This window comes from Lysobacter sp. BMK333-48F3 (assembly GCF_019733395.1).
GTDB lineage: Bacteria > Pseudomonadota > Gammaproteobacteria > Xanthomonadales > Xanthomonadaceae > Lysobacter.
Window position 1 is genome coordinate 1,199,960 of sequence record NZ_JAIHOO010000001.1, and the last position, 454,031, is coordinate 1,653,990.

A 454,031-nucleotide genomic window follows, 5' to 3' on the forward strand; every position below is an offset into this window, starting at 1 on the left:
CGTGGGTCAGCAGCAACACGGTTTCGCCCACCGCCGCATCGACCAGGGACACGCGGCAGGGATAGCCGCGCGGCGAATCGGCGACCACGCGGCGCATGTCGTGCGCCGCCAGGTCGGCGTCGTCGAGCGCGAACAACGCGGCATAGGGTTGCGGCGACAGGCCGGCGATGCGGTAGGAAATCATGGCGGAACTCTCGATGGCGAAGGAGAGCGCAGGCTAGTCCCGCCGCGCGGCCGCCGATATCCGCGGCTTGCGCCGGGCGATGTTTCGACGCCGCGCGCGCAAACGCGAACGGCCCGGTTGCCCGGGCCGTTCGTGGGACGCTGGATTTGTCGCGGCGCTCAGGCCGAAACACTCAGGCCGAAACACTCAAGCCGAGAACAGGCCGCGCATCTTCTTCAACGCATTGGCTTCGATCTGGCGGATGCGCTCGGCGCTGACGCCGTACTCGTCAGCCAGTTCCTGCAAGGTGATCTTGCTGTCGGCATCCAGCCAGCGGCGCTTGACGATGTCGCGCGAACGCGCATCCAGGCCGGCCAGGCCTTCGCGCAGCAGGGCCAGCTGGTTGTCCTCTTCGTCCTCGCGCTCGTAGGACTGCGACGGATCTTCGTCGGCGGCGCGCAGGTAGGCGGCCGGCGACGGCGGCGCGTGATCGTCGTCCTCGTCGGCCGGCGCATCGAAGCCGATGTCGCGACCGGACAGGCGCGACTCCATCTCCAGCACTTCGCGTTCGGAGACGTTGAGGTCCTTGGCGACCAAGCGCACTTCCTCGGCGTTCATCCAGCCCAGGCGCGACTTGCTCTTGCGCAGGTTGAAGAACAGCTTGCGCTGCGCCTTGGTCGTGGCGACCTTGACGATGCGCCAGTTCTTGAGGATGAACTCGTGCATCTCGGCACGGATCCAGTGCACCGCGAACGACACCAGGCGCACGCCCTGGTCCGGATCGAAGCGCTTCACCGCCTTCATCAGGCCGATGTTGCCTTCCTGGATCAGGTCGCCGATCTGCAGGCCGTAGCCGTTGTAGCCGCGGGCCACGTGGACCACGAAGCGCAGGTGCGAGTGAACGAGTTCGCGGGCCGCGTCGAGGTCTTCCCCTTCGCGGTAACGACGGGCCAAGGCCTGCTCGTCTTCGGCGGTGAGCACCGGAATCTGGTGCACGGCGCCGATGTACGCGTCCAGCGAACCGAGCGCGCTGGGCACAGGCAGGTTGTTGGCGACTAGAGCGGTGGATTGGGCGATAGCGGTCATGGGGGTCATCTTAGCAGTCGGGTTATACGACTGCTAAAGGCGGGGGAAGTTCCGCAGTGTTGCGGGATTGGAACGAGGAAACGGGCGCGCCGTCGCAGGAGGGGCACCGGCCGGCCCAGCGAGGGACGGGCCGAAATGCTTTTATATCAACGACTTGCAAAGGCGGCGGTGAAGGCCGCGCCGGCCGCGGGCCGGCCAGGCACGCAGTATCCGCCGGCCAGGCCGGCCGGCGGCTGAATCCCCTCCCGGCCGGCCCCAGGGCCGGCGCGCACCGCAGCGGAAGCGGCCGCGGCGTCGCCGGACAGCCGGCCGCACCCTCTATATATAAGGTGCGGCCCGACGCGGCCGGGCCGGCCTCAGAAGTTGAACAGGTAGCTGAACTTCATGAAAAGCTGCTTGCCGCTGTGCAGGTCCAGGTCGCGGGTGCGGGCGACGAAGGCCGGGTTCTCGTTGATCCGCAGGTTCTGCTGCTGGTCGGTGTAGCCCAGGTAGAAGGCGGTGCCGGGGTTGGGCGAGTAGCTGACCAGCAGGTCGGTGACCAGCTTCTTGTCGCGCGGGATCAGGAACAGGTTCGTGTCCGAGTCCAGCGCCTTGTAGTCGAAGATCACGTGCGCGGCCCAGAAGCGGCTGAACTGGTATTTGATCTTGGTGAAGGACTGAGTGCTGCGGAACACCTTGGAGTCCGAATCGCGGCCGACGATCGAGCTGCGCGTGCGCAGTTCGTCCCAGATGAAGGACTGGTCGATGCGCAACTGGGCGAACGGGCTGAGGGTGAACTTGAGCTTGAACAGTCGTTCGTCGGCCAGGAACGGATCCAGCCCCGGCGCCGGCAGATGGTTGACCGTCTCGCGCTGGGTGTAGCTGACCTCGCCGCCGAGCCACTTGAACCACTCGCTGCTGACGCCGACCTTGAAGCCATCCATGTAGAAGTCGCGGCCGCCGAAGTATTCGTAGCCGCGGATCAGATTGCCTTCGATCTTGGTCAGGCGCAGGCCGTTGACCACGAAGCCCGGCTCCACGCTCCAGTCCTGGGTGTCGCCGTTCTGGTCCCAGGTGCGGTAGGCGGTCAGGGTCGGGCCCATGTTGACCAGCCACGGCGCGTCGGGGAACTGCTTGAGATAGCCCGACTTCTGGTACAGCTGCTTGATGCCGACGCGCGGCACGAAGCCGAGCTCGGCCTCGAAGTCGTCGGAGATGTCGATGTACTGGCCGTCGAAGGTGAAGTCGCGGCCGCCGCGGATCGCCTGGGCGAACAGCAGGTCGCCGTCGCGGCGCACATCGCCTTCCTCGCGCGACTTGCTCTTGATCGCCTGGGCGTTGAGCAGCCAGTTGTCGTTGAGCTTCATCCGCGAGTCGAGGCCGAACACCCGGTTGTACTGGTCGCCGACCGAGCGGTCGGAGGCCAGGAAGCCGACGTTGGACTGCTCGCCGACGTCGCGCTGCAGGCGCGCCACGCCGATCTTGCCGGTCTTGCCGTAATCCTTGCCCGACAGCAGCAGGCCGGCGGACTCGTCGTCCATCAGCAGCCCGCCCAAGGCCCAGCGGCCGAGCCGGCCGGTGACGCGCGCGCCGTACTGCGGATTGACCACCCGGCGCGAGTAGAACAGCGACACCGGCAGGCCGAAGATGCCGCTGTTCTCGAGGAAGAACGGCCGCTTCTCGACGAAGCTCTGCTCGAAGCGCTCGTTGACGATCACCTGCGGCTCGTCGGTTTCGACTTCGCTGAAATCGGGGTTGACGGTCAGGTCGACCGCGATCGAATCCTTGACCACGAACTTGGCGTCGACGCCGACCTCGCTGCGGCGGTGGCCGCGCATCGACGGATTGCCGGCCGAATCCACGCCCAGGGTCTCGGCGTCGCGGTAGGTGACGTGCGGGATCAGCTGGATGTTGCGGCTGGGCTGGATCTCGTCCTCGATGCGCGCGGCGGCGAACTGCTGGACGAAGCCTTCCTTGCGCTCGGTGATGTACGGCCAGTACACGAACTCGTTGGTGCGCGGGATGATGCGGTTGATCGCGATGCCCCAGTTCTGCATGTCGCCGCGTTCGAAGCGCAGGCTCTTGAACGGGATCTGCATCACCGCGACGTAGCCGTCGTCGGTCAGGCGGCCGTCGGACACCCATTGGGTGTCGAAGTTGAAGTCGTAGCCCAGGCCCTCGGTGTAGCGGCTGTCCATCTGCGCGCCGTAAGGGTTCACCGTGAACACGAACGCGCGCTGCTTGTCGCGGTAGGTGTCGAGCATCAGCTGCACGCCGTCGTCGCCGAACACCGCGTCGCGGCGGGCGATGCGCGCGCGCACCTGCTTGGGGTCGTCCTTGCACACGAACACCACGTACAGGTGCTGGTCGTCGTAGGACAGGTAGGCGCGCGTGTCCAGCGAGGACGGCACGCCGTCGCCGGGCTTGTTCTGGCGGAAGTCCTTGACCTCCACGCCGGCGTCGGACGGCACGCCGCCGATGTAGTCCTGCAGCCGCGGCGCGTGCTCGGCGCGCGGGATGTTCAGCACATCGTCGGCCAGGGCCGGGAACGCGCTGCCGAGCAGCGCCAACAGGGTGGTGCACAAAGTAACGCGACGCATCAGTGTTCCGCCTTGGTCGTCAGAGAAATCGGGAGATCCCGGACATCGCCGTCCATGGCGGCGGATACCGGTCGTTGGGAATCGTCTGCGCGCCAGAAGCGCGCGCTGGGCGAGCGCAGGCCGGGCCGGCGCAGCACCGGCCACAGACACAGGCCGATCGCGATCGCCTGCACCGCGGTGGCCAAGGCGATGCGCGCGGGCACCTCCGGCAGCGGCACGCCGCCGACCGGCAGCACCGCGGTGCAGGCCAGCCAGCCCAGCGCCAGCAGCGCCGCGCTGCGCGGGCTGGGCAGGCAGGCCGCGGCGATCAGGCTCCACAGCCAGATCGGCGCGAACAGGCCGCTGTGGTCGGGCACGAAGGGGCTGCGGAACACCGCCAGCCCGAGCAGGGCGATCCAGACCGCGGCGCGTTCCAGCCGCGACATCGCGTCGTGGCGCAGGCCGGCGACGATCGCCATGACCACCACCGCGCCGGTCCAGACCCAGGCCACCGCGCCCATCGTCGCCCGGTCCATGCCCTGCGCGCCGAGGATCTTGGCCTTCAGCACCAGTCCCGGTACCGACTGGTTGATCGCGCTGACCCACTCCAGGCCTTCGATCTCCAGGAACGCCCAGGCCTCGCCGTTGGCGATGCGCGGCGCCTGGTAGTGCAGGAAGGCTTCGAACGGCTGCGGTCCCAGCCACAGATAGGCCAGCACGGTGTAGAGCGCGGCGAACGCGCCGGTCCAGGCCGCGGCAGCCCAGCGCCGGCGCGCCAGCAGATACACGCCGAGCAGGCCCGGGAACAGCTTGATCGCGGCGAAGCCCAGCAGCAGGCCGCCGCTGAGGTTGCGGCCGCGCTCGAACTGGATCATCGCCAGCACCGACAGCGCGATCGCGGCGAGCTGGAAGTTGCCGACCTGCAAGGTCACCACCACCGGGCTGGTCAGCATCACCGCCGGAATCAGCAACCAGATGCGGCGACCGACGCCGCCGCCGATCCAGCGCCCCGCCGCCCACAGCCCAGCCAGCACGATCGCGCCCTCGATCGCGAACCACAGCGCGCGCAACGAATAGAAGTCGCCGCCCAGCGCCAGGCCCAGCCGCGGCAGCAGCAGGAACTGCGGCAGGTACAAGTACTCGTCGAGCTTGAAGCGGCCCATCGTGCCGCTGTAGAGCATCGGGTCGTACAGGTTGGCCGCGCCTTCGCGCGACAGTTCGGCCGCCTGCCAATAGCCCGAATAGCAGCTATGGCCGACATAGAACGGATCGAACCAGAACGCCGAGAATTGCGCCTGTTCGGCGTCGGCCAGGTACAAGGCGACGCCGCTCAGCCGCAACACCGCCAGCACCGCCATCGCCGCCAGCGCGAGCGCGGCCAGCGGACGATGCGAGAACGACCGGTCCCACTGCACGGGCAAGCGCCGCGCCAGCGGCAGGCAGGCGGCCGCCAACGCGGCCGCCGCCAACGGCGCCGCCAGGCCCAGGTCCAGGCCGAAACCGGCCAGGGCCGCAGCGAGCAGGGGCGCGGGCAAGGCCAGCGCGAGCGCGGCGACCGCCCAGCGCCCGGCGCCGGGCGGCTGCGTATAGGTACTCGTTTGCATCGACGAACTCCTTATCTTCCCGGTCCCCGCCGGGTCGCTGCAGCGGCGCCCCCGCGCCGCTGCGGTGTGTCCTGTGGCCGCCTGCGCGGCGCGCTCGATCAGCTCTTGCCCACTCCGTCGACCTTGCCGGAGAAGAAGTAACGGTGCAGCTCGGTGAAATCGTCGAACTCGACGTCGCAGCCGGTGGTGGCGCCGTCGCGGCCGCGATCGACCCGCAACAGCGTGCTGAGGCCGAAGTTGCGCGCGCCGGCGACGTCGTTGACCGGATGGTCGCCGATCATCCAGATCCGGCTCGGGTCCAGTCCCAGCTTGTCGATCGCCAGGCGGAACGGCGCCTCCTCGGGCTTGTCCGCACCGGCCTCTTCGGAGGTGACGACGTAGTCGAAGCAGTCGTCCAGGCCGAAGTAGATGATCTTGCGGAACTGAATCTGCGAGGTCAGGTCGGTGATGATCGCCGTGCCGATGCCGTTGCGGCGCAACGCGAGCAGGAAATCGCGCACCCCCGGGAACAGCTCGCAATGCGACAGGAAGGTGCGCCAGTAGGTCTGTTCCAGATCCAGGGTGATCACCAGCTGGGTCTTGCGCCCGAGGATCTCGATGCCGCGCTGGAAGTACAGCAGCCGGCTGTGCGAGCTGGCGGTCTTGCCGAGCTGGCGCTTGACCTCCTCGCGGGCGCGCGCGAACGCGCCGCGCACCTCGTCCGGGTCGACGCCGAGCAGGCGCACCGCCTTGCGTTCGGTCGCCGCCAGCGCCTGCGCGTGCGGATGCTCGTAGGCGTACAGGGTGTTGTCGGTATCGAAGATGATCGCCTGCGGCGCGCGCATCACCTTCTGCGAGTTGTGGATTCTCAGGCTCATCGTATCCGGCTCTTCAGCGATTCCTCGATCTGGATCAGCACCAGCAATTGCATGATCCCGCTCATGCCGTCCTCCCAGCGCGGCTGGATGTCCAGCATTTCCTCCAGGCCCGGCACCAGCGCGCGCGCGGCCATGGCGATGTCCTCTGCGGCGACATCGCCTTCGATGCTCATTTCGATCTCGCCGCCGTCCTCGGCGGTCTGCACGTCCAGGTGCAGGCCGCAGATGCCGATCAGGATCCTCGCCATGCGCTCGTGCGAGGTGCCGTTGCGGATCAGCGCGACCAGCTTCAGCCGCACCCGGTCGGGCGAGGGCGCGGTTTCCAGTTGCTGCGCGTTGACCGGCATCAGCCGCAGCACCAGTCCGGCGGCGGCGCGCTGCGGATGGATGTGCTGGCGCGAGTCGAGCATGCGCCGCTCGATCGAGTTCAACACCTGCTGCAGGGCGTGGCCGCGCTGGCCGACGTCGCGGTGGATCTTCCAGGCCCGGCGCAGGTCTTCGTCGATGTCCAGGAACACCGCCACGTCGAAGCGCTCGCGCAGGCGCTGCATGTGCAGCGCGTGCAGGCCAGAGGCGATGACCACGTCGTTCTTGTCGATCCGGGTCGGCGCGGTGAAGCGGCCGGCGCCGTGGTCGTAGTGGCGGCACAGGATCGGCTTGCCGTCCATCAGCGCCAGCACGTCGTTGTTGAACCGCTGCAGGTCGTTGGCGCGCGGGTCCAGATGGGTCAGGCCCTTCCACATCGGCTCGTAGCGGTCCCAGACGTGGTAGTCGTCGCCGGACACGTGCACCACCGAGTGCTCGCCGAAGATCCCGGCCAGGGCGCGGCTGAGGGTGTCCTTGCCCGAGCCCGAATCGCCGGCGATGCCGAGCGTCACCGGCTTCTGCGCGATCCGGTAGTAGTCGTTGCGGGCGATCCGCTCGCGCAGCATCTGCACCAGCAGTACCAGGCCGGCGGCGACCAGGCCGGTGTAGCCCAGCGAGTGCAGATGCGGGGTGATGCGCGCGGCCACGGCGGAGATCCCTGCCGACGGGTCCCAGCCCAGCCAGGGCGCGGAGGCGCCGCTGGAGTCGAGCAGGTGCATGCCGATCAGCAAGGCCGAGAACGCTGCGGTCAGCACCCGTGCGCTGCGGTCGCTGTGCAGTTGGTGGGCGACCAGGAACGGCACCAGCCACAGGTACCAGCCCGGCGGCGCCGGCGTCGCCAACACCACCAGGAAGAACGACAGTCCGATCGCCGCCACCAGGAGGTCGAAGTTGATCCGGCGCAACCGCCACAGGCCATAGGCCGCGAGCAGGTACAGCAGCGGGGTCAGGTACAGGCGCAGATCCTGGCCCAGCGGCAGGGCCAGGTCGAACACGCGCAGCGACTCCGGCGTGCCCATCACCATGCGCACGAAGCCGGGCGACCCCAGCCACGGCAGCAGCAACGCCGCCGCGGTGGCGCCGCCGGCCAGCGCGAACGGCCGCAACAACCCGCGCAGGCGCTTGTTGCGCCACAGGTAGATGGCGAAGAACGGCGCCGCCAGCAGCATGCTCAGCTTGGCCGCGATCGCCAGCGCCAGCGCCGCGCCGGCGGCGCCGGCGCGGTAGCGGCGCAGCAACGCCAGCGACGCCAGCAGCAGCGCTATCGGCACGATGTCGGTCTGGCCGTTCCAGTAGGTCACGTAGAGCACGATCGGCGACCACCAGTACAGCCACAGCAACGGGCGCGGCCGTTCCGGCCACAGCCGCGCCAGCAGCGCCAGCGCGCACAGGTCGGCGCCGAGCAGGCCGAGGCGGAAGCCCAGGCCGCCGGCATAGGCCGAGCCCAGGATCGCGTCGGCCGACACGCCGAGCGCGGTGCCGGGCAGGTGCGCGAGCAGCATGACCGGGCCGTAGGGATAGGCCATCGCCTCGCCGCCGTCGGCCAGGAACGCCGACCACGGGTCCCAGGCCGGCTGCAGCAGGGCGTGGCGCACGAACGGCACGAACCAGTCCTGCTGGATCTGCGGCACCAGCACGGCCACCAGCGCCAGCTTGAACGCCAGCCCCCATCGGAACACCGGGTCGTGCCAGATCCGCTGCGCGTTCATCGCCAAAGATCCGGTTCCTTGGTGCAGACCGCGTCGGCGACGATGCCTTCGCGCGCCAGCAAGGCGCGCAGCGCCGGGATCTCGCTCGCCGCTTCGCGCCCCTGCAGCTCCGGCGACACCAGGCACAGGCGCAGGCCGGCCCGGCGCAGGCGCGCGGCCTGTTCGCCGTCGAGCGGGAAACGGCTGAAACAGTCGACCCAGACCCAGTCGATGCGCCCGGCCAGGCTCAGCGCGGTGTCGATCGATTCGAACTCCGACACCCGCACCGCGCAGCGGCGCTCGCCGTTGCGTGCGCTGCGGATCAGGAACGGAAACGACTGGTCAAGGAAGAAGTAGTCGTCGATGCCGTGCGCGCGCATCAGCGTGGTCAGCCGATCCTCCAGCCCCTCTTCCTTGACGTTGAGGATCAGCAGGCGATGGCGGTAGCCGGCCAGCCAGTCCTCGAAGCGCTCGCCGTCGGCGAAGGCGTCGTGGTGCACGATCAGCTCGTCGCCGCGGCTGCGCAGGTCCAGCTCGATGCCGAGCTCGGGCGCGGTCGCGCGCAGCTCGGCCAGGGTGTTGCGGCGGTGGCGCACCAGGATCATGCGGTCGCCACCTTGCGCAGCACGATCGAGCGCCCCATCGCGAACAGCGACGGCAACAGCTTGACCAATAGCCGGTCGGTGGCGTCGATGGCCTTGAGCGCGAACACCGGCAGCTCGACCGTCTTGGCCTGCACCACCACCCCGCCGGAGACCAGGAACACGAAGCACTCGTTGAGCTCGTTGCGCTCGATGCTCAGGCCCGGCAGGCGACGGCGGAACTCGGCCTCGTCGCGGAACAGCAACTGCGGAATCGCGCAGTTGGCCGACCAGGGATCGCGCGGGTCGTTGGCCACCACCTCGCGGTCGAACACGTCGACGTCGTAGGACCAGCCCTCGTGGCGCATCGCCCGCAGCGCCAGGCGCAGCAGGAAGCAGGTGTTGAGCTCCTGGATCAGGATCAGCCCGCCCGGCGCCAGCTTGCGCTGGATGCCTTCGAAGAACCGTACCGGATTGGGCAGGTGGTGGATCATGTGGCTGAACACCGCCACGTCGATCGAGCCGTCCGCATGCGGCGGGTCCATCGCGTCGGCGACGTCGTCGACCCAGGGCCGCGGCTCGACGTCGGTGATGCGGAAGTTGTCGTGATGGATGAATTCCTTGCTCAGCCCCGAGCCGGCGCCGAACTCGACCACCCGCTGTCCCGGCTGGATGTAGGCGTTCATCCACTCGTAGCGCTTGCGCAGCAGGAACTCCAGATTGCGCGGGCGGTGCTTGAGGAAGAACTCGCGCGCGCGGCCGACGTCGCCCTCGTTGGCGAAGCGGTTCTCTTCGTGGGTCGGGAAATAGGTGCTGGGCAGGAACATGTCGGTGTCCGATAGCGTGAGGGTCAGCGCGCGCCGAGTCCGCGGCGCAGGCGCCAGCTGAAGTCGACGGTGCGGCGGATGAAGCGCAGCTTGGCGCGCCAGTTGACGTTCCAGTGCGAGCGGCCGTGCGCGCGCGGACCGAACCGCACCGGGAAGCGCCGCACGTCCAGGCCGCTAATCCGCGCCTGGTGGTAGGCGTACAGGTCCAGGGCGAAGTCGTGCGGCGGCTCGCGCCAGTTGAGGAAGAATTCGCGCGGGAACAAGGTTGGCTGGGCGTTGATGTCCCACATCGGCCGGCCCAGCAGCGCGGTCTCGAACAGCGACATGCCGACGGTGAAGGCGACGTCGCCGGCGGGCCGGCCGTAACGGCGGCCCTTGACGAAGCACTCGTCCGCATCCGGCGCGAACAACTCCAGTCCGCGCAGCGCATCGACCGGATCGGTCTGCAGGTCGGCGTGGGTCCAGCCCAGCACCTCGCCCTGGGCCGCGCGCAGCCCGGCGAGAATGCCGTAGCCGTAGCCCTGGTTGCGCTCGACGCGCAGGCTGCGGATCCGGCTCTGCCCGGCCAGCAGTGCGGCCAGCACCGCCGGCGAATCGTCGCTGGAGCCGTTGTCGACCAGGATCACTTCGCAGCGCGGATCGAGGAAGCTCTCGCGCAGGCGCTGCACCAGCAAGGGTAGATTCGCCGCCTCGTTGTAGCAGGGAATCACCAGCGACAGCCGCGGCCGCGCGCCGCCCGACGACGCGTTCGCGGCGTCCTCCGGCGAGCGCGCGGCGGCGCCGGACGAACCGGCCCCGTCGCGGGCGAAGGCGAACCACTTCATGCCGATGAAGGTGGTCGCGGTGGACACGCAGGTGGCGACCACGAACGACGCTGCGATGCCGGGCTCGCTGCGCCCCAGCCAGGCCAGCATCAGCGCGTTGACGCCGACATGGGCGCCCAGGGCGGCCGCATAGACGACGACGAAGCGCAGCACCTCGCCCTGCCGCGACGGCGTGGCGATGTTGAAGGTGAACATGCGGTTGGCGAAGAAGCTGAACACCGTGCCGGCGACGAAGCCCAGCGCCAGCGCCGGATGCGGCGACGCGCCGAACAGCATCAGCCCGCGATAGATCGAGAAGGTGATCGCCGCCGACGTGCCGCCGACCAGGACGAAGCGCAGCAGTTCGCCGCGCAGGCGGCCGAACCCGGTGGCGGCGGTCGCGTTCACCACGAGGCGCGCTCCGGCTGGCGCATGCGGTAGCGGCTTTCCAGCCCGGCGCGCGCGTCCTCGGCCACGCGCGGGTCGCGCTCGAGCCGGTAGGGATGCGCCGGCCACTTGTGGAAGCAGGACTGCCAGTACTCGTAGGTGCGCAGATCGTCGGGCGTGCCCCAGCACAGATAGTGCGAGACCTCGAACACCCGGCAGTCCAGGCCCAGCGCCAGCGCGTCGTTGATGCACTCGTCGACGTAGAACTCGCCGTTGACCCGGCCGTCGCGGGCGATCATCGCCTGCGCGGCGGCGACGAAATCGCCGGCGCGGCGGAAACTGAAGGTACCGAGCACGATCGGGTCGCGCGCCGGATCGGCCAGCGGCCGCTTGACCGATACCGCGCGCACCCGGCCGTCGGCTTCGTCGACCCAGCCGTAGTGCTGCGGCCGCCGCGCCGCGCCGGGATAGCCGCGCGCGACCCAGACCAGCACGTCGGCGCCGCCGTCCTCGCCGAGCAGACCGGCCAAGACCTGCGGGTCGAACACCGCGCCGTTGTCGCAGGCGCCGATGGTCAGGGGCTGCTGCGGATCGATGCCGTCCAGCCCTTCCAGGCAGGTCCGCGCCTGGCCGTCGGTGACCCGCTCCAGGTCGACCAGGGCGCAATCGGGAAAGCGCGCGCGCAGCGTGTCGGCGACGAGCGCGTGGCCCGGCAGGTCGCGGCGCTGCACGAACACCCGCCGCGCCGGTTCGGGCAGATCGCGCGCGGCCTGCACCACCATCGCCTCGCCGGATACTTCGATCAGCGGCTTGGGCCGGTCGTAGCCTTCCTGGGCGAAGCGCGAACCCAGCCCGGCCATCGGCACCATCACCGCGCCGCGCTGGCGCGGCGGCGGCTCGCGCCCCGGGTCGCCGAGGCGGCGAAACGCATCGGACCAGTAGCGGTACTCCTCCAGATCCTGCGGCGTGCCCCACTGCATGAAGTGGTTGAGTTCGTACACGGCGATGCGCCGGCCGTCCTCGAGCAGCGGCTTGTAGGCCAGACTGACGTAACGCTCGCCGCCCAGTTCCAGGTCCGGCCGCGCCATCGTCCGCTCGAACGCGTCGCGCATCAGCGCGCCGGAAGCGAAGTAATAGCTGCCGCTGGAGGCGAACTCGCTCTGCGGCCGATCGGTGTAGGGGCGCTTCTCCTGGATATCCAGCACCCGGCCGCGCTCGCTGCGCACATAGGCGTAGTTGGTCGAGCCCATCATGTGCGGGTGGAAGCCGGTGTAGCACGGGATCGCGCCGTCGCAGCCGCTGGCGGCGACGAAGTCCTTGAAGTCGGCGTAGTCCCAGCTGCAGGAGAAGTCGCAGTAGTTGACCAGGGTCGGTTCGGCCGGATCGATCGCGTCGATCGCCTGCAGCACCGCGTTGACCGGTCCGAGCTTGTGCGGATCGATCGCGACGATGCGGCCGGTCGGGCAATGCTCGCGCAGGATCGCGGCCATCCGGTACCCGGGCTCGTCGAGGTGGTCGCGGTTGCACACGAACACGAATTGCGTCTCGCCCGGAAACAGGTCGACGACATGGCCGATGATCGGCTTGCCGTCGACTTCGATCAGCGGCTTGGGCACGCGGTAGCCGGCGCGGCGAAAGCGCTCTCCGAATCCCGACATGGGTACGACGATCTGCATGCTGTCCTTCCGTGGAGAGTCCGTATCGAAATCCGTTCAGTTCATCGAACGCGCCAAAGCGCGCCGGTAGGCCTCTGCGTCCCAATCGACCAGGGCGGCGACCTCGTCCGCGCCCAGCCGCGCCAGCGGTTCGTCGCCGTTCAGGCGCAAGCCCAGCAGCGCCAGGCAATGCAGCATCGCCTGCGCGCCGGCCGACAATCCCGGTGCGACCAGCACGCCGGCGTCTTCGACCAGGGCGAACGCCGGCATCGCTCCGTGCTCGCTCAGGCAGCGCTCCAGCGCCTGCGACAAACGCTCGCCGGCGCCGACCTGGGCCGCGCACGCGCCGAGAAACACCGCGTGATCGGGATACAGCACGCCGTCCGCCGCGATCGCGCGCGCGACCGCATCGCTGGCCAGCGCATGCACCAACGGATCGGCGGGCGACTGCCAGGACAGATCATTGGCAGCGCGCAGTCGCTCAGGCTGCGATGCCGGCGCGGCGCGCGGACTGCGCATCAGCCGGCGCTCGACCTCGTCCAGGCGCGCGGCGACCTGCGCGCAATCCTCGCCGGCGACGACCAGCCCGTGATTGGCCAACACCAACACGTCCGGCACCTCGGGTGCGCGCGCGCCGATGGCATCGGCGACCGCGCAGGTCAAGGGATGTCCGGGCCGCCGGTAAGGCACCCACGCCCAGTTCATCTCGCCCAATCGTTCCTGCAAACGTTTTCTCGCATCCGTGCGCACCGCCCAGGCCAGCGTGTTCACCGAATGCACATGCGCGACGACGCGCTGCGGCAGCAAGGCATGCAACGAGGTTTCGATCGACGGCCGCAGCGGAAAACCGCGCGCGATCTCGATGATCCGATCCTCGGCGTCGTCGTGCCGCAACGCAGCACGCACCTGCGACAACGGCAGACGCACGAACAGTTCGCGCTCGCGCGCCTGCGCGAGCCACGTACCGGAAGCCTTCACCCACAACTCGTCGTCGCGCTTGAGCGAGGTATTGCCGCCGCCTCCCTGAACAAGCAAAGGCTCAGCACCAATACGCGCCGAAAACGCGATTAGATCGGTTAAAAACTCTGCATTGGCCACGGCGGTCACCCTGCGGGCGCTGTGCTCGCGTGGTGTGTTTCGTGTTGCCAGAACTGCCTTTCCATGCATTGCCCCCCGGCTGTGAAACTCCTGGAAACTCCCTCTACGCAGCGGAATTCGAGAACCGGACATCCCGTCCGGCGGATACATCGCTGCGTTGGTCCGTCTTCACGTCGATCTCCCCGCCAGGCACTGGACGACCCGGCAATCGATGTGGTCCGCTTTGCGCCCGGATCCCGTTATGTGGATAGGATAGAGATCAGGGGGCACCGCCGACGGCATGCCAAGGATGCAAGCGACTGGGGGTCGCGCGCAACTGCATCTCAAGGTTTGCGAGCGCTGGATGCCATAAGGGAGCCGACGGGACTGGTCGGCCGAATGGAGTCGTCACAAGGAAGGGGTTGATGAACGAGATCGATGACCGCATCGCGGGGCTGTCCCCGGCGAAGCGAGAGCTATTGCGCCAAATCGCCGCGCGCCAGCGCGCCGGCCAGAACAAGATCACCGCACGCAGCCGGCCCGAGCGCATCCCGCTCAGCTTCGGCCAGCGCCGGCTGTGGTGGCTGGATCAGTTCACGCCCGGCCTGACCGCGTACAACCTGCCGGTCGCGTTGTGGCTGCACGGCGAACTCGATGGCGAGGCGATGCGCGCATCGCTGCAGGACCTGCTCGATCGCCACGAAGTGTTGCGCACGGTGTACCGCACCCACGACGGCGATCCGTACCAGCACATCGCCGAACGCGTCGAACTGCCCTGGCGCACGAGTTCGCTCGCGCATCTGGACGGCGCCGAGCGCCATCCCGCCGCGCTGCAGATCGCGCGCGAAGAACTCGGCCGGCCGTTCGACCTGTCGCGCGATGCGATGCTGCGCTCGCAACTGGTCGAACTGGCGCCGCAGTCGCATCTGCTGGTGCTGACGTTCCATCACATCGCCATCGACGGCTGGTCGATCGGCCGCCTGCTCGACGAACTGCAGAGCCTGTACAACGCGCGCCGCGACGGTCGCGAGGCCGCGCTGGAGCCGTTGGAGCTGCAACTGGCCGACGTCGCGCTGTGGCAGAACGAGACCTTCGGCGGCGACGGCCTGCAGGGCCAGCTCGACTATTGGCAGCAGCGCCTGGACGGCGCGGCCTCGTCGCTGGACCTGCCCGCCGATCGGCCGCGCCCGGCCGCGCAAAGCTTCCGCGGCGCGCTGCACCGACGCGACATTCCCGATGCGATCAACCAGCGCGTCGAGCGCTTCGCGCGCGAGCGCAAGGCGACCGTGTCGATGGTCTACATGGCCGCGTACCAGGCGCTGCTGTCGCGCTACACCGGCCAGGACGACATCACCGTGGCGATGGGCGTGGCCGGCCGCCAGCGGGTCGAGTTGGAACCGGTGGTCGGCTTCTTCGTCAACACCCTGGCGCTGCGCACGCGCCTGGACGGCGAGCCCAGCTTCGCCGACCTGGTCGACCGGGTCGGCGACGGCATGCTCGGCGCGATGGACAACGCCGATGCGCCGCTGGACCGGGTGCTGGAGCTGCTGCGCCTGCCGCGTTCGAGCAGCCACACCCCGTTCGCGCAAGCGATGTACTTCTTCCAGAACTATCCCGAGCATCCGATCGAACTGCGCGGACTGCGCACCGATCCGGTGCACACGGTCGAACTGATGCCGGGCACCGCGCAGGGCGACCTGAGCCTGTTCGTGACCCAGGACGCGCGCCGCGAGCTGGTGTTCGAGTACAGCACCGATCTGTTCGACGACGCTCGCATCGAGCGCCTCTGCGGCCACCTGCTCAATCTGCTCGATCATGCGCTGGATGCGCCGGACACGCCGGTGCATGCGCTGCGCCTGATCGGCGAGCAAGAGCGCGGCGAACTGGCGCGCTGGAACGGCACCGGGCGCGAACTGCCGGCCGACCCGACCCTGGCCGCGCTGGTGCAGGCCCAGGTCGAGCGTTCGCCGGACGCGGTCGCGCTGCGCTTCGGCGCGCGCGAACTGAGCTATCGCGAACTCGACCGTCGCGCCAATGCGCTCGCCCACGAGCTGCGCGCGGCCGGCGTCGTCGCCGGTTCGCTGGTCGGCCTGTACGTCGACCGCACGCCGGAGATGCTGATCGGCCTGCTCGGCATCCTCAAGGCCGGCGGCGCCTACGTGCCGCTGGACCCGACCTACCCGGCCGACCGCCTGAGCTACATGCTCGAGACCTCGGCTGCGCGGGTGCTGGTGACCCAGCGCGAACTCGCCGCGACGCCGCCGGGCGGAGTCGAAACCGTGCTGCTGGCCGATGCGGACGCGACGCTGGACGAACGCGCCGAGCATCCGCCGGTCGACGGCGCCTCGCCGCAGGACCTGGCCTACGTGATCTTCACTTCCGGTTCGACCGGCAAGCCCAAGGGCGTGGAGATCCGCAACCGGTCCGCGGTCAACCTGCTGCGCTCGGTCGCGCGCGAGCCCGGCCTCGCCGCCGGCCAGACCCTGTGCGCGATCAGCACGCTGTCGTTCGACATCGCCCTGTTCGAACTGGTGCTGCCGCTGACCGTCGGCGCCACCATCGTGCTGGTCGACCGCGACACCGCGCGCGACGGCCTGAGCCTGCGCCGCCTGGTCGAATCCGCGCGCCTGGACGTGATGCAGGCGACCCCGGCGACTTGGCGCATGCTGCTGGAGGTCGGTTGGCGCGGCAACGACGCGCTGAAGATCATCTCCACCGGCGAAGCGCTGCCGCGCGAACTCGCCGACCGTCTGCTGCCGTGCTGCGGCGAGCTGTGGAACCTGTACGGCCCGACCGAAACCACGGTGTACTCGGCGCTGTGCCGGGTGTTCCCGGGCGAAGGCCCGATCCTGGTCGGCAAGCCGGTCGACAACACCCAGATCCACATCGTCGACGCGCGCATGAACCTGCAGCCGGTGGGCGTGCCGGGCGAATTGCTGATCGGCGGCGACGGCCTCGCCGCGGGCTATCGCGGCCGGCCCGACCTGACCGAGGAGAAGTTCATCGCCGACCCGTTCTCGGCGGCGCCCGGCGCGCGCCTGTACCGCACCGGCGACCTGGCGCTGTGGCGCCGCGACGGCACCATCGAGGTGATCGGCCGCATCGATCACCAGATCAAGCTGCGCGGTTTCCGCATCGAACTGGGCGAAATCGAATCGGTGCTGGCGCAGCGCGCGGACGTCGCCCAGGCGGTCGTGCACTGCCGCGAGGACCGTCCCGGCGACAAGCGCCTGGTCGCCTACGTCACCGCCGACGGCGCCGCACCGGGCCCGGCCGAGCTGCGCGACCACCTCAAGGCCGCCCTGCCCGACTACATGGTGCCGAGCGCGTTCGTGATCCTGCAGCAGTTCCCGCTGACTCCGAACGGGAAGGTCGACCGGCGCGCCCTGCCGATGCCGGAAGACGTCGCCAGCAACGACGACGAATCCGGCGGCGAGCCGCGCACGCCCGAGGAACAGACCCTGGTCGAGCTGTGGCAGCAGTTGCTCAACGTGCGCCGGGTGCGGGTGCGCGACAACTTCTTCGACCTCGGCGGCCATTCGCTGCTCGCCACCCGCCTGCTGGCGCGCATCGACCAGAGCTTCGGCGTCGAGCTGCCGCTGCGCACGCTGTTCGAAGCGCCGACCCTGGAGCAGTTGGCCGCCCGCGTGGCGGTGGCGCGCGACGACTTCGCCGACGAAGACCTCGACGCCCTGCTCGCCAGCCTGGAAGGGCTGAGCGACGAAGAAGCCGCGGCGCAGCTGGACGGCGGAGCGCGGCCGTGAACGAGCACGACCCCCGCCTGGCAGGCCTGTCGCCGGAAAAGCGCGCGCTGGCGTTGCAGCAGCTCGGCCGGCGCCAGGCGGCCGCGCGCAACGCGCTGGTCCGCCGCGAGCGGCCGGCGCGGCTGCCGCTGTCGTTCGCTCAGCAGCGATTGTGGATCCTGGATCAGTTCGAACCGGGATCGGCGGTGTACAACGTGCCGATGAGCCTGTGGGTCGAGGGTCGCCTCGACCGCGAGGCCCTGCAGCGCGCGCTCGACGAGATCGTGCGCCGGCACGAAAGCCTGCGCACGGTGATCCGCGCCGACGACGACGGCCCCTACCAGCAGGTGCTGGATCCGGTGCCGGTGCCGCTGGCGCAGGACGACCTGCGCGCGCTGCCGGCGGCGGAGCGCGAGGCGGCCGCGTTCGCGCGCGGCCGCGCCGAAGCCGCGCGCGCCTTCGATCTGGCCCGCGGGCCGATGTTCCGCGCCACCCTGATCCAGGTCGAAGACCAGCGCCGGCTGCTGGTGCTCAACGCCCACCACATCGTCGTCGACGGCTGGTCGCTGGGCATCCTGCTCGGCGAGCTGCAGCAGCTGTACGCGGCGTTTTCGCGCCACGCGGCCTCGCCGCTGGCCGAGCCCGCGCTGCAGTACGCCGACTACGCCCTGTGGCAGCGCGAACAGCTCGAGCGCGGCAAGCTGCAGCCGCAGCTCGACTATTGGACCCAGCGCCTGTCCGGGCGCCTGCCGGTGCTGGAGGTGCCGGGCGACCGGCCGCGGCCGGCGCGCCAGGACCATGCCGGCGCGGCCTTGCGCGAGGTGGTGCCGGCCGAACTGTACGAACAGGTCAAGCAACTGGCGCGCGAGCACGGCGCGACCCCGTTCATGACCGTGCTGGCCGCGTTCCAGACCCTGCTGATGCGCTACAGCGGCCAGACCGACCAGATCTGCGGCGTCGGCCTGGCCAATCGCGGCCGGGCCGAACTGGAGCCGATGATCGGCTTCTTCATCAACACCCTGGCGCTGCGCCACGACCTGTCCGGCGACCCCAGCTTCGCCGAACTGCTGGCGCGGGTGAAGGACGGCACGATCGGCGCGTTCTCGCACCAGGACCTGCCGATCGAGCGCCTGATCGAATCGCTCGACCTGGACCGCGCGCTCAGCCACACCCCGCTGTTCCAGGTGATGCTGTTCTTCCAGAACTTCCCCGCCGGCGGTGCGCCGACCGAGGAGCTGCAACTGCGCTCGGTCAGCTTCGACGCGGTCAACCAGGGCACCTCGCGCACCGACCTGTCGCTGTTCGCCAGCGAAGAAGGCGACGAGCTGCGGCTGTTCTTCGAATACGCCACCGCGCTGTTCGACCAGGCCACGGTCGCCGCGTTCGCGCGCCACCTGGTGCAGTTGCTGCGCTCGGCGGTGGCCGACCCGCAGCGCCGGCTCAGCGAGCTGGAGATTCTCGAACCGGGCGAGCGCGAACGACTGCTGCACGCCAACAACGACACCGCGCTGGACCTGCCGCAGCAAGCGCTGCACGCCGCGTTCGAAGCCCAGGCCGCGCAGCATCCGCAGGCGATCGCGGTCGAGCAGGGCCAGGCGCGGCTGAGCTACGCCGAACTCGACGCCCAGGCCGACGCGGTCGCGCGCGCGCTGGCCGCGCGCGGCGTCGGTTGCGGCGACCTGGTCGGCCTGCTGGTCGAACGCACTCCGCGCATGCTCGCGGCGTTGCTCGGCACGCTCAAGGCCGGCGCCGCCTACGTGCCGATGGACCCGGCCTATCCGGCCGAGCGCCTGGGCTTCATGCTCGAAGACGCGGCGATGCGGCTGGTGCTGGGCGAACGCGTCCTGCTCGCCGCGCTGCCGGCCGCGCAGGCGACGCTGGCGCTGGAAGATGCGCTGGCCGAACCCGGCCAGGGCCGCGTCGCGGCGACGCCGCAGGCCGACGACCTGGCCTATGTCATCTTCACTTCCGGCTCGACCGGCCGGCCCAAGGGCGTGCAGATCGCCCACCGCGCCGCGCTCAACTTCCTCGCCTCGGTCGCGCGCGAGCCCGGCCTGGGCCGCGACGACGCGCTGTGCGCGGTGACCACGCTGTCGTTCGACATCGCCGTGCTGGAGCTGCTGCTGCCGCTCAGCGTCGGCGCGCGCGTCGTCCTCGCCGACCGCGACACCGCCGCCGACGGCGCCGCCCTGTCGCGCCTGCTGCAAAGCTCGCGCAGCACGCTCATGCAGGCCACGCCGGCGACCTGGCGCATGCTGCTCGACGCCGGCTGGCGCGCGCCGCCCGGTCTGCGCCTGCTGTGCGGCGGCGAAGCCTTGCCGCGCGAACTGGCCGACCGCCTGCTCGCCGACGGCGCGCAGCTGTGGAACCTGTACGGCCCGACCGAAACCACGGTGTGGTCGGCCTTGGAACGGGTGCGTGCGGACGGTGCGATCTGCATCGGCCGGCCGATGGCCAACACCCAGATCTACGTGGTCGACCGCGCGTTGCGGCCGGTGCCGGCCGGCGTGCCCGGCGAGCTGCTGATCGGCGGCCTCGGCGTGGCCCGCGGCTATCTGGGACGGCCGCAGCTGACCGCGGAGAAATTCGTTCCCGATCCGTTCGGCAAGGCACCCGGTGCGCGCCTGTACCGCACCGGCGACCTCGCCCGCTGGCGCCGCGACGGCCGCCTGGAAGTACTCGGCCGGATCGATCATCAGATCAAGCTGCGCGGCTTCCGCATCGAACTGGGCGAGATCGAGTCGGTGCTGGCCGAGCATCCGTCGGTGCATCAAGCCGTGGCGGTCTGCCGCGAGGATCGCCCCGGCGATCAGCGCCTGGTCGCCTACGCGGTCGCCCGCGCCGGCCACAGCATCGACGTCGAACAACTGCGCGCGCTGGCCAAGCGCCGCCTGCCCGACTACATGCTGCCCAGCGCCTGGGTCGCGTTGCAGGCGATGCCGCTGACCCCGAACGGCAAGGTCGACCGGCGCGCGCTGCCGGCGCCCGACGCGCAGGCCGAAGCGGCCGGCGGCGAACGCTATGCCGCGCCGCGCAACGCCGAGGAAGAAAAGCTCGCCGCGTTGTGGGCGGAAACGCTGGGCCGCGAGCGGGTCGGCATCGACGACGATTTCTTCGCCCTCGGCGGCCATTCGCTGCTCGCCACCCGACTGCTGAGCCGGATCAACCAGAGTTTCGCCGTGCAAGCGACGCTGCGCGCGCTGTTCGAGGCGCCGACGGTCGCCGGCTTCGCCGCCTGGCTGGCCGAGCACCGCATGCGCGGCCTCGACGACGAGGCGCTGGCCGGCATGCTCGACCAGCTCGAAGGCCTGTCGGACGACGAAATCCAGGCCCTGCTCGCCGGCGCCGGCGCCTGACTCCACGGCATTCAAGGACGAATCCACGCATGACTTCCATCCATCCTCCCGCCGACGCCCTGGCCGATCGCCTGGCCCGGTTGAGCCCGCAGCAGCGCGAGCTGCTGCAACGCCAACTCGCCGCGCGCAGCGGCGCGACGCCGCCGCGCGAGGAGGCCATCGCCCGCCGCAGCGTTGCCGGCCAGCCGCTGCCGCTGTCGGCCGCGCAACAGCGGATGTGGTTCTTCGAACGCTTCCAGCCCGGCACCGGCGCCTACCACGTCTACGGCCACTACCGCCTGCGCGGCGCGCTCGATGCGCAGGCGCTGCAGCGCGCGTTCGCCGGCATCGTGCGCCGCCACGACGCGCTGCGCACCGGCTTCGGCGAAGTCGCCGGCGAGCCGCGCCAGACCGTCGTCGCGCAAGTCGATTTCGCCCTCGAACACAGCGACCTGAGCGGGCTGCCGGCGGAGCAGCGCGAGGCCGAGGTCCAACGCCGGGTCGACGCCGAAAGCGAGCGCCCGTTCGACCTGACCCGGCCGCCGCTGTTGCGCGCCGGCCTGCTGCGCCTGGCCGACGACCACCACGTGCTGACCGTGGTGATGCACCACATCGTCTCCGATGCCTGGTCGTTCGGCGTGCTGCACGCCGAGCTGGCCGCCGCCTATGCGGCCGAACTCGACGGCGGCGACGCCGCCCTGGCCGAGCTGCCCCTGCAGTTCGGCGACTACGTGCTGTGGCAGCGCGATGCGGCGCAGGCGCAACGGGTGGAGACGCAGCTCGACTACTGGCGCGGCGCCCTGGACGGCGTCGGCGGCTTGCTCGATCTGCCCAGCGACCGGCCGCGTTCGCCGACCCCGCTGGGCCGCGGCGCGCGCCTGCCCCTGCACCTGCCGCCGGAACTCGGCGCCGCGGTCGAGGCCTATGCGCGCCAGCACGGCGCGACGCCGTTCATGCTGTTGCTGGCGGTGTTCCAGGCCCTGCTCGGCCGCCACGCCGGCCAGGACGAAGTGGTGGTCGGCTCGCCCGTGGCCGGCCGCGAGCGCAACGAAACCGGGCCGCTGATCGGCCTGTTCGTCAACACCGTCGCCCTGCGCGGCGACCTGCGCGGCGAGCCGAGCCTGCGCGAGTTGCTGGCGCGCACCCGCGGCCAGGTGCTGGACGCGCTGGAGCACGCGCAGGCGCCGCTGGAACGGGTGGTCGACGAGCTGCGGATCGAACGCGTACCCGGGCGCACGCCGCTGTTCCAGACCATGTTCGTGCTGCAGAACGGCAATGGCGCGCCGCTGCAGCTGCAGGGGCTGGACGCTTACTGGATCGAGTCGCAGGTGCAGAGCGCGCGCTTCGAGCTGACCTTGTCGCTGGGCGACGCCGGCGACGGCCTGCGCGGCGTGCTCGACTACGACACCGAACTGTTCGACGAGGACACCGCCCGGCGCCTGCTGCGCCAGTACCAGACCCTGCTGCGCAATGCGCTGGCCGAACCGGAGCGGCCGTTGGCGCAGCTGAGCCTGCTCGACGACGAGCAACGCGCGCAGCTGCTGCGGCTCGGCGACGGCGGCGAGGCCGAGGATCCGGCCGACGCTCACCTGTACGCGCTGATCGCCGCGCAAGCGGCGCGCACGCCCGAGGCCGCGGCCCTGGTCGAACCGGGCCGCGAGTTGAGCTACGCCGAACTGATCGCGCGCGCCAATGGCCTGGGGCGGCGGCTGCAGGCGCTGGGCATCGGCGCGGAAGCGCGGGTCGCGGTGCTCGCCGACCGTTCGGCCGAAGCCATCGTCGGCGTGCTCGGCGCGCTCGCCGCCGGCGCGGCCTACCTGCCGCTGGACCCGGGCCATCCCGACGAACGCCTGAATTTCCTGCTTGCCGATGCCGGCGCGCAGGCGCTGATCGTGCCGCCGACGCAGCGCGCCCGCGCCCAGGCGCTGGCGCCGGCGGTGCCGCTGCTGCACAGCGACGAAACCGAACCCAGCGCGCAACCGCCGGCGGTCGAACGCCGCGCCGGTCATGCCGCCTACGTGGTCTATACCTCCGGCTCGACCGGCCAGCCCAAGGGCGTGGTGATCGAGCACCGCGGCGCGGTCAACCTGACCCGCGGCTTCATCGCCCGCCACGATTTCGACCGCCAGCGGCTGCTGATGATTCCGCCGCTGGTGTTCGACGCCTCGGTCGGCGACCTGTTTCCGGCCCTGGCCAGCGGCTCGGCCCTGGTCCTGCATCCGGCGCCGACCGAACTGGGGCCGTTCGAACTGGAACGTTTCTGCGACCAGCACCGGGTCAGCGCGATCGACGCGCCGGCGGCGCTGTGGCGGCGCTGGTCGGAAGGCTGGGCGGCGACCCGGCGCGAACGCCCGCTGCTGCCGCAGCTGCGGCTGATGATGATCGGCGGCGAGAGCGTGCCGGTCGAACAGGTGCGCCGCTTCGCCGCGATCACCGAAGGCCGCGCGGTGCTGTGCAACCACTACGGCCCGACCGAGGCCTCGGTCTGCGCGACCCTGCTGGCGACCCGCGACGGCAGCGAGCTGAGCGCGCAGGAACTGCCGATCGGCCGGCCGTTGCCGGGCGTGCGCTGTTACGTGCTCGACCGCCACGGCGCACTGGCGCCGCGCGGCGCGGTCGGCGAACTGTGCATCGGCGGCCTCGGCGTGGCGCGCGAGTACCTCGGCCAGCCCGAGCTGAGCGCGCAGGCCTTCCCGCCCGACCCTTACGCGGCCTCGGACGGCGCGCGCCTGTACCGCACCGGCGACCTGGCGCGCTGGGACCGCGACGGCCACCTGCAGTTCCTCGGCCGCCGCGATCACCAGATCAAACTGCGCGGCTTCCGCATCGAGCTGGGCGAAATAGAGTCGGCGCTGGAGGCGCACGAGCTGGTCGAAACCGCGGTGGTGCTGCTGCGCGAAGACCGCCCCGGCGAACGCCGTCTGGTCGCCTACGTGGTCGGCGCCGACGGGCTCGACCCCGGCCGGCTGCGCGAGCATCTGGCCCAGCGCCTGCCCGAGGCCTTGCTGCCGGCGCAGTACCTGCGCCTGCCGGCGATGCCGCTGACCGGCAACGGCAAGATCGACCGCAAGGCGTTGCCGGCGCCGAGCGCGCAGGCCGCGCTCGAGCGCAGCCTGCGCGCGCCGGCCAGCGACACCGAACAGGCGGTGCTGGCGGTATGGCGCGAAGTGCTGGGGCGCGACGAACTCAGCACCGACGACGATTTCTTCGCCAGCGGCGGCGATTCGCTGTTGACCCTGCCGCTGGTGTTCAAGCTGCACGCCGCGCTCGGCGTCGAGCTGCCGCTGGCGGCGGTGTTCGCCGCGCCGACCATCGCCGGCCAGGCGCGCAAGATCGACGAGTTGCGCGCCGGCGGCGGCGAAGACGACTTCGATCTGGCGGCCGAAGTGGTGCTGGAAGACGAGATCGACCCGCGCCTGGCGCCGCTGCCGGCCGCGCCGCGCGGCGCGCCGGCTTCGGTCCTGATCACCGGCGCCACCGGCTTCCTCGGCGCCTATCTGGCGCGCGAGTTGCTCGACGCCACCGACGCCGAGCTGCTGTGCCTGGTGCGCGCGGCCTCGGCCGAGGACGGCCTGCGCCGGATCCGCGCCAACCTCGACAGCTACGGCCTGTGGCGCGACGCCGACGCGGCGCGGCTGGTGCCGGTGCTCGGCGACCTGGCCTCGCCGCGGCTGGGCCTGGACGAGGCCGCGTTCGACGCGATCGCCCGGCGCGCCGAAGCGATCTTCCACAACGGCGGCCAGGTCAATTTCCTCGCCCCCTACGAACACCTGCGCGCGGCCAACGTCGAAGGCACGCGCGAAGTGTTGCGCCTGGCCACCCGCCACCGGGTCAAGCCGGTGCATCTGGTATCCACGCTCGGCGTGTGCCTGATCGGCTCCAACCTCGAACGCACCGTGCTCGAGTCCGATCCGCCGCCGCCGGCCGAGGAACAGTACGGCGGCTACAACCAGAGCAAGTGGGTCGGCGAACAGCTGGCGCTGCGCGCGCGCGAACGCGGCCTGCCGGTGGCGATCTACCGCCCGGCGCGGATCACCGGCGACAGCCGCAGCGGGGTCAGCAATCTCGGCGACTACTTCAACGCCTGGCTCAAGGGCTGCGTGCAGCTCGGCGCCGCGCCGCACCTGCCCGACGAGGCATTCGACATGGCCCCGGTCGACTACGTCGGCCGCTCGATCGTGCGCATCGCCCTCGGCGCCGGCGACGCCAACGGCAACTTCCACTTCTACAACCGCGCCCGGCTGCCGATTCCGCTGGCGGTGTCGCGCTTGCGCGCGGCCGGCCATGCGCTGGAGGAAGTCGACTATCCGCGCTGGCGCGAGCGCCTGCTGGCCGAGGCCGCGGTCTCGCGCGACAACGCCCTGGCCGCGTTCGCCGGGCTGTTCCCGCAGAATCCCGATCCGCGCGAGCCGGTCTTCGACTGCAGCGCCACCGCCGCCGCGGTGGCGCCGCTGGGGCTGGCGTGTCCGCCGGCCGACGCGGCGCTGTTCGACCGTTACCTGGGCTTTCTGCAGCAACGCGGCTTCCTGGCCCAGGCCGCGGAGGCGACCGCATGAGCCGCTGGTCCGGCCTGCGCGATTTCCTGCTGATCTGGTCCGGCCAGCTGATCTCCGGGGTCGGCTCGCGCCTGACCAGTTTCGCCTTGGGCGTGTGGGTGCTGCAGACCACCGGCTCGACCACCCGCTTCGCCCTGATCTTCGTCGCCATGGCGGTGCCGGCCTTGCTGATCGCGCCGTTCGCCGGCGCCCTGGTCGACCGCTGGAATCGCCGCCGCACCATGATCGTGTGCGAAGCCATCGCCGCGGCGACGATGCTGGCGATGGCCGCGCTGCTGGCCGCTGGCCAACTGGCGATGGCGCACATCTATCTCGGCGTGGCGGTGACCGCGCTGACCAACGCCTTCCTGCAGCCGGCCTACCAGGCCAGCATTCCGCTGCTGGCCAACCAGGAACAGCTGACCCGGGTCAACGGCATGGTCCAGACCGGCTTCGCCGTGGCCCAGGTCGGCGGGCCCTTGCTGGCCGGCGTGCTGGTCAGCTCGATCTCGATGCCGGGCGTGCTGCTGGTCGATGCGCTGACCTTCTGCGCCGGCGTGGTCGCCTTGTGGCTGGCGCGGGTGCCGCAGCCGCAGCGCAGCGAGGACGAGCAGGAACCGAGCCTGTGGCGCGAGGCGGCGACCGGCTTGCGCTACGTGCGCGAACGGCGCGGGCTGCTCGGCCTGCTGATCGTGCTCGGGATCAGCAACTTCATGTTCGGACTGGCCAGCATCGCGATCACGCCGCTGATCCTGTCGGTGGCCGACCCCGGCCTGCTCGGCGTGCAGATGGCGATCGGCGGCGCCGGCCTGCTGATCGGCGGCCTCGCGGTCAGCACCTGGGGCGGACCGCGCCGGCGCATCGTCGGCGTGCTCGGCTATTCGTTGCTGGCCGGGCTGTTCCTGGCCGTGCACGGCCTGTGGCCGTCGTTCGCCCTGTTGGCGGTGGCCGGCTTCGCCTTCTTCCTGACCGTGCCGGTGATCGGCGCCAGCAACGCCGCGCTGTGGCAGAGCAAGGTGCCGGCCGATCTGCAAGGGCGCTGTTTCGCGATCCAGCGTGTCCTGTCGGAAGCGGCGATGCCGTTGGCTTACTGCCTGGCCGGACCGCTCGCCGAGCGGGTGTTCGAACCGTGGATGAGCGCCGATGGCCTGTTGGCCGGTTCGCTCGGCGTTGTCCTCGGAACCGGTCCCGGCCGCGGCCTGGGCCTGATGTTCGTGGTGTTGGGCGTGTCGATGATGCTGACTGCGGCGCTGGCCTGGTCGGTGCGCGCGATCCGCCGGGTCGAGGACGACCTGCCGGACGCGCCCGTCGCAGCGGCGCAGACGCGAACGGCGGATAACACGATGGAGTGCGCGGCCTGAGGCGCGACCGTGCGCGCTGGGGGCCGGATTGGAGACGACAAGGAGCAGGTCATGCGAGAGGAAACGAACGACACGGAGCGGTACCGCGTGGTGGTGAACCACGAACAGCAATACTCGCTGTTGCGCGAAGGCGATGCGCTTCCGGCCGGCTGGCGCGATGCCGGCGCCGGCGGCGGCAAGGAGCAATGCCTCGCCCTGATCGGCGAGCGATGGAACGACATGCGCCCGCGCAGCCTGCGCGGCGACGCGAACTGAGTTCAGTATCCGCAGGGACGAAACGGCAATGATTCCAGACAACGACGCGGTACCGATGATCGAATCGGACCGACTCATGATGCAGGGACGAGCCTGCGTCGAACGCCCGATCGCGACGGTACGCGGCGGGCTGGTGCAGGCTTCGGTGGTGGAGCGCGAACAGGCCGCGGACGCGCCGCTCGCGGTCACCGTGGCCTGGGTCCGCAACTTCCTCGCCCGCCCGCACGCCGACGTCGGCCGGGCCGGGCCGGTGTGTCCGTTCACGCCGGCGGCGCTGGCGTTGGACACGATCTGGCTGGCCGAGGTCTGCGACCGCGAAGTCAGCGTCGAGCGCATCGTCGACCTGATCGGCGAGTACCGCGACCTGTTCGGCGAGATCGAACCGCGCAACGGCCAGGCCGCGATCAACAAGACCGTGCTGGTGGTGTTTCCGCACCTGGGCGCGGATGCGGCCGGCTTCATCGACGACGTGCAGCGCGAGCTCAAGCCGAGCTTCGTCGACCTCGGCCTGATGCTGGGCGAGTTCCACGCCGCCAACGAAAGCCCGGGCCTGCGCAATCCGGCCTTCCGCCCGCTGCGCAGTCCGGTGCCGATGCTGGCGATCCGGCACATGGTCGAAACCGACCTGCCGTTCCTGCGCCGCGACCTCGACACGCCGCAGATCCGCGCCCAGTACCTGCGCTCCTACCTGCGCCGGCTCGGCGGCACGGTGCGGCGCAACTACTTCGATCAGGCGGTGGCGGCCTTGGTCGAGGCCGAGATCGAGCTCAAGGCCGCGCGCGCCGACGCGCCGCGCGCCGCGACGGCTAACGCCTGAGCCCGGGACGCGCATGAATCCTCCGATGACTCAGCAAGAACACGCCGCGCGCGAGCGCGTGGCGATCGTCGGCGGCGGCCTGGCCGGCTCGCTGCTGGCGCTGGCGCTGGCCCAGCGCGGGGTCGGCGTCGACGTCTACGAACGCCGACCCGATCCGCGCGCGGGCCGCGCCGAGGGCGGGCGCTCGATCAATCTCGGCCTGTCCAAGCGCGGTATCCAGGCGCTGACCGAGGTCGGCCTGATCGACGAGGTCATGCCGCTGGCGGTGACCATGAGCGGACGGGTGATCCATGCGCCCGACGGTAGCACCCGCTTCCAGCCCTACGGCAAGGACCGCGGCGAAGTGCTGCATTCGATCGACCGCAACGAACTCAACCGGCTGCTGCTCGACCACGCCGAACGCCATCCGCAGGTGCGCCTGCATTTCGAACACCGGCTGAGCGGGATCGACAAGCCGACGCGCGAGCTGGAGTTCGAGCACGGCGGCGTGCGCGTGCATGCGCATCCGGCCTGGGTGGTCGGCGCCGACGGCGCGTTCTCGCGCACCCGCCCGGAGATGCAGCGCGGCGAGCGCGCCGACTACCACCAGGAATACCTGGAGTGGGGCTATAAGGAGCTGAGCCTGGCGCCGAACCCGGACGGCGGTTCGCGGATCGAATTGAAGGCGCTGCACGTATGGCCGCGCGTGCACGGCTTCTTCGTCTCCCATCCCAACCGCGACGGCTCGCACACCCTGACCCTGTTCCTGCCGCACCAGGGTCCGGACAGCTTCGACAGCACGCGCACCCCGGAGCAAGTGCGGGCGCTGTTCGACAAGTACTTTCCGGACCTGATCCCGTTGCTGCCGAACCTGGTCGAGGACTGGGCCAGCCATCCGACCGGCTCGCTGATCACCACCCGCACCGCGCCGTGGAGCGCGGACGACTGGATCGTGCTGGTCGGCGACGCCTGCCACGCGGTGTATCCGTTCTACGGCCAGGGCATGAACTCGGCGTTCGAGGACTGCTCGGCGCTGATGGCGGCGCTGGCCGCGCATCCGCGCGACCGCCGCGCCGCCTTCGCCGCCTACGAGGCCGCGCGCCGGCCGCATACCGACACCCTGGCCGAGCTGTCCAAGGCCAACTTCGTCGAGCTCAAGCAGAAGGTGCAGTCGTTCTGGTTCCTGGCCCGCAAGCGCATCGACGTGGCCCTGAACCGGCTGCTGCCGCGCACCTGGCTGCCGCTGTACACGATGATCGCGCACACCACGATGCCCTACGGCGACGCCCTGGCGCGCTCGCGCCGGCAGGAGAAGATCGTGCTCGGCGCGGTGTCGGCGACGGCGCTGGCCGCGCTCGGCGCCGGCGCCTGGCTGCTGCGCGCGCTGTAGCGGCTACATCGTTTCGAGCGCGGCGCGGAACCGGCCCAGCGCCGCGGAAATCTCCTCGGCGTCGACGATGCCGTAGCCGAAGGTGATCGCCGGCCGCGCCGGCGGGCTCAGCGCGTACTCGGCGATCGACTGCGCGCCCGGCAGGTGGCGCTGCAGGCGGGCGAAGATCGCCGGCGCCAGCGCCGGCTCGCGGATCCGCGCCGCCAGGTGCAGGCCGGCCTCGGACGGTATCGGCTCCAGCCACGGCGCCAGCTCGCCGCGCAGCCCGGCGAGCAAGGCCTCGCGGCGTTCGGCGTAGATCGGCCGCATGCGCCGCACGTGCCGGGCCAGATGGCCATCGCGGATGAACGCCGCCAGCACCGACTGGGTGATGGTGTCGCTATGCGAATCGGCGCAGTGCTTGACCGTGATCAAGGCGTCGCGGGCCCAGCCGGGAGCGACGATGAAGCCCTTGCGCAGCGACGGGAACAGGCTCTTGGAGAAGGTGCCGACGTAGAACACCAGGGAGTCGCGGTCCAGGGTCTGCAGCGCGTCGAGCGGACGCTGGCCGAAGCGGAACTCGCCGTCGTAGTCGTCCTCGATCACCAGCGCGTTGCGGCTGCGGGCGAAGTCGAGCAAGGCGCGGCGACGGCGCATCGACAGGGCGACGCCGGTCGGCGACTGGTGCGAAGGCGTCACGCTGATCACCCCGACATCGTCCGGCAGCGCGTCCACGCACAGGCCTTCGGCATCGACCGGCATCGGCACCAGTTGCGCGCCGGCGGCGGCGAAGGCGGCGCGCACCGGCGGATAGCCCGGCTCCTCGACCGCGACCCGGGTGCGTCCCGGCGTCACCAGCAGGCGCGCGAGCAGGTCGAAGGCCTGCTGCGCGCCCGAAGTCACGATCACGTCGTCGGCGCCGCAGGCGACCGCGCGCGCGAACGCCACATGCTGGGCGATGGCTTCGCGCAGCGCCGGGATGCCTTCCGAGGGCGGATAGGCGAACGGCGTGCGCGACCACTGGCGCAGGCTCTGCGCCGACAGCCGGCGCCAGATCTCGTGCGGGAAATGCCGGTGGTCGGGAATGCCGAGGCGGAAGCAGCGCTCGGGCAGTTCGCGCGGCGGCCCCGGGCGCAGGAACGGGGTCTGCCACAAGGGGTTCAGGCGCGCGTCGCCGGCCCCGACCGGGCGCGGCGCGACCCGGCGCTCGCGGCGCGCGATCACGTCGGCGACCACCGCCTTGGCGCCCTTGCGCGGCAGCGCATAGCCTTCGGCGATCAACAGGTCGTAGACCGTCATCACCGTGTTGCGCGCCACTCCCAGCGCCTGCGCGACCTGGCGCGTGGCCGGCAGCTCCGCGCCGGCGGCGTAGCGGCCGTCGAGGATCGCCGAACGCAGCTGATGGTGCAGCTCGTGGGTCAGAGTGCCGCGGCCGCGCTCCGGCAGCGCCACGGGGAACGGAAAAACTGGCTCCATGGAATCTTCCCGGTGTGGCCCATGCAGGGCGCCAGGGTACGCCTATGCTGGATCCAGCCACGCGGCCCATCCGTCATGGAGCATCCGATGATCGACCTGTACTACACCGCCACGCCCAACGGCCTGAAGCTGCGCCTGTTCTTCGAGGAAACCGGCCTGGCGCACCGCATCGTGCCGGTGCGGCTGTCGGCCGGCGACCAGTTCAAGCCCGAATTCCTGGCGCTGTCGCCGAACAACAAGATCCCGGCGATCCTCGATCACGCCCCGCTCGACGGCGGCGCGCCGATACCGGTGTTCGAATCCGGCGCGATCTTGCTGTATCTGGCCGAGAAGACCGGCCTGCTGTATCCGGCGCAGCCGCGCCTGCGCCTGGAAGTCGGCCAGTGGCTGTTCTGGCAGATGGCCGGGCTGGGGCCGATGTCGGGCCAGGCCGGGCATTTCCGCGTCCACGCCGAAGAGCCGCTGCCTTACGCGATCGAGCGCTACACCCGCGAAGTGCAGCGCCTGCACGGCGTGCTCGACCGGCGCCTGCAGGACCGGCGCTTCCTGGTCGGCGACCAGTACTCGATCGCCGATGTCGCCTGCTATCCGTGGATCGTGCCGCATGCCGGCCTCGGCCAGGACCTGGCCACCACGCCGAACCTGCAACGCTGGTTCGACGAGATCGCTGCGCGGCCGGCGACCCTGCGCGCCTACGAAGGGGTCGAGCCGGCGTATGCGCAGGCGCTGTCGTCGCAAGCGCGGCAGGTCCTGTTCGGCGGCGCGGCCGAACCGGCGCGCTGACCGGACCGCCCGGCGAGCCGAGCATGCCCCACGATCCCGGCCCATGGTTGCGATTGGGGCCGGCGCGCATCGCCGCCGTCGCGGCCGTGCCGTGGATTCCCTCGGCCGCGCCCGGCGCGTGGGCCAAACCGCTGCGCTTCCTCGCCGGCGACCGCGGCTACGTCGAACTGCTGCGGATGGAGCCGGGCGCGGCCATGCCGCTGCATCGCCATAACGACGAAGCCCACAGCTACCAGCTCGGCGGGGTTCGCCAGTTGTGCGGCGGCGAGATCGTCGGCCCGGGCGATTACGTCTATGAGCCGCCCGGCCACATCGACTGGTGGAAGATCGTCGGCGACGAACCCATGACCGCACTGATCGTGACGATGGGCGCGGTCGAGTTCCTCGGTCCCGGCGGCAGCCTGCGCGGCCGGGCCGACGCCGCCAGCCGGCGCGAAGCCTATCGGCGCTATTGCGTCGAGCATGGCCTGACCGTACTCGACCTGGACGAAACCTGATCCGCGCGCGGCCGCGCTCAGCTTGCCGCTTCGGCCGCCAACCGCCGGCACAGCGCCGCGGTGGCCTCGTCGACCGGAAAGCAGCACTCCACGTGCAGCTCGTCCAGGGTCACGTCGCGCGGGGTGCCGAAGGTGGTGATGGTGGAGAAGAAGCGCAGCTCATGCCCGTCGCGCTGCAGGATGGTGGTCAGCAGCGGCGACGGCGCCGCGTCGAACTGGCGCCGGCGCCAGTGCGCGGGCACGTCCGGATAGGCCAGCGCCTCGGCCAGCAGGGCGCGCGCGACCGCATCGCCGGGCGCGGCGGCCACCGCAGTGTGCAGGTGGCGGATCAGCGTGCCGGCCACCTCGTCCCAGTTCGCCACCGCCGGGCGCAGATCCTGCGGATCGAAGAACTGGCGGATCATGTTGGCGTGCTTCATCGGCCGGCCGTCGAGGACGAAGCCGTTGACCCGCGCCGCGGCGGCGTTGGCCATCAGCACGTCCCAGTGCCGGTTCAATACGAAGGCCGGGTACGGCTCCTGCTGGGCCAGGATGAATTCGATCGCGCGGCGGATCTGCGCCAGCTCGGGCGTGGCCAACGCCGACTCGGGGTACTTCGGCGCGAAGCCGGCCGCGACCAGCAAGGCGTTGCGCTCGCGCAGCGGCAGTTCCAGCGCATCGGCCAGCTTGATCACCAGCTCGCGGCTGGGCTGGGCCTTGCCGGTTTCCACGCAGCTCAGGTGGCGCGCCGACACGCCCGCGTCCAGGGCCAGATCGAGCTGGCTCCAGCGCCGCGCCGCGCGCCATTCGCGCAGCAGCACGCCGACCTCGGGCGCATCGGGCAGCGACGAGGGCTTGGACGGAACGGGCCGGGATTCGGCGGACAGGGCGTGCATGGCCGGCATCATAGGCCCAGGCGCGGCAGCGAAACCATGACCTGCGAGGTCATGCCGCCATCACCTGCCGCGTCATTGTCGCCACGACCGCCGGCGCCAATCATTTGCCGCAACGCAACGCCCCCCACGGGCATCGGAGATGGCAATGAACCGCAGAACCTTTCTTGGACTCGGACTGGGCGCGGCCGGCACCGGCCTGCTCGCCGGCTGCGCCGGCGGCGCGCTGGTTTCCGCACCGGCTTCGCTGAGCGCCGCCAAGGCCTGGGACGCCGCCGGCTTCCACGCCGCGCGCCGCTACCTGCCCAGCGCCTTCGGCGAGATCGCGGTGGTCGAACGCGGCCGCGGCCCGGCCGCGCTGTTCCTGCACGGCTTTCCGCTCAACAGCTTCCAGTGGCGCGGGGTGATGGCGGCGCTGGAAGGCCAACGCCGCTGCATCGCCGCCGACTTCCTCGGCCTGGGCTACACCCGCGTCGCCGAAGGCCAGAGCGTGGCGCCGGCGGCGCAGGTCGAGATGCTGGCCTTCGTGCTCGACACCCTCGGCGTCGACAGCGTCGACCTGGTCGCCAACGACAGCGGCGGCGCGGTCGCGCAGCTGTTCCTGCTGAAGTATCCGCAGCGCGTGCGCAGCCTGCTGCTGACCAACTGCGATGTGGAGCCCGACAGCCCGCCGCCGGCGTTGATGCCGGTGATCGAGGCCGCGCGCCGCGGCCGCTTCGCCGAAGACACTTTCCCGCCGCAGTTGGCCGACAAGAATTTCGCCCGCTCGGCCAAAGGCATCGGCGGACAGTGCTACACCTACCGCCACCAGCCCAGCGACGAAGCCATCGAGACCTACTTCACCCCGCTGGTCGAATCGGCGCGGCGCAAGCAGCTCACCGACGCCTACGCACTGGCGCTGGATCCCAATCCCCTGGCCGGGATCGAAGCGGGGCTGCGGCGCAGCCAGGTGCCGATGCGGGTGGTCTGGGGCACCGGCGACGACATCTTCTCGCCGGCCAGCCCGGATTATCTGGACCGGGTGTTCCCGAACTCGCGCGGCGTGCGCCGGGTCGAGGGCGCCAAGCTGTTCTATCCGGAGGAGTTTCCGCAGTTGGTAGCGGAAGAGGCGTTGCGCTTGTGGGAATCAGTTTGATCGCCGCACCGGCCGCGTCCCGACCGACACGGGGCGCGGCCGTAGTTCGCTAGCGTAGCCGCGGACACGGCGCTGGCGGCGACGGTACTTGATGCATGCGTTCGCCGCCTCGCAACCAGTGCGGATCGAGCTTCGCGCGCCCGGCGACCGTGGCGCGCAATCGCGCCAGGGCCCTGGCGTCGCCGGGGTAGTCCCATCCCAGATAGAGCAGGTCGGTATGGCCGACCTGCAATTCGGTCTGAGCCGCATCGACCGCTACGAGATAGTAATGACCCGGGTCCAGGCGCAGCCCGCAGCACTGGGGATTACCCGAGTAGCGGATCGTCGCGACTTGTGCATCGCCGCGCAGGCGCTCGACGATCTCGATGCGGCCGTGCACCGGGTAACCGCCTTGCGCGGTCCGCAGGGCCTCGGCCGAACGCAGGCGCATCACGAATACCTGTGCCGCCTCGCGCATACGACTTTCGTCGATAGGCCGCACGCATTCGCAGGCGGCCGCCGGCTTCCAGGCCATTGCAACTGACATCAGTAACGCCGCCAACATGACGCATCTCATGTGCATGTCGCGCGTTCCGGGTTCACGATTCTATCCGTGACGATACCGCACCGCAGCGTTGCCTGACGCGCGGCACAACGCCGGTTGTGTTTGTTTGTATCGCCCAAACGTGCTGTATCCGCCGGCGATACCATGCCGGCTCGCATGAGGTGGCCATGAACAAGGTCCTGTTGATCGAGGACGATGCCCGACTGGCCGGGCTGATCTCCGAGTATCTGCTTCGCTACGATTTCAAAACCTCGGTGGTGTTGCGCGGCGACCAGGCGCTCAACGCGATCGAAGACGGTCCGCCCGACGTGATCGTGCTCGACCTGATGTTGCCCGGCATGGACGGCCTCGACGTCTGCCGGCAGATCCGCAAGCGATCGGCGGTGCCGATCGTCATGCTGACCGCGCGCGCGGATCTGTTCGATCAGGTCACCGGGCTGGAAGTCGGCGCCGACGACTACGTGCTCAAGCCGGTCGAGCCGCGCCTGCTGCTGGCGCGGTTGCGCGCGGTGTTGCGCCGCAGCCAGAGCGCTCCGGCCGCGGCGGCGGCGACGCCGTCCAGCCTGCTCCAGTACGGCGGCCTGCAGATCGACCTGACCGCGCGCCAGGTGCGCTGGCGCGGCGAGGAGATCGACCTGAAGACCGCCGACTACAACCTGTTCGTGATCCTGGCCCAGGCCGCCGGCCGCGTGCTCAACCGCGACGAGCTGTTGCGGCGCTGGCGCGGGATCGGCTTCGACGGCGTCGACCGCACCGTCGACGTCAGCATCTCGCGCCTGCGCCGGCATTTCGGCGACGACGCGCAGGAACCGCGCAAGATCAAGACCGTGTGGGGCCGCGGCTATCTGTTCAGCCCGATCGCCTGGGAGGATTGAATGCTGCCGATGCTGGTGCGGCTGTACCTGACGGTCGCCGGCCTGCTGCTGTGCTCGCTGTTGCTGGTGCAGCAGGCCTTTCCGCACCTGTTTCCGGAACCCTACGCGCAATCGGCGCGGCAGGACTTCGCCGGCGAGCTGCGCCTGCTGCGCGACCGCCTCGACGGCGCCGTCGGGGCCGAATTGGTCCGACGCCTGGACGAGCTCAACCGCGATCTGCCCGAACGCTACCGCCTGCTCGATCCGGCCGAGGTCGAGGCGCTGTCGGTGTCTGTGCGCGCCCAGCTCGGCGCCGACGGCAGCGCCGGCGACCACCTCGGCAGCGACCAGCACCGGGTCTATCTGCGCCTGGACCACGGCCAGGTGGTGCAGATCGGCTACGTCGAAGACGATTATCCGGCGCGCTACCTGGCCTACGTCACCGTGCTGGCGCTGATGCTGCTGGCGCTGCTGCTGTGGCTGCAGCCGCTGTGGGGCGACCTGGAGCGCCTGCGCGAGGTCGCCGAGCGCTTCGGCGACGGCGACCTGGAAGCGCGCGCGCCGCTGCGCGGCGGCTCCTCGATCCGCCAGCTGTGCGTGTACTTCAACAACATGGCCGACCAGATCGGCCGCCTGATCCAGTCCCAGCGCGACCTGGTCAACGCCGCCTCGCACGAGCTGCGCACGCCGATCACCCGGCTCGAATTCGGCCTGGCCAACCTGTCCGACTCGCTCGACGACCGGGTCGCCCGCGCGCGCGTGCACGCGCTGCGCTGCGACGTGGAAGAGCTGGACCTGCTGGTCGGCGAGCTGCTGACCCTGGGCATGCTGGAACGCAACGGCGCCCGCGCCCTGCTGGAACAGGTCGAAGCCGGCGCCTTCCTGCGCGCCTCGGCCGGTCTGGCGGCGGAGGAACTGCGCACCCGCGGCACCGCGATCGACTGGCTGCTGTCGCCGGCGCTGGCCGAGATCGTGGTCGAACCGCGCAGCTTCGCCCGCGCCTTCTCCAACCTGATGCGCAACGCGCTGCGCTACGCCGACGGACTGATCCGGGTGGTGCTGGAACCCGACGGCGCGGGCTGGCGCCTGATCGTCGAAGACGACGGGGTCGGCATTCCGGTCGAGGACCGCGACCGGGTGTTCGAGCCGTTCTACCGGCTGGACCGCAGCCGCGACCGCGCCACCGGCGGCTTCGGCCTCGGCCTGAGCATCGTCCGCCAGGTGATCGACCGTCACGGCGGCGAGATCCGGGTCGAGGCCTCGAACCTGGGCGGTGCGCGCTTCGTGATCCGCCTGCCCGAGCACCGCCCCGGCGAGCTGCGCGCCGCCGCGGCCGAGCGCGACGGCGACGGCGAGACGCTCGACCAGGCCTTCCATCTGCAGTGAGCCGGGCTGCGGTGAACCGGGCCGCAGTGAACCGGGATTGACCCGTTTCGCCGGGGCAACACGTTAGCTGTTGCAGGCCGTCCCCACGAACCGGCCGCAGGAGCTCGCATGCATACGGACATGAACGCGTACACGCCGGAAACGCCCGGCGCGGAATACCAATCTCAGCCCCAATCCCACCCCCATCCCGAGACCCACCCCGACGCCGCGACGGCCGGCGACGACGTCGAAGCCCGCGCGCTGGACCTGGCCAACCAGGCCATCGCCCGTCAGGCCAGCGGCGAGTCCGGCGAGGCCGCGCGGCATTGGCGCGAGGCGATCGCGCTGGCCGACCACGGCCTGCCCGGCGATCCGCTGCGCTACTGGCTGCGCAGCGGCCTGGCCGAAGCCTGCTTCCGCCTCGGCGACGATGCCGCCTGCATCGCCGCCGCGGCCGTGGCGCGGGCCTGGGCGCGCCAGCAGCAGGCGCCGTCGACCGCGCTGTGGCTGGGCCAGGCGCTGTTCCGCAGCGGCCGCGTCGACGAAGCCCTGGACGCGCTCGGCGAAGCCCAGGCGCTGGCCGGCGCCGCCTTCGCCGGCGCGCTCGACGAGCGCCACCGCGAGGCGATCCTGGCGCGGATGGCGACACTGGCCGCCTGAACGACCGCGGCCGCGCTCAGAACCGCGCCCACCACTGCACCGAGCGCTCGAAGTAGCCGCACAGGATCTGCGCCAGGCGGCGCCGGTCCTGGACCTGGCCGCTGGCGATCGCGCGGTCGACCGCGCTGTGCATGGCATTGAAGAAGATCACCGCGGTCAGGCGCGGGTCCGGCGCCGCCCACACCCGCGCCGCGATGCCGCCCTCGAGCAGTTCGACCAGTTGATCGATCGCCGGGTTGTCCTGCATCGCGTGACGGTCGTGATGGCCCGGGCCGTGGAACAGCGCATCGTGCAGCTCGACCCGGTCCAGGTAGCCGTCGACCGCGCCCTGCACCCAGGCGCGCAGCCGGCCGCCCCAGTCGCCGGGGCGGCAGCGGTCCATGGCCCGCGCCAGCTCGTCGAGGAAGCCGGCGACGAAGCGCTGCTGCAGGGCCAGCAGCAGTTGTTCGCGGCTGGAGTAGCGGTCGCGCAGCGCGGCCGGCTCCAGGCCGGCGGCGAGCGCGACCTCGGCCAGGCCCAGGCGCGCCGGGCCGCAGACCAGCAACAGCCGCTCGGCGTGGTCGAGCACGGCCTGGTCCGCCGGCGCGGCGGACGCGTTCGGTACGGCGCCCATCGGCGCTCCATATAGATGAGAATCGTTCTCATCATAGTCCATTCCCGGCGGCGGCGCCGGGGTCGGCCGGCCGGAGCCGCGACGGCGCGACCGGCGTCGACGCGCGCGGAACGCGACCCTCGCCGCGTCGGTTCCGCGGCCTGCGCCGGATGCGTTGCGCGAACTGCGCCGCGTTCGCGGATTTTCCGCCGCGGAAAATTCCTTGTCCGACGACGGAAATAAAACCGCGCCGGTCACGTCGCGAGCGTGAATCCATTCCGCTGTCGCCGCGCGCCGCGAAAGATTTTTTTCCGCAGCGAAAAAGCTGCGCGAAAACCCTTGTAGACAGCCGTTTGGCGCAGTGGCCGTTGTAGAAAAAACTTCACATGGCGGTCTTGTGATCCGTCTCTCACCGCCGGCTTCGTAAATACTCGACTTGTGATCCGTCTCTCACCCGTCTTGATAGACATGAAATCCAGGCTCATGGATATTGAATCCGCAGGCGCACGTCGGATCGAACGTACGCACGCCTGCGTAGAACGCCACGCATAACAACTCGGGCCCCGCGTACGCGCAAGCGGCACTGCCGACGCAGCGGGCTCTGCCCCGGCGCTGTGCGCCGCGGCCATGACGGTATTTGCTTCGTAGCGGACACGGAGAGGGGGCCACTCGTAACGAGTTGGCCGCAGGATCGCGCGCGTCGAAATCCTCGCGTCGTCGGGCCCCGCGCCCGTCGGCCGCAGGCGGCGTGCGGCCGGGCGGCCGCCTCAAAGGATGCGCATCATGACCGAATCCAACGCCAACGCCCTGCCCCTGACCACCGCCCAGCGCGGCTTGTGGGTCGGGCAGAAGATCGCCTCGCTCGAAGCGACCTTGAACATCGCCGAGGCGGTGGAAATCCATGGACCGGTCGAGCCGGCGCTGTTCCTGCGCGCCATGCGCCGCTTCACCGAAGAAGCCGAAACCACCCGCGTGCGCATCGTCGAGCGCGACGGCCTGCCGTACCAGATCGTGCGCGAAACCACGGTGGCGCAGTTCCCGTACCTGGATTTCAGCGCCGAAGCCGACCCGCGCGCGGCCGCCGAACGCTGGATGCACGCCGAGATCGTCAAGCCGGTCGATCTGGCCCACGATCCGCTGTGGTTCGGCGCCCTGTTCAAGTACGCCGACGATCTGTACTGCTGGTACCAGCGCGCCCACCACACCGTCTACGACGGCTTCAGCGGCGGCATGGCGGCCAAGCGCCTCAACGAGCTGTACCTGGCCTACCGCGACGGCGTCGAACCGCCGCCCAGCGGCTACGGCAGCCTGGCCTCGCTGGTGGAGACCGAAGCGGCCTATCGCGAGTCCGAGCGCTATCGCCGCGATCGCGAGTACTGGCTGGAGCAGCTCGCCGATCTGCCCGAGGCGGTGACCCTGGCGCGCCGCCGGGTGCGCAACAACGGCGGCCTGCGCCGCGCCAGCGGCCAGGTCGGCAACGACGTGCGCGAGCGCCTGGCCGAGATCGCACGCGATTGCGGCGTCAGCCTGCCGCAGGTGCTGATCGCGCTGGTCGCCGCGTACTACCACCGCGCCACCGGCGCCGAAGACCTGGTGATCGGCATGCCGGTCACCGGCCGGGTCAATCACGCCATGCGCAGCACGCCCGGCATGGCCGCCAACGTGGTCGCGATCCGGCTCAAGATGCACGCCGGCATGAGCATGCCGGAGCTGTTCGCGCAGGTCTCGCGCGTGGTCCGGCAGGCCCTGCGCCATCAGCAGTACCGCTACGAGGAACTGCGCCGCGACCTGGGCCTGCTCAACCCCGACCAGCACATGGCCTGGCTCGGCGTGAACATCGAGCCTTACGACTACAACAACTTCCTCGGCCACCGCGGCAGCGCGCGCAATCTGCACAACGGCAGCGCCGAGGACCTGACCGTATTCGTGTTCGACCGCCTCGACGGCCAGGGCCTGAGCCTGGACCTGGACGCCAATCCGACTCTGTATCCGGAGGCCGAACTCAACGAGCACCTGCGCCGGCTGCTGCGCCTGATCGACGCCGTGCAGGCCGAACCGGGCCTGCGTCTGGGCGAGATCGACGTGCTCGGCGACGACGAGCGCGCGCGCCTGCTGCAGCGCTGGAACGACACCGCAGCCCCATTGGCCGAGGCCACCGCGCTGGATCAGTTCGAGCGCCAGGCGACGCTGACGCCGGACGCGGTCGCGGTGGTGTCCGGCGACGCGGCGCTGAGCTATCGCGAACTCGACGCGTTGAGTACGCGTCTGGCGCGCCGCCTGATCGCTCGCGGCGTGCGCCCTGGCGACCTGGTGGCGCTGGCGCTGCCGCGCGACGAGCGCCTGCTCGCCGCTCCCTACGCGGTGTGGAAGGCCGGTGCGGCCTATCTGCCGCTGGATCCGGAATCGCCGCGCGAGCGCATCGTCCAGACCCTGGAAGACGCCGCGCCGCGGTTGCTGCTGACCACCGCCGCCTTCGCCGACGCGTTCGACGGCGGCGCGGTGGCGCTGCTGTCGATTGATGAAGCGTCGATGGATGAAGCGTCGATGGACGAAGCGTCGGCGGACGAACTTTCGAGCGACGGGTCGGCCGGCAGCGGGGCGGACCTGCCGCGCGCCGCCGCCGACGCCTGCGCCTACGTCATCTACACCTCCGGCTCGACCGGACGGCCCAAGGGCGTGGAAGTCGACCAGCGCAATCTGAGCAACTTCCTCGCCGCGACCCAGCGCCTGTTCGCGCCCGGCCCGGGCGAACGCTTCCTGGCCCAGACCACGATCGCCTTCGACATCGCCTGCTTCGAACTGTTCCTGCCGCTCAGCGTCGGCGCGCGGGTGGTGATGACCGGCGCCGAGACGGTGCGCGACCCGATCGCCCTGGCGCGTCTGATCGAAGAGCAGGCGCTGGACTACGTGCAGGCCACGCCCTCGTTGTGGCGCATGCTGCTGGCCAATCCGCGCCTGCGCCTGGACGGCGTGCATGCCTTGTCGACCGGCGAGGCCCTGCCGCCGGATCTGGCCCAGCGGCTGGTCGCCAGCGCGGCCAAGGTCACCAACCTCTACGGCCCGACCGAAACCACGGTCTGGGCCAGCGCGGTCGAGCTCGGCGCGGACGATGTCGCCGACGGCGCGCCGCCGTCGATCGGCCGGCCCCTGCTCAACACCCGCGCCTACCTGCTCGACGCCGCGCTCAACCCGGTGCCCACCGGCAGCGTCGGCGAGCTCTACGTCGCCGGCGCCTGCGTCGCCCGCGGCTATCTGCGCCGGCCGGCGCTGAGCGCCGAACGTTTCCTCGCCGATCCTTTCGTCGCCGGCGAACGCATGTACCGCACCGGCGACCTGGCGCGCTGGCGCGACGACGGCGCGATCGAGTACCTCGGCCGCGCCGACCAGCAGGTCAAGATCCGCGGCCACCGGGTCGAATTGGGCGAGATCGAGGCCCAGCTCGCCGCCGAAGACGGCGTCGCCGACGTCGCCGTCGCACTGCACACCGATGCGCTGGGCCACGGCCTGCTCGCCGCTTACGTGGTGCCGGCCGCCGGCCGCGGCGTCGACGCCGCGGCGCTGCGCAGCGGCCTGGCGCGGCGCCTGCCCGAGCACATGCTGCCTTCGGCCTATGTCGAGCTCGAGCGCCTGCCGCTGACCGCCAGCGGCAAGCTCGACCGCAAGGCGCTGGCGCCGCCCGAACGCAGCCGCCGCACCGCCTACGCGCCGCCGCGCAACGAGACCGAGCGCAAATTGGCCGCGCTGTGGCAGCAGATCTTCGGCCTGCCGCAGGTCGGCATCCACGACAACTTCTTCGAGCTCGGCGGCGATTCGCTGACCGCGGCCGAAATGGTCGCCGCCTTCCCGCAGCACTTCGGCAGCGAGCTCGCGCTGGGCGCCCTGTTCGAAGGCTCGACCATCGCCGGCCTGGCCGCGCACCTGGAGCGTAATGGCGGCGAGAACGACCCGCTCGGCGCGCTGCTGGCGCTGCGCCCGTCCGGCGGCGCGCGGCCGCTGTTCTGCATCCATCCGGTGACCGGGCTGAGCTGGGCCTATGCGGCGCTGCTGCGCCACCTCGACGAGCACCTGCCGGTGTACGCGCTGCAGTCGCGCGGCCTGCGCGGCGGCGCCAGCTTGCCGGCCAGCATCGAGGAGATCGCCGCCGACTACGTCGCCCAGATCCGGCGGGTGCAGCCGCACGGCCCGTACCGCCTGCTCGGCTGGTCGCTGGGCGGCCTGGTCGGCCACGCGGTCGCGGCGTTGCTGCAGCAGCTCGGCGAACGGGTCGAACTGCTGGCGATGATGGACTCCTACCCCTTCGTCGCCGATGCGGCCGAAGCCGGCGGCGAGGCGCAGCAGGTCGCGGCGGTGCTGAAGTTCCTCGGTTTCCACCAGCAGGCGCGCGACAACCCGCCGCAGGACATGCGCGCCCTGGCCGACCTGCTGTGCCGCGAGTACGAGGTGTTCTCGATCCCGCTGGTGCAGGAAATCATGAAGGCCGACGCGCGCCTGATCGAGAACGTCAGCGCGATCACCCGCAACAACCTGGCCCTGGCGCGCCGCTACCGGCCGGCCCCGATCGCCGCCGACATGGTGTTCTTCAACGCCGGCCGCAAGGAACGCGTCGACCTGGACGGCCTGCTGCACTACCACGCCGGCGCTTGGCAGCCGGTGATCGACGGCCGCATCGAGGTGCACGACATCGACTGCGATCATCAGTCGATGCTGGAACCGCGCGCCGCGGCGCAGATCGTGCGGATCCTGCGCGAGCGCCTGGAGCCGCGCAGCGAAGCCGCGCCGGCCCCCCCGCCGCAGCTGCACCCGGCGGAGTTCGCGATCGCGTTCTCGTAGGGCGCGGCTATTGCCGGGCGCCCAGGGGAAAGCAGGAGCAAATCCCCCCTACCCCCCTTTTTCAAAGGGGGGGAAACAGTCGGGACGTCGCGGCGATTCGAATGGAGCGCACCTCGCATATCTGCACGCAGTCGCCCAAGCCGATACCCCTACGCGCCAATCCTGCCCCCTTTGAAAAAGGGGGCCAGCGCCCGGCGCGAGCCCGAGGTCCGAGGGGTGTCGGCAGCGCGGGGGGATTTGCTCTTGCTTCTGCGCTCGTGGGAAAGCAAGAGCAAATCCCCCCTGCCCCCTTTTTCAAAGAGGGGAACCGCATGAGGGCTACGCGGCGACTGCGACTGCGACGGGCATCCTGCGGTCCTAACCATCGCGACCGGCAACGCGCACAATAGGCGGCTCCGCGATCGCTCGCGCCGCAGGGACCGCCACCGCCGATGAAGAGCAGCGACGTCGAACTCGAACGCCTGCGCGTGCAGCGCGAGGCGAGGCGCGCCGAGCGCGCCGCCGATCCGGCCCATGCCGAGCAGCGCGAGGGCCGCGCGCTGTGCCTGTCCGGCGGCGGCTACCGCGCCGCGCTGTTCCACCTCGGCGCCCTGCTGCGCCTGCACGAGACCGGCCTGCTCGCCGGGACGACCATGTTCAGCTCGGTCTCCGGCGGCAGCATTGTCTCGGCCTGGCTGGCCTGCCGTTATCTCGATACCCGCCGCGAAGACGAATCCTTCGCCGCCTGGAACGACCGGATCGATTTCCGCGCCGTGGTGGTCGAACCGTTCCGCGACGTCGTCGCGCGCGACATCCGCACCCTGCCGGTGCTCGCCACCGTCGCCTACAACTGGCTCTGGCCCTCGCACCGCATCGCCCTGCTCGAGCGCCGCTATGCCCAGGTGTTCGGCGAACGCAGCCTGGACCAGTTGCCCGAAACGCCGGCGTTCGTGTTCTGCGCCACCGACCTGACCTTCGGCGTCAATTGGGAATTCTCCCGGCGCCGGGTCGGCGACTACCTGGCCGGCTACCTGCGCGACGGCGCGCGCCGGGTCGGCCTGGCCTGCGCGGTCGCGGCGTCGTCGTGTTTTCCGCCGGTGTTCGGTCCGGTGCGTTTCGACACCGCGCCCGGCGCCTATCAGCGCGGGCATTATCAGGGCGACGACGGCGAAGCGCTGCGCCAGCGGATCGAACTCAGCGACGGCGGCGTCTACGACAACCTCGCCACCGAACCGACCCTGCGCCGCTACCGCGAAGTGCTGGTGTCCGACGCCGGCGGCCCGTTCGTATTCGAGAGCCGGCGCTGGTGGCTGCGCCAGCTGATGCGCTACACCCAAGTGGTCGGCAATCAGGCCGAAGCGCTGCGCAAGCGGCTGTTCTTCGGCCAGGCCGCGACCGGCTCGCTGATCGGCGTGTACTGGGGCCTCAGCGGCGGCCGCGACGGCGGCGCCGACGGCTACAGCCCGGCCCTGGTGGCCGAGGTCGTCGGCCGCATCCGCACCGACCTGGACCGCTTCCTCGACGTCGAGTTCGAAGTGCTGGTCAACCACGGCTATTTTTCCAGCGTCGACGCGATGGCCCGGCACAACGGCTGGCCGGCCTCGCCGGCCGCGGCCTGGCCTTATCCGCAACGCGCCGACGAAGGCCGCGTGCGCCATTGGTTGCGCCACAGCCACAAGCGCGTGCTGCACCCGCGCTGGTGGGGCGGCGGCGAATGAACGCCGCTCAAGCCGGAGCGCAGGGCGCGAACAGGTCGAGTTCGCGCGCGTAGACCGAAGTCCGGACCTGCATCAGCCCGAGCACCGAGTGGAACAGGTTGTCGTGGCTGGCCGGACGCAGCGCTTCGCGGCGCAGGCATTGCAGGTCCAGCCCGCGCGAGGCGGCGAAGCCGGGCGAGAACCACATCGTCATCGGCACCCGGGTCTGGGTCCGCGGCGCGATCGCGTACGGCAGGCCGTGCAGGTACAGGCCGTTCTCGCCCAACGACTCGCCGTGGTCGGACACGTAGATCAGCGCGGTGTCGCGGCTGCCGTCCTCGGCCAGGGCGCGGATGCTGCGGGCGAGGAACTCGTCGGTGGCCAGCAGCGCGTTGTCGTAGGCGTTGACGATCTGCTCGCGGCTGCAGCGGCCGAGTTCGTTGGTGTCGCAGGTCGGCGCGAACCGGCGCAGCCGCGGCGGATAGCGCCGGTAGTAGCTCGGGCCGTGGTTGCCGAGTTGGTGCAGCACCACCACCGCATCGCCCGTCTGGGCGGCCAGGCGTTCGCGCAAGCCGCGCAGCATCACCAGGTCGGAGCAGCCCTGCGCGTTGCAGTAGTCGGGGTCGGCATCGTGCTCGAAGGATTCGAAGGCCAGGCCCTTGCACACGTTCTTGCAGCCGGTCTGGTTGTCGCGCCACAGAGTGGGTATGCCGGCGTACTCGAGCACGTTGAGCAAGGACTCGCTGCCCTGGATCCGGCGCTTGTCGTAGTTGCGCCGTCCGTACGGCGAGAACATGCACGGCACCGACACCTCGGTGCTGCTGCCGCAGGCGGTGACGTCGGGGAAATTGACCGGACCGATCCGGGCCAGCTCCGGCGTGGTCTGGCGGGCATAACCGTTGAGCCCCCAGTTCTGCGCACGCGCGGTCTCGCCGACCACGATCAGCAGCAAGCGCGGCTTGCTGCCGGCCGGACGTGCGGCGACGCGCGCATCGGTGCCGATCGGCGCGCGGCCGCGCACTTTGGAGGCCGAGTCGTCGAAGGCGACCCGGGCCAGCGACACCAGGTAGTTGGCCGGCGTCACCAGGTGGCGCATTTCCTTGTGATTGCGCATCAAGGCCGAGATGTCCTGGAACGCGCCGAGCAGGGCCAGCATCGCCAACACCAGCGCCGCGGCCATCGCGGCCAGGCGGCTCCACAATGCCCGCGACCAGGCTTGCTCGATCACCCGCACCCGCCACAGCAACAGCGACGGCAATACCCCGAACAGCAGCAGCGGCGGCAACAACCCCAGGCTGAGCAATTCGCCTGACTCGCGGCCGTCGGACTGCAGCACGTTGCGGATCATGCCGGGGTCCAGGTAGACCCCGTACTGGCCCATGAAATGGGTTGCCGCCGCGGTAACCAGCAGCAGCGCCGTCAACAGCGGCTTCAGCGTCCAGCGATTGAGCAGGCCGGCGAGCAGGACGAAGGTGACCGCCACGATCGCGACATAGACGCAGGCGCCGACCCACAGCCCGCGCGCGCCGTCGAACGCGCCCGCGGCCGCGGCGGCGCGCCAGAACGCGCCGTTGGCGAAACTGGCGAAGAACATGCTGGCGGCCAGCGCCACGGTTTCGACCCGGGCTTGCGGCCGCAGGCCGAGCCGGGCCGGCCAGCGCGACGCGGAGCCAGCGACGACGCTCATCGGCGCGGGCTCCCGCGCCGGGCCCCATCGCCGGCGCAGGCGGGCGACGGCGTCGCGGCCAGCGGCTGCGCGGGCGGAAACGATGCGGCGGAAAGGAGATGCTGAGCGTCGATCATCGGCGGGTCGTGGGCTGCGCCGGGCCTCGCGCCCGGCCCGGAGGCGGTCGGACGCCATGATCGAAACCGCCTTGTCGGAGCGCGGTCGGAGCGAAGTTGGGCCGCGGTTAAACCACCCGCACGGACCTGGCCCGCACGGACCTGGCCCGCACGGACCTGGCCGGCGCGGACTTTGCCGGTTTGGGCGGCATATGGCCCGACGCGTTCCGACGCGTTTCCGACAGACCCGGGCGCATACTGGCCGCAGCCGCGCATTGGCGCGGCGCGGGCTCGCGCGGTACGCACCGCCGCGCCATTCGGGCCGCCGCGGGCGGCAGGAGCGACCGGCGCATGCGCCTGCTGGTGGTCGAAGACAATCGCAATCTGGTCGCCAACCTCTTCGACTACTTCGAAGCGCGCGGCCACACCCTGGACGCCGCACCCGACGGCCCGACCGGCCTGCACCTGGCGGTGACCCAGCGCTACGACGCGATCGTGCTCGACTGGATGCTGCCGCGCCTGGACGGCCGCGAAGTGCTGCGCTGCCTGCGCGAACAGGCCGGCGCGGACGTGCCGGTGCTGATGCTGACCGCGCGCGACGAACTGCCGGACAAGATCGCCGGCTTCCGCGCCGGCGCGGACGACTACCTGACCAAGCCCTTCGCCCTGCCCGAACTGGAAGTCCGGCTGGAAGCGCTGCTGGCGCGCGCCGTCGGCCGCAACCGCAGCAAGCTGCTGCAGGTCGCCGACCTCAAGCTCGACCTGACCACCCTGGAAGTCAGCCGCGGCGGCCGCGTGGTGCACCTGTATCCGGCCTGCCGCAAGCTGCTGGAAGTGCTGCTGCAGTCCAGCCCGGGCGCGGTCACCCGCGAACGCCTGGAGCAGGCGCTGTGGGGCGACGATCCGCCCGACGGCGACATGCTGCGCTCGCATGTCTACGAACTGCGGCGCGCGATCGACGGCCCCTATCCGGTCAAGCTGATCCAGACCTTGCCGCGGATCGGCTACCGCCTCGCCGTACCCACTCCCAGCGCGGTGGCCGACAGCGATGACTGAACCGTCCGCTCCGCCGCGCCGGCGCAGCAGTCTGGGCCGGCGCCTGCTGCTCGGCCTGCTCGGCTATGCGGTGCTGGTCTCGGCCGCGGTGGTGATCGTGCAGGGCCTGGTGGTCAACGAGCACGCCGAACGGCTGGTGTGGACCTCGCTGATGGACACCGAGCTCGAGCATTTCGTCGAGCGCAGCCGCAGCGACCCTGATTACCGCTGGACCGACACCAAGGCCTTGAGCCTGTACGACAGCGCGACCCGACCGCCGCCGCCGGCGCTGCGCGCGCTCGGCCCCGGCGTGCACGACGACATCGAATCCGACGGCGTCGAACACGTGGTGCTGGTGCGCGACGTCGACGGCCGCAGGCTGGTGCTGGCGCTCGACATCGACGACATGGAGCACCTGGAGTTCGACCTGGCCCTGACCATCGCCGGCTCGGCGATCACCACCCTGCTGACCCTGTGCCTGGTGATCGGCTGGGGCGTGCGCCGGCTGGTGCGGCCGCTGACCCAGGTCGCCCAGCGCATCGGCGGCCTGCAACCCGACCGCGCCGGCCAGCGCATCGAACTGCCCGACTCGGCCAGTTCCGAGTTGGTGGTGATCGCCGACGCGGTCAACGACTATCTCGCCCGCAACGACCGCTTCGTGGTCCGCGAGCGCGCTTTCATCGACAGCGCCAGCCACGAGTTGCGCACCCCGATCGCGGTGATCGCCGGCTCCACCGAGCTGGCCCTGGCCCAGCCCGACCTGCCGGCCGGCGCGCGCCAGCAACTGGCGCGGATCCACCGCACCGCGCGCGAGGTCGAGCAGTTGGTGTCGCTGCTGCTGGCGCTGGCCAAGGACCCGCAACGCCTGGCGTCCAACGGCGACCGGGTGGCGCTGGACCAGTTGCTGCCGGAACTGGTCGAAGACCATCGCCACCTGTGCCGCGACAAGGACCTGCGCCTGGCGCTGGCGCCGCTGCCGCCGTGCGAGATCGTCGCGCCGCTGCCGATCGTGCAGGCGGCGATCGGCAATCTGTTGCGCAATGCGATCGAGAACAGCGACCGCGGCGAGATCGCGATCCGGCTCGACGCCGACGCCACGGTGGTGATCGAGGACCCGGGCCACGGCATGAGCCCGGAGGAGATCAGCGCGCTCTACGCCCGGGTCGCCCGCGACGGCCGCGAGGGCGGCGGGATCGGCCTGGACCTGATCTCGCGGCTGTGCGAACACCTGGGCTGGCGGCTGCGCTTCGATCAGGCCGAACGCGGCACGCGCACGACGCTGAGTTTGCGGCCGGGGTGAGCGGCGCTTTCCGGCCGGGTCCGGTTCGCTGGAACTGGGCTGCCCTCATCCGGCCCTTCGGGCCACCTTCTCCCGCAAGCGGGAGAAGGGAGCGGACCAGGTCTTCACGCAAGCGGGAGAGGGGTTAGGGTGGGGGGACCTCTCACTCGCCCACCGCATCGTCCCCGCGCGGCGGCGGCAACGCCGCCGGCGGCTTCGCCGGCGCCTGCAGCGGCAGCGGATCGCTGCGCTGGCGCTGGTAGGCGCGTGCGACCCGCTCGGCGCCGTACTTGCGTTCCAGGCGCTTGACGATGAAATGGCCGCGCGCCATGTCCTGGTAGTGATTGGTGAACAACACGTTCATCGTCGCCGCGGTGGCCGCGCCGATCACCGGCACCAACTGCGCGGCGGTCTTTTCGCCGACCACCACGCCGAAGCGGGTCGCGACCACGTCGACCAGCTTGCTCATCCAGGCGGTGGCCTGCTTCTTGGCGTAAGCGTGGGTGGCGTGCTGGGCGCCGCGACGGCTGGCCAGGCCGGCCAGTTCCTGCCGGCCGACCTCGGCCAGCGCGGTGCGCACCGCGTAATAGCCGGAAGCGGAAGCATCGTCCTCGTCGCTGCCGCCACCGAAGGCGAACACTTCCACGCAGGCCGCCTGCACTTCGGGATCGGCCAGGGAAAAGCCTTCGGCGCGGGCGATGTCGGCGACCGCGCGCATCATCACCACGGTCGATACCGGCAGCTCCGCGGCCAGGCCGGCGGCGCCGAAGAAGCCGCCGAGCGCGCCGACCGCGCCGGCGGCGAACTTGTGGCTCTTGGTCGAGGAAGCCTTGTTGGGCTGGTCCTTGACCGTCCACAGCGCCGCCGCGGCGGCCTTGTGCAAGGCGCCGTGGACGATGCTCTGGATCCTGCGGTTGACGAAGCCCGGCAGCTTGGACAGGCCGAACTCGATCGGCGCGCCGGCCAGCGCGGTCATCCGCGCGGTCAGCGACGGCGTTTCCAGCAGCGCCACCGCGCGCGCCAGATCGGCCGCGTCGGCGGTGTCGTCGAGCCTGTCGTGGTCCTGCCGCATCCTGCCGTTCTCCCGGGGTCGGCCGCGTCGTGCGGCGGCACGAACATAAGACCGCCGCGGCCGCGCTTCAAGTGCGCGGCGTGCGCACCATGCGTTCGAGCAGGTGCTCGACGATGTCCGCGGCCTGCAGGCAGCGGCCGGTATGCACCGCCGACATCTGGATGATCGAGCTGCGCTTGGCGGTCAGCCAGTGGAAGCGCGCGCGCGCCGGCAACTGGCCGATCGGGCCGGCGTCGCGGCCGCCGCGGCAGATGCGCTCGATCGCCTGCAGGTGCAGGCGCACCGCCTCGACGTCGACGCCGGGGTCGAGCGCGCGCAGCCGCGCCTGGTCGAGCTCGATGCCGGCCGCGAGCAGGCCGGCCGCCGGGCAGGACACCAGCACGCCGACGTTGACGAACTCCTCGCGCTCGACCCGCGGCACCACGCGGATCACCGCATAGTCATACAGCGAGCGAGCGGGCATGGATCGCCTCCTCGACGAATGCGCGCGGCGCCTGCACGCGGCGCTGGAGATAGTCGGCGTAGGCGCGGCGATGGGCCTGGGCGTCGGCGAAGCCGGGCTCGTCCTCGAGCCAGGCGTCCGGCAGCAAGGCCACCACCTCCTCGATCAGCGCCGGGGTGAGCTTCGGCGCGAGTTCGGCGTCGGCCTCGGCCAGGGCGGCCGCGAACGGCAGCAGCACGTGGTCCTTGACCGGCGCGAAACGGCTGGCGGCGGCGCCGGCGGCGTTGGCCCAGTCGTGGTGGAAGTACAGCGCCGCGCCGTGATCGATCAGGGTCAGGCGGCGATGCCACAGCAGCATGTTGGTGTTGCGCGCGGTGCGGTCGACGTTGGTGGTCAGGGCGTCGAACCAGACGATGCGCGAGGCCAGCGCGGCCGGCGGCGCATCGACCAGCGGGTCGTAGTTGACCGAGCCGGGCAGGTAGTCGAGGGCCAGGTTGAGCCCGGCGCTCTCGCGGATCAGGTGCTGGATCTCCGGATCGGGTTCGGTCCGCGCCAGTTCCGGGTCGAGTTCGGCGAGCACGATCTCCGGCACCGGCAGATCCAGCCGGCGCGCGATCTCGCCGGCGACGATCTCGGCGATCAACGCCTTGCGGCCCTGGCCGGCGCCGCGGAACTTCATCACGTACAGGCCGTCGTCGTCGGCCTCGACCACGGCCGGCAGCGAGCCGCCTTCGCGCAGCGGGGTAACGTAGCGGGTGGCGGAAACGGTTCTGAGCACGGCGGGACGGCGGCGGCGCACGGGCGCGGGTTCGGTCGCCCACCTTAGGGCGGGCCGGCGCAAACGCCAAGCCCGCCGCTCGCGGAGCGCGATCGCACCGATCGCACCGATCGCTTCGGGCGAAGACTCAGGCCGCCGCGGCCGGCGCGTGCTGGCGGATTAGCCGCTCGACCAGGACATCGACATCGGCCTCGGCGCGCTCGATCGACGCCCGCAGTCCTTCGCCGCCGAATTCGTCGTACTCGATCGCCGCGCCGTGATGGTCGACGATGCCGATGTAGCGCATCGGCGTGCGCACGCCGGGCTCGACGTGGTTGATCGCCTCCAGCCGTTCGCCGGCGCCGTAGCCGACGTCGCCGCGCGAGCTCAGCAGCACCAGGCTCTTGCCGGCGCCGGCCAGCATCGGCCAGTACGGCTCGCCCTGGCGCTGGCGGTCGAAGCCGAAGGTGCGGCCGACCCGCACCACGTTGTCGATCCAGGCCTTGAACTGGGCCGGCATGCCGAAGTTGTACATCGGCACGCCGGCGACGATCACGTCGGCGGCGATCAGCTCGTCGACCAGGGCGTCGCTCTCGGCCAGGGTCTCGTGCATCCACGGCAGGCGCTGGTCCTGCGGGGTGAAAGCGGCATGGATCCAGGCGCCGGTGACCGGCGACGGAGGAGCGGTACCGACGTCGCGATAGACGACCTCGTCGCCGGGACGGATTTCGCGCCAGCGGCGCACGAAGCGCTCGCTCAGGCGGCGGCTGTGCGAGCCGTAGCGGCTGCGTTCGGAGGTATCGGAGCGGGCGCTGGAATCCAGGTGCAGCAGGCGGGTCATGGCGGCGGTCTCGGGTTCGGTGATGGATGAGCCCTGTTGGCGCATTCGCGGGCACATCCGGGCTGGAAGCCATGTTGAATCCGCCCGACCGAGGCGACAAACTCCGATTTCTCAGCAAACGGATTATTTTTTCTCATCCATGAGCCGCCCCCGCCTGCCCCCGCTCGGCGCCCTGCGCGCGTTCGAAGCCGCCGCCCGCCTGGCCAGCTTCAAGCGCGCCGCCGACGAGCTGTCGGTAACCCCGACCGCGATCAGCCACCAGATCCGCCTGCTCGAAGAGCAACTGGGCGTGCGCCTGTTCGAACGTCAGACCCGGCGCGTGGCCCTGACCGCCGAGGCGGCCCTGCTCTATCCGGTGCTGCGCGACGGCTTCGACGCCTTCGCCGAGGCGGTCGCAGCGATCGCGGCGCGGCGGCAGCGGCGCGCGCTGACCCTGTCGGCGACGCTGTCGTTCACCGCCAAATGGCTGGTGCCGAAGGTGGCCTCGTTCCGCGCCGCGCAACCGCAGCTGGACCTGCGCCTGCACGCCTCCGACGATCCGGTCGACCTGGCCGCCGGGGTCGCCGACGCGGCGATCCGCTACGGCCGCGGCCCCTACCCCGGTCTGGTCGCCGAACGCCTGATCGAGAACCGTTTCGCCCCGGTGTGCAATCCGCGCCTGGGCTTGCGCCGGCCGCAGGACTTGCGCGAGCACGCGCTGCTGCATTCGGAATGGCGCCATCCCACCGCCGACACGCCGACCTGGCGCAACTGGTGCGCGCTGGCCGGCGTCGAAGGCCTGGACGTGGAGGCGGGGCTGCGCTTCACCGACGAGAGCCATGCCATCCAGGCCGCGATCGCCGGCCACGGCGTGGCCCTGCTCAGCCTGGCCCTGGTCGCCGACGACCTGGCCGCCGGCACCCTGGTGCAACCCTTCGGAGCCGAGTTGGCGCTGGAAGGCTATCCGCACTGGCTGGTGTACCCGCAAGGGGCGCCGCGCGCGGAAGTGCTGGCGCTGCGCGACTGGCTGCGCGCGCAGGCCGCGCTGGCCTAGACGATCAGCCTTCGGCGCGTTGGCGTGCGGTTTGGTAACGCTGCTCCTGGCTCAGCCCGCCGTAGCCGTAAGCGGCCGCGCGCGCATCGATGATGTGGATGTAGGACGTGTCGTGCGCGTCGCCGAGCAGGGCCGACAGGCCGGCATGCATGCGCTGCAGATAGCGCGCTTTCTCGGCCTTGGTGTTGGTCTCGTCGGTGATGCTGATGTCCAGGTGATAGGCGCTGCGCTGGTGTTCGAGCAGGCTGCGCCCGTCGATGAACCAATGGCCGCGATCGACGAACTGGATCGCGACGGCGACCAGCTCGCGCGGCTTGCCGAGCACCTCGACGGTGAGGTCGGCGACCAAGGCCGCGGCGGCGCGCGCCAGTTCGGCGTCGGGCGCGGCGGAAATCTGCAGGGCGATGTGCGGCATCAGCGTTCTCCGTGGCGGGCCGGGTTCGGCCCGGGAATGTCGCCAGGTTAGGCTTGCGCCATCCATCGGCAAAGCGGGAAGATCGGACGGAATCCATCGGCTTTCCCGATGTAAGGACGGACCATGGCCGGCTTCGACCTGGAACAGCTCAAGGCCTTCGTCGCGGTCGCCGACGCCGGCAGCATCTCCGCCGGCGCGGCGCGGGTGTTCCGCTCGCAATCGGCGGTCAGCGAGCAACTGCAGAAGCTCGAGCGCGCCGCCGGCGCGGCGCTGCTGTTGCGCTCGCGCCACGGCGTGGCGCCCACCGCGGCCGGCCAGCGCCTGCTCGGCCATGCCCGGCAATTGCTCGCGCTGGGCGAGCTGGCCCTGCACGACGTGCGCCGCGAGCTGCGCCGCACCGAACTGCGCCTGGGCATCAGCGACTACTACCGCCCCGACGACATCGCCGGGTTGCTGCGGCATCTGACCCGCCACTGCCCGCAGCTGCGGCTGCAGGTCGCGCTGGGCACCAGCGCGGCGATCGCCCGCGGCCATGCCGAAGGCGCTTACGACGCGGCGCTGGTCATGCAGGTCGACACGGCCGGCACGGCGCGCGCCAGCGACGGCGCGCTGCCGCTGCGGCGCGAGCCCCTGGCCTGGGTCGCCGCCGCGGGCCTGGACCTGCGCGGCGAGGATCAGTTGCCGCTGGTGCTGCTGCCGCCGGAGTGCGCCCTGCATCGGCTGGCGATGGAACGGCTGCGCAAGCATCGCAGCGCCTGCCGCCTGGCCCACCAGGCCAGCGGCGTCGCCGGCCTGCAGGCGGCGCTGCGCGCCGGACTCGGCCTGGGCTGCCTCAATGCCTCGGCGATCGGCGACGGCCTGGCGGTGGCGCATTCGCCGCGCCTGCCCGCGCTGCCGGACTGCAGTTTCCGCCTGATCCTGCCGTCGTCCGGCGCCAATGCCGCGGTGCGCGAAGCCGGCGCCGCCCTGCACGCCTATTTCGCGTAGCCCCCTGTAGGAGCGGCGTGAGCCGCGACAGCCGCAGCGACGCGACAGCGCGCGCCGACCCGGAGACGATCGAATCCGCAGGCGCAACGATGAAGAGCCCGGAACATCCGGGCTGCGGCGACACCGCTCGCGCGCACCGCTGCGGTGGTCGCGGCTTACGCCGCTCCTACAGGAGGGGAGCTACAGCTGCTCGCGTGGCGGCAGGGTCCAGTCGATCGGCGCCAGCCCCTGGCGCGCCAGATACTCGTTGGCGGCGGAGAAATGGCCGCAGCCGATGAAACCGCGGTGCGCCGACAAGGGCGAGGGATGCGGCGCCTTGAGCACGCGATGGCGGCGCGGGTCGATGACCTTGCCCTTGGCCTGGGCGTAGCTGCCCCAGAGCAGGAACACCAGCCCTTCGCGTTCGCGATTGAGCACGTCGACGACGTGGTCGGTGAAGCCTTCCCAGCCCTTGCCCTGGTGCGCGCCGGCGCGGCCTTCCTCGACCGTCAGCACCGCATTGAGCAGCAGCACGCCGCGCCGGGCCCACGGCAGCAGGCAGCCGTGACCGGGCCGGGCGATGCCCAGATCGCGCTGGATCTCCTTGAAGATGTTGTCCAGCGACGGCGGCACCGCTACGCCCGGCTGCACCGAGAAGCACAGCCCGTGCGCCTGGCCGTAGCCGTGGTACGGGTCCTGGCCCAGCACCACCACCTTGACCTGCTCGAACGGGGTCGCGTCGAAGGCGGAGAAAATCTGCGGCCCGGGCGGGAAGATCCGCGCGCCGGCGTTCTTGCGTTCGCGCAGGAAGCGCGACAGCGACTGCATGTCCTCGCGCCCGAACCAGTCGCCGATGCGCGCCTTCCACGACGGGTCGAGCTTGATGTCGCGATCGCCGTCGCTCATGCCGGCAGCACCGCGCTGGGCTCGGACAGCCGCGACAGGCGCAGCTGGAACAGGGTCTTGGTCACCAGCAGGCGTTCTTCGATCGGCTTGAGCACCAGGTCGTTGGCGCCGGCGCGCAGCAGCTCGCTCTGGTTGTCGCGGTTGGCGTCGCCGGTCATCACCAGCACCGGCAGGCGGCGCTTGCCGTAGCCGAAGTCGCCGCGCAGGCGCGCCAGCAGGTCCTTGCCGCCGAGTTCGCCCTTCAGATAGACGTCGGTCAGCACCAGGTCGGCGCCGGCGTCGCCGCCGTCGCGGCCGCTGGCGCGATGCGCTTCCAGGTGCTCCAGCGCCTCTTCCACGCCGATGAAGTGCAGCACCTGCAGCGCATGCCGCTCGAGCATGCGCTTGGTCGCCACCGCCACCACCCGGCTGTCCTCGACGTAGAGCACGCGCGCGCCGGGAATCGGCTGCGGCTGGACGTAGCCGCGGATGAAGGCGGCCAGCGCGGCCGGGCCGAGCGACTTGTCGAAATAGTCGGTTACGTCTTCGGTGAAGCGGCGCGCCTCCAGGTGCGACTGGGCGTCGCTGGAGACCACGATCACCGGCACGTAGGCCTGGCCTGCGGCTTCGCGCACCGCGCGCGCCAGGGCGATGCCGTCGCCGTCGGGCAGCACCAGGGCGGTGGTGACCAGGTCGACCTCGCCGTGATCCAGCGCCAGCTTGGCCTCGATGATGTTGCCGCACTGGACCAGGCGCAGGTTGGGCAGCTCGCGCAACAGCACGTCGGCGATCAGCTTGCGCACCAGCTTGGAGCCGTCGACCACCATCACCCGCGGTGCGGCGCTATCGAAATGTCGCAGATTCTGGCTTTGCATGGCGTCGATGATTACCGGGTCGGCGACGCGCGTCCGGCGCCGGCGGGCGCCGATGCGCGGCGCGCAGGCGGGGGAACCCAGATTCTAGGCGCAAGCGGTCGCAGATTCCGAGTCTTGCGCATCAGGTCCGCGCGCCTCGCGCTCGGTGCGCGGGCGCCGGCTCAACCGCGACCGGCTCGCGCCTGGCGCAGGTGGTGGCCGGTGACCAGGCCGGCGCCGAACCAGCCCAGCGCGGCCGAACCGGCCAGGATCGCCAGCGCCTGCAGCGGACCGAAGCCCTCCAGCACGAACCGGCTGCCGTAGCTGGCGGCAAGCGCGCCCAGCGGCTCGCGCAGGCTGCGGTCGGCCGCGGTCAGCAGCGCCAGCGCGACCGCGCCGGCGGCCAGGCCGTAGCAGGCGCCCAGGTACAGGAACGGCCGGCGGATGAAACCGTCGGTGGCGCCGAGCAGTTGCAGCACGCCGATCTCCTCGCGCCGCGACTGGATGTCCAGGCGCACGGTGTTGCCGACCACCAGCAACGCGCCCAGGCCGAGCCCGAGCGCCAGCATCCAGGCCAGGCGGCTGCCGAAGCGCAGCCAGCCGTCCAGGCGCTGGCGCCAGCCGGCGTCGTGCTGGACCAGGTCGGCCTCGGCCAACGCGCCCAGCGACTGCGCCAGGGCCAGTTCGTCGCCCTTGGGCGTCACCACCAGCAGGCTCGGCAGCGGATTGCCCTCGATCGCGCTGAGGGTATCGCCGAGGCCACTCTTCTCGCGCAGCTCGGCCAGGCCCTGCTCGGGCGTGCGCAACTCGACCGCGCCGACCTCGGGCCGCGCGCGCAGTTCCGCGGCCAGGGCGCGGGCGCGCTCGAGCGCGATCTCCGGTTTGAGGAACAGGCTGATCTGGCGCGAACGCTGCACGTCGCCGGCGAAGCGCTCGATATTGCTCAGCGCCGCCCACAGCCCCAGCGGCAAGGCCAGCGCCACCGCCATCACCCCGATCGTCAGCAGCGCCGCCCAGGGCTTGCGCAGCAGCCGGCCGAGGCTGGCGACCAGGCTGTGCAGGTGATGCTCGAACCACGGCCCCAATCCGGAGCGCGCGGCGGCGGCGATGGCGTCGTCGTGGTCGTACTTGTAGTCGGGAGCGCCGGCGAGCGGCTCGCGGCGGTCCTGCGGCATTGCGTTCATTCGGCCAGATCCTCGGGCGCGATGTCGTCGACCAGGCGGCCCTGGTTCAGCACCAGCACGCGCTTGCGCATGCGCTTGACCAGAGCCAGGTCGTGGCTGGCGACCAGCACGCTGGTGCCGCGCTCGGGCAGCGACTGGAACAGGGCCATGATTTCCGCCGACAGGGTCGGGTCGAGATTGCCGGTGGGTTCGTCGGCGACCAGCAGGCGCGGTTCGCCGACGATCGCGCGGGCGATGCCGACGCGCTGCTGCTCGCCGGCCGACAACTGGCCCGGCAAGGCTTCGGCGCGCGCGCCCAGGCCGACTTTCTCCAGCGTGGCGCGCACGCGCCGGCTGATGTCGGGCCGGCGCAGGCCGCGCAGCAGCAAAGGCAGGGCGACGTTGTCGGCGACGCTGCGGTCGGCGAGCAGGCGGTGGTCCTGGAACACCACCCCGATCTCGCGCCGGTGCAGGGCGATGCGCCGGCCGCCGACCTTGTGCAGGCTGCGTTCGCCGAACAGCACCGTGCCGCGGCTGGGGCGTTCGCTGAGATGGATCAGCTTGAGCAAGGTGCTCTTGCCGGCGCCGGAGTGGCCGGTGAGGAACAGCATCTCGCCGGGCGCCACCTCGAAGCTGACTTCGCTGAGAGCCTGGTGGCCGCTGTCGTAGCGTTTGCTGACGTTGTCGAAGCGCAGGACGGTCATGGCGGAAGTATCGCAGAGCGAATCGCCGGCTTCATCACGTTTCGGCATTCGGGTTTGGCCTATGGTCGCGCTGCGGTCGACGCGGCATCGTCGACGTGCCCGACGACACAGACCGACCGTTCAGGCCGGCACGGATCGCGCGACCGCAGGCCAGCGTCCGCCGCACGGCGCCCTGGCGCAGCGACACCCCTGGCGACGCTTCCCAGTCCGACATCGCACACGCCGCGCCGGCCGACCGGCGACGGCGGACCGCCTTCGTCCACGACTAGGAGCCCACCATGCACACTCTTCCGGCCTCGCTGGCGCTCGCCGGCCTGTTCGCGCTCGGCCTGTACGCCCACGACGCCCGCGCCGAGCAATACGACCCGCCGCTGAACATCGGCACCCTGGCCTGCCCGGCCGGTTCCACCGGCTACGGCAATGCGCGCTTCATCGTCTTTCCCTCGTTCGGCAGCGCGCCGCCGAACTGGCGCATGACGATCTGGTGCAGCGCCGGCGGCAGCGGCCGCCGCGGCCATTTCGAACCCGGCGGCGGCGGCGTGTTCACCGCCTGGCCCTATGCCGGCGGCGCGTTCGGCATCGGCTGGCCGGCCTCGCCGAACTACGGCAACCAGTACCAGTCGCTCGACATCGACAGCGACGGCGACCTGGACGTGTTCCAGTTGGTGGAAACCGCGGCCAACACCTGGTCGGTGTACCTCAGCCGCACGCTGTAGGCGGCCGCGCTGTAGACAGCCGCCGTAACCGGCACGTCCGCCAGGACGGCCGTGCGCGGAGCTTGCGTGCGCGGAGCTTGCGTGCGCGGGGAGTGCGCGGGCGGTGCTTGCGCAGGCCCGGCGGTGCGGGCGCGCGGATGGCGAGCGCCCGGCCGGTCAGCGGCCGGGGTCCGCGGGCGCGGGCCAGGCCCGCGCGGGCGAAGCGACGGCGGCCGGCTCGCGAGCCGGCCGCCGGGACGCGTCAGTGCTGGCTGCGCGGCGGACGCGCGACCAGCGACTTGAGCTTGCGGCCGATGCGGCCGAGCAACGAGGGCTTGCCCTCGGCCGACGCGGCCGCAGCGGCGGGCGCCGGCTTGGCGGCCGGCTTCGCAGCCGCGGCCGGGGCCGGGCGGGTCGCGCCGGTCGGTGCGGCAGCGGCAGGAGCGGCGGCGCCCTCGGCGCCTTCGATGCGGCGACCGCCGCGACGGCGGCGGCGCTTGCGCGGCGCGCGCTCGCCTTCGACGGCCGGCGCGGCGGCGGGCGCGGCGCCTTCCGCACGCGGGGCGCGCGGCGGACGCGGCGCGGCGGCTTCGCCGCCCGCGGCAACGGCGGCGGCGGGAGCGCCGTCTTCGCTGCGCGGACGCTCGCGGCGCGGCGCACCGTCGCGACGGCCTTCGCTGCGGCCGCCGCGGCCCGAGCCGGAGCCCGAACCGCCGCTGCGGCTGCGGCCGCCGCCGCGGCGCTGTTCGTCGGCGGCGCGCTGCTCGCGCGCCTCCTTGAAGATCGCGCCGATGCTCTCGTTGTCCTCGTCGGACTCGCCTTCCGCGCCGGCGGGGAGCGCGCGCGGCGCGCGCGGCAGCGCGACCAGCATTTCCGGCGTCACGTGCTCGCCCGGGATCTTCTGCTCGATGTAGGCCTCGATGTCGGGCAGCGAGATGCCGTAGCGCTCGCAGGCGAAGCTGATCGCATCGCCCTCGGCGCCCAGGCGCGCGGTGCGGCCGATGCGGTGGACGTAGTCCTCGGCATCGAACGGCAGGTCGTAGTTGTAGACGTGGCTGACGCCGTCGATGTGCAGGCCGCGCGCGGCCACGTCGGTGGCGACCAGGATCTCCAGCTGGCCGGCCTGGAACTTGCGCAGCAACGACTCGCGCTTCTTCTGCGGCACGTCGCCGGACAGCACGCCGACGCGGTAGCCGGCCTTCTCCAGGCTGCGCGCGACGCGCTCGACGAACGCCTTGGTGTTGACGAACACCATCGTGCGCGCGCCTTCGCTGCGCGACAGCAAACCCAGCAGCAGCGGGATCTTCTCTTCGTCGGCCGGGTAGTAGATCTTCTGGCGGACGCGCGCGGCGGTGACGGTCTCGGCTTCGACGACGAGCTTTTCCGGCTCGTTCATGTGCTCGTAGGCCAGCTCCAGCACGCGGTGGCTGAGGGTGGCCGAGAACAGCAGGGTCTGGCGGGTGGTGCGTTCGGGCATGCGCCGCAGCAGGAAGCGGATGTCCTTGATGAAGCCCAGGTCGAACATCCGGTCGGCTTCGTCGAGCACGCACATCTCGCAGGCGTGCAGCGACACCACCTTGTGCTGCTTGACGTAGTCGATCAGCCGGCCCGGGGTGGCGATGATGATGTCGGCGCCCTTCTGCAGCAGCTCGCGCTGCTTGTCGTAGTCGACGCCGCCGTAGACCAGGGCGAACTTCAGGCCCAGGTCGGAGCCGAACTTGACCGCGTCCTTGTGGATCTGGATCGCCAGTTCGCGGGTCGGGGCCAGGATCAGCGCGCGCGGGTCTTCCGGCTTGCGCTCGGCCAGGGCCGGGCGGGTCAGCAGGCGGTTCATCACCGCGACCAGGAAGGCCAGGGTCTTGCCGGTGCCGGTCTGGGCCTGGCCGGCGACGTCGCGCCCGGTCAGGGCGATCGGCAGGGTCAGCGCCTGGATCGGCGTGCAGCGCGAGAATCCGGCGGCCTCCAGCCCGGCCAGCAGGCTCGGGTGCAGATCGAACGAGGAAAACGTTACATCGGTTAAAGGCTTGTCGCTCATGCGTTTCAGAAGTCCGCGCCGTTCGGGCGCCGTAGGTTGTCGCTTGCGTGGGTGGCGTCGGCGAAGCAGACTGCCGGGGCCGAGCCGGCGCCCGAGTCTGGACTCCGCGGCGGGCTCGATGAGGCCGTGGCGCAGCCCTTGAAGGTGCCGCGAAACGCCCCAGTTTAACGTAAGCCCTCACCCGGCATGGCCTTCCGGGTGTTCCATTCAAGATTCATCTGTACCGTACGGTCCAGTATCCCGCAGGAGACCCCCGTGAGCGAAAAAATTCTGCATGTCGGCGATTCCGACTTCGACGCCGCCGTGCTGCAGTCGTCCGAACCCGTCCTGGTCGATTTCTGGGCCGAATGGTGCGGTCCGTGCAAGATGATCGCTCCGACCCTGGACGAGCTGGCCACGGCCTACGAAGGCAAGATCAAGATCGCCAAGGTCAACGTCGACCACAACCGCACCACGGCGATGAAGTACCACGTGCGCTCGATCCCGATGCTGCTGTTGTTCAAGGACGGCCAGGTCCAGGCGACCCAGGTCGGCGCGGTCGGCAAGGCCCAGCTCAGCCAGATGATCGACAAGGCGCTCTGACGCGCCCCCGTCTCGCGCCCGCCACGCCGCGGGCGCGGGACGCTCCGGGCCTTGCCCGGCAACGTGAACGGCATCGCTCGGGAAGCTTGCCGCCACGCAGCGGCAGTGCTAGTTTCGCAGTACCCGGCGTCGGACTCCGCGTCCCCGCGCCGCACCCCGTCTGACATACCCATCTATCCACCTACGTCCCTGACGTCCCGCTCGCCTCTACGCGAGCGCTCGCCGCTTAGCGAGGAACCTCCGCTTGTCCGATAAGACCCCCGACGCTGGCGATACCGCCGAAAAGCGCGTGCGCAAGCCGCGCGCCAGCAAAGCCGCCGAAGCCGCTCCGGCCGTGGTCGGCGACGCCTTCGCCGTGGCGGGTCAGCACCTTGAGCAGGGCGAAGATCACGTCCTGCTTGCGCGCGCGGGCGACGCCGTCGGCGGCGACGACTACGGCGACAACGGCAACGGCGAGAACTTCGTTCCGCGACCGCAACAACCGCGGCAACCGCCGCGATCGCGGCGGTTGCCGCGGTTGTTGTCGAAGCCGCCGTCGCGCTGGCCCTGGGCCTGCTGCGATTGCGGGTTGCCGCCGCCTTCGTTGCCCTGCTGCGGCGCGGCGCTCTCGGCGCCGGAAGCGGCGCCCAAGCCCGCCCCGGCCCCCAGCGCCAGCGAGTCCGCACCGGCCGCCGCTTCCGGCGCCGAGAGCGCCGCGCCGCAGCAGGGCAACGAAGGCGGCGGCAACCCGCAATCGCAGCAGGCCCAGGGCCAGCGCGACGGCGGCTTCGACAACAACCGCGGCAACCGCCGCGACCGCTTCCGCAACCGCCGCGATCGCGACCGCGACCGCAACAACCGCCCGCAGCAGCGCGGCGGCGGCGGCGGCGACGACTACGGCGACAACGGCAACGGCGAGAACTTCGTTCCGCGACCGCACCCGCAGGTGCCGGAAGGCTTCCCGCAGTACTCGCTGGGCGACCTCAAGCGCATGCCCGCGCCGCGCCTGCTGGAGATCGCCGAGCAGCTGAGCATCACCGACGGCGTCGCCCGCGCGCGCAAGCAGGACGTGATCTTCGCCCTGCTCAAGGTGCTGACCCGCCACGGCGAAGGCGTCGCCGCCGACGGCGTGCTGGAAATCCTGCCCGACGGCTTCGGCTTCCTGCGCGCCGCCGAGGCCAGCTACCTGGCCGGCCCGGACGACACCTACATCTCGCCCAGCCAGATCCGCCGCTTCAACCTGCGCACCGGCGACCACCTGTCCGGCCGCATCCGCTTCCCCAAGGACGGCGAACGCTACTTCGCCCTCTCGGTCGTCGACAGCATCAACGGCGAACCGCTGGAAGCGTCCAAGAACAAGGTCCTGTTCGAGAACCTGACCCCGCTGTTCCCGCGGCGCAAGTTCAAGCTCGAGCGCGGCGACGGCTCGACCGAAGACATCACCGGCCGCATCCTCGACCTGATGGCGCCGCAGGGCAAAGGCCAGCGCGCGCTGATCGTCTCGCCGCCCAAGGCCGGCAAGACCATGCTGATGCAGCAGGTCGCCACCGCGATCACCCACAACCATCCCGACGTGCACCTGATCGTGCTGCTGGTCGACGAGCGTCCGGAAGAAGTGACCGAAATGCAGCGCACCGTGCGCGGCGAAGTGGTCTCTTCGACCTTCGACGAACCGGCCGCGCGCCACGTCCAGGTCGCCGAGATGGTGATCGAGCGCGCCAAGCGCCTGGTCGAACACAAGAAGGACGTGGTGATCCTGCTCGACTCGATCACCCGCCTGGCCCGCGCCTACAACAACGTGGTGCCGTCCTCGGGCAAGGTCCTCACCGGCGGCGTCGACGCCAACGCCCTGCACCGTCCGAAGCGCTTCTTCGGCGCCGCGCGCAACGTCGAGGAAGGCGGCTCGCTGACCATCATCGCCACCGCGCTGATCGACACCGGCTCGAAGATGGACGAGGTGATCTACGAAGAGTTCAAGGGCACCGGCAACAGCGAAGTGCACCTGGACCGCCGCATCGCCGAGAAGCGCGTCTACCCGGCGATCAACATCAACCGTTCGGGCACCCGCCGCGAAGACCTGCTGATCGAGCCGGAGCTGCTGCAGAAGATCTGGATCCTGCGCAAGCTGCTGCACGGCATGGACGAGATCGGCGCGATGGAGTTCCTGCTCGACAAGATGAAGAACACCAAGTCCAACGACGAGTTCTTCAGCTCGATGAAGCGCTGAGCGCGCCGCATCGCAGCGAAACGAAAACGCCCCGCATCGCGGGGCGTTTTTCGTTTGCGCCTCAGAGGGCAGGAGCGGCGCGAGCCGCGACCGCCCCCCTTCCAACCGCGTCTTTGTCCTGCGCCCTGTAGGAGCGGCGTCCCACAGGGATTTCCTTCGGTCACAAGCCGCGACCACGGGACGCGCAGAAGATCCAAGGCCGACGCCATCGATCGAAGGCCAAGGCCATCGCCTGTGGGAGCGGCGTAAGCCGCGACCACGTTCTGACAGTCTCGCGGCGTCTGCGTTCGAAGGCTTCAAAAGCTCCAAAACTCAAAAGCAAAGCCTCCGCCCGCAAGCGGCCGGGTCACTTTCTTTGTCCAAGACCCCTGTAGGAGCGGCGCAAGCCGCGACCGCGCTGCTGCGATCTCGCGCTGTTTGTCGTTCGAAGGCTTCAAGAGCCTCAAAGCTAAAAGCTCCAAAGCAAAGCTTCCGTCCGCAAGCGGACGGGTCACTTTCTTTGTCCAAGGCGACAAAGTCCCACGGGATTTCCTTCGGTCAAAAGTAACCAAAGAAAACGCCATAACTGTTTCGAATCAAAAGCCACTATGGGACGAGGCTCGCGCGGGGCTGCTCCGCACAGGCCATCCATGGCCTGGCTGCGCACGGCCCGCATCCCTGCGGGCCGCCCTCCGGGGCTTCAGGACGTTCTCGCGAGTTCGTGGCGGCGCCAAGCTCTTCACGGCAACGGCAACGGCAACGGCAACGGCCGGCGTGGCGCCGTTGCTTTGGGGTAAGGGCGGCGCCCCACAAGGGTTTGCTTCGGTCACAAGCCGCAACCGCGACACCGCGACGTCCGGCGCGGCTTGGGCCGCGCCGGACGCTGATCGCGCTTTACAAGCCGCTTTACAAGCCGCGGCCGCCGGCCAGTTGGGCCTGCGGGTTCTGCGTCTCCGCCGTCGCCATCTGCCGCGCGACCAGCTGGCTGCTGGCTTCCACGCTCTGGTGGGTGGCCGAGGACACGTCGATCGCGACCATCCGCCGGCTCGGCGACTGCGGATCGCCCTGCACCGCGAACAGGCGGCTGCCGTCCTTGCTCGCCACTAGGTGGTCGATCTGGCTCAGTCCGCCGTCGCGCATCGCCGGAATCAGCGCCGCGGCGAGGTTCTTCTGCTGCTGCTCGCCGAGCTTGCCCAGATCGCGGTTGAGCTCGCCGCCCTGGACCTTGCCGAGCAGGTCCTTGTACAGGCCGTTCATCGCGTGCGCGCCGCTGCTGAGGATGCCGGCCATGCGCAGGCCTTCGTCGAACGCGCCGCCGAGGCGGTTGCCGTTGTGGTTGGCGGTTTCGCGCATTTCCGGCGGCAGCAGGTAGGTGCCGCGCTCGCGTTGGCCGTCGCGGTCGCCGAGGTAGCGCTTGACGTCCTTGAGCTCGAGATCGAAGAACTCCTTGGACGAATTCTTCGCCGCCTGCGCCAACAGCATCTGCTGCTGCGCGCTGAGCTTCTCCAGCCCCTGGCCCGAAGCCAGCGCGTCGACCAGCGACTCGGGCTGCACCTTCTGCTTGAGGAAGGACAGGAAGCGCTCGCGCGTCTGCGGGTTCTCGCCCATGCCGTCGAGGATCCGGGTCGCGGTCGACAAGGCGTTGCCGGCGTCGGTCGGCATGCCCTCGATCTGGCGCATCACCGCGCTGATCGCGCGCTTGGGCTCCATGCCCTGGGCGAACGGGAAGCGCTCGCGGAACTCGTCCCAGCGCGGCGCCAGCAAGGCCTCGCGGGCGCGCTTGATCAGCTCGAACGCGCCGGCGGCGAAAGCCACGATGGCCATCCCGACCGGAGCGATGCCGATCAGGCTGCCGACCAGGCCGGCGTTGCGCGCGCCGAGCAGCACCGCGGTGTTGCCGACGCTGCCGGCGAGCTTGAAGCCGCCGCTGAGCATGTCGAAGGCGGCGTCGACGCGCTGGTCGGTGTCGAGCGGACGGCCGCTGACCGGATCGCGGCCGTTGAACACGCGGCCGGCGTTCTGGCCCAGGTCGCGCACGTCGTGGCCGACGTCCTTGATCGCGGTATAGCGCTCGAGGATCTTCGCCGCCTGGCGCTCGCGCCCGGTGCGGTTGGCGAACTCCATCAGCGCGCTCATCGCCGCGGCGTCGATCGGCTTGCCGGACGCGCGCGCGGCGGTGCCGGCCTGGATCGCGCCGTCGATCGCATCGAGCGTGTCGGCGACGTCGCCGTGGCCGCCGCTGCGGGCGAGCTGGCGCAGTTCGTGCAGCGGCGCGTCGACCGGCGCCTGCGGCTCGGCATCGCGTTGCGCCGACCAGCGCTTGGCGTAGCCGACCACCGATTGCTGCAAGTCCGCCGGCACGTCCAGCGCATAGCCGTGGAACGGCGGCGAGACGCGGCCGTCGGCGCGGGTTTCGCCCGGATGCAGTTTCCAGGTCAATGCGGCCTGGGCCAGCGCGCCGCCGTGGCCGCCGACCTCGGCCACGGTCGCTTCCAAGGTATCTTCATCGACTACCTGGCCGTTGCGCTGCAAAGCGTCGGCGACGACCGCGCGCAGCACGCTGTCGCGCGACCACTCGTCGTCGGCCGGCAACAACACGGTGTAGTCCTGGACGCGCTCCTGCGCGTTGCCCTGGCCGGCGTAGCGCCGCAGGGCCGCAGTGGTGGTTTGGTCCCGGTTCCCCGCCGAGATCGAATCGACTGCTGCATTCATTGCACTGCCTCCTTGTCCCCGTTACGAAGTCGTCATGACCCCCCTGTCGCGCCGGCGGCACGGCCGCGGGCGGACCCGCATGATGCCCCCGTCCCGCCGCCGGGGCAATTCGCTACCGAATGGTGACAGCCGAAAACGCGCCCTATGCCCGGTTTCGCGCGGGTTTTCCGCCCTCGGCGACGCCCGGGGAGCGGATGAACGGGCGACACCGCATCCTTGCGCGGCCCGCGGCGGACGCGAAAACGCTCGTAGCGGCGGCCTGACGACGCGGTCCGCAGGCCGGGCCCGCGCCGCCGCCGCGGCTCAGCCCTGCGCCGGCCGCGAGGCCGCCGCAACCGGCACGGCCGCGACGAGCGCATCGCGGCCCGCCGCCTGCGCGGCGGCGCGGCCATCGCCGGGCAGACCATCGACCAGGGTCGGAGCGCAGGCGCTGCACAGCAGCGCCAGCAGTACGAGCAGCAATCCCTTCATGCACAACCTCCTTGTGGACGACGACGGAAACAACGGATCGACGCCGGTGCGGACCGGTTTCGGAAGCGGCCGGCCTGGCGTCCGTCATTGTCCGCCCAGCCCGTCGCGCAGGCCGCGACGCGGCCGATGCGGCGAGCGCCGGATGCGGGGTTTGCGCCGGCGCGCACGCGCAGCGGCGACCGACGTCGCGGCCGCACGCTGGAGGACGCCTGTTGCAGCGCGCCTGTTGGAGCGCGCCAGTTGGAGCACGCCTGTCGCAGCGCCCCCCTTGCAGCGCGCCGGCCAGAGCGCGCATGCGGGAGTGCGCGGTTGAAATCGCTGCTCCCGGCATCCATAGCAAAGCGCCGGCGTCATCCGCCGGCGCGACACTGCGTTCACTCGCACGATGCCGCGCCGCAACGCCGCAGCCCGGCGCATCGCGTCATAATCCCAGCCGGAGGTGCTCATGCACGGTGGCGGTCTCGAACTCGCGTTGTTGTTCTTGCTGGCCGCGGTCGTGGCGGTGCCGGTATTCCGCAAATTCGGCCTCGGCGCGGTGCTGGGCTACCTGGCCGCGGGCGTGGTGCTGGGGCCGTACGGGGTCAAGGTGATCCGCGACGCCGAGCCGGTGCTCGCCGCCTCGGAAATCGGCGTGGTCATGATGCTGTTCGTGATCGGCCTGGAACTGTCGCCGGCGCGGCTGCGGGTGATGCGCAAGCCGGTGTTCGGCGCCGGCGGCCTGCAGGTGCTGCTCAGCGGCATCGCCCTGGGCGCGCTGGCACTGTTCGGCGCGCCGCTGGCCGACGTGCCGGTGGGCTGGAAGGCGGCGACGGTGATCGGCCTGGGCCTGGCGCTGTCCTCGACCGCGGTTTGCCTGCAGTTGCTGTCCGAACGCAAGGGCCTGGCCACCGATTACGGCCGGCTCGCGTTCGCGATCCTGCTGTTCCAGGACCTGGCCGCGATCCCGTTGCTGGCGGCGATTCCGCTGCTGGGCAAGGCCGCCGCGGTGGAAGGCCTGAACTGGATGGCGGTGGCCAAGGCGCTGGGCGCGATCGCAGCGGTGGTGTTCGGCGGCCGGGTGCTGCTGCGCCAGGTGTTCCGCGTCGTCGCCCGCACCCGCATGCCCGAGGTGTTCACCGGCGCGGCGCTGCTGACCGTCCTGGGATCGGCCTGGCTCATGCAGATCGCCGGGCTGTCGGCCGGCCTGGGCGCGTTCCTGGCCGGCGTGCTGCTGGCCGATTCGGAGTTCCGCCACGAGCTGGAATCGCAGATCGAGCCGTTCAAGGGCCTGCTGCTGGGCCTGTTCTTCATGGCCGTGGGCATGAGCATCGACCTGCAGCGGGTGCTGGCCGAGCCGGTCACCATCGCCACGATCGTGTTCGCCCTGCTGTCGGTGAAATTCATCCTGCTGTTCGGGGTCGGCATCAGCGCCGGCGGCCTGGACAAGCGCGGCGCGTTCCAGCTCGCCACGGTGATGTCGCTGGGCGGCGAGTTCGCCTTCATCGTGTTCAACGAAGCGGTCAAGGCGCGGCTGCTCGACGACCCGACCCGCGACCGCCTGATCGCCGCGGTCGGCGTGTCGATGGCGCTGACCCCGCTGCTGATGATCGCCGCCCAGCGCATGCTCGACGCGGCGCCGGCGGCGAAGGAAAAGCGCCCCTACGACGAGATTCCCGACCACCACCCGCAGGTGCTGCTGGCCGGCATGGGCCGCTTCGGCCAGATCATCGCCCGCCTGCTGGTCGCCCATCGCACGCCGTTCATCGCGATCGAGAACAGCGCCGACCAGGTCGACTTCATGCGTCGCTTCGGCACCATGATCTATTACGGCGACCCGGCCCGGCCGGAGCTGCTGCGCTCGGCCGGCGCGGCCCAGGTCAAGGTGTTCGTGATCGCGATCGACGACCGCGAATCCGGCATCCGCACCGTGCGCACGATCCGCCGCCTGTATCCCAAGGCCAAGGTGTTCGCCCGCGCGCGCGACCGGCGCCATGCCTGGGAGCTGATGGACCTGGGCGCCGAGCCGATGCGCGAGACGTTCTTTTCCAGCCTCAAGCTGGGCGAGGACGTGCTGGTCGAGCTCGGCGTCGCGCCCGACGTCGCGCGCGACCACGTCGAGCGCTTCCGCGAGCTCGACGAGCGCATGCTCAACGCCCAGTACCTTGTCCACGACGACGAGGACGCGATCCTGCAGACCGCGCGCGATGCGCGCAAGGAACTGGAAGAGCTGTTCGACGCCGACCGCGGCGAGGGCCTGCTGGCCAACATGGTCGAGAAGCACACGTCGGTCGGGCCGGAGAATTCGACCCGGCATTGAGGCCGCGGCCGCGAACGCCGGCCTCCTGTAGGAGCGGCGTCCCACGGGGATTTCCTGCGGTCATGAGCCGCGACCAACCGCAGCGATGTACGAAAGCGCCGTAGCCGAAGCTCGGTAAGACGGCGCTTCTGATTGAAGGCGTGGAAACCACGGCTTCGGCGAGATACGTGGTATCTCACCGCTTCGTTTGTCGCGGCTCACGCCGCTCCTACACAAGAGCTCACGCCGCTTTACGGGGCTGCAGTCAGTGCCCCGGGCCGCGCAGGAACCTGGCCATCGACATGTCGCGGCCGTTGCCGTTGCTCGGCGCGGGCGGGGCGAATTCGGCGGCGATGTCGACGAAGCCGCGCATCACCGCGATCTCGCGCGGGGTGCGGTTGAGCGCGTCGCGCAAGTCCGGGTTGGCGCCGTGGCGCAGCAGGCGCTGGACCACCCGCAGCAGGCCGTGCAGCGCGGCCAGGTGCAGCGGACCGAAACCGCGCGGATCCTGCACGTCGAGTGAGGCGTCGTGGTCGAGCAGCAGCTCCAGGCCGGCGATCAGCACGTCCTCGTCGGCGGCGGTGCCCGGCTCGGCGCGCGCGCCGAGCAGCAACAGCAGCGGCGTCGCGCCGGCCGCGGACTGGTCGGCGTCGACGCCGGCCAGCAGCAAGGTGTCGAACAAGGCCACCAGGCGGCTGCGCTCGCGCGCGGTGAAGCCGTACATCGCCGCGCAATGCAGGGCCATGCGGCCCTGGGCGTCGCGCGCATGGACGTCGGCGCCGGCGGCGAGCAGGCGCGCGGCCAGGTCGGTCAGGCCCAGCGCGCAGGCCACCATCAACACGGTCAGGTCGCCCGGCAGGCGCTGCTCCAGCGACGCGCCGGCCGCGACCAGGCGGTCGACGATCTCGCCGTGGCGCATGCTGACCGCCGCCGACAGCGGGGTCGCGCCGGAATTGGCCGCGCGTTGCGGATCGGCGCCGCGCGCCAGCAGCAGGTCGACCACCGCGCGATGGCCGCCGCCGGCGGCGCGCAGCAAGGCGGTGCAGCCCTGGCTGTCGGGGGCGTCGACCGCCAGGCCCAGATCCAACAGGCGGCGCACCGCGTCGGCGTCGCCGACGATCGCCGCGGCCGGTACGTCGGCCTCGTGCAGGGCGCGCCGCGGCAGCGGCCAGCCGCGCCAATCCAGCCAGTCGGCCAGGTCGCGCCGGCCCGAGGCCAGGGCCACGCCGAGCGGGGTCTGGCCGTCGGCGGCGAGCAGGTCGGGCGCGGCGCCCTGCGCCACCAGGCGCTTGAGCATCGCCTCGCGGCCCAGCGCCGCGGCCAGGTGCAGCGCGCTCATGCCGTGGCTGTCGCGGGTATTGAGGTCGACGCCGGCGGCGAGCAGGCGTTCGAGCAGGCGGCTCCAGCCCAGGCGCACCGCGATCGCCAGCGGCGGATCGCCGGCCGGGGTCGGGGCGAACGCGTCGGCGCCGCGCTCGAGCAGGTCGAGGGCGAACTGTTCCAGGCCGCGGGTGGCCTGGTCGCCGGCCGAGCAGGTGCCGAGGAAGCGGCCCAGGCCGCCGCGGCCGGCCGGCGAAACGCCGTGGCGCAGCAGCGCCTGCAGCGCCGGCAAGGCTTCGACGCCGCGGCCGAGCAGAGCGAACAGCACGGTGTCGCCGTGTTCGTCGCGCACCGTCGGGTCGGCGCCCTGCGCCAACAGCCACTCGATCCGCTGCGCGGTCGGCACCGCGCCTTCGTCTTCGAACAACTGCGCGCCCAGTTCGATCGGGCTGAGCAGCTTGGCCAGCCCGGTCAGGTCGGCTTCGTGGCCGTCGCGCAGGCCGTCGCGCAGCAGCGCCGCCGGCATCCGGTCGACGATCACCCGCTCGCCCTCGCCGACCTCGCCGTCGCCCTCGCCGCTGACCGCGGCCGGCAACGGATAGGCGCGATCGAGCGCGGCGACCAGCGACCAGCGCCCGGCCTCGGCGGCGCGGTCGACCGCGCGCTTGCCGTGGCGGTCGCGCAGTTCCGCGTCCAGGCCGAGATCGAGCAGGCGCACCACCAGCGGCGCCGAGGCGGTCTCGGCCTGGCAGGCCAGGATCAGCGCGCTGGCGCCGTCGGCGTCGACCGCCGCGGCCTCGGCGGCGCCGCCCTGCGGCAGGTGTTCGAGCAGCCGCTCCAGCACCGCCGGGCGGCCGCCGCGGGCGGCTTCCAGCAGCGGCGTGCGCTGTTGCAGGTCGATCGCGCGCGCATCGGCGCCGGCGGCGAGCAAAGCGGTGACGATGTCCAGATGGCCGGCGAACGCGGCCACGTGCAGGGCGCTGCGGCGCTGCGCGTCGCGCGCGTCGATGCGCGCCTTGTGCTTGAGCAGCAACTGCACGCCGGCCGGATCGTCCTCGTCGGCGCCGGCGGCGGCGAGCAGGGCGGGCGTGCCGCCGGGCTGTTCGGCCTTGGCGCCGCGTTCGAGCAGGAACTTGGCCAGGCGCCAGTTGCCGCTAGCGCAGGCCACCCCGAGCGGGGTCAGGCCGTCGTCGTTGACAGGGTCCAGTTCGGCCTGGGCGTCGAACAGCAGCGCGGCGACGCCCGGGTCGGAGCTGCGCGCGGCATGGTGCAGCGGAGTATTGCCTTCGTGATCGGCCAGGCGCGGATCGGCGCCGTTGGCGAGCAGGGTCATGACCGCGTCGGGGCGGCCGTGCCAGCTGTCGCGGGTCGCGGCCAGCAAGGGCGTGGTGCCCACGGCGACGGCGTTGAGGTCGACGCCCTTGGCGATCAGCGCGCGCAACAGGCGCAGGTCCGGCAGCACCGCCGCCAGCACCGGCAGGCTGCGACGGTCGCGGTCGTCGGCGGCCGGCAACGCGCGCACGTCGGCGCCCAGTTCGATCAGTTCCAGCGCGCGCTCGACCTTGCCGCCGCGCGCGGCGGCGTACAGCGCCGGCTCGAGCTCTTCGTCGAGCGCGGCGGCGGCGTCGGTCGCCGCGGCGCTGTCGAGTTCGGGCACGAATTCCACGCCGGGCAGGGCCTCGGCCGCGGGGATGCGCTGCAGCCACAGGTGCAGGGCCGGCGAGACCAGCGCCAGGGCGATGGCCAGGCCCCAGCGCAGGCCGGCGGAGACGATCAGCCCCGGCCAGGCCAGCACCAGCACCAGCCCGACCAGGCCGGCGACGATCGCCGCCACGCCCAGGCCGCGCCAGGCGCCCAGATCGAGATCGGCCAGCCGGGCCCAGGCCGGCGCCAGCGGCGCGCCGTCGCGTTCGACCTCCTGGTACAGCGGCCACAGCCGCCACAGGCCGAGCAGGATCAGGCCGGCGACCGCGCTCAGGCCGAGCGCGGCCAGCAGCGAACCGGTCTGCAGCAGGGCGCTCAGCGGCCAGGCCACCAATGCGGCGGCGGCGACGGTCGCCCCGCCCCACAGCGCCGACAGGGCCAGCAGTTCCGGCTTCCAGCGCGGCGCGGCGTCGCGCCGGCCCCACAGCCGGGCGGCGATCGCGAACGCGGGTTGGGCCAGCGCGCCGCCGAGCAGGGCGATCAGCGCGCCGCCGAGGCCGCCGCCGAAGCCGGTGGCCAGGGCCAGCACCAGGCCGGCGCCGGCGGCGATGCCCAGGTCGCGGGAGGCGCTGCGCGCGGTCCGGGGCTCAGGCATCGGGCGCGACCGCACTGGCCAGGGTCGGCGGGAACTGGATGTGGAAACCTCGCGACTGCAGGTGCTCGCGCACGGTCGCCGCATCGGCGCGGGCCAGCTTGCGCTGCGCGCTCAACTCGACTTCGAGCACGAATTGCAGCGAGCCCAACTGCTCGCGCACCGGGTCGGGCAGGCGCGCGAAGTCGTCGCGCGCGCTCAGGAACACGTAGGTGTCTGCCTTGCGGAGACTTTTATAAACGTAGGCTTGCATGAAGGCGGGCGGTACGGCCGGGGGACGGGTGTTTCTGCGCCGCAGGGTGGGCTACAGCATACCCGCCCGTCCGTGCCGCGCGTACTTCCGCGTTCAGCGCCGGGCGCAGGCCGGGATGGTAGGCCGACCGCAGGCGCCGTGGCGGCGGACCGGCGTCCGGCGAGTCGCCCGTGCATCGTCCCAGCCGTTCCGCGATCCGTCGCCCCGTCGGCCTGCTGCTGTCGTTCCCGTGCAGGCGGGCCGCACTTTGCTTCGGCGTAGCCGGATAGCCAGGGCTTTACCCAAGCATGGCGCTGAAGTCTCTGGATGCCCGCCTGCGCGGGCATGACGGGCTGGGAGAGACGCTGCGCAACCGACCTACCGCCGTTCCCGCGGTTGGAAGATCGCGACCGCCCTCAGTGATACCCCGCGTCCGCCGCGATCTTGCCGCGGAACACCCGGTACGACCAATACGTGTAGCCCAGGATCGCCGGCAGCAGCACCACCAGGCCGGCCAGCACGAAGCCCTGCGAGGACGGCGGCGAGGCCGCGTCCCACAGCGACAGCCCGGGGACGATGTTCGGCCAGATGCCCAGGATCAGGCCGAGGAAGCCGAGCACGAAGAACGCCAGCGCATGCAGGAAGGGATGGCCGTCGCGGCCCTCGCGCATCACCGAACGCCACAGCGCCCAGGCGTTGGCGATCACCAGCAGGGGCACCGGGAACAGCCAGAGGAAATTCCCGCCCTCGAACCAGCGCGCCATGATCCGCGAGTCCAGGAACGGCAGCCATGCGCTGACCAGGCCGATGAACACCGCCACCACCAGCACCAGCGGCCGCGCCAGGGTGCGCGCGACCTGCTGCATGCGGCCCTCGGTCTTGAGGATCAGCCAGGTCGAGCCGAGCAGGGCGTAGCCGAACACCACCGCCGCGCCGGTCAGCATCGAGAACGGGCTGAACCAGTCGAACATGCCGCCGACGTACTTGCCTTCCTGCAGCGGCATGCCTTCGACCACGGCGCCGAGGATCACCCCCTGGGCGAAGGCGCACAGCAGCGAGCCCAGCGCGAACGCCGCGCCCCAGGCCGGCTTGGAACGGCGCGCCTTGAAGCGAAATTCGAACGCCACGCCGCGGAACACCAGCGCGATCAGCATCAGCAACACCGGCAGGTACAGCGCCGACAGCACCAGGGCGTAGGCCTTGGGAAACGCCGCCAGCAGGCCGGCGCCGCCGAGCACCAGCCAGGTCTCGTTGCCGTCCCAGATCGGCGCGGCGGTGTTCATCATGTGGTCGAGCTGGCCCTCGTCCTCGGCGAACGGCGCCAGGATCCCCAGGCCGAGCACGAAGCCGTCCAGCAGCACGTACATCAACACGCCGAAGCCGATCACGCCGAACCAGATCACCGGCAGCCAGTAGTCCATCGTCGTACTCCGTCTCGCTATGCGGCGGCGCTCAGGCGCCGGCCTCGCTGGATTCGTCCGGCACCGACAACGGCCGCGCCGGGGTGCGCTCGCCCTGCACCGTGCGCGGCGGCGGTTCGTGCGGATGCGGCCCCTTGGCCACCAACCGGAACAGGTAGCGGATACCGGCGCCGAACACGACCAGGTAGACCACCGCGAACACGATCAGCGAGCTGAGCACGCTCGCCGCCTCGACCGTCGGGCTGACCGCATCGGCGGTGCGCAGCAGGCCGTAGATCACGTAGGGCTGGCGGCCGATCTCGACCACGTACCAGCCGGCAAGCAGGGCGACGAAGCCGCTCAGGCTCAGCCAGCGCCAGCCGTGCAGGGCCAGGCGCGAGGCGTACAGCTTGCCGCGCCACAGCTGCCAGGCCGAGAACAGCGCCACCAGCAGCATCGCCACGCCCAGCCCGACCATGACCCGGAACGCATAGAACACCGGCTTGACCGGCGGCCGCTCGCTGGCCGGCACCGACTTCAGCGGCTGGATCTCGCCGTCCAGGCTGTGGGTCAGGATCAGGCTGCCGAGCTTGGGAATGGCGATCTCGTAGTCGTTGCGTTCCTCGCGCTCGTTCGGCACCGCGAACACCACCAGCGGCACGCCCTCGCCGGCCGGCTTGGCTTCCCAGTGCGCCTCCATCGCCGCGACCTTGATCGGCTGGAATTCGCGCGCCTTCAGCCCGTGCAGATCGCCGACCAGCACCTGCGCCGGCACGGTGATCGCGGCGAACACGGTCGCCGCCTTGAGCATGCGCTTGGCCGCGTCCACGTGCACGCCGCGCAGCAGATAGGACGCGGCCACGCCGCCGATCACGAAGCAGGTGGTGATGAACGCCGCCAGCACCATGTGCGCCAGCCGGTACGGGAACGAGGGGTTGAACACGATCGCCCACCAGTCGGCGGGTTCGAACACGCCGTCGACGATCTTGTAGCCGGTCGGCGTCTGCATCCAGCTGTTCGCCGACAGGATCCAGAACGCCGAGATCAGCGTGCCCAGCGCGACCATGCAGGTGGCGAGGAAATGCATCTTCTCCTCGACCCGGTTCCAGCCGAACAGCATCACCCCGAGGAAGGTCGCCTCCAGGAAGAACGCGGTCAGCACCTCGTAGGACAGCAGCGGGCCGAGGATGTTGCCGGCCTGTTCGCTGAGCACCGCCCAGTTGGTGCCGAACTGGAAGCTCATGACGATGCCGGACACCACGCCCATGCCGAAGGACACGGCGAAGATCTTGGTCCAGAAGAAATACAGGTCGCGCCAACCGGTGTCGCGGGTGCGCAGCCAGCGCCATTCCACGAACGCCAGCCAGCTCGCCAGGCCGATGGTGAAGGCGGGGAACAGGATATGGAACGAGACCACGAAGCCGAACTGGATCCGCGACAGCAACAGGGCGTCCACGCGCTTGCCTCCACGGCGCGATGGTGCGCCGGCCGGGTCATATTGCGTCGCAGCACGCGACCGCGACGGCGGCTTGCCGGAACCACATAAACCGCAAAGCCGGTGAGCGCAGCGTGGTGAGGGTCCATCCCAGGCCCGCGCCCGAACCGCAAACACCGCCGCCGCAAGGCCCGCACCGACAGCCACCCGCCGCCCCGCCGCAGCGCCGACCGTTAGCGTCCCTGCGACAAACCGCAGCACGCCCGCGCGAACGAATTTCGCCCCGGCACCCGCCCCTCGCCCGAGTTTTGCGCAAACCCGCTGGCGGCCCAAATCCCCGATTCCGCAAATCCGCCGCCCCGGCTTTTGCTCCTACCCATTCCCCATTCCCCATTCCCGGCGCCCCACCGTGACCAACGGCCGACCCGTCCGCCGCCCCCCGGCTGCTACCCTGCGCACACTTTTGTCCCACGCCCCAGAGCCCGCTCCATGCGCATTTCCTTCGCCACGCTCGCCGCGCTGCCCTGCGCCCTGCTCGCCACCGCCGCGTTCGCCCAGAGCGCGCCGTTGACCCTGGCCGACACCATGGCCAACCCGGACTGGATCGGCGCCCCGGTCGAGGCCGCCTGGTGGGCCTGGGACGGCCAGCGCGTGCAGTACCAGCTCAAGCGCGACGATTCGATCGTCCGCGACACCTGGCAGGCCGGTGCCGGCGGCGGCGCGCCGCAGCGGGTCGACGGCGCGGCGCGCGCCGAACTCGATGCCGCCGCCCCGGTCTACGACGCCCAGCGCACGCGCATGGCCTTCGTCCGCAACGGCGACGTGTTCGTGCGCGATCTGCGCAGCGGCGCGCTGACCCAGGTCACCCGCAGCAACGACACCGAGGCGCGGCCGCAGTTCGGCCGCGACGGCAACCTGGTGTTCCGGGTCGACAACCAGTGGTACCAGTGGCGCGCCGGCCAGGGCGTGAGCCAGGCCGCGCAGGTGCGCGCCGAAAACGATCCGGCCAAGGCGCCCAAGGCCGACGCGCTGCGCGATTTCCAACTGGCGACCATCGACACCCTGCGCAACGACCGCGCCCAGCGCGAGGCCGCGCGCGAACAGGACGAGGCCTGGCGCCGCGCCGACGCCAGCCGCGCGCCCAAGCCGGCCTACCTCGGCGACGAAGTCGAGATCGCCGACAGCGCGCTGTCGCCGGACGCGCGCTACCTGCTGGTGGTGACCCAGGCCAAGAAGGGCGACGCCGGCCAGGGCGGCAAGATGCCCAAGTACGTGACCGAATCGGGCTACGAGGAATTCGAGGAAGTGCGCACCCGGGTCGGCCGCAACGAACCGCTGGCGCAGAAGCTGTGGCTGGTCGACGTCGCCAACGCCAAGGCCAGCGAACTCAAGTTCGACGCGCTGCCGGGCATCGCCGTCGACCCGCTGGCGGCGCTGCGCAAGGCCGCCAAGCAGGAGCCGCTCAAGGGCGACCGTCCGGTGCGGGTGGAAACCGACGGCGACGGCAGCGGCGTGTCGATCCGCTGGAGCGACGACGGCCGCCAGGCCGCGGTGTTGATCCGCGCGATCGACAACAAGGACCGCTGGCTGGCCTCGGTCGACCTGGCCCAGGCCAAACTGCAGACCCGCCACCGCCTCACCGATCCGGCCTGGATCGGCTGGAACTTCAACGACTTCGGCTGGACTGCGGACGGCGCGCTGTGGCTGCTGTCGGAACAGAGCGGCTATTCGCACCTCTACCTCAGCGACGGCGGCGCGCCGCGCGCGCTGACCTCGGGCCAGTGGGAGGTCTCCGAGCCGCGTCTGTCCGCCGACGGCAAGAGCTTCTATTTCCTGTGCAACCGCAAGTGGCCGGGCGACTACGAAGTCTGCGCGGTCGACCGCAACGGCGGCGCCGTGCGCGAGGTCACCGCGCTGGACGGGGTGGAGAATTTCGCCCTGTCGCCGGACGGGCGCAAGCTGCTGGTGCGCTACTCCGACAGCTACCTGCCGCCGCAGTTGGCGGTGGTCGGCAGCGACGGCGAAGGCCTGGTCAAGCTCACCGACACCCGCAAGGACGCGTTCAAGGCGCGCGAGTGGATCCGTCCCGAGTACGTGCAGATCCCGTCCAAGCACGGCGCCGGCACGGTCTGGGGCAAGTACTACGGGCCCAAGACGGTCGAGCCGGGCAAGAAGTACCCGGTGGTGATGTTCGTCCACGGCGCCGGTTACCTGCAGAACGTCAGCGCGCGCTATCCGAACTACTTCCGCGAGCAGATGTTCCACAACCTGCTGGTGAACGAAGGCTACATCGTGCTCGACCTGGACTACCGCGCCTCGGAAGGCTACGGCCGCGACTGGCGCACGGCGATCTACCGGCAGATGGGCCATCCAGAGCTCGAGGACTACCTGGACGGCCTGGATTGGCTGGTCGCCAACAAGCAGGGCGACCGCGACCGCGCCGGCATCTACGGCGGTTCCTACGGCGGCTTCATGACCTTCATGGCGCTGTTCCGCAGCCCCGGCACGTTCAAGGCCGGCGCCGCGCTGCGCCCGGTCGCCGACTGGTCGCAGTACAACCACGAGTACACCTCGAACATCCTCAACACCCCGGAGCTCGATCCGCAGGCGTACAAGAAGTCCTCGCCGATCGAATACGCCGCCGGGCTCAAGGACAGCCTGCTGATCGCCCACGGCATGATCGACGACAACGTGTTCTTCAAGGACTCGGTGATGATGACCCAGAAGCTGATCGAGCTGCGCAAGGACAAGTGGGAGATCGCCCCCTATCCGCTGGAGCGCCACGGCTTCGTCCATCCGGACGCCTGGTACGACGAGTACCGGCGCATCCACGAGCTATTCAATCGCACGCTGAAGTGAGCGCGGCCGGGACGGAGGAACGGGCGGCGAGCGGAAGCCGGGATCCCGCCCGCGCCCGTTGCCCGTTCCTCGTCGCCCGCCGCTCGCCTCTCGGCCAGCGGCGCCTGCGACCGAACGCCGCAGCGGCCGCCTGACCCAAATCAAATCCGCGCCGGCCGACGCCGCTAGAATGCGCGGATGAACGATTTCGACCGCGTACGCGACTACCTCACCGGCCTGCAGGACCGCATCTGCGCCGCCATCGAACAGGCCGACGGCGGCGCCCGCTTCGTCGAAGACCGCTGGCAGCGCGCCGAAGGCGGCGGCGGCCGCACCCGCGTGCTGCGCGGCGGCAAGGTGTTCGAGCAGGCCGGGATCGGCTTCTCCGACGTGTCCGGCAGCAAGCTGCCGCCCTCGGCCAGCGCGGCGCGGCCGGAACTGGCCGGCGCCTCCTGGCGCGCGGTCGGGGTGTCGCTGGTGTTCCACCCGCACAACCCCTACCTGCCCACCACCCACGCCAACGTGCGCCATTTCCGCGCGATGCGCGACGGCGAGACCGTGGCCTGGTGGTTCGGCGGCGGCTTCGACCTGACCCCGTTCTATCCCTTCGACGAAGACGTGCGCCACTGGCACCGCACGGCGCGCGCGCTGTGCGAGCCGTTCGGCGGCGAGGACCGGTACCAGGCGCACAAGCGCTGGTGCGACGAGTACTTCTTCCTCAAGCACCGCAACGAAACCCGCGGCGTCGGCGGCCTGTTCTTCGACGACCTGCACGACGATTTCGAACGCGACTTCGCCTATCAGCGCGCGGTCGGCGACGGCTTCCTCGACGCCTACCTGCCGCTGGTCGAACGCCGCCGCGACACGCCCTACGGCGAGCGCGAGCGCCAGTTCCAGCTGTACCGGCGCGGCCGCTACGTCGAATTCAACCTGGTCTTCGACCGCGGCACCCTGTTCGGCCTGCAGTCCGGCGGCCGCACCGAATCGATCCTGATGAGCCTGCCGCCGCTGGTGCGCTGGGAGTACGGCTTCCAGCCCGAAGCCGGCAGCGACGAAGCGCGGCTGGCGGAGTATCTGCTGCCGCGGGATTGGGCTTGAAGCGAGGAGTGAGCGCAGAGGAGTGAGGAGCGAGCAGCGGCCGCGACTTTGGCTCTACTCACTCCTCTGCGCTCGCTTCTTGCTCCTACTCACTTCTCGCTGCGCTTCAAAATCGTAATCCGCCCGTTGGTCTCCAGCATCGCCACCTCGATCGCGTCGAAATCGTCGCAGTCGTTCTCGCGCATCGCCTTGTCGAAATCGGCGCGGCTGACCAGTTCGCGCCGCAGCACCCGGCGGAACACCCGGCCGGCGCGCGCCAGCACCACCGGCTCGCCTTCGAGCAGGCGCTCGGCGCGCTCGCTGCGCGCGGCGACGAAGCCGACCGCCCAGTTCAGCGCCATCAGCGTCGCCGCCAGCAACAAGCCGCCGCCGACCGAGGTGTCGCTGCCGAGCAGGGCGTTCTGCACCGCGTTGCCGAGCAGCACGATCAGCAGCATGTCGAACGAGGTGAACTGGCCCATGGTGCGCTTGCCCGACAGGCGGATCAGCGCCAGCAGGACGAAATAGACCACGCAGGCGCGCAGCGGGTAGTGCCACCAGGGCATCGACAGGTCGAAGGCATCGGTCATGGGCGCGGCTCCGCATCGTTCGGACGCCGCCGCGGTCGCGCCGCGGCGGCAGGACCCGGCGATTCTGGACCGCGGCGGCGTGCAGCGCGCGTGCAGCCGCCGGCGCAACGCGTTGTAGCGCAATGTGCGCCGCGTCACTTGTTGAGTTTGATTCGCATTTGCATCTTCCGCGCGACCGTCGCAGAATGCGCACGCTTCGCCCGCCCCGGGATTTCAGCCAGCGCGGAGCCTCTCCCAACATCCGCGCAGAACCGGCGCCCGGCGACCGTCCGGCGGCGCGCGTTCGCGCCCCTGCCGAAGGAACGCCGCCCGATGTCCGCCTCCTCCTCCCGCCTGCTGTCCGGCCTGGCCCTGCTCGCCTGCGCTCCGCTGGCGCATGCGGCCGACGCCGCAGACGCCGGCGACAGCGCCCGCACCCTGGACACGATCACCGTAGTCGCCGAGCGTGAGCCCGGCAACTTCGACCTCGACCGCGGCGAGATCGAGCTGACCCAGGCCTCCGACCTCGGCGATCTGCTGTCCAACGAATCCGGCGTCGCGGTCGGCGGCGGCTCGCCGGTGGCGCAGAAGGTCTACGTGCGCGGCTTCGAGGACACCTTGCTCAACGTCAGCATCGACGGCGCGCAGGAACCGGCCGAGCTCTACCATCACCAGACCCGGGTCCAGATCGAGCCGGAGTTCATCAAGTCGATCGAACTCGACGCCGGCGCGGGCGCGGCCACCGCCGGCGCCGGCGCGCTGACCGGCGCGATGCGGGTGCGCACCCGCGACGCCTTCGACCTGCTGCGCCCGGGCCAGAATGCCGGCTTCCTGGTCAAGGCCCAGGCCGGCTTCAACGGCGAGAACAGCAGCAAGGGCGTGCTGGCCGGCTACGGCCGCCTGTCCGACCGGCTCGGCCTGCTCGCCACCTACGTCTACCAGGACGGCGGCGACTACGACGACGGCCACGGCGACCGGGTCGAACCGACCGGCTACCGCCATGAGCGCGCCCAGGCCAAGCTCAGCGGCCTGTTCGACGCGCACCAGTTCGATTTTTCGGCCGAGCAGCTGGAAGACACCGGCACCTACTACGAACGCCCGCACATGACCAACTTCAGCGGCCGCTTCGTGCTGTCCGACCACCGCATGCGCCGCACCACCTACGCCTACGAACACCGCTTCGATCCGGACGGCGAGGCGCTGAACCTGCGCTTCAACGCCTACCGCACCCGTAGCGACTACCAGAACCGGCGCAACACCACCGGCCTGCTGTACGGCTGGGGCGAACAGACCAGCACCGGCTTCGACCTGCGCAACACCTCGGCCTGGGACGCGCTGTCGCTGACCTACGGCGTGGACTACCGCGGCGACCGCCTGCACGCGCTGCAACAGGCCACGCCGCGCCCGTTCTGGGGCCGCACCGAGCAGACCGCGAAGGTGTTCGGCGCCTACGCCCAGGGCGAATGGCAGGCCTCGCCGCAGTGGAAGCTGGCCGCCGGCCTGCGCTGGGACGACTACCGCCACCAGGGCGAGTCGGGCGTCAGCGCCGGCGCGCGCAACGACCAGGCCAAGCTCAGCCCGAACCTGTCGCTGACCTGGACCCCGATCGAATCGCTGAGCCTGCGCGCGGCCTATTCGGAGGCCTTCCGCGGCGTCACCATCCGCGAGGCCTTCTTCAGCTCGCTCTACACCCACCGCGGCGACCTCGACGGCGAGCAGGCCGACAACCTCGAATTCGGCATCGCCTGGGAACGCGACGGCTTCTTCGCCCGCGCCACCGTGTTCCGCCAGCGCATCGAGAACTACATCAACGCGGTCTACGACGGCGGCGCCGCCTGGGGTTACTGGGAGAACGTGGGCACGGCCAAGGTCGACGGCTACGAAGCCGAGCTCGGCCAGCGCTGGGAGCGCAGCGGCTGGAGCCTGGGGGTGTGGAACTCGGACAACAAGCTCGACGGCCGCCCGCTCAACGACGCCGACCTCGGCCTGGGCACCAGCATCGGCCGCACCTGGACCGCGCGCTTCGACTGGCAGCCGGCCTCGGCCCAGGCCAACTACGCGATCCGCGCGCGCCTGGTCGAGGACGAGCGCAACTCGATCGCTCCGGCCGCGCCGGACAAGCCCGGCTACGCGGTGGTCGATGTGATGGCGAACTGGAACCTGCTCGGCGACGACCGGCTCAAGCTGGGTGCGGCGATCAACAATCTGTTCGACCGTTTCTATTACGACCACGGCACCTACGGCTATCAGGCCGGGACCAAGAGCTACATCGGCTTCCCTTCGCCGGGCCGCGAGCTGTCGCTGTCGCTGACCTATCGCTACTGAGTCCGGTCGCGCCGGGCGCGGGGCAGGCCGCCTCGCGCCCGGGTCGCCGGCGCCGATTACCGCGTCGGATTCGTTCGAGCAACGACTCGACACAAACTTGGCACATTAAGATAGTTAACTGGGCCCGGTTAATGTCGGCAGCGCGGCACATTAACTCGCTGAATGAAATCGTCCCGGCACTTTCGGCGACACAAATAAAAAGCCCCGCGGGCAGGGGGGGCCGGCGGGGCTGGTGGAGCGGGACCTGGGGAGGGGTCGTACGCTCCGGGGGATCACTCCAGGGGAGGGAGAGATCAGCGACAGACGTTGCATCTGTCGCGGCCTATATGACCATCTCCCACATGGATAGTTCGTGAAGATCGGAGTTAATAATTTGTTGGATTCAGGAGAGATTCATTAAGCCCAGTCCAGCAAAATCAATAGCTTCCAGATAATCAATGCGCTTCGTCCCAGTTAATCCCGACCCCGCTGTCGACGACGAGCGGTACCCGCAGGCTCGCCGCGGCCGACATCCGGGCCGAGGCCTGCGCCACCAGGGTATCGACGAAACCGTCGTCGACTTCGAACACCAGTTCGTCGTGCACCTGCAGGATCATCTTGGCCTGCCCGCCCTGCCCGGCCAGCCAGCCGTCGATGTCGATCATCGCCCGCTTGATGATGTCGGCCGCGGTGCCCTGCATCGGCGCATTGATCGCGGCGCGCTCGGCGCCGGCGCGCAGGCCCTGGTTGGAGGCCTTGATGTTCTCCAGGTATAGGCGGCGGCCGAACACGGTTTCGACATAGCCCTGGTCGCGCGCTTCCTGGCGGGTGCGCTCCATGAAATCGCGCACCCCCGGATAACGGCTGAAGTACAGGGCGATGTAGTCCTGCGCCTCGCCGCGGCCGATGCCGAGCTGGCGCGCCAGGCCGAACGCGCTCATGCCGTACATCAGGCCGAAGTTGATCGCCTTGGCGGCGCGGCGCTCGTTGCCGCTGACCTCGTCGATCGACGCCTTGCCGAACACTTCCGCGGCGGTGGCGCGATGCACGTCGGCGCCGGATTCGAACGCGCGCACCAGGCCGGTGTCCTCCGACAGGTGGGCCATGATCCGCAATTCGATCTGCGAATAGTCGCAGGCGACCAGGCGCCGGCCTTGCGGGGCGACGAAGGCGCGGCGGATGCGGCGGCCGTCGTCGGTGCGGATCGGGATGTTCTGCAGATTCGGATCGCTGGAGGCGAGCCGGCCGGTGGCGGCGCCGGCCTGGTGGTAGCTGGTGTGGACGCGGCCGGTGTGCGGATTGACCATCTCCGACAGCTTGTCGGTGTAGGTGCTGCGCAGCTTGGCCAGGCCGCGGTACTCCAGGATCACCCGCGGCAGCTCGTGCTGGTCGGCGATCGCCTCCAGCGCCTCTTCGTTGGTCGACGGCGCGCCGGACGGCGTCTTGACCAAGACCGGCAGCTTGAGCTCGTCGAACAGCAGCGCGCCGAGCTGCTTGGGCGAATCCAGGTTGAAGGCGCGCCCGGCCAGTTCGGTCGCCTTCTGCTGCGCGGCGAGCATGCGCCGCGACAGGTCGGCCGACTGCCGGCGCAGTTCGTCGCCGTCGATCATCACCCCGTTGGCCTCGACCCGCGCCAGCACCGGCACCAACGGCATTTCGATCTCGCGGTAGACGCGCTCCAGCGCCGGCTCGGCGGCCAGGCGCGGGCCCAGCACCCGGTGCAGGCGCAGGGTCACGTCGGCGTCTTCGGCGGCGTAGCGGGTCGCATCGTCGATGGCGACCTGCGAGAACGCGATCTGCTTGGCGCCCTTGCCGGCGACATCGGCGTACTTGATCGTGTCGTAGCCCAGGTAGCGCTTGGCCAGCGAGTCCATGTCGTGGCGGCTGGCGGTGGCGTTGTAGACGAAGCTTTCGAGCATGGTGTCGTCGGCGTAGCCGGCGACCTCGACCCCGTGCCGGCGCAGCACGTGCAGGTCGTACTTGCCGTGCTGGCCGAGCTTGCGCCTGGCCGGATCGGCGAACGCGGGACGCAGCGCGGCCAGCACCTGCTCGCGATCGAGCTGGGCCGGCGCACCGGGATAGTCGTGGCCGACCGGCACGTACACCGCACGGCCGCTGCGGGTGGCGAAGCTGAGCCCGACCAGGTTGGCCTGCATCGCATCCAGCGAGTCGGTCTCGGTATCGAAGGCGAACTCCTCGGCCGCCTGCAGTTCGGCGACCAACGCATCGAGCTGGGCCTGGGTGGTCACCGCCTCGTATTCGCCGGGCACGGCCAGTGCGGCGTCGGGCGTTTCCGCCGCGGCGCTGGAACGGGCGTGGCCGGCGGCGGTGGCGCGCAGGCCGGCGCGGTCGGCGGCCAGCTCGTTGGCGGCCGCGGCGGCGCCGCCCTCGAGTTCGCGCAGCGCCTGCTTGAAGCCGTAGCGCGCGTACAGGGTGCGCAGCGATTCGCTGTCGCGCTCGCGCAGAGCCAATTCCTGCGGGCCGCGCTCGAGCTCGACGTCGGTCTTGATCGTCGCCAACTGGCGGTTCAGCGGCAGCCGCGGCAGGGCCGCGCGCAGGTTGTCGCCGATCTTGCCCTTGATCTGCGCGGCGTGCTCGATCACCCCGTCCAGGGTGCCGTACTCGCCCAGCCACTTGGCCGCGGTCTTGGGCCCGCATTTCTCCACGCCGGGGATGTTGTCGACGCTGTCGCCCATCAGCGACAGCAGGTCGATGACCTGGTTGGGGTTGACCCCGAACTTGGCGAACACCGCCTCGTCCGAATCCATCCGGCTGCCGCTCATGGTGTTGACCAGGACCACGCCCGGCCGCACCAGCTGGGCGAAATCCTTGTCGCCGGTGGAGATGGTCACGTCGATGCCGTCGGCCGCCGCGCGCAGGGCCAGGGTGCCGATCACGTCGTCGGCCTCGACCCCGTCGATGCGCAGGATCGGGATGCCCAAGGCCTCGACGATCTCGCACATCGGCAGCACCTGCGCGCGCAGGTCGTCCGGCATCGGCGGGCGGTTGGCCTTGTACTGCGGGTCGAGATCGTCGCGGAAGGTCTTGCCGGGCGCGTCGACCACGAAGGCGACGAAGTCGGGCCGTTCGTTCAAGGTCGAGCGCAGCATGTTGACCACGCCGAACAGGGCGCCGGTGGGCTCGCCCGCGTCGTTGCTCAAGGGCGGCAACGCATGGAAGGCGCGGTAGAGGTAGCTGGAACCATCGATGAGGACGAGTCGTTTCATGTCCGCGATTCTACGCCCGCCGGTCTCGCAGCCCGAAACCGGCGCCGGGCCATGCGCGCGCTTCACCGCATCCGGCGTATCCTGTCGGCCTGAAGCAACCGCCCAAGAATGGAGAACCGCCATGCGCGCCCCCAACGCGACGTCGGTCGCAGTGTTCGCCTCGCCCCGGGCCCTGTTCGCCGCCACCGCCCTGCTCGCCCTGGCCCTGACCGGCTGCGCCAGCACCGGCGCCGCCGCGGACGACCCCACCGCCGGCCTCAGCAACGCCGAAATCCGCACCCGCACGGTCGAGAACGGCGACGTGCTGGAGGAATACCGCGTCGCCGGCCAGTTGCGCGCGGTCAAGGTCACCCCGGCGCGCGGCCCGATCTATTACCTGGTCGACGAAAACGGCGACGGCCGCCTGGACAGCAGCAAGGGCGAAGGCACGGTGTCGCCGGTGTATTTCAAGCTCTTCAGCTGGTAACGGAGCAGGAGACAACGGATAGGAGATAGCGAGCTTTGCCCGGTGCTTCGACTCTCGCCAGTCCGCCCTCTCCCAGCCCCGCTTTCGCTATCCACCCCCTCCCATCCGCTATCTCCCAGCACCATGGACATCTGCACCATGGACATCCGCACCATCGTCGGCGACACCGCCCTGCGCCAGGTCTGGCCGCTGGTCTCGCAGCTGCGCCCGGATTTCGACGAGGAGCGTTTCGTGGCCCAGATGCATCGGCAGATCGCCGAGGGCTGTCGCGCCACCGTGGCCTACGACGAACAAGGCCTGCCGCGCGCGTTCGCCTGCTGGCGGGTGATGGAGATGCTCGCGGTCGGCCTGCACGTCTATGTCGACGATCTGATCGTCGACCAGACCGTGCGCAGCCGCGGCTACGGCAAGGCCCTGCTCGACTGGCTCAAGGCCGAGGCCAAGCGCCTGGGCTGCGCGCGCCTGCAGCTGGACTCGGGCACCCAGCGCCAGGACGCGCACGCCTTCTATCTGCGCGAGCGCCTGCGCATCGAAGCCTTCCACTTCGGCGTCGCCCTCGACTGAGCCGGGCGACACGACGCTGAACCGTCGCGCGGCTCCGGCCCGAACGGCACACGAGATCGTCCGCGCGGCCTGCTAGGGTGGCTGGGCCACGGGGGGTGGCGACAGGGACGACGTCGATGGCGCTCGGGTTCCGACGGCAATCGCGCGGGCGGGCAGCGGCCGCCGGGTTCCGGCTGCCGTGGCTGCTGGCGCTCGCCTGGCTGCTGGCCGGTTGCGGCGAACGCGCCGCCGACCTGGAGCATCCGCAACGCTACGACGCGCCCGGCCTGCGCCTGCAGGTGCCGGGCAACTGGCGCATCGGCGAGGACCGGCGCATCGGCCAGGTCCAGTACCTGACCGTGGAAAGCCCGGGTTCGGCGCTGTTCGTGGCCATCGTCGGCAGCGGCCGCGGCCAGGAGCTGGACACCTTCGCCCGCAGCTTCGCCGCCGAAGCCGACCGGCAACTGCCGCCGTCGTCGGTGCCCGGCCACCGCTTCGAGCGCGGCGGCTTCGCCGAAGGCGCGATCCGCGAGCGCTACAGCCTGCGCCTGGGCGGCGTCGACGTGCCGCACCGGCGCGAGTACCGCAAGGTCACCGGCGCGCGCCGCAGCGCGTTCCTGATCACCCAGGGCGCCGAACAGGACCTGGACAAGACCCAGCCCGGCTTCGACCTGCTGCTGCGCTCGTTCGAGCTGCCCGAAGCGCCGTAGCGCGCGCCGCGCTCAGCGCGGGCCGTCGGCGCGGCCGCGCCGCAGCCGCCGCCCCAACGCCACCGCCAGCCGCGGCACCAGCGCCGCCAGCGCCGGCGCAATGCAGGCCAGCTGGATCCACAGGTAATTGAACGCCAGGTTGACCGGCAGCCCGCTGTGCCACTGCTCTGGATCGGCGGCGAAGCGCAGCAGGGCCGGCAACGGGGTCAGCAGCAGGCAGAACAGCAGCCCGCGCACCGCCGCGTCGGTGCCGCGGCTGAGCCAGGCGATAGGAGCGAGGAAGGCGAAGCCGACCAGTTCGTGAAACCCCATGCCGAACGGCAGGTCCGGGGCCCAGCCCGGCACGCTCATGACCTTGCCGAACAGATAGGCCTGCGGGTGCGCCGCGACGACCGCGGACAGGCCGATCAGGCCGTAGCCGAACAACGCCAGGTTCCAGTGCCGATCCGAAGCAGGCCGATTCGAAGCAGGCCGATTCGGAGCACGCCGATTCGAAGCAGGCCGGTCCGAAGCTTGGCTTGTATCCATGAGTCGCTTTCCTTGGCGGCGCCGTCGCCCGATGCGGCGGCGCGGTGGTTCGTCCTTGCGCCGGCGGCCGCTCGCGGCCGGCCCGGCGTCGCTATCGCGGTCGGTTCGGCGCGATCGGCGCTACGCGCGATCGAGCCGCTGCGGCCGGCCCGCTCAGGCCGGCTGCAGGTTCGCGTACGCCAACACCAGCCACTTGCTGCCGGCGTCGTCGAAGTTGACCTGCACCCGCGCGTGCGCGCCGCTGCCCTCGTAGTCGGTGACCGTGCCGGTGCCGAAGCTGGGATGGCGCACCTGCGCGCCCAGCCGCACCGGCGGCGCCTCGATCGCGGCGTGGCCGGGGTCGCGGCGCGGCGCGGCGTTGTACATCGGCCGCGACACCTGCACCTTGGGCCGGACCTCGTTGAGCAACGCGGTGGGAATCTCGCGCAGGAAACGCGACGGCACGCCGAACATGTCCATGCCGTGGATGCGCCGGGTCTCGGCGTAGCTCAGCACCAGCTTCTCGCGCGCGCGGGTGATGCCGACATAGGCCAGCCGGCGCTCCTCTTCCAGGCGCCCGGATTCCTCGGTCGAGCGCCCGCTCGGGAACAGCCCTTCCTCCAGGCCGCCGAGGAACACCAGCGGGAACTCCAGGCCCTTGGCGCTGTGCAGGGTCATCAGCTGGACCCCGTCCTCGCCGGCCTGGGCCTGGCCTTCGCCGGCTTCGAGCGCGGCGTAGCTGAGGAAGGCGATCAGCTCGGGCATCGCCGCCGCGTCGTCCTCGTCGCTGCGGGTGAAGCGCGAGGCCACCGAGACCAGTTCGTCGAGGTTGTCGGTGCGCGAGTCGAGCTGGCCGCGCGATTCGTTGGCGTAGTGGTCGCGCAGGCCCGAGCGCTGCAGCACGTGGTCGATCTTCTCCTGCAGCGGAATCTCGGTCACGTCGGCCTGCAGGGCGTCGATCAGGGTCGCGAAGCCGGCCAGGGCGTTGCGCGCGCGCGCCGCCAGCACGCTTTCGCCGGACACGCGGCGCGCGGCTTCCCACAGCGACACCGCATCGGCGCGGGCGCGCTTGCGCACCTCGTCGAGGGTGCGCTCGCCGATGCCGCGGGTCGGGGTGTTGACCGCGCGCTCGAACGCCGCGTCGTCGTCGCGGTTGGCGATCAGGCGCAGATAGGCCAGGGTGTCCTTGATTTCGGCGCGCTCGAAGAAGCGCTGGCCGCCGTAGACCCGGTACGGCACCTGCTCGGACAGCAAGGCTTCTTCGTAGGCGCGCGACTGCGCGTTGCTGCGGTAGAGCACGGCGACGTCGCCGTAGCTGCCGCCGTCGCGCACCCACTGGCGCAGGCGCTCGACCACGAAGCGCGCCTCGTCCATCTCGTTGTAGGCCGCGTACAGGTCGATCGGCTCGCCGTGGCCGGTATCGGTCCACAGCTTCTTGCCGAGCCGGTCCGGGTTGTGGGCGATGACCGCGTTGGCGGCGTCGAGGATGTTGGCGCTGGAGCGGTAGTTCTGCTCCAGGCGGATGGTCTGCGCGCCGGGGAAGTCGCGCAGGAAGCGCTGCACGTTCTCGACCTTGGCCCCGCGCCAGCCGTAGATCGCCTGATCGTCGTCGCCGACCACGAACACGTGGCCGGTGTCGCCGGCGAGCACGCGCACGAAGGCGTACTGGATCGCGTTGGTGTCCTGGAACTCGTCGACCAGGATCTCGCGGAAGCGGGTGCGGTAATGGGTCAGCAGGGCCGGGTTGTCGCGCAGCAGTTCGTGCGCGCGCAGCAGCAGCTCGGCGAAGTCGACCAGGCCGGCGCGCTCGCAACGTTCCTGGTAGGCCTCGTAGCAGCGCAGCATCACGTCCGACCAGTCGTCGCCGCCGGGCTGGATATTGCGCGGGCGCCGGCCCTCGTCCTTCTGCGCGTTGATCCACCAGGCGATCTGGCGCGGCGGAAAGCGGGTTTCGTCCAGCTCCAGCGACTGCACCACGCGCTTGACCAGGCGCAGTTGGTCGTCGCTGTCGAGCACCTGGAAGCCTTCCGGCAGCTTGGCCTCCTGCCAGTGCAGGCGCAGCAGGCGGTGGGCCAGGCCGTGGAAGGTGCCGATCCACATCCCGCGCGCGCCGCGCGCCAGCTGCGCGTCGACGCGCTGGCGCATCTCGCCGGCGGCCTTGTTGGTGAAGGTGACCGCGAGGATGCCGTGGGTCGGCACGCCGAAGACTTCGTTGAGCCAGGCGATGCGGTGGGTCAGCACGCGGGTCTTGCCGCTGCCGGCGCCGGCCAGGACCAGATAGTGGCCGGGCGGCGCCGAAACGGCTTCGCGCTGGGCCGGATTGAGTGCGTCGAGCAGGTGCGATACGTCCATCGCGCTATTGTAGCGGCGATGCCTGCGGGAACCTTCGCGGCGCCGCGAAGATCCAAGCCGAACATGCCGACCCGTTCACCCTGGCTGCGCCGCCTCGCCGCCGTCGCCCTCGCCGCGGCGACGCTGCATGCGCAGGCCGCGGGCGCGGCCGAGGACGTGCGCGCGGACACACGCGAGGACATACGCGAGTTCGGCGACGGCGCGCGCCGCCTGCGGATCGTGGTCGAGAACGCGCCCGACCCGGCCCGCGCCGCGTTGCTGCAGGGTTGGCTGAATGAGTGCGCGCGCGCCGCATCGACCGCATTCGGACAACTGCCGCTGGACTACGCCGAGGTGCGGATCCGCGAAGTGCCGCCGGGACGCGACCGCAGCCCGGTGCCCTGGGGCCAGACCCGGCGCGACGCGGACGGGGTCGCGGTGCTGCTGTTCGTGCGCGCCGACGCCGGCCTGGACGAGTTGCGCGCGGACTGGACCGCGGTGCACGAACTCGCCCATCTGTTCCACCCCTTTCTCGGCGACGACGGCCGCTGGCTGGCCGAGGGCCTGGCCAGCTACTACCAGAACGTGCTGCGCGCCCGCGCCGGCCTGCTGAGCGCCGACGAAGCCTGGCGCCGGCTCGACGCCGGTTTCGCGCGCGGCCGCCGGGTCGGCCCGGGCGCGCGCATGGACGCGATCGGCCGCGGCCGCGCCGGCACCATGCGGGTGTACTGGGCCGGCGCCGCGTATTGGCTGGACGCCGACGTGACCCTGCGCCGCGAGCACGGCAGCAGCCTGGACCGGGTGCTGGCGCGGTATGCGCGCTGCTGCCTGGACGGCGGCGCCGAGCTGAGCCCGGAGCAATTCGTCGCCGCGCTCGACCGCGCCGGCGGCGCGGGCGTGTTCGCCCGGCTGTACCGGCGCCACGCCGCGCTGCGCGAGTTCCCGGCGCAGCAGGCGAGCTATACGGCGCTGGGGCTGAGCGTCGAGGACGGCCGGCTGCAGTTCTCTCAGCGCGCCGACGCGGCGCGCCTGCGCGCGGCGATCATGCGCGCGCCGGCGGCGCCGGACGCGCGCTGAGCCCGTACCCGGGCCTCAGTGGGCCTTGGCCGGCTTGTGCGCGGCGGCGCTGCTCATCAGCTTGTCGGTCCAGGCGATGCCGATCGCCGAGAGGATGAACAGGAAGTGGATCAGCGCCTGCCACATCACGCCCTGCTCGGTCAGCTTGCTGCAGCCGGCGGTGGCGTTGGCCACGCCGTTGGCGGTCGCCGCGGCCGCGGCCTGGGCGGCAGCGAAAGCCTGCGGCGTGCCGCACAGCGGCAGTCCCAGGTCGCCGGCGCCGATGAAGGTCTTGAGCAGGTGGATCGAGGAGATGCCGATGATCGCCATCGCCAGCTTGACCTTGAGCACGCTGGCGTTGACGTGGCTCAGCCATTCGGGCTGGTCCGGATGGCCTTCCAGGCGCAGGCGCGAGACGAAGGTCTCGTAGCCGCCGACGATCACCATCACCAGCAGGTTGGAGATCATCACCACGTCGATCAGGCCGAGCACGATCAGCATGATCGACTGCTCGGTCAGGGTCGCCGCGTCGTGCACCAGGTGGATCAGCTCGCGCACGAACTGGAACACGTACACGCCCTGGGCGACGATCAGGCCCAGGTACAAGGGCAGCTGCAGCCAGCGCGAGCTGAAGATCAGGGCCGGCAGGGGATTGAGTCGGTTGATCTTGGGATCGGACATGGGTAGCTCATGAAATCAGACAGATACAGCGCCCAAGAGTAGCCCGCGACGATGGCCGCCGTCATGTCGGGCCGGCCCCAGGGCCGGCCGCCGGGACAGGCCATTCCATCCGGGCCGCGGCCCCGCGCGCCGGGCCGCGCTTACACTGCGGCCTTTGCCGGCGGAGTCATCCCCCATGATCGACCTGCACTACTGGCCCACCCCGAACGGCCACAAGATCACCCTGCTGCTGGAAGAGGCCAACGCCGACGGCGCCGGCCTGGCGTATTCGATCAAGCCGGTCGACATCGGCGCCGGCGACCAGTTCAAGCCCGATTTCCTGCGAATTTCGCCCAACAACCGCATGCCGGCGATCGTCGACCACGCTCCGGCCGATGGCGGCGCGCCGCTGAGCGTGTTCGAATCCGGAGCGATCTTGCAGTATCTGGCGGAAAAGACCGGCCGCTACGGCGGCGACAGCGCGCGCGACCGGGTCGAGATCGGCGAATGGCTGTTCTGGCAGGTCGGCGGCTACGGCCCGATGCTGGGCCAGAACCATCACTTCAACCGCTACGCCCCGGAAAAGGTGCCCTACGCCATCGACCGCTACCAGCGCGAAACCGAACGCCTGTACGGGGTGCTGGACCGGCGCCTGGCCGGGCGCGAGTTCGTCGCCGCCGATACACTCAGCATCGCCGATTTCGCCTGCCACCCCTGGACCCGCGAACACGAATGGCACCACGTCGACCTGGCCCGCTACCCGAACGTCCGGCGCTGGTACGAAACGCTGGCCGCGCGGCCGGCGTTCGCCCGCGCCTACGCGATCGGCCAGGCCTATCGCGCCGACAAGACCATGACCGACGAGATGCGCAAGCATCTGTTCGGCACGCCCGCGCCGACGCCCTGACGGCGCGCTCCACGCCCGCACCGGAACTTCCGCCCGCATGAAACCGCGCCTGTCCCGCCTCGCCCTCTGCCTGCTCGCCATGTCGCTGACCGCCACGCCCGTGTTCGCCGCTCCCGCCACGCCGACCGCCGGCGACGGCCGCCTGACCCTGGAAGCGCTGACCGGCGACGCGCCGCTGTCGGGCCCGAGCCTGGTCAAGCCGAAGATCGCGCCCGACGGCAGCCAAGTCGGTTTCCTGCGCGGCAAGCAGCGCGACAAGAACCGCCTGGACCTGTGGGCCTACGACATCGCCAGCGGCAAGACCCGGCTGCTGGTCGATTCCGACGACGTGCTGCCGGGCGAGGAAGTGCTCAGCGACGCCGAGAAGGCGCGCCGCGAGCGCCAACGCATCGCCGCGCTGTCGGGCATCGTCGACTACCAGTGGTCGCCGGACGGCAAGCGCCTGCTGTTCCCGCTCGGCGGCGAGCTGTACCTATACGACCTTGGCAAGAGCGGCAAGGCCGCGGTGCGCAAGCTCACCAACGGCGAAGGCTTCGCCACCGATCCCAAGCTCTCGCCCAAGGGCGGCTACGTCAGCTTCGTGCGCGAACGCAACCTGTGGGTGATCGATCTGGCCGACGGCAAGGCGACCCAGCTCACCCGCGACGGCAGCGACAGCATCGGCAACGGCGTGGCCGAGTTCGTCGCCGACGAGGAAATGGACCGCCACACCGGTTACTGGTGGGCGCCCGACGATTCGGCGATCGCGTTCGCGCGCATCGACGAAACCCCGGTGCCGATCCAGAAGCGCTACGAGGTCTATCCCGACCGCACCGACGTGATCGAGCAGCGCTATCCGGCCGCGGGCGACGCCAACGTGCGCGTGCGCCTGCTGGTCGCGCCGATCGGCCGCAACGGCGGCGGCGCGCCGCGCGAAATCGACCTGGGCCAGAATCCGGACATCTACCTGGCCCGGGTCGACTGGCGCGATCCGCAGCGCCTGACCTTCCAGCGCCAATCGCGCGACCAGCACACCCTGGAACTGATCGAGACCGAACTGGCCAGCGGCAAACAGCGCACGCTCGCCACCGAGACCAGCAAGACCTGGGTGCCGCTGCACAACGACCTGCGCTTCCTCAAGGACGGCCGGATCCTGTGGAACAGCGAGCGCAGCGGCTACGAGCACCTGTATCTGCTGTCCGAAGACGGCCGCCAGGCGACCGCGCTGACCTCGGGCGAGTGGCCGGTGGACAGCGTGCTGGCGATCGACCAGGCCGCCGGGCAAGTGTATTTCGCCGCCGGCAAGGACTCGCCGCTGGACAGCCAGATCTACCGCGTGCCGCTGGCCGGCGGCGCGATCGAACGCCTGTCCAGGAACGACGGCTATCACTCGCCCAGCTTCGCCGACAACGCCAGCGTGTACGTCGACGCCTGGTCGAACCCGACCACGCCGCCGCAGCTGGAGCTGTACCGCAACGACGGCAGCCGGATCGCGACCTTAATCGACAACGAGCTGGCCGATCCCAAGCATCCCTTCGCGCCGTACCGCGCCGCGCAGCGTCCGACCGAGTTCGGCACGATCCCGGCCGCGGACGGCAAGACCGCGCTGCACTACAGCCTGATCAAGCCGACCGGCTTCGATCCGGCCAAGCGCTACCCGGTGGTGGTCTACGTCTACGGCGGCCCGGCCACGCAGACGGTCAAGCGCAGTTGGATGCCGGACTTCAATCAGTACCTGGCCCAGCAGGGCTATGTGGTGTTCTCGATCGACAACCGCGGCACCCCGCGCCGCGGCGCGGCCTTCGGCGGCGCGCTGTACCGCAGGCAGGGCACGGTCGAAGTCGCCGATCAGTTGGAAGGGGTGAAGTGGCTGAAGTCGCAGCCCTGGGTCGAGGGCTCGAAGATCGGCGTCTACGGCTGGTCCAACGGCGGCTACATGACCCTGATGCTGCTGGCCAAGGCCAGCGACCAGTACGCCTGCGGCGCCGCCGGCGCGCCGGTCACCGACTGGGGCCTGTACGACACCCACTACACCGAACGCTATATGGACCTGCCGAAGAACAACCCGGAGGGTTATCGCGAAGGCCGCGTGCTCGAACACCTCGACGGCCTGCGCTCGAAGCTGCTGCTGATCCACGGCATGGCCGACGACAACGTGCTGTTCACCAACTCCACGGTGCTGATGAGCGCGTTGCAGCAGCGTGGGCAACCGTTCGAACTGATGACCTACCCCGGCGCCAAGCACGGCCTGCGCGGGCGCGACGCGCTGCATCGTTTGCGCCTGACCGAGGACTTCTTCGCCCGCTGCCTCAAGCGCTGACCGCGCGCCCCCGCATCGAACGGAATCGACCGCCATGAACGCTCCCCGCCCCGCCCGCGCCGTCGAGAAACCCTGGGTCCAGCGCCACTGGATCTTGCTGCTGATCGCCGCCCTGGCGGTGTCGATCGCGCTGTCGGCCGCGGTCGGGTTGGGGGTGATGTACACCTTCATGTCGTCGATGAAAGACTCCGAGCCCTACCGCGAGGCGATGCGCCGCGCCCAGGCCGATCCGCGCGCGATCGCAGCCCTGGGCCAGCCGATCGAGCCGACCGGGATGATCCTGGGCGCGGTCGAGCAGAAGGACGGCGGTACCGCGCAGCTGTTCATCTTCATCCGCGGCCCGCGCGGCAAAGCCGACGTGCAGGTCGAAGGCAGCTACCACGATCGCGCCTGGGATTACCGGGTGATGCAGATCGACGTCGACGGCAGCGGCGAGCGGATCGATTTGCTGGAGGGCGGGGAATCGGGAATGGAGAATGGGGAATCGTAGAAGCGCGGCCGCGCTCCTGTAGGAGCGGCGTCCCACAGGGACTTCCTCCGGTCGTAAGCCGCGACAACCGAAGCGGTGAAATAACACGCGGCTGGCCGAAGCCATGTCGCTCCATGCCGAACCGCGCCGCTGGCCGGACTTCGGTCGCTGCGCTGACCCACGTCGCTGCGGTGGGTCAGCGCTCATGACCGGAGCAAATCCCTGTGGGACGCCGCTCCTACCGGAGTCCGCGCGGCGAAATGGGCGCGCCATCGCACGCATGACCTTCGGCGCTTGGCCGCGGCCGGGCCAGCGCCGATGCTGGCCGGCAATCATCCACCGGGACCGCCCATGAAGCCGCTCGTCCTCGCCGTCGCCCTGGCGCTGTCCGCGCCCGTCCTCGCCCACGCCGCCGACGCCGCTCCGGCCGCGGCCGCAGCCGCCAAGCCGGTTCCGGCCTGGGTCGCGCAGAGCAACGAATACACCAACATCCTGATCAAGGCCCAGGGCCAGTTCTCGCCCGAGCAGATGTCGTTCTTCGGCGTGCCCGGCTACGACGACAAGGTCAGCGATCTCAAGCCGGAGGTCGGCAAGCGTTTCCGCTCCGCGATGGAACAGGCCAAGCGCGAGCTGCAGGCCAAGCTGGCCGGCGAACGCGACGCCAGCGTGCGCCAGGACCTGGAGATCCTGATCCAGGCCGCCGACGACAACATCGAAGGCAGCGCGCTCAACGAACGCCTGGTCCTGCCCTGGTTCGACGCGCCGCAGACCGTGTTCTCCGGCATGCGCGCCCTGCTCTCCGACCAGACCCCGGCCGAACGCCGCGCGCACGCGCTGCAGCGGTTGCAGGCCTACGTCGGCCTGGCCCCGGGCAGCGAGCCGCTGACCGTGCTGGCGCGGCAGCGCTACGAAGAACGCCTGGCCGACAAGACCCTGCTGCAGCCGACCAAGCTCGAGGTCGAGCAGGCGCTGGGCAACGTCGACACCTACGTCGCCGGGATCCGCAAGCTGTTCGAGAAGTACAAGATCGACGGCGCCGAGCCGGCGCTGAAGGCGATGGAAACCCAGCTGCGCGATTACGGCCAGTGGAGCCGCAGCGCGGTGCTGCCGAAGGCGCGCAGCGACGCGCGCCTGCCGCCGGAACTGTATGCCTATTCGCTCAAGCAGTACGGCATCGACGTCGATCCGCAGTTGCTCATCCGCCGCGCCCAGGTCGAGTTCATGGAGACCCGCGCGGCGATGCGCCAGCTGGCGCCGCTGGTCGCGCAGGCCAAGGGCCTGAAGGTGGCCGACCCGCACGACTACGTCGCGGTGATCCGCGCCTTGAAGAAGGACACCATCCCCAACGATCAGCTCGAATCGCGCTACCGCAAGATCATCGACGCGATCGATCCGATCATCCGCAAGGAACAGATCGTCGACGTGCCGCAGCGGCCGATGGTGATGCGCCTGGGCAGCGAGGCCGAGTCGGCCGCCCAGCCGGCGCCGCACTTCCTGCCCGCGCCGCTGGTCGGCAACACCGGCCAGCAAGGCCAGTTCGTGCTGCCGGTGGCGGTGCCCAGCGCCGGCGGCAAGGCCCTGCACTACGACGATTTCAACTACGAATCGGCGGCCTGGACCTTGTCCGCGCACGAGGGCCGCCCCGGCCACGAACTGCAGTTCACCGCGATGGTCGAGCGCGGCGTGTCGCTGGCGCGCTCGATGTTCGCCTTCAACTCGGTCAACGTCGAAGGCTGGGCGCTGTACGCCGAGGCCGAGATGGTGCCGTACGAGCCGCTGGACGGGCAGCTGATCGCGCTGCAGTTCCGCCTGCTGCGCGCGGCCCGCGCGATCCTCGACCCGATGCTCAACCTCGGCCTGACCGACCGCGCCAGCGCCGGCAAGGTGCTGGCCGAGCAGGTCGGCTTCTCCGAGGCGATGACCAAGCAGGAGCTGGACCGCTACATGTTCAACGCCCCGGGCCAGGCCGGCAGCTATTTCTACGGCTACAGCCGGATCCTGGAGCTGCGCATGGAAACCGAACTCAAGCTCGGCGATCGCTTCGACCGGCTCAAGTTCAACAACTTCCTGCTCGACCAGGGCATGCTGCCGCCGGGCCTGCTGGCCAAGTCGGTGCGCGAGGATTTCGTGACCAAGCAGGACAAGCGCTGAGCGCACGGTAGCGCCCGGTGATTGAAGCGAAGGCCGCGGCGAACACCGCGGCCTTCGTCGTTACCGCGATACCGCTCAAGTCCTTGTAGGAGCGGCGTGAGCCGCGACCGCCGCAGCGGCTTACGCAAGCGCAGCCACCGAAGCCCGGACAGTCGGACGCCGGTGCGTCGGGCGATCCGGCTTCGGCTGAACGCGTGGTATTCCACCGCTCCGGCTGTCGCGGCTGACGCCGCTCCTACAGGAGAAGCGAAGCGCCGCTCAGTACATCAGCGCCGGAGTCACCGTCTTCAACGCGAACACCGACCAGGCCGTCGCCGCGCAGGCCAGGGCGAGCGCGACCGCGCAGATCCGGCGCAGGCGGTGCGGCGGCGAGCGCCACAGGCGGTAGGCGTAGACCAGGGCGACGACCGCGGTCGCCGCGCTCGCCAGCCCCAGCAGCTGCGCCAGGCGCAGCCAAGCGTCGAGCCCGCCGTCCAGCATCCGCACCGAAGCCTCGATCCGCGCCAGGATCCACGCCCACAAAGCCGCCAGCGCGAGGTTCGCGACCACCCCGGCCTGCAGCCAATGCCGCCAGCGCAACGCGCGCGCATCCAGCCCCAAGCCGCGATGCACCCGCCGGCGCACCAGCGCGGCGACCGGCCACAGCAACGCGGCCGCCAGTTGCACCGCCAACGCCGCCGCCAGCGCGGGCAGCATCCAGCCCGGCGAACGCCAGGCCGGCACCGGCTGCAGCCACATCGCCGCCGGCACGTCGTCGCTGCTCACCGCGACCACCCGGGTGCCGCGCAGCTTGGCCGCGAGCAGGCTGTCGCCGCCGACCTCCTGCCACAGGTACGGGCCGACCTCGCGCCAGCGCTTGGGCCGGCCGTCCGAGGTGCGTAAGGTCGAAACGCTGACCGTGGCGTCGTCGTGGACGCGCACGCTCGCGCCTCCGAGCAGACGGGCGATGGCGAGGAAGTTGCTGGCCGAGCTGCGGCTGTTCTCGTAATGCCCGGCGATCTGCTCGCCGTGCAGGCGCGCGGTGGCCAGGGTCGGCCGCGCCGGTGCCGGGCTCGGGAAATAGCGCCGGATCACCCCGTCGACCAGGTCGCGGTGCAGCGCGCGGCCGGCGCGGCCCGGGCCGCTGGCGGACACGAACAGGCCGACGCCGTGCTCGGGCAACAGCACCAGCATGCTCTGGAAGGCCTCGGTCGCGCCGCCATGGCCGATCGCCAGCGGACCGCGGCCGTCGCGACGGAAAAAGCCCAGGCCGATCGCGTCCAGGCCGGCGATCGGCCGCCACGCCGCCGCATGCAACTGGCGCAGGCTGTACGGCTGCAGCAGCGCGGCCTGGCGATAGCGGCCCGCATCGAGCTGGGCGCTCATGAACGCCGCCATGTCCTGCGCGGTCGCCGACAGGCTGCCGGCGGGCGCGGGATTGACGTACTCGAAACCGATCGGCGCCGCGCCGGCCTGGGCATAGCCCTGGGCCAGATCGGCGGCGAGCCCCTTGGGCAAGGGCTGGCGGAAACTGGAATGGCGCATGCCCAGCGGCGCCAGCACCCGGCGCTCGACGTAGTCGTCGAACGGCAGTCCGGACACCCGCTGGACGATGTAGCCGGCCAGCGCCGCCCCGTAGTTCGAGTACGCCGGCACGGTGCCCGGCGGGTAGATCCTGCGCGGCTGCACTTCGCGCAGATAGCGTCCCAGCGGCAGCAGATGCGCCGCGTCGCGCGCGAACAGATGCTTGGTCGATTCCTCGAAGCCGGCGCTGTGGGTCATCAGCTGGCGCAGGGTCGCCGGCTTGCCGGCGTAGTCGCGGATGCGGAAATCCAGGTAGCGGTTGACGTCGGCGTCGAGGTCGAGCTTGCCCTGCTCGACCAGTTGCATGACCGCGGTCCAGACGAACAGCTTGGACACCGAGCCCGGCCGCACCAGGGTGCGCGCCGGGTCCATCGGTTTGCGCCGGGCCAGGTCGGCATAGCCATAGCCCTTGGACAGCAGGACCTGGCCGTCGCGCACCACCGTCACCACCGCGCCGGCCAGGCCGCCGCGGGCCAGCGCCGACGGCACCAGGCCGTCGACGTAGGCCTCCAGGTCCGGTGCGGTCAGGGCCGGCTGCGGCGAACGCGCGCCCGGCTCGAGCAGGATCGCCGCCGCCAACGCCGAGGCATCCGCCGGCGCCGGTTCGGCCAGCGCCGGCGGCAAGTCGGTGGGCAGCTCGATTGGCAACTCGATCCGCGCCGGCGCGCGCGCGGCGCCGGCTTTCGGCGTCGCGATCACGCCCAGCGGTTCGGCGTACGGGTCGATCGCCTCGGTCGGCGCCGGCGCGCTCGGCGCGCTCGGCGCGATCCGCGCCCCGACCGGCGCGGTGCGCAGCGGCACCGCCGTGGGGGTCGCCGGGAAGGCGTCGGGCGTGGCCGCGACCGGCGCCGGCGCGTTCGCGGCCGCCGGCGGCGGGTCGGGCCGCACCTCGGCCGGGTCCACCGGCCGCGGCGCGGTCTGCGCCCAGGCCGCGCTCCAGCACAAGCCGGCGCCCAGCAACGCCGCCAACACCCTGCCCTTGTTCGCTCTCGCCTTCATCCGTCCCCCGCAAGTCCTCGGCGCCGATCCGCGCGCGGTGCCGGCCGGCACGCGACGCGCTGTGATGGCGATCAGATACCGTCCGCAACGCCGCGCGCAGTGTACGCGCTCGCCGCCTGCGCTCCGCACGGCCGTTCGCGCCGCGCACGGATTTCGCCTTTCGCAAAATAGCTTGCGCCTGCGTACAGCGCCGTCGGTCCCCGCTTGGCAAGCCCCCTGCGGCGCGCCTAGAGTCGTTGCAGGCAACCTTTACGGCCGCTCCCATGCCCGCCATGCGCAGCAAGCACGTAACCGCCGTCGCTCCCGCCGCTCACAATCCCGGCGTCGCCCTGCGCGCGCTGCGGCGACAGCGCGGCTGGACGCTGGCCGAGATCGGCGCGCGCACCGGCTTGCCGATCTCGACCTTGTCGAAAATCGAAAACGGCAAGATGTCGTTGAGCTTCGACAAGCTGACCCGCATCGCGCAAGGGCTGGAAGTCGACATCGGCGAGCTGTTCGCCGCGCCGGCGGCGAGCGGCAACGACCAGTTCGCCGGCCGCCGCAGCATCACTCGCGCAGGCGAGGGCTATGCGATCCGCAGCGAGCATTACGATCACCGCTATCCCGCTTCGGAGCTGCTCAACAAGCGCCTGGTGCCGATCATCGTCGATGTGCATGCGCGCAGCCTGGACGAGTTCGGCGAACTGATCCGCCATGCCGGCGAAGAGTACGCGATGGTGCTGGAAGGCAGCGTCGAGATGCACAGCGAGCTGTACGCGCCGATGCGCCTGGAAGTCGGCGATTCGATCTATTTCGACAGTTCGATGGGCCACGCCTACATCGCCGCCGCGCCCGGCCCCTGCCGCCTGCTCGCGGTGTGCTCGGGCAACGAGAATCATCTGCGCGCGGCGCTGTCGAACCGCTACCCCATCGAGACACCCCGCGAGACGCCGCGCGAGGCGCGGCCGCAGCGGCTGTCCGGCTGAACGGCCGCGCGGGCCCAGACCGCGCGCACGCCGGGCGGCGAATAGCCGTCACAGCGGCCGCAAACGGCGGTCACGGCGGCGGATTTTCCCGATCGGAAAATTCGTCGCGCGCGCTTTCATGACGCGCTTTCATGATCGGTCGCGACAGCGCCGCAACGCGCCGGCCGCCAGCAGCCAGGCCAGCACAGCCTCGCGTTCGGCCCGGCCGCCGCGGCGCGGGTCGCGCAGCGCCTCGGCCACGGTCGTCGCAGCGCCGGTCCGCAGCCGCGCCAGCAAGGCCCGCGCCGCGCTCGCCTCGCCGTCCAGGCGCAGGCCGTGGCCGTCGGCGGCGAAGCGCCAGCCGCCGGCCTCGCGCCGCTGCAGCAGCATGGCGTCGCGGCGCAGGACCAGCCGCGCCGAGCGCGCCGACAGCGCGACCCGGCGCAGCGCCGGCACCGGCTCGAAGCCGCCCGCCGACCAGCGCTGCAGCGATACCGCGGCGGTGCGCGCGCTCAAGGCGTTCGCCCGCGCCGCGTCGGCGACCAGCGACAGCGCCGCCTGCAGGGCCGGCGGCAGACGCGCCGGCAGGCGGTCGCCGGAGGGATCGGCGCGCGGCCATAGCGCCGGCAGGTTCGCCGGCATGCGCGCGCGCAGCAGCGAGGCGGCCGGGTCGACCAGGGACGCGGCGCGGCCGATGTCGACCAACAGGTCTTCCAGGTCGTACACCGGCCGATGCTCGGTGCGCGGAATGCCGATGTTGACGCTGGTCGACACGCCGCCGCCGACGCTTTCGCCGACGTGGTAGTAGTCGGCCGGCCAGTACAGCAAGTCGCCCGGGCCGGCCTCGACCAGGAACGAAGTCGCCAGGTGCGCGCGGTAGTCCGGCAGGGTCGACACCGCCTCGGTCCACGGCTTGCGCGCCCAGAAGCGCATCCGCTTGCGGCCTTCGACCGGCACCATGAAGGTGGCGAAGCGATCGCGGTGCACGCCGACCGGGGTCGACTCGTAGTTGCCGTGGAACAAGGTAGTGATCGCACCGGTCAGCGGCAGCCCGGTGCGCCGCCACAGCGGAGCGAAGAACGCGCGCTCGCGCCGCCACAACGGCGCGTGGTAAGAGTGGAAGGCGCTGATCACCAGGGCGTAGCGGCGCGCGCCCAGCGTCGCCAGCATGCGCTCGCGATAGCCGGCCAGCGAGCCGTCGCCGGGCTGCGGCATCCACGGCGCGGGATCGAGTTGCTGCAGCCGGCCCAGCGTCACCACCGCATTGTCCGGCTCGCCCGGCAGGCGGGCGCGGCTGCGCCGGGTCGCGGCCAGGGCGCTGCGGTAGACCTCGGCCAGGCGGAACGGGCCGCCGCGGGCGAGCGCGCCCTTGAACAGCACCGGGCGGCGGTCCCAGTCCTCGTCGGCGAAGACCTCCCAATCCAGCGCGTCGCGTTCGATCGGCGCTTGCGGCGGCAACTCGGGCCGCGCGGTTTCCGGCGTCGCGCGCTCGAACGCTACGGTTTCCGACGTTGCGGTCTCCAACGATGCGCGCTCGAACGATCCGTTCATGCCGGCACCCGCTCGCGCTGGATCGCGCGCAGATCGTGCAGCCTTTGCAGCAACGCGAGCAGGCCCGGATCGACACGCCGCCGCGGACCGGCGCACAGTTGCGCGACCGTGGCCGGCGCGCCGCCTTGCAGCGCCTGCAACAGCGCGTCCACGCGCGGATGCACCGGCATCGAGAACGCATGGCCGTTGACCGCCCACCACTCGCGCTCGCCGTCGGCCAGGCGCAGCAAGGGGCTGCGCCGGTCCAGGCCGACCCGGTCGGCGGGCGCCAAGGGCTCTTCGCGCGGCGCGGGCACCGGTTCCAGGCCTGCGGCGCTGGCGCGCGCGGCCCAGCTCGCACGCAGCGCGCGCTGCAGATCGCCGCCGGCCACCGCCGCGCGCATCTGCGCGGCGACCTGCTGCAGCGGCGCGATCGCGGCGCGGCCGCGCGGCGGGAAGTCGAGCATCGCCACCTGCGCCTGCTCGCCGAGTTCGGCGTCCACCAGTTCGGCCAGCACATCCTTGACCGCCACCGCCGCTGCTTCGCCGCCGACCGGCACGCTCACCGCCAGGCCCAGGGTCGGGCCGAGATCGGCCTCCTCGACCCAACCGGCTTCGGGCCAGTACAGCGCCTCGCCCGCGACCGCGCGCAGGACCCGCGCCGGCGCGCCCCCGGCGCGCGGACGCGCGCGCCAGCAGCGCACTTCGCTGCCGCCCAGCAGCGGCAGGCGCAGGCTCGCCGCCGCCGGTTCGAAGCGCGGCCCCAGCGTGCCGGCGTCGGCCTCGCCCAGCCACAGCTCGGCGGTCAGCGCCAGGCTCGGCTGTCCGAAGCGCTCGAACAGCCCCGCCAGCGCCTCGCGCGCTTGCGCCCACAGCGCGTAGTCGAGGAACAGCGGCTGGGTCACCCGCAGTTGGAAACCGCGCCCGTCCAGGCGCGCGCGCACCCGCGCCACATAGCCGGCCGCATCGGCATCGTCCGCGCCGGGCAACAGATCGCCCGGTGCGCGCATCCAGCCGCCGTCGACGTAGAAGCGCACGTCGGGCAGGGCCAGGAAGCGGGTGCCGGCGCGGAACGGTTCGGCCGCACGGCGCACCAGCGCGTAAGCGCTCGCGGGGTCCAGGGCCGGCGCCGCGCCCGCCAGGCGACAGGCGCGGCGGCGCCAATGCGTCTGCAGGCCGCTCCAGTCGATCGGCGCGCTCATTCGCGCGCCGCCGCGAACTGGCCGTGGATGCGCGCGGCGTAGTCGGCCAGCGGCTCCAGCCCCATCGCCCGGCGGCGACGGTCGACCTCGCGCGGACGTTCGATCGGGCAGGGTTCGAAGCCCTCGTCGCGGCGACGGAACTTGGTCCCGTAGCGCTGCTTGCGCCCGCGCTGCACGCGCAGGGCGTCGGTCAGATAGGCCAGCTCGCGCAGGCTCATGTCGCCGTCGCGCGCCGCCGCGGCGATCAAGCGCAGGCAACGGTCCTGGAACGCGCGCGGCCCGTCGGCGTGCTGGAGCAGACGGCAAGCCGCTGCGGCCGCGGCGTCGCCGACCCGCGCGCGCCCCGGCCAACCGTGGCGTTCGACCACCGCCTGCAGCCAGGCCATCGACTGCTGCACATGCGCCTGCAACTGCGCCTCCAGCGCGGCGTCGGCGAAACCGCCGTCGGTCCACGGCGTGCGCAGGGCCGCATCGATGCGGTCGATGCGCAACAACCGCTGCGCTACTGCGCCGGCGTCGTCCTGGTTCGCCTCGTCTTGATTCGCCTCGACCGCCTCGACGGGCTGCGAAAGCGCCTCCACCCGCAGGCTCACCTCGTCGCCCTGCCAGCGGCAGACCACGCGCCGGTCCTGACGCGCCCAGTCGAAAGCCGCTTCGCCGTCCTGCGCGCCCAGCCAGTGCAGGCGCACGCCCAGGCGCGGATCGTGCAGTTCGCCGCAGCGGCCGTGCGCGGCGCTCAGATCGGGCACCACATGAGCGACCGCATCGCGAACCGCCACCGCCAGGTCGAGCAAGTCGAAGCCTTCGCCACGACGTCGCGCCGGCTGCGGATTGAGCCGTTCGCGCGGCTGCGGCAAGGCGCCGCGCACGCGCAGCGCCGGGCCGCTGGCCGACGGCGGCCGCATCAACAGCGGCGCATCGCCGTCCAGTCGGGTATAGAAATACGGCACGTCGCCGCAACGAAGTTGCGCGCGTTCTCCGGCGATGTAACCGCGCAGGTCCGGCGCCGTCGCGGCGTGCGGGTCCAGCGCGGCGGCGTATTCGGGCGTCGGCCGCAGCAGCACCCGGGTGCGGCGCCCGCGCAGGCGCGTGCGCAGCGCCGCGCGCAATTCGTCGCGATGCAGGTGCAGGCGCATCCACAACTCGAACAGGCCGCGCAGGAACTCCAGCGGATAGGCGCCGTAGCCGACCCGGCCGGCGCGATCGGCGACCAGGCCGGGCGCCTGCTCGCGCCGCCACGGCCGCGCCACCGCGCGCAGTTGCGCGCCGCCGTCGTCGCGGTCGAAGAAGGCCCAGTCCGGTCCCTCGCTGTCGCCGCGCGCGGCATCGCGTTCGAACCCGGCCGGATAGCGGCCGCGATCGCGTTCGCCGACGGTCAGCCCGGTGTCCTCCAGCCGCTGCACCGGAAACAGGCAGACCTCCAGGTCCACCGGCAGCAGTTGCGGCCGGCCCTGGCGCAGCCCGCAGACCAGGTTGCCCGGCCCCAGGTCGACCAGGCCGAGGCCGAAACAGGCGCCGGCCAGGGCGCCGGCATCGCGCCACAGGCGCCGCGCCTGGGCGCGGCCCAAGCGCGTCGCACGCAGGCGGCGGCCGCGCAGGCGGCCGTAGCCCGGCGGCGGCGCGATCCATTCCTGCCACAGGTAATCGCGGTCGCGACCGCGGCCATGAAAACTGTTCAGCGTCGGCAGCCGCACCGCACCGGGCCCGCCGGCCAGCGCGTTGATCCAGGCGAATACGCCGTCGTCGCCGAGCAGGGCGATCTCGGCATCGGCCGGACGCGGCTTGTAGGCCAGGACCACGCCGTTGGCCCAACTCGCGCGCAGCACGCGCTGGCCGCCGTGGTGGGTTTCTTCCGGATGCGCCCACAGCGCCGTCACCGGGCCGTCCACGCCGGCGTGCGCGGCTAGCGCGCCGCTGCGCAGATCGCGCGCCAAGCGGCGCGCAAACGCTCCCAGGAACCGGCGATGGCGCTCGCGCAGGGCGCGCAGGCGCGCGGCCAGGCGCGACCGGCGCGGCGCCAGGCACCAGTGCAAGGCCAGGTCCAGCACCGGCGCGTGCAGTTCGCCGTTGTCGAGCGCGAGCGCGGCCGGCCGCACCCGTGCGGCGTGCGCGCGCGCCAGCGCGGCGCAGTCGCGGTCGAGCGCATCGAGGAAGGCCAGCCACGGCGCCAGGCGCGCATCGCGCAAGGCATCGCCGATGCGGCGCGCGGCGCGTGCGCCGCGCCAGGGGCGCAGCGGAACCAACAAACCGTCGTCGCCCAGGCGCGCGCGCGGCGGCCACCACCAGGCGATGCCGCCTTCGGCGACCGCGGCCAGCAACCGACGCGCGGCGGGCGATGCCGGCGCGTCGACGGCCCCGGGCGCGGGCGGCAGATCCAACAAGGATTCGCTCATCGGGCCGCGTCGCCGCAACCGCGACGACGCGGCCGGCGCGAGGCGCCGGCCGCGGGGCCGATCACGGAATGCAGTAGATGCGGCGGCAGGTGGCCGGCACGAAGCTCGCGCCTGCGGCGGCCTGCTTGCGCAGTTCGCCGATCGCCAGCGCCGGCACGGCCTGGCGCTGCTTGGTTGCGGTGGACGGGGCGGGCTTGGACTTCTTCATCTTCATCGGACCATCTCCTTGGGCAGGTGACGAGCCGCGACGCGGGCGCGCCGCGGTCAGGGGCGCAGGATCAGACGCAATAGATGAAACGACTGCACGAACGCGGCGCGTACGACGCCGAAGCCGGGATCGGCTTGCTCAACGGCTGCGGGGTCGGTTCGAGCTTGACGCGGGTGGCCGGCGCAACGGCCGGCGCGGACGCTTTCGCGGTGGCGGCTTGCTTCACGGTGGCTCTCCTTGAGTACGCGTTGGAACGCGCGGAGCGGCACCGTCGGCGACTCCGCGCACGAACGCTTCGCGGCGCAACGCGCGTACCTCCGTACGCCCGCGGCGAAGCGTCCCGACTCTAGCCCATGCCGACGCCACGCCCGCCAGCGGGCGCGCAAACCGTGAGCGGCTTCGCAAGCTTCGCCCCGGCGTCGGATCGGGCGCGACCGGGGCCGCGACCGCTGACGATGATGGAAAGCCTGGAAAACAAGGGAAATACGCCGGCGGCCAACGCCGCGATGACCGATCGGACTATGTGCGCCCGCAGCATCGCGCCACGCACCGCTTTCCCGATTCCCGATTCCCGATTCCCGAATCCCGAATCCCGAATCACCGAATCCGCTCGAGCATCCGCCGATTGCCGATCAGTTGCGCCCAGCGCGCGCCGATGTCGCTCATGCATACGTAGGCGGCCTCGCCGGCCAGGCGCAGCAGCATGCGCGGGCTCAGCCGCAGGCGCGGCTCGGCCGCGCACAGCTCCCAGTCGTAGCCGAGCTGGCGCGCGAACAGGGCGCAGCGCGCCAGGTGATAGCGGCTGCTGAGCAGGGTCACCCGCGTACGCATGCCCTCGCCGAGCAGGACCCGCGCATTGCGCAGGTTCTGCAGGGTGTCGCGCGATTCGGCTTCCAGCCGCAGCGGCGCGTCGGCCGACAGGCCGCGTGCGAGCAGGCCGGAACGGGCCAGTTCGGCTTCGGTCGGCTCGTCGTCGGCGCCGCCGCCGAGCAGCACCACGCTGGCCGGCGGACGCTCCCGCCACAGCGACACCGCGCGGTCCAGGCGCGCTTCGAAATCGTGGTCCAGGCGCCCGCCCGGCGCGTGCTTGCCGAACAGCAGCACGCATTCGCCGCGCTCGGGCTGGCACGGCGCATTGCGCGCCACCCGCAGCACGTGGACGAAGTAGCCCACGTAGACCAGGCCGGCGCTGAGCACGCAGGCGGCCGAAGCCACCGCCGCGACGTGCAGCACGTCGCGGTCGCCGAACAGCGACAGACGATGGGACAGGCGACTGCTCATGCGATGCGGCGCGGAAACCTCGGCGACCCCTGTGGACGGAACCCGGATGCGGGGACCGGCGCGGCCGCTGAAGCGTTCACCGCGGCGGGCCGGTGCGATCCGGCGGGGCGGACGGCCCCCTCGCTATACTGCCGTCGGTCCCCTTCGCCCGATTCTACCGACTACGTGACGTCCGTACCCGCTCCGATGCCGCCGCTGGCGGTCCGCGCCTATACCGCCACCACCGCGCTCGGCCGCGGCCTGGAGGCCCAGGCCCAGGCCCTGCGCGAGCGCCGCAGCGGCCTGCGCCGCAACGATCTGGCGCCGCTGGCGCCGGGCGAGGCGCCGCTGGACTGCTGGATCGGCCGGGTCGACGGGCTCGAGGACGCCGCCCTGCCGGCGCATCTGGCGCCCTGGGAGTGCCGCAACAACCGCCTGGCCTGGCTGAGCCTGCAGGCCGACGGCATTCAGGCGGCGATCGCCGAGGTCGCAGCGCGCCACGGCGCCGAACGGGTCGCGGTGATCATCGGCACCTCGACCTCGAGCATCGGCGCGACCGAAGAGGCCTATGCCGACCTCGACGGCGACGGCCGCTTTCCCGCCGGCCTGGCCCGGCCCGGGCTGCACACCCCGCATTCGCTCGGCGCCTTCGTCGCCGCGGCCACCGGCCTGCGCGGCCCCTGCGTGACCGTGGCCACCGCCTGCTCGTCCAGCGCCAAGGTCTTCGCCCAGGCCGCGCGCCTGATCGGCGCCGGGCTCGCCGACGCGGCCCTGGTCGGCGGCGTCGACACCTTGTGCGGCAGCGTGCTGTTCGGCTTCAACTCGCTGCAACTGGTCTCGACCGCGCCGTGCCGGCCGTTCGACGCCGACCGCGACGGCCTGTCGCTGGGCGAAGCCGGCGGCTTCGCCGTGCTCGAACGCCTCGACGCCGGCGAAACCGCGCCGTTGCGGCTGTGCGGCTACGGCGAATCCAGCGACGCCCACCACATGTCCTCGCCGCACCCGCAGGGCCTGGGCGCGCGCCTGGCGATGGCCGACGCCCTGGCCCGCGCCGGCATCGGCGCCGACCGGGTCGGCTACCTCAACCTGCACGGCACCGCCACCCCGGCCAACGACTCGATCGAGGCGCTGGCGGTGGCGGCGCTGTTCCCGCCGTCGCTGCACGCCGGCTCGACCAAGGGCTGGACCGGGCACACCCTCGGTGCCGCCGGCATCGTCGAATCGGCGATCGCCCTGCTCGCGCTGGAACGCGGCCACCTGCCCGGCACGCTCAACAGCGCCACGCCGGATCCCGGCAACGGCCCGCAGATCCGCTTCGACGACGCCCGCACCGAGATCGCTTACGCCATGAACAACTCCTTCGGCTTCGGCGGCAACAACTGCTCGCTGGTGTTCGCCCGCGCATGAGTTCCACCGCCACGCAAGCGCGCAGCGGCGCGTCCCCGGTCTTGAGCGCGATCATCGAAGGCGTCGGCTACTGGAGCCGCGGCCTGCCCTCGTGGGCGGCGGCGCGCGAATTCGTCGCCGGCGCCGAGGCCGCCGAAGCGGCGCCGGGCCGGCCCTCGCCGCAGCTGCTGGCGGCGAACGAACGCCGGCGCGCGCCGGACACGGTCGCGGTGGCGCTGGAAGTGGCGCTGGCCGCCTGCCAGGACGCCGGCCGCGATCCGGCCACGCTGCCGTCGGTGTTCGCCTCCAGCCACGGCGACATGGCGATCACCGACTACATGTGCGCCACCCTCGCCCGCGAGCCGCGCACGATTTCGCCGACCCGTTTCCACAACTCGGTGCACAACGCCGCCGCCGGCTACTGGACCATCGGCGCCGGCTCGATGCGCCCGGCGACCGCGATCAGCGCGCTCGAGGCCAGCTTCGCCCAGGGCCTGATCGAAGCCCTGGCCCAGCTCGCCGCCGGCGACGAGGCGGTGCTGCTGGTCGGCTACGACGGCGCCGCGACCGGGCCGCTGCAGGACGTATCGCCGAGCCAGGGCCTGCTGGGCGCGGCCCTGGTGCTGGCGCGCGCCGCTACGCCGGCGCGCGGACCGCGCCTGCGCGCCTGGCTGGACCAGGCCGGCGACGGCGACGCGGCGCCGGCCTCGGGCAAGCTGTCCGTCCGCGAAACGGGCAACGCCAGCGCGCCGATGCTGGCCTTGTTCGACGCCCTGGCCTGCGGCCATGATCGCCTCGCCCTGCCGGCGGGCGCCGGCCGGATCCTGCGGCTGGAGCTCGCCCATGACTGATCACGCCGCCGCACCGGGCCACAGCGCCGATCGGCCGCGAGCCGCGCGGCTGGACCGCAACAACGTCGCCATCGTCATTCCCGCGCTCAACGAAGCCCTGCGCATCCGCGAAGTGGTCGAAGGCGCGTTGGCGCAGTGCCCGCACGTGATCGTGATCGACGACGGCTCCGACGACGGCACCGGCGAACGCATCGCCGACCTGCCGGCGACCGTGCTGCGCCACGCCCAACGCCAGGGCAAGGGCGCCAGCCTGCGCGACGGTTTCGCCGAAGCCCTGCGCCGCGGCTTCCTCGCCGTGGTCACCATGGACGGCGACGGCCAGCACGCGGCCGACGACATTCCGCGCCTGATCGACAGCGCCAACCGCCATCCCGGCCACATCGTGATCGGCGCGCGCCTGCGCAAGCGCGCCGCGCAGCCGACCTATCGCCGTCTGGCCAACAATTTCGGCGACTGGGGCGTGGCCTGGGGCACCGGTTACCAGATCGCCGACAGCCAGAGCGGGCAGCGCCTGTACCCGGCCGAGGTCATGGCCCTGCGCGAGGTGCCGGGCGAGGATTTCGTGTTCGAGGCGCAGATCCTGATGTCGGCGGCGCAGCAACTGGGCACGCGCTGCGTTTCGGTGCCGATCGAATCGCGCTACCAGACCCAGGATTCGGACGAGCAGTTCCGCGCCAGCCACTTCAAGCCGCTGCGCGACTTCAGCCGGATCACCTCGCACATCGTCCTGCAGTGCCTGCGCCGCGGCGGCGTGCCGGCGATGTACCGCCGCATCCGCGCCAATCCGCCGCTGATCGACGACCCCAGCGGCGAATTCGCCAGCGCGCCGGCCAAGGTCCAGGCCAACCCGCGCTGAGGCCTGGCGCCCGGCTCAGGGCCGCGGCGGCGGGCCTTGCGGGCCCGGATCGCTCAGCGGCGGCGGATCCAGCACATAGATCGCCACGCCGTGGCCGAATTTCTGCCGCGGACTGATGTCGATGCCGACCCCGCCGCCGGTGTAACTGCGCCCGCCGACCCGGCCGGCGCCGACGCTGACTCCGCCGCCGCCGTAACCGTCTTCGGTGCCCTGGAACAGCACGCCGTTGGCGCCCAGCTTGGCGGCCTCGTTGCGCAGCTTGCCGATCACCGAATCCATCTTGTTCTGTTCGCCGTAGGTGAACGGGCCGCTATTGCTCTGCAACAGGGCGATCTCCTCGTAGCGGCTCGGCGGCGGGGCGAAATACACCCGCACCTGCGCCACCGGCACCGGCGGCCGCGGCCGGCCGGTCAGGACATGGGAGCTGGCGCAGGCGGCGAGCATCGGCACCAACGCCGCGATGACGGCAAGTCTGCGCATGAGGACAGCTCCGTGGATGGCTGCGGCCATCCTACGACGGTGGGCGCTGCGGCGCGATGAAGCCGGATCCGTCAGCGCCGGGGATTCAACCGCGCGTCGGCCGGCGAACCTCGGGCCGGGCCGCAGGCGCGAATCGCTTGCGCTGGCGCTTTGGCGCGGCCGGCGAGGGGCAACGATCCGGGCCCCCGTGTGTGCGCTCACCGGCGCGGCGGCCTCGGCTCAGCCCATACCGCCGTTGATGCCAATCACCTGGCCGTTGATGTAACCGGCGTCGTTCGAACACAGGAACGCGACCAGGGCCGCGACCTCGTCGGCGCGGCCGGCGCGGCCGGCCGGCACCATCTGCTTGATCGCCTCGGGCGGGAACGCGTCGGCGGCCATGCGTCCTTCGATCACGCCGGGCGCGATCACGTTGACGGTGATGCCGCGGCTGGCCATCTCCCGCGCCAGCGATTTCGATGCGCCGTGCAGCGCGGCCTTGGCCGCGGCGTAATTGCTCTGGCCGCGGTTGCCCAGCACCGCGGCGACCGAGGACACGCTGACGATGCGGCCCCAGCGCGTGCGCGCCATCGGCAGCAGCAAGGGCTGGGTGACGTGGAAGAAGCCGTGCAGGGACACGTCGATCACCCGCGTCCACTGCGCCGCGCTCATGCCGGCCATCGGCGCGTCGTCGTGGATGCCGGCGTTGTTGACCAAGCCCTGGATCGGACCGTCCTCGAGCAACCGCTCCAATGCCGCGCGCGCGGCCTCGCCGTCGGCGACGTCGAAGGCCACCGCCTCGGCCCGGCCGCCGTCGGCGCGGATCTGCGCGGCCAGCGCTTCGGCGCGCTCCAGGCCGGCGTTGGCGTGCACGATCACCTGCCAGCCGTCGCCGGCCAGGCGACGGCAGATCGCGCCGCCGAGATCGCCGCTGCCGCCGGTGACCAGGGCGCGGCGCGGCGCGGAAGGCGGCTGGGACATGCGGGCGGCTCCGATCGGTAAAGGCCGATTGTCCCCGGATGGAGGCGGGAGGTGAAGCGTGGTCCGGGAGCGAGTGGCCGGAAGCGAGCGACGAACGTAGAGGAGTGAGAAGTGAGCAAAGCCACCGGCATCTACCGCCCCGGCTTTTCCTCACTCCTCGCTCCTCGTTTCTCTCTTCTCGCTCCTGGCTTCAATCCGGCACCGCGAACCCCGCCGGATACGGCGGCGCGCCGCGTCCGTGCCGGCATTCGATCTGGTCCAGATCGTGGACGATCGCCAGGCCGTCGTCGCCGCACTGCAGGCGCTGCTCGCCGCACCACAGCGCCCAATCGCGCTCTTCTTCGTCGGCCTCGTCCGGGTCCGGGCCGTCCAGCGCCAGCACCCACCATTCCAGCCGGCGCCGCGCGCCCGGCCGTCGGCGCAGGGCGGCGCGATGGACGAAGTCCAGTTCCGCCGGACCGCTCGCGGCCGAGGTTTCCAGCCAGGGCAGGAAGGTCGCCAGGCGCGCGCCGGCGACGGCGTGCATGTCGACCCAGCGGTCGGCCAGCATGTCTTCGTCGTAGGGTCGGTCGCAGCGCTCGATCCAGTGCAGCCGCGCGCCCTCGCGCTGGGCGAAGTTCAGGCGCAGGCGGAAGCGGTGGCCGACGCTGCCGTCCTCATGCAGGGCGTGCGGATCCTCGAATTGGAACTGGAACGGCATCGGCGACGGTCTGCGGCGGGACTACCCACGCAAACGCCGCGTCGCCGCCGGCGTGAACGCCGCGCTCAGTCGCCGCGCGCCATCACCGCGGCGCGGCCGCGGGCGATCGGTTCGCTGCGATGCAGGATCTCGAACTCGTACTGCCAACTGTCCGCGCCCGCAGCGAGCTGGCGCGCGCGCCCTTCCAGCGCGCCGGGCAGGTCGTCGATGCGCGCCAGCCGCAGCTCGACCCCGCGCAGCGCCACCAGCACGCCCGGCCTGGCCCGGCCGCCCTGCGCGCGCGCCAGCAAACCGCCGTGCACGGCCATCAGCTGCGCGCCGTACTCGCATAGATGCACCGCATGCAGGCGCCCGCCGCTGCGCAAGGGGTGGGCCGGATCGCGATGGCCATCGCTGCGCGCGACGATGCGTTCCTCGTCCCATTCGGCCACTGCTTCCCACAGGCACATCAGGCCCTGGTGCGGGATCAGCGCGGCGATGGCTTCACGCGTGCGCATGCGCGTCCTCCGCCGCGGCCGCCGGCTCGCGCACGATCAGCAGGGCCAGTACGAAATTGAACGCTACGCCGAGCGCGACCGTCGCGCCGATCGCGCGCAGCACCGGAATCGAAGACAGCGCCAGCAGCGCGAACACCATGAACGTGGTCAGGCTGCAGACGATCACCGCGTGCAAGGTGCGCAGTTGTTCATTGCGGTCGTCGCCGGCGTGGTCGAAGAACAGCGCGTAGTCCAGGCCCAGGCCGGCGGCGAGGATCAGCGAGACCAGGTGGAACAGGTTGAGCTCGACCCCGGCCAGGCGCAGCACGGCCAGGATCAGCAGGGTGGTCAGTGCCATCGGCGCGAGCACGCGCAGCACCCGTCGCGGCGAGCGCAGCGCGATCCACACCGCCGCGGCCAGCAGCACCGCGGCCAGGGCCAGCGCCATCAGCACCCGGCCGCGGTAATCGGCGACCAGCGATTCGGAGGCCTGCTTGAGGTCGAGCAACTGGCCGCCGTGGCGGCGCGCCGCCGCCGCGACCGCGACCGGATCGGCCAGTCCGGTCAGCGAGACCAGCGCGGTGGCGTGGCCGGGGCGCTGCAGCAGCAGGCCTTCGACGCTGACCGCCAGCGGCGTCCCGGCGAGGTCGCGCGCGCTCAGCGGCGGCGCCTGCCGCGCGCGCTCGACGTCGGCGAGAAAATCGGCGAAGGCGTCGCTGCGGAACGGCGTGGCGGCGAGCGCCGTCTCCAACGCTGCATCCAGCGCGGCGGCCTCCGGCAGACGCTGCTGGCGTTCGCGCTGGGTCCTGGCGCTGGGCAGGTAACGCGCGGCCAGGTCGTAGCCGGCGATCGCGCCTTGTTGGCGCAGCGCGGGCAGTTCGGCCATCAACGCTTCGGAGGCCTGCAGCGCGGCTTCGGCGTCGCCGCGTTCGATCGCCACCACGTAACGCACGTCGGGCGCGCCGAGCTCCTCGCGCAGTTGCGCGTCGCGCGCCAGCGCCGCGGCCGGCACCGGGGTCAGCTTGGCCAGGTCGTTCTGCCAGAACGGTCCCGGCACGAACACGATCGCCGCCAGTGCCAGCGCCGCGATCGAGGCGCTGCCGGCCAGGCCGATCCGCGGCCAGCGCGCCAACCGCGTCCAGGCCCGCGCCAGCCACGGCGAACCGGCGGCGTCGCGCGGCGCGGGGTCGATCAACGCCGGCAGCGCGAAGCGCGTGGCCAGCGCCGCGGTGGCCAGGCCGACGATGGTGAACACCGCCAGCTGCTGCAGGCCGTCGACGCCGGACACGAAGAAGGTCAGGTAGGCGATGCAGGTCGAGACCACGCCGGTGCCCAGCGTGGGCCACAGGCTGCGCGCGCTGGCCCACGGCGACAGCCCTGGCCGCTGGTGGCTGAACAAGTGGATCGGATAATCCTGGACCACGCCGATCAGGGTGAAGCCGAAGGCGACGGTGATGCCGTGCACGCCGTCGAACATCGCCGCGACCGCGCCCAGGCCGGCCAGGCCGGCGGTCGCCAGCGGCAGGCCGCCGAGCAGCGGCACCTTCCAGCTGCGGTACGCCAGCCACAGCAACAAGGCGAAGACGATGCCGTCGATGGTGCCGATCAGGCTGGCCTCGCGCTGGGTGCGGCCGCCGATCTCGACCGAGAACGCGCCCGGGCCGCTGATCGTCAGCTGCGCCGGGCTGCCGCCGCGGGCTTGCGCGAACGCGCTGCGGATCGCCTCGATCGCCTGCTGCTGGCCGGTGGGATCGAAGCCGGCGGCGCGGGTTTCCACCGCCAGCAAGGCCTGCCGCCCGGCGCGGTCGAACCACACCCCGTGCAGGGTCTGCGGCGCCTGCGCCGGTTGCCAGGCTTCGGCCAGGCGCAGCATCTCCAAGGTCGGATCGCTGGGCAGCAAGGGCTCGATCAGCTCGCCGGCGGGCGAACCCAGGTCTTGCAGCCGCTGCTCGAGCTGGTCGCGCAGGTAGTCGGCGTCGAAGGCCTGTTCGTCCAGGGTCGGCGACAACAGATAGCGATACGGGCGCAGGCGCTCGGGCACCGCGTCCAGGCCTTGCCCGGCGCCGTTGGCGACCAGCTTGAATCCGGGCTGCGCCGCCAGCGTGTCGCGCAACGCCGCCGATTGCGCGGCCAGGGTCGCCGGATCGTCGCCGTCGATCGCCAGCAACAGCAGGCGCGAGCCCGGGCCTTCGCCGAGTTCGTCGATCAGCAGTTTCTGCGCCGGGGTCTGCGCGGTCGGCATGAACCGGCGCAGATCGCCGCTGAGCTGCAGGCGCTGGCCGATCGCCCAGCCGGCCACGGCCAACGCGGCCAGCCACAGCAGGGCCAGCCCGATCCGGCGCGCGGGCGTCATCAACGCGCGGCGCCGTGGCCGCGGCACAGGGCCGCGAGCTGGCTGGCGTCGGCGACGTTGGCAGCGGCGCGCGCCGCGCTGGCCAGCAGGGTGCGTTGCTGCTCGTTGCCGCGCGCGGGCCGGGTTTCGATGCAGCGCAGTTCGTCGTCGCGGCCGAGCAGCACGATCTCGCGCACCCGCGCCGCCAGCCCGGCGTCCTTCGGGATCAGGCTGATCGTCCATTGCCGGCGCGTGCCTTCGGCGGCCAGGCGGTAGTGCTGCTCGAGCAGGGCGCGATCGCCGCCGAGCAGGGCGCCGAAGCTGGCCTGCAACGCGACCAGTTCGGGCGCGCGCGCCAGCGAGAAGCGCTTGGCCGGCTTGTTCGGGCGGACCACGCTGACCTCGCCCTGGCCCGGCTTGGCGCCGGCCTGGATGGTGGTGGTCTCGGCATAGGGCGCGCGCACCTCGCGCACCAGGGTCGCCGCGTCGGGACGGCGGTACTCGCCGGACAGGCGCAGCGGTTGCTTGAGCAGGGCCGAACCGCGCACTTCGACGAAGTCGGTGCGCGCCGGCGCCGGCTGCGCCAGGCGCGGCAGGATCCAGGCCGGATCGGCCGGCGCGGCTTCGGCCGGCGCGGCGGCGGGCGCCGATTGCGCGGCGCCGGCCTCAGTAACCGGAGCGGCGTGCAGCGACGCCGCGGCGCACAGCAGCGCCAGCGTCCACAGGCAGGGCTTGATCGTCATCGGCATGCCAGAAATCGTAGAAGTTGAACCAGTTATAGGGCGCGCTGCGGGTGTGCAGCTGCAGCCGCTCGGCGTAGCGCTGGACCAGCGCGGCCAGGATAGCGGGGCGGTTATGCCGCTCGATCGCCACACCGTCGCTGAACGCTTCGAAGATCAGGTCGTAGCGCGGGCCGCCGCGGTACAGGCCGAAGGCCAGCACCACCGGCACCTTCAGCGCGGCGGCGATCAGCCACGGCGCGCTCGGGAACGGCGCCGCGGCGCCGAGGAAGGAGGCGGCGACGCTGGGCTCGCCGGGGCCGACGCGGTCGACCAGCAGGGCCACCACCGCGCCCTCGTCGGTGGCCTGCTTGATCGCCAGCACGATCGAGGGCCCGTCCTGGCCGGCATCGATCACGGTGCAGGCGATGTGCGGATCGAGCGTGTCCAGCAGCTCGGTCAGCGCCGGGTTGTGGCCGCGGTCGAGCAACACCCGCAGCTTCATCCCCGGGCGTTGCCGCGACAGCACCCGCAAGGCCTCGAAGCTGCCCAGGTGCGAGCCGAACAGCAGCAGACCCTGGCCGCGGTCGAGGTGGCGCTCCAGCGCGTCCAGGCCGCTGACCCGGATGTCGAACGGCTGCATCCGCCCGCACAGCAGGTACAGCCGGTCGAGGATGGTCGCGGCGAAGGTGTGGATGTGGCGGGCGATGTCGAGCAGACCGGGGCGGCGGTCGAGCACCCGCGCCAGGTAGGCGCGCGAGGCGCGCCGTTCCGGTCCGCGCACGGCCAGGAAGTAGGCCACGATCGGGTACAGGGTCAGTCGCGCCAGGGCGCGGCCGCCGCGGCTGGCGACGAAGGCGATCGCGCGGAAGGCGAGCCGGCCGCCGCCTTCGGGACGCTGCTTCCAGTGCGCGCTCATGCGCCGGCTCCATCGGCGACTGCTTCGCCGCTGGCGATCAGTTGATCCTCGCGCCGGACCCGGAACCGCCAGCGTCCGGGCCCCAGCGTTTCCAGCTCGATCTGCGCGTCCTGCTGCGGCAGCAAGGGCTGGACGAACTTGACCTGCGGCAGGCGCAGGCCGGGCAAAGGCCCGTGCCCGGCTTCGATCGCCTCGATCACCCGCTCCAGCACCACCACGCCGGGCACCAGCGGCCGCCCCGGGAAATGGCCGGGCAGGCAGGGATGATCGGAATCGACGGCGAAATGCATGAGGATCGGAGCGGCGAGGAACGATGGATCGGAAGGCAAGGATAAAGCACCGGCCGCAGCGGCCGCGTGGAAATGCGACCGCCGCCGCTTGCCGCGCGGCCCAATGTGTGGCGAGGCCGATCCGGCGGCGCGGGCCGGGCCCGCTGCCTTTAACGCCGAAACTCAGGAAAACAGGTCGCGCCAGAAACGCGGGCCGAGCCGGGCCATGCGCCGCAGGAAATCGAAAAAGCCGGTTTCCGGGCGCTGGACGAACAAACGCCGCCGGACCAGGTACTCGGCGGCGAACAAGCCGCCGACGATTCCGTAGTTGAGCAGGTTGGCGAACCAGGACCATTGCTCCTGGGTGATCGCGAAGGCCGGGGGATGGCCGAGCCGGGCCAGCAGGCCGTCGGGCACGGCGATCGTCGCCAACGCGCCGTTGATCAGCGCCAGCAGCAGCAGGACCGCCGCCCACAGCGCGGTCAGGCGGCGGGTGTAGCGGTACAGCGGCGGCGCCAGCGCGGCCGGCGCGCAGTCGTGCAGGGCGGCGACGATGCGGGTGATCAGCGCCTCGCGCGGCGCGCGCAGGCTGCGCCCGAACCACCAGCCCAGCCAGGCGTTGAACAGCATCGGCGGCGCCAGCAACAGCATCTGCGCCAGCGGCGTGCGTGCGGCCAGGCCCAGCGCCACGGCCAGCGCCAGCACCAGCGCCCACACCGCCGGGCGCAGGGCCAGCAGGCCGTCGATGGCGACGAACACGATCAGGTCGGCCAGGGCCAGCGCCGCGACCCAGCCGCCGCCGTCGTGGCTGGCCCAATGCGCCAGCAACGGATAGGCGATGGCCAGCAGCAGGCGCGCCGGGGCGCTGAACGAAGAAGCGGTCACGGGGCGGCGGCTCGCGGCCGGAGCAGACGGTGGACGACGGCGGCGGACGCGCCGCTCAGGCGGCGCGGTGCTGCTCGATGTGGCCCGACAGCGCGCGCAACGAGGCGAAGATGCGCCGGTTCTCGTCGTTGTCCGAGCGCAGCTGGAAGCCGTAGCGCTTGCTGATCGCCAACGCCAGTTCGAGCGCGTCGATCGAATCCAGGCCCAGGCCGTCGTTGAACAGCGCCGCTTCCGGATCGATCTGCTCCGGCGCCACGTCCTCCAGGTTCAGGCTCTCGACCAGCAGCTGCGCCAGTTCGCGTTCGGCAGGGCTTTGTTCAGACATCGGGACGATCCGGTGGGGCTAAGGCGAAGGGCGGTCACGATCCGCCATCGGCGCCGCAGGCGCAACCGGGCGTCGCCGTCCGGCGCCGTCCGGAACCCGCCGACCGGGCGACAGGCCCAGCCAGATCAACCACTTGCGCGCCATCGGCAGACGGTCCGCAGACGCGGCCCAGGGCCGCAGGCTGCACAGCCGGCGAAGGCGGCAGGCTATGATTTGCGCATGACTCCGCCCGAATCCGCGCCCGGCGCCACCGCCACGGCTCCCGTTTCCGCCCCGGCCCAGGCGCCCGCACAGACCCTCGAGGTCGACGTGCTGGTGATCGGCGGCGGCCCGGCGGGCACCACCGCGGCGACCCTGTTGGCGCGCAAGGGCTGGAAGGTGCTGTTGCTGGAGAAGGACCGGCACCCGCGCTTCCACATCGGCGAATCGCTGCTGCCGATGAACCTGGCCATCCTCGAGCGCCTCGGCGTGCTCGAGCAGGTGCGCGCGATCGGCGTGCACAAGCCCGGCGCCGAGTTCCCGATCGACGCGCAGCGCTACAACACCTTCCGTTTCGAGCGCGCGCTGAATCCGACGTTCGGCTACGCCTTCCAGGTCAAGCGCGAGGAATTCGACCAGTTGCTGTTCCGCCACGCCCAGGCCAACGGCGTCGACGCGCGCGAGCAGGTCAAGGTCGAGAAACTCGAATTCGGCGCCGACGGCCGCCCCGCCCTCGCCCATGCCCGCGCCGCCGACGGCGCCGCGCTGCAGGTGCGCATGCGCTACCTGGTCGACGGCAGCGGCCGCGACACCTTCCTCGGCAGCCAGCTCAAGCTCAAGCGCAAGAACCCGCTGCACCAGTCGGCGGCGATCTTCAGCCATTTCACCGGCGTGCAGCGCCGCGACGGCGAGGACGCCGGCAACATCACCGTGCAGCGCTTCGCCCACGGCTGGATGTGGCTGATCCCGCTGCAGCGCGGGGTGATGAGCGTGGGCGCGGTGTGCTTCCCCGAGTACCTCAAGCAGCGCCGCGGCGACAACGAGAACTTCCTGATGCGGACCCTGGAGTCCGAGCCCTCGGTGTGGGCGCGCATGCAGGGCGCGCAGCGCTGCGGCGAGGTTCACGTCACCGGCAACTATTCCTATACCTGCAGCCGCATGGCCGGCCCCGGCTGGGTCATGGTCGGCGACGCCTACGCCTTCGTCGATCCGGTGTTCTCCTCCGGCGTCTACCTCGGCATGAACAGCGGCGAACAGGCCGCGGCCGTGGTCGACGGCGCGCTGCGCGAACCGGCCCGCGAGGCCGCGCTGCAGGGCGAAATGACCGTGCGCCTCAAGCGCGGCCTGAAACATTTCCAGTGGTTCATCTATCGCTTCACCACCCCGGTCATGCGCGAATTGTTCAACGCTCCACGCAACTTCTGGCAGGTCGAGCAGGCGGTCATCTCGATGCTCGCCGGCGACGTGTTCGACAACCGGGCGGTACTGCGCCGCCTGCGGCTGTTCCGTTTCATCTATGCGCTCACCGCCGTGCGCATGGCGCCGCAGGCGCTGCGCGGCTGGCTGCGGCGCAAGCGCCAGGTCGGGGTCGACTTCCGCGGCGACACCCTGCAGCGGGGCAACCCGTGAGCGCGGCCGCCGCAATGCTGGCCGGCCCGCGCCTGCAGGTCGACTACCTGGACGCCACGCCCGAGGCGCTGTTGGCGCAGGACGACACCCTGGCGGTGTTCGGCTTCGGCGCGGACGCGCCGCATCACCACGACCCGCGCTATCTGCGCGTGGCGCTGGAGCCGTTCGGCGACACCCGCCTGGAGCGCTGGCGCGGCACCGGCCCGGTCAGCAAGGGCCGCGACGGCGACCTGGCCTGGGCCGAGGACGGCGCGCTGCAGTTCGGCGTGATCGAGTTCGACGAACCCGAACCGCTGCCGGGCGAAGCCGCCAACGGCGAGATCGCGCGCGCCGCCGAGTATCTGTACCGCAAGCTGATCGGCTTCACCGCCGAGCGCGGCTACCCGCACTTGCTGCGGATCTGGAACTACCTCGACGGCATCACCCTCGGCCACGGCGACGAAGAGCGCTACCGCGTGTTCTGCGTCGGCCGCGCGCGCGGCCTGGGCGAGTTCGACACCGCCCAGTTGCCGGCGGCGACCGCGATCGGCCGCGTCGACGGCGCGCGCCGGCTGCAGGTGTACTGGCTGGCCGGGCGCAGCCCAGGCACGCCGCTGGAGAATCCGCGCCAGGTCAGCGCCTACCGCTACCCGCGCCAGTACGGTCCGCAGTCGCCGAGCTTCGCCCGGGCGATGCTGCCGCCGCAGCCGGCGGCGATGCCGCTGCTGCTGTCCGGCACCGCGGCGGTGGTCGGCCACGAGTCGCGCCACGCCGATTCGGTGCTGGCCCAGCTCGACGAGACCCTGGCCAATTTCGACAGCCTGCTCGCCGCCGCGCGCCAGCGCCGCCCGCAGCTGCCGGGCGCGTTCGACGCCGGCACCCGGCTGAAGGTGTACGTGCGCGACGCCGAAGACATGGCGGCGGTGGCCGCGGCGCTGGACCGGCGCTACGGCGAACGGGTGCCGCGGATCCTGGTGCACGCGGCGATCTGCCGCTACGAGCTGCGGGTCGAGATCGACGGCGTCCACGGCGGCTGAGCGCGCCGCAGGTCACGCCGACCTGCGGCACTTGCAATCGCCCGGGCAGACATTACGTTGCAGGCATGGCCGATCCGGCCGCTTGCGGAGCCACCTCGATGGGTTTGATCAGTCTGCTCTGGGGCATCGTCGCGCTGCTGTGGATGATCGCCGCCCTGATTCCGTTCTTCGGCTGGGGCAACTGGTTCATGATTCCGTTCGCCGCGATCGGCGCGATGATCGCCGCGATCGGCCTGTTGTTCACCCGCAGCGAGAACAACGCCCGGGCCAAGGCCGGCTTGTGGCTCAACGGCATCGCGATCCTGGTCGGCGTGGTCCGGCTCGCCCTCGGCGGCGGTTTGATCTGAGCGCGACGCGGTAAGCGCCGGCGCTGCGACCGCGCCGGCGCGACGACGGCATCGAGCGCCCCGAACGCGATCCGCGTCGGACGCGGCTGCGCGATGCGCGGCCGCTCAGCCGGCCGGACGCGCGGCGAGCAGGGCGCGCGTATGCGCGTGCCGCGGCGCGCGCAGCACCTGCGCGGTGGGGCCGGTCTCGACGATGCGCCCGGCTTCGAGCACGGCGATGCGCTCGGCCACCGCCGCGGCCGCGGCCAGGTCGTGGGTCACGAACAACAGCGCCAGGCCGCGTTCGCGCTTGAGCCGCGCCAGCAGGGCCAGGATCGCGGCGCGATGGTGCGCGTCCAGCGCCGACACCGCCTCGTCGCAGACCAGCAGTTTGGGCTCGGTCGCCAGAGCGCGCGCGATCGCGATGCGCTGGCGCTGGCCGCCGGAAAACTGGTGCGGGTAGCGATCGAGCATGGCCGCGTCCAGGCCGACCGCGGCCAGCAGTGCGGCGGCGCGTTCGCGGCGCGCGGCCGCATCCAGCCGGGTGTGGATGCGCAACGGTTCGGCGACGATCTCGGCCACGCGCAGGCGCGGGTCGAGCGAGGCGTACGGGTCCTGGAACACCACCCCGGTCTGCGCCCTCCAGCGGCGCAGCGCGGCCGCGTCCAGGGTCGCCAGATCGGCGCCGTCGACGCAGACCCGGCCCTGCGCGCCGCGCAGCAGGCGCAACAGCACCCGCCCGAGCGTGCTCTTGCCGCTGCCGCTCTCGCCGACCAGGGCCACGCCCTCGCCGCTGCGCAATTCGATATCGACCGCCTCCAGCGCCGGCTTCGGCGCGCGCGGGTAACGCAGACCCAGGCCCTCGCCGCGCAACCATACCGGCGCATCGGACGCGGCGTCCGCCAAGGCCTCGATGCGATCGGCGGCGAGCAGCTCGCGGGTATAGGCCTGCGTAGGTGCGGCGAACACGCGCGCGGTCGGGCCCTGCTCGACCGCGGCGCCGCGCTGCAGCACCAGCAGTTGCTGGGCATAGGCGCCGACCAACGGCAGGTCGTGACTGATCAACAGCAGGGCCAGGCCGTCTTCGCGCCGCAGCCGATCGAGCAGATCGAGGATGTCGCGGGCGATGCGCGCGTCCAGCGCCGAGGTCGGTTCGTCGGCGATCAGCGCCTGCGGCGCGGTGGCCAGGGCCAGGGCGATGGCGATGCGCTGGCGCTGGCCGCCGGAAAACTGATGCGGATAGCGTTGCAGCGCCGCCGCCGGTTCCGGCAATTGCACGCGTTCGAACAGGCTCTGCGCCTGGCCGCGGGCCTGGTCCTTGCCGAGCCCGCGCACCGCGCGCAGGGTTTCGATCAACTGCGCGCCGACCCGGCGCAGCGGATGCAGGGCCGCGAGCGGGTCCTGCGGCACCCAGGCCAGGCGGCGGCCGCGCAAGCGCGCCTGCGCCGCGCTGCCGAGCGCGACCGCTTCGCCGTCGATCCGCAGTTCGCCTTGCGCTTGCAATCCGGCCGGCAGCAGGCCGAGCAGGGACAGCGCGGTCAGGCTCTTGCCGCTGCCGCTTTCGCCGACCACGCCCAGGCACTGGCCCGCGTGCAGTTCCAGATCGATCGGACCGAGCAACCGCCGCGCGCCGTCGTTCGCGGCGACGTTCAAGCCCTGCAGCGATACCCGCGGCGGACTCATGCCGCGGCCTCTTCGCTGCGCGGCGCGCTGCGCTTCACGTCGAGCCAGTCGCGCAGGCCGTCGCCGAGAAACTGGAACGCGGCCAGGGTGGCGACCAGGAAACCGGCCGGGAACAGCAGGGTCCACGGCGCGCTGTCCAGCTCCTGCACGCCTTCGGCGAGCAGACCGCCCCAGCTCGAGGAAGGCTCGTCGATCGACAGGCCGAGGAAGCCGAGGAAACTTTCGACCAGGATCGCCTGCGGCAGGATCAGGCCGAGGTAGACCAGGGCCAGCGGCAACAGGTTCGGAATCACGTGCCAGCGCAGACGCTGGCCGAAGCTGGCCCCGGCCGCCTGCGCGGCGAGCACGAACGGCGCTTCGCGCAGGCGCGCCGCCTCGGCGCGCATCACCCGCGCCAGGTCGATCCAGACATAACCGCCGATCGCGACCAGCAACAGCCACAGCGAGCGTTCGAACAGGGTCAGCAGCAGGATCACCACCAGCAGGAAGGGCAAGGCCGAGAACACGTCGAGCACGCGCAGCATCGCCCGTTCGGTGCGCCCGCCGGCCAGCCCGGCGACGGCGCCGTAGCTCAGGCCGATCGCCAGCGCGACCACGCTGGCCAGCAGGCCGATGCCGAGCGACAACCGCCCGCCGGCCAGGGTGCGCGCGAACACGTCGCGGCCGATCGCGTCGGTGCCGAACCAGTGCCCGGCCGTGCCCGGGGTCGCCGACAAGGCGTCCCAGTCGGGCAGGATCGGCCCGTAACGGCTCAGCGCCGGCGCCAGCCAACAGGCGGCGGCGAGGACGGCGAGAACCGACAGACAGGTGCGGGCGAGCGGCGGCAGCGAGGCGAGGGAACGCATTGGCGCTCATCCTAGCGGCTTCGCTTGCGCTGGGGTCGCGGACGTCGACCGGGCTGGGGTCCTTGTCGCTCTTGGTAGCAAGGGCAAGGGCAAATCCCCCCTGCCCCCCTTTTTCAAAGGGGGGAACAGCAACAGCGGGGAACCGCATCAGTCGCGGAGATCTGCAGCCGCCGCGGTATCGGGACGCCCCATGCCCCGCACAACGCTTCCCCCCTTTGAAAAGGGTCTTAGGAAGCAAACAGCCCCTCAGAGTGGGTTGGATCGTAGCAACTTGAGGGTCGCCCGGTAGAGGTCTTCGTGGCGGTGGTTGAAGCGGAACTCGCACTCCTTCAGGTGCAGGTAGAAGGTGGCCTTGGGCACCCCGTTGAATTTGGCCAGGCGCCGCTTGGCGAAGCTCCAGAAGCTCTCGATGCCGTTGATGTGGTTGTCGCCCTCGGCGAAATGATTGCCGCTGTGGCGAATGCGCCAGTGCTTGGCATAGCCCAGGTCGACCAGGCCGTCGTAGCTGGACAGACAGTCGGAGAGGATTTCGCTCTCCAGGCGAATATGCCCACGAATTAAGGCCTGAAGCGTGGCGGTTTTGCAGTTGGGGACGATCTGGGTGTAGACGTGCTGGCCGCGTTTGAGCATGCCGAAGACGATGGTTTTCTTGCCGGCGCCGCGGCCGCGTTTGCCGCGCACGCGCCACGGTCCGAAGAAGGATTCGTCGACTTCCACCTGGCCGGTGAACGGCGAATGCTGCTCGCATTCGGTGGCGATGGCACGACGCAAGGCAAGGAAGATCGAGTTGACCGATCGCACGCTCAACCCGGTCAGTTGCGCGGTGCTGGTCGCGGTCAGGTCCAGGGCCCAGCAGCGCACGAGGGCCCGAAATCGGGCCTCGCTGATTTTCGAACGGCTGTAGTACCTATTTTTCTTATTCATTTCAGGAAGATAGCTGCGTTATGAGGCAGCTTTGCTTCCTAAGACCCTTGAAAAAGGGGGGCCAGGGGGGATTTGCTTTGGCTTTGGCTTTGGCTTGGCTTCGGCTTCGGCTCTTGAGCCCCCCACCCAGCCCACCCCACATACCGCCCCGTCATAAGCAGATGAGGCAATACCTTTTCCCTCCGCCCCCGGGCCCGGCCACATTTCCTACATGGTGACTGGGAAATGCTGACGATGAAGGCCAAGTACGCCCTGCGCGCGATGTGCGCCTTGGCGCGCGTCCAAGGCCGGCCCGGTGCGGGTCGCGTCGAGGTGCCGCGCCTGCAGGCCAGGACCATCGCCCAGCACAGCGGCGCGCCGGGCAAATTCCTGGAGTCGATCCTGGTCGACCTGCGCGAGGCCGGCTTCATCGACAGCCGGCGCGGGCAGAAGGGCGGGCACACCCTGGCGCGGCCGGCCGAGCAGATCATGGTCGGCGACCTGATCCGCGCCATCGACGGCCCGCTGGCTCCGGTGCTGTGCGCCAGCGTCAGCGCCTACCGGCCCTGCGCCGATTGCCGCGACCCCGACGGCTGCACCCTGCGCGCGTTGATGCGCGAGGCGCGCGATGCGATTTCCGATGTGCTCGATCGGCGCAGCCTGGCCGAATTCGCCCGCGCCTCGTCGACGCCGACCCTGCTGACCGTGGAAGGAGAGGCGCGATGAGCCGCGGCGCGACGCGAACCGGCAAACGCACGGCGGCGGCTGCGCGTACCGCGTCCGGGCCGCACAACGGCGAACCGGACATCAACATCGTCAACCTCAGCGACACCGAATTCGCCTTGCTGCAGGCCCTGCGCGGGCTCGATGAGGGCCGGATCGAAGTGCGGGTCAGCCAGGCGCGGATCGTCGAGATCGTCCGCAGCCAGCGCCTGCCGGTCGCCGCCGCCGAATCCTGGGGCTGAGCGCCGATACTCGTGCGCCCGCACCGCCCGTCATCGGCCGCGCCCTGGCGCGACCGCCGCCGGCTCGCTGTTTCCGCTGCACCCGCTGCGTCCGCGCCACCCGGATCGCCTCACCGTTCCGCCCGTTCGTAGGAGCACATCATGCAAACCCGGGTTCGACCTCCGCATGCGGCACGCGCCGCGACCGTCTGGCTGTGCGGCGCGATCGCCTGCGCCCTGGCACTGCCGACGCAAGCGCAAACGCCGCCGCCCGCCGGCGAACTCACGGTGGAAGCGCTGGCCGAACGCCTGCGCGCGATCGAGCAACGCCTGGGCGGCGGCGACGCGGTCGCCGGCGCGTCCGCCGACAGCGGCAGCCTGGCCGAACTCGACCAGCGCCTGCGCATCATCGAACGCAAGCTGGAACTGCAGGCCGAAGACGCGGCGGCCAAGGCGGCGAACACGCCGAGCGTGTCGCTGAGCGCAAGCAAGGGCCTGGCGATCAAATCGCCGCCGCCCGGCGAGGTCGAAGTCAAGCTCAAGGCGCTGGTCCAGGCCGACGGCCGCTTCTTCATCGGCGACGAGCGCTCGCCGCAGAACGACACCTTCCTGTTCCGCCGCATCCAGCCGACCCTGGAAGGGACCTGGGGCTCGCTGGTCGGTTTCCGGCTGACCCCGGAATTCGCCGGCGACAGCGCGACCATCAACGACGCCTACCTGGACCTGAAGTTCGACCCGCGCGCGACCCTGCGGATCGGCAAGTTCAAGAGTCCGGTCGGCCTGGAGCGCCTGCAGTCCAGCGGATCGAATGCCTTGATCGAGCTCGGCCTGGCTTCGGAGCTGACTCCGAACCGCGACCTCGGCGTGCAGTTGCAGGGCGAGTTCGCCGGCGCCACCGTGTCCTACGCGCTGGGCGTGTTCAACGGCGCGGTCGACGGCCGCGACAGCCCGACGGTCAATCCCGACAACGAATTCGAGCTGGCCGGGCGGGTGTTCCTGGAACCGTGGAAGAACGACGGCGGCGCGCTGTCGGGGCTGGGCGTCGGCCTCGCCGGCAGCCGCGGCGACAAGCGCGGCAGCGGCAACAACGCCTTGCCGCGTTACCGCACGCCGGGCCAGGTGCAGTTCTTCAACTACCGCAGCGCGGTGCTGGCCGACGGCGCGCACAGCCGCTGGTCGCCGCAGGCCTGGTACTACCGCAACGCGTTCGGCGTGATCGGCGAATACGTCGCCTCGCGCCAGGACGTGCGCAACGGCGCCTTCGCCGACGAACTCGATCACCGCGCCTGGCAAGTCACCGCCGGCTACGTGCTGACCGGCGAGGACGCCGGCTACAAAGGCGTGGCCCGGCCTAACCAAGCCTTTACGGTCGGTGGCGCAGGCTGGGGCGCATTCGAGCTGGTCGCGCGCTACGGCCGCCTGGAGATCGACGAGGCCGCGTTTCCGCGTTACGCCGACCGCAACGCGGTGGCCGCCGCCGCACGCTCCTGGGGCCTGGGACTGAACTGGTATCTCACCGGCAACCTCAAGCTGGTCGCCAACTACACCCAGACCGCTTTCGACGGCGGCGCCGCCGCGGGCCGCGACCGCGAAGACGAAAAAGCCTTCTTCACCCGCGCCCAACTCGCTTTCTGACCTTCCGCCACTTCGCACAGGACCGAATCATGAAAACCGTTATCCGATGGGCGCCGCTGCGATGGGCCGTACTCGGCCTGGCGCTGGCCGCCGGCAGCGCCGCGGCCAAGGACGCCGAACTGCTCAACGTCTCCTACGACCCGACCCGCGAGTTCTACGCCGAGGTCAAACAGGTGTTCGCCGCGCAGTGGAAGCAGAAGACCGGCGAAACCCTCAACCTGCGCGCCTCGCACGGCGGCTCGGGCAAGCAGGCGCGCGCGGTGGTCGACGGCCTGGAAGCCGATGTGGTGACCCTGGCCCTGGCCGGCGACATCGACACCATCGCCAACGCCAAGCAACTGCCGGCCAACTGGCAGAGTCGCCTGCCGCACCAGAGCTCGCCCTACACCTCGACCATCGTGTTCCTGGTGCGCAAGGGCAACCCGAAGGGGATCAAGGACTGGGGCGACCTGGTCAAGCCCGGCGTGGCGGTGATCACCCCCAACCCCAAGACCTCCGGCGGCGCGCGCTGGAACTACCTGGCCGCCTGGGCCTGGGCCTCGACCCAGTACCGCGACGGCGACAAGGTGGTCGACTATCTCACCGGCTTGTTCAAGAACGTGCCGGTGCTCGACACCGGCGCGCGCGGCTCGACCACCACCTTCGTCGACCGCAAGATCGGCGACGTACTGTTGGCATGGGAAAACGAAGCCCTGCTGACCCTGCAGGAACCGGCCAGCCGCAACCAGTTCGAGATCGTCGTGCCCAGCCTGAGCATCAAGGCCGAGCCGCCGGTGGCCTGGGTCGACAAGAACGTCGACAAGCACGGCACGCGCAAGCAGGCCGAGGCTTACCTGCGCTTCCTCTACACCCCCGAGGGCCAGCGCCTGGCGGCCAAGCACGGCTATCGCCCGGCCGAGCCGGACAAGGTCCCGGCCGCGGAGCTGGCCAAGTTCCCGGCGGTCAAGCAGGTCACCATCGACAACGCCTTCGGCGGCTGGAAGAAGGCCCAGGCCGCGCATTTCTCCGACGGCGGCTTCTTCGACAAGATCTATCTGCCGAAGTGATCGCACAGGGATCGCGCAGGGACGGAGGGGGTTAAGCGCGCTTAACCCCCTCCGTCCCTGCGCGATCCCTGTGCGATCACTTCGGCAGATAGATCTTGTCGAAGAAGCCGCCGTCGGAGAAATGCGCGGCCTGGGCCTTCTTCCAGCCGCCGAAGGCGTTGTCGATGGTGACCTGCTTGACCGCCGGGAACTTGGCCAGCTCCGCGGCCGGGACCTTGTCCGGCTCGGCCGGGCGATAGCCGTGCTTGGCCGCCAGGCGCTGGCCCTCGGGGGTGTAGAGGAAGCGCAGGTAAGCCTCGGCCTGCTTGCGCGTGCCGTGCTTGTCGACGTTCTTGTCGACCCAGGCCACCGGCGGCTCGGCCTTGATGCTCAGGCTGGGCACGACGATCTCGAACTGGTTGCGGCTGGCCGGTTCCTGCAGGGTCAGCAGGGCTTCGTTTTCCCATGCCAACAGTACGTCGCCGATCTTGCGGTCGACGAAGGTGGTGGTCGAGCCGCCGGTGGCCTGGGTCGACAAGAACGTCGACAAGCACGGCACGCGCAAGCAGGCCGAGGCTTACCTGCGCTTCCTCTACACCCCCGAGGGCCAGCGCCTGGCGGCCAAGCACGGCTATCGCCCGGCCGAGCCGGACAAGGTCCCGGCCGCGGAGCTGGCCAAGTTCCCGGCGGTCAAGCAGGTCACCATCGACAACGCCTTCGGCGGCTGGAAGAAGGCCCAGGCCGCGCATTTCTCCGACGGCGGCTTCTTCGACAAGATCTATCTGCCGAAGTGATCGCACAGGGATCGCGCAGGGACGGAGGGGGTTAAGCGCGCTTAACCCCCTCCGTCCCCATGACCCGCCCACGACCCGCCTGTAACCCGCGCTTTTGCGGCCCCCTTAGCTTTTGCTTCTCCCCCTTTGAAAAAGGGAGGTAGGGGGGATTTGCTCTTGCCCTTCCCCAAGCGCCAGAAAAGCAAATCCCCCGCGCCGCCGCCGAGTTCGGACTTCGTACCGACGTCGGGCGCTGGCCCCCTTTTCCAAAGGGGGCCACGGAACCAGGCCCGGTCCGCAGCCGCTGGCGACGACCGCCCTGCGGCGCCAGGTTGAGCCGCCCGGCCACCGCGTCCGCCCGTGCCTGCCGTTCACCGCCAACGAACCCGCCACCGGTCATCGTGGCCCGGCCCGATATCGCCATCGCGCACTAGCTAACAACCAACGCGCATTTCCCCTGGACCGCAAACCCGCGATAGCGTCACACCCCTTCGTCCCTCCGCCACCGCCGCCCACCGCCACATGAGCGAGCACGCGTTGACCCTGCCGGCCTCCGCCTCCCGATGGCGCAGGCCGCTCCCCGGTTTCGGCCTCGGCCTGGGCCTCGGCCTGGCTTGGCTGGGGCTGGTGGTGCTGTTGCCGCTGGCCGCGCTGGTGCTGCGTTCCGGCGGCCTCGGCCTGGCCGGCTGGCTGCGCGCGATCTCCGACCCGCGCGTGGTCGCCTCGCTCAAGGTCAGCTTCGGCACCGCCTTCGTCGCCGCCCTGGCCGCGCTGGTGTTCGGCGCGGTGGTGGCCTGGGTGCTGGTGCGCTACCGCTTCCCCGGCCGGCGCCTGCTCGACGCCCTGGTCGACCTGCCCTTCGCCCTGCCGACCGCGGTCGCCGGCATCACCCTGGCGGCGATCTACGGCCAGAACGGCTGGGTCGGCGCCTGGCTGCAGCCGTTCGGCATCCAACTGGTCAACAACCTCACCGGCATCGTCATCGCCCTGATCTTCATCGGCCTGCCGTTCGCGGTGCGCACCGTGCAGCCGGTGCTGGAGACCCTGGGCCGCGAGCAGGAGGAAGCCGCCGCCTCGCTCGGCGCCTCGCGCCTGACCACCCTGCGCCGGGTGATCCTGCCCGAACTGCTGCCGGCCCTGCTGACCGGTTTCTCGCTCGCCTTCGCCCGCGGCCTGGGCGAGTTCGGCTCGGTGATCTTCATCGCCGGCAACCTGCCGATGAAGACCGAGATCGCGCCGCTGCTGATCACCATCCGCCTGGAAGAAGAAGGCGGGGTGACCGCGGCGATCGTGCTGGCGACCTTGCTGCTGCTGATGTCGTTCGTGTGCCTGGTGGCGATCAACGCCGGCGCGCGCTGGCTGTCGCACGGAGGCCGCCAGGATGGCTGAGGCGCGCGATCAATTGCAGGAACCGGCCTGGGTGCGCTGGGCGCTGATCGGCGCCGCGGTGGCGATCATGCTGCTGGTGGTGGTGCTGCCGTTGCTGATGCTGCTCGGCACCGCGTTCGGCAGCGGCCTGGACGTGTGGCTGGCCGCGGTGCGCGATCCGCACACCTTGTCGGCGCTGCGCCTGACCCTGATCACCACCGCCATAGTCGTGCCGGTCAACGCGGTCTGCGGCGTGTTCATGGCCTGGGCCCTGACCCGCTTCGAGTTCCGCGGCAAGCGCACCCTGCTGGCCCTGATCGACCTGCCGTTCGCGGTCTCGCCGGTGGTCGCCGGCCTGTGCCTGGTGCTGTTGTTCAGCCCGACCCACGGCTTTTTCGCCGACCTGCTCAACCGCTACGACCTGAAGATCCTGTTCGCCACCCCGGGCATCGTCCTGGCGACCTTGTTCGTGACCTTTCCGTTCGTGGTCCGCGAGCTGATCCCGTTGATGGAACAGCAGGGCAGCGACGAGGAACTGGCGGCGCGCTCGCTCGGCGCCAACGCCTGGAGCATGTTCTTCCGCGTCACCCTGCCCAACATCAAATGGGGCCTGCTGTACGGCGTGCTGTTGTGCAGCGCGCGGGCGATGGGCGAGTTCGGCGCGGTCACCGTGGTGTCGGGCAACGTCATGGGCAGCACCAACACCCTCTCCCTGCACGTCGAGGTGCTGTACAAGCAGCTCGGCGGCGAGGGCGCCGCGGCGTTCGCGGTCGCCTCCCTGCTCGCCGGCCTGGCCCTGGTCACCCTGGTGGTCAAGATCTGGCTCGAAGCGCGCCACGGCGACGCGCTCGCGCGTTCGCACCGCCGGCACTGATTAGCGAGCACCGACTAGCGAGTTCCGCACCTATGGATCTGCATCTCCACGCCATCGCCAAGCGCTACGCCAACGTCGCCGCCCTCGACGCGGTCGACCTGCAGGTCGCTTCCGGCGAGCTGGTCGCCCTGCTCGGCCCGTCCGGCTCGGGCAAGACCACCCTGCTGCGGGTCATCGCCGGCTTGCTCCAGCCCGACTCGGGCCGGCTGCTGTTCGGCGAACAGGACGCGACCCGGCTGAGCCTGCGCGAGCGCAACGTCGGCTTCGTGTTCCAGCACTACGCGCTGTTCAAGCACATGACCGTGGCCGAGAACATCGCCTTCGGCCTGCGCAGCCGGCCGCGCGCGCGGCGCCCGGACAAGGCGACGATCGGCAAACGCGTGCAGGAACTGCTCGGCCTGATCCAGTTGCCCGAGCTCGGCGCGCGCTATCCCGAACAACTGTCCGGCGGGCAGAAGCAGCGCGTCGCCCTGGCCCGCGCGCTGGCGATCGACCCGACCGTGCTGCTGCTCGACGAGCCGTTCGGCGCGCTCGACGCCAAGGTCCGGGTCGAACTGCGCCGCTGGCTGCGCCGCCTGCACGACCAGACCGGGCAGACCACCTTGTTCGTCACCCACGACCAGGAAGAAGCGCTGGAACTGGCCGACCGCGTGGTCGTGCTCAAGGACGGCCGGATCGAACAGATCGGCACCCCGGACGAGATCTACAGCGCGCCGGCCTCGGCCTACGTGTTCGACTTCATCGGCCGCGCCAACGTGATCGAGGGCCAGACCGAGGGCGGCGAGCTGTCGGTCAACGGCCACGCCATGCGCCTGCCGGTCGACAGCCGCAGCCGCAGCCGGGCCAGGCTGTACGTGCGCCCGCACGACATGGCCCTGGTCGACAGCGACGACGGCCTGCCGGCGCGGGTGGTCTCGGCGCACCGGCTGGCCGAGCGGATCACCCTGGAACTGGCGATCGAAGGCCAGCACCGCCCGCTGGAACTGGACTTGGCCGCGACCCCGGACGCAGTGACCCCGGCGCCCGGCAGCACCGTGCACGTGCGGCCGCTGCGCTATCGGGTGTATTCCGACTGACGCCGGGCGCAGGCCTGCGCGACAGGGACGCAGGGGATTAAGCCTGCTTGATCCCCTCCGTCCCTTACGGGCAGCTTGCCCGTCTTGCCCGGAACACAGCATCCCCGCCCGCCGCGACCCGCGGTCGCAGGCCGCCGCCGGCCGCGGGAGTAGACTAGGCGCCCATGAGCTACCCCTACACGCGCCCGCGGCGGATGCGCCGCGACGAATTCTCGCGCCGGCTGATGCGCGAGACCGTCCTCACCGCCGACGACCTGATCTATCCGGTGTTCGTGCACGAACTCGACGGCCGCGCGCCGGTCGGCTCGATGCCCGGCATCGAGCGGTTGTCGATCGACGAATTGCTGCGCGTCGCCGAACGCGCCAGCGAGCTGCGCGTGCCGGCGCTGGCGCTGTTCCCGGTGACCGCGCCGGAGGCCAAGTCGCTGACCGCCGAAGCCGCCTGGCAGGAGGACGGCCTGTGCCAGCGCGCGGTGCGCGCGCTCAAGCAGCGCTTCCCGGAACTGGGCGTGATCACCGACGTCGCCCTCGACCCCTACACCAGCCACGGCCAGGACGGCCTGGTCGACGACAGCGGCTACGTGCTCAACGACGAGACCGTCGAAGCCCTGGTCCGGCAGGCGCTGTCGCATGCCGCCGCCGGCGCCGACGTGGTCGCGCCCAGCGACATGATGGACGGCCGCATCGGCCGCATCCGCGAGGCGCTGGAGCAGCGCGGCCACATCCACACCCGCATCCTCGCCTACAGCGCCAAGTACGCCTCCAGCTTCTACGGCCCGTTCCGCGACGCGGTCGGCTCGGCCGGCGCGCTCGGCAAGGGCAACAAGTACACCTATCAGATGGACCCGGCCAACAGCGACGAAGCCATGCGCGAAATCGCCCTGGACCTGGACGAAGGCGCCGACATGATCATGGTCAAGCCGGGCCTGCCCTACCTGGACATCGTGCGCCGGGCCAAAGACGAGTTCGGCGCGCCGACCTTCGTCTATCAGGTCAGCGGCGAGTACGCGATGCTGCGCGCGGCGATCGGCAACGGCTGGCTGGACGAACGCGGCTGCGTGCTGGAATCGCTGACCTCGATCAAGCGCGCCGGCGCCGACGGGGTGCTGACCTATTTCGCATTGGATGCGGCGCAATGGATGCGCGAGGCGCGTTGATATTTCTTCTTAGTCTGATTGCTCCTCCATTCTCTGAAGCGCCTTGTCCATTGCCGACTCGATTCTGACCAAATTCTCAGCAGATTGAGCTTTGAAATCGCCAATGTCGCCGTCCAAATCTAGCTCCTGTCGTATAGCCACCATGACAGGAGCTTGGACCTCGGCAATGCGCTTCATCACGGGAATCACACTTCTTGAGAACTCGTAACTCAGTTCGGTTCGTTTCTCCATCAACGCAATCTTGTGTTCTGAATGTCTTTCAGCCTGCCCCTGACTGTATTCATAAGAGCGGCATAGAGCCTCAAACACCGCAGACTCGGTTCGCGCAGATTCGTTGAACTGTGTTATGGCAGCCAAAATCCTCTTCGATTCATCAACGTACCTGGAGTGCGCCTCCGAGATCGTATCGATGTCCGTCTGTACATCATGCAGCGGCCGGACAACCTCTATCATCTCGAGAAGCAACTCTCCGTAAGTCGTCGTCAGCTCCCCAACCAGTCGCGCCGTGGGAGCGCTGGAAACAAGCTGCAACTTTGCTGCGATCACGAAGAGGTCTTGGAAGCCATCTGCCAGATTTACCTTCTTCGGGTCGATATTTGGCAATTTCCCGATCTGATGGCTAGCTCTAGCAAACTCTTCAACAGCCCTTAAATAAACTTCTCTGCGCAGAGTTGCATTGCGATCTTTCTGTTTTTCGCTTGCATCATGACGTAGCTGTTTAGCCAAACGATTTGTGTTACTCCAATTCGAGAGCATTACTCCAGCCAGAGTTATAATCGAGGCGATCACACCCGACCAAATCACGTTCGGTATCGTCGCGGCCCACTCAATCAAATTCATAGCTTCCCCCCAAGCTCTTTGTCGACCCAGCATTAGCATCCAAAGCTAATTGTGCACTCTGATACTGCGGAGCCGCGCACGGCGGCTCCGCAGCGGCGGATCAATACGGATAGAACGTGCAGGGTTCGGTCACCTGGACGTTGAGCTGGCTGGCGTAACCGCCGAGCTGGGTATCGCACTCGCTCTGGCTCAGCGTGGTGATATGCACATAGGTCCACGAATAGACCACCGAGCCGGTCGGGCCATCGACCCGATGCGGTTTCAGCCAGCGCACCGTCGCCTTCCATTCGCCGAAGCGGGCCGGATCGGACGGCACCGGCGTCGCGCCGCCGGAACTGGCGGCGAGCGACGGCAGCGCGGCGGCCGACAACACGAACGCGAACAGCAGTCCCCCCAACTTACCTTTCGTGACGTTCATGAAAAATCCTTTTCATAGGCCACACAGCGTGGCCGGCGCAGCATAGCCACGCGACGGCACGCGGCCGCTCGGCCGCAGGCCGGTTCCGATAGGCGGCGGTTCGACCGGTATCGGCGGAAACGCCTGCGCCGTCCGTCTGCGACCGGAGGCTGGCCGGTTTTCTCGGCGCTCACGTAAGCGCGTACGACGACGCGGTCGCGGCTTGTAACCGGAGGAAATCCCCGTCAGACGCCGCTCCTACCCCAACGGCAATAGTCTGCTTTCTGTAGGAGCGGCGTGAGCCGCGACAACCGAAGCGGTGCAATACCACGCCGTCGGTCGAAACCGAGAAAGCCAACGCATCAAAGCAGAAAGCCCGGAATGACCGGGCATCGGCGACAACGCTTACGTCCATCGCTGCGGTTGTCGCGGCTTGTGACCGAAGGAAATCCCCGTGGGACGCCGCCCCTACAAAGCGGCCTTCGTGTCTCAGCCCTTGCCTGCGCCGACGCAACCGTCCTGGCCGGTGACCGCCGGCGCCTTCATCCGGTAGATGTCCTGCTTGCCGGCCTTGGGCGCCTTGGCGGTGCCGTTGAGCAGCAACTCGCCGGGCTTGTTCCAGTCGATCACCGGGCCGTAGGTGTAGGCGCCGGCGGCATTGAACGACAGCGCCAGCGGCATCGCGTCGGCGTAGTGCGCGCCGTCGCACTGGGCCAGGTACAGGCGCACGTCGCCGTCGCCATCGACGTCGTTCGAACGCGCGAACACGATCGCGCGGCCATCGCCGAGCCAGGTCGCGTCGAATTCGTCGGCGGCGGTGTTGATGCCCGGCGCCGGCTTCGGATCGGCGAAGACGCGACCGTTCCAGCTGGCGATCCACAAGTCCTGGCCGCCGGCGCCGCCGCGGCCGTCGCTGGCGAACAGCAGGTGGCGGCCGTCGCGGCTCGGCGCCGGCGCCCATTCGCGGCCGTCGGTGTTGACCCCGGCGCCGAGGTTTTCGGCCGGGCCGTAGCCGTCGGCGCGCACTGCGGCGCGGTAGAGGTCCTCGGCCCCCTGACCGCCGGGACGATCGGAGAAGAAATACAGCCAGCGGCCGTCGCCGCTGAACATCGGGTCGTAGTCCTTGTGCGGACCGTTCAGGGCCAGCGGCTGCGGGTTCTGCCAGCGACCGCCGATCAGCTCGGCCTGCCACAGATCGCGCCCGCCCGGACCGCCTGGGCGATCGCTGCCCCAGACGATGCGCCGCCCGTCGGGACTCACCGTGGCTCGCACCTCGCTGTCGGGGGTGGACACCACGCCCATGCCTTCTATGCCGAATTCGGCCAAACCGGCCTGCGCCGGGACGCCCAGTACACAGGCGAGGAGTAGACTGGACCCGAACCGGACCCTGGCGTGCCGCATCGTGCGTCTCCCAACAGGAAGGGTCTCCAGTCTAGAACGAGGCGCGTCCATGTCGATCGATTCCAGTTCGTCCAGTCCCGTCCTGCGTTACGCCGTGTTCGGCCATCCGGTCGCCCACTCGCTGTCGCCGCGCATCCATGCCGCGTTCGCGCGCCAGTTCGGCATCGCCCTGGAATACCGCGCGATCGACGCCGCACCGGAGCAGTTCGACGTGGCCCTGGCCGAGTTCGCCGCCGAAGGCGGCCTCGGCGCCAACATCACCCTGCCGCTGAAGACGCGCGCGGCCAGCATCTGCAGCCACCTCAGCGAGCGCGCCCAGCGCGCCGGCGCGGTCAACACGCTGATCCGCAGCGCTACCGGCTGGGAAGGCGACAACACCGACGGCGTCGGCCTGGTGCGCGACCTGACCGACCGCCACGGCCTGGACCTGCGCGCGCGCCGCACCCTGCTGATCGGCGCCGGCGGCGCCGCACGCGGCGTCGCTCCGTCCCTGCTCGACGCCGGCATCGGCGATCTGTACATCGTCAACCGCACCGGCGAGCGCGCCGACGCGCTGGCCGACTCGCTCGGCATGCCGGGCCGGGTGCACCCGCGCTACCTCGCCGACGTCGGCACGCTCGGCAACTTCGACCTGATCGTCAACGCCACTTCGGCCGCGCGCGAAGACGGCATGCCTTCGCTGCCGATGAGCCTGGCCACGCCGCGCACCGCCGCGGTCGACCTGAGCTACGGCGAGGCGGCGATTCCGTTCCTGGCCTGGGCCAAGGTCGCCGGCGCGCACGACCGCGTCGATGGCCTGGGCATGCTGGTCGAACAGGCCGCCGAGAGCTTCGAGCGCTGGCACCGCAAGCGTCCGGACACCGACCCGGTGTACGCGATGCTGCGCGAGCGCGACGACGCGCTGGTCACGGCGGACTGAGCCCATGGCGAACGCCGGTTCCGAGCACCCGCCTGCGTTCGCCGGGCCCGCGCCCGCCATCGTCTATCACTTCGCCGCGCCGGCCGACTGGACCGCAGCGCAGGCCAGCGGCGAGTACGCGCCCGCGGCCCTGGCGCGCGAAGGCTTCCTGCATTGCGCGACCCAGGCGCAGCTGCCGGGCGTGATCGAGCGCCACCAGCGCGGCCGCGGCGCGCTGGTGCGGCTGAGCCTGGATGCGGCCGCGCTGGGCGCTGCGCTGCGCTACGACTGGAGCGCGCGCAGCGGCGATCACTATCCGCACGTCTACGGACCGATCCCGCTGCATGCGGTGCGCGCGACCGAGCCGTTCGAAGCGCCGTGAGCGGCGCCTGTCTACGACGCGAACCGGCATGAGCCAGTCCTGTCGCGACCGCTGCGGCGCCTGCTGCATCGCGCCTTCGATCAACTCGCCGATTCCGGGCATGCCGCACGGCAAACCGGCCGGCATCCCCTGCGTGCAGCTCGACGACGAACTGCGCTGCCGCTTGTTCGGCCGACCGGAACGCCCGGCGTTCTGCGGCTCGCTGCAGCCGAGCCGCGAGATGTGCGGGCAGGACCGCGTGCAGGCGATGCAGTGGCTAGGGTGGTTGGAAGAGCAGACCCGGCCGGGGTGAGCCGCAGCGCCTTGCGCATCGAACGAAGACCGGGCAAAAGCAAATCCCCCCTACCCCCCTTTTTCAAAGGGGGGATCGGTAGGTGGGGTGCGCAGCTAGCGATGCCGCGAAGGGCGCCATCGGATGCCCGTTCTACCTCGTTATCGCGACTCGACGACACGCGCTCTTGCCGTTGCCCCCTTTGACAAAGGGGGCGAACGACCGCGCAGCGGGCGTGGGGGATTTGCTGTTGCTGTTGCTGTTGCTGTTGCTGTTGTTGTTGCTTCTGCAGCCGCCGCAGAGCGACGCCTCAAAGCAAGCCGTCGCGCTTGACCGCCAGGTACTTCTCGACCAGCGACGCCGCCAGCTGGTCGCAGCTCACGTCCAGCACCATCACCCCGTGGTTGCGCAGCGCCTCGTGCGCAGCGGAACGGTGTTCCAGGTACTGCGCGGTCGCGCCGGCGCGGATCGCGCCGGACAGGTCGACGACGTCTTCGCCTAGCGCCTGGTCCAGCGAACCTTCGCGCAGGCTGGCCACGCAGACCAGATGGCGGCCGCGCAACATGCGCACCGCGGCGAGCAGGTCGTCCATGTCCTCGTCGCGCAGGTTGGTCACCAGCATCACCAGCGAACGCCGGCGCTGGCGCAAGGACAGCTCGGTCGCCGCGGCCAGGAAGTCGGTCGCCACCGCCTGCGGCTGCAGCGCGTAACTGGCGCGCAGCAGGTTGTCGATCGCGCCGACCCCGCGCTGCGGCGGCACCCAGCGGCTTTCGCCGCCGCTGGCGAGCAGGCCGACGCCGTCGCCCTGGCGCAGGGCCAGGTAGGCCACCACCAGCGCCGCATCCAGCACGTGGTCGAAATGCGACAGCGCGCCGTCGCGCGCCATCAGCCGGCGGCCGGTGTCGAGCATCAGCACCAACTGCTGGTTGCGTTCGTCCTGGTACTCGCGCGAGATCAAACGCCGCGCGCGCGCGGTGGCCTTCCAGTCGATCTGGCGCAGGCTGTCGCCGACCCGGTACTCGCGCATCTGGTGGAAATCGGTGCCCTCGCCGCGACGCCGCTTGACGTGCGCGCCGACCAGGCGCGAGGCCTGTTCGGCGCTGAACATCGCGAACTTGGCCAGCGGAGCGAAGTTGGGAAACACGCGCACGCGCTGGATCTCGCCGCCCAGCCGCGACTGCCACCATAGCCCCCACGGCGAATGCAGGCGCAGCTGCACGCCGTCGAACTGGAAGTCGCCGCGACGGTCGGGACGCAACTGATACTCGAAGCTCGCGCTTTCGCCGCGGCGCAACTCGACCCGGCGCGGCAGATCGCGCATCGCCCACTCGCCCGGATGCAGGTCGAACAAGTCCAGGCGTTGGCGCCGCAGCGTCTCCACGGTCAGGGTGACCGGACGTTCGACGCCGATCGCCCAGGTGTCGTGCATCTGTCGCGCCACTTGCGGCGTCGGCGCGCCGCGCAGGCGCAGGCCGTCGACCAGCAGCAGCGCCAACAGCGCCGCGCCGCTCAGCCACCACGCCGAGGCCGGCGCCCAGCCCGCGCTCGCGGCCAGGCCCAGCAACGACCAGGCCAGCGCCAGCGCGCCGACCCGCGGCGCCGGCCGCAGCCAGCTGCGCCGCGGCAGCGCGCGCTCGCGCGGTACCGGCGGGGCAGCGGCGTGGACCGGCAGCGGCGGCGGAACGGCTCGGCTCATTGCCGCGGCGCTTCGACCTTGGCCAACAGCGCGTGCAGCACGTCGTCGGGCGACTGGCCCTCGATCTGCAACTCCGGCGCCAACGCGATGCGATGGCGCAGCGCCGGCTTGGCGATCTCGCGCACGTCGTCGGGGGTGACGAAATCGCGCCCGGACAGCACCGCCTGCGCGCGCGCGGCGCGGACCAGGGCCAGACTGCCGCGCGGACCGGCGCCGAGGGCGATGCCGGCCCAGTCGCGGGTGGTGCCGACGATGCGCACCACGTAGTCGATCACCGCCTCGTCGACCCGCACTTGGGCGGTGCCTTGCTGCATCGCCACGATCTCTTCCGGACCGAGCACGCGCCGCACCTGCGACAGATCGAAGTCGGAGGCGGCGCGGCCCAGGCTGACCGCGCTGACCATGCGCTTCTCGTCGGCTCGGCTGGGATAGCCGATCAGGATCTTGAGCAGGAAACGGTCGAGCTGCGCTTCCGGCAACGGGTAGGTGCCTTCCTGTTCGACCGGGTTCTGGGTCGCCAGGGTCAGGAACGGCGGCGGCAGTTCGAAGCTGTGGCCTTCGATGGTGACCTGCTGTTCCTGCATCGCCTCCAGCAACGCCGACTGGGTCTTGGCCGGGGCGCGGTTGATTTCGTCGGCCAGCAGCAGGTTGGTGAACACCGGGCCGCGGCGGATGTTGAAGCTCTCGGTCTTCGGGTCGTACACCGCATGGCCGCTGATGTCGCTGGGCATCAGGTCGGGGGTGAACTGGATCCGCGCGTAGCCGCAGTCCAGCGCCTTGGACAGGGCCCGCACGACCAGGGTCTTGCCCAGGCCGGGCACGCCCTCGAGCAGGGCGTGGCCGCCGGCGAGCAGGGCGATCAGGATCTGGTCGAGCACCTCGGCCTGGCCGATGAAGGCCTTGCCGACTTCCTCGCGCACGTCGGCGGCGCGTTGCGCCAGCGCGGCGCCGGTGATCGGGACGAGCGGAGCGGCGTCGAGGTTCATAAGCGGTTTCTCATGCGGATCAAAGTGGCGATACGGGCGCGGAACGCGGCGTGTTCGCGCGCCAGCGGCGGAGTCAGCGCGTCGCGGATCTCTTCGGCGGACAACGCCGGCGCGCTTTTGAAGCGTTCGGCCAGCAGCGCCACGCGCGGCTCGCCGTCGAGTCCGGCGGCGTAGGGATCGCGCCGGCGCAGGCGGGCCAGGAAGGCGCGACGCGCGGCCTCGTACAGGCGCGGGCCGTAGCCGTACCGGTAGACGTGCTCGCCGCTGGCGACGATGTGCTCGAGCAGCGAGCGCCGCTCCAGCGCCGGCGCCGGCCGCAGCGGGCCGAAGCGCTGCATGCGCAGCCACAACCAGCCCAGCAGCCACAGCAGCAGCGGCAGCCAGGCCATCCAACTGCGCTCGATCAGGGTCTTCCACAGCGACGGCACTTCCGCAGCGTAGATCAGGTGCACGGTGCCGGCGCGGTAGTTCGGCGCCAACAGCTGGCGGGCCAGGGCGGCGTTGGCGGGCTGGGCGATCTTGTCGTCGGAGAAGCGCAGGCCGCGCAACAAGGGATTGCCCGAGCCGGTGTCGTTGGACAGGAAGTCCAGGTCCGAGACCACGTCGACATGGCCCTGGCCGTGGGCGAAACGGGCGTAGACGTAGGCGCTGTCCTCGTCGCCCCAGGCGCGCTCGGGCTCGCTGTCGCTGTTGTAGAAATAGAACCGGCGGCCGCCGCAGAACTGGCCCTGCGCATCCAGGCCGCGCTCGTAGAGGCCGACGCAGCCGTTGCGCAGTTCGTCCTCGTCGGCGGCGTCGTCGCGGTCGAGCAGGGTGACGCCGAGTTCGGTCAGCACCGGCACCGGCGACTCGCCGAGCTGTTCGTGCAACGGCGGCGTGCGCACGATCAGATGGCCGCCGCGCTCGGCCCAGGCCAGCAAGGCCTTGGCGTCGTCGCTGCCGAGCGTGCGCGGGTCGCGGAAGATCAACACGGTGTCGCGCGGCTGCAGCGGGTGCAGGCTCAACGCCAGGCGCTGGCGGGCCTGGACCCGGACCTGGTCGCGCTGCAGCGCCAGCTTGAGCACGTACAGGGGATTGCTCGCCGCCTCGCCGCTGCGCGGCGCGTCGACGCTTTCCTCGACCCGGGCGTAGCCGTCGCGCCACACCGCCACGCCGACCACGATCACGACCGCCAGCGCGATCGCGACCAGGGCGCCGATCGCCAGCCGAGCGCGGCTCATGCGGCCCACCCGAAACGCCGGCCGAGCAGGCCGACCAGTTCGTCGAACTCCTCGTCGCCCGGCAGCACATCGGCATAGGCCGCGTACTGCCAGGTGCGCACGGCGCGGGCGAAGGCCTCGCGGTCGTCGGCCAGGGCCAGCTTGCGCGAGGCGCGCAGGCACTGCGCCTCGGTCGCGCCCGGCACCAGCACCACGTCGGCGCGCTGCGCCATCGATTCGACCGCGGCGCGGTACATCAACGCCAGGGCGTCGCGGGCGCGGCCGGCGCGCCACAGCCGGCGGATCGCGGTCGGAATATCGTCGGGCAGCGGCTCGGGCTCGGCCGTCGCGCCGACCCGCAGCTCGCCCGGCGCGGGCTCGTCTTCCTCGCCGCCGCGGAACCAGCCCAGCCAGCGCGAGGCGCTCCACAGCAGGGCGATCGCGATCGCCGCGACCACGCCCCACAGCAGCCACTGCACCACCGCGGCCAGGTTGCCGCCGAGCCCGTCGAACATGCTCAGATTGGTCGGCTTGCGCTCTTTCTCCTTTCGCTCGGCCTTGGGCTTCCACACCGTCTGCTTGCGCTTGGGCGACACGCTCGGGTCCTGCATCGCCTTGGCCACCGCCTCGCGCAGGGCGCGGTCGTCGCGGCGGTCCTCGCCGAACACCTCGCCCAAGGTCGAGGGCAGGCGCCGGGTCTTGCGGCTGTCGTCGACGTAATCGCGGACCGGCGCGTATTGCGTCGCATCTTCGTCGGCGACCTCTTCGTCGCCGGCGGGTTCCGCATCGGCCGCCTCTTCGCTGGCCGCCTCTTCGGTGGCCGGCTCGTCCGCGGCCTGCGCCGCAACCTCGGCGTTCGCCGACGCCGCCCGATCCTGGGCGGCCGCGTCGGGGGCGAAGCCGATCATCGCGCACAGCACCAGCAGCATCGGCGCCGCGGCCGCGGCCAGGCGCGCGCGCAGGCGGCGGAACACGATCTCGATGTCCCAACCCTCGATCTCGGTGCGGCGGTTGAGGTACAGGCCGAAGCCGGCGCCGACGTAGAACGGCTCGATCAGCGAGGTCGCCAGCCAGGCCACGCCGTTGAGGGTGGCGTCGAACCATTGCGGCTGCGCCGCGACCGCTTCGAGCAGGGCCTTGAAGGTGTCGGGCAGATAGTCGAACGGCACGAACATCAGCGCGCCGAGCAGTGCGCCGAGCAGGATCACGATCTCGAAATGGATGCAGGTCAGGGTCAGCAGCGCGCCGACCCCGTACACCGGCGCGCCGAGCGCGCCGCGGCGCTGGCGCGCCTCGCTGCCGCTGCCGCCTTCGAGCAGGTCGACCGGCAAGTACAGCGAACGCGCCGGGCCGAGCCGGCGCCAGGTCAGGTACGGCAGCCACCAGCGTCCGCCCCAGCGCAACGCCGCGCGCACGGTCTGGCGCGCGTCGGGGGTTTCGCCGAACACCGCCCGCGACAGCACGAACAGCGGGATGCGGTCGAACCAGGGCTTGAGCCACCACATCAGCAGGCCGGCCAGCCACAGCAGGTCGAAGGCCCAGCCCAGCGCATTGAGCGCGATCAGCAGCGGCAGCGAGGTCAGCAGCCACGGCTTCCAGATCGCCCCGGCATGACGGCGGACCAGGGCCATGCCGAGCTCGGCGGCCTCCCAGGCGCTGCGCGGGCGCAGCGCGACGGTGAGCGCTTCCAGCCTCATGCGGCGTCTTCGTCGTCGCGGTAGGCGGCGTTGCGGCCGCCGCGCCACAGCCACAGCCCGACCAGCAGCCACAGCGCGGCGCCGACCGTGTACTTGATCGATGCCGGCACGCTGGCGATCGACGACCAGAACGCCTCGACGAAGGCCGCGAACACCAGCATCGCGAACACGCCGATGCAGATCTTGGCGCCGCGGCGGCCGCCGTGGATCAGCGAATCGATCCGCCGCCGCTGGCCGGGCGCGATCAGGCTCAGCCCCAGGCGCAGGCCGGCGCCGCCGGCGATCACTATCGCGGTCAGTTCCGGCGCCGAATGGCCGGCGACGAAGCGCCAGAACGGGTCGCCGTGGCCGACCGCCTGCAGGTGCCCGGCCACGCCACCGATCATGACCCCGTTGAAGATCAGCACGAACACCGTGCCCAGCCCGGCCAGCAGGCCGCTGGCGAAGGTCTGGAAGCCGATCCCGACGTTGTTGCCGATGTAGTGCGAAAACATCTGCAGATCGTCTTCGTTGGTCCGGCCCAGGTCGGTCTTGCTCGACGGGTCGTACATCTGCTCGAAGCGCGCCAGCGCCTGCACGTCGAACAGACCGGCCGCGAGGTCGGGCTTGAGCTGGATGGCGACGAAGATGCTCACCAACGGCAGCACGAACAGCAGGGCCGCGGCCAGCATGCAATGGCGCTCGGCGCGGACCAGGCGCGGAAAGCCGGCCAGCAGGAACTCGGCCGCGCGCCGCCAGTGCACCGGCTTGGTTCGGTACAGCACGCTGTGGCCGCGCTGCATCAGCTGCTGCAGGCGGTCGGTGACCACCGCGCTGTAGCCGCGCCGGCGCGCCAACGCCAGTTGCTGGCACAGCCGCCGGTGGCGTTCGGGCAATTGCTCGTCGCCGAGCCCGCTCCACTCGCGGCGATGGCGGCGGGCGTGGCGGGCGCTGCCGGCGCGATGCTCCAGCCAGCGCTCGAACTCGCGCCATTCGTTCTCGTGGCGGGCGACGAAGTGTTCTTGTCTCATCGCCGCCCCAGCAACCAGTTGGCGATCGCGTAGACGCGGTCGACCGCGGCGTCGCCGCGGCTGCGGGTCAGCGGCTCGACCAGTTCGGCCAGTTCGATCTGCCGCGCCAGGGTCAGGCGCGGCGCGCGTTCGGCGAACGCGACCAAGGCCGCCTGTTCGTGCGGCAACAGCGGCGCCGGCGGCGCCAGCGGCGCGACCACCAGCGCCGCGGTCTGCGGCGTATGCCGCGGCGCGTGCACCACCAGGGTGCCGGCGACCATGTCGCCGAGCCGGCGGCCCCAGGGATCGAACAGGCAGGCGACCAGGCCGGCGGCGTAGCCGACCGGCAGCGCGTCCACCACCCGCAGCAGATTGCGGGTGAACGAGGCCATCCAGCCGACCGGCGCGCCGTCGGCGGCGACCACGCGCAGGCCCAGCGCCCACTTGCCCGGCGTGCGGCCCTGCATCAGCACTTCGAACAGCACCTGGTAGAACCAGGTCATCACGAACACCGCCAGCGCCAGCACCGCATAGCCGGCTTCGCCGAACAGCCCGACCAGGGCGCGGAACAGGGCGGCGTAGATGACCGCGCGCGCGGCCAGGTCGATCAGCCAGGCCAGCGCACGCGGCACCGGCCCGGCGGCGCGCAGGTGCAGCGCCACGCCTTCGGGCGTCACCACCTGGCGGTAGGTGTCGAGCATCAGGCGTCGATCACCTTGGTGTCGGCGAGCAGGTCGTGCAGGCAGCGGCTTTCCTCGCCGAAGATCCACAGCGCGTTGGCCAGGCTGAACAGCACGCCCAGGCAGGGCACCGATTCGATCAGCCCCATCACGATCATGCGCAGGCCGAGGATGCGGCCCAGCGAAGCCGGACTGCCGTCGAGACGGACGATCTTGATCTTCAGCCAGCGCTTGCCCAGGGTCTGCCCGCTCTGCGCCAGCAGCATCAGGTTGTAGGCGAACAGGGCCAGGGCGAACAGCAGGCCCAGGCTCATGATCCCCATCTGCAGCGGCGAGGGCTGCTCGCTGTTGGGGTCGATCGCCACCGCGACGAACAGCGGCGTCATGCACAGCAAGTACAGGCCGCCGTCGATCAGGCGCGCGAGCAGGCGCATGCCGCGATCGGCGCGCACGCTGTGGTCTTGGTCCTGCGCCGGCAACGCCGACGGTGCGGCGTACGGATTCTGCGGTTCTTCCATGTGGTCCCGACTCCTGCGTCGCGCCTTTTCCCCTGGCGCGACTGTAAACGCCGCCTGATTCCGTGGCTAGCCCGAGAGCATGCCCAGGTAACGGTCCTTGAGGCGCACATAGTGCTGCGCGCTGTAACGCAATTGTTCGATTTCGCGCTCGCTGAGCTTGCGCACGCAGCGCGCCGGATTGCCCAGCCACAGCTCGCCTTCGCCGACCGTCTTGCCCGGCGCGATCACCGCGCCCGCGCCGACGAAGCCGAAGCGCGACACGCGCGCGCCGTCGAGGATCTTGGCGCCCATGCCGATCAGGGCGAATTCCTCGATGGTGCAGGCGTGGATGATCGCGGCGTGGCCGATGGTGACGTCGTTGCCGATCACGGTCGGCAGGCCGCCCGGGCGGGTGAACGGCCCTTCGTGGGTGACGTGGACGATGGTGCCGTCCTGGACGTTGGTGCGGGCGCCGATCGAGATCGAATTGACGTCGCCGCGCACCACGCAACCGGGCCAGATCGACACGTCGTCGCCGAGGTCGACCGCGCCGATCACGGTCGCGGCGGGATCGACGTAGACGCGCTCGCCGAGGTTGGGGAAAGCGTCGAGGTAGGGGCGCAGGCTCATGCCGCCATTGTAGTCCTCGGCGCGCCCGCCGGCTTGTTCGGATGCGGTCCCTGCGGTCGCCTCGCGCGGCCGCCGCAGCCAACCCGGCCCGCGGCAGGATGCCGCATCCCGGCCGCCGGCGGCGGGCTTAGCATCGACTCACGCAATGCCGCCCAGAACCGACATGGATGCCGCCACCGCCCCGACCGACGCGCCGCGGCCGCAGGCCGATGCGTGGCGCGGGCGTTTCTGGTTCGCCCTGCCGCTGCTGCTGAACCTGGCGATCGGCCTGCGCGGCTGGTGGATCCAGGGCAGCTACGAGCAGCCCTTGGCCGGCATCCTGTGGCTGGCGGTGCAAGGGCTGGCGCTCGTCGCCGTGCTGCCGTTCGCCCTGGTCGCCGCCTGCCTGAGCCGCCGCTGGGCTTCGACCCTGGGGGCGGCGGTCGCCGGATCCGTGGCCGCCGCCGGGCTGGCGCTGGTCTTGGCCTGGGCCGGCGCCGCCGCCAAGGACGCGCGCTGGGAAGATCGCCGCGAACGCCAGAGCCGGGAGTACCTGCTCGTCGCCGACGCCGTGCGGCGCGGCGATCGAGCCGCGCTCGCCCAGGCCTACGCCGACCTGCGCACGATGCGCGCGCCGGCCATGCTGTGCCGGCTCGCCAGCCAGGCCGCCGAACAGCCGCCGCTGCGCTCGGTGCGCGCCGGCCAGGATTTCGAACTTTCGCTTGCGCAAGTGATGTTCGCCGCCGATGTCCTGGTCGCCGGTCCGGCGCCGCGCGAGCAACGCCAGACCGCCCTGGTCGGCCTGCTCGCCGCGCTGATCCAGCGTGACGCATTCGACCGCTTCCCGCATTGGCTGCGGCTGTGGCGCGCCACCCTCGCCGATCCGGCCTCGACCCGCATCGAATGGTCGCGGCCGCGCGACCTGGGCGAGGATTTCCCGCCAGGCAGCCTATGCGCAGGTTCGCCGCCGCGGATGCCGCCGATCGGCCTGGACCGCTGGGGCTACCGGCCCCTGCCGGCGCTGCGCGACGCCGGCTTCCGGCTCGACGATGCGCAGTTGCGCGAACACCTGCGCGCGGTGGGCTCGGCCGACCTGCTCGCCGGCCTGCTCGCCGCGGCCGAGCATCCGCGTCCGCTCGCCGACGACGGCGTGTGGCCGGCCGGAGCGCTGCTGACGCAACTGGCCCGGGAAAGCTTCCCGCAGCGCTTGAACGACTCCGGCGCAGCCACGCTCGGCCTGGCGCAGGCGCTGATCGCCGCCGGCGCGCGGCCGGGCGCGCCGGGGCAGGACGCCTGCGCCGCGCTCGAACGCGGCGAAGCCTTTCATCGATGGCAGCAGGCGCACCCACTGCCCGGCTCGATCCGGGATCGGCCGCAGCGCCAGGCCGACCTGCAGCGGCTGCGCGGCCTGTTGTGTCCGTCCTCGACGCCGCCGCGCTGAGCGCGCGCTTCGTCCGCAAACGCCCCCCAGCCTGTCCTCGGCCGCCCCACCGCGGTCACGCTCCGACGCCGCCGACGCGACTACACTGCCGCGTATGGACATCCCCGCCGACACGCCCATCGCCGACCTGGCCGCGACCCGCGAACGCCTGCGCACCGCCTGGCAGGCGCGCAAGCCGGACTACGCCCAGCGCCGCGCCGACCTGATCCGCCTGCGCGACGCCTTCCGCGCCCGCAGCGCGGAGATGGACGCGGCGATCCGCGCCGACTTCGGCCATCGCTCCAGCCACGAGAACCTGCTCTCGGAAGCGATGATCGTGCTGGCCGAGATCGACCACGCCCTGGCCCACCTGCGCCGCTGGATGAAGCCGCGCCGGGCCGCGGTCGGCTGGCGCTTCTGGCCGGCGCGGGCCGAGATCCGTCCCGAACCGGTCGGCGTGGTCGGCATCCTGTCGCCGTGGAATTACCCGGTGAACCTGGCCCTGGTGCCGCTGGCCTCGGCGATCGCCGCCGGCAACCACGTCTATCTGAAACCGTCCGAGCACACCCCGCGCACCTCGCTGTTCCTGCGCGACCTGCTCGCCGACGTGTTTCCCGAAGACCGGGTCGCGGTCGCGCTGGGCGGCGCCGAGCTCGGTGCGGCGTTCTCGGCCCTGCCGTTCGACCATCTGCTGTTCACCGGCTCGACCGCGGTCGGGCGCAAGGTCATGGCCGCCGCGGCGCCGAACCTGACCCCGGTGACGCTGGAACTGGGCGGCAAGGCGCCGGCGCTGGTCTGCCCGGACTACCCGATCGAGCGCGCCGCCGCGCGCATCGCCAGCGGCAAGTGGTTCAACGCCGGCCAGACCTGCATCGGCGTGGACTACGTGCTGGTCGACGCGGCGCGCCGCGACGAACTGGTCCAGGCGCTGCTGGCGCAGTTGCGCGCCCGCTACGGCGACCTCGGCGCCAGCCGCGACTACACCCGGATCATCAACGCCAGCCAGTACGCGCGCTTGGCGTCCTACCTCGACGACGCGCGCCAGCGCGGGCTGCAGGTGATCGAGCCCTTCGCCGATCCGGCGGCGCAGGCGCAGCGCCAGGCCGAGCGGCTGTTCCCGCCGGCGCTGGTGGTCGAACCCGACCCGCAGGCGCAGGTGATGCAGCACGAGATCTTCGGCCCGATCCTGCCGGTGATTTCCTACCGCAGCCTGGACGAGGCGATCGCGCGGATCAACGCGCTCGACCGGCCGCTAGCGCTGTATCCGTTCGGCCACGACCGCGCCCAGATCGACAAGATCCTGGCCCAGACCCTGGCCGGCGGCGTCACCGTCAACGACACCCTGCTGCATTTCGGCGCCCACGACCTGCCGTTCGGCGGCATCGGCCCGAGCGGCATCGGCGCCATCCACGGCCGCAACGGCTTCGACACCTTCAGCAAGCTGCTGCCGGTGTTCCACCAGCGCCGGCTCGCCGCCAGCGACCTGCTCAAGCCGCCGTACCGCGGCAAGATCGACGCGATGATCCGCTGGTTGGCGAAGTAGCCGGCCCGTACCGGGTCGGACTCGACAGCAATCGCAAGCCAGGGCGGGGGCCCCCCTCCCGCGCAGGACGACGCAGTGCCGCCGCCACCGGCCCGCCTATCGGTGCCGGGCTGGCCAGACGCATCGGCCGGGGCCTTGCTCGGGGTAGCGATCGGCGCGGTGTTCGCGTTGCCGGGATGTCGTGGCATGAAATGGTCATGGAGCTATAGCCAGGACTCACAGAAGAATGCATGGAATACCCCTGCCTTCCGGAAGATGGAGCAAGCCGAGGACCTTTATGGAATTCGCCAGAAGCTACCTTACTTAGGCGCGCTTCCGACTCGAATCTGGATTGGTGCGGAGCCTGACTCTGTGGCCGATGTCCGCTTCTGGCCGAAAGCTGTCGGAAGCTGGCCGAACCCGTGGGAGCCCGTATAGTCCCTAACCGGCCCCTCATTGGCCTCCAGGAGGCCTCCAAACGCCCCCATCAGCCCGTCAAGAGGGTTTGAACCCGGTTCCCGTGGCTCCACCACTTCGTCGTAATCGGCTTGATCTCCGCTTTTCAGCGCTTCACCTAGCTGTCGAATGATCAAAATTCACTCCAGGACGCTGCTATCGTGGCGTCCAGTGGCTGTCGCTGTCGGGAGAGAGCGCGGCTTCCCAGTCGTCCCAGTCGTCAGGCTCAACCTCGATACGGTTGATGAAGTCGACGAAGTCATCTGCGACCCAACCGACGTTGTGATACGGGTTGACCGCGAACATGTCGCCGCCGTCCCGGGCCAGATAGCTCCAGAACAGCACTTGGCCGAAACGATCGGGCCGGAGGTCGAAGAGGAAGCGCGACCCTCCGCCGTTGTCCGCGAAAGCCAGCGTCTGCGGCGGAAAATGATGGCCGATGTCCCTGAACGTCTGCAGCAGACTCAGCCCATTGTTCGAACCGTCATCCACCCGGTAGAGATTGCCGAGGAATCCGACGTGATCGGATGTGTCGGCGGAAGTGTCCACCGGCCACCACACGCGCAGCAGCTGCGATTTGGGCACGTCGTCCGGCACGACCACCGGCGTTGCGCCGTTGAAACGGAGAAGATACTGCTCGTACTGCGTGGGCAGGGCGATGCCGCCCAGCGAAGCCTTCAGGGCATCGATGTCGTGCTGGGTCGTGGCGGGCCCCGCATTGTTGAAGCGCACTTCTCTCAGCATGGGAATCTCCCGACAAGCATTGATCTTTCGTGATCTAGGCAGCGCCCGTGCGTGACGCGCATCTGTTGCCGATCATCGGGCCGGAATGACGGTTGGTCCATGGGTGGAGGGACAGCATCATGCGATGCGCTTCCACTCGTGGCCATCGAACTGCAGGATGTCGTCGGAACCGACCGTCCACAGGATGCCGTGGCGCGCGTCGAGGTGCCCGAAGGTGGACGGGGCGTCGTCGTCGAATTGCACGGGCTGGAGCGTGTCGCCGTCGAACATGAAGAGGCCGTAGAGCGAGGAGATCCAGAGGCGATCACCGAACCACTCGAGGTCCCAGTAGTCGATGTCGTAGGCGCCGACGGCGACCGGGGTCCATTGCCCGCGGCGCCCCTTGAGGAGCGTGCCGGCCAGGCCGCAGGCGTAGACGAACCCGTCAGGTGCGCAGTAGACGCGGTTGAGGATGCGGTTGGTGGGGCTTTCTTCCTCGTGCCAGTCCTGGCCGTCGTAGTGCCAGATCTCGCCGTGCCAGCCCACGGCGTACAGGTCGTCGGGGCCGAAGCCGTGGATGGATTCGAAGATGAGGACGACGTCGGGGCCTGGGCGCGAGGGCATGTCGCCGTGGATGGGCGTCCATTGGTCCGTGCCGTCGCGACGGAATACCTTGCGGCCCACGGCACAGGCGTAGGCGACGCCTGAGATGGAACGCACTTCGCGGAACCGCAGGTCTTCGGGGACGATCCGGCTCTCGAAGTCGTCTTTTGTGCCGAACACGCGTACCTGACCGTACTCACCCACTGCCACCATCTGTGGCTGAGGAAGTTCGGCTGCACACAGGGATACGCAATTCCATCGAACCGGATCATCGATCAGGCCGAACATTTCACCTGCAAACTCTTCATCTTCGTCTTCAGGGTCGAAGCCGTAAAGTTCGGCGTAAGGCAGACCCTTGGCCTGTATTTCCGGTGAGAACGTACTGACGTAGACAAGGGCCCGATCGCGGATGGCCGCGCACGAAAACTTGACGCCAAAGTCGATCGGCGTCTAAGATGAGTGGTTTGTCATCGTGACCCTTGTTGAAGGTATTGTCGTTTTCGGGCGGGCGGCATGAGGCAGAAACCGCCTCGTCGTGATCCTTCCACGCCCATTTGGCCGTCGTGCAGTTTCTCATCGTCGCAAACTTGCCAAGGAATGCGCCGACAGTCGGAATGAGAAAGCAGGGAGCGAAGATCCCTCCCCCACTGGCCTCCGCACCTGCGGCCGTGTCGCCCGGCGCTAACACCCGAGAGCGCCGGCCGCAGCAGCCTACAGCAGTGTGGATGCCTGTTGACCTTCGATGAACGCCAGCCGCTCTGCTTTCGTCGTCCACTGGGAAGGCTGGACTTCGCTTTCCTGACCAGCTCCTGTCGATCGAGAAGCACCGTGACGCCGCTCCAGGTGGTCGCAAGGCGACGAACAGCTCACCGCCGCCGAACGGCGCCGCGAGGGCGGCATCGCTCGCGTGTTGCCCCCGCTTCTCCCGCGATCGCGAGGCATCAGTCGATGCGGGTCCACGCGGTGCCATCGAAGCACATGAGGTCCTTCGCGCCGATGGACCACATCACGCCGTCACCGGTGGTTAGCCGGTAGCAGGTCTTGGCTTGGTCCTCGCCCATGTATACGGGGCCGAGTTCGCCGTCTTCGAGCACGTAGACGGCATCCATCGACGAGGCGTACAAGCGGCCGTCGAACCAGGCGAGGTTCCAAAGGTCTTCCGCGAAGTCAGTCTGAGCCAGAACCTCCCACTGTCCGGCACGGCCCTTGAGCAGCATGCCGTTGTGCCCGCAGGCGTAGACGAATCCGTCGCCGGCGCAGCAAACGTCCACGAGAACCGTGTTGACAGGGCTCGATTGGGCGGTCCAGGTGCCGTGATCGCAGTGCCAGATCTCGCCGTCCCAACCCACCGCGTACAACTCGTCCATCGAGCGCCCGTCGATCGCCTCGAAACCACAGATGGCCTTCGGGTCAGGGTCGCGGGGAATGCCGCGCTCAAAGCTGACCCAGGCATTGTCGCCCTTGCGTAGGTACACTTGGCGGTTCATGCCGACGACGACGACCTCGCCGCCGACGCAACGCACACCACGCAGCGGGCCACGGTCATCTGGGGAAGAGTCGGGGGAAGCGACGGCTTCCTCATGCCGGCCACCCCCGCCCACGAGCAAGGCGGATCCGAACTCGCCGACTGCGATGAGTTGCACGCGCGGATGCTGGGTCAAGGCGACGCCCGCGGTGCGCCAGTCGGTATGCCCCCCGTTTCCCCACGTGCCTGGCTTCCACTGCGTGACGCTCGACATCGCGAGTTTCGATGCGGCTACGGCATCGTCCGAGAGCACGATGTATACGACATCGCGAGAGCGGATCGCCGCGGCGACAAAAGAATAGAGGTCGGTCCAGTAGCCCGCCATGATGGTGTGTCCGGAGGTTGCGGTGCGCTTTAATCGCGTGCTGGGCCCTCGATGACCAAATCATCGAGGTGGGCGAGAGAGCCCCCTTAGTTGCTGACGGATGACGGTCGCAAGTGCGGGCCGGGGTGACGGGTGGTGCATGGGCGGAGGGACAGGCTCAGGCGATGCGTTCCCACTGGCGGCCATCGAACTGCAAGATGTCCTCGGCCCCGACCGTCCAGAGGATGCCGTCGTGCGCGTCGAGGTGGAAGAAGATGGAAGGGGCGTCGTCGAGCGAGGTGTTGGAGGGGCGATACGCCATAGTTTAAGAAACCCACCAATCCTGCACCAGGAATGGCCTGCCCTGCCCCGGCACGTACACCATGATGTGACCTTGGCTGCACAAGGGGCCGCAGCGAGTGCCCAGGTAACGGATGGCCACAGCAGCAACAGGGACCTTCGAGCCGTCCAACAGGACCGTGGCGGAGCCGCTTTCCAGCGCGGCCAGCACGATGGCCGTCGCCTCGCCATCCAAGGCCCCATTGATTGGCACACAGCCATTTTTGCTCTTGACGGCAGCGGCAGCCGACAGCAGTGCGGATGCCCGCCGGCCTTCGATGAGTGCCAGCCGTTCTGCTTCGGTCGTCCATTGGGCATGCTGGACTGCGGCTTTCCTGGCCAGCTCCTGCCGATCGAGCAGCACCGTGACGCCGCTCCATGTGGTCGCAAGGCAATCCGCAGGCGGCCCGGAGCGTTGAGTAACCGTGCGGGTCTCGTCCACGTCGGTGCCTGCTTTGGGACGGTCGACCGGCGCTGCAAGGAGGAGTGTTGAAGTAAACATCGTCACCAAGAAAAGCAGCGTTCTGCGACACAACGATTGAGGGAAAGTCTTGTACATGGACCGCGTGGCTGTCAGTTTGTTCAATGTCAGGAGCTTTCCAGTGAGACGCAGACCCGGCAGCAGTCGCACAGAGCTAGGTCCTTGCGGCTGCCGATCTGAAAAACATCCAGTGCGGGACCTGTGGACGACAGAGTCATGAGACCTCGTGGCGGAAGACCCACGAGGTCGTCAGTCTAGCCGGCGTAGCCAAGTTAAGTGGAGCTGCTGTAGGCCAGTCGCTGCAGGGACTCGGCGCGGGATCAAGGCGACGCCGTCTTCCTGTACACACGCACCCAATCGATATCCAGCGCTTGCGGGAACGCATTGTCGTCGATACCGTGGCGGCCGGCCCAATCGCCTCCGATGGCCAGATTCAGCAGGATATGCGCCGGCCCCGCAGGCTTGCCGTCGTTATCGTAGATCCAGCGGTAAGTGCGCGCGTTGGTCCGCACACCGTCGACGTAGAACGCAATGCCGGTCTCCGTCCACAGCAGGCCATAGGTGTGGAAATCCGCGGTCAGGTCGGACGGGGCCCAGAACAGATTCCATGCGCGCTGGTAATTCGGATGGGCATAGGTGAGCGCGCTCGGGATCCGCCCGGCATGGGTGACGGCGCCGCTGTGCACCATGTTCTTAGGCCGCGACGACGGGTTCTCTTCGACACCGTCGACGACGAACTCGAAGATGTCGATCTCCGGCCCCCAATACAGCTTGCCGGTCGGCGAGTAGCCCGAGTTCAACCAGAACGCAGGGAATACCCCTTTTCCGTCCGGCATGCGCACCCGAGCTTCCAGGTAATAGCTGGTGCTCGAAGAGGGCTTGAATTCCCAGCGCGACCGGATCATGCCCGATTCATAGCCGGCACCGACCCGGCGCGCGGTGAGGCTCAGCATCCCGTCGTACATCAGATGGTTCGCATTGTCCCGATAGACCTGGGCCTCGCTGGTCAGCCGGTCGAGCGTACCATTGGCGTAGATGTAACGGGTCGCCCACTTTTCCCGATTCAACTGGGTGTCGTTGAATTCATCGTTGAATACCACCGAGTATCCAGCGGGAACGTAGCTGCCCGCGTCGCTCAGGATTCGCTCTCGCAATTCGCCCGCGTGGGCGACGGAACCGAGCACCGGCAACGCGAGGATCGTCATCGCGGCGATCGGCCGCACCCATTGGGTATGCTTCCAGACTTCCATTGCTAACTCCTTATTAGGGGATCCAGCGCCCGCCGGACGAGACGCATCGCGCCTCGTCATGCAGCACAAGCCAGGGGCTGGATCGAAAGACCCCGTCATGAGCGGGGCCTTTCGATTTGATGGGACTCAGCGCCTTGCGACGGACGCGGTCGTACCCGCGACTTGGCCGCGAAGCGCCTTCACGTGCGTTGTAATCCAGCCGCAGCCTCAGGCCTGAAAGTGCAATCGTCAGGCGTCTTGGCTCTGTTTCGGCCGCATGGTCATTCGCTTCGGATCAATGGCCCGCGTCAGCTACGTCGTGCGCGCAGACGGCGGCGACCGAAAGCGCTGCCTCACCTTTCTGGAATGGCGTAGCTGGGAATCTGCACGTTATAGGTTTCCGTGGAGGCGGCCGACCGACCCCAGTTGGAGTTCCACGCGATCTTGGTCAGCGAGCGGTTCACCGCCGGCACCGGTGCGCTGTCGTAGTCGACGTAACTTACCCGGGTGTCGGCGATGTTGTAGATCCGGGGATTGGCCGCCAGTTCCACCACCATGATCTTGCGATGCGCCCACTGCTGGCTGCAGCTGGTGCGGGCGCAGCCTTCGGCCTGGGTACCCATCACCACCCAGCCCGGCTTGGCGAAGGCACGGCCGGAAAAGTGCATGGCCGTGGTGGTTCCATTCAAGTACGAGGAGAACAGCGTCGTCTTTTGCCCGGTGCGCAGGTTGTACATGTAGACGTCGCCGTCCTTCAGCACCGGATCGCTGATGCGCAGGTAGTTGCTGACGTAGACGTCGTCGCCGTTCTTGTCGATCGCCATGTCGGAGTGCTGTCCGTCGTTGGTGATCTGCCGCGAGCTGCTCAGGTCGCGCGGCCATACCGTAGTCCCGACGTAAGGCACGTTGACCACGCAGTAGTTCCCGCTCGGACTCATGCTGACGTTGTCGATGTGTCCGGTGTGATCGGCCATGCCGAGGATGCGGTCTTCGGTCTTGTCCCAGGTGAAGATGCCCAGGCGCGAGCCGGCGCTGTTCTTCACCATCAAGCACCAGTACCGGCCGTCGGCCGACGGCGAGCCTTCGGCGGCCGTCGATGCCGAAGCCGCGGCCGGCCAGCGCGCCTTCAGGCGAGCGGCGAAGTTCGCCTGCACCGAGCGCACGCCGGTCTTCACGTCGATCTTGCGCAGCAACATGCCGACGCCTTCGGAGTTCATGTAGTACAGCAGGTCACGGTTGAGCGGGTCCCACTGCGGCTCGGCGTCGCCCGCCAGCCCGTCGCCGCCGGGCAGGTAGGACAGCGACCGGATGTAGCGGCCGGTCGCCGGCTCGTACAAGTGCCAGGAACCGTCGCCGGCGGCGATCAGCTGCGCGCTGTCGTCGGCGTTGAACGGTTGCTTGCGCGAGTAGTCGTTGCGCGCATAGCCGGGCAGGCCGTCGGCCGCGCGGTCGGTCAGCCGCATCTGGCAGGTGCCGTAGTTGTAGCCGCGGGTGGCGATGCCGCGCTGCGGCTGGGGTGTGGTCGCCCAAGGTTGCACGAGCTTGCCTTGCGCCAACTGGAAGCCGGCCGGATAGAACCCGGCGCAGGGACCGACGGTGCCGTCGGAGGTGGTGGCGTTGGCGGTGATCGTGGTTTCTATGCGGGTCTTGTTGCCGGCCGCGTCGAATGCCGCCACGTAGATCAGGTTGGCGCCGGCGACCACCGGAATCTTGCCGATCGTCCACGACGCGACCGTGCCGGCGCCGCTGAGCGTGGCGGTGCCGACCACCCCGGTGCGGGTGTTGTGCCACACCACCTTGGACACCGCGACATCGTCGCTGACCCAGCCGGTCAGCGAGTGACTCTGGCCGGCGACGACCCATGCGCCGCCGCTGATGCGGACCTTGGGCGACAGCGTATCGGCGAGCGTTGCGGCCGCGGCCGGCTCGATAGCGCGACTGATCGCCTGTCCGTCTGCGGCCGGGGTTTGGGCGGCGGTACCGAGGGAAGCCCACGCCATGACCGGAGCGATTCCGGCGACGCTCATAGCTGCGAATAGCGAATTCAATTTCATTTTCAACTCGTCTCCTTATGAGTTATGTAAGCGATTACAAGATCATGTAATCGTTTACATAAATGAATGTAATCGATTTCACCCGGCGTTGACGTGACCGCCCGCTCATTTGCCGATCCTGGCGATTCGGGTAGGCAAGGCCTGAGAAGAGGCTCGCAGCCAACAACAGATCCGCCTTGGTCCGCTCGACGAGTCGTTCGACGCTGGAAGCGTTGGCGATATGCGCGAACGACCAGACCCGCCATTCGGCGGCATCGGCGCCATCCACGGCCGCAACGGCTTCGACACCTTCAGCAAGCTGCTGCCGGTGTTCCGCCAGCGCCGGCTCGCCGCCAGCGACCTGCTCAAGCCGCCGTATCGCGGCAAGATCGACGCGATGATCCGCTGGCTGGCGAAGTAGCGGACACGGCGATCCGCACCGCTTCGTAGCGGCGCCGCGGCGATGCGGCGATGCGGCGATGCGGCGATGCGATGATGCGATGATGATCGGCGCATCGCATCGCCCATAGAGAAGGAACTCGTCCATGACCGACGTCGCCCGCACGCCGGACGCCGCGCCTTCCGCGCGCCGCGTCGGCCTGATCGCCTTCGCGGCCTGGCCGGCGATCGTCGCGGTCTGGGTGGCCTGGCTGGCCTATCGCCTGCACCGCTCCGACGTCAGCTGGTGGCTGGCCTACGAGGGCAGCTGGGTCGCGATCGCCGCGATCGCGATCGCTCCGCTGCCGCTGCTGGTCTGGGCCGGACGCGGCCGCCGCCTGGGCCCGGCCCTGCTCGGCTTGGCCCTGGGCGGCATCGCTGCGCTGGCCCTGGCCCTGCTCGGCCGCCAGGCGATCGTCGATCTGCGCGAACGCGACTTCCAGGCCAAGCAGGCGCGACTGGAGGCATTCGCGGCGACCGTACGCAGCGGCGATCCGGCGCGCATCCGCGCCGGCCTGGCGGCCCTGCCCGAACAGCCGACGCCGGCGCAGGCGCTGTGCGCGCTCAGCGGCGGCCCCAGCTACCGCTACGTGCGCTGGCTGTGGTTCGACGAACAGGCCTACGGACCGCGCCAGAACGGCGCCGATCTGCTGGTGGCCGCCGCGGCCGTGGTTGCCGGACCGGCCACGCGCGAAGCCAAGCAAAGCGCGTTGCGGGTGGTGCTGCGCGCGCTGGCCGAGCACGAAACCGACGGCGCGCACTTCGCGCGCTGGGCGCAGTTGTGGCGCACGACCTTGCCGGCGCCGGTGGCCGCGGCTCCGCTGCTGTTCGAAGACGACGGCGACCCGGAGGGCTGCCGGATCGGCGACCCGGCCGAGCGCGTACTGCGCCAGTGGCAGGGGCCGGGCCTGCAGGCCTGGCTCGACGCCGGCTTCGGCTTCGGCCCCGGGCAATCGCCGGCCGCCCTGCGCGCGGTGGAATCCAGGCAACAACTCGCGCGCCTGCTCGACGCCGCGCCGGCGATCGCCACGCAACTGCGCGAAGATCCGGTGCTGGGCGCGCGGGCGCTGTCGGCGCAGGCCGACGGCCTGTCCAAACGCCTCGACGCGGCATCGCGGCCGGCGGCGCTGGCCGAGACCATCGAGGCGCTGCGCGCCGCCGGCGCCGACCCGGTGGGCGCCGGCAGCGCCTGGACCGCCTGCGACCGCTTCCTCGACGACGAACGCAACAGCGAATCGGACGCGACCGGGACCGCCGAGCGCAACGCCGCGGCCGAGCGCATCCGTGCCGCGCTGTGCCCGGCCGGCAAGACGGTCGCAGCCACGACGGGCCGGGCCGACAGCCGCGCGCGCTGAGCGCTACACTGCGCGGCATGAAAATCGTCAGCTGGAACGTCAACTCGCTCAACGTGCGCCTGCCGCACCTGCAACAGTGGCTGGCCGGGTTCGCGCCCGACATCGTCGCGCTGCAGGAAACCAAGCTCGAAGACAACCGCTTCCCCGACACCGTCCTGGCCGAAGCCGGCTACCGCAGCGTGTTCGCCGGGCAGAAGACCTACAACGGCGTGGCGATCCTCTCGCGCGAAACCGCGCAGGACGTGCAGGTCGGCATTCCCGGTTTCGAGGACGAGCAGAAGCGGGTCATCGCCGCCACCGTCGGCGGCCTGCGCATCGTCAACCTGTACGTGGTCAACGGCCAGGACGTGGGCACCGAGAAGTACGCCTACAAGCTGCGCTGGCTCGACGCCGTGCACGCCTGGCTGGAGCAGGAACTGGCGCGCCACCCGGACACCATCGTGCTTGGCGACTTCAACATCGCCCCGGAAGCGCGCGACACCCACGATCCGGCGGTGTGGAACGACGACCACATCCTGACCTCGACCGCCGAGCGCGACGCGCTGCGCCGCCTGCTCGCGCTCGGCCTGCACGACGGCTACCGCCTGCACAACCAGGACGAAGGCCAGTTCTCGTGGTGGGACTACCGCCAGGCCGGCTTCCGCCGCAACCTCGGCCTGCGCATCGACCTCAACCTGGTCTCCGAATCCCTGCGCGCCCGCTGCGTCGCCTCCGGCATCGACCGCGAACCGCGCACCTGGGACCGCCCCAGCGATCACGCGCCGGCGTGGGTGGCTTTGGCTTGAGGTCGGGGCTCGGGGCTCGGGGCTCGGGAATCGGGAATCGGGAATCGGGAATCGGGAAATGCTCAGCCCTCTCGGTCCGCCACGCAACCGCTTCTGACCATTCCCCATTCCCGATTCCCCATTCCCGCCGCAACAAAAAAGCCCGGCCGAAGCCGGGCTTTTTTCGTTGCGGCAACGCGTCAGCGTACGCGACCGCGGCGGAACAGATTGACGATGGCCAGCAGCACCACCGCGCCGACCAGCGACAGCAGCAGGCCGCTGAGGCTGAAAGCGCCGCTGTTGATGGTGCCCGAACCGATGCCGAGCACGCCGCCCAGCCAACCGCCGAGGAACGCGCCGACGATGCCGACGATGATGTTGAGGAAAATTCCCTGCTGACCGTCGGTCCTCATGATCATGCTGGCGATCCAGCCGATGACACCGCCTACGACCAGCCAAATGATGATACCGAGCATGTGCGTTCTCCTAGCGATTCACGGGTGATGCGCGAGGCGGCGGCGGGGCCGCCGTCGTCCCTTTCATCGGGGACGATCGCAGTCTGAATCGCGCACCGTGACGGCTGCGTCAGAGCGATATCAGTGTCGCGTGAAGCACAATGTCCCGTAAAAACAGCGCGTTTTCGCGTCGTGAAAGAGCCGCGCACAAGCGTGCGCGAGGACGGGCAAACGGTCGGTTTCGGCCGACATGCGGACGTACTTCCGCCGGTGGCGCAGCGTCGGCACGGCGTCGGACGCTGCCGGCGGCAGGCGCCTGGCAGCCGGTTTCGAGGTCATTGTGAAAACCGCGTTTTCCAGCCGCGGCCGCGCCTTGGCGGCCATTGCGGCGAAAGGAATTCGCCGCCGCGGAAACCGCGTCGGCCGGGCCCGCGCCGTAGCCGTCATTGCCGGGCGCGCGATCGAACCCCTGGTCCGGAGCCGGTCTCGCGCATGCGCTGCGCGAACGGCCGAGCGGCGATGCGGTTAACCGGCCGCGTGCAGCATCGCGACCAACGCCTGCCGCGGCAGCTTGCCGGTCTCGTTGCGCGGCAGCGCCGCGACCCGGCGCAGCGGACGCGGCAGGAACACCGGATCGATGCTCTGCCGCAGCGCGTGCAGGATCGCCGCCTCGTCCAGTTCGGGCGCGACCACCAGCGCGGCGATGCGGCGCACGCCGAACGCGTCGGCGGTGTCGAGCTGGAACACCACGCCGTCGCGCACGCCGTCGATCGCCAGCAGCTTGCGGGTCAGATCGCCGAGCGAGGCGCGCTTGCCGGCGATCTCCAGCAGGTCCGCGCTGCGGCCGCGCAATTCGAAGCGGCCGTCGGCGTCGACTTCCATCAGATCGGCCAGCACCACCGGCTCGGGCAGATGCGGCGCATGCACCGCGGTGCCGTCGGGCTGCGGGCACACGCGCACGCCGGGCAACGGCGTCCAGGCGGTTTCGCGCGCGGTGCGGCGGCGCGCGAACACGCAGGTCTCGGTGGAGCCGAACACCTCGCGCACTTCGCAGCGGTACCGCGCTTCGGCGGCGGCGGCCAGTTCCAGCGACAACGGCGCGGTGGCCGAGACGATGCCGGCCAGCGCCGGCAACTCGACTCCGGATTCGACCAGCGCGCGCAGATGCACCGGCGTGGTCACCAGCAACGGCGGCGTCGGCGCGTCGGCCAGCGCGCGGGCGACGTCGTCGGGAAAGAACGGCCGGCCGGCGTGCACCGCGACCGGCCCGAGCAGCGGCAGCAACACTGACATTTCCATGCCGTACATGTGCTGCGGCGGCACGGTCGCGACCAGGCAGGTGATGCCGTCCGCGCGCAGCAGGTCGTGCAGCGCGGCGAGGTTCTGCGCGGTGCTGGTGCGGAACGCGTCCCAGCTCTTGGGGTTGGGCTTGGGCTGGCCGGTGCTGCCGGAAGTGAAACCGATCGCCAGCAAGGCCGAGACGTCGGCGTCGAGCGGTCGCTCGGATTCGGCCCGCATCAACTCATCCGGCAGGCGCAGGTAGCGCGGCGGCAACGGGTCCAGGGCGAGGTCGCCGATGCAATAACTGTCGGGATAGCGACCGAGCACGTCGTCGATCACCGCCGGCGCGCGCGAGGACGGCAGCAGATTGGTCTGGCCGCGCAGCGCCACCGCGCACAGCGCGACCAGGAAACGGTAACGGTCCTCGCACAGGTTCACCGCGTGGCACGCCGCCGGCAAGCTCGCGGCCAGGGCGCGCACTTCGGCCTGGAAGCGGGCGCGGTCGATCGCGCCGTCGCGGCCGAAGGCGAGCGCGGCGGCCGGATCGCCGGCGACGAAGGCGAAGCGCGCGCACTCGCGCGGCGCGCCGTCCTGGCCGGACGCAACGAGACTGGAATCGACGACCGCTGACATCCTGATGTGGCTTCCCGCGGCCGCCGAGGCCGCTTCATGCTGCAACTTGCCCGGACCCGCCTGATCCTGCGCTGACGGCGCGCCTTGCGCGCCGCGCCGGCCGGCCGAGTCCGTTCCCCGCATTTAGCTTACGCTGACCGGCCCGGCCGACGCCAAAGCACGTTGTTCATGTCCGTTCCTACCCCCGCCGACGTCCATGCCGAAGCCGGTCCGCATGCGGTGCGCTGGACCTGGCTGGCGCATCGCCACGGCCATCCGGCCGAGCCCGAGGCGCGGGCCTGGCTGGCCGGGCAACTGGGCGACCCGGGGCTGTCGCTGAACCGGGACGAACGCCAGCGGCCGCACCTGAACCCGCCCCATCAGGGCTACGACTGCAACTGGAGCCACAGCGGCGAGCGCCTGCTGGTGGCGCTGGCGCGGCAGGCGCGGATCGGCGTCGACCTGGAGCGGCTGCATCGCCGGCCGCGCGCGCTGGAGGTCGCGGCGCGCTTCTTCAGCGAAACCGAAGCCGGCTGGCTGCGCGGCCATCCCGACCTCGACCGCGCCTTCCTGCGCCTGTGGTGCGCCAAGGAGGCGGTGCTCAAGGCCCACGGCCACGGCCTGTCGTTCGGGCTGGAGAAGCTGCGTTTCGAGGACGGCGCCGACGGACTGCGCCTGGTCGAATGCGACCCGGCCCTGGGCCTGCCGCAGGACTGGACCCTGCGCGAGATCGAGCCCGCACCGGGCTACCTGGGCGCGCTGGCCTGGCGCCCGCGCCCGGCCTGAACCCCGGCGCGGGTTTCCGTCCGCCGCCGGGCATCGGCGATACTGTCGCCGATGACGACCCCCACCCCTCTGCCGCCCGGGCTACGCAGCGAGCTCGAAGCCGGCCTGTCCGCGCTCGGCCTGGATCCGGCCCTGTCCGCGCCGCTGCTCGACTACCTGGCCCTGCTGGCTCGCTGGAACCGCACCTACAACCTGACCGCGGTCCGCGACCCGCAGGAAATGGTCGCCAAGCACCTGCTCGATTCGCTGGCCATGCACGCCTACGTCGACCCGCTGGCGCGCCGCGGCGGCGCCCTGGCCGACCTCGGCACCGGCCCGGGCCTGCCCGGCATCCCGCTGTCCATCGTCAAGCCCGGCCTGCGCGTGACCCTGGTCGAAAGCAACGGCAAGAAAGCCCGGTTCATGCGCGAAGCCTTGCGCCAGCTGGGGCTGAAGGACGCGCGCGTGGCCGAGTCGCGGATCGAGGCCTTCGCCGAGCCCGGCTGCTACGACGCGATCACCGCCCGCGCCCTGGCGACCCTGCCGCTGATCCTCGAACTGGGCGGGCACCTGCTCAAGCCCGGCGGAGTGTTGCTGGCGATGAAGGGCGTGCGCCCGGACGAGGAAATCGCCGCCCTGCCGCCGGCCTGGGAAGTCCGCGCGGTCGAGCCGATGCGGGTGCCCGGCCTGGAGGCCGAGCGCCATATGGTGGTGATCGGCCGCCGCGGCGAGGCCGCCGAAGCCGCCTCGGCGGCCGCGAACCCCGAATCCCGCCCTGGGGCATAATGCCCAGTCCGGCCGGCGCCTAACGCCGGCCGTCTCCCGTCATCACACCGAATCAGCAGGGGACGAGCCGCATGGCCCGCATCATCGCCGTCGCCAATCAGAAAGGCGGGGTCGGCAAGACCACCACCGCGGTCAACCTGGCCGCCGCGCTGGCGCGCGCGCCCAAGCGCGTGCTGCTGGTCGACCTGGACCCGCAGGGCAACGCGACCATGGGCAGCGGCATCGACAAGCGCCAGCTCGAGGACTCGGTCTGCGACGTCCTGCTCGGCGAAGCCGAAGTCGGCAGCGCGATCGTGCGCGCCCCGGAAGACTTCGACCTGCTGCCCGGCAACATCGACCTGACCGCGGCCGAGATCCGCCTGATGAGCGAGGACGAGCGCGAGCAGCGGCTCAAGCGCGCGCTGGCGCCGCTGGCCGACCGCTACGACTTCATCATCGTCGACTGCCCGCCGGCGCTGTCGCTGCTGACCTTGAACGCGCTGACCGCGGCCGATTCGATCATCGTGCCGATGCAGTGCGAGTACTACGCGCTGGAAGGCCTGAGCGCGCTGGTCGACACGATCGAGGCGCTGAAGGCGCGGCTGAACCCTTCACTGGAAATCGAAGGCGTGTTGCGCACCATGTTCGACGTGCGCAACAACCTCGCCAACGCGGTCTCGGCCGAACTGATCAACCACTTCGGCGACCGGGTGTTCCGCACCATCGTGCCGCGCAACGTGCGCCTGGCCGAAGCGCCCAGCCACGGCCAGAGCATCGTCGGCTACGACAAGGCCAGCCGCGGCGGCATCGCCTACATGGGCCTGGCCGGCGAAGTGCTGCGCCGCCAGCGCGAACGCGAGCAGGCCGCCAAGGCCGCCGCGCGCGCCGCCATCGCGGAGACCGCGGCATGAGTTCGACCAAGAAGCGCGGCCTCGGCCGCGGCCTGGAAGCCCTGCTCGGCCCGAAGGCCGCCGCCGAAGCCCCGACCCTGGTCGAGGCCCAGCCCGGCGACCTGCTGCGCCACCTGCCGGTGGATTCGCTGAGCGCCGGCAAGTACCAGCCGCGCAAGCACTGGGACGAAGACAAGCTGGCCGAGCTGGCCGAGTCGATCAAGGCCCAGGGCGTGATCCAGCCCATCGTCGTGCGCGAGATCGGCGAGCGCGGCGGCCGCACCTACGAAATCATCGCCGGCGAACGCCGTTGGCGCGCCTCGCGCCTGGCCGGGCTGAGCGAGATCCCGGTGGTGATCCGCGAAGTCGACGACCGCACCGTGGTCGCGATGGCGCTGATCGAGAACATCCAGCGCGAAGACCTCAACCCGCTGGAAGAAGCCCAGGCGCTGACCCGCCTGATCGACGAGTTCGACCTGACCCACGCCCAGGCCGCCGAGGCCGTGGGCCGCTCGCGCGCGGCGGTGTCCAACCTGCTGCGCCTGCTCGAGCTGCCGTCCGAGATCCGGGTGCTGGTCGAGACCCGCGCCCTGGAGATGGGCCACGCCCGCGCCCTGCTGACCCTGGCCCCGCAGGCGGCGATCGCCCTGGCCCGCCAGGCCGCCGAAGCCGGCTGGTCGGTGCGCGACGTCGAGCACCGGGTGCAGCAGCTCGCCGCCGGCAAGATCCCCATCGGCGGCAAGCCCAAGCCGGCCAAGGCCAAGCCGCAGGCCGACATCCTGACCCTGGAGCGCGAGCTGTCGGAATCGCTCAACGCCAAGGTCAACGTGCTCCACGGCCGCGGCGGCAAGGGCCGCCTGGTGATCCACTACACCGACCTGGACTCGCTGGAAGGCGTGCTGGAAAAGCTGCGCGGCAAGGTCGAGGCCTGAACCCGTACCGCTACCGGGTCAGCCTGCGACTGCGGCATCCCGACGCCGACCTGGGCCCCTGGACCGAACGTCTCGAGCTCGATCCGGCGACCTGCCGGCACAGCCGCGCCGGCGATCCGCGCGCAACTCCGAACGGCCAGCCCCTATCCGGGACCTACCGCGAATCGCGCTGGAGCGCCGACCTCGCGCCGGGGCCGCAGCCACAGGACTCGCGGCTGCAGCCCCTGGAAGCGTTTCTGGCTGAGACGCTGCAGCGGCTGTCGTTGCGTGCCGAGGCCTTGCAGGCCTTGCGCGGGGACGGCGGCCGCGCCGGGTTCTTCATCGGCTTGTTCTGCGACGACGATTGCGGCCTGGAACTGGAGCCCGACCTGCTTGCCGCGGCGGCTCGGCTCGGGATCGGCCTGGACCTGGCCCTCTATCCTGGCCACCCGCCCGAAGACCGCGCAGCCGCCGCCGATTGAATCCGGCTCCGCGGCGGGGACGCGACGACGCGGCCCGAGCGCTTTTCTTGTGACCCCGACGCCGGAACCGGCGCCGTTATCCACTAAACTGGCGCCTCCGCAATCGCCGCCCGCCCAGCCGGATTTCCCTCCGGCCGGGCCTTGGGCGTCGCCGCTGCGACCGAACCCGACACCGAGAAGGAGATGCACATGAAATGGATGGCCGCCGCCGCACTGATGCTGGCACCGGTCCTGGCCTGGGCGCAGTCGAACGGGACCTGCCCCGAGCTCAACGATGCAAGCCTGAAATGGGGCCAGCGCCAGGGTGCCAACTACACCATCTGCTACCTCGAGCTGCCGTCCAGCCTCGGCACCGGCACCGGCCTGGGCGTGTACCTGGGCCAGCGCAGCTTCAAGCCGGCCAAGAAGGCGCGCGCCGAGAAGGGCACGGTCGGCACCCAGGCGGTGACCTGGCACAAGAAGGCGACCGTCGGCAACGCGCGTCCCTACTCGCGCGAGACCGTGGTCTCCCTGCCGGGCGAAAAGCCCAAGAGCAAGGTCAAGGTCTACGTCTGGATCGACGCCGCCAGCCAGGAACAGCTGGACGAGGCCTTCGGCCTGGCGAAGCAGATCTCGGCGCAATAAACCGCCGCCTGCCGCAATGCGGCAATCAGCAGTGAACTAGGCTTCAGGCGCCCGCGGCCAAGCTGCCGCGGGTGCTGCGACACGACCGCGTCTCGCGCCGCCTGCCCCGTCCCTCCCCATTCCGCCGCAGCTTCCATGACCATCCTCGTCACCGGCGCAGCCGGCTTCATCGGCGCCAACGTCTGCCGCGCCCTGCGCGCCCAGGGCCGCGCCGTCGTCGGCCTGGACAACTACAACGACTACTACGACCCCCAACTCAAGCGCGACCGCGTCGCCGCGCTGTGCCCGCAGGTCGACATCCGCCGCATCGACCTCGGCGACCGCGACGGCCTGGCCGCGCTGTTCGACGAGGTCCGCCCGGAGCGGGTGATCCACCTCGCCGCCCAGGCCGGGGTGCGCTATTCGCTGAGCAATCCGCACGCCTACGTCGACAGCAACCTGGTCGGCTTCGTCAACCTGCTCGAGCTATGCCGGCACCGCGGCGTGCAGCACCTGGCCTACGCCAGTTCCTCCTCGGTGTACGGCGACTCGGCGGTGCCGCCGTTCTCGGAAGACCAGCGCATCGACAAGCCGCGCTCGCTGTACGCGGCGACCAAGGCCGCCAACGAGCTGATGGCCTACACCTACGCCCAGCTGTACGGCCTGCGCGCCACCGGCCTGCGCTTCTTCACCGTCTACGGCCCCTGGGGCCGGCCGGACATGGCGCCGCTGCTGTTCTCGCGCGCGGTCCTGGCCGGACGGCCGATCGAGGTGTTCAACCACGGCAAGATGCGCCGCGACTTCACCTTCATCGACGACATCGTCGCCGGCGTGCTCGGCGCGCTCGACCATCCGCCCACCGAGACCCCGCCGCACCGGGTGTTCAACCTCGGCAACCACACCCCGGTCGAGCTGGAGCATTTCATCGGCGTGATCGAGGCCGCGGCCGGCAAGCCAGCGCAGAAGGTCTACCGGCCGATGCAGCCCGGCGACATGGTCGAGACCATGGCCGACACCGCCCGCGCCCAGGCCGCGTTCGGCTTCGAGCCGGCGACGTCGATCGAACGCGGACTGCCGCTTGTGGTCGAATGGTGCCGGACCTATTTCGGCGAGAATGCCTGAACCCGCGGCCCGGCCTGCTTCGCGGAAGGATCCGCCGGCCGGACCGCCTCACGGCGCGGCAACGTACCGCGCCGGTACGATTCGCCCCTCTCTCGCGGGAGCGGGCGGCCCATAAGAAAGGCCCGCGGCGGCCGCGGTTCCCGTTGCAGTAGACGGCCCCGGCCCCGAGCGCCCAACGCGAGTTTCCGAGCCATGACCCAATCGCCCCAGCTGTCCGTCGTCGTTCCGGTATTCAACGAGCAGGACAACGTCGCGCCGTTGATCGAGGAGATCACCACCGCCCTGCGCGGCCGCTCGCCTTCCGACGGCGGCGACTTCGAGATCGTCTACATCGACGACCACTCGCGCGACGGCACCCTGGCCGCGCTGCAGGCGCTGAAGGCCGGCGTGCCCGAGCTGCGCGTGCTGCACCACGTGACCCAGAGCGGGCAGAGCACCGCGGTGCGCACCGGGGTCAAGGCCGCGCGCGGCGCCTGGATCGCGACCCTCGACGGCGACGGCCAGAACGATCCGGCCGACATCCCCAAGCTGCTGGCCAAGCGCGCCGAATCGGCGCCGGAGGTCAAGCTGTTCGCCGGCTGGCGGGTCAACCGCCAGGACTCGGGCAGCAAGCGCTGGGCCTCGAAGTGGGCCAACGCGATCCGCCGCCGCATGCTGCGCGACGACACCCCCGACACCGGCTGCGGGATCAAGCTGTTCGAACGCGCGGCCTTCCTCGAGCTGCCCTACTTCGACCACATGCACCGCTACCTGCCGGCGCTGATGCAGCGCGCCGGCTGGAAGACCCTGAGCGTGCCGGTCAACCACCGCGCGCGCGGCGCCGGCGTGTCCAAGTACAACAACCTCAACCGCGCCCTGGTCGGCATCGCCGACCTGCGCGGGGTGGCCTGGCTGATCCGCCGCGGCAAGGTCACCGCGGTGGTCGAACGCTGAAGGCGCCGCCATGGATGTCATGAATTCGCCGATCGAGTGGCTGGCCTGGACCGGCCTGCACATGTCGCCGTGGAAGCTGATCGGCCTGGTCGGCGCGCTGATGTTCGGCGGCCGCTGGCTGGTCCAGTTCGTCGCCAGCAAGCGCATGGGCAAGCCGGTGATCCCGCGCCTGTTCTGGTACATGAGCCTGGTCGGCAGCGCGATGACCCTGAGCTACTTCCTGTTCTCGCAGAAGCAGGACTCGGTCGGGGTGATCCAGAACCTGTTCCCGGCCTTCACCGCCGCCTACAGCCTGTACCTGGACATCAAGCACCGCGGCTGGCACCGGGACAAGGCCGGCCACTGAGGCCCGACGCTCAGTCCAGGTCCTCGCAGGCCGGCGGCAGCGCCACCCAGGGGTGGCGTCGCTCGCCGTATACCGAGACCGTCGGCGGCGGCGGAAACGCCGGATCGGCGAACGCGCCGGCCGCGACCAGGACGATCCCGGGCAGCGCGTCCGGCCGCCAGAACACGGTCGAGCCGCATTGCGGACAAAAGCCGAACCGGGCCAGGTTGCCGCTGTCGCCGGCCTGGGCGTAGCGGCTGAACCGGCCCCGGACCGCGATCGCGGCCTCGGGGAAGCGCACCTGATAGCTGAACGCGCTGCCGGTCCGGCGCTTGCACGCCAGGCAGTGGCAGATCGAGATCCGCAGCGGCTCGCCCTCGCAACTCAGGCTGAGCTGGCCGCAGGCGCAGGACGCTGTGCGACGGGTCATTGCCCCCTCCTCCGGGGCCGGATGGCCCGCGCTATGGCCGCACACCGGCGGCCGGACGCCAAGTGCTTGTTCCGGCGCGGATTTACCTGCATAATGCGCGGCTCGCTGTGTCCGGCGCATTCCTTGTGGATGCCCGGGCGGCCCCGGAAGTGCGATTCCGGCCGCCATGGTGCAGACGAGGTTTCCACCCGTATCGCGCGATGCCCCCGGGGCATCGGGGCCGCCGCCTCCCTGGCTAAGGGAAGCAACCAACCTTTTGAGGTGCGCAATGTCCCGCGTATGCCAAGTAACGGGCAAGCGAACGACGACCGGCAACAACGTCTCGCATGCCATGAACAAGACCCGCCGCCGTTTCCTCCCCAACCTGCACGAGCGCCGCTTCTGGGTCGCCAGTGAGAACCGTTGGGTGAAGCTGCGCGTTTCCGCCAATGCCCTGCGCACCATCGACAAGAACGGCATCGACGCCGTCCTCGCCGAGCTCCGCGCTCGCGGCGAAAAGATCTGAGGAGGACTGAACCATGGCTTCCAAGCGCGACAAGATCCGCCTGATCTCGACGGCAAACACCGGTCACTTCTACACGACCGACAAGAACAAGAAGAACACCCCGAACAAGATGGAGGTCAAGAAGTACGACCCCGTCGTTCGCAAGCACGTGATCTACAAGGAAGGCAAGATCAAGTGATGCAATGGCGCGTTCGCGCTTAGCGCGAACGCCTTCGCCATTGCATCATCCCCGCGAAAGCGGGGATCCAGAGCCTTCAGAAAGAACCCGCCCTCGTGGCGGGTTTTTTCTTTTGGGGATTCGGGACTCGGGACTCGGGACTCGGGACTCGGGACTCGGGATCGATGATCGCGGCTTCAGAGCCAGGCCGGAACAACGCCCGGGGCCTCTGCACTCGCGACAACGACGATGGCCGGGTTCGACGACGCCCTTCCAAGCCGTCATGCCCGCGCAGGCGGGCATCCATAGACTTCAGCGTCATGCCTCGATAAGGCCCTGGATCCCCGCCTTCGCGGGGATGACACCAGGTGGGCTGGTCGCGGTCGTGGACCGACCTTGGCGATTTCCCAAGCCGTCATGCCCGCGCAGGCGGGCATCCAGAGACTTCAGCGTCATCCCCGGATAGAGCCCTGGATCCCCGCCTTCGCGGGGATGTCGGCAGGAATGCGGATATCCGCCGACGCCACGAGGCCGCGCGATCCGCGGCCTTGCGACGGAGCCCGGATCAGGGCACGACGTTGCCGAAGAACGACTTCACCTGCGGCCAGATCAGCTGCATCTTCACCCCGCGGTTGGGCGCCTGCAGGTTGCAGTTGCCGCCGAAGTGGTGCAGCGCCACGGCCTTGTGCGAAGAGCGCGCCAGCACCGGCGAGCCGGAATTGCCGCCCTCGGTGTCGCAGTAGTAGCCGGCATCGGTATCGGTGCCGTAGCCGTCCGCATCGGCATCGATGATCTTGCAACGGCCGCCGCCGTCGCGATCGCTGACCACCGACAACTCCTTCATGCGCGTGGCCGGATGGCCGCTGATGTACATCTCTTCGCCGACCACCGGCTTGCGCACGTCCAGGCTGAGATAGCCGAAGCCGGAGATGGCGGCGGCGTTCTTCACCGTGAGCAGGGTGTAGTCCAGAGTCTGGTCGGTCTTGAGCATCTGGTCGCCGGCGACCTTGGTGACCGTGCCGCTGGTGGTGCCGGCGCAGGTGGTGGCCTGGTAGTTGAACCAGTACTCGGACGCGGCCACGTCGGCGGCGCTGTCGAGGCAGTGGTTGTTGGTGAAGACCCGATTGCCTGCGCCGACGCGCCAGGCCGTGCACCACTTGGTGCCGTTGAGCAGGATCAGCGCCACCGGCTTGGAGCGCGCGACCGCGGTCGCGTCGGTGCCGGCGTAGCAGGCCACCGGACGGCTGTCCTTGACCCCGCAGATCGACTTCGACGAAGCATCGCCGCCGAGCAGGCCGGCCTCGCCCAGCTCGCCCATCAGCGGCTGCGGAAAGCCCTCGTCGTAACGGCTGACGCGCACGCCGTGGTGCGGCGCCCACGGCTCGGTCGGCGTTCCGACCAGGCGCAGCACCGCCGTGCTGCCGGCGACCGACATCGCGCCGAAACGGGTCTTGCCGTCTTCGCCCAGCGTCGCATCGACGGTGTGCCGGCCGAGGTCGCTTTGGCTATAACGGTACACCTCGCGGCGTTGCGGGTCGGACACTTCCAGAGTCACGCCGGCGGGCAGGGCGAAGTGCTCGAAATGCACCTTGATGTAGGCCGCGTCCGCAGTGCGGATCTGCACCGGCTTGGACCACGCCGACTTCGACAGGCCCGCCTGCGGCCCCAGGCTGAGAGCGACGGCGCGGGTTTCGCCGGCGCGCAGCGGCGCGGGGCGCTCGGCGGCGAGGGCCGATGCGGTGGACAGGCAGGCGCTCACGAGCAGGCCGAGCGCGCAGGTCGGAAGGTTTGCGATGGACATCTCGTCTCCTTGATCACGATCCGGCGCTCACCGCGCGACGTCGATCGCCGCGCAGGCGCCGGGCAAGAGCTTGCACAGCGACGGCGCCGCACAGGCGCGTCGAACGCGGCCGATTCCGCGCATAAACGTGAACCGCATCGGATTCGAACGGCCGATATCCGGAACTTGAATGCAGCGCGCAACGCGGGTGTGCGCATCGACTGAACGCGCGACGCCGTCGCGAAGCGGAGCGAACCGGGACCCGCGCCGCGATGCGTGCGGCGGTATCGCGATCGGCGAGCGCCGGCCGCAGCCGCAGCGGCGCATGCGCACCTGGTCGCTCGCCGCCGATGCCGCCGACGGCGGTAAGCGCGGCTGCGGCGCCGACATCGGCACCGCAGCCGCGCGCCGGTTCGGGCGCTTCGGGTTACGGAATCACGCCGCCGAAATAGGTCGACACCTGCGGCCAGATCAGCGAGATCTTGGCGCCGGAATTGAAGCAGCCGCCGAAGTGGTGCAGCGCCAGCACCTTGCCGCTGGAGCGCGCGATCACCGGCGAGCCCGAGCTGCCGCCTTCGGTGTCGCAGTAATAGCCCACGTCGCTGTTGGGCGCGTTGCCGGTGACGCTGGGCGCATCGACCCGGCACTTGCCGCCGCTGTTCTGGGTGTCGGCGATGCTGAGCTCCTTCATCCGCCCGCCCGGGTGGCCGGCGATGAAGATGCCTTCGTTGGCCACCGCCGCGCGCGGGTCCAGGCCGAGGTAGCCGAAGCTGGAGATGTTGGCGAAGTTCTTCACCGTGAACAGCGTGTAGTCCAGGGTGGTGTTGGTCTTCAGCATCTGGTCGCCGGCGACCTTGGTCACCGTGGCCTGGGCGCCGGTGCAGGTGCTGCGCTGGTAGTTGAACCAGAACTCGGCGCCGGCCACGCCGGCGGCGGTGCTGATGCAGTGGTTGTTGGTGAACATGCGGTTCTGCGCGCCCACCCGCCAGGCGGTGCACAGGCTGCCGCCGCTCATCACCGCGCGCGCCACCGGCTTGGAGCGGGCGTAGGCGAACGCATCGCTGGTGACGTAGCAGGCCGCGGCCCGCTTGTTGTCGGTGCCGCAGATCGACTTGCCGCCGACGTCGGTGCCGAGCAGGCCTTCGTTCTGCAGCTCCGGCAGCATGTCCTCCGGATAGCCTTCCAGATAGCGCGAAACCTTGATCCCGTGATCGGCGCGCCACGGCTCGCGCGCGACGCCGACCAGGCGCAGCACCGCGACCGGGCCGGAGATCGACATCGCCGAGAAGCGGGTCTTGCCGTCTTCGCCGAGCTCGGCGGCGACGGTGTGGCCGTCGCGGCGGTCGGCGCTGTAGCGGTACACCTCGCGCCCGTCCGGGCTGGCCACTTCCAGGGTGACGCCGGCCGGCAGCGAGAAGTGTTCGAAATGCACCTTGATGAAGGATGCATCGGGGGTGCGGATCTCCACCGCCTTGGCGCCGGCGTCGACGCCGGCGCGGCCGACGCGGCCGGGCTGCGCGCCCAGTTGCAGATCGACGGCGCGCACGTCGGCGATCTTGATCGGCGCGGGCGCGGTCTGCGCCGCGGCCGGCAGCGCCAGCCCGAGGGCGGCGGCGAGCAGGGCGGGGGCGAGCAAGCGGGAAACCGGCTGGTTCGGCAGTCCGTGGTTCATTCGCGAATCCTCCTGTGGCGTGGTGGCGCGAAGGCAACGTGGAAGCGTGCGGGCGCGCGCCGTCGCGCCGCACCGGGACGGTCGGCGGACGAGCGTGGCGGTTGCTGCGCCGTGGGTGATCGGATGGCGCACGGCCCGGGTCGGCCGTGCGCGGGCGACCTTGGCAAATGCGGCCACGGCAAACCGTGACCGCGGTAGGCTCCGCGGCGCGCGAGCGCGGACGCATCGCGGAACCTTGATAGCCGGCTCAACCCGACTGTGGCGCGGGTAAGCGGCGTTCAGCACGCCGGGCGCGGCCGATCCCACGATGCGGCAGGACAGCAATGCGCAAGCCGGTGGCGGTGCGGCGCGGACCTGCAGCGATAGCGGAGCGCAGCGCCGCACCGAGGCATGGCGCTGAAGTCTGTGGATGCCCGCCTGCGCGGGCATGACGGCCTGAAGGAACTCGCCAACACCCTCCACGACCGCGGCGGAACTCACCTGCCGTCATCCCCGCGAAAGCGGGGATCCAGGGCTTCGTCCAGGCATGGCGCTGAAGTCTGTGGATGCCCGCCTGCGCGGGCATGGCGACTTTGGGGGACTCGCCAACACCCTCCACGACCGCGGCGGAACTCATCTGCCGTCATCCCCGCGAAAGCGGGGATCCAGGGCTTCATCCAGGCATGGCGCTGAAGTCTCTGGATGCCCGCCTGCGCGGGCATGACGACTTGGGGGACTCGCAAACACCATCCACGACCGCGGCAGAACCCACCTGGCCTCATAGCGGCCCCAAGCCGCGCCCCAACCGTCGCGCCCAAAGTCGCATTCCCGCCCCGACCCGCTTGCAGCGGCGAAGCCGTAAACTCGGCCGGTCCATCCACCCCGGCGCCGCGTCCTTGATCCCAGGCTGGATCCTGCTGTTGGTATCGGCCGGCTACGTCGGCCTGCTGTTCGCGGTCGCCTACTACGGCGACCAGAGCGAACGCACGCCGCGCGCGCGCTGGCTGCGCACGGCCGTCTACTCGCTGGCGCTGGCGGTTTACTGCTCTTCGTGGACGTTCTACGGCGCGGTCGGCACCGCCTCGCGCACCGGCCTGGGTTTCCTGCCGATCTATCTCGGCCCGCTGCTGATGCTGGCCTTCGGCTGGCGCATCCTCGAACGCCTGGTGCTGATCTCCGGCGAGCACCGCATCGTCTCGATCGCCGACTTCCTGTCCTCGCGCTACGGGCGCGCGCCCGGGCTGGCCGCACTGGTCGCGGCGGTCGCGCTGACCGCGGCGGTGCCGTACGTGGCGCTGCAGTTCAAGGCGGTGGCGATGAGCGTGGAGGTGCTGGCCGGGGTGCCGGCCGATCGCGGCCTGCTCGCCGACCCGGCGTTCTACGTGGCGATGATGCTGGCGGTGTTCGCGATCCTGTTCGGCACCCGCCGCATCGACGCCACCGAGCACCACCACGGCATGGTCCTGGCGGTGGCGCTGGAATCGCTGGTCAAGCTGCTGGCCTTCATCGCCATCGGCGTGTTCGCGCTGATCCACCTGCCCGGCGACGGCAGCCTGGCCCAGCGCATCGGCGATGCCGCCCACATCGTGATCCAGCCGGGCCTGCCGGCCGGCTTCGTCACCCAGACCCTGCTCGCCTTCACCGCGATCGTCTGCCTGCCGCGCCAGTTCCACGTCGCCGTGGTCGAGTGCCAGGACCCCAACGACCTGCGCCCGGCGCGCTGGCTGTTCGGCGGCTATCTGCTGCTGATCACCTTGCTGGTGGTGCCGATCACCCTGACCGGCGAATCGCTGCTGGCCGCCAGCGGCGTCTCGCCCGACACCTACGTGCTGGCGCTGCCGTTGCAGCTCGACCGCCAGGCCTTGGCGCTGGCGGTGTACATCGGCGGCTTCTCGGCCGCGACCGGCATGGTCATCGTCTCCAGCGTCGCCTTGTCGACGATGGTCAGCAACGACCTGATCGTGCCGCTGCTGCTGCGCAGCGGCGCGCTGCGCGACAGCGCCGGCCTCGACCGCCAGGTGCTGTGGGTGCGCCGCCTGACCATCGTCGCCCTGGCCCTGATGGCCTACGCCTATCACCGCGGCTCGCTCGGCGCCAACGGCCTGGCCCAGCACGGCCTGCTCGCCTTCGCCGCGGTCGCCCAGTTCGCGCCGGCGCTGATCGGCGGCCTGTACTGGCGCGGCGCCAGCCGCGCCGGCGCGCTGGCCGGCCTGATCGCCGGCGCGTCGGTGTGGAGCTACACCCTGCTGCTGCCGGCGCTGGCGCGCGGCGGCTGGATCGGCGGCGACTGGCTGCCGACCGGTCCGCTCGGCATCGCCTGGCTGCGTCCGGAGCAATTGTTCGGCCTGGTCGGCTGGGACGGGCTGACCCACGGCACGTTCTGGTCGCTGCTGGCCAACATCGGCGCCTTCCTGTTCGTTTCCGCGCGGCAACGGCCGCGGCTGCAGGAGCAACTGCTGGCCGCGTCGTTCCTCGACCCCTACGTGCGCCGCCCGGCGCTCGGCCCCGGCGGCTGGGCCGGCAGCGTGCGCAGCGGCGACCTGTTGGCCCTGGCCGAGCGCATCGTCGGCGAGCGCCACGCCCGCCGCGCGTTCGAGGACTACGCCCAGCAGCAGGGCCGCGAATGGCAGCCAGAACAACTGGCCGACCGCGCCCTGGCCCAGTTCACCGAACGCCTGCTGGCCGCGGCGATCGGCGCCGCATCGGCGCGCCTGACCCTGACCAGCGCGCTGCGCGGTTCCGGCATGGAACTGGGCGAAGTGGTCGCCCTGCTCGACGAGGCCAACCAGGAGCTGCGCTTCAACCGCCAAGTGCTGTCGACCACCCTGGAAAACATCAGCCAAGGGGTCAGCGTGGTCGATCCGGAGATGCGCCTGGTGGCCTGGAACCGACGCTACCAGGAACTGCTCGACTACCCAGACGGCATGCTCTACGTCGGCCGGCCGGTCAGCGACCTGATCCGCTGGAACGCCGAGCGCGGCGAGCTCGGCCCCGGCGACATCGACGACCAAGTGCGGCGCCGCCTCGCCCACCTGCGCGCCGGCGCGCCGCACGTATTCGAGCGCGTGCGCGCCAGCGGCCAGGTGATCGAGATGGTCGGCCGGCCGCTGGTCGGCGGCGGCTACGTCACCAGCTACAGCGACGTCACCGACTACAAGCGCGCCGAACAGGCGCTGCGCGAGGCCAACGAAACCCTGGAGCAGCGCGTCGAACAACGCACCCAGGAGGCCGAGTCGGCGCAGCAGTCCAAGACCCGCTTCCTGGCCGCGGTCAGCCACGACGTGCTGCAGCCGCTCAACGCCGCGCGCCTGTTCACCACCGCTCTGCGCGAGAGCGCCGACCCCGGCGAGCAGCGGCGCCTGGCCGAACGCGTCGACGCCTCCTTGCGCGCCGCCGAGGACCTGCTCGACGGCCTGCTCGACATCTCGCGCCTGGATGCCGGCGCCCTGCGTCCGGAACTCAGCGACTTCGACGCCGGCGAACTGCTGCGCGAGCTGGCCGCGCAGTACGCGCCCAGCGCCGCCGGCCGCGGCCTGGAACTGCGCGTGCGGGTGGCCCGCGATTCGATGCCGGTGCGCAGCGACCGCCGCCTGCTGCGCCGCGCGCTGCAGAACTTCCTCGCCAACGCCTTGCGCTACACCCGCGAGGGCGGGGTGCTGATGGCGGCGCGCGCGCGGCCCAGCGACGATCCGTCCCGGCCGGGCGATGTCGAACTGCAGGTCTGGGACACCGGCCCCGGCATTCCCGAGCATCACCTGGAGCAGATCTTCGACGAGTTCCGCCGCTTCGATCAGCCCGGCGGCGGCGGCGAACGCGGGCTCGGCCTGGGCCTGTCGATCTGCCAGCGCATCGCCCGCACCCTCGACCACCCATTGCGGGTGCGCTCGCAGATCGGCCAGGGCAGCGTGTTCTCGATCGCCGTGCCCTGCGGCCAGACGCCTCGCGCCGCGGTCGCCGCCGGCAACGCCCACACCGCGCTGGGCGACTCGCTGGCCGGCCTGCGCGTGCTGTGCATCGACAACGACCGCGAGATCCTCGACGGCATGCGCGCCCTGCTCGACCGCTGGGGCGCCAACGCTCTGCTCGCCGCCACCGTCGACGACGCCCTGGCCCTGCTCGAGCACAAGCCCGACGTGGCCCTGGTCGACTACCACCTGCACGATCGACTCGACGGCCTGGCCGCGATCGATGCCCTGCGCGAACGCCTCGGCGCGCCGCTGCCCGCGGCGCTGCTGACCGGCGACGGCAGCGACGCGCTCAAGCTGGCCGCGCGCGAACGCGGCTGCCGGGTGCTGACCAAGCCGATCAGGCCGGCCTCGCTGCGCGCGTTCCTGGCGGCGCAGCGGCAGGCGCCGCAAGCCTGATCGCGCCCACATTGCCGACGTGACCCGGGTCACCTAAGCTGGCCGCACCCGCGCCATCCAGGGACGCGATCGCGGGCCGGCGCGGCGGCATGCCCGACGGCGTCCCATCACGGAAGATTCAAAAGGGGACAACTTGATCATGCGCAGACGCTTGCTTTGCGTCCTGGCCGCGTTCGCGCTGGCCGGCACCGCCTTGCCCATCGCCGCCCAGGATTCCGGCGCCGATGCGGTCGCCAACCTGGCCTGGAAGCTCGGCCCGACCCGCGGCGCGATCGCCGACAAGGCGACCATCCAGGTGCCCGACGGCTACGCCTTCCTCGATGCCGCCGGCACGCGCAAGCTCAACGAGCTGCTGCACAACCCGCCGACCGACACCGACGAGTACACCCTCGCGCCCAAGAACCTGGAGTGGTTTTCTTTCTTCCACTACAACGACATCGGCTACGTCAAGGACGAAGAGTCGCTGGATGCCGACGCCATCCTCGACTCAATCCGCGAAGGCACCGAGGAAGGCAACGTCGAGCGCCGCAAGCGCGGCTGGGAGACGATGAAGATCGAAGGCTGGAGCGTCAAACCCCAATACGACAAGACCAGCCACAACCTGGAATGGGCGGTGCTGGCCTCGACCTCCAACTCGCCGGACAAGATCGTCAACTACAACACCCGCCTGCTCGGCCGCCACGGCGTCACCGAAGCGATCCTGGTCGCCGACGCGGCCGGCCTCGACCAGGCCGTCGGCCAGTTCAAGCAACTGGTTCCCGGCTACGCCTTCAACGACGGCGAGAAGTACAGCGAGTTCAAGCCCGGCGACCACGTCGCCGAGTTCGGCCTGGCCGCGCTGATCACCGGCGGCGCCGCCGCGGTGGCGAGCAAGAAGGGCGTCTTCGCCGCGATCGGCCTGTTCCTGGTCAAGGCCTGGAAGCTGGTCCTGGTCGGCCTGGTCGCGATCGGCGGCGCGATCGCCAAGCTGTTCGGGCGCAAGAAGGACTCGTCGCAGGAATGAACCTGCCCTCGGTCGAGCTGCTGCTGGTGCTCGGCGTGATCGGGTTCTACCTGCAGGATTCGGCGATGCTGCTGCACTACGACGAGATCGTCGTGGTGCAGCGCGGCCGCGGCTGGGCCGCGTCGGTCGGTTCGGCCGCGCAGACCGGCGGGCGCTATCTGTACCTGCCCAACCCGCTGCGCCCCGACGCCGCCGTGTTCCGCAGCAGTTGGCTGCGCGGCGACGCGCCCGCGGCGGGCGAGCATTGGCCCGGCTTGGCCCATTTCGTCGCCGCGCTGCGCGGCTTCCGCATCCACTGCCTGCTGTTGTCGTGCCTGCTGTTCCTGGCGCTGCCGCTGCTGCTGTGGCGGTTTCCACACCCGCTGGCGATGCTGGCCTTGGCCGCGGGCATCTACGCCACCACCTTGCTGATCGGGCTGCGCCTGTGGCGCTATCGCGACGTGCTGGAGCTAAGCGGCCGCCAGGCGCTGTCGCTGGCGTTCGAACTGCTGTGCTGCCCGCCGCATGCGGTCAACGTCGTGCGCCGGCTGTGCGCCAGGCGCGGCCTGCGCGGCGATGCCGTCGAGGCGGCGCGGCGGTTGCTCGCCCCGCCGCAGCGGCGGCCGCTGGCCGACCAGGTCGGCGAGCGACTGGCGATGGCGATGGATTTCCATGGCGACGGCGCGCCCCTGCTCGCCGCCCGGCAACGTTGGGAGCGTTTGCGATGACCTCCACCGAATTCATCGTCATCGTCGGCGGCCTGGTCCTGGGCTACTGGCTGGTGTCGGTGGTCTGGCCGCTGCTGCGCGACCGCGGCGAACCCGCGCCCGGCCCGGCCCTGTTCGATCCGGACCCGCCCTGGCACCAGGTGCTCGGCACCCACGCCGACGCGGACCGCAGCACCGTCGATGCGGCCTATCGGGCCAAGCGCGACGAATACTCGCCCGAACGCCTCGCCGCTCTCGGCCGCGACGCGCGCCGTCAGGCCCAACTGCGCATCATCCAGATCGACCGCGCCTATGCGGCGGCGATGCGCGAGCTGGGGTTGGGGCGTGGGGATGGCGGCGACGATGCCGATAGGTGAATCGTCGGTGCAGAACGGATGAAATCGTATTTTCTGGAAGGCGTTCGCGGCCGCGCCGAAACCGAGGCGGCATTGAGCGAGCTGTTGCCGGGACAGACCGATCCGTGGATCCTCTGGCACGTGCCCGGCGATCCCATCGCCTATCTGTCCATCGGCGAGGAACGCAACGCGCTGTACGTGCAGGCCGATATCAGCGGCCGTCATTGCCGCCAGGACGACACCGTCGTCGACGTGCTGCGCGAGCTGCAACGCCGGGTCGGCGGTATCGTCGGGCGCGACTGAAGCCGTCGGCCGCTGGCATAGCAGACCGCGCCTCAGGGCAAAGCGCGGATCCGGATATTGCGGTACGCCACTTCGTCGCCGTGGTCCTGCAGGCCGATCGCGCCGCGGCGCGCGGCGGCGAATTCGGGCCAGTCCTTGAACTTGCTGCGCGCCAGGCGCGCGTTCCAGTCCGGCGAGCCGATCCGGAACGCGGCGACGCGGGTGTCGTTCAGCCAGTGCTCGACCGCGTCGCCGCGCACGACGATGCGGCTTCGGTTCCATTGCCCGGCCGGCTTCGCCGCATCGTCCCGGCTCGGCGGATACAGACCGTACAAGGCGCCGGCGTGGCGGTCGGGGCCGTTGGCCGCGTCGGGATGGCGGCGGTCGTCCAGCACCTGGTACTCCGGCGCGCTGCGGTAGATCGGCTGGGCGCTTTCGACCGCGCGATAGAAGATGCCGCTGTTGCCGCCGGCTGCGATCTTCCACTCCAGGCGCAGCTCGAAGTCGGCGTAATCGCGGTCGCTGACCAGGTCGCCGCCTTCGCCGCTGCGCACCAGGGCGCGGTCGGCCACTCGCCAACCGCGCACCGGCTGGCCGCGACGACCGTAGTTGTGCCAGCCGCGCAGGCTGCGTCCGTCGAACAAGGTTTCGAAACGCTGGTCGCGCGATTCGATGCTTGCCGCGCGCGGGCGCTCGCCCGCGCCGACGGTGGCCAGGCCCAGGGCAAGAATCGATGCGGCAAGCAAGCAGCGATGCACGGGCGCCTCGAAAGAAGAGAGCAGGAGCGAGGAATCATCCTCGCCGCGTTGCGGCTGCCGGACAAGTGCGTGGCGCGCGGCAAGCATCGCGGTCGCGACGCGTCCATCGCAGTCGGCAGCGCGCAAACAGCCTCGGTCGGCGCGCATGGCGCAGCGCGCCGGCCGGCCAGCGCGGCCCGCTCGCTTGTCTGGCCGCTTGCCCGATAAACGCCGGCCGCAGCTGAACCGTTCACCGGCGAGCTGAACCCCGCATGGCGGCGGGCGTTTTCGGTCTTGAGATCGCTGCCCGGCATCCGCACCATTAGCCGCGGATGCCTGGCCATTTCGCGTTGCGACGGATAGCGACGAATCGACCGCAGGGACCTCAAGCGCCGGCGTCCACTTCCGTTTGCCTTGCCGCGGGCCGCAGTCAGCCGGCGCGGCTGCGTTTGGCTGCGCTCAGCCGCCCTGCCAGGACACCGAGGCCTGCTCCGGCGTCAGGCGCAGTTCGAAGCCGAACGAAAAGCCCGGCCCGGGTTCCAGCGGCCCGACGATGACGACCGTGCCCGCCTCGCCGTGCGCGGCCTGGTCCTGCATAGGTTGGTCTTGCGCCGCGCGGATCGCCTTGCCGACGTAGGCGGCCTCGGCCGGCGACCAATAGGTTTCGATCGCCGCCAGCAATCGCCCGATCGCCTCGCTGGTCGAGGGCGCGCGGCGCGCCATGGCGTAACGCAGGCTCACCGTGGTGCCCAGATCGGCGCAGCCGCCGTAGGCCACGCTGACCGTGTCGCCGTTGCGCGCTCGCCAGGTCGCCGTGTTCCCGTCCGCATCGAGCCGGCCGCCGCGCATGCGCGCCGCGGCTTCGCGCATGCGCTGCGTCTGCGCTTGCTGGTCGAACGTGCAGTCGTCGGCAGCGGCCGCTTGCGCCGATGCCTGGCCGATACAAAAACCCAGACCCGCGAAGATCGCCGCGATCTGCAGCAACTGCCGGCTCCTGTGGCGCAGCCGGGCGCATGTCGTCGTCATTCGTCCCCCTCGCGCCGCCGCAGCAAGCCGCAGGGCCGGCCGCCGTCGCGCGGCGATGCGCAAATTGTACGGACCGGCGCGGCCCGCGGATGCGCGTCGATCGGGCAAAGCGCCGCGTCGCCGCAGCCGACCGTCGGCCGGACACGCGGAGGCTAAGCGGCGCGCCTGCCTAGTCCGCCTCTTCCGGCGGCGGCACGATCGCGCCCGGATCCAGGGCCAGGCGGCCGGCGATCAGCACCGCCTGGGTGCGGTTGTTGGCGCCGAGCTTGCGTAGGATCGCAGTGACATGCGCCTTGACCGTGGCCTCGGACACGCCCAGCTCGTAGCCGATCTGCTTGTTGAGCAGGCCGGCGCCGAGCATCTGCAGCACCCGGAACTGCTGCGGGGTGAGGTCGCGCAATCGGTGCGCGGCATCGTGCTCCTCGGCATTGGCGGCCGGCGCGGCGATCGCCGCGGCCGGCGCCCAGCGGTCGCCGTCGAGCACGGTGGTCAAGGCTTCGCCCAGGGTCGCGGCATCGACCGATTTGGGGATGAAGCCGACCGCGCCGTGATCCAGCGCACGGCGCATCGTCGCCGGCTCTTCGCGCGCCGACACCACCACGATCGGCAGCTGCGGGTGCAACGCGCGCAAATGCACCAGCGCGCTGAAGCCCTGCGCGCCGGGCATGTTCAGGTCGAGCAGCAACAGGTCGGCGTCGGATTCGGCTTCGACCAGGGCGTACAGCGCGTCGACGTTATCGGCCTCGCGCAGGGCGGCGTCGGGCAGTACTCGTGCGACCGCGCCGCGCAGGGCTTCGCGGAACAGCGGATGGTCGTCGGCAATCAGCAGGGTCGGCATGAGGGAGGGCCTGGGCTGGGGTGCGGCGCTGCGGACGACGTGCATGGGAGGAATCTTACGTCCTGTCGGGGGCTCGTCCGCTATTGGACGATGGGTGAAGTCGGGTGAAGTGCAGGTGTGCAACCGTATGAACCCCGTCTCACAACCCCGGCCCGGCGCTTGCGTGGGGGGCTCAGTGCAGCCGAGCAGCGGCTGTGGCATCTGCTGCGGCGCAAGCAGCTGCTGGGCGTTCAGGTGTATCGACAGAAGCCCTTGCTGGGGTATGTGGCGGATTTTTACGCGCCTGCGGCGGGGCTGGTGATCGAAGTCGATGGTTCGCAGCACACGACCGCGTCGGGTTTGGCCGCCGACGCGAGGCGCACTGCGGATCTGGAGGTGCTGGGGCTACGAGTGATCCGGTTCGACAATCTGCAGGTTCTCAAGGAGACGACGGCGGTGATGGAGGAGATTTATCGGGTGATGCAACAGCGGCTGGCGGAGAGGACGGGAACCGGAAGTTGAGAGCCAAGAGCCAAGAGCAAATCCCCCCTGCCCCCCTTTTTCAAAGGGGGGAACAGCAGCAGCGACGGCAGCACGCATTGCGGCGGCTGACAGCCGACAGCCGATGCCCGATGCCCGATAGCGGATAGCGGATAGCGGATAGCGGACCCAGCAGACTACGAGCACTTAACGCCCCAACCTACCGATTCCCCCCTTTGAAAAGGGTCTTAGGAAGCAAAGCTGCCTCATAACGCAGCTATCTTCCTGAAATGAATAAGAAAAATAGGTACTACAGCCGTTCGAAAATCAGCGAGGCCCGATTTCGGGCCCTCGTGCGCTGCTGGGCCCTGGACCTGACCGCGACCAGCACCGCGCAACTGACCGGGTTGAGCGTGCGATCGGTCAACTCGATCTTCCTTGCCTTGCGTCGTGCCATCGCCACCGAATGCGAGCAGCATTCGCCGTTCACCGGCCAGGTGGAAGTCGACGAATCCTTCTTCGGACCGTGGCGCGTGCGCGGCAAACGCGGCCGCGGCGCCGGCAAGAAAACCATCGTCTTCGGCATGCTCAAACGCGGCCAGCACGTCTACACCCAGATCGTCCCCAACTGCAAAACCGCCACGCTTCAGGCCTTAATTCGTGGGCATATTCGCCTGGAGAGCGAAATCCTCTCCGACTGTCTGTCCAGCTACGACGGCCTGGTCGACCTGGGCTATGCCAAGCACTGGCGCATTCGCCACAGCGGCAATCATTTCGCCGAGGGCGACAACCACATCAACGGCATCGAGAGCTTCTGGAGCTTCGCCAAGCGGCGCCTGGCCAAATTCAACGAGGTGCCCAAGGCCACCTTCTACCTGCACCTGAAGGAGTGCGAGTTCCGCTTCAACCACCGCCACGAAGACCTCTACCGGGCGACCCTCAAGTTGCTACGATCCAACCCACTCTGAGGGGCTGTTTGCTTCCTAAGACCCTTGAAAAAGGGGGGCCAGGGGGGATTTGCTGTTGCTGTTGCTGTTGCTCTTGCGAGAGCCCTACCTCACCGCCCCAACCGCTCGCTGACCAGGTTCTCGACCACCGACGGATCGGCCAGCGTGCTGGTGTCGCCCAGCTGGTCCGGCGCGTTCTCGGCGATCTTGCGCAGGATGCGGCGCATGATCTTGCCCGAGCGCGTCTTCGGCAGGCCCGGCGCCCACTGCAGATGGTCCGGGGTGGCGATCGGGCCGATTTCCTTGCGCACCCAGGCCACCAGTTCCTTGCGCAGGTCCTCGCTGGAGGCTTCGCCGGCGATCAGGGTCACGTAGGCGTAGATGCCCTGGCCCTTGAGGTCATGCGGGAAACCGACCACCGCCGCTTCGGCGACCTTGGGGTGCGAGACCAGCGCGCTCTCGACTTCCGCGGTGCCGATGCGGTGGCCGCTGACGTTGATGACGTCGTCGACCCGGCCGGTGATCCAGTAGTAGCCGTCGGCGTCGCGGCGGCAGCCGTCGCCGGTGAAGTAGTTGCCCGGGTAGGTCTTGAAATAGGTTTCGATGAAGCGCGCATGGTCGCCGTACACGGTGCGCATCTGGCCCGGCCAGGAATCGGTCAGCACCAGGTTGCCCTCGGCCTCGCCTTCGAGCACGCCGCCGTTGGCGTCGACCAGGGCCGGCTGCACGCCGAAGAACGGCTGGGTCGCCGAGCCCGGCTTGAGGTCGGTCGCGCCGGCCAGCGGGGTGATCAGGATGCCGCCGGTCTCGGTCTGCCACCAGGTGTCGACGATCGGGCAGCGCGCATCGCCCACCACATCAAAGTACCAACGCCAGGCCTCGGGGTTGATCGGCTCGCCGACCGTGCCGAGCAGGCGCAGCGAACTGCGCGAAGTCTTCTTCACCGGCTCGTCGCCGTCGCGCATCAGCGCGCGGATCGCGGTCGGCGCGGTGTAGAAGATCGTCACCTGGTGCTTGTCGATCACGTTCCAGAACCGCGACACGTCCGGATAGTTCGGCACGCCCTCGAACACCAGCGCGGTGGCGCCGTTGGCGAGCGGGCCGTAGACGATGTAGCTGTGGCCGGTGACCCAGCCGACGTCGGCGGTGCACCAGTAGACGTCGTCCTCGCGCAGATCGAACACCGCCTCGTGGGTGAAGCTGGCGTAGGTGAGGTAGCCGCCGGTGGTGTGCAGCACGCCCTTGGGCTTGCCGGTGCTGCCTGAGGTGTAGAGGATGAACAGCGGATCTTCCGCGTTCATGCGCTCCGGCTCGCAGCTGTCGGGCTGGCCTTCCACGACCGCGTCGTACCAGCGGTCGCGCGGCATCTGCATGTCGACCGCGGCGCCGGTGTGGCGCACCACCAGCACGGTCTCGACCGAGTTGGTGCCGGGCAGCTTCAGCGCCGCGTCGACGTTGGCCTTGAGCGGAATCTTCTTGCCGCCGCGCAGGCCTTCGTCGGAAGTGATGACCAGCTTGCTGGCGCAGTCGGCGATGCGGTCGGCGATCGAGTTCGGGGCGAAGCCGCCGAACACCACCGAGTGGATCGCGCCGACCCGGGCGCAGGCCAGCATCGCCACTACCGCTTCGGGAATCATCGGCAGATAGATGGTAATGCGGTCGCCCTTGCCGACGCCGAGCTTGCGCAGGGCGTTGGCCAGGCGGCAGACCCGCGCGTGCAGTTCGCGGTAGCTGATCCGCTCGGCCGGCAGGCTCGGGTCGTCGTGCTCGAACAGCAAGGCGGTCTTGTCGCCGCGCTGCGCCAGATGCCGGTCCAGGCAATTGACGCTGGCGTTGAGTTCGCCGTCCTCGTACCACTTGATGCGGAAATCGGCGAGGTCGTAGCTGACGTTCTTGATCTTGGTCGGCGCCTTGAACCACTCCAGGCGCTGGGCGATACGTCCCCAGAAACCCTCGGGGTCGTTCACCGACTCGGCGTACAGGCGCTGATAGTCCTCGCGCCGGTAGCGCGACTTCGCGGCGAAGTCGGCATCGATCGGGTAGACGCTGGCGGGGTGGGTCATGGGGGGCTCCGAAAGGCTGGCGGTAGCGATGCAGACGAGCGTTATAGCCGACCCGGCGCGGATCGTGTCTTGCCCGGCCGGTCGGGTGGCCGCGGCGCTCGTCGCGGCTCGCGGTACGGCCCCGCGCGCGCGCGCGAGGGCCGCCAGTTTGCCGCATTCAGTACCTGCGCCGCTGCGACGACGGTTTAGACCTTGGTCGTAAATGGTTTGCTGACTGCGTCGTGTTACGACCAAAGGCGAATGGTTGCCTCGCCGGAGCCGCGCGCAGGCTGGCCGCGACCGTCTGCACGGGCGGCATTTCTCGGGAGGGAGTCACGATGTACATGGGGAGTTCTGCCCAAATCACACTACGGCGCGCGCCAGCGCGGCGGCGGCCGTTGGCCGCGGCGCTGCTGGTCGCGCTCGCGCTGCCGGGCCTGGCCTTCGCCCAGACCGCGAAGGAGAAGGAACTGGAAGCGCGCGTCGCCGAACTGGAGCGCATGGTCCAGCAGTTGGTGTCGCAGCAGCAGCAGGTCCAGACCCAGGTCACCGAGGTCAAGGCTGCCCAGGCCGCGGCGCCGGCGGCGATCGCGGCAGCGCCGGCCAAGAACCCCATCCAGTCGAGCACGATCAGTCCCTCGGCCAATCCCGGCACGCGTTTCAGCTACGGCGGTTTCATCAAGCTCGATGCCTCGATCACCCAGACCAACGACGGCGACATCGCCGACGGCTCGGTCGGACGCCTGTTCTACGTGCCCAAGGCGATTCCGGTCGGCGGCGCGGCCACCCGCGAAGGCGGCAGCGACACCGACATGGGCGCCAACTTCTCGCGCTTCTGGTTCGCCGCCGACACCGACCTGGAGAGCGGCGACAAGCTCAAGGGCTATCTGGAATTCGACCTCTACGGCGGCGGCAGCACCGCCTTCACCGGCAGCGAAGTCGCCACCAATACCTATGCGCTGACCCTGCGCCAGGCCTACGTGACCTGGAACAAGTGGCTGGCCGGCCAGGCCTGGTCGAACTTCCAGGACACCGCGGCGCTGCCGGACACGGTCGACTTCCTCGGCCCCACCGAGGGCACGGTATTCGTGCGCCAGGCGCAGTTGCGCTACACCAGCGGGCCCTGGTCGTTCTCGATCGAGAATCCGGAGACGGTCTACACCCCGTTCCGCGGCAACATGGCCCAGATCGCCGGCGACGACGGCGCGGTGCCGGACGTGACAGCGCGCTACACCGCCAAGGGCGACTGGGGCCATTTCAGCGTCGGCGCCCTGGCGCGCCAGCTCAAGTACCAGACCGGCCGCGCCAACGACACCAACAGCGGCTACGGCGTCAGCGTGTCGGGCAAGTGGAACGTCGGCGCCAACGACGATCTGCGCTACATGGTCACCGCCGGCAGCGGCATCGGCCGCTACGTCGGCCTGGCGCTGAGCAACGACGCGGTGCTCGACGCCAGCGGCGATCTGGAGAACATCGACCTGATCTCCGGCTTCGTCGGCTGGCGCCACGTGTTCAGCCCGAAGCTGCGCGGCAACCTGTTCTACTCGCGCGCCGAGTACGACAACGACACCGCCCTGACCGGGCGCGGCATCACCAAGTCGGCGCAGTCCGCGCACATCAACCTGATCTACACGCCGATTCCCAAGCTCGACCTGGGCGCCGAGTACATCTGGGGCCAGCGCGAGATCGAAACCGGCGACCGCGGCGAGATCAACCGTCTGCAGACCCACGTCAAGTACAGCTTCTGACGATCGCGCGGTCGCGGCCGGTCCGGCCGCGACCGTTCGACGACGCGTCCGTTACGACCCCGGCGGGCCCTAGCCCGCTCCAATCCACTGTTCGGGGGAACAGCTCATGTCCAGCACCACCGCCAGCCTTACGTCCCATGCGGCGCCGTTGACCAAGGACCACCGCAAGGTCATCTTCGCCTCCAGCCTCGGCACCGTGTTCGAGTGGTACGACTTCTACCTGTACGGCTCGCTCGCCGTGATCATCGGCAAGCAGTTCTTCGGCGGCCTCAACGACACCAGCCAGTTCATCTTCGCCCTGCTGGCCTTCGCCGCCGGCTTCGCGGTGCGGCCGTTCGGCGCGCTGGTGTTCGGCCGCCTCGGCGACATGATCGGACGCAAATACACCTTCCTGGTCACCATCGTGATCATGGGCCTGGCGACCTTCGTGGTCGGCATCCTGCCCAGCTACGCCACCCTGGGCATCGCCGCGCCGATCATCCTGATCACCCTGCGCCTGCTGCAGGGCCTGGCGCTGGGCGGCGAGTACGGCGGCGCGGCGACCTACGTCGCCGAGCATGCGCCCAACGGCAAGCGCGGCCTGTACACCAGCTTCATCCAGACCACCGCGACCCTGGGCCTGTTCCTGTCGCTGCTGGTGATCTGGGGCTGCCGCAACTACCTGGGCAAGGAAAGCTTCGAAGCCTGGGGCTGGCGCATCCCGTTCCTGTTCTCGGTGCTGCTGCTCGGCGTGTCGGTGTGGATCCGCATGCAGTTGGCCGAATCGCCGTTGTTCCAGCAGATGAAGGCCGAGGGCAAGACCTCCAAGGCGCCGATCACCGAAAGCTTCTTCTCCAAGAACGGCAAGATCGCCCTGCTGGCCCTGCTCGGCGCCACCGCCGGCCAGGCGGTGGTGTGGTACGGCGGACAGTTCTATTCGCTGTTCTTCCTGACCAAGACGCTGGGCATGGATCCGAACAAGGCCGACATCTACATCGCCGTCGCCCTGGCCCTGGCCACCGGCGGATTCATCTTCTTCGGCTGGCTGTCGGACAAGATCGGGCGCAAGAAGATCGTGCTGGCCGGCTGCCTGATCGCGGTGTTTACCTACTTCCCGGTGTTCAAGGCGCTGACCCATAACGTCAATCCGGCCCTGGAAGCCGCAGTGACCGCGTCGCCGGTCGTCGTCACCGCCGATCCGGACCGCTGCGCGTTCCAGTTCGACCCGGTCGGCAAGGCGACCTTCAAGCAGTCCTGCGACATCATCAAGTCGGCGCTGGCCAAGAAGGGCATTCCGTACCAGAACGCGCCCGGCGCGGCCGGCAGCGTGGCCACGGTCAGCATCGGCGGCACCGCCCTGAGCAGCTTCGAAGGCGAGTCGCTGAGCAAGGACGAGTTCAAGGCCCAGTCCGACGCGTTCGGCAAGCAGCTCGGCGATGCGCTCAAGGCCGCCGGCTACCCGGCTTCGGCCGACCCGGCGCAGATCAACACGCCGATGGTGATCGTGCTGCTGACCTTCCTGGTGCTGCTGGTGACCATGGTCTACGGCCCGATCGCGGCCTGGCTGGTCGAACTGTTCCCGACCCGGATCCGCTACACCTCGATGTCGCTGCCCTACCACATCGGCAACGGCTGGTTCGGCGGCTTCCTGCCGTTCACCGCCTTCGCCATCGTCGCCGCCACCGGCAACATCTACAGCGGCCTGTGGTACCCGATCGTGGTCGCGGCGATGACCGTGGTGATCGGCGCGCTGTTCCTGCCGGAAACCAAGGATCGCGATATCACGCTCTGAGCCCGCTGCGCGGGTGCCGCAAAGCGAAACGCCGGCCTTGGGGCCGGCGTTTCGCTTTTGCGGCGGGAATGGGGAATGGGGAATAGGGAATGGTCAAAGCAAGGGCCCTTGCCTTCCGCTTTTACGATTCCCTATTCCCCATTCCCGATTCCCGCGCTAGGGATGAACAAACTTCGGCATCTCCCATTCGTAACGGATCGCCAGCAGGCGTGCGGCGAATCCGCCGCCGAGGCAGATCAGCACGGTCGCGTTCTCGGCCACGCCCAGCCGCAACAGCAGCAGATAGGCCACGCCGGTCAGCAGCGCGATCACCGCATACAGCTCGCGCTGGAACACCAACGGAATCTCGTTGCACAGCACGTCGCGCAACACCCCGCCGAAGGCGCCGGTGAGCATGCCGGCGATCACCACGATCGCCGGCGCGTGGCCGGCCTCGCGCGCGATCGCGCAGCCGATCAGGGTGAAGGCGATCAGGCCCAGCGCGTCCAGCCACAGGAAGGCGCGGCGCAGGCGCTGCAGGCGCTTGGCCAGGAAGGTCGCGGCCAGGGCCGCGCCGACGGTGTAGGCCAGATACTCGGGATGGCGCACCCAGCCCAGCGGATAGTGGCCGAGCACGATGTCGCGCAGCGAGCCGCCGCCGAGCGCGGTCACGCAGGCGATGATGACCACGCCGAACAGGTCCATGCGCCGCTTGCCCGCGGCGAGCGCGCCGGTCATGGCTTCGGCGCTGATGGCGATGAGGTAGATCAGGGACAACAACACGGGCGGTTCTCCGGCATAGGACAGGGGAACCGCGGCCGGGAAGCGAAGCGCCGGAGTCCGCGGCCGCCGCGGCGCGGATCGTCGTCGCGCGGGGGCGTGGCGACGGCGTGCGGCGGGCGACGCGCGCGACGGCGGCGCGGACTCGCGTCGCGCGCACGCCTGGGCTGTCTTCGCGACCGAAGCCGCGGTGCCGCTCCCGCTGTCCTTTTACCTGAGAGTTTGCGCGGGCCGCTGCGCGGCCGCTTGCCCCTTCGGTGGGCCGCTGCGCGGCCTCTCTCCAGATCGGCGATGTCGTGGCAGTGTTCCGGCCGGAGGCCGAGCCTGAGCGATTATGGGAGCCTGCGCCTTCGGCGGGCGCGGCCGCAGGGCCGGCGCCACTCTTCTGCAACGGCCGGCATGGTAACACCCCGGCGCGCGAAGCACGGCCGCCTTCGGCGCGTGGCGACGCGACCGGCCGCCTAACGGTCGCGGCTTGTGACCGAAGGAAATCCCTGTGGGACGCCGCTCCCCCCATGGCACGCGGGGATTCATGCGCCTGTAGGAGCGGCGTAAGCCGCGACCGCGATCTCGCAGCGACGACGCGACCGGCCACCCCGCGTCGCGGCTCACGCCGCTCCTACATGAGCCGGTGCGCTTCAGGCGTCGCGCTCGGCCGACAGCGCTTCGACCATCGCCTGCTCCAGCGAACGCTGCGGGTCGGCGCGGATCGCGGCCAGCTCCGACGCCGGCCAGTCGCGGCGCAGGCGGCCGTCGACCAGCAACAGGGCGCGATCGATGAAGCGCTCGGCGACGTCGATCGAATGGGTGGCCAGCAACACCGTGGTGCCGCGCTCGTGGGCGAGCTGTTGCAGATGGCGCTTGAGCGCATAGGCGCTGAGCGGGTCCAGGCCGTTGAGCGGCTCGTCCAGCACCAGCAGCGGCGGCTCGCCGAGCAGGCCGAGCGCGATCGCCAACTTCTGCCGGGTGCCCAGCGAGTACTGGCCGACCCGCCGGTCCAGCATTGGCCCCAGGTTGAGCAACTCGGCCAGGGCCAGGGTCGACGCCGGCACCTCGCCCAGGCCGCGCGTGCCGGCGAACAGGCGCAGGCACTCGCGCCCGCTCAGCAGCGGCGGCAGCCGCGCCGGATCGACCGCGAAACCGAGCAGGCCGCGCGCCGCGACCGGCGCGCGCACCAGGTCGTGGCCGCCGATCCGCACCCGCCCCGCGCTCGGCCGCTGCAGGCCGGCCAGGCAGTGCAGCAGGGTGGTCTTGCCGGAACCGTTCGGCCCGATCAGGGCGGCGAATTCGCCGCGGCGCAGGACCAGGTCGATGCCGTGCAGCACCGCGTGTTCGTCGTAGCGATGCTGCAGTCCGTCCAGTTGCAGCATCGCCTCGTCCGCCGTCGCCGCAGCCGGATCGCGCATCGACGCATCGCCAAGCGTGGAAGGCGGCCGGCTCACGGGACCGCCTGCGCGCCGCGCCGGCGCCAGGCCGGCAGCAAGGGCAGCGCCGTCAGCGCCAGCAAGCCCCACAACAGAGGCAGCGCGCGCCAGTTCAACGAGAGCAGCAGCGCGCCGCCGCCGGCGCAGGCCGCCGCGCAGGCGTAGGCGAAGGCCGGATAGCGCCAGGCGGCGCGCGCCAGCGCATCGGCCGGCCGCGGCGTGGCCGCGAGCAACTCATCGGCCGCGCGCGCCGCGACCGCGCAGGCCTGCGCCACCAGGCTGAACCAGGCCAAGGCCACCGCGATCGCCAGCACGCCGGCGCCGGTCGCCAGACCGGTGCCGCCCGGCATCGCCAGCAGCACCGCGCCGATCATCCAGGCCCGGCCGCCGCGGCGCCAACGCAGCAGAGCTTCGCGCCGCTGCCAGTCGCTGACATGCGGCAGGCGCGCGTCGTCGAGCCAGGCCAGACCGAACAGCGGTTGGCGCGCGCCTTCGCGCAGGCGCCGCGTCGGATGGCGGCGATGGCGCAAACTCGACAGCAGGCCCAGCACGACCCCGGCGGCGACGCTGCCGGCGACGATCAGGCTGGCGCTGCGCCGGACCGCCGCCTCGCCGCCGCAGCCGCGCAGGGCCAGCGCGGCCAGCAAGGCCGCGGCGGCCGCACCGAGTGCGGCCAGTACGATCAGGGTCCAGGTGCCGCGGCGCGGGTCGATCGGCGCCGCCGCCCACCAGCCCAGGCGCAGATGCTCGTCCAGCGCGACCAGCCGGCCGCGCGCGGCGGCATGCCCCAGCGCCAGCGCGATCAGCGCGAACGGCAGAGGCTGTTGTGCGATCAGCCGCGGTACCGCCGCCGCCAGGGCGGCGCCTTGTTCGCCGGACAGGCGCAACAGCCAGGGCGTCGCCAACGCCAGCGCCGCGGCGCGCGCCGCGCGACCGTGCCACCAGACGTCGCCACGCACGGCGTTGAGACGGGCTTCGGCGAACCAGGGGTGCAGCCAGGCGGGCATCGGCGCGGTTTCCGTTCGCGGTCGGCAACACGCGGCCGCAGTTGCAGACTCTAACCGCGCCGGCGCTTCAGCGCTCTCCGGCCTGGCAGCGGCGCAGCAACGCCGGCTCCAGGCCGATCGCATCGGTCCAACGCTCCAGCCCGGCCCAGGCGCGCTCCAGCGCGGCGATCGTGGCCGCCTCGTCGCGGAAATCGCCGCGCACCACCTGGGCGAACAGTTCCGCGGTGCCGTCCGGCCCGCCCAGGTCGATGGCCTCGTCGAACAGGCTGCCCGCGGACACGTAGACATGGCGCTCGGCCAGCCCGATCAGGCAGGCCAGGTGCTCGGCGAAACGGCCGGCGAGCAGGGCCAGCGGCGGGCGGCCATGGCGGTTGCGCAGCTTGCCGATCAGCTCGTACAGCTCGCCGACCACCAGTTCGGCCATGGCCTGGTCGACCGCGGCGTCGTCGGGGTGGGCGGCGAGCGAACGCAGGCTCTCGACCAGGGCACCATGGTCGGGCGCGATCCACAGCGCCCGCGCATGCACGAACTGGCCGTGGCTGATCGGCCAGGACTCGTCGACCTCGCGCGCATAGGCCTCGATCGCGCTGCGCGACATCAGGTTGACCTCGGCCTTGCCGCGGCCGTGCACCCATTCCAGCGATTCGTCGTAGTCCTCGCCGTGGGCCTCGTCGTCGAGCACCGCCCACAGTTCGATGTCGGAGTACGGGCCGTCGCCGTCGCGCGCGGTCGATCCGTACAGCGCGACCGCGAGCAGGCGTTCGCCATGGCGACGGCGCAGGGCGGCGACGATCTCGTCGATCAGGTCGCGGCGTTGTTCGGGAGTGACCGATTGGGGGCCGGCGAACAGGGTCTCGAGTTCGCCGCAAGGCAATAGGTAATTCGTCATCGCGCCTAGATAGCACCGCGAGCGCGCGCGTGGCAATGACGCAATCCGCGCACTGCGATGCACGGCGGAGTATCGATGGACGAAACGCGGCGCGCGGTTACTGCGGCGGCGCGGCGAGTTCGCGCGCGTCCAGGCTGCCGTCGCGGTTGCGGTCCTGCTTGGCGAAGCGTTCGGCCAGGGTGCGCCGGTGCTGTTCGCGGCTCAGCGGCTGGCCGCCGCCGTGCGCGCGCGCCGGCTGTTCGGCGGCGTCGAGCTGGCCGTCGCGGTTGGCGTCCATCGCGTCGAAGGCGTAACTGAGCCAGTCCTGATACTCGAGCAGCGAGATCTTGCCGTCGCCGTCGCCGTCCATGCGCGACAGATAGTCGCCGGTCGAGGCGACCTGGGCCGAGGCCAGGGCGGGAAGGCAGAGCGCGATTGCGAACAGTCGCCGGAACATGCGCCTACGCGTAGCGGGGGAGATGGCGCGAAGCCTGCCGGCTGGACGGCGCCCAGGCAAGCCCCGGCCGGTCGCGGGCGGGCGAACCCCGACGCGGCCGGCCCCCTCGCCGGCCGCGTCGGGACGATCCATCGAGCCGTTATTCCGGCACGCAGCAGAAGATGTAACCGCCGCCGTAGTCGCAGCCCGGCCACGGATTGCAGCCTTCGGCCAGGCGGTTGTCGGCCTGGGCGAAGCTGAAGCCGGTCGACAGGGCGAACAACGCCATCAGGGCGACGGACTTGGCGCGGCGGGTCTTGAACAATTTCATGCTCTCTCCTTGGTCGGTACGTGTGGGATCGAAACCTAGGGAAACGAATGCGGCGACGGCGCGCGCCGGTCTCAGCCGTCGTCGACGCAGCAGCCGTGCCGGTCGCCGCCGAACAGGCAGCCCGCGCGCGCCGCGCAGCCTTCCGCATAGGGGCTATCGGCCTGGGCCGCGCCGAAACCGACCGAGGCGGCGAACAGCGCCGCCAACAACACCTTCTTCAACCGCGAGCTACCGACAGCCTTCATGCGTGCGTTCTCCTGTGCGCAGTGGGCGCGCAGCCGCCGGTCCGTGGCGTGCCGCGCGTTGGCGAGTGGCGTCCTTCCCTGTTCGACGACGGCGTCGCGCCGGCGCACGGAGCGTCGGCACGGCGGCTGGGATTCGAAACGCTGGCGCTGCGCCGGACGCGCAAAGGCCGGCGCGGACCGCTCCGAAGCGGAACGGGCGGCACTTCCCCTGTGCGGCGGACGGCGTTGCCGTCGCGACGAATCCATTCGCGGCGACGCTACACCGCGCCGCGCCGGCGAAACCGGCTCGCCGTCGCGGTATGCCGAACTCGCGCTGCGCATCGCGCGTGCGCCGCCGCACTGACGCAGGGCAAAAAAAAACCCGCGCATCGCTGCGCGGGTTGGTGGCGTCCGCCGGTTGCGCCTGAGCGGGCGCGGTCAGCTGCGAGCCGGCGCCAGCGCGTAACCCTTCATGCGCTCGGAGAACGCCTGCAGCGCATGGATGCCGCTGGCCTCGGCCTCCACGCACCAGGCGTGCAGCTTGGCCAGGGTCGCCTGGGCGTCGTGCGAACGATCGTCGAGCACCTGCGCCAGGCGCTGGCGGAAGTCGGCCAGGGTCGCCATGCGCGGGCGCTCGGCGACCCAGTTCTGCAGGCGCGTGCGGGCGCCGTCGTCGAGCCAGCGGCCGCCGTCGGCCAGGCCCTTGCGCAGGCGCCGCGGCAGCGCGCGCATGCGGTCGCCGGCGTGGCCGGCTTCTTCGCGCAGCGCCGGCAAGGTGACGTTGCGGTAGTAGTCGGTCATGGCCTGGAAGCGGATCGCCAACAGCGCCTTGAGGGTCTCGCCGTCGGGCATGGCGATGTTCGGGCGCACGTCCAGGGTCGGCGCCACCCGCAGCACCTTGGCCAGGCGCAGCGCCTGCAGGCCGCGGATCGCGGTCCAGCCGATGTCGAACTCCCACTTGCGCAGGGCGAACTTGGCCGAACTCGGGAAGGCGTGGTGGTTGTTGTGCAGTTCTTCGCCGCCGATCCAGAAACCCCACGGGGTCAGGTTGGTCGCGGTGTCGGTGGTCTCGAAGTTGCGATAGCCCCACCAGTGGCCGAGGCCGTTGACCACGCCCGCGGCCCAGAACGGGATCCACAGCATCTGCAGCGCCCAGATCGCCACGCCGGCGAAGCCGAACAGGACGAAGCTGATCAGCAGCAGCAGCACCGGGCCCATCGTGGCGTGCGGGGTGTAGAGCTTGCGTTCGATCCAGTCGTCCGGGCAGCCCTTGCCGTACTTCTCGATGTCCTCGCGCTCGCCGCGCGCTTCGCGGTAGAGCTCGACGCCGCGCCACATCACCGTGTCGATGCCCTTGAACTGCGGGCTGTGCGGGTCTTCCTCGGTCTCGCACTTGGCGTGGTGCTTGCGATGGATCGCCGCCCACTCCTTGGTGATCATCGAGGTCGTCAGCCAGGTCCAGAAGCGGAACAGGTGGGCGAGCGCGGGATGGAAATCGACCGAGCGGTGCGCCATCGAACGGTGCAGGTACAGCGTCACCGACATGATGGTGAGCTGGGTCACCACTAGGAAATACGCGACGAGTTCCCAGATGCCGGCCTGGGCCAGGCCGCCGGCAAGGAAGTCGATCAGGGAAGCGGGCATACGGACTCCGGAAAACCACAAACGAAACCGGCCGAAACAGGCCGGTCCTGCGCCGGATGATGCCACCCGGGACCGACCGTTCGCGCCGGTACGGCTCGGCACTGTGATGGGGTCGTTCATTCCAACGCGCAAGCGCGGCCGCAGCGGCAAAACCGCTCAGATTCAGCTGCCGCGCTCAGCTATCGCGCTCAGCTGCCGCGTTCAGGTTTGTGTTCGCCGGCGCCGAACCATCCGCGCGGCGACGGCCGCCGTATTCAGTCGGCGCTGTCCGGGTCGATGCCGCCGCGCGAGCGCGCCAGTTCGCTGCGGGCGAAGGCGCGCAACGCGAGCCGGTCGGGCTTGGCGAACGGCGAACCCTTGCCGCAGTGATCCAGCAACAGGTTCAGGTCCTGCGCCTCGCCCAGGCGCTCGGTCCGATGGCGGTCGAACGCGGGCGCGTCCTCGCCCAACCCCGACGCCTGCAATGCGCGCTGCTGCTGCGACAGCCGGCGCGCGCGCCGGCGCCATTCGTGCCAGTCCTCGTCGCCGCCGCGGCGGGCGCGTTGGCGGGCGCGCTCGACCCGGTGCAGGCTCAACGCCACCGACTCGCGCCATTGTTCGCGCGCCAGCGTCTCCCACGGCAGCGCGCGCAGCGCAGCGCGCAGCACCCGCAGCAGGCTGCGGCGGGCGGCGAGGTCCGGGTCTTCGGCGCGGACCCTGCGCGCGGCCGCCGCCCGCGCCGAGGCCGCGCGCCGTTGGGCGCGCCGCAACAGGGCGCGGTGGGCGTCGTCGCCCGGCGCGCGCAGCAGGCGTTCGAGGGTTTCCACCAGGGCCTGCGCATCGCGCAAGGCCGACAGGTCGCGGTTGGCGTCACGCAGGCCGCGATCGATCCAGGCCGCGCCCGGCCCCAACGCGGCGCCGCCCAGGGCCAGGGTCGCGCGCACCCGGCGCAGGCCCTTGCGGGCCAGATGCACGCCGCGGTGCAGGCGGTTGCCGCGCCAGCCCAGGGCGTCGATGGCCGCCTCGAGCTCGCGCGAGGCGAAGGCGCGCAGGCGTCGGCCCGGCGGACGCCCGGCTTCGGCGTCGGTTGATCCGTCGGCAGCTGGCTCGTCGGTGGCGTTGGCTGGCGCTGTTTTTTTCGACATGCCGCTTCCTTCCGCTAGCGCGGCCGCATCGGCAACGACGCAAGGCCCACGCCGATAGTACGCTTGCGCCATGCCCGAATTGCCCGAAGTCGAAACCACCCGGCGCGGCCTGGCCCCGCACCTGGAGGGCCGCCACGTCGTCACCGCGATCCTGCGCCGGCCGAACCTGCGCTGGCCGATTCCGGCCGACATCGAAACCACCCTGCCCGGCCAACGCATCGACGCGGTGCGCCGACGCGCCAAGTACCTGCTGCTGGATACCCAGGCCGGCAGCGCGCTGCTGCACCTGGGCATGTCCGGCAGCCTGCGGGTATTGCCCGCGGACACGCCGGTGCGCGACCACGACCACGTCGACCTGCTGCTCGACGACGACCGCGTGCTGCGCTTCAACGACCCGCGCCGGTTCGGCTGCCTGCTGTGGCAGGCGCCGGGCCACACCCACGAACTGCTGCAGGGCCTGGGCCCGGAACCGCTGTCGGACGACTTCGACGGCGACTACCTGTTCGAGCTCAGCCGCGGCCGCCGCGCCCCGGTCAAGACCTTCCTGATGGACCAGCGGGTGGTGGTCGGGGTCGGCAACATCTACGCCGCCGAAGCCTTGTTCGCCGCCGGAGTGTCGCCGCTGCGCGCCGCCGGCAAGGTCTCGCGCGAGCGCTACGGCGAGCTGGCCGGCGCGATCAAGACCATCCTCAGCTACGCCATCCAGCGCGGCGGCACCACCTTGCGCGATTTCATCAGCCCCGACGGCGCGCCCGGCTATTTCGAACAGGAACTGGCCGCCTACGGCCGCGGCGGCGAGCCCTGTCCGCGCTGCGGACGGCCGCTCAAGCAGGCCGCGATCGGCCAGCGCACCACGGTCTGGTGCGGGCATTGCCAGCGGTGAAGCCGGGATTGGGGATTGGGGATTGGCAGAATCGCCCATGACGTGGGAACGGGGCAAAAGCGGCCATATCGAGGGTCGATCCCGCAGGGTGCGGGCGGTCGCTACCAAGTAAAACTGAACGCGCTATAGTCTTGCCCCAGTCGAGGGGCGATATGGCCGATAGCGCAGACATCACCATCCTGCTGGATGCGGCCCGCGAGGGCGACCGCAGTGCGCTCGACCGCGTGCTCGCGACCCTTTATCAAGAACTGCACACCATGGCCCGGCGCCAGCTCGCCGGCCAGCACGGCCAGACCCTGGACGCCACCGCGCTGGTGCACGAGGCCTACCTGAAACTGGTCGGCCGGCGCGAGGCCCAGTTCGACGATCGCGCCCACTTCTTCGCCTACGCCGCCTCGGCGATGCGCAGCGTGGTGGTCGACTACGCCCGCCAGCGCCTGGCGCAGAAGCGCGGCGGCGACCTGCACCGGGTCACCGAGCTGCCCGACGACGTCGAAGGCGGCCTGCGCCTGGACGAGGACACCCTGGGCCTGGACACCGCCCTGACCAAGCTCGCCGCGGTCGATCAGCGCCTGGCCCAGGTGGTCGAGCTGCGCTACTTCGCCGGCCTGTCCGAGCTGGAGATCGCCGCTCTGCTGCAGCGTTCCGAGCGCAGCATCCGCCGCGACTGGCAGAAGGCGCGCCTGTTCCTGCTGGCCTCGCTGCAGGACGAGCCCAACCGCTGAACGGATGCCGGCGCCCGGCCCTGGTGCCGCGCGGTGCGCTCGCCCAGTATGGGTAACGCCATGAGCTTCTACGCCGTAGACCGCCGCAGGACCGCCGGCTGACCGCCGCATGGATGCCGAACGCTGGCAGCGCCTGTCCCCGTTGCTCGACGCCCTGCTCGAGCTGGAGCCGGCCGCGCGCGCGGAACGGCTGGCGGAATTGCGCGCCGACGACGCCGGCCTCGCCGCCGAACTGAGCGAGCTGATCGCGCTCGAAGACGATCACCAGGACTTCCTGTCCGAACCCCTGGTGCCGACCCAGCACACCGGCGCCATGCGCCCGGGCACCGAGGTCGGCAGCTACCGCCTGGAAAGCCTGCTCGGCGAAGGCGGCATGGGCCAGGTCTGGCTGGCCTCGCGCGCCGACGGCCTGTACCAGCGCCGGGTCGCGCTGAAGCTGTTGCGTCCGGGCCTGGCCGACACCAACCTGCGCAGCCGCTTCACCCGCGAGCGGCAGATCCTCGCCCGCCTCGCCCATCCGCACATCGCCCGCCTGCTCGACGCCGGCGTGACCCGCGACGGCCTGCCCTACCTGGCGCTGGAATACGTCGAAGGCGAACCGATCACCGATTACTGCCGCAACCAGCGCACCCCGCTCGACAAGCGCCTGCGCATGTTCCAGCAGATCTGCGACGCGGTCAGCCACGCCCACGCCAACCTGATCGTCCACCGCGACCTCAAGCCCTCCAACATCCTGGTGACGCCGGCCGGCGACGTGCGCCTGCTCGACTTCGGCATCGCCAAGCTGATCGACAGCAGCGACGTGCCGCTGCCGGAGCAGACCCGCACCGGCGCGCGCGCTTTCACCCTGCATTACGCCGCGCCCGAACAGGTGCGCGGCGAGCCGGTCACCACCATGACCGACGTGTATTCGTTGGGCGTGGTGCTGTACGAGCTGCTGACCGACGCCAAGCCTTACCGGCTCAAGCGCCAGACCGCGGCCGAATGGGAAGAGGCGATCCTCGCCGCCGACCCGCTGCGCCCCTCGCAGGCGGTGATGCGCCACGTCGACACCACCGACGTCGACCCCGGCGCGCTGCGCCGGCTCGGCCGCCAGCTCGCCGGCGATCTGGACAACATCGTCCTCAAGACCCTGTCCAAGCGTCCCGAGCAGCGTTATCCCTCGGTCGAGGCGCTGTCGCTGGACCTGCAGCGCTTCGAATCCGGCCGGCCGGTGCTGGCGCGCGCGCAGAGCCTGCGCTACCGCTTCAACAAGTACGTCGCCCGCCACCGCTGGGCGCTGGCCACCGCATCCCTGGTCACCGTGGTGCTGGCCGCCGCGCTCGGCATCGTCGCCTGGCAGGCGCGCCAGGCGCTGGGCGAAGCCAGCCGCGCGCAAGCGATGCAGGACTTCATGGTCGGCCTGTTCGAAAGCGCGCGCGGCACTCCGGAAGGCGAGGCGCTGGACCTGCGCGGCCTGCTCGACGCCTCGGTCGCGCGCGGCACCCGCGAACTGGCGCGCCAACCGCGCGCGCGCGCCGAACTGTTCGGAGTGGTCGCGCGCATGCGCACCGGCCTGGGCGACTACAACGAAGCGCGCGCCCTGCTCGACCGCCAGGCCGCGATCATCGGCAGCACCGACGATATTCCCGAAAGCCTGCGCATCGAGTCGCTGACCCAGCGCGGCAAGGTGCTGCGCCTGCTCGGCCTGCCGCGCGACTGCGCCGCGCTGATGCAGCCGGCCCTGGATCAGGCCCGCGGCGAGCAATCACAGCTGCCGTCGCAGGTCAGCGAGTTCTATTCCGAACTGGGCCGCTGCCGCCGCGCCAACGGCGAACGCCAGGGCGCGCGCCAGTTGTTCGAGCGCTCGCTGGCGCTGCGCCGCGAGCAGCTGGAGAACAACGAAATCGCCGAAGTCGAGAACCTGATCGACCTGGCCGGGCTGCAGGCCGACGCGCAGCGCAGCCGCGACGCCCTGTCCGGTTTCGAAACGGCGCGCCGCCGGCTGCAGCAGGCGGTCGGCGACCGCCACCCGCTGCAGGTCGAGATCGGCCGCAACCTGGCCATGCTGCGCAGCGAACTGGGCCAGTTGGACGCCGCCGAACGCGACGCGCGCGAAGCGCTGGAGATCGCCCTGGACGTCAACGGCGCCCAGCACCCCTCGACCCTGGACGTGCGCCGCCAACTCGCCGCCCTGCACCTCGCCCAGGGCCGCTATGTGCTGGCCCAGGCGGAACTGGAACAGATCCGCAACCTGCTGGTCGTGCGCCTGGGCCCGGATCACCTGGATCTGGCCGAAGTGCATCGCCAGCTCGCCCGGGTGGCCTGGGAGCGCGGCGACGAGGGACGCGCGCTGAGCGAACTCGAACGCGCCGCCAGCATCGCCCGCAAGCACGGCGACCGCAGCCGTCTGGCGACGATCCTGTTCGACCACGCCCAGGTGCTGTACGACAGCGGCCGCCCGGTCGAAGCGCGCGCGCTGCTGCAGCAAGTGCGCAACCTGCGCGTGGTGCTGTTCGGCGAAACCCACGGCCAGGTCGGCGACAGCGACCGCCTGCTCGGCGAAGTCGAACTGGCCCTGGGCGAAGGCGAAGCCGGCCGCGCGCGCCTGCAGCGCGCGGTCGACCTGATCCGCCGCCACTACGGCGAACGCGACCCGCACACCCGCCGCGCCGAAATCGAACTCGCCCATGCCCAGGCCGACGCCGGCGACGCCGCCGCCCTGACCCACCTGGATGCGCTGGCCGAACTGCCGACCACCGACGAAGCCCTGCGCGAACTGGGCTGGCGTGCGCAGGCCTACGCGGCGCAGGTGCGCTGCCGCGGCGCGCAACGCAGCGAAGCGCTGGCGAAGTTGGACGGTTTGCTCCGTGCGATCGGGGATGCGCGGGCGGACGGCAGTGCGGTGCGGCGAACGGTGCAGTCGATTCGCGCGGCCTGTTCGGGTTGAATCGGCGAGGCTAGCGAAGCGCCATCAGGCGGCGATCCAACGCGCGCAGATAGTCGTGCCCATAGGCCTGGTTTTCTAGGCCCTCGTACAAAGAGATCGGCAGGTCTTGTTCGATCTGCGCGCAACACGAGCCCGCCGCCAAGGCGATGGTGGCCACCGTATCGACGTCGCCGGTATAGGCGATGCAGGCGCGCAGCAACCCGCTCATCGTGTCCTGGGCAATCAACGCCGCCACCGCCGCATGCACGCTGTCCATGCCTTCGGCGCCCACCTTGCCTTTACGCGGTTCTTGCCACGGGCCGGGCACGTGCTCGGACAGGAATCGCCCAAGGTCTTGCTTCGCTCCCAAAGCGTGAACGAAGTAATGCACGCTCAAAGCGGCGGCCACCGCGGAACCGATCCCGCCCGGGGTGTCGTGGGTCACCCGAGCCTGCACGGCGGCTCGTTCGACCACCTCCTCAAGCGAGCGCAGTACGCCGATCGGCGGCGCGCGCATCGCGGCTCCGCTCTTGGCGCTGTCCGGCCGGATCCGCGCCAGGAAGTCGGCGCCGTCGCGCACCTCGCATAGAAAGGCATGAAAGCCGCTGGCGTAGCCTTCGCGCGGATCTCGCTTGAATGCGTCGACGAATCGCGCGGCCAAGGCCTGCGGCGTCCACGGATCGCCTTCGACCAGGGCCTCGGCGATCGCAAGGCTCATCTGGGTATCGTCGGTGTAACAACCCGGTTCGATCGCATGGCGCGGATGCCGGATGTACGCGACACCGCTGTTTTGCTCGCGCACGATGCGATTGGCGGCGTATTCGAAACCTGCGCCGTAAGCGTCGCCGATGGCCAGTTCTATCAACATGCAATCTCTTCCTTGACCGATCGCGATCGCGCGCGATGGGCTACTTTTCTTTGCGCCAATTGATCGAAGCCCGGTTCTCCAAGGTGCTCGACTCGATCTCGATGTCGAAGCCCTTGCGCAGCAGGTACTTCAGGGTCAGCACCTGGCCGGTGCCGAGCAACGACACGCCGTAGCCGACGTACAGGCGCGGCGACAGGTATTTGCCGACGCCGAGCACCGAACCGCCGAGGGCGCGGCTTTCCATCACTCCGGCGTCGTCGAGGCCAATCTTGGCGCCGAGCTGCGAGGCCAGCAGGCCGCCGCCGGCCGACAGCGCGGCGCTGGCGGCGTTGAGCTGCTTGCTCTCGTCGCCGGTGACCGAAGACAGCGGGCGGCCGAGGGCGAGGTAGGCCAGGGCTTCGGACTGCGAACTGGCCGGGTCGGACCAGACGTTGACCTGCGGCGAGCTGACCCGGCCGCTGATGTCGACGCCGGCGGTGACCGCGCCGACTTCGCGCTCGGCGCGGATGTCGAGGATCGGGTCGGACACCGGGCCGTTGTTCCAGATCAGGTTGCCACGGCTGATCTGCAGCTTCTGGCCGTAGGCGGTGTAGCGGCCTTCGACGTTGAGCGCGCCGCTGGCGGTCATCTCGCGGCCGGGGCGCGAACGCACCCGCATCTGCCCGCCGAGCTTGCCTTCCAGGCCGAAGCCGTTGAGCTTGACGTCGTCACCGACCGCCAGGGTCAGGTCGAGGTCGAGCGGCGAGCTGCCGGTGTCTTCCGGATCGACCGGATCGAGCACGACCACGTCCTCGGACACCGACACGCCCTGGTCCAGGCGCTCCAGGTCGATCCGCGCCGACGGGATGGTGACCTTGCCGGTGACGCTGAGCGGCTGCTTGGCCGCGTAGCGCACGGTCAGCTCGGGATTGGCCACCGCGCGCAGGTCGCGGGTGTCGGAGGCGAGCACGTTGGTGCCGCGCAGATTGAGCACCAGCGGCGTGTCCTCGCCCTGCCAGCCCAGGGTGCCGTCGACGTTGAGCGTGCCCTCGCCGGAACGCACGCTGCCGGCGATGCGCGCGCTGCCGTCCGGCTGCGCGTCCAGACGCACGTCGCCGTCCTGCAGCACGATCGCCAGCGACGGCACTTCGGTGCTGAACTGCGACAGCCGCGCCTGGCCGCCGAGCAAAGGTTGCGAGCGGGTGCCGGCCAGGCTGATCCGGCCTTCCAGCTTGCCCTTGGGCTCGACGATGTCGGGCGAGAACAGCTCGATCCAGGTGAGCTCGTCGGTGTCGACCGCGATCGCGCCCGACAGCGGCGCGTAGGCGTCCCAGCCGGTGGCCAGGTTGGCCTCGATCCGGCCGTCGTCGTTGAAGCCGGCCTTGAGTTCGGCGCGCAGCCGCTGCGGATCGAACTCGGCCTTCAGCGCGAGTTGGTTGTAGCGCAGCAACTCGCGCCGCGAGCGCTCGCTGAACTTGAGCCCGCCGCCGGCGGAAGTGACGTCGAACTGGCCGCGCCAGCCGTTGCCGAGCGGTCGCAGGCTGCCGTCGATGGCGATCTCGCCGCGCAGCAGCCACGGCCGCTTGTCGCTGCGTTCGGGCAGATAGGCCTGGGCCAGCAGCAGCGGCAGCCCCTGACCCTTGAGGTCGAGGCCGCGCCGCGGCCAGTCCGCGTTCGCGCACAGCGAGCCGCCGCTGCTCGAGGCCAGGCAGGCGTTGCTGAGCGCGCCGTTGCGGCCGTCCCAGCGGAACTGCGCGGGCTGCTGCAGACGCCACGAGGCGCCCTTGCTCGGCGTCAGCTGCAACGACGCCAGCGCGCCCTGCCAGGTCGCGCCGCGCTTGTCGGCGTGGCCGCCCAGATCGAGCGCGGCGACCTCGCTGCGCGCCTGCGCCTGCAGTTGCAGGGCTTCGATCGCGCCGCGCGCGTCGATGTTCAGCGACGACAGCGCCAGGCCGGCGTCGAGATCGCTGGCGCGCACGATCAGCTCGCCGCCGCGGCCGCGCCAGGGCAGCCGGCCCTTGGCGCTGACGCTGGCGGCGCGGTAATCGCCGTACCTGAGCCCGCTGCCGCTGAGGTCGGCGTCGATGTCCGGCGCATCGGCCGCGCCCTTGAGCTTGAGCGTGCCGCTGAGGCTGCCCGCGGCGCCCGGCAGCAGATCGTTCAACTGCAGCGGCGCCAGCTTGGCGTCGACGTCGATGGCCTGGGCGTACTTGCCCTTGGCGTCGATGCGGCTGCCGCCGAGGGTCAGGGCGACCTCGCCTTCGTAGGCGTCGCCGGTCTTGCCGCTGGCCGCGCCGTGCATGGCGAAGCGGCCGCGGCCGCCGAGCGGGCGGTCGCGCAGACGGCCGCCAAGGCGCTCGGCGCTGGCCTGGATCTCCAGGCCGCCGTCGGCGCGGGTGCTGCCGGTGCTGGCCAGCTGGCCGTCGACCGCGCCCTTGAACTCGGGCGCGAAGTAGCCCGGATCGAAACCGGACAGAGTGGCCTTGGCGTCCCAGCGCAGCGACGGCGCCCAGGCCACGTCGCCGCTGGCGTCGAGGCGGCCGGTCGGCATCCGCGCCTTGAGCGACTTCAGGGTCATGCGCTGGTCGTCGCCGCGGCCGTCGAACTCGACCGTCGCCGCCTGCTGGTCGCGCACCAGCTTGGCGGTGCCGATCGCCGCCCACTGCTTGACCGTGCCGGCGAAGCCCAGGTCGGCGGTTTCCAGGGTCACCGCCGGCGTCGCCGGCGCGGCGACCGCCTTGGCGGGCTTGCCGACCGTGGCCAGGGTGGTCGGCGCGGCCTGGCCGCCCCAGGTCAGGCCGCGGGCGTTGACCGCGAACTTGAACAGGCCGTTGTCGGCGTCGCGGAAGTCGGCGCGGCCGCGCAAGGTCGCGGTGCCATCGAACAGGCGCAGCGCCAGCGGTTGCACGTCCAGCACCTGGTCCTTCAGCGACACCTTCGACGGCAACACCTCGATCGCCAGATCGCCCTGGCGGAACTCGCCGTGCAACTCGGCATCGCCGCCGACGCCTTCGGCATCGAAGCGCAGCGCCATCGGCGCGTCGCTGGGCGCGGCGTCGGGCGAGGTCAGCAGGCCGATGTCGAGCGCCTCGCTGCGCGCCTGCAGCCGCCAGCGCGGATCGTCCTTGCCGCGCAGGGTCAGGGTCGCGCGCACCGGGCCCGGCGCGGCGCCGGCCAGGGCCACGTCCATGCGCGCCAGATCGCCGCGCGCGACCAGGCCCAGGCGCGGCGGCGTGCGACCGAAGCCGGCCGGCAGCACCGCGGTGGCGACCAGGTCGGTCTTGAAGTCTTTATGCGGCTCGTACTGCCCGTGCAGGGTGAAGCGGCCGCGATCGGTATCGGCGTCGAGCTTCTCCACCCGCAGGCGACCGGACTGCGCGTCCAGCCCGGCGCGCAGGCGGCGCACGTCGACCAGCGGCTTGCCTTCCTGGCTGAGCTTGAAGCCATCGACCTGCACGTCGTCGGCCTGCAGCGCCAGCGGCGGTTCGATCTGCGGCAGCACCTCCGGCCAGCGCGGCAGTTCGAACGGTTCCTCGCTCTTGGCCAGGTCCAAGGTCGCCCGCTCGACCTGCAGCGCGTCCAGGCGCAGCTTGCGGCCGAGCAGCGGACGCAAGGCCGGATCGACGTAGATGCGTTCGGCGGTGAACACCGTGCCGTGGTAACTGAAACGCACCCCGCGCAGGGTCAGCGGCCCCGACATCGGGCCTTCGGCGCTGCGCCAGGTAAAGCTGGAATCGGTCGGCAGGCGGGCCACGATCTGGCGCAACAGCAAATCGCGGCCGGCGATGGTGGCGATCAGCCAGTACACCGCGAACGCGAACAGCAAGGTCAGCGCGGCGGCGACGAAGCTGCTGCGCCAGGCCCAGCGCTTGGCCGCCGCGCGCCGGCGCTGGCGCCGCTCGATCAGCAGTTGCTCCGGAGTTTTCGCCGTCTCGCTCATGTCGTTGCGGATACGTCCTTGGGTCCGGGTCAGAACTCGGCGCCGATGTTGAGGTAGATCTGGAAGTTCGAATCCGGATCGTCGAGGCCGCGCGCGATGTCGATGCGCAGCGGGCCGACCGGCGAGCGCCAGCGCAGGCCGATGCCGACGCCGGTGCGCATGTCGGGCGTGTCGTCGAAGGCGCTGCCGCTGTCGACGAACACCGCGCCGCCCCAGCTGTCGTTGAAGTACTGCTCGTACTCGACGCTGCCGGTGACCACGTTCTTGGCGCCCAGCGCGAAGGCCTTGCGGTCCGGCCCGGCGGGGATGCGCGGGCCGACTTCGCGCCATTCGTAGCCGCGCACGCTGCGGTCGCCGCCGGCGTAGAAGCGCAGGCTCGGCGGCAGGTCGACCAGGGCATTGGTGAAGGTGTGGCCGAGCTCGCCGCGCACGATCAGCCGGCTGCGCTCGGCCAGGCCCTTGTACCAGCGCGCGGTGACGTGGGCCTGGATGAAGTTGGCGTCGGAGCCGACGCCTTCCAGGCCGCCGCGGATCATGCCGGTGGCGCCGATGCCGTTGCGCGGATAGAGACGGTCGTCGGCGTCGATGTACTCGGCGCGCAGCGAGGGATACAGGAAGGTCGCGGTGCGGTAGTCGACCGGCGTGGTCGGATCGTCGTCGTCCTCGTCGGCGTAGGCCCAGCGCTCGCGCAGGCCGTGCAGCGAAGCGGTCGCGGTCCAGTGCTGGTTGATCTTGCCGCTGCGGCTGGCGACCAGTTCGATCCGGCGGGTGTCGATGTAGTCGGTCTGCTCGTCCGAGCCCTGCAGGCTGAAGGTGTACCAGCCGTCGACCCAGGCGAAGGCCGGGATGCGGTACTGCAGGGTCGCGGTCTTGCGCCGTTGCGCGTAGTCCACCTGGGCCAGGGCCTTGTGGCCGCGGTCGTTGAGGTAGCGCCGTTCCAGGCCCAGGCGCACGCCGGCGCCGCTATCGGTGCCGTAGCTCAAACCGGCGGTGTAGATGCTGCGCTTGGCCGGGGTCAGCACGACCTTGACCGGCACCTGGCCGTCGACCGCGTTCTCCGGCTGCGGTTCGATGTCGATGCTGGAGAAGTAATCCAGCCGCGCCAGCGATTCGCGGAAGCGGTCGAGCTTGCCTTGGTGGTAGTAGCTGCCCTGCTCCCAGTACACCAGGCGCTGCAGCAGGCTGTCGCGGATGATCCGCTTGGGCGTCTGCTCGAAGCTGATCGGGCCCATGTCGTAGCGCTGGCCGCTGGTCCAGACCAGGTCGATGTCGGCGGCGTTCTGGGCCCGGGTGACTTCCACCCGGCGCGAAGAGAAATCCGCATCGAAGTAGCCGCGCTCGGCCAGGCGGCGGCTGATCTTGGTCTTGCTGGCCTCGTACAGCTCGTGGTTGAAGACCTGCTCGGGGCCGGGGCGGAACGCGGCCAGGTCCTGGTTCAGATAGCGGTCGTCGCTGCCGGCGCCGAGGATGGCGATGTCGGAGCGGCGCACCTTGACCGGCTCGCCCTTGTCGACGGTGATCACCACCGACACCGGCGTGCTGGACGGGGCCCGCTCCGCGGCCGGTTCCGGCGCGGCCGCGGCATCGGCGGCTGCGGCTTCGCGTTCGGTCTCGGCGTCGCCGGCCTGCGATTCGCTGCGCCGGCGATTGCCGCGCGAATCTTCGACGGTGATGGTCGGCGAGTAGTAGCCGAACGGCTCCAGCGCCTCGCGCGCCTCGTCCTCGGCCTCACGCAGCAGATAGCCCAGGCGGCGGCCGGACACGGTCTTGCCGATCGCGTCGACCAGCGACAGCGAGACGCGCACGTTCTGGGTCATGGCCTCGTCGAGGCCGCGGATCTCGACCTTTTCCACCTTCGCCGCCTGCGCCGCGCCGACGGATGCGAAACACAGGGCGGCGGCGAGGATCAGGCGGGAGGTCGGGGGCATGCGTCAGATTAACCGGCAACGGCTTGTATTGCCTGAGGATTTTTCCGGGCAGTTTGCAGCCTGCGGCGTGCGTCCGCGTTAAGGGCACGTGAGGCCAACGCGCTTTGTCGAAGCAAACGCCGCATCTGCGCCAGCTGTGACGGTCGCTGCGAACGCAGCAACGTCCGCGGGCCGCGCGGCGATCGCTCGCAGCGCGGTCGCGGCTTGCGACCGCAGGAAATACCCGTGGTAAGCCGCTCCCAGCCGGGAGCGGCGGGGTTCAGATCGACAGGTGTTCGATCGCGGCGACGCTGCCGAGGCGGTCGGACAGGCGCTTGAGCAGGGCCAGGCGGTTGTTGCGCACCGCCGCGTCGTCGACGTTGACCATGACCTTGTCGAAGAAGGCGTCGACCTGCGGCCGCAACCGGGCCAGGCGGCCGAGCACGGCGACGTAGTCGCGCTGGGCCAGCAGCGGATCGGTGTCCGCCACCGCGGCATCGACCGCTTCGGCCAGTTCGCGCTCGGCCGGCTCGGCGAACAGCGCCGCATCGATGGCTTCGGGCAGTTCGCCCTCGACCTTCTTGAGGATGTTGCGGCTGCGCTTGTTGGCCGCGGCCAGGGCCTCGGCTTCGGGCAGCTTGGCGAATTCGGCGATGGCGTTCAGGCGCGAATCGAAGTCGGCCAGCGAAGCCGGACGCAGGCTGGCGACCGATTCGAACTGCTGCACCGGCACCGAACGGTCGGCGTAATAGCTGCGCAGGCGGTCGAGGATGAAGTCGTAGATTTCGTTCGATCGCTCGTCCAGGCCGGCGAAGACCTGTTCCTTCGACTTGGTGGCCAATTCGCGTTCGCCGATCAGGCCGACCGCCGAGGCCAGGTACACCGGCAGGTCCAGGTCGGTGTTCGATTCGATGATCGTGCGCGCCAGGCCCAGCGCGTTGCGGCGCAGGCTGAAGGGATCCTTGTTGCCGGTCGGCTTCAGGCCCGCGGCGAAGCCGCCGGCCAGGGTGTCCAGGCGCTCGGCGATGGCCACCACCCGGCCCAGCTTCGACGGCGCGATCGCGTCGCCGGCGAAACGCGGCATGTAGGCCTCGTCGATCGCGTCGGCGACGTCGGCGCTCTGGCCGGCGGCGCGGGCGTAATAGCGGCCGGCGATGCCCTGCAGCTCCGGAAATTCGTTGACCATGCGCGACTGCAGGTCGTTCTTGGACAGCGACGCCGCGGCCTTGGCCGCATCGGCGTCGGCGCCGACCTGGCGGGCGATCGACTGCGCCAGCACGGTCACCCGCTCGACCTTGTCGGCCACGCTGCCCAGCTTGTCCTGGTACTTGACCGTCTTCAGGCCCTCGCCCATCGCGGCCAGGCCCTGCTTGAGGTCCTCGTCGTAGAAGAACTTGGCGTCGGCGAAGCGCGGTCGGATCACCCGCTCGTAGCCCTTGCGCACTTCGTTCTCGTCGCGGCTGGCGATGTTGGCGACGCCGACGAAGCGCTCGGTCAGATGGCCTTCGCCGTCGAGCACCGGGAAGAACTTCTGGTTGGCCTCCATGGTCGCGATCAGCGCTTCCTGCGGCACGCGCAGGAACTCGCGCTCGAACCCGCAGGCGATCGCCACGGGCCACTCGGTCAGGCCGTTGACCTCTTCCAGGATGCCTGGGTCGATGCGGGCCACGCCGCCGGCGCCGCGCGCGGCCTGCTCGACCTCGCGCACGATGCGCTCGCGGCGCTCGTCCGGATCGACCAGCACCTGCGCGCTGCGCAGCGATTCGACGTAGTCGCCCGGCTCGCTGAACCACACCGGCTTGTCGTGCATGAAACGGTGGCCGCGGCTCATCCGGTCGCTGGCGATGCCCAGCACCTGCGCCGGCACCACCTCCTTGCCGAACAGCAGCACCAACCAGTGCGCCGGACGGGCGAAGCCGTAGTCGTGATCGCCCCAGCGCATCGGCTTGGGAATCGGCATCGCCGCCAGCGCCTCGCGCACGATCTCCGGCAGCAGGCTGGCGGTGTCGGCGCCGGGCTTGACCGCGCGGTGGACGAAGCGCTCGCCCTTGGCGTCGCTGGTGCGCTCCAGCGCGGTCCAGTCGATCCCGGCCTTGGCGGCGAAGCCCTGCAGCGCCTTGGTCGGCTGGCCGTCGGCGTCGAGGGCGATGTTGAGGTAGGGGCCGAGCACTTCGCTCTTCTGTTCCGGCTGCTGCGCCTGCACCGCGCGCAGCTGCACGGCCAGGCGGCGCGGGGTGTACAGCGGCTTGGCGCCGTCGCGGTCGAAGCCGATGCCGCGCTTGTGCAGGCCGTCGAGGACGCCGTCGAAGAAGGCCTGGGCCAGGCCCGGCAGCGCCTTGACGGGCAGTTCCTCGGTGCCGAGTTCGATCAGAAGAGGTTGGGTCGTGCTCATGCGGTGGCCTTTGCGGTGTCGCCGCGCGTCCTGCGGACGGCGCCGGAAATTTTCTGGGTGTTTCGTGCGGGGCGGGATGCCCTCACCCCCACCCCTCTCCCGCAGGCGGGAGAGGGGCCATGAGGAGTCAGGCGGCGGCCTTGGGCTGCTTGAGGCCCGGGAAACCGAGCTTCTCGCGCTGCGCGTGATAGGCCTCGGCCACGCCCTGGGCGATCTTGCGCACGCGCAGGATGTAGCGCTGGCGCTCGGTCACGCTGATCGCGCGGCGCGCATCGAGCAGGTTGAAGCTGTGGCTGGCCTTGCACACCTGGTCGTAGGCCGGCAGCGGCAGGCCGAGTTCGATCAGCTTCGCGGCTTCCTTTTCGCAGGCGTCGAAGCGATGGAACAGCTCGGCCACGTCGGCGTGCTCGAAGTTGTAGGCGCTCTGCTCGACTTCGTTCTGGTGATAGACGTCGCCGTAGGTCACCGCCGTGCCGTCCGGGCCGTAGGTCCAGACCAGGTCGTAGACGTTGTCGACGTTCTGCAGGTACATGCACAGGCGCTCGAGACCGTAGGTGATCTCGCCGAGCACCGGCTTGCACTCCAGGCCACCGGCCTGCTGGAAGTAGGTGAACTGGGTGACTTCCATGCCGTTGAGCCAGACTTCCCAGCCCAGGCCCCAGGCGCCCAGGGTCGGCGACTCCCAGTTGTCCTCGACCAGGCGCAGGTCGTGCACGCGCGGGTCGACGCCGAGCGCCTTGAGCGAGTCGAAGTACAGCTCGACGATGTTGTCGGGGCTGGGCTTCATCGCCACCTGGTACTGGTAGTAGCGCTGCAGGCGGTTGGGGTTTTCGCCGTAGCGGCCGTCGGTGGGACGGCGGCTGGGCTGGACGTAGGCGGCGTTCCACGGTTCCGGGCCCAGCGCGCGCAGGAAGGTCGCCGGGTGGAAGGTGCCGGCGCCGACTTCCAGGTCCAGCGGCTGGATCAGCACGCAGCCCTGCTCGGCCCAGTAGGCGTTCAGGCGCTGGATCATGGCCTGGAAAGTCAGGCCTTGGGGGGTCGGGCCCTGGCCCTGAACCGGGGTCGGTGCGTCGCTGGCGTCCATGGTCTCATCGCAGTGCAGCAAAGCGGGTTAGTATACGGCGAGGCCCGCCGGGCGGGCCCGCGCGCCTGTCAATAGCGGGCTGCAGTCGGGCTTCCGGATCGGCGGTCCGGCCCGGATTTCGCAGCGTCTCCCCCACTCGCCGCCCGATCGTGAACCCGCCTTTCCTGATCCTCGAGACCGGCCAGCCGGTCGCCTCCATGCGCCGCCACCGCGGCTTTCCGCACTGGATCCGCGTCGCCGCCGGCCTGAGCCGCGACGAGGCGGTGGTGGTCAATGTCGAACACGGCGAACCCCTGCCCAGCCGCGAAGGCTTCGCCGGCGCGATCGTCACCGGTTCCGGCGCGATGGTCACCGACCGCGCCGAGTGGAGCGAACGCAGCGCGCAATGGCTGCGCGAGGCCGCGCATGCGCGGCTGCCGCTGTTCGGCATCTGCTACGGCCACCAACTGCTGGCGCATGCGCTGGGCGGCGAGGTCGGCAACCACCCGGGCGGGCGCGAGATGGGCACGATCGCGCTGGAGCTGCACCCCAGCGCCGGCGAGGATCCCTTGTTCGGCGGCCTGCCGGCGCAGTTCCCGGCCCAGGCCACCCACCTGCAGACCGTGCTGCGCGCGCCCGAAGGCGCGACCGTGCTGGCGCGCTCGGCGCACGACGCCTGCCATGCCTTCCGCTGGGGCGAACGCGCCTGGGGCGTGCAGTTCCATCCCGAATTCAGCGCCGGCCACATGCGCGGCTACGTGCGTGCGCGCCAGGACGCTCTGCGCAACGAGGGCCACTGCCCGAAGTCGATCGCCGGCGCGGTCAGCGCGACCCCGCATGCGCGCCGCGTGCTGCGCCGCTTCGTCGGCCACGCCCGCGACCTGCACGGTCGCTGAGCCCGCCGTGTCCTGCGTCTTTGCGCGCGCCCCGGCCGGGGCGCGCTCCGCCAACCGAGGGGCCCCCGCCCCGGGATCGAACCGATGACCCAACCGATACGCAAGGTGCCGCTGAGCCACGGCGTGCAATGGCTGCTCCGCGCGGTCAATCTGGGCAGCCGCAACCCGCGCGCGATCTTCGGCGCCGCGGTGCTGTTCATGGGCGTGCTGTACCTGCTCGCGGTGCTGCTGGCGACGCCGGCGCGCAGCCTGGCCGGCGGCGCCAATCCGGACATGAGCAGCGTCGCCACCGCGTTGATCCCGATGTTCGTGCTGTTGGTGCTGGCCTTGCCGGTGCTGCTGGCCGGGCTGATGCACGTGATCCGCGAAGCCGAGGCCGGGCGCCCGACCCGCGCCCGCGACCTGTTCGCGCCGCTGCGCCAGCACAAGCTCAGCGCCCTGGCCGGACTGGGCCTGATCCAGATCGCCCTGACCCTGGTCAGCGGCGCGCTGGTGGTGTGGCTGGCCGGCCAGGACTACTGGTCGCAGTACCTGGAGATGCTGCGCGCCGCGCTCAGCGGCCAGGCGGTGAAGCCGCCGGAGCCCGAGCACCCGGGTCTGATGATGCTGGTGCAGTTGCTGTCGAACTACTTCACCAACGCGATGCTGCTGATCGCGGTGCCGCTGATCATGTTCTCCGGCCTGGGCCTGTCGGAGGCGGTCAAGCGCAGCCTCGGCGCCTCGCTGTGGAACCTCGGCGCCTACCTGCTGGCGGCGATGCTGTTCATGGCCGCGGTGATGATCTCCGGCCTGATCGTCGCGGTGGTGGCGGTGATCGCGAACCAGATCGGCTCGCTGCTGCATCCGGCGGTGGGCTCGCTGCTGACGATGGTGCTGCTGATCGCCTACGGCGCGACCGTGCTGGTGGTGCTGTGCGGCACCTGCTATTTCGCCTGGCGCGACGTGTTCGGCCACGAGGCCGATGCCGCCGCCGCGCCCGTATCGACGCCGCGTCCGGGGCAGTTCGAGGCCTGACGACAGGCTGCCATGGCGCCGCTTCTGTAGCAGCGGCGTGAGCCGCGACGCGCTGCGGCCGGTCGCGTCGTAATCGCGAAGTCGCGGTCGCGGCTCACGCCGCTCCTACAAGGGCGGCATCGCCGCTCTTGTCAATCACGAATCACGAATCACAGCATGCCGGGGTCCAGCGCGGCCTGCAGCGCCGCCTGGAAGCTCCAGCTCAGCCACGCCGTGGCCGCCAACGCGCCGAGCAACTGCAGACCGATCCAGGCCCAGGCCCAGACCGGCATGCCGCGCTCGTCGCTGCGCTCCACGCGCGCGCCGGCCAGGCGGTCGTGCAGAGCGCGTTGCTCGGGCTTGGCCACGGCGACCAGGTGGCCGACGTTGAGCGTCAGCCAGGACAGGCTGCCGGCGAAATAACGCAGCGCCGCGCGGCCGGCGCCGAGCCGGCCGCCATCGGCCGCGACCACGCGCAGGCCCAGCGCACGCTTGCCCGGCGTCGTCTGCCACGGGCTGGCGACGCCGCCGACCTCGACCAACGCGCCGAGCGCGACATAGGCCAGCAGCCAGCCCAGCACCAGGGCGCCGAGCGCCGCGCCGACCTGGCCGAGCGCGGCGTGCAGCGCCGGGTCGGCCATCAGGCGCCGGGCGAAACCGGCGAAGTTCAGATCGGCCAGGGCCGAGTCGGCCATCACCTCGGCGGCGCGGCGGCCGATCGCCGCCTGTCCCTCGCGCATCGCCTGCAGGCGCTCGACCCACCACGGCGCGCCGAGCGCGCTGACCGCGGCGGCGACGACGGCCGCATCCAGCGACCAGGCCGCGTAGCGCGGCCAGAATCCGGCCGGCGCGGTCATGGGCCGGAGGCGTCGCCGGTCTCGGTCCGGTCGCGGTCGGAAGCGACCCACTTGGAGGCGATGATGCCCAACTCGTACAGCACGCACATCGGAATCGCCAGCATCAGCTGCGAGACCACGTCGGGCGGGGTGATCACCGCGGCGATGATGAAGATGCCGACCACCGCGTAGCCGCGGCCTTCCTTGAGCTGGGCCGGGGTCACCCAGCCGAGCAGGGACAGGATCACCAGCGCCACCGGCACTTCGAAGCTGATGCCGAAGGCCAGGAACAGGATCAGGACGAAGTCCAGGTAGGCGTTGATGTCGGTCATCATCGCCACCCCGGCCGGGGTGACCTTGACCAGGAAGCCGAACACCGACGGCAACACCAGGAAGAACGCGAACGCGCAGCCGATGTAGAACAGCGACAGCGCCGAGGCCAGCAACGGCAGGGCCAGGCGCTTCTCGCGCTTGTACAGCCCCGGCGCGACGAAGGCCCAGGCCTGGTACAGCAGCCACGGCATGGTGATCATCAGCGCGGCGAAGAAGGCCAGCTTGATCGGCGCCGAGAACGGCGAGGCGACCTCGACCGCGATCAGCTGGCTGCCGGCCGGCAGCTTGGCCAGCAGCGGCGTGGCCAGGTAGTGGTAGAGCTTGTTGGCGAACGGCAGCAGGCCCAGGAACACCACGATCAGGCCGACCACGCCGCGCAGCAAACGCGCGCGCAGTTCGATCAGGTGGTCGAGCAGGCGCGGTTCGGCCGTCGCGTCGCCGGCGTCGCCGTGCGGCGGAAGGTCAGCGTCGCTCATCGTTGGAAGTCGGGCTCGGGCTGCGGGGGCGGTAGTCGGGCAAGGCGGCGCCGGCGTGGCCGTGATCGACCGGATCGGGCGCTTGCGCGTCGTCGATCGGCAGCGGCGCCTCGGCGGGCGGTTCGGCCGCCGGTTCCGCCGCGGTTGCGCCGGCCTGGGCGGGCGGAACTTCCTCCGCCGGGCCCTGCGCGCCGGCCGGCGCGGCGATCCGGCGGTTGAGTTCGTCGACCTCGTTGCGCATCGCCTGGCCGCTGTCGCGCAGCTGGGCCTGGGCGTCGCGCAGGTCGGACTGGGCCTGGCGCAGGCTGCGCTTGAGCTCTTCGTCGGCGAGCTCGTTCTCGAGCTCGGACTTGACCGAATACCACTGCGCGCGCGCGCGCCGCACCCACAGGCCGGCGAAGCGCGCGGCCTTGGGCAGGCGCTCGGGTCCGAGCACGATCAGGGCCACGATCGCGATTACGAAGACTTCAGAGAAGCCTATGTCGAACATGCGGTAAAGCCGGGCGGGGGCGGAGGCGTCTGCGCCGCGGCGTCAGCGCGGGGTGTGCTCGTCGTTGCGCGAGGCGGCGTTGCTGTCGTTGCGACGGCTCTCGTCGCCGAGCTGGGCCGAGGGCTTGTCCTCGTCCTGCATGCCTTTCTTGAAGCCCTTGACGGCTTCGCCGACGTCTTTGCCGATGTTGCCCAGGCGTTTGGTGCCGAACACGAGAACGACGATCAGCAGGACGACGACCCAGTGAATCCAACTCATGCTGCCCATGGCGGTGTCCTGTAGGAACCTGTAGATGAACCGGGGTGAGGGCGCGCTAGGCCTGGAACCGGCGGCTCGGTGACCGGGCCGCGGCCGGGCGATCGCTGCGCACGACCCGGGAGTCCGAGGATACCGCAACCTCGGCGACAGGACAGGGCGCGCGCAACGCCGAATTGCAGGGTTTTCGTTGCAATAGGTCGTCAGTCACGCCCGGGCGCGGTTCAGGGCAGCGGTTCGACCTTGGCCGGGTTGGCCGGCACGGTTTCGAACGGCTGCGGCTGGCCCGGCTCGGCGGGCTGCGCCGGCTGGGCCGGAGCCAGGCGTTCGCGCGCCGGCGCGCGCGGCGCGGCGCCGGCTTCGGGATAGACCGTGGCGCCGAGCGCCGGACGCTGGTCTTCGGCGCTGCGGTTGGCGCGCGCGGTGGCGCTGGCCTCTTCCAGGCGATCGCGGAAGTCCACCACCGCGGTCGAGGGCTGCCCGGCCGCGCGGCCTTCGAAGATCATCCGCGGCGTGCTGCCTTCGCCGTACGCGGCCTGGTTGGCGGCGTCGTCGATCGACAGCGCGGCGCCGTCGAGGGCGATGCCGGCGAACAGGCCGCGCGCGCGCGACCACGACCAGATTTCGGCCTTGAGCTGGCCGTCGGTGGCCGCCGCGGCGGTGCGCCCGACCGGGCCGGCGGCGACGCTGGCGTCGGCGCCGAGGGTGACCTTGCCGTTGACGATCGAATCCAGGCCGCGCGCGCCGCGGAACACCAGCACGATGTCGGAGGACTGCACGCCGGCCTGGAAGCCGAAGCTGCCGCCGGTGAGCTTGACGAAGCTGGGGTTGGACCAGGTGCCGTCGGGGTTCTTGACCGAGACCAGGCCATGGCCGCGACGGCCGCCGACCACCAGGCCGATCTTCAGCGTGTCGGGCACCACGACTATCGCGCGTGCCTCGTCGAACAGCTTGTCGGGGATCGAGGACTCGGGAATCTGCTGGATGTCGGCGAGCACGCGCACCGCATCGCGGGCGCGCTGGTCCTCCGTCTCGCCGGCGACGGCGGCGGTGGCGGCGAGCCCCAGGCTCAGGGCGAGGCTCAGACTCAGGGCGCGGGGCAGCGGACGGGACATGGCGGACTCCGGCGTGGCGTAGGAAACCTACGAAGTAAAGAAAACGGAAACGGCCGCCGCGAAGGCGAACCGCGCACGGCGCCCATGGTAAGCAAGGACGCCGCTTCCGGCATCGGCCTGAGGCTAGCGGCGCGGCGATGAATCGCTACGGAACTGCGCCGCCGGCGGCGCGCGGCGCATCCAGCCGCCCCGACAGCCAGTGCGCGATATTGAGCGCGAGCTGATGATTGCGTTCCGCATCGGGCGCGTTCATGCCCATCGGCGCGCCCTGCGCGCCTTGCCGTTGCGCGCTGAACATCGCCGCTTCGCCGAAGAACGCGGCCCGGCCGCGACCGACCCGCAGCAGCGCGCCCTGCGACCAGCCGCCGACGCCGATCCGCGGCGTGTCGGCGCCGAATCGCCAGGGCTTGGCCGGCTGCAGCGACACGTAGCCCGGCGGCAGGGTCAACACCGGCTCGGCGCGCGGCGGCAGGCGGAAGGCCTGGCCGGTAAAGCTGCGCACCTGTTCGACCGCCTCGCCGGGCGCGCCGCCGCGGGTCACCGCGTGCGCGGCCAGGCTGCCGTCGCCGCGCCGGAACACGGTCGGCCGGGCGAACAGTTGCGCGCGCCGTCGCGGATCGGCGTCGAAGCCCGGCATCGCGAAGCCGTCGAGGAACTCGATCCCGAACGCGCGCGCCAACCCGGCGGCGGCGCCGGCCAGCGGCATGTGGTCGGCGATCAGCCACAAGCGGCCGCCGCCTTCGACCCAACGCCGCGTCGCGCGCACTTCCTCGGCATCGAACGCCGAGGGCGTCGGCGAGGGATAGTCGTTCCAGTCCGCGTCGCCGGGCTGGGCGTTGGCGATCACCAGGATCGAGCACGCCTCCAGCGTCGTCGCGCTCAGGCGCGCGCGCAGCGGCCGCACCGCATAGCCGTCGCGGCGCAGCAGCTCGCCGAAGCTCCAGTAGCGGCCGTCGAGGGTGTGGAAATTGTGATGGCCCTCGTCCAGGCACAGGCTCGGACCGGTGCCGGCGGGATAGGCCGGTCGCGCGATCGGCGGGCGGTAGTCGCGGTCGGGCAGCTGCTGGGCCGCGGCCGGCGATGCGGCGGCGAGGAGCCAGGCGAGGAAGAACAAGGCGGACGGACGGCAGCGGCTCACGCGGGCTCCAGGGCAAAGGGCGGGACCGGCAAGGCCGGACCGGATCGGCACAGACGGCGAACGCGCGGCGGGCGCTGGCGGTGTACAGGATGGTCGCCGGCGCGGCGCCGGACTGTGGCGGCGGTCGCGCCATCGCCGCCGTCGCTGCGACGCAGCGTTGCCGGGCGAATCGGAGTGCGTACGCGGAATTCGCCGCCGCGGCGGCCGCGCCTATCGCTGCGATCGAAACATTCGATCCGGCAAAGATTCCGTGGCCGCGCCCGCGGATGTCATCCTATGCCGATGCCCGCTCACGCCAGCAACGCCGAGGCCAGCACTGCCGCCGCCGACACCGCGGTGGTGCTGGTCAATCTCGGCACCCCCGACGCGCCCAACACCGCTGCGGTGCGGCGCTATCTTTCCGAATTCCTGCACGATCGCCGGGTGGTCGACCTCAGCCGCTGGCTGTGGTGCCCGCTGCTGCATTTCGCCATCCTGCCGCTGCGCAGCGGCAAGGTCGCGCACAAGTACGCCAGCATCTGGCTGCCGGAAGGCTCGCCGCTGGCGGTCTACACCCGCCGCCTGGCCGAGGCCGTGCAGCGCGAACTGCCCGACGCGCGGGTGCTGCATGCGATGCGCTATGGCCAACCCTCGTGGAAGCAACTGCTGGCGCAGCTGCGCGAGCAGGGCGTGCGGCGGGTGTTGGCGCTGCCGCTGTATCCGCAGTTCTCGACCTCGACCACCGCCTCGGTCGGCGACGTATTGCAGGCCGCCGCCGGCCTGGACACGCGCCTGCTGCACGACTACCACGCCGACCCGGCCTGGGTCGGCGCGGTCGCCGATTCGATCCATCGCCACCGCCAGCACCACGGCGAGGGCGAGCACCTGCTGTTCTCGTTCCATGGCCTGCCGCAGCGCTTCGCCGATGCCGGCGATCCCTACCCGCGCCAATGCGAGGCCAGCGCGCGCGCGATCGCCCAGGCGCTGGGCCTGGCCGAAGACGCCTGGACCCTGTGCTACCAATCGCGCTTCGGCCGCGAGCGCTGGCTCGAACCGGCCACCAGCGACGGCTTGAACGCGCTGGCAGCGCGCGGCGTGCGCAAGGTCGACGTGGTCGCGCCGGGCTTCGCGGTGGACTGCCTGGAAACCCTGGAGGAAGTGGCGATCATGCTGGCCGCGGACTTCGCCGCGCGCGGCGGCGAGCTGCGCTACATCCCCTGCCTCAACGATTCGCCGGCGCACGCGTCGGCGCTGGCCGGCATCGCCCGGCGCGAACTGGACGCCTGGAACTGATGGCCGCATTGCAGGAATTCGTCGTCGACACCGCCTTCGGCCGCCTGGCCGGGCTGCGCAACGGCCGGATCGGCGCGCCCAAGCTGCTGGCGCTGCACGGCTGGCTCGACAACGCCTCCAGCTTCGTGCCGCTGGCGCCGTGGTTCGAAGGCTACGACCTGGTCGCGCCGGACTTGCCCGGGCACGGCGCCAGCGCGCATCTGCCGGCGGCGGCCGAGTACACCCTGGTGACCGCGGCGCGCGCGGCCTTGTCGGTGGCCGATGCGCTGGGCTGGGATCGCTTCCACCTGCTCGGCCACTCGCTCGGCGGCGCGACCTCCAGCATGCTCGCCGCGGCGCTGCCGCAGCGGATCGAAAAATTGCTGCTGGTCGAGGCGCTGGGCTCGCTGTCGGAACCCGAGGAGCGCGTCGCCACCCGCCTGCGCGAGGCTTTCGCCGGCCAGGCCGCATTGGCCGGCAAGCAGTTGCGGGTGTTCGACGACATCGCCACCGCGATCAAGGTACGCATGGCCGCCAACGACCTCAGCGAACGGGTCGCCCGGCTGCTGGTCGAGCGCGGGGTCGCGCCGGCGCAGGGCGCGCAGCGCCAGGGCTTCGTCTGGCGCAGCGATCCGCGCCTGACCCTGACCGCCGCGCTGCGCATGAGCGAAGGCCAGATGCGCGCGCTGATCGGCGCGATCGAATGCCCGACCTGCATGGTCTGGGCCGACCCGGCCCAGGCCTACATGCCCGACGCCTTGCGCCGCGAACGCGCCGGCCTGCTGGCGCGCGGGGAGATGCACGTGCTGGCGGGGACGCATCATCTGCACATGGAGCAGCCGGGGCCGATCGGAGAACGGTTCCGGGAGTTTCTGGCGGGCTGAGGCGGCCTGTCGGATGGGTCTTCGCGCGGGAGTTCGAGGTCGCGCGGAAGAGCAAATCCCCCCTACCCCCTTTTTCAAAGGGGGGAACAGCAACGGCGGCGTGGGTGCTGGCGGCGGCGATCGTGGCGGTGACGTCACCAACACCAGCTTCGGCACCGGCACCGGCACCGGCACCGGCAACAATAGCGGCGGCGGCAATCAGGGGCGGGGCGAGCGCGTTGTGTTGCCCCCTTTGAAAAAGGGGGCGAGCGCCCGGCGCCGGTACGAAGTCCGAAGCGGCCGGCGGCGCGGGGGATTTGCCGTTGCCCGCCAGAACGGGGCGAACACCCAGGCACGGCGCTCCGGCCCATGCTTCAACCCAGCGCGGGATCGCACGCGCCCCGCGCAGCGACGCCTGCAGGCCGCGGCAGGCTCAGTCGGCAGCGATCAAGCGCCGCAAGCCGGCCTTGAGACTGCGGCCGGACGCGCGGAAGTAGTCGCGCTGGTCGCGCCAGTCCGGACAGCGCGCTTCGACTTCGCGCCAGAACGCGCGCGAGTGGTCGGCGTGGATCAGGTGGCAGAGCTCGTGCACCAGCACGTATTCGAACGCCGCCGCCGGCGCCAGCACCAGCGACAGGTCCAGCGACAGCGCGCCGTCCGGCGCCAGCGAACCCCATTGCGAGGACATCACCCGATAGCGCAACCGCGACGGCGCGCGCGGCAGGCCGGGCAGGTACTTGGGCAGCCAGCGGCCGACGTCGGCCCGGGCCTGGCCTTCGTAGAACTCGCGCATCGCCCGCTGCAGCGCGGCCGGCTTGAGCGTATCGGGCACGGCGATGTCGAGCGCGTCCTCGGTCAGCTCCACCCGCAGCGCGCGCGCCTGGCGCCAGCGCACCGGCCAGTCGCGTCCGCGCAGCGGCACGCTGGCCGGCGCATGCGGCTGCAACGGCGGCGCGCCGCTGTCGGCCAAGGCCATCTGCGCCAGCAGCCAGTCGCCGTGCTCGATCACGAAGCGTTGGCCGGCGATGTCGCTGGCGCGCAGCGGCAGGGTCAGGCGCGGGCCGCGTTCGTCGACGCTGAGCCGGATCCGCCGCGCGCGCGGGTCGCGCACCCGCAGCACCTCGATGCGGCGGCCGTCGCCGAGTTCGATCGCCACGGTCTCGCGCGAGACCGCGCGCGGCGCGGCCGACGGCTTGCCGGTCAGCAGGCGCAGCAGCAAGTTGCTCATGAGGACGGGGCCGCCATCGGCCGAGGATAGCGCTTGCCGGCGACCGGCGGGCGATGCCGGCGGCTTGGCGCTGCGCGGCGACGACCGGCGCCCTCGCCCCACCCTCTCTCGCGCAAGCGGGACAGCGGCCAGCCGGCGTCGCGCACGGGCGGACGCGCAGCGCTCGGGGACGAAGCGGCGCCCGCCGTCGGCAGGCGCAGCGTGGGTCGCGCGGGCCTCAGCCCTCGACCTTGGACAGCTTCAGCGCCGGCTCCAGCACCTTGAACAGGCGCTTGACCTCGCCGCTCATCAGCGCGAAACGCGCGTCGAGTTCGGCGCGCAGGCCATCGCCCTCGGAATGCTCGAGCTGGTCGACAGCGCCGTCGAGCAGCTTGAACTTGCGCACCACCAGGTCTTCGCCGAGCACGAAGGACACGTGATCGTCCAGGGTCAGGGCCAGGCGGGTGACCTGCTTGCCGGTTTCCAGGTGCTTGGCGATCTCGTCGCTTTCCAGTTCCTGGCGCTGGCACTTGACCACCGCGCCCTGGTCGACCGGATCGCGCAGCTCGCATTCGTCGCCCAGGCTGAGCCCGTCCGGCATCTCTTCGCCGGCGACCCAGCCGGTCAGCACCGAGCGCGGCGCGATCTCGGCGTTCAGCGGCAACGCCGGCAGGCTGCCCATGGCGCGGCGGATCTCGCTGATCACGTTCTCGCCGGTCTTGCGGCTGGAGGTGTCGACGATCACCAGGCCGTGCTCGAGGTCGATCATCGCGTCGGTGCGGCTGGGCTTGATGAAGGCGCGCGGCAGCAGGTCGACGATCAGCTCGTCCTTGAGCCGCTTGCGGGTGCGGCCGCCGGGCTTGCGCCCTTCCTTCTGCTCGATCTCGGCCAGCTTCTTGGCCAGCATGTCGTTGACCACCGCGCCCGGCAGCAGCCGGTCTTCGCCGCCGGAGGTGATCCAGATCGCGTCGGCGATGCGGTTGCTCATCACCGCGTCCTCGGCGTCGCGGCCGAACGGCGAGATGAAGCCGCGCGAGGACAACTCGAGCGGGCCTACCGGCTTGAGCCGGCATTCCTCCAGGCCCTTGTCGAGTTCGCTGAAGTCGTGACTGGTGGGAAAGCGGAACAGCGTCAGGTTGCGAAAGAACATCGAGGGACCGGATTGAGAAGGAATGGAGTCGGATGCTCTTGCTCGTCATTCCCGCGAAGGCGGGAATCCAGAGACTTCAGAGCCATGCGGCGATAACGTCGGGCAAGTACGGCGGCGCCGACGCAAGCCGGTGCCGGCCTGGAAACGGAGACGGCCTCATCCCGCCTCTGCGTCGTCGGCGTCGGCGATGGCCTGGTCCAGCCACACCGGCGCCGCGGCGATCGGCGCGCCGGCCTTGCCCAGGCCGAGGAAGTCGAACAGCTTGGGGTCGCTGAGCTGCGATGGGCGGATGTCGCCGAGCGCGCGCGAAATCGTCTCGATCCGGCCGGGCGTCTCGCGCTCCCAGGCGTCCATCATCCGCTTCACCTGCTTGCGCTGCAGGTTCTCCTGCGAGCCGCACAGGTTGCAGGGGATGATCGGGAACTGCCTGATCGCCGCGTAGTCGACGATGTCGTCCTCGCGCACGTAGGCCAGCGGTCGGATCACCACGTGCTTGCCGTCGTCGGACAGCAGCTTGGGCGGCATGCCGCTGAGCTTGGCGTGGAAGAACAGGTTCAGGAAGAAGGTCGCGACCAGGTCGTCGCGGTGGTGGCCGAGCGCGATCTTGGTGAAGCCCTGCTGTTCGGCATAGGTGTACAGCGCGCCGCGCCGCAGGCGCGAACACAGCGAGCACATGGTCTTGCCTTCCGGCACCACCCGGGTCACCACCGAATAGGTGTCCTGCTCGAGGATCTTGTACGCCACCCCGATCGATTCCAGGTACTGCGGCAGCACGTGCTCGGGAAAGTCGGGCTGCTTCTGGTCGAGGTTGACCGCGACCAGCTCGAACTTCACCGGCGCCTTCTTCTGCAACTGCAGCAGGATGTCGAGCAGGGTGTAGCTGTCCTTGCCGCCGGACAGGCAGACCATGACCTTGTCGCCGTCTTCGATCATGCCGAAATCGGCGATGGCGCGGCCGACCTGGTGGCGCAGGCGGGTGGCCAGGCGCTCGCCGTCGGCGGCGGGGACGGCGCCGGGACGGGCGCGGCGGATGGGTTCGGCCAGGGGCAGGACGGTGTTCATGAGGCCGACGATTCTACGCCAAGGGCCGGTGAACGCCCTCGCACCGGCCGCCGCGGCCGATGACGCCCGCGCGGGCGGCGCGTTAAGCTGGAGCGCATGACCGCCAGCAACGATGCCGCCGAGATCGCCCGCCAACTGGCCGAGCTGCGCCAGGAACATCGCGACCTCGATTCGGCCATCGAGCACCTGGGCCTGGACCCGCAGGCCGACGAGCTGACGGTCAAGCGGCTGAAGAAACGCAAGCTGTGGCTGAAGGACTGCATCGCCCGGCTGGAAAGCGCGCTGATTCCCGACCAGCCGGCCTGAGCGCGCCAGCCGGCGTTCAGCGCGCGCCGGTGCGGGCCGCTACAATGCTGCCCAGACCACCGAGTGGAGTGTCATGAAGCTCTGAACCGATACGCCGTCTTCGCAACCGCCGCGACTCGCGCGCCGTTGCCCTGCCCGTCGCATCGCCGGAGCCCTCATGCCCGCCCATCCCGCCTCGGACCCGGTCCGATTGCAGGCCTTCGGCCTGTCCGCCGTCCTCGACGACGGCCGTATCCTCTACCAGAACCTCGACCTGAGCTTGCGCCAGGGCTACACCGCCCTGGTCGGCCGCAACGGCGCGGGTAAATCGACTCTGCTCGCCGCGCTCGCCGGCGATGCCGCGCCGGCCCAGGGCCGGATCGAGCGCCGCGGCGCAATCGTCCATCTGCGCACCGACGCCGCACCCGAGTCGTGCGGCAGCATCGCCGCCCTGCTCGGCGTCGCCCCGGCGCTGGCCGCGCTGGACCGGCTCGCCGCCGGCCAAGGCAATGCCGACGATCTGGTCCGGGTGGCCGATCGCTGGGACCTGCGCGAACGCCTGGCCCGGTCGCTGGACGAAATCGGCCTGGCCGGCCTGTCCCTGCGCCACGATCCGGGCCGCTTGTCCGGCGGCCAACGCCAACAACTGCGCCTGCTCGGCGCCTGGCTCGCCGACGCGGACATCGTCCTGCTCGACGAGCCCAGCCGGCACCTGGACGCGGAGTCTTCCGCGCATTGGTTCCAGCGCTACGCCGCCAGCGCGGCGGCGGTGCTCGCGGTCAGCCACGATCCGGCCTGGCTGGAACAGGCGCCGCGCATCGTCGAACTCGACCGCGAAGGCGCGACCGAGCACGACGGCGGCCTGGCGCAGTACCTGCGGCAGCGCGATCGCCGGCGCCGCGAAGGCCTGGATGCGCTGGACGCGGCGCGGCTGGCGCTGCGCCGCGAACGCCGCGATCAGGTCCGCCAACGCGAAGCCCTGGACCGGCGCGCCGCACGCGGCCAGCGCGCCGGCGCGCAGGCCAACCAGTCCAAGCTGCTGCTCGATTTCAGCCAGAACGCGGCCGAGCGCCATCAAGGACGCCGCCGCGCCGCGCTGAGCCAACGCCTGCAGCAACGCGACGCCGCCGTCAGCGACGCCTACGCGCGCGCCAACAACCCCGCCGCGCCGGTGTTCCTGGGCAGCGCCGCGCAACAGCCGGCCGGGCGGCGCACGCTCGAGTTCGCCGCCGCGCATCCCTGCCGTGCCCAACCTGCGCGGTCGCTGAGCGCAACGCTGGACGGCCCGGTGCGGATCGGCCTGAGCGGCCGCAACGGCAGTGGCAAGACCAGCTTGCTGCGCGCCATCGCCGGGTTGGGCACGCTCGCCGCCGGCCGCGCGCGGGCGACGGTTCCGGCGCTGTGGCTGGACCAGGATCTGCGCTTGCTGCCGGCGCAGGCGGGCGCCCTGGACTGGATCGCTGGCGACGCGGCCCGCGGCGACGCGCCAGCACGCGCCGCGCTGGCCACGCGCCTGGCCCTGCTCGGCCTGCCCGGCGATCGCGCCCGCCAGGCGATGGCCACGCTGTCGGCCGGCGAACGCATGCGCGCGGCGCTGGCCGCAGCCGCGTATCGCGATCCGCCGGCGCCGTTGCTGCTGCTCGACGAACCCGGCGAACACCTCGACCTGGACAGCCGCGAAGCCCTGATCGGATTGCTCGACGCCTGGCCCGGCGCCTTCGTCGTCGCCAGCCACGATCGCCACCTGCTCGAGGCCCTGCGCCTGAGCCATCGCATTCATCTGACAGATGTCAGTGCGCAGCTGGAAACGATTGCGGCATCGTCGCGCCCCTGATCGAAAGAATGCGAAATCGGTGACCGGGATCGCGGGCGCGCTGTGCTAGGGTGCCGCGACTCGCAGCAGGCAGGGCTATGGCGAACAAGGACGAACTGATCGGCGCGGCGCGCAATCCCTGGTGGCAGGGCACGGCGGCCGTAGTCCTGGTCGCGCTGACCGCGACCGCCGCGCTCGGCGGCTTCGGCGAAGCCAAGAGCAAGAGCAAGCCGCTGCCCGAGTACAAGGCCGGCCACCGTTTCCAGGGCGGCGCTCTGGCGGTGAAGCCGTTGCGCGCCTGGGTCGCGCGTTACAAGCCCGGCGGCCGGGTCGACCCCTACAACCCGGACAAGCTCTACCTGGTGCTGCAGGTCGAAATCGAGAACCGCACCCAGCGCAGCATCAACGGCTTCGGTTATCCGCAGCAGGACCTGATCCTGCTGTCGAAGAAACGCGAACCGATCCCCGCCGAGACCTTGATGATGGCCGACGACCACAGCATCGCCGCCGACCTGCACCCGCGCCTGAAGCAGCGCGTCGACCTGGTCTGGGCGCTGCCGCGCGGCTATGTCTATTCGCCGCAGGAAACCTGGGGCGTGTTCGCCCGCGACTACAAGGCCAAGGCCTATCTCAACGACGAGGGCGCCTGGGTCCAGGGCAAGCCGGCGGCGAAGTACCGCGTCGCGGTGCAGGACCTGCGCGACCGGGCGGTGGCGCCGTGAGCGCGCCGGCGACGACGGGCGCGGCGGCCTCGCCGTACTGGCGGCTGCGCTGGCGTTGGCGCGACGCGCTGTGGATCGTGCTGGCGCTGGCCGCGGTGGTGGCGCTGCGCAAAGGCGAATCCGATTACGAGCAGCGCGACGCGCCACTGCTGCAGCGCGCGCCCGCGGTCGCCCCGACGCGCGCGCAAGGCCGCAACTTCGCGGTCGAAGTCAAACGGCTCAAGGTTGCCCGCGCCTACCTGCTCAAGGGCGACTACGCCCAGCCGCAGGACTATGTGCTGCGTACGCCCGGCGTGTGGCTGTCGGTGGTCGGCCAGAGCGAAGCCCTGCAGCAACCCGGCTATGTCACCGCGCAGCTGCGCACCCGCGACGGCCTGGTCTATGTGGCCTCCAGCCCGGACCGGCCCAAGCTCAAGGGCTTCAACCTGCGCGACCGCGCCCTGGCGCCGGGCCTGCCGGCCGAAGGCGCCTGGTTCTTCGAAGTGCCGCCCGACCGCTTGCAGGGCGCGCACCTGCAGTTCTATTGGGGCAGCCTGCTGCCGCACGGCGGCGACAGCCTGGTCGACGTCGACCTGGGCATCGACGCCGCGCAGGCGCGCAAATTGCTGGCCGAAGCCAAGCCGGTACTGGACCTGCGCCCATGACGTCTGCACCGCCGCCCTCCGCATCGACGACCTCGGCGCCCACCGCCATGAACGAATCCGCCGCATCGGCCACCGATTGCCCGGTGTTCGACGCCGGCCACGCGCCCGCGCCGACCGGCTGGTGGCGACGCAACGCCTTGTGGCTGCTCGGCACCGCCGTGCTCGGCGCCTGGGCGATGATCGTGCCTTACCGCGAACAGTTGCAGGTCTACCGGCAACGCCACCCCGACCAGGCCATCGCTGCCGCACGCGGGCAATGGGTCGCCTTCGAAGGCGCACGCTGGCGCCTGGTCGAAGCCCAGGCCCTGGCGCCGCGCGATCCGCGCCTGCGCGGCCCGCTGCGCAAGGACGCCGGCGTGCTGCTGGCGACCTTCGAAGTGATCGCCGACTCCGGCACCGTCGCCAAGGACCTCGACCGCTGCCGCGGCCGCATCGCCGACGCCGAGGGCCGGCTCTGGGACGCCAACCCCGGCGACCTGCCGCGCATGGGCGGCGACAAGCTGCCCGAAACCTGCGGCACCGGCTACGGCGCCGACTTCAAGCCGATCAGCGCCCTGCCCGGCCGGCCGTTCGCGTTCCGTCATGCCTATGTGTTGCCGCGCAAGGATCGGCTGGACGGCCTGACCCTGCGGATCGAGTTCCCGAACTCGCCGACCTCCAAAGGCCGCTACCTTAGCTTCGCGCTGTAAGCGTCGCCGCGCTGCCTATGCAGCGTCGTGCCCGCTTCGGCGGAAGCGGGCCGAAGGCGCCGGATGCAGACGACGCAAGAACGGGGCATCGCGGTCGCGACTCTCGTCGCTCCTACAGGAGTGGGTCGAGAGGGCGCCGGTCGCGGGCGGCGCGAGAGCGGGGCTTCGCGATCGCGACTTGTAACCGGAGCAAATCCTGTGGGGCGGCGCGCCTAGCCTTTGAACGACGCGGCTCTGCGAACTGCGCCCTGGAAGCGCTGCGGCGTCGCTCTCCACCGATCCGGCCGCCCAGCGCGCCGCACCATTCGCGGCCCAGCGGCGGCCCGGCGCCCACCCGCAGCCCGATGGCGGAATCCTTTCCGCCACGCGCGCCATCCTGGCGCGGCCCCGATTCCGATCGTCCGCCTGTCCGTGGCGGCCGCTCCCTGCTCGGCGCGTCCTGCGCGCCTGATCGAATCGGGCGGGGGTTGCCGGTCGGCGATCCTTCGCCGCTCCCGCCGGACCGGGACCGAGCCGCACAGGCATCGCGACGAGGTGCGATGCGCCCTGCTGGCCCGACCCCGATCCGACGCCGGAGTCCTTTCCTGCCGTGCCGCTATTGTCTCTCCCGGACGTCGCAGAGGCTGAGAGTGCGGACGGGGGATCCGCATCGCCGAGCCCGCCGCGTCGCGCGGGTGGTGGAGAAGGCCGGATATCCGTTTCCGGCGCGACATCGGCGGCGTTCCCTCGCGATGCTCTCCACGGACACAGGATCGCGCGGACGCCGGGCCGGCGCAGTCGGGCATCGGCGCGAGCGGGGGTAGGAAATGCCCTATAGACACGGGCGGCCGAACGAGATTCCAAGTTCGGCGCGGCCACGGCTCGGCCGTGCGGCGCCGGCCGCGCCTTGGCGTTCGGTCGATGTTTCAGGCCAGGCCGCGGCCGCACCCGCGATCGGGTGCGGCTTCGATGAGCGACGCCGGCGCTGTCGCCGCTGCGCGTCCCGGTCGCGGCTCGCGGCCGCTCCTACACAAGGGCGGTCGCACTCCGCGCCTTAGGGCATGACCGGCGGGTGGTAGCTCAGGGTCAGGCCGAGCAGCCACAGCAGGCCCAGCACCAGCGGGATATGCACCAGCAACTGGATGAAGGTGAAGCCGACGATGTCGCGCGCCTTCAGCCCCAGCACGCCGAGCAGGGGCAGCATCCAGAACGGATTGATCAGGTTGGGCAGCGCTTCGGCCGCGTTGTAGACCTGCACCGCCCAGCCCAAGTGCACCTGCAGGTCGTTGGCCGCCTGCATCACGTACGGCGCTTCGATGATCCACTTGCCGCCGCCGGAGGGCACGAAGAAGCCCAGCACCGCCGAGTAGGCGCCCATCACCAGGGTGAAGGTGTCGGCGGTGGCGATCTGCACGAACACGCTGGACAGGTGATGCGCCAGGGTCTGCCCGTCGGCGCCCTTGGCCGCGGTCAGCAGGCTGGCGATGCCGCCGTACAGCGGAAACTGGATCAGCACGCCGGTGGTGCTCGGCACCGCGCGCGCGACCGCATTGAGGAAACTGCGCGGCCGCCAGTGCAGCAGTAGGCCGGCGGTCAGGAACAGGAAGTTGTAGGTGTTGAGGTTGGCGATCGCGCTGACCCAGGGCTTGGCCGAGAACTCGTAAGCCAGCCAGCCCAGGCTCATCGCCGCCAACAGGATCGTCACCAGCGGGCTGTACTCCAGCCATTCGCCCGGGCGGCTGCGCGGCGGCAGCGTGGCGGCGTTGCGTTCGTCCTCGGCCAGGCGGTCGGCGCCGTCGAAATCGCGCGCGCGCCGCACCGAGCCGCCGCGCGGCGCGGTGACGTAGCAGACCAGCAGCGACACCACGATCAACGCGGCGGTGAGCGCGATCGACTGCCACAGGAAGATGGTTTCGCTGAACGGAATCACCCCGGTGATCGCCAGCAAGCCGGGCGGCATGCTGGCCGGGTTGGCCTGCAGCTGCGCCGCCGAGGAACTGAGCCCCATCGCCCACACCGCGCCCAGGCCCAGGTAGGCGGCCGCGCCGGCGGCGCGGTAATCCATGTCCAGGTCGTCGCGCCGCGCCAGCGCGCGCACCAGCAGGCCGCCGAACACCAGCGAGAAGCCCCAGCTCAGCAGCGAGGTCAGCATGCTCACCAGGCCGACGTAGCAGACCGCGCCGCGGCCGCTGCGCGGCACCCGCGCCAGCGCGTCGATGACCCGCGCCACCGCCGGCGCGGTCGCGACCACGTAGCCGCCGATGACCACGAAGGCCATCTGCATGGTGAAAGGAATCAGGCTCCAGAACCCGTCGCCGAACGCGGTCGCGGTTGCTGCCGGCGTGGCGCCGAAGGCCAGCGCCGCGACCGCGACGATGGCCACGCCGAGCGCGGCGAACACGTAGGCATCGGGAAACCAGCGCTCGGCCCAGGCGGCGCTGCGCAAGGCGAAGCGGGCGAGCAGACCGTCGTGGACGGCGGTGTCGGCAGCGGGCATGGCGGGATTCCTGCGACGGGCCCGGGCATTGTCCGAGCGAGGGGTGGGCGGGCCACCTGGACTTTAGTCGCAGGGTACGGCGGAGCAAGAGCAAATCCCCCATGGCCCCCCTTTTTCAAAGGGGGGAAGCTTCGGGCTGGATCGCGGTACGCGCAGCCCAGCGCCCTGTCGAACCACCCCTCTGTCGAACCACCGCCCCGTCGAACCACCGCCCCGTCGAAACCCGCTATCGCGTCCCCCCTTTGAAAAAGGGGGGCCAGGGGGGATTTGCCTTTGCCCTTGCCTTTGCTTCTGTCCCCACCCCTCACTTAGCCGGCAGCGCAATCTCCGCCCGCGCCCGCCGCCCCGAGCCGATCACCGCCTCCGCGCGCAACTCCATGCTCGCCTCCTTGGAATACAAGCCGCCGGTCGCGACCGCGGTCCAGGCCGGGTAGTGCCGCTTGAAGAACTCGCGATGCACCTTCAGCACCGGCGCGATCCGGCGCCGAAACTCGGCGTGGTCGCCGGCGACGTGGAAGCTCTGCAGCTCGATCACGTCCTCCAGCCCGGCACCGGCGCTGCGCAGGTGCCGCTCCAGTTCGGCGAACACCCAGCGCGCCTGGGCCTCGTCGTCCGCGCCCTCCACCGCCGGGATGCCGGACACGATCACCCGGTCGCCGATCCGCACCACCGGCGAGTAATGCAGTTCGTGGTACGAGGACTCCCAGCCCGACGGCGCCAGATGCATCCGCGCGGGCGCGGCTTCATCGGCGCGAACGGCGCCGGCGCAGACGCCGGCCAGGCACAGCACTACCGCGGGGCACCAACGCATGAGCGACTCCGGCTGTCGAACCAGCCGCCATTGCAGCGCGCCGCGCGGCCGCCGTCGTTGCCCGCGGTTGCGGTTTCGCCGTCGCGCTCAGGCCGCCGGCGCGCGCAGGGCGTAGTCCAGCGCCAGCCCGGCGAAGATCGTCAGCCCGACCCAGTGGTTGTGCAGGAAGGCGCGGAAGCAGGGCTCGCGCTCGCGCTTGCGGGCGATGACGAACTCGTAGGCGATCAGCGCCGCCGCCACCGCCAGCCCGCCGAAATACCAAGGCCCCAGCCCCGAACGCTGTCCGACCAGGACCAGTGCGGTCAGCATCAGCGCGTACAGCACCCCGTTGGCGACCAGGTCCAGCTCGCCGAACAGGATCGCGGTCGACTTCGAGCCCATCTTCAGGTCGTCCTCGCGGTCGACCATCGCATACCAGGTGTCGTACGCGGTCGACCACAGGATATTGGCCACGTACAGCAGCCAGCCCACCGCCGGCACCTCGCCGCGCACCGCCGCGAACGCCATCGGGATGCCCCAGCCGAAGGCCATGCCCAGGTAAACCTGGGGCAGATGGGTGTAACGCTTGAGATAGGGATAGCTGGCCGCCAGCACCACGCCGACGAAGCTCATCAGCACGGTCAACCGGTTCAGGGTCAGCACCAGGCCGAACGCGACCAGCATCAGCACCGCGAACACCGCCAACGCCTCGCGCCCGCGCACCTCGCCGGTGGCCAGCGGCCGATGCTTGGTCCGCTCCACATGCGGGTCCAGCCAGCGGTCGGCGTAGTCGTTGATCACGCAGCCGGCGGCCCGGGTCAGCCAGACCCCGGCGCTGAACACGAACCAAGTCCACAGCGGCGGCACGCCCTCGGCGGCGATCCACAGCCCCCACCAGGTCGGCCACAGCAACAGCAACCAGCCGATCGGTCGATCGCCGCGGGTCAGCTTCCAATACAGGGACAGCCGGCGCCGCCAGTCCGGCACCGGGGGATGGGATTGGGCGTGTTCCATGGCGCATAGAGTAGCGCGCGGGCCAAGACTGGCTGCCTGGGCGGATCGCCGCGGGCCGAATCGGCCGGCCCGGCAAACGAGGGCGGACGGCGCGGCGCGGCCGGATCCAGCCGCCCGCACCTGTGGGGCGCCCACCGGGCGCGGCCCCGGTGCCGGAACGCCGACCGGTCCCGGCGCGTGGAACCGGGCGCTGGCCTGGCGCCGCGACGGCGCCGGATCCGATCCCCCCGCCCTCGGTCCGCCCCAAGCCGCGGGCCCGCAACACAACACGTGCCCTCGCCCCCGATTTGCGTTTAGAATGCCCGGCCGCACGACGCGTTCGTGCGATGCAGCCTATACGCGCCTGTAGCTCAGCCGGATAGAGTAGCGGCTTCCGAAGCCGTTGGTCGGGGGTTCGAATCCCTCCAGGCGCGCCATCTCCCCCAATCGCATCGCGTTCTGCTCCGCCGGGTGTTTGGGTGGAGAGTCGCCGTTGCTGACGGTTTTGGCCGAGACGAAGGCAACCGCGCCGTAGCCGATAGCGCCGGAACCGCGGCACCATTACGGATAAGAGAAAGCCCCCGGCGCCCAGAAGCGCCACTGCCCATGTTTTCCGATGACAAACCGAGTGCGTCATCAGAACGCCTTTTCCGCTTGATCTGCTGAAAAGGAGCTCTGACCCCGTTTCTGACCCCGTTTCTGGATTCCGAAACGGCCCAGGCTCATCAGTTCGTCCTGCAGGTCGATGGCGAGGCCAACGAGGCCGTTCGTTTCGGCCACCGACTCCGACTGGGAGTAGGCGGTTCGACCGCTCGATACGAACGTCGCCTCGACCGGGCGGAACGTCTCGTCCTCCCGCATCCTCGCCTGCGCCGCCGGCGCGCGGCCGAGCATGACGCGCTTCCGCGACGACCGACGTGTCGACGGGGCTGGCTCCATCCCAACTACACACGGGTGCTCAGCATGACTCTTGAAGAACAACCCAATCTGGAACGTCTCAAGCACGGACTGCGCGACCTTAAGCGATTGCGCCCCATCGCCTTCGGCGACATCGCGGCGCTCGAGGACTTGCGCGAGCTTGCCTATAGCGAGCTTCAACGCCGCGCAGGCAACGCCCTGCGTCTGCTGCACAGCGATCTGGTCGAGATGATCGCCTTCGACAACGTCGATGTCCGCAAGGCGGTGTGCGATGTCGTCGCCGAGTGACACCGACCTTTGGTTCTTGAGGGCTATGGCGGCGACAGTCCTCGTCGCCGCCTCCGACGGGCTTCGCCGGCACCGTCCGCAAGAAGGGCTACCTGCTGGCCTCCGCTAAGGAAGGAAAGGAGGAGCGGGTGTACCGCATCCAGACCGAGGCCGATGCGGTTCTGCCGACCGAGCCGAGCGACGAAGAAGCGTAATCGCCATGAAGCGGCCGGGCGCCATGCCCGGCCGCGCCCGAAGGCTACGACTACGCGCGTTACATCGGGTTGGTCGTCTCGGAGCGTGACCCGTCGCGGGTCACGGTCGATGCGGCGCCGGAGGTCGACTAGCTGAGTTGGTTGATGGTCGCCAGCGACAGCCCCTGGGTGGGACTCGGCGCCTGCGACATGGGCACGCCTTCGCAAAGCGAGGCGGCAGCCTCCTGCGCAGCTTCTTGAGCGGATCGGGCCGATTGGGCCGCGTTATAAGCGGCGATAGCGGACTCCTCTTTCGCAGCCAACTGTGTTTCGCTGGTGATCAAGCCGCTAAGCGCATCGTCCACCGCTTGCGCGGCCTCTTCGGCGGCTTTCGCGGCCTGCTGTGCCGCTTGGGCCGCCGCTTGAGCCGCTGCAGGATCTTTGCAGGTGCGCTCTGCGTCTAGAGCGGCCTCGGCAGCTCTCTGCGCAGCGGCTATCGCGGTCTCGGCCAGAGCGCTCACTTCTGCATCTTTCTGCGCCTGGCTGGCGGCGTTGACGTTACTGGCCGCGTCGGAACCACCGACGCCACCAGCACCAGAAGAGGATTCGGCCATGGGTACAGTCCTTGTAGTGAACAATAAATCGAACGAGGGCCGCGGTGCGAGGGACGACACCACGAAACGAAGGTAGCCGTCGCCGCCGTACGGCGCCATTGGGGTTGCCCCTAGGGAGAAGCTGTCTGACGGCTGTCTGCAAAGCAGAAGGGGCGCGAACATCGCGCCGATTCCCTTGGCTTCCACGGCGACTAGAGCGTTCATGGACTCCCAACCACGGAGTCCAACTATGCTGTACACCGACGCCTGCCTCGCCGACCTCCCCGATACAACGTTGAACTATATCGAAGCCGAACTGGCGAACAACGAAACCAGCAGCAACCCCGAACTGCACGGTGGCCGACGTTGCGCTAAGTGATTCGACTTCCACCGAAGTCGAGGGAACTGTCAGGCGCCATCGCGCATGGCGCTGCTGCGGGGCAGAGCCAAACGACCAGCGCGACTATGACGAGCGACGGGCCTTCGTCACCCGCGAGTGGAATTCACTTCGTGGACCCAATCGCAGGTGATGCCGGCCTTGGCGTGATGCTTATGGACCGCTTCGGCGTTGGGAGCGTCCAGGACACAATAGACCTTGTCGTCCTTCTCGTTGAACAGAATGTCGTGGTGCGTGACTCCGAACTCGTCAGCGGGAGCGTTCTGCAACTTGCTCAATTCGTCCGCTGTGAACGGCTTCATAGGATGGGCGTCTATGAACTTTGACACGGCTTTAACCTCCTCCCGCCTGGACGATGGTTATCGAGCGCTTCGCGGCGGGAAGCGAAAGGCGCTCGACGGTAGTTCGCCGCAGCATTGGACCATCGCCGCAGATTCTGCAGCTCGTTCAGTTCGCCCGCCGTGAACGCCTCTTGGCGCCCGACTGCGATTGGGTCCCAGTTGGGAGACAGAGCCTTGGCCGCCGCCAGCTCAGGCTTCCGACCGTTTGAGGAGCGCCCCCGCGTTTCCCAAGCGATCCCAGGGTCGGATCAAGCGCCTTGATGTCGCTTCGGACTTGAGTAGTGGAAGGCCTGCGTTCGTAAGTGCCTGAATCCCAAGGAATGAGCAATAGTCGGCCGACCACGGGGTTTGGAGTAGAGGCCTGGAGGGCGGCGAAAAATCGCCAGTGGCCTGCCCGTGGAGAATTCGCCGACCGATCGTTAACCCGCCCGAAAGAAGGGGGCTCTCGTCGTCGCGACGAGGCGTAGAAATTGAGGCTGGGAATTTGCTGCAGAACCGCTCTGACCCCGTTTTCAGCTCTTTCGGGACACTTCAAGGAGAGATAAGGAATGCCAACCCGTCACCTATGGCTCTATGGCCTGCTGCTGTGCTGCCTCACTACCGCTTGTGTCCATGCTCATCCTAAGAACGATCGCCAGGTAGTGCGCCTGAAGATGGAGGTTGGAATTCCCTGCGTGTCATTGGCGAACGATGATGTCGCGGTTCTGCTACCGGAAGCAGTCGTTCGCCGCGTCGCCGAGGGTAAAGATCAGCTTCAGCACAACGATCACGCTCGTCGCGTCTGGGGTGACCGCGCCAAGACGATTCTTGCGCAAGCCGACGAAAAACAGGACCGGTTTGGATGTAGGACTATGGCGTTGTCGTCGGACGAAGCCACTTATCTGGTAGCCGAGTTAATCAAACGAGGAGACGCAGCTGTTTACACATCCAAGTCGCGCGAACTTCAGGCTACGGCGAGTTTTAGCGAAACCTCCTGCGAATCCGCGCCATCAGGCTACCTCGATATTTTTGCTGGGGACGGCACGCCAGTAATCAGGATGATCACTTGCCAGGTTTAGTCGGACAAACAATGGGGCAGATCTGATTTTCCAGGAATTTACTGAAAATCCACTCTGCCCCGTTCTCCGCTGCCCCGGTTTTTGCCGTTGCGCAACATGACTTCCTCGGCCCGGGCGCGATCGCGCTTGGATTCGACCCTGGATTCGGGCTAACCGGGAAAGCAGATACGCTCTTCTTCGTCATCGCGCCGCGACGGACTGGCCACGCAACGGTTCGCCGCGGTCGACGCGACGTCCGTCCGCGGCGTAGTCGTTGAAGAACGCCGGCAGACCGGCGCCCTGGCCGAAGACCGGCGAGTCCTGCAGGTGGAAGTGCAGGTGCGGTTCGCTGGTGTTGCCGCTGTTGCCGCAGCGGCCGAGCACGTCGCCGGCGGCGACCCGGTCGTCCGCTTTGACCCGCACGCTGCCCTGGCGAAAATGCGCGAGCATCGCGTATTCGCCGTTGCCGAGATCGAGCATGACGTGATTGCCTGCCGGCGCGTCGGCATTGGTGGTGCCGATCGCCTGGTCGGGCAGGCCGTCCACCGCGGCGACTACGCGCCCGGCCGCCGGTGCGAGAATCGGCTGGTTCCAGCAGTAGTAGTCCGCGAGCTCGTCGCCGTCGCTGCGATGGCTGCGGCCGTCGACGCGCTTGAGGAAGTCGTAGGCGAAACGCTGACCCGGATTCGCGGCGTGGTAGTTCTGCTCGATCGAACGCCCACCCCAGGCGACGAGCCACCCGCCCTCGAACGGCAGGCGCAGTGCCGCCTTCGTGTCGTAGTCGAGATGGCGCGAGGCGGCTTCCTTCGGCGGCTCCGCGGGGCGGACGAAAAAGCCTTCGACCTGACCGTCGGCGCCGATCTCCCACTGCATCGCTATGGTCACCGGCGCCTTGCTCCAACGCGCCGTGCGTAGGTACACGCGAATGCCATCGGCCTCGCGGGTCGTCTCCGATATCGGCGCCTGCTCTTCGCCGAGTTGCGTGCCGATTTGCGCGCGGAACGTAGCCAACGCTTCGGCGTCCGGCACCGCCTGACGCATCCTCGGGGAGAACCGCGCCCACAACTCCTTGGCCTTGCCGTCCAGGAAGAGCCGCGACAACTCGCGGCCGACATTGAGGGTGGCTTCGTCTTGGCCGGCACCCGTGGCCGGCTGAGAGCCGGCCGTGTCGGGCTTCGCCTGCGGCATGGTGGACGCGGCGGTCGCCGCCAGAAGGCAGGCCGTCGCGACGAGGCGTCGAAGAACCATCATGATCGATCTCCCAAGTTGGAGGGTACGGTTTCGAGCCGCGCCGCGATCTGTTGCCGATAGCACGCCAGCGCACTGCGTCCTTGGGCGGTGACGGCGGCGCGGGATAAAAATCTTCCGCCGCAGAAAATCATTTCGATAGCGACCAGCCCACCCGCTTCGAACTTGCCAGACGGCGAGACGGGTTGCCCTTTCTCCAACGGCAGCGAACCGAATTCAAAGAAGCCAAACTCCGCCCACTTCGCAACCGAGAGGGCGGCGAGGATCGACAGCTGTGCGGGTTCATGTGCGAGGCGATCGGCCGTCTCGATTGAACGGATGAAGACCGAGAGTGCGTTGGAGATTATTTGTCGGCGAGACGGGAGCGACCCTCCAACCTTGCGGTTGCGGAGGATCAGAGTCGGGCCCTATGGGGCGAACGGGTCCACGCGCCCTTGTTCGGCATGTGTCTATTCAGCTGCGGCTGAGCATAGCAACGCGACCGATCGGTAATCCGTGCCCGCGATCAATCTTGCGCTCGCAGATTCATATCCGACTGCACCCTGCGACCTGTACGAGGAACAGCCCGTCTGGAGTCAAGCTTCATCTACAAGATGATTTCGTTATCTTCTAGCCGCGCGGCGCAACTGCGACACGCTAGCGTCTTGCCGGGCAGTACTTCGCACCATCGAAACGCACCGCTCCCGACGCCTAGAGACCGCGCCGTCGCCAGTAGCGGCGGAAACGCAGAACGACGAATAACGCGAATCCGGCCCCGGCCCCCAGCGGAACCAGGGCCCAGGCAGCCGCTCCGATGGCCAGGGCGAACGCGCCCGCCAGCAACAGCCAGTAGGCGAAGATCGTGGCCCAGCCGACCACGCCGAGCCACCACCAGTTCCCATGATCGATCCCGGTGAAATAGCAATATCGCGCGAACAACGCCTCGACGCCCCAGGCGAGCAGCTGCCCACCGAGTATGACTCCTGTCAGGACGAACCAGATGTACTCGTTCTGCATCCCCGCTCTCGCATGGTTAGCCACTTGGATGCGCAAGCGCGCATTCGCATGGATCGATGTCTCGATCCAGCCAGCGCTTTTCTCTCAGCTACCGGAAGCGGTCAGCTCGATTTTTCCCAAGGCAACGACCGAGGTCGAGGAAAGATCGACTCCTCGCTCCAACAGCAGCGCCCGGACGGCTTCGACCTTTGCTTCGTCGACCCAGACCCTCAACTCCGTCTCTTTTGGATCGACGTTCGTGGAACTTTCGATGCCTTCGGCATCGAGTATCGCCTCGATCTGACGACCTTTCGCTTCCAGTTCGCGGATCGAGTACGGGGATTGAACCGCCACAAAAGCCGGGTTGCTGGTCAGGGCTCTCAGGCTCGTCTCTGCATCTCGACTGAACTTGACGATGACGCGATAGTTCGGTGTGTTCTGGATGTACAGGCCGCCGAACGTGCCGGGAAACTCCGCTTCCGCCTTCAGCTTTACCTCGATCGCCTGATCCGAAATGCTGAGCTGCTGCCTGGCCTCCACGATGGTCACACCCCGCGCCGCTGCGTAGTCGCGAACGAACTGGACCGGCTCCTGGTCGTCGGGTTCTGCGTGCGCACCAAAGGACAGCAGAGTAGCAAGGGCGAAAGGGAGCGCTGGCAATTTCATGTGAACCTCCGTGTAGATGCCGGATTCGGCACTGTACGAACATACTCTCCGGCCGAAGGCCGACGAAACCCCAGAATGGATTCCCCACCCAGCCGCCTGCGGTCGCCCAGCGGGGCAATGGGGTTGGAGCGGCTTTCCGTCGGGCCTGCCGGAAAGTCGCTTCGACCGAGCATCCGGAAGGCGGTCCAGTGCCTGGTGCAGCCCGGCTCCCGGCCGTACTGCGCAGCGTTCTTGGCGCGGACGGGGCTTGTAGTAAGGTGAGACAAAACCCCTCAGACCGCATCGCCCCCCAAGCCCAGAGCGCAGCATGAGCCCCCAGCCCACTGGCTATCTCCGCGGCAACGATTTGATCCTCACCCGCCGGTTTCGCGCCTCCATCGACGAGGTCTGGGCGAGCGTGACGCGATCCGAGCGCACCGCGCTCTGGTTCGGCCGCTGGCAAGGCGACGCCGGACCGGGCAGGACGGTGCGGCTGCAGTTGACGCACGAGCAGGGTCAGCCCTGGGCCGAGGTGGCGATCGAGGCATGCGAAGCGCCGCGCCGCCTGGCGATCGCGATGAAGGACGACTACGGCGATTGGCGCATCGAGCTGAACCTGGTGCAGGCGGGCGATTCGACCGAACTTCGGTTCGTCCAGCGCCTCAGCGACGCGGCGCAGGCCGGCGAGGTGGGGCCGGGTTGGGAGTACTACCTCGACATGTTGGTCGCGGTGCTCGACGGCAAGCCGCTGCCCGCGTTCGCGGATTACTACCCGGCGCAGAAGGCGCATTATCTGCAGGGTGCGTGAGCCGCTTCCTCCTCGATGGACCTGGTGCTGCTGGCACTACGACTGACGTGGCCCGCACGCCCAGGCACTTGCCTCTCACAGGAACCATGCCATGTCCGACCCGGAAAAGACGCTTTCCGAACGGCTGATCCGCAATGTCCAAGAGGTTCCGCTGGAACGCTTCGAGCGAGGCTCGAAGTACCTGAGCGATCGCGTGCGGATCACCGATGGCACCGTCGCGCGCAAGCTGGCGGCGACCTATGACGTGGTCCCGGCCGGGATGCGGGCCTGTCCCTACCATCTGCACTACGCGCAAGAAGAGATGTTCATCATCCTGGAGGGCACGGGGACCTTGCGTGTCGCCGGCGAAATGCTTCCGGTGAAGGCCGGCGACGTCATCTGCATTCCGCCCGGGCCTGAGTATCCGCATCAGCTCATCAATACCTCGTCTGAAGCCCTGAAGTATCTTTCGATCGGAACCACCGACGATCCGGAGATCTGCGTGTACCCGGATTCCGGGAAGTTCATGGCCGAAGCCAATCTGGGCGGCACCGCGCCGTTCGAGGCGATCGACCGGATCGATGGCGGCGTGGACTATTGGAGCGGGGAGTCCTGATCCGCAGCTGCGGGTTCCTGGCGACTCGATTCGACTGCTGAGTCCGCACTACGCAAAATCCCTGCGATCGAGCTGACGATCAGCACAAGGCCGAACAGTGCGGAGAATTTCCAGAGATTATCTGTAGGGACCGGGATACTCGGGATCATGGCTACGCATCTCGTCAAAATGGATGTCGTCGTACGCCGGCTCGGCGGCCGCCTGGCGCCCCTTTCCAAGCGCTATCGGCCTCCCAGAACCGGTTGTTATGAAGCGCTTCGCGCTCCTGTCACGACCGCAAAACGCCATCGGGGTTAAGGCTGTTCGCTACCGCTCCGAGAGGTACCGATTATGAGCGCTTCAACGCAAAAAGCAGAGATCGAGCGATTAGAAAAGGCCTTCTGGAAATCCATCGCAGAGCGGCAGCCGGAAACGGCCACCAAGCTTCTGACCGAACCGGCCCTCATGATCAGCACGCATGGCGTCAACCAGTTCGACCATGCCGCCTACATCAAGATGGCGAATGACGATCGATTCAAGCTTGTCGACTACACCATTTCGGATATGGCCGTGCTGTTCCCGACGGACGAAGTGGCGATCGCCACCTATCGTGTCGCCCAGAAAGTGGAGGCCGACGGCGAGACAACGCAAATGGATGTGTACGACAGCTCCACCTGGATCAAGATGGGCGAGCAATGGCAGTGCGTGATGCACACGGAAAGTCCAGTTGCCTCCAGCCATTGACGCGTCCGCAGACCGATTCGCATGGGCGTCCCAGACGGTCGTCCATGTCGGCTGCGAGTTGGTTATACCGACTCCGGCGCTGCGCCAAGCCGCGGCGCCAGGCAATCGTTGCGGTCACCGACGCTACCGGTCGAGCTCCGCATCGATCGGGGCAAAATAGCTTTCCGCCACCACCGCCGGCGCCGATTTGCCCAACAGATAGCCCTGCAGCTCGTCGCAGCCCAACTCGCGCAGGAACGCCGCCTGTTCGGTGGTTTCCACGCCTTCGGCGACCACCTGCAGGCCCAGGTCGCGCGCCACGGCGAGGATCGCGCGGGTGACGGAGGCGTCCAGCGCACTGTTCGGTAGGCCCTGGACGAAGGTCTGGTCGATCTTGAGTTTGTCCAGGTCGAAATGCTTCAGATAGGTCAGGCTGGAATGGCCGGTGCCGAAATCGTCCAGAGTCAGCTGCGCGCCCAGGGCCTTGAGCGCGCCCAGTTCGGCCTGCACCCGGCCCAGGTTCTCCATCATGGTGCTTTCGGTCAGCTCGATTTCGAGCATCTCGGGCGGCACCCGGTATTCCTTCAACGCATCGCCGACCGCGCGATGCAGACCTGGCCGGCGCAGCTGTTGCGGCGACACGTTGACCGCGACGGTGAACCCGGCGTACCCCGCATCGAGCCATTCGCGGATCTGCCGGCAGGCCTCGCGCACCACCCAGGCGCCGATTTCCGGCATCAGGCCCAGGCCTTCGGCGACCGGGATGAACCGGTCCGGTGGCACCTTGCCGAACGAGGGGCTGGTCCAGCGCAGCAGCGATTCGAAACCGGTCAGGCGCCGGTCGAAGGCGCAGAACTTGGGTTGGTAGTGCAGGGCGAATTCCCCGGACTGCGCGGCCTGGCGCAGCAGTCCGCCCATCAGGATCCGGTCTTCGATGTCCTGCATGTCCTCGGTCTGGAACGAGCAGACGCAGTCGCGGCCGAGGTTCTTGCCGCGCTCGGCGGCCGCCTGCGCATGGCGCAGCAGATCCAGCGCGGTGCGGCCGTGCGCGGGCGCATGGCTGACGCCGATGGTCGCGGTCAGCAATACCCGGTAGCGCTCGACTTCGAACGGCATCGACAGCAGGTTGCGGATGTGCTCGGCCAGGCCCACCGCCGCGGCGCTATCGCCGCCCTGCTGGACCACCACGAACTCGTCGCTGGCGAAATGACAGACGGCGATGTGCTGATTGGCCAGCGACTGCAGGCGCATGCCGACGGCGCGCAGAACCTCGTCGCCGTTGCGGTGGCCGATCGAACCGTTGATGCCGTGGAAGCGGTCCAGATTGACGAAGATCACCGCGGCGAAGCCGCCGCCCTCCTCGACCGCGCGGATCATCCGCGGTTCCAGGATGGAGTACCGCTCCAGGCCGGTCACTACGTCGTAGCGGGCGTGGTAGGCGACTTCGGCCATCAGCCGCTTGTGTTCGCTCAGGTCGCGGATGAAGGCGGTGAAATAGGGCGCCGCCCCGCTGTCGCTGCGGGTCACGGTCAATTCGACCGGGAACCGGTCGCCGCCGGCGCGGACGGCGGTGAGTTCCAGCCGCCGGTCCAGGATGGTCGACACGCCGGTCAGCAGGTGGCGCTTGAAACCCTGCCGATGCGCGTCGCGGAACTCGGGCGGAACGATGACTTCGGCGACTTCCAGCCCCAGCACCTGCTCGCGCTTCCAGCGGAACACCCGCTCGGCCGCGGGATTGAACTCCCTGATCCGGCCCGACTCGTCGATCACGACGATCGCGTCCAGCGCCGAGTGCACGACGCCGCGGTATCGCAAATCGCCCTCGGAGGGGCGCGCAACGCTCTGGCCTGCAACGTCCTGCATCAAGTCCCCTCCCAGGCACTTGTGGCGCCCGCGAGCGCCTTGCCGCCGCCATGGACCTTCGGCCGGTCGGACGGCGTGGGTACGCTCGAACCGTTCGGCGGATTATTGCCGCAGCGCCCCGGGTCGCGGCTGTCGCAGGTCTCCGTTTTGGCAGAAAGCCGGTCCCTAGGCTGCGTGGCCCCATTGAACGGGTGTCTTTGTTTGGTCCGCGTGAGCGGCGCGGCCGGCGCCAGGATGCCATCGACGGCCCCTGCCCGGCCGGATCGGGCGGATCACCGGGCTGGCGGTCGGGCCGGACGAAACCGACGCAGGGTGATGCGCGTTACGGTTCGGGCCTGGCGACACGGTGCGCTGCGCTTCCCGGCGAGCGCGGTCGGGCAACGGGCGACGGCGATGGGGAACGGTTCCGGTTGCCGTTCGCGGGCCGCCCTCGGCCGCGCTTGTTAGGATCGTGCTCGAACCACCGATTGGGCCGGATGCATGACAGATCAAACCGGCGTATCCGGATCCTGCCACTGCGGCCAGGTCCGAATCGTGCTGAAGCAGTTTCCGCCGACCGTCACCGAGTGCAACTGCTCGCTCTGCCGCCGCTATGGCGTGCTCTGGGCGTATGTAGAGGCCGAGTCGATGATGGCGAGCCCCGACGAGTCGCTGACCGACCGCTACGCCTGGAACGGCCGGCACGTGGATTTCCATCGCTGCAAACGCTGCGGCTGCCTCACCCACTGGATGCCCAGGGATGCGCGCCGGCAGTCCCGCGGCGTCAACGCCCGCCTGTTCGAACCGGCGGTGCTGGCGAACGCGACCCGGGTGTTCCGGGACGGAGCGAGCAAGTAGCTCGATTGAGGCGGGCTTCCCAATCGCTGGGCCCACACCCCGGAGCACGGTAGGAGTTCGGAATTCCGTTGATCGAGCGCGGACCGCTGCAGATCGGTCCGCGCCGTGATGACGCTGGCAGCACAAACCCCGGCGAGCCTACCGCGCGACGTCAGCCGCAAACAGCGGGCCGCGAACCCTGAGGGCGCGGCCCGCCGCGTGCGGCGTTTACTGCGGCGCGTCCTGCAACACGATGTCGTCGAGCTGGAAGCTCGCGCCGTGGTTGGCCGAACCGCCCGAGCCGAGCAGCTGCACCCAAACGCTGGCGGTCTGCGCCGGCGGCTGCACGTTGGCCGTCACCTGGGCCCAGTCGTCGCCGGCCGCGCCCAGCGATACGTCGCTGTACGAGGTGTCCTCATCGCCGGTCGCCGGGGTGCCGCCCTCTTTCAGCCAGCGCAGGCGCAGGCGCGCGTTGGCGGGCAAAGGCGGCGTGCCGGCGACGTGCCGGACCCAGAAGCTCAACCGCTTGGCGCTGCTGTCGGACAGGTAGCCCGGATGGTTGGCGAGCGCGGCAGCCCAGTAATTGTCCTCGATCGTCAGCTGCAGGCTGTGCGCGCCGCCATGGCCGACATCGGCGCGGGCGACACTGCTGCCGTACCACGGCGCCCACAGGCCGATCGAGCCTTCCAGGGTGGCGGTCGCCGGGTCGATCAGGTTGAACGCCGAGCCGTCGGTAGTGCTGCCGGCATCCTGCAGGTAGGGGGCGGCGCGCCAGGCGTTGAAGCTCATCGTCTCGCCGTAGCGCTTGGCGAAACGCCAAGGACCGTAGTAGTGGTTGTTGGCGAAGCGGTTGTTGTTGTTGAACATCACATCGTTCTGCACCTGCTGCACGGTGTAAGGCGACCAGCTCAGGTTGTTCTCGCCGGTGGCGTACAGCGCCTGCGCGCCGCAGAAGCTGGAACTGCCGCAGGGCACCGCGACCGGGTCGAAGTAGAACTCGTTGCCGGTCACCTGGATGTTCTTGGCGTGCCAGCGGCAGTCGCGCTGCAGGACCGGATCGCCGTTGATCTGGGTGTAGCACGGATGCAGGTTGCTGACCGGGTCCGGGTACTTGCTCGGGTTATTCGGGTCCGGACGCACGATCAGCGCCGGATGCACGAACGGGGTGCAGTAGACCTGGCTGGTGTTGCCGTTGGAGTTGCAGAAGCGGTTGGAGCTTTCGTAGATCGACACCCCGGAGAAATTGTTCTCGAAGTAGTTGTCGTAGATGCGCAGCTGATCCGACCCGCTGACCTGGGTGGGCAGGCGGCTGTCGCCGCCGGACTCGGACAGATAGATCGCCGGCGCCGGCGCGCCGCGGTCGCTGTTGCCCGACACCCAGCCGTTGTTGATGAAGGTGTTGGCGCGGATGGTGGCGTTGTAGCTGATCTCGTACCAGATGCCGACGCCGTCGTTGTCGCGGATGTAGTTGTTCTCGAACAGGAAGTCGATGTTGTTGGTGTCGGCCCACAGGCCGGTGCCGCGGTTGTGGTGGACGTAGTTTCCGACCACCTTGGCCCCGCGCACGTCCCAGAACTTGCCGCCGCCGGTGCAGCCGCACTTGGTGCTGGCCTCCCAGTCGTCGACGTTGTTGCCGACGATCTCGTTGTAGCTCAGTTCGATGTCGACGATCGCCGAGCGCCCCGGAACCGGCTGTTCGGGCGTCGCCGGGCCCTCGCTCTGCAGCGGCCACTTGAACATGCTGAAGCCGTACTGGCCGTTGTCCTTCAGGCAGTTGTAGCGGACCTTGTTGTGGCTGCCGAGGAACACGCCGGCGCCGCGATTGTTGGCGATGGTGTTGTACTCGATCGTCCAATGGTCGCCGGCGTCGTGGTTGACCACGCCCTGGTCGAAGTTGCCGTAGTCCAGGGTGGGGTCGTCGCTGTAGCGGCCGAAGTTGCGGATGGTCAGGTAGCGCACCACCACGTTCTGCGCGGTGCTGGTGAAGGCGTAGTGGTTGAGGTTCTGGCCGTCGATGATCGCGCCGGGCCCGCCGATGTAGGCGTTTCCGTCGCGGGCGATGATCTGGCTGTACTTGTGCGTGCCCAGGGTGTGCACGCCGGGCGCGAACCAGAAGGTGCCGGAGCGGCGGAAATCGAAGCCGCTGTTGTCGCCGGCCGGAACCACGATCGCGCCTTCCGGCGCCGTCGCCGGGCCGCTGGGCATGACCCCGGCCTGGCAGTAATTGGCCGGCGGTTCGCCCGGCCACATCAGGCCCGCATGGGCCTGGCCTTCGCCGCCGATGCGCGGCTGCGCCGCCATCGCCGGCGCCGCGACGAGTCCGCTCAACAGCACAGCCGGCAGCAGGCGCGCGAGACGCCTGCGCCGGAACGAGGAGTTACGAAAGTCGATAGCCACTGATGAATCCCCTGGACGATGACGATGAGAGCGGCCGGCGACGATCGCCCCCAAGGCGACGGACCCGGCTCTGGTCGCGGCGGCCGGCGGATGGTCGGGAGCGACCCGCGCGATCCTCCGGCGAATCCGGACAGTGCGTTGATGCCATGCGCCGTCATGCCGGCGTAGTGGCCGCTGTCATCACATCTGCAAGCTGTGATGCAATTCGCGACAGGCGCGGGTACTGGCCCGCTGGGCGCGGCCATTCCTCGGGATCGATCGCGAACGCTCCGGCGAGCGTCCGCCGGCCCCGTCCTGGCTGATCGCGCCGGCCGCGCTCAAACCAGCGTCGCCATCAAGTGCCTGGCCCGCGCGATGGCGGAAACCAAGCCGTTGCGGGCCTGATCCGTCAGTTCCGGCCATTCGTCCGCCTCGCCCTGGTGGCGCTCCACCCGTTCAAGCGCCAGCCCGGCCGGCTGATCGCCGATCAGCCGACAGCTGGACTTGAGCTTGTGCGCCAACTCCCTGAGCTCCAGGGCATCGTTGCGCCCACACGCGGCGTCCCATTTGCCCAGGTCCTCGACGGTGGTGGCGATGAAGACATTCAGCACCCTCCGCAGACTGGCCCGGCTCCCGCCCACCGATGCCACCAGCGACGCGAGTTCGGGCGAATCGGCGATCGGATCTGCGGCATCCGCCGCGACTGCGGGCGCGAGCATCTTGTTCAGCAAGTCGCGCAGATCGCGCATCTGCACCGGCTTGGCCAGGAAACCGTCGCCGAGCAGGCCGGACTTGGCTTGCGAGCTTTGCAGGGCGTCGGCAGTGACGAAAACGATGCCGATCCGCGGCGCCCCCCGCGCGTTTTCGTCGCGGCGGATCCGCTCGGCCAGTTGGTAGCCGTCCAGCACCGGCATGTGGCAATCGGTCAACAGGATCTTGTACTGCCCCGGGTGGCTTCGCAGCATGCTCCATGCCTGTTCGCCGTCGGCGGCGACATCGCAGCTGAAGCCCAGGTGCAGCAGTTGGCGAGTGATGACGTCGCTGTTGGTCGGGTTGTCCTCGGCCACCAGGATTTGCGCCGCTGTTCCGGTCCGGTCCGGGCGGCTCCGCTCGAACGAACGCGGGCGCGGCGATGGCGCCGAACCGCCTCCGGCGCCGGCGATCTGCGGATCGCGCAGCAACTGCAGCCCTGCGGCCAGGGCCTGGCTGGTCAGCGGGCTCCCGGCCACCAGAACCGCGTGCGGATCCGGCGTCGGCTCGGCCTTGATCGCCTCGCCGCGGACGAACACGATCGGCATGGCGGCGCCGTGCGGGTGCCCGCGAACCATGCGACGGACATCGTCGTGCCTGTCCGCGCAGCCCTTGTCGACGATCAGTACGCTGTCGCGCGGCGGCGCATCCGGCGAAGGAAAGATTCGTTCGGCGAGGTCGGCATCGAGCGCCAACGAGCGGGCGTTCAGCCCCAATTCGCCGCACAACCGCAGCAGCAGCTGGGTCCGGTCGGAGTCCTTGCACAGCACGAAAGCGCGCAGGCCTTGGAAAGCGCCGGGCTGCGCTTTCGGCGCCTCCAGGCAGCGCTCGACAGGCACGGCGACGCTGAAACAGCTGCCCACCCCGGCCGAACTGAAGCACTCGACCTGCCCGCCCATCAGTGCGACCAGACGCTTGACGATGGTCAGGCCCAGACCGGTTCCGCCGAAGCGTCGAGTGGTGCTGACATCGGCCTGCTGGAACGGATTGAACAAGACTTCCAGGCGCTTGCCATCGATGCCGATGCCGGAGTCGACGACATCGAAACGCAGCGACCTGCGGTAGGACGCGTCCTCGCAGCTCAGGCGCACGCGGATGGTCACGCCGCCCTTCTCGGTGAACTTGACCGCGTTGCCGACCAGGTTGCCGAGCACCTGGCGTAAACGGACCCGATCGCCCATCACCCGTCGCGGCACGTTCGGCGCGATCAGCACATCCAGGTCCAGCCCCTTCTCGCGCACCTGCGCCCTGAAGGACTCGGCCACCGACTCCACCAGGCGCCTGGGCGAAATCGGCGCGTTCTCCAGCTCCAGTTTTCCCGCTTCGATCTTCGAGAAGTCGAGGATGTCGGCGACGACGGTCTGCAGCACGAACGCCGATTCCCTGCACAGGCGCAGCAGATGGGCCTGGTTCTCTTCCGTGACGACCTCCGACAACAGATCGACCGTGCCGACGATGCCGTTGATCGGAGTGCGTATCTCGTGACTCATCATGGCGAGGAAGTCGCTTTTGGCGCGCGTCGCCTGCTGCGCTTGCTCGGCCGCCTGCTTCAGCTCGGACTTCAGGGTCTCCTCGTTGGTGACGTCGTGGACGATGCCGGTAAAGAACCCACCCGGCTTCGGATGCTCGTTGCGGGCATAGATCGCGCGTACCGAGACGTAGCGCAGTACGCCGCCGGGGTGAACGATCCGGTACTGATCGGTGTATGCGCCGCCCGAGCCGGCCACGCGCCGCAGCAGGTCCATGACCCGCCGACGGTCCTCGCGATGGAGACTGCGATAGAGATAGCGAGCACCGATGTCGACGCCCGCCGGCCAGCCGAATATGGTCCGCACGTTGGCGTCGCATTCGATCGTCGCGGTCCGCCACACGCCGCCAGGTGCAGCGCCCGCCGGCCGATCGGCCCGCCAGACGCCCAGCTGGCCGCTTTCCAACGCCATGGCCAAGTCCATCCGCGACTGCTTCAGCTCGGCCAGGGTGCGCTCGGCGGTCCGCCGCGCCTGATCGATCTCGATCAGCTCATGCTTGCGCTGGGTGGCGTCGCGATGGACGCCGATCACATAGGAAGAACGCCGCGGGGTCGGATAGGGAGCCAGGTGGCCCTCTATCCAGCGCCAACCCTCGCCTTCGCAGAACAGCCTGAACTCGAAGTCCTTGACGTCGCCGCTGCGCAGCGCTTCGTCGACCCGGGCCCGGATCGGGTCGACGTCGTCGGGATGCATGCGCTCGAACACGTCGCCGACCGCATCGGTGCCGGTGGAAACGGCAAGGATCTTGCGCGAGTTTGCGTCCAGTTCGGCCTTGTCGGAGGCTACATCCCAGGCCCACATGCCGAACCTGGCCGCGTGCAGGGCGATCGAAAGTCTTGCGTTGCTTTCCTGCAACTGCGCGCGCAATGCCTGGTTGCGCCACAACGAGTAGCGCCGCACGGCCAGCAACAGCAAGCCGATCAACGCCACGACGTAGAGCGCATAGGCCCAGCCGGTGCGCCACAGCGGCGGCAGGATCTCGATGCTCGTGATCCGCTTGCCCGGCCCCCACGAGCCGTCGGCCCGCTGTTGGCGGATCTGCAGTTCGTATTCGCCTGGCGATAATCGGCTGTAGTTGATCGCCCGGTCGTTCGGCAGAGCGCTCCATTCCGACTCCAACCCCGACAGACGATAGGACAGGCGGCGCGCATCGCCCAGCACCGCGATATGGAACACGACGCGGTCGTCGGAGTAGCGCGCGGTCACGGTCGACAGCTTCTCGCCCTGCAGATTGATGGTCTTGCGGCTGCCGACTTCAAAGCTGCTCAGGACCACCGGCGCGGCATCGGCCGGGCGGATGTCGCTGGGAACGACCGCCCAAAGCCCGCCCAAGGTACCGAAGTAGAGCGCCCCATCCGCGCCGAGAGCGGCGGATTTCATATTGACGTCGGCGCGCGGAATCCCATCCGCGGCCAGGTAGCTCTGGAAACGGTCGCGCTGCCGCTCCCAGTAGGCGACGCCGCGGCTGGTCGCGATCCACACCCGGCCGGCCGAATCGCCGACGATAGCATCGATGGTGATGTCGGGCAGGCCGTCCTCCAAACCGTAACGACGGAACCGCAACCGGCCGGAGGGGTCGCGGATCAGGCGGTTCAGACCCGCCCGCGTACCGACCCACAGATTGCCCGCGCGGTCGGTAAAGGTCTGCAGGATGTAGTTGTCGGACAGCGACTGCCGGTCCAGCGGGTCGTGCTGGAACCGTCGAATCTGGCGGGTGTTCTCGTCGAAACTCAGCACGCCCTTCATCGTTCCCAGCCACAGCGTCTGGCCCGGCCCCTCGGAAACGTCCTGCACCAGGTCGAACACGTACGGCCGCCCCGCTTCCTGCGCCTGGACGTTACGCAGCTCACGTCCTCCCGGCTCGAGCACGGACAGGCCGCGATGATGCGATACCCAGACGCGCCCTTCCGCATCCAGCAGGACGCCGGTCATCGCCGGATTCTCGATCCCGTCCGCGGCGCGCAACGAAAAGCGATCGACCGATCCGTCCGCTTTCCAATGAAACAGGCCCTGGCCGGTGCTCGTTATCCAGAATCCGCCCGCGCCGTCGCTGGTCATCGCCTTGGAGGAGGCCGGCAGCTCCTTGCTCTGGATCGGTCGCAGCAACGGCGACCCGGGTTCGACCATGGCGATGCCTCCGCGGCAGATCGCCGCGGCGATCCGCCGCTGCCCGCCGGTCGCCACCGCGCAGATGCCCGCGCCCGTGGCGGTGTGATAGCGCGACACCGCGAGTTGGTTCAGACGCAGACGCCGTAAACCCGAAGTTCCCAGGCCGACCCACAGGTTGTTCGCCCGGTCGACCGCCAGCGCGGTCACGCTCCCCGGCGGCAGGCTCTGCGGATCGTTCCTGTCGTGGCGAAAGCTCTGCAGCAGTCCGCTCTTCGGATCGAAGCGCTGCAGTCCTTCGTCGTAGGCGCTGCCCAGCCACAGCGCGCCGTCCGGCGTGCGAACGACGGAGAAGGCGCGGATCAGCGGCGTCTGGGTAGGGATGCGCTGCAACTCCCGGGACTGCCACTCGTAGCGCCACAGGGCGCGGCCCTTGATCAGCCACAGTCCGGCCGCGTCGGAAGCCATCGCGGTGATCGCGCCTTCGCCGGGCACGCTCAGCAGAGTGCGCTTGGTGTCGGGATTGCCGATATCGATCGCTAGGACCCGGCCGTCGGCCAGCGCGACCAGCAGTTCGTTGCCCGCGTGGTTCAGCGCCATCGCATCGAAGCTTCTGGGCATGACCCGCACCACGCTGCCGCGCCCATCGGTCCGCAGCAAGCCGATGTCGGTCATCAGCCACACCTGCCCCAGTGCATCGGCGACGATCCTCACGCTGCCCTGGGGGCTGACGCCGTCGACCTGCAACGGCACCTTGCTCAGCGCGCCGGTGCGCGAGTCCAGCCGCTGCAGGCTGCCGTTCGGGCTGCCGATCCATAGCGCGTCGGCCGACTCGGCCAGCAGGTAGATGAAGCGGCTTTCCAGAGTGCCTGGGCGCGACGGGTCGCGATCGAAGTCGGCGAAGTTCCGCCCGTCGTATCGCTGCACCCCACGGTCGCCGGCGATCCAGACGAAGCCGTGCCGGTCGGGCAGGATCTCGAGAATGTAGGTGCTCTTCAGTTCGTCGGCCCGCGGGATCTGCTCGAAAGCGGGCTCCGCGGCGGGCCCGGACCGGACGCCGGGAGGCGTCGGCGCGGCCTCGACCCGCGCTTGCAACGCCAGCGCCACGCAGAGAACCGCCATCGCCACGCACTTCATACGATCCCCAACCATCGCTCGCCCAATCCGCTTTCAGCGCCACGGCCCGATTGGGCGACGCCTCGCGGCGCCACCGGATCCTCGGCCGAGCGGGATCTCGGCGCAGCCTGCGTACGCGCCGCACCGCTGTCGACTGCGCGCCGTTCCGATGCTTGCGCGGCCTGCGCCGTGGATGTCGCCTGCCAGGTCATGCTCGACACCGGATCAACGCCGCCATGCCAGCAGTTCTTCCAGGGTCATCGGCCTGGCGTAGAAGTACCCCTGGCCCAGTTGGCAGCCCATCGACTTGACCATGTCCGACTCGGCCTCCGTCTCCACGCCTTCGGCCACCACCACCTGCCCCAGCCGCAATCCCAGGTCGACGGCCGACTTGAGCAGGACATGAGCGTGGGCGCTGTTCGGCGCCGCGGCGACGAAGCTCCGGTCGATCTTGAGTTCGTTGCTCGGCAAGCGCATCAGGAACTGCATCGTCGCCGCGCCGACGCCATAGTCGTCGATGGCGATCCTGAAGCCCCGCAACCGGAACCGGATCAGCGATTCCATGACTTCGGCGGGTTCGCTCATCAGATGCGTTTCCATCACCTCCACGGTGTACCGGTCGAACCGATCGCCGCCGTCCGTCACGATGTCCACCATCTGATCCACGATCGCGGGATTGTTCAAGCTATGCATGGACAGGTTGAAGGAGATTCCGATATCCACGTTGCGCGCCAACATCGCCTTGCGGCTGGCGACCGCCTGAGCCAGGACCGCAAGCGTCAGTTCGTCTATGAGCCCCACCGATTCGGCGGCGCAAACCAACTCGGAGGCCGCGACCTCGCCCAACTCCGGGTCGATCCAGCGCAGCAGGGCTTCGGCCCCGACCAGGGCCTGATCGGCAAGGTCGACTTTCGGCTGGAACACCAGACGCAACGCTCCCCGCGAAAAGCCCTGCGCGATCCGACCGGGATCGAACCGCGCCGGCAAGCGGGCGGGGCGGGGCTGTCCGGCGGCGAACGGATACCGGCGCAACGCCGCCAGCAACGAGTCGCGTTCGACCGGCTTTTGCAGCGTGCCCAGGATCGTCAGGCCCCGGGCCTCGGCGAACTGCCGGCTCGAGTCCAGCACGCGCGGATCCTCGCCGCTGACCAGCACGATCGCGGGGCGAACGGGAAGTTCGGCGATCCTGCCGAGCAACCGCACGCCGTCCATGCCGGGCATGTTCAGGTCGCACACGAGCACGTCGACCTCATGCTCGACGGCTAATTTGAGAGCGTCATCGCCTTTGTGGGCCAGCAAAATCGCTTCCTCGCCGATGCTGCGCAGGGCGATGGCCATAACCTCGACCGCTAACGGGTCGTCGTCGACGACCAGCAGCTTCAGGCAGTTCGAGCGATGCGACGCCATGACGACCACATATCTCCATCTGGAACGACGGCCGGACCTCGGCGGAGATCCGGACAACACGATAGCGTTCGCATCCGTGCGTCAGTCGATGCTCCGCATCGCCGGCCCTAGCCAATTGGCGCTAGCGATAGGCCAATATGCCCCTTCAACGGGTAAAATTCCTGTCTCGACAGGCCGGGATTTTCCGGCTTCGACGCCTCCGACATACCGCTACGACGACAGACCGCGAGGTGAGCCAAGGTGAGTGAAAGGTACGTGATGAGCACCGACGATCAAACAACCGGTCCAACCTTCGGCGCGCGTTCGAACCTCACAGTGGGCAGCAACCGGAATCCCGTCCAGGTACTGATCGCGGACGACCACCCGATCATCGTCGTGGCCTTGACAGAGATGCTCGGCACGGCCCTGGGCGGGTCCAACGTGGCCGTAGACTCCGTCGCCGACGGCGACAGCCTGCTTCGACACCTCGACGCCAACCACCCCGACTACCTGGTCCTGGACCTGCACATGCCGGGACGATTCAAAAGCATCGCCCTGGTACGGGCCGCCCTGGCCAGACAGCCCGGGCTGCAAGTGGTGATCTATACCGGCTCGGACCGGCCCTGCCTGGCCTTGTCCGCGCTGGAAATCGGCGCGATCGGTTTCGTCTCCAAAGCCAGCGGTCCGCAAACCGTCATCGAGGCGATTTTTTCCGCGATGCTGGGCAGGAGCTTCGTCGACCCGGCCGTCGACGTCGTGTCGGCCAAAAACCACCCCTGGTACCAGCTGACCTCGGGCGAACGAACCGTGGTGCTCGCCCTGGCTCGCGGCGAGAACCTGCAGGCGATCGCGCTGGACAGCTCGCGCAGCTACAAGACCGTCACGACCCACAAATACAACGCATTGCGCAAGCTCGGGTTACGCTCGAACGACGAGATCGGCCGCTATCTCGAAAACAACGGACTGACTTACCTCCTGGAATGACGCCGCGATGGCGACGACAGCGCGGCAAACCCGGCCCCGCTAGAGCAACATGCCTTTCTCCCGCGTCGCCCTGGCCCGGCGCGGCTTCTTGCGCTCCATTCGCAACCGTCGGCGTTGCTGAGCGAACAGATGTTCCTCCAGCAGCGATTTCAGCGCCGAACCGCAAGCGTTTTCCGGGCCCAGCGAACGGTCGATCGCGCCCCATATCCCCGCCTTCACCCATCGGGTGTAGCGCAGGTAGATCGAGCGCCAGGGGCCGTAGGTCTTCGGCAGTTCGCTCCAGAACGCCCGGTTGCAGGCGACCCACAGGACCGCCTCGATGAAGCCGCGATACTTCTTGGGATGGTTCCTGGCCCTGGCGGCCAGGTTCGACGGAAGCGCCTGACTGATGTTCGACCAGTCCTGGCTGCTGATCATTTGCGCGCATTGATCAGCCGTAATGTCTCTATTCATTGCGACACTGCCTTGTGCCGACCGATGGCCGGTACGCCGGATTGGAACCGCCTGCGTATCGCCATCGTTCGGAATTGATGGGTGGGTTGGGCCCCGACCGGAGCACCAGGCCTTTCGCGCCGCTGCCATCGCAGGCAACTTGCCGACGGGCCCGCTGAAGCCGGGCGAGACACTGGAAAAGCCCCTCCTCGTCCGCGGGTCCATCCGTTGGACGAGGAGGGTCAACGAAAGCCATCGGCCCTCGATCCGGGATCCGGCCAATCGCCGGGTCCTGCCGCTCGAGGCCTTGGGCGCTAGCCGGCCGGCTTGGCGACCTTGACGATGGACGAGACGGAATAGACGCCGTCCTGGCTGATCGCGAACAACATGTAGTATCCCGGCGGGGCGACGTTTCCGTTGCCGGGAGCGGTCAGTTCATAGGTGCCGTTCGCACCCGCCGTGAAGCCGATTTCGAGCAGGCGCTGATCGGTATTGATGGAGTGCGTCGTGGCCGACATCCGCACCATCGTGAATCGCCCGATCTGGCTGTTCTGGACGGCTGCCGAAACCGTGAAGCGCTCGCCGAAGGCGACCGACTGCGGCGCGGCGGCGATGACCGGGCGCGGCAACCCCTTGAGCAGGGCCGGAGGCGTGAAGATCTCGGCCGTGCTCTCGTTGACCGTGCAGGTTCCGCACTGCCCGCCACCGCCGATCCAGACGCGACCGTCCGGGAGCAGGATGGCCACCGAGTGATAGATCCGCGGCCTGGCCGCCGGCGCGAGCGTGGTCCAGGTGTTCGTGGCAGGGTCGTACATTTCCGGGGCGACGATGGCGCCGGTATTGTTGAACAAGAAAGACTTGGGAGACCCGCCGGTCATGAACACCTGCCCGTCGGGCATAGTCACGGCGTTGGCCTGGTAGCGCGGATAGCGCATGTCGGCGACCCGCTTCGCCGTACCGGTGTCCAGGTCGATGACGAAGCTCTTCTTCCGCGCCGGGACTTGTTGCGCCAGCGTGTCTTCCTTCGGATCTTCGTTGCCGAAGGCCGTGGCGCCGCCCGCCATCAGGATCTTGTCGCGCGAGAACTGGGCCGACGGCGCGCCTTGGGCGTTGCTGTCGATACCCTGGCCGTAGTCGCCCGGCCGATACGATGCCACCGTGGTGGCGCCCATGCCGTCGATCGTGTGCCAACGCATCGTCGGGCTGAGGCCGAACTCCAGGATCCTGCCGTCTGGCGCCAAGGCCAAGCGGCGGTAGTACTGCGCGCGGGCCTGGCCGTAGTCGCCGCTGCCGTCGGGACTGGGATCGGGCTCGCCGGTGCCGGTCAACAGCCGCCACGGCGTGTTGGTGTCCTGATCGGGCAGCCAGTACTCGCCCTTTTGCTCCATGCCGCTGTGGATAGGATTGCCGTCGCCGTCGCCTCCGATGGTGTAGATCTCGCCGCCGCCCAGCACCACACCGGAGTTGTACCAACGCGGAATCGTCAGGAACGACTCCCGCCTCCAGTTGCTGGTCTGATAGTTGTAGCTGAACACCCGATCGCGATTTTCGGCTTTTCCGCCGCCGCCGATGATCATGACCCGGCCATCGGCGCCCAACACCAAGGCCGGGCAGAACGCCTCGAGGCCGAAGTCGATGTGCAACGGATGGTGACTCGCCGCGTTGGTCTTCGGATCGAAGTAGCCGTAATAGGTTCCGGTATCGCCGTGGAAAGAGTGCGTACCGCTGCCGGACCAGTACATCAGTCCGCCATTGGGCAGCACCGCGACCGACGACGCGACCATGTGTAGGTCGATCGGGGCCGACCATGCGCCGGAGTAGCCCGCGTCGTTGGCGCCGGCGACGAACTTGGCGAAGCCGAACTGCTCGTTGGTGCCGCCGGCGCAGTCGTGCTGCACCAGAGCGGCGCCCGAATCCTTGGAGGCGCCGGTCACCACCAGGCACTTGTTGCTGTGCGCCGCTTTCAACACATAGCTGCCCGAACTCGGCCGCTCGACCTTCCATTTCTGCGCCGGGGCCGGCGCAGCGCCGCAGCTCGCCTTGGTGATCGGCGCGTAGTTGTCCATCCGTCCCGCGCCGACGCCAAGACACTGATTGATGTCGCTTTCCTGGCGAAGGCTATAGGTACCGTCGGCATTTCCCGCCAATTGGAACCGCTGCGAAGCGGCGCCGGTGCAGTAGCTCTGGATCGCCTGGCCTTGTCCGTCCACATCGATGCAGAGGCTCGAATCCTTGCTCACCGCCTCTGCCCGCCAACCATTCAGACCGTCCTCCGCCAGCGCGTCGGCGGCGAAACTCGTGGCCGGCGCCGCGCCCACGAGGGACACGGCCACGGCCTTGGCGAGAACGGACAGCCCGATGTTTCCCTTTACAACTTTCATTGCCACTCCATAGACAAGCTTGACGCCGCTCTCCCGTTCAGCATCGGTGCAAAGCCTATCCGCAGAGTCCAGAGGCCGCCCATAGCCGGTTCCGACTAGTACGTCCCCAGCAGGTTCAAGAACCAACCCTTGTGGTCGTAGTCGAAGTTGGTCAGGTCGTCGCTGAACTCGGTGAAGTTGTAGCCGACGCCGACGCGGAAGTTGCGGCCGATGTCGCGGTCGACGCCGACCAGGAAGCCGCGGCGGGTGCCGCCGTCCTTGACGTCGAGCCAGCGGTACTCGGCCAGCGCGTGCCAGGTTTCGGCGAACTCGTAGCGGGTCTGCACCGCGGCGAAGGTAGTCGCCGAGTCGGCCCACTGCCCGGTCAGGCGGCCGTAGCGCACCTCGCCTTCGCGGCGCGCCAGCTTGCCGGCGAACTCCCAGTGATGGTTCGGGTTGTAGATGCCTTCCAGCGACAGCACCTGGGTCTTCTGGTCGTAGAAGGCGACGTTGTCGCCGACCTGCGGCAGCGCCGACACGTCGTACAGATACGTGTACTTGCCGAGCAGGGCGTACTTGGTCGTGTTCCACGGCCGCCAGGCGAAGCCGACGTTGCCTTCGATGAACTTGGCCCCGGCCTGCGCGTTCAGATCGTCGGTGGTCTTGGAGTAGTTGAAGCGGCCGGCGACGCGGAAGCTCTCGTTGAACTTGTGGGTGATGTGGTTGGTCGTCACCCACTGCTCGCGCTGTTCGGCGCCGCGGTCCTCGCGCCACTCCAGCTTGCTCTGCCACTGGGTGTCGTTGGAGGTGTGGCCGCCGCTGACGCTGACCGCGCGCCGGTCGACTTCGCCGATCGCCTTGTCCAGGGTCGCGCTCTGCAGGGTGAAGCCGATGTTCCAACCCTGGCTGGGATAGAAGTCCATGCCGAAGGTATGCGCCAGGCCCGACTCGTTCGGCGCCTTGAGGAACTGGCTTTCGTTGAACATGTTGACCTGGTTCGACAGGCGCCAGCGCTGGCCCAGGGTCCAACCCGAGTTCAGGCGGTTGTTGAACAGCGGGTCGTAGTCGGTGCGGTCGGTCGAATAGGTGTAGCTGCCGTAGATCGTGTGGTCGGGCTGGATCCGGTACTCGGCGTTGACCTGGGCCGCGTCGCCGCGGTCGCCGGTGGTCAGCTCGGCGCCGACGCTGGACAGATTGCCGAACACGTACTTGCCGCCGAGGGTGAAGGCGTCGTTGTCGCGGTAGCGGCCGCCGTCGTCGTCCAGGGTCACCTGGGCGGTGCCGTACAGGTCGAAGCTGCTGCCGAAGCGGTGCTTGTACTGCAGCGCGCCGAGCACGCCGGCGGCGTCCAGGCCGTTGCGGTCTTCCTCGACCCGGCGGATTTCCGCCGCCCAGGTGGTGGCGTCGGTGATGCGCCATTCGCCGGTCAGCTGGGCCTGGGTCAGGGCATCCTCGCCGCGGGTCGCGCGGCTGTAGCGGCCGTAGATGTTGAAGGTCGGGCTGAACTGACCCAGCACCTCGAAACCGCGTTCCTCGACCTTCTGGCCGATGTCGTAGCGCGAAATCGAGTAGCCGGCATCGACCTGGCGCCACCAGGCGCCGGCCGACCAGTCCAGCTGGGTCCAGCCCAGTTCCTTGAAGTTGGCCCGCGCCTCGACCGAGCTGGCGCTGCCCTCGCGGGCGCCCAGGCCGGAGTTGATCTCGCTGAAGCTCAGGCCGCCGTTGTCGGAGTAGAAGATCGGCGCGCTGGTGGCTTCGGTCTTGCTGTGCTCGAGCTTGAGGTAGGTGCCGCGGCCGGCCTGCAGGGTCAGGTCGGCGCCCTTGAGGGTGTAATCCTCGCCGGCGCGGTTCTCGTCGATGTAGGTGCCGCCCAGGGCGAGGTGATCGCCGAACCAATGCTTGCCGCGGAAACCCGCGGTGACCGAGTCGGCGTCGAAGCCGTTGGGCACGAATTCGTAGTCGACCAGCAGCACCTGGCTGTAGCCGTCTAGGGGCGCGTCGCGGGTCAGGGTCGGGATGTTCTCGCGGGTCACCTGGGCCAGCGGACGGGTCAGCAGCAGGCGGCCCTGCATCTCGTCGATCTCGTAGTCGGCGCCGCGGATCAGGTCGATGCGGTTCTCGACCCGGCCGGTGGTGGCGTCGCGCACTTCCAGCACGACCTTGTCCGACCCCGGCAGCACGTCGGTGTGCTTGAGGTAGTACAGGCTGCCGCCGGTGCCGAGGAATTCGCTATGGCCGGGCGCGGTCTGCGCTTCCGAGCCGAACAGGCGCAGTTCGCTGCCGGGCTCGCCGAGCGCGGTGCTGCGGCGGCTGCGCCAGTTCAGCGCGGCGCCGTACAGCGAACGGCTGTACTGGCCGTACTCGGTGCCGGTGATGCCGGTGTCGTAGTTGCCCCACAGCGCCTGGCTCTTGTCCCAGTCGACCCGGACGTACAGCCGGCCCATGGTGTCGACGTCGCGATACGTCGTCGAATCGTCGCCGTAGACCGGGTAGTACAGATCCGGGTCGAGGCGGCGGAAGATGTTCTGCGGGTCGGCCTTCCAGAAGCCGTTGAACAGCTGCTCGACCTCGCGCTCGCGGGTGTCGGCCTGGGCGGTGACCAGGTACTTGCCCTTGATCTTGCCCTTCAGATAGAAGGCCAGGCGGCCGTCGACCACCAGGTCCTTGTCGAAATGCTCGTCGCCGGCCAGCGGCTCGATCGAGCCGGAGGTGCTGCCCTTGGAGGCGGTCAGGTCGGCGATCGCGACCGCGAACATGTAGCGGCCGCTGACGTCGAGGTCGAGCGTGTGCTTGATCTCGCCGCCCTCGCCCTTCATCACCAAGTCGTACTGATGGCGGCCGACCGGCTCCAGGTACTCGGCGACCAGCTTGCGTTCCAGGTCGACCGGGAAGCTGCGGCCGTTGATGGTGACCGCGTAGTTCTCGGGGATATTGCGGCCCTGGATGCGGATGCGCGAACCGTAGATGCCGATGTTCTGCTGGCGCAGGGTGCTGCTGCCGAAAGTCGATTCGGTCAGGCTGCGGCGCTGCGCCTCTTCGATGCCCAGCGAGGTGCCGTCCTTGCGCTCCATCGCGTTGCGCAGGGTCTGCAGGCCGCGTTCGGCCTCTTCCGGACGCACCAGTTGCATGCGCTGCGGGAAGGTTTCGTCGACGCTGCCGTCGGCGCCGTAGGCGCGCACCAGGTACAGCAGCTCGTCGCCGGCGCGGGCGGCGTAGCCGGCCGGCAGGCTGCCGTCCCATTCGACGTCGCTGACCGCGCCCACCGGCAGTTCGACCTTGGCCAGCGGATCGACCAGATCGGTGTCGGTGGCGCGGTAGATCAGCACTTCGGCGCGCTGGATGAACGACGAGTAGTTGTTGTAGGCGTAGAAGCGCACCGGCTTAAGAATCCGGGTGCCGTCGAACGAGACCAGGCTGGTCGCGCTGATGTTCATCTCCGGCCGGCCGAGGGTGGGATCTTCGGTCGCCCAGATCACCCCGCCGTTGGGCAGGCTGACCGACCACTTGCCGATCGCCACCGCCTTGCCCGGCTGCTCCATCGCCACCGAGACCCGGCGGTCGGGCTGCAGCGCCTCGGACGAGGACTGCTTGCCCGTGCCTTCGGTCACCGGCTTGCTGTAGCTGCGCGTGCGCAGCTTGAACAGCAGGCCGTCCTCGCCGCTGCATCCGTCTTCGGTGCACTTTCCGGCATCGACGTAGCCGGCCTCGGCCTTGGCTTGCGTGTGTCCGGAGTCCTGTGCGGCTGCGAGCGGAGCTGCGCCCGCGAGCAGGCCGATCAGGGTGTAGTCCAGCAGCTTCATCTTCATGTTCGTCTTCATGATCCAGCCCCCTCAGTTCCGCTTCGCGCCGACAGGAGCTGTCGGATCGTTACTGGACTCGACCCGCACCTTGGCGCGAACCTCGGGGCTGAGCCGCTGAGCCAATGCCTCGTAGACCGCCTTGGCGCGTCGCATGCCGAGCGCGGTGTTGTACTCGTAGGACGCACGCACGTCGGTGTGGCCGACGATGGCGATGACGCCGCCCTGCATGCTTTCCAGGGCCTTGGCGACCTTGTCCAGCAGCGGTTCGAACTGCGGCTTGATGGTCGACTGGTCGGTGTCGAACAACACCGTGCCGAGCAATGCGCCGCCCTCGCCCAGGCCGACGATCAGCGAATCCGGATCGTCGGCGTTGCCGCGCACGCTGACCTTCAGCGCTTGCGCCACGTCGGCCGGCAGTTGCTTGACCAACGCGTCCTTGACCGCGCTGGCGCGGTCGAAGGCCAGCGACTGCGTATCGCCGTTGGCGACGATCACCACTTCGCCGCCGCGGTGGCGCTTGACCTGCTCGGCCATCTTCTCGACCGCCGGCAGGTACTGCGTCCGCACTTCGGCGCTGCCCGGGGTGAAGAAGACTTCGCCCAGTTCCATCTCGACCTGCTCCTGGCCGCCTTCGATCAGTCCGGCCGGCAGCTTGACGCCCCAGTCGAAGCGGACCGGCAGGCCCGGAGTGACGCGACGGACCAGCGGGTTGTCGGTGGTGAACACGCTGCCCGGCGGCAGGGTCGAGGGATCGACCTTGAGGATGAAGTTGCGACCGCGCTCCAGGGTGCCGACATCGACGCCCTCGAGGTGGTAACGGCCGAACTGGTCGGTTTCCATCAACAAGCCTTCCACCGAGGCGATGCGCACGCCCGGGATGCCGCGTTCGTCCACGCCGGCATTGCTGACGACGTAGTCGACCACGTAACCGCCCTCGCCCTGGCTGACCCGACGTTCGACCGTCGGCGCCGCGCCGGTGAGGTTCTTGGCCGCATCGCCGCTGCGCTCGATCCGGGTGGTTCCGGCCGCATCCATCCGCACGGTCACGCCCTGCTTGGTGGTCAGCTTGAACTCGTCGTTGAAGCTCAACGCGTTCAGGCGCTGACGGATCACCACGCTGTGGGCCGAGACCGGATCGGCGTCGGACTGCCGACCGGCGATGCTGCCCAGGGCGATGCCATGCAGCATCGGCGAGCTCGCATCCGGCTCGGGCTTGGGACCGGCGCCGCGATCGACCGTGGTCGAATTCGCCACGTAGGCCTCGGCCGCGAAGCCGCCCTGGATCCGCACGTCGTCCATCGCCGCGCTGTCCTGCCAGCCGTCGCCGTCGCGATCGTCGAACACCGTGCCCACGATCAGCGACTCGTCGAGCAGCGGATCGGCGATCAGCTGGACCTCGGCGGTGGCGACGTTCGAGACCACCTTGCCGTTGTCGCGCATCAACGCATGGTTGGCGTGGATGCCCGGCCGCACGCCGGCGCCGACCCGCAGCAGGTAGGTGAACGTCGCCCGCTCGCCGGCGGCGATGTCGACCTGGTCGACCTGGATCGGATAGGTGCCGACCAGGCGGCCCGCGCCGTCGCGATCGGCCACGCTCAGCGAGCCGTCGACGAAGCTGAAGCCGGCCGGCGGCGTATCGACCAGGGTCGCGTCGATCGCGTCGACGGTGCCGGTGTTCTCCACCGTGACCGTGTAGCGGACCAGGTCGCCGATCTTCACGTCGCGCGGCGAAGCCTGCTTGATCACCCGCAGGCTCTGCAACACCACCACCGGCGTGCTGGTGATGCAGCTGCCCTGGCAGGTCGGGTTGTCCGTGCCGGTGCCGACGACAGCGTTGTCGACCTTCTCCGCCGCCTGCGCATTGACCCGCGCGGTGTAGGTCACCGTGTAGCTGCCCGGCACCGTGCCGGCCGGCAGCGTGCACACCAGTGGGTTGGCCGCGTTGCAGGTATAGCCGGCCGAGCCGGTCACCGCGACGAAGTCCAGGCCGGTGCCCAGGGTATCGGTCAGGGTGGTCGCGCCCAAGGTCCTGCCGCCGCTGATCGTCGCCGTCAGGGTGTAGACGATCGTGTCGCCCACCACCACCGGGCCGGCGGTGTTGACCGACTTCGCGTAGCGCACCGCGGCCGGAATCACCGGGGTGGTTACGGTGGCGGTGCAAGTCGGATCGGTGCTGCCCGCCGGGCAGACCGGACTGGTCGCGCTCGCGATGTTGACGATCGAACCCGCGCTCACGTCCGCCGCCGTCACCACATAGGTGCCGGTCAGCACGCAGGTCGCGCCCGGCGCCACCGTGGCGCAGGCGATGCTGCTCGGAGTGATCTTGTTGTCGCTCACCACCACGTTGGTCAGGTTGCCGCCGACGCTGGTGTTGGTCAGCGTGATCGTGTAGGTCAGCGTGTCGCCCAAGCTCACGGTGCCCGAACCGTCTTCGTCGGCGTTGCCGGTCAGCGCCTTGGCCAGGCTCTGGCTCAGCGATGCCACCGGGGTGGTCACCGTGGTGATGCAGGCCGGGTCGGTGCTGCCTGCCGGACAGATCGGGCTGGTCACCGTGGCGGTGTTGACGATGTTGCCCGCGGTCACGTCCGCCGCCGTCACCACGTAGGTGCCGGTCAGCACGCAGGTCGCGTTCGGCGCCACCGAGGCGCAGGTCGTGGTGTTCGGGGTGATCTTGTTGTCGCTCACCACCACGTCGATCAGGTTTCCGCTGGCGCTGGTGTTGGTCATCGTGACCGTGTAGGTCAGCGTGTCGCCCAGCGACACCGTGCCCGAACCGTCCTGGTCGGCGTTGTTGGTCAGCGCCTTGACCAGACTCTGGCTCAACGGGATCACCGGCGTGGTGACCGTCGTGGTGCAGGTCGGGTCGGTGCTGCCCGCCGGGCAAACCGAACTGGTCGAGCTGGCGGTATTGACCACGTTGCCCGCGCTGACGTCGGCCGCGGTCACCGTGTAGGTGCCGATCAGGGTGCAGGTGTTGCCCGGCGTGACGCTCGCGCAAGGCGTCGTGCCGCCGGTCGGGGTGATCTTGTTGTCGCTCACCACCACGTTGAGCAGGTTTGCGGTAGTGCTGGTGTTGGTCACGGTGACCGTGTAGGTCAGCGTGTCGCCCAGGCTCACCGTGCCCGAACCGTCCTGGTCGGCATTGGCCGTCACCGCCTTGGCGATGATCTGGGTCGCCGGGGTGTCGTCGTTGACGATGCTGCAGGTCGCCGAAGCGCCGGCGGGCAGAGTCACCGAGTTGCCGGACACCGGCGCGCCACCGTTGACGACGCAGCTGAAGGCGCCGGCGGTGTAACCGTTCACGTTGACTTCGCTCAGGGTGTAGACGCCGGCGCTGACCGAAGCATTGGTCACCGTCGCGGTGCCGCTGACGCCGGTGATCGTGGTCGGGCCGGTCGCGGTCAACGGGAAGTCGTTGATCGTGGCCGTGCCGCCGTTGTCGTTGGTCACGGTCTTGACCAGGGTCAGCGTCGCCGCCTGGTCGTTGTTGTTGATGGTGCAGGTGGCGGCGTCGCCGAGGGCCAGGGTCACTGAATTCCCGGACACCGCCGCACCGCCGTTGACGACGCAGCTGTAGGTGCCGGCGGTGTAGCCGGCCACATTGGTTTCGCTGAGGTTATAGACGCCCGCGCTGACCGAGGCGTTGGTCACCGTCGCCATGCCGCTGACGCCGGTGATCGTGCTCGGGCCGGTCGCGGTCAAGGGGAAGTCGTTGATCGTGGCGGTGCCGCCGTTGTCGTTGGTGACCGTCTTGACCAGGGTCAGCGTCGCCCGCGACGTCGGCGTGGTTTCCGAGCAGTCGTTGCCCGGCGATGCGCAATCGACGAACTGCGGCAGTGCGACCGTGTTGACGATGTTGGCGGTGCTCGCGGGCAGCGGATTGTCCACGATCACGCGGAAGGTCAGGTTCACGGGGGCCCCGCCCGCCGGAACCGTAACCGCGGCCGTGTTGGTGCAGGTCGAGCCCGCCGGCGCGTTCGCGGCGCAGTTGAAGCTGTCGCCCGCCGCCGCGGTGGTCGCGGTCGGCACGGTCTCGCTGACGCCGCCAACCGGAATGGTGGCCGGAGTGGTGCCGCCGTTGGTCAGTTGGATCTGATAGACCAGGGTCTCGCCCGCCGCCGCGGTCGGGCCACCGGCGATCAGCGTCTTGACGACGTTGATGATCGGGGTCACCTCGGTGCAGTCGTTGCCGGGCGCGTTGCAGTCGATCGGGGAGCCGCCGGTGCCGTTCGGCAGCCGGCCGATGCTGGCCGCCACGTTATTGACGATCTGATTGGTGCCGGCCGGCAGCGGATTGACGACCCGGACGATGAAATCCATGGACGCGGTACCGTTCGCCGGCACCGTCAACGCGCGCCAGTTTCGGCAAGGTGCGGTCGAACAATTGAAGTGCTGTCGGTTCGGCAGATAGCTGTCCGCGACATCGGGCGGGACCGGATCGGCCACCGTGTTCGGCGGCAGGGTCTCGTCGACGTTGTTGGCATAGACCGTACCCGCGTCGCCGCCTTCGTTGCGGAAGGTCAGCCGGTAGGTCAGCTTGTCGCCCGCCTTGATCGGCTGGCCCGGAACGTAGGCCACGTCGTTGACCAGGGCCAGCGTCTTGACCAGGCCGGTGATGTTCGGCGTCAACGGGAAATCGCTCGGCACGGCGCAGGAGGCCGAGTCGTTGATGGGCGCGCCGCCGATCGCCGGGCTGTAACGACCCGTGTCGCGGTTATAGAAATAGTGGCCGGTGCTGTTGGAGACGTAGACGGAGTCGCTGGTCGCCGCCAGCGCATTCCAGGGCTGATCGTTGGGCGAACCGTCGGCCAAGACCGGACGGGTGAGGCGGGTCAAGGTGCCGCCGGTACCGGAGATGGTGAAGGAATAGAAGTCCTTGCCGATCGCCACCATGCCCGAATTGGCGCTGGAGAAGATCAGGTCGCCCGTGCCGCCGCCCTCGGGCGGAAAATCCGGAGTAAGGGTAATGACCGCACCGATCGTATAGTCGGTCGCGCCATTGGGAGTGATCGGATACAGGCGCAGGGGAGAAGACCCGGACGAAATGTATCCGACCCCGGAGGGCGACCAGGCTCCGCGCACGACGTCCACATCGCCAGCGGCGATGTCGCCGTTGGCGACGGTGAACGGCAGACCCGCGTCGGCTGCCGTGCCGTCCGGTTCAATCCGCCGGAGCTGAATGATTCCGTTATCGGTATCCCGGTTGAGGTACAACAAGCGTCCGTTGCCGCCGTTGGCCGTCGGATCGATCATCAACCCGTTGGACCCGGCGGCAAGCGTGCCGGGATCCGCAAACGAGTACAGGATCGACTCGGCGCCTCCCGGGAGGAACTTTCGGATGGTAACGGTGCCGCCGCCGCCGCTGAGCGAGTAGATCGGGCGCTCGCCGCCGCTCACCGCACAGAAGTTTTCCGCCTGCGCCAGCGCCTGCCCGGCCGCGAACTGCGCCAGCAACAGGAAGCTCCATGCGAGCCCGCGCCGCCAGCCGCGCGCGGGCGCCTGTGCGCCGCGCCGCAACAGGATTCCGAGGGCCGCATGCAGCATGCCCCCTGTCGAATTGACGGCTCCACCACCTACCAGCCGGGAAATATTCATTTCTCGTCGCCTATATAAAGATCCCGCTGCCGGCACAGCACGCTCACAAGCCGGACATCCGTACGAGGCGATGTCGATCGACGATCGACGCCCCGCCCTGAAACACATCGATTCCCGCGCAAGCCGCGCCGCGTCTTAGAAAGGCGCGGTCCGAACGGACGTCGACAGCCCTGCGGCCGCAAGCAGCGCGCTGATCAGAACCAGCAACGCGCGGCTGCTCAGCAGCGATCCGGCGCTCAAGAGCCCTTCCTGACTTCCCGACCGGCTCGAGCAGCGGGGGAACGGCATCGACGCTGCCATCCCCAGCCCTGCGGCCATCGCCAAGAACAGGCATCGACACAGGTCGTTGAAATCCATAAGTCCGCACTCGTTGCGGGGACGACAGACAAAGCGCCCCCGAGCGGACGTTTCGCGAGAAACATCCGCCTGATTGGTTCCAGATCCCGGCAAACGCCGACCGCCCCGCGAATCAACCCCAAGTCACCCCCAGGCGTCTCGACGCCCGGGTCATGCCCCTGCAGGCCTCACCGATTGGCCTTAACGCACAAACAAAACGTGACGTCTATTGCAATGTTGAGCATTGTTGGCCATGGGAACTTGCTTTGATATGCGGAAATGTCTTAGGGCGATCACTCGCACCGTCGCCTAAGAACTTTCTTAGATTCCGCTGCCTGGACGGCCGCGAAGGACGCCGCGCCCCCCGTCGGCGCGGCGCGCACTGGGTCGGCAGCGGCCCGCGTCGCGGCCGGGATTGCGGTCGTTTCAGATCGGGGGAAGGGGGCCATCGGGCATCGCGATGGATTCGGCGATGCGCTCGTGCGCGGCATGCACGAAGCGGGCGCGGCGCATGCGACGCTCAATGCTCGTCGAGCAGGTAGTCGAGCCCGTTGGCGACGAAGAACGGAATGATCTCTTCCTTGCTTCTCAGTCCGAGCTTGCGCTTGGCGTTGTACTTGTGCGTCGCTACGGTCTTGTAGCTTCTGCCGATATCGATCGCGATCCGGTTGACGACCATGCCCTTGGCCAGGCGCAACATCACATCGCGTTCGGCGGGAGTGAGCGTGGACCAGGCGTGCCTGGTCGCCGAATCGAGGTCGACCGAAGGGTCTATCAGCGCACTGCCGGCCGAAATCTGCCGGATGGCGCTCAACAGCAGGTCCGGGCTGCTGATCTTGAGCACATAGGCCTTGATGCCCAGTTCGAGCGCCGCCAGGGCGAACAATCCGTGTTCGTTGGCCGTATGGACGACGATCTTCGCATCCCTGCAACGCAGCACGGCCTCCCGCAATAGCGCGATGCCCGTGGTTCCGGCCGGCATGCACGGGTCGACGATCACCAGATCCGGTGAGTCGCGCGTCAGCACGTCCAACAACCCTTCGGAACTCGATACGATCCGCAGCGAGTCGATCTTCGGTCCGAACTCTTTCTCGACCAGGTCATGCAGGAACCGTTGCATCACCGGCAGCCTCTCGGCAATTACGATGCGTTCGCCGCGCCTCATCCCAGCCGCCCCCCCTGTCCATGCAGCGGCCCCTCGCAGGAGGATCGCTTTCAGGCCCCCTGCCCGGCAACCGCCGCACCCTTGCATTGAACCTGCGCTCCGATTCCGGCGCCTCGTCGCCACCGGCCGATGCGCCAGGAAGCGGGGGCGGGCCGAAGCCCGCCCCCTTCCTTCCATGGAAACTCAGTACGTGACCGACAACCGCACGCCGCTGAACGCTTCCTGGGCGTACAGGGAGACGTAGACATAGTCGGCCGGAGCGTTGTACACGGCGACGGATTCGTTGTTGCCCGCACCGTTCGCCGACTTGTAGTTGTAGCTGTCCCGGGTCGCCCAGTTGCCCAGCGTGTTGACGTACATGTTGGCGTCGCCGGTGCCGTCGCTGGAGATGATGCGCAGGTTGCGGGTTCCCGCCGGCACCCTGACGAACATGTACAGGTGCTCGCCCTTGTTCATGGACAGGTTGCTGCGACTGCAGTTGACGCCGATCTCGCGCGAGTCCGCCATGGTGCACTCGCTCAACCGCTGTTGGCAGCTTTGCTCGTCGGCGATGCAGCGTGCCCATCCGCTGAAGTCGGCGTCGTAGGCGGCGCCGATGGCGGCGATACGCCGCTTGTACGCGCTGTAGTCGCCGATGCGGAATTTGGCCAGCATCGCATTGATGTCGCTGGCGCGGTTTTCGAACATGTAGCGGACCGCCAGGTAGCCGCCCTGGTACACCCGCGATTGGTCGCCGTAGTCGGTCTGGAACAACGTGCTCAATGCGGGCGGGCTGCCGGCGGCGTAGTTGCGGGCGCGCTCGTTCGGCAGGTTCAGATACGACCAGGAGATGTACTCGGCCAGCCCCTCGGTCCACCAGACCGTGGTGTTGGAGTAGCCGGCGGTGAAGTCGCCGAACAGGTTGTAGCGGCCGTCCAGGTAGTGCGCGAATTCATGGTTCAGGTTCCACACCTCGCCGCCCTGCTCGTAGGCGATGAACCGGGCCTGGTTGCCCGCCGCGGCCGGGTCGCCTTCCAGGTAGATGCCGCCGTTGTTGGTGCCGTTGCCGAACAGCACGCCCGAGTACGCCGCGTAGTCGCGCGAGGTATCGAAGATCACCATCTCCAGGCGCTGGTTGTTGTCGTTCTGAACCGGAATGCCCCGGGTCGCCAGCTTGGAGTGGAAGTAGGCTTCTTCGCCGACCACCGAGTCGCAGGCGCGGCGCAGTTCGTCGGCGCTCATCCGCTGCGCGCGGACGACGATCGAGGCCGAGCACTCGTGCCGGGTCGGCAGCACGGTCGCCTCCAGCTGCTGCTTGTAATTGCATAGCCCGTACGCCTGGCAGTTGGCGCGATCGTATTCGTCCACGAACTGGCCGAAGATGGCGCGCAGCGGAGCGGTGGCATTGGCGAAGGAGGTCAGACCGGCAAGCTGCCGAATCCGGTCGGATGCTGCCTGCTTGATGTCGCCGGTGTACCGCAGCAGGCGGGAAAGCTCGCGGCCGCCGTCCAGCACCAGATGCGCCTGGTCGCCGCCCAGCTTGCGCAGGTTGTTGCTGATGAAGGTGTTCAGCGTTTCCGCATTGGCGCGGCCGTCGGCCACGCTGAGCCCCTGCAGCTCGACGCCCTGATTGAACAGGACGATGAACGCGGCGGTGATCGAGTTACGCATCATCCGCAGGTTGTCGTTGTCGTAGGCGTCGTCGTAGTTGGCGACCACGCTCCTGGCCGTGGCCAGGAAGCCGACGTTTTCGCGCGCCGAGTCGATGAGAACCAGCGCGTCGTACAGCACTTCGCCGTTGGCGTTGGTTTCCAGCGTGGTCAACGAGTTGTTGCCGAACAGCGCATCCAGCGCGGCGCGGGCGGAGCGCACGACATCGGCGCTGAACCACGCGAACCCGTCGTCCTGATACTTGAACTGCACGTAGTAGCCGGCGCGCAGGAACAGGATCAGCTGCAGGATGTTCTGCCGGTTGTCTCCGGCGTAACCGGGCGCCAGTCGGGCGATTTCGTCGGCGACCGTTCGCATGTTGGCGTTGCTGAAGACACTCAGGGCGTCGTCGCGCGAGACGGTGAACAAAGTGTTCACGCAGGCGTAGTCGGCATGCTGCAGCTCGGCGATCAGCGCATTGCCCTGATCGCCGGCGAAATTGCAGCCGGTGTGGTTCGCGGGCTGCGCCGTCTGCCCCGCGGCCCCTTTGCGCAGCTTGTCGAGCAACTGCTTCGACGGACGTTGCGCGTTCATCCGGTCGATCGCGTCCTGCTCCTCGCCGATCCTGACCCCATAGCCCTGCGGATCCCAGGACGGCGGAGTCATGGCCGGGCTGAGCGGCGCGGCCTGCACGTGTTGTCCGCCGAACTGGAGGTCACCGGACGCCGGCGCCGGGCCCGAGCGGGACAAGCGGCCGGGCGAGCGTCGGCCGTGGGCGCCGCCGTTCGCCTGGCCGGGATTGGCGTGGCCGGCGTGGTCGCCGGGGCCGGAGTTGTTTTGCCCGCCGCCGTGGCCGTCCGTACCGGTAGGCCCCGTGGCCGCGAGCCGTCGATGGGCCGCTTGCTGCTGCAAGCCTTCGCCACCGAACGCCCATGACAGCCATCCTGCGCCCGGGCTTTCCTGCGCCGGCGCCATGCCGTGCCGCTCGATACGTTCGCTGGACACTCCCATCAACACGAAGCCGACCAGGGCAATACCGGCGGCGCCGACCGAAACCTTTCCTTTCGTACCTAACGACATCGCACACATCTCCTTATAGACCGTTCGCAACGGTGGTGCCGTTGCGCATCCAATGGCTGTGCACGCGGAACGCTTCATCTACGTAGGACGGCGAACGGCGGCCTCCTGCCGCCTTGCGATGCATCTGTTGTCTTAACTGAACAGATCACCGGTTCTGCTGCCCGCACTGCGGTGCACTCGTGGGCCGATTTCGGCCCAAAGTCATTAGTGCACACCGAGCGCGCAAATCGTATACGGAATACTCTTAGACACTGACGTAGGAGTTTTCCCTATGTCCACACCCTGCCGCCTTGCTGAATAGTCGACTTCAGCATCGGCCTCGAACGACGGCGCCGCGGCATCGATGAGTTCGGCGACGCGACGGCCATATCACGGCGCGTCTCAGCGGCGCTGTCGGCGCCGGTCGATCTCAACCGCGACACCGCCATGCATCGGTCGCCGACGCGCGTCGCCGCAACGGTGCCGAGGCCCGGACTGGATCCTCGCGAACGCGCCGGCGACGGACAGCGCCCTGCCGCACGTTCGCCTTCGGGCCCATCAGACCCGCCTCTATCAACCAACCTCAGCCAGGAGCCTCCCCCATGTCGTTCACCGTCTTCCGAGCGGACAACCGAAGCCCGGAACAAATCGCCTCGACCGGATTCCAGGCGCGGGTTCCGCTCGATGCCGAGGTCGCCCGGCAACTGATCGTCCGCTCGGCGGTCGACCCCAACGCACCGCTGAATCTTCCCGAAGTACGCGGCAGCACCATCTACGAATACTTCAACGGATCCGGATCGGCGCAGAAACAACCGGCGTTGGTGGGCTTGCCGGCCCTGTACGCCGAGATACGCCGGGAGAAGAGCGGTACGACCATGCACGTGTCCACCTCTCCCGATGCCGGTGCGGGCGGCTATGCCGACCTGGCCGGGAATCTGTATCGGATCGACGTCCCGCTCGACCGGATGTACGCGTGGGACATCAACTCGTCGCGCAAGAACCAGATCGTTTCGACGCCGAGGGAGATCCACGCCCTCGGCGACGTGCATCCCGCACCCGACCCCCGCACCGGAATCGGCTCGAGCCGGCCGGTGCTGCTGACCGACACCGCGTCCATCGCCGATGCCAGGATCGTGGCCGTCTCCAATCCCAACGGCGAAGGAGAAGTGGCGTTTCTTACCGGCATCCCGAAGGAGTGGATCGGCCAATCGCGCAGCCAGGACGGCGCGTGGAAAGCCATGCCGGGTCGAACCGAATCCAGCCTGTCGCTTGCCGATGCCGCCGCGCCCAAGCCACAGCTCCCGTCCAGCAGCGCATCTCACAGTTCGAAAGCGCCCGCCGCTGCGACCGCGGCCGGCCATCAGCATCCCTATGCCGATCCTGCGGACCACGCGAACGCGATGTACCGTCAGGCCCTGGCCAGCCTGGATCGGCATCCGGCGACCGCAGGCATCGCGGCCGCGGACAAGGTCCATAACGCTGCGGCGCTGGTCGACTCGGCGCGATCGGCGACGCCAGCGTTGGACCGCATCGACGCGGTCGCGCCGGGCAAGAACGGCGGCTTGTTCGCCGTACAGGGCCAACAAGGGGATCCCACCCAGAAGTACGCGTTGCTGCAGTCGCCGCTCGGCCTGCCGGCGATCCAATCCGCCAGTGCCATTGCGGCGCCGGCCGAACGGGCGAAGACGGAAACTCCCGCGGAACCGTCGTCCGTCGCCTCCCTGCGCCAGATGTTCGACCAGCCTCAAGCGGGGGCGCCGGCGGCCCCGGCGCCGCGCAGGCACTGACGGCGCTAGTCCGAGGGAGAGGCCGGGCGACGCCGGTCCTCTCCCCTTTCGCCTCCCTGGCGACGCGGCCCAACCGCCGCGATGCCCCAGCACAACGCCCGCACTCGGGCGGAGCCGCTCGCGCAGAGCTCCGCCGCGACCTGCGGGGCGCGCTCGAATCAGGAACGAACAGCCGTGACTATCGACAGCAAGCTCCGGATCGTCATGAACGAATCGTCCGGGCTGTATTTCTCCGACAAGGACAAGAAGCTCGCCGGCGAGATCGGCAAGTACCTCAAGCAGGCCGACCCGCCGCTGTTTTCCGCATTGGCGGGCAAGGACAAGGAACTCAAGCCAGGACGCAACTACCCGCCGCTGTCCGGCCGCCCCGGTGCCGATGGCCGCGACGCCGATGTTTGCAACCGCTTGTCGGATCGGCTGTGCGAGATGGTCGCATCCAGATCCGAACGCTCGTCGGCGCCGCCCGGCGCGGCCATGGAGTTGGCCAAGGGCATCTTCAACGCATCCCGGTTCCCGGACGGCGCGGCGGCCAACGCCAAACTCAGTCGCGACCAGGTGGAGTCCGTTCTGTACTCCTCCTACGCCCCGCGGCCCGATGTTTCCGCCGTCGCCGAGACGTTTCTTTCCAGCCGCATGCTGCAGGACCATCCGGCGAACCGCGCCCGCGACGCCACGGACCTGAGCCCGGTCGAACGGCTCCAGCGCATTTCTTCGCACAATCTGGCCGAGATCCGCGACGAGATTTCCGTTTATCGCGCGAAGTTCGCCTCAGACGACCGGTTGCGTCAGTACAACCCGCTCATCGCCAGGGCCATAGCGAGCACTCAGGCGCGCTATGAGGACGGTTTGGCCAGCCACGCCAGCAATACCCGGATCAACGGCGCGATCCTGCCGACTTCGGACCGGCAAGACATCCAGTGCTTCGCCCAGTCGCTGACCGGCGATGCCAGGCGCGCTGCGAAGGTGACCCACACCTCCGAAACCAACACCCAGCACCTGGCGACCCACGACTTCGCGTTCTTCAACGTCTACCCCAGGACCAACGACCAGCTGAAAGCCGAACTGCTGTCCGCCACCCGCTATCTGCGCGAAAAGCCGGAAGTCTCCGACTCGCCCGTTTCCGCCTCGGCGCAGTCGTTCACCTTCAAGCTCAAGGACCTGACCCGGGAGCCGCTGACTGTGGTCGCCCTGCGCGACCCGGTCTATCCCGCGGGCGGACCGACCGCGGCGGAAGCCCGGCATCGGCTGGAAGGTCGCGATGGCCTGGCCACTTACCACGGCTCCGATCCTGCCGCGGGCAGCGCGAAACGCATGTTCGGCACCGAAACCGACCACTACCGCACGCCGCATCGCCTGTTCACGGGCTCCGATGCGCAACAGGCGCTGACCGCGCACGTACAGCTCGGACTTTACAAGTCGTTCTACGGTCTGCATCAGGCCGGCGCCCAGGAGCGCCACGCGGATCCGACGCAGAGCAGGGAGTACCGGCTGTTTCGCCTGGTGGCCGATGTGTCCGCCGAGCGGCGCGAGAGCGAGACCGCGCAGGAATGCGCGGTCCGCCAGGACAAAGCCGCGTTGTCCCTGACCAAATTGTTCCAGTATCCGCAGCTCATGGTGGCCGGTCCCGTGGCCACCCAACAGGCCGAGCGGTTCGTCCCCACGCAAGCGGCCGACGACCGGCAACGCCCGCAAGGCGCGCCCGCGGCCGAGCCGATTCGGCAGGATCTTGCAACGGGCTCTGCGCCGATGATCCGTTGAAGCGTCGTACGCCGCGAGTGCAGCGTCGCGACTGGGCCGGCTCCGATTCGGGTAGGCGCAGCCTGCCCAGGACGACGATGGCTTGCCGACGACAGGGGCGCCCGTCGGCGCCCCTGTCGTCGGCTCGGCCGTTGGCGGCGTCAACGCCCGGAGTCGTAAACGTTCCGCTTGTCCCCCTTGTCCGCCGTGGCGCTGCGAACGGGTTCGGGCATCGCGGAAGAATGATGGTGGGCGATCAGCCACTTGCCGTTTTCCCATTCGTACACATAGGTATAGCGGGCATGCACGAGCTTGCCGCTGGCGAAGCGGAAGGTATAGGTACCGATATCCTGGACCACGTTGCACCCGATCTTCACGGTGCGGCTGTCGATCGTCCCGACCGGCTTGTCCTTGAGGAACTTTACGAAGTAATCGCGCATCGCCGCCGGGGTCGTGCGCGGCTGGTTCGAAACCGTGGCCAGAAGCACGCCGTCGGGCGCGTAGTTCGCAACGACCTTGTCGGGGTCGCCGGTACGCAGCGAGCCGTTCCATCGATCGAACAAGGCCGCGACCTGGCTCTCGTCGACCTTGGCGCAGGCGGCCGCCTGCGGGGCCGCCGCGTACGCTGGCACCGCTGCCGCCCATGCGATGCCCACCAATGCAATCACCGGAACAACCGCTGCTTTCATGCTGCCTGTCTCCTAACAAGTGAGTCGTAGTCGACCCGGCCGCCGCCGTGACCAGTGTGGCGACGATCCGGAAGAGATGGCGGGCCCGGGTCCGATCGCCCGCCCGCATCGGGTACCTACCGCGGTTCGCCCGCGTGGGCGAGCCGGGAGATCCGCTCGGCGAGTTCGTCGTTGCCTTGTTGCCGGGCCAAGGTTTCGGCACTGTTGCCGCTGGCGTCCGCCGCTTGCAGATCGGCGCCGCGGGCCGCCAGAGCGTCGATGATCGCCGCACGGCCGAACAAGGCCGCGAACATCGCCGCGGTCTGGCCGGCTTTATTCTTCGCGTTCACATCGGTTCCCGGCTCCGCGATCAGCCGCCGCGCGATGTCTTCGTCGCCCTTGAATATCGCGCCCATCAACGCGGTATTGCCTCTGGCGCCGTCGCCCACATTGGGGTCGGCGCCGGCAGCGAGCAGGGCCTCCACCGCCTGCGCGTTGCCGTAGTACGCGGCCAGGATCAACGGCGTATTGCCGCGGTCGTCGCGAGCGGAGGTACTCGCTCCCTCGGCCAGGGCGGATCGCAGACGCTCCAAGTCTCCCGCGCGGGCGGCGTCGAACAACCCGGCTCGCGCCGATTCCTGTCCGGCGGGGACGGCCTGACGCTGGGCGGATTGGCTCGCATCGGCGAACGAAGGCGCCAGGGGAATCGTTGCGATCAGGGTCAACAGCGTGGCTTTCAGTTTCATGCGAATCTCGGCGGCGAACGCGGGCGCAACGCCGTGCGCGAAGTCCGCGTTCGTGTGAGGGGATGGAAAGAGCCCGGAGCGGCGCACCGATTGGGAGAGCGGCTTTTCGCGCCGCCCCGGGCGGAACAGAGCCGAATCAGTCCTTCATGTCGGCGGCCATGCGCTCGACCTTGGCGCGGTCCGCCTTCAAGGCCTGGCTGATCTTGCTTCCGTACTCGGCATCGGCCTTGTAGAAGTGCGCGAGCATGGTGTAACGGACCTCGTCGTTGCGCACCTGGCCCAGGTCGCCCGCCAGGTTGGCGATCAGATGGTTGCGCTGGGCCTGGTCCAGGGATTGGTAGAACTCGCCGGCCTGGCGGAAATTGAGCGTCTTCGCGATCCGCGCCTGCTGGGTGCTTCCGCGCAACGGCAAGGCGCTGGACCGATAGCCCGGCTGTTCGGGTTTCGGCGCCGCTCGGGACGGTTCGTAGTTGACCGCGCCGGTCCGGGCGCCCGAGTTCGAGCTCCCGTCCTGATTGTTGCTGACGACCTGATTCTTCGGCGCATTGATCGGCAGCTGCATCGCATTGGTGCCGACCCGATACAACTGAGTATCGGCGTACGAAAACACCCGGCCCTGCAACAATCGGTCTTCCGAAGGCTCGATGCCCGGCACCAGGTTCGCCGGTGCGAACGCGCTTTGCTCGGTCTCCTGGAAGATGTTGTTCGGATTTCGGTTCAGAGTCATGGTCCCGGCCTTGATCTCCGGCACGCCGGGCCAGACCTTGGTCGGATCCAGCGGGTCGAAATCGAAGTCGTCCAATTGGTCGGGCGCGAGGATCTGGACGTACAGGTCCCACTGCGGGTATTCGCGACGCTCGATCGCCGCGATCAGGTCCCGCGACGCGTGGTTGAAGTCGCTGGCCTGCACCTTGGAGGCTTCGGCCGCCGACAGGTTCGCTTCGCCCTGGCGGCTGTCCCAGCGGAACTTCGCGTAGACGTAGTTGCCGCTCTCGTCGACCAGCTTGTAGGCATGCACGCCGCTGCCGTCCATCTGCCGGTAGTTCGCCGGAATGCCGTAGTCCGAGTAGACCCGGGTCAGCATGTGGGTCGCCTCGGGAACGTGCGAGAAGAAGTCGAAGAACCGGTTGGGATCCTGCAGGTTGGTGTCCGGGCTAGGCTTCAGCGAGTGCACCATGTCCGGAAACTTCATCGCGTCGCGGATGAAGAACACCGGCAGGTTGTTTCCGACCAGGTCCCAGTTGCCCTCGCCGGTATAGAACTTGGTCGCGAAGCCGCGCGGGTCGCGCAGAGTTTCCGGCGAATGATTGCCGTGGATTACGGTCGAGAAGCGCACGAACACCGGCGTTTTCGCGGCGCTGGCGAAGACCTTGGCGCGGCTGTACCGGCTCAACTCGCCGGTGGCGACGAACTGGCCATGAGCGCCGGCGCCCCGGGCGTGCACTACGCGCTCGGGCACCCGTTCGCGATCGAAGCGCTGCAGCTTCTGGATCAGATGCACGTCTTGCAGCAGCACCGGACCATCGGCGCCGGCGGTTTGCGAATTCTGATTGTCGCCTACCGGCGCGCCGTTATCCCGGGTCAGCGAACCGGCCATCGGCGGCGCGGCGAACACCGGAATCGCAACGGCGACCAGCACCGCCGTCAGCAGCGATCGTTGCGTTGTTGCGCTTTGCATCGTGGGCATACCCTGTCCATCCAGTGAGCATGCCGCTCTCCCGCAGTCAGAATCGCGTCGCCGCGACGGTTTGTACAATCAATTCTGCCTAAATGTGTAATTGATCGAATCAATAGACTCGCAGCCCGCGCTAGGACGACCGCGTCGCTCGGCTTGGACCTAAGACAATTCCTAGTTGCCACATCCGGCGATCTGTCGCGACCATGTCCGCGAACAGATCAGATACGCGATCGCTTCCGTCTCGGCGCCGACGGCGCCGCAGACGAAGTCGATGCCCCCTCCGCCATGGATCGCCGCCATCCCCGTCGAGGCTACGGCCGCGACCGCGGTCGTTCCCCATCGCAAGGCGGCACGTGCCCGGATCGCCGGTACCGAGCGGCCATCGTCGTCCTGCTGCCGCAGCCGGCGTCGCGGCCGGGCGAACGCATCGAACGCCCTCCGCGCGAACCGGACCCAGCGACTGAAGCGGCATAGCGGCAAGTGCGGTTTGCTCCGCGTGCCGACCCGGCGAGGTAAGAATTCTGACAATACCCGCAGTCGCTGCGGAGAGGCACCGTCAGGGTGCGGTACACACAGCCCTAACGGAGGAAGTCATGCTTGCTTTCAGGAACTACGGCCGTACCCGTCTTTCGAGCTTCATCGCCGTCACGTTGCTGGCCGCGCCTTATTCGGCGCTCGCCGGACAGGCGATCACCTCCGGACTGGAGAACGGCACGCCTTACGACGGCTTCATCGTCAAATACCGGACGGGCAGCCCCGAGCGCGCCAATGTCGCAGAGGCCAGGAGCATGCTGGCTCAAGCGGGCCAGGGCGCGATCGGGCCCCAGGCGTTGGCGCTGAACCACGCCCGCCGGCTGGCGATCGGCGCCGACTGGTTCAGAGCCTCGCGCAAGCTCAATCCGGCCCAGGCGGAAGCGCTCATGCGCAAGATCGCCGCCGATCCCGACGTGGAGTACGTGCAACTCAACACCCGCATGTACCCGGTGCTGACTCCGAACGACACGCACTACGCACGCCAATGGGCATTCTCCGGGGCCAACGGCATCCGCGCCGAACGCGCATGGGACCGCGCCACCGGCCGAGGCGTGGTGGTCGCTGTACTGGACACCGGCATCACCGACCATGCGGACCTCAACCCCAATGTCCTGCCCGGCTACGACTTCGTCAGCGATGCCGCCAACGCGCGCGACGGCGACGGGCGCGACGACGACCCCGCCGACCAAGGCGACTGGAACGACGAATTCGAATGCGACCAACCCGGCTACGATGCGCGCGCCCGCAATTCGAGCTGGCATGGAACCCACGTCGCCGGCACCGTCGCCGCAAGCACCAACAACGCCGTCGGCGTGGCCGGCACCGCGTTCAACGCAAGCATCGTTCCGGTCCGCGTTCTGGCCAAATGCGGCGGCACCCTCGCGGACATCGCCGACGCGATCGCCTGGGCGTCCGGAGGCGCGGTCGCGGGGATACCGGCCAACGCCAACCCGGCCGAGGTGATCAATATGAGCCTGGGCGGAGGCGGCGGCTGCTCGCGCGTCTACCAGGACGCGATCGACGCGGCGGTCGCTCGCGGCACCACGGTCGTCGCGGCGGCCGGCAACTACTCCATGGACGTCGCCGACTTCCAGCCGGCCAGTTGCGCGAATGTCATCGCCGTGGCTTCCACCGACAGCGACGGCAACGCCTCGTGGTTCAGCAACTTCGGCGCCGGCATCGACATCGCTGCGCCCGGCGGCGACGTCATCTCGACCTACAACAGCGGCCGTACGGTACCCGGCGCCGCGGCCTATTCCGCCATGAGCGGAACATCGATGGCCGCCCCCCACGTCGCCGGCGTCGTCGCCCTGGCCCAATCCGTCGCCGCCGTTCCGCAGACGCCGGCGCAGATGGAAGCGCTGATCACCGCCAACGCGACGCCGTTCGCGGCGCCACAGGATCAAGCGGTCGGCGCGGGCATCCTCAACGCCCAAGCCGTGGTCGACGCCGTGGCGCCCCGCCAAGGCTGGTACCTCTACCGCAATACACTGGTGACGCTTAGCCAGGCCGGGCAGGCGCAATGCGTCACTCCCCGCGGCAACGCGACCGGCTGTCGCCAACTCGACCGCACGGATCGGGCCTACCTGCTCCAGTTGGCGGCGGAAGCCAACGCGAACGGCAGCCTCTTGACCTGCGGCAGCCCCGTCTACGACGCCACCTGGGGCGCGGTGCCGTCGGACCCGACGCATTGGTGCAACGCCTTCCCGCGCGAACGGCCGGCGCTGCGAGCGCTGTAATTGCACGACCCGGCCACGGCGGCCTCGCCCGTAGCCGACTGCACGGGCAACCCCTTCGCCGGGGTTGCCCGTTCGGGCCGGGAACGGATACGCAAACCAACGCCGCCGCCCGCACCGACCTCTTCCATCCCCCTCGCCAGGACCGCCGACAGAAACATGAAATCGCCCACGCTTCCCGCAGCCCCGCTCCTGCTCTTGGCCAGCTTGACCGCCTGCGGGCCCGGCCAGCCCGCCGCATCCCGGCCAACCACCGCGCTGCCGCCCAATACCAAACACGCGACGCTGGCGGCGGACCCGAAGAACGCGACCTACACCATCGAAGGCAAGCCAGTGAGGCTGGTCGACGGATTCAACGAAGAGGTCATCGTTCCCGGATCGGCGTCCACCAGCATCACGCGCTACGCAGGTCGCGAACTGAAGACCGATCTCAACGGCGATCATCGCAACGACACCGTTTTTCTCCTGACCCAGGACAACGGCGGTAGCGGAACTTTCTACTACGCGGCGGCGGCGCTCAGTACACCACAGGGATATCTGGGCACCAACGCGGTGTTCGTCGGTGACCGGATCAAGGTTCGGTCGGTGGAAGCCGAACCGGGAAGTCCGGCGGCGTTCTGGGTCGCCTACGACGAACGCACCGTGCAGGAATCGGACAGCCCGGTCATGCGATCGAGCAAGATCCGATGGGACGGATACACCCTGGTCGACGCCGAGGCCGCCAGCGGCGAACGCGATTGACCGGATCTCGGTCCAACAGCCGCTCCCGGTCCTCGGCGAACCGCAGCGGCGATTCGGCGGCGGCGCCGCAAACAGACGACGCTTCGCTGGAGTCCGCAGCGTCGTCGCCCTGACCGCCGCGCTCGGCCGATGTCGCCCGGGCCCGACAATAGCAGGCCGGCAGCAGCTGACCGGCAGGAGTTGTCGCGATCGCGCGTCGAAGCGAAGCGCGACCGGCGGCGTTCCGCCCCCACCCGCAAGATTTCCGCGCATCTCGATCGCTGGCCTCAACTCGGGGCCGGCATCCGCGTCGGACCGTCTTGTCGATCAAAGTGGTCATTAGTGACCACTGCCTGGACATATGTCCAAGGCGAATCAGACTTTCCCTACAGACGTCATCGACCGCGCTGCGGATACTGGATTCCGCCGCCAGCGCAGCCGCGCGATCGTGACAGCACGCTCGGTCACGACCGGTGCCGATGTCGAAGCTCGTGCGACCCAAGGCGGGACCTGCGGCGGATCGCTGTCGATATGCTGGAGCTTAAAGTAGCCGTCTCGAATCCAGCCCCCCCCCGCGCGAATCGCGCGCACCGGCGCGCGAGCGCGCTGCCACCGAGCAAGAGTCTGAGATGAAAGCGACCCCGCCCCTCCTTGTTGCCGTCTGCATCCTGGCTGCGCTGAGCGCTTGCTCGAATGCGGTTCTGGATCCGAAGTACGAGCGCAATCCGGAGCCGCGGCAGAAGTATGTCGTGACGGCGACGGTAGACGGAGCCCCGGGGCCGTTCGAAGTCGCTACAGCGGGCGCGCAGTATGTGATTGGTCCGACACAGACCTGCATGCCGTCGGCCGAACCGATATCCGGCACTTTCCCGACACCGTCTCGGGCGGGGACCTCTGCGCAGGTTCGAAAGTTGCCAGGAGACAGATTCGAATTCGATATCTACCTGGATGCGATGCGTCCTAAAGACTACTTCGGCAAGGGCGTCTGCACCTGGGTCGTGGAGGGCGTTAGCATCCGTCTCAAAGCGAGAAACGCTACGAATGAGCGGGAATTCGTCGCTTTTTTGGATCAAGAGCAGCTCTTAGGTCAGCAGCCGGTAGTTCTATATGCCCGCGGAAGTCTCTACGGAAAAGTTCCGGGTGCGTACGATGAAACGGAAGAGGCAATTGAAGAACAACATGCGGCCAGCCGCTACGGAACCGATGCAGGAACGCTTTTCAAGATCACATTGCAGTCCCAGGAATCAGTCCAGTGACTATCAGCAGCCTCCATTATGCGGAGCTTAGTGATATCGCTTACGAGCCGCCCGCCCCCTTGCCCAATGGAGACCACTATGTGCGCATTGGCGGCGTTAGGTACGACATTCTAGAAATCGCCGACAACAAATTGTCCGGCTATCAAGGCGTCATGTTTCAGCGCTCGGATACCAAGGAAATAGTGGTAGCCCACCGCGGCACCGAGTTCTTCGGCGAACCGCTCGACGACGTGACCCGCGCGGACGGCGGCATGGTCGCCCGGCGCGCCAACCAGCAGGCGGCCGACGCCATCGCCTTCACCCGTCGGGCCATGCAGCGCGCCGAAGAGCTGGGGGTTCCGGTCAGCGTGACCGGGCACTCGCTGGGCGGCTGCCTGACCCAGATCAGCGCGGCCAAGCTCGGCCTGTATGGGGAGACCTTCAACGCGTTCGGCGCGGCGGATCTCAACCTGCGCATTCCCGAGGGCGGCCGTCAGGTGGTCAACCATGTGATGGCCGCGGACTTCGTCAGTTCCGCCAGCCGCCACTTCGGCGAGGTGCGCGTCTATGCCAGCCGCCACGACGTAAACACCTTGTCGCTAGCCGGTTACGGCAACAACGACAGCCGCTACGCCGACCCGCGCAACTTTCCCTTTGCCGCCGGGGCCGGCGCCCTGTCCCACAGCCTGCACCATTTCCGCGACAGCGACGGCGACCGGCAACCCGACGTGTCCGTACTGCGCGACCCGGAAACCCGGGTCAACGCCCACCGTTTCCACGACATGATCGACAAGTTCCGCAGCGACGTATGGACCCTGCGCGAAGGCATGTCGATCGGCGGTGCGGTGCTGAGGGGGCCGAGAGGCGTCGCCGAGGAAATCCTGCGGCACGCTCCCGAGAAATCTCCCGACAGCCCGTTCAAGGATGCCCAAGGCGCGCCGCCGGCCGGCGAAGCGCGGCCGTTCGATCCGCGCCATCCCGACCATCCGCAGCACGCGATGCACGGCGCGATCCGACTCGGCGTGGAGCGGATCTTCGCCGAACAGGGCCGGCCGTTCGACCAGGCCGGCGAACGCACCAGCGCGGCCCTGCTCGCCAACGCGCGCGAGCACGGGCTGAGCCGGGTCGACCATGTCGTCGCCGGCCGCCGCCAGGGCGCGGGTACGGACGTGTTCGCGGTGCAGGGCGAGCCGCACGACCCGGCGCATCGGCGGGCGCAGGTCGACACCGAGCTCGCGGCCCAGGTTCCGGTCGAAGCGTCGTTCCAGCGCCTGGCCGCCGCCGACCGGCAGCAGGCCGCGGCCCAGGAACAACATCACCAGGAACAGACCGTGGCCGCGATCGCGAGAACCGTCTGAGTTTTCCGACCAGCCGCTTCCGGCTGCGCGCTCGTCGCACGCGAACGCGCCCCGCTTCCCGCCATGCTCTCCTGCGCTGTGTCGATCGCCGGCTTCATCGCCTGCCGTAGGCGTAGGACGCCGCAAGCCTCACAATCGGCGGCCGCACGGGAAGACGGCTCGCGCAGACGATGCCCGCCCACGCCAGGGACACGCCATGACCGCAACCGACCTCACCCCCTTGCTGCTCGACGCGCTCGGCCAGCGCATCGAGACCGATGCCGCGCAGGCGCTGGCCCAGGCCCTGGGCGGCAAACCGTTCAAGCATGCGACGCCGAACGGCGGCGGCCACCTCGGCAGCGGCAAGCTCGGGATCGAGGTCGGCACCGCGACGCAGATCGACAACCGCGGTTATTTCCCGCCGCGCAAGGACGGCCGGCGCTGGGTCACCTGGGTCTCGCACGCGTTCGTGTATCCCAACTACCGCGGCTCGCTGCCGGCCGGGTTCGACTGGACGATGGACGAGGCAGCACTGGGCGCGAACTTCCGCCGCCGCGTCGAGGGCGCGATCCAGGAGGTGCGCTACGTCTTGCCGGCGCCGCGCGAAGGCCTGGCGGCCAAGGCCATGCTCGGTTCGAACGGGCGGCCCAAGTGCCTGCTGCTGCGCGTCGCCGAAGAAGGCGCCTATGCCACCGTGTATCCGGACGGCAAGCCCGAGCAATCGGTCGAGGACGGATTCTTCGCCGCCTGGGCCGCCTTGAACGGCGTGCTGCGGCCGGACCGGCTCGACTCCGCTCGGCTGGACGCGCTGCGACAGCGACAGACCACCCCGTTGGGCTTTCTGATCGAAGACCTCGGCGGTCTGTTGTGGGAAGGCGACGTCGGCGCGGACCATGCCGCGTTCTGCCATGCCTACATGAACCGGCTGATGAAACCGGACCAGGCCTGCGCCTTGTTCGACGCCGGCGAAACCTTCGGCGACACCAATCATTGGCGCAAGGCCGGCGAGGCGATGACCGAGGACGGCTGGGACAACTACGACCGCATCGCGCCACGCTATGCGCAGCGCTGGGCGCAGTGGCAACGCGGCGAGATCCGTTCGATGGTCGATTGGCCGGACGACACGGTGCCGTCGGACGAGGACTGAAGTCGCCGCGATCGAACCGCGCGGATTGGATCGGGCGGATCGGATTGGGCGAGGCGGCGGTTTACCGCGCCGCGGACAACGGCAAAAAGCACACTTGACCTAACTGCGACCGGGCTGTCGCGGCAGGTCAGTTCCTGACACTAGAACTGAACGCTGCCGCGACACGGATCGGTTACGCGATCCAATCCATAAGCTCGGAATACACCAGCACCAGGCCCATGGCGCGCAATTCCGGCCCCAAACGGTATGGCCAGGACGGGTTGTCGGTATCGAAGCACACCGTCACCACCTTGGCCGCCTGATGGACGACTTTCAGGTTGCGGATATCGGCACAACGGTCGGCGAGGCGCCGGGCGCGGTCGACCACGTCGGCGAGGGAGCGGAAGCTGCCGGCGCGCGCAGTCAGCATGACCAGATGCTTGCTGGACGCGGCTTGGGGCTCGGCCGGGACGTCCGTAACGATGGCGGTGTTGTCCTGCAGCCACGGGCTGAACGAGTGGAGTGTGTTACGAAGCATGGGGCGCCCCCTCTGTACGTTGGTGTACAGTGAACTGCGTCACAAAAATCATGCCAAGTTTGGCGGCTCTAGCCGGCCCGCTTCGCCGCCGCTGACCGCCCGCCCGACGCGACGTCGGCCGTTCCCGGCGATCGCCCCGAGTCAGCGACGGGCGGCCCATGCTCGCCGGCTGCCCGGCGTCGACCGCAGCGCGCCGGCCTGCTTTGCCTTGCGAAACGACGGGAGCGACGACGCGGACGATCGACGCGCGCAGCCGTGCCGCCGCCACGCCGTATGCGGTGTGCAAGCCGCGACGGGTTCGCATAGGGTGGTCGACCCATTCGCTCGCGAAGACGCGGTCGCGTCGACCTGCGCCCGTTCGCGCTTGCGCCGTTCATCCGGCCGGCCGCAGCGTTGCGGCTTCGTCGCCACGACCCAAGACCGCCATGACTCAAGACCAGATCCGCCAGTACTTCGCCGCCGACCCGGCGGTGCGCATCCAGATCGCCTGTGCCGAAGACGGCAGCCCGCAGCTGGCCTGGGGCGATACCTTCTGCTTCGTCGTCGACGGCCAGGGCGAAACGAAGAAGATGCCGTTCGCCACCATCGTCACCAAGGACTACCCCGGTTTCGACGACGCCTCGCAACTCGATCGCGGCGGCCGCTTCCGGCTCAACCTCGATCTGGGCAAGGACCGCTTCGGCCAGTTGTTCGGCTTCGCTCCGCGCGAGTTCGCCGCGCACCGCGACCGCTTCGACTTCACCGAAGCCGACCGCCTGTTTCCGCATCCGGCTTATGGCGCGAACGGCTGGGCTTCGGTGATCGACCCCGGCCAACGCAGCGGCGAAGCGCTGACCGAACTGATGGCGTTCGCGCTGCAGCGGGCCAAGAGCTGAGCCGACGCTGCGACGCGTTGCGCATGCGCCGGCCGCGCGGCCGGTCGCGAGCGATCGGTCCGATCCGAGTCGGGCCGCTCAGGCGCAGGCCGCCAGCTCCGCCCGCACCGATTCGCCCTGCGCGCTGAGCCAGCGCGCCACCCAGTTGGCCGCGGCGGCCTCGGTGCGGAACGGGCGGCTGACGTGCTCGCGCACGCCGAGGTGGCGGCGGATCGTCGCCACCGCGCAATGGCCCTCGCGCGGCGGCGTGACGGTGGCCAGCCAGGCTTCGGCATCCTCGTCGGGCACCGCGACCAGGTGCGAGGGGAAGATCGAGCCGGAAAACGGGGCTTCCCAGTGGAAGCCGGTGGGCAGGTCGTGCGGGGTCGGGGTCGTGTCCATGCGGCGGACCCTAGCCGGCCTGGGTCTCGCCGGCTAAGACGCAGCCGCCGGCCGAGGCCGCCCGGGCGCGGCCGGCGTCCGGCGAGGATCCGGACCCGGCTCGCAAACCGCGCATCCGGCCCTCGCGTCTGCGGTGGCCGTCGCAGACGCGCCGGTCCGCGGCCGCGACGATGGCCGGGCGGACCTTCCAGGGGGGAACAACGCATGGCCAGACTGCCGCTCAAGGAGACTTCGGCGATGAGCGACGCCGAAGCCACGCAATACGCGCGCCTTCCCGCCAACCTGACCCGCGCCCTGCTCGCCACCGGCGGCTGCGCCGAGGCCTTCCTCGACCTGGGCTTCGCCCTGCGCCGCACCAGCCTGTCGGTGCGGCACTACGAACTGGCGATCCTGCGCGTGGCCAAGCTCAGCGGTTGCGCCTATCAGCGCATGCAGCATCTGCAGCCGGCCTTGAACGCCGGCTGGAGCGAGGCCGACATCGAGGCGATCGAGAGCGGCCACTGGCAGCGCCTGGCCGCACCGGATGCGATCGTGCTGCGTCTGGTCGACGAATGCGTGGCTCATCCGCGCATCGCCGACCCGAGCTTCAAGCGCGCCCTGGCCCTGCTTGGCGAACGCGGCGTCGCCGAACTGATCCTGCTGACCGGCTTCTACATGATGACCGCGCGGTTTCTGGAAGGGCTGGACGTGGACCTGGACGCGCAGCCGTCGCCGCGGTTGTTGTCGTACGAGAACTGACCGCGCGCGGCCCCGTCGCCGGGCCTCACTTCACCCGCCGGAACCGGCGCAGGAAGTGCACGCCTTCGCTGTCGCCCTCGATGGTCAGCACGTCGCCGTCGAGCTTGAACGGGCGCGGCTGGTCGGTGCCGGTATAGCTCGGCATCAGGCTGCCCACGACCTGGTGCACCACCGTGCTGCGCTCGGCGTCGACCCGGTAGCGGCCGAAGTAGGCGACATAGCCGTCGTAGGCGGCGCGCACCTCCGCGTCGGTGCCCTTGGCGTCGTCGCCGGATGCGAACCGCGGCGTCGCCGGCGTGCGCATCACCTGCACGTGCAGACGGCCGGTCGGGTCGTAGACGATATAGCCCTCGGGGCGTTCGCCGTACGGATGGGTCACCTTGCCCGAGGCATCGGTGTCGGCGATGGTTTCGACCTTCCAGGTGCCGACCAGGGCGTCGGCGTCGACGCCGGCCGCGACGGCGGCGAATGGCAACGGGCACAGCGCCAGCGCCGACCACAGCGCGACCGGGCCACGCAGGCGTGCAAGTTTCATCGATAGCTCCAGAGTTCGTCGGGGGACGGCGCAGGCCCGGCATGCATCGCTACGCGCGCCAGGCGCGACGCCAGGATGCGACGACGCTGCGGACCCGCCATGCCGAGGCTGCCACACCGTCGTCGCGCCGGCTTATGCCATCGGTCGTGCGCTCGCACGCGCCGCTGCCGACATCCGTCACTGGCGCGATCGCTTCGACCCGTTCCGAGGTCGGCTAGCGCTTGGTCGCCTTGGCCTTCGGCGGCCGCGAACGGCGGCCCAGTTCGGTCAGGCGCGGCGGCGAACCTTCGCCGTTGAGTTCGTCCAGGACCGCCGCCGGATAGTCGTCGAACAGGCTGCCCCACCAGCGCTTGAGCGCGGTGTCCCAGACCCGCCAGCCTTCGCCCGCGACCGGTTTGCCGACATAGCGTCGTTTGCGCGCTCCCATATCGTTCCTTCGCCTAAGGGCCGCATAGTCTGCCGATGAGCACGGCGGACTGCACAATCGCAATCGCCTTCTCCCGCCCTACACGCGCGACGCGGGATGGTGTGTCCGCACGCAACGACCTCCCCGCACCGCACGCCATGGCCCAGGTTTTCCGCGCCGACGACGACATCCGCGCCCTATGGGCGGCGCTGACCGGCGACGGCCTGGTCGGGCTGATGGGGCCCAGGCCGCAGGTCCAGGCGCGCCTGGCGCTGATCCGGGCGATCGTGCAGGCCGAGGATCTGGCCGACCGTTACCGGGTTTGCGCCTACCCCTGTTCGCCCCAGGCGACGATGGGCGTGGTCTACGATCCCGGCGCTGCCGGCGCGACGAAGCGCGCCTGGCGCTGGATCGCCGGCTGGCGGAGCCGGCCGGGTCCGGCCGCGAGGAGCCGCCGGATCAGACGCGGCGACGGCCGCGGCCGTCGTCGCCGAACCAGCACAGGGCGTCGAGTTCGCCCGGCGAGAGATAGCGGACCAGGATTTCGTCGTCGTCGGGCGGATGGATCAGACGCACCGCGGTGCTCGCGCCGGACCCTTGATGATGGGCTTTGGCTGCGGCGCAGGCGGCCGCGATGGCATCGGCACGCAGCGGGTAACGGCTCCCCGACGGTTCGTCGGCGTCCGTCCTCACGGTCCATCGTCCCAACGAATCCTCGATGACATCGAAGTAGCGCATCGCCTTGCGACGTTTCCTTACGTCGCGCTCCCTGTCTGACCGGCCCACCGCCCGCACAGAAGATATCCCAATCCGCCGCTACAGCACATCGCGCCGACCCGCCGATTCGACTCGCCGATTCGGCCTACCGATTCGGCCCGCCCCGCGCGGCATGGCGGCTGCGACTCCAGCCCGCCGCGTCGCAGCCGCAGTTGCGAACCGATGCGCCATGCCGGCGATCGCCGCGGGCGGGCGCGGGCGGCCGCCGAACCCGGATCGATCGCCTGACGGCGCAGGTCACGTCGCGGCGGCCACCGCCTCGCTAAGCTGGTCGGCGACCGGCGCGCCGTCGCCGCACCGCAACGGAGCAGCGCTATGGACCGGGCCCTGGACACCGTCACCGGCGAAGAAGTCGATGCCGAGGACCTGTGGGACCTGGAGGCCGTCGATCCAGGCCGCTACGAATGCCACGGCTGCGACATCCCGGTGTTTCCGGCCTCGTACCGCAAGGACATCAACAAGAAGCGGCCGTACTTCTTCAAGCCCAAGGACATCGAGCACCACCCGGACTGCGGCGCCCAGGACGAGGACGGCTGCCTGCAGCGCGCGCGTACCGAGCGCGTCCCCGAGGAGCAGCTCAGCCGGGCCGGCCTGATGCCCAATCGGCTGGTGCTGCGCGCAGCGCGCGAAGTCCAGGCGCCGCCCGGGGCAGCCGGCCAGCCGGTCGCGCGCGGACGCCGGCCGGGCGGCGACGCGGCCGGCGCCGGCGACACGCGGCGCCATGCGACCACCGCCAACAGCCTGCGTCGGATCGCCAAGGACTACGCGCGCTTCCCTCACAACCGCAACAGCCCCCTGCACATCGACGGCATCGCCGGCCGCAGCTACGAGCGGGCGATCGCGCGGCTGAAGTTCGACGCCGTGGTCCGTTACGGCCAGGCCCAGGTCTGGCTGAGCCAGATCGCCTGGAGCGCGAAGCACGAAGACGACGCCGAGCGCTACGAGATCGTGCTCAGCGTCGGCGATCGCCAGGACGGCCGGGTCACGCGGCCTTACCGCGTCCGCGTGCACTGGGCGGGTTGGAGCGCCCGCGCCCGCAACGCTCTGCGCACCGAGGTCGAAGTGCTGGTCCAGGAGCACAAGGCGCACCGCGGCAGCGGCAAGGCGGCCTGGGTGTTCTTCATCGGCGAGCAGGACGCACAGGAGCCGGCCTTGTTCCACGTCCGCGACCGACGCCTGATCTGCACGCTGTACGGCGAAGTGCCGGTCTCGGGCAAGGCTTGAGCATCGCCGGGTCGCACCCGCATTACGGGTTCAGTTAGCACACTTGACGCAAGACGCAGGCAGGCGCCGCGCGGGGGCAGACTGTGACACGGCCCGGTCAGCGCTCCCAGGGCGCGTCGCCCGCGTTCCGCGGTAACGGCCGCGATGGCGCCATCCCGGCCGACGCCGTCGCGGCAGGCTCGCCGGACCGGGCCGGAACCGTCGTTGCGCGCGTGGGCGTCCGCTCCGCTGCGTGCCAGGCGGTGCAGAACACGAACGCGGCCAGGCCGCATAGCGAGGCCTGGGCCAGTTCGCTCAGGCCGCGCGCCAGCGCGGACGCCACCCGCGCCCGATCGTGCGGCCGCCATCGGCTCGGTCGCATCGCCCGCTTCACGCCAGTTGCGTCCCGATCACCAGGACCGCGATCAGGACCAGAAAGAAAGCCACCAACCAGGCGGCGGTCGACGAGGAACCGAGCGCGCGCGCGGTCGACGTTTCGGGAAGATCATCCATTCGCGACTCCAAGACTCCACAGACTTCGTGATTGATCTCACAAAATCCGTGCCAGCACGCGAATGTGCTTTTTATTCGGTTAAGGCAACCAGTCGCTGAGCTCGGCGTAGATCAGCACCAGGCCGCTGGACTTCAGCTCCGGCACCAGCCGGCCCGGCCAGTCGGAGCGATCGGTTTCGAAACTGACCGTCGCCTCCAGTTCGGTCTGGCGTTCGACCCGGAAGTTGCGCACCTCCGGCACTCGCGCCATCGCACGGCGCGCGAGGTCGCCGACCACGTCCACCGACGTGGCCCGTCCCGACACCGTAGTGAGCATCAACAAGTGCTTGCTCATCGATTGCTCCTGTGCGCAGCGGTGAACTTCATCCTCCCGGGTCGGACCGTGCAATTTCTTGCCGTTGGTCGGTCGGGCGACGGTGTCCGGCCCGTCGCCCGGATTTCGTCAGCGCAGTCGCCGCATCAGCGCGGCGGATCGCTGGCCGCGCAAACCAGGAAGAAATCGCGGTCCGCCGGCAGGCCGACGTGGTCGAATGTGCGCACCGTCCACAACGTGGTTTCGCCGCTGCTGGTCGGATTGGGCAGGGTATCCGGCCAGAAGGTCAGGCTGGAACTGCGCGTGTCGGGATGGCTGACGGTGCCGCTGCAATAAGTCGAGCGGGTCCAGGCGCGATCGCTGATCTCGCCGTTTTCGATCCACACCCGGTACACCCCCGGCCCTTGCCGGTCCGCGCTGTGCACGCGGCAGGTGCTCCAGCGGTCGGGGATGTCCTGTTCCGACATGCGCACCGTGCCGTCGGCGTTGATGTAGCCGTAGCAGGCCACGGCTTGCGCCGCGCCGGGCAGGCACAGCAGCGCGGCCAGGATCGCAGCGGGCGTGCAGGCTTGGATGATCTTGCGTTTCATGATGGCGTCCTCACGGATGGTCGACGATGCGAACCCGCCGCGATGCCGCGTCGACGCGGCGCGCCGACGAAGTCCGCATGCGTCGGTGTAGACCCATCGCCGGTGTTAAACCGTGCGCCGAGAGCGCGTTCGTCTAAGGTCGTAGGGCCGTTCGCGACACGCACATGGCGTGGATTTTCCGCGCCGCGAAGCGGTTTGTCGGCGACGAAACCGAACGCGCGGACACAACGCGCCCGGCCGCGGCGGCGCGCCGGCTCAGATACGGCAGCAGTGCAGGATCGCCGCGTGCGGCCGCTGCCAGTACGCGCGCATGAAGCGGTCGGCGGACTCGTGGCGATCGCCGCCGAGCAGGCCGTGCTGAACCCACTGCACCGGCGACAAGCCGGCCTGGTGCATCGCCGATTCCAGACTTTCCTTGCTCCAGTAGTAAGCGGTCACGCTGACGTCGAACGGCGGCTTACACAGCTCCATGCGGACTTTTCCGCCATCGACGTCGCCGCCTTCCGGCGTCATGCGGAACCCATAGGGTTCGTAGTAGTCGCGCTGGCGCACGTAATCGGGATGGATCGGCAACGCGACCAGGCGTCCGCCGGGCTTGAGCGCGCGCGCCATCGTCGCGCACATCTCGAACAGTTCGTCGGCATTGGTCGCGTACGGCAGCACGTACACCGACAGCACCAGGTCGAAAACGCCCTCGCAGTCCCGGCCGAGCGCGGACACGTGCTCGATTCCCAGCCGCTCGCGCGACTCGCGCTGCCGCGCATACGCCAACATGCCCTCGGACACGTCGTAGCCGACCACCCGGCGCGCGCCGCGCTGCTTCATCCAGCGCGCGTACATGCCGTTGCCGCAGCCGAAGTCGAGCACATCGCGGTTGTGCAGATCGCCGAGCACGGCCAGCACGTTGGGAATCTCCATGTCGCGACGGAACGGCCACGTCGCCATGTCCTCGTACATCGCCGCCAAGGCGTCGAACTGAGCGGCCGCTTCCTGACCCATCTGCGATTCTCCGACTCTCCGGCCCCGCCGGCCGGCGCAGCGCAGCGGCCGCGCGACCGCTGCGGGCGCAGAGCAAACCATGCGCCCGCGCGGACCGGACTCACCAAGGCTCACATTGCGACCGTCGGCAGAACGCAGCCGTGCTGCAAGCCGGCGGGAATCGTCGCATCGCTCTCGCGGCACGCCGAGGGGCATCGCGAATCGTGCGCGCCGTACGGCACGCGGGCTTGGGGAAACGATCGCGATGCGGCTATGACGGCGTGCCCGATGGCAAAGGCATTGCGTCGGCCGCAGCGAACCGATCGGCGCCGCTGTCAGTTCACCACGCAACTCAACGTGACCGTCACCGACGCGCCGTTGGCGATCGTGCCCAAGGGCGCACCCGCCTCCAACCCGGCCAGGGTCAACGGCGACGCCGGGCAGCCCGCGCCGGTGCACACCGGCGGCGCGGTGCAGCTCAAGCCGACCCGACTCGCCGCCGGGTCGCGCAGGATCGCGCCGGTCACCGCATCGGGGCCGGCATTGGTCACCACGATGGTGTAGGTGGTAGTCGCGCCGCGGCTTACGGTGTCGTTCGGCAGGTCGTTGGGCTCGGTCGCCGGCGTGAGGGAATTGGTCTTGCTGATGCGCAGATCGGCCAGCGGATTGCGGGTGTTGGTCAGGGTGCAGGTCAGGTCGTCGCCGAGCGCGGCGGTCAGGTTGAAGCTGGTGCCGCTGCCGCTGGGCGTCTGCCCACCGGCGAGCGCATTGGTGCAGGCGTAGGTCGTCGCGTAGTTGCTCAGCAGCGCGCCGGCTGCGGCGGTTTCCGACAGCGCGTATGCACCGCCGATGGCGCCCGGATTCAGAACAGCCACTTCCGTCGCGGTGCTGCCGCTGCCGGTGGTGGTGGTGGTCGCCGGGCCGCCCGGGCCGGCGATGCTCAACGAGAACTGATCGGCGGCGACGAAGCGGCCCAGCGGCAAGGCCTTGGCCAGGCGCAGGATCGGCCGCTTGCCGTTGGTGAACGTGCAGGTGATGTCCGAAGTCGCCGACAGCGAAGTGCTCGGCAGCGTCGCGCGGCGGTTGGCCAGGTCGTAGGTCGCGCCTGCCACGGGCGCTCCGCCGGCCTGAGCGCAGGCGATCGCGGTCAACTGCCAATCGGCCGGCAGCGCGCTTTCGGTCACGGTCAGGGCCGCGGCGATATCGTCGATCGACACCGGCGTGCCGGTCACTACGGTATTCGCCGCGACCGTGGTCAGCGTGCCGGGCTGGGTCAAGGTGTTAGTGGTCGTGAACGCGAACGGGCCGCCCGCACCGGCCTGGGTCAGCTTGGCAACGCGGATCTGCGGGTCGACGATGGTCAGCGTGTGATCCTCGACTTCGCCGGTACCGGCGACGCCGGTGGCGTTGGCGATCTCCAGCGCATTGACCGCTGTGCGAATGCGCAGATAGGTCGCGCCCGCGGCGATGTCGGTCGGCACGGTCCAGGTCATGGTCGCGCTGCCGGCGGCGCACAAGGCCGTGGCGGAGCGTTCGTCGCTGTCGAAGGTGCCGTTGCGATCGAAATCGATCCAACCCGCAACCGGGGCAGTGCCGACGCAGGTCGCCGTCATGCTGTAGCTGTTGCCGCTCAGGCCGCGGTACAGCGGCGTGGCCGCGCCGATATTGACCCCGTCCTCGTCGTCGGTACCGGTGCTGGAGTTATTGTCGTCGCCAAGCGCGTTGGCGCTGAACAGCGAGGCGTTCTCGACATCGGCGCGGGCGCCGAGCAAGGCGGCGATGGGTTGCGCCTGGGTGGCCAAGGTGAAACCGGCGGCGAAGATGTTGGTCGTGCCGACGGGCAAGGTGCCGCCGTTCCAGCTGTACTGCGGCACGTGGGCGGCCACGCCGTAGCTGTTGGGCGCATCGCCGAAGTCGGCGACCTCCAGCATCACGCCCAAGGCCACCGCCTCCAACCCGCCGCCTTGCAATACGATGTTGGCGCTGCTGGCATTGTCGATGAAGAAGACACCGGTCGGTCCCGGCGGAGTGGTGAAAAAGCAGTCGCCTGTCGCCGTCACGCGGTAGGTCGTGCCGGTCCGTGCGACGTTGTAGGCGTCGGTGCAAGTGCTGCCGCGAATGCGGTCGATCACCCGCATGGTCGCAGCGGCCGGGAGCGTGGCTTCGATGTACTCGTTCGCCCCGTTGGTGGATTCGGCATCGGCGAACACCAGACCGTCGAGCGCGTAGGGCACGCCACCGAACGTCGCCGAACAGCTGTAGGTGAAGGTGACGTTGGCGGAGGCATTGCGATTGCGCAAGCCGATGTCCATGGTATTGAGCGCGCCGGTTCCGCCGATGTTGTACAGGTCGTCCAGGCCGTCCTGGCTGAAGGCGCCAGGCCGGTAGATGCGCAGGTCCGGATCGGCGCCCGCCGAGGCGATGTTGCTCAAGCTGCAGCTTACCGACAGCGTTTGCCCGGCGATGTTGAAGTTGTTGGTCACCGTCGTTCCGCCTTGCGGAATGTCGGTGTCTACCGTGCCCCAGTCGAACCACAGGATCTGGTTGCGGTACTGGCCGCTGCCACCGGTCGCATATTGCGCGGCGGCCGGAAACGCGGCCCCGCTCAGGCTCAATGCAAGGCAAGTTGCGATCAGCGCAGCGCGCTTTGGCCGACCGACCGAAGCAGGCTCAGGCGTCGCGACGAACGATGGCATCGCACCGATGCCGATCGACGGGTCCATGGCATTCATCGAGGCAGCCCCCTGTCACAGCCTAGACATGCCAAATGGTATCTATCACACATTATGCCCCCGGACCAGCGGCCATTTACCGCCGCCGATAGATCAGTCGGCAATGAAGAAAACGAGTGTTTTACCGCGCAGGCAGACAAGTCCCCCCGAGGCGTTAACGAAGCTGAAAACGCGAACGGGAGGGGAGCCGAACCGGTCGACGAACGACCGCGAATAGCGCGGCATGCGTTCCGTGTGCAGGCACGACCAAGGCATGGCGGCCGATGCCGGCCGCCAGGGTTCGCCTAGGTATCTTCGTGTTGTTCGGGCGTTTCGATCAGTTCACCACACAGCTCAGCGTGACCGTCACCGACGCGCCGTTGGCGATCGTGCCCAAGGGCGCACCCGCCTCCAACCCGGCCAGGGTCAACGGCGACGCCGGACAACCCGCCCCGGTGCACACAGGCGGCGCGGTGCAGCTCAAGCCGACCCGGTTCGCCGCCTGGTCGCGCAGGATCGCGCCGATCACCGCATCGGGGCCGGCATTGGTCACCACGATGGTGTAGGTGGTGGTCGCGCCGCGGCTCACGGTGTCGTTCGGCAGGTCGTTAGGCTCGGTCGCCGGCGTGAGGGAATTGGTCTTGCTGATGCGCAGATCGGCCAGCGGATTGCGGGTATTGGTCAGGGTGCAGGTCAGGTCGTCGCCGAGCGCTGCGGTCAGGTTGAAGCTGGCGCCGCTGCCGCTGGGCGTCTGCCCACCGGCGAGCGCATTGGTGCAGGCATAGGTCGTCGCGTAGTTGCTCAGCAGCGCGCCGGCGGCCGCGGTTTCCGACAACGTATAGACCCCGCCGATGGTGCCCGGATTCAGAACAGCCACTTCCGTCGCGGTGCTGCCGCTGCCGGTGGTGGTGGCGGTCGCCGGTCCGCCCTGGCCGGCGATGCTCAACGCGAACTGGTCGGCGGCGACGAAGCGGCCCAGCGGCAAGGCCTTGGCCAGGCGCAGGATCGGCCGCTTGCCGTTGGTGAACGTGCAGGTGATGTCCGAAGTCGCCGACAGCGAAGTGCTCGGCAGCGTCGCGCGACGGTTGGCCAGGTCGTAGGTCGCGCCCGCCACGGGCGCTCCGCCGGCCTGAGCGCAGGCGATCGCGGTCAACTGCCAATCGGCCGGCAGCGCGCTTTCGGTCACGGTCAGGGCCGCGGCGATGTCGTCGATCGACACCGGCGTGCCGGTCACTGCGGTGTTCGCCGCGACCGTGGTCAACGCACCCGGCTGGCTCAGCGTGTTGGTGGTGGTGAACGCGAACGGGCCGCCCGCACCGGCCTGGGTCAGCTTGGCGACGCGGATGCGCGGGTCGACGATGGTCAGCGTGTGATCCTCGACTTCGCCGGTACCGGCGACGCCGGTGGCGTTGGCGATCTCCAGCGCATTGACCGCGGTACGCACGCGCAGGAAAGTCGCGCCCGCGGCGATGTCGGTCGGAACGGTCCAGGTCATGGTCGCGCTACCGCCCGCACAGAGCGCCGTAGCGGAACGTTCGTCGCTGTCGAAGGTGCCGTTGCGGTCGAAGTCGATCCAGCCGGCCACCGAGGCGGTGCCGACGCAGGTCGCCGTCATGCTGTAGCTGTTGCCGCTCAGGCCGCGGTACAGCGGCGCCGCCGCGCCGATGTTGACCCCGTCCTCGTCGTCGGTGCCGGTGCTGGAGTTGCTGTCGTCGCCGAGCGCGTTGGCGCTGAACAGCGAGGCGGTTTCGACGTCGGCGCGGGCGCCGAGCAGGGCGACGACCGGCTGCGCCTGGGCCGCTAAGCCGATATTGAAGATGTTGGTCGTGGTGTTGTTGGGCAAGGTTCCGCCGCTCCACGCGTACTGCGGCACATGGGCTGCAATCCCATAGCTGCTGGGCGCGTCGCCAAAATCGGCGACTTCGAGCATCACGCCCAAAGCCACGGCCTCAATCGAACCCTCCATCACCATATTGGCCGTGCTGGCATTGTCGATGAAGAATATGCCCGTCGGGCCCGGCGGATTCTCGCCCGCATCTCTGCAATCGCCCGTGCTGGTCATGCGGTACGTTGTGCCGGTCCGCGTGACATTGTAGGGATCGGCGCAGGTGCTGCCGCGTGTGCGCTCGATTACCCGCATGGTCGCGGTGGCCGGCAGCGTGGCCTGGATGAACTCGGTTCCGCTGGTGGATTCAGCGTCGGCAAACACCAAACCGTCGAGCGTATAGGGCAAGCCGCCCAAGGTCGCCGAACAACTGTAAGTGAACGCTACATTGACTCCGCCGACACGGTTTCTCACGCCGATGTCCATGGTATTGAGCGCACCGATGCCGCCGATGTTGTACAGATCGTCCAGGCCGTCCTGACTGAAGCCACCGGGCCGATAGACGCGCAAGTCGGGATCGGCACCGGCCGAGGTGATATTGCTCAAGCTGCAGGTGACCGTCAGGGTTTGTCCGGCGACATCGATGCTGTTCGTGATTGTTTCGCCGCTTTGCGTGATATCGGGATCCGTATCCGTTGGAGCTTGCCAGTCGAACCACAGGATCTGGTTGCGGTACTGGCCGCTGCCGCCGGTGGCGTACTGCGCCGAGGCCGGCGTCGGCGCCATGACCGTCGCCAAGGCCGTTATTGCGACAGCCAGTACAGTGCGCCACGAACCGAACACGGAAGACGGCAATCCGCGATCTGCGGTATTTGCGGTATTTGCGGAATGCAGCGTCGCCGTCCCACCGCGCGCAGGTTGCATGGCGTTCATCGAGACGGCCCCCTGTTGTGTCCGAGCATTTTTAGTGACATCGATCACAATTATACCCAGGCCAGCAAGACGCGCCGCAAGTCACACGGAATACACGAACTCCCCCGCCATCGTCGCCGCGACTCGGCCTGTTCGTTTTAATTAATTGATTAGAATAGGAAAAAGGCGCAAGACCGGCTGCGAACGACACGCGCGCAACCGATAAGCGGCCGCGAAATGACACATTTCCCGGCCTGGCGGGGCTTAAGCGCCCGCCCGCGTGCAGGTGTCACGATCGCAGTTGGCACACTAAGACGAGGCAGGGCGCAGGCGCCGCATACGAACGGGGCGGGCCCGTCGCCGGCGCCCGCCCCGTTCGCGACCCAGCGTGGGATCGCCTGGTTTACATCTCGATGCAGTCGAAGCGCACGTCCGGGTCGACCTCGGCATCGTAGTCGACGTCGTCGCGCTCGAAGCCGAACAGCTTGAGGAACTCGTGCTTGTAGCCGGCGTAGTCGGTGAGCTGGAACAGGTTCTCGGTGGTGACCTGCGGCCACAGCGCCTTGCACCGGCTCTGCACTTCATCGCGCAGCTCCCAGTCGTCCAGGCGCAGGCGCTGCTGGTCGTCGGTGGCCGGCGGCTGGCCGTCGTCGCGGTACATGCGCTCGCGGAACAAGCGGTCGAGCTGCTCGATCGGACCTTCGTGCAGGCCCTGCTCCTTCATCACCTTGAACACCAGCGAGATGTACAGCGGCATCACCGGAATCGCCGAGCTGGCCTGGGTCACCACCGACTTCAGCACCGCGACGTTGGCCGCGCCGCCGCCGTGCGCGCGCAGGCGCGCGTCCAGGCGCTGGGCGGTGGCGTCGAGGTCGAGCTTGGCCCGGCCGAGCGCGCCGTGCCAGTAGATCGGCCAGGTGATTTCGGTGCCGATGTAGCTGAAGGCCACCGTGCGCGCGCCCGGCGCCAACGCGCCGGCGCGATCCAGCGCGTCGATCCACAACTCCCAATCCTGGCCGCCCATCACGGTGACGGTGTCTTCGATCTCCTGCTCGGTGGCCGGCTCGATCGAGGCCTGGACGATCTGGTCCTTGTTGGTATCGATCGCGGTCGAGGTGTAGGTGCTGCCGATCGGCTTCAGCGCCGAGCGCTTGAGTTCGCCGGTCGCCGGCAGCTTGCGCACCGGCGAGGCCAGCGAATAGATCACCAGGTCGACCTGGCCGCCCATCTCGTTCTTGATCAGCTCGATGGCTTGGGCGCGCACTTCGTCGGAGAAGGCGTCGCCGTTGATCGAACGCGCGTACAGGCCCTCGGCCTTGGCGAACTTGTCGAACGCGGCGGAGTTGTACCAGCCGGCGGTGCCGGGCTTCTTCTCGCTGCCGGGCTTCTCGAAGAACACCCCGAGAGTGTCGGCGCCGAAGCCGAACGCGGCGGAGATGCGCGCCGCCAGGCCGTAGCCGCTGGACGCGCCGATCACCAGCACCTTCTTCGGACCGTCCTGGCGCACGCCGCGGGCGCGGGTCGCCTGGATCTGGTCGCGCACGTTGAGCTCGCAGCCGAGCGGGTGCGTGGTGGTGCAGATGAAGCCGCGAACCTTGGGATGGATGATCAACGCAGTCTCTCGTTTGTGGGGCGTCGGCGGCATCTTAGTGGCTGCGGCCGGCGCGCAGAAGCCCTGCGCGCGGCCCGCGCCAAACGCACGCGTACAGTCGCAGCGCTTAATTCACGGTGCAGCTCAGCGTCACTGTCACCGTCGCGCCGTTCGCCAAGGCGCCCAGGGCCACGCCGCTTTCCAGTTGCGCCAGGGTCAATCCACCCGGGCAGGCCGCGCCGGTGCAGCTTGGCGGCGTTGTGCAGCTCAGGCCTTGGCGGCTGCCCGCCGGGTCGGTGAGGATCGCGCCGGTGACCGCGTCCGGGCCGTTGTTGGTGACGACGATGGTGTAGGTCGTGGTCGCGCCGCGGGAGACGGTGCTGACGCCATTGGTCTTGCTGATCGCCAGATCGGCCAGCGGCGCGCGCGTATTGCCGAAGGTGCAGGTCAGATCGTCGCCGGCGGCCGCGGTGAGGCTGAAGCTGGTGCCGTTGCCGTTCGGCGTCTGGCCGCCGGCCAGGGCGTTGCTGCAGCTGTAAGCGCTGGTGTAGTTGGCGAGGTTGGCGCCGGCCGCGCCGGCTTCGGACAAGGTGTAGACCGCGCCGACGCTGCCGTTGAGCAAGGCTTCGCCGGTCGCGGTGCTGCCGCTGCCGGTGGTGGTGGCGTTGGCCGGGCCGCCGGTGCCGGCGATGCTGAGGGCGAACTGGTCGGCGGCGGCGAACCGCCCCAGCGGCAGCGCCTTGCGCAGGCGCAGGATCGGTTGCTTCTGGAACACCAGGGGGGCGCTGGCGGTGTCGTTGGCGGTGTTGAAATCGTTGTTGGTCGCATCGGCGTCGCCGTCGGGCAGGCTGCGGCCGAGCGCGGCATTGGCGGTGTAGGTGCCGCTGAGGGTCGGCGAGTTGACCGTGACCGGAATGGTGAAGCTGACCGTGCCGCCGTTGCCGCCGGGCGCGGCCGAGCCGGCCAGCGGAGTCGGATTCAGCGCACAGGTGACCACGGTATTGCCGCCGCTGGCGACGCAGTTGGCCGGTAGGGTGCCGGCGGTCCAGCCGGCCGGCAGGGTCGCGACCACGCTGAAGCCGTCGTCGCCGTCGGTGGCGCCGGGGCCGACGTTGGTCGCGGTCAGGACGATGTTCTGCAGCTGGCCGTAGTTGCTGTAGACCGGCGCCGGCGTGCCCAATGTCACCGCGATATCGGGCCGGCCGGCCACCAGCAGGGGGCAAGCCAGGTCCTGTTCGTCGGTGCGGGTGGCGTTGGTGCAGGCGGTGATGACGACGTAGGTATTGCTGGCGATGCCGGCCGGGGCGATAGGCGTGGCCGAGTAGCCGGCGCCGGGGATCACGTACAGCTCGTTGGCGCTTTCGAACTGCGTCGTGTCGTTGGTCCCGGCCGGCCGCGGCGTGCGTACGGCCATGTTGCCGCTGGTGTGGGTCAGCTGCGCAGTCCAGCCGGCGCCGCCGAGAGTGGTGGCCCAGGCGAAGTTGGTGAAGTTGAGCGCGGCGGAGAAGCGCGCCTGAACGAACTGGGCGCATTGCGCCTGCATACCGTCGTAGCCCTCGCCGCCGTTCTGCGACACGATGCCCACGCCGATCGTATCGTTGTTGTTGGTGCAGAACGGCCCACGCAAGGTATGCACCGCATTGCCTTCGTTGACGCCGATGTTCTGGGTCGCGGCGATCGTCGTCGACCGCTTGACCCAATCGTTCGCGTCCAGCGTCATCGCATAGCAGACGTGCTGCACCGAGCTCAGCCAGATGCCGGCGATATCGCGATCGAAACCGCCGATCCGGCCGACGACTTGATTGGCGCCGCAGGTGTTCTGATTGACCGTACCGGGCTGGTCGTACCCTGGGTAATCGGTGAAACCGGCATCGTTGGTGACCGTCACGGTCGCGCCGTCGGTGCTGATGCTGGCGCAGCGCGGGTCGTAGTCGGTGGTGATGCCGTCGGCGCTGTTCGGCGCGACGAATGCGCGATCGGTATGGCGCGCGCCAACCACCAGTTTGTTGGCCGCACATACCAGATTGGACTTCCCGGCCCGGAGCGATCCGACGAAGCCGGACGTGTCGGTGGCCGCATTGCCGATGCCGATGCCCTGCTGGGCCGCGACGCTGCCGCTGGCCAACCCCATGCAAAGCAACAGCGCTGCATTCAGGCACTTTTTCATGGCGAGCCTCTTTGGCCGGCACCGATGGCCGGACGAGTGCAGCGCTTGTGGGCCGCCGCCGCCGGCTCCTTCCGATTCATGCCCCGCCCCCGGCACCCGTGGTTCACGGCATGTGAGCGGAGTTATACGATGAAATGTGCCCTGCTAACCATTGGAAGGCGGGGGCGAACGCGCCCGGCGTCGGGAAGTGCAGCGCTCAAACCAGCCCCAGCGCTCGATCCCATTCGGGTTCCTCGCCGAAGCGTTCGACCAGGAAATCGAGGAAGGCGCGCACGATCAGCGGCATCTGCCGCCGCGACAGGTACACGCCGAACACGCCCATCTCGTCGGGCGCGTAGTCCGGCAGCACCCGAGCCAATTCGCCTGAGAGCAGCATCGGCGCGACCAGATAGGTCGGCAGCAGGCCGATGCCGGCGCCGGCGCGCACCGCCTGGGCGATCAGGGTGGCGTCGTTAGCGCTGATCGAGCCTTCCACCGCGACCGCGCTGACCTGGCCGTCGCGATGCAGCGACCACAGGCTTTTGCCGACGTAGTGATGGGTCAGGCAATTGTGGGTGGCCAGGTCGGCCGGCCGCTGCGGCAGGCCGCGCGCGGCCAGATACGCCGGCGCTGCGCACAATACGGAGCGGCAGACGGTGATCCGGCGCGCGATCAGGCCCGGCTCCAGGCTGCGGCTGATCCGGATCGCGACGTCGATGCGCTCCTCGACCAGATTGACCGCGCGGTCGGCCAGGACCACGTCGATCGCCGCGCCCGGGTAGCGGCGGACGAAATCGGCCACCGCGCTGGCGAGGTGGCTGAGCCCGAGCGAGGTGCTGCAGGTCAGCCGCAACTGGCCGTGCGGCACGCCTTCGGCGTCGGTCAGCGCGGTCTTGAGCTCGTCGCCGACCGCGAGCATGCGCCGGCAGCGTTCCAGCGCCACCTCGCCGGCCGGGGTCAGGCTGAGCCGGCGCGTGGTTCGGTGCAGGACCCGCGCGCCCAGCCAGTCCTCGAGCGCGGCCAGGTAGCGCGTGGCCATGGCCCGCGACATGTCCAGGGCTTCGGCCGCGGCGGTCAGGCTGCCGCGCTCGGCGACCTCGACGAAAACGATCATGGCGGTGATCCGGTCCATATCTGCGCGGTCCGCTCAACAAATATTTCGCTTATACGGCATTTTTTGCGCCGTTTCACTCAACTATCGTGCGGTCCTGCCCGCCCACGACCGCCCCCGCGGCCGAATCCAGGATCCGTCATGACCTCCCCCACCGCCGGTGCCCTACCCACCGCCCGCCTGCACTACCTCTACGACCCGCTATGCGGCTGGTGCTATGCCGTCGCCCCGCTGATCGCCGTCGCCGCGGCCCTGCCCGGGCTGGCGCTGGAACTGCATGCCGGCGGGATGATGGCCGGCGCGCAGCGCCGCCAGATCGGCCGCGACTGGCGCGACTACGTGCTGCCGCACGACCGCCGGATCGCCCAGCTCAGCGGCCAGCCGTTCGGCGCGGCCTATTTCGACGGACTGCTGCGCGACGAGACGGCGCTGCTCGACTCCGAACCGCCGATCGCCGCGGTGCTGGCGGCGCAGGCGCTGGGCGGACGCGGCCTGGAGCTGCTGCAGCGGATCCAGCGCGCGCATTATCAGCACGGCCTGCGCATCGCCGAGCCGGCGACCCTGCGCGCCCTGGCGGTCGAACTGGGCCTGGACGCAGCGGCCTTCGATGCCGCCTTGGCCGCGCACTGGGGGGCGCCCAGCCAGGCCCATATCGAGGCCAGCCGCGCCCTGCTGCGACGCCTCGGCGGCCACGGTTTTCCGAGCGTGGCGCTGGCCATCGACGGCGCCCCCGCCGCGCCGCTCGACATCGGCCGCTACCTCGGCCAACCGGACGCCTGGCGCGCGCACCTGCTCGAACGCCTGGCCGGCCTGCGCGCCGCCGCGCCGTCGGCGTTCGGTTGCGCCGCCGACGGTTGCGCCCTGCCCGCTTGATCCCGCTGCCCATCGAGGAACCGCCGATGCCCACCGCCCACGCCCGAATCGCCAGCGCCCAGGCGCGCAAACTGCTGCGCACGCTGTGCAATCACTGGCGGCACAAGTTCGAACTGGAATACGCCGACGATCGCGCCCGCATCGTGTTCGACGCCGATACCCAGCTGCGGGCCGGTGCCGACGAGACCGGTCTGGCGCTCGAACTGATCGCGGCCGATCCGGCGCGCCTGCATACGTTGCAGGGCGTGGTGCTGGAACACCTGCAACGTTTCGCGCGCGAGGAAACGCTGGCGGCCGACTGGCGCTGAGCGGCCGAATCGCGGGCCCGCTCGGCCTGCCGTCATGCGCGCGCGGGCGGCCGTACGGAGACTTCGCAGTGGCGTCGCGGTGTGGCCCTGGATCCCCGCGTTCGCGGGGATGACGGTAGGTGGGGTTCGCGGGGACGACGGCAGGCGGGCTTGATCGCGAACGGGCAGTGGGTCATGCCTGCGCAGGCGGTCGTGCACGGACTACGCGGGGGTGTCGCGGTGTAGCCCTGGATCCCCGCTTTCGCGGGGATGACGGTAGGTGGGTTCGTGGGGACGACGGCAGGCGAGCTTCGCTGAACGACAGCAGGTGGGATTCGCTGGACGACAGCAGCTGGGGTTCGGCGTGCGCTCTCAAGCCGTCATGCCCGCGCAGGCGGGCATCCAGAGGCTTCAGCGTTCGGCTTCGGCCGGCGACGGGCTATCGGCACGGGACAGGCGCAGGATCGGCGAGCCGCTCAGTGCGCTGCGGCCGCTGCGGCCTGGGCCGCCGGAGCCTGCACGGCCGGCACCGTCCCCTCGGCCTGACTGCGGCTGGCCAGCAGCGCGGCGACCACCGCCAGGGCGGTAGCGCAGGCCAACGCGATCACCGAGGCGCGCGAGGGCTTGCGCCCGCCTTCGTCGTCGTCCGGTTTTTTGGTCCATCGGCCCACGGGGGGCCTCGCTGGCAGCATCATTCAGTGATATTGATCACAAAAACCATGCCATCGGCGAAAGCCTTGCGTACCAGGGCCTGCCGGCTGCGCAGGCAAAGAACACACTGACGCGCAGCGGACAGGGGCACGCCTGTGCGTCACATCCTGTCGTGTGCCGACAGGCACATGCTCGTCTGTTCAGTCCGTTCAACCTCTCCGCCGGCGGCGACCGCACCCGGCGAAGCGCCGCCCGTTCAACCGCGCCGCGGCGAACGCCGGCGAGCCGACGCCGGCAGGCGCAGGTCGGCGACCTTGCGCTCGCGCCGCCAGGCCTGCAGCCCCGGCTGGCGCAGCAGGCCCTTGCTGTTCGGACCATGGCTGCGCACCTCGACCACCAGGCGCGGGTTGCACCACACCGCGTCCTCGATCGGATCGACATCGGGGCCGAAGGTCACCCGCCGCCGCGCCGCCGCGGTCAGCCGCGGCAGCAACGCGCGCTCGAACTCGCTGCCGGCCTCGACCGCGACCCGGCCGACATAGCGCCAGCCGGTCTGGCCCTTGGGGCGGCCCAGCAGCAGGGTCGCCGGCCGGCGCCGCTCCGGCTCGGCCGGGGTGTAGCCGACCACCGCGAACTGGCCGAACTGGAGCAGACCGATCCGCCGCCAGTCCGGGCTCGGCCCTTGCACGTGGCGGCCGAAGGCGCGCTTGCTGATCACCCCTTCCAGGTGCTGGCTCAGCGCCAACGCCAACGCGTCCTTGCCGCTGCCGAGGATGTGGGTGCCGTATTCCAGCCCGCGCGGGGCCTGGCGCAGCATCAGCTCGAGCACGGTCTTGCGGTCGACCAGGGGCGACTGCTCGATATCGACCCCGTCGACATGCAACAGGTCGAACAGGATCAGGGTCGAGGCCGGGCGCCGCTCCAGGCTGGCGCCGGGGGCGGCGGTGCGAAAGCGCTCGCGCAAGCCGGGATCGGCGATCAGCACCCCGTCCAGGTGCGCCTGCTGCAGTCCCAGTTGCTGCAGGGCCAGGACGATGCCGGGATAGTCCTCGCTGCGCTCCTCGCCGTCGGGCGTCCACAGCCGGGCCTGGCCGTCGACCACCACCGCGCTCAGGCGCAGCCCTTTCCACAGGATTTCGTGCAGCCAGCGCGGGCCGGTCGGCATCGCCCGGCCGAGCACCGCCTGCTGCGGCGGCGCCGGCGGCCAGTTCAGTCCGGCGCGACGGGCGCCGAGCAGGGTCGCGGCGATCTCGCTCCAGTCGACCTCGCCGCGCGAGCGCGCCAACGGCGCCGGCCGCGCGCCGGCCGCGCGGCGCGTCGCGGCCTGGCTGCGCAGGCGGGACTGCGCGATGCCGCGCTCGTGCAGATGCGCGGGCCGGGGCTCGAAATCGGCAAGCCGGCCGCCGCCGTCGCCATCGTTCTGGCGCGGCTCGTCCGGTCCCAGTCGGTCCAATGCTCTACGCAAGCAGTGCCCCCCGGATGCTTGTTCTCGCCGACCGCAGCCGCAGCGACCACGGTCTATCGGGCACACAATGCAGCGCCGCAGCGCCCGCGTTCGTGACGGCAATCGCAAGGCGACGCAGCCGTGCGCGAGTCCGCCGCACCTACCGTCCGCCTGAATCGTTCATATCGATCCGCAGATCGCCGCCGCGTGAAGACCGCGTGCGCGAAGGCCGGTTTCGCGCCGTGGCGGCGAGGCCAGGCGCCGGCGTTCATTGGGCGAAACCGTGCTTGGCCGCCAGCCGGCTCAAGCCGACCGCGCCGCGCAGGCCGAGCTTGCGGTAGGCGCGCGAGCGTACCGTGCGCACCGTGCTCTGGTCGATGCCGAGCAACTCGGCGATGGCGCGGGTGCTGTGATCCTGCACGGTCAGCATCGCCACCTCGCGTTCGCGCGCGCTCAGGCGCCGGAACGGCGACAGCCCGAGCAGCACGCTGCGCGGCATCGACGCGTCGACGTAGTCGTGGCCGCCGGCGACGCGGCGCAGGGCGTAAACCAGAGTGCGCGCATTGCTGCCGCGGGCGAGGTAGCCGTGCACGCCGGCATCGAGCAGCGCCGCAGGCACGGCGACCTCGCCGGTGGCGAAGTAGACCAGACGCAGGCTCGCGCGCAGCCGCATCAGATCGCGCACCACCCGAACGCCATCGCTGTCGCCATGCTCCAGCGCGCACAGCGCCAGTTCGGCGTCGATCTGCGCGGCGCCGAGCGTGCGCAATGCCGCCGGCGCGATTTCGCCGGTCACGGTCAGGTCGGGCTCGCGTTCGAGAATCGAACGCAGGCCGCTGCCGAGCACGGGCAGGTCGACGACGATGAGGACTCGGATCATGACTGCTTCGCTGCGCGATGCCCGAACCCGGCGAGGCGGTCGCGTTGCCGTTTTCGCCGCGGCGGATGCCGCGTCCGTGTCGCGTCCTGGGGCGCGGATTGTCGTCCGCCGGCGCGCAAGAATCAAAATGGTTATTGCCACACATTCGACGAATGTGCGCAGCATGTACGCCGCATGCCGCGCGTGCGAAACCCGAGGTAGCGCTATCGGCGCGAACGTCCACGCGCGTGGCCGGACGCGCGAAATCGCTGCGGTTTCGCCCGATTTCCTCGATCCGGCGGCATGCGATAGTCGATCGCACCGCCGCCGCGCGCCTCGCATCGAAAGGATTCGCCATGCTCACGCCCGTCCGATTCGCGCACCGACGCTTCGTCGCTGCGTCGCTGGCGGTGTTCGCCGCCGCCTGCGTTCCGACCGCCGCGGCGCAGGTCCTGGTCAGCGACCCGGGCAACTACAACGCGCAGGTCCAGCACATCGGCAAGGACGCGGTCGAGTTCGGCAAGCAGGCGCAACGCTGGCGCGAAACCGTCGCCCACTTCCGCCAGCAGCTGGTCGGCCTGCGCCGGCTCAACTTCGCCCCGGCGCAGTTGCGCGACGAGTTCGCCGCGCGCCCGGACGACTACGGCATGGACGATCTGTGCCCGAACCGCAGCGGCGAGGTGCGCGAGCGCCTGCCCGGCGTGTTGCGCCAGGCCGCGCCCGACTTGAACGCGCCGATCGCGCGCCAGCAACAGGCGATCTGCCAGCGCCTGGTGCTGGCCGAGAACGCGCGCTACAACGAGTCGGTGCGGATGCTGAAGACGCTGGTCGAACGCGGCCGGCAGTTCCTGGACATCGAGCGACAGCGCGCCGGCGTGCGCGACAGCCCGGGCGACCTGGCCGCCAACGACAACGAAGTGCAGCGCTTCCTGGCCCGCAGCGCGATGGAGCTGGACTACTGGCAGGCGCGGATGAGGGCCTACCAGGATTACATCGCCGCGCTGCAGTGGGACCAGGCGCGATTGGCGCGGCGGGCGATGCGCGGCCCGCCGCCCGCCGGCCTGGGCGGCCGCGCGGCACAGGCCGCCGCGCTCAGTCTGGCGCTGCGTCGCTGACCGCGGCCGCGCTCAGGCGCAGGCGGTCGCCGCTCAGGCGCGCGTCGTAGACGGCGCCGCCGGCGAGGAAGTCCCAGACCGGACGCAGCACCGCCTCGGCCTTGAGCAGCACCTCGTCGAACTCGGCCTGGGCATCGGACAGGTAGGTGATCGCGCCGCCGGCGCCGAACGCGGCCTCGCGGCCGTCGTAGGACAGGGTGCGGATGCCGATGTTGAGATCGGCGACGCGGTGGTAGCCCAGGTAGCCGATCGAACCGCAGTACACGCCGCGCGGGCTGCGCTCGAGCCGGTCGATGATCTGCAGGGTGCGCAGCTTGGGCGCGCCGCTGATCGAGCCGCCGGGGAAGGTCGCGCGCACCAGGTCGATCAGGCTGCGGTCCGGGCGCAGGCTCGCTTCGACCGTGCTGACCAGCTGGTGCACGGTGCGATAGCTCTCGACCACGCGCAGCTTCGGCACTTCGACCGAGCCGGGCAGCGCGACCCGGTTGAGGTCGTTGCGCATCAGGTCGACGATCATCAGGTTCTCGGCCCGGTCCTTGGGCGAGTCGGCCAGTGTCCGCGCGTATTCGGCGTCGCTGCGCGGGTCGGCGGCGCGGCGGATCGTGCCCTTGATCGGCTTGGTCTGGATCCGGCCCGCACGGTCCACCCGCAGGAAGCGTTCCGGCGAGGTGCTGAGCACGCTGTGCGCGCCGCTGCGCAGGAAGGCGCCAAACGGCGCCGCGTTGCCGCGGCGCATGCGCCGGTACAGGGCGTAGGGATCGAACCCGGCGCAGAAGCGGAAGTGATTGGTCAGGCAGACCTGGTAGGACTCGCCGTCGACGATGGCCTGGCGGCATTCGCCGATCGCGGCCAGGTAGTCGTCGCGGCCGAGGTCCATCGCGACGTCCAACTCGGCGACCGCGGCTTCGGCGACGTTCGCTTCGGCGAGCTCCGGCTTTGCGGCCTCCGGTGCGGCGACCGGCGCCGCCCCGACCGCGCCGCGGGTGGCTTCCGCCGCCAGCGCGGTCGCTTCCAGCCAGGCCTCGGCCGCGGCCGGACCCTCGTCCGCGTCGGCGATCGCGACCGCCCAGGCCGCGCCGCGGGCGTGGTCGAAGGCGACGAAACGCCGCACCCGCATCCACAAGGCATCGGGCGCCTCGGTGCCGGGCCGGCGCTCGCCGCCGAACAAGGCCTGCATCTCGTAGCCGAAATAGCCGACGTAGCCGCCGCAGAACGCGAACGGCAAGGCCTCGGCGCCGGCGACGCGGGTGCCTTCGAGTTCCCGGTCGAGCCGCGCCAACCAGGCCTGGCCGGCGCTGCCGGCCGCATCGTCCTCGGCCAGGCGGTAGGCGTGCACCTCGCCGGCCTCGGCCGCGCCCATGAAGGAATGCTCGGCGGCCTGGTCGGCGCTCTGGCTGTCGAGCCAGAACGCATGCGCCTGCGGCGCGTACAGCGCGCCGAACACCACCTCCGGGTCCAGCCCCGGCGCCAGCGCGCGCCAGTGCAGTCGCGCCTGTGCCGCGCGCGCAGGAGCGGGCGCAGGCAGCGCGGACGACGCCGGCACCGCGCGCGCGGCCGGCGACGCGGGCGCGCTCCAGGCCCGTCCGCGCGCGCGCGCGGCCAGGTCGCGGAAGTTGCCGATCATCGCCAGGCCGTGCTCGGTCAGGATCGACTCGGGGTGGAACTGCACGCCCCATTGCGGCCGCTGGCGATGGCGCAAGGCCATGATCAGGCCGTCGTCGGTGCGGGCGGTGGCGACCAGCGCCGGCGGCAAGGGCGCGGCGGCGATCAGCGAGTGGTAGCGGATCGCCTGGAACGGCGACGGCAGGCCGGCGAACAATCCGTCGCCGTCGTGGTGCACCGCGCTGGCGCGGCCGTGGAAAGGCTCGGGCGCATGCACGATGCGGCCGCCGGCGGCATGGGCGATGCCCTGGAAACCGAGGCAGACGCCGAGCAGGGGCAACCCGGTTTCGGCGATGGCCTGGGCCGACACGTGGAAATCGGCCTCCTGGCTGGGGCGGCCCGGGCCGGGCGAGATCACTACGCAGTCGAAGCCGCGCGCGCGCAGCTCGGGCCAGGCGTATTCGTCGTTGCGCACCACGACCGGGGCTTCGCCGAACGCCGTCCCGATCAGGTCGGCGAGATTCCAGGTGAAAGAATCGTAGTTGTCGATCAACAGGCAACGCATCCGCCCATTGTCGTACAGATCGGCGCCGGCCAGGCCGTGCGGCCGACGGATCAGTCGCGGCGCAGCACGCAGGCCACGGTGCGCACGTCCTCGCCGTCGAGCAGGTAGTCGACCGCGTACCGGTCGCCCTGGCGCACCGTCGCCGCCAGGGTCTGGGTCGCGGCGAACTCGATCCGCCCCGGCGCCAGCCCGGCGATGCGCATGGCCTCGAAGCCGAAGAACTCGCCGACCTGCGGGAACAAGGCCTTGAACAGGCTTTCCTTGGCCGAGAACACCGTCGCCAGGCCCTGCACCGGGTCGGCGAAATGGGCTTCGATCGCCGCCGACTCGGCCGCGTCGACCACCTCGTTGCGGATGTCGGCGGCCATGCCCGGCGGCAGCCGGCCTTCGATGTCGATGCCCAGGCCGACGATCTGCGGGTCGGCGCTGGCCAGGCACACGGCGCGGTCGCCGGCGTGCGAGATCGAGGCGATCACCCCGGCCGGCCAGACCGGTTCGCGATCCGGCCCGATCGGTACGTCGACCGCAGCCAGGCCAAGCGCGGTCAGCGCGCGCCGCGCGCAGATCCGGCCGGCGAGGTAGTCGCTGCGCCGCTTGACCACGGCGCGGTCGAGCTGCGCCGGCCAGGCGATCGCGTAAGCGGCGAACAGATCGTCGCGGTAGCCGTCGCTGCGGAAGCGGCAGGCATAGCCGGTGAGGTCGCGGCCGGCGGCGACGCAGGCGAAGGCGCCGGCATCGAACACGAAGCCGTCGTCGCCGGATTGCGGATCGGCCGCGTCCACGGCGGGCTCCAGCGCGGCGGCATCGGCGCTCATCGCCGCCCTCCCATCGCGCGACGGCGCTCGGCGGGCGGACAGGGCGAACGGAAAGCGGGCGGACAGGGCTGGCTCATGCGGGGTCGGTTCGTTCGCGCCGGGGGTCGCGTCGGATCGGCCCGGCAGGATCGCATAGCGCAACACCGGCTGCAGCGTCTGCGCCGGGTTTCGCGCTTGCGGACCGCGACCGTGCGCACGCTTGCGACCGCGCGCGAGGTTTCCGTCGCCGCACGGCGGCCCGCCGCAGCGGGCCGCCGCATCCTCGACGGGCGCCCGCGCCTCAGTTCACCGCGGCCGCGCTCCAGGCCCGCGCCACCGCGGTCTGTTCGGCCGAACCGGCGCCGTACAGCTCGGCCGCCGCAGCCAGGGTCGCGGCCCGCGCCTGCGGGTAGCTGGTGCTGGAGGTGAATTTGGTGGTCAGCGCGCGATACCAGATCTTGCCCGCCTTATCGCGGCCGATGCCGGCGATGGACGTGTCGCCGTTGCACACCAGCTGGGCCGGGGTCAGGCCGGAACCGGCCGGCACCACCGCGCCTTCGGCGAGCAGGTAGAAGAAACGGTTGCCGACCCCGGAGGTGTAGTGCGGATCGTGCGCGCCGCCGGCGCCCTGGGCGGGATCGAAACCGCCGGGGATGTAGCAGTTGAACGACTTGCCGTCCACGCCCTGGTTGTACATGTCGCGGAAGGCCAGGCCGCCGCTGCGCATGATTTCGCCGATCCGGTAGTCGCCCGGGTCGTTGGGATGGTTGGCGTAGAACTCGACCAGGGTGCCGAAGATGTCGGAATTGGCCTCGTTGAGGCCGCCGGCGTCGCCGGAATAGGCCAGGTTGGCGGTCGCGGCGTTGACCCCGTGCGACATCTCGTGGCCGGCGACGTCGATGCCGACGATCGGACCGAAGCCGCGCGCGGCGTCGCCGTCGCCGTAGAACATCACCTTGGTCAGGGCGAAATAGGCCGCGTTGACGCCGGTGGTGCTGCCGTCGGCGCGCTTGAAGTTGGTGTGGGCGTAGCTCTTGATGCCGACGCCGTCGTTGTACAGGCCGTTGCGGCCGTGCACGTTCTTGAAGTAGTCCCAGGTCGCGCCGACCCCGTAGTGGATGTCGGTGGCGACCGTGGCGCGGTCGCTGAGCGCGTTGTTGCCCCAGGTGTTGTCGGTGTCGGTGAACAGGGTCGCGCCCCAGGTGGCGAACAGGATGTCGAACAGGTTCGAGATCGCCGCGCCCTTGGCGTCGTAGACCGCGCCGTTGCCGCGGGTGGTGTCGATCAGGTCGAACTTGGTCGCGCTCTTCTGATCGGTGGCGATGCTGAGGTTGCCGTAGTAGAAGGTCTTGCCGGTGCCGACCGCGGCCGCGGTCTGCAGTTGGTCCTGCGCATCGAGCACCTTGCCGCTCATCGCGTCGACGTAATAGGCGACGAAGCCGGAGTGCTTGCGGGTGTCCTCGCCCTGCAGGACGACTTCGTACGCCAGCACCGGCTGGGCGCCGCGGGCGTAGATCACCAGTTCGTTGCGGTGGACCTGGGCGAGCTTGCCGTCGAAGCGCGCGCCGGCCTCGATCGCGGCGGCGTCGCGGCCGATCCGCGCCGTCAGCGAGGGCCGCTGCGCGCTGCGCAGGGTCAGCTGGGCCGAGCGCAGTTGGCCGCGCTGGGTCTTGGCGACCAGGTCGCCGCCGATCACCCGCAGGCCGCGGTAGCTGCGCTCGAAGCGCACGTGTCCGGTGCCGTCGCGGTCGATCAGGGTGTCGCGCACCTGGAAGGCGTCGTCGGCGGCGGCCTGGACCGTGGCCAGGTGCTGGCCGATCAGGCCGCGCGCCTGCGCCGCGGTGGCGGACTTGAGGTCGGCGGCGTGGGCGCTGCCGGCGACCAGCAACGCGGCGGCGATCGCCAGGGGGGTCAGCGGGGACTTGCGCTTGGATTCGAGTCGCATAGCTTCCTTACTCCCGAGAATGGATCGAGGCGCCGGTCCGCGATGCGGACGCGGGCGGGCCGCCCGGCCCGCCCTCGGATCATCGATACATCCAGGGATCGCGGCCCGGGCTTTCACGGGCGCAATCACGGCCGAACTGGGCCGCAGTGCGGAATTCGCTCAATCCACGCGCCGGCGTATGGCGCCATCGCGGCCCGTCGCGGCGCCGCGCCCGGGCGACGGCGCCGGGCGACGGCGTCGAACCCGGGATCAGTCTTCGACGATCGCGTGCGGCAGGAAGCGCGAGCTGTCCTGGGTGATCGGGCCGGCGTCCTCGCGCAGGCCCATGCCGGCGGCGACGTCGGCCACCACCCAGCTGCCGATCAACGGGTAGTTCGGCGCGCCGTCGGCGCCGTCGAAACGCGGCAGGGCGTGGTGCGCTTGGCGGATGGTCGGGCCGTCCCGGTAGGGTCCGTCGCTGCTCAGGCGCTGGCCGTCGGCGGTGACCAGCTCGATGTTGGCGCCTTCGCGCGAGAACAGCGGCTTGCGCACCCAGCCGGCCGGCAGGGTCGCGGCCGGATCGTCCTCGAAATGCGCCTCGAGCAGGTTCGGGTGGCCGCGATGGCGCTGCCACAACAGCGGCAGCACGCCCTTGTTGCTGAGGATCGATTTCCAGGCCGGCTCGATCAACTGCACCTGCGAGCCGGCGAGCTTGGCGCCGTACTCCTCGACGAACATCCACTCCAGCGGGTACAGCTTGAACAAGGTGCGGATGACCCGGTCGTCGGCATCGGTGAACCAGCCCTCGGCGCTCAGGCCGATGGCTTCGATGCTCAGCTCCAGGGTGTCGACGCCGGCCTGCTCGGCGCAGTCGCGCAGATAGCGCACCGTGCCCTGGTCCTCGGCCGAACCTTCCACCGCGGCGAAATGCACCGGGGTCAGGATGCGCTGGTCGCGGGCCAGGCTGCCGAAGGTTTCGATCAGCAGTTCCTGGATCCGGTTGTACTGGTCGCTGCCGGCGCGCAGGGTGCCGGCGGCGATGGCCTGTTCCAGCCACAGCCACTGGAAGTACGCCGCCTCGTACAGCGAGGTCGGCGTGTCGTAGTTGAGTTCGTACAGCTTGGCCGGGCCGCGGCCGTCGTAGGCCAGGTCCATGCGCCCGTACAGGTGCGGCTCGCGGCGCCGCCAGGAGTCCGCGATCCAGTCCCAGTACTGCGGCGGGATCGCCAGCTTCTGCAGCAGCTCTTCCGAGCCGACCACCTCGTCGACCAGGCCCATCGCCAGATCGTGCAGGTCCTGGGTCGGCTGCTCGATGTCGTCTTCGATCTGGCGCAGGCTGAAGGCGTAGTACGCCGACTCGTCCCAGTACGGCGCGCCGTCGATGGTGTGGAAATGGAAGCCCAGCGACTGGGCCTGCTCGCGCCAGTCCGGGCGCGGGGTCGTGGCGATGCGCTTCATTCGGTGCGGTCGTCGCTGCTCGATCGGATGCGTTGAAGTGGGGGCGGCGCTCAGCCGCCCCAACCGCGCGAGCTGCCGCTGCTGCGGCTGCCGCCGAAGCCGCCGCGCGCCGCGGCGCTGGAACCGAAGCCGGCGCGCGACACGGTCATCGCGCGGGTCGGCAGGGCGGTGTCGCCGTACTTGCCGCGGACCATGCCGCTGCTCTTGCCGACGTACTCGCCGCCCGGGCGCAGGTAGCCGCCGCCGCGGTAGTCGCGGTACAGCGGCGAGACGCCGCGCACGCCGTAGTAATAGCCGCCCCCGCCGCTGTTCATCGCCTGCGAGACGGCGTAGCCGATCAGGAAACCGGCCATCGGCGGCATGAAGCTGTTCTGGTTGCCGTTGGCGTACTGCTGCGGCACCGGCTGGCAGGCGCCGAACTGGTCGTTGCACTCGCGCTCGCTTTCGAAGCGCGGCGCCAGCTTGGCGTGGTCGGCCAGGGCCTTCTCGTACGCGGCCTGGCATTCGGCGACCGAGATTTCGGTCTGCACCGCGCACTCTTCGCGCGCGGTCAGGATCTTGCCGCTGGGTTCGTCCTCGCAGCCGGTCAGCGCGGCCGGCACGGCCGCCGCCATCAGCACCAGCCGCAGCTGGCGCGAACGCTTGCTCTGGGTCGGGTTCATGGCATCGCTCACGGGGTCATCGCGGCGGCGTTGATCAGGCCGACGCTGATCGACACGCCGGCGGAAAAGATGCCGGCGGCGGCCTGGTTCAGGCTGATCTGCTGCGACAGCTTGGGCAGCACCACCCGCGCCAGCAGGAAGGCCAGCAGCTGCACCACCACCGACACCGCACCCCAGATCGCCGCGTCGATCAGGCTGACCGAGTTGGAGATCGCCGAGTGCAACGGCAGGGCCAGGCCGATCAGGGTGCCGGAGAACGCGGTCGCGGCGGCGACGTTGCCTTCGCGGATCAGGCTCAGCTCGCGGTGCGGGGTGATCAGCAGCACGGCCACCGCGGCGGCGATCAGCACGCCGATGCCGGTGCCGGCGTAGGCGAGGAAGTTGAGGAAGCTGTGGGCGGTGATCGGAGCGTCCATGAGGGTCCCTTGAGGCGAAAGTGCGAGCGGCGGGCGCTCAGGTTATGTCGAGGTCGGCGGTGGTCAGGTCCAGGCCGATCGCGTAGGTGACGACGAATTCGCTGGGGCCGTAGTCCTCGGCGGTGACCAGCAGGAATTCCTCGCGCTCCAGCTCGGCCACCTCGCGGCGGTAGAGCATGGCGTAATGGGTCAGGTCGTCGTCGCGGCGCGGCGGGTCGTGGCGGTACAGGACCTCGTCGTAGACCACCGCCGGCACCTTGGCCGCGGCCCCGTCGTCGCCGAATTCGCGGTACCAGTTGCGGCCGGCGTACTCGATCCGGTCCGCGCCCAGGTGCGGGTGCTCGTGGATGAAGCGCTGGAACGCGGCCTGGTTGGGCGGGTTCACCGTTTCCTGGAACATGAAGGCCTTGATGCCCTCGACCTGGCCGCTGGCGGTGCTGACCTGCAGGTAGGCGTCGTCGTCCAGGTAGAAGCGGTGCAGGGCGTGGCCGCCGCCCAGGTCGATGTGGCCGTAGCAGGGAATGCCCTGGTGGCCTTCGGGCAGCTGTGCGGTCCAGGCCTGCGGATGGGCGCGGTACATCAGGGTGTCGAACGCGACCCGGCCGTTGATCCGCAGCCCCAGCGGCAGCGGATGCGCGAACGGCAGCGCCGGCTTCGCGGACGCCTTGTCGTTGCCGCCGAACAATCCCTTCAACCAGCTCATGACCTCAACCTCGCAGTGCCCGTATCGATGCGCATCGGCGGCGGCTCAGCCCGCGGCCAGCGCGGACCAGGGCACGCGGCGGCCGTCGATGCGCGCGTCGGCAAGGTAATACAACAAGGTGCCCGGCGCGATCTCGACATGATCGGGCGGATTGAGTATCGGCGAGGCGCTGCGGCCGTCGCGGTAGCCGACCCACAGCGCCGACTGGGCGCGGAACGCGCCGGCCAGCTTGCCGGCCTGGACCGGCGCGGCATCGGCCGGCACCTGCAGGCTGAACTGGGTCGGGCCGCCGGCGCCGAGCCATTCGCCGGCGACCAGCGAGCTGCCGGCGTCCTGCGCCGCGCGCGCGATCACGTCGACGTGCAGCGGGCGCGTGCACTCGATGTGCGGGTAATGGCTGCGCACCAGTTCGGCCGCGGCGGCGGCGTCGAAGTGCGCGACCACGTGCGCGGCCGGGCGGTGCGACATGACCGCGAACACCGCCGCCAGCGAGCGGTCGTCGTCGGCGGCGTGGACGATCACCCGCGCCGCGCCGGCCAGCGCGGCGCGCGGGTACTCGCCGCAGTCGGCGTAGGAGTCGACCGCGACGAAGCGGATTTGCTCCGGCATCGGGTTCTCGGTCAGGCCCTCGGCGAGCAGGACGATGCCTTCGTCGTCGGTATGGGTATCGGCCAGCAGCAGCCGCACCAGGCGCTCGGATTCGCGTCCGTGCCAGCCGATCAGCACGGTATGGCCTTGCAGGTCGTCGTAACTCATCTTGCCCATCTGATGGCGCTTCCAGAAATGCAGCAGGCTGGCGCTGGTCTTGGCCAGCACCGAGGCGAACAGGGCGATTCCGCCCGGCATCACGAACAGGGCCACGACCAAGCGCCCGGCCGGCGAACCCGGCGACAGGTCGCCGTAGCCGACCGTGCTGGCGGTGGTCATGTAGTAGTAGACGAAGGCGTCGGCGGCGACCAGCTTGGCCTCGCCGGCCCAGCTCAGCAGCAGCCAGGTCAGGCCCATGTGCAGGGCCAGCGCGGTCGCGACCACGCCCCAGCTGATCCGTCGCAGGTGGCCGCGGACGAGGCGGTAAAGCTTGCCGATGACGATCATTCTGCGCGGGTGCCTGGTGACGTCCGTGTGGGGCGGTGCGGGTGGCGCGTGGTGCGGGAAGCGGTTCGCTGCGGTCCGGGGTACGGATCCGGTCGCGGCGGCAGCGAAGACTACAACTATCGCGGCGACCGGCGCGAATGCCCGGCTGCGCCGTCCTCCTTCAGTCCGTCATCCCCGCGCAGGCGGGGATCCGGAGACTTCGGAGTCATGCCGCGATGAAACCCTGGATTCCCGTTTGCGCGGGAATGACGGGCAAGAGCTGCGGATCCGGGGACTTCGGAGTCGTGCCGCGATGAGGCTCGGATCCCCGCTCTCGCGGGGATGAGGGGCAGGCGCGGAGAGGTCGAGCCAGGCGGCATCCGGCCGCCGGCTACGAACTCAGTTCTTGCGCTCGACGTGCTCGGCGTCCTTGATCTCCACCGCCGGCAGCGACAGCGGCTCGTGGGTCAGCTGCTGCACCGGCTTCTCGCGGAAACGTTCGAGGATGTTGTCGACGCTGGTCGATTCCGGCAGCAGGCCGGCGTTGGCCAGCTTGGCGTTGAGGTCGCCGTCGCCGCTCTCCGACTCCAGCTGCGCCGCCGCCTGCAGGCGCGCGCCGCGCTCGGCCTGGCGCTGCTGGATGCGCTCCAGCGAATCCAGCGCGGTGGTGACCTTGCCGGTGGCGCCGGAATGGCGCGCGGCGACCGCGGTCTGGGCGCGCTGCACCGCCTCGGTGGCCTTGACCGTGTCGACCTGCTGCTTGACCCGGGCCAGCTTGCGCTCGGTCGCGGTGATCGCGGTCTTGAGCTGGCTGATGCTGGCGTCGTAGTTGGCGATGGTCTGCTCGTCGTTCTTCAGGTCGGTCTCGACCGTCGCCAGGCGCTCGGCGACTTCGCGCGCCAGCTGCTCGTTGCCCTGGCGCAGGGCGCCGGCGATGTAGGTCTCGTACTCGGCCTTCTTGGCGAAGCGGTCCTTGCTGCGGTTGGCCTGCAGCTGGCGCTGGGCCATGACCTTGGTCAGCTCTTCCTTGGAGCGGATCAGCTCGTTGCCGGCGTCGCGGATTTCCTGGTCGAGGATCTTCAGCGCGTTGGCGTCGACCACGGCCTGGCCGGCCTCGTGGGCGGTGCCGCGGAACAGGGTCAGGATTTTCTGCAGCAGGCTCATGCGCTCACCAGATAGGACTTGAGGGCCTCGACCGCGTCGATCGCGTTGTCGGCCAGGGTGCGGATTTCCAGCTCGACCTGCTCGGCGGTCGAGTCCGGCGCCATTTCGCCGAACACGATATAGACGTCGCGGTCGTTGATCGTGGTCAGGCCGAGATTGGACAGCGGGTTGATCGGGTTCAGGCGCAGGCAGGCTTCGTTGAAGCCGGCCGCGTCGCGGACCTGGGCGGCCTCGACCAGCGGGGTGGAGACGAAGATCTCGCGGTCGGTCAGGGCGATGGTGACGCCGAGGTCGCCGGCTTCCGGCAGGGTGATCTGGATCGCCGCATCGGCGGTCGGCACTTCCTCGACGTTTTCGGCACCGAACGAGGCGGCCAATCGGGTCAACAGTTCTTGCGTGGTCCAGCGGGACATAGGGCGGTCCTTGTGGGGGTGGCGTACGGGCGCGGCGCGCGTCCGGGTCGCGGGCGGCGCGGGCGCCGGCGGCGGCCCGACCCTGGCCCTGCGATCATCGTCCGTGACCGTGCTCGTGGATCGGAAACGGTTATAGGGGCGGGCGATGACCGACGCAAGGCGCACAAGTCCCGCGCGTCGGCCGCATCGGCGAGTGGGATGGGCGTCGCGACGGGGCGCGGCGGCCCCTGCGGCGCCCGGTCGCAGGCCGCCGCGATTGGGCTAAACTGTCCGGCGGAACTACCCGACCGGCATTCCCGGCCCGCGATCCCTGCCCGCAAGGCAACGGTCGGCGGGCTCGTCCAGGGGCGGGTCCGCAGCGGCCGCGCCGATCCCCGGTACGGCCACGTCGATGGCTCAGGTGCGCCCTCGCGGACGCACGCAATAGGTGGATCGTGCGCAATTACGACCTGGAATTCCTGAAGAAATTCTCGATGGTGATCGGCTTCCTGATGCTGGTCACCCTCGGCCTGATGATCGCCGCCTACTTCGTCCACAAGCAGTTGCCGGCGGAAGTCGATCCGCGCGCCGCGCAGCGCACCGAGAACCGCATCGGCCCGGTCGGCGCGGTCTACGCCGGCGCAACCGGCGCCGCCTCGCAGCAGGCCGCGGTCGCCGCGGCCGCGGCCAAGGCCGCCTCGCAGGTCGCCTACGGCGGCACCCTCGACGGCCAGGTGATCTACGACAGCCTGTGCGCGGGCTGCCACAAGTCCGGCGCCGGCGGCGCGCCGACCCTGGACGCCTCGCACTGGGGTTCGCGCATCGCCAAGGGCAAGGACACGCTGCACAAGCACGCCATCGAAGGCTTCACCGGCAGCGCCGGGGTGATGCCGCCGAAGGGCGGCAACCCGGCCCTGACCAACGACCAGGTCGTGGCCACGGTCGACTGGATGCTGTCCAACATCAAGTAATCGCGTCGGCCGACCCGCCGCGCTGTCGCGAAACGCCGCCTCCCGGGCGGCGTTTCTCGTTGCGGGCCGGGCCTGCGCGACCGGCGCCGCCGCGGCCCGGTCGCCTGCGCCAATCGCCCGAGCGCGAACCCTGCGCCGCCCGCCGGCACGCGACGCGCGGCCGCGGCGCTGTCGATAATGCCGGCTGTCCCGGCCCGCCCCGAGTCCCGCCATGCTGCGTTCCCGTTCCGTCTGCGCGCTCGCGCCCTGCCTGCTGCTGGCCGCCTGCGCCGGCGCGCCGAGCCGAACGCCTTCCGCCCAGCCGGGCCCCGGCGCGATCGCCATCGGCACGATCCAGGGCCGCGCGACGGCCAGCGCCTGGGCCGGCCGCGAAGCGATCGTGGAAGGCCGCATCAACGCCGCCCTGGCCGGCACCGACGGCGCGCCCGGCTGGCTGCTGCAGGACGGCGGCGACGGCGACGAGGCCAGCTCCGATGCGATCTGGATCACCGGCCGGGCGGTCGCCGCGCTCGCGCCCGGACAAAGCCTGCGCGTGCACGGCCGGGTGTTCGAAACGCCGCGCGGCCACGGTTCGACCCTGACCGCGCTCGCCGTGCAGCGGGTCGAACCGCTGCCAGCGCGGGCGAGCAAAGCGCTGGCGCGACTGGCGCCGGTCGCGATCGCGCAAGCACCGGACTGGAACCGGCTGGAGGGCATGCGCGTGCGCATCGCCGCGCCGCTGACCCTGGCCGAGGGCGATCGCAAGCGCGGTGCCCTGCAGGTCTCCTTCGACGGTCCGCTGTGGCAACCGACCGAACGCGCCGAGCCCGGCAGCGAGGCCGCACGCGCGGTCGCCGCCGACAACGCGCGCCGTCGCCTGTGGCTGCGCGGCGACGAGGCCGCGCTCGGCGCGGCCGCATTCGCCGCGCGCAGCGGCAGCCGCCTGGACGGCGCGCAAGGCGTGGTCGTGCCCGGCGAGGACGGCGCGACGCTGCAACTGGATGCCGCGCCGACCCTGCAAGCGGCACCGCGCCCGGCGCCGCCGCAGGTCGCCGGCGAGCTGCGCATCGCCGCGTTCAATCTGGAGAACCTGTTCAACGGCGACGGCCGCGGCGGCGGCTTTCCGACCCCGCGCGGCGCGCGCACCCTGGCCGAGTACCAGGCCCAGTTGGACAAGCTGGTCGCGACCATCCACGCGCTCGATCCCGACGTCGCCGCGCTGATGGAACTGGAGAACGACGGCTACGGCCCCGAGTCCACCCTCGCCGCCCTGGTGGCCGCGCTCGACCGCGCCGACGCCGCGGTCGGCGGCGCCCAGGACTGGCGCTTCGCCGCGCCGTGCAAGCAACCCTGCGCGCCATCCCAGCGCGGCCCGGGCGACAATCCGATCCGGGTCGGCCTGATCTACCGCGGCCAACGCGTGGCCGCCCAGGGCGTCGCCGCGACCCTGCAGCAGGACCCGTTCGGCCCGCTGGCGCGGGTGCCGATGGCGCAGGCGTTCCGGGCGCTGGGCCCGGGCGGCGCGCGCGGCCCGGCGTTCGTGGTCGCGGCCAATCACTTCAAGTCCAAGGGCTGTAGCAACGCGACCGGCGCCGACCGCGACCAGGGCGACGGCGCCTCGTGCTGGAACGCGTCGCGGGTCGACGCCGCGCGCCGGCTCGACGCCTGGCTGCAACGCGACCCCACCGCCAGCGGCGGCGACCTGAACCTGATCGTCGGCGACCTCAACGCGCATGCGCAGGAGGCGCCGCTGCGCACGCTGTATGCGGCCGGCTGGCGCGATGCGTTCGCGGTCGCCGGCGTCGAGGCGCCGTATAGCTATGTGTACCGCGGCGAACTCGGCCGGCTCGATCACGCCTTGCTGTCGCCGGCGCTGGCGCAGCGCCTGCGCGGCGCGGCCGAGTGGCACGTCAACGCCGCCGAGCCCGACCAGGCCGGCTATCGCGACGGCGGCACCGGTCCGTGGCGCAGCTCCGACCACGATCCGATGCTGCTCGGCTTCGATCTGCAAGCGCGCTGAATCGCCGCCGGGCGTGCCCGGTTTGCCCGCAAGCTGCACCGCAGCGGGCCGGGCGGCGCGGGCTACACGGCGGCGTAACACCTCGCCGGCAGCGCCCCGTATCATGCCGGCCATGAGCCTTCCCGCCTTTCCCGGCGACGCTTCCGCGACGCTGACCCTGCCCGGCCCGGCCGGCGCGCTCGAGCTGATCGTCGAAGCCGCCGAAGCCGCGCCGCGGCCGATCGTCGCCATCGTCTGCCATCCGCTGCCGACCGAAGGCGGCACCATGCACAACAAGGTCGTGACCATGGCCGCGCGCGCCCTGCGCGAATCCGGCGCGGCCACGGTGCGGTTCAACTTCCGCGGCGTCGGCGCCTCGGAGGGCGAGTTCGACCAGGGCGAAGGCGAATGCGACGACCTGCGCGCAGTCGCCGCCTGGGTCCGCGCGACCCGGCCCGATGCGCAGCTGTGGCTGGCCGGTTTCAGCTTCGGCGCCTATGTCTCGCTGCGCATGGCCGACGAGCTGCAGCCCAAGCTGCTGATCTCGATCGCGCCGCCGGCCGGACGCTGGGACTTCGACCGCATCGCTCCGCCCAGCGGCTATCCCTGGCTGGTGATCCAGGGCGAGGCCGACGAGATCGTCGATCCGGACGCGGTGTTCGCCTGGATCGAAGGCCTGCGCCAGCCGCCCGAGCTGGTGCGCATGCCCGATACCGGGCACTTCTTCCATCGCCGCCTGATCGATCTGCGCGGCGCGATCAAGAACGGCGTGCGCCCGCACCTGCCGCCGGAACTTCCCGCCGGTTCCGCGCCGGACCCGAACTGAGCCTCGCCCTGCCCATGTCCCCCGACCTGCCCCGCGGGAAGCGCTGCGCCTGCGCCGGTGCCGCCGCGGCCGCGGCGGCATGAGCCGGCCTTACGAGCGTTGCGCATGACCGTGCTGTCCCCATCCCAAGCCTATGCCGCCGGCGTCGCCCGCGGCGACTGGAGCGACGACCCGGCGCAGCGCCCGGCGCTGCGCGAACTCGACCGCATCCACGCCGCGGTGCAGGTACCGGCGCGCCAGGGCCTGTTCGACCGCCTGCGCGGCAAGCCGCGCGAAGGCGTGCGCGGCCTGTACCTGTGGGGCGGGGTCGGCCGCGGCAAGACCTTCCTGATCGACCTGTTCTACGAGCAGCTGCCGATCGCCGAGAAGCGGCGCACCCATTTCCACCGCTTCATGCGCGAAATCCACGCCCAGTTGCGCGAGCACGCCGGCGAGAGCGATCCGCTGGCGCGGATCGCCCGGCAATGGCGCGAGAGCCTGCGGGTGCTGGTGCTGGACGAATTCTTCGTCATCGACATCGGCGACGCGATGCTGCTCGGCCGGCTGATGGAGCGTCTGTTCGCCGAGGGCGTGACCCTGGTGACCACCTCCAACACCGCGCCGCCCAACCTCTACGCCGACGGTCTGCAACGCGACCGCTTCAAGCCGGCGATCGCGCAGCTCCAAGCCCATTGCGAGGTGCTGCTGCTGGACAGCGCGCAGGACTACCGGCTGCGCGCGCTGACCCGCTCGCCGGTGTACCGCGCGCCGCTGGACGCCGAATCCGACGCCTGGCTGGCCGGGCGCTGGAAGGAACTGACCGCCGCCTGCATCGCCGAAACCGGGCCGATGCGCATCGACGGCCGCGACATTCCGGTGCGCGCGCTCGCCGACGGCCACGCCTGGTTCGACTTCGCCGCGCTGTGCGAAGGCCCGCGCGCGGCCAGCGACTACATCGAAATCGCGACCGAATGCCACACCGTCCTGGTCGGCGGCATTCCGCTGTTCGACGGCCTCAACGACGACCCGGCGCGGCGTTTCATCAATCTGATCGACGAGTTCTACGACCGCCATGTGAACCTGGTGTGCACGGCCGCCGACGGCCCGGCCGGCCTGTACCGCGGCCAGCGCCTGGTCGGCGCGTTCGAGCGCACCGCCTCGCGCCTGATCGAAATGCAGTCGGCCGAGTACCTGGCGCTGGAACACCGGGGCTGAGCTTCGGCCACGCCCGCGGCATGTGTGCCGAGCGTGTCCGCCGACAGCGCGACCGAACGCCCGCATCGCTGCGACGACGCGCGCCGGGCGCGCACGCGCAAACCGTCGCTGCGCCGCCGCAGGAACGCGGCAAGTCCGGGTTTTTCCGCTTCTTGCGTGGCGCGCGATGGCTGCGCACGCGGTCGCAAAACGCCTCGCCGGACGGGGTTTTGCCTGCACCGGAGCCGACCGGCGCCGAGGCGGTACCAAAAAACAGCTAATTTTTGCTCGAAAACTCTTGGCGGCGCGTCGGGCATGCCCTACATTCCGCCTTGCCGAGGGGTTATCCAGGCAACCCATCCCATCCAACGAGTACTACCGGAAGAAACTATGGCTACCAAGAAAACCGCTGCAAAGAAGAAGGCCGCGCCGAAGGCCGCCGCCAAGCCGGCCGCTCCGAAGCCGATCAAGGAAGTGCTGAGCAAGTCGGGTCTGGTCGCGCATCTGGCGGAAACCACCGGCGTGGTCGCCAAGGACATCCGCGCGGTGCTCGGCGCGCTCGAAGGCGCGGTGCACGCCTCGATCAACAAGAAGGGCGCCGGCGCGTTCACCCTGCCGGGCCTGCTGAAGATCACCGCCGTCAACGTTCCGGCCAAGCCGAAGCGCAAGGGCATCAACCCGTTCACCAAGGAAGAGCAGTGGTTCGCCGCCAAGCCGGCCACGGTGAAGGTCAAGGTCCGTCCGCTGAAGAAGCTGAAGGACGCCGCGGCCTGAGGTCGCTGATGCGGCGCAACGCGCGTCGCATCGCCCGCTTTGCCGGAACGCCGCCCTCGGGCGGCGTTCCTTTTTGAGGCCTCTGCCGGCCTCGGGCGACGTTCCTTTTGGTGCCGCTGCCGCCCCTGGGCGAGGTTCCCTCTGGAACCGCTGCTGCCTTTGCGCGGATTTCTTTTCGGTGCCGCATGCCGCCCTGCCCGGGCCTGTGGACGAACGTCCTCACGCGTTCGCCGCCGTCGCTGAATCCGCTGTCATGGCGCTGAACCTAACCAGGTTTCGGCACACTTCCTCGGCCATGGCATAGTGCGCCCAATCGCGCAGGAACGGCCGCATGGACCCGATCAGCCTCGAAGAACTGGCTTTGTTGAACGTGTTGCAACGCCTCGACCATGGCCAGGCGCCGGAGCCGCATTCGGCGACCCTGCGCGAGCGCCTGATCGAGGCCGCGCTGGTCGAGGCCGACGACAGCGACGGCTTGCGCCTCACCGACGCCGGCGTGGAGCGTTGCAAGTCGCTGCGCCACCGCGTCGCCGCCGACGCCGAAGCGGCAGCGCTGCTGAAGGAACGCGACGCCGCGGCCGCCACGGAAGCGGACGCCGCCGCCGACTGAACCGCGTGCTCGACCGCCGTTCGCAACCGCTCCGGCGCGGCGCAGCCGCCGCGATCGGCAAAGTCCGTTCCGCACGGTCGCGGCGGGACGCGACCGGAGCAGGTTCGAGCGCCGTTGGGTCCTGCCAACCCGCGCACGGTTCGCAACGCGCGCCGGCCCTCGCCACTTGCGCCGGCCGCAGCCGTCCCGATATCGGGCGCATCGTCCCGACCGCGCGCCCATGTCCTCGCCCTTCGACCGTCATCTCGCCGTGTGGAACCTGGTTGCCGACGGCAGCCCCATCCGCACCCACAGCAGCGACCTGTTGCCGGTGCGCGCCGCCGGCGCGCCGGCCATGCTCAAGCTCGCGCGCGAAACCGAGGAGCGCCACGGCCGCCTGCTGATGCAGTGGTGGGACGGCGACGGCGCCGCGCGGGTGCTGGCCAGCGACGCCGACGCGCTGCTGCTGGAACGCGCCTGCGGCCCGCGCTCGCTGGCGCAGATGGCGCGCGACGGCCGCGACGACGAGGCCACCGCGATCCTGTGCGACACCGCCGCGCGCCTGCATGCGCCGCGCGCGGCGCCGGTGCCGTCGGACCTGGTGCCGCTGCGGCCCTGGTTCGCCGACCTGGAGACGCAGGCCCGCAGCCACGGCGGCCTGCTCGCGCGCGGCTGGGAGATCGCCCAGCGCCTGCTCGCCGAGCCGCGCGAAATCGTGCCCCTGCACGCCGACCTGCACCACGAGAACGTGCTCGACGCCGGCCCCGAGCGCGGCTGGATCGCGATCGACCCCAAGCGGGTGATCGGCGAACGCGGCTTCGAGTACGCGGTGCTGTTCACCGACCCCGACGAGGAGACCGCACTGGCGCCGGGCCGCTTCGGACGCCGCCTGGACATCGTGGTCGAACGCGCCGGCCTGGAACGGCAGCGCCTGTTGCAATGGATCGCCGCGTTCCAGTCGCTGTCGGCGGCCTGGTTCCTCAGCGACGAGGACGAGGCGGACAAGGAATTCGCGGTGATCGAGCTGGCGCTGGCGGAGTTGCAGCGCGGGTGAGGCGCATGTCGCAACCGTTCTGCGCTGATTTTCGCGACCTGGGCTAAATCCCCCGCGCCGCTCGCAACCTCGCTGCGCCGAACGACGCAAGGCGCGCGCCCCCTTTTGCAAAGGGGGCGATGACTTAGGCACTCGCCGTTTCTCTTGTGAGAGACGACTTAGGCTCTTGCCGTTCCCCCCTTTGAAAAAGGGGGCAGGGGGGATTTGCTCTTCGCTGCTAAGGCCTCGCCGCCGCGCCCCACCCGCCGCCCAGCGCCTTGTACAGGTTCACCTCCGCCGCCAGCGCGTCGCCGCGCAGTTGCAGCACGGTCAGTTCGGCGTTGAACAGGTTGCGCTGCGCATCGAGTTCTTCCAGATACGAGGCATAGCCCTCGTTGTAGCGGTTGTGGGCGATGCGCAAGGCCTCGGCCAGCGCCTGGCGCTGCAGCTCGGCCTGTTCGCCCTGCTCGCGCAGGCGGGCGATCGCGGCCAGCGCGTCCTCGACTTCGGCGAACGCGGTCAGCACGGTCTTCTGGTAGCCCAGCACCGCCTGGTCGCGGCGCGCGGCGCTGGCGTCGACCTGGGCGCGCAGCCGGCCGCGGTTGAACAGCGGCGCCAGTACGCTGCCGCCGACGCTCCACAGCCGGATCGGGTCGTTGTGCAGCAGGCTCGATTCCAGCTGCCCCAGCGAGCCGGTCAGGCGCAGCGACGGCAGCAACTGCGCGCGCGCGGCGGCGAGGCTGGCGTCGGCGGCGGCGATCTGCGCTTCGGCCTGGGCGATGTCGGGACGGCGGCGCAGCAGCTGCGAGGGCACGCCGGCATCGGGCAAGGCCGGCGCGGCGATGTCGGTCAACTCGCGACCGCGCGGCAGCGCCTGCGGCGCATCGCCGAGCAGCACCGACAGCGCGTCCTCCTGGCGCCGGATCGCCAGCTGCAACTGCGGCACCACCTGGGCGGTGGCACGGTATTCGGCCTGGGCCTGGGCCAGCTCCAGGCGCGAGCTGTAGCCGGTGTCGAAACGCCGCTGCGCGACCTTCAGCGCGCCCTCGCGCGAGGCCAGGGTGCGCTGCGCCACCGCCAGGCGCGCGTCGCCGGCGCGCAGGCCCAGATAGGCCTGCGCCACCGCGGCGGCGATGCCGAGCCGGACCGCGTCGGCGCCGGTTTCGCTGGCCAGCAGATTGGCCCGCGCGGCGTCGGTCAGCGCGTCCAGCCGCCCCCACAGGTCGAGTTCGAACGCGGCCTGGAACTGCGGCTGGGTCACCTCCGACACCACGGCCCGGCCGCTGGCCGCGCTGAGGCTGCGCGAACGCGTCGCGCTCGCCGCCAGATCCAGGCTCGGCCACTGCGCTGCGCCTTGCGCCGCGAGCAGGGCGCGCGCTTCGGCGATGCGCGCCGCGGCCAGGCGCAGATCGGTGTTGTCGCGCAGGCCGCGCTCGACCAGTTCGGCCAGCACCGGGTCGTTGTAGCCGCGCCACCAGTCGCGCTGCACCGCGATCCTGGCGCCGGGCGCGTCGCGCCAGGCCGCGGGCGGCTCGGGCCGCTCCGGCGGCGGCGGCACGCTGGCGCAGGCGCTCAATAACCCGATCCCGGCCGCCCAGCCCAGCCCTCGTCCACCCAGCCGCAGCGCCCGCATCCGGGTCACGGCCTCGGCTCCGTCCGCGGCTCGGTCTGCGGCGGTGCGGACGCCGCGCCGCGGGCGCGATCGGCCTGCGCCGGCGCCGCATCGAATTGCGCCACCGGCACCGCCGCGTCGCGCGCGGCCTCGGCCGCGGCCGCCTGTTCGGCGCGGCGCACCGCGGCTTGGTCGATCGCGCTGGCGGTATCGACCGTGGCCTCCACCGACAGGCCCGGCCGCAGCCGCTGCGCCAGCTCCTGCTCGGGATCGATCGCGATCCGCACCGGCAGGCGCTGCGCGACCTTGGTGAAATTGCCGGTGGCGTTGTCGGTCTTGATCACGCTGAACTCCGAACCGGTCGCCGGCGACAAGCGCTCGACCCGGCCCTTGAGCACCGCGCCGTCGAGCGCGTCGACCCGGAACCAGGCCGCCTGGCCGGGACGGATGCGCGCGGTCTGCGATTCCTTGAAGTTGGCCACCACCCACAATCGCCGCGGCACCAGCTGCATCAGCTGGGTGCCGGGGGTGACGTACTGGCCCAGGCGCACGCCGATCTCGCCGAGCTGGCCGGCCTGCGGCGCGTGGATGCGGGTGTTGGCCAGGTCGATCTCGGCCAGCCGCAGCGCCGCCTGGGCGTTGCCGACCGCGGCGCTCAGCGCCTCGCGGTTGACGATCACCGAACGCACGTCTTCGCCGGCCGAGCGCCGCGCAGCCTGGGCCTGGCCGAGCGCGGCTTCGGCCTGGCGCAGCGCGGCCAGGGTCTGGTCGCGTTCGCGCTGCGACAGCGAGCCGTCGCCGACCAGGGCATTGGCGCGGCGCATGTCGGCCTGGGCGCGGGCCAGGTTGGCCTGGGTCGCGGCCAGCTGCGCTTCGACGTTGGCGATGGCCGCCTCGCGCACGCGCTGCGACTGGGTCGAATTGGCCAGGTTGGCCTGTTGCGCGGCCAGGTTGGCGCGCGCCTGCTCCAGCCGCTGGCGGTAGTTGCGGTCGTCCAGCTCGACCAGCACCTGGCCGGCTTCGACCCGCATGTAGTCCTGCACCCGCACCTGGGCGACGTAGCCGTCGACCTTGGGCGCGATCACGGTGACGCTGCCGCGCACGTAGGCGTTCTCGGTGGTCTGGCGCGCACTGGAGAACGGCGGCAGGCGCCAGGCGTAGAGGATCAGCAGCACGCCGACCACGGCGATCAGGACCACCGGGAGGGTGGCTTTGGAGCGGAAGGGCGTCTTCAGCGGCATGGGGCGTCCTTCGCGGATCAGGAAACGGGAGACGGAGCGGTCGGTGCAGCGGATTGGACGCCAGCGGACGTGGGCGCGGCGTCGCGGGGCGCGGCCGCCACGCCCGGTGCGCCGAACGGCCCGGGCACTTGCGAGGCGAAGCTGACCACGGTGTGGCCGCGCCGCCACAGCTGCCATTTCAGCAGCCCGACCCAGACCAGCACCGCCAGCGCCAGCCAGGCCACCGCCAGGAACACGTCGTTGTAGGCAAGCACCCAGGACTCGCGCACCACCTGCTGGTTCAGGCTGGCCAGCGCCTGCTGGCCGCGCGCGGCGCCGTCGCCGACCACCCGCGCGACCGCGCCGCCGAGCTGTTGGGTGCGCAGCGCCACCTGCGGATCGGCGAGCGTCATCTGCTGCATCAGGTGCTGGTAGTGCGCGGTCTGGCGCTGCGCCAGATAGGTACCGAGCACCGCCGAACCGAGCAGGCCGCCGAGCGCGTTGGTGGTGGTGAACAAGACGATGAAGGTGACCAGGTTGCGCACCCCGTCGGCGACCACCCGCACCAGGGCCAGCAGGATCGAGCTGGCCAGGAACATCGACGCCGCCATCGCGATCACGGTCTGGGTGACATAGAGCTGGGCCGGCCGGGTCAGGTTGCTGGCGTGCGAATCGACGTAGGCGCAAACCCCGACCAGCGCTACCGCGATCAGGCCGAGGATGTCGAAGCGCCGCCCCGGCAGGAACGGCAGGGTGACGACGAAGCCGGCGATGGTGCCGGCCAGCACCAGCCAGAACATCGTATGCATCTGGTCGTTGTTGAGGCCGAGCACGTTGAGCAGGCCGACCGCGCCGACCGACTGCTCCGACAACACCATCCGCGAGAGCACGATCGCCAGCCCCAGCCGGACCATGTAGCCGCCGTGCAGCAGCCAGCGCAGGTTGACCATCGGCCGGCTGCGGTTGATCTCGATCAGCACGAACGCGCCGGCGCAGACCGCCGCCCAGGCCAGGCATTCGCCGAGCCAGGGCGTGTCCAGCCACCAGCGCAGCCGGCCCTGGGTCAGCACCACCGTGACCAGGGCGATCGCGGCCGAATAGAGCGGAAAACTGACGATGTCGAGGCGGTCGAACATCGGCTGGCGCGGCGCCGGAGTGACCCGCAGCAGGTTGATCGCGGCCAGGCAGACCAGGGCCAGGCCGAGTTCGAAATAGACGATGCCGTGCCACTGGCCGTTGAGGAACAGGCTTTCGGCGACGATCCGCGACACCGGCGCGCCGGTCTGCAGGGCGGCGAAACCGAACATCAGCCCCAGCACCTTCTTCGGCCCGTCGAACACCTCGGCCATGTACAGCACGGTCAGCGAGCTCAGCGGCGCGGCGGCGATGCCGAGCGCGGCGCGCGCGGCCAGCGCCGAGTCCAGGTCCTTGGCCAGCAGGTGCACCACCGCCGCGACCACGAACAGGCCGATGCCCAGGTCGGCGAACAGGCGCAGGCCGTAATGCAGGCGGAACTTGGTCAGCAGCAGGCTGGCCGGGATGTTGGTGGCGAAGTACACCGTCAGCAGCCAGGTCGCCTCGGCGCTGGTCGCGCCGAGCGCGCCCTGCACCTGCGGCAGGTTCGAGGCGACCAGGTTCATGCCCAGGCTTTGGGTCAGGCCCAGCAGCAGCGAGATCGCGACGAAGGCGGCGACCCGCCAGCGCGGCATCGGCGCGGCCGGTCCGGGCGGTCCCGCGGGCGGAGCGCCGGCCGGCGGCACGGCGCCGGCGTCCGCAGCGGCGGACGGTAGCGAAGATCCGGCAGACGAGCCGGCAGGCACGGAGGAGGCGGCGGACGGCGCCGCGGCGCGCGGCAAAGCGGAATCGGACACGGCGGTGGCGGCGGTGCTGGCCATCTGCAAGCGCGCGGCTCCCGCATGCGTCGGCGTTACGACGGAAGAGTAGGCCTCAGCGGCCGGTCAACGATCAAGCGCGCGCGAGGCGATTGGCCTGTCCGTTCGAGTCCGCTTTCCCCTGCCGGCCATGGTGCCGATCCGGCGTCGCGGGGATGTGATGCTTCAGCGCGCCCCGCGCCGGCGCAGCGCCAGCAGCCCGTACACGCCGACCAGGGCCAGCAGCGACACCGCGATCGCCGCCCATTGCGCCGCGCTCATCGTCGCCAGCACCGCGGCCATGATCGCCGTCGCCAGCAGCGGCATCGGCCAGCGTCCGCCGGGCAGGCGGAACGGCGCGCCGGCGCCGCGCAGGTCCAGGGTTTCGGCGCGCCAGGCCGCCACCGACACCGCCAGGAACAACAGGCAGATCGCGCCGCCGGAGATCAGCGCCAGGGTTTCGAAGTTGCCGGCCAGGGCCAGCGCCAGGGCGATGCCGGCGTGCGCCGCCAGCGCAGTGCGCGGCACGTGGTAGCGCGCGTCGACGCGGCCGAAGGCGTCGGGCAGGTAGCCGTCGCGGCCGAGCGCGAACAGCAGGCGCGAGGACGAAAACAGGTTGCCCATCAGGAAGCCGGTCATCGACACGCCGGCGGCGATCAGCAGCAGGGCCTGCGCCGGCGCCCACACCGCGCCCGCCGCGCCGGCGACCGGCGCGGGGTGATCGCGCAGACCGGCGCCGAGCAGGCCCTGGCAGGCGATCTGGATGCCCAGGTACAGCAGCACCACCACCGCGATCGCGGCCATGGTCGCGCGCGGCACGTGGCGCGAGGGATCGCGCACTTCGCCGGTCGGCACCAGCGCGGTCTCCATGCCCGAGTAGGCGAACACCACCAGCACCATCGACGAGCCCAGCGCGCTCCACGACGGCGGCGCGGAGGGCGGACCGATCTGGCTCCAGTCGACGAACCAGATCCCGACCGCGACCAGCAACACCAGCGGGGTCAGCTTCAGCGTCGCCAGGGCCACGATCGCGCGCACCCCGAGCTTGACCCCGAAGGCGTTGAGCGCGAACAGCAGCGCATAGGCCGCGACCAGGAACGCGCTGCGCGGCGCCGGTTCGCGCAGCGCCGGCCAGGCCTGCGCGGCCTGCTCGGCCAGGGCCGCGGCGACGCCGGCGCTGGAGGCGGTATTGCACACCCACATCAGCGCGCCGGCGAGAAAGCCCGCGAACGGTCCGAACGCGGCGCCGACGAAGGTGTAGGGCCCGCCGGTGGCCGAGGCGCGGCTGCCGATCGCCGAGAAACACAGCGCGATCGGCACGATCGCCAGCGCGCCGGCGACGAACACCCACGGCGCGCCGGGCCCCAACCGCCCGTACAGCAGCGCCGGCAGCATGAAGATGCCGGCGCCGACGATGATGTTGATGATCGACGCGCCGAGCTGGAACGGCCCCAGCGCGCGCACCAGCGCGGCTTCGCCGCGCAACGCGACGGCGGGCTCGGGCGGGTCGGACGGAACGGCAGCGGTCATGGCGGCTCCCCGGCGGATCGGGGCAGCCTCGCATGTTTGGGGGAAGCCGGAGAAGGGAGGGGCGTGCGGAGAAGCGAGAAGTGAGGCGTAAGCCGTGTTGCGCGAGCGGTGCGGCGCGAGATGGCGTCGCTACCGCGGGACGCCTCGGCTGCAGCCTTCCGTCGATCGCCCCGGCCTTTGCAACCACACGAGCCGATGCACTCCGAGCCCCGACGAATCCGTTCCCCCCTTTGAAAAAGGGGGGCTAGGGGGGATTTGCTTCTACGACGTGTCGGCGCCGGCAACGATTGCAGATCGCAACGGTCGCGTTGGAACGAGCGGGCTTCGGCACGGTAGAAGCAAAGGCCAATCCCCCCTAGCCCCCCTTTTTCAAAGGGGGGAACAGCCGGCCTGCGGGGCGGAGAATCGGCAGGCAGAGAATAGGCAGCAGTAGATACGGTGTCCGGCGGCTCGCGCAGCGCTACCCCACCGCCTCGCGCAGGAAGTCGACGAACACCCGCAGCTTCGGCGGCAGTTGCCGGCGCGCCGGGTAATAGACGTAGAAACCCGGGAACGGCGGCTGGTAGTCCTGCAGCACCTCGACCAGACGTCCTGCACGCAAGTCCTGTCGCGCGATCGGCTCGAACAATTGGGCCAGGCCGAGGCCGGCGCGCGCCGCGTCCAGGATCGCGCTGCCGTCGTTGAGGATCAGCCGGCCGCGCACTTCGACCTCGATGTCGCGGCCGTCGCGGTGGAACTCGAACGGATGCAGGCGGCGGCTGCCCGGCAGGCGCAGGCGGATGCAGTCGTGGCCGACCAGGTCCTGCGGCGCGCGCGGCGGCGGCCGGCGGGCGAAATATGCGGGCGCGGCCACCACCACCTGCCGCTGCGCGCCGCCGACCGGCACCGCGACCATCTCGCGGGCCAGGGTCTCGCCGAGGCGGATGCCGGCGTCGAAACCGCCCTCGACCAGGTCGGCCAGGGTGTCGTCGACGAACAACTCCACTTCCAGTTCCGGATAGCGCGCCAGGAACGCCGGCAGGTGCGGCTCGATCAGGATCTTCAGCGCGCTGCGGCCGGTGTTGATGCGCAGCCGGCCGGTCGGGCGGTCGCGCACCGCATCGAGGTCGTCGAAGGCGGCTTCGATCTGGGCCAGCCCCGGAGCGACCTGCTCGAGAAAACGTGCGCCGTGCTCGGTCAGGCCGACCCGCCGGGTCGTACGGTTGAGCAAGCGCACGCCCAGCCGCGTCTCCAGCGCGCGCACGGTCTGCGACAGGGCCGAGGGCGACACCTCCAGTTCGGCCGCAGCGCGGGTGAAGCTGCCGCAGTGGGCGACGCGGGCGAAGGCCAGGACCGCGGGCAGAGGGTGGGCGGGCATGCGGGCGGCGACAGTCGGAAGGCCTCGATTATGAAGCAATGCTTCACAAGGAATGAGAATAAAGCCGGTTTTTCGCGCAATCGCCGCGGCCTAGAGTGCCTCTCACGCCCGGCCGCCGCGACTGACCCGGGCGCTCGAACCGCCGTCGCACGACTCCCCCACGATCAAGGAGCTAATCCATGAGCACGCTTCCGACCCGCCGCCTCGGACCGTCCGGCCCCACCGTGTCCTCCCTCGGCCTGGGCTGCATGGGCATGAGCTACGCCTACGGCAGCGCCGACGAAACCGAATCGCTGGCCACCCTGGACCGCGCCCTGGAACTGGGCGTCGACTTCCTCGACACCGCCGACATCTACGGCCCGCACGCCAACGAAGAACTGCTGGGCCGGTTCCTGCAAGGGCGCCGCGAGCGGGTGTTCCTGGCGACCAAGTTCGGCTTCGTGCCGGACTTGGCCGATCCGGAGCGGCGCAGCATCAGCGGCCGTCCCGAGTACGTGCGCCAGGCGGTCGAGGCCAGCCTGCAGCGGCTGCGCACCGACCGCATCGACCTGTACTACCAGCACCGCGTCGACCCGAACGTGCCGATCGAGGACACCGTCGGCGCGATGGCCGAGCTGGTCGCGCAGGGCAAGGTGCGCTACCTCGGCCTGTCCGAACCCTCGGCGCAGACCTTGCAACGCGCCCAGGCGGTGCATCCGATCACCGCGGTGCAGAATGAATATTCGCTGTGGACCCGCGACCCCGAACGCAACGACGTGCTGGCCACCTGCGTCCGCCTCGGCATCGGCTTCGTTCCCTACAGCCCGCTCGGCCGTGGCTTCCTGACCGGCGCGATCACCGACGCCGGCGCGCTGAGCAGCGACGACTTCCGCCTCAGCACCCCGCGTTTCCAGGGCGAGAACTTCGACCGCAACCTGGGCCTGGCGCGGCAGGTGCAGGCGCTGGCCGCCGACAAGGGCTGCACGCCGGCGCAACTGGCCCTGGCCTGGGTGCTGGCCCAGGGCGAGCACATCGTGCCGATCCCCGGCACCAAGCGGCGCAAGTACCTGGAGGACAACGTCGGCGCGGTGAACGTGACCCTGTCGCCGGCGGAACTGGCGCAGTTGGATGCGTGGTTCCGTCCGGAAGCGATCGCCGGCGCTCGCTATACCGAGGCGGGGATGGCGTTGATCGGGCGCTGAGGTCGCTTTGCCTCGTTGTCCCGAGCAGCGAACAAAGCAACAGCAAATCCCCCTAGCCCGTCCGGCCAGCAGGCATAGCCTGCTGGCGTTCGATCGTGCGCGAACCTGCGGTTCGCAAGCGCACGCTCTCACCCTTTTTCAAAGGGGGGAACAGCCAGAGCAACCGAAGTGGCTGAGACGGCCGAAGCGGTTGGAGCGGTTGGAGCGCGCTGATCGTTGCCCCGTTTGTAGAGGGGGCTAGCGCCCGGCGCTAGCACGAAGTCCGGGGTCTCTATCGGCGCGGGGGATTTGCTTTTCGCTTGCGCAACAGCAGAAGCAAATCCCCATGCGCTCTTTTGAAACCGCCAAAGCGATCGCGCCGCGCTTACCAGCGGTACCGCACCGTCGCCGTGACCGTGCGCGGGTAGCCGTAGTAGCACCAGGTCGCGCTGTTGCACACCGCGACGTAGCGCTTGTCGCCGAGGTTGCTGGCGTTGAGCTGGAAGCGCCAGGCGCCCAGGTCGTAGCGCGCGGAGGCGTCGAACAAGGTGTAGGACGGCGTCTTCCACTGGTTGTACAGGTCGCCGTAGTGCGCGCCGGTGTAACGCGCGCCGGCGCCGAAGCCCAGCCCCGACAGCGCGCCGTAGCCGATCGTGTAGTCGGCGCCGAGCGAGGCGACATGGCGCGGCTGCAACGCGATCTGCTTGCCGAGCGCGCCGGCGTCGGTGCTGCGGACGATCTGCGAATCGGCGTAGGCGTAGGCGCCGTACGCGCTCAGGCCGTTGGCGAAGTTCCAGCGCCCTTCCAGTTCCGCGCCGCGCACCCGGGCCCGGCCCTGCTGCACCGAGTACAGGGTGTGGTCGGGGTCCACGGTCAGGGTGTTGTCCTGCTTCAGTTCGTATGCGGCCAAGGTCACCAGGCCGCGCCCGTGCGCCGGCTGGTACTTCAACCCGGCTTCGATCTGCTCGCCGGTGGTCGGCACGAACGCGCGGCCGGCGAAGTCCGCGCCGACGGTCGGCTCGAAGGATTGCGACCAGGCCAGGTACGGCGCCCAGCCCGAATCGAACACGTAGTTCACGCCGACGCGTCCGGAGAACTTCTCGTCGCGCTGGCGTTCGCGCGTCGACGGCACGGCCAGGCGCTGGTCGGTGCGGGTGCGCACGCGATCCTGGCGCCCGGCCAGGGTGATCACCCAGCGATCGACCCGAATCTGATCCTGCAGGTAGACGCCGAGCTGATGCTGGACCTTGTCCTGGCGCGAGGTATAGGCCGGCTTGACGACGACCGCGCCGTACACCGGGTCGAAGATGTCCAGCGACGGCGCGCCGAAGGCGAAGGCCGAGGCGTAGTCGCTCGCCAGGCGGCGGTAATCGACGCCGGCCAGCACGGTGTGGTCCCAGGCGCCGCGGCCGAACTTCCACTCGACGTGGTTGTCCAGAGCCAGCGCGGTCGACTGCTCTTCCAGCGGGAAGTAATAGCGGGTCAGCATGCGCAGGTCGTCCTGCAGGCCGAACGCGCCGACGCCGGCATCGTGGTCGACCTCGGTCTTGCCGTAGCGCAGGTGCTGCCGGAACGTCGCTCCGTTCTCGAAGCGGTGGCTGAACTCGTAGCCCAGCGAGCGCATGGTCTTGAGGTAATCGTTCCAGCCCGGTTCGCCGGTGTAGCGCTCGCGCGGGATCCGCCCGTGCGGGTTCGGCAGCAAGGTGCCGGCCGCCGGCAGGAAACCGCCGCCCTGCGCGGTGTCGGCCTTCTGCCAGCGCGCCAGCACGGTCAGCGCGGTGTCCTGGCTCGGCTTCCAGGTCAGCGCGGGGGCGAAGAAATAGCGGTCGTCGTGGACGTAGTCGACCACGTTGTCGCTGTTGCGGGCCAGGCCGGTGAGCCGGTAGAACAGCGTGCCGCTGTCGCCGAGCGGGCCGCCGAAATCGAACGCGGCCTGGCGCAGACCATAATTGCCGAGCGTGGCTTCGATTTCGCGCAGGGGCTGCTCGGTCGGGCGCTTGCTGACCAGGTTGACCAGGCCGCCCGGCGGCATCGCGCCGTACGCCACCGAGGACGGCCCCTTGAGCACGTCGATCCGCTCCAGGCCGTAGGGCTCGATGCGGGTGCCGCCGGTCCACACGCCGTCGGTCAGCGCCAGTCCGTCGAGGTAGCGCGCCGGCGCGAAGCCGCGCACCAGCAGCCAGTCGCTGCGGGTGTCCTGGCCGTAACCGCCGCCCTGGGCGCCGGCGGTGTACCAGACCGCCTCCTCGATGCCTTGCACGCCGCGCTCGCGCATCTGCTCGGCGCCGATCACCGACACCGACTGCGGCACCTCGATCAGCGGCGTGTCGGTCTTGGTGACGGTCTGGCTGCGCTTGGCGATCGGCGCGCGCACCTGCACCTGGTCGAGGGTGGTCGGGTCGCTGGCGGGCTCGGCGGCGACCGCCAGTCCCCAGCCCAACGGCAGGGCGCAGCAGGCCAGGCGCAGGGCGCGCGCCAAAGCGGACAGGGGACGGGCGGGGGCATGGGACATGCAGCGGACTCCGGCGTAAGCCAAACGGGAAAGGGAGGCGGGTCGCGTCCTGCGCGCCGCGTGGGCGGCGCCCGCGGGCCGTGAGCGCGCCGGGCGGCGGTCACAACCACAAACAATAATCATTCTCATTTTCTCAGCGCGCCGCGGCAAGCGCAACGCACCGCAACAAGCGCAATCCGGAACTACGCGGCCGCGCCTGCGGCCGTTGCTATGCTCGCCGGCTGTTCGCAGGAAGCGATCGCCGCATGCCCCGTCCGCTCAGCACCGAAACCCGCAGCGCGCGCATCCGGCGCGTGCGCATCGCCGCGCCCGTCGCCGACGGTCGCTTTTGCCTGAACCTGGCCGATGGCGAACGCGTGGCCGGACGGGTCGAGGATCCGGCCGCCGCGTCGGCCTCGCTCGCGGCCCTGTCGGCCCTGGTCCGGCGCGGCGCCGAGCTCAGCTTGGGCCTGTACCGCCTCGACGATGGCAGCGCTTGGCTGCACTGGGCGGTGGGCGACGACGGCCAAGGCCTGATTCCGCCGAGCCGCGCGGCCTTGCGCAGCGCCGCGGCGCGCGGCCTGGCGCGCTGGCTGCCGGCGCTGGCGCTCGCGCTGGCCGGCCTGGGCGGGGCGCTATGGCGGATCTTCGACGGGTTCGGCTGGGCGCTGCTGCTGGTCGCCTGCGCGGTGGCGGGGCTGATCGCCGCGATCATGGTGTTCGAACACGCCGCGACCCTGCACCGCAGCCGGCGCGACCGCCGCGTCGCCGCGGCCTCCGAGCAGGCGCTGGCGCAAGCGTTGCGCCTGCAGGGCCGACCGACCGGCGAATCCCGGCCCGCGCCCGATCCGCGCCGACGCCGCGGACGCCGGCCCGCGCAAGCGCATGTGCATGCGCAAACGTCGGTTGCGACGGCGCAGGCCGCGCCGGACCTGCCGCCGCCCGCGGTCCCGTCGCGCACGCGCGACCCGGCCGCGCCGGACCGGCCCGACCATCCGCGCCTGCGCCGCTGGCAGGGCGAGCTGAGCGAACTGACGATGGAACAGATCGCCACCGGCTCGAGCGATTCGCGCCGCAGCTTCGGCCTGTACCGCTTCCGCCTCGGCGGGCAGCGTTTCCGGTTCTACGCCGCGCGCGACTTCGGCGACCACGAACCGTTCCTGGCCGAAGCCGACCGGGTCGAACTGATCGCCCACGGCGAGCCGGCGCAAACCGGCGAGGAGGTCTTGGTCTACGCCCTGCACTGCCTGGAAGACGGTCGCCGTTATGTCGCCCACACGATCTTCCTGGCGCGCTACTCCGAACAAGCGATGACCCGCCTGACCTGGCCGGGCATGCGCCGCATGGCCCGGTTCCTGCTGGCCGCCGGTCTCGGCGTGGTCGCCCTGATCGCCGCGATCGGGCTCTGCACCGCCGGCGGCGAGGACTTCGGCGCGCTGCTGACCGTCGCCGCGATCTTCGCCGGCGTGGTGCCGGGCGTGCTGCTGCTCGGCTTCGCCGTCTCGCGTTGGCGCTGGCGGCGCGGCGCCGGCGGCCGCCGCCGCGCCACCGCGGCACGGGTGTATGCGGCGATGGACCTGGGCCCGCCCTGGGCCTGGCGCCTGCCGGCGGACGCGGTCGAGGTCTAGCCGCGCTTGGCAGCGGCCGCGGCGCGGTGCAGGCTGCGGGTCTCCCCTTCGCTTCGAGACTCACCGCGATGCCCCGACTGCGTCCGCGCGCCCTGGCCGCCGCGCTCTGCGCCCTGACCTGCGCCTCCGCGTTCGCGGCCGAACCGGCCGCCCCAGCACCGGCCGCCCCCGCTCCGGTCGACCCCGCCGCCGTCGCCGCGCAGGCGGCGCAGGTGCGCGAGCAGGTCGTGGCCTGGCGCCGCGATATCCACCAGCACCCCGAACTCGGCCAGCACGAAGTACGCACCGCCAAGCTGATCGCCGAACAACTGCGCAAGCTCGGCCTGCAGCCGCGCACCGGCCTGGCCCACACCGGCGTGGTCGCGGTGCTCAAGGGCGGCCGGCCGGGGCCGCGCATCGCGATCCGCGCCGACATGGACGCGCTGCCGGTGACCGAACCGGCCGGGCTGCCGTTCGCGTCCAAGGTCAGCGCCGACTACCGCGGCCAACCGGTCGGGGTCATGCACGCCTGCGGCCACGACGCCCATGTCGCGATCCTGCTAGGCGTGGCGACCGCGTTGGCGGCGCAGAAGGAGCAGATGCCCGGCGAGGTGATGTTCGTATTCCAGCCGGCCGAGGAAGGCCCGCCGGTCGCGGGCGAGCCGTTCGGCGCCAAGCTGATGCTCGACCAGGGCGTGTTCGCCCGGTTCAAGCCCGATGCGGTGTTCGGCCTGCACGTCTGGGCCGGGCTGAGCGTAGGCGAGATCGGCTACCGCAGCGGGCCGATGCTGGCCAGCGCCGACGAGTGGAGCCTGACCGTGCGCGGCAAGCAGACCCACGGTTCGCGGCCCTGGGACGGGGTCGACCCGATCACCGTCGGCGCGCAGATCCTGCTCGCCAGCCAGAGCCTGATCGCGCGCCAGGTCAACATCGCCGCGACCCCGGTGGTGCTGACCGCCGGCCAGTTCAACAGCGGCGTGCGCTTCAACATCATTCCCGACGAAGCCCGGCTGGTCGGCACCCTGCGCACCTTCGACCCGGCGGTGCGCGAGGACGTGATCGCGCGCCTGCGCCGCACCGCCGAAGACCTGGCCCATGCCGCCGGCGCCAGCGCCGAGCTGCAGGTGGTCAACAACGCGCCGGCGACGATCAACGACGCGGCGCTGACCCGACGCGCGCTGCCCTCGTTGCAGCGTGCCGCCGGCGCCGACCGGGTGCGCGAGTCGGCGCTGGTCACGGTGGCCGAGGACTTCTCTCAGTTCGCCAATACGGTGCCGGGGTTTTATTTCTTCGTCGGCTCGACCGCGCAGGGCATCGACCCGGCCAAGGCGCCGATCAATCACTCGCCGCAGTTCATGCTCGACGAAGGATCGCTGGAGGTCGGCACGCGGGCGATGCTGCAGGTGGCGCTGGATTATCTGCATGGCGGTTGAGCGGCGTAAGCCGCGACCGCGGGACGCGCAGAGAACCCAATAGCGACGCCAGAGACCGAAGCGGCATCGCTCCACTGGGGCAAAAGCAAATCCCCCCTGCCCCCCTTTTTCAAAGGGGGGAACGGCAAAAGGCCCGCGACCCGTTGCCCCCTTTGCAAAGGGTCTTAGGAAGCAAACGGCCCCTCAGAGTGGGTTGGATCGTAGCAACTTGAGGGTCGCCCGGTAGAGGTCTTCGTGGCGGTGATTGAAGCGGAACTCGCACTCCTTCAGGTGCAGGTAGAAGGTGGCCTTGGGCACCCCGTTGAATTTGGCCAGGCGCCGCTTGGCGAAGCTCCAGAAGCTCTCGATGCCGTTGATGTGGTTGTCGCCCTCGGCGAAATGATTGCCGCTGTGGCGAATGCGCCAGTGCTTGGCATAGCCCAGGTCGACCAGGCCGTCGTAGCTGGACAGACAGTCGGAGAGGATTTCGCTCTCCAGGCGAATATGCCCACGAATTAAGGCCTGAAGCGTGGCGGTTTTGCAGTTGGGGACGATCTGGGTGTAGACGTGCTGGCCGCGTTTGAGCATGCCGAAGACGATGGTTTTCTTGCCGGCGCCGCGGCCGCGTTTGCCGCGCACGCGCCACGGTCCGAAGAAGGATTCGTCGACCTCGACCTGGCCGGTGAACGGCGAATGCTGCTCGCATTCGGTGGCGATGGCACGACGCAAGGCAAGGAAGATCGAGTTGACCGATCGCAGGCTCAGGCCGGTCAGTTGCGCGGTGCTGGTCGCGGTCAGGTCCAGGGCCCAGCAGCGCACAAGGGCCCGAAATCGGGCCTCGCTGATTTTCGAACGGCTGTAGTACCTATTTTTCTTATTCATTTCAGGAAGATAGCTGCGTTATGAGGCAGCTTTGCTTCCTAAGACCCTTGCAAAAGGGGGCACGCGCCCGACGCCGGCACGAAGTTAGGCCTCTGTAGCGGCGCGGGGGATTTGCTTTGCGCGCAAACGCGTCGGTTCGCTCCGCCGACACGAGGCCGCCGCATCCGCATCCGATCTTGTGCCCCGATCGCGCACCCACCAAAGTCGCGCTGCCGCAACGGCGGGCTTGGGCTAGGATCGGAGCTTTCCCGCCCGGAGTTGCGTCGATGAAGCGTCCGCTGACCCTCGCACTGAGCTGCGCGCTCGGCTGTTCCGCCCTCGCCGCGCTGTCTCCGGCCGCCGCCGCGGAGCGTGCCGAGGTCACCGCCGCCGCGGCCAAGCTCAAGGCCGACGTGGTGCGCTGGCGGCGCGACTTCCACCAGAACCCGGAACTCTCCAACCGCGAACAGCGCACCGCGGCCAAGGTCGCCGAGCACCTGCGCGCGCTCGGCCTCAAGCCGCGCACCGGCATCGCCCGCCACGGCGTGGTCGCGATCGTCGAGGGCGGCAAGCCCGGGCCGAAGATCGCCCTGCGCGCCGACATGGACGCGCTGCCGGTGACCGAGCAGGTCGACCTGCCGTTCGCGTCCAAGGCCACCGCCAACTTCCGCGGCGAAACCGTCGGCGTCATGCACGCCTGCGGCCACGACGCCCACACCGGCATCCTGCTCGGCGTGGCCGACGCGCTGGTGGCGATGAAGAAGGACCTGCCGGGCCAGGTCATGCTGGTGTTCCAGCCGGCCGAGGAAGGCCCGCCCGCGGACGAGGCCGGCGGCGCGCCGCTGATGCTCGAGGAAGGCCTGTTCAAGGACTTCAAGCCCGAGGCGATGTTCGGCCTGCACGTGTTCTCGACCCTGCAGGCCGGCCAGATCGGCGTGCGCCAGGGCCCGCTGATGGCGGCTTCGGACCGCTTCTCGATCAAGATCAAGGGCCGCCAGACCCACGGCTCGCGCCCCTGGGGCGGGATCGACCCGATCGTGGCCGCGGCCGACGTGATCGGCAGCGCGCAGACCATCGTCAGCCGCCGCACCGACATCGCCAAGCTGCCGGCGGTAGTCAGCTTCGGCGCGATCAAGGGCGGGATCCGCTACAACATCATCCCCGACGAAGTGGAGATGATCGGCACCATCCGCACCTTCGACGAAGGCATGCGCCAGGCGATCTTCAAGGACCTCAAGAACGTCGCCGACCACGTCAGCGCCGCGCACGGCGCGCGCGCCGAGTCCAAGGTGCCGGACCAGGACGGCAACCCGGTGACCTACAACGACCCGGCGCTGACCGCGCGCATGCTGCCCAGCCTGAAGGCCGCGGCCGGCGCGGACAAGGTGGTGGAAATGTCGCTGGTGATGGGCGCGGAGGATTTCTCCTACTACGCCAAGCAGGTGCCGGCGATGTTCTTCTTCGTCGGCTCGACCGAGCCCGGAGTCGACCCGGCGACCGCGCCGAGCAACCACTCGCCGCAGTTCAAGCTAGACGAGAGCTCGCTCGACCTGGGCCTGCGGGCGATGCTGCAGGTGACGCTGGACTATCTGCATGGGCAACCGGCGGCGGGGTGAGCGGCGGCGGGTGTGGGTAGAGCCAGAGCAAATCCCCCCTAGCCCGTCCGGCCAGCAGGCATAGCCTGCTGGCGTTCGATCGTGCGCGAACCTGCGGTTCGCAAGCGCACGCTCTCACCCTTTTTCAAAGGGGGGAACAGCAAAGGCTACAGCTACAACAGTTAGGCGGTTAAGCGGTTAGGCGGCCGCAACGGTCATGGTGGGAAGGACGAGCGCGCTGTGTAGCCCCCTTTGAAAAAGGGGGCGAGCGCCCGGCGCGGGCACGAGGCCTGGAGCGACTGGCGGCGCGGGGGATTTGCTGTCCGGCTTACCGGCAAAAGCCAAGACTGAGGCCCCCCAGCCCGTCCGGCCAGCAGGCATGGCCTGCTGGCGTTCGATCGTGCGCGAACCTGCGATCCGCAAGCGCACGCTCTCATCCTCTACAAAGGGAAGCGGGGCTTTGCGGCGGAGCGGGGCGGGACGAGACCGGCAGCGGCTAAAATATCGCCATGACCACCCATGACCTCCCCCTCGGCCGCCACGTCGACTACCCGCGCGAGTACGACCCCTCGCTGCTGTTCCCGATCGCCCGCTCGCTCGGCCGCGCCCATATCGGCCTGTCGGACCAGGCGCTGCCCTTCGTCGGGATCGACCGCTGGCATGCCTACGAGCTGAGCTGGCTCGACCGCCGCGGCAAGCCGCGGGTCGGCACCGCCACCATCGCGGTGCCGGCGACCTCGCCGCAGCTGATCGAGTCCAAGTCGCTCAAGCTCTATCTCAACTCGTTCAACGCCACCGGCTTCGACAGCGACGACGAGGTGCGGGCGCGCATCGTCGCCGACCTGTCGGCCGCCGCCGGCGCGCCGGTCGAGGTCGCCTTCGGCCTGCCGCCCATCGACGAGGCCGGGCAAGGCGCGGAATCGATCGACGAGCTGGACGTCGCCATCGACGACTACGGCCCGCCCAATGCCGACCACCTGCGCGCCGATCCCAGCCAGCTGGTCGAAGAGACCCTGTGCAGCGCCTTGCTGAAGTCCAACTGCCCGGTCACCGGCCAACCGGACTGGGCCCGGGTCAGCATCGCTTACCGCGGCCCGCGCCTGGACCGGGCGGCGCTGCTGCGTTACCTGATTTCGTTCCGCGACCACGCCGAATTCCACGAGCAGTGCGTGGAACGCATCTACGCTGACCTGTGGCAGCGCGCGCAGCCGCAATGGCTGTCGGTGGAAGCGCGCTACACCCGCCGCGGCGGGCTCGACATCAATCCCTGGCGCGGCAGCCCGGGGCGCGAGCGGCCGACGCCGGGACGCGATCTGCGCCAGTAAGCCGACGGCGGCCGTTCGCGCCGCCACTCGGCGCCGCGCGCGCGACCGCGCCCGGCGCTACGCAGGCGATCGCCCTGTTTTCAATGTGTGGTCTGGTCCGTAGCGGGCCGGACCGTCCGCCTGTGTTCGGCCGATCGCGGCGTACTGAATGCCGGTGATCGGATTATTCAGATTTGTAATGTGAGTTCACGCAGGCGCTATGCCTTTTTAACAATCTTCGTGTCATGTTGCCTGCGCCACTTCGGCAGGAGCCCTCAATCCATGACTACCCCGGACAAGAAAGCCGATTTCTCCGATGTGAACGTCAACGTCGACACCACCGCGGACAAGGTCGAGAAGGCCGACTTCAGCGACGTGTCGGTGAATGTCGACACCACCGCGGAAAAGGTCGGCGAGCAGACCTACACGGTCGAAAAGGGCGACACGCTCTCGCACATCGCCAAGCAGTTCTACGGCAAGGCGAGCAAGTGGAACGCGATCTTCGAGGCCAATCGCGACCAGCTCGACGATCCGGACAAGATCCAGCCCGGTCAGATCCTCAAGATTCCGACCATCAACGACTGACGTCGACGGCGTTCCACCTCATCACCCGGCCTTTCCCAGGAGATCCACCCATGCTGATCCGCAATCGCACGCATTACGCCGTCGCCGCCGCCCTGGTCGCCGCTCTGGCGCTGGCGGGCTGCAAGAAGAAGGAAGAACCGGCCCCGACCCCGCCCCCGGCCGCCGAAACTCCGGCCCCGGCGCCCGAACCCGCTCCGGCTGCGACCCCGGCTCCGGCCGCGCTGAGCGTCACCTCGGTCACCCTGGGCACCGCCGCCGGTGCGGACAAGAAGATCGCCGCGCCGACCACCACCTTCAAGCCGACCGACACCATCATCGCCTCGGTCGCCACCGACGGCGCCGCGACCAATGCCAATCTGACCGCCAAGCTGAGCTTCCAGGACGGCCAGGTGGCCGGTGAGGAAACCCAGACCCTCAACACCGCCGGCGCCGAAACCAGCAACTTCATCTTCACCAAGAAGTCGCCGTGGCCGGCCGGCAAGTACAAGGTCGAGATCAGCGCCAACGGCGCGGTCGCCAACACCGCCGAACTCGAAGTGAAGTAACCCTCTCTCTCCGCCTCTATGGGCGGGCAAGCCCGGGCGCGGCTCACTGCCGCGCCCTTTTTTTATCTGCCGTGCCGGCCGGCGCGACGGCGGCGACCGCTCAACCGCGCGGGAAGGTCCCGTCCAGGTAGCGCCAACCGCCGTCGACGCGCTGGAAGCGGCTGATTTCGTGCAGCCGCACCGCCGAACCGCCGCCGACCCGGTAGCGGGCGACGAACTCGACCGTGGCCGCGTCCGCGCCGTCCGGCTGGTGGCGCTTCACCTCCAGCCCCAGCCAGCGCACGGCCGGGTCGAACTCCAGCTCGTCCGGGCAGGTCGCCGGGTGCCAGCTGGCCCGCAGGTATTCCAGATCGCCCAGCACGTAGGCGCTGTAGCGCGAGCGCATCAAGGCCTCGGCGCTGTCGGCCGGGGCGCCCCGGTGGAGGCGGCCGCAGCAGTCGGCGTAGCGGCGGGCGGGGTCGCAGGGGCAGGCGGCGGGCGCGGCGATTGGGGCGGTCATGGCGCCATTTTCAGCGCGAACACGCCGCAGCGACTACCATGCGCGTCCCCTCTCGTCCGCAGAACCCGATCATGAAAGCGCCCGCCTACCTCGACGACGGCCAGATCGAACGCCTGGCCGACCTGCTCGATCAGCGCGCCGTGCCCTACAAGGGCTTCAACCTGGAGGCCCTGGACGGGTTCGTCTCGGCCCTGGTGGTCGGCCCCGAGCAGCCCCCGGCGACCGAATGGCAGCCGCCGGTATGGGGCGGCAAGGAGCCGCGCTGGAACGACGAGGCCGAGGCGGCCGAGGTCGGCGCCCTGCTGCAGGGCCACTGGAACATGGTCAGCGCCCGCGTGCGCCACGGCGACGACGACCTGCCCGACCACCTGGCGCCGCTGCTGTGGCTGCCCGAGGAACCCGACACCGAACAGCCGGACGAACTCGACGTCGGCCGCGACTGGGCGTTCGGCTTCTTCCGTGGGGTCGAGCTGCGCGAAGCCGGCTGGGACCGCTGGCTGGACGAGAACGACTGGATCGACGAGATCTTCGGCCTGCTCGACCGCCTCGCCAGCGGCGAGGTGCTGGGCGAAGACCCGACCGCGCCGGCGACCCCGATCAGCTACCGCGAGCGGCTGGAGATCGTCGCCGGCCTGCCGGGCATGCTGGCCGACCTGCACCACCACCGCATCGACGCGCTGACCCCGCGCGAACCGCTGCGCCGCGCCGACACCCCGGACCGCAACGATCCCTGCCCCTGCGGCAGCGGCAAGAAGTACAAGAAGTGCTGCGGGGCCTGAGGCCCGCGATCCGGCGCCGTTCTTCTGCTCCCCGCCTCACCCCCTTCTCTGCTGCTTCTTTTGGACGTGGCTGTTCCCCCCTTTGAAAAAGGGTGAGAGCGTGCGCTTGCGAACCGCAGGTTCGCGCACGATCGAACGCCAGCCGGCTATGCCGGCTGGCCGGACGGGTAGGGGGACTTGCTCTTGCCCCATCGCACCGAAAAGCAAATCCCCCGCGCCGCCGGCCGCGTCGGACTTCGCACCCGCGCCGGGCGCTCGCCCCCTTTTTCAAAGGGGGCCGCCGTTCGCGCGCCGTCTTGGGTTGGGCACCGGCGTAGCGATCGATCCGATTCGGTCGCCGCCGCAGGCCGTCGTCTCGCATAGTCCTTGCTTGCTGTCCCCCCCCTTTGAAAAGGGTCTTAGGAAGCAAACGGCCCCTCAGAGTGGGTTGGATCGTAGCAACTTGAGGGTCGCCCGGTAGAGGTCTTCGTGGCGGTGATTGAAGCGGAACTCGCACTCCTTCAGGTGCAGGTAGAAGGTGGCCTTGGGCACCCCGTTGAATTTGGCCAGGCGCCGCTTGGCGAAGCTCCAGAAGCTCTCGATGCCGTTGATGTGGTTGTCGCCCTCGGCGAAATGATTGCCGCTGTGGCGAATGCGCCAGTGCTTGGCATAGCCCAGGTCGACCAGGCCGTCGTAGCTGGACAGACAGTCGGAGAGGATTTCGCTCTCCAGGCGAATATGCCCACGAATTAAGGCCTGAAGCGTGGCGGTTTTGCAGTTGGGGACGATCTGGGTGTAGACGTGCTGGCCGCGTTTGAGCATGCCGAAGACGATGGTTTTCTTGCCGGCGCCGCGGCCGCGTTTGCCGCGCACGCGCCACGGTCCGAAGAAGGATTCGTCGACCTCGACCTGGCCGGTGAACGGCGAATGCTGCTCGCATTCGGTGGCGATGGCACGACGCAAGGCAAGGAAGATCGAGTTGACCGATCGCAGGCTCAGGCCGGTCAGTTGCGCGGTGCTGGTCGCGGTCAGGTCCAGGGCCCAGCAGCGCACAAGGGCCCGAAATCGGGCCTCGCTGATTTTCGAACGGCTGTAGTACCTATTTTTCTTATTCATTTCAGGAAGATAGCTGCGTTATGAGGCAGCTTTGCTTCCTAAGACCCTTGAAAAAGGGTGAGGGCGTGCGCCTGCGAACCGCAGGTTCGCGCACGACCGAACGCCGACAGGCTATGCCTGCTGGCCGGACGGATAGGGGGGATTCGCTCCCGCTCTTTTTCGCTCCGCGGCCTTGCCCGACAATACCGTTCCCTTCCGGTCGCCCCTCGGCGTATGTCCACCCATCCGTGCCTGAGCTGCGGCGCCTGCTGCGCTCACTTCCGCGTCGCCTTCCATTGGAGCGAAACCGACGCGCATGCGGACGGGATCACCCCGAGCGCGCTGACCGAAACGCTGGATCCGCATCGCGTGGTCATGCGCGGCACTTACGGCGGCCCGAACGTGCGCTGCCTGCAACTGCGCGGCGAGGTCGGCCGCGATGCGCATTGCGGCATCTACGCGCTGCGGCCCTCGCCCTGCCACGAGCTACAGCCGGCCTGGGAGCAGGGCGCGGCCAGCCCGCAATGCGACAAGGCGCGGATCGCCCACGGCCTGGCGCCGCTGACGCCGGCGGATTGGCCGCCCGCCGCGGCCTGAGCAGCGCGCCGCCGCGCCGCCGCGGCGTTCGCCCGCCTCGCCCGGCGCGTGCGGATTCGTCCGCGATCGCTCGGCGCGGGTCGCTCAGTGGGTAATGCGCCGCAGCAGCTGCAGCTCGTCGGCGTCGAGGTAATGGATCAGGCCGCCGAAGTCGGTGTCGACCATGATGCCTTCGCCCAGATACAGCCACTGCTCGTAGCCGTCCAGATAGCGGCCGGTATCGATGCACGCCACCACCGTGCCGCGGTAGCGGTCGGCGATGCGGACCCGGTCGCCGGGGTGGATGCGCTGGCCATCGGGATAGAGCATGAGCTGCATGTCGGCAGACCTCCTGTCGCTGTCCGCCCGCGGCGCTGGGGCCGGCGGCGACGGTGCGGCCCAGAGTATCCATCAAAGCGACGGCCGCGGAGCCGGGATCCGGCGCCCGGCGCGAGCCGCCCGATCAACGGCAGCGGCTTGCACGCAACGGGGCGTTCCGCGACGCGGCCGGCTCGCGCACAGCCGCGCGCTTTGCCTCGTCCGGCCCGAACCGCGACAATGGCCGGCCGGGTCGGCTCGCCACCGCGACCCGCAGGCACCCTGCACCGTCCATGCGCACGCGCACGGCGGCCCCACTGGAGATCGTAATGACCGAGTTCGTAGCGACGCCGCCTGCAGGCGGCGCCAAGATCACCAAGACCCCGACCGGCCTCAACGTGCCGGATCGCCCGATCATCCCGTTCATCGAAGGCGACGGCACCGGCCCGGACATCTGGCGCGCCTCCGTGCGCGTGCTCGATGCGGCGGTCGCCAAAGCTTACGGCGGCCAGAAGAAGATCGAGTGGATGGAGGTCTATGCCGGCGAGAAGGCCAACAACACTTACGGCACCTGGCTGCCCGACGGCACCGTGCAGGCCTGCCGCGACTACCTGGTCAGCATCAAGGGCCCGCTGACCACGCCGGTCGGCGGCGGCATCCGCTCGCTCAACGTGGCGCTGCGCCAGATGCTCGACCTGTACGTCTGCCTGCGCCCGGTGCGCTGGTTCGAAGGCGTGCCCTCGCCGGTGAAGAAGCCCGGCGACGTCGACATGGTGATCTTCCGCGAGAACACCGAGGACATCTACGCCGGCATCGAATGGGCCGGCGGCAGCGCCGACGCGCAGAAGGTGCTCGACTTCCTGAGCAAGGAATTCCCGCAGGCGGCCGACAAGATCCGTTTCGGCACCGCCGAGAAGAACGCGGCGTGGCTGAAGGAACTGCAGGCCATCGGCGCCCCGGCGCGCGAGCTGCCGGTCGAAGTCGGCATCGGCATCAAGCCGGTCAGCCGCCTGGGCACCGAGCGCCTGGTGCACAGCGCCATCGCCTACGCGATCGAGAACAAGCGCAAGTCGGTGACCCTGGTCCACAAGGGCAACATCATGAAGTTCACCGAAGGCGGCTTCCGTGACTGGGGCTACCAGGTGGCGCGCGACTTCTTCGGCGCGGTCGAACTCGACGGCGGCCCCTGGCACGTGATTCCGGAAGGCAAGCCGGGTGCGGGCCTGGTCATCAAGGACGCGATCGCCGACGCCTTCCTGCAGCAGATCCTGCTGCGTCCGCGCGAGTACGACGTCTCGGCGACCCTGAACCTCAACGGCGACTATCTGTCCGACGCGCTCGCCGCGCAGGTCGGCGGCATCGGCATCGCGCCGGGCGCGAACATCAACTACGTGACCGGCCACGCCGTGTTCGAAGCGACCCACGGCACCGCGCCGAAGTACGCCGACCTGGACAAGGTCAACCCGGGCTCGGTGATCCTGTCGGGCGAAATGATGCTGCGCTACCTGGGCTGGACCGAAGCGGCCGACGCGATCATCGCCGCGATGGACAAGGCCATCGGCAGCAAGCGCGTGACCTACGATTTCGCCCGCCTGATGGACGGCGCGACCGAGGTCAAGTGCTCGGAGTTCGCCGACGAGATCATCAAGCATCTCTGAGGCGCGCGACGCGCATCGCGACACCGGCACGGGGCGCTTCGGCGCCCCGTGTTTTTTTTGCGGCCCTGACTGCCGTTACCATGCCCAAGGCCGGCGCATCCGCCGGCGCGAAGGCGAAGGACGGCCGATGAGCGAAGCATTCCACCGCGTTGCGGACCGGCGCGTCCGCTGGGCGGCGACGGCATGGCGGCAGGCGACGCTGGCCGCCGCGTCGGCGCTGCTGGCCGCGGGCTGCGCGCACGCCCCGCCGGCCTCGTCCCAGGCCGGCGCGATCGAGGTGCTGCAGGTCGAGGCGGCCGTCTTCCACGACCCCGCCGGGCGCGACGCCGCGCTGCAACCGGCCTGCCGCGACTGGCGCCTGAGCAAACGCCAGGTGGCCGCGTTCTTCGCCGCCGGCCACGCGCTGCGCGAGGGCGAGTACCACGACTTCTATTGGCTGCCGTGCACGATCGGCGGCCGCCTGCGCGCCGACGGCCGCGAGTGGACGTTCTCGATCAACGCCGCCGCCACCGCGGTCTGGCGCGACGGCGACGCGGTGCGCGAATGGGGCTGCGACGCGCTGGCCTGCGAGCCGCTGGTCCTGCTGATGCCCGACGGCCACGGTCCCTGAGCCGCCGCCAGCTCCTGTAGGAGCGGCGTGAGCCGCGACAACCGAAGCGGCGAACAACGCGGCATTTCCGAAGCCCGGTCGCTCAAGGCGCGCAGGTCAGGGCTTCGGTTGCCTCGCTCGCGTACATCGCTTCGGTTGTCGCGGCTCACGCCGCTCCTACACAAGCGGCGCGAGGCTAGCGCCCGGTCGCGCTCAGCGCATGTACGGCGCCTGGCTGTTCTCGACCTGCTTCTGCTGGATCTCGGCGATCTTGGCCGCTTCTTCCTCGCGGGTCAGCCGGTGCTTGGGCGCGATGTTCGGCTCGATCAGGCGCATCCAGCTGCGGGTGATCTGCTTGCTCTCCTCTTCGCAACGCAGCGCGCGCGCTTCCGGCAGGCGGCCGCTGGTGACGATGCGCAGGTACTTGCCGGGGTTGTTGCCGTAGATCATGCACTGCAGGTTGAAGAAGCGCTGCGCGCCGACCGAATGCTCGTCGGCGTAGGTCGCCATGTCGTGGTTGCCGTCGTCGGTCATCAGGAAGAAGTTCGACGCCAGCTGCAGCTTCTGGGCGATGTCGCCCTGCGACTCGTCGGCGCTGACCAGCGACAGCATCAGGGTGGTAGCGAGCTGGTCGACCGCGTCTTCCTCGCGCCCGGTCGAGGGCAGGTCGAGCATGTCGACCAGGGCGTGGCCGGTCTCGTGCAGCATCAGGAAGCGCAGGTTCGCCATCAGGTACTCGAGCTGATCGCGGGTGCCGCCGCCGCTGGCCTGGGCCATCGCCCCGCCCTGGCGCACCAGCAGCTCGAGCATCTCGTAGCACAGCACGATGTCGCCCTTGTCCTTGGCGTAGAAGGCGTTGGTCGTGCCGCATTCGGCGGCGATGAAGTTGATCGGCCGCGGCAGGGTCAGCCAGCCGTCGAGCTGTTTGATCTCCGGCAGTTGCTTGAGCACGTCGATCTCGCGCGCCATGTTGTACATGGCCAGCAACTCGGGGTTGCGCGGCGAGATGTACTGGTAGGTGAAGTGGGTGCCGTCGGCCTTCTCCGCCGCCGGTACTTCGGCCGCGGTCGGCGCCAGTTCGGTCTCGGTCTTGACCGGTTCCGGCGGCTTGACCGGTGCGGGCGCGACAGCCGCCGCAGGCACGGCGACCTGACGCTTCTGCCATTCGGTGTAGCCCCAAATCGAGCAGACCGCGACCAGGGCCGTCGCCAGAATGCCGATGATGATTTTCTGTACCATGTCTGTGGCTCTTGTCTGCTGCGTTGCGGGACACGACGATCCCGGTTCCGAGCGCACAAGACGCGGTCGACGACTGGATTCCCCCGACCGGAAGGCCGGCCGTTCCAATCGGCGCCAGCAGCGTCCATGCACCGTCGGGCGGATGGTACTCCGTTCGTTCCGAGGATGGCATCGAATTTCTGACAGTTGCGCGGCAACCCCGAGGCCGTCCGCGCCGGCCGCCGAACGTCCTGGACCGGATGCCATGACCGCCGACCCCACCGATCCCTACGCCGCGGCGTTCGCCGCCGACGGCCCCTACGCCGGGCTGGATCCGCTCGCCTTCGCCCCCGAATTACGCCGCAGCCTGGTCGAGGCGGCCGAGGATTTCCAGCGCGCGCAGGCCGGCCGCGCGCCGCGCCACGCGGTGTTGGAGGCGGACGCGCCGATGCTCAGCGACGGCGGCAGCCTGGCCTACGTCGGCCGCGGCTATCGCTTGTTCGTGCTCAAGCGCCTGACCCGGCTCGGCGGGGTCGACGGCCTGGTCTATGGACCGGAACTGCGTTTCGACGAGGCGATCGCGGCGCAGGCGCCGGCGTTGAGCGCCACCCGCTTCTACACCCGCGAGGCCTTGCGCGCGCTGTTGCGGGATCGGGCATGAGCCGCTTGTTGCTGCGTTGCCTGTGGTACCTGGCCGCCAGCGTCGTGGTCCCGGCGGGCGCGCTGTGGCCGGACGTGGTCGACGAGTTCGACGCGGCCTGGGTGCGGATCCTGACCCCGTCGGTATTTCTCGGCGAACTGGCCCTGCTGAGCCTGGTGTTGATGGTGGCGACCCTGCTGCCGGGGTCGCTGTTGCTGGGTTGGCGCCAGCGCCGGCGCGGGCCGCGCGGCTACGATCGCTGGCTGGCGGCCGCGATATCGGCCGCGTCGCTGTTGCTGGCGCTGCACGCCAATCTCACCGACTACGCCCGCTTCTACGGCAACACCTGGGGGCTGTGGGAGCCGACCTTCGGCTTCTTCCTGCCGCAGTGGCCGTGGATCGCGGCTTGCGTGGCGGTGGCGGTGGCGTTGGAGCTACGCGGCGGGGCCGCGAAGCCGGCGGCGGCCGATGCAGGCATCGACGCCCTCCACCGAGCGCCGGAGCGATGACCCACCCTGCGCAGGGGTAGGAGCGGCGCGAGCCGCGACTGCCATCCTTCAATCTCGCCGCGTCTTTGTCCCACGCCTTTGTAGGAGCGGCGTCCCACAGGGATTTCCTTCGGTCATAAGCCGCGACCAAGGGACGTGCAGAAAATCCAAGGCCGAGGTCAGCGATCGAAACTCGAAACCATCGCCCCAATCTCGCCACGTCTTTGTCCTGCGCCCCCTGTAGGAGCGGCGCAAGCCGCGACCGCGCTCTTGCGGTCTCGCGGCGTCTGTCGTTCGAAGGCTTCTAAAGCTTCAAAGCTCAAAGCAAAGCTTCCGTCCGCAAGCGGCCGGGTCACTTTCTTTGTCCAAGGCGACAAAGAAAGTAACCAAAGAAAACGCCATGGCTGTTTCGAATCAAGAGCCACTATGGGACGAGGTTTGCGCAGGGCTGCTCCGCACAGGCCATCCCTGGCCTGGCTGCGCACGGCCCGCATCCCTGCGGGCCGCCCTTCGGGGCTTCAGGGCGTTCTCGCGAGATCGAAACCGCGCCAAGCTTTTCACAGCAACGGCAACGGCAACCACAACAGCAACAGCAACAGCAATCGTCACAGGCTCTTCTGCTGCCCGGCTAATGCTGCCCGGCTAACGCAGATCCTCAGCAGTCGTCGTTCTCGTAGTGCACTTTTTCCAGCGTGTCTTCGATCTCCTCGCGCTTCTTGGCCGAGGTCGGCGCCTGATCGAACCGCGCCGGCAGCAGGCGCTCGCCGTCGGGGCTGATCCACTTGCCTTTCAGCACCGAGCCGTCGCGCACCAACATCAGCGCGCCGCTGACCCCGGCCGCGAGGCCGGATTCGACCATGGCCAAGTGCCCGCGGTCGTCGTTGCTGACCCGCAGCTCCAGCCATTGCGACACGCCGTCGTAACGATAAGCGGCGGTGATCAGGCGCGCCGTGCCGCCGCAGGGGGCCGGCTCGTCCTTGAGGTACATCGTCACCGCGCGTTCGCCGACCCGGCCGGTGTACTGCAGCACCGAGGTCTGGTCGCCGGCGCTGGCGGCGCGCGGCAACAGGGTCGCGGCCAACAAGGCGGCGGTGGGCATCCATGTCCTGAACGTCATGCGGTCACCTGAAAGTTTCATCGGAAAGGAATTACGGCGGCGGCGAGCATGCCACAGCCGACGCGCCGTCGTCTTACACTGCGGCATGGCCTCCTCCGTACGCGCCGCCCACGCCGCCGAAGCCGCTGCCGTCGCTGGCCAGATCCGCGACGCCTTCGCCGATTACCATGCCCGCTTCGCCGCGATCACCCGCCGTGCCAAAGGCCGGTTCGAGCGCAGCGACTGGAGCGGCGCGCGCGACGACGCGGTCGAGCGCATCGAGCTGTACGACCGCTGCATCGCCGAAGCCAGCGACGCACTGGAGGCGCGGCTGGGCGAACGCGATCGCGACCGGGCGCTGTGGTCTGCGGTGCACGCCGCCTACGCCGAGGCGGTCGCGCCGTTGCTGGACGGCGAGCTGTACAAGACCTTCTTCAACACCCTGACCCGGCGCTTCTTCAAGACCCGCGGCGTCGACGCGGCGATCGAGTTCGTCGCCCTCGACATCGAGCCGACCGACGCCATCACCCATCCGGTCGCGCGTCACAGCTACGCGGTGTCGGAGGAGCGGCTGGTCGACACCTTCGTGCGCGTGCTCGGCGACTATCCCTTCGCGGTGCCCTACGCGCACCGCACCCGCTGCGCGGCCGGGATCGCGGTGCGGCTGCAGGAAGACCTGCAGCACTGGGGCCCGCACCCGGTGCGCGCGGTCGAGCTGCTGGACACGGTGTTCTACCGCGAGCGCCGCGCCTACCTGGTCGGGCGGGTGTTCGGCGAGCGCGCGTTCTCGCCCTGCGTGATCGCCCTGGTCAACGACGGCGGCGCGCTGCGGGTCGACGCGGTGCTGACCCTGCGCAGCGAAGTGGTGCAGTTGTTCAGCTATTCGCGCAGCTATTTCCATGCCGACCTGGCCACGGTCGGCGATGCGGTGGTGTTCCTGCGCACCCTGCTGCCGGGTAAACCCATCGACGAGCTGTACACCGTGCTCGGCCGGGCCAAGCAGGGCAAGACCGAGCGCTACCGCACCTTCTTCCGCCAGTTCGCCGCCCAGCCTGGCGAGCGCCTGATCCGCGCCGAGGGCGAGCGCGGCATGGTCATGGCGGTGTTCACCCTGCCCAGCTATCCGCTGGTGTTCAAACTGATCCGCGACCGCTTCGCTTACCCGAAGGAGGTCGCGCGCGAGGACGTCGAGGCCAAGTACGCGCTGGTGTTCAAGCACGACCGCGTCGGCCGCCTGGTCGACGCGCAGCCGTTCCGGTTCCTGCGCTTCCCGCGCGCGCGCTTCGCGCCCGACCTGCTCGACGAGCTGCTGAGCACCTGCGCCAGCGGCATCAGCCTGGACGGCGACGACCTGGTCGTGCACCTGTGCTACGTCGAACGCCGGCTGCGCCCGCTCAATCTGTACGTGCGCGAGCAGACTCCGGAGGCCGCGCGCGCGGCGGTGATCGACTACGGCCAGGCGATCCGCGACCTGGCGCTGAGCAACATCTTCCCCGGCGACCTGCTGTTGAAGAACTTCGGCGTCTCGCGCCACGGCCGCGCGGTGTTCTACGACTACGACGAACTGTGCCTGGTCACCGACTGCCGCTTCCGCCACGTACCGCAGCCGCGCAACCACGAAGAGGAAATGGAGGCCGGGGCCTGGTTCTACGCCGCCGGGCAGGACGTGTTCCCGGCCCAGTTCCCGCGTTTCCTGGGCCTGTCGCCGCCGTTGCTGGGCGCGCTGATGCACGCGCACGCGGACATTTTCCGGGTCGAGTGGTGGCAGCAGGTGCAGGAGGGGCTGGTGCACGGCCGGATCAACGACATCGCGCCGTATCCGTCGGAGCGGCGGTTGCCTTAGCGGCGGTCGGGATGCTGCGCGGGCGTCGGCGGGAACAGCAAATCCCCCGCGCTGCCGGCCGCCGCCCGACTTCGTGCCCGCGCCGGGCGCTGGCCCCCTTTGTCAAAGGGGGCAATCCAACGCGCTCGGCCGAACGAGAAATCCACCGCCGAAGAACGACGATGACCGCTGCGACGGCGACGGCGACGGCGACGGCAATGACAATGACGGTGACGGTGACGGTGACGGGAGCACTACGTCACCGCTTTTGCTGTTCCCCCCTTTGAAAAAGGATGAGAGCGTGCGCTTGCGAACCGCAGGTTCGCGCACGATCGAACGCCAGCAGGCTATGCCCGCTGGCCGGACGGGAGGGGGGGATTTGCTCTTGCTCTAGCTCTTCTCCGTCCAACCAGCCTCAAGCGCACCCATGCGCATCGCCGCAGCCGTCGGCGCGCTGCGCGCTTTCCGGGGTGCGGGCGAAAGCGGACCACCAGCGCGGCGCGGCGGCGGCCTTGGCCGCGACCTGCGGCGCCGGGGCCGGCGCGGCGGCGACGGCCTCGTCGTCGGCATCGCGCGGGTCGACGAAGTGGCCGTGCAGGAACATCAGGTTCTTGTAGACATTCATGGTCGGACTCCCGGTCCAGGGCCGTCGCGACACCCCGTCGCGCACTGGCCAATTGAGTGATTCGCAAGGTACGCTCGCCCCGTACGGCGAAAAAGCGCGCCGTTTGCAAGCCAGACTTGAAGGGTGCTCAAGATGAACCGCCCCCCGCTGCACGCCCTGCTGGGCTTCGCCACCGCCGCCCGGCTGGGCAATCTGACCCGTGCGGCCGAGACCATGAACCTCACGGTCAGCGCGCTCAGCCACCAGATCCGCACCCTCGAAGACCGGCTCGGCCGGCGCCTGTTCGAACGCGGCCCGCGCGGGGTGCGGCTGACCCCGGACGGCGACCGGCTGCTGTCGGTGGTGGCGCCGCACCTGGACGCGCTCGACCACGCCCTGCGCCCCTACAGCCCGCGCCGCAACGACGTGCTGACCCTGAGCCTGATGGCCTCGATGGCCTCGTCCTGGCTGGTGCCGCGGCTGGGCGGCTTCGTCGCCCGCCATCCGCAGCTGGAACTGAACCTGTTCTCGACCTCGGCCCTGGTCGACTTCGACCGCGAGCCCGGCATCGACGCGGCCATGCGCGGCGGCTACGGGCGCTGGCCGGGGCTGGTGATCGAGCATCTGTTCGACGAGACCCTGGTGCCGGTGGCCAGCCCGGCCCTGGTCGAACGCATGGGCGGCCTGCCGGCGCAGGAGGACCTGCACCGCTGGCCCCTGCTCGGCGATCTGTCGACCTATTGGCAGGACTGGTTCGACCGCTACGGCGGCAAGCGGCCGAACCGCTTCGTCGCCCACTTCGACGACTCCGAGACCATGCACCGCGCCGCGGTCGAAGGCCTGGGCGTGGCCCTGGGCCGGTTGGCGCGCACCCGCCTGCTGATCCAGAACGGCCAGCTGATCCCGCTCAGCCAGGGCCGGCTCAAGATCGATTGGGGCCATTACCTGGTGTATCCGGAGCGCTCGGTCGACCACGCCGGCCTGGAAGCCTTCCGCAGCTGGCTGCACGAACAGGCGCGCGACTACGTCGCGGCGATGGACTCGGACCTGGCCCAGCGCGGCGCGGCGCCCCCTGCCGCGCTCGCCGCGGCACCGGCGAAAGCCGCACGCAAGCGCCGTTGAGCGCGGCGCGCGCCGGCGCGTTTGCGGCACTGCGGTACCCGGTGTCGGAAGGCTTGCGGTAGGCTGGCGCCCTTTCCCGTTGCCCCGGAGTCCGTTGCATGGAACGTAACCGCCCCGCCCGCCTGTTGCTGTTGGCCGCGCTGCTGCCCGGCCTGAGCCTGCTCGCCCACGCCCAGAAGCCGGCCAAGGCCGACGCCGCCTCCCCCAAGGCGACGGCCGCCGCCGAACCGGCCGCCAGCGCCGCGCTCAAGGCCGCCGTCGCCGGCAGCTGGCGCGACCCCAAGAACGTCGCCCGCGACGGCGCCCGCCATCCGCTGGAAACGCTGCAGTTCTTCGGCGTGCGCCCCGACCAGACCGTCATCGAGATCACCCCGGGCGGCGGCTGGTACTCGGAGATCCTCGCGCCTTATCTGCGCGAACGCGGCCGCTACGTCGCCGCGATCGTCGACCCCGACACCCAGTCCAGCGCCGACTCGCGCAAGTACTACGCCAACGCCAAGAAGAACCTGGAAGCCAAGTTCGCCGCCGGCCCGGCGCAGTACGACAAGGCCGCGTTCGCCGCCTACGACAGCTACAAGCCGGCGTTCGGCGCGCCGGAATCGGCCGACGCGGTGCTGACCTTCCGCAACGTGCACAACTGGCGCAGCGCCGGCCAGGCCGAGGTGATGTTCAAGGGCTTCTTCGACGTGCTCAAGCCGGGCGGCACGCTCGGCGTGGTCGAGCACCGCGCCAAGGGCGACGTGCCGGCCGACGACAAGAGCGGCTACGTCGGCCAGGCCCAGGTGATCGCCCTGGCCGAGGCGGCCGGCTTCAAGCTCGAGGCCAAGAGCGAGGTCAACGCCAACCCGCGCGATAGCAAGGACCACCCCAACGGCGTGTGGACCCTGCCGCCGGTGAGCCGTCACGACGCGGCCGACGCCGCCAAGTACCAGGCGATCGGCGAAAGCGACCGCATGACCCTGCGTTTCCGCAAGCCGCGCTGATCGCGACGCCGGCGGCGGCCCGAGCCGCCGCCGGCGCGATGTCCCAGGTCGCTCCGTGCTGATCGCGTTCAACAAACCCTATGGCGTGCTGTGCCAGTTCACCGACCGCAGCCAGCCGCCGCGGCCGACCCTGGCCGGCTACGGCCTGCCGCCCGGCGTGTACGCCGCCGGGCGCCTGGACCACGACAGCGAAGGCCTGTTGCTGCTGACCGACGACGGCGGCCTGGCGCACCGCCTCACCGACCCGCGCCACAAGCAGCCCAAGGTCTATTGGGTCCAGGTCGAAGGCGATCCCGGCGAAGACCAACTGCAGGCGCTGCGCTGCGGCGTCGAACTCAACGACGGCCGCACCCTGCCGGCCCAGGTCGAACGCCTGGATACGCCGGCGCTGTGGCCGCGCGATCCGCCGGTGCGGTTCCGCAAGACCGTGCCCGACGCCTGGCTGGCGATCACCCTGCGCGAAGGCCGCAATCGCCAGGTGCGGCGGATGACCGCCGCGGTCGGCCTGCCGACCCTGCGCCTGGTGCGGGTCGCGATCGGCGGCCAACGCCTGGACGGGCTCGCGCCGGGGCAGTGGCGGGCCTGCTGAGCGCGACGGCGCGCGGCTCGGCTCAATCGCGGCAATGCTGCCGCGCTTGCTCCATCGAGCGCACCTCGATCCCGCGGCAATGCGGGTACGGCAACACGCAGTCCAGGTAGGGCCGGGCGATCCGGCGCGAGGCCTGCTTGCTGGCGATGAGTTCCGGCGCGCCTGCCGCCGCGCGCGCGGCGCAGGCCGGATGACGTCCGCCGACGATATCGCGGCAGGCCTGCGGCGCGAGCTTGTAACGCTCCGGCGCGCGCTCGCACTGCCCCAGCGCGGTGTCGCGCCACAACTCGATCAGGACCGCCTTCGGGATCGGCCGCTGCTCGATCTCGGCAATGCGGTAGTCCTCGCGCGCGGGCGCGGCGAAGTGCAGGTAAACGAAGCCGCCGGCGGCGGCGAGGGCGATCAGCAGCAGGATCCGTTGCATGCGCGCAGTGGTGGGGACGGCGCAGCAGTATGACCGCCGCGCCGCGCGCATGCGCCGTTGCGACTCACTTGCGCTCGATCGGCACCGAGTTGGCGCCCGGCCGCGACACCAGCACCACCCCGCCCAGCACCACCGCGGTGCCGATCAGCTGGATCGCGGTGATCCGCTCGCCCAGCACCCAGGCGCCAAGGAACACCAGCGATACCGGCCCGATCACCGAGAACTGGGCTGCGCTGCCGGCGCCGAGCCGGCTCACCGCGGCCATGGTGAAGGTCACCGGCAGGAAGGTGCAGAACAGCGCGTTGGCGGCGGCGAAGGCGTAGACCTGCCAGGGCAGGCCGAACAGCGCCGAGGCGTCGCGCGCGAGCAGGTAATGGATCATCGTCGCCGCGGTCGACACCACCATCGCGCAGGCCACCAGTTGCAGCGAGCCCAGCCGTTTCACCAGTTCGCCCGACATCGCCAGGTACAGCGCGTAACTGACCGCCGCACCCAGCACCAGGGCGCTGCCGAGCAGGACGTGGTCGCCCTCCACGCGCAGGTTCTCGACCATCACCAGGGTCACCCCGGCGTAGCAGACCGCCAGCGCGACCCACTCGCGCGCGGCGACCTTGCGGCCGTAGGCGAACAAGCCGATCAGCAGGACGATCGTCGGGTTGAGGAACAGGATCAGCCGTTCCAGCGACACCGGCACGTACTCCAGGCCCCAGAAGTCGAGCAGGCTGGACAGGTAATAGCCGAGCACGCCGAGCACCGCGATCAGGCCCAGGTCGCGCCGGGTCGGCAACGCGCCGCGGGCCTTGGCGCGGCGGGTTTCGCGCAGGCCCAGGGCGAGGAACAGCGGCAGCGACAGGCTCATCCGCAGCGCCAGCACGTCCAGCGAGTCGACCCCGTAGCGGTACTGCAGCTTGGCCAGGATGGCCTTGGCCGAGAACAGCACCGCGCCGGTCGCGGCCAGGGCGATGCCGACCCGGCGCGCCCGGGCCGCGGCGTCGCCAGGCTCGGCCAGCGGCGTGGCCGATGCGCTCATGCCGGCGCGCCCGCCGCGTCCAGCGCGGCGATCTCCTCGGCGCTCAGCCGCAGCTGCGCGGCGGCCAGCAGTTCGCGCAACTGGGCGACGCTGGTCGCGCTGGCGATCGGCGCGCTGATCGAGGGCCGCGCCAGCAGCCAGGCCAGGGCGATCTGGGCCGGGGTCGCGGCGTGGCCGGCGGCGACCTGGTCGAGCGCGGCGAGAATGCGCAGGCCGCGCGGGTCGAGATAGCGCTCGACCTTGCCGGCACGGACCCGACTCTTGTCCAGGTCGGCGCGGCTGCGGTATTTGCCGGTCAGGAAACCGCCGGCCAGGGCGTAGTAATTGAGCACGCCGAGCCCGCGCTGGCGCGCCAGCGGCTCCAAGCCGGCTTCGTAACCGGCGCGATCGGCGAGGTTGTAGTCCGGCTGCAGGGTCTCGTAGCGCGGCAGGCCGTGGCGTTCGGCCAGGTCCAGGGCCTGGGCCAGGCGCGCCGCGCTGTAGTTGGAGGCGCCGATCGCGCGCACCTTGCCTTGTTCGATCAGGCGCGCAAACGCGCCCAGGCTGTCCTCCAGCGGCACCGAGGGGTCGTCCTCGTGGGCCTGGTAGAGGTCGATGGTCTCCACCCGCAGGCGGCGCAGCGATTCCTCCGCCGCGGCGCGGATGTTGTCCGGCGCCAGGCCGCGGCGCGGGCCCCACTTGCCGACCTTGGTCGCGATCAGCAGCCGCTCGCGACGGCCGCCGCCCTGCGCCAGCCACTGTCCGATCAGGCTTTCCGATTCGCCGCCGGCGTGGCCGGGCGCCCAGGACGAATACATGTCGGCGGTGTCGACCAGGTTGAAGCCGGCCTCGCTGAATGCGTCGAGCAGGGCGAAGCTGGTCGCGGCATCGGCGCTCCAGCCGAACACGTTGCCGCCGAACGCGATCGGGGCGACGGCGAGGGGCGAACGGCCGAGCGGGCGCAGGCGCATTGCGGATTCCTTAATCGAAGAACGGCCATGATGCGCCGCCGCAAAAGCCGCCGCGATACCCGGGTCGCAAACCGGACGTGCCGGCTGCGGCGTTTGGTCGCGCCGGCGGAGTGAACGGTTCATTTTTTTCGCCCGCAACTCCGCCTTTGGCATTGGGTTTCTGTTAACTTTCGGAACGCTCACGCGGGTTCATTTATGCGAATTCCACGTGAAAAACCCGCTCCTGGGGATTTTCGGACGTAATGAGCACTGCCGCGACATCCACCGGCCGGATCCTCGTCGTCGACGACCAAGCCGCCAACCTGCGCGTGGTCACCGCGCTGCTTTCGCGCCAGGGTTACGAAGTGATCGCCGCCGCCACCGGCGACGAAGCGCTGCGCCTGTACGCGCAGTCGCCGCCGGACCTGATCCTGCTCGACGTGATGATGCCGGGCATGGACGGCTTCGAGGTCATGGCCGCGCTGCGCGCCGATTCGCCGCTGCGCGTGCCGGTGGTGTTCGTCACCGCCGCCCATGACCGCGACCTGTTGCTGCGCGCTTTCGACGCCGGCGTGGTCGATTACGTCACCAAACCCTTCCTGCCCGAGGAACTGCTGGCGCGGGTCAACGCCCACGTCGGCCTGAAACTCACCCGCGACCGCCTGGAACGGGTCGCGCGCGAGCGCGAGGAGCTGGTCAACCTGGTCGCGCACGATCTGAAGAACCCGCTGACCAGCGTGCTGTTCGCCAGCGACCTGCTGCTGCACGACGGCTGCAAGCCCGAGCGCGTGCCGCGCTATCTGCAGATGATCCACGAGAGCGCCGACGATGCGCTGGGCTACATCCGCCACTACCTGGAAAGCCAGGCCGGCACCCGCGACCAGGCCGGCGCGCAGGGCCGCGCCGACCTCGGCGAGACCCTGGAGTGGCTGGTGCGGCGCTACGAGATGCAGCTCGACGCGCGCGGCATCCGGATCCAGGTGGTGCCGCCGGCGGCCAACTGCGCGGCGCTGGTGGCGATGGACGCGCGGGTGTTGCGCCAGGTCAGCGAGAACCTGGTCACCAACGCGATGAAGTACGCGCCCAATAGCGAGTTGCTGCTGGCCGCGCGCAACAGCGCGCCCGGCTTCTGGCAGCTGATCGTCGCCGATCGCGGCCCGGGCATTCCGCTGGCGCGCCAGCGCGAACTGTTCAAGCCCTTCGTGCGCCTGCACGACGAAGCGCTCGACGACGGCCTGTCCAGCGGCCTGGGCCTGTCGCTGGCCAAGCAGATCGTGGTCAATGCCGGCGGCCAGCTGTGGTACGAGGAGCGCCGCAACGGCGGCTCGCGCTTCATCATCGAGTTGCCGGAAGCGGCCAAGTAAGCGCCGCCCGCGCTGCCGCTCCCTGTAGGAGCGGCATCCCACCGGGATTTCCTCCGGTCATGAGCCGCGACATCCGCAGCGGCGAAATACCACGCAGCCATCCGGAGCCCCGAAAACACAAAGCCCGGTTGCCCGGGCTTCGATCATTGCGTTCGCCTCATCCTGCGACGACCGCAGGCCGGGAGCCCCGCGCTCCCCCCGACGAGGGCGACGGAGCAGCGGGGATCGACCGGCCTGCGGCGTGCAGAAGGCGCGCAGAAGAAGCGGGGGCGCGCTTACTCGGCCGATTCTTCGCCGTTGCGCTGCGCGCTGCGGCGCCGGCCGCTGCCGGGCTCGGCGCGACGCGCATCGATGCGGCGCGCGCTGCCTTCGATCGGATCGCCCTCGGCCTGCTTGCGCGCCTTGCGCCGCGCGGCCGCGTACCAGAGCAGGCCGGCGCCGGCGACCGCGGCCACCGCGATCACCGGGTTGCGGCGCACGAAGCCGCCGGCGGTGCGCGCACCGGCCTTGAGCGCGCCGAGCTTGGCGCCGGTTTCCAGCCACTGGCCGGCCTTCGGCGCGGCGTCCTTGAGGTTGGCGCTGAGCGCGTGGACCAATTCCATGGCGCGGTCGGGCAGGGATTCGAATTTGCTCATCGTTGCAGTCCTGTGATGAGGGAAAGGGGATCAGTGTCGATGCGATGCCGTTGAAATTCTGTGAGCGCAACCGCGCCGGTCCCGGCTCGCGGCTGAATGCCGGGCCGCCGCCGCGCGCGGTCCAGGCCGCGCCGGCGACGCGCGACGACCGCGCTGGATGATAAGCGCCGGACCCGACGCACGACAGCCGTCTGCGCCCGCGGCGGTCAGGTGCCGCGCGGCTTGGCGCGATGGGTCGCGGTGGCGGTCCAGGGATCGTCCGGCCAGGGGTGCTTGGGGTAGCGCCCCTTCATTTCCTTTTTCACCTCCGGATAAGTGCGCTCCCAAAAACCGCGCAAGTCCTGGGTGACCTGCAGCGGCCGTCCCGCCGGCGACAGCAGGTGCAGGGTCAGCGGCACTCGGCCGTCGGCGATGCGCGGGGTGTCGGCCAGGCCGAACAGTTCCTGCAGCTTGACCGCGAGCACCGGCGGCTGCGCCGCGCCGCGGCTGCCGTCGCCGCGGCCGCTGTCGGCCTCGTCGTCGTAGGCGTACTCGATCCGCCGCTCCATGCCCGAGGGCACCACGATCCGGGTCGGCGCCAGCGCCTCCAGCCGCTGCCGCCACGACCAGTCGGCGAGCGAGCGCAGGGCTTCGCCGAAGCCGGCCTCGTCGAGCGCGTCCAGCCGCGTCTTGCCGCTCAACGCCGGTTTCAACCAGCGCTCCAGGCCGTCGAGCAAGGCCGCGTCGGACAGATCCGGCAAGCCCTGCTCGCCTTCGGCCAACTCCGGCATCCACGCGCGCAGGCAGCGCATGCGCGCACGCCATTGCTGCAACGACTCGGTCCACGGCAACGCCTGCAGGCCGAGCTGGCGCACCGCGTCGACCAGGGCATCGGCGTAACGCGACGGATCCGGCCGCGCCAGCGGACGGCTGTCGAGCACGATGCGGTCGTAGCGGCGCTCGCGCACCGCGGCGATGCCGCGCGCGGCGGCGTCCCAGACCACCCGGTCCTCGCTGACGAAACGCTGCGGAAATTCCCGTTCCAGCCGCGCTTCGTCCAGCGGCGCAGCGCGCAGGATGCGCGCGTCGCGCGGGTCGTCGCGCAACTCGGCGATCACCAGCCAGGGCTCGCCGTACACCGCGCTGTCGTCGAACAGGCGCGCGCTGCGGCCGTTGGCGAGCTGGTAGCGGTAGGGATCGCTGGGGTGCTGGCGCGCGATCCGGTCGGGAAACGCGTGCAGCAGCAGATCGCCCAATGCGTGCGCCGGCACCGAAGCCGGCGGCGCGGCGTCGACGCGCAGGCGGCGGCGCCATTGCTTGGCCGCCTGGTCCAGCGCGGCCAGGGCCGCGCGCGAGGCGTCGGCCGGCGCGCGGCCGGCGCGGAACGCGGCCAGCGCCTGCCAGCGCGCGGCCAACGCGTCGCCGCCGCTGCGCAGCGGATCGCGCGCTTCGATCAAGGCCGCCAGATCGCAGGCCAGGGCGCGTTCGCGCGCGTCGCTCGGCGCCAGCAGCATCGCCGCCAGGCGCGGGTGGGTGCCGAGCGCGAGCATGCGCCGGCCGAAGGCGGTGACGGTCGCGCTCGCGCCGGCGCCCTCCAGCGCGCCCAATCGCAGCAGCAGCTCGCGCGCCGCCGCCATCGCCCCGCCCGGCGGCGGATCGAGAAAGCGCAGGCCGGCGTCGCCCCAGGCGGCCAGCTCCAGGCACAGGCCGGCCAGTTCGACCTGGGCGATTTCCGGCCGTCGCTGCGGTTCCAGGCGCTGCGATTCCGGCCACAGCCGGTAGGCCCAGCCTTCGGCGACGCGGCCGGCGCGGCCGGCGCGCTGGTCGGCCGAGGCCTGGGCGATGGCGACCACGTCCAGCCGCGAAAAACCGCTGTTGGGGTCGTAGCGCGGTTCGCGCGCCAGGCCCGAGTCGATCACCACCCGCACCCCGGGCAGGGTCACGCTGGACTCGGCGACGTTGGTCGCCAGCACCACCCGGCGACGGCCGTCGGGATCGGCCTGCAGCACCCGGCTTTGCTGTTCGACCGGCAACTCGCCGTGCAGGCTCAGCACGTCGATGCCGCGCAAGGCCTCGCTGCCGGCCAGGGCCGCGTCGGCGCGGCCGATCTCGCGCTGGCCGGGCAGGAACGCCAGCACGTCGCCGGGGTGCTGCGCGGCGGCCTGCTCGACCGCGCGCCGCACCTGGTGTTCGAGTTTTTCCTCGCGCCGCGCCGGGTAGTGGGCGACCGTCACCGGATAGCTGCGTCCGGCGCTGCTCAGCCGCGGCGCGTCGAGGAACTGCGCCAGCCGCTCGCCGTCCAGGGTGGCCGACATCGCCACGATGCGCAGGTCCTCGCGCAGCGAGGCCTGCACGTCCAGGGCCAGGGCCAGGCCGAGGTCGGCGGCGAGATGACGCTCGTGGAACTCGTCGAACAGCAGCGCGCCGACCCCGTCCAGGGTCGGGTCGTCCTGGATCATCCGGGTCAGGATGCCTTCGGTGACGACCTCGATCCGGGTCCGCGCGGAGACCTTGTTTTCGAAGCGGATCCGGTAGCCGACGGTGTCGCCGGCGGCCTCGCCGCGCTGGCGGGCCATGAAGGTCGCGGCGGCGCGGGCGGCGACCCGGCGCGGTTCCAACATCACGATCTTGCGTCCGCCCAGCCACGGCGCGTCGAGCAGGGCCGGCGGCACCTGGGTGGTCTTGCCGGCGCCGGGCGGCGCTTCCAGCACCAGCCGCGGGTGCTCGGCGAGGCTGGCGCGGATCTGCGGCAGCAGGGAATCGATCGGGAAGGCGGGACTGTTCACCCGCGCAAGGATACGGACCGACGGCGGCGCCCGGAATGGCGCAGCCGCCGGCGCCGGTCGCGCTAGTCCGCGAACTCGCCGCAGCCCATCAGCAGATGGGTCGGGTTCTTGACGTCGCCGATCACCACGATCACCGCATTGGCGTAGGTGTTCTCTTTGGCGTCCTGGCACGGCTCGTCGGGCTTGCTCGGCGTGATCAGCACGCTCATCGGCCGGGTCTGCATGCCGACCGTGATCGTGCCGGTCAGGCCGTAGCGCCCCTTGAGCACGCCGAGCACCGGCAGGTCCAGCACCGGCACGGTCGACTTCAGGCCGCCGGCGGCCAGCAGCACGCCGCGCGGCTTGGTCAGATGGAACTCGGCCGCACCGGGCACGGTGCGCTGCAGCTGGATGTTCCACGACAGCTTGCCGACGTTGCCGCCATCGAAGGGCTGGGCGGAGAAATCGAACTTGGGCTTGGCCGGTACGGCCGCTGCGACGCTCTGCTCGGCATGGCCGGGAACGGCCCAGCCCAGGACCGCGGCCAACAGCAAGGTGACGATGCGCATGGGGGCTTCCTCTGGCGGCCGGATGGCGCCTTCTACGCAACAACGGGGCGCAACGCAGACTGTGAAAGTGCGGCTGCAGGAAAGTGGGCCGCGAATCGGCGCGGGCGAAGCGCGGACGTCGTCGGTGCGAACGCGATCGCTATGCGGCTCCGGTCGGACCCGGCGGCCTCGCGGCGCCGCAACGCCGCCGGGTTGGGTCGGGCGCGGCGAGCCTCTACACTGCGCGCTGCTCCGTTCCCGCTGTGCCCGCCCCATGCAACTGATCGACATCGGCGCCAACCTCACCCACGACAGCTTCGACCACGACCGCGAGGCGGTGCTGCAGCGCGCGCGCGAGGCCGGGGTAGCGCGGATGGTGATCACCGGCGCCAGCCGCGAGCACTCGCCCAAGGCGCTGGAGCTGGCCCGCCGGCACCCGGGCGAATTGTTCGCCACCGCCGGCGTGCACCCGCACCACGCGGTCGAGTACACCGCCGAGTGCGACGCCGAAATGCGCGCCCTGCTGGCCCACGACGAGGTGGTCGCGGTCGGCGAATGCGGGCTGGACTATTTCCGCGATTTCTCGCCGCGCCCGGCGCAGCGGCGCGCGTTCGAAATGCAGTTGCAGACCGCGGTCGACACCGGCAAGCCGCTGTTCCTGCACCAGCGCGACGCTCACGCCGACTTCATGGCGATGATGAAGAACTTCGACGGCAAGCTCGGCCCGGCGGTGGTGCATTGCTTCACCGGCACGCGCGAGGAGCTGTTCGATTACCTCGACCAAGACTGGCACATCGGCATCACCGGCTGGCTGTGCGACGAACGCCGCGGCCTGCACCTGCGCGAACTGGTCAAGCACATTCCGGCCGAGCGATTGATGATCGAAACCGACGCGCCCTATCTGCTGCCGCGCACGGTCAAGCCGGCGCCCTCGCACCGGCGCAACGAGCCGATGTACCTGGCCCACATCGTCGAGGAGCTGGCCCGCGACCGCAGCGAAGACGTCGCCGTCACCGCCGCCCGCAGCACCGCCGCCGCCAGCGCTTTCTTCCGCCTCCCGGCCTGAGCGCAATCCCCGCTGCGGTCGCTGCTGCCGTTCCGATTCCCTATTCCCCATTCCCCATTCCCCATTCCCAACGAAAAAGCCCCGATCGCAGATCGGGGCTTTTCGTCGCACATCGAATCAGATCAGTACTTCCATTCGAAAGCCAGGTTGTAGCGCCGGCCGAGAATGTCGTAGGTGCTGAACAGGTTCGCCGAAGTCTGCGCCGGGAACGGCGGATCCTTGTCGAACAGGTTGCTGACCGCCAGGCGCACCGTGGTGCGGTCGTTGAAGCGATAGCGCACGCCGCCGTTGAACAGCCAGTAGTCGCCGACCTTGAGGATGTCGCGGGTTTCCGGCGTGTTGAGCACGTCGAACTCGGCGCTGCTGAGGTAGTTGGCCGACAGGTTGGCGCCGAACTTGCCCTTCTCCCAGGCGCCGCTGAACTGGTACTGGCGCTTGGACGTGCCGATCTCGCCGACCGCCGGGTTCGGGCTGACGCCGGTGTTGTCGACGGTCAGTTCCTTCGGGAAGTAGCCGGTCACGCCGAAGGCGAAGCGGCCGAAGCGGTCGGTGTCGAAGCGGTACGACACTTCGGCCGAATAGGCCTCCATGTTGAGGTACTTGCCGTTGACGAAGCCGCTGAGGAAGGTCGTGGCCTGGCCGGCGTTGGCCGGGCCGGTGCCCGGCGCGTTGCGGGTGATGCGGCTGCAGAACGCGTTCGCGTTCGGCACGTTGGAGGCGTCGAAATCGGGCGCGTCGAAGCAGGCGGTGGCGATTTCGGTCGCGGTCAGGTTGCTGATGACGTCGGTGATCTTGATCTTGTAGTAGTCGGCGGCGACGGTCAGGCCTTCCAGGAACGACGGCGCCCAGGTGAAACCGTAGGTGTGCGAATCGGCCGATTCGTTGCGCAGGTTCGGATTGCCGCCCGAGACGCCCTGGATCGACGCGCCGTTAGCGTTGGAATTGAAGGTGGTCAGGCCGTAGTAGCTGAGGAAGGCCTGGCAGTTGCGCGCGCGCACCGCCGGATTGTTGCCGCCGGTGATGAAGCGCGAATCGCAGGGGTCGCCGGTGACGAACTGGAACGAGGTCGCTTGCGGCAGGAAGGACTCGGTGATCGCCGGCGCGCGCAGCGAGCGGGTGAAGTTGCCGCGGATTTCCAGGTCCTGGAACGGCTTCCACTGCAGGCCGTAGGTGTAGGTGTCGAACTTGCCGTTGACGCTGTTGTCGACCTGGCGGTACTTGCCGACCACGTCCAGCTTCTTCAGCAGCGGAATATCGGCTTCCGGATTGACCAGCGGCAGCACGAACTCGCCGAACCATTCCTTGGTCGAGTACTGGCCCTGCAGCGGGGTGATCGGCACCGAGCGGCCCAGGCCCTGGGTCAGGAAGGTGCCCGGATCGAACAGTCCGCTTTCCTTGCGGTATTCGTAACCGATGTTGTATTGCAGCGGGCCGCTCCACAGATCGAACAGGGTGCTCGACAGGTTGACGTTGAAGACCTTCTGCTCCTGCAGCGCCTGCGACTCGGTGCGGGTGGTGACGTAGTTGCGCGCCGCCGCGCTGGGACGGCCTTCGCCGAACAGATCCAGCGGCACGCAGTTCGGGTCCGGACGCGGCGCGATGCCGCCCGGCACGACCACGCCGGTCACCGGCGCGCCGTTGCAGACCAGCTGGCCCTGGGCGTTGCGCACTACATGCAGCGCATTGACGAAGTTCTGCTGCACCAGCGAGGTGCCGTAGGCGCGCGAGTCGCTGCGGCCGTAGTTGGCCGAGGCTTCCCAGTAGAACACGCGTTCGGCGAGTTCGAAGTCGCCTTCCAGGCCGACCACGATGCGGCCGAGCTCGGTGGTGGCGCTGCCGTTGTTGGTGACCAGGTCGCGCGAGGCGCGCGACAGGTTGAACGAGGTCACGCCCAGCCCCTGCAGGGTGGTGCGGGCCTGGTCGGACAGTCCGGCGTAGGTGGTTGGGAAGCGGATCATGCCGCTGGCACCGGCGAACAACGGCGAGTTGTAGGCCCACTGGTCGACCAGCTCGGTGCTCTCGGCCGAGTAGAACGAACCTTCCAGGAACACATCGATGTTGTCGGTCAGGCCCCAGCGCGCGGTGGTGTTGAACGACATGCGCTTGAGATCGGAGGTGATCTGGCCGGCCTCGATCAGGCTCAGGCCGTCGCCGCCGCTGGCATCGGTGGCGGAGAAAGTCGAGCCCGGGTTGTACGGCACCAGATTTCCGTTCGGATCGAAGGCCAGCACGGTGCGGTTGCCGGGGCCGAATCCGTTCGGGATCAGGTTGCCCGAGCCGGTGCGGAACGCCCCGGTGGTCGGCGAGATCAGGCCGCCGAACGGCGTGGTCCAGATGCGCCGGTCGTGGATCAGCACGCCGTTGGGGATGCCGTCGGTGGCACCGGTGTTGAACGGAATGTTCGGGTTGTAGCGACCGTCGTTGGCCGGGGTGCGGCCCGGGAACAGGGTCGCCATCTGGGTGGCGTTGGGGTTGGTGGTGTTGAAGAAGCCTTCGCGGAAGTAGTCGCGCTCGCGTTGCAGCACGCCCTTCACGTTGTCGTAGGTCAGCGAGAAGGTGACGTTGCCGCGGCCGTCGTCGAAGTTGGCGCCGACCAGGGCCCAGACGTTGTAGCGCTCGTTGTCGCCCTCTTCGGTGACGCCGTAGTTGCCGCCGAACTGGACGCCTTCGAAGTCCTTGCGCAGGATCACGTTGACCACGCCGGCGATGGCGTCGGAACCGTAGGTCGGGGCGCCGCCGATGGCGATGTTCTCGACCCGCTCGACCATCGCGGTCGGGATCGCGTTGAGGTCGACCTGCACGCCGGGCGCGGCCGGGCCGAACAGGGTAGTCGGCGAACTGGACACGTAGCGGCGGCCGTTGACCAGGGTCAGGGTGCGGTTGCTGCCGATGCCGAAGCGGTTGACGAAGTTGACGCCGGTGCCGAAGGTCGCCTGGCCGCCTTCCGGGGTCACGCCGACGCCGAAGCCGGGGATCTCGTTGAGCGCATCGGCGACGTTGGTCAGGCCGCGGTCGGCGATGTATTCCTTGGTCACGACGGTGGCCGGCTCGAGGGTGTCGAAGCCGGCGCGGCGGATGCGCGAACCGGTGACGACCATGCGGTCCAGGTCGGTCGGCGAGCCGTCGGCAGCGGCCGGCTTGGACGTGGTCGCGGTTTGCGGAGCGGGCGCCGGCTCCTGCGCGAACGCCGGTGCGGCGATCACGGCGAGGATGCCGAGCAGGAGCGGACGGCGGCGCAAGGACACGCGACGGGCCTGAGTCGTAACCATAAGTTTTCCCCCGGATGGACGGCCGACCGGATGGGTCGGAGCGGCATTAATAGATCGTTAAGTGGAACCTGCGCAAGCATCCGGTCGAAGCGGCCGATTTATCTTCTTAATTGATTGATTTTATTACCCCAAAGAGAGGGATCGAACGGTCGTTCTCTCAACACAAAGCAAACATTTGCGCCAAATGCGGCAAATAAAAAGGCGGCGCCCGCTTATTGTGGGCACCGCCTTTTCCTGTCTTGAAACCGGGGTCGTCCGGCCGAGCCGACCGGGCCGGCGGTCACTGGATGGCGAAGTAGCCGCAGCCGTACCACAGCGGCATCTTCGAACTCTTGCCGGTGTCGAGGATCTGGATCGCGTAGGAGTAGGGCTGGCCGTTCGGGCCTCGCGAGTTGCCCTTGTTGTCCTTGCAGACGTCGCCCAGCTTCACCGGCGCCAACTGCACCGACACGTTGACCGTGGTTTTCAGCGCGACCTTGCCGGCCAGGGTGTAGCGGCCGTAGCCGTCGACTTTCTGTTGCTGAAGCGGGCCTGTGAGGACCTTGGACGCCTGCGGCACCTGCAGCTCGTAGCCGACCGACAGGTCCTGGGCGGTGGTCAGCTTGACCTGCCAGTCGGTGTTGCCGCCGCGGAACACCGGCGCGGGAAAGGTGATCTGTTGGGCCGGGGCGGGCGCGGCGGCGAACGCCGCGGCCAGGCCCAGGGCCGCGGCGGCGGCGACGGACGAAATACGCATGTAGGACTCCTCGTGGGTGGCGACAACCAGTCGCCGTAACGCTGCAAACGGCGCGCGGCGGCCAACGTGAAGCGCCGCCGGGTGCGGGACTGCGACCGATGCCGCGTCCGCACCCGCCGCGGACGCCGGCCCAGTCGCTAAGCTAAGCGCCGCACCGACGCCGGCTCGCGGCGCGGCGCTCCCCCGATCGCCCTGGATTTGCGCATGTCTCTCGCTCCGACCGCAGCGGCGCGTTCGCCGCTGCTCGTGCCGCTGGCGCTGGCCGCCGCCTTGTTCGCCGCCTCCGCGCTGTTCCTGCTGATCGGACTGGTCGCGGTGCCCGAGGCGGTACGCGGCCAGCTCAAGCTGGCCCCGATCGTGTTGCAGTGGTTGTGCAAGGACGGCCTGCTGGCCGGCCTGGGCCTGGCCGCCGCCTGCGTGCTGACCCAGCGCCGCGGCGGTCCGCGGCGACCGATCGGCACGGCGATCTGCGCGCTGTTGCTGGTGTTCGCGATCGGCCTGCTGTGGTCGGTCACCGTCGACGCCTGGCTGTACGGCCGCCTCGCTGCGCAGCGGCGCGAACTGGACGCGGCGTTCGCGGTGTCGGGCGTGCTCAAGGCCGCGGCGCAGATCGCCCTGGCCTGGCCGCTGGCCTGGTGGATCGGCGGCCGCGGCGCGACCCCGGTGGTCTGGAGCGGGCGGGCGCGGCGCGCGATCGGCGCCCTGGTCGGCGGCGGCGTCTGCGCCGGCCTGGTGTTGGCGCTGCAGCAGGGCGCGGCCGGCTTCGCCGCGCTCGACGGCGACGGCCATCGCAGCGGTATGAGCGCGGTGGCGCTGGCGGTCGGCGCGGTGCTGGCGCTGGCCTGCGCGCTGTGGCCGCTGCGCTCCGGCCACGGCGCGCTGGTGGCGTTGGCGGCGGCGGCGCTGACCCCGCTGCTGTTGCTGGCCGCGGCGGTGCCGATGGCGCTGTACGGCCAGGCCCTGGACCTGCCGTTGCTGATCGCGCTGGCCCTGTCGGCGATAGTCGCAGCGCCGGCGCTGGCCTGGCTGTCGCTGCGCGCCTTGCATCGCCGCCTGCGTCCGGCCGCGCAGGGCGGCTGAGCGCCGCCGGGTCGAGCGACCCGCTCGCGTCGGATCAGTACATCGCCAGGTCGGCGCAGCCTTCCAGCTTGTCCATGCCGTCGACGCTGACCCGGATGCTGTTGCGATGGCGGCCGTCGCCGTCGTCGATGCATTCGCTGCGGTCGATCTCGATCGTCATCGGCTTGGCGCCCCGGGCGGTGGCCAGTTCGCCGCTGAGCACGATCAAGTCCGCCGGCGCATCGGCGGGCTGGCCGAGGTAGCGCGCCTGGCCGCTGGCCTTCTCGCTACCGCTGCCCCAGGTCAGCTCGACCGTGTGGTTCATCTCGCCGGTGGCCTGGATCTGGACGCTCCAGTGCTCGCCGAAGCCTTTCAACGCCGGCACCGGGCTGAGCTTGCCGACCTGGTCGGCGCCGATCTTGCCCATCGGCCGTTCGCCGCCCGCGATCGCGGCGGCGCTGTCCGCGCCCGCTTGCTGCGTCGCGACGGGCGCCGGGGCGGGCGTGGCGGATTTCGGCGCCTCCGGCGCCGCGCAGCCGGCGGCCAGCGCGCTGCACAGGATCGCGGTCAGGGACATCGCTCGCATGGACTTCTCCTGGGTCGTGGACGTTTCGCCGGGGCCGCTGCTCGCGCAGCCGCCGGCGCCGAGGTTCTAACCCGGGCGCGGTGCAGCCCGGGTCAAGACGCCGGCGCGGGGGCTCAGCTGCGCAGGCCGACGCCGCGCTTGAGCAGCCACAGGCCCAGCGACGACAGCGCGGCGACGAAACCGAGCATCAGCGCATAGGCCACCCACAACGGCACGTCGCTGCTGCCGAGCAGGCCGTAGCGGAACGCGTTGACCATGTAGAAGATCGGATTGGCGTGGGTCGCCGCCTCGGCCCAGGGCGGCAGCAGCTTGACCGAATAGAACACGCCGCCCAGGTAGGTCAGCGGGGTCAGGATGAAGGTCGGCACGATCGCCACGTCGTCGAACTTCTTGGCGTAGACCGCGTTGACGAAGCCGGCCAGCGAGAAGATGGTCGCGCCGAGCAGGACGGTGGTGAAGGTCACCAGCGGATGCGGCACCCGCACCGAGGTGAAGCACATCGCGATCAGCAGCACGATCGCGCCGACCATCAGCCCGCGCAGCACCGCGCCGGCGACATAGCCCCACAGGATCACCCAGTTCGGCATCGGGCTGACCAGCAATTCCTCGACGTGGCGGCCGAACTTGGCGCCGAAGAAGCTCGAGGAGATGTTGCCGTAGCTGTTCTGGATCACGCTCATCATCACCAGGCCGGGGACGATGAACTCCATGTAGCTGTAGCCGCCCATGTCGCCGATGCGCGAGCCGATCAGGCCGCCGAAGATCAGGAAGTACAGGGTCATGGTGATCGCCGGCGGCACCAGGGTCTGGCCCCAGATGCGCAGGATGCGCGCGACTTCGCGCCGGACGATGGTGCCCAGGGCGACCAGGTTGCGGCGCGCGGGCGAAGGTTCGCGCGCTTGCGCGGCGTCGGTCTGGCTGCTCATGCGGCGCTCCCGGTGGCGGCCGGCGAGGGCTGGGCGATCATGCGCACGAACAGCTCCTCCAGGCGGTTGGATTTGGTCCGCATCGAGCGCACCCGGATGCCGGCCTCGCCGAGCGCGGCGAAGACCCGGTTGAGGTCCATCGCGCGCGGCATTTCCAGGTCCAGGGTGTGGTCGTCGGCGGCGCTCAGGGTCGCGCCTTCGATCGCCGGCAAGGTCGCCGGCAGGCGGCCGTCGATGTCGAGCAGGAAGCCTTCGACGTCGAGCTTGGCCAGCAGCGCCTTCATCGGCCCCTGCTCGACGATCCGGCCCTGGTCGATGATCGCCAGGTTGCGGCACAGGCTCTCGGCTTCTTCCAGGTAATGGGTGGTCAGGATGATGGTGGTGCCGGCGGCGTTGATCTCGCGCAGGGTCTTCCACATGCCGCGGCGGATCTCGATGTCGACCCCGGCGGTGGGCTCGTCGAGGATCAGCAGGCGCGGCCGGGTCATCATCGCCCGGGCGATCATCAGCCGGCGCTTCATGCCGCCCGACAGGGTGCGGCTCATCTTGTCGGCCTTGTCCCACAGTTGCGCGCGCTTGAGCTCTTCCTCGGCGCGCTGCAGCGCGACGGCGCGCGGCACGCCGTAGAAGCCGGCGTAGTTGACCAGGATGTCGAGCGGCTTCTCGAACATGTTGAAGTTCAGCTCCTGCGGTACCAGGCCGATCAGGCGCATCGCTTCGTCGCGGCGGCGGATGAGGTCGGTGCCGAAGATCTCCACCGAGCCGTCGCTGAGGTTGACCAGCGAGCTGACGATGCCGATCAGGGTCGACTTGCCGGCGCCGTTGGGGCCGAGCAGGGCGAAGAAATCGCCTTCGGCGACGTCCAGGGACACGCCCTTGAGCGCCTGGACCTTGTTGTCGTAAGTCTTGCGCAGCTCGCGCACGCGCAGGGCGGGGACCGGCGCGGTGCCGGACGGGACCGGACGGGGGCCCGTGGCGGGGGCCGTTGGCTGGGTCATCGTGGGAGGGTCTCGGATCGCTGGCCGCGGGCCTCGCGGCGAATGGCTTAGTATAGGCGGCCCCGTGGCGGCGCTCCGGCCACAGACTGTTGCGAAAACCCGCGTTGCGCAGCCCAGGATCGGTCCCCGGCCTCGCGCAACCGCCGCACCGGGCCCTGCGCCCGGTCCTACTGCGCCTGCGGCCGCCCGCCGCCGGAGCACGATCGAGAAACGCGCTGCAATGAAGCAATTCCCCCTCAAGCTCGTGTCCCGCCGCATGCTGGCCCCGACCGTCGGCCACTACGTGTTCCTGCGCGACGACGGCGAGCCGCTGGATTTCGTCCCCGGCCAGTTCATCCAGGTTCATTTCCAGTACGCCGACGGCACCGCGACCAAGCGCAGCTATTCGCTGGCGACCATCCACGACCACGCGCTCGGCGCCGGCGAAACGGTCGAGATCGCGGTCAGCTTCGTGCCCGGCGGCGCCGCCACCGCGCTGTTCGAAGGCCTCGGCGACGGCGAGCAGGTCCAGGCCAGCGGCCCGTTCGGACGCTTCTGCCTGATGCCGGGCGACAGCAACCGGCGCTATCTGCTGATCGGCACCGGCACCGGCGTGACCCCGTACCGCTCGATGCTGCCGCAACTGGAAACCCTGATCCGCGAGCGCGGCATCCAGGTGGTGCTGCTGTTCGGCGCGCGCACCCCGGCCGAGCTGCTGTACGGCGACGAGTTCCGCGCCTTCGCCGACCGCCATCCCGAGCACTTCCGCTTCGTCCCGTGTTTCTCGCGCGAGTTGCCCGAGCAGCCGCACGCGGACGTGCGCCGCGGCTACGTGCAGCAGTTCCTGGACGAGTTCGGCCCCGACGCGGGCGGCGACATCGCCTACCTGTGCGGCAACCCGAACATGGTCGACGCCTGTTTCGAGGCGCTCAAGGGCCACGGCCTGCCGGTGCCGCAGATCCGCCGCGAGAAGTACGTCTCGTCCAAGTAAGCCGGGGGCGGCGCGGCGACGGCCGCCCCGCCGCCGATGCCTGCGCCGCGAACGCCGGCGCCGAGTGCGGTCACATTTTTCCCGACCCGGGCGTCTGTCATCCTTGAAGGCGCACCGCCTTGGGGAAGAGACACGGACATGCACTCAGCACTTGCGTCACACCGACCGCGCGCCGTCGCGGTCGCCGGCCTGGCCGCGCTGCTCGCGGCGGCCGCCTTGAGCGGCTGCGGCGATCGCGGCCGCAACGCCGGCCCGCCCGCCGACGGCAGCGACAAACGCCGCTACGGCCGGATCGCGTTCGATCCTTGCACCTTGTCGACGCCGTACGCCAACGGCACCTTCGCCGCGCAATGCGCGCGCTTCCAGGTGCCGGAGAACCCGGCCCAGCCCAAGGGCCGCCAGCTCAGCCTCAATCTGGCCTGGCTGCCGGCCACCGAGGGCGCCGGCAGCCCGGACCCGGTGTTCTTCCTCGCCGGCGGTCCCGGCCAGGCCGCCACCAGCTCCTGGCCGATGGTCGATGCGGCGTTCCGCGAGGTGCGCAAGCACCGCCACGTGGTCCTGGTCGACCAGCGCGGCACCGGCAAGTCGGCGCCGCTGACCTGCGCCGAGGCCGTCGAAGGCGACCCGGTCCAGGACGAAACCGCCGCCCTCGACGCCTCGCTGCGCGCGATCAAGCGGTGCGCGCAGGGCCTGTCGGTGGATCCGCGCTATTTCACCACCACCGAGGCGATCGCCGACCTGGACGCGGTGCGTTCGGCGATCGGCGCGGACAAGATCAACCTGGTCGGCGTGTCCTACGGCACCCGCGTCGCCCAGCAATACGCGACGCGCTATCCGGCCCGGGTGCGCAGCCTGGTGCTCGACGGCGTGGCGCCGAACGAACTGGTGCTGGGCAGCGAGCACGCGCGCAACCTCGACAACGCCCTGGCCCTGCAGTTCAAGCTGTGCCAGCAGACCCCGGCCTGCCGCGCGCGCTTCGGCGCCGATCCGCGCGAGCAACTGCGCCAGTTGATGGCGCGGCTGCAGGCGGCGCCGGTCGAGATCGACTACCGCGATCCCAGCACCGGCGAGCAGAAGCGCGCGCCGATCACCGCCGGCCACGTGGCGATCCTGACCCGGATGTTCTCCTACGCTCCGGAAGCCGCCGCGCTGCTGCCGCAGGTGCTCAACGAGGCCGACCAGGGCCGCTACGCGCCGTTGATGGCGCTGTCGAAGATGCTCGAGACCCAGCTCGGCGACGAGATCAACTTCGGCATGCAGCTGTCGGTGAGCTGCGCCGAGGACGTCGACCTGTTCCGTCCCGACCCGGCCGACGCCGACACCGTGCTCGGCGACAGCCTGCCCCGTTCGCTGACCGAGCAGTGCAAGGCCTGGCCGACCGGTACCCGGCCGAAGAACTTCCACCACCCGTTCAAGAGCGATACGCCGGCGCTGCTGCTGTCCGGCGAGCTCGATCCGGTCACCCCGCCGCGCTACGGCGACCAGGTGGTCAAGCACCTGCGCAACGGCCGCCACCTGATCCTGCGCGGCCAGGGCCACGGCGCCTTGCGCATCGGCTGCACGCCCAAGCTGCTCGGCCAGTTCCTGGAAACCGCGAACGCCAAGCAACTCGACGCGCGCTGCCTGGACAGCCTCGGCTATGTGCCGCCGTTCGTGTCGTTCAACGGGTGGGAGCCGTAACGGCCGCGAATCGGGAATGGGGAATCGGGAATCGCCGACGCCCCCGCCCGCGATGCCTGCTGTTCCGATTCCCTATTCCCCATTCTCGATTCCCGTGTGGAAGACCATGATCACCGCCCACGATCTGCATAAATCCTTCAAGACCAAGACCGGCACGGTGCACGCCGTGCAAGGGGTCGATTTCGAGGCCCGCGACGGCCAGATCACCGGCCTGCTCGGCCCCAACGGCGCCGGCAAGACCACCACCCTGCGCATGCTCTACACCCTGATGCGGCCCGATCGCGGCGAAGTGCGGGTCGACGGCATCGACGCCGCGCGCGACCCGGCCGCGGTGCGGCGCGCGCTCGGCGTGCTGCCCGACGCGCGCGGCGTCTACAAGCGCCTGACCGCGCGCGAGAACATCGCCTACTTCGGCGAACTGCACGGCCTGCCGCGCAGCATGGTCGAGGAACGCACCCGCGTGCTGGCCCGCGCGCTGGACATGGACGACATCCTCGATCGCCAGACCGAGGGCTTCTCGCAGGGCCAGCGCACCAAGACCGCGATCGCCCGCGCCCTGGTCCACGACCCGCGCAACGTGATCCTGGACGAGCCGACCAACGGCCTGGACGTGATGACCACCCGGGCGATGCGCGGCTTCCTGCGCGGCCTGCGCGAAGAGGGCCGCTGCGTGATCTTCTCCAGCCACATCATGCAGGAGGTGGCCGCGCTCTGCGATCGCATCGTGATCATCGCCAAGGGTCAGGTCGTGGCCGCCGGCACCGCCGACGAACTGCGCGCGCTGACCGGCGAACCCAATCTGGAAGACGCCTTCGTCAAGGCGATCGGCAGCGAAGAAGGACTGCTCGCATGAACACCCGTTCCCTTTCCGCCATGTGGGCGGTGATCCACAAGGAACTGCTCGACATCTCGCGCGACCGCCGCACCCTGGCGATCGCCCTGCTGCTGGTGCCGCTGCTGTATCCGCTGCTGATGGCCGGCATGGGCTCGCTGGCCGAGAAACGCGCCCGCACCCAGCTCGACACCGAGCTGCGCATCCCGGTGCGCGGCGCCGAGCACGCGCCGAACCTGATCAAGTTCCTCGCCACCCAGAACATCATCGCGATTCCGGCGCCGGCCGAACTCGACGCGGCGATCCACCGCCAGGACCACGACGTGGCCCTGATCGTGGCGGCGGACTTCGCCGGCAACTGGAAGCAGGGCCGCCCGGCGCTGATCGAGATCGTCCAGGACAGCACCCGCCGCGACGCCGAGATCCCCAGCCGGCGCGTGCGCGCGGCCCTGGAAGGCTACAGCCGCCAGGTCGGTTCGTTGCGCCTGCTGGCGCGCGGCATCGCCCCCAACGTGGCCCAGCCGATCAACGTCGCCGACCGCGACGTCGCCACCGCCGAGGCCAAGCGCGGCCTGCTGCTGTCGGCGATGCTGCCCTATCTGCTGATCCTGACCTCGTTCATCGGCGGCGCGCACCTGATCATCGACGCCACCGCCGGCGAGCGCGAGCGCCAGTCGCTGGAGCCCTTGCTGGCCACTCCGGTCTCGCGCGGCGCGGTGGTCAGCGGCAAGATCGCCGCGGCCTGCCTGCTCTGCCTGCTGTCGCTATTGCTGACCCTGCTCGCGTTCAAGCTCAGCGCCCAGCTCGGCCGCGGCCTGACCCAGATGCTCGACGTGCGCCTGGTGGCGATCGGCAAGATGCTGCTGATCCTGCTGCCGATGGCCTTCATCGGCACGACCCTGCTGACCCTGCTGTCGGCGACGGCGAAGAGCGTCAAGGAAGCGCAGAGCCACTTCACCTGGTTGTCCTTGCTGCCGCTGGTGCCGACCTTCGTGCTGATGGTCAATCCGGTGAAGACCCAGCTGTGGCAGTTCACGGTGCCGTTCCTGTCGCAGAACCAGCTGTTGCTGAAGGTGATCCGCGCCGAGGCGATCGACCCGTCGGTGTGGGCGGTGTACCTGGGCTCCAGCTTCGCCCTCGCCGGCCTGCTCTGGTACGCGGCGGTGCGCCGCTACCACAGCGAGTCGCTGGCGGTGTCCGGCTGAGGTCCGGCCCGGACCGGAGCAAGTCCGCTCCGGCCCCGCATGGGCCGGGCCGCGGACAAGAAAAAGCCCGGCGCGAGCCGGGCTTTTTCTTTGTCGCGAGGCCGTGCCCCGAGGCGCTGCGGATCAGCCGCCGCCCGGGTTGAAGCCGATCGTGCGGCGGGTGGTGACCGGCGACGGCACCGGCTGGAACCGCCACTTGCGCACCGCATTGACCGCCTCGCGATCGAACACCCGCGCCGGGTTGGAACGGACCACGCGCGCGGCGGTGACCGAACCGTCGGTGGCGACGGTGAACTCGACCTGGACCTCGCCGGACTGGCCGGCGCGCAGGGCTTCGGGCGGGTAACGCGGCGCCGGGGTCGACACCGCGCGCAGCTCGCTCGGCGCCGCGGCGGCCGGGGCCGCGCGCTCGCTGGGCGCGGGCCGCTGGGCGGCGGCGCGTTGCTCGCTGGCGCGCTGTTCGGCGGCGCGTTGCTCGGCCGCACGCTGCTCGGCCTCGCGCTGGGTCGCCGCTTGACGCTCGGCGGCCTGCTGGGTCGCCAACTGCTGGGCGGCCTGCTGCTGCTGTTGCTGCTGCTGGAGCTGGCGCTGCTTCTCGAGCTCGACCTGCTTCTTGGCCTGCTCTTCGGCGGTGAGCTTTTCCTGCTCGGTGCGCTTGGCCAGCGCGTCCTGGGCGGCGCCGACGCTGGCCTTGAGGCGGGCCAGGGCCGGGTGTTGCGGATCGGCGCGTTCGATCAGCGCCGACAGGCGCTGGGCTTCGCTGAAGTCTTCGCGGCCCACGCTCTGTTCGGTCGCGATGACCGTCATCGGCAGCAGGTCGGTCAGGGCGCTGGACGCGGCCGCGTCGGCCGGGGCCTTCTCGCGCAGGGCCAGGTAGTACTCGACCGCATTGTCCTCGGCCGGGGCGTACAGGCGGTTTTCGACATACGCCTTGCGCGCGGCTTCGCGCAGCTGGTCCACCGACATGGCCGATACCTTGGCCGAGACGGCGGTCTGCGCGGTCACCGCCGGGGCGGTGGCCGCAGCCGCGGGCGCCGCGTCCGTGGCGGGTGCGGCGTCTTCCTTCTTTCCGCAGGCCGCCAGCGCGCATCCGAGCGCGAACACGGCGGACAACTGCTTTACAGCGGACAGCCGGCTGTAGTGCCGGTCATTGTTGGCGACGATCATTGATTAAAAACTCCCCTGAAGTACGCGAGACCCGTCCGATACGGGGCCGGGCGCACGCCCGATAGGACGCGCTAGCGCGCCGCGTTTGTCAAGCGTTCAGGTTGGCGAAGTCCCCGCGATAGGCGTCAGATGCCGAGTGTGCCACCCATCGCGGCCGTGGCCGATACCGGGTGTGTCGGTTCGCCGGCTGGGGCGCGACCGGCCGCTCAGTTCGGCGTCGGCGCGCGTCGGGCGGCCATACGCCGGCGCACCGGCGCCGCGCGAGGGCCGGTCCGGGGTCGACCCGACGCCGCCGATCCGGCCGTCCGCGCGGCGCCGACGGCGGCGGCCATCCGCCAGGATCCGCAAAGCCGTCGCGACCCCGGCGCGAGCGCACGGCGACGCCGACTGCGGCCGTCCGGTCCCGGCTCCGTCCGACGTCCTTTCGACCTGGGTCTACTAGAGTCGGCTCGACTAGAATCGGCCCTTCTAGAATCGGCCCGACTAACGCCGGCTCCGCCGCAAGCGGGCCGATCACCACAGGCAGGGAGCGGAACATGAGCATTCTGGGTTTCATCAAGGGCGAGCTGCTGGAAATCATCGAGTGGACCGATGACTCGCGCGACACCCTGTCGTACCGCTTCCCCGACGACGACAAAGAGATCAAGAACGGCGCCCAGCTGATCGTGCGCGAGTCGCAGCAGGTCCAGTTCGTCGCCGCCGGCCAGTACGCCGACCTGTTCGGTCCGGGCAAGCACACGCTCAAGACCGAGAACATCCCGATCCTGTCCACCATCCTGGGCTGGAAGTACGGCTTCAACTCGCCGTTCAAGTGCGACGTCTACTACCTCAACACGCGCCTGTTCACCGGCAACAAGTGGGGCACGTCCAACCCGGTGATGATGCGCGACGCCGACTTCGGCGTGGTTCGCCTGCGCGCCTTCGGCACTTACGATTTCCGCATCGTCGACCCGCCCAAGTTCCTCAAGGAAGTGGCCGGCACCGACCAGAATTTCCGCCTCGACGAGTTCGCCGACACCATGCGTTCGCGCATCGTCAGCGTGTTCACCGACGCCCTGGCCACGGCCAAGGTGCCGGCACTGGACGTGGCCTCGCGCTACGGCGAACTCGGCGAAGCGCTGCTGCCGGTGATCAACCCGGCGATGACCGCCAAGTACGGCATCGAGATCACCGCCTTCGTGCTGGAGAACGTGTCGGTGCCGCCGGAAGTGGAGAAGGCGATCGACGCGCGCTCGAGCATGGGCGCGGTCGGCAACCTCAACGACTACGTCAAGTTCCAGATGGGCAGCGCGATGGGTCAGGGCGGCGACGCCGCGGCGGCCGCCGCGGTGCCGGCGCAGATGGCGGTCGGCTTCGGCATCGCCCAGGAAATGATGCGCAGCATGCAGGGCGCCCAGCCCGCCGCGGCGCCGGCCACCGCGGCTGCGGCCGCCGCCCATGCCGGCGCGCTGGAAGTGCTGACCCCGGAACAGGCCGCCGCGACCCTGGGCGTGTCGGTCGAGGACGTGATGGCGGCGATCGCCGCCGGCGACCTCAAGGCGCGCAAGATCGGCTCCGCCACCCGCATCGCCAAGTCCGCGCTCGAAGAATTCCTGCGCGGCTGATGGACAACGCCACCGTCGGCAAGCATCCCTGCCCGGAGTGCGGCGGGGATTTGCAATGGAATGCGGCCAAGCAGGCGCTGGCCTGCCCGTACTGCGGCACGGTGGTGCCGTGGTCGCCGGCGCAGGAGGCGCAGGGCACGGCGGTGGCCGAGCTCGACCTGGCCCGCGCCCTGGCCGAGCACCCCAGCGAGCAGCGCGGCTACGGCGACGACGCCGAGCGCCGCGAGGTGCAATGCCGCAGCTGCAAGGCGATATCGGTGTTCGTCGACGGCAAGGTCGCGCAGCGCTGCGAGTTCTGCGGCTCGCCCTCGATCATCGCCCACGAATCGCTGGGCGATGCGATCACTCCGCAGAGCGTGCTGCCGTTCAAGATCAGCGACGGCCAGGTGCGCGACGCGATCCGCAAGTGGTACGGCACGCGCTGGTTCGCGCCCAACCGGCTCAAGACCGCCGCCCTGACCGACACGCTCAAGGGCGTGTACCTGCCGTACTGGACCTTCGACGCCCACGTCGCCGCGCGCTGGTACGCCGAGGCCGGCTACTACTACTACGAAACCGAGAGCTACACCGAGAACGGCCAGCGCCGCACCCGCGAGGTGCGCAAGGTGCGCTGGGAACCGGCTTCGGGCGCGCTGCAGCACTTCTTCGACGACGAACTGGTGCCGGGCACGGTCGGCGTGCATGCCGAGTTGCTGGAGCAGATCGGCCAGTTCCCGACCACCACCGACCTCAAGGCCTATTCGCCGGAGTTCGTGCGCGGCTGGCTGGTCGAGCGCTACCAGGTCGACCTGCGCCGGGCTTCGGAACTCAACACCGAGTCGATGCAGCAACAGACCCGGCAGCTGTGCGCCAACGACGTGCCCGGCGACACCCACCGCAACCTGCAGGTCCAGGCCGACTACAGCGGCCGCACCTTCAAGCACATCCTGGTGCCGGTGTGGCTGGTCAGCTACACCTACGGCTCGCGCAACTTCCAGGTCCTGGCCAACGGCTACACCGGCCAGATCGCCGGCGAGCGGCCCTACAGCTGGGTCAAGATCTTCTTCGCCGTGCTGGCGGCGCTGATCGTCGCAGCGATCGTGTTCGGCTTGTTCGGCGGCCAGCGCTGAGAACGGGCGAGCTCCCTGTAGGAGCGGCGTGAGCCGCGACAACCGCAGCGGTGTCATGCCACGCGAGCCGCCGAAGCCAGGCGCTCAGACCCTGTTTTGCCAAACGCTCGCGCGGCTGGTCTTCGGCGACGGCGCTTACGTACACCGCCGCGATTGTCGCGGCTCGCGCCGCTCCTACCCCTAACCGCGACTGTTGTTGATTTCAAATCAACAGTAATTCGCCGATAAAGCTATTTTTCGCCAGAGTCGGCTCGTCGACACTGCGCATCCCCGTCAGAAAGACCCTGCGGCTCCGATCGCCCAACCGCCGGGCCCATCGTCGGCCGCCCGTCTTCCCCCGCTTCCATCGCAAGAGGTTTCCCCATGAGCATTCCCGCCTTCGGCCTCGGCACCTACCGCCTCAAGGGCCAAACCGTCATCGATTCGGTCCGCACCGGCCTGGAGCTCGGCTATCGCCATATCGACACCGCGCAGATCTACGGCAACGAAGCCGAGGTCGGCCAGGCCATCGCCGACAGCGGCGTGGCCCGCGACGCGCTGTTCCTGACCACCAAGATCTGGGCCGAAAACCTGTCGCGCGAACGGCTGATCCCGAGCCTGCGCGAGAGCCTGGCCAAGCTGCGCACCGATCGCGTCGACCTGACCCTGATCCACTGGCCCGCGCCGGGCGGCGCGGTGCCGCTGGCCGAGTACATGCAGGCCCTGGCCGAAGCCCAGGACGCCGGCCTGACCGGCGCGATCGGCGTGTCCAACTTCAGCATCGCCCTGTTGCGCGAGGCTTTCGACGCGATCGGCACGGCGCGCATCGCCACCAACCAGGTCGAACTCCACCCTTACCTGCAAAACCGCGCCCTGGCCGGCTTCGCCCGCGAACACGGCCTGCACCTGACCTCGTACATGACCCTGGCCTACGGCAAGGTGCTCGCCGACCCCGTGTTGAGCGACATCGCCGCACGCCACCAGGCCAACGTCGCCCAGGTCGCCCTGGCCTGGGCGATGCAACAGGGTTACGCGGTGATCCCGTCCTCGACCCGCCGCGAAAACCTCGCCGGCAACTTGCGCGCGCAGGACCTGCGCCTGAGCGAAGAAGACATGACCCGCATCGCGGCGCTGGACCGCGGCGAGCGATTGGTCGACCCGGAAGGATTGGCGCCGAAGTGGGATTGAGCAGCGACGCCCCGCCGTTGCCGTTGCCGTTGCCGTTGCCGTTGCCGTTGCCGTAAAGAGCTTGGCGCAGAGTCGACCTCGCGATAGCAACTCGTAGCCCCGAAGGGCGGCCCGCATGGATGCGGGCCGTGCGCAGCCAGGCCAGGGATGGCCTGTGCGGAGCAGTCCCGCGCAAGCCTCGTCCCATAGTGGCTTTTGACTCGAAACAGTTATGGCGTTTTCTTTGGTTACTTTTGACCGAAGGAAATCCCGTGGGACTTTGTCGCCTTGGACAAAGAAAGTGACCCGGCCGCTTGCGGACGGAAGCTTTGCTTTGGAGCTTTGGAGCTTTGGAGCTTTCGAAGCCTTCGAACAACAGACGGCGCGAGACCGTAAGAACGCGGTCGCGGCTCACGCCGCTCCTACAGGGAGGCAACGGCGGCGATTCTTGCGCTTGTGGAAAGGATCGTTTGCCGCAACGGCGGTTTTTCCCCGCCCATCCGCTCCCCACACTGACGCCATCGACTCCGCTTCCGACTCCGCCGCCATGCTCTTCACCCCCCACCGCCTCGGCCGCTTCGACACCGCCAACCGCATCGTCATGCCGCCGATGACCCGCTCCCGCGCCGCCCGCGGCGAAGTCGCCACCGAATTGATGGCGCAGTACTACGCCCAGCGCGCCGGCGCCGGCCTGATCGTCAGCGAGGGCACCCAGATCAGCCGCCAGGGCCAGGGCTACGCCTGGACCCCGGGCATCTACAGCGCCGAACAGATCGCCGGCTGGCGCCAGGTCACCGACGCGGTGCACGCCGCGGGCGGACGGATCTTCGCCCAGCTCTGGCATGTCGGACGCGTGTCCCACGTCGCCTTGCAGGCCGACGGCGCCGCGCCGGTCTCGTCCTCGGCCCTGGTCGCCGACGGGGTCAAAGTGTTCGTCGACCCCGAAGGCCGCGGCCCCGAAGCCGGGGTCGGCGAGATGGTCCAGCACTCGGCGCCGCGCGCGCTGCGCACCGACGAGATTCCCGGCATCGTCGCCGACTACGCCCAGGCCGCGCGCAACGCGCTGGAAGCCGGCTTCGACGGGGTCGAGCTGCACGGCGCCAACGGCTATCTGATCAACCAGTTCATCGACTCGCAGGCCAACCAGCGCAGCGACGAATACGGCGGCTCGCTGCCGAACCGGCTGCGCTTCCTGCGCGAGGTCGCGCAGGCGGTGGCCGACGCGGTCGGACCCGACCGCGTCGGCGTGCGCCTGGCGCCGCTGACCACGCTGCAGGGCGCGGTCGACGACACCCCGCAGGCGACCTACCTGGCCGCGGCCAAGCTGCTCGACGAAATCGGCGTGGCCTATCTGCACATCGCCGAAGCCGACTGGGACGACGCGCCCGGCATGCCCGACGCGTTCCGCGAAGCGCTGCGGCTGATCTACCGCGGCACCATGATCTACTCCGGCAAGTACACCAAGCCGCGCGCCGAACAGGCGCTGCAGGCCGGCTGGGCCGACCTGATCGGCTTCGGCCGCCCCTTCATCGCCAACCCCGACCTGCCGTATCGCCTGCAGCACGATCTGCCCCTGGCCGAAGGCGACCGCGCGCGTTATTTCGGCGGCGGCGCGCAGGGCTATACGGATTACCCGCGCGCCGCCTGAGCGCGCGCGGCTTCTTGTAGGAGCGGCGTCCCACGGGGATTTCCTCCGGTCATGAGCCGCAACAGCAGAAGCGACGAACATCACGCCGCCTTCCAAAGCGACGCCTCAGCCAAGCCGCTTCATGGGTAGGAGCGGCGCGAGCCGCGACAACGCCGTGCCCGGTCGCGCCGCCATCGCGGTTCGGCGCTGAGGAGCGCTTGCGTCGTTAGCGTAATTTCGCGGTCGCGGCTCGCGCCGCTCCTACACAAGAAGCCGCGCGCGGCGCTAGTCGAGCAACCCCTTGCGCAAGGCGTAGCGGACCAGCTCGGCGGTGTTGCGCACGTCGAGCTTGTCGAGCACGCGGGTGCGGTGGTTCTCGGCGGTCTTGGCGCTGATCTCCAGCTTGCGCGCGATTTCCTTGGTGGTCAGGCCTTCGACGATCAGGTGGAACACCTCGCGCTCGCGCGCGGTCAAGCGCCCGTAGGGATCCTCGACCGCGCGCTCGGGATGGCGCATCTGCTCGGCCATCGCCTTGGCCGCCTGCGGGCCGAAATGGCTGCGTCCGGCATGCAGGCTGCGCACCGCCGCCAGCAACTCCGCGGCGGCGCTGTCCTTGACCAGATAGCCGGCGGCGCCGGCGCGCACCGCCTGCAGCACGTACTCCTCTTCCTGGTGCATGGTCAGCACCAGCACCCGCGTCGCCGGCACCGCCTCGCGCAGGCGGCGCACCACTTCGATCCCGTTCAAGCCCGGCATCGACAGATCGGCGACCACCACGTCGGGATGCGTCGCGATCGCCAGCGCCACCGTTTCCGGACCGTCGGCGGCCTGGGCCACGACTTCGATCGCGCCGCCGGCCTGGAGCAGGTTGACCAGGCTCTCGCGCACCAGGGTGTGGTCGTCTGCGATCAGTACGCGGATGAGCGGGTTCGGCATGGCCGCACGGTGCGCGTGGACCGGTGCGCCGTCAAGCACCTTCGGCCACCGCAGGCAAGGGCAGCACCGCGCGCAGGCGCGTGCCTTCGCCGGGCGCGGAATGGATCTCCAGCCGCCCGTCGTACAGGCGCAGTCGTTCGCGCATGCCGGCCAGGCCGCTGCCGTCGGAACACGATGCGCTGCGCGGATCGTAGCCGCGGCCGTCGTCGGCGACCTGCAATTGCAGCAGCCCGCCGCGCGCGATCAGGCGCACCAGCACTTGCCGCGCGCCGGCGTGCTTGAGCACGTTGTTGATCGCTTCCTGTGCCACGCGGAACACCAGCGTCTGCAGATCGCCGTCCAATACCGGCAGCTCGCCGATCTCCAGCGCGACCTCGATCGCGCCGGCTTCGCTCTGGCTGCGCGCCAGCCAGCGCAGCGCCGGCTCCAGGCCGAGATCGTCGAGGATCGGCGGCCGCAGCAGGCGCGACAATTCGCGGGTGTCTTCCAGGGTGTCCGCACACAGGCCGATCGCCGCCTCCAGGCGCTCGCGCTGCGCCGGCGTCAGGCCGTCGCCGAGCTGGGCCAGGCGATGCTTGAGCGCGGTCAGGTTCTGGCCGATGCCGTCGTGCAGTTCGCGCGCCAGGCGCCGGCGTTCGTCTTCCTGCACCCGCCACACCGAACGGCCGAGGCGACGGAACTCGCGTTCGTTGGCTTCCAGGCGTTGCAGCAGCTGCCGGTACTGGTCGCGGACTTGCGCCAGCGAACGCAGCGGATCGGCTTCGCCGCCGCCCGCATCGCCGGGCAGATCGGTGGACGGATCGATCGGCGGATCGATGGGACGGGAGGGCGTCATCGCACGGCCTCGGGTACGGCGCTTGCGGCGCCATCGAAGCCGGCACGCAGATCCTCCGGCAAGCCGTCGCGCAAAACCCGCAACGCCGCCTCGGCCTTGGCCCGCGCGCTGCGCTCGCCGGCGATATCGCCGGCGGCGGCGTAAGCCTCGGCGCCGAGCCGGTGCAGCGCATGGGCGCGGCGGAAGTCGCCGCCGCGCAGGCGCTGCATGGCTGCGCGGTAGTGCAGCAGGGCCTGGGCGCTGTCGCCGGCGGCCAGCGCGCGCCGCATCGCCGCCTCCAGCCAGCCCAGGCGCAGGCCGGCATGGCCCAGGCTCGCGCTGGCGCGATCCAGGTCGGCGGCGTCGCCCGCGCCCCGCGCCGGCGCTTGCTGCGCCTGTTCGAGCTGGATCTGCAGTTGCAGTTGGCGCACGCCGGAGGCCTCGGCGAGCCGGCGCGCCTGTTGCAGCGCGTTCGCGGCCTCGGCCGGACGTCCCTGCTGCGCGGCCAGCTGCGCCGCGAGCAGGTCGGCGATGGCGCGTTGTTCGCTGGACGCTTGCTGCATCGAGCCGCGGCGCCGGTCGAGCAGCGCGCGCGCGCGCGCCAAGGCGCGCGCGTCGAGCAGGGCCTGCACCTGCAGCAGTTCGACGTCGATCTGGCCACGCAGGTCGTCGCGCTGGCGGAACAGCGCGCCGGCGCGTTCGGCCTGGCCGATCGCCGCGGCGACATGGCCTTGCAGCCACTCCAGCTCGGCCAGGTTGCGCCGGCTGACCGCCACTTCCTCCAACATCTGCTGCTTCTCGGCGCTGGCCAGCGAGGCTTCCAGCAGGCGCCGCGCCAGCGCCCAGTCGCCGCGCGCGGCGGCGAGCAGGCCCAGGTTCTGTTCGGTGCGGATCCGCCCGGTCTGTTCGCCGAGCGCGGCATAGGCCTCGCCGGCCTGCTGCCAGTACACCTGGGCATCGTCGTACAAGCCCAGTTGGTAATCGGCGAAACCGATGTTGTTGAGCGCCTGCGCGGTGCCGTGCGGGTCGTCGGCCTGGCGCCAGCTCTGCAGCGCGTTGCGGAACGCGTCCAGGGCCCCGCGGTAGTCGCCGCGCTCCTCGGCCAGCAGGCCGAGTTCGTTCTCGGTCGCGGCCAGGCCGGCGCGGTCGCCGAGCTCGACCTGCAGCGCGCGCGCCTGGGCCAACTGCGCGGCGGCCTCGTCGAAGCGGCCGGTGGTGGCCAGCACGTTGGCCAGGTTGCGCAGGCTGGTGGCCACGCCGCGGCGATTGCCGAGCGCGCGCCGTTGTTCGACCGCCTTGCGGTACTGCTCGGCGGCATCGGCGGACTGGCCCAGACGGCCATAGCCGACGCCAAGCGCGTTGACCGTTTCCGCCTCGCCGTGCAGGTTGCGGCTGCGCTTGAACAACACCAGCGCGCGCACCAGGTAATCGTCGACCGCGCGCCGCGCCTGGCCCTGCAGGATCGAGAACTTGCCCAGTTCGTACCAGGCGCGCGGATCGTTGCCGTCGCGCTCGGTCAAGGCCTGCAGCGCGGCCACCGCGGCATTGAAGTCGCCGCCGGCGCCCTGGGCGCGGGCCAGTTGCAAGGCCGCCTCGGTGTCGTCGGGCGTGGCCGCCAGGGCCTGCCGCGCCAACGCCACGGCCTTGGGCGGGTCGCCTTCGAGCAGGGCGTGCTCGGCGTCCAGCCGGCGGCGCAGCCAGGCGCTGCTGCCGCTCGCCGCCTGGCCGCGTTCGATCGCGTCGAAGGCGGCGTCCTGTTCGCCCAGCGCCAACGCCGCCTGGCCCTGGGCCAGCCACGCCGCGGCGTAGTCCGGCGCCGCCGCGGTGGCGGCGCGGTAGCCTTGCAGCGCCTGGTTCCAGCGTCCGTCCTGTTGCGCCAGCACTCCGGCGCCGTAGGCATCGAGCGCCGCGGCGGCCGTCGGCAAGGCCAGGTCGAGCGCGCCGCCGTTGGCCAATGCGGCGCGCACCGCCGGCGCCGTCGCCCAGGCGCGCAGCGCCGCGAGCGGATCGGCGGCCTCGCCGCCGTCCAATACCTGCACCGGTTCGGCGCCGTTGCCCAGCTGCGCCTGCAAGCGCCAACCGCCGGCGCTGCGGATCAGGCGCGGGCGCAGCACCCGGCGCGCGGCGGCCAGGCTGCGCGCCGCCTCCGGATCGGGCCGGGCGGCGCCGGTCGGATCGAGTTGGCGCAGCGCCTGCGCGCTGCGTTCGCCGTCGACCACGGCCAGGCCTGGCTGGGCGGCGAGGGCGTCGCGCAGATGCGCGCCGAGCGCGGCCAGGCGCTCGGCCGGCAGCGCATCGGCGCCGGCTTCCAGCGGCAGCACCAGCAAGCGGTCCAGCGGCGCGGCGACGGCCTGCGCCGGCGTCGGCGTGCGTTGCTGCCACCACCACCACGCGCCGCCGCCGGCGGCCAGGACCAGCGCCAGCGCCGCCAGCCATGCCCCGCGGCGCGCGCCGCCGTCGCGCCAACCGTCGCGCGGCACCTCGCGCGCATCGATCGCGGCGATCACCGCGGCCGCATCCTGGAACCGGTGCGCCGGCGACGGCCGCAGCAGTTTGTCGACCAGGCGCGCGACCCAGGCCGGCACCTCGGCGCGGCGTTCGCTCAGCGGCGGCGGCGTGCGCAGCATGCGCTGGGCCAGCACTTCGGTGACCGTGCCGCCGGCGAAGGGCAATTGCCCGGCGAGCATTTCGTACAGCATCAGGCCCAGCGCATACAGATCGCTGCGCGCGTCGACCGGCTCGCCGCGGGCCTGTTCCGGCGACAGATAGTCCGGAGTGCCGATCACCGCGCCGGTCTGGGTGCGGCCGCTGCCGGCCAGCGAACGGGCCACGCCGAAGTCGCTGAGATACGCACCGCCCTGGCGGTCGAGCAACACGTTGGCCGGTTTGACGTCGCGGTGGATCACGCCCTTGGCGTGCGCCGCGGCCAGCCCGGCGGCGAGCTGGCGGACGATCGCCAGGGCCTCGTCGACCGCGAACGCGCCGTCGCGGTCGAGGCGGCGGTCCAGCGACTCGCCGTCGACGTAGTCCATGCTGATCAGCCAGCGGCCTTCGTGCTGGGCCAGGTCGTGGATCCGCACCACGTGCGGGCTGGACACCTGCCGCGCCAGCAGCAGTTCCTGGCTGAATCGCTCGAACGCCTCCGGCTTGTGCATCCATTCCGGGCGCAGCAGCTTCAGCGCCACCGGCACGCCCAGCGCCTGGTCGGTGGCGCGGTAAACCACTCCCATGCCGCCGACGCCGAGCAAGGCTTCGATCCGGAAGCGCCCGGCCAGCACGCTGCCCGGGGCCAGGTCGGCGTGGCTGTAGAGCCCGGTCGCGGTCGCGTCGGAGTCGGACCCGCCTGCGGAGCCGCCCGACATGTGCATCAGGCGTCCCCGTCGTGCGCGGCGAGGATCCCGTCCCAGGAGGCCGAAGCGAGCTGCGCATCCAGCTGCTCGCTGGTGCGGCAGGCGGCGATCCACACCGCGGCGCCCTCGGTGAAGGCTTCCAGCAGTTCCAGGTCGAGGGTGGTGATGGCCGGCCCCGGGCGCACCCGGTCGGCGTACAGGGCGCCGAGGGTGCGTTCGCCGTCGAGCAGCGGCAGGCAGACCAAGGCGCTCAGGCCGGCGGCGATCACCGAATCGCGCGACGCCAGCCAGGCCTCGCGGCCGATGTCGTTGGCGACCACCGCGCGGCGCAGTTCCAGCGCCTTGCGCACCGCGCCGACGCTGCCGCCGAACTCGCGCGCGCCCAGCCGGCCCGGGTCCAACGCCAGGCTGGCGCGGACCCGATAGCCGGCGCCGTCTTCGAGCAGGACGAAGCCGCGCTCGCACTGGGCCAGTTCGACCACCGCGCGCAGGCTGCCGTCGAGCAGGTCGCCCAGGCCCTGCACGCCCTCCAGGCGCGCGGTGTGCGCGGCGGCGACGGCGCGGCGCGCGATCTGGCCGCGTTCGGCCGCGGCGATCTGTTCGTCGGCGAGCGGGGCGAACTCGCAGTACACATCGCCCAGGCGCAGCCAGCAGGTGCCGTCGAGGGCGAGGCCGCGCGCGCCGGCTTCGATGCCGTCGACGAAGCTGCCGTTCTTGCTGTCCAGGTCGCGCAGGCGCCACAGGCCCTGCTCGAACTCCAGCAGGGCATGACGGCGCGAGATCGAGGCATGGGCGACGAACAAGTCGCAGTCCGGCGCGCGGCCGATGCTCACGGTCTCGCCCGGACGGAGCGCCCGGGCGATCGCGGCCTGGTCCGGCGGGTAAACGATCAAGCGCGCCTGCATCGGCTCATCTTAGCGCGCGCCCCGCGCGCCAGGCAGCGCCCGGCGGCGGCGCGCCGGCCGGGTCCGAAGCGGGCGGCTCAGGGCCCGAAGTCGCGCAGGTAGGCGACGGAGAACTTCAGCGTCGCGGCGCCGGCGATCAGCTCGCCGGCGTGGTTGTCCAGGTCGCGCGCGGCGCGCCATTGGTCGCCCAGGTACAGCCCGGCGCGGGTCGTGGCGCGAGTGCGGAAGTTGTCCAGCGCGGCGATCGCGTCGGCGTAGTCCTCGGCCGCGACCGCGGTTTCGGCCTCGTCCAGCAGCAGGTCGAACGCGGCCTGTTCGGTCGCCGGCAACAAGTCGATGCGCGCGCGCAGCCAGGCGATCTTCTGCGCCACCACCGCGTCGGTGGCGCGCAGGTCCGGCAGGACCAGGAACTGGGAGAAACCGCCGGTGGTGCCGCGCGCGCGCACGCTGCCCGGCGCGACCTCGTCGGTGATGTCGCGGAACGCGCCGCCCAGCGGCGCCTTGAACAACCGGAACGAGCTGCCCGGCGCATAGCTCAGCGCGTGGGTGTGCACTTCGACCCGCACGCTGCGATGGAAACTCAGCCCGCCCAAGGCCGGCGGCTCGATCGTGATCAACAGCGGGAACGCCGGGTCGAGCTGGGTCAGGCTCAGGTTCGGCAGGCGCGCGAGCAGGGCGGCGTCGGTCAGGCTGACCAGTTGCGCGCTGATGCCCAGGCTGGAGGCGGACAGGCCGCTGGCGTCGTCGAAGCTCAGGGTCAGGTCGGCCAATGGGACGCTGCCGGAGCCGACGGTCACCGTGGCGGTGTCGCCGGACACCGTGACCGAGACCGGCACGGACTGCGCCGATGCCAGGGACGAGACCAGCAGCAAAGCGGTCGCCGCGAACAACTTCCACGCCAGCGTCGGCTTGGCCATCGTGATCCCCCTGCGGGTCGTTCCACCGTCGCGGCAGGCTAATCGGAAATGTGACCCCTGTCTCTAGGTGTTTCCCCTCAGCGCGGACGGACGGCGCCGGTGCGGCGCCGGAGCCGCTGATTGCCCGATTCAGGATCGCCGGCCGGGCCGACCGACGGCGCCCGCCTGCCGCGGATGGCGCCCGCGGGCCGCGAGGACCGCGCAGGCCGGGGCGACCGGCCGGCGCGCGCCATGAGGGTTTCTCCCCAGGCGCGCTGAGGCGAACTCCCGATGGGATCGCCCGCGGGCGCTGCGAATACTCGATGAACGCCGTCCGTGGCGGTTCCGGAGCCTTTCGACATGCCTTCCCAGTTCGCGCGTCACACCCTTCGCGTCAGCGCCCTCGCCGCCGGCTTGCTCGCCAGCGGCGTCGCCCTCGCCGACGCCCACCTCGATCCGCAGCTGCTGTCGCGGATGGCCGCCGCGGCGTCGGCCGACCGACTGCAGATCGTGGTTAGCTACGAGCAGTCCGGCCCGGTCACCGCCCCGCAGATCGCCGCGCTGAAGGCGCTGGGCATCGACACCGGCGTGACCATGCGCACCCTGCCGATCGCCGGCGCGCTGGCGACCCCGGCCGAGATCCACGCCCTGGCCCAGCGCGACGACGTCGCTTCGATCTACTGGAACGCGCCGCTGCGCTATTACAACCAGCAATCGCGGCAGATCTCCGGCGCGGCCCGGGTCACGGACAACCCGGGCGATTTCGTACGCGCGATTCCCTACAGCGGCGCCGGGATCTCGGTGCTGGTCAACGACTCCGGCATCGACGCCAGCCACGACGACCTCAAGTTCCGCGAGCACGTGGTCGAGAACACCCTGGGCACCACCAACCTCAACTCGCTCGACGGCATGCTGCCGATCACCTACACCGAGGGCCTGATCAACACCGACCTCGGCTCCGGCCACGGCACCCACTGCGCCGGCACCATCGGCGGCAACGGCGCCAAATCCAACGGCCAGCACCGCGGCGTCGCGCCGGGCGCCGACCTGGTCGGCTACGGCTCCGGCGCGGTGCTGCTGATCCTCGATGCGGTCGGCGGCCTCGACTACGCCGCGACCAAGCAGTTCAGCTTCCGCCACCCGATCCGGGTGACCAGCAATTCCTGGGGCAGCAGCGGCAAGTTCGATCCGCTCAATCCGGTCAACATCTCCACCTACGAGCTGTACAAGCGCGGCATCGTCAGCGTGTTCGCGGCCGGCAACGACGGCCCGGGCGAAGACACCCACAACCCCTACGCGCAGGCGCCGTGGGTGATCTCGGTCGGCGCCGGCGAGAAGGACGGCGTGCTGACCGGCTTCTCCTCGCGCGGCAAGCGCGGCGAGAGCGGCAGCTTCACCATGCCCGACGGCCGCGCGTGGACCTACGTCAACGAGCCGAGCGTGGTCGCCACCGGCGTCGACGTGATCTCCACCCGCGCCCTGACCGGCGCGCTGCCGGCCACCGAAGCCCAGCACGACGCCGAAACCCTGCCGGCGGCGCAGCTGCCGTTCTACACCCACATGAGCGGCACCTCGATGGCCACCCCGCACGTGGCCGGCGTTACCGCGCTGATGCTGGAAGCCAATCCCAACCTGACCCCGGCCCAGATCAAGGCGATCCTGCAACGCACCGCCAGCAACATGACCGGCCGCCTGCCCTGGGAAGTCGGCGCCGGCCACATCAACGCCTACGCCGCGGTCGCCGAGGCGGCCGGCATCCGCTACGGCTTCGGCGGCACGGTCAACTACCTGCGCGCGTTCAACGCCAACGCCATCCTCTCCGGCGGCGTGCCGGACCTGCCGTTCTCGGTCGACTTCGCCCCGGTCGGCGCGGTCGAGGAACAGAGCTTCACCGTCGGCAGCGATATCGCCTGGGTCAGCGCCCGCGCCACCATCGGCGAGAACACCCTGGCCCTGGTGCTGACCGATCCGGACGGGATCAAGTACGGCTCCTCGATCGCCCTGCCGGTGCTCGGCGACACCGTCACCACCGGCGCCCCGGGCAAGCCGGGGGTGTGGAAGGTCAGCGTGCGCGGCATCGGTTCGCTGTCCGGCACCGACCTGGATCCGGCCAACGTCACCAACGGCTACGCCCTGCCCGGGACGGTCGAAGGCACGGTCGGTTTCCTCAAGAGCGGCGGCTACACCGGCCTGGACGACGTCGCCAGCCATCCGGCGCGTTCGGCGATCGAATACGCCGTCGCCCAGCGCCTGGTCGACGGATACTCCGACCGCACGTTCCGCCCCGACGCCAACCTCAAGCGCAGCGAACTGGCGCAGTACCTGTTGATGGGCCAGAGCGTGCGCCAACACCTGCCGTTCGACGGCCGCTCCAGCTTCAGCGACCTGGGCACCGGCGATGCGCGCTATGCCTATGCCGAATCGGCGGTGGCCCGCGGCGGCGCGCTGCGCGACCTGAGCCAGGCCCAGGACGGGGTGATGGGCACGCTCAACGGCGCGTTCCGCCCCAACGACAACGTGACCCGGGTCAGCCTGGCTTACTCGCTGGTGCAGAGCATGGCGCTGCAGAACGAAGCGCGCGCCTTCAACGGCTCGCTGACCGCGTTCTACGACGGCAAGCGCATCCCGGTCGACGACGCGGCGACGATCCCGGCCAACCTGCGCGGCTACGTGCAGCTGGCGCTGGACCGCGGCCTGATCAACGCCCGCTTCGCCGTGACCCAGGGCCCGTTCGACCTGCAGCCGACCCTGCACGCCTACTTCGACCCCAACAAGACGATCAGCCGCGCCGCTTTCGCGGTGGCCGCAGGCCGCTACCTCGAGGCCTACCGCAGCGCAGAAGACTGACTCTCTCCCACCCGGGCAAGGACGCCCCTCACAACGGCCCGGCGGAGTTCCGGGCCGTTTTTTATTTGCCGATGCAAAAAGTGACGGAGCGCGCTAAGTGCCTGTTGTACCAAGGGCACGGGGCCGCCCCCTTCGGCGGTGGACCATTTTGTGGACCAATCGAGCCCAAAACCCCCGTTTGGACATTCTCCGCCAGCTCGAATGTCGCCGTGCGACGGGGGACATCAGCAACTAGCTGGCGGGCATCGATCGACTTTCGGATTGGCGCCAATAACGGGGGAATTATGAGAGTCGCTGCGCTCTCCTGCCGTCTATGTTGCCTCCACGCGCTCACGGCGCACTTGGGAGAGCTTAGATGGAAGGGAAATCAATACAGGTGTTGAGGATCGGCTGCGTCACCGCACAAGTCGGCTCAGCCGGGTAGCGTGTCAGGCGCGCGGGCACCAGCGCCGCTCATCGCCCACAACCAAGGGCTGCCCAGTGACTTGGTTCTGAGTCGCCTCGAAGGCGTTCGCCGCTTCGGCCCAGGCTGGATCGCCAGGTGCCCTGCGCATCGCGACCGCGATCCTAGCCTGTCCATCGCCGAGGGGGATGACAGTCGCGTACTGCTCCACTGCTTTGCCTTGTGCAACCCACTGGAGATCGTCACTGCGATTGGTCTGACCATGGCCGACCTCTTCGTCCGTGTCCCCAACGCTCGCACGTCGCCTGCAGAGCAAGCGCTGCTGCTCACCAGACTGCTTGATACTCGCCGGGCAACGACCTGGAAGGGTATCAAGCTTGAGCTCTCGGTGATTGCGGCCGCATGCACACAGTTGCGCGCCGGCATACCGCTGAGCGATATCGATAGCCAAAGGATGCTTTCAACCAGCGAACGGATCACCGCGGCACGGGAGGTGTTCCGTGGACGATAGCCTCGAAGCACGTGCTTACCAAGCATTGGCCGAGGAACGCCGTCGATATGAAAGGCGTGTCGATCTGGTCTGTGCGGCCAGCATTCCACCTCAAGCCATAGATTGGTTGTGGAGGAATTACCTGGCCTGCGGTGAGTTTCATCTGTTGGCAGGCGCTCCAGGGACAGGCAAGACCACGTTAGCCATGGAAATCGCCGCGGTTACCAGCGTCGGAGGCGACTGGCCTGACGGGTCGAGCTCCACGCAAGGCAAAGTGCTGATCTGGACGGGTGAAGACAGCATCGAGCACACGCTGGTCCCCCGACTTATGGCCGCTGGCGCCAACTTCTCAAACATCGATGTGGTGCAGGGCGTAACCAGTGGCGAAGACGCCAGGGCCTTTGAACCCTTGATGGATCTGCCGCTCTTGGAAGCGGAAGTGGAGCGCTTTTGGCAATGTACAGCTTGTAATCATGGATCCCATCGTCAACGCAGTCGCTGGCGATGGCCACAAGAACACGGAATTGCCCAGAAGCCTGCAGCCAGTCGTGGACATCGCCCAGCGAACCAAGTTGTGCGTCCTTGGAATATCCCACTTCGCCAAGGGCACCGCTGGAAGGTATGTCGTAGAACGCGTCACCGGTAGCCTAGCGTTTTCGCCTTAACTCGAATGGATTTGGTGACCGTCAGCGGGCGCGGCGAGGCCGAGGAGCGTCAACGGGCCTTGGTGCGGGCCAAGAGCAATCTTGGGCCTGATGGAGATGGCTTTTTTGTAATTGAAGCCATCGAAGTGGCAGAGGGCATTCCTGCCTCTATGATGATCTGGCAGAAGGCCCTGGTTGGTCAGGCTAATGAGTTGATGGCTCAACTCGAAGGCGTAAGGGCGAGCACCAGCAAGACCGATGAGGCCGCCAGCTGGCTCAAGTCCGCACTGTCGCTGGGGCCCAAGCCCTCAACCGCTCTCCTGGAGGAAGCAGCACAGGTGGGCTACACCGCGAAAATGATCCGCGGGACCTACGAGAAACTTGGGGTTGCCTGGGAGCGCGTCGGGTTCGGCCCCGGCAGTCACATAGTGTGGCGCCTTCCCAACGCTCATTGATGCCATACCAATCCATAGATGCCCACCCGTCGAGTGGGCATCTATGCGATCTAAGGCTTCTAAGGGAGCGGCGCCTTTAGAGCCGCGACAAGAGCCCTTCCACTGTGCGCTCTACAACATACTCGGCTGGCGACTCGCCAACCGCTAAGGCTTTGAAGTGCGCCTTGCCACAGTTGATCTTGCCCTCTTCGATCGGTCGCAACGCGTCGGTAAACAATCCGCCCTTGGTTTCGACCACGAAGTACAGGCGCTCCTTTCCATCTTCATCCACCACTAGGACCGCCCAGTCCGGGTTATAGGTACCGAGGGGGGTCGGGATCTTGAACCAGCCTGGTAGCTTGGCGTAGACCTTGATCGCGTCGTTTCGCTCCAGTTCGGTGACGAAGTCGCGCTCCACGTCCGAGTCGTAGACCACGTGCTCGTACACGGCCCTTTCCGTGTTCATAAGCATGTTGCCAATGTACCCGCGCAGTTCGTTCTCCTCGAACAGCTCCTGCGCATAGAAGTTAGCCACGCCGACGCGCTGGTACTTGATGCCGTCTACCAGGGCCAGTCGCTTGCAGCGGTTGATGGCTTCCGCGGTTTGCTCGATGAACTGCTGTGGGTTGCGCTTGAAGTCCTCTAGGCGACGGCTGCCGACCAGGATTCGCTGGATCGAACGTCGGGTGAGCTGGGTGCGGTCCTGCAGGTCGGTGAGCACATCGGGTAACTCGATGTCGTTTTCATCCAGCGTGACAATGGCGGATCCGCGCTGCTCTTCGGCCTCAACGCCGCCTCTGCCGATCGCCAATCCGGCTTTCCGCCACTGCAGCCGCGCCTTGGCGATGCGCGGTGACTCACGCACAGCCTCGATGCAGTCTTCGATCAGTTTCTCGTTGTCGAACTGCACCCGGTAGGTGGTGCGATGCTTGATACGGTCCCACAAGGCCTTAAATTCAGGGCTGTCCAGCACCGCGCGACGCACTGGAATGATGTCGAGGCGCTTGTTGGCATCCTTGATCTCCAGGCGCCCGGCCAGCTTGCGTAGGATAGCCACCACAGAGTCCCGCTGTGGCTCAAACGCGGCCGGCAATTGTACGGTTCCCTCCTTGATCGCGGTGCGCAAGGCGTCTTCGACCTTGCCCTTCGCCGTTAGGTAGCCCTGCTGCTGCAGCGCCGTCCAGAGCACCTTGGACTGCTCGACACCCAAGGGCGCCGCGCTTCCGTCGTCAGCCGCCACCGAAACCGCCGCGAATTGTTCCGGTGCGACGACACCAAACCGGATGCCGATCCCGGTCTTCGGGTCCTCCAGTTCCTGCTGCAGCCCTTCAGCGAAGGCCTCGAAGGTCTCGTTGGCGATCACGGTCAGGGTGTTGGTATCGAAGCCCTGCACGCGCTCACCCTGCTGGTTGACGCACAAACGCAGGCCACGACCGATTGACTGTCGCCGTTCACGCTCGGTACGGATGTCGCGCAAGGTACAGATCTGGAAGACATTCGGATTATCCCAGCCCTCTCGCAGCGCGGAGTGGGAGAAGATGAACTTGAGCGGCGTGGCTAGATCGAGCAGCTTTTCCTTGTCTCGCATGATCAGGTTGTAAGTGTCGTCATCGGCCTTGGTGTCGCCCTTGGTGTCCTTGAATACTTCGACGCTCTTGCCGCCCACCTTCTTCTTGTCCACAGAGAAGTAGCCGTTGTGCACGTCCTCGGCGACGTGCTCCATGTCCAGCTCCTTGAACAGGCTTTGATAGTCCGGGTGCTTCGCCCAGTGCCGATACTCTTCCTCGAAAATCTGGGCATAGACACCCTTCTGGGGGTTGCCGTCTTCGTCGTACTCGCGGTACTTGGCGACCTCGTCGATAAAGAACAATGAGAGCACCTTGATGCCCTTGGGCCGCAGGCGCTTCTCCTTGTCCAGGTGCTCCTTGATGGTGCGCTTGATCATCTGACGCTGTATCGCGAGCGGGTCGACATCGCCCCAGGCCTCTCCGGGCTTCAGGTAGACCTCGCCCCCGGGCACGCGAAGCTCCAGGTGCTCCGCACCGCGCCCCGAGCGGATCTCGCCAATCCGGCAGTCGCGGTACATCGCCCGCCCTGTCTCCTGCTCCAGGTCGAAGCCGTCCATCACCGTGACCTCGCGCCGGCGAACTGTTCCGCCTGATTCGACGTCCAGTTCCACCTTCGCTGACAAGGTGCCGCGGCTGTTCTTGACCGACAGAAGGCGCACGTAAGGCTTATTGTTGGCGCCTTCCACCGTGCCCGAGGCCACCTCGATCTGCTTGACTAGGCGCTGCTCATAGGCGTCCACCGCATCCAGGCGATAAACCATGTGGTGCTTGTCCACGTGGGTAGCCGAATAGCGTAGCGTGCACAACGGATGCATCCGCTCAAGCGCCTTGCGACCACGACCTTCCAAGCCGCCGTCCACGCTTTGGGGCTCATCCACGATCAGAATCGGGCGGGTGGCACGAATCAGATCGATCGGTTTCTCGCCGCCGGTTTTCTCGCTGGTGCGGTACATTACGTTCTTCGACTTTTCGCGGCGCTTGACCTCGTCAGATTCTTCCGCCGCCGCCGCGTCCTCGTCACCGAACTTGTTGATGGCGCCGACGGTAACCACCATCACCTGGATGTCCGGGCTTGTGGCGAAGTTGCGCACTTGGCCCAGCTTGGCCGCGTCATAGATGAAGTAGTCGCAGGGCGTGTTGGCATACAGACCGCGGAAGTGGTCGGCAGTGATCTGCAATGACTTGTACACGCCTTCCTTGATCGCCACGGACGGAACGACGATCACGAACTTGGTGAAACCGTAGCGCTTGTTCAGCTCAAAAACGGTACGCAGATAGACGTAGGTCTTGCCGGTGCCCGTTTCCATTTCCACTGTGAAGTCACCAGTGGATAGCGCCAACGACGGCGGCAGGCCATTGCGCAGTTGAATGGCCGACAAGTTGGCGTGCAGTTCGTCGTCCAGCAGGGTCAGCCGGTTGCCGATACCCAACGCCGACTCTTCCATGCCCTGCTCCAGCGCCAGCCCCATCTGCGGCGATGCCGTCCGCTGGGTGACGGTGAACTCGGTTCGGCAGATCTCCTGGCCACGGAACAGGTCGCAGACAGACTCGATGGCAGCCAACTGGTGCGATAGTTTTTCCTCGAAATGAAGTTTCATCGAATCAATCCGGCTTCTTCGGCTGCTTGGGCAAGCGCCTGGCGATGCCTTCCAGTGCCTTGATGTTCTCTCGGGCGCCTTCCTCTTCCAGCAGCACCCTGCGCTGCGCGGCAAACTGCTCGTACTCCTCAAGGGCCTTGGCGTCGGCCGCGACCTTGCTCACGTTGCCAGGGCTCGCCAACACGCGGCGGTCGTTGAAAGCTAGGAACTCATTGAGTTTGGTCTCCCAGTCCTTGAGAAATACTTCCTTGCGCCGCTTGGACTGGTCTTCGGCGAAATCCAGCCACATCACCACGATGCGGTTGAGTTCGGAAATCTCATCTTCGTGCAGATAGTTCTTGGCAACGGTCACGTCGGCCTTGCGCACGGATGCCCCCTTGCTGGTCATCAGTCCCATATTGGGCTGAGTGTGATCGGCACGTTGGTGGATCAGCTGGGGCGCCGTCAGCCCGGTCACGGCGAAGTGCAGCTTGTTCTGGATGGTCTGGAAGAACAGCGTGGTCTCTTTCGCACTTGGCAGGTAGTCCGCCGCCATCGCGAAGATCTCGCGCACACGCAGGTACATGCGCCGCTCGCTGGCGCGTATGTCGCGGATGCGCTCAAGCAGCTCATCGAAGTGATCCGGAACGCCGGAACCCTTGATCGGCGGGTTCTTCAGCCGCTCGTCGTCCATGGTGAATCCCTTCACCAGGTATTCGCTCAACCGATCCGTCGCCCATTGCCGGAACTGGGTGCCGCGGGTGGACCGCACGCGATAGCCCACAGCCAAGATGGCCTCCAAGCTGTAGTGATCTAGGGTCCGCCGGACCTGCCGATCACCTTCGGCCTGAACTATCCGGAATTTCCGGATAGTTCGTTCAGGTTGGCATTCCTCCTCGTCGTAGAGGTTGACCAAGTGCTCACTGATGGTCTTGCCGCTGACCTGGAAGAGCTCTGCCATCTGCGCCTGGGTCAACCACAGCGTCTCATCGTGGAACAGGCAGCGAACCCGGGTACGGCCATCGTCCGTGGTGTGGATCAGGAACTGGCCACCGGCCGTCATGTCTTGTGAAGGCATATCCAGGTTCACAGGCTGCGCACGTGCTGGATGCCGTGCTGGTCAAGGATCGCGGCGAGATTAGTCTTGGCCTCGTCGTTCTCGAAGGCGCTGTCGCGGAACACGCAGGTGGTGTCGCCAGCCGGGGCGAGCGTCTGGTGCCATTCGGCGATACCCAGTGCCAAGGGTTCGGCATCCTGTTTGCTGATGCGGGGGTCGAGGCAGGCCAACAGCACGCCGCCGCCGATGGCGTGGACCACCTTGCCGGCGATCTGGCGTTGTTCGATCCGCACGCACAGGTCCAAGCCGAGCTTGAGCAGCAGTTCGGTCAACACGTCCTGTTCGGTGCGGCCCGGAACGATATGTTCGACGCTGTCGACGAGATCCTTTTCCAGATCACCGCTGGGCTGCCAAGCGCGGATGTTGGACTGATCTAGCTTGTAGACGCGGAAGCCGGTGTCACCTGAAAACACTGGATTTTCGGACTTGACCTTGGAGCCGGCGCGGCGCAGGCGCTCTTTTGTCAGTTCGGCCACCGTGCGAGGGATTCCAAGCTTGTCGCAGTACTCGGAAGCCGCCTTTTGAACCTCATTTGCAGGGTCGAGAGGCTCCGGAATCTGCACGAGAACATATCTTCGCTTGTTCGCGTCAGCGGCACTCTGTTGCATAACAGCGTGACCAATCGGACCCGAGCCCGCGAAGAAATCAAGCACCAGCGCATCCTTACCGTCGACCATCTGAACTAGGTACCGGATAAGCTCAACGGGTTTTGGATAACCGTTAAAGAAAGCTCCAATCTCGTTTAGTTGTGCAGTCGCCTTCTGTGTTCCGCCAAACCCAGTCAGCACCGATACTACGTGACTCTGATAGTCCGACCGGCGTTTCACGGCCTCAATTGCACCGGTTCTTGAGATCACAAATGAAGTCTCTTGCCCCTTGCTGTCTTGAATTGCATTGCAACTATTGTTGATGAACTCAAGCGCCAAGTCCTTGGAGCTCCATCCGCTCTCGACGGCTACCGGGCTTACGAGCTTCCAGTCCTCGATAACTGCATCACTTAAATACACGGGCCATGGCGACGCTCGCCTTGAGATCTGCCCGCTCTCAAAGTCAGCAGGGAATCCTTTGGGCAAGGTGATCTTGCTCGCCGGGTTCTTTGGTCCATTCTTTACGATCGTGTTCCTTATCTCCGGTCTGAACAATTTGCTATCGGTGGGTGTAGATGGATCCATCACAGGCGGATGCGGAAAGCTCTCCGCTGACTTCGCGTATAGAAGCACGTACTCATGACAGATCTTGACCTTCGCTTGGTTGTCAAAATTTCCATCCGTGCGCCAACTAAACTGCGCCAAAAAATTCTCTTCGCCGAAGACCTCGTCAAGCATGGCTCTAACCTTTGCTACCTCGATGTCATCTATCGCGCAGAGCATCGCGCCGTCTTCGCGTAGCAGATTCCGCGCCAACTTCATTCTCGGATACATCATGTTGAGCCAGTCGGTGTGGAATCGTCCCGACGCTTCCGTGTTAGAGCTGATCTTTCGGCCGCCCTCCGCCTGGCCGGTCAGCTCCATATAGTTCTTGATGCTGTCCTGGAAGTTGTCCGGATAGACGAAGTCCTTGCCGGTGTTGTACGGCGGATCGATATAGATCAACTTCACCTTGCCGGCGTAGCTCTTCTGCAGCAGTTTTAACACTTCGAGGTTATCGCCCTCGATCATCAGGTTCTGGGTGGTGTCCCAGTCCACGCTGTCTTCCGGGCACGGCCGCAACGTGCCGGTGCTGGGCGTCAGCGCCAATTGGCGGGCGCGGCGCTTGCCGTGCCAGTTCAGCCCGTACTTTTCCTCCGCATCACTCGCAGTCGCGTCGCCCACCAGCTGCTTGAGCACATCGACGTTGATCGCCGCACCATCCGAGCTCTCGGTGATCAGCTCCGGGAACAGCGCCTTGAGCTGGGCGATGTTGTCGGCCAATAGATCGGCAGACTGGGCAATGGGGTCGGTTGAGGTGATTTTCTTCACGGGGAACTCGCTGTATCGGGGTATGGGTGGGCCACCTGTCATTGCAGATGCTCGCGAATGAGGCGTTGGACCTGGACGAGGTCGAAGCCTGTTTGACTACTTTCCGTGGAAGTGACCAGCACACCTGCAGGACCGATGCCCTCTTCCGCCGGCACGATGCCATTGCGGCGATACCAGGCCAGCTTCTTCTCCCATCCGCGTCGGTAGTCATCGCGTTCGAGCATGCCCAGGTGCTCCCAATAGATCAGGCGTCCGGATATCTCATCATCAATGGTGAAGTCCGGATAACGGGTTTCTCCGCCGAGGGTCAGCGGCTTCTCGTACGCGGGGGTTATGCCGGCATGACGCAACGCCTCGAAGATGACCAACTCGGACTTGGAACGGACGGCCAGGCCGGTGCTGGTCCGGTGAACCAAGCCCTCCTGCAGGAAGATGCTGCCCTTGGCCTGGGGAAACTCCTGCATTCGACACGCCTGCAGCAGAGCGGTCTGGCGCCGCGCCGTTTCTGAACGGTGCGCGCCTGTGAAGTCCTTGAGTTGGCTGCGCGGACCTTGGTGCATCACCACGACTCGGTCCTGGTGCCGGGTCAAGGCGGTGTAGATCAGCTCGCGGGATAGAATCGGGTGCCCTTCTGGCAGCACTAGGATCACCAGCTTGAACTGGCTGCCCTGGGACTTGTGCACCGTCAGTGCGTAGGCGAGCTCCAGCGCGGCGGCGCCTTCGTCGGCAAAGTCAGAGTTGAAAAAGCTGTAGGTGTAGCCAGGCTGCGAGGAGAATTCCGCATGCAGGATCTTGGGGTTTCCGCGCGTCTTCCACTGTCCCACGGTGACGCCAATTTCGCCGTTTGCCAGGTAGCCCAGCGCGCCCGGCTCTGGGTATACCCGCTTCCCTGCACGTTTGTGGTTGGCGATATTGATCACCTTGTCGCCGTACACCACACGCTCCGCGCCGAACGGTTTTGGTATCGAGCGCCAGGGCCGAGTCGCCAAGTCCAGGAACGTCTTGCGGAATCTGGCGTGGATCTGCCGATTGATGTCTCCGACACCGAAGGGCATGCCACGCAGTGGACTCAGAATTTGCCAAGCCTCTACCGCTTCAACTGCACCGGCCTTGCCGGATTTGGTGGCGTTGAAGTAGTCGTACTCCGCTGTGGCCGTTGCGCCCATGGCGATGTTGAAGCCTCGGATGTCTTCCGGCCCGTCGAGTTGGAGTTCGTCCACCAACACATCGATGAGACGGGCCTGGAAATCCTCAGAGGTGTGCCATTCGACGAAGCGGATGGTGTCGTGTTCGTTGTCGCCTGCGGAGAACACATCGTCCTCGCCTGCGCCAGGCGGCGTTGCGCTGAACCAGCGGGCCAGCCGCAGATCGGCTCGTTCCACACCTACTTGCCGGCGCTCAATGGTCAGCTCGGCATAGCCTGGAGAAACCCGTGGGAACTTCGACTCGTAGTCGCCTGGACGCAGTTTGGCGATGATGTCGACGAACGGCCGGCCGGCCCCAATGGGTGGGAGCTGCGCCGGATCGCCGACAAAGACAAAACGCTTTACACCTTGCAGGGCATCGAACAACGCTCCGAGCATGTCCTCGGTCAGCATCGACGACTCGTCAACAATGACCGTGCCGTAGCCGGTGGCCTTGGGGCCATCGCTCATGACGTAACGACCGGCCTTGCCGTCATAACGACCGTGCTGGTTTAGAAACTGGGCGATGGTGAAGGCCTTAGCGCCGCCACCGCCGGCCAGCTCCTGCATCCGAACCCGAGCCTTGCCGGTGGGCGCCAGCAAGAGCAAACCATCGGCCACGACCTGAGATTGCGCGCATAGCAGGCCCAGCACCGTGGTCTTGCCTGCGCCAGCAGGACCCGCCAGCACAGAGAATCGGGCCTCGGCCAGTTCGGCGAGGGCCGCTGCCTTTTCCTGACGGGCACGCGACTCCTCTGCATCGGTAGTGGCGCCGAACTTTCCATCCAGCAGGCCTCGCCAATCCTGCGTCACTGCGTGACGCTGGCCGCCTATGCGACCAATGACCTGCTTCTGCACAAGCGCCGAGATGTCACGGTAGCGATCGAGCTGAAATGCCTCCGTATCGCCCGCGGCGATTGGGACGATATCTGGCCCCATCTCGCTAGCTCGCGCGGACAAGATGTCACCGGTAACCGGGCAGCTCGGCCGAACCGAGTAGCGACGCACGGCCTCCACCAGCTGATCCTTCAGCAGCAAGGTGTTTCCGGTGCTGGCCGCGGACTCCAAAGCATCGATGCAGAACGCTCTGATTCGGCGCAAGTCGAGTGGCGAGTCGAGCTGGGACGGCGGATCCAGAGGATGCTGGAGACGCACGACATCGTCAGGGAACACGCCGCGATCCACCGCGAGCAAGTGGATTCCATCAGGGTCGTGTCGGGTGATCTCAAAGAGTTGATACGGATTCTGCAGAATTGCTCGATCGCTGACTTGCCACCCGGCCTTCCTGCGCGCGGCCTCTTCGTACAATACGTCGGCTTGTTCTGCAGAGAGCTCGAATCGGCTCAGCAACTTCAGAAAAGCGCGACGCTCGCTGCTCAGCTTCTTCCAGGTGGGAGCCAGCTCCTTGAAGTCCCGCCTCAGTTCCTGTGGGAGTCCCGCGCCGGATTCGGCAAACGTCCTGTCAAGGACCGGCCATGGGTCGGCGTTCTCGCCCGCCATCTGCTGCAAGGCGTGCGCCACGAATATCCCGCGCGTCAGTCCGAATGCGGACAACACCGCACCCAAACCTGGATATGGACCGCGAACTTTCCACAGGCGCACCAGCTCATCGCGAATCCACTGCCGCTGCCACTCGGTGTCCATGCCGAGGTCGTCCTGCATGGCCGACAAGGCCGAATCCATCGCCAACAGCCCGGCGATGGCACCGTCATGCGTGACGAGTTCGCTCGCGTAGGAAAATTCCTCCCAGTGTTCGTTCGGTGCCTGAGCGGTATAGCGTTCCAGCTCAAGACCCGGTTCCGCCTCAGCGCGCTGGAGCAGCTCCTGATACGGCATCAGGAATCCGTCCTTGCCGTTGGGGCGTATGGAATGCTGGATCGGGCGCTCCCAGACCATGCCGCGCATCCCTTCTTCCTTGCGCTGGTATTCGGTCAGTGGCGCCATGGCCTTGACCCGTCCTGCGCCGATCAGGATGCGGCCGGTTCCCTCCACGAACGGCACATGCTTGGCATAGAACAAGCAAAGAGACTTTTCAGGCTGGACGTGTGCAGCAAAGGCTTCTAGGAGTGCCCCCTGGTTTGAGCCCTCATGAATCCAGGGAGAGTCGTACTTAAGTTCCGGCTCGCGATCCTCTTCCACGTCCAGGTCGTATAGGTCGCCCCGCGGCCTCATGTTCTCCTTCATCATCCAACGAAAGGGGACCACGCCAGCGGAGTACGCCGGGTAGCGTTGCGCAGTCGGCAAGAAATGGCCGTAGTGCTCCTTGTCGACGTTGGCCAGCGCATGCTGCTTGAATATCTCCAACTCGAACGGCGCCATGAAAGCTGCGCGTTCGTTCACACATGGTGGCCACTGGCCGTGTTCCAGTGCTTCGAGGCTCATGCCGGCCAGAGGCGCTTCCAACTCGTCCTGCTTGCTGGTGGCGATGCCTTTGAGCTTGGCGCAAGCACCATTTAGGCGAGGTGCGCGGCAGACCGTCCCCTGCCACCCCGAGTCGTGCCAAGGCACGCGAATCGACAGGTGGCGGGTTGGGAACTCAAGACTTTGGGATGCGTTGGTCGGCACGCGGCACGTCCTTATGAGTTGGTTTACAGTCCTGAACGGGCTGAGGAGAGTTCATCCAGAAATCGGCGAAGTTCGATATTGATCTCCACCTGTGTCGCCATCTGAGACGCCTTCGAGGCAGCGACGCGCAGCGCGTTGATCCGCTCTTGAAGGGTGATGCAGGCATGCAGCGCCTGGCGACGTGCCGCGACCAGTTCGGCAGAGTCCAGCTGATTGAAGGCGCCCGTAATCACAGCTGCCTGCAGCGCGAGCCCGGTGTCCAGCCAGCCCTGGTAGAGCGCGTACAGCGTGGCGCGAGGCTGGCGGGCCATGTCCATAGCTTGCAGGAAGGCTGCCTGGATCTCCCTGTCGGAGGGTTGCATGGTCACGACTGAAGGCTCGCCGTCCAAGACAACCCTGTCGACTTCGTTGAGGGCATTGCGTTTGTGCGCCAGCGACAGTCCGACCCTGCCGCTATGGTCAATTAGCAACAGCACTGGATACGGGACAGCGCGGTGCATCAGCTCTATCAGGCGAACTGCCTTGGCCCTCCCTTGCAGCACGATGTGAAGTACCGCGATCTCCACGTACTCCCGAGTTTCGTCCCTGAACTCGGGCACGCCACAGGTCGCTGGTTTCAGTGCGGCCAACCAGCGGATCTCTTCGATGCCATCGTTGATCAGTCGCTTGTCGACCGCGGTGGGAGCGCCGTTCTCCAGCAGCAGTTTTTTTGGGACGCGCTGATCGACCCGGGCACCCGCCGGCAGGTTTAGGGCTGCGATCACCGCCTCGACCGTCACGTGCTGGTTCCGGGAAGAACGGCCAGATAGGCGACGACTTCAAAATCGCCACTGCCCGCGAACTCGCCTCGAATCGCGTGGGTTCCACCAGGCGTGAACAGACTGGCGACGGCACGCTCCTCGCTCTTGCCGACGACTGACGCGACCGCCGCAGCCAGCAGCTGCTGAGCAGCTTTCATGTCTTCACCGTCGCGAGTCTGCCTGTCGAAGCGGGCACAGGCGGCTGCGTCGGGAAGGTCGCGTCCCAAGGCCAGCCGCTTGAGCCGATCGAGGATCCGCTTGGCCTGCGTATGGGGCAGCAGCATTGCGCCGTCGTCGCCCACGTGCACCAGATAATGCGGCGCCAACGGGTAACCAGGGTCGATGGCCTTTGCGGCGCTTGCCCCCTCCGCGCGGAGGCAGAAGACGATGCCGGCGGGGATGTCTGCATCGTTGCTGGTTGTAACCGCCATGGTGCCCAGCGGCAGGCTTTCGAGCTTGCCTGGATGTGCCTTCAGGTACTCAGCCAGGTCGATGCGGAAGTCAGTCAGGGTCAGATCCGTAATCGACACGCCACTGGACAGGTCCTCCATGTCGATCACCGCATCCTGCAGCTTGAGCAGCTGCTTGCGGCGATACTCCAGGTCGTTCATTGGATCGCCTGAATCAGTTTGGATCAGGTTTTCCTCACCAGTGGCAGAGATGTCCAGCAGCACCATCTTGCCGCTGACGCGCTGTTCGAGGTTGATGTACTCGTCCAGCTCCATGTTCGGCCAGAAGTTAACCAGCTGGATCTGCTCGTTCGGCGAGCCGATACGGTCGATACGACCGAAGCGCTGGATGATCCGCACCGGGTTCCAATGGATGTCGTAGTTGATCAGCCAGTCGCAGTCCTGAAGGTTCTGACCCTCGGATATGCAATCGGTGGCGATCAGCAGGTCCAACTCGCCTTCCGCCGCCATGTCCTTCGGTCGCTCCTTCGAGCGCGGGGAGAATGCGGTGAGGATGGCGCCAAGGTCCTTGCTCAGTCGCGGCAAGGTAGCCTGGTTGCGACCCGACCCCGTGACCAAGGCGGTGTCGATGCCCAATGTCTCCTTGGCCCACAGCGCCAGATTCTCGTAGAGATAGTAAGCGGTATCGGCGAAGGCGGTGAAGACAATGACCTTGCGGTTGCCTGGGTTGCTCGGGCGCTGGCACTTTTGCGAGATGGTTTCGCGCAGTGCCTTTAGCTTGGCGTCACGGCCGGCATCAACCTGCCGTGCCGCAGACAGCAATGTCGAAAGACGATTGCGATCCTCGATCAGATCTTGGCGCCAGCGGATCAGGTCCACATCGCCCAGCAGCACCTTGATGCGCTTGCCGACCAGCAGGCTCTCGAACGCAGGATCGTCGATGTCGACGTTGGCGATGTCGATTTCCTCGATCTCGCCGGATTTTGCTTCGATGCGGTCCAAGGTGGCTTCGACATCCTTCAGCTGGCGCTCGACGGTCAGGCTGAAAGACGACACTGCGCTTTCCATGCGCTTGAGCACGTTCACCCGCAGAAGGTGGATCAGGCTCTCTTCACGGTCGGCCTGACGGAAGAAGCCTTCGCCACCGCGGACCTGGGTGCTGTACTTCTCGTCGTAGACTGCCTGCTTGTGGGGCAACACATAGCGCAGGGGCGCATAGGCGGCCAGTTTCAGTCGCCGGATCTCGTCGTTGATCTCGCGGATTGAACGGAACTCGCCAGCCCGATCGACATCGGGTTTGATATTGATCGGCTTGAGACGCTTCGGGAAGCGGCCGGTCTCGGTGGTGCCGTAGTACTTTTCGATGTGCTTGCGCGACCGGGCGATGGTGAGGTGGTCGAGCAGCGTGAAGTAGTCGAATCCCAACATCTCGATCAGGCACGAGGGCGTGCGGGCTGCATCTTCGAGGTCAAGCCAGCGATTGAACTGAGTCTGGGCCTTGCGGGTGGTGGCCTCGATGCTGGCGATGCCGTGCTCGACCATGGCTAGGTCGTCGCCTTCAGTAGCGAAGGCAATCTGGTTGCGCAGGTCGGCCAACCGGTTGTTGACCGGAGTGGCTGACAGCATCAGCACACGCGTCTTCACACCCTCGCGGATGATCTGGCGCATCAGGCGGTGATAGCGGGACTCCCGCTCTTTACGCGTGCTCTTGTTGCGAAAGTTGTGCGACTCATCGATAACAACCAGGTCGTAATTGCCCCAGTTCACGTGCGACAGGTTGATGTCGCCTGACAGACCGCGGTCCCGGGACAGGTCGGTGTGGTTGAGTACGTCGTAGTTGAGACGGTCGGCGGCGAGGACGTTGCGGCGGTCGTTGCCCTTGTAGAGCGTCCAGTTGTCGCGCAGACGTTTGGGACACAGCACCAGGACCCGGTCGTTGCGCAGCTCGTGATACTTGATGACCGCGAGCGCCTCGAACGTCTTACCAAGACCGACGCTGTCGGCGATGATGCAGCCGCCGAACCGTTCCAGCTTGTCGATCGCGCCCACTACGCCGTCACGCTGAAACTTGAAAAGCTTCTTCCAGATCACCGTGTTGCGGATTCCGGTGGCCGATTTGATGATGCGTTCCTCGTCCATCTGCTCACCCTGCTCCGAGAAGAGCTGGTGCAGGATCAAGGCGTAGACTGAGGCTGGATCCTGATGGGCCGCCAGCGACGCAAAGGAATCGATGAGGCGTTGCTTGGCTTCGGGTTGAGCTTGGAGAGCTGCCCACTGCACGTCGAACCACTGGCTGAGGTGCTGGCTCTCCTCCGGCGTCTCCGACGCCTGGATCAGGCTGAGCGGATTGCCTGGCGTGGTACCGAGGCCTTCGGTGCTGAGCGCGAACGACCCCAGCACGACTTGTCGGGGATGGGCTTGAGCGTCCCGCAGTACCAGGGCCGCCTGAGGAACACCACCGACGGCGCGCCGGACCTCCGCCTTGGCCGCCAGCCACTCAGAGAAGCGCTTCGCCAGCCATCGCGTCTGCAGTTGATTCCTGGAGGCTCGATCGCCCTCAGACCCCAGAGGCGCGAGGTCGGCGCCCTCATGGGGGAGCAATAGCCTGGCCTTTTCTAGCCGAGCTGCCTCCGTCATCAGCTCCGCGAAGGCGAACAGGGACAGTGCGGGGGTGACAGCATCCAGATGGTGACCGGACAGCATCCCGGTGCGGACAAGATCGATGACTCGCTCAGCGCCGACATTTCTGATGATCTTCATGCGTCAGGTCGCCGCCTTCTTCTGCGAAGGCGGCGAGAGCTTCGCCTGTCGGGCGTACTCCAACACCAGTATTTCGACCATCGACGCGACCGAGCGATGCTCCCGCTCCGCTGCCATACGCAGGAGATCCTTGATCTCCCTAGTCGTGCGAAGAGTCAGTGTCTGGTTCTTGGCGCGGGGCATGGCGGCGGTCCATGAGGCGGTACTGCGAATGTACTGCCTTGCGCGGTGCCTTACAACGGCGCCCATGTTCCTCCGCTTTGCTGCGCAGATCCCTGCGTGGCGATCCTAGCGGGAGTCGCTCTGCACTCGACGCTCCACTTCGAGCATGGTTACTCGTTCACGCGCTTCGGCCAGCGCGGCTTGTACGGCCTGACGTTCCGACCACTCAGCCAAAAGCGCCTGCTCTCGCTCATCCAGGCGTGCATGTGCACCCAGTACTCAGTAGACATCCAAATCCACCGGTAGAGAGTTATTTACTTTCCGATGCAGAAGCTGGAGAAGATGTGGCCGAGCAGGTCGTCGGCGCGCACCCGGCCGGTGATTTCGCCCAGCGCCTCGTGGGCCTGACGCAGCGATTCGGCGGCCAGGTCGAGCATCTCGTGATCGAGCTGGGCGCGGGCGTCGTCGAGTTCGTCGCGCGCGCGCAGCAGGGCGTCGACGTGGCGGGCGCGCGCGGTGAACGCACCGTCGGCCGCGTCGGCGGCATCGCCCTGGGCCAGCGCGCGCAGCCGTGCGTGCAGCGCGTCCAGGCCGGCGCCGCTGCGCGCGGACACGAACACCCGGTCTTCGCCGCCGATGTCGACCGGGGTCGGCGAGGCGTAATCGGATTCGATCAGGTCGATCTTGTTGTAGACGTACAGCCGCGCCGGTACCTGGGCGATGGCCTCGGCGACCGAGGCCAGGCCGCCGTCGGGATCGCGCGCGTCGAGCACGACGATGGCCAGGTCGGCGCGCTGCAGTTCGCCGACCGCGCGGCGCATGCCTTCGCGTTCTATGACGTCGCCGCCCTCGCGCAAGCCGGCGGTGTCGACCAGGGTCAGTTCGACGCCGTCGAGCTTGACCGTCTCGTGCAGCAGGTCGCGGGTGGTGCCGGCGATGTCGGTGACGATGGCGCGCTCGCTGCCGGCCAATGCGTTCAACAGCGAACTCTTGCCGGCATTGGGCGGGCCGACGATCACCGCGTGCAGGCCGTCGCGCAGGCGCCGGCCGCGTTCGGCGGCGGCGAGCAGCGCGTCCAACGCGGACGAAGCGGCGCCGAAGCGCTGGCGCAATGCCGCGCCGCCGAGGGTGTCGAGCGGTTCGTCGGCGAAATCGATCGCCGCCTCGACGTGGACGCGGATCGCCAGCAGGTCGCCGGCCAGGGCTTCCACCCGGCGCGAGAATTCGCCGTCGAGCGCGCGCCGGGCGGCGCGCGCGGCGCGCGCATCGGCGGCGGCGATCAGGTCGGCGACGGCTTCGGCCTGGGCCAGGTCGAGCCGGCCTTCGAGGAAGGCGCGTTCGCTGAACTCGCCCGGCCGGGCGCGGCGAGCGCCCAGGGCGCAGACCCGCGCCAGCAGTTCTTCCAGCACCGCCGGCCCGCCATGGCCTTGCAGCTCGACCACGTCCTCGCCGGTGTAGCTGGCCGGCGCGGCGAAATACAGCGCGATGCCGTCGTCGAGGACGGCGCCGTCGGCGTCGAGGAAGCGGGCGTAGTGGGCGTGGCGCGGCCGCAGCCGGCGCGCCGCGACCGCCTCGCCGATCGATTTTGCGCGCGGTCCGGACAGGCGGACGATGCCGACCCCACCGGCGCCGGGCGCGGTGGCGACGGCGGCGATGGTGTCGCGGGCGGGGGCGTCGGTCATGGGCGACATGATAGGGGTCCGGCGGTAGCGGCCGTGAAGGGACCGCTCCCTCTGTAGGAGCGGCGTGAGCCGCGACAGCCGCAGCGGTGTACGCCAGCGTCGCAACCGAAGCCCGGACCTGCGAGCGCTCTTGCCCGGACTACGCTATCCGCCCGGACTTCGGATCGTGGCGTGGTATTCGATCGCTGCGGTTGTCGCGGCTCACGCCGCTCCTACACCATCCTTGTTGCGCGCAAACGCAAAGCCCGCCTGACGGCGGGCTTTGCGGAGATAGTCTGGCTGCGATCGCAGCGAAGACTCAGCTCTTGTCCTTGCCGCTGCCCGCCGGTTGCTCGGCGTAGCGCTTGGTGGTCAGCCACTGCTGCAGCAGGCCCAGGCCGCCGTTGGCGACTTGGTACAGCACCAGGCCGGCCGGCAGGAAGGCCAGGATCACGCCGAAGATCAGCGGCATGAACTGCATCATCTTGGCCTGGGCCGGATCCATGCCGGTCATCGGGGTCAGCTTCTGCGTCGTCCACATGATCGCGATGTTGATCACCGGCAGGACGAAGAACGGATCGCGCGCGGTCAGGTCCTGGATCCAGGCGAACCACGGCGCATGGCGCAGCTCGACCGACTCGGCCAGCATCCAGTAGAGCGTCATGAAGATGATGATCTGCGGCAGCACCGGCAGGCAGCCGCCGACCGGATTGATCTTCTCCTTCTTGTACAGCTCCATCAGCGCCATCTGGAACTTCTGCTTGTCGTCGCCGTAGCGCTCCTTGAGCTGGGCTACGCGCGGCTGGAACTTGCGCATCTTCGCCGCCGACTTGTACTGCGCGGCCGACAGCGGATACAGCGCCAGCTTCAGCAACACCACCAGGCCGACGATCGCCCAGCCCCAGTTGCCGAACAGGCCGTGCAGCTTGTCGAGCAGCCAGAACAGCCAGTTGGCCAGGGTGGCGAAGATGCTGTAGCTGCTGAAGTCGACCGCGCGGTCCAGGCCCTGCACGCCCTGCGCTTCGATCTGCTTGACCAGCTTGGGGCCGATCCACAGGCGCGCTTCGGTCGCGGCCTTGGCGCCCGGGGCGACGTTGACGCCCGGGCCGAGGTCGCGGATCAGGTACTGCGGCGCGCCGCCGGCGCTGAGCTGCTCGAGCGAGAACTGGCCCGCGTCCTTCTCGCCCGGAATCCAGGCGGCGAAGAAGTGGTGCTGGAGCATCGCGATCCAGCCGCCGGTGACCGACTTGTCGAGCTTGCCGTCCTCGGCGAACTTGTCGAACTTGCGCTTCTCGTACTTGTCGGTCGGGCTGTACCACGCCGCGCCCTGGAAGCTGTACTGCTCGGGGCTGAAGGGGCCCTTGTGGGCCAGTTCGCGCGGCACGCGGCTGAGCTGGCGGTAGACATAGCCCTGCCACGGCGCGGCGCCGGCGTTGCTGACCTCGTCGCGCACGCGCACGGCGTAGTCGCCGCGGCGGAAGGTGTAGGTGCGCTGGATGCTGACGCCGTTGGCGCCGGTCCAGACGTAGGGCACGGCGATCTCGTTGCTGCCCGAGGCCATGACCAGGTTGCGTTGGGTGCCGGCGTAGCGGAACCCCGACTCGTGAGTCGGCGCCGGGTTGCCCTGACTGACCCAGCCGCTCTGGGCGACGAAATACAAGGTCGAGTCGCTGGCCAGCAGCCGCATCGGCGGGCTGTCCTTGGCCGAGGTCACCGGGTACTTGAGCAGGTCGGCCTCGCTCATCTCGCCGCCGCGCAGGTTGACCTTGAGCACGTCGGTGGTGACGGTGACCAGGCCGTCGCTGCCGGCCGGCGCGGCGCTGACCGCGGCGCCAGGGGCGGCCGGGGCCGGCACGGCGTTGGGCGCACCGGGCACGCCGGCGGCGCTGGTCGCCGCGCTGGCGGCCGCGGGCACGCTGCTGGCCGGGGCCAGGGCGGCCGGCGGCGGCGCGGGCGGCGCCGACTTCTCCTTGCCCCATTCCATCCACAGCAGGGTCGCCACCATCAGCCAGGCGAGGATGAGGAAAGCACGGGTCTGATTCATGGGCAGCAGGCAGGCTCAGCCGAGACCGGAGTCCGGCGTGGGGGCGGAAGGGGAAGCGGCCGGCATTGTGCCGGTCGCGGCAGTCGCGGGCAATGCAAGGCCGGGCCAGGCACCGGCGCGCTTGAGCAGACTGCGGAAATGGCTGCGGAGTTCCTCGCCGCTGCAGCGCGAGGCGCCCGGGCGGGCGACCAGGACGTAGTCGCCCGGAGCGAGTTCGTCGCGCAGGTGGCGGAACGTGTCGCGCAGCACGCGCTTGATGCGGTTACGGCCGACCGCGTGCGGATCGACCTTGCGCGAGACCGCCAGGCCCAGGCGCGCCGGCACGGCCGGGTCGGCCTGGAAATGCAAAGCGAGCACGGGCAGCGCCACGCGCCGGCCATGCTTGAAGATTCGGTCGAAGTCCGAACGCGCGCGTACCCGCGCGGTGCGCGGGAAGCGGGTCGAATTCATCGCAGACGCTCAGGCCGCACCGCGCCGGATCGTTGCGATCGGCGCAGACGGCTGAAACGGCTTAGGCGCAGAGACGCTTGCGGCCCTTGGCACGACGACGGGCGAGAACCTTGCGGCCGTCGGCGGTCGCCATGCGGGCACGGAAACCGTGGTCGCGCTTGCGCTTGAGGTTGCTGGGCTGGTAGGTGCGCTTGGTGGCCATGATCGGCTCTACAAGATTGACGGCGAGAGGACCGCGAATTCTAGGGGTGCTCCGGGGGCGGGTCAAGCCTTTGTTTGGCTTGGTGTTTACGCAGGCACCAGCGGGCGGGGCCGGCTGCCTGTGCATGAACCTGTGGATTAGTCCTGTTCCGGACCCGGTCGCGATGGTAGTCTGACCGACCCCCCGGCCTTGTCAGGCGCGATGTCCGCATCGTGCGCACGGCCGCTTTCGTCTGCTGCGCCGCCAGGCCGGCCGACCGAGTCAGTTACACGCATAAGAAGACGCATTACAGATGGAAGCCTGGCCCCGCTGCCTCGAACGCCTCGAAGCCGAATTTCCGGTCGAGGACGTACATACCTGGTTGAAGCCCCTGCAGGCCACGCGCCGCGACGACGTGACCGTGCTGTACGCGCCCAACGCCTTCGTGGTCGAACACGTGCGCGAGCGCTACCTGGCGCGGATCCGCGAGCTGCTGTCGTACTTCGCCGGCAGCGGCGAGGTCAGCCTGGAAATCGGTTCGTTGCCGCGGGTGGCGCCGATCGCGCCGCCGGCCGAGCTGGCGTCGAGCGGCGCCGTCGCGCCGCGTCCGGTCGCCAGCGCGCCGGTCGAACCCTTCCAGGGCAATCTGGACACGCATTACACCTTCGACAACTTCGTCGAAGGCCGCAGCAACCAGCTCGGCCGCGCCGCCGCCTGGCAGGCGGCGCAAAAGCCCGGCGAGCGCGCGCACAACCCGCTGCTGCTGTACGGCGGCACCGGCCTGGGCAAGACCCATCTGATGTTCGCCGCCGGCAACGCCATGCGCGACGCCAATCCGGCGATGCGGGTGATGTACCTGCGTTCGGAACAGTTCTTCAGCGCGATGATGAAGGCGCTGCAGGACAAGACCATGGATGCGTTCAAGCGCCAGTTCCAGCGCGTCGACGCGCTGCTGATCGACGACATCCAGTTCTTCGCCGGCAAGGACCGCACCCAGGAAGAGTTCTTCCACACCTTCAATGCGCTGTTCGACGGCAAGCAGCAGATCATCCTGACCTGCGACCGCTATCCGCGCGAGGTCGAAGGCCTGGAGCCGCGGCTGAAGTCGCGCCTGGCCTGGGGCCTGTCGGTGGCGATCGAGCCGCCGGACTTCGAGACCCGCGCCCAGATCGTGATCTCCAAGGCCAAGGAACGCGGCGCCGCGATTCCCGAGGAAGTCGCCTTCCTGCTGGCCAAGAAGATGCGTTCGAACGTGCGCGACCTGGAAGGCGCGCTCAACACCCTGACCGCCCGGGCCAACTTCACCGGCCGCGCCGTCACCGTCGAATTCGCCCAGGAAACCCTGCGCGACCTGCTGCGGGCGCAGCAGCAGGCGATCGGCATCCCCAACATCCAGAAGACCGTGGCAGACTACTACGGCCTACAGATCAAGGACTTGTTGTCGAAACGGCGGACGCGTTCGCTGGCCCGGCCGCGCCAGGTCGCCATGGCGCTGACCAAGGAGCTGACCGAGCACTCGCTGCCGGAAATCGGCGACGCCTTTGCGGGCCGCGACCACACCACCGTGCTGCACGCCTGCCGGCAGATCCGCACCTTGATGGAAACCGACGGCAAGCTGCGCGAGGATTGGGACAAGCTGATCCGCAAGCTCAGCGAGTGAGTTCGACCGCGCTGCGGTTCGCGCTCATCCGAGGAGATCGCAAGACCGCTGCTGCAGTACCGCTGTGCATGATGTCGGATCGGCCGGTTCCGCCTCGCCGGTTCGCCGTTCCAGGGCTTGCGCGCCTCGTGGCTGCGCTGGCCCGGTTCGAGCGATCCGGTTCGCGGGCCACGCTTCGGTCCCGGTGACTGCGTCGGAGCCCTGATCGGCCCCGCCGCAGCGCCGATGGACACAAGGTACCGGCTAAGTGGTTGTCGCGAAAGGCATAAGTACGGGGATGATGTTCGTACAAGCTGTGGATAAATAAGAAGCGGGCGATCCGCCCATTTTTTATCCACAGCTTCTACCGTCTTCCCCAGGCCGCTTCCAACAGGGTTCTGGGTAACGAAAAGCTCTTATGAATCAAATGGTTAATTTGGTTTTCCAGTGATTTTCGCTGCTCCATCACCACCAAGCTTTTGATTTATACATCTCTTTTGTTTTGGGCTTAGTCCCACAGACGGCCAAGGGGTCCGCATGCGTTTCAGCCTGCAACGCGAAGTCTTTCTCAAGCCGTTGGCCCAGGTGGTCAATGTCGTCGAACGCCGGCAGACCTTGCCGGTCCTCGCCAACCTGCTCGTCCAGGTCAACGGCGGCCAGCTGTCGCTGACCGGTACCGACCTGGAAGTCGAGATGATTTCCCGCGTCGCGGTCGACGACGCAAAGGACGGCGAAACCACGATCCCGGCGCGCAAGCTGTTCGAGATCATTCGCGCCCTGCCCGACGGCAGTAAGGTCACCGTCAGTCAGACCGCCGAGAAGATCACCGTGCAGGCCGGGCGTTCGCGCTTCACCCTGGCCAGCCTGCCGGCCAACGACTTCCCGTCGATCGACGAAGTCGAAGCCACCGAACGCGTGCGCGTGCCCGAAGCGGCATTGAAGGAGCTGATCGAACGCACCGCGTTCGCGATGGCCCAGCAGGACGTGCGCTACTACCTCAACGGCTTGTTGTTCGACCTGCGCGAAGCCAGCCTGCGCTGCGTGGCCACCGACGGCCACCGCCTGGCGCTGTGCGAAGCCGCGTTCGAAGGCGGCTCGCAGACCAAGCGCCAGATCATCGTCCCGCGCAAGGGCGTGCAGGAACTGCAGCGCCTGCTGGAAGGCGGCGAACGCGAGCTGGAGCTGGAAATGGGCCGCGGCCACATCCGGGTCAAGCGCGACGATGTCACCTTCACCAGCAAGCTGATCGACGGCCGTTTCCCCGATTACGAAGCGGTGATCCCGATCGGCGCCGACCGGGAAGTGCGGATCGAGCGCGAAACCCTGCGCGCTTCGCTGCAGCGCGCGGCGATCCTGTCGAACGAGAAGTACCGCGGCGTGCGCATCGAAGTGTCGCCGGGCCAGCTCAAGATCAGCGCGCACAACCCGGAGCAGGAAGAAGCGCAGGAAGAAGTCGAAGCCGACACCAAGGTCGACGACCTGGCGGTGGGCTTCAACGTCAACTACCTGCTCGACGCCCTCAGCGCCCTGCGCGACGAGCACGTCGTGCTGGCCCTGCGCGACGCCAACTCCTCGGCGCTGGTGCGCGAAGCCTCGAACGAGCGCTGCCGCCACGTGGTCATGCCGCTGCGGCTCTGACCCGCAGGCCGACCGGAGCCGGATTCATCCGGTTCCACGTGGAACACGAAACGCCTGGCCCTGTGCCGGGCGTTTTCGTTTCTGCCAAGGGACGCGCAGAGGAATCAACGCCTCCGCCATCGATCGAAGCCCGAAACCATCGCCTGTAGGAGCGGCGCAAGCCGCGACCGCGCTGCTGCGGCCTCGCGGCGCCTGTGTTCGAAGGCTTAAAAGCTCAAAGCAGAGCTTCCGTCCGCAAGCGGCCGGGTCACTTTCTTTGTCCAAGGCGACAAAGAAAGTAACCAAAGAAAACGCCATGGCTGTTTCGAATCAAGAGCCACTATGGGGCGGAGTTTTCGCGGGGCTGCTCCGCACAGGCCATCCCTGGCCTGGCTGCGCACGACCCGCATCCATGCGGGTCGCCCTCCGGGGCTTCAGGGTCTTCTCGCGAGTTTGCTGCTGCGCCAAGCTCTTCACGGCAGCGGCAGCGGCAACGGTGGGGCTTTGCTTTCAGGGGTAGGAGCGGAGCTAGCCGCGACCCGGGACGTGCAGTCAACTCAAGGCCCGGGCAGCACGCGCGATTCCTCCCGTATCTCTCGATCAGCGGTATAGCCAAGCCGAACAAGCACTTAGGCTGCCGTTCCCGCTCTTTCGAACGCCCTCCCAAGCCCCATGCCGACCTGGGCGCTTCGCCGCAACGCCGCCAGGGGCCTCTTCCGCCCCGGGCCCGATCTGCCATCATTTCCCGATGCATGTGACCCGCCTGGACGCCCGCGGCTTGCGCCGCTTCGCCGAAGTGAGCCTGTCGCCGGCGCCTGGGATCAACCTGATCACGGGCGAGAACGGCGCGGGCAAGACCAGCCTGCTCGAAGCCCTGCACCTGATGGCCTACGGCCGCAGCTTCCGCGGGCGGGTCCGCGACGGGCTGATCCGCGCCGGCGATCCGGCCCTGGAAGTGTTCGTCGAATGGCAGGAAAGCCGGCGCGAGCCGCGGCGCAAGGCCGGGCTGCGCCACAGCGGCCAGGACTGGGTCGGCCGGCTCGACGGCCAGAGCGTGTCCCAGCTGGGCGAACTCTGCGCCGCCTTGGCCGTGGTCAGCTTCGAGCCCGGCAGCCACGCCCTGATCACCGGACCCGGCGAAATCCGCCGGCGCTACTTGGATTGGGGCTTGTTCCACGTGGAACCAGACTTCACTCCGCTGTGGCGCCGTTATACCCGGGCGCTGAAGCAACGCAACGCCCTGCTCAAGGCCCGGACCCGCGACGGCCAGCTGGATGCCTGGGACCACGAGCTGGCCGAGGCCGGCGAACCGCTGAGCCGACGCCGCCAGCATTATCTGGAGGAGCTGCAGCCGCGGTTCACTGCCCTGGCGGCCGAACTGGCCCCCGGATTGGGCGCGATCCGCCTGGACTACCTGCCGGGTTGGCGCCGCGACGAGTTTCCGCTGGCCGATGCCTTGCTGCTGGCGCGCGAACGCGACCAACAGCAGGGATTTACCTCGGTCGGCCCGCATCGCGCCGACTGGCGCATCGGCTACGGCGCGATTCCCGGGCGCGAAGCCCTGTCGCGCGGGCAAGCCAAGCTGGTCGCGCTGATCGCCCTGCTGGCCCAGGCCGAGCAGCACGCCCAGGCCCTGGGCGAGTGGCCGGTCATCGCGCTCGACGATCTGGCTTCGGAGCTGGACCGCCGACACCAGCGGAGGGTGCTCGAGCGCCTGATCGCCAGCCGCGCCCAGGTCTTCATCACCGGCACCGAGCCGCCGCCGGCCTTGGCCGAGATGGAGGTCGCGGTTGCTCGGTTCCACGTGGAACATGGAACCTTGCGACCGGAATGATCCACGCAGATCCGTGAAACCGGGCCGGCTCGACCGGTTCGCGATGTTCCACGTGGAACGGCGCACTCCCGCGGGGGCGCCGCCTCTAAACCGTCCAGTTCCGGCACGCATCTCCCTGAGACCGCCAATCAGGGATGAGGCCATGCCATCGCTCCGTTCGCTGTTGTTCGCCTGCTGCCTGGCCTCCTGCGCCGCCCCGGCCCTGGCCCAGGCCGACCTCGATGCGCTCAGCCGGGCCACGGCCGGCCCGCGCACCCAGGTCGCGGTGCTCGGCAGCATCCACCTCAGCGCCCTGCCCAAGGACTTCGACCTTCAGCCCCTGCAGCCGCTGCTCGATCGCCTGGCGGCCTTCGATCCTCAGGTCATCGCGGTCGAAGCCGTGTCCGGCGAGGGCTGCGACCACCTGCGCCGGCATCGGACGCTGTTCGACGGTGCCGACGACACCTATTGCCCCGATACCGAGGCCGCGCGCCGGGCCACCGGACTGGAGGTCCCCGCCGCGATCGCCGAGATGCGTCGCCGCTACGCCGCCTGGCCGGCCCGCCCGACCCCGGCCCAGCGCCGCGGACTGGCCGCCGTGCTGTTGGCCGCGGGCGAGCGCGCCTCGGCCCTGACCCAATGGCTGCAGCTGCCGGCGGCCGAACGCCGCGCCGGCGACGGCCTGGACGCGGCGTTGGCGGCGCAGCTGGAGAAACTCGCCGGCACCGCACGCAACGAGAACTTCACCGTCGGAGCCGCCCTGGCGGCGCGCCTGGGCCTGCAGCGTGTCTACGCGGTCGACGACCACAGCGCCGACCGGCTGTTCGCCGACATGGGGCCGGGGTTCCAGGCCGCGATCGGCGCGGTCCGCCAGGGCTCGCCCTATCCCTACGTCGAACGCGAGCAGGCCTTCCTCGACCGCGCCGACCTGATCGGCCTGTACCGTTTCCTCAACGGCGGCGAAGCCCAGCAGGGCGGGATCGCCTCGGACTTCGGCGCCGCGCTGCGCGATCCTTCGGCCGAGCGCTACGGCCGCCAGTACGTGGCCTGGTGGGAAGCGCGCAATCTGCGCATGGCGGCGAACCTGCGCGAAGCCTTCGGCAACCGCCCCGGCGTGCGCGTGCTGAACATCGTCGGCGCCTCGCACAAGCCCTATCTGGACGCCTACCTGGGCCGGATGCACGACGTGGACGTGGTCGACGTGGGCGCCCTGCTCGCGCCTGAGACGCGCTGAGAGGCCGTCGTCCGGCGCGGGGCTGGGGGCCCAGAGGGGAGGGGGCGCGAGGTGCTATAATTTCCGCTGGATCCCAATAGCTAATGTCTGGCCGGGCGCCGCTCCGCGATCTGGCCAGCGACAGCCTTTGCAGCCGACTCGAAGCGAATGACCGACGACACTATCCCGACCCCGCCCTCGACCACGTACGACTCCAGCAAGATCACCGTGCTGCGCGGCCTGGAAGCCGTGCGCAAGCGGCCGGGCATGTACATCGGCGACGTGCACGACGGCACCGGCCTGCATCACATGGTGTTCGAAGTCGTCGACAACGCGATCGACGAAGCCCTCGCCGGCCATGCCGACGACGTGGTCGTGACCTTGCTCACCGACGGCTCGGTGTCGGTCTACGACAACGGCCGCGGCATCCCGGTCGACATCCACAAGGAAGAAGGCGTATCCGCGGCCGAGGTGATCCTCACCGTGCTGCACGCCGGCGGCAAGTTCGACGACAACAGCTACAAGGTCTCCGGCGGCCTGCACGGCGTCGGCGTGTCGGTGGTCAACGCCCTGTCCGAACGGCTGTGGCTGGACATCTGGAAAGACGGCCACCACCACCAGCAGGAATACGCGCTCGGCGAGCCGGTCTATCCGCTCAAGCAGCTCGATGCCACGACCAAGCGCGGCACCCTGCTGCGCTTCAAGCCGGCGGTGGAGATCTTCACCGACGTCGAGTTCCACTACGACATCCTGGCCCGCCGCCTGCGCGAGCTGTCGTTCCTCAACTCGGGCGTCAAGATCACCCTGGTCGACGAGCGCGGCGAAGGCCGCCGCGACGTGTTCCAGTACGAGGGCGGCATCCGCTCCTTCGTCGAGCACCTGGCCCAGGTGAAGACCCCGCTGCACCCGAACGTGATCGCGGTGTCGGGCGAAATGAACGGCATCTCGGTGGAAGTCGCCCTGCAGTGGACCGACGCCTACCAGGAAACGATGTTCTGCTTCACCAACAACATCCCACAGAAGGACGGCGGCACCCACCTGATCGGCTTCCGCGCCGCCCTCACCCGCACCCTGACCAACTACATCGAGCAGAGCGGCCTGGCCAAGCAGGCCAAGATCGCCCTGTCCGGCGACGACATGCGCGAAGGCATGATCGCGGTGCTGTCGGTCAAGGTGCCGGACCCGAGCTTCTCCTCGCAGACCAAGGAAAAGCTGGTCAGTTCCGAGGTCCGCCCGGTCGTTGAGAACACGTTCGGCGCACGTTTGGAGGAGTTCCTCCAGGAACACCCCAACGAAGCCCGCGCCATCACCGGCAAGATCATCGACGCCGCGCGCGCCCGCGAGGCCGCGCGCAAGGCGCGCGACCTGACCCGCCGCAAGGGCGCGCTGGACATCGCCGGCCTGCCCGGCAAGCTCGCCGACTGCCAGGAGAAGGATCCGGCGCTCAGCGAACTGTTCATCGTCGAGGGCGACTCCGCAGGCGGCTCGGCCAAGCAGGGCCGCAACCGCAAGACCCAGGCGATCCTGCCGCTCAAGGGCAAGATCCTCAACGTCGAGCGCGCCCGTTTCGACCGCATGCTCGGCAGCGCCGAAGTCGGCACCCTGATCACTGCGCTCGGCACCGGCATCGGCAAGGACGAGTACAACCCGGACAAGCTGCGCTACCACCGCATCATCCTGATGACCGACGCCGACGTCGACGGCTCGCACATCCGCACCCTGCTGCTGACCTTCTTCTACCGGCAGATGCCGGAGCTGATCGAGCGCGGCCACATCTACATCGGCCTGCCGCCGCTGTACAAGATCAAGCAGGGCAAGAACGAGATCTACCTCAAGGACGACGCGGCGCTGGACCAGTACCTGGCCGGCAACGCGGTCGAAGGCGCGGCACTGATCCCGGCCGCGGGCGAGCCGCCGATCGAGGGCGCGCAGCTGGAGAAGCTGCTGCTGGCCTACGCCGGCGCGCGCGAGGCGATCGTGCGCAGCGCGCACCGCTACGACTCCAATGTGCTGCAGGCGCTGATCGACGCGCCGCCGATCGATTCGGCGCACAACCCCAGCCGCGAGACCCTGGACCGGATCGAAAAGCAGCTCAACGAGAGCGGCCTGGGCAAGCCGCGCTATGCGCTGCAGCTGCACGCCGGCGACGAGAACCGCCAGGGCGCGCTGATCATCGTCCGCGACCACATGGGCCAGCAGCTCAAGCAGGTGCTGCCGCTGGCCGCGTTCGAAGGCGGCGAGCTGCGCGCGCTGCGCGAAGCGGCGTCGATGTTGAACGGCCTGGTGCGCGACGGCGCGCAGATCCTGCGCGGCAACCGCGCCCAGGCGGTGGCCAGCTTCGCCGGCGCCCAGACCTGGCTGCTCGACGAAGCCAAGAAGGGCCGCCAGATCCAGCGCTTCAAGGGCCTGGGCGAGATGAATCCCGAGCAGCTGTGGGACACCACGGTCAATCCGGAAACCCGCCGCCTGCTGCAGGTGCGGATCGAGGACGCGGTCGCCGCGGACCAGATCTTCAGCACCTTGATGGGCGACGTGGTCGAACCGCGCCGCGAGTTCATCGAGGACAACGCGCTCAAGGTGGCCAATCTCGACGTCTGAGCCCGTGGCTGGCGCGCCCGCGTCGGCCGATCCGGTCCGGCCGAGCCTGCTCGCCGGGCTCGGCGGCTTCGCGATCGACCTGTTTTTGGCGATCGCGGCCCTGCTGGCCTTTGCCCTGCTTGGCGGCGTGGCTTGGACTTTCGTCTTAGGCCTGCAGGGCGTTCCGGCCGACCGGGCCATGCCCGGACCCGGCGCGATGATCGTGCTCAGCCTGCTCGCCACCGGCCTGGCCGCGCTGCTGGTCTATGCCCTGCGCCGCCCCGCCAGCCGCGCCGAACGCCGCGCCTCGCTGCAGGCCTGGCGCAATCCCTGGACCTACAGCTGGGTCGCGTTGGCGGTGATCGCCAGCGTCGGTTTCAGCGCACTAATGGGTCTGACGGCACAGTCGTTGCAGATCGAAATGCGGCCCAGCAACGCCGTGCTCGGCGCGGCGATCCGCAACCATCCCTGGCTGTTGCTGCTGTTCGCTACCCTGATCGCGCCGGCCTACGAAGAACTGCTGTTCCGGCGTGTGCTGTTCGGCCGATTGTGGGCCGCCGGCCGGCCCGGACTCGGCCTGGCGCTGAGTTCGATCGCCTTCGCCCTGGTCCACGAGCCGCCCGGTCTGGGCGCCAGCCACGGCCTGGGCATGCTGTTGTTGTGGGCCGTGTATGCCTTCATGGGCGCCGTTTTCGCCTGGGTTTACCGGCAAACCGGCAGCCTGTGGGCCGCGTACGCCGCGCACGCGCTCAACAACCTGATTGCCGGTGCGGCCCTGCTGACGGCCGGCGGCTGATCCAACCCGCCGTTGACGATCGGTTAATCCGGGCAGGGCTACAAAAGTCCATCGCTTCGGGGAATCTTCGATGAAACGCATCCTGCTCGGTCTGTCGATCGCCGCCGTCGTCGCTGCCTGCGCCACCACGACCTCGCCGACCGGCCGCACCCAGCGCATCGGCGCGGTGTCGCAGGAGCAGCTCGACCAGATGGGCGCCAAGGCCTTCGCCGACGCCAAGAGCAAGCAACGCCTGAGCGGCGATGCGCGCCAGAACGCCTATGTGCGCTGCGTGGTCAATTCGATTACCCAGCAATTGCCGCAGGGCTGGCAGGCGAACTGGGACGTGGCCTTGTTCGCCGACGACTCGCCCAACGCCTTCGCCCTGCCGGGCGGCAAAGTCGGCGTGAATACCGGCATTTTCACCGTCGCGCGCAATCAGGATCAGCTCGCCGCAGTGATCGCGCACGAGATCGGCCATGTGGTCTCGCGCCATCACGACGAACGCATCACCCGGCAGATGAGCGCGCAGATCGGCCTGGGCGTGCTCGGCAGCCTGGTCGGCGCGCGCTACGGCGAAGGCATGGCCAGCACCGCCAACCAGCTCGGCGGCGCGGCCTTGCAGACCGCGTTCCTGCTGCCCGGTTCGCGCACCCAGGAAACCGAGGCCGACGTGGTCGGCCAGCGGCTGATGGCGCAGGCCGGCTACGACCCGCGGCAAGCGGTGAACCTGTGGCAAAACATGATCGCGGCGAGTACCTCGCGCCCGCCGCAATGGCTGTCGACCCACCCCGATCCGCAATCGCGCATCCACGAATTGGGTGCGCGCGCGGGCGCCTTGGTGCCGACCTACGAACAGGCCCGCGCGGCCGGCCGTACGCCCAAGTGTGGTTGATAAGTATTCGTTATTGACGATTTTTGGCGGCTGCAACCTGTATCGCGCCGGCCCAAATTTCTGATAGCTTGGCGGCCCCTTGGCCTTGCGCCGTTCCTCCGCGAGGCCCCGGGCCAGCGGCCGCCCAGCCCTTCGAGGTGTGTCATGAACAAGCAAATCAGTCGCCGCAACACCCTGCTCGCCGCCGCCATCGGCGCGGTGCTCGTGTTCGGCGCGGTGTCCCAGGCCAACGCGCAGACCGCGTCGGAGCGCAGCGCCCAGCGCCGTGCCGCCAAGGACAACGAACGCAAGAGCGGCGCCTCGCAGGCCAAGGTCGAGAACGCCTATCCGAACGCGACCCGCACCCCGCCGGAAGCCAAGGCGTCCTCGAAGGGCGGCGCCAAGCTGCAGAAAATGATGGACTTCTACGACAAGGAGAAGTCCACCGAAGCGCGCGCCGCGGCCGACGAAATCCTCGCCAACACCGCGCTCAACGCCTACGAGCGTTCCTTCGCCGCGCAGATCGGCGCGCAGCTGGCCTACGACGCCGACGACAGCAAGGGCGCGGTCGGCTACCTCAAGCAGGCGATCGAGCTCAACGGCCTGGACAACAACGGCCATTTCAACTCGATGTTCATGATGGCGCAGCTGCAGCTGCAGGACGACCAGTACGCCGATTCGCTGGCGACGATGGATCGCTTCCTCAACGAAACCAAGAGCACCAAGCCCGAGCACCTGATCGTCAAGGGCAATGCGCTGTACCGCATGGACCGCTTCGCCGACGCGGCCAAGGTCATCAAGCAGGCCATCGACGGCTCGCCGGAGCCCAAGGGCGAATGGCAGCAGCTGCTGATGGCCAGCTACATGGAAAACAACCAGGGCGCCGAAGCGGCGAAGATCGCCGAAGCGCTCGCGGCCAAGAACCCGGGCGACAAGCGCGCGCAAATGAACGTCGCCGCGGTCTATTCGCAGGCCGACCAGCTCGACAAGGCCGCCGCCGTACTCGAGAAGCTGCGCGCCGCCGGTCAGTTCACCGAAGACAAGGATTACCGCCAGCTGTACGCGACCTACCTGAACCTCGACGGCAAGGAGAAGGAAGCGGCGACGGTGATCAACGAGGGCCTGGAAAAGGGCATCCTCAAGCCGGATTACCAGGCCTACGTGGCCCTGGCCCAGTCTTACTACTTCTCCGAGCAGTCGGGGAAGTCGATCGATGCATATAAGAAAGCGGCTCCGCTCGCACCGGACGGTGAGACGTACCTGAATCTCGCCCGTGTGCTGTGGCAGGAAGACCGCATTCCCGAGGCAAAGGAAGCCGCCAAGCAGGCGATCGCCAAGGGCGTGAAGAAGCCCGACGACGCCAACAAGATTCTCGCGCTGAAAAGCAAATAATTGGCGAAGAGATGACCATCCGCGCTTGGAACCTGTGACGCGGTTTGGTATATGCTAGGAGGTTCCCGCGACTGGAAACGGTTGCAGGAACCGAACGATGGCCCGCGGCGCCCCGGCGTCCGGAAACACCTCCCGAGCTGACGGCATGACGCAAGACCTCGAACTCCAAGTTAGGAATGATGACGACCGCGAAGGATTGAACTGGGCACGCATTGCCGGTATCACCTGCGCGATCGCCGTGCATGCCGCGGCGCTCCTGTTGTTGCTGGCCCCAATGACGCCGCCTGCCCAACAGCAGGAGGAAGAGCAGGTGACGATGGTGAACATCATCAAGCCGCCGCCGCCGCGCCCGACCCCGACGCCTCCGCCGCCGGACCAGCCGCCGATCGAGAATCTGGACCCGAGTCCGATCGATCCGCCCGCGCCGCCGCCGGCTCCGCCCGCGCCGCCGCAGGTCGCCAGCGACATCGGTTCCAGCGTCGACCCGTCTTCGCGCCGGTTGAACCCGCCGAAGTACCCGCCGACCGAAGCCCGTCAGGGCGTGGGCGGCACCGTAGTCCTCGTGATCAGCATCGACGCCCAGGGCAACGTGCTGGACGTGCAGGTCGAAAAGTCCAGCCGTAACCGCAATCTGGACCGCGCAGCCATGGATGCCGCCCGCAAGTGGCGCTTCAACCCTGAAGTGCGCAACGGTCAACCGGTCGCAAGCCGCGTCCGCGTACCCGTGGATTTCGTCCCGCCGAACTGATCGGGTTCGGTTGGACAGCTAGTTGTTTCGACAGCTAGTCGTTGCGTTAGTTCCATGTAAAACCTTTCTTCCTTTCCACGACATTCAAAGGTAAGCGTCATGCTGCAGCAAACCACTACCGCCGCCGCCGGAGGCTCCAACGCTGAAGCGCTCCAGCAGATGAGCTTTTCGCATCTGTTGCAGAACTTCGACCTCGTCGGCTGGATCGTGTTCATCACGCTCACGCTGATGTCGGTTCTGTCGGTCTACTGGATCGTCATCAACTTCGTTAAGAATCTGCGCCTGCGCGGTTCGTCGGACCGCGTCGTCAGCACGTTCTGGGAAACCCCGAACGCCCAGGACGCGATCCGCTACATGGAAGAGCAGCCGCGCAGCGAGCCGTTCTCCAAGATCGCCCTCGACGCCGCCCAGGCCGCCGCTCACCACCAGCGCCACGAAGGCTCGCGTCTGGTCGAGTCGCTGAACCGCTCGGAGTTCGTCGACCGCGCCCTGCGCCAGGCCGTCACCCGCGAGAGCTCGCGCCTGGAAGCCGGTCTGACCGTGCTCGCCACCGTCGGCTCGACCGCTCCGTTCGTCGGTCTGCTCGGCACCGTGTGGGGCATCTACCACGCCCTGCTGCGTCTGGGCGCCTCGGGCGAGTCCTCGATCCAGGCCGTGGCCGGCCCGGTGGGTGAAGCGCTGATCATGACCGCGATCGGTCTGTTCGTCGCGATCCCGGCCGTGCTCGCCTACAACTTCTTCGTCCGCCTGAACCGTGTCACGAACAACAAGTTCGACACCTTCGCGCACGACCTGCACGACTTCTTCGCCACCGGCTCGCGCGTCGGCGAAGTGGCCGGCAAGCGCTAATACGCACCACCTAGCCTTCTCAATAGAGTAGTTGGAGTTCGGACATGGCCTTTAGTGCAGGCAACGACAGCGGCGGCCCGATGGCCACCATCAACGTCACGCCCCTGGTGGACGTGATGCTGGTGCTGCTGATCATTTTCATGATCACCGCACCGCTGATGACCCATAAGGTCGAAATCAAGCTGCCCGAAGCCACTCTCGCCAAGCCTGAGGAGGCGCCGAAGACGCCGCCGATCACCCTGGCCATCCAGGAGAGCGGCGCGATCTATTGGAACGACGAACCCGTCACCATGGATCAGCTGGAAAGCCGTCTTTCGGTCGAAGCGCAGAAGACCCCGCAGCCGCAGATCAACGTCCGCGGCGACCGCACCGCCAAGTACCGCATCGTCAACAATGTGGTCACGGTGGCGCAGAAGCAGGGCATGCGCAAGGTCGGCTTCGTCGCGATCAAAGAACGTTAATCGGAGACAAGAGACATGGCTTTCAGCAACAACTCCGATAGCGGCGCGATCTCCGACATCAACGTCACTCCGCTGGTCGACGTGCTGTTGGTGCTGCTGATCATCTTCATGGTCACGGCGCCGACGGTGTCCTACCCGATCGACGTCAACCTGCCGCAACCGACGTTGAACCCGCCGCCCCAGACGCAGGAGCCGCCGCCGCCGATCTCGCTGCGGATCGACGCGACCGGGACGGTGTTCTGGAACAACAACCCCACGCCGCTGCAGGCGATCCCGGGGATGATGAAGGAAACGGTTCAACGCGATCCCACCAATCAACCTCTGCTAGAAATCGACACCAACGACGATGCCGAATACGGCATCCTCGCCAAGGTGCTGGCTTACGCCAAAAACGCAGATATGAAAAAGATCGGTTTCGTCCAGAAGTAAGCTCTACGCCGAAACCGACGCTTACCGTCGTGAAACGCCGCCCGCTTGGGCGGCGTTTTTTTTTTGCCCGCGGCATTCGCGATCGGGTGCCGCGCAGCCGATCGGCGGCAGCGCGGCGGCGATCGGCTAGGTGTGTTCGGCCGTTCGGATTCGGCCAGGTTCGACCGCATGCGCCGTCGCCGCGTTGCCGCCATCGCCAACGAGTCGGGCCGGTCGCGCATCCCGGCGACGGAACGAATGAGACGCGCTTGCGTTATCTGCTGTGACCGGCTTAACGTAAATCCGGGCAGCCCGCCCCAGGATGGAGGTGCACATGGCCGGTTCCAGGTTCTCCGCTCCCGCTTACGCCGGCAACGCGCCGGTGGCCGAAATCAACGTCACGCCCCTGGTCGACGTGATGCTGGTCCTGCTGATCATCTTCATGGTCACCGCGCCGGCGCTGACCGGAAAAATCGACCTCGGCCTGCCCGTCCCCGGCAAGACCGCCGCCGAGCCGCCGCCGAAGGCCAGCTTGATGGTGCGCCAGGACGGCGGCTTCGAACTCGACGGCCGCAGCCTGGCGGCCGGCGAACTGCCGGCGGCATTGAAGGCGCTGGCGCGCAGCGCACCGAACACCGTGCTCGAAATCGGCGCCAACGCCGATGCCGACTACCAGGGCTTCGCCCATGCCCTGTCGGCCGCGCAGGACAGCGGGATCGAGAACATCTCCACATCGACGCGCTGAGTCCGGCAACACCGACGCGCAACGGCCGCCACCGCGCGGCCGTTGTCGTTCGCCGTATCTCCTGTAGGAGCGGCGTCAGCCGCGACAACCGAAGCGGTGAAATACCACGTAGCCTGCCGAAGCCCGGTCGGTCGGCGGTTCGATAAAAATGCCCGTATGCCCGTATGCCCGGGCTTCGGCCGCGACGCTCGCGTACACCTCTGCGGTTGTCGCGGCTCACGCCGCTCCTACAGGCAAGCGTTCAGGCGGCTTCGCCGATCACCCGCAGATAGGCGCGCACCGTCGCGTCGAGGCCTTGGTACAGGGCTTCGCCGATCAGGGCGTGGCCGATCGACACTTCGAGCACGTTCGGCACGCCGCGCAGGAAGGCGCCGAGATTGGCCTGGCTGAGGTCGTGGCCGGCGTTGACGCCGAGCCCGGCGGCCTGGGCGCGGCGCGCGGCCGCGGCGAAGGCGGCGACCGCGGTGTCGCTGCGGCCTTGGGCGTGGGCTTCGGCGTAGGGCCCGGTGTACAGCTCGACCCGGTCGGCGCCGAGCGCGGCGGCCAGCTCGATGCCGGCGCGATCGGCGTCGGCGAACACGCTGACCCGGCAACCCAATGCGCGCAGCTCGGCGATGCGCGGGCGCAGGGTTTCGGCGTCGCGGATGAAATCGAAACCGTGGTCGGAGGTGAGCTGGTCGTCGCCGTCCGGGACCAGGGTCGCCTGCGCCGGGCGGGTGCGTTGGCACAGCTCGAACAGGCCCGGGTAGCCGTCGCGCGGCGGCGCGAAGGGATTGCCTTCGATATTGAATTCCACGCCGCGTACGCGGGTCAGCTCGGCCAGCGCGTACACGTCGTCGGCGCGGATATGGCGGGCGTCGGGGCGCGGATGCACGGTGATGCCGTGCGCGCCGGCGTCCAGGCAGGCGCGCGCCGCGCGCACGACATCGGGTTCGGCGCCGCCGCGCGAGTTGCGCAGCACGGCGATCTTGTTGACGTTGACGCTGAGCACGGTCATGCGCACAGCCTAACCCGCCGCGTGCGTCGCGGCGAGCGGCGCACGCGCGATGGCCGATGCGGCGGGATGCGCCGGGCCGAGCCGGTGCGCAGGAAAACAGACGACCGCGGTCGCGGCCGGACTCAACGCGGCGCGTTGTCCGCCTGCGACGCCGCCGCGGCGAGCTTGCGCGCTTCGGCCTGCTCGCGCAGACGGCGCAGTTCGACCGGGTCGATGATCACCGACACGTCGCGGCTGGTGCTGTCCAGGCGCCGCGCCAGCAGGCTCATCACGCCCGCGACCAGCAGGCCGAGCGCGGCCAGCAGGCTCAGCGCGAGGATCGCCGGCGAGTTGGTCTTCAGCGCCAGCACGAAGGCGGCGGCGGCCAGCAGCAGATAAACCCAAGGCATTGCGCGTACTCCCTGACGTAGGCTCCGACTCCGAACCGGCGCGGCGGTCCGGCCGCCCGGCACCGGCCTGGGCGGCCGGGCGGGTCCGATTCGAGTTTAGCGCGGCTCGGCGACCGCAACAGCCGGTCCGCGCCGCGGATGCGACCGGCGGCACAACCGGCTAGAGCAACGGCGAAACCAGCCGCGCCAGGGCCTCCGGCAGGCGGGTGCGCCACAGCGAGCGGTTGCGGTCGGGGCGCACCCGCGGCGCCCGCGAGCATTCGTCCTGGATCAGCGCCGCCAGCTCGCCGGCCAGGCCGGCGTCGTAGAACATCACCGAAATCTCGAAGTTCAGGCGGAAGCTGCGGTGGTCGAAATTGGCGCTGCCGATGATCGCCATCTTGTCGTCGCACAGCAGCGCCTTGGTGTGCAGCATGCGCGGGCCGTACTCATGGATCTTGACCCCGGCCTCGAGCAGTTCGTCGAAGTAGGAACGCGCCGCATAGGTGACCAGGCGGCTGTCGCTGAGCTTGGGCACCAGCAGGCGCACGTCCAGTCCGCCCAGCGCGGCCGAGGTCAGCGCCATGCGCGCGGCCTCGCTCGGGACGAAGTACGGCGTGACCAGCCAGACCCGGCGCTGGGCGGCGTGGATCGCGCCGACGTGCACGCGGTGGATCGCCTCCCAGGGCGAATCCGGCCCCGAGCTGACCACCTGCGAAGCGACGCGCCCGGGCTGCGGCGGCGGATGCTGGATCTTCAGCGGCGGCTGGCCGGTGGCGTAGCACCAGTCCTCGGTGAAGACCAGGTCGAGCTCGCGCACCACATCGCCTTCCAGGCGCAGATGCAGGTCGCGGTAAGCGTCCTCGCGCAGGCGCTCGTCTTCCTCGTCGGTGATGTTGATCCCGCCGGTGTAGCCGACCAGGCCGTCGATGACCACGATCTTGCGGTGGGTGCGCAGGTTCAGCCACGGCCGCCGCCAGAACCAGCGCAGCCTCATCGGATGGAACCAGGCTACCTCCGCGCCGGCCTCGAGCAAGGGCCGGATGAAGCGCCGCGAGGTCTGGCCGGAGCCGACCGCGTCCATCAGCAGGCGCACCTTGACCCCGGCCCGGGCGCGCTCGATCAAGGCATCGCGCAGCGCGGTGCCGGTGCGGTCGGGCAGATAGATGTAGTACTCCAGATGGATGTGGTCGCGCGCCTGGGCGATGTCGGCCAGCAGCGCGGCGTACTTGGCGCCGCCGTCGATCAGCAGGCGTGCCTGGGTCGCCGTGGTCGGCGGCAGCCCGGTGGTGGCCTGGCCGAGCTTGGCCAGTTCGATCGCCTCCGGCGAAGGCGTCAGCCCCGGCGGCGGCGCCGGCAGCGAGGCGCGGGCGCGCACCCGGCGCAGGCGCTGGCGATGGATGCGCAGCGGACCGAAGAAGTAATAGATCAGGAAACCGATGTAGGGCAGCACGGCCAGGCTGATCAACCAACTGATCGTCGCCACCGGCTCGCGCTTCTGCAGCACGATCCACAGGCTCAGCCAGACCAGGTACACGGCCCAGCCGATCGTCAGGTACAGGCCGATGCGGGGAATGGCGAGCAGGTCTTGCCAAAGATCGGGCAGCAGGTCCAGCACGTTGGGCGACTCCATTGCTGAGCGGCGACGCCGGTGCGGTCGCGCGCGGCCTAGGCTAGCCCGCCGGCCCGGGCCGGCATAGTCCGCCGGCCGGGCGTTTCGCCGCCGCGGCGACTGCGCGGACCGGCAAAGACCGCGCTGGCGGCGCCGAGTTAGGATGCGGCCACGCCCGCCAGACCACAGGAAGGTCCCGCATGTTCCGCCGGCATCTCGTCGCCATCGCCCTGCTCTTCCCGCTCTCCTCGCCGGCATCGGCCGACACCGCACCGCGCAGCGTCGACGTGTCGGCGTCGGCCGAGATCAAGGTCGTGCCGGACGTGATCCTGCTCGACGTCGGCGTCGAAACGCGCCATGCCCAGCTCGACCAGGCCAAGCGCAGCAACGACGACAACGTCGCCCAGGCGCTGGCCTTCCTCAAGCGCAGCGGCGTGCCCGACAAGGACGTGCAGACCGACTTCATCAGCATCGAGCCCAGCTACCACGCCGACTATTCGCTCACCCGACCGCAGATCTACATCGTGCGCAAGAGCATCGGCATCAAGCTGAGCCGCATCGGCGATCTGGAGAAGGTGCTGACCGGCCTGCTGTCGAGCGGCGTGCAGTACATCCACGGCATCGAGTTCCGCACCACCGAACTGCGCAAGCACCGCGACGCGGCGCGCGCGCTGGCGGTGCAGGCGGCGAAGCAGAAGGCCGATGCCTTGGCCGCCGAACTCGGGGTGCGGCGCGGGCCGGTGCTGAACGTCTCGGAGTCGTACGCCGGCGGCTGGTGGCGCAGCGGCAGCCGCTGGGGCGGCGGCATGAGCGGCGGGCAGATGATGCAGAACGTGATGCAGAACAGCGCCGGCGGCGGCGAGTCGGCCGACGGCGAAACCCTGTCGGTGGGCCAGATCAGCGTCAGCGCCTCGGTCAGCACCCGCTTCGCGATCGAATAACGGCTGCGCCGGCCCGGGCTCGGACCCGGGCATTCGGCCGGCGCCGGGCGCCGGGCGAGCGCATTCAGCCTGCCGGCGCGGCGCCGCCGGAACCCAGCGATCCGGTGGCGTCGCGGATCCTGCGACGCCGGCGGCGTAGGCTGCGCGAATGGACTCGGCGCGCAAAACCCTGACCAATCTGCAACCGGCGGCGATCAAGGGCCGCGGTTCGGCGTCCTACCTGGCCGGCCGCTACGAGGTGCGCACCGCCCACGGCGAGGACGACGGCTGGGGCTCGCTGTACGCGGACGCCGAGCCGGACTCGCGCCCCGACACCCAGGTCAGCGAGGAAACCGCGCGCAGCATCATCAGCCGCAACGATTCGCCCGACATCGCCTTCGGCCAGTCGCTCAATCCTTATCGCGGTTGCGAGCACGGCTGCGTCTATTGCTTCGCCCGGCCCTCGCACGCCTACCTGGAACTGTCGCCGGGGCTGGATTTCGAAACCCGGCTATTCGCCAAGGTCAACGCCGCCGAGCGGCTGCAGACCGAACTCGCCCGCCCCGGCTACGTCTGCTCGCCGATCGCGCTGGGCATCAACACCGACTCCTACCAGCCGATCGAGCGCCGCTACCGGATCACCCGCGGCGTGATCGAAGTGCTCGACGCCTGCTCGCATCCCTTCAGCCTGCTGACCAAGAACGCCTCGGTGGTGCGCGATATCGAGGTGCTGGCGTCGATGGCGCAACGCAAGCTGGTCTCGGTGTACTTCTCGGTGACCACGCTCGACAACCAATTGTCGGCGCGGATGGAGCCGCGCGCCTCGGCGCCGCATGCGCGGCTCAAGGCCATGCGCGCCCTGGCCGAGGCCGGGGTGCCGGTCGGGGTGATGGTCGCGCCGGTGATTCCGATGATCAACGACGGCGAGATCGAACGCATCCTCGAAGCCGCCCACGCGGCCGGCGCGCGCGCCGCCGGCTACGTGCTGCTGCGCCTGCCGCACGAACTCAAGCAGGTCTGGCGCGACTGGCTGCAGCTGCACTACCCCGACCGCGCCGCGCATGCGATGAGCCTGATCCAGCAGATGCGCGGCGGCAAGGACTACGACGCGAGCTTCGGCAAGCGCCAGCGCGGCGAGGGACCGTTCGCGCAACTGATCGCACAGCGCTTCCGCAAGGCCTGGCGCCAGCACGGCTTCGGCCGCCTGCCGGCGCTGGACACCGGCGCCTTCGTGCCGCCGCGCAAGCCGACGCCGCAGCTGGATCTGTTCTAGGGCCGCGATAGGCCGCGATAGGCCGCGACCGGGCTCCGGCCGGGATCAGGGCGCGTCGGCGCAGATCGGGCCGACCGGGGGCGCGGCTTCCGCCTCCGCGGCCGGCTCGTGCGCCGAGGCGTCGCCGAGCAGGACGTACGACAGCCCGGCGATCGCCGCGGTCAGCGCGGCCAGGGCATACATCAGCCAGGCGAACGCGCGCTCGTAGCCCTGGCGCAGCGCGACCGCGTCCACTCCCCTCCCGGCAGCAGCGCCTGCGCGCGCGCCGCATCGCCGGTGGCCAGGCGTTGCGCCGCTTCGCCCAGCGCCGCGCCGGCGCCGGGCGCGAGCGCCTGCAACCGCCACTGCAGCAGACCGGCCAGGGCCGCGGCGACCACCGCGATGGCGATGCCTTCGCCCGACACCCGGCTGGCGCCGAACACGCCGGCGGCCATGCCGGCGCGTTCTTTCGCCACCACGCTGATCGCCAGGCCGTCCATCAGGCCCCACGGAATCGCCGAACCGGCGCCGATCAACAGCAGCGGCGCGACCCAGTCCGCGCCGCCGCCGTGGCCGGCGATCGCGCCCAGCCAAACCAGCCCGGCCGCGGCCGACAGCAGGCCGGCCGCGCACAACACGCCGGCGGCGATGCGATGGCTGAGCAGCGCCGCCGCGAACGGCACCAGCAGCATCGGCGCCGACAACGCCATCATCAGCGCGCCGGCTTCGATCGCGCTGTAGCCGTGCAGGCCGATCAGCCGCATCGGCAGCACGATGATCAGGGCCAGGTAGGCGAAGCCGGTGCCGATCGGCAGCAATTGCGCGCCTACGAAGCGCGGCAGGCGGAACAGGCTGAGGTCGAGCATCGGCCGCGTCGTGCGGGTTTCCACCCGCACGAACAGCGCCAGCAGCAGACCCGCCGCGCCCAGGGCCGCAAGCACCCAGGGATCGGACCAGCCGCGTTCCGGCGCCAGCAGCACGCCGACGGTGAGCGCGGCCAGCATCGCGGTGGAACTGAGGCAGCCCGGCCAGTCCAGCCCGCGCGCGTCGGGATCGCGCGACTCGCGCATGCGCGGCACGCCGAACGCGCTGGCCAGCACCGCGATGACGAGACTGGACAGGAACACCGCGCGCCAGCCCTGGCTTTGCACCAGCCAGCCGGCGAGGCTGGGACCGAATGCCAGGCCGATGCCGAACGCGGTGCCGAGCAGGCTGAAGGCGCGGATCCGCGCCGGGCCGTGGAATTCCTGCGACAGCGCGGCATTGCCGCCGGCCAGGGCCAGCGCCGCGGCCACGCCCTGCAGCAGGCGCAGCAGGTTCAGCGCCAGCAGGTTCGGCGCCAGCGCCAACAGCAGCGACACCAGGGCGTAGGCGACGATGCCGGTGGCGAACACCCGCTTGCGGCCGTAGCGGTCGGCCAGGCTGCCCGCGGCCATCAGGCAACTGCCGAAGGCGAGCATGAAGGCATTGGTGATCCAGTTCAGCGCCACCGGGCTGCCGCCGAGTTCGGCGGCGATGGCGGGAATGGCGACCGGCGGGCCGGTGAAACTCAGCGGCAGGACCAGGCCGGCGAGGCTGACGGCGCCCAGGACCAGATAGCGATCCAGGCGTCCGGCCGGGCGGTCGGCGGAAACGGAAGCGGACATGAGGCGGGGCCGAGCGGGGCGTTACAGCCTAGATGCGCCGTAATATCGGAAAAACAGGCGGTCGATCCGCACTTTGTGGAACAATTTTCCGTAATCGATCGCTCAGGATTCCCGCCATGGACAAACTCGGCAGCCTGCTCGCCTTCGTGCGTACCGCCCAGACCCGCAGCTTCGTCGGCGCCGGACGCCTGCTCGGCCTGTCGTCTTCGGCGGTCGGCAAGAGCGTGGCCAAGCTCGAACAGCAGCTCGGCGTGCGCCTGCTCCAGCGCAACACCCGCAACGTGCGCCTGACCGAAGAGGGCCAGGCCTTCTACGAACGCTGCCGGCCGCTGCTGGACGAGCTGGAAGAAGCCGAGGCGATGCTGACCCACGCCATGCAGGCGCCGCGCGGGCGCCTGCGCATCGGCCTGCCGACCGCCGGCTACCGGTTCCTGATGCCGGTGCTGGAAGCGTTCCGCCGCCAGCATCCCGAGGTGCTGCTGGACCTGGACTTCAACGACCAGTTGGTCGACGTGGTCGAGGGCGGCTTCGATGCGGTGATCCGCAGCGGCGACATGCCCGACTCGCGGCTGCGCGCGCGCCGCTTGGGGCCGTTCTGCTTCATGCTCTGCGCCGCGCCCGACTACCTGCAGCGCCGCGGCGAACCGCGCCGGCCGGTCGAGCTGGAAGCGCACGACTGCATCCACTATCGCTTCGCCAGCAGCGGCAAGATCCAGGAGTGGTCGTTGCGCCTGGAGCCCGGCGAGTCGCCGCCGCACCTGCCCTCGGCGCTGGTGTGCAACAACATCGAGGCGGCGGTATCGGCGGCGGTGCACGGGCTGGGCATCGTCTACACCACCGATTTCATGGTCCGCGAACTGCTCGCCGACGGCCGCCTGCGCCGGGTGCTGCCGGGCTTCGAAGCCCAGCGCGGGCAGTTCTGGGCCTTGTGGCCGGAGCATCGGCTGATGTCGCCGAAGCTGCGGGTGTTCCTGGACTTCATCGGCGAGCGGCTGTTCCGCCATCCGCCGGTGGCCTGAGCCGCGCGGCTGGCGCCAGCCGCCGCGGCCGGACGACAATGCCGCACGCCGCGGGCCGGATCGTCGCCCGCGCAGGAAGCGGCGGCTGCGATCGCGCGCCGCCATGGGATTCATCGCATCGAAAGGATTTCGCATGCTTCGTCTGTCTCCGTTGCATAGGTGTTCGTTCCGTCCGTACGCGTTGCGTTGGTGTTCGGCCGCCGTGCTGAGCCTGGTCCTGTCCGGTGCGGCGGCCGCCACCACCGCGCCCGGTTTCGATTGCCGGCAAGCGCACCGCGCGGTCGAGCGGCGCATCTGCGCCAGCGCCGAGTTGTCGCAGCGCGATGCCGAGCTCAATCGCCTGTACCGGCAGATCCAGGCCGAAACCGCCGGCGTCGACGGCGACAGCGGCCGCCGCATCGACCCGCTCGCGGCCGGCCAGGCCGCCTGGCTCGCCGAGCGCGATGCCTGCGCCGACGAAGCCTGCCTGGCGCGCGTTTACGACCGGCGCATCGCCGCGCTGCGTCGCGACTGGGCGCAGGCGCTGGAGGCGCCGGCCACGTCTGCGACGACCATGTCCGCGCCGGCCGCATCGGCGTCGCCCTACCGCTACGAGCGCCACGGCGATTTCGAGGTATTCATCGACGACTTCCGCCGCGCGGTCGCCGCCGACGATCGCGCCGCGGTCGCGCGCATGAGCGCCCGGCCGTTCGCCGACTACGCCACCGGCCTGAGCTGCGTGAACGTCGAGGACGGCTGCTCGGCGCAGGAGCTGCGCGTCAGCCGCAGCAGCCTCACCGCGGACGAGTTCCGCGCCAAGTACGAACGGGTGGTGTCGCCGGTGATGCGCAAGGCGCTGCGCGAACGGCGCATCCGCGCCTACGACCCGGCCGTCGACGAGTCCCGCGACGAAGGCGGCGAGGTCGAGGTGGTCGGCCCGATCGCGCCGGGCGAGTACCTGCTCGAGAACGAGGACCACTTCGAGGAGCGGGTGTTCCGCAAGATCGACGGCGCCTACAAGCTCGCGCGCGTGCCGTTCTATCCCTGAGCCGCCGCCATGGATACGACGACTTCGGAACGTCGCTGCGGCAGGCGCGGCTGGATGGGCCGCGCCCACCGGATGATCGCGCTCGCCGCGGCGCTGGCGGTGCTGCCGCCGTCGGCGCCGGCGGCCTCGCCCTCGTTCGATTGCAAGCGGGCGCGAACGCCGAGCGAGAAAGCGATCTGCGCGCAACCGCGCTTGGCGCGGCAGGACGCGCGCATCGCCCAGTTGTACCGACAGCGGCGGCAAGCGCTGGAGGCGAAGGGCGGCGAAGCCTTGACGCGCGACCAGCGTTACTTTCTCGACGTGCGCGAGCGGGTTTACGCGCTGAGCACCGACGACGGCGGCGCGCCCGGCCTGGAGCGCCTGCAACGCCGCCGGATCGAGTTTCTCGAAGCGATCGACATCGCGCCGAGGCGCGGCCCGGCCGGTCGCTGGGGCAACCTGGAGAGCGAGGCGCAGGTCGAGGCGCGCGACGGCGGATGGCAGATCGTCGTGTCCGGCGCCGAACCGATCACCGCGCGCTGGCTGTGCGAGTACGACGGCCGCGCGATCGCCGCCGGCGGGGAATGGCGGTCCGACGACGTCGAGTACCGGCGCCGGCTGAGCCTGCGCCGCGACGGCGCCTTGTTGACGCTCGAGGACGGGCCGCTCGGCGCCGACGGCGACCGCGGTGCGACGCCCTACTGCGGCGCCAACGGCAGCGTCGACGGCGCCTACCTGCCGTTGCGCGCGGCCGCATCGCCTTAGCGCCAGCGCGTCCGGCAACGGCCGGACAAGAAAAAACCCCCGTCCTCATGGACGGGGGCGCAAAGACAGCCAATCAGCGCGTTGACACGGGTAGATCTCAGCTCTTGCAGCTCAGGCCCTTGGAGCCTTCCGGCAGCGGCACGGCCACCGCTTCCCAGGCGCAGGCCACGGTCTTGACTGCGCTGGCCTTGAGCAGGCCCTTGTCGACCAGGTCCTGGGCGGCGTTCTGGGTCGCTTCGCGCGCCTGCGGGTAGCTGGACTGCGAGGTCAGGTACAAGGTGTTGGCGCGGTACCAGATCTGCCCGGCGGTGTTCGGCGTCAGGCCCTTCAGGCCGGTGGCGCCGTTGCAGACCAGGTCGGCCGGCAGCAGGGTCTTGCGGTGCGACTTGGGCACCTTCTGGCCTTCGGCGAGCAGGTAGAAGAAATGATTGCCGACGCCGGAGGTGTAGTGCGGGTCTTCCTCGGTGAAGCCGCCGGCCGGATAGCAGTCGAACGAACCGCTGCCGTCCTCGGCGACGTCGAGGCTGGGCTTGAACATGTAGCGCAGCGGCTTGCCGTCCAGCATCACGTTCTCGCCGATCAGGTAGTCCGGCGGATCCTTCGGGCTGTTGTCGAAGAACTCGACCAGGGTGCCGTGGATGTCGGAGGTGGCTTCGTTGAGGCCGCCGGCATCGCCGGAATAGGCCAGGTTCGAGGTCGCCTGGGTCACGCCGTGCGACATCTCGTGGCCGGCCACGTCCAGCGCCACCACCGGGTTGGAAATGCCGTAGTCGCCGTTGCCGTAGACCATGCGCTTGGCTTCGCCGTCCCAGAACGCGTTGGTGCCGCCGGCGTCGATGAAGTAGAAGATGGTGAAGGTGACGTTGACGAAGCTCTGCACGCCCTTGTTGTCGCCGAAGATGCCGACCCGGTCGTAGAGCTTCTTGTAGTAGTCCCAGGTCTTGGACACGCCGTAGTGCGCTTCCACCCCGGTGCGCTCGATGTTGGACATCTGCTCGTTGCCCCACAGATTGTCCTTGTCGAACATCGGCGGCGCGCTGAAGTCGCCGCCGCCGAAGTACAGGTCGACCACGGTGCCGCCGGTGTTGTGCAGGGTGCCGCCGCCGCGCTTGTCGTCGCGCAGCAGGAAGCCGGCGCCGCGGCCGTCGCTTTCCTCGGCGCCGACCTTGCTGGTCGAGATCGCGACCTTGCCGCGGGTGATGGTGTAGCCCTGCCCTTCGACCGACTCGGCGCTGTAGATGCGGCTGTCGCGGCCGAGCAGGCTGCCGTCGCCGGCGTCGACGTAGATCAGGTCGTGGACCGGGCGCTCGAACTTGTTCAGGCCGCGGAAAGTCACCTCGTAGGCCAGGCGCGGCTGGTTGTCCTTGGCGAAGTACACCACGCGCGAACTCGGCGTCTGCATGAAGCGGCCGGCGAAATGCACGCCGGCGTCGGCGATGGCCTGGCCGGCGGACAGCTTCGGCGTCGGTGCGGTGCCGCCGCCGAGCTGCAGGTCGAGGCTGCGGCTGACCGAACGCAGCAGGCCGTCCTTCATGTGCGCGACCAGGTCGCCGCCGATCACCGGCAAGCCCTGGTAATTGCGGTCGAAACGCACGTGCTGGCTGCCGTCGGCTTCGACCACCAGGTCGCGCGGGCGGTACTGCTCGGCGTCGACCGCGTCGCGGCTTGCCTGCATGCCGGCGGTGCCGGCTTGGCGGATTTTCTCGGCTTGCAGCAGGTCGCGCGCGCGCACCACCAACGGGTGCGTCTGCAGCCGATCGGCGGGCGTGGCGCCTGAGCGGGCCGGGGCCGCAGCGAAAGCGGAGAACGCGCGCGGCGTTGTCGCGGCGGCGTCGGCATTCGCGGTCTGCGCCGAATGCGCGGCGTTGCCGGCGCCGGCCAGACCGGGCGCGCGATCGCTGCCGTACTGCGTCGCCACCCAGGCGGTGGCGGTGGAACCGGTGATCGCCAACAGGATTGAGGCGGTCAAGATACGTTGCTTGCTGGACATGCAGTTTCTCCGAGTCGTAGACGAAATAAGGAAAAGACCAGCCAATGCCCGTTGCGCGAACGCGCAAACGCGGTCGCGTAACGGGGTCGTGCACGTAAGGCGAAGGTCTTGCATGCCGCGAACGGGGGCGTCGCACAGCGGCGGCGCCTGTTCTTGAGCCCCTCCCCATAGCTTCGAACGCGCGCCGGCCGCGCTCCCCTACCCGAGCGACGCCGAGTCGAAGCGATGAATTCTCGAAATGGGATCGGCGTCAGAGTGCGGACGCGCGCAGCGATCGGATCGTCTCGACGGAAACGGCTAGGGCTGCGTAAGATCGATGCGTGAAGACCGGTGGCTCTCTGTAGGAGCGGCGTCAGCCGCGACAGACGAGGCGATGAAATACCACGTTCCGCTCCGAAGCCAGGTCATCGGCCGTGGTGGAAGTATCAGCCTATGCCCGGACTTCGGGTGGCGGCGCTCGCGTACCGCTGCGGTGGGTCGCGGCTGATGAGCGCAGGAAATCCCGTGGGACTCCGCACTCCGCCAATGCGATGAGCGAATGCGCTCAGGCCGGCGACGGCATGATGTGCGACAGATAGACCCGCTCGTCCTCGAAGATCCGGATCGCGATCGGCCGGCGCAGCTGCATCGACAGGTGGAAGGCTTCGGCCTTGGCGGCGGCCGAAGCCGCGGCGGCGTCGCCATAGCGTTCGTCGGAGACCTCGCAGGCCAGGCGCCGACCCTGGTAGTCGCGTTCGCTCAGTTGCACGGTGTAACGCTTGGCCGCGTGGTTCATCCGTCCCCGTCCTTCGTTCCGCCGCGCGACCGGCATGGCGCCGCGCACCGCGCAGCAGGCGCGGCGCGGCTACCTTGGCCGAAGCCGGCGGCCAAGGCTCTCAGGAGAGCGCGCGCCGTGGGGTCAGAAATTTCCTACTTGCGGCTAGGATTCGCGCCCCGACGCGAAGTCCGTCGCACTATCCCGACAGCGGCCACAGCGGTCCGTCCAGCCACAGCCAGCGCGCCATCCAGGCGCAGACCAGAGCGATCAGCGCGGTCAGCGGCAGGCCGATGCGCAGGAAATCGGCGAAGCGATACTGGCCCGGGCCGAGGATCAGCAGATTGCCGTGGTGGCCGATCGGGGTCAGGAAAGCGACCACCGCGCCGAGCGCGGTGCAGACCACGAACGGGGTCGGCGGCAGGCCCAGCGACTGTGCCAGCGAGACCGCGATCGGACCCAGCAGCACCGTGGTCGCCGCGTCGGACAGGATCTGGGTCAACAGCGCCGCCACCGAAAACATCACCAGCAAGATCGCCAGCGGCGACCAGTGCGAGATCAATTCCAGCATCGCCCGGGCCAGCAGCTGCGCGGTGCCGGTCTGCTCCATCGCCACGCCGAGCGGGATCACCCCGGCGATCATCACGAAGATGCGCACGTCGATCTCGCGATACGCCTGCTCGACGTCGACGCAGCGCGTGGCCACCATCGCCACCGCGCCGAGCAGGAAGGCCAGCGGCGCCGACAGCCATTCGGTGGCCGCGGCGACCACGGTCGCGGCCAGGATCGCCAGCGCCAGCGGCGCGCGCACGCGCCGGCGCGCTTCGCCGGCGAACGGCACCAGCATCAGGAAGCCGTGGTGCGCGGCGAGTTCGGCGAACCGCGACGGCCGGCCCCACAGCACCAGCAGATCGCCTTCGCGCAGCCGCGCATCGGCCAGGCGCGGCGCGACTGCGCCCTGGCGCCGCCACAGGCCGGCGATCACCGCGTTGAAGCGGCGGGCGAAGTCCAGCTCGCGCACGCTGCGGCCGATGAATTCCGAACCCGGCGCGATCACCGCCTGGACCAGCTGCGGCTCGCCGTCGCCGTCGCTGCTGACCCGCTCGCCGAAGCGGGCGATGGCGTTGAGATCCAGGCCGGCGTCGTCGTGCAGCGAGGCCAACGCGTCGGCCGAGGCTTCGACCAGCAGCACGTCGCCGCTGATCAAGGGGCTGCTCGGGCCCAAGTCCTGGCGGCGCTGGCCGTCGCGCAGCCAGCCGGTGAGGACGAAGCGGTCGCCCAACGCTTTCTGCAGTTCCGCCAGCGGCCGCGTGCTCCAGCGCGAGCCTTCGACGATCAGCAACTCGGTGCGGTAACGGTCCAGGCGCAGATAGCCGTCGTCGCCGTGGTCGCCGCCGCGCTTGGGCAGCAGCCAACGCGCGAGCAGCATGTAGACCACGCCGACCGCGACCAGGGCCAGTCCGATCGGAGTGATCGAGAAGATGCCCAGGCCCGGCGAGCCCGAGCGTTCGATCAGGTTGTCGGCGAGCAGGAAGGCCGGTGCGCTGACCAGGGTCAAGGTGGTGCCCAGCGAGGCGGCGAACGACATCGGCATCAGCAGGCGCGAGGCCGACAGGCCGCGCGCCTTGGCGAAGCGGGTCAGGATCGGCAGCATCATCGCCGTGACCATGACGTGGTGGGTGAACGAGGACAGCGCCGCCACCGCCGGCATGGTCACCGCGATCGCCCGCTGCTCGCTGTGGCCGGCGGCCTGGGCGATCCATTGTCCCAAACGTTCGGTGATGCCCGTCGCAGCCAGGCCGCCGGAGATCACGAATACCGCCGCGACGATGATCGCCGGCTCGCTGGCGAAGCCCGACAAGGCCTGCTTGGCGTCCAATACCCCGGTGATCACCAAGGCCAGCAGGGTCAGCATGGCGGTGATGTCCACGCGCAGGCGTTCGCTGACGAACAGATACAGCGCACCGGCGAGTATCAGCAGAAAAACGATCTGTTGAAGGTCCATCGCGGCATTGTCGGCGAACCGGCCGTGACCGTGCCGTGGCGGCCATCCACCCTCCCGTCACGGTTGCAGCCGTTACACTTCCGGGTCACCACACCCGAGCCTTTCGTTCGCCGACCGCCCCGATGAGTCCGTCGCCCGCCCCGAAACCCGCCCACCCAGCGGGGGACGACCGCTTCCGCCAGGCGATGACGGCCTCGAACATCGGCATGGCGATCGTCTCGCTCGAAGGCATCTGGCTCGAGGTCAATCCGGCCCTGTGCGCCCTGCTCGGCTACCGCATCGACGAACTGCGCGGCCATCACTACAGCGAAGTGACCCACCCCGACGACCTGGAGATCAGCCGCAACCTGGTCGCGGCCCTGGTCAACGGCAGCCTGGCCTCGGTCGACGAGCACAAGCGCTATCGGCACCGCGACGGCAGCGACGTGTGGGTCCAGCTCAACATCGCGGTGATGCGCGACGAAGACGGCGCGCCGCAGTACTTCATCTCGCACATGCGCGACATCCGCGGCGAACGCGCCGCCGGCCTGGCGCTGAGCGCGCGCGCCGAAGCCAACGGCGCGGCCCTGGACGCCAGCCAGCGCCAGTTGCAGTTGTTCGCCGACGCGGTCTCGCACGACCTGCGCGCGCCGCTGCGTTCGATCGAAAGCTTCTCGGCGCTGCTGCACGAGCGCGCGGCCGAGCGCCTGAACGAGACCGACCGCGACTATCTGGCCCGGATCCGCGCCGCGGCCTCGCGCATGACCAGCCTGCTGGCTGCCTTGAACGAACTCTCGCACGCCACCCGCACCGAGTTGCGGCGCGAGGCGGTCGACCTGAGCCTGCTCGCCGACTGGGTCGGCGCCGAACTGCAGGACGCCCACCCGGCGCATCGCGCGCAGATCCAGGTCCAGCCGGGCCTGCAGGTCGAAGGCGACGAGCGCCTGCTCAAGCTGATGCTGACCCAGCTGCTGCACAACGCCTGGAAGTTCTCCAGCCAGGGCCTGGCGCCCGGCGAGGCGGTGCGGATCGAAGTCAGCGGCACGGTCGAGAACGGGCGCCTGAGCCTGTCGGTGCGCGATCACGGCTCGGGTTTCGACATGCGCTATGCTCATAAATTATTCGAGCCCTTCCAGCGCCTGCACGGGCCGGACCAGGGCGGCGGTCACGGTTTGGGCCTGGCGATCGCGCAGCGCATCGCCGAACGCCACGGCGGCCGGCTGCGCGCGCAGTCGCAAACCGAGGCGGGCAGCACGTTCATCGTTGAATTGCCGGTCGTCGCGGCCGGCGGGGAAGACGCATATGCATAAGGAAATCCTGCTGGTCGAAGACAACCCCGACGACGTCGAGCTGACCCGGCTCGCCTTCGACGAGGCCAAGATCGCCAACAGGCTGGTGGTGATGGGCGACGGCGCCGAGGCGCTGGATTACCTGTTCGCCCGTGGCCGCTATTCCGATCGCGACCCCCACGACCTGCCTTCGATCGTCCTGCTCGACCTCAACCTGCCCAAGGTCGACGGTCGCGAGGTGTTGCAGGCGATCCGCGCCCACGAACCGACCCGGACCCTGCCGGTGGTGGTGCTGACCACCAGCACCGAGCCCTTCGACGTCGAGGCCAGCTATGCGCTGGGGGTCAACAGCTACATCCAGAAGCCGGTCGACTTCGAGCAGTTCGTCTGGGCGGTGAAGCAGGTCGGACTGTACTGGCTGGTGCTGAACCATCCGCGGCATCCGTGATGCGGGCGGTGCTGGCTCATGGCGGCAGCTAACAGCAACGGCTAACAGCAACGGCTAACAGCAAATCCCCCCTGGCCCGTCCGGCCAGCAGGCATAGCCTGCTGGCGTTCGATCGTGCGCGAACCTGCGGTTCGCAAGCGCACGCTCTCACCCTTTTTCAAAGGGGGAACGTCTGGGGAGCCCGTCTGGTGCTCGCGACGATTCGCCCGTTGCGCCGGGCGAGGTCCACGACGATTCGTGCGTTGCGATCGGGCGATGCCCACGACACTTGGCCCCCTTTGAAAAAGGGGGCAGGCGCCTGCGGCAGCGCCTGTGCCGGCGTCGTGGCGGCGCCGGGGGATTTGCTTCTGGCGTGCCGGCGAGCAGCGCGCCGTGCCCGCCTCACTTGCCGCCGAACAACCGCTCCGCGCGCTGGAACAGGATCCAGCTGGTGGCGATGTACTTGTCGCCGCCCTTGGGCCGGTTGCCGCGATGAGTGTGGGTGAACGCCGCCGGGGCGATCAGCAGGTCGCCGGCGCGCGGGGCGATCTTGCGCTGCTGGTAGAGGAATTCGGTCTCGCCTTCCTCGAAGCCGTCGTTGAGGTAGATCGTCCACAGCACGTGCCGGTGCAGGGTCTCCGCGCCCTGATCGCGCGGGTACAGCTCGCAATGCCAGTACGGGTAACCGCCGCGGTCGGCGGTGTAGCGCTGCAGGTTGATCGCGCCCGGACGGAACACGGTCTGGGCGATCGGCGCCAGCGCGTTGTCGTCCATCTGCGCCATGCGCTCGGGCGTGAGCCGGTGGCGCTTGCCGTCGGCCGAGGGCGCTTCCAGCATCAGCGGCGCGATCATGGTGTGCGGGTAGCGGCGCAGGTACTGCAACAGGCCGCGGAACACCGCCAGGTTGAGCGCGATCTCGATGTCCTTCCAACCCTCGCGGTTGGTGATGGTGAGGTCGCGGCTGTCCTTGAGGTCGGGCATCACGCCGCCGCCGACCCGGCCGGGTTCGCTGTCGCGGCTGGCGTCGAAGCGGCGCACCAGGTCGGCGCATTGCTCGCGGCTCAGCGCTTCGGGATAGACCTCGATGAAGTCGGCCGGGGCATCGATCGTCGCGGACATGGCTGTTCGGGGCTGGACGGGAGCGCCATCCTCGCACGGGCGCAAGGTTGCAAAGAAGCAACGCCCGCCGCCGCCGCCGCCATCCGACCCTGCGATGCGCGCGCAAGCCTGATTTGACGCGGTTTTGATCTTGCTGAGCGAGTCGCGGACAGCTCGCTGACTCCAGCCACCGCCGTCGAGCCCGGTAACGCCCGCGCAACGTTTCCTTTCCGTTAATCCAAGGCGCAGCCATCACCCGGCAGAAATTTCTTGCCGATTCAGACGCTTGCGAGGTTGGCACGACTTTAGCGTCAAGCCCGTCACCACCGGCCCGCCATGCGGCCGTCGCGACCACCGTCGCCTTGGGGAATCGCCATGCACGCCCGCTGCTCGTCCGATCGGAGTTCGTCGCATCGTCGTCTGCGCTTTGCGCTGGCCTGCGCCGGCGCGGCACTGGTACTGGCGGCCGGAACCGTCCGAGCGCAGGCGCCGGCCGACGAGCACCGCGACACCACCGTGGTGGTCGCCCGTACCGTCCACCCGCGCATCGCCTATCGCGCCCTGCCGGCCCAGGACAACCCGATCCACACCGAGGCCACCACATTCCCGGGCCAGGTCTTCCACGGCACCCTCGACCGCTCGCTGTCGCCCCTGGTCGACGACGCCGAGCTCGGCCAACATGGCTCGACCGGACTGAGCCCGATGGCGGCCACCCGGCAGTTGAACGACCTGCTGGTGCCGGCCGACGCGATCGGCGGTCCGGCCGGCCAGCGCAGCATGCTCGGCGCGTCCGCCGCCACTCCGATGGGCCCGACCGCGAGCGTCGGCGGCGCGGTCACCAGCGCCACCGCCGGCATCGGCGACCTGGTCACCGGCAGCGTGATGCAGGCGCTGTCGCCGCAGGGGAACGGGCGATGAGCGCGCCGCGCACCCGCGCCGAGCGCATCGCGCCGCTGTGGCTGGCGGTATGCCTGCTGGCGACCGCGGTCGCCACCGACACCCGCGCCACCGAGCCGGCCGCCACGCGCGATCAAGCGCGCATCGAAGCCGGCGCCGGGCAACGCCTGCAGGGCCGCGCCGCGGTCAACCAGGCTGCCGGCAGCGGTCAGATGCAGGCCAATCTGGCGACGATCGCGCATGCGCCGAACGGCCTGGCCCTGGCGGACGCACAGATCTCCCAACACGGCACCGCCGGCGCCGCGCCGGCGCGCGATGCGCTCGCCCGCATCGAAGCCGGCGCCTTCGCCGATGCGCGCGGCCTGTTGTCGCTGAATCAGAGCGCCGGCGCCGGCAACGCGCAGGCCAACCTGTTTGTGGTCAGCGCCGGCGCGGTGGTTTCCGGCCTCGACGACGACGTGCTTGCCGACGTCGCCGGCGCCGCCTCCGCGCCGGCCGGTCCGGCGGCCGCCTCCGCGAACCTGCGCGAGGCCTCGATCGCCGAAGGCGCCTTCCACGGCGGCCACGGCGTGCTGCAAATCAACCAGACCGCGGGGGCCGACAACGCGTCGGCCAACGCCATTGTGCTCCGACTGCCCGGGGGCCTTCCTTAGAACAAAGCGGCAGACACCAAGGCAATACCCACCATCACCAGGAGAGAGGCCATGAAAGTCCATTTCACCCTGCTTGCCCTCGCACTCGGCGTCGCCATCGCCGCCCCCGCCTATGCCGAAGGCGACGATGCCGATATCTACAGCAACACCAGCGTCAGCAACCGCATCGGCGTGTGGGGCGGAGCCAAGGTCCGCGGCAAGATCTACATCAAGTCCGAATCGGCCGCGACCGTCGATCAGGACCAGACCACGCTGGGCAACTCCTCCTGGGGCGACGGCGATCACGACGCTCATCTCGGCGGCAGCGCGCTGTCCGACGCACAGGGCAACATCGGCGCCAACGTCGCCGCTGGCGTCGGCAACACCCAGGCCAACGACACCGCCCTGTCCGCGGTCGACGGCGAAAAGGTGTTCGCATCGGCGATGACCTTCAACAGCCAGGCCTCGGCCGGCAACTTCGCCTACTCGGGCGTGGACGACACCTACTACAGCGCCACCCTCGACGGCGACGCGCTGTCCAACGCCAAGGGCAACATCGGCGTGAACGTGGCCGCGGGCGTCGGCAACGCACAGACCAACGCGATGGCCGCCTCGGTCAACAGCTCCGGCCGCATCGCCAAGGCCGCGTCCGACAGCGAGCAGACCACCTTCCTCAACGAGCTCGCCGCCGACTGCGATCTGGACACCTTCGCCACCCTGGCCGGCAGCGCGCTGTCGGGCGCGCAGGGCAACATCGGCGCCAACGTCGCCGCCGGCGTCGGCAACCTGCAGCACAACGGCCTGTCGATCGCGACCGCTTCCTGCGGCAGCTGCGATTGATCCGCGCGCGGCCGCGGCCAGATCGGGCCGCGGCCGTTCCGCTCCAGGCACCGCTACGGAGAACCGTTATGAAACTTCACCACACCCTGCTCGCCATCGCGCTGGTTTCCAGCCTGGCGCTGCCGGTCTGGGCCGAAGGCGACGACGCCGACATCCATAGCTCGACCCGCGTCAGCAACGACATCGACGTGCACGGCCGGGTCAAGGTACGCGGCAAGATCAAGATCGCTTCCGAATCGGCCGCCACGGTCGATCAGGACCAGACCACCGAGTACAACCTGTCGCTCGGCGACGGCGATCACGACGCCCATCTCGGCGACGACGCGCTGTCCGACGCGCAAGGCAACATCGGCGTCAATGTGGCCGCCGGCGTAGGCAACGTGCAGGCCAACGACACCGCCCTGTCGGCGGTCGACGGCGGGAAGGTTTTCGCCTCGGCGATGGTGTTCAGCAGCCAGAGCGCGAGCGATAACTACGCCACCACCAACACCGACCACACCTACTACAGCGCCACCCTGGACGGCAACGCCCTGTCCGCCGCCAAAGGCAATATCGGCGTGAACGTGGCCGCGGGCGTCGGCAACGCGCAGAGCAACGCGATGGCCGCATCGGTCAACAGCTCGGGCCGCCTGGCCCTGGCCGTGGCCGACAGCGAGCAGAGCGCGATGTCCAATCTGCTCGACAGCGAAGGCCGGCGCATCAGCCTGGACCTGTACGCCACCCTGGGCGGCAGCGCCCTGTCCGGCGCGCAGGGCAACATCGGCGTCAACGTCGCCGCCGGCGTCGGCAATCTGCAGCACAACGGACTGTCGATCGCCACCGCCTCCTGCGGCGCTTGCGCGCCTCCGCCCCCGCCGCCCTCGTGCGGCAGCGGCTGCGGCGATTGAGCCGCAGCGCGATCCGCGACGGTCGCCCCCGGCCGTCGCGGATCGATTCCTCCACACGCATCGACTTATTCCGCCGCCATGAACCAGCCGTTCCGCCCGATCGCCGTCTGCCTCTGCGTCCTGCTGGCTGCGGGCGCAGCGCATGCGCAGTCGCCCGGCGAACGCAGCGTGCCGGTCGACGTCACTCGTCTGGTCGGCAACGGCGCGGTGCCCGGGATCAAGCCGATGCGGACGATGCGCGATCTGCGCTATCGCGACCTGCTGCAGCAGCGCTACGACTTCAGCTGCGGCTCGGCGGCGCTGGCCAGCCTGCTGCATTACGGCTACGGCCTGGACGTCAGCGAGGCCGAGATGATCAAGAAGATGATGGTCGGGGTCGATCCGAAGGAAGTGGTGCGCAACGGGTTCTCGATGCTGGACATGAAGCGTTACGTCTCCAGCATCGGCATGCGTGCGCACGGCTTCCGGATCGAACCCGACGCGCTGTACCGCTTGCAGATGCCGGTGATCGCCCTGCTCGATCTGAAGGGCTATCGCCATTTCGTGGTGGTCAAGGGCGCGGCCGGCGGACGGGTGTTCGTCGCCGATCCGGCGCTCGGCCACCGGGTCATGTCGGAAGCCGATTTCGTCCGCGGCTGGAACGGCATCGTGCTCGCGGTGGTCGGCGACCGGCCGATGCGCGCCGATTCCTATCTGGTCAAGCACCGCAGCTCGCCGGCGTTGGAGCGCCGGGTGGACGCGCTCGACCGCGCCACCACCCCGCCGCGAGTGGTCGAGTTCGGCCTGGTCGTTACCGATCTGTTCTGACACGCAGGATGCGTACCGATTGCGAGGTGCCCGATGAACTGTCCATCCCCCTGTGCCATGTTCGCGGCCCTCGTGGCAGCGGCGGCCGCGGTCCAACCTGCGGCCGCCCTGCCCCCTTTGAAAGTCGACCTGGTCGATGAAGCGACCCTGGCGACGATCAACGGACGGTACTTCGGCGCGCAGATGCTGGTCGGCCTGCGGATAGACCTGGTCTCCAGCCTGCACACGCCGCAGCAAGGCCTGGCCAGCGCCCGCGGTTCGATGGTGGTGCAGCGCGAAGGCGGCGGCTTCTCGGTGCAGGTCGACGCGCGCAGCCAGGCCGAAGCCGGTTCCGGACTGCCCGAGGCGACGCCGGCGACCGCCAGCGGCGCCGAGCAGGTATCGGTACAGGGCATCGGCCAGATCGCGCAGATCGCCGGCGACCGCAACCGTCTGTCGAACCTGACCCGGATCGGCTTCGTCGACAGCGTCGACGCCAGCGGCTTCAACGGACAGACCCAGGCTGCTTCCAGCGCCGGTCCGATGACCGCGCAGGTGACCTTCCTCGACGGCGGCGTGCAGCTGGGCGTCGCCGGTGCGGGCGCCGGCCTGCAGCAACGGCTGGATCCGGCCGGCGGCGGCATCGTCCAATTCGGTCGCATCGCCGGCAACGACCTGACCGGCAGCAACAGCCTGCAGTTGCAGTTCGTAAGCGCTCCTGTCGCGCCGCAGCTGAGCCAGCAACTGGGCCTGCAACAAGCTTTGGAAAGCCTGCGCGCGCTGCCTCGCTGAGCGCTCCCTCTCCTCTTGCCACGGACGCCGAGACCATGCGCCCAGCCTTAGCACCCTTGTCGGTCGCGCTCATGCTCGCGATCGCGTTTCCGGCCGTCGCCGACGAATCGGACGACGGCCCGGCCCTATCCCTGCACCAGCGCATGCTCGAAATGAGCCGCGAACTGGCTACTCAGCGCGCCGAGATCGAACGCCTGCGCCAGCAGGTCGACGAGATGGAACTGAGCCAGCGCGGGCGCGGCCTGAGCGGCGAGGCCTCGATGCAGGACAACGCGGCCAAGGTCGCGCGCACGGTGGCCGAGGAGGCCCAGCGCAAGGCCTCGGCCACCGCCACCGACGAGGAGGCCCGGGTCGCGCAGAGCGCGCAGGACGGCACGGTGCAGATCGGCCAGACCCAGCGCGACGAGGACGCCCAGCGGCGCGAGCAGGAAAAGGCCCTGGTGGTGCGCGAGCATGCGCCGCTGTTCCAGCGCAAGTTCACCTTCGACGCCGGCTTCAGCTACAGCTACTACGACCGGCGCCAGCTCGCGCTCAGCGGCTTCCTGGCCCTGGACGCGATCTTCCTGGGCAGCATCAACCTCGACCAGACCAAGGCCACTGTCGGCACGCTGGAACTCACCGGCCGCTACGGCCTGACCGACCGGCTCAGCGTCGAGGCCAGCGTGCCCTACGTCTACCGCGACTCGCGTTTCGTCAGCGGCGGCGCCGGCGGCGCCTCCAGCGTGGTAA

At 69.6% G+C, this 454,031-nt stretch carries 383 protein-coding genes, 1 tRNA gene, 3 pseudogenes and 1 riboswitch (2 of these 388 running past the window's edge); of the genes and pseudogenes, 177 read left to right on the forward strand and 210 right to left on the reverse strand.

The window, feature by feature from the left end:
* The 11 genes from K4L06_RS05045 to K4L06_RS05095 all read right to left on the reverse strand — a co-directional run.
* Positions 1–184: the 5' end (the start) of a DUF1203 domain-containing protein gene (locus K4L06_RS05045; protein WP_221670359.1), read on the reverse strand. 284 nt of this gene lie to the left of the window's left edge; 184 of the gene's 468 nt are visible here — the first part of the coding sequence; it begins with the start codon at positions 182–184; its stop codon lies off the left edge, out of view.
* Between the two features lie 186 nt (positions 185–370).
* Positions 371–1,249, reverse strand: coding sequence for an RNA polymerase sigma factor RpoH (rpoH, locus tag K4L06_RS05050; protein WP_221670360.1), 879 nt, complete (start codon positions 1,247–1,249; stop codon positions 371–373).
* 356 nt (positions 1,250–1,605) lie between these two features.
* Positions 1,606–3,828 carry a carbohydrate binding family 9 domain-containing protein gene (locus tag K4L06_RS05055; protein ID WP_221670361.1) on the reverse strand — a complete coding sequence of 741 codons (2,223 nt, stop codon included), beginning with the start codon at positions 3,826–3,828 and terminating at the stop codon, positions 1,606–1,608.
* Complete coding sequence (locus K4L06_RS05060; protein ID WP_221670362.1) at positions 3,828–5,411, reverse strand: glycosyltransferase family 87 protein; 1,584 nt, start codon at positions 5,409–5,411, stop codon at positions 3,828–3,830. The genes K4L06_RS05055 and K4L06_RS05060 overlap by 1 nt, the downstream gene beginning before the upstream one ends.
* A gap of 98 nt (positions 5,412–5,509) precedes the next feature.
* A complete protein-coding gene (locus tag K4L06_RS05065; protein WP_221670363.1) occupies positions 5,510–6,268 on the reverse strand; it encodes an HAD family hydrolase in 759 nt (252 codons plus the stop codon).
* Positions 6,265–8,343 (reverse strand): glycosyltransferase 87 family protein, encoded by a 2,079-nt coding sequence (locus K4L06_RS05070; protein WP_221670364.1) that lies wholly within the window; start codon positions 8,341–8,343, stop codon positions 6,265–6,267. The genes K4L06_RS05065 and K4L06_RS05070 overlap by 4 nt, the downstream gene beginning before the upstream one ends.
* Positions 8,340–8,927: a phosphatidylinositol-specific phospholipase C/glycerophosphodiester phosphodiesterase family protein gene (locus K4L06_RS05075; RefSeq protein ID WP_221670365.1), complete on the reverse strand. Its 588-nt coding sequence runs from the start codon at positions 8,925–8,927 to the stop codon at positions 8,340–8,342. Before K4L06_RS05075 ends, K4L06_RS05070 begins: the two co-directional genes overlap by 4 nt.
* A complete protein-coding gene (locus K4L06_RS05080) occupies positions 8,924–9,730 on the reverse strand; it encodes a class I SAM-dependent methyltransferase (protein WP_221670366.1) in 807 nt (268 codons plus the stop codon). Before K4L06_RS05080 ends, K4L06_RS05075 begins: the two co-directional genes overlap by 4 nt.
* A gap of 23 nt (positions 9,731–9,753) precedes the next feature.
* Positions 9,754–10,941, reverse strand: coding sequence for a glycosyltransferase (locus K4L06_RS05085; protein ID WP_221670367.1), 1,188 nt, complete (start codon positions 10,939–10,941; stop codon positions 9,754–9,756).
* Positions 10,938–12,596, reverse strand: coding sequence for an NTP transferase domain-containing protein (locus tag K4L06_RS05090; protein WP_221670368.1), 1,659 nt, complete (start codon positions 12,594–12,596; stop codon positions 10,938–10,940). The genes K4L06_RS05085 and K4L06_RS05090 overlap by 4 nt, the downstream gene beginning before the upstream one ends.
* A gap of 36 nt (positions 12,597–12,632) precedes the next feature.
* Positions 12,633–13,682, reverse strand: coding sequence for a class II aldolase/adducin family protein (locus K4L06_RS05095; protein ID WP_221670369.1), 1,050 nt, complete (start codon positions 13,680–13,682; stop codon positions 12,633–12,635).
* Between the two features lie 395 nt (positions 13,683–14,077).
* On the opposite strand from K4L06_RS05095, the gene K4L06_RS05100 reads away from it, so the two are divergent.
* From K4L06_RS05100 to K4L06_RS05130, 7 genes are read left to right on the forward strand one after another with little or no spacing between them, the layout of a single operon-like run.
* On the forward strand, positions 14,078–17,416 hold the full coding sequence (locus K4L06_RS05100; RefSeq protein ID WP_221670370.1) for a non-ribosomal peptide synthetase: 3,339 nt from the start codon (positions 14,078–14,080) through the stop codon (positions 17,414–17,416).
* Complete coding sequence (locus K4L06_RS05105; protein WP_221670371.1) at positions 17,413–20,751, forward strand: non-ribosomal peptide synthetase; 3,339 nt, start codon at positions 17,413–17,415, stop codon at positions 20,749–20,751. Before K4L06_RS05100 ends, K4L06_RS05105 begins: the two co-directional genes overlap by 4 nt.
* Positions 20,752–20,780: 29 nt before the next feature.
* Positions 20,781–25,286 carry a non-ribosomal peptide synthetase gene (locus K4L06_RS05110; protein WP_221670372.1) on the forward strand — a complete coding sequence of 1,502 codons (4,506 nt, stop codon included), beginning with the start codon at positions 20,781–20,783 and terminating at the stop codon, positions 25,284–25,286.
* Positions 25,283–26,626, forward strand: a complete 1,344-nt coding sequence (locus tag K4L06_RS05115) for an MFS transporter (RefSeq protein ID WP_221670373.1) — start codon at positions 25,283–25,285, stop codon at positions 26,624–26,626. Before K4L06_RS05110 ends, K4L06_RS05115 begins: the two co-directional genes overlap by 4 nt.
* A 51-nt stretch (positions 26,627–26,677) precedes the next feature.
* Positions 26,678–26,881, forward strand: coding sequence for an MbtH family NRPS accessory protein (locus K4L06_RS05120; protein ID WP_221670374.1), 204 nt, complete (start codon positions 26,678–26,680; stop codon positions 26,879–26,881).
* A gap of 28 nt (positions 26,882–26,909) precedes the next feature.
* Entirely contained in the window at positions 26,910–27,698 is a 789-nt protein-coding gene (locus K4L06_RS05125; protein ID WP_221670375.1) for a DUF6875 domain-containing protein, read from the forward strand.
* A 25-nt stretch (positions 27,699–27,723) separates the two neighbouring features.
* A complete protein-coding gene (locus K4L06_RS05130; RefSeq protein WP_221670376.1) occupies positions 27,724–29,067 on the forward strand; it encodes an NAD(P)/FAD-dependent oxidoreductase in 1,344 nt (447 codons plus the stop codon).
* Between the two features lie 3 nt (positions 29,068–29,070).
* Here K4L06_RS05130 and K4L06_RS05135 read toward each other — a convergent pair whose 3' ends face one another.
* Entirely contained in the window at positions 29,071–30,522 is a 1,452-nt protein-coding gene (locus K4L06_RS05135; protein ID WP_221670377.1) for a PLP-dependent aminotransferase family protein, read from the reverse strand.
* A gap of 87 nt (positions 30,523–30,609) precedes the next feature.
* Between K4L06_RS05135 and K4L06_RS05140 the strand changes: the two genes are divergently transcribed.
* Both K4L06_RS05140 and K4L06_RS05145 read left to right on the forward strand, forming a co-directional pair.
* Positions 30,610–31,305 carry a glutathione binding-like protein gene (locus K4L06_RS05140; RefSeq protein WP_221670378.1) on the forward strand — a complete coding sequence of 232 codons (696 nt, stop codon included), beginning with the start codon at positions 30,610–30,612 and terminating at the stop codon, positions 31,303–31,305.
* Between the two features lie 23 nt (positions 31,306–31,328).
* The gene (locus K4L06_RS05145) at positions 31,329–31,802 is read left to right on the forward strand and encodes a cupin domain-containing protein (protein WP_221670379.1); all 474 of its coding nucleotides are present in this window, start codon (positions 31,329–31,331) and stop codon (positions 31,800–31,802) included.
* A gap of 17 nt (positions 31,803–31,819) precedes the next feature.
* Here K4L06_RS05145 and K4L06_RS05150 read toward each other — a convergent pair whose 3' ends face one another.
* On the reverse strand, positions 31,820–32,677 hold the full coding sequence (locus K4L06_RS05150) for a helix-turn-helix transcriptional regulator (protein WP_221670380.1): 858 nt from the start codon (positions 32,675–32,677) through the stop codon (positions 31,820–31,822).
* Between the two features lie 145 nt (positions 32,678–32,822).
* Here K4L06_RS05150 and K4L06_RS05155 point away from each other — a divergent pair, with 145 nt between their 5' ends.
* The gene (locus tag K4L06_RS05155; RefSeq protein ID WP_221670381.1) at positions 32,823–33,809 is read left to right on the forward strand and encodes an alpha/beta hydrolase; all 987 of its coding nucleotides are present in this window, start codon (positions 32,823–32,825) and stop codon (positions 33,807–33,809) included.
* Between the two features lie 49 nt (positions 33,810–33,858).
* On the opposite strand, the gene K4L06_RS05160 is transcribed toward K4L06_RS05155, so the two are convergent.
* Positions 33,859–34,323: a hypothetical protein gene (locus K4L06_RS05160; protein ID WP_221670382.1), complete on the reverse strand. Its 465-nt coding sequence runs from the start codon at positions 34,321–34,323 to the stop codon at positions 33,859–33,861.
* A 197-nt stretch (positions 34,324–34,520) separates the two neighbouring features.
* On the opposite strand from K4L06_RS05160, the gene K4L06_RS05165 reads away from it, so the two are divergent.
* From K4L06_RS05165 to K4L06_RS05175, 3 genes are all read left to right on the forward strand, one after another.
* On the forward strand, positions 34,521–35,228 hold the full coding sequence (locus K4L06_RS05165; protein ID WP_221670383.1) for a response regulator: 708 nt from the start codon (positions 34,521–34,523) through the stop codon (positions 35,226–35,228).
* Positions 35,229–36,593, forward strand: coding sequence for an ATP-binding protein (locus K4L06_RS05170; protein ID WP_221670384.1), 1,365 nt, complete (start codon positions 35,229–35,231; stop codon positions 36,591–36,593).
* Positions 36,594–36,701: 108 nt separating this feature from the next.
* Entirely contained in the window at positions 36,702–37,232 is a 531-nt protein-coding gene (locus tag K4L06_RS05175; protein ID WP_221670385.1) for a hypothetical protein, read from the forward strand.
* A 16-nt stretch (positions 37,233–37,248) separates the two neighbouring features.
* Here K4L06_RS05175 and K4L06_RS05180 read toward each other — a convergent pair whose 3' ends face one another.
* Together K4L06_RS05180 and K4L06_RS05185 are read right to left on the reverse strand one after the other, a co-directional pair.
* Positions 37,249–37,845 carry a TetR family transcriptional regulator gene (locus tag K4L06_RS05180; protein WP_221670386.1) on the reverse strand — a complete coding sequence of 199 codons (597 nt, stop codon included), beginning with the start codon at positions 37,843–37,845 and terminating at the stop codon, positions 37,249–37,251.
* Between the two features lie 233 nt (positions 37,846–38,078).
* The gene (locus K4L06_RS05185; protein WP_221670387.1) at positions 38,079–38,309 is read right to left on the reverse strand and encodes a hypothetical protein; all 231 of its coding nucleotides are present in this window, start codon (positions 38,307–38,309) and stop codon (positions 38,079–38,081) included.
* 298 nt (positions 38,310–38,607) lie between these two features.
* On the opposite strand from K4L06_RS05185, the gene K4L06_RS05190 reads away from it, so the two are divergent.
* Together K4L06_RS05190 and K4L06_RS05195 are read left to right on the forward strand one after the other, a co-directional pair.
* Positions 38,608–42,654: a non-ribosomal peptide synthetase gene (locus tag K4L06_RS05190; protein WP_221670388.1), complete on the forward strand. Its 4,047-nt coding sequence runs from the start codon at positions 38,608–38,610 to the stop codon at positions 42,652–42,654.
* 431 nt (positions 42,655–43,085) lie between these two features.
* On the forward strand, positions 43,086–44,351 hold the full coding sequence (locus K4L06_RS05195) for a patatin-like phospholipase family protein (protein ID WP_221670389.1): 1,266 nt from the start codon (positions 43,086–43,088) through the stop codon (positions 44,349–44,351).
* A gap of 7 nt (positions 44,352–44,358) precedes the next feature.
* On the opposite strand, the gene K4L06_RS05200 is transcribed toward K4L06_RS05195, so the two are convergent.
* Positions 44,359–46,017, reverse strand: coding sequence for a phosphoethanolamine--lipid A transferase (locus K4L06_RS05200; RefSeq protein WP_221670390.1), 1,659 nt, complete (start codon positions 46,015–46,017; stop codon positions 44,359–44,361).
* Positions 46,018–46,463: 446 nt separating this feature from the next.
* Between K4L06_RS05200 and K4L06_RS05205 the strand changes: the two genes are divergently transcribed.
* Together K4L06_RS05205 and K4L06_RS05210 are read left to right on the forward strand one after the other, a co-directional pair.
* A complete protein-coding gene (locus K4L06_RS05205; protein ID WP_221670391.1) occupies positions 46,464–47,168 on the forward strand; it encodes a response regulator transcription factor in 705 nt (234 codons plus the stop codon).
* The gene (locus tag K4L06_RS05210) at positions 47,161–48,447 is read left to right on the forward strand and encodes a HAMP domain-containing sensor histidine kinase (RefSeq protein ID WP_221670392.1); all 1,287 of its coding nucleotides are present in this window, start codon (positions 47,161–47,163) and stop codon (positions 48,445–48,447) included. Before K4L06_RS05205 ends, K4L06_RS05210 begins: the two co-directional genes overlap by 8 nt.
* A 142-nt stretch (positions 48,448–48,589) precedes the next feature.
* Here K4L06_RS05210 and K4L06_RS05215 read toward each other — a convergent pair whose 3' ends face one another.
* The 4 genes from K4L06_RS05215 to K4L06_RS05230 form a co-directional block, all read right to left on the reverse strand.
* On the reverse strand, positions 48,590–49,498 hold the full coding sequence (locus K4L06_RS05215; protein WP_221670393.1) for an EcsC family protein: 909 nt from the start codon (positions 49,496–49,498) through the stop codon (positions 48,590–48,592).
* A gap of 67 nt (positions 49,499–49,565) precedes the next feature.
* Positions 49,566–49,961 carry a DUF3037 domain-containing protein gene (locus tag K4L06_RS05220; RefSeq protein ID WP_221670394.1) on the reverse strand — a complete coding sequence of 132 codons (396 nt, stop codon included), beginning with the start codon at positions 49,959–49,961 and terminating at the stop codon, positions 49,566–49,568.
* On the reverse strand, positions 49,939–50,718 hold the full coding sequence (locus tag K4L06_RS05225) for a HipA family kinase (protein WP_221670395.1): 780 nt from the start codon (positions 50,716–50,718) through the stop codon (positions 49,939–49,941). The genes K4L06_RS05220 and K4L06_RS05225 overlap by 23 nt, the downstream gene beginning before the upstream one ends.
* A 127-nt stretch (positions 50,719–50,845) precedes the next feature.
* Positions 50,846–51,538 (reverse strand): NAD(P)H-dependent oxidoreductase, encoded by a 693-nt coding sequence (locus K4L06_RS05230; protein WP_221670396.1) that lies wholly within the window; start codon positions 51,536–51,538, stop codon positions 50,846–50,848.
* A gap of 139 nt (positions 51,539–51,677) precedes the next feature.
* Here K4L06_RS05230 and gcvA point away from each other — a divergent pair, with 139 nt between their 5' ends.
* On the forward strand, positions 51,678–52,571 hold the full coding sequence (gene gcvA / locus K4L06_RS05235) for a transcriptional regulator GcvA (RefSeq protein WP_221670397.1): 894 nt from the start codon (positions 51,678–51,680) through the stop codon (positions 52,569–52,571).
* Between the two features lie 4 nt (positions 52,572–52,575).
* On the opposite strand, the gene K4L06_RS05240 is transcribed toward gcvA, so the two are convergent.
* Positions 52,576–52,986, reverse strand: a complete 411-nt coding sequence (locus tag K4L06_RS05240; protein WP_221670398.1) for a tautomerase family protein — start codon at positions 52,984–52,986, stop codon at positions 52,576–52,578.
* A 123-nt stretch (positions 52,987–53,109) separates the two neighbouring features.
* On the opposite strand from K4L06_RS05240, the gene K4L06_RS05245 reads away from it, so the two are divergent.
* Positions 53,110–53,973, forward strand: coding sequence for a LysR substrate-binding domain-containing protein (locus K4L06_RS05245; RefSeq protein ID WP_221670399.1), 864 nt, complete (start codon positions 53,110–53,112; stop codon positions 53,971–53,973).
* Between the two features lie 180 nt (positions 53,974–54,153).
* Here K4L06_RS05245 and ung read toward each other — a convergent pair whose 3' ends face one another.
* The 4 genes from ung to ftsE form a co-directional block, all read right to left on the reverse strand.
* Positions 54,154–54,858 (reverse strand): uracil-DNA glycosylase, encoded by a 705-nt coding sequence (gene ung, locus K4L06_RS05250; protein ID WP_221670400.1) that lies wholly within the window; start codon positions 54,856–54,858, stop codon positions 54,154–54,156.
* Positions 54,855–55,712, reverse strand: a complete 858-nt coding sequence (locus K4L06_RS05255; protein ID WP_221670401.1) for a response regulator — start codon at positions 55,710–55,712, stop codon at positions 54,855–54,857. The genes ung and K4L06_RS05255 overlap by 4 nt, the downstream gene beginning before the upstream one ends.
* A 161-nt stretch (positions 55,713–55,873) precedes the next feature.
* A complete protein-coding gene (gene ftsX, locus K4L06_RS05260) occupies positions 55,874–56,875 on the reverse strand; it encodes a permease-like cell division protein FtsX (RefSeq protein ID WP_255594991.1) in 1,002 nt (333 codons plus the stop codon).
* Positions 56,872–57,558, reverse strand: a complete 687-nt coding sequence (gene ftsE, locus K4L06_RS05265) for a cell division ATP-binding protein FtsE (RefSeq protein WP_221670402.1) — start codon at positions 57,556–57,558, stop codon at positions 56,872–56,874. Before ftsE ends, ftsX begins: the two co-directional genes overlap by 4 nt.
* 278 nt (positions 57,559–57,836) lie before the next feature.
* On the opposite strand from ftsE, the gene K4L06_RS05270 reads away from it, so the two are divergent.
* Positions 57,837–58,274, forward strand: coding sequence for a hypothetical protein (locus K4L06_RS05270; protein ID WP_221670403.1), 438 nt, complete (start codon positions 57,837–57,839; stop codon positions 58,272–58,274).
* Positions 58,275–58,515: 241 nt separating this feature from the next.
* On the opposite strand, the gene rhlB is transcribed toward K4L06_RS05270, so the two are convergent.
* Positions 58,516–60,288 (reverse strand): ATP-dependent RNA helicase RhlB, encoded by a 1,773-nt coding sequence (gene rhlB, locus K4L06_RS05275; RefSeq protein WP_221670404.1) that lies wholly within the window; start codon positions 60,286–60,288, stop codon positions 58,516–58,518.
* A gap of 255 nt (positions 60,289–60,543) precedes the next feature.
* Here rhlB and trxA point away from each other — a divergent pair, with 255 nt between their 5' ends.
* Complete coding sequence (trxA, locus tag K4L06_RS05280) at positions 60,544–60,870, forward strand: thioredoxin TrxA (protein ID WP_221670405.1); 327 nt, start codon at positions 60,544–60,546, stop codon at positions 60,868–60,870.
* Positions 60,871–61,210: 340 nt separating this feature from the next.
* On the opposite strand, the pseudogene K4L06_RS22550 reads toward trxA, so the two are convergent.
* Positions 61,211–61,291, reverse strand: a pseudogene (locus K4L06_RS22550) (Rho termination factor N-terminal domain-containing protein); the annotation flags it as partial.
* 162 nt (positions 61,292–61,453) lie between these two features.
* On the opposite strand from K4L06_RS22550, the gene rho reads away from it, so the two are divergent.
* Positions 61,454–63,076, forward strand: coding sequence for a transcription termination factor Rho (rho, locus tag K4L06_RS05285; protein WP_255595533.1), 1,623 nt, complete (start codon positions 61,454–61,456; stop codon positions 63,074–63,076).
* An 885-nt stretch (positions 63,077–63,961) separates the two neighbouring features.
* On the opposite strand, the gene K4L06_RS05290 is transcribed toward rho, so the two are convergent.
* Together K4L06_RS05290 and K4L06_RS05295 are read right to left on the reverse strand one after the other, a co-directional pair.
* Positions 63,962–65,767 (reverse strand): XVIPCD domain-containing protein, encoded by a 1,806-nt coding sequence (locus tag K4L06_RS05290; protein ID WP_221670406.1) that lies wholly within the window; start codon positions 65,765–65,767, stop codon positions 63,962–63,964.
* Positions 65,768–66,070: 303 nt separating this feature from the next.
* Positions 66,071–66,238 (reverse strand): hypothetical protein, encoded by a 168-nt coding sequence (locus K4L06_RS05295; RefSeq protein ID WP_221670407.1) that lies wholly within the window; start codon positions 66,236–66,238, stop codon positions 66,071–66,073.
* A 445-nt stretch (positions 66,239–66,683) separates the two neighbouring features.
* Here K4L06_RS05295 and K4L06_RS05300 point away from each other — a divergent pair, with 445 nt between their 5' ends.
* The gene (locus K4L06_RS05300; RefSeq protein ID WP_221670408.1) at positions 66,684–68,534 is read left to right on the forward strand and encodes a monovalent cation:proton antiporter-2 (CPA2) family protein; all 1,851 of its coding nucleotides are present in this window, start codon (positions 66,684–66,686) and stop codon (positions 68,532–68,534) included.
* 244 nt (positions 68,535–68,778) lie between these two features.
* On the opposite strand, the gene K4L06_RS05305 is transcribed toward K4L06_RS05300, so the two are convergent.
* From K4L06_RS05305 to K4L06_RS05320, 4 genes are all read right to left on the reverse strand, one after another.
* Positions 68,779–72,132: an ankyrin repeat domain-containing protein gene (locus K4L06_RS05305; protein WP_221670409.1), complete on the reverse strand. Its 3,354-nt coding sequence runs from the start codon at positions 72,130–72,132 to the stop codon at positions 68,779–68,781.
* Positions 72,125–72,382 (reverse strand): YcgL domain-containing protein, encoded by a 258-nt coding sequence (locus tag K4L06_RS05310; protein WP_221670410.1) that lies wholly within the window; start codon positions 72,380–72,382, stop codon positions 72,125–72,127. Before K4L06_RS05310 ends, K4L06_RS05305 begins: the two co-directional genes overlap by 8 nt.
* A gap of 395 nt (positions 72,383–72,777) precedes the next feature.
* Positions 72,778–73,782: a cytochrome d ubiquinol oxidase subunit II gene (gene cydB, locus K4L06_RS05315; RefSeq protein ID WP_221670411.1), complete on the reverse strand. Its 1,005-nt coding sequence runs from the start codon at positions 73,780–73,782 to the stop codon at positions 72,778–72,780.
* A gap of 31 nt (positions 73,783–73,813) precedes the next feature.
* Positions 73,814–75,217 carry a cytochrome ubiquinol oxidase subunit I gene (locus tag K4L06_RS05320; RefSeq protein WP_221670412.1) on the reverse strand — a complete coding sequence of 468 codons (1,404 nt, stop codon included), beginning with the start codon at positions 75,215–75,217 and terminating at the stop codon, positions 73,814–73,816.
* Positions 75,218–75,685: 468 nt separating this feature from the next.
* Between K4L06_RS05320 and K4L06_RS05325 the strand changes: the two genes are divergently transcribed.
* Complete coding sequence (locus tag K4L06_RS05325) at positions 75,686–78,055, forward strand: S9 family peptidase (RefSeq protein ID WP_221670413.1); 2,370 nt, start codon at positions 75,686–75,688, stop codon at positions 78,053–78,055.
* 177 nt (positions 78,056–78,232) lie between these two features.
* Positions 78,233–79,132 (forward strand): oxygen-dependent coproporphyrinogen oxidase, encoded by a 900-nt coding sequence (gene hemF / locus K4L06_RS05330; RefSeq protein WP_221670414.1) that lies wholly within the window; start codon positions 78,233–78,235, stop codon positions 79,130–79,132.
* A gap of 89 nt (positions 79,133–79,221) precedes the next feature.
* Here the strand turns inward: hemF and K4L06_RS05335 are convergent, their stop codons facing one another.
* On the reverse strand, positions 79,222–79,701 hold the full coding sequence (locus K4L06_RS05335) for a YetF domain-containing protein (protein ID WP_221670415.1): 480 nt from the start codon (positions 79,699–79,701) through the stop codon (positions 79,222–79,224).
* 312 nt (positions 79,702–80,013) lie between these two features.
* Here K4L06_RS05335 and K4L06_RS05340 point away from each other — a divergent pair, with 312 nt between their 5' ends.
* On the forward strand, positions 80,014–82,005 hold the full coding sequence (locus tag K4L06_RS05340) for a TonB-dependent receptor (protein ID WP_221670416.1): 1,992 nt from the start codon (positions 80,014–80,016) through the stop codon (positions 82,003–82,005).
* A 434-nt stretch (positions 82,006–82,439) separates the two neighbouring features.
* On the opposite strand, the gene polA is transcribed toward K4L06_RS05340, so the two are convergent.
* A complete protein-coding gene (gene polA, locus K4L06_RS05345; protein ID WP_221670417.1) occupies positions 82,440–85,211 on the reverse strand; it encodes a DNA polymerase I in 2,772 nt (923 codons plus the stop codon).
* A gap of 121 nt (positions 85,212–85,332) precedes the next feature.
* Here polA and K4L06_RS05350 point away from each other — a divergent pair, with 121 nt between their 5' ends.
* The 3 genes from K4L06_RS05350 (at position 85,333) to K4L06_RS05360 (ending at position 86,930) form a co-directional block, all read left to right on the forward strand.
* On the forward strand, positions 85,333–85,677 hold the full coding sequence (locus K4L06_RS05350) for a DUF2782 domain-containing protein (RefSeq protein WP_221670418.1): 345 nt from the start codon (positions 85,333–85,335) through the stop codon (positions 85,675–85,677).
* Positions 85,678–85,815: 138 nt separating this feature from the next.
* Positions 85,816–86,241, forward strand: a complete 426-nt coding sequence (locus K4L06_RS05355) for a GNAT family N-acetyltransferase (protein ID WP_221670419.1) — start codon at positions 85,816–85,818, stop codon at positions 86,239–86,241.
* 116 nt (positions 86,242–86,357) lie between these two features.
* Positions 86,358–86,930 (forward strand): hypothetical protein, encoded by a 573-nt coding sequence (locus K4L06_RS05360; protein WP_221670420.1) that lies wholly within the window; start codon positions 86,358–86,360, stop codon positions 86,928–86,930.
* Between the two features lie 12 nt (positions 86,931–86,942).
* Here K4L06_RS05360 and K4L06_RS05365 read toward each other — a convergent pair whose 3' ends face one another.
* Both K4L06_RS05365 and uvrD read right to left on the reverse strand, forming a co-directional pair.
* The gene (locus tag K4L06_RS05365; RefSeq protein ID WP_221670421.1) at positions 86,943–87,356 is read right to left on the reverse strand and encodes a hypothetical protein; all 414 of its coding nucleotides are present in this window, start codon (positions 87,354–87,356) and stop codon (positions 86,943–86,945) included.
* Between the two features lie 255 nt (positions 87,357–87,611).
* Positions 87,612–89,789 carry a DNA helicase II gene (gene uvrD / locus K4L06_RS05370; protein WP_221670422.1) on the reverse strand — a complete coding sequence of 726 codons (2,178 nt, stop codon included), beginning with the start codon at positions 89,787–89,789 and terminating at the stop codon, positions 87,612–87,614.
* A 63-nt stretch (positions 89,790–89,852) separates the two neighbouring features.
* Between uvrD and K4L06_RS05375 the strand changes: the two genes are divergently transcribed.
* A complete protein-coding gene (locus tag K4L06_RS05375; protein ID WP_221670423.1) occupies positions 89,853–90,845 on the forward strand; it encodes a hypothetical protein in 993 nt (330 codons plus the stop codon).
* A gap of 15 nt (positions 90,846–90,860) precedes the next feature.
* Here K4L06_RS05375 and K4L06_RS05380 read toward each other — a convergent pair whose 3' ends face one another.
* Positions 90,861–91,505, reverse strand: coding sequence for a TIGR00645 family protein (locus K4L06_RS05380; protein ID WP_221670424.1), 645 nt, complete (start codon positions 91,503–91,505; stop codon positions 90,861–90,863).
* A gap of 175 nt (positions 91,506–91,680) precedes the next feature.
* Between K4L06_RS05380 and K4L06_RS05385 the strand changes: the two genes are divergently transcribed.
* The 4 genes from K4L06_RS05385 (at position 91,681) to K4L06_RS05400 (ending at position 97,310) form a co-directional block, all read left to right on the forward strand.
* A complete protein-coding gene (locus K4L06_RS05385; RefSeq protein ID WP_221670425.1) occupies positions 91,681–92,391 on the forward strand; it encodes a glutathione binding-like protein in 711 nt (236 codons plus the stop codon).
* A gap of 37 nt (positions 92,392–92,428) precedes the next feature.
* Positions 92,429–94,690: a S9 family peptidase gene (locus tag K4L06_RS05390; RefSeq protein ID WP_221670426.1), complete on the forward strand. Its 2,262-nt coding sequence runs from the start codon at positions 92,429–92,431 to the stop codon at positions 94,688–94,690.
* A gap of 34 nt (positions 94,691–94,724) precedes the next feature.
* Complete coding sequence (locus K4L06_RS05395) at positions 94,725–95,180, forward strand: cytochrome c oxidase assembly factor Coa1 family protein (RefSeq protein ID WP_221670427.1); 456 nt, start codon at positions 94,725–94,727, stop codon at positions 95,178–95,180.
* A gap of 330 nt (positions 95,181–95,510) precedes the next feature.
* Positions 95,511–97,310, forward strand: a complete 1,800-nt coding sequence (locus K4L06_RS05400) for a DUF885 domain-containing protein (protein WP_221670428.1) — start codon at positions 95,511–95,513, stop codon at positions 97,308–97,310.
* A gap of 258 nt (positions 97,311–97,568) precedes the next feature.
* On the opposite strand, the gene K4L06_RS05405 is transcribed toward K4L06_RS05400, so the two are convergent.
* Complete coding sequence (locus K4L06_RS05405) at positions 97,569–99,872, reverse strand: serine hydrolase domain-containing protein (protein ID WP_221670429.1); 2,304 nt, start codon at positions 99,870–99,872, stop codon at positions 97,569–97,571.
* A gap of 263 nt (positions 99,873–100,135) precedes the next feature.
* Between K4L06_RS05405 and K4L06_RS05410 the strand changes: the two genes are divergently transcribed.
* Positions 100,136–100,837: an XRE family transcriptional regulator gene (locus tag K4L06_RS05410; protein ID WP_221670430.1), complete on the forward strand. Its 702-nt coding sequence runs from the start codon at positions 100,136–100,138 to the stop codon at positions 100,835–100,837.
* Between the two features lie 129 nt (positions 100,838–100,966).
* Here the strand turns inward: K4L06_RS05410 and K4L06_RS05415 are convergent, their stop codons facing one another.
* The 5 genes from K4L06_RS05415 to K4L06_RS05435 form a co-directional block, all read right to left on the reverse strand.
* Positions 100,967–102,367, reverse strand: coding sequence for a cupin domain-containing protein (locus K4L06_RS05415; protein WP_221670431.1), 1,401 nt, complete (start codon positions 102,365–102,367; stop codon positions 100,967–100,969).
* Positions 102,364–103,548 carry a hypothetical protein gene (locus tag K4L06_RS05420; protein WP_221670432.1) on the reverse strand — a complete coding sequence of 395 codons (1,185 nt, stop codon included), beginning with the start codon at positions 103,546–103,548 and terminating at the stop codon, positions 102,364–102,366. The genes K4L06_RS05415 and K4L06_RS05420 overlap by 4 nt, the downstream gene beginning before the upstream one ends.
* Positions 103,545–105,941, reverse strand: coding sequence for a DUF4135 domain-containing protein (locus K4L06_RS05425; protein ID WP_221670433.1), 2,397 nt, complete (start codon positions 105,939–105,941; stop codon positions 103,545–103,547). Before K4L06_RS05425 ends, K4L06_RS05420 begins: the two co-directional genes overlap by 4 nt.
* 61 nt (positions 105,942–106,002) lie before the next feature.
* Positions 106,003–106,155: a hypothetical protein gene (locus K4L06_RS05430; protein ID WP_221670434.1), complete on the reverse strand. Its 153-nt coding sequence runs from the start codon at positions 106,153–106,155 to the stop codon at positions 106,003–106,005.
* 591 nt (positions 106,156–106,746) lie between these two features.
* Positions 106,747–107,430: a YdcF family protein gene (locus tag K4L06_RS05435; RefSeq protein WP_221670435.1), complete on the reverse strand. Its 684-nt coding sequence runs from the start codon at positions 107,428–107,430 to the stop codon at positions 106,747–106,749.
* 186 nt (positions 107,431–107,616) lie between these two features.
* On the opposite strand from K4L06_RS05435, the gene K4L06_RS05440 reads away from it, so the two are divergent.
* The 3 genes from K4L06_RS05440 to K4L06_RS05450 are packed head-to-tail and all read left to right on the forward strand — an operon-like array spanning position 107,617 to position 110,502.
* Positions 107,617–108,816 (forward strand): beta-ketoacyl-[acyl-carrier-protein] synthase family protein, encoded by a 1,200-nt coding sequence (locus K4L06_RS05440; protein WP_221673527.1) that lies wholly within the window; start codon positions 107,617–107,619, stop codon positions 108,814–108,816.
* Positions 108,813–109,646: a beta-ketoacyl synthase chain length factor gene (locus K4L06_RS05445; RefSeq protein ID WP_221670436.1), complete on the forward strand. Its 834-nt coding sequence runs from the start codon at positions 108,813–108,815 to the stop codon at positions 109,644–109,646. Before K4L06_RS05440 ends, K4L06_RS05445 begins: the two co-directional genes overlap by 4 nt.
* Positions 109,639–110,502: a glycosyltransferase family 2 protein gene (locus tag K4L06_RS05450; RefSeq protein WP_221670437.1), complete on the forward strand. Its 864-nt coding sequence runs from the start codon at positions 109,639–109,641 to the stop codon at positions 110,500–110,502. Before K4L06_RS05445 ends, K4L06_RS05450 begins: the two co-directional genes overlap by 8 nt.
* Before the next feature lie 15 nt (positions 110,503–110,517).
* On the opposite strand, the gene K4L06_RS05455 is transcribed toward K4L06_RS05450, so the two are convergent.
* The 10 genes from K4L06_RS05455 to K4L06_RS05500 form a co-directional block, all read right to left on the reverse strand.
* A complete protein-coding gene (locus K4L06_RS05455) occupies positions 110,518–110,982 on the reverse strand; it encodes a DUF4156 domain-containing protein (protein ID WP_221670438.1) in 465 nt (154 codons plus the stop codon).
* Positions 110,983–111,201: 219 nt separating this feature from the next.
* Complete coding sequence (fabG, locus tag K4L06_RS05460; protein WP_221670439.1) at positions 111,202–111,942, reverse strand: 3-oxoacyl-ACP reductase FabG; 741 nt, start codon at positions 111,940–111,942, stop codon at positions 111,202–111,204.
* Between the two features lie 190 nt (positions 111,943–112,132).
* On the reverse strand, positions 112,133–112,642 hold the full coding sequence (locus K4L06_RS05465) for a hypothetical protein (RefSeq protein ID WP_221670440.1): 510 nt from the start codon (positions 112,640–112,642) through the stop codon (positions 112,133–112,135).
* Positions 112,643–112,707: 65 nt separating this feature from the next.
* Positions 112,708–113,139 carry a phosphotransferase gene (locus tag K4L06_RS05470; protein ID WP_221670441.1) on the reverse strand — a complete coding sequence of 144 codons (432 nt, stop codon included), beginning with the start codon at positions 113,137–113,139 and terminating at the stop codon, positions 112,708–112,710.
* Positions 113,126–115,471 (reverse strand): MMPL family transporter, encoded by a 2,346-nt coding sequence (locus K4L06_RS05475; protein WP_221670442.1) that lies wholly within the window; start codon positions 115,469–115,471, stop codon positions 113,126–113,128. The genes K4L06_RS05470 and K4L06_RS05475 overlap by 14 nt, the downstream gene beginning before the upstream one ends.
* Positions 115,471–116,199 carry a LolA-related protein gene (locus K4L06_RS05480; RefSeq protein WP_221670443.1) on the reverse strand — a complete coding sequence of 243 codons (729 nt, stop codon included), beginning with the start codon at positions 116,197–116,199 and terminating at the stop codon, positions 115,471–115,473. The genes K4L06_RS05475 and K4L06_RS05480 overlap by 1 nt, the downstream gene beginning before the upstream one ends.
* The gene (locus K4L06_RS05485) at positions 116,117–117,088 is read right to left on the reverse strand and encodes an acyltransferase (RefSeq protein ID WP_221670444.1); all 972 of its coding nucleotides are present in this window, start codon (positions 117,086–117,088) and stop codon (positions 116,117–116,119) included. The genes K4L06_RS05480 and K4L06_RS05485 overlap by 83 nt, the downstream gene beginning before the upstream one ends.
* Positions 117,085–117,378, reverse strand: a complete 294-nt coding sequence (locus tag K4L06_RS05490; RefSeq protein WP_221670445.1) for a hypothetical protein — start codon at positions 117,376–117,378, stop codon at positions 117,085–117,087. Before K4L06_RS05490 ends, K4L06_RS05485 begins: the two co-directional genes overlap by 4 nt.
* A gap of 162 nt (positions 117,379–117,540) precedes the next feature.
* On the reverse strand, positions 117,541–118,242 hold the full coding sequence (locus K4L06_RS22715; RefSeq protein WP_343225729.1) for a ketosynthase: 702 nt from the start codon (positions 118,240–118,242) through the stop codon (positions 117,541–117,543).
* A 55-nt stretch (positions 118,243–118,297) separates the two neighbouring features.
* Positions 118,298–118,567 (reverse strand): phosphopantetheine-binding protein, encoded by a 270-nt coding sequence (locus K4L06_RS05500; protein ID WP_221670446.1) that lies wholly within the window; start codon positions 118,565–118,567, stop codon positions 118,298–118,300.
* A gap of 219 nt (positions 118,568–118,786) precedes the next feature.
* Between K4L06_RS05500 and K4L06_RS05505 the strand changes: the two genes are divergently transcribed.
* From K4L06_RS05505 to K4L06_RS05515, 3 genes are all read left to right on the forward strand, one after another.
* Positions 118,787–120,175: an NAD(P)/FAD-dependent oxidoreductase gene (locus K4L06_RS05505; RefSeq protein WP_221670447.1), complete on the forward strand. Its 1,389-nt coding sequence runs from the start codon at positions 118,787–118,789 to the stop codon at positions 120,173–120,175.
* Positions 120,176–120,189: 14 nt separating this feature from the next.
* On the forward strand, positions 120,190–121,191 hold the full coding sequence (locus K4L06_RS05510) for a pteridine-dependent deoxygenase (RefSeq protein WP_221673529.1): 1,002 nt from the start codon (positions 120,190–120,192) through the stop codon (positions 121,189–121,191).
* A 98-nt stretch (positions 121,192–121,289) separates the two neighbouring features.
* On the forward strand, positions 121,290–121,538 hold the full coding sequence (locus K4L06_RS05515; RefSeq protein WP_221670448.1) for a hypothetical protein: 249 nt from the start codon (positions 121,290–121,292) through the stop codon (positions 121,536–121,538).
* Between the two features lie 105 nt (positions 121,539–121,643).
* On the opposite strand, the gene K4L06_RS05520 is transcribed toward K4L06_RS05515, so the two are convergent.
* From K4L06_RS05520 to K4L06_RS05530, 3 genes are all read right to left on the reverse strand, one after another.
* Positions 121,644–123,200: an ABC transporter ATP-binding protein gene (locus tag K4L06_RS05520; protein ID WP_221670449.1), complete on the reverse strand. Its 1,557-nt coding sequence runs from the start codon at positions 123,198–123,200 to the stop codon at positions 121,644–121,646.
* A complete protein-coding gene (locus K4L06_RS05525; RefSeq protein ID WP_221670450.1) occupies positions 123,197–124,045 on the reverse strand; it encodes an ABC transporter permease in 849 nt (282 codons plus the stop codon). Before K4L06_RS05525 ends, K4L06_RS05520 begins: the two co-directional genes overlap by 4 nt.
* Before the next feature lie 246 nt (positions 124,046–124,291).
* Positions 124,292–124,969 (reverse strand): IS1595 family transposase, encoded by a 678-nt coding sequence (locus K4L06_RS05530; protein ID WP_221669623.1) that lies wholly within the window; start codon positions 124,967–124,969, stop codon positions 124,292–124,294.
* A gap of 225 nt (positions 124,970–125,194) precedes the next feature.
* On the opposite strand from K4L06_RS05530, the gene K4L06_RS05535 reads away from it, so the two are divergent.
* The 4 genes from K4L06_RS05535 to K4L06_RS05550 all read left to right on the forward strand — a co-directional run bounded on the left by K4L06_RS05535 (position 125,195) and on the right by K4L06_RS05550 (position 128,573).
* Positions 125,195–125,674, forward strand: coding sequence for an Rrf2 family transcriptional regulator (locus tag K4L06_RS05535; RefSeq protein ID WP_221670451.1), 480 nt, complete (start codon positions 125,195–125,197; stop codon positions 125,672–125,674).
* Positions 125,671–125,913: a hypothetical protein gene (locus K4L06_RS05540; protein WP_221670452.1), complete on the forward strand. Its 243-nt coding sequence runs from the start codon at positions 125,671–125,673 to the stop codon at positions 125,911–125,913. The genes K4L06_RS05535 and K4L06_RS05540 overlap by 4 nt, the downstream gene beginning before the upstream one ends.
* Positions 125,914–126,054: 141 nt before the next feature.
* A complete protein-coding gene (locus K4L06_RS05545; RefSeq protein WP_221670453.1) occupies positions 126,055–127,527 on the forward strand; it encodes a porin in 1,473 nt (490 codons plus the stop codon).
* A 29-nt stretch (positions 127,528–127,556) separates the two neighbouring features.
* Positions 127,557–128,573: a sulfate ABC transporter substrate-binding protein gene (locus K4L06_RS05550; RefSeq protein WP_221670454.1), complete on the forward strand. Its 1,017-nt coding sequence runs from the start codon at positions 127,557–127,559 to the stop codon at positions 128,571–128,573.
* A gap of 76 nt (positions 128,574–128,649) precedes the next feature.
* Here the strand turns inward: K4L06_RS05550 and K4L06_RS05555 are convergent.
* Positions 128,650–129,069, reverse strand: a pseudogene (locus tag K4L06_RS05555) (sulfate ABC transporter substrate-binding protein); the annotation flags it as partial.
* Between K4L06_RS05555 and K4L06_RS05560 the strand changes: the two are divergent.
* The 5 genes and pseudogenes from K4L06_RS05560 to hemB form a co-directional block, all read left to right on the forward strand.
* Positions 129,056–129,346 (forward strand): annotated as a pseudogene (locus tag K4L06_RS05560) (sulfate transporter subunit); the annotation flags it as partial. The pseudogenes K4L06_RS05555 and K4L06_RS05560 sit on opposite strands and share 14 nt — an antisense overlap.
* 501 nt (positions 129,347–129,847) lie before the next feature.
* Positions 129,848–130,714, forward strand: coding sequence for a sulfate ABC transporter permease subunit CysT (gene cysT, locus K4L06_RS05565; RefSeq protein ID WP_221670457.1), 867 nt, complete (start codon positions 129,848–129,850; stop codon positions 130,712–130,714).
* Positions 130,707–131,567 carry a sulfate ABC transporter permease subunit CysW gene (gene cysW / locus K4L06_RS05570; RefSeq protein ID WP_221670458.1) on the forward strand — a complete coding sequence of 287 codons (861 nt, stop codon included), beginning with the start codon at positions 130,707–130,709 and terminating at the stop codon, positions 131,565–131,567. Before cysT ends, cysW begins: the two co-directional genes overlap by 8 nt.
* 32 nt (positions 131,568–131,599) lie before the next feature.
* Positions 131,600–132,643, forward strand: a complete 1,044-nt coding sequence (locus K4L06_RS05575; protein WP_221670459.1) for a sulfate/molybdate ABC transporter ATP-binding protein — start codon at positions 131,600–131,602, stop codon at positions 132,641–132,643.
* Between the two features lie 164 nt (positions 132,644–132,807).
* Positions 132,808–133,800 (forward strand): porphobilinogen synthase, encoded by a 993-nt coding sequence (gene hemB, locus K4L06_RS05580; RefSeq protein WP_221670460.1) that lies wholly within the window; start codon positions 132,808–132,810, stop codon positions 133,798–133,800.
* 9 nt (positions 133,801–133,809) lie between these two features.
* Here hemB and K4L06_RS05585 read toward each other — a convergent pair whose 3' ends face one another.
* From K4L06_RS05585 to K4L06_RS05595, 3 genes are all read right to left on the reverse strand, one after another.
* Positions 133,810–134,640, reverse strand: coding sequence for a hypothetical protein (locus K4L06_RS05585; RefSeq protein ID WP_221670461.1), 831 nt, complete (start codon positions 134,638–134,640; stop codon positions 133,810–133,812).
* A 100-nt stretch (positions 134,641–134,740) separates the two neighbouring features.
* The gene (locus K4L06_RS05590) at positions 134,741–135,058 is read right to left on the reverse strand and encodes a hypothetical protein (protein ID WP_221670462.1); all 318 of its coding nucleotides are present in this window, start codon (positions 135,056–135,058) and stop codon (positions 134,741–134,743) included.
* A 468-nt stretch (positions 135,059–135,526) separates the two neighbouring features.
* Entirely contained in the window at positions 135,527–136,438 is a 912-nt protein-coding gene (locus K4L06_RS05595; protein ID WP_221670463.1) for a TolB-like protein, read from the reverse strand.
* 49 nt (positions 136,439–136,487) lie between these two features.
* On the opposite strand from K4L06_RS05595, the gene aroE reads away from it, so the two are divergent.
* Genes aroE through K4L06_RS05610 form a run of 3 tightly spaced genes read left to right on the forward strand, consistent with a single transcriptional unit; the run spans position 136,488 to position 138,010 of the window.
* Positions 136,488–137,357 carry a shikimate dehydrogenase gene (gene aroE / locus K4L06_RS05600; RefSeq protein ID WP_221670464.1) on the forward strand — a complete coding sequence of 290 codons (870 nt, stop codon included), beginning with the start codon at positions 136,488–136,490 and terminating at the stop codon, positions 137,355–137,357.
* Positions 137,358–137,361: 4 nt separating this feature from the next.
* Positions 137,362–137,718, forward strand: a complete 357-nt coding sequence (locus tag K4L06_RS05605) for a DUF952 domain-containing protein (RefSeq protein WP_221670465.1) — start codon at positions 137,362–137,364, stop codon at positions 137,716–137,718.
* Positions 137,719–137,746: 28 nt separating this feature from the next.
* Positions 137,747–138,010, forward strand: coding sequence for a YkgJ family cysteine cluster protein (locus K4L06_RS05610; RefSeq protein WP_221670466.1), 264 nt, complete (start codon positions 137,747–137,749; stop codon positions 138,008–138,010).
* 289 nt (positions 138,011–138,299) lie between these two features.
* On the opposite strand, the gene K4L06_RS05615 is transcribed toward K4L06_RS05610, so the two are convergent.
* The 8 genes from K4L06_RS05615 to K4L06_RS05650 form a co-directional block, all read right to left on the reverse strand.
* Complete coding sequence (locus K4L06_RS05615; protein WP_221673530.1) at positions 138,300–139,598, reverse strand: DUF58 domain-containing protein; 1,299 nt, start codon at positions 139,596–139,598, stop codon at positions 138,300–138,302.
* 83 nt (positions 139,599–139,681) lie between these two features.
* Positions 139,682–140,671 carry a MoxR family ATPase gene (locus K4L06_RS05620; protein WP_221670467.1) on the reverse strand — a complete coding sequence of 330 codons (990 nt, stop codon included), beginning with the start codon at positions 140,669–140,671 and terminating at the stop codon, positions 139,682–139,684.
* Positions 140,668–141,891 carry a DUF4350 domain-containing protein gene (locus tag K4L06_RS05625; RefSeq protein ID WP_221670468.1) on the reverse strand — a complete coding sequence of 408 codons (1,224 nt, stop codon included), beginning with the start codon at positions 141,889–141,891 and terminating at the stop codon, positions 140,668–140,670. The genes K4L06_RS05620 and K4L06_RS05625 overlap by 4 nt, the downstream gene beginning before the upstream one ends.
* The gene (locus K4L06_RS05630; protein WP_221670469.1) at positions 141,888–143,567 is read right to left on the reverse strand and encodes a DUF4129 domain-containing protein; all 1,680 of its coding nucleotides are present in this window, start codon (positions 143,565–143,567) and stop codon (positions 141,888–141,890) included. Before K4L06_RS05630 ends, K4L06_RS05625 begins: the two co-directional genes overlap by 4 nt.
* On the reverse strand, positions 143,564–144,577 hold the full coding sequence (locus K4L06_RS05635) for a stage II sporulation protein M (protein ID WP_221670470.1): 1,014 nt from the start codon (positions 144,575–144,577) through the stop codon (positions 143,564–143,566). Before K4L06_RS05635 ends, K4L06_RS05630 begins: the two co-directional genes overlap by 4 nt.
* Positions 144,574–145,257: an RDD family protein gene (locus K4L06_RS05640; RefSeq protein ID WP_221670471.1), complete on the reverse strand. Its 684-nt coding sequence runs from the start codon at positions 145,255–145,257 to the stop codon at positions 144,574–144,576. The genes K4L06_RS05635 and K4L06_RS05640 overlap by 4 nt, the downstream gene beginning before the upstream one ends.
* The gene (locus K4L06_RS05645; RefSeq protein ID WP_221670472.1) at positions 145,257–145,754 is read right to left on the reverse strand and encodes an RDD family protein; all 498 of its coding nucleotides are present in this window, start codon (positions 145,752–145,754) and stop codon (positions 145,257–145,259) included. Before K4L06_RS05645 ends, K4L06_RS05640 begins: the two co-directional genes overlap by 1 nt.
* A gap of 66 nt (positions 145,755–145,820) precedes the next feature.
* Positions 145,821–146,363, reverse strand: a complete 543-nt coding sequence (locus K4L06_RS05650) for a gamma carbonic anhydrase family protein (RefSeq protein ID WP_221670473.1) — start codon at positions 146,361–146,363, stop codon at positions 145,821–145,823.
* Positions 146,364–146,508: 145 nt separating this feature from the next.
* Between K4L06_RS05650 and K4L06_RS05655 the strand changes: the two genes are divergently transcribed.
* On the forward strand, positions 146,509–147,783 hold the full coding sequence (locus K4L06_RS05655) for a hypothetical protein (RefSeq protein ID WP_221670474.1): 1,275 nt from the start codon (positions 146,509–146,511) through the stop codon (positions 147,781–147,783).
* 94 nt (positions 147,784–147,877) lie between these two features.
* Entirely contained in the window at positions 147,878–149,305 is a 1,428-nt protein-coding gene (locus tag K4L06_RS05660) for a coniferyl aldehyde dehydrogenase (protein ID WP_221670475.1), read from the forward strand.
* Positions 149,306–149,896: 591 nt separating this feature from the next.
* On the opposite strand, the gene K4L06_RS05665 is transcribed toward K4L06_RS05660, so the two are convergent.
* The 8 genes from K4L06_RS05665 to K4L06_RS22770 form a co-directional block, all read right to left on the reverse strand.
* The gene (locus K4L06_RS05665) at positions 149,897–150,484 is read right to left on the reverse strand and encodes an SMI1/KNR4 family protein (RefSeq protein ID WP_221670476.1); all 588 of its coding nucleotides are present in this window, start codon (positions 150,482–150,484) and stop codon (positions 149,897–149,899) included.
* Between the two features lie 117 nt (positions 150,485–150,601).
* Positions 150,602–151,354, reverse strand: coding sequence for a hypothetical protein (locus K4L06_RS05670; RefSeq protein ID WP_221670477.1), 753 nt, complete (start codon positions 151,352–151,354; stop codon positions 150,602–150,604).
* A 653-nt stretch (positions 151,355–152,007) separates the two neighbouring features.
* Positions 152,008–152,916: a hypothetical protein gene (locus K4L06_RS05675; protein ID WP_221670478.1), complete on the reverse strand. Its 909-nt coding sequence runs from the start codon at positions 152,914–152,916 to the stop codon at positions 152,008–152,010.
* Positions 152,917–153,073: 157 nt separating this feature from the next.
* Positions 153,074–153,217: a hypothetical protein gene (locus K4L06_RS05680; RefSeq protein WP_221670479.1), complete on the reverse strand. Its 144-nt coding sequence runs from the start codon at positions 153,215–153,217 to the stop codon at positions 153,074–153,076.
* Positions 153,218–153,220: 3 nt separating this feature from the next.
* Positions 153,221–153,793, reverse strand: coding sequence for a hypothetical protein (locus tag K4L06_RS05685; protein ID WP_221670480.1), 573 nt, complete (start codon positions 153,791–153,793; stop codon positions 153,221–153,223).
* Between the two features lie 242 nt (positions 153,794–154,035).
* Positions 154,036–154,965: a glycoside hydrolase family 16 protein gene (locus K4L06_RS05690; RefSeq protein WP_221670481.1), complete on the reverse strand. Its 930-nt coding sequence runs from the start codon at positions 154,963–154,965 to the stop codon at positions 154,036–154,038.
* 332 nt (positions 154,966–155,297) lie between these two features.
* Positions 155,298–156,944 carry a WD40 repeat domain-containing protein gene (locus K4L06_RS05695; protein WP_221670482.1) on the reverse strand — a complete coding sequence of 549 codons (1,647 nt, stop codon included), beginning with the start codon at positions 156,942–156,944 and terminating at the stop codon, positions 155,298–155,300.
* Between the two features lie 88 nt (positions 156,945–157,032).
* Positions 157,033–157,524, reverse strand: a complete 492-nt coding sequence (locus K4L06_RS22770) for a hypothetical protein (RefSeq protein WP_221670483.1) — start codon at positions 157,522–157,524, stop codon at positions 157,033–157,035.
* Here K4L06_RS22770 and K4L06_RS05705 point away from each other — a divergent pair.
* Both K4L06_RS05705 and xth read left to right on the forward strand, forming a co-directional pair.
* A complete protein-coding gene (locus tag K4L06_RS05705; protein ID WP_221670484.1) occupies positions 157,523–158,770 on the forward strand; it encodes a hypothetical protein in 1,248 nt (415 codons plus the stop codon). The genes K4L06_RS22770 and K4L06_RS05705 overlap by 2 nt on opposite strands.
* Before the next feature lie 17 nt (positions 158,771–158,787).
* A complete protein-coding gene (gene xth, locus K4L06_RS05710; RefSeq protein ID WP_221670485.1) occupies positions 158,788–159,555 on the forward strand; it encodes an exodeoxyribonuclease III in 768 nt (255 codons plus the stop codon).
* A gap of 179 nt (positions 159,556–159,734) precedes the next feature.
* Here the strand turns inward: xth and K4L06_RS05715 are convergent, their stop codons facing one another.
* Positions 159,735–160,010, reverse strand: a complete 276-nt coding sequence (locus K4L06_RS05715) for a GlsB/YeaQ/YmgE family stress response membrane protein (protein WP_064746020.1) — start codon at positions 160,008–160,010, stop codon at positions 159,735–159,737.
* Between the two features lie 504 nt (positions 160,011–160,514).
* Positions 160,515–161,903 carry an AMP-binding protein gene (locus K4L06_RS05720; protein WP_221670486.1) on the reverse strand — a complete coding sequence of 463 codons (1,389 nt, stop codon included), beginning with the start codon at positions 161,901–161,903 and terminating at the stop codon, positions 160,515–160,517.
* A gap of 168 nt (positions 161,904–162,071) precedes the next feature.
* On the opposite strand from K4L06_RS05720, the gene K4L06_RS05725 reads away from it, so the two are divergent.
* From K4L06_RS05725 to K4L06_RS05765, 9 genes are all read left to right on the forward strand, one after another.
* The gene (locus K4L06_RS05725) at positions 162,072–162,668 is read left to right on the forward strand and encodes a 4'-phosphopantetheinyl transferase superfamily protein (RefSeq protein ID WP_221670487.1); all 597 of its coding nucleotides are present in this window, start codon (positions 162,072–162,074) and stop codon (positions 162,666–162,668) included.
* A 51-nt stretch (positions 162,669–162,719) separates the two neighbouring features.
* Positions 162,720–163,433 (forward strand): 16S rRNA (guanine(527)-N(7))-methyltransferase RsmG, encoded by a 714-nt coding sequence (gene rsmG / locus K4L06_RS05730; protein WP_221670488.1) that lies wholly within the window; start codon positions 162,720–162,722, stop codon positions 163,431–163,433.
* A gap of 71 nt (positions 163,434–163,504) precedes the next feature.
* Complete coding sequence (locus tag K4L06_RS05735; protein WP_221670489.1) at positions 163,505–164,323, forward strand: AAA family ATPase; 819 nt, start codon at positions 163,505–163,507, stop codon at positions 164,321–164,323.
* On the forward strand, positions 164,320–165,234 hold the full coding sequence (locus K4L06_RS05740) for a ParB/RepB/Spo0J family partition protein (RefSeq protein ID WP_221670490.1): 915 nt from the start codon (positions 164,320–164,322) through the stop codon (positions 165,232–165,234). The genes K4L06_RS05735 and K4L06_RS05740 overlap by 4 nt, the downstream gene beginning before the upstream one ends.
* 263 nt (positions 165,235–165,497) lie before the next feature.
* Positions 165,498–165,695: a hypothetical protein gene (locus K4L06_RS05745; protein WP_221670491.1), complete on the forward strand. Its 198-nt coding sequence runs from the start codon at positions 165,498–165,500 to the stop codon at positions 165,693–165,695.
* A 189-nt stretch (positions 165,696–165,884) separates the two neighbouring features.
* Positions 165,885–166,319 (forward strand): hypothetical protein, encoded by a 435-nt coding sequence (locus tag K4L06_RS05750; protein WP_221670492.1) that lies wholly within the window; start codon positions 165,885–165,887, stop codon positions 166,317–166,319.
* 135 nt (positions 166,320–166,454) lie between these two features.
* Positions 166,455–167,420, forward strand: a complete 966-nt coding sequence (locus K4L06_RS05755; protein WP_221670493.1) for an NAD-dependent epimerase/dehydratase family protein — start codon at positions 166,455–166,457, stop codon at positions 167,418–167,420.
* A 192-nt stretch (positions 167,421–167,612) separates the two neighbouring features.
* Positions 167,613–168,353 carry a glycosyltransferase family 2 protein gene (locus K4L06_RS05760; RefSeq protein WP_221670494.1) on the forward strand — a complete coding sequence of 247 codons (741 nt, stop codon included), beginning with the start codon at positions 167,613–167,615 and terminating at the stop codon, positions 168,351–168,353.
* A 10-nt stretch (positions 168,354–168,363) separates the two neighbouring features.
* Positions 168,364–168,699 carry a lipid-A-disaccharide synthase N-terminal domain-containing protein gene (locus K4L06_RS05765; RefSeq protein WP_221670495.1) on the forward strand — a complete coding sequence of 112 codons (336 nt, stop codon included), beginning with the start codon at positions 168,364–168,366 and terminating at the stop codon, positions 168,697–168,699.
* A gap of 10 nt (positions 168,700–168,709) precedes the next feature.
* On the opposite strand, the gene K4L06_RS05770 is transcribed toward K4L06_RS05765, so the two are convergent.
* Entirely contained in the window at positions 168,710–169,108 is a 399-nt protein-coding gene (locus K4L06_RS05770; protein ID WP_221670496.1) for a GFA family protein, read from the reverse strand.
* Positions 169,109–169,376: 268 nt separating this feature from the next.
* Between K4L06_RS05770 and rpmB the strand changes: the two genes are divergently transcribed.
* Together rpmB and rpmG are read left to right on the forward strand one after the other, a co-directional pair.
* The gene (gene rpmB / locus K4L06_RS05775; RefSeq protein WP_064746010.1) at positions 169,377–169,613 is read left to right on the forward strand and encodes a 50S ribosomal protein L28; all 237 of its coding nucleotides are present in this window, start codon (positions 169,377–169,379) and stop codon (positions 169,611–169,613) included.
* A gap of 13 nt (positions 169,614–169,626) precedes the next feature.
* The gene (rpmG, locus tag K4L06_RS05780; RefSeq protein WP_064746009.1) at positions 169,627–169,791 is read left to right on the forward strand and encodes a 50S ribosomal protein L33; all 165 of its coding nucleotides are present in this window, start codon (positions 169,627–169,629) and stop codon (positions 169,789–169,791) included.
* Positions 169,792–170,335: 544 nt separating this feature from the next.
* On the opposite strand, the gene K4L06_RS05785 is transcribed toward rpmG, so the two are convergent.
* Both K4L06_RS05785 and K4L06_RS05790 read right to left on the reverse strand, forming a co-directional pair.
* On the reverse strand, positions 170,336–171,571 hold the full coding sequence (locus tag K4L06_RS05785; RefSeq protein WP_221670497.1) for a serine protease: 1,236 nt from the start codon (positions 171,569–171,571) through the stop codon (positions 170,336–170,338).
* A gap of 406 nt (positions 171,572–171,977) precedes the next feature.
* Positions 171,978–173,222, reverse strand: a complete 1,245-nt coding sequence (locus tag K4L06_RS05790; protein ID WP_221670498.1) for a serine protease — start codon at positions 173,220–173,222, stop codon at positions 171,978–171,980.
* 875 nt (positions 173,223–174,097) lie between these two features.
* Here K4L06_RS05790 and K4L06_RS05795 point away from each other — a divergent pair.
* From K4L06_RS05795 to K4L06_RS05815, 5 genes are all read left to right on the forward strand, one after another.
* On the forward strand, positions 174,098–177,565 hold the full coding sequence (locus tag K4L06_RS05795) for a PAS domain-containing hybrid sensor histidine kinase/response regulator (RefSeq protein ID WP_221670499.1): 3,468 nt from the start codon (positions 174,098–174,100) through the stop codon (positions 177,563–177,565).
* A gap of 139 nt (positions 177,566–177,704) precedes the next feature.
* Complete coding sequence (locus K4L06_RS05800) at positions 177,705–178,568, forward strand: DUF2167 domain-containing protein (RefSeq protein ID WP_221670500.1); 864 nt, start codon at positions 177,705–177,707, stop codon at positions 178,566–178,568.
* Complete coding sequence (locus K4L06_RS05805) at positions 178,565–179,275, forward strand: hypothetical protein (RefSeq protein WP_221670501.1); 711 nt, start codon at positions 178,565–178,567, stop codon at positions 179,273–179,275. Before K4L06_RS05800 ends, K4L06_RS05805 begins: the two co-directional genes overlap by 4 nt.
* Positions 179,272–179,631, forward strand: coding sequence for a hypothetical protein (locus K4L06_RS05810; protein ID WP_221670502.1), 360 nt, complete (start codon positions 179,272–179,274; stop codon positions 179,629–179,631). The genes K4L06_RS05805 and K4L06_RS05810 overlap by 4 nt, the downstream gene beginning before the upstream one ends.
* 18 nt (positions 179,632–179,649) lie before the next feature.
* A complete protein-coding gene (locus K4L06_RS05815; RefSeq protein ID WP_221670503.1) occupies positions 179,650–179,913 on the forward strand; it encodes a hypothetical protein in 264 nt (87 codons plus the stop codon).
* A 32-nt stretch (positions 179,914–179,945) separates the two neighbouring features.
* Here the strand turns inward: K4L06_RS05815 and K4L06_RS05820 are convergent, their stop codons facing one another.
* The 3 genes from K4L06_RS05820 to K4L06_RS05830 all read right to left on the reverse strand — a co-directional run bounded on the left by K4L06_RS05820 (position 179,946) and on the right by K4L06_RS05830 (position 182,493).
* The gene (locus K4L06_RS05820; RefSeq protein WP_221670504.1) at positions 179,946–180,650 is read right to left on the reverse strand and encodes a DUF1080 domain-containing protein; all 705 of its coding nucleotides are present in this window, start codon (positions 180,648–180,650) and stop codon (positions 179,946–179,948) included.
* 438 nt (positions 180,651–181,088) lie between these two features.
* Positions 181,089–181,718 carry a hypothetical protein gene (locus K4L06_RS05825; protein ID WP_221670505.1) on the reverse strand — a complete coding sequence of 210 codons (630 nt, stop codon included), beginning with the start codon at positions 181,716–181,718 and terminating at the stop codon, positions 181,089–181,091.
* A gap of 106 nt (positions 181,719–181,824) precedes the next feature.
* Positions 181,825–182,493: a response regulator transcription factor gene (locus tag K4L06_RS05830; protein WP_221670506.1), complete on the reverse strand. Its 669-nt coding sequence runs from the start codon at positions 182,491–182,493 to the stop codon at positions 181,825–181,827.
* Positions 182,494–182,610: 117 nt separating this feature from the next.
* Here K4L06_RS05830 and K4L06_RS05835 point away from each other — a divergent pair, with 117 nt between their 5' ends.
* The gene (locus K4L06_RS05835) at positions 182,611–182,994 is read left to right on the forward strand and encodes a DUF559 domain-containing protein (protein WP_221670507.1); all 384 of its coding nucleotides are present in this window, start codon (positions 182,611–182,613) and stop codon (positions 182,992–182,994) included.
* Positions 182,995–183,242: 248 nt separating this feature from the next.
* Complete coding sequence (locus K4L06_RS05840; RefSeq protein ID WP_221670508.1) at positions 183,243–183,920, forward strand: IS1595 family transposase; 678 nt, start codon at positions 183,243–183,245, stop codon at positions 183,918–183,920.
* Positions 183,921–184,009: 89 nt separating this feature from the next.
* Here the strand turns inward: K4L06_RS05840 and acs are convergent, their stop codons facing one another.
* Positions 184,010–185,962 carry an acetate--CoA ligase gene (acs, locus tag K4L06_RS05845; RefSeq protein WP_221670509.1) on the reverse strand — a complete coding sequence of 651 codons (1,953 nt, stop codon included), beginning with the start codon at positions 185,960–185,962 and terminating at the stop codon, positions 184,010–184,012.
* Positions 185,963–186,303: 341 nt separating this feature from the next.
* Here acs and K4L06_RS05850 point away from each other — a divergent pair, with 341 nt between their 5' ends.
* Together K4L06_RS05850 and K4L06_RS05855 are read left to right on the forward strand one after the other, a co-directional pair.
* The gene (locus tag K4L06_RS05850) at positions 186,304–187,689 is read left to right on the forward strand and encodes a DcaP family trimeric outer membrane transporter (protein ID WP_221673531.1); all 1,386 of its coding nucleotides are present in this window, start codon (positions 186,304–186,306) and stop codon (positions 187,687–187,689) included.
* A 106-nt stretch (positions 187,690–187,795) separates the two neighbouring features.
* Positions 187,796–189,460, forward strand: a complete 1,665-nt coding sequence (locus K4L06_RS05855) for an MFS transporter (RefSeq protein WP_221670510.1) — start codon at positions 187,796–187,798, stop codon at positions 189,458–189,460.
* 156 nt (positions 189,461–189,616) lie between these two features.
* Here K4L06_RS05855 and K4L06_RS05860 read toward each other — a convergent pair whose 3' ends face one another.
* The 9 genes from K4L06_RS05860 to K4L06_RS05900 all read right to left on the reverse strand — a co-directional run bounded on the left by K4L06_RS05860 (position 189,617) and on the right by K4L06_RS05900 (position 197,277).
* Positions 189,617–190,222 (reverse strand): trimeric intracellular cation channel family protein, encoded by a 606-nt coding sequence (locus K4L06_RS05860; protein WP_221670511.1) that lies wholly within the window; start codon positions 190,220–190,222, stop codon positions 189,617–189,619.
* Between the two features lie 191 nt (positions 190,223–190,413).
* Positions 190,414–190,513: riboswitch (glycine riboswitch) on the reverse strand.
* A gap of 344 nt (positions 190,514–190,857) precedes the next feature.
* On the reverse strand, positions 190,858–191,625 hold the full coding sequence (locus K4L06_RS05865; protein ID WP_221670512.1) for an ABC transporter ATP-binding protein: 768 nt from the start codon (positions 191,623–191,625) through the stop codon (positions 190,858–190,860).
* 32 nt (positions 191,626–191,657) lie between these two features.
* Positions 191,658–192,650, reverse strand: coding sequence for a hypothetical protein (locus tag K4L06_RS05870; protein ID WP_221670513.1), 993 nt, complete (start codon positions 192,648–192,650; stop codon positions 191,658–191,660).
* 67 nt (positions 192,651–192,717) lie between these two features.
* Entirely contained in the window at positions 192,718–193,539 is an 822-nt protein-coding gene (locus tag K4L06_RS05875; protein ID WP_221670514.1) for a kanamycin nucleotidyltransferase C-terminal domain-containing protein, read from the reverse strand.
* Positions 193,540–193,636: 97 nt separating this feature from the next.
* Positions 193,637–193,975 carry a hypothetical protein gene (locus K4L06_RS05880; protein ID WP_221670515.1) on the reverse strand — a complete coding sequence of 113 codons (339 nt, stop codon included), beginning with the start codon at positions 193,973–193,975 and terminating at the stop codon, positions 193,637–193,639.
* Between the two features lie 139 nt (positions 193,976–194,114).
* Positions 194,115–194,285 (reverse strand): hypothetical protein, encoded by a 171-nt coding sequence (locus K4L06_RS05885; RefSeq protein WP_221670516.1) that lies wholly within the window; start codon positions 194,283–194,285, stop codon positions 194,115–194,117.
* A gap of 71 nt (positions 194,286–194,356) precedes the next feature.
* Complete coding sequence (locus tag K4L06_RS05890) at positions 194,357–194,530, reverse strand: hypothetical protein (RefSeq protein ID WP_221670517.1); 174 nt, start codon at positions 194,528–194,530, stop codon at positions 194,357–194,359.
* Positions 194,531–194,947: 417 nt separating this feature from the next.
* On the reverse strand, positions 194,948–196,153 hold the full coding sequence (locus K4L06_RS05895; RefSeq protein ID WP_221670518.1) for a fatty acid desaturase: 1,206 nt from the start codon (positions 196,151–196,153) through the stop codon (positions 194,948–194,950).
* A 254-nt stretch (positions 196,154–196,407) separates the two neighbouring features.
* On the reverse strand, positions 196,408–197,277 hold the full coding sequence (locus tag K4L06_RS05900) for a CHAD domain-containing protein (RefSeq protein WP_221670519.1): 870 nt from the start codon (positions 197,275–197,277) through the stop codon (positions 196,408–196,410).
* A 70-nt stretch (positions 197,278–197,347) separates the two neighbouring features.
* On the opposite strand from K4L06_RS05900, the gene mutM reads away from it, so the two are divergent.
* From mutM to K4L06_RS05915, 3 genes are all read left to right on the forward strand, one after another.
* Positions 197,348–198,160 carry a bifunctional DNA-formamidopyrimidine glycosylase/DNA-(apurinic or apyrimidinic site) lyase gene (gene mutM / locus K4L06_RS05905; protein ID WP_221670520.1) on the forward strand — a complete coding sequence of 271 codons (813 nt, stop codon included), beginning with the start codon at positions 197,348–197,350 and terminating at the stop codon, positions 198,158–198,160.
* A gap of 152 nt (positions 198,161–198,312) precedes the next feature.
* Positions 198,313–198,885: an ECF-type sigma factor gene (locus tag K4L06_RS05910; protein WP_064747984.1), complete on the forward strand. Its 573-nt coding sequence runs from the start codon at positions 198,313–198,315 to the stop codon at positions 198,883–198,885.
* 109 nt (positions 198,886–198,994) lie between these two features.
* The gene (locus K4L06_RS05915) at positions 198,995–201,814 is read left to right on the forward strand and encodes a serine/threonine-protein kinase (RefSeq protein WP_221670521.1); all 2,820 of its coding nucleotides are present in this window, start codon (positions 198,995–198,997) and stop codon (positions 201,812–201,814) included.
* A 10-nt stretch (positions 201,815–201,824) separates the two neighbouring features.
* Here K4L06_RS05915 and K4L06_RS05920 read toward each other — a convergent pair whose 3' ends face one another.
* The 5 genes from K4L06_RS05920 to glyQ all read right to left on the reverse strand — a co-directional run bounded on the left by K4L06_RS05920 (position 201,825) and on the right by glyQ (position 211,963).
* On the reverse strand, positions 201,825–202,661 hold the full coding sequence (locus K4L06_RS05920) for an ADP-ribosylglycohydrolase family protein (RefSeq protein ID WP_221670522.1): 837 nt from the start codon (positions 202,659–202,661) through the stop codon (positions 201,825–201,827).
* 40 nt (positions 202,662–202,701) lie between these two features.
* Entirely contained in the window at positions 202,702–206,580 is a 3,879-nt protein-coding gene (locus tag K4L06_RS05925; RefSeq protein ID WP_221670523.1) for a translocation/assembly module TamB domain-containing protein, read from the reverse strand.
* A gap of 29 nt (positions 206,581–206,609) precedes the next feature.
* Positions 206,610–208,508, reverse strand: coding sequence for an autotransporter assembly complex family protein (locus K4L06_RS05930; protein WP_255594994.1), 1,899 nt, complete (start codon positions 208,506–208,508; stop codon positions 206,610–206,612).
* A gap of 259 nt (positions 208,509–208,767) precedes the next feature.
* Entirely contained in the window at positions 208,768–210,879 is a 2,112-nt protein-coding gene (gene glyS, locus K4L06_RS05935) for a glycine--tRNA ligase subunit beta (protein WP_221670524.1), read from the reverse strand.
* Between the two features lie 127 nt (positions 210,880–211,006).
* Entirely contained in the window at positions 211,007–211,963 is a 957-nt protein-coding gene (gene glyQ / locus K4L06_RS05940; RefSeq protein ID WP_221670525.1) for a glycine--tRNA ligase subunit alpha, read from the reverse strand.
* 146 nt (positions 211,964–212,109) lie between these two features.
* On the opposite strand from glyQ, the gene K4L06_RS05945 reads away from it, so the two are divergent.
* Positions 212,110–212,838 carry a glutamine amidotransferase gene (locus tag K4L06_RS05945; protein WP_221673533.1) on the forward strand — a complete coding sequence of 243 codons (729 nt, stop codon included), beginning with the start codon at positions 212,110–212,112 and terminating at the stop codon, positions 212,836–212,838.
* Between the two features lie 84 nt (positions 212,839–212,922).
* Positions 212,923–213,852 (forward strand): BPSS1780 family membrane protein, encoded by a 930-nt coding sequence (locus tag K4L06_RS05950; RefSeq protein WP_221670526.1) that lies wholly within the window; start codon positions 212,923–212,925, stop codon positions 213,850–213,852.
* Positions 213,853–214,001: 149 nt separating this feature from the next.
* On the opposite strand, the gene K4L06_RS05955 is transcribed toward K4L06_RS05950, so the two are convergent.
* The 6 genes from K4L06_RS05955 to K4L06_RS05980 form a co-directional block, all read right to left on the reverse strand.
* Positions 214,002–214,688, reverse strand: coding sequence for an RDD family protein (locus K4L06_RS05955; protein WP_221670527.1), 687 nt, complete (start codon positions 214,686–214,688; stop codon positions 214,002–214,004).
* Positions 214,685–215,476, reverse strand: a complete 792-nt coding sequence (gene tatC, locus K4L06_RS05960; protein ID WP_221670528.1) for a twin-arginine translocase subunit TatC — start codon at positions 215,474–215,476, stop codon at positions 214,685–214,687. Before tatC ends, K4L06_RS05955 begins: the two co-directional genes overlap by 4 nt.
* Complete coding sequence (tatB, locus tag K4L06_RS05965; RefSeq protein ID WP_221670529.1) at positions 215,463–215,966, reverse strand: Sec-independent protein translocase protein TatB; 504 nt, start codon at positions 215,964–215,966, stop codon at positions 215,463–215,465. The genes tatC and tatB overlap by 14 nt, the downstream gene beginning before the upstream one ends.
* Positions 215,967–216,008: 42 nt before the next feature.
* Complete coding sequence (gene tatA, locus K4L06_RS05970) at positions 216,009–216,233, reverse strand: Sec-independent protein translocase subunit TatA (RefSeq protein WP_221670530.1); 225 nt, start codon at positions 216,231–216,233, stop codon at positions 216,009–216,011.
* Positions 216,234–216,445: 212 nt separating this feature from the next.
* Positions 216,446–217,324 carry a lipid-binding SYLF domain-containing protein gene (locus tag K4L06_RS05975; RefSeq protein WP_221673534.1) on the reverse strand — a complete coding sequence of 293 codons (879 nt, stop codon included), beginning with the start codon at positions 217,322–217,324 and terminating at the stop codon, positions 216,446–216,448.
* Between the two features lie 157 nt (positions 217,325–217,481).
* Positions 217,482–218,474, reverse strand: coding sequence for a DUF4350 domain-containing protein (locus K4L06_RS05980; protein WP_221670531.1), 993 nt, complete (start codon positions 218,472–218,474; stop codon positions 217,482–217,484).
* 282 nt (positions 218,475–218,756) lie between these two features.
* Here K4L06_RS05980 and hemH point away from each other — a divergent pair, with 282 nt between their 5' ends.
* Together hemH and K4L06_RS05990 are read left to right on the forward strand one after the other, a co-directional pair.
* Positions 218,757–219,746 (forward strand): ferrochelatase, encoded by a 990-nt coding sequence (hemH, locus tag K4L06_RS05985; protein WP_221673535.1) that lies wholly within the window; start codon positions 218,757–218,759, stop codon positions 219,744–219,746.
* On the forward strand, positions 219,746–220,609 hold the full coding sequence (locus K4L06_RS05990) for an alpha/beta fold hydrolase (protein WP_221670532.1): 864 nt from the start codon (positions 219,746–219,748) through the stop codon (positions 220,607–220,609). Before hemH ends, K4L06_RS05990 begins: the two co-directional genes overlap by 1 nt.
* Positions 220,610–221,021: 412 nt before the next feature.
* Here K4L06_RS05990 and K4L06_RS05995 read toward each other — a convergent pair whose 3' ends face one another.
* The 3 genes from K4L06_RS05995 to ttcA all read right to left on the reverse strand — a co-directional run bounded on the left by K4L06_RS05995 (position 221,022) and on the right by ttcA (position 224,007).
* Entirely contained in the window at positions 221,022–221,816 is a 795-nt protein-coding gene (locus tag K4L06_RS05995) for a SprT family zinc-dependent metalloprotease (protein ID WP_221670533.1), read from the reverse strand.
* A 217-nt stretch (positions 221,817–222,033) separates the two neighbouring features.
* Positions 222,034–222,945, reverse strand: a complete 912-nt coding sequence (locus tag K4L06_RS06000; protein ID WP_221670534.1) for a recombination-associated protein RdgC — start codon at positions 222,943–222,945, stop codon at positions 222,034–222,036.
* Between the two features lie 156 nt (positions 222,946–223,101).
* Complete coding sequence (gene ttcA, locus K4L06_RS06005) at positions 223,102–224,007, reverse strand: tRNA 2-thiocytidine(32) synthetase TtcA (protein ID WP_221670535.1); 906 nt, start codon at positions 224,005–224,007, stop codon at positions 223,102–223,104.
* A 96-nt stretch (positions 224,008–224,103) separates the two neighbouring features.
* Here ttcA and K4L06_RS06010 point away from each other — a divergent pair, with 96 nt between their 5' ends.
* The 5 genes from K4L06_RS06010 (at position 224,104) to K4L06_RS06030 (ending at position 228,160) form a co-directional block, all read left to right on the forward strand.
* Entirely contained in the window at positions 224,104–224,313 is a 210-nt protein-coding gene (locus K4L06_RS06010; RefSeq protein ID WP_221670536.1) for a YdcH family protein, read from the forward strand.
* A gap of 157 nt (positions 224,314–224,470) precedes the next feature.
* Positions 224,471–226,126 carry an ATP-binding cassette domain-containing protein gene (locus tag K4L06_RS06015; protein WP_221670537.1) on the forward strand — a complete coding sequence of 552 codons (1,656 nt, stop codon included), beginning with the start codon at positions 224,471–224,473 and terminating at the stop codon, positions 226,124–226,126.
* A 77-nt stretch (positions 226,127–226,203) separates the two neighbouring features.
* Positions 226,204–226,827 carry a hypothetical protein gene (locus tag K4L06_RS06020; RefSeq protein ID WP_221670538.1) on the forward strand — a complete coding sequence of 208 codons (624 nt, stop codon included), beginning with the start codon at positions 226,204–226,206 and terminating at the stop codon, positions 226,825–226,827.
* Entirely contained in the window at positions 226,824–227,471 is a 648-nt protein-coding gene (locus K4L06_RS06025) for a hypothetical protein (RefSeq protein ID WP_221670539.1), read from the forward strand. The genes K4L06_RS06020 and K4L06_RS06025 overlap by 4 nt, the downstream gene beginning before the upstream one ends.
* Positions 227,472–227,518: 47 nt before the next feature.
* On the forward strand, positions 227,519–228,160 hold the full coding sequence (locus K4L06_RS06030; protein WP_221670540.1) for a hypothetical protein: 642 nt from the start codon (positions 227,519–227,521) through the stop codon (positions 228,158–228,160).
* A 1,033-nt stretch (positions 228,161–229,193) separates the two neighbouring features.
* Here the strand turns inward: K4L06_RS06030 and K4L06_RS06035 are convergent.
* From K4L06_RS06035 to ubiA, 3 genes are all read right to left on the reverse strand, one after another.
* Positions 229,194–230,636, reverse strand: coding sequence for a TIGR00366 family protein (locus K4L06_RS06035; RefSeq protein WP_221670541.1), 1,443 nt, complete (start codon positions 230,634–230,636; stop codon positions 229,194–229,196).
* A gap of 304 nt (positions 230,637–230,940) precedes the next feature.
* Positions 230,941–231,447 (reverse strand): Rid family hydrolase, encoded by a 507-nt coding sequence (locus K4L06_RS06040; protein WP_221670542.1) that lies wholly within the window; start codon positions 231,445–231,447, stop codon positions 230,941–230,943.
* A gap of 87 nt (positions 231,448–231,534) precedes the next feature.
* Positions 231,535–232,440, reverse strand: a complete 906-nt coding sequence (gene ubiA, locus K4L06_RS06045) for a 4-hydroxybenzoate octaprenyltransferase (protein ID WP_221670543.1) — start codon at positions 232,438–232,440, stop codon at positions 231,535–231,537.
* 339 nt (positions 232,441–232,779) lie between these two features.
* Here ubiA and K4L06_RS06050 point away from each other — a divergent pair.
* Positions 232,780–232,856, forward strand: a tRNA-Arg gene (locus K4L06_RS06050).
* Positions 232,857–233,055: 199 nt separating this feature from the next.
* Here K4L06_RS06050 and K4L06_RS06055 read toward each other — a convergent pair.
* Positions 233,056–233,313 carry a hypothetical protein gene (locus tag K4L06_RS06055; RefSeq protein WP_221670544.1) on the reverse strand — a complete coding sequence of 86 codons (258 nt, stop codon included), beginning with the start codon at positions 233,311–233,313 and terminating at the stop codon, positions 233,056–233,058.
* A gap of 69 nt (positions 233,314–233,382) precedes the next feature.
* Here K4L06_RS06055 and K4L06_RS06060 point away from each other — a divergent pair, with 69 nt between their 5' ends.
* Complete coding sequence (locus K4L06_RS06060; protein WP_221670545.1) at positions 233,383–233,625, forward strand: hypothetical protein; 243 nt, start codon at positions 233,383–233,385, stop codon at positions 233,623–233,625.
* A gap of 322 nt (positions 233,626–233,947) precedes the next feature.
* On the opposite strand, the gene K4L06_RS06065 is transcribed toward K4L06_RS06060, so the two are convergent.
* Entirely contained in the window at positions 233,948–234,616 is a 669-nt protein-coding gene (locus K4L06_RS06065) for a hypothetical protein (protein WP_221670546.1), read from the reverse strand.
* 25 nt (positions 234,617–234,641) lie between these two features.
* On the opposite strand from K4L06_RS06065, the gene K4L06_RS22565 reads away from it, so the two are divergent.
* Entirely contained in the window at positions 234,642–234,770 is a 129-nt protein-coding gene (locus tag K4L06_RS22565; protein WP_255594995.1) for a hypothetical protein, read from the forward strand.
* A gap of 107 nt (positions 234,771–234,877) precedes the next feature.
* On the opposite strand, the gene K4L06_RS06070 is transcribed toward K4L06_RS22565, so the two are convergent.
* Positions 234,878–235,117, reverse strand: a complete 240-nt coding sequence (locus tag K4L06_RS06070) for a nickel-binding protein (RefSeq protein WP_343225730.1) — start codon at positions 235,115–235,117, stop codon at positions 234,878–234,880.
* A 653-nt stretch (positions 235,118–235,770) separates the two neighbouring features.
* Here K4L06_RS06070 and K4L06_RS06075 point away from each other — a divergent pair.
* Positions 235,771–236,187: a hypothetical protein gene (locus K4L06_RS06075; RefSeq protein ID WP_221670548.1), complete on the forward strand. Its 417-nt coding sequence runs from the start codon at positions 235,771–235,773 to the stop codon at positions 236,185–236,187.
* A 180-nt stretch (positions 236,188–236,367) separates the two neighbouring features.
* Here the strand turns inward: K4L06_RS06075 and K4L06_RS06080 are convergent, their stop codons facing one another.
* The 3 genes from K4L06_RS06080 to K4L06_RS06090 form a co-directional block, all read right to left on the reverse strand.
* Positions 236,368–237,417 (reverse strand): M23 family metallopeptidase, encoded by a 1,050-nt coding sequence (locus K4L06_RS06080; RefSeq protein WP_221670549.1) that lies wholly within the window; start codon positions 237,415–237,417, stop codon positions 236,368–236,370.
* Positions 237,418–238,104: 687 nt separating this feature from the next.
* The gene (locus K4L06_RS06085; protein ID WP_221670550.1) at positions 238,105–238,410 is read right to left on the reverse strand and encodes a hypothetical protein; all 306 of its coding nucleotides are present in this window, start codon (positions 238,408–238,410) and stop codon (positions 238,105–238,107) included.
* Between the two features lie 84 nt (positions 238,411–238,494).
* Positions 238,495–239,055 (reverse strand): hypothetical protein, encoded by a 561-nt coding sequence (locus K4L06_RS06090; protein WP_221670551.1) that lies wholly within the window; start codon positions 239,053–239,055, stop codon positions 238,495–238,497.
* A gap of 307 nt (positions 239,056–239,362) precedes the next feature.
* Between K4L06_RS06090 and K4L06_RS06095 the strand changes: the two genes are divergently transcribed.
* The 3 genes from K4L06_RS06095 to K4L06_RS06105 all read left to right on the forward strand — a co-directional run bounded on the left by K4L06_RS06095 (position 239,363) and on the right by K4L06_RS06105 (position 241,160).
* Entirely contained in the window at positions 239,363–239,842 is a 480-nt protein-coding gene (locus tag K4L06_RS06095; protein WP_221670552.1) for an SRPBCC family protein, read from the forward strand.
* Between the two features lie 91 nt (positions 239,843–239,933).
* On the forward strand, positions 239,934–240,437 hold the full coding sequence (locus tag K4L06_RS06100; protein WP_221670553.1) for a cupin domain-containing protein: 504 nt from the start codon (positions 239,934–239,936) through the stop codon (positions 240,435–240,437).
* Between the two features lie 330 nt (positions 240,438–240,767).
* On the forward strand, positions 240,768–241,160 hold the full coding sequence (locus K4L06_RS06105; protein WP_221670554.1) for a nuclear transport factor 2 family protein: 393 nt from the start codon (positions 240,768–240,770) through the stop codon (positions 241,158–241,160).
* A 123-nt stretch (positions 241,161–241,283) separates the two neighbouring features.
* Here the strand turns inward: K4L06_RS06105 and K4L06_RS06110 are convergent, their stop codons facing one another.
* Positions 241,284–242,954: a GGDEF domain-containing phosphodiesterase gene (locus K4L06_RS06110; protein ID WP_221670555.1), complete on the reverse strand. Its 1,671-nt coding sequence runs from the start codon at positions 242,952–242,954 to the stop codon at positions 241,284–241,286.
* 582 nt (positions 242,955–243,536) lie between these two features.
* On the opposite strand from K4L06_RS06110, the gene K4L06_RS06115 reads away from it, so the two are divergent.
* A complete protein-coding gene (locus K4L06_RS06115; RefSeq protein ID WP_221670556.1) occupies positions 243,537–243,839 on the forward strand; it encodes a hypothetical protein in 303 nt (100 codons plus the stop codon).
* Between the two features lie 207 nt (positions 243,840–244,046).
* On the opposite strand, the gene K4L06_RS06120 is transcribed toward K4L06_RS06115, so the two are convergent.
* From K4L06_RS06120 to K4L06_RS06130, 3 genes are all read right to left on the reverse strand, one after another.
* Complete coding sequence (locus tag K4L06_RS06120; protein WP_221670557.1) at positions 244,047–246,146, reverse strand: right-handed parallel beta-helix repeat-containing protein; 2,100 nt, start codon at positions 246,144–246,146, stop codon at positions 244,047–244,049.
* 386 nt (positions 246,147–246,532) lie between these two features.
* Positions 246,533–251,701, reverse strand: coding sequence for an ATP-binding protein (locus tag K4L06_RS06125; RefSeq protein ID WP_221670558.1), 5,169 nt, complete (start codon positions 251,699–251,701; stop codon positions 246,533–246,535).
* Between the two features lie 219 nt (positions 251,702–251,920).
* Positions 251,921–253,102, reverse strand: coding sequence for an EAL domain-containing response regulator (locus K4L06_RS06130; protein WP_221670559.1), 1,182 nt, complete (start codon positions 253,100–253,102; stop codon positions 251,921–251,923).
* A 258-nt stretch (positions 253,103–253,360) separates the two neighbouring features.
* Between K4L06_RS06130 and K4L06_RS06135 the strand changes: the two genes are divergently transcribed.
* The gene (locus K4L06_RS06135) at positions 253,361–254,065 is read left to right on the forward strand and encodes a response regulator transcription factor (RefSeq protein ID WP_221670560.1); all 705 of its coding nucleotides are present in this window, start codon (positions 253,361–253,363) and stop codon (positions 254,063–254,065) included.
* A gap of 39 nt (positions 254,066–254,104) precedes the next feature.
* On the opposite strand, the gene K4L06_RS06140 is transcribed toward K4L06_RS06135, so the two are convergent.
* From K4L06_RS06140 to K4L06_RS06170, 7 genes are all read right to left on the reverse strand, one after another.
* The gene (locus tag K4L06_RS06140) at positions 254,105–254,482 is read right to left on the reverse strand and encodes a transposase (protein ID WP_221670561.1); all 378 of its coding nucleotides are present in this window, start codon (positions 254,480–254,482) and stop codon (positions 254,105–254,107) included.
* A gap of 329 nt (positions 254,483–254,811) precedes the next feature.
* On the reverse strand, positions 254,812–256,878 hold the full coding sequence (locus K4L06_RS06145) for a galactose oxidase-like domain-containing protein (RefSeq protein WP_221670562.1): 2,067 nt from the start codon (positions 256,876–256,878) through the stop codon (positions 254,812–254,814).
* 95 nt (positions 256,879–256,973) lie between these two features.
* Positions 256,974–260,675, reverse strand: a complete 3,702-nt coding sequence (locus K4L06_RS06150; RefSeq protein ID WP_221670563.1) for a TonB-dependent receptor — start codon at positions 260,673–260,675, stop codon at positions 256,974–256,976.
* Positions 260,676–260,687: 12 nt separating this feature from the next.
* A complete protein-coding gene (locus K4L06_RS06155) occupies positions 260,688–266,201 on the reverse strand; it encodes an OmpA family protein (protein WP_221670564.1) in 5,514 nt (1,837 codons plus the stop codon).
* Positions 266,202–266,387: 186 nt separating this feature from the next.
* Positions 266,388–266,609, reverse strand: coding sequence for a hypothetical protein (locus K4L06_RS06160; RefSeq protein ID WP_221670565.1), 222 nt, complete (start codon positions 266,607–266,609; stop codon positions 266,388–266,390).
* Positions 266,610–267,108: 499 nt separating this feature from the next.
* The gene (locus K4L06_RS06165; protein WP_343225731.1) at positions 267,109–267,930 is read right to left on the reverse strand and encodes a response regulator transcription factor; all 822 of its coding nucleotides are present in this window, start codon (positions 267,928–267,930) and stop codon (positions 267,109–267,111) included.
* A 6-nt stretch (positions 267,931–267,936) separates the two neighbouring features.
* Positions 267,937–270,462, reverse strand: a complete 2,526-nt coding sequence (locus K4L06_RS06170; protein WP_221670567.1) for a collagenase — start codon at positions 270,460–270,462, stop codon at positions 267,937–267,939.
* A gap of 581 nt (positions 270,463–271,043) precedes the next feature.
* Here K4L06_RS06170 and K4L06_RS06175 point away from each other — a divergent pair.
* Both K4L06_RS06175 and K4L06_RS06180 read left to right on the forward strand, forming a co-directional pair.
* Positions 271,044–272,228 (forward strand): XVIPCD domain-containing protein, encoded by a 1,185-nt coding sequence (locus tag K4L06_RS06175; RefSeq protein ID WP_221670568.1) that lies wholly within the window; start codon positions 271,044–271,046, stop codon positions 272,226–272,228.
* A 174-nt stretch (positions 272,229–272,402) separates the two neighbouring features.
* Positions 272,403–273,986, forward strand: a complete 1,584-nt coding sequence (locus K4L06_RS06180; protein ID WP_221670569.1) for a hypothetical protein — start codon at positions 272,403–272,405, stop codon at positions 273,984–273,986.
* A gap of 140 nt (positions 273,987–274,126) precedes the next feature.
* On the opposite strand, the gene K4L06_RS06185 is transcribed toward K4L06_RS06180, so the two are convergent.
* From K4L06_RS06185 to K4L06_RS06195, 3 genes are all read right to left on the reverse strand, one after another.
* The gene (locus K4L06_RS06185; protein WP_221670570.1) at positions 274,127–274,654 is read right to left on the reverse strand and encodes an SgcJ/EcaC family oxidoreductase; all 528 of its coding nucleotides are present in this window, start codon (positions 274,652–274,654) and stop codon (positions 274,127–274,129) included.
* A gap of 116 nt (positions 274,655–274,770) precedes the next feature.
* The gene (locus K4L06_RS06190; protein ID WP_221670571.1) at positions 274,771–275,379 is read right to left on the reverse strand and encodes an ankyrin repeat domain-containing protein; all 609 of its coding nucleotides are present in this window, start codon (positions 275,377–275,379) and stop codon (positions 274,771–274,773) included.
* Between the two features lie 136 nt (positions 275,380–275,515).
* A complete protein-coding gene (locus tag K4L06_RS06195) occupies positions 275,516–277,018 on the reverse strand; it encodes a catalase (protein ID WP_343225810.1) in 1,503 nt (500 codons plus the stop codon).
* A 632-nt stretch (positions 277,019–277,650) separates the two neighbouring features.
* Between K4L06_RS06195 and K4L06_RS06200 the strand changes: the two genes are divergently transcribed.
* The 5 genes from K4L06_RS06200 to K4L06_RS06220 all read left to right on the forward strand — a co-directional run bounded on the left by K4L06_RS06200 (position 277,651) and on the right by K4L06_RS06220 (position 283,766).
* Positions 277,651–279,330 (forward strand): S8 family peptidase, encoded by a 1,680-nt coding sequence (locus K4L06_RS06200; RefSeq protein WP_221670572.1) that lies wholly within the window; start codon positions 277,651–277,653, stop codon positions 279,328–279,330.
* A gap of 156 nt (positions 279,331–279,486) precedes the next feature.
* Positions 279,487–280,068 (forward strand): hypothetical protein, encoded by a 582-nt coding sequence (locus K4L06_RS06205; protein WP_221670573.1) that lies wholly within the window; start codon positions 279,487–279,489, stop codon positions 280,066–280,068.
* A 608-nt stretch (positions 280,069–280,676) separates the two neighbouring features.
* Complete coding sequence (locus K4L06_RS06210; protein ID WP_221670574.1) at positions 280,677–281,303, forward strand: hypothetical protein; 627 nt, start codon at positions 280,677–280,679, stop codon at positions 281,301–281,303.
* 152 nt (positions 281,304–281,455) lie between these two features.
* Positions 281,456–282,640: an XVIPCD domain-containing protein gene (locus K4L06_RS06215; protein ID WP_221670575.1), complete on the forward strand. Its 1,185-nt coding sequence runs from the start codon at positions 281,456–281,458 to the stop codon at positions 282,638–282,640.
* A gap of 196 nt (positions 282,641–282,836) precedes the next feature.
* A complete protein-coding gene (locus tag K4L06_RS06220) occupies positions 282,837–283,766 on the forward strand; it encodes a hypothetical protein (RefSeq protein WP_221670576.1) in 930 nt (309 codons plus the stop codon).
* 172 nt (positions 283,767–283,938) lie between these two features.
* Here the strand turns inward: K4L06_RS06220 and K4L06_RS06225 are convergent, their stop codons facing one another.
* Positions 283,939–284,283 carry a hypothetical protein gene (locus K4L06_RS06225; RefSeq protein WP_221670577.1) on the reverse strand — a complete coding sequence of 115 codons (345 nt, stop codon included), beginning with the start codon at positions 284,281–284,283 and terminating at the stop codon, positions 283,939–283,941.
* A 425-nt stretch (positions 284,284–284,708) separates the two neighbouring features.
* Here K4L06_RS06225 and K4L06_RS06230 point away from each other — a divergent pair, with 425 nt between their 5' ends.
* Positions 284,709–285,158, forward strand: a complete 450-nt coding sequence (locus K4L06_RS06230; protein WP_221670578.1) for a DUF6194 family protein — start codon at positions 284,709–284,711, stop codon at positions 285,156–285,158.
* A 78-nt stretch (positions 285,159–285,236) separates the two neighbouring features.
* Here the strand turns inward: K4L06_RS06230 and K4L06_RS06235 are convergent, their stop codons facing one another.
* The gene (locus K4L06_RS06235) at positions 285,237–285,539 is read right to left on the reverse strand and encodes a hypothetical protein (protein WP_221670579.1); all 303 of its coding nucleotides are present in this window, start codon (positions 285,537–285,539) and stop codon (positions 285,237–285,239) included.
* A 204-nt stretch (positions 285,540–285,743) separates the two neighbouring features.
* Here K4L06_RS06235 and K4L06_RS06240 point away from each other — a divergent pair, with 204 nt between their 5' ends.
* On the forward strand, positions 285,744–286,277 hold the full coding sequence (locus K4L06_RS06240; RefSeq protein ID WP_221670580.1) for a carboxymuconolactone decarboxylase family protein: 534 nt from the start codon (positions 285,744–285,746) through the stop codon (positions 286,275–286,277).
* A 25-nt stretch (positions 286,278–286,302) separates the two neighbouring features.
* Here K4L06_RS06240 and K4L06_RS06245 read toward each other — a convergent pair whose 3' ends face one another.
* The 3 genes from K4L06_RS06245 to K4L06_RS06255 all read right to left on the reverse strand — a co-directional run bounded on the left by K4L06_RS06245 (position 286,303) and on the right by K4L06_RS06255 (position 287,956).
* On the reverse strand, positions 286,303–286,812 hold the full coding sequence (locus K4L06_RS06245) for a lipocalin-like domain-containing protein (RefSeq protein ID WP_221670581.1): 510 nt from the start codon (positions 286,810–286,812) through the stop codon (positions 286,303–286,305).
* A gap of 214 nt (positions 286,813–287,026) precedes the next feature.
* Positions 287,027–287,239: a hypothetical protein gene (locus K4L06_RS06250; RefSeq protein ID WP_221670582.1), complete on the reverse strand. Its 213-nt coding sequence runs from the start codon at positions 287,237–287,239 to the stop codon at positions 287,027–287,029.
* A gap of 438 nt (positions 287,240–287,677) precedes the next feature.
* Positions 287,678–287,956, reverse strand: coding sequence for a hypothetical protein (locus tag K4L06_RS06255; protein ID WP_221670583.1), 279 nt, complete (start codon positions 287,954–287,956; stop codon positions 287,678–287,680).
* Between the two features lie 354 nt (positions 287,957–288,310).
* Between K4L06_RS06255 and K4L06_RS06260 the strand changes: the two genes are divergently transcribed.
* Positions 288,311–289,219: a hypothetical protein gene (locus K4L06_RS06260; RefSeq protein WP_221670584.1), complete on the forward strand. Its 909-nt coding sequence runs from the start codon at positions 288,311–288,313 to the stop codon at positions 289,217–289,219.
* A gap of 369 nt (positions 289,220–289,588) precedes the next feature.
* Here the strand turns inward: K4L06_RS06260 and K4L06_RS22570 are convergent, their stop codons facing one another.
* The 9 genes from K4L06_RS22570 to K4L06_RS06300 form a co-directional block, all read right to left on the reverse strand.
* Positions 289,589–289,711 carry a hypothetical protein gene (locus tag K4L06_RS22570; RefSeq protein ID WP_255594997.1) on the reverse strand — a complete coding sequence of 41 codons (123 nt, stop codon included), beginning with the start codon at positions 289,709–289,711 and terminating at the stop codon, positions 289,589–289,591.
* A 79-nt stretch (positions 289,712–289,790) separates the two neighbouring features.
* A complete protein-coding gene (locus K4L06_RS06265) occupies positions 289,791–290,045 on the reverse strand; it encodes a hypothetical protein (protein ID WP_221670585.1) in 255 nt (84 codons plus the stop codon).
* 125 nt (positions 290,046–290,170) lie between these two features.
* Positions 290,171–290,614, reverse strand: a complete 444-nt coding sequence (locus tag K4L06_RS06270; RefSeq protein ID WP_221670586.1) for a hypothetical protein — start codon at positions 290,612–290,614, stop codon at positions 290,171–290,173.
* A 255-nt stretch (positions 290,615–290,869) separates the two neighbouring features.
* Positions 290,870–291,613, reverse strand: coding sequence for a class I SAM-dependent methyltransferase (locus K4L06_RS06275; protein ID WP_221670587.1), 744 nt, complete (start codon positions 291,611–291,613; stop codon positions 290,870–290,872).
* Positions 291,614–291,927: 314 nt separating this feature from the next.
* A complete protein-coding gene (locus tag K4L06_RS06280) occupies positions 291,928–294,207 on the reverse strand; it encodes a CshA/CshB family fibrillar adhesin-related protein (protein WP_221670588.1) in 2,280 nt (759 codons plus the stop codon).
* Positions 294,208–294,640: 433 nt separating this feature from the next.
* The gene (locus tag K4L06_RS06285; RefSeq protein WP_221670589.1) at positions 294,641–297,061 is read right to left on the reverse strand and encodes a CshA/CshB family fibrillar adhesin-related protein; all 2,421 of its coding nucleotides are present in this window, start codon (positions 297,059–297,061) and stop codon (positions 294,641–294,643) included.
* A 382-nt stretch (positions 297,062–297,443) separates the two neighbouring features.
* Positions 297,444–298,652 (reverse strand): enoyl-ACP reductase FabV, encoded by a 1,209-nt coding sequence (gene fabV, locus K4L06_RS06290; RefSeq protein ID WP_221670590.1) that lies wholly within the window; start codon positions 298,650–298,652, stop codon positions 297,444–297,446.
* A 106-nt stretch (positions 298,653–298,758) separates the two neighbouring features.
* Positions 298,759–300,798: a DUF11 domain-containing protein gene (locus K4L06_RS06295; protein ID WP_221670591.1), complete on the reverse strand. Its 2,040-nt coding sequence runs from the start codon at positions 300,796–300,798 to the stop codon at positions 298,759–298,761.
* A gap of 196 nt (positions 300,799–300,994) precedes the next feature.
* Entirely contained in the window at positions 300,995–301,891 is an 897-nt protein-coding gene (locus tag K4L06_RS06300) for a LysR family transcriptional regulator (RefSeq protein WP_305068575.1), read from the reverse strand.
* A gap of 138 nt (positions 301,892–302,029) precedes the next feature.
* Between K4L06_RS06300 and K4L06_RS06305 the strand changes: the two genes are divergently transcribed.
* Both K4L06_RS06305 and K4L06_RS06310 read left to right on the forward strand, forming a co-directional pair.
* Complete coding sequence (locus K4L06_RS06305; RefSeq protein ID WP_255594999.1) at positions 302,030–302,761, forward strand: DsbA family protein; 732 nt, start codon at positions 302,030–302,032, stop codon at positions 302,759–302,761.
* A 26-nt stretch (positions 302,762–302,787) separates the two neighbouring features.
* Positions 302,788–303,069, forward strand: a complete 282-nt coding sequence (locus tag K4L06_RS06310; RefSeq protein ID WP_221670593.1) for a DUF2218 domain-containing protein — start codon at positions 302,788–302,790, stop codon at positions 303,067–303,069.
* 455 nt (positions 303,070–303,524) lie between these two features.
* On the opposite strand, the gene K4L06_RS06315 is transcribed toward K4L06_RS06310, so the two are convergent.
* The 3 genes from K4L06_RS06315 to K4L06_RS22720 all read right to left on the reverse strand — a co-directional run bounded on the left by K4L06_RS06315 (position 303,525) and on the right by K4L06_RS22720 (position 306,023).
* The gene (locus K4L06_RS06315) at positions 303,525–303,719 is read right to left on the reverse strand and encodes a hypothetical protein (RefSeq protein WP_221670594.1); all 195 of its coding nucleotides are present in this window, start codon (positions 303,717–303,719) and stop codon (positions 303,525–303,527) included.
* Between the two features lie 236 nt (positions 303,720–303,955).
* On the reverse strand, positions 303,956–305,152 hold the full coding sequence (locus K4L06_RS06320; RefSeq protein ID WP_221670595.1) for a hypothetical protein: 1,197 nt from the start codon (positions 305,150–305,152) through the stop codon (positions 303,956–303,958).
* Positions 305,153–305,411: 259 nt separating this feature from the next.
* The gene (locus K4L06_RS22720; RefSeq protein WP_305068576.1) at positions 305,412–306,023 is read right to left on the reverse strand and encodes a response regulator transcription factor; all 612 of its coding nucleotides are present in this window, start codon (positions 306,021–306,023) and stop codon (positions 305,412–305,414) included.
* A 335-nt stretch (positions 306,024–306,358) separates the two neighbouring features.
* Here K4L06_RS22720 and K4L06_RS06330 point away from each other — a divergent pair, with 335 nt between their 5' ends.
* On the forward strand, positions 306,359–307,117 hold the full coding sequence (locus K4L06_RS06330) for a hypothetical protein (RefSeq protein ID WP_221670596.1): 759 nt from the start codon (positions 306,359–306,361) through the stop codon (positions 307,115–307,117).
* On the opposite strand, the gene pabB is transcribed toward K4L06_RS06330, so the two are convergent.
* The 10 genes from pabB to K4L06_RS06380 all read right to left on the reverse strand — a co-directional run bounded on the left by pabB (position 307,095) and on the right by K4L06_RS06380 (position 317,892).
* On the reverse strand, positions 307,095–309,284 hold the full coding sequence (gene pabB, locus K4L06_RS06335; RefSeq protein WP_221670597.1) for an aminodeoxychorismate synthase component I: 2,190 nt from the start codon (positions 309,282–309,284) through the stop codon (positions 307,095–307,097). The two genes, K4L06_RS06330 and pabB, sit on opposite strands and share 23 nt — an antisense overlap.
* Before the next feature lie 50 nt (positions 309,285–309,334).
* Complete coding sequence (locus K4L06_RS06340; protein WP_221670598.1) at positions 309,335–310,099, reverse strand: 4'-phosphopantetheinyl transferase superfamily protein; 765 nt, start codon at positions 310,097–310,099, stop codon at positions 309,335–309,337.
* Positions 310,100–310,379: 280 nt separating this feature from the next.
* Positions 310,380–312,023, reverse strand: coding sequence for a M4 family metallopeptidase (locus K4L06_RS06345; protein ID WP_221670599.1), 1,644 nt, complete (start codon positions 312,021–312,023; stop codon positions 310,380–310,382).
* Positions 312,024–312,272: 249 nt separating this feature from the next.
* A complete protein-coding gene (locus tag K4L06_RS06350) occupies positions 312,273–313,460 on the reverse strand; it encodes a glutathionylspermidine synthase family protein (protein WP_221670600.1) in 1,188 nt (395 codons plus the stop codon).
* 50 nt (positions 313,461–313,510) lie between these two features.
* On the reverse strand, positions 313,511–314,122 hold the full coding sequence (locus K4L06_RS06355; RefSeq protein ID WP_221673538.1) for a DUF1190 domain-containing protein: 612 nt from the start codon (positions 314,120–314,122) through the stop codon (positions 313,511–313,513).
* Positions 314,123–314,130: 8 nt separating this feature from the next.
* Positions 314,131–314,538: a DUF350 domain-containing protein gene (locus K4L06_RS06360; RefSeq protein ID WP_221670601.1), complete on the reverse strand. Its 408-nt coding sequence runs from the start codon at positions 314,536–314,538 to the stop codon at positions 314,131–314,133.
* Between the two features lie 37 nt (positions 314,539–314,575).
* Complete coding sequence (locus K4L06_RS06365) at positions 314,576–315,241, reverse strand: DUF2491 family protein (RefSeq protein ID WP_221670602.1); 666 nt, start codon at positions 315,239–315,241, stop codon at positions 314,576–314,578.
* Between the two features lie 45 nt (positions 315,242–315,286).
* Entirely contained in the window at positions 315,287–316,336 is a 1,050-nt protein-coding gene (locus K4L06_RS06370) for a potassium channel family protein (RefSeq protein WP_221670603.1), read from the reverse strand.
* 378 nt (positions 316,337–316,714) lie between these two features.
* Positions 316,715–317,479: a PspA/IM30 family protein gene (locus K4L06_RS06375; protein WP_221670604.1), complete on the reverse strand. Its 765-nt coding sequence runs from the start codon at positions 317,477–317,479 to the stop codon at positions 316,715–316,717.
* The gene (locus K4L06_RS06380; RefSeq protein WP_221670605.1) at positions 317,476–317,892 is read right to left on the reverse strand and encodes a DUF2170 family protein; all 417 of its coding nucleotides are present in this window, start codon (positions 317,890–317,892) and stop codon (positions 317,476–317,478) included. The genes K4L06_RS06375 and K4L06_RS06380 overlap by 4 nt, the downstream gene beginning before the upstream one ends.
* A gap of 434 nt (positions 317,893–318,326) precedes the next feature.
* Here K4L06_RS06380 and K4L06_RS06385 point away from each other — a divergent pair, with 434 nt between their 5' ends.
* The 7 genes from K4L06_RS06385 (at position 318,327) to K4L06_RS06415 (ending at position 325,236) form a co-directional block, all read left to right on the forward strand.
* Positions 318,327–318,842: a c-type cytochrome gene (locus K4L06_RS06385; protein ID WP_221670606.1), complete on the forward strand. Its 516-nt coding sequence runs from the start codon at positions 318,327–318,329 to the stop codon at positions 318,840–318,842.
* 211 nt (positions 318,843–319,053) lie between these two features.
* On the forward strand, positions 319,054–320,841 hold the full coding sequence (locus K4L06_RS06390; RefSeq protein WP_221670607.1) for an ExeM/NucH family extracellular endonuclease: 1,788 nt from the start codon (positions 319,054–319,056) through the stop codon (positions 320,839–320,841).
* 112 nt (positions 320,842–320,953) lie between these two features.
* Positions 320,954–321,646, forward strand: a complete 693-nt coding sequence (locus K4L06_RS06395) for an alpha/beta fold hydrolase (RefSeq protein WP_221670608.1) — start codon at positions 320,954–320,956, stop codon at positions 321,644–321,646.
* 105 nt (positions 321,647–321,751) lie between these two features.
* Complete coding sequence (gene zapE, locus K4L06_RS06400; RefSeq protein ID WP_221670609.1) at positions 321,752–322,840, forward strand: cell division protein ZapE; 1,089 nt, start codon at positions 321,752–321,754, stop codon at positions 322,838–322,840.
* A 369-nt stretch (positions 322,841–323,209) separates the two neighbouring features.
* The gene (locus tag K4L06_RS06405) at positions 323,210–323,593 is read left to right on the forward strand and encodes an HU family DNA-binding protein (protein ID WP_221670610.1); all 384 of its coding nucleotides are present in this window, start codon (positions 323,210–323,212) and stop codon (positions 323,591–323,593) included.
* A 331-nt stretch (positions 323,594–323,924) separates the two neighbouring features.
* The gene (locus K4L06_RS06410; RefSeq protein ID WP_221670611.1) at positions 323,925–324,203 is read left to right on the forward strand and encodes a hypothetical protein; all 279 of its coding nucleotides are present in this window, start codon (positions 323,925–323,927) and stop codon (positions 324,201–324,203) included.
* A 220-nt stretch (positions 324,204–324,423) separates the two neighbouring features.
* Positions 324,424–325,236 (forward strand): aminoglycoside phosphotransferase family protein, encoded by an 813-nt coding sequence (locus K4L06_RS06415; protein ID WP_221670612.1) that lies wholly within the window; start codon positions 324,424–324,426, stop codon positions 325,234–325,236.
* A gap of 217 nt (positions 325,237–325,453) precedes the next feature.
* Here K4L06_RS06415 and K4L06_RS06420 read toward each other — a convergent pair whose 3' ends face one another.
* From K4L06_RS06420 to K4L06_RS06440, 5 genes are all read right to left on the reverse strand, one after another.
* A complete protein-coding gene (locus tag K4L06_RS06420) occupies positions 325,454–326,848 on the reverse strand; it encodes an efflux transporter outer membrane subunit (RefSeq protein ID WP_255595542.1) in 1,395 nt (464 codons plus the stop codon).
* 5 nt (positions 326,849–326,853) lie between these two features.
* A complete protein-coding gene (locus K4L06_RS06425) occupies positions 326,854–328,068 on the reverse strand; it encodes an HlyD family secretion protein (protein ID WP_221670614.1) in 1,215 nt (404 codons plus the stop codon).
* Positions 328,069–328,085: 17 nt separating this feature from the next.
* Entirely contained in the window at positions 328,086–329,756 is a 1,671-nt protein-coding gene (locus K4L06_RS06430; protein ID WP_221670615.1) for an MFS transporter, read from the reverse strand.
* Between the two features lie 348 nt (positions 329,757–330,104).
* A complete protein-coding gene (locus K4L06_RS06435) occupies positions 330,105–331,448 on the reverse strand; it encodes an APC family permease (RefSeq protein WP_221670616.1) in 1,344 nt (447 codons plus the stop codon).
* 460 nt (positions 331,449–331,908) lie between these two features.
* Positions 331,909–332,805 carry a LysR family transcriptional regulator gene (locus tag K4L06_RS06440; RefSeq protein WP_221670617.1) on the reverse strand — a complete coding sequence of 299 codons (897 nt, stop codon included), beginning with the start codon at positions 332,803–332,805 and terminating at the stop codon, positions 331,909–331,911.
* Positions 332,806–332,984: 179 nt separating this feature from the next.
* On the opposite strand from K4L06_RS06440, the gene K4L06_RS06445 reads away from it, so the two are divergent.
* On the forward strand, positions 332,985–333,986 hold the full coding sequence (locus K4L06_RS06445) for an aldo/keto reductase (protein WP_221670618.1): 1,002 nt from the start codon (positions 332,985–332,987) through the stop codon (positions 333,984–333,986).
* Between the two features lie 364 nt (positions 333,987–334,350).
* Here the strand turns inward: K4L06_RS06445 and K4L06_RS06450 are convergent, their stop codons facing one another.
* Positions 334,351–336,477, reverse strand: coding sequence for a TonB-dependent siderophore receptor (locus K4L06_RS06450; protein WP_221670619.1), 2,127 nt, complete (start codon positions 336,475–336,477; stop codon positions 334,351–334,353).
* Between the two features lie 245 nt (positions 336,478–336,722).
* On the opposite strand from K4L06_RS06450, the gene K4L06_RS06455 reads away from it, so the two are divergent.
* Together K4L06_RS06455 and K4L06_RS06460 are read left to right on the forward strand one after the other, a co-directional pair.
* Positions 336,723–338,084: a hypothetical protein gene (locus tag K4L06_RS06455; protein ID WP_221670620.1), complete on the forward strand. Its 1,362-nt coding sequence runs from the start codon at positions 336,723–336,725 to the stop codon at positions 338,082–338,084.
* 68 nt (positions 338,085–338,152) lie between these two features.
* Positions 338,153–339,496 carry an amidohydrolase gene (locus K4L06_RS06460; protein ID WP_221670621.1) on the forward strand — a complete coding sequence of 448 codons (1,344 nt, stop codon included), beginning with the start codon at positions 338,153–338,155 and terminating at the stop codon, positions 339,494–339,496.
* 183 nt (positions 339,497–339,679) lie between these two features.
* Here the strand turns inward: K4L06_RS06460 and K4L06_RS06465 are convergent, their stop codons facing one another.
* A complete protein-coding gene (locus K4L06_RS06465) occupies positions 339,680–340,357 on the reverse strand; it encodes an IS1595 family transposase (protein ID WP_221670622.1) in 678 nt (225 codons plus the stop codon).
* Positions 340,358–340,623: 266 nt separating this feature from the next.
* Between K4L06_RS06465 and K4L06_RS06470 the strand changes: the two genes are divergently transcribed.
* From K4L06_RS06470 to K4L06_RS06485, 4 genes are all read left to right on the forward strand, one after another.
* Positions 340,624–341,952: a M20 family metallopeptidase gene (locus K4L06_RS06470; RefSeq protein WP_221670623.1), complete on the forward strand. Its 1,329-nt coding sequence runs from the start codon at positions 340,624–340,626 to the stop codon at positions 341,950–341,952.
* A gap of 488 nt (positions 341,953–342,440) precedes the next feature.
* Entirely contained in the window at positions 342,441–343,256 is an 816-nt protein-coding gene (queF, locus tag K4L06_RS06475) for an NADPH-dependent 7-cyano-7-deazaguanine reductase QueF (protein ID WP_221670624.1), read from the forward strand.
* Positions 343,257–343,517: 261 nt separating this feature from the next.
* Positions 343,518–343,820, forward strand: coding sequence for a LysM peptidoglycan-binding domain-containing protein (locus tag K4L06_RS06480; RefSeq protein ID WP_221670625.1), 303 nt, complete (start codon positions 343,518–343,520; stop codon positions 343,818–343,820).
* 50 nt (positions 343,821–343,870) lie between these two features.
* Positions 343,871–344,365, forward strand: a complete 495-nt coding sequence (locus tag K4L06_RS06485; protein ID WP_221670626.1) for a hypothetical protein — start codon at positions 343,871–343,873, stop codon at positions 344,363–344,365.
* Positions 344,366–344,465: 100 nt separating this feature from the next.
* Here the strand turns inward: K4L06_RS06485 and K4L06_RS06490 are convergent, their stop codons facing one another.
* Entirely contained in the window at positions 344,466–344,864 is a 399-nt protein-coding gene (locus tag K4L06_RS06490; RefSeq protein ID WP_221670627.1) for a YchJ family metal-binding protein, read from the reverse strand.
* Positions 344,865–344,935: 71 nt separating this feature from the next.
* Between K4L06_RS06490 and K4L06_RS06495 the strand changes: the two genes are divergently transcribed.
* Complete coding sequence (locus K4L06_RS06495; protein ID WP_255595000.1) at positions 344,936–345,643, forward strand: UPF0149 family protein; 708 nt, start codon at positions 344,936–344,938, stop codon at positions 345,641–345,643.
* Between the two features lie 417 nt (positions 345,644–346,060).
* Here the strand turns inward: K4L06_RS06495 and K4L06_RS06500 are convergent, their stop codons facing one another.
* Positions 346,061–346,738, reverse strand: a complete 678-nt coding sequence (locus K4L06_RS06500) for an IS1595 family transposase (protein ID WP_221670622.1) — start codon at positions 346,736–346,738, stop codon at positions 346,061–346,063.
* 213 nt (positions 346,739–346,951) lie between these two features.
* Between K4L06_RS06500 and K4L06_RS06505 the strand changes: the two genes are divergently transcribed.
* Complete coding sequence (locus tag K4L06_RS06505) at positions 346,952–347,314, forward strand: YkgJ family cysteine cluster protein (RefSeq protein WP_221670628.1); 363 nt, start codon at positions 346,952–346,954, stop codon at positions 347,312–347,314.
* Between the two features lie 84 nt (positions 347,315–347,398).
* On the opposite strand, the gene K4L06_RS06510 is transcribed toward K4L06_RS06505, so the two are convergent.
* Positions 347,399–347,632 carry a hypothetical protein gene (locus K4L06_RS06510; RefSeq protein WP_255595001.1) on the reverse strand — a complete coding sequence of 78 codons (234 nt, stop codon included), beginning with the start codon at positions 347,630–347,632 and terminating at the stop codon, positions 347,399–347,401.
* Positions 347,633–347,940: 308 nt separating this feature from the next.
* On the opposite strand from K4L06_RS06510, the gene icd reads away from it, so the two are divergent.
* Positions 347,941–349,269, forward strand: coding sequence for an isocitrate dehydrogenase (NADP(+)) (gene icd, locus K4L06_RS06515; protein ID WP_221670629.1), 1,329 nt, complete (start codon positions 347,941–347,943; stop codon positions 349,267–349,269).
* A gap of 127 nt (positions 349,270–349,396) precedes the next feature.
* Positions 349,397–349,879, forward strand: coding sequence for a hypothetical protein (locus K4L06_RS06520; protein WP_221670630.1), 483 nt, complete (start codon positions 349,397–349,399; stop codon positions 349,877–349,879).
* Between the two features lie 192 nt (positions 349,880–350,071).
* On the opposite strand, the gene K4L06_RS06525 is transcribed toward K4L06_RS06520, so the two are convergent.
* Positions 350,072–351,097 (reverse strand): DUF4344 domain-containing metallopeptidase, encoded by a 1,026-nt coding sequence (locus K4L06_RS06525; RefSeq protein ID WP_221670631.1) that lies wholly within the window; start codon positions 351,095–351,097, stop codon positions 350,072–350,074.
* A gap of 244 nt (positions 351,098–351,341) precedes the next feature.
* Between K4L06_RS06525 and K4L06_RS06530 the strand changes: the two genes are divergently transcribed.
* Positions 351,342–351,737, forward strand: coding sequence for a hypothetical protein (locus K4L06_RS06530; RefSeq protein WP_221670632.1), 396 nt, complete (start codon positions 351,342–351,344; stop codon positions 351,735–351,737).
* Complete coding sequence (locus K4L06_RS06535; protein ID WP_221670633.1) at positions 351,734–352,225, forward strand: hypothetical protein; 492 nt, start codon at positions 351,734–351,736, stop codon at positions 352,223–352,225. Before K4L06_RS06530 ends, K4L06_RS06535 begins: the two co-directional genes overlap by 4 nt.
* Positions 352,226–352,859: 634 nt before the next feature.
* On the opposite strand, the gene K4L06_RS06540 is transcribed toward K4L06_RS06535, so the two are convergent.
* Complete coding sequence (locus K4L06_RS06540; RefSeq protein ID WP_221670634.1) at positions 352,860–353,321, reverse strand: hypothetical protein; 462 nt, start codon at positions 353,319–353,321, stop codon at positions 352,860–352,862.
* An 85-nt stretch (positions 353,322–353,406) separates the two neighbouring features.
* Here K4L06_RS06540 and aceK point away from each other — a divergent pair, with 85 nt between their 5' ends.
* Positions 353,407–355,143, forward strand: coding sequence for a bifunctional isocitrate dehydrogenase kinase/phosphatase (aceK, locus tag K4L06_RS06545; RefSeq protein ID WP_221670635.1), 1,737 nt, complete (start codon positions 353,407–353,409; stop codon positions 355,141–355,143).
* A 394-nt stretch (positions 355,144–355,537) separates the two neighbouring features.
* On the opposite strand, the gene K4L06_RS06550 is transcribed toward aceK, so the two are convergent.
* Positions 355,538–355,747: a hypothetical protein gene (locus K4L06_RS06550; RefSeq protein ID WP_221670636.1), complete on the reverse strand. Its 210-nt coding sequence runs from the start codon at positions 355,745–355,747 to the stop codon at positions 355,538–355,540.
* 132 nt (positions 355,748–355,879) lie between these two features.
* On the opposite strand from K4L06_RS06550, the gene K4L06_RS06555 reads away from it, so the two are divergent.
* The 3 genes from K4L06_RS06555 to K4L06_RS06565 all read left to right on the forward strand — a co-directional run bounded on the left by K4L06_RS06555 (position 355,880) and on the right by K4L06_RS06565 (position 358,420).
* Complete coding sequence (locus K4L06_RS06555; RefSeq protein ID WP_221670637.1) at positions 355,880–356,848, forward strand: LysR substrate-binding domain-containing protein; 969 nt, start codon at positions 355,880–355,882, stop codon at positions 356,846–356,848.
* Positions 356,849–357,000: 152 nt separating this feature from the next.
* Positions 357,001–357,831, forward strand: a complete 831-nt coding sequence (locus tag K4L06_RS06560) for a methyltransferase (RefSeq protein ID WP_343225811.1) — start codon at positions 357,001–357,003, stop codon at positions 357,829–357,831.
* A 55-nt stretch (positions 357,832–357,886) separates the two neighbouring features.
* A complete protein-coding gene (locus tag K4L06_RS06565) occupies positions 357,887–358,420 on the forward strand; it encodes a pseudouridine synthase (RefSeq protein WP_221670638.1) in 534 nt (177 codons plus the stop codon).
* A gap of 22 nt (positions 358,421–358,442) precedes the next feature.
* On the opposite strand, the gene K4L06_RS06570 is transcribed toward K4L06_RS06565, so the two are convergent.
* The 3 genes from K4L06_RS06570 to K4L06_RS06580 all read right to left on the reverse strand — a co-directional run bounded on the left by K4L06_RS06570 (position 358,443) and on the right by K4L06_RS06580 (position 360,824).
* Entirely contained in the window at positions 358,443–358,844 is a 402-nt protein-coding gene (locus K4L06_RS06570; protein WP_221670639.1) for a hypothetical protein, read from the reverse strand.
* 64 nt (positions 358,845–358,908) lie between these two features.
* A complete protein-coding gene (locus K4L06_RS06575) occupies positions 358,909–359,874 on the reverse strand; it encodes a DMT family transporter (protein WP_221670640.1) in 966 nt (321 codons plus the stop codon).
* Complete coding sequence (locus K4L06_RS06580) at positions 359,871–360,824, reverse strand: aldo/keto reductase (protein ID WP_221670641.1); 954 nt, start codon at positions 360,822–360,824, stop codon at positions 359,871–359,873. Before K4L06_RS06580 ends, K4L06_RS06575 begins: the two co-directional genes overlap by 4 nt.
* A 242-nt stretch (positions 360,825–361,066) precedes the next feature.
* On the opposite strand from K4L06_RS06580, the gene K4L06_RS06585 reads away from it, so the two are divergent.
* Positions 361,067–362,167, forward strand: a complete 1,101-nt coding sequence (locus K4L06_RS06585; RefSeq protein WP_221670642.1) for a hybrid sensor histidine kinase/response regulator — start codon at positions 361,067–361,069, stop codon at positions 362,165–362,167.
* Between the two features lie 275 nt (positions 362,168–362,442).
* Here the strand turns inward: K4L06_RS06585 and K4L06_RS06590 are convergent, their stop codons facing one another.
* The 3 genes from K4L06_RS06590 to K4L06_RS06600 all read right to left on the reverse strand — a co-directional run bounded on the left by K4L06_RS06590 (position 362,443) and on the right by K4L06_RS06600 (position 366,115).
* Positions 362,443–362,802 carry a hypothetical protein gene (locus tag K4L06_RS06590; RefSeq protein WP_221670643.1) on the reverse strand — a complete coding sequence of 120 codons (360 nt, stop codon included), beginning with the start codon at positions 362,800–362,802 and terminating at the stop codon, positions 362,443–362,445.
* A gap of 206 nt (positions 362,803–363,008) precedes the next feature.
* A complete protein-coding gene (gene hrpB, locus K4L06_RS06595; RefSeq protein ID WP_221670644.1) occupies positions 363,009–365,567 on the reverse strand; it encodes an ATP-dependent helicase HrpB in 2,559 nt (852 codons plus the stop codon).
* Positions 365,568–365,629: 62 nt separating this feature from the next.
* Complete coding sequence (locus K4L06_RS06600) at positions 365,630–366,115, reverse strand: hypothetical protein (RefSeq protein ID WP_221670645.1); 486 nt, start codon at positions 366,113–366,115, stop codon at positions 365,630–365,632.
* A 253-nt stretch (positions 366,116–366,368) separates the two neighbouring features.
* Here K4L06_RS06600 and K4L06_RS06605 point away from each other — a divergent pair, with 253 nt between their 5' ends.
* Complete coding sequence (locus K4L06_RS06605; RefSeq protein WP_221670646.1) at positions 366,369–367,160, forward strand: TatD family hydrolase; 792 nt, start codon at positions 366,369–366,371, stop codon at positions 367,158–367,160.
* 122 nt (positions 367,161–367,282) lie between these two features.
* Here the strand turns inward: K4L06_RS06605 and K4L06_RS06610 are convergent, their stop codons facing one another.
* Together K4L06_RS06610 and K4L06_RS06615 are read right to left on the reverse strand one after the other, a co-directional pair.
* Positions 367,283–370,405, reverse strand: coding sequence for a TonB-dependent receptor (locus K4L06_RS06610; protein ID WP_221670647.1), 3,123 nt, complete (start codon positions 370,403–370,405; stop codon positions 367,283–367,285).
* A 304-nt stretch (positions 370,406–370,709) separates the two neighbouring features.
* Positions 370,710–371,165 (reverse strand): hypothetical protein, encoded by a 456-nt coding sequence (locus K4L06_RS06615; protein ID WP_221670648.1) that lies wholly within the window; start codon positions 371,163–371,165, stop codon positions 370,710–370,712.
* A gap of 204 nt (positions 371,166–371,369) precedes the next feature.
* Between K4L06_RS06615 and K4L06_RS06620 the strand changes: the two genes are divergently transcribed.
* Positions 371,370–372,245, forward strand: a complete 876-nt coding sequence (locus tag K4L06_RS06620) for a hypothetical protein (RefSeq protein WP_221670649.1) — start codon at positions 371,370–371,372, stop codon at positions 372,243–372,245.
* 34 nt (positions 372,246–372,279) lie between these two features.
* Here the strand turns inward: K4L06_RS06620 and K4L06_RS06625 are convergent, their stop codons facing one another.
* From K4L06_RS06625 to K4L06_RS06635, 3 genes are all read right to left on the reverse strand, one after another.
* Positions 372,280–372,810: a hypothetical protein gene (locus K4L06_RS06625; RefSeq protein ID WP_221670650.1), complete on the reverse strand. Its 531-nt coding sequence runs from the start codon at positions 372,808–372,810 to the stop codon at positions 372,280–372,282.
* Between the two features lie 113 nt (positions 372,811–372,923).
* Positions 372,924–373,736 (reverse strand): ABC transporter permease, encoded by an 813-nt coding sequence (locus K4L06_RS06630; protein ID WP_221670651.1) that lies wholly within the window; start codon positions 373,734–373,736, stop codon positions 372,924–372,926.
* A complete protein-coding gene (locus tag K4L06_RS06635; protein WP_343225732.1) occupies positions 373,733–374,659 on the reverse strand; it encodes an ABC transporter ATP-binding protein in 927 nt (308 codons plus the stop codon). Before K4L06_RS06635 ends, K4L06_RS06630 begins: the two co-directional genes overlap by 4 nt.
* Positions 374,660–374,954: 295 nt before the next feature.
* Between K4L06_RS06635 and K4L06_RS06640 the strand changes: the two genes are divergently transcribed.
* From K4L06_RS06640 to K4L06_RS06655, 4 genes are all read left to right on the forward strand, one after another.
* The gene (locus K4L06_RS06640; protein ID WP_221670653.1) at positions 374,955–375,704 is read left to right on the forward strand and encodes a ferredoxin--NADP reductase; all 750 of its coding nucleotides are present in this window, start codon (positions 374,955–374,957) and stop codon (positions 375,702–375,704) included.
* A gap of 138 nt (positions 375,705–375,842) precedes the next feature.
* On the forward strand, positions 375,843–377,384 hold the full coding sequence (locus K4L06_RS06645; protein ID WP_221670654.1) for an alpha/beta hydrolase: 1,542 nt from the start codon (positions 375,843–375,845) through the stop codon (positions 377,382–377,384).
* A 106-nt stretch (positions 377,385–377,490) separates the two neighbouring features.
* Positions 377,491–378,237: an ATP-binding cassette domain-containing protein gene (locus tag K4L06_RS06650; protein ID WP_221670655.1), complete on the forward strand. Its 747-nt coding sequence runs from the start codon at positions 377,491–377,493 to the stop codon at positions 378,235–378,237.
* Entirely contained in the window at positions 378,234–379,421 is a 1,188-nt protein-coding gene (locus tag K4L06_RS06655) for an ABC transporter permease (RefSeq protein WP_221670656.1), read from the forward strand. Before K4L06_RS06650 ends, K4L06_RS06655 begins: the two co-directional genes overlap by 4 nt.
* 123 nt (positions 379,422–379,544) lie before the next feature.
* On the opposite strand, the gene K4L06_RS06660 is transcribed toward K4L06_RS06655, so the two are convergent.
* On the reverse strand, positions 379,545–380,588 hold the full coding sequence (locus tag K4L06_RS06660) for an energy transducer TonB (RefSeq protein WP_221670657.1): 1,044 nt from the start codon (positions 380,586–380,588) through the stop codon (positions 379,545–379,547).
* Between the two features lie 536 nt (positions 380,589–381,124).
* On the opposite strand from K4L06_RS06660, the gene K4L06_RS06665 reads away from it, so the two are divergent.
* The 4 genes from K4L06_RS06665 to K4L06_RS06680 all read left to right on the forward strand — a co-directional run bounded on the left by K4L06_RS06665 (position 381,125) and on the right by K4L06_RS06680 (position 386,095).
* Complete coding sequence (locus K4L06_RS06665; protein WP_221670658.1) at positions 381,125–382,192, forward strand: SPFH and helix-turn-helix domain-containing protein; 1,068 nt, start codon at positions 381,125–381,127, stop codon at positions 382,190–382,192.
* On the forward strand, positions 382,192–383,301 hold the full coding sequence (locus K4L06_RS06670; protein ID WP_221670659.1) for a zinc ribbon domain-containing protein: 1,110 nt from the start codon (positions 382,192–382,194) through the stop codon (positions 383,299–383,301). The genes K4L06_RS06665 and K4L06_RS06670 overlap by 1 nt, the downstream gene beginning before the upstream one ends.
* Positions 383,302–383,664: 363 nt before the next feature.
* On the forward strand, positions 383,665–384,468 hold the full coding sequence (gene dkgB, locus K4L06_RS06675) for a 2,5-didehydrogluconate reductase DkgB (RefSeq protein WP_221670660.1): 804 nt from the start codon (positions 383,665–383,667) through the stop codon (positions 384,466–384,468).
* A gap of 526 nt (positions 384,469–384,994) precedes the next feature.
* On the forward strand, positions 384,995–386,095 hold the full coding sequence (locus K4L06_RS06680; RefSeq protein ID WP_221670661.1) for an alkene reductase: 1,101 nt from the start codon (positions 384,995–384,997) through the stop codon (positions 386,093–386,095).
* 264 nt (positions 386,096–386,359) lie between these two features.
* Here K4L06_RS06680 and K4L06_RS06685 read toward each other — a convergent pair whose 3' ends face one another.
* From K4L06_RS06685 to K4L06_RS06705, 5 genes are all read right to left on the reverse strand, one after another.
* Positions 386,360–387,010, reverse strand: coding sequence for a response regulator transcription factor (locus K4L06_RS06685; RefSeq protein WP_221670662.1), 651 nt, complete (start codon positions 387,008–387,010; stop codon positions 386,360–386,362).
* Positions 387,011–387,041: 31 nt separating this feature from the next.
* Complete coding sequence (locus tag K4L06_RS06690; RefSeq protein ID WP_221670663.1) at positions 387,042–387,845, reverse strand: sensor histidine kinase; 804 nt, start codon at positions 387,843–387,845, stop codon at positions 387,042–387,044.
* Positions 387,842–391,192, reverse strand: coding sequence for a tetratricopeptide repeat protein (locus K4L06_RS06695; protein WP_255595002.1), 3,351 nt, complete (start codon positions 391,190–391,192; stop codon positions 387,842–387,844). The genes K4L06_RS06690 and K4L06_RS06695 overlap by 4 nt, the downstream gene beginning before the upstream one ends.
* On the reverse strand, positions 391,192–392,079 hold the full coding sequence (locus K4L06_RS06700) for an FHA domain-containing protein (protein WP_221670664.1): 888 nt from the start codon (positions 392,077–392,079) through the stop codon (positions 391,192–391,194). Before K4L06_RS06700 ends, K4L06_RS06695 begins: the two co-directional genes overlap by 1 nt.
* Before the next feature lie 77 nt (positions 392,080–392,156).
* Positions 392,157–392,996: a DUF6689 family protein gene (locus tag K4L06_RS06705; protein WP_221670665.1), complete on the reverse strand. Its 840-nt coding sequence runs from the start codon at positions 392,994–392,996 to the stop codon at positions 392,157–392,159.
* Between the two features lie 339 nt (positions 392,997–393,335).
* Here K4L06_RS06705 and K4L06_RS06710 point away from each other — a divergent pair, with 339 nt between their 5' ends.
* The 4 genes from K4L06_RS06710 to K4L06_RS06725 all read left to right on the forward strand — a co-directional run bounded on the left by K4L06_RS06710 (position 393,336) and on the right by K4L06_RS06725 (position 397,814).
* Positions 393,336–395,822 carry a S8 family serine peptidase gene (locus K4L06_RS06710; protein ID WP_221670666.1) on the forward strand — a complete coding sequence of 829 codons (2,487 nt, stop codon included), beginning with the start codon at positions 393,336–393,338 and terminating at the stop codon, positions 395,820–395,822.
* Positions 395,823–396,487: 665 nt separating this feature from the next.
* Positions 396,488–396,736, forward strand: a complete 249-nt coding sequence (locus K4L06_RS06715; RefSeq protein ID WP_221670667.1) for a hypothetical protein — start codon at positions 396,488–396,490, stop codon at positions 396,734–396,736.
* The gene (locus K4L06_RS06720; protein ID WP_221670668.1) at positions 396,726–397,361 is read left to right on the forward strand and encodes an AAA family ATPase; all 636 of its coding nucleotides are present in this window, start codon (positions 396,726–396,728) and stop codon (positions 397,359–397,361) included. Before K4L06_RS06715 ends, K4L06_RS06720 begins: the two co-directional genes overlap by 11 nt.
* 24 nt (positions 397,362–397,385) lie before the next feature.
* Positions 397,386–397,814, forward strand: coding sequence for a hypothetical protein (locus K4L06_RS06725; RefSeq protein ID WP_221670669.1), 429 nt, complete (start codon positions 397,386–397,388; stop codon positions 397,812–397,814).
* Between the two features lie 76 nt (positions 397,815–397,890).
* Here K4L06_RS06725 and K4L06_RS06730 read toward each other — a convergent pair whose 3' ends face one another.
* The 11 genes from K4L06_RS06730 to rpmH form a co-directional block, all read right to left on the reverse strand.
* The gene (locus tag K4L06_RS06730) at positions 397,891–400,959 is read right to left on the reverse strand and encodes a DEAD/DEAH box helicase family protein (protein ID WP_221670670.1); all 3,069 of its coding nucleotides are present in this window, start codon (positions 400,957–400,959) and stop codon (positions 397,891–397,893) included.
* A 4-nt stretch (positions 400,960–400,963) separates the two neighbouring features.
* Positions 400,964–402,028 (reverse strand): virulence RhuM family protein, encoded by a 1,065-nt coding sequence (locus tag K4L06_RS06735; RefSeq protein ID WP_343225733.1) that lies wholly within the window; start codon positions 402,026–402,028, stop codon positions 400,964–400,966.
* Positions 402,025–404,013, reverse strand: a complete 1,989-nt coding sequence (locus tag K4L06_RS06740) for a site-specific DNA-methyltransferase (protein ID WP_343225734.1) — start codon at positions 404,011–404,013, stop codon at positions 402,025–402,027. The genes K4L06_RS06735 and K4L06_RS06740 overlap by 4 nt, the downstream gene beginning before the upstream one ends.
* A 38-nt stretch (positions 404,014–404,051) precedes the next feature.
* On the reverse strand, positions 404,052–407,762 hold the full coding sequence (locus K4L06_RS22775) for an AAA family ATPase (RefSeq protein ID WP_221670672.1): 3,711 nt from the start codon (positions 407,760–407,762) through the stop codon (positions 404,052–404,054).
* 23 nt (positions 407,763–407,785) lie between these two features.
* The gene (locus tag K4L06_RS06750) at positions 407,786–408,541 is read right to left on the reverse strand and encodes a DUF4391 domain-containing protein (protein WP_221670673.1); all 756 of its coding nucleotides are present in this window, start codon (positions 408,539–408,541) and stop codon (positions 407,786–407,788) included.
* Complete coding sequence (locus tag K4L06_RS06755; RefSeq protein WP_221670674.1) at positions 408,538–411,732, reverse strand: helicase-related protein; 3,195 nt, start codon at positions 411,730–411,732, stop codon at positions 408,538–408,540. The genes K4L06_RS06750 and K4L06_RS06755 overlap by 4 nt, the downstream gene beginning before the upstream one ends.
* 3 nt (positions 411,733–411,735) lie before the next feature.
* The gene (locus tag K4L06_RS06760) at positions 411,736–411,915 is read right to left on the reverse strand and encodes a hypothetical protein (protein WP_221670675.1); all 180 of its coding nucleotides are present in this window, start codon (positions 411,913–411,915) and stop codon (positions 411,736–411,738) included.
* A gap of 293 nt (positions 411,916–412,208) precedes the next feature.
* Positions 412,209–413,576, reverse strand: a complete 1,368-nt coding sequence (gene mnmE / locus K4L06_RS06765) for a tRNA uridine-5-carboxymethylaminomethyl(34) synthesis GTPase MnmE (RefSeq protein WP_221673544.1) — start codon at positions 413,574–413,576, stop codon at positions 412,209–412,211.
* Positions 413,577–413,874: 298 nt separating this feature from the next.
* Positions 413,875–415,599: a membrane protein insertase YidC gene (yidC, locus tag K4L06_RS06770; protein WP_221670676.1), complete on the reverse strand. Its 1,725-nt coding sequence runs from the start codon at positions 415,597–415,599 to the stop codon at positions 413,875–413,877.
* A 15-nt stretch (positions 415,600–415,614) separates the two neighbouring features.
* A complete protein-coding gene (gene rnpA / locus K4L06_RS06775) occupies positions 415,615–416,049 on the reverse strand; it encodes a ribonuclease P protein component (RefSeq protein WP_221670677.1) in 435 nt (144 codons plus the stop codon).
* A gap of 61 nt (positions 416,050–416,110) precedes the next feature.
* Positions 416,111–416,251 (reverse strand): 50S ribosomal protein L34, encoded by a 141-nt coding sequence (gene rpmH / locus K4L06_RS06780; protein ID WP_036139660.1) that lies wholly within the window; start codon positions 416,249–416,251, stop codon positions 416,111–416,113.
* A gap of 292 nt (positions 416,252–416,543) precedes the next feature.
* On the opposite strand from rpmH, the gene dnaA reads away from it, so the two are divergent.
* The 13 genes from dnaA to K4L06_RS06845 all read left to right on the forward strand — a co-directional run bounded on the left by dnaA (position 416,544) and on the right by K4L06_RS06845 (position 431,341).
* The gene (gene dnaA, locus K4L06_RS06785) at positions 416,544–417,890 is read left to right on the forward strand and encodes a chromosomal replication initiator protein DnaA (RefSeq protein WP_221670678.1); all 1,347 of its coding nucleotides are present in this window, start codon (positions 416,544–416,546) and stop codon (positions 417,888–417,890) included.
* Between the two features lie 516 nt (positions 417,891–418,406).
* Positions 418,407–419,507 carry a DNA polymerase III subunit beta gene (dnaN, locus tag K4L06_RS06790; RefSeq protein ID WP_221670679.1) on the forward strand — a complete coding sequence of 367 codons (1,101 nt, stop codon included), beginning with the start codon at positions 418,407–418,409 and terminating at the stop codon, positions 419,505–419,507.
* A gap of 727 nt (positions 419,508–420,234) precedes the next feature.
* Positions 420,235–421,320 carry a DNA replication/repair protein RecF gene (gene recF / locus K4L06_RS06795; protein WP_221670680.1) on the forward strand — a complete coding sequence of 362 codons (1,086 nt, stop codon included), beginning with the start codon at positions 420,235–420,237 and terminating at the stop codon, positions 421,318–421,320.
* Between the two features lie 142 nt (positions 421,321–421,462).
* Entirely contained in the window at positions 421,463–422,533 is a 1,071-nt protein-coding gene (locus K4L06_RS06800) for a DUF5694 domain-containing protein (protein ID WP_221670681.1), read from the forward strand.
* Between the two features lie 147 nt (positions 422,534–422,680).
* Entirely contained in the window at positions 422,681–425,110 is a 2,430-nt protein-coding gene (gene gyrB, locus K4L06_RS06805; RefSeq protein ID WP_221670682.1) for a DNA topoisomerase (ATP-hydrolyzing) subunit B, read from the forward strand.
* A 4-nt stretch (positions 425,111–425,114) separates the two neighbouring features.
* Positions 425,115–425,885: a CPBP family intramembrane glutamic endopeptidase gene (locus K4L06_RS06810; RefSeq protein WP_343225735.1), complete on the forward strand. Its 771-nt coding sequence runs from the start codon at positions 425,115–425,117 to the stop codon at positions 425,883–425,885.
* Positions 425,886–425,955: 70 nt separating this feature from the next.
* The gene (locus tag K4L06_RS06815) at positions 425,956–426,759 is read left to right on the forward strand and encodes a M48 family metallopeptidase (protein ID WP_221670683.1); all 804 of its coding nucleotides are present in this window, start codon (positions 425,956–425,958) and stop codon (positions 426,757–426,759) included.
* A gap of 144 nt (positions 426,760–426,903) precedes the next feature.
* Positions 426,904–428,130: a tetratricopeptide repeat protein gene (locus K4L06_RS06820; RefSeq protein WP_221670684.1), complete on the forward strand. Its 1,227-nt coding sequence runs from the start codon at positions 426,904–426,906 to the stop codon at positions 428,128–428,130.
* Positions 428,131–428,275: 145 nt separating this feature from the next.
* Positions 428,276–428,878 carry an energy transducer TonB gene (locus tag K4L06_RS06825; RefSeq protein ID WP_221670685.1) on the forward strand — a complete coding sequence of 201 codons (603 nt, stop codon included), beginning with the start codon at positions 428,276–428,278 and terminating at the stop codon, positions 428,876–428,878.
* Positions 428,879–428,977: 99 nt separating this feature from the next.
* Entirely contained in the window at positions 428,978–429,727 is a 750-nt protein-coding gene (locus K4L06_RS06830; RefSeq protein ID WP_064748119.1) for a MotA/TolQ/ExbB proton channel family protein, read from the forward strand.
* Between the two features lie 44 nt (positions 429,728–429,771).
* Positions 429,772–430,188 carry a biopolymer transporter ExbD gene (locus tag K4L06_RS06835; protein ID WP_221670686.1) on the forward strand — a complete coding sequence of 139 codons (417 nt, stop codon included), beginning with the start codon at positions 429,772–429,774 and terminating at the stop codon, positions 430,186–430,188.
* A 15-nt stretch (positions 430,189–430,203) separates the two neighbouring features.
* The gene (locus K4L06_RS06840) at positions 430,204–430,617 is read left to right on the forward strand and encodes a biopolymer transporter ExbD (RefSeq protein WP_064748121.1); all 414 of its coding nucleotides are present in this window, start codon (positions 430,204–430,206) and stop codon (positions 430,615–430,617) included.
* A 313-nt stretch (positions 430,618–430,930) separates the two neighbouring features.
* Complete coding sequence (locus K4L06_RS06845) at positions 430,931–431,341, forward strand: biopolymer transporter ExbD (protein ID WP_221670687.1); 411 nt, start codon at positions 430,931–430,933, stop codon at positions 431,339–431,341.
* 241 nt (positions 431,342–431,582) lie between these two features.
* Here the strand turns inward: K4L06_RS06845 and K4L06_RS06850 are convergent, their stop codons facing one another.
* The 3 genes from K4L06_RS06850 to cls all read right to left on the reverse strand — a co-directional run bounded on the left by K4L06_RS06850 (position 431,583) and on the right by cls (position 434,339).
* Entirely contained in the window at positions 431,583–432,338 is a 756-nt protein-coding gene (locus K4L06_RS06850) for a pyridoxine 5'-phosphate synthase (protein WP_221670688.1), read from the reverse strand.
* Between the two features lie 122 nt (positions 432,339–432,460).
* The gene (locus K4L06_RS06855; RefSeq protein ID WP_221670689.1) at positions 432,461–432,727 is read right to left on the reverse strand and encodes a hypothetical protein; all 267 of its coding nucleotides are present in this window, start codon (positions 432,725–432,727) and stop codon (positions 432,461–432,463) included.
* A 160-nt stretch (positions 432,728–432,887) separates the two neighbouring features.
* The gene (gene cls / locus K4L06_RS06860; protein ID WP_221670690.1) at positions 432,888–434,339 is read right to left on the reverse strand and encodes a cardiolipin synthase; all 1,452 of its coding nucleotides are present in this window, start codon (positions 434,337–434,339) and stop codon (positions 432,888–432,890) included.
* 179 nt (positions 434,340–434,518) lie between these two features.
* Between cls and K4L06_RS06865 the strand changes: the two genes are divergently transcribed.
* Positions 434,519–435,259 carry an SIMPL domain-containing protein gene (locus K4L06_RS06865; protein WP_221670691.1) on the forward strand — a complete coding sequence of 247 codons (741 nt, stop codon included), beginning with the start codon at positions 434,519–434,521 and terminating at the stop codon, positions 435,257–435,259.
* 148 nt (positions 435,260–435,407) lie between these two features.
* A complete protein-coding gene (locus K4L06_RS06870) occupies positions 435,408–436,511 on the forward strand; it encodes a PA0069 family radical SAM protein (protein ID WP_221670692.1) in 1,104 nt (367 codons plus the stop codon).
* A 45-nt stretch (positions 436,512–436,556) separates the two neighbouring features.
* Here K4L06_RS06870 and K4L06_RS22780 read toward each other — a convergent pair whose 3' ends face one another.
* Together K4L06_RS22780 and K4L06_RS06875 are read right to left on the reverse strand one after the other, a co-directional pair.
* The gene (locus K4L06_RS22780; RefSeq protein WP_343225736.1) at positions 436,557–436,745 is read right to left on the reverse strand and encodes a hypothetical protein; all 189 of its coding nucleotides are present in this window, start codon (positions 436,743–436,745) and stop codon (positions 436,557–436,559) included.
* Positions 436,694–438,136 carry an MFS transporter gene (locus K4L06_RS06875; RefSeq protein ID WP_343225737.1) on the reverse strand — a complete coding sequence of 481 codons (1,443 nt, stop codon included), beginning with the start codon at positions 438,134–438,136 and terminating at the stop codon, positions 436,694–436,696. The genes K4L06_RS22780 and K4L06_RS06875 overlap by 52 nt, the downstream gene beginning before the upstream one ends.
* 116 nt (positions 438,137–438,252) lie before the next feature.
* Here K4L06_RS06875 and K4L06_RS06880 point away from each other — a divergent pair, with 116 nt between their 5' ends.
* From K4L06_RS06880 to K4L06_RS06890, 3 genes are all read left to right on the forward strand, one after another.
* Positions 438,253–439,155 carry a LysR family transcriptional regulator gene (locus tag K4L06_RS06880; protein ID WP_221670693.1) on the forward strand — a complete coding sequence of 301 codons (903 nt, stop codon included), beginning with the start codon at positions 438,253–438,255 and terminating at the stop codon, positions 439,153–439,155.
* 133 nt (positions 439,156–439,288) lie between these two features.
* Positions 439,289–440,182 (forward strand): lysozyme inhibitor LprI family protein, encoded by an 894-nt coding sequence (locus K4L06_RS06885; protein WP_221670694.1) that lies wholly within the window; start codon positions 439,289–439,291, stop codon positions 440,180–440,182.
* 54 nt (positions 440,183–440,236) lie between these two features.
* Complete coding sequence (locus K4L06_RS06890) at positions 440,237–440,926, forward strand: lysozyme inhibitor LprI family protein (RefSeq protein ID WP_221670695.1); 690 nt, start codon at positions 440,237–440,239, stop codon at positions 440,924–440,926.
* 97 nt (positions 440,927–441,023) lie between these two features.
* On the opposite strand, the gene K4L06_RS06895 is transcribed toward K4L06_RS06890, so the two are convergent.
* From K4L06_RS06895 to K4L06_RS06905, 3 genes are all read right to left on the reverse strand, one after another.
* On the reverse strand, positions 441,024–442,895 hold the full coding sequence (locus K4L06_RS06895; RefSeq protein ID WP_221670696.1) for a M4 family metallopeptidase: 1,872 nt from the start codon (positions 442,893–442,895) through the stop codon (positions 441,024–441,026).
* Positions 442,896–443,460: 565 nt separating this feature from the next.
* On the reverse strand, positions 443,461–443,691 hold the full coding sequence (locus K4L06_RS06900; RefSeq protein ID WP_221670697.1) for a hypothetical protein: 231 nt from the start codon (positions 443,689–443,691) through the stop codon (positions 443,461–443,463).
* A 178-nt stretch (positions 443,692–443,869) separates the two neighbouring features.
* Positions 443,870–445,675 (reverse strand): SLC13 family permease, encoded by a 1,806-nt coding sequence (locus K4L06_RS06905; RefSeq protein ID WP_221670698.1) that lies wholly within the window; start codon positions 445,673–445,675, stop codon positions 443,870–443,872.
* Between the two features lie 122 nt (positions 445,676–445,797).
* Here K4L06_RS06905 and K4L06_RS06910 point away from each other — a divergent pair, with 122 nt between their 5' ends.
* A complete protein-coding gene (locus K4L06_RS06910) occupies positions 445,798–446,964 on the forward strand; it encodes a PAS domain S-box protein (protein ID WP_255595004.1) in 1,167 nt (388 codons plus the stop codon).
* The gene (locus tag K4L06_RS06915; protein WP_221670700.1) at positions 446,957–447,391 is read left to right on the forward strand and encodes a response regulator; all 435 of its coding nucleotides are present in this window, start codon (positions 446,957–446,959) and stop codon (positions 447,389–447,391) included. The genes K4L06_RS06910 and K4L06_RS06915 overlap by 8 nt, the downstream gene beginning before the upstream one ends.
* Before the next feature lie 381 nt (positions 447,392–447,772).
* Here the strand turns inward: K4L06_RS06915 and K4L06_RS06920 are convergent, their stop codons facing one another.
* Positions 447,773–448,489 (reverse strand): 2OG-Fe(II) oxygenase, encoded by a 717-nt coding sequence (locus K4L06_RS06920; protein ID WP_221670701.1) that lies wholly within the window; start codon positions 448,487–448,489, stop codon positions 447,773–447,775.
* A 354-nt stretch (positions 448,490–448,843) separates the two neighbouring features.
* Between K4L06_RS06920 and K4L06_RS06925 the strand changes: the two genes are divergently transcribed.
* The 7 genes from K4L06_RS06925 to K4L06_RS06955 form a co-directional block, all read left to right on the forward strand.
* Entirely contained in the window at positions 448,844–449,386 is a 543-nt protein-coding gene (locus K4L06_RS06925) for a hypothetical protein (protein ID WP_221670702.1), read from the forward strand.
* Positions 449,383–450,018, forward strand: a complete 636-nt coding sequence (locus K4L06_RS06930; RefSeq protein WP_221670703.1) for a hypothetical protein — start codon at positions 449,383–449,385, stop codon at positions 450,016–450,018. Before K4L06_RS06925 ends, K4L06_RS06930 begins: the two co-directional genes overlap by 4 nt.
* A 51-nt stretch (positions 450,019–450,069) precedes the next feature.
* Positions 450,070–450,837, forward strand: coding sequence for a hypothetical protein (locus K4L06_RS06935; RefSeq protein ID WP_221670704.1), 768 nt, complete (start codon positions 450,070–450,072; stop codon positions 450,835–450,837).
* Between the two features lie 68 nt (positions 450,838–450,905).
* On the forward strand, positions 450,906–451,724 hold the full coding sequence (locus tag K4L06_RS06940) for a hypothetical protein (protein WP_221670705.1): 819 nt from the start codon (positions 450,906–450,908) through the stop codon (positions 451,722–451,724).
* Positions 451,725–451,802: 78 nt separating this feature from the next.
* A complete protein-coding gene (locus K4L06_RS06945; protein WP_221670706.1) occupies positions 451,803–452,531 on the forward strand; it encodes a C39 family peptidase in 729 nt (242 codons plus the stop codon).
* Between the two features lie 117 nt (positions 452,532–452,648).
* A complete protein-coding gene (locus K4L06_RS06950; RefSeq protein WP_221670707.1) occupies positions 452,649–453,302 on the forward strand; it encodes a hypothetical protein in 654 nt (217 codons plus the stop codon).
* 71 nt (positions 453,303–453,373) lie between these two features.
* A protein-coding gene (locus tag K4L06_RS06955) for a hypothetical protein (RefSeq protein ID WP_221670708.1) crosses the window boundary here: on the forward strand, positions 453,374–454,031 show its 5' portion. The gene runs 644 nt beyond the window's last position; the window shows 658 of its 1,302 coding nt (coding positions 1–658); the start codon lies at positions 453,374–453,376; its stop codon lies beyond the right edge, outside the window.

What these genes read in the sequence shown, in the direction of transcription:
- K4L06_RS05310 (WP_221670410.1), bottom strand. Translation starts at nt 72,382, where the DNA reads ATGCAAGCCTACGTTTATAAAAGTCTCCGCAAGGCAGACACCTACGTG.
- K4L06_RS05125 (WP_221670375.1), top strand. Translation starts at nt 26,910, where the DNA reads ATGATTCCAGACAACGACGCGGTACCGATGATCGAATCGGACCGACTC.
- K4L06_RS05635 (WP_221670470.1), bottom strand. Translation starts at nt 144,577, where the DNA reads ATGAGACAAGAACACTTCGTCGCCCGCCACGAGAACGAATGGCGCGAG.
- K4L06_RS05455 (WP_221670438.1), bottom strand. Translation starts at nt 110,982, where the DNA reads ATGCGCAGACTTGCCGTCATCGCGGCGTTGGTGCCGATGCTCGCCGCC.
- K4L06_RS06305 (WP_255594999.1), top strand. Translation starts at nt 302,030, where the DNA reads ATGACCTCCCCCACCGCCGGTGCCCTACCCACCGCCCGCCTGCACTAC.
- K4L06_RS06175 (WP_221670568.1), top strand. Translation starts at nt 271,044, where the DNA reads ATGTCGTTCACCGTCTTCCGAGCGGACAACCGAAGCCCGGAACAAATC.
- fabG (WP_221670439.1), bottom strand. Translation starts at nt 111,942, where the DNA reads ATGTCCCAGCCGCCTTCCGCGCCGCGCCGCGCCCTGGTCACCGGCGGC.
- K4L06_RS05410 (WP_221670430.1), top strand. Translation starts at nt 100,136, where the DNA reads ATGCCCGCCATGCGCAGCAAGCACGTAACCGCCGTCGCTCCCGCCGCT.
- ubiA (WP_221670543.1), bottom strand. Translation starts at nt 232,440, where the DNA reads ATGGAACACGCCCAATCCCATCCCCCGGTGCCGGACTGGCGGCGCCGG.
- K4L06_RS06685 (WP_221670662.1), bottom strand. Translation starts at nt 387,010, where the DNA reads ATGCCGAACCCGCTCATCCGCGTACTGATCGCAGACGACCACACCCTG.
- K4L06_RS06155 (WP_221670564.1), bottom strand. Translation starts at nt 266,201, where the DNA reads ATGCTGCATGCGGCCCTCGGAATCCTGTTGCGGCGCGGCGCACAGGCG.
- K4L06_RS06885 (WP_221670694.1), top strand. Translation starts at nt 439,289, where the DNA reads ATGCTTCGTCTGTCTCCGTTGCATAGGTGTTCGTTCCGTCCGTACGCG.
- K4L06_RS06835 (WP_221670686.1), top strand. Translation starts at nt 429,772, where the DNA reads ATGGCCTTTAGTGCAGGCAACGACAGCGGCGGCCCGATGGCCACCATC.
- K4L06_RS06815 (WP_221670683.1), top strand. Translation starts at nt 425,956, where the DNA reads ATGAAACGCATCCTGCTCGGTCTGTCGATCGCCGCCGTCGTCGCTGCC.
- K4L06_RS05215 (WP_221670393.1), bottom strand. Translation starts at nt 49,498, where the DNA reads ATGCGGCAGGACCACGACAGGCTCGACGACACCGCCGACGCGGCCGAT.
- K4L06_RS05760 (WP_221670494.1), top strand. Translation starts at nt 167,613, where the DNA reads ATGACCCAATCGCCCCAGCTGTCCGTCGTCGTTCCGGTATTCAACGAG.
- K4L06_RS06640 (WP_221670653.1), top strand. Translation starts at nt 374,955, where the DNA reads ATGAAGCAATTCCCCCTCAAGCTCGTGTCCCGCCGCATGCTGGCCCCG.
- K4L06_RS05110 (WP_221670372.1), top strand. Translation starts at nt 20,781, where the DNA reads ATGACTTCCATCCATCCTCCCGCCGACGCCCTGGCCGATCGCCTGGCC.
- K4L06_RS06390 (WP_221670607.1), top strand. Translation starts at nt 319,054, where the DNA reads ATGCTGCGTTCCCGTTCCGTCTGCGCGCTCGCGCCCTGCCTGCTGCTG.
- K4L06_RS05915 (WP_221670521.1), top strand. Translation starts at nt 198,995, where the DNA reads ATGGATGCCGAACGCTGGCAGCGCCTGTCCCCGTTGCTCGACGCCCTG.
- K4L06_RS06875 (WP_343225737.1), bottom strand. Translation starts at nt 438,136, where the DNA reads ATGTCCGCTTCCGTTTCCGCCGACCGCCCGGCCGGACGCCTGGATCGC.
- K4L06_RS22570 (WP_255594997.1), bottom strand. Translation starts at nt 289,711, where the DNA reads ATGGATGATCTTCCCGAAACGTCGACCGCGCGCGCGCTCGGTTCCTCG.
- K4L06_RS05530 (WP_221669623.1), bottom strand. Translation starts at nt 124,969, where the DNA reads ATGAATAAGAAAAATAGGTACTACAGCCGTTCGAAAATCAGCGAGGCC.
- K4L06_RS06555 (WP_221670637.1), top strand. Translation starts at nt 355,880, where the DNA reads ATGAACCGCCCCCCGCTGCACGCCCTGCTGGGCTTCGCCACCGCCGCC.
- K4L06_RS05870 (WP_221670513.1), bottom strand. Translation starts at nt 192,650, where the DNA reads ATGCCCGCCTGGCTGCACCCCTGGTTCGCCGAAGCCCGTCTCAACGCC.
- K4L06_RS06715 (WP_221670667.1), top strand. Translation starts at nt 396,488, where the DNA reads ATGGCCGACCTCTTCGTCCGTGTCCCCAACGCTCGCACGTCGCCTGCA.
- K4L06_RS05685 (WP_221670480.1), bottom strand. Translation starts at nt 153,793, where the DNA reads ATGTACAAGACTTTCCCTCAATCGTTGTGTCGCAGAACGCTGCTTTTC.
- mnmE (WP_221673544.1), bottom strand. Translation starts at nt 413,576, where the DNA reads ATGACCGACGCCCCCGCCCGCGACACCATCGCCGCCGTCGCCACCGCG.
- K4L06_RS05450 (WP_221670437.1), top strand. Translation starts at nt 109,639, where the DNA reads ATGACTGATCACGCCGCCGCACCGGGCCACAGCGCCGATCGGCCGCGA.
- icd (WP_221670629.1), top strand. Translation starts at nt 347,941, where the DNA reads ATGACCGAGTTCGTAGCGACGCCGCCTGCAGGCGGCGCCAAGATCACC.
- K4L06_RS06510 (WP_255595001.1), bottom strand. Translation starts at nt 347,632, where the DNA reads ATGCAGCTCATGCTCTATCCCGATGGCCAGCGCATCCACCCCGGCGAC.
- K4L06_RS05335 (WP_221670415.1), bottom strand. Translation starts at nt 79,701, where the DNA reads ATGACCGATGCCTTCGACCTGTCGATGCCCTGGTGGCACTACCCGCTG.
- yidC (WP_221670676.1), bottom strand. Translation starts at nt 415,599, where the DNA reads ATGAATCAGACCCGTGCTTTCCTCATCCTCGCCTGGCTGATGGTGGCG.
- K4L06_RS22770 (WP_221670483.1), bottom strand. Translation starts at nt 157,524, where the DNA reads ATGGACGAGTTCCTTCTCTATGGGCGATGCGATGCGCCGATCATCATC.
- ftsX (WP_255594991.1), bottom strand. Translation starts at nt 56,875, where the DNA reads ATGAACGCAATGCCGCAGGACCGCCGCGAGCCGCTCGCCGGCGCTCCC.
- aroE (WP_221670464.1), top strand. Translation starts at nt 136,488, where the DNA reads ATGTCGATCGATTCCAGTTCGTCCAGTCCCGTCCTGCGTTACGCCGTG.
- K4L06_RS06585 (WP_221670642.1), top strand. Translation starts at nt 361,067, where the DNA reads ATGAGCACTGCCGCGACATCCACCGGCCGGATCCTCGTCGTCGACGAC.
- K4L06_RS06520 (WP_221670630.1), top strand. Translation starts at nt 349,397, where the DNA reads ATGAGCGAAGCATTCCACCGCGTTGCGGACCGGCGCGTCCGCTGGGCG.
- K4L06_RS06620 (WP_221670649.1), top strand. Translation starts at nt 371,370, where the DNA reads ATGTCTCTCGCTCCGACCGCAGCGGCGCGTTCGCCGCTGCTCGTGCCG.
- K4L06_RS05155 (WP_221670381.1), top strand. Translation starts at nt 32,823, where the DNA reads ATGAACCGCAGAACCTTTCTTGGACTCGGACTGGGCGCGGCCGGCACC.
- K4L06_RS06840 (WP_064748121.1), top strand. Translation starts at nt 430,204, where the DNA reads ATGGCTTTCAGCAACAACTCCGATAGCGGCGCGATCTCCGACATCAAC.
- K4L06_RS22720 (WP_305068576.1), bottom strand. Translation starts at nt 306,023, where the DNA reads ATGATCCGAGTCCTCATCGTCGTCGACCTGCCCGTGCTCGGCAGCGGC.
- K4L06_RS06010 (WP_221670536.1), top strand. Translation starts at nt 224,104, where the DNA reads ATGACCGCCAGCAACGATGCCGCCGAGATCGCCCGCCAACTGGCCGAG.
- K4L06_RS05620 (WP_221670467.1), bottom strand. Translation starts at nt 140,671, where the DNA reads ATGAACCTCGACGCCGCTCCGCTCGTCCCGATCACCGGCGCCGCGCTG.
- tatA (WP_221670530.1), bottom strand. Translation starts at nt 216,233, where the DNA reads ATGGGCAGCATGAGTTGGATTCACTGGGTCGTCGTCCTGCTGATCGTC.
- K4L06_RS05505 (WP_221670447.1), top strand. Translation starts at nt 118,787, where the DNA reads ATGACTCCGCCCGAATCCGCGCCCGGCGCCACCGCCACGGCTCCCGTT.
- K4L06_RS05090 (WP_221670368.1), bottom strand. Translation starts at nt 12,596, where the DNA reads ATGCAGATCGTCGTACCCATGTCGGGATTCGGAGAGCGCTTTCGCCGC.
- K4L06_RS05120 (WP_221670374.1), top strand. Translation starts at nt 26,678, where the DNA reads ATGCGAGAGGAAACGAACGACACGGAGCGGTACCGCGTGGTGGTGAAC.
- recF (WP_221670680.1), top strand. Translation starts at nt 420,235, where the DNA reads ATGCATGTGACCCGCCTGGACGCCCGCGGCTTGCGCCGCTTCGCCGAA.
- K4L06_RS05660 (WP_221670475.1), top strand. Translation starts at nt 147,878, where the DNA reads ATGGACATCCCCGCCGACACGCCCATCGCCGACCTGGCCGCGACCCGC.
- K4L06_RS06080 (WP_221670549.1), bottom strand. Translation starts at nt 237,417, where the DNA reads ATGATGGTTCTTCGACGCCTCGTCGCGACGGCCTGCCTTCTGGCGGCG.
- K4L06_RS06460 (WP_221670621.1), top strand. Translation starts at nt 338,153, where the DNA reads ATGCCCCGACTGCGTCCGCGCGCCCTGGCCGCCGCGCTCTGCGCCCTG.
- K4L06_RS05995 (WP_221670533.1), bottom strand. Translation starts at nt 221,816, where the DNA reads ATGAGCAACTTGCTGCTGCGCCTGCTGACCGGCAAGCCGTCGGCCGCG.
- K4L06_RS06870 (WP_221670692.1), top strand. Translation starts at nt 435,408, where the DNA reads ATGGACTCGGCGCGCAAAACCCTGACCAATCTGCAACCGGCGGCGATC.
- K4L06_RS06605 (WP_221670646.1), top strand. Translation starts at nt 366,369, where the DNA reads ATGCAACTGATCGACATCGGCGCCAACCTCACCCACGACAGCTTCGAC.
- K4L06_RS06850 (WP_221670688.1), bottom strand. Translation starts at nt 432,338, where the DNA reads ATGACCGTGCTCAGCGTCAACGTCAACAAGATCGCCGTGCTGCGCAAC.
- K4L06_RS06525 (WP_221670631.1), bottom strand. Translation starts at nt 351,097, where the DNA reads ATGGTACAGAAAATCATCATCGGCATTCTGGCGACGGCCCTGGTCGCG.
- K4L06_RS05295 (WP_221670407.1), bottom strand. Translation starts at nt 66,238, where the DNA reads ATGAAGGGATTGCTGCTCGTACTGCTGGCGCTGCTGTGCAGCGCCTGC.
- K4L06_RS05440 (WP_221673527.1), top strand. Translation starts at nt 107,617, where the DNA reads ATGCCGCCGCTGGCGGTCCGCGCCTATACCGCCACCACCGCGCTCGGC.
- K4L06_RS05550 (WP_221670454.1), top strand. Translation starts at nt 127,557, where the DNA reads ATGAAAACCGTTATCCGATGGGCGCCGCTGCGATGGGCCGTACTCGGC.
- K4L06_RS05880 (WP_221670515.1), bottom strand. Translation starts at nt 193,975, where the DNA reads ATGTTCCGGCGACTGTTCGCAATCGCGCTCTGCCTTCCCGCCCTGGCC.
- K4L06_RS06140 (WP_221670561.1), bottom strand. Translation starts at nt 254,482, where the DNA reads ATGATCAGCAGCCAGGACTGGTCGAACATCAGTCAGGCGCTTCCGTCG.
- K4L06_RS05865 (WP_221670512.1), bottom strand. Translation starts at nt 191,625, where the DNA reads ATGCGCGATCCGGCTGCGGCGACGGCGGACGAGGCGATGCTGCAACTG.
- K4L06_RS06150 (WP_221670563.1), bottom strand. Translation starts at nt 260,675, where the DNA reads ATGAAGACGAACATGAAGATGAAGCTGCTGGACTACACCCTGATCGGC.
- K4L06_RS06890 (WP_221670695.1), top strand. Translation starts at nt 440,237, where the DNA reads ATGGGCCGCGCCCACCGGATGATCGCGCTCGCCGCGGCGCTGGCGGTG.
- K4L06_RS05305 (WP_221670409.1), bottom strand. Translation starts at nt 72,132, where the DNA reads ATGCCTGAGCCCCGGACCGCGCGCAGCGCCTCCCGCGACCTGGGCATC.
- ung (WP_221670400.1), bottom strand. Translation starts at nt 54,858, where the DNA reads ATGAGCGACGGCGATCGCGACATCAAGCTCGACCCGTCGTGGAAGGCG.
- K4L06_RS05925 (WP_221670523.1), bottom strand. Translation starts at nt 206,580, where the DNA reads ATGAGCGAGACGGCGAAAACTCCGGAGCAACTGCTGATCGAGCGGCGC.
- K4L06_RS05240 (WP_221670398.1), bottom strand. Translation starts at nt 52,986, where the DNA reads ATGCCGCACATCGCCCTGCAGATTTCCGCCGCGCCCGACGCCGAACTG.
- gyrB (WP_221670682.1), top strand. Translation starts at nt 422,681, where the DNA reads ATGACCGACGACACTATCCCGACCCCGCCCTCGACCACGTACGACTCC.
- K4L06_RS06340 (WP_221670598.1), bottom strand. Translation starts at nt 310,099, where the DNA reads ATGAGCGCCGATGCCGCCGCGCTGGAGCCCGCCGTGGACGCGGCCGAT.
- K4L06_RS05220 (WP_221670394.1), bottom strand. Translation starts at nt 49,961, where the DNA reads ATGCCCGCTCGCTCGCTGTATGACTATGCGGTGATCCGCGTGGTGCCG.
- K4L06_RS05135 (WP_221670377.1), bottom strand. Translation starts at nt 30,522, where the DNA reads ATGGAGCCAGTTTTTCCGTTCCCCGTGGCGCTGCCGGAGCGCGGCCGC.
- K4L06_RS06695 (WP_255595002.1), bottom strand. Translation starts at nt 391,192, where the DNA reads ATGCACATGTCGGGCGGCTCCGCAGGCGGGTCCGACTCCGACGCGACC.
- K4L06_RS06430 (WP_221670615.1), bottom strand. Translation starts at nt 329,756, where the DNA reads ATGCCGCGCTGGCGGGTCGCCGCCTTCGTCGCGATCTCGCTGCTGCTG.
- K4L06_RS05770 (WP_221670496.1), bottom strand. Translation starts at nt 169,108, where the DNA reads ATGACCCGTCGCACAGCGTCCTGCGCCTGCGGCCAGCTCAGCCTGAGT.
- K4L06_RS06490 (WP_221670627.1), bottom strand. Translation starts at nt 344,864, where the DNA reads ATGACCGCCCCAATCGCCGCGCCCGCCGCCTGCCCCTGCGACCCCGCC.
- cls (WP_221670690.1), bottom strand. Translation starts at nt 434,339, where the DNA reads ATGGAGTCGCCCAACGTGCTGGACCTGCTGCCCGATCTTTGGCAAGAC.
- K4L06_RS05750 (WP_221670492.1), top strand. Translation starts at nt 165,885, where the DNA reads ATGAAATGGATGGCCGCCGCCGCACTGATGCTGGCACCGGTCCTGGCC.
- K4L06_RS06485 (WP_221670626.1), top strand. Translation starts at nt 343,871, where the DNA reads ATGCTGATCCGCAATCGCACGCATTACGCCGTCGCCGCCGCCCTGGTC.
- K4L06_RS05160 (WP_221670382.1), bottom strand. Translation starts at nt 34,323, where the DNA reads ATGGCCTGGAAGCCGGCGGCCGCCTGCGAATGCGTGCGGCCTATCGAC.
- K4L06_RS05480 (WP_221670443.1), bottom strand. Translation starts at nt 116,199, where the DNA reads ATGCCGATGACGATCAAGCCCTGCCTGTGGACGCTGGCGCTGCTGTGC.
- K4L06_RS05755 (WP_221670493.1), top strand. Translation starts at nt 166,455, where the DNA reads ATGACCATCCTCGTCACCGGCGCAGCCGGCTTCATCGGCGCCAACGTC.
- K4L06_RS06000 (WP_221670534.1), bottom strand. Translation starts at nt 222,945, where the DNA reads ATGTTCTTTCGCAACCTGACGCTGTTCCGCTTTCCCACCAGTCACGAC.
- K4L06_RS05325 (WP_221670413.1), top strand. Translation starts at nt 75,686, where the DNA reads ATGCGCATTTCCTTCGCCACGCTCGCCGCGCTGCCCTGCGCCCTGCTC.
- K4L06_RS05465 (WP_221670440.1), bottom strand. Translation starts at nt 112,642, where the DNA reads ATGCCGTTCCAGTTCCAATTCGAGGATCCGCACGCCCTGCATGAGGAC.
- K4L06_RS06590 (WP_221670643.1), bottom strand. Translation starts at nt 362,802, where the DNA reads ATGAGCAAATTCGAATCCCTGCCCGACCGCGCCATGGAATTGGTCCAC.
- K4L06_RS06300 (WP_305068575.1), bottom strand. Translation starts at nt 301,891, where the DNA reads ATGATCGTTTTCGTCGAGGTCGCCGAGCGCGGCAGCCTGACCGCCGCG.
- uvrD (WP_221670422.1), bottom strand. Translation starts at nt 89,789, where the DNA reads ATGGACGTATCGCACCTGCTCGACGCACTCAATCCGGCCCAGCGCGAA.
- K4L06_RS06220 (WP_221670576.1), top strand. Translation starts at nt 282,837, where the DNA reads ATGACCGCAACCGACCTCACCCCCTTGCTGCTCGACGCGCTCGGCCAG.
- K4L06_RS05245 (WP_221670399.1), top strand. Translation starts at nt 53,110, where the DNA reads ATGGCCGGCTTCGACCTGGAACAGCTCAAGGCCTTCGTCGCGGTCGCC.
- K4L06_RS06425 (WP_221670614.1), bottom strand. Translation starts at nt 328,068, where the DNA reads ATGCCGCTGAAGACGCCCTTCCGCTCCAAAGCCACCCTCCCGGTGGTC.
- K4L06_RS05855 (WP_221670510.1), top strand. Translation starts at nt 187,796, where the DNA reads ATGTCCAGCACCACCGCCAGCCTTACGTCCCATGCGGCGCCGTTGACC.
- K4L06_RS05290 (WP_221670406.1), bottom strand. Translation starts at nt 65,767, where the DNA reads ATGAATGCAGCAGTCGATTCGATCTCGGCGGGGAACCGGGACCAAACC.
- K4L06_RS06865 (WP_221670691.1), top strand. Translation starts at nt 434,519, where the DNA reads ATGTTCCGCCGGCATCTCGTCGCCATCGCCCTGCTCTTCCCGCTCTCC.
- K4L06_RS05145 (WP_221670379.1), top strand. Translation starts at nt 31,329, where the DNA reads ATGCCCCACGATCCCGGCCCATGGTTGCGATTGGGGCCGGCGCGCATC.
- K4L06_RS06625 (WP_221670650.1), bottom strand. Translation starts at nt 372,810, where the DNA reads ATGCGAGCGATGTCCCTGACCGCGATCCTGTGCAGCGCGCTGGCCGCC.
- K4L06_RS06825 (WP_221670685.1), top strand. Translation starts at nt 428,276, where the DNA reads ATGACGCAAGACCTCGAACTCCAAGTTAGGAATGATGACGACCGCGAA.
- K4L06_RS06245 (WP_221670581.1), bottom strand. Translation starts at nt 286,812, where the DNA reads ATGAAACTTGCACGCCTGCGTGGCCCGGTCGCGCTGTGGTCGGCGCTG.
- glyQ (WP_221670525.1), bottom strand. Translation starts at nt 211,963, where the DNA reads ATGGACGCCAGCGACGCACCGACCCCGGTTCAGGGCCAGGGCCCGACC.
- acs (WP_221670509.1), bottom strand. Translation starts at nt 185,962, where the DNA reads ATGACCCACCCCGCCAGCGTCTACCCGATCGATGCCGACTTCGCCGCG.
- tatB (WP_221670529.1), bottom strand. Translation starts at nt 215,966, where the DNA reads ATGTTCGACATAGGCTTCTCTGAAGTCTTCGTAATCGCGATCGTGGCC.
- K4L06_RS06185 (WP_221670570.1), bottom strand. Translation starts at nt 274,654, where the DNA reads ATGAAAGCAGCGGTTGTTCCGGTGATTGCATTGGTGGGCATCGCATGG.
- K4L06_RS06920 (WP_221670701.1), bottom strand. Translation starts at nt 448,489, where the DNA reads ATGTCCGCGACGATCGATGCCCCGGCCGACTTCATCGAGGTCTATCCC.
- aceK (WP_221670635.1), top strand. Translation starts at nt 353,407, where the DNA reads ATGGCCTCCTCCGTACGCGCCGCCCACGCCGCCGAAGCCGCTGCCGTC.
- K4L06_RS06260 (WP_221670584.1), top strand. Translation starts at nt 288,311, where the DNA reads ATGGACCGGGCCCTGGACACCGTCACCGGCGAAGAAGTCGATGCCGAG.
- K4L06_RS05535 (WP_221670451.1), top strand. Translation starts at nt 125,195, where the DNA reads ATGCTGACGATGAAGGCCAAGTACGCCCTGCGCGCGATGTGCGCCTTG.
- K4L06_RS05400 (WP_221670428.1), top strand. Translation starts at nt 95,511, where the DNA reads ATGAAGCCGCTCGTCCTCGCCGTCGCCCTGGCGCTGTCCGCGCCCGTC.
- K4L06_RS05430 (WP_221670434.1), bottom strand. Translation starts at nt 106,155, where the DNA reads ATGAAGATGAAGAAGTCCAAGCCCGCCCCGTCCACCGCAACCAAGCAG.
- K4L06_RS06540 (WP_221670634.1), bottom strand. Translation starts at nt 353,321, where the DNA reads ATGACGTTCAGGACATGGATGCCCACCGCCGCCTTGTTGGCCGCGACC.
- K4L06_RS05075 (WP_221670365.1), bottom strand. Translation starts at nt 8,927, where the DNA reads ATGATCCTGGTGCGCCACCGCCGCAACACCCTGGCCGAGCTGCGCGCG.
- K4L06_RS06250 (WP_221670582.1), bottom strand. Translation starts at nt 287,239, where the DNA reads ATGGGAGCGCGCAAACGACGCTATGTCGGCAAACCGGTCGCGGGCGAA.
- K4L06_RS06500 (WP_221670622.1), bottom strand. Translation starts at nt 346,738, where the DNA reads ATGAATAAGAAAAATAGGTACTACAGCCGTTCGAAAATCAGCGAGGCC.
- K4L06_RS06480 (WP_221670625.1), top strand. Translation starts at nt 343,518, where the DNA reads ATGACTACCCCGGACAAGAAAGCCGATTTCTCCGATGTGAACGTCAAC.
- K4L06_RS06160 (WP_221670565.1), bottom strand. Translation starts at nt 266,609, where the DNA reads ATGGATTTCAACGACCTGTGTCGATGCCTGTTCTTGGCGATGGCCGCA.
- K4L06_RS05195 (WP_221670389.1), top strand. Translation starts at nt 43,086, where the DNA reads ATGAAGAGCAGCGACGTCGAACTCGAACGCCTGCGCGTGCAGCGCGAG.
- K4L06_RS05725 (WP_221670487.1), top strand. Translation starts at nt 162,072, where the DNA reads ATGTCCGTTCCTACCCCCGCCGACGTCCATGCCGAAGCCGGTCCGCAT.
- K4L06_RS05810 (WP_221670502.1), top strand. Translation starts at nt 179,272, where the DNA reads ATGACCTCCACCGAATTCATCGTCATCGTCGGCGGCCTGGTCCTGGGC.
- rpoH (WP_221670360.1), bottom strand. Translation starts at nt 1,249, where the DNA reads ATGACCGCTATCGCCCAATCCACCGCTCTAGTCGCCAACAACCTGCCT.
- K4L06_RS06445 (WP_221670618.1), top strand. Translation starts at nt 332,985, where the DNA reads ATGAGCACGCTTCCGACCCGCCGCCTCGGACCGTCCGGCCCCACCGTG.
- K4L06_RS06170 (WP_221670567.1), bottom strand. Translation starts at nt 270,462, where the DNA reads ATGTCGTTAGGTACGAAAGGAAAGGTTTCGGTCGGCGCCGCCGGTATT.
- K4L06_RS05800 (WP_221670500.1), top strand. Translation starts at nt 177,705, where the DNA reads ATGCGCAGACGCTTGCTTTGCGTCCTGGCCGCGTTCGCGCTGGCCGGC.
- K4L06_RS06350 (WP_221670600.1), bottom strand. Translation starts at nt 313,460, where the DNA reads ATGAAGCGCATCGCCACGACCCCGCGCCCGGACTGGCGCGAGCAGGCC.
- K4L06_RS05540 (WP_221670452.1), top strand. Translation starts at nt 125,671, where the DNA reads ATGAGCCGCGGCGCGACGCGAACCGGCAAACGCACGGCGGCGGCTGCG.
- K4L06_RS05425 (WP_221670433.1), bottom strand. Translation starts at nt 105,941, where the DNA reads ATGAGCGAATCCTTGTTGGATCTGCCGCCCGCGCCCGGGGCCGTCGAC.
- K4L06_RS05170 (WP_221670384.1), top strand. Translation starts at nt 35,229, where the DNA reads ATGCTGCCGATGCTGGTGCGGCTGTACCTGACGGTCGCCGGCCTGCTG.
- K4L06_RS05490 (WP_221670445.1), bottom strand. Translation starts at nt 117,378, where the DNA reads ATGCATTTCGCCGTCGATTCCGATCATCCCTGCCTGCCCGGCCATTTC.
- K4L06_RS06395 (WP_221670608.1), top strand. Translation starts at nt 320,954, where the DNA reads ATGAGCCTTCCCGCCTTTCCCGGCGACGCTTCCGCGACGCTGACCCTG.
- K4L06_RS06830 (WP_064748119.1), top strand. Translation starts at nt 428,978, where the DNA reads ATGCTGCAGCAAACCACTACCGCCGCCGCCGGAGGCTCCAACGCTGAA.
- K4L06_RS06240 (WP_221670580.1), top strand. Translation starts at nt 285,744, where the DNA reads ATGGCCAGACTGCCGCTCAAGGAGACTTCGGCGATGAGCGACGCCGAA.
- K4L06_RS06705 (WP_221670665.1), bottom strand. Translation starts at nt 392,996, where the DNA reads ATGGCCAAGCCGACGCTGGCGTGGAAGTTGTTCGCGGCGACCGCTTTG.
- K4L06_RS05765 (WP_221670495.1), top strand. Translation starts at nt 168,364, where the DNA reads ATGGATGTCATGAATTCGCCGATCGAGTGGCTGGCCTGGACCGGCCTG.
- K4L06_RS05060 (WP_221670362.1), bottom strand. Translation starts at nt 5,411, where the DNA reads ATGCAAACGAGTACCTATACGCAGCCGCCCGGCGCCGGGCGCTGGGCG.
- K4L06_RS05640 (WP_221670471.1), bottom strand. Translation starts at nt 145,257, where the DNA reads ATGCTCGACACCTACCGCCAGGTGGTGACGCCCGAAGGCGTGGCGCTG.
- K4L06_RS06295 (WP_221670591.1), bottom strand. Translation starts at nt 300,798, where the DNA reads ATGAAAAAGTGCCTGAATGCAGCGCTGTTGCTTTGCATGGGGTTGGCC.
- K4L06_RS05190 (WP_221670388.1), top strand. Translation starts at nt 38,608, where the DNA reads ATGACCGAATCCAACGCCAACGCCCTGCCCCTGACCACCGCCCAGCGC.
- K4L06_RS06215 (WP_221670575.1), top strand. Translation starts at nt 281,456, where the DNA reads ATGTTTCAGCGCTCGGATACCAAGGAAATAGTGGTAGCCCACCGCGGC.
- K4L06_RS06145 (WP_221670562.1), bottom strand. Translation starts at nt 256,878, where the DNA reads ATGAAAGTTGTAAAGGGAAACATCGGGCTGTCCGTTCTCGCCAAGGCC.
- K4L06_RS06800 (WP_221670681.1), top strand. Translation starts at nt 421,463, where the DNA reads ATGCCATCGCTCCGTTCGCTGTTGTTCGCCTGCTGCCTGGCCTCCTGC.
- K4L06_RS06190 (WP_221670571.1), bottom strand. Translation starts at nt 275,379, where the DNA reads ATGAAACTGAAAGCCACGCTGTTGACCCTGATCGCAACGATTCCCCTG.
- dnaA (WP_221670678.1), top strand. Translation starts at nt 416,544, where the DNA reads ATGGAAGCCTGGCCCCGCTGCCTCGAACGCCTCGAAGCCGAATTTCCG.
- K4L06_RS06230 (WP_221670578.1), top strand. Translation starts at nt 284,709, where the DNA reads ATGACTCAAGACCAGATCCGCCAGTACTTCGCCGCCGACCCGGCGGTG.
- zapE (WP_221670609.1), top strand. Translation starts at nt 321,752, where the DNA reads ATGACCGTGCTGTCCCCATCCCAAGCCTATGCCGCCGGCGTCGCCCGC.
- K4L06_RS05655 (WP_221670474.1), top strand. Translation starts at nt 146,509, where the DNA reads ATGCCGCCCAGAACCGACATGGATGCCGCCACCGCCCCGACCGACGCG.
- K4L06_RS05715 (WP_064746020.1), bottom strand. Translation starts at nt 160,010, where the DNA reads ATGCTCGGTATCATCATTTGGCTGGTCGTAGGCGGTGTCATCGGCTGG.
- K4L06_RS06165 (WP_343225731.1), bottom strand. Translation starts at nt 267,930, where the DNA reads ATGGAAGGAAGGGGGCGGGCTTCGGCCCGCCCCCGCTTCCTGGCGCAT.
- K4L06_RS06650 (WP_221670655.1), top strand. Translation starts at nt 377,491, where the DNA reads ATGATCACCGCCCACGATCTGCATAAATCCTTCAAGACCAAGACCGGC.
- K4L06_RS06670 (WP_221670659.1), top strand. Translation starts at nt 382,192, where the DNA reads ATGGACAACGCCACCGTCGGCAAGCATCCCTGCCCGGAGTGCGGCGGG.
- K4L06_RS05525 (WP_221670450.1), bottom strand. Translation starts at nt 124,045, where the DNA reads ATGCGTTCCCTCGCCTCGCTGCCGCCGCTCGCCCGCACCTGTCTGTCG.
- K4L06_RS06265 (WP_221670585.1), bottom strand. Translation starts at nt 290,045, where the DNA reads ATGAGCAAGCACTTGTTGATGCTCACTACGGTGTCGGGACGGGCCACG.
- K4L06_RS06210 (WP_221670574.1), top strand. Translation starts at nt 280,677, where the DNA reads ATGAAAGCGACCCCGCCCCTCCTTGTTGCCGTCTGCATCCTGGCTGCG.
- K4L06_RS05840 (WP_221670508.1), top strand. Translation starts at nt 183,243, where the DNA reads ATGAATAAGAAAAATAGGTACTACAGCCGTTCGAAAATCAGCGAGGCC.
- K4L06_RS05375 (WP_221670423.1), top strand. Translation starts at nt 89,853, where the DNA reads ATGCCGACCCGTTCACCCTGGCTGCGCCGCCTCGCCGCCGTCGCCCTC.
- K4L06_RS06415 (WP_221670612.1), top strand. Translation starts at nt 324,424, where the DNA reads ATGTCCTCGCCCTTCGACCGTCATCTCGCCGTGTGGAACCTGGTTGCC.
- K4L06_RS06615 (WP_221670648.1), bottom strand. Translation starts at nt 371,165, where the DNA reads ATGCGTATTTCGTCCGTCGCCGCCGCCGCGGCCCTGGGCCTGGCCGCG.
- K4L06_RS05590 (WP_221670462.1), bottom strand. Translation starts at nt 135,058, where the DNA reads ATGAACGTCACGAAAGGTAAGTTGGGGGGACTGCTGTTCGCGTTCGTG.
- K4L06_RS06680 (WP_221670661.1), top strand. Translation starts at nt 384,995, where the DNA reads ATGCTCTTCACCCCCCACCGCCTCGGCCGCTTCGACACCGCCAACCGC.
- K4L06_RS06530 (WP_221670632.1), top strand. Translation starts at nt 351,342, where the DNA reads ATGACCGCCGACCCCACCGATCCCTACGCCGCGGCGTTCGCCGCCGAC.
- K4L06_RS06455 (WP_221670620.1), top strand. Translation starts at nt 336,723, where the DNA reads ATGCCCCGTCCGCTCAGCACCGAAACCCGCAGCGCGCGCATCCGGCGC.
- K4L06_RS06495 (WP_255595000.1), top strand. Translation starts at nt 344,936, where the DNA reads ATGAAAGCGCCCGCCTACCTCGACGACGGCCAGATCGAACGCCTGGCC.
- K4L06_RS05515 (WP_221670448.1), top strand. Translation starts at nt 121,290, where the DNA reads ATGGGTTTGATCAGTCTGCTCTGGGGCATCGTCGCGCTGCTGTGGATG.
- K4L06_RS05405 (WP_221670429.1), bottom strand. Translation starts at nt 99,872, where the DNA reads ATGAAGGCGAGAGCGAACAAGGGCAGGGTGTTGGCGGCGTTGCTGGGC.
- K4L06_RS05670 (WP_221670477.1), bottom strand. Translation starts at nt 151,354, where the DNA reads ATGTTCGGCCTGATCGATGATCCGGTTCGATGGAATTGCGTATCCCTG.
- K4L06_RS06645 (WP_221670654.1), top strand. Translation starts at nt 375,843, where the DNA reads ATGCACTCAGCACTTGCGTCACACCGACCGCGCGCCGTCGCGGTCGCC.
- K4L06_RS06370 (WP_221670603.1), bottom strand. Translation starts at nt 316,336, where the DNA reads ATGATCGTCATCGGCAAGCTTTACCGCCTCGTCCGCGGCCACCTGCGA.
- K4L06_RS06690 (WP_221670663.1), bottom strand. Translation starts at nt 387,845, where the DNA reads ATGACGCCCTCCCGTCCCATCGATCCGCCGATCGATCCGTCCACCGAT.
- K4L06_RS06235 (WP_221670579.1), bottom strand. Translation starts at nt 285,539, where the DNA reads ATGGACACGACCCCGACCCCGCACGACCTGCCCACCGGCTTCCACTGG.
- K4L06_RS06270 (WP_221670586.1), bottom strand. Translation starts at nt 290,614, where the DNA reads ATGAAACGCAAGATCATCCAAGCCTGCACGCCCGCTGCGATCCTGGCC.
- K4L06_RS06505 (WP_221670628.1), top strand. Translation starts at nt 346,952, where the DNA reads ATGTCCACCCATCCGTGCCTGAGCTGCGGCGCCTGCTGCGCTCACTTC.
- K4L06_RS06440 (WP_221670617.1), bottom strand. Translation starts at nt 332,805, where the DNA reads ATGCCCGCCCACCCTCTGCCCGCGGTCCTGGCCTTCGCCCGCGTCGCC.
- K4L06_RS05150 (WP_221670380.1), bottom strand. Translation starts at nt 32,677, where the DNA reads ATGCACGCCCTGTCCGCCGAATCCCGGCCCGTTCCGTCCAAGCCCTCG.
- K4L06_RS06285 (WP_221670589.1), bottom strand. Translation starts at nt 297,061, where the DNA reads ATGAACGCCATGCAACCTGCGCGCGGTGGGACGGCGACGCTGCATTCC.
- K4L06_RS06900 (WP_221670697.1), bottom strand. Translation starts at nt 443,691, where the DNA reads ATGAACCACGCGGCCAAGCGTTACACCGTGCAACTGAGCGAACGCGAC.
- K4L06_RS05875 (WP_221670514.1), bottom strand. Translation starts at nt 193,539, where the DNA reads ATGACGAATTACCTATTGCCTTGCGGCGAACTCGAGACCCTGTTCGCC.
- ftsE (WP_221670402.1), bottom strand. Translation starts at nt 57,558, where the DNA reads ATGACCGTCCTGCGCTTCGACAACGTCAGCAAACGCTACGACAGCGGC.
- K4L06_RS05485 (WP_221670444.1), bottom strand. Translation starts at nt 117,088, where the DNA reads ATGAGCGCGCACTGGAAGCAGCGTCCCGAAGGCGGCGGCCGGCTCGCC.
- K4L06_RS06905 (WP_221670698.1), bottom strand. Translation starts at nt 445,675, where the DNA reads ATGGACCTTCAACAGATCGTTTTTCTGCTGATACTCGCCGGTGCGCTG.
- K4L06_RS22565 (WP_255594995.1), top strand. Translation starts at nt 234,642, where the DNA reads ATGCTGTACACCGACGCCTGCCTCGCCGACCTCCCCGATACAACGTTG.
- K4L06_RS05185 (WP_221670387.1), bottom strand. Translation starts at nt 38,309, where the DNA reads ATGAGCCTGGATTTCATGTCTATCAAGACGGGTGAGAGACGGATCACA.
- K4L06_RS06655 (WP_221670656.1), top strand. Translation starts at nt 378,234, where the DNA reads ATGAACACCCGTTCCCTTTCCGCCATGTGGGCGGTGATCCACAAGGAA.
- K4L06_RS06090 (WP_221670551.1), bottom strand. Translation starts at nt 239,055, where the DNA reads ATGAAATTGCCAGCGCTCCCTTTCGCCCTTGCTACTCTGCTGTCCTTT.
- K4L06_RS05930 (WP_255594994.1), bottom strand. Translation starts at nt 208,508, where the DNA reads ATGCCCCCGACCTCCCGCCTGATCCTCGCCGCCGCCCTGTGTTTCGCA.
- K4L06_RS06580 (WP_221670641.1), bottom strand. Translation starts at nt 360,824, where the DNA reads ATGCGCCTGCGCCCGCTCGGCCGTTCGCCCCTCGCCGTCGCCCCGATC.
- K4L06_RS06665 (WP_221670658.1), top strand. Translation starts at nt 381,125, where the DNA reads ATGAGCATTCTGGGTTTCATCAAGGGCGAGCTGCTGGAAATCATCGAG.
- hemB (WP_221670460.1), top strand. Translation starts at nt 132,808, where the DNA reads ATGAGCTACCCCTACACGCGCCCGCGGCGGATGCGCCGCGACGAATTC.
- K4L06_RS06200 (WP_221670572.1), top strand. Translation starts at nt 277,651, where the DNA reads ATGCTTGCTTTCAGGAACTACGGCCGTACCCGTCTTTCGAGCTTCATC.
- K4L06_RS05415 (WP_221670431.1), bottom strand. Translation starts at nt 102,367, where the DNA reads ATGAACGGATCGTTCGAGCGCGCATCGTTGGAGACCGCAACGTCGGAA.
- K4L06_RS06710 (WP_221670666.1), top strand. Translation starts at nt 393,336, where the DNA reads ATGCCTTCCCAGTTCGCGCGTCACACCCTTCGCGTCAGCGCCCTCGCC.
- K4L06_RS06940 (WP_221670705.1), top strand. Translation starts at nt 450,906, where the DNA reads ATGAAACTTCACCACACCCTGCTCGCCATCGCGCTGGTTTCCAGCCTG.
- K4L06_RS05300 (WP_221670408.1), top strand. Translation starts at nt 66,684, where the DNA reads ATGCACGGTGGCGGTCTCGAACTCGCGTTGTTGTTCTTGCTGGCCGCG.
- K4L06_RS06450 (WP_221670619.1), bottom strand. Translation starts at nt 336,477, where the DNA reads ATGTCCCATGCCCCCGCCCGTCCCCTGTCCGCTTTGGCGCGCGCCCTG.
- K4L06_RS06345 (WP_221670599.1), bottom strand. Translation starts at nt 312,023, where the DNA reads ATGCGACTCGAATCCAAGCGCAAGTCCCCGCTGACCCCCCTGGCGATC.
- K4L06_RS05470 (WP_221670441.1), bottom strand. Translation starts at nt 113,139, where the DNA reads ATGCGCACGCGTGAAGCCATCGCCGCGCTGATCCCGCACCAGGGCCTG.
- K4L06_RS05200 (WP_221670390.1), bottom strand. Translation starts at nt 46,017, where the DNA reads ATGAGCGTCGTCGCTGGCTCCGCGTCGCGCTGGCCGGCCCGGCTCGGC.
- K4L06_RS06405 (WP_221670610.1), top strand. Translation starts at nt 323,210, where the DNA reads ATGGCTACCAAGAAAACCGCTGCAAAGAAGAAGGCCGCGCCGAAGGCC.
- K4L06_RS06330 (WP_221670596.1), top strand. Translation starts at nt 306,359, where the DNA reads ATGCTCACGCCCGTCCGATTCGCGCACCGACGCTTCGTCGCTGCGTCG.
- gcvA (WP_221670397.1), top strand. Translation starts at nt 51,678, where the DNA reads ATGAGCCGCCCCCGCCTGCCCCCGCTCGGCGCCCTGCGCGCGTTCGAA.
- K4L06_RS06820 (WP_221670684.1), top strand. Translation starts at nt 426,904, where the DNA reads ATGAACAAGCAAATCAGTCGCCGCAACACCCTGCTCGCCGCCGCCATC.
- rpmH (WP_036139660.1), bottom strand. Translation starts at nt 416,251, where the DNA reads ATGGCCACCAAGCGCACCTACCAGCCCAGCAACCTCAAGCGCAAGCGC.
- K4L06_RS05445 (WP_221670436.1), top strand. Translation starts at nt 108,813, where the DNA reads ATGAGTTCCACCGCCACGCAAGCGCGCAGCGGCGCGTCCCCGGTCTTG.
- K4L06_RS05990 (WP_221670532.1), top strand. Translation starts at nt 219,746, where the DNA reads ATGGCCGCATTGCAGGAATTCGTCGTCGACACCGCCTTCGGCCGCCTG.
- K4L06_RS05255 (WP_221670401.1), bottom strand. Translation starts at nt 55,712, where the DNA reads ATGCAAAGCCAGAATCTGCGACATTTCGATAGCGCCGCACCGCGGGTG.
- K4L06_RS05595 (WP_221670463.1), bottom strand. Translation starts at nt 136,438, where the DNA reads ATGCGGCACGCCAGGGTCCGGTTCGGGTCCAGTCTACTCCTCGCCTGT.
- K4L06_RS06535 (WP_221670633.1), top strand. Translation starts at nt 351,734, where the DNA reads ATGAGCCGCTTGTTGCTGCGTTGCCTGTGGTACCTGGCCGCCAGCGTC.
- K4L06_RS05645 (WP_221670472.1), bottom strand. Translation starts at nt 145,754, where the DNA reads ATGGAAGAACCGCAGAATCCGTACGCCGCACCGTCGGCGTTGCCGGCG.
- K4L06_RS05360 (WP_221670420.1), top strand. Translation starts at nt 86,358, where the DNA reads ATGGCGCTCGGGTTCCGACGGCAATCGCGCGGGCGGGCAGCGGCCGCC.
- K4L06_RS05695 (WP_221670482.1), bottom strand. Translation starts at nt 156,944, where the DNA reads ATGGCGTGGGCTTCCCTCGGTACCGCCGCCCAAACCCCGGCCGCAGAC.
- K4L06_RS05680 (WP_221670479.1), bottom strand. Translation starts at nt 153,217, where the DNA reads ATGGCGTATCGCCCCTCCAACACCTCGCTCGACGACGCCCCTTCCATC.
- K4L06_RS05830 (WP_221670506.1), bottom strand. Translation starts at nt 182,493, where the DNA reads ATGCCGACCCTGCTGATTGCCGACGACCATCCGCTGTTCCGCGAAGCC.
- dkgB (WP_221670660.1), top strand. Translation starts at nt 383,665, where the DNA reads ATGAGCATTCCCGCCTTCGGCCTCGGCACCTACCGCCTCAAGGGCCAA.
- K4L06_RS05890 (WP_221670517.1), bottom strand. Translation starts at nt 194,530, where the DNA reads ATGAAGGCTGTCGGTAGCTCGCGGTTGAAGAAGGTGTTGTTGGCGGCG.
- K4L06_RS05435 (WP_221670435.1), bottom strand. Translation starts at nt 107,430, where the DNA reads ATGAGCAGTCGCCTGTCCCATCGTCTGTCGCTGTTCGGCGACCGCGAC.
- rnpA (WP_221670677.1), bottom strand. Translation starts at nt 416,049, where the DNA reads ATGAATTCGACCCGCTTCCCGCGCACCGCGCGGGTACGCGCGCGTTCG.
- K4L06_RS05605 (WP_221670465.1), top strand. Translation starts at nt 137,362, where the DNA reads ATGGCGAACGCCGGTTCCGAGCACCCGCCTGCGTTCGCCGGGCCCGCG.
- K4L06_RS06420 (WP_255595542.1), bottom strand. Translation starts at nt 326,848, where the DNA reads ATGCGGGCGCTGCGGCTGGGTGGACGAGGGCTGGGCTGGGCGGCCGGG.
- K4L06_RS05610 (WP_221670466.1), top strand. Translation starts at nt 137,747, where the DNA reads ATGAGCCAGTCCTGTCGCGACCGCTGCGGCGCCTGCTGCATCGCGCCT.
- queF (WP_221670624.1), top strand. Translation starts at nt 342,441, where the DNA reads ATGACCACCCATGACCTCCCCCTCGGCCGCCACGTCGACTACCCGCGC.
- K4L06_RS05815 (WP_221670503.1), top strand. Translation starts at nt 179,650, where the DNA reads ATGAAATCGTATTTTCTGGAAGGCGTTCGCGGCCGCGCCGAAACCGAG.
- K4L06_RS06570 (WP_221670639.1), bottom strand. Translation starts at nt 358,844, where the DNA reads ATGCAACGGATCCTGCTGCTGATCGCCCTCGCCGCCGCCGGCGGCTTC.
- K4L06_RS05065 (WP_221670363.1), bottom strand. Translation starts at nt 6,268, where the DNA reads ATGAGCCTGAGAATCCACAACTCGCAGAAGGTGATGCGCGCGCCGCAG.
- mutM (WP_221670520.1), top strand. Translation starts at nt 197,348, where the DNA reads ATGCCCGAATTGCCCGAAGTCGAAACCACCCGGCGCGGCCTGGCCCCG.
- K4L06_RS05910 (WP_064747984.1), top strand. Translation starts at nt 198,313, where the DNA reads ATGGCCGATAGCGCAGACATCACCATCCTGCTGGATGCGGCCCGCGAG.
- K4L06_RS06205 (WP_221670573.1), top strand. Translation starts at nt 279,487, where the DNA reads ATGAAATCGCCCACGCTTCCCGCAGCCCCGCTCCTGCTCTTGGCCAGC.
- polA (WP_221670417.1), bottom strand. Translation starts at nt 85,211, where the DNA reads ATGAAACGACTCGTCCTCATCGATGGTTCCAGCTACCTCTACCGCGCC.
- K4L06_RS06020 (WP_221670538.1), top strand. Translation starts at nt 226,204, where the DNA reads ATGGCGAACAAGGACGAACTGATCGGCGCGGCGCGCAATCCCTGGTGG.
- K4L06_RS06100 (WP_221670553.1), top strand. Translation starts at nt 239,934, where the DNA reads ATGTCCGACCCGGAAAAGACGCTTTCCGAACGGCTGATCCGCAATGTC.
- K4L06_RS06355 (WP_221673538.1), bottom strand. Translation starts at nt 314,122, where the DNA reads ATGAACCCGACCCAGAGCAAGCGTTCGCGCCAGCTGCGGCTGGTGCTG.
- K4L06_RS05625 (WP_221670468.1), bottom strand. Translation starts at nt 141,891, where the DNA reads ATGAGCCGCGCTCGGCTGGCGATCGGCGCCCTGGTCGCGATCGCGCTG.
- K4L06_RS05720 (WP_221670486.1), bottom strand. Translation starts at nt 161,903, where the DNA reads ATGTCAGCGGTCGTCGATTCCAGTCTCGTTGCGTCCGGCCAGGACGGC.
- K4L06_RS06275 (WP_221670587.1), bottom strand. Translation starts at nt 291,613, where the DNA reads ATGGGTCAGGAAGCGGCCGCTCAGTTCGACGCCTTGGCGGCGATGTAC.
- K4L06_RS05740 (WP_221670490.1), top strand. Translation starts at nt 164,320, where the DNA reads ATGAGTTCGACCAAGAAGCGCGGCCTCGGCCGCGGCCTGGAAGCCCTG.
- K4L06_RS05790 (WP_221670498.1), bottom strand. Translation starts at nt 173,222, where the DNA reads ATGAACCACGGACTGCCGAACCAGCCGGTTTCCCGCTTGCTCGCCCCC.
- K4L06_RS06935 (WP_221670704.1), top strand. Translation starts at nt 450,070, where the DNA reads ATGAAAGTCCATTTCACCCTGCTTGCCCTCGCACTCGGCGTCGCCATC.
- K4L06_RS05380 (WP_221670424.1), bottom strand. Translation starts at nt 91,505, where the DNA reads ATGTCCGATCCCAAGATCAACCGACTCAATCCCCTGCCGGCCCTGATC.
- K4L06_RS05270 (WP_221670403.1), top strand. Translation starts at nt 57,837, where the DNA reads ATGCACACTCTTCCGGCCTCGCTGGCGCTCGCCGGCCTGTTCGCGCTC.
- xth (WP_221670485.1), top strand. Translation starts at nt 158,788, where the DNA reads ATGAAAATCGTCAGCTGGAACGTCAACTCGCTCAACGTGCGCCTGCCG.
- pabB (WP_221670597.1), bottom strand. Translation starts at nt 309,284, where the DNA reads ATGCGTTGCCTGTTGATCGACAACTACGATTCTTTCACCTGGAATCTC.
- K4L06_RS06105 (WP_221670554.1), top strand. Translation starts at nt 240,768, where the DNA reads ATGAGCGCTTCAACGCAAAAAGCAGAGATCGAGCGATTAGAAAAGGCC.
- K4L06_RS06730 (WP_221670670.1), bottom strand. Translation starts at nt 400,959, where the DNA reads ATGAAACTTCATTTCGAGGAAAAACTATCGCACCAGTTGGCTGCCATC.
- K4L06_RS05355 (WP_221670419.1), top strand. Translation starts at nt 85,816, where the DNA reads ATGGACATCCGCACCATCGTCGGCGACACCGCCCTGCGCCAGGTCTGG.
- K4L06_RS06255 (WP_221670583.1), bottom strand. Translation starts at nt 287,956, where the DNA reads ATGCGCTACTTCGATGTCATCGAGGATTCGTTGGGACGATGGACCGTG.
- K4L06_RS05675 (WP_221670478.1), bottom strand. Translation starts at nt 152,916, where the DNA reads ATGGCGGGCTACTGGACCGACCTCTATTCTTTTGTCGCCGCGGCGATC.
- K4L06_RS06030 (WP_221670540.1), top strand. Translation starts at nt 227,519, where the DNA reads ATGAACGAATCCGCCGCATCGGCCACCGATTGCCCGGTGTTCGACGCC.
- K4L06_RS06060 (WP_221670545.1), top strand. Translation starts at nt 233,383, where the DNA reads ATGACTCTTGAAGAACAACCCAATCTGGAACGTCTCAAGCACGGACTG.
- K4L06_RS06700 (WP_221670664.1), bottom strand. Translation starts at nt 392,079, where the DNA reads ATGCAGGCGCGCTTGATCGTTTACCCGCCGGACCAGGCCGCGATCGCC.
- K4L06_RS05545 (WP_221670453.1), top strand. Translation starts at nt 126,055, where the DNA reads ATGCAAACCCGGGTTCGACCTCCGCATGCGGCACGCGCCGCGACCGTC.
- K4L06_RS05210 (WP_221670392.1), top strand. Translation starts at nt 47,161, where the DNA reads ATGACTGAACCGTCCGCTCCGCCGCGCCGGCGCAGCAGTCTGGGCCGG.
- K4L06_RS05340 (WP_221670416.1), top strand. Translation starts at nt 80,014, where the DNA reads ATGTCCGCCTCCTCCTCCCGCCTGCTGTCCGGCCTGGCCCTGCTCGCC.
- rpmB (WP_064746010.1), top strand. Translation starts at nt 169,377, where the DNA reads ATGTCCCGCGTATGCCAAGTAACGGGCAAGCGAACGACGACCGGCAAC.
- K4L06_RS05130 (WP_221670376.1), top strand. Translation starts at nt 27,724, where the DNA reads ATGACTCAGCAAGAACACGCCGCGCGCGAGCGCGTGGCGATCGTCGGC.
- K4L06_RS05520 (WP_221670449.1), bottom strand. Translation starts at nt 123,200, where the DNA reads ATGAGTCCGCCGCGGGTATCGCTGCAGGGCTTGAACGTCGCCGCGAAC.
- K4L06_RS06040 (WP_221670542.1), bottom strand. Translation starts at nt 231,447, where the DNA reads ATGCGTTGGTGCCCCGCGGTAGTGCTGTGCCTGGCCGGCGTCTGCGCC.
- K4L06_RS06435 (WP_221670616.1), bottom strand. Translation starts at nt 331,448, where the DNA reads ATGACCGCTGCCGTTCCGTCCGACCCGCCCGAGCCCGCCGTCGCGTTG.
- K4L06_RS05900 (WP_221670519.1), bottom strand. Translation starts at nt 197,277, where the DNA reads ATGTCGAAAAAAACAGCGCCAGCCAACGCCACCGACGAGCCAGCTGCC.
- K4L06_RS06550 (WP_221670636.1), bottom strand. Translation starts at nt 355,747, where the DNA reads ATGAATGTCTACAAGAACCTGATGTTCCTGCACGGCCACTTCGTCGAC.
- K4L06_RS05385 (WP_221670425.1), top strand. Translation starts at nt 91,681, where the DNA reads ATGATCGACCTGCACTACTGGCCCACCCCGAACGGCCACAAGATCACC.
- K4L06_RS06755 (WP_221670674.1), bottom strand. Translation starts at nt 411,732, where the DNA reads ATGAAGATCATCAGAAATGTCGGCGCTGAGCGAGTCATCGATCTTGTC.
- K4L06_RS05080 (WP_221670366.1), bottom strand. Translation starts at nt 9,730, where the DNA reads ATGTTCCTGCCCAGCACCTATTTCCCGACCCACGAAGAGAACCGCTTC.
- K4L06_RS05650 (WP_221670473.1), bottom strand. Translation starts at nt 146,363, where the DNA reads ATGAGCCTGCGCCCCTACCTCGACGCTTTCCCCAACCTCGGCGAGCGC.
- K4L06_RS06845 (WP_221670687.1), top strand. Translation starts at nt 430,931, where the DNA reads ATGGCCGGTTCCAGGTTCTCCGCTCCCGCTTACGCCGGCAACGCGCCG.
- K4L06_RS06310 (WP_221670593.1), top strand. Translation starts at nt 302,788, where the DNA reads ATGCCCACCGCCCACGCCCGAATCGCCAGCGCCCAGGCGCGCAAACTG.
- K4L06_RS06130 (WP_221670559.1), bottom strand. Translation starts at nt 253,102, where the DNA reads ATGGCGTCGCATCGCTCGAACTGCCTGAAGCTGCTGGTCGTCGACGAC.
- K4L06_RS05165 (WP_221670383.1), top strand. Translation starts at nt 34,521, where the DNA reads ATGAACAAGGTCCTGTTGATCGAGGACGATGCCCGACTGGCCGGGCTG.
- rhlB (WP_221670404.1), bottom strand. Translation starts at nt 60,288, where the DNA reads ATGAGCGACAAGCCTTTAACCGATGTAACGTTTTCCTCGTTCGATCTG.
- K4L06_RS06910 (WP_255595004.1), top strand. Translation starts at nt 445,798, where the DNA reads ATGAGTCCGTCGCCCGCCCCGAAACCCGCCCACCCAGCGGGGGACGAC.
- K4L06_RS06575 (WP_221670640.1), bottom strand. Translation starts at nt 359,874, where the DNA reads ATGAGCGCATCGGCCACGCCGCTGGCCGAGCCTGGCGACGCCGCGGCC.
- K4L06_RS05350 (WP_221670418.1), top strand. Translation starts at nt 85,333, where the DNA reads ATGCGCGCCCCCAACGCGACGTCGGTCGCAGTGTTCGCCTCGCCCCGG.
- hemF (WP_221670414.1), top strand. Translation starts at nt 78,233, where the DNA reads ATGAACGATTTCGACCGCGTACGCGACTACCTCACCGGCCTGCAGGAC.
- K4L06_RS06015 (WP_221670537.1), top strand. Translation starts at nt 224,471, where the DNA reads ATGCCCGCCCATCCCGCCTCGGACCCGGTCCGATTGCAGGCCTTCGGC.
- K4L06_RS05630 (WP_221670469.1), bottom strand. Translation starts at nt 143,567, where the DNA reads ATGAGGCTGGAAGCGCTCACCGTCGCGCTGCGCCCGCGCAGCGCCTGG.
- K4L06_RS05920 (WP_221670522.1), bottom strand. Translation starts at nt 202,661, where the DNA reads ATGTTGATAGAACTGGCCATCGGCGACGCTTACGGCGCAGGTTTCGAA.
- K4L06_RS06135 (WP_221670560.1), top strand. Translation starts at nt 253,361, where the DNA reads ATGAGCACCGACGATCAAACAACCGGTCCAACCTTCGGCGCGCGTTCG.
- K4L06_RS06035 (WP_221670541.1), bottom strand. Translation starts at nt 230,636, where the DNA reads ATGCCCGCTGCCGACACCGCCGTCCACGACGGTCTGCTCGCCCGCTTC.
- K4L06_RS06360 (WP_221670601.1), bottom strand. Translation starts at nt 314,538, where the DNA reads ATGGACGCTCCGATCACCGCCCACAGCTTCCTCAACTTCCTCGCCTAC.
- K4L06_RS06055 (WP_221670544.1), bottom strand. Translation starts at nt 233,313, where the DNA reads ATGCTCGGCCGCGCGCCGGCGGCGCAGGCGAGGATGCGGGAGGACGAG.
- K4L06_RS05395 (WP_221670427.1), top strand. Translation starts at nt 94,725, where the DNA reads ATGAACGCTCCCCGCCCCGCCCGCGCCGTCGAGAAACCCTGGGTCCAG.
- cydB (WP_221670411.1), bottom strand. Translation starts at nt 73,782, where the DNA reads ATGGACTACTGGCTGCCGGTGATCTGGTTCGGCGTGATCGGCTTCGGC.
- K4L06_RS05070 (WP_221670364.1), bottom strand. Translation starts at nt 8,343, where the DNA reads ATGAACGCGCAGCGGATCTGGCACGACCCGGTGTTCCGATGGGGGCTG.
- K4L06_RS06855 (WP_221670689.1), bottom strand. Translation starts at nt 432,727, where the DNA reads ATGCCTTGGGTTTATCTGCTGCTGGCCGCCGCCGCCTTCGTGCTGGCG.
- K4L06_RS06375 (WP_221670604.1), bottom strand. Translation starts at nt 317,479, where the DNA reads ATGAGCCTGCTGCAGAAAATCCTGACCCTGTTCCGCGGCACCGCCCAC.
- K4L06_RS05205 (WP_221670391.1), top strand. Translation starts at nt 46,464, where the DNA reads ATGCGCCTGCTGGTGGTCGAAGACAATCGCAATCTGGTCGCCAACCTC.
- K4L06_RS05805 (WP_221670501.1), top strand. Translation starts at nt 178,565, where the DNA reads ATGAACCTGCCCTCGGTCGAGCTGCTGCTGGTGCTCGGCGTGATCGGG.
- K4L06_RS05500 (WP_221670446.1), bottom strand. Translation starts at nt 118,567, where the DNA reads ATGTCTGAACAAAGCCCTGCCGAACGCGAACTGGCGCAGCTGCTGGTC.
- K4L06_RS05475 (WP_221670442.1), bottom strand. Translation starts at nt 115,471, where the DNA reads ATGACGCCCGCGCGCCGGATCGGGCTGGCCCTGCTGTGGCTGGCCGCG.
- K4L06_RS05055 (WP_221670361.1), bottom strand. Translation starts at nt 3,828, where the DNA reads ATGCGTCGCGTTACTTTGTGCACCACCCTGTTGGCGCTGCTCGGCAGC.
- K4L06_RS06660 (WP_221670657.1), bottom strand. Translation starts at nt 380,588, where the DNA reads ATGATCGTCGCCAACAATGACCGGCACTACAGCCGGCTGTCCGCTGTA.
- K4L06_RS05895 (WP_221670518.1), bottom strand. Translation starts at nt 196,153, where the DNA reads ATGCCCGCTTCCCTGATCGACTTCCTTGCCGGCGGCCTGGCCCAGGCC.
- K4L06_RS05180 (WP_221670386.1), bottom strand. Translation starts at nt 37,845, where the DNA reads ATGGGCGCCGTACCGAACGCGTCCGCCGCGCCGGCGGACCAGGCCGTG.
- K4L06_RS05690 (WP_221670481.1), bottom strand. Translation starts at nt 154,965, where the DNA reads ATGGAAGTCTGGAAGCATACCCAATGGGTGCGGCCGATCGCCGCGATG.
- K4L06_RS06760 (WP_221670675.1), bottom strand. Translation starts at nt 411,915, where the DNA reads ATGCCCCGCGCCAAGAACCAGACACTGACTCTTCGCACGACTAGGGAG.
- K4L06_RS06410 (WP_221670611.1), top strand. Translation starts at nt 323,925, where the DNA reads ATGGACCCGATCAGCCTCGAAGAACTGGCTTTGTTGAACGTGTTGCAA.
- K4L06_RS06630 (WP_221670651.1), bottom strand. Translation starts at nt 373,736, where the DNA reads ATGAGCAGCCAGACCGACGCCGCGCAAGCGCGCGAACCTTCGCCCGCG.
- K4L06_RS05955 (WP_221670527.1), bottom strand. Translation starts at nt 214,688, where the DNA reads ATGACCGCGCCGGCCGGATTCTGGCCGCGCTACGCGGCCTGGTCGCTG.
- K4L06_RS05100 (WP_221670370.1), top strand. Translation starts at nt 14,078, where the DNA reads ATGAACGAGATCGATGACCGCATCGCGGGGCTGTCCCCGGCGAAGCGA.
- K4L06_RS05390 (WP_221670426.1), top strand. Translation starts at nt 92,429, where the DNA reads ATGAAACCGCGCCTGTCCCGCCTCGCCCTCTGCCTGCTCGCCATGTCG.
- K4L06_RS05175 (WP_221670385.1), top strand. Translation starts at nt 36,702, where the DNA reads ATGCATACGGACATGAACGCGTACACGCCGGAAACGCCCGGCGCGGAA.
- K4L06_RS06925 (WP_221670702.1), top strand. Translation starts at nt 448,844, where the DNA reads ATGCACGCCCGCTGCTCGTCCGATCGGAGTTCGTCGCATCGTCGTCTG.
- K4L06_RS06085 (WP_221670550.1), bottom strand. Translation starts at nt 238,410, where the DNA reads ATGCAGAACGAGTACATCTGGTTCGTCCTGACAGGAGTCATACTCGGT.
- K4L06_RS06600 (WP_221670645.1), bottom strand. Translation starts at nt 366,115, where the DNA reads ATGCGCATCGTCACCTTGCTGTTGGCCGCGGTCCTGGGCTGGGCCGTT.
- K4L06_RS05705 (WP_221670484.1), top strand. Translation starts at nt 157,523, where the DNA reads ATGACCGACGTCGCCCGCACGCCGGACGCCGCGCCTTCCGCGCGCCGC.
- rsmG (WP_221670488.1), top strand. Translation starts at nt 162,720, where the DNA reads ATGACGACCCCCACCCCTCTGCCGCCCGGGCTACGCAGCGAGCTCGAA.
- rpmG (WP_064746009.1), top strand. Translation starts at nt 169,627, where the DNA reads ATGGCTTCCAAGCGCGACAAGATCCGCCTGATCTCGACGGCAAACACC.
- K4L06_RS06945 (WP_221670706.1), top strand. Translation starts at nt 451,803, where the DNA reads ATGAACCAGCCGTTCCGCCCGATCGCCGTCTGCCTCTGCGTCCTGCTG.
- K4L06_RS06095 (WP_221670552.1), top strand. Translation starts at nt 239,363, where the DNA reads ATGAGCCCCCAGCCCACTGGCTATCTCCGCGGCAACGATTTGATCCTC.
- K4L06_RS06725 (WP_221670669.1), top strand. Translation starts at nt 397,386, where the DNA reads ATGGATTTGGTGACCGTCAGCGGGCGCGGCGAGGCCGAGGAGCGTCAA.
- K4L06_RS06125 (WP_221670558.1), bottom strand. Translation starts at nt 251,701, where the DNA reads ATGGCGGTTCTCTGCGTGGCGCTGGCGTTGCAAGCGCGGGTCGAGGCC.
- ttcA (WP_221670535.1), bottom strand. Translation starts at nt 224,007, where the DNA reads ATGAACACCGTCCTGCCCCTGGCCGAACCCATCCGCCGCGCCCGTCCC.
- K4L06_RS06225 (WP_221670577.1), bottom strand. Translation starts at nt 284,283, where the DNA reads ATGCTTCGTAACACACTCCACTCGTTCAGCCCGTGGCTGCAGGACAAC.
- hemH (WP_221673535.1), top strand. Translation starts at nt 218,757, where the DNA reads ATGCCCGCTCACGCCAGCAACGCCGAGGCCAGCACTGCCGCCGCCGAC.
- K4L06_RS05785 (WP_221670497.1), bottom strand. Translation starts at nt 171,571, where the DNA reads ATGTCCATCGCAAACCTTCCGACCTGCGCGCTCGGCCTGCTCGTGAGC.
- K4L06_RS06470 (WP_221670623.1), top strand. Translation starts at nt 340,624, where the DNA reads ATGAAGCGTCCGCTGACCCTCGCACTGAGCTGCGCGCTCGGCTGTTCC.
- K4L06_RS05140 (WP_221670378.1), top strand. Translation starts at nt 30,610, where the DNA reads ATGATCGACCTGTACTACACCGCCACGCCCAACGGCCTGAAGCTGCGC.
- K4L06_RS06365 (WP_221670602.1), bottom strand. Translation starts at nt 315,241, where the DNA reads ATGAGCTGGTTGAAGGGATTGTTCGGCGGCAACGACAAGGCGTCCGCG.
- cysT (WP_221670457.1), top strand. Translation starts at nt 129,848, where the DNA reads ATGAGCGAGCACGCGTTGACCCTGCCGGCCTCCGCCTCCCGATGGCGC.
- K4L06_RS05230 (WP_221670396.1), bottom strand. Translation starts at nt 51,538, where the DNA reads ATGACCCGCCTGCTGCACCTGGATTCCAGCGCCCGCTCCGATACCTCC.
- K4L06_RS06930 (WP_221670703.1), top strand. Translation starts at nt 449,383, where the DNA reads ATGAGCGCGCCGCGCACCCGCGCCGAGCGCATCGCGCCGCTGTGGCTG.
- K4L06_RS05885 (WP_221670516.1), bottom strand. Translation starts at nt 194,285, where the DNA reads ATGAAATTGTTCAAGACCCGCCGCGCCAAGTCCGTCGCCCTGATGGCG.
- K4L06_RS05510 (WP_221673529.1), top strand. Translation starts at nt 120,190, where the DNA reads ATGCTGGCCGGCCCGCGCCTGCAGGTCGACTACCTGGACGCCACGCCC.
- K4L06_RS06065 (WP_221670546.1), bottom strand. Translation starts at nt 234,616, where the DNA reads ATGAACGCTCTAGTCGCCGTGGAAGCCAAGGGAATCGGCGCGATGTTC.
- K4L06_RS05575 (WP_221670459.1), top strand. Translation starts at nt 131,600, where the DNA reads ATGGATCTGCATCTCCACGCCATCGCCAAGCGCTACGCCAACGTCGCC.
- K4L06_RS05735 (WP_221670489.1), top strand. Translation starts at nt 163,505, where the DNA reads ATGGCCCGCATCATCGCCGTCGCCAATCAGAAAGGCGGGGTCGGCAAG.
- K4L06_RS06380 (WP_221670605.1), bottom strand. Translation starts at nt 317,892, where the DNA reads ATGTCCCGCTGGACCACGCAAGAACTGTTGACCCGATTGGCCGCCTCG.
- K4L06_RS05950 (WP_221670526.1), top strand. Translation starts at nt 212,923, where the DNA reads ATGACCCAACCGATACGCAAGGTGCCGCTGAGCCACGGCGTGCAATGG.
- K4L06_RS05115 (WP_221670373.1), top strand. Translation starts at nt 25,283, where the DNA reads ATGAGCCGCTGGTCCGGCCTGCGCGATTTCCTGCTGATCTGGTCCGGC.
- K4L06_RS06880 (WP_221670693.1), top strand. Translation starts at nt 438,253, where the DNA reads ATGGACAAACTCGGCAGCCTGCTCGCCTTCGTGCGTACCGCCCAGACC.
- K4L06_RS05585 (WP_221670461.1), bottom strand. Translation starts at nt 134,640, where the DNA reads ATGAATTTGATTGAGTGGGCCGCGACGATACCGAACGTGATTTGGTCG.
- K4L06_RS06915 (WP_221670700.1), top strand. Translation starts at nt 446,957, where the DNA reads ATGCATAAGGAAATCCTGCTGGTCGAAGACAACCCCGACGACGTCGAG.
- K4L06_RS05665 (WP_221670476.1), bottom strand. Translation starts at nt 150,484, where the DNA reads ATGCTGAGAGAAGTGCGCTTCAACAATGCGGGGCCCGCCACGACCCAG.
- tatC (WP_221670528.1), bottom strand. Translation starts at nt 215,476, where the DNA reads ATGAGCGACGCTGACCTTCCGCCGCACGGCGACGCCGGCGACGCGACG.
- K4L06_RS05420 (WP_221670432.1), bottom strand. Translation starts at nt 103,548, where the DNA reads ATGAGCGCGCCGATCGACTGGAGCGGCCTGCAGACGCATTGGCGCCGC.
- cysW (WP_221670458.1), top strand. Translation starts at nt 130,707, where the DNA reads ATGGCTGAGGCGCGCGATCAATTGCAGGAACCGGCCTGGGTGCGCTGG.
- K4L06_RS06465 (WP_221670622.1), bottom strand. Translation starts at nt 340,357, where the DNA reads ATGAATAAGAAAAATAGGTACTACAGCCGTTCGAAAATCAGCGAGGCC.
- glyS (WP_221670524.1), bottom strand. Translation starts at nt 210,879, where the DNA reads ATGAGCACGACCCAACCTCTTCTGATCGAACTCGGCACCGAGGAACTG.
- dnaN (WP_221670679.1), top strand. Translation starts at nt 418,407, where the DNA reads ATGCGTTTCAGCCTGCAACGCGAAGTCTTTCTCAAGCCGTTGGCCCAG.